Below are 461,373 nucleotides of genomic sequence, written 5' to 3'. Positions count from 1 at the left end.
TGTCGAGCGAGTCGCCGGGCCCGAGCGGCGCGCCCCAATCCGCCGTTTGCTCGGCGGCTGGGTAGACCGCGCTGGTCGTGGAGGTGGTCAGCGTACGTTTGATCTCAGCGCCGTCGAGGACGTCCACCTCATAAGCCTCGCTTTCTTCCACCAATGGCACCTCGACCGCGCCCCAGCTGTCAGCCGAAAGCGCGCGAGACCGCCGCGTCCAGTGGATGGTGAGATCGCCTGGTGCGCGCGGCCTGCGCCACGGCTGCTCGACATGGGCAACCGAGAACGGTCGGAGCCCAGCGCCTTCGGGCGTGAAGTTTGCGGCGATAAAGGTCTCGTCGCTGACGGGGTGCGCGGCCGGGCCGATGCGCCAGTTCCATGGCAGCCCGAGATCGGCTTCGGTGATTGGCAGCGAGGCAAGGCTTGCGTCCAGCATCACAATTCGCGCGCCTACCGGAGCCGGGTTGCCCATCGCGTCCTCGGTGCCGCGCTGGCCCCGCAGCAGGCGGGTCAGCCGATACCGGCCGCGCGCCAGCAGCTCAGCCGCGCCCGCTTGCACAATCTCCCAGACGCCTGGCGCGCTCTCGATGGCCAGCGCATTGGCGCCACCGAACAGGGTCAGGTCGGTGACGCTTTCGAGCGTGCCGGAAAGCAGATCGACCACCAATTCATTGCCGAGATCAAACCGTGATGTGGGACCGGAATAGAAGTCCGAGACCAGAGCGCCCATTCTTGCCCGGCCGCCAAAAGTGGTCAGCAGCTCGAACCCATCCATCGAGGGGCTGCGAAACACCGCCATCTCACCCGGCCAGGGAACCGCATGCGCTGCGGCCATCGGTCTGTGGGCGGCCTGATCCTCGGTGAGTTGCGGCAGGTCCATCAACACGACCTCGGGCGCGCCGAACACGACGGGGCTCAAGAGCGACGACGGACGTGGCGATCCGGGCGGCATATCGTAGGCAGCGCGGTCCTGATGCACCGCCTCTATGCCCCGCGCCTCGGCGTCGGCAATGGAAACGAGCCGCAGTTCCATCTGCCGCCCGTCGTGTTGCAGCGTCACGACATCCGCTGGATCAAGACCCAGCCGCGAGGGAGGCAAGCGAAACGCTGCCGTTTCACGCCCGGTCCAGGCTTCCATCAGTGCGCGGCGACAGCGGCGCTCGGCCTCCTCTGGCGGCACCGCCATGGGAAAACTCTCCGAGGCGATCCGGGTGGTGTCCACGGTGATGCGGCGCGCCTCGACAAGGGCGGCATCATAATCCTCATCCGCGCGCGCCACCTGCCATTTCAGGGCCTGTGGTAATTCTGTCTCCTGGCCGCGCGTCAGTTCCAGCACATCGCCCTCGCGGCCACCGCTCCCCGCGTTCGGGGCGACCAGATCGTCGTGCGTCACGCTGGCCACGGCCGCGCGCCCGCGCATGACAAACCGGATCATGCCCTCGGTCTCAACCGCGTCGAACCCGAAGTGGCGCGACAGCGTGGTGATCGAAGCGCGAGGGCTTTCGAGCGCGCCGATCGCATAGCCCTCGACCGCGCCCCAGAGGCCGCTGACATCGAGCCGGGCTTCCGGCATACCCGCCCGCAGGCAGAGGTGCCGTACAAGTGCCGCCAGTGAGACCGCACCCAGCCGCCCGGTCAGCCAGTGACCGAGCCGCCAGTTCGGCCCATCGGCCCATACATCGGTGAGTTCTGGAAAGAATGGATAAGGCCGCGCGTCCCAGGTCCAGGCTGCACATTCCGGCACATTCACCATCCGGTCGCCATAGACAGACGAGGTTGGATTATTGGCCGAAGTGCCCCAGTACAGGTAGGAGGCCTCAAAATAGGCGCGCTGAATCGCGTCATCCCGCCAGCCCCGCGAGAAATGCGGCGTGACACTCTCCGACGACTTCGGGTCGAAGAACACGTTTGGCTGGTTCGTGCCGCGGTCAATGGCGGGGCATCCAAGCTCGGTGAACCAGATCGGCTTCGACTGTGGCACCCATGCCGTCGGGCTACCGCTCTCCACCCCACCCGGGCGGTTGTAATGTGCGTTCGACCACCAAGCGCGCAGATCCTTGGTGCGAAAAACCCACGGCTTGCTCGCGGACCCATCGGTGATCGGCGTGCGGACCTGTGCCGCGCGATCAGTCTCGGAACCGTAGAACCACTCAAACCCTTCGCCACCTGCGATATTTGCCTGCAGGTAGGACCGGTCATAAATCGCGGGCCAGCCTTCGGCCGCATCTGCATGACCGAACCCGTCGCGCCAATCCGAGAGCGGCATGTAATTGTCGATGCCGATGAAATCGATCTCCGGATCGGCCCAGAGTGGATCGAGGTGGAAATACACATCACCGCTGCCGTCGCCCGGCTGATGCCCGAAATATTCCGACCAGTCGGCGGCGTAGCCAATCTTGGTACTTGTGCCGAGGATCGCCCGCACATCCACCGCCAGGGCGCGCAATGCCTGCACCGCGGGATAGGTCGCCGCGCCGGAACGGATCGTCGTGAGCCCACGCATCTCTGAGCCGATCAGGAAGGCATCGACCCCGCCCGCGACAGCGCATAAATGGGCATAGTGCAGTACCATGCGGCGCAGGCCCCAGTCACTAGGCGGTCCGGTCCACCTAACGGTCTCGCCGGAAACGGCAAAGTCTGACGGGCTGGCGCTGCCAAAAAGCGCCGCGACCTGCGTTGCGGCCGTGGCGGTCTTGTCTGCAGTGCCTGCATAGCCCGCCGCAGGCGAACAGGTGATCCGCCCGCGCCAGGGGAAAGCAGGCTGGCCCGTCCCGGCCGCGTAGTCGGAATATGGGTTCGGCAGGGTATTGCCGTGCGGCACATCCATCATCAGGAACGGATAGAAGGTGACGCGCAGGCTTCGGTCTTTCATCTCGCGAATGGCCTGGACCACGGTGAAATCCGCCGGGGTACCACCGAAATTCGCCCGGTTCTGATCGTCGCGACTGACCAGATGCGCGGCAGAGCGGATCACGCCATTTACCGACCATGCGGCTGGCGTGGTGTTTTTGGCGGCCAGTTCGACCTTGGGCCGGACCTGACAATGCCCGGCACGCAGATCATCGCCGAACCAGGATACCACGAGGCTGACGCTCTCAACCTTCGGCGCGGACGCCTGCAGCCGGTCCAGCGCCACCACCATGTCTGGCACATCGGCCCGGGCATTCAGGTTCTCGGCCTGCGTTGCTCCGCTGCCGCCCTTGCGGATTGCGCCCGTGGCATAGGCGAACTCGCCGGAGGCCGGGATCATGGTGATCGCGCGGGTCAGACCTTCGGTGGTGTCGGGATCGGCCAGAGGACGGAACACCTCGAAGGAAAGCTGCGGCAGACGGTTTCCGAAATTGCCAAGCGCCAGATCTTCGAAGACGACATAGGCGGTGCCGCGATAGGCTGGCGCGTTGCCAGCGCCCATCTTTGCAGCGATGAACGGATCAGGCGATTGCGCCTCAATGCCGGGATACCAGCGCCAGGTCACACCGGACAGATCCATCGGCTTGCCGTCGGCCCAGACGCGGCCGATGCCGGTGATCGGCCCCTCGCAGAGCGCGACCGCGAAGCTGGCAAAATAGAGATACTCGGTCGTCTTGACCTTGCCGCCACCCCCGCCGCCCTTGCCCCCGCCTTGCGTGGTGGTCTTGGTCTCTTCTCGGAAATCCGTGGCCCAGATGATATTGCCGCCGATCCGCATGCGGCCATAGAGGCGCGGAATCACGGCTCCTTCGGTGGCCGAGGTGATGCGCAGATTGTCCAGCCGCGCCCCTTCGATCCGTTGCGTCGGCGCGAGCGACGAGACGATCCAATTGTCAACCACCGACCCGATGGTGGAGCCGATGTAGCCACCGATCGTGACGGCGCTGACGCCAAGAATCCCTCCGCCGATGCTGCCGCCAATGGCGGCCCCAGCGGCCCCAAGAACGAGTGTGGCCATGTCGAAATCTCAGCGCTGGGGAAACAGGAAAGCGAAGGCGATGCGCCGTCGCCAGGATAGGGTGAGTGGTTCCTCGATCACACCGAGCCGCTCATATGCGTGGAGGAAGCTGCCCGGACCCATGAGAATCCCGACATGCTTGGCGATGGCGCGCGGCTTCATGCGAAACAGGACCAGCGCACCGGGGGCAGCCTTAGAAGCTGCGACCTCGAACATCATCCGTCGCGCACCATCGGCCAGAACCTCGCGCGGTCCGGTCTCACCCCAATCCCGGCTATAAGGTGGAATCGGGAACGGCTCTGAGCCTACGGTTTCACGCCAGACCCCGCGCGCCAGCCCGAGGCAGTCGCAGCCAACGCCGCGAAGGCTGGCCTGATCGTGATACGGCGTGCCGAGCCAGGAGCGTGCGACGGCAATAACGCGCGCGGGGTCGGCTGATGCGAGAGGTTGCATCACAGCACCGTCCCTTCATGCCCGCCATCCTTTGTGGCGTATCGTAGCACCGCATCCTGGCCGGGGATGTGTGGGAAGCCGCGAAAGTTGACGGTATTTGCAAACTTCGCGGCGCAGGTCTCGATGCGCTTGTCGCAGCCCGCGCGGATGGTGAACGTATCAGCCTCGGTGATGGCGCGTACGGGCGCTTCCAGCAGCGTCAGCACCGCGATGCCGTCCGGAACGTCATGCGCGATGATTTCAGCCAGTCGCCCGGCATTTGTGCCGGTTGTCCATTCGACCGTGCCGAAGGTGAACCAGCCGGAGGAGAAACCACCGAGCCCTGAGGCGGTGAAGGCGCGGTCGCGCAGGAGATCGATGATGGTGCCATTACCCTTGAAAGCCGGATCCTCGAGATCGACCCCGCAGCGCGCATCCCCAAGTGCCGCATCGCAGGTCGCCTGAAACGTTCGTCCCACCGTCTGGCCGAGGACATGAGCCAGCGAGCGCACTTCGGCCACGAAGGCCAACCGCCCGCGCCGGATCTGACCGATGGCACCCCGGCGCATGAGCACGCGCTGGGCCGTGTCGGCCCAGTTCACGCGCCAAACCTCGACTTTTGCATTGTCCCAGCGGCCATCGACAATGTCGCTTTCTGAAATCCGGTCCGAGGTCAGCACACCTTCTGCGTCCTGCGCATCGACCGAGAGATCGGAGCCGGAGCGCACCTCGGAGGCCGTCAGCCCGCTCTCCGGCTCAAAGCTGGTGCCATCGAAGCTCAGCGTCACGTCATGATCGGTGAAGCCGAATCTCACGCCGTCTGCGCGCGCAATCCGCCAGCACCAGGACAGCGTCGTCGTGCCCTCGTCGAGATGGGCCTGCAGGTCAGGGGTGATGTTTTTCATCGGCGGAGTTCCAGAAGTGGGATTGAGGTGATCGAGCCAAGTCGCTCAATGTCGTGCGTCACATCGAGGGCGTCGCTATCAAAGCGGACCGGCACGTCGAATTCGAAGCCCGCCGTGATCGCGACGCCAGCGCCCGGCGCGGAGCTAAAGGTGACGAGGCCAGTGGTCGTATCGACCGACCAGCCGGAGGGCTGCTCCACCCCCGCGAAGGCCACGCGCACGCTGCCCGCCACCGGTTTGGCGATGGTCCGCGTCCAGGATTGTGCGCCGGAGGTGTAGCGCTTCACCAGCTGGTACGCCGTGATCGCGCCATCGCCTGTGCCAATGGCCTGATCGGTCGGCGATGGTGTGCCCGAAGGCAGGCAGGACTTGTGATCGCCCCAGTCCTTGAACCGAAAGCCATGCAGGCGGCCGTTCCGCGCCTCGAAAAATGCCACGACCGCCGCCAGATCATCAGCGCGGCGGATGCCGTAAGCCACATCGTAGCGGCGGCGCGAATTGGCCCAACTGGCGTTGCGCTCCTCGTCACCGGACGCCAATTCGACGATTTGCGTGCGCCGTTCGGGGCCGCCGCGTGCGCCCCGGCTGATATCGTCGGGAAACCGGACCTCATGAAACGCCATCACATGCCTCTTCTGCCCAGCGAGACCGCGCGGGCGATGTCGGCCGCGACTTGCGTGCGGGATTGCCGGAAGCTCTCGGCATCGCGAGCCATGATGGTAACGTTCACGTTGCCGCCAGTGCCGTAGGACTGCGCCTCGCGGCGTGACAGCACCCGCTCGCCACGTTGCAGGATCGCGGGGACCTCGTCATGCCGCAGACCGGCAATGCCGCCGGAATGCATCCGGGGTGCGGCCGCAAACGCCATCGCAGGCACCATCCGCGATGAACCGCCGGATCCGACGATGCCGCCCGCATGCAGGATGTTTGCGAAAATTCCGCCAGCCCCACCAACGCCGCCGAGTGCGCCGGAGAGCGCGTTGGCGATCGGCCCGAGGATGAACTTGCGCGCCCCGAGCTTCGCCAGATCGGCAATCAGCGAGGTCACCAGATCGCCAAACTTCAGCTTTCCGGTCTTCACGAACTCGCCCACGGCGTTCTCGGCCGACTGGAACGCGCTGACGAGGCTCTGGCCAATGTCCCCGCCAATATCGCGCGCTTTGCTGGCATAGTCCGACAGCGCGGTCGTGACCGCCTGCCAGCCCGAAACGGCGGCTTCGGTTTCCGGTGCGGCCGCAGCAGCGGCAGCCCCAGCCGCCGCACCGGCATCCGTCGCCGCCCGCCCGGCATCTCCAAGCGTCGCCTCGAACCGCTCCGCCGCTGCGGTGGCTTCATCCAGCGCATCACTGCCGGTATCGTCTCCGCTCGACATGGCGTCGCCCAGTGCCTGCAAAGCCGGGCCGACCCCGTCAAACGCCCCGGCGCGGGTTGCAGCGGCGCGCTCGCGGTAACGGTCAGCCCTGTGCCCGGCGTTGTTGGCGGCGTGTTCCAGCATCGAGGCATAGGACATGGCGCCAAACCAGTCGATCCGGCTGTCGACACCGATCTCCTCGGCCACGGCATTGAAGGTCGGGCCGATCTTCCCGAGAAACTCTGCCCATTTGGTCGACAGGAACGCCATCAACCGGGTCCAGATGCGCTCAATATCCGCGCCCATTGCCCGAAAATCATCGGCGAACGATCCTGCAGTGGCGGTGACGCCGTCCCAGACAGCCTTGGCGACATCGCCCATCAGCCCCATGGCGGCGCCAAAGCCACCGGCCCCGGACACCAGTTTGGTGAACTGATAGACCAACTCACCCGCGCCGACGATCAGCGCGCCGATGCCGGTGCGGATCAGTGCTCCGCGCACGACGACCAGTGCCGTGGCGAGCCCGCGCACCGAGAGCGCGGCGGCGGCCATCGCGGCGACCCAGCGTCCTGCGAGAAACCCCGCAAAGGTCGCAGCGTAGGTGGTGAGGCGGCCGATGTTGTCGAACAGGCCCCGAATGGCGATCCCGAGCGGCCCGGTGCGGCTCGCGATTGCCGCCATGGCGTCAGCAACGGCTTCCAGCGCAGGCGCGGCAGCGACGGCCAGCTGGTTCGATAGCCCGCGCCAGATCAACCCGAGGCGGGAAATCGCGTCATTGGTGCGTTCGATCTGGTCGGCGTCCTGCTCTGAGACGACGACACCGAAAGCCAGAACATCCTCTGTCGCCTGGCGCAGCGTGGCCGTGTCGATACGCGACATGGCGATGGAGCCTTCCTCGCCGAAAAGCTGGCCCGCGACCGCCGCGCGCTCAGCGGCGGGCACGAAGCTTTCGATGGCAGCATTGATCGCGCCGACACGCTGGTCGAGCGGCAGGGCGATCAGCTCAGTGGCCGAGAGCCCGAGCCGGTCCAGCGCATCAGCGGCCGGACCGCTCCCCGCAGCCGCCTGGCTGAGGCGGCGTGTCAGGTCCTTTGTCGCCTGCTCGATGCCCGAGATGGAGGCGCCCGCGAGTTCACCCGCCCTCTCGAGGGTCTGGATCGAGGCGACGGTGGTGCCGAGCGATTGCGCCAGCTTGGCCTGCGCATCGACGGTCTGCAGCCCGGATCGCACCATCGCAACGCCAGCAGCAGCGGCGGCGGCCACGGCGGCGGCCGCAGCGACTTTAACCCGGCGTGAGAAAGCCGCCATCCGGGCATTCGCTGCTTCCATCTCCCGGCTGAGACGCCCGAAACCGCGCGAACCGGCCTCGCCGACACCTTCCAGCTCGGCACGCACCTGTCTTCCGCCGACCGCTGCAAGGCGGACGCTAACCCGTTTTTCCGCCATGGGATTGCTCCATCTGTTCGTTAAGTTTTGCCACCATCACCGCCTCGATGACGGGCAGCAGTTCGGCCATGGCCGGAGGCGGGATGCCCAGCGCGTCACCAAGCGCGAGCGCCGCGTTCAGATCCCAGCCGATCACCGCGCCCGGCAGCACGCGCAGCTGACCGCCGAGGCGTCCGACGAGGTCCCAGACCTGCCAACCGTCATGCGTGAGTGGCGGGTTCAGCCGCGCAGGGCAGTCTTCGCAGGTCGCTTCGCACGCTTGACAGTAGCGCGCGCCCCCGCCGAAGGACCACTCGGCGAGGACGCGGAGACGTTTTTTTCCTGTTCCAAGAGCAGACCTTTCGACACGTAGGTCAGCTGGAAAGCCTCGAAGATCGGCCAGATGTCGAGCAGCGCGTCGATGGCCTCGGGGCTGGGGTCGATGGGATTGTCGTCCGCATCGCCGATGCCCTCCCAGGTGAGCACCGCCCGCCGGGCCAGTGCCTTGGCGAAGGCGACGGCGCGTTCTTCGTCGGACGCGTCCTCGGGGACCGCCTCGACGGCCGCATCGCTACGGGTTGCCACCATCAGCGCGGTGGTCAGGGGGCGCAGCTGCACCCGCACGCCGGGCGCAAGGTCATGCCAGCGCGGCTGGTTCGTCAGATCGAGCGTGAGCATCAGTATACCTCAATGTCATTGATCAGGGTTGCGGTGCACATCCGACCGACCACGCTGTCACGCGCGGCCTGCCAGTCGAAGGTGGCCTGGACGCCCTGCGGGCCGGAAATCTCGATCCGTGGGCGCGGCAGGTAAACGGCGTGCACGGTGAAGGTGAAGCTCTCACCCGAGGGCAGCACATAGGCAAACTCCAGCTCGCAGGGATCACCGTTGATCGCCTGTGTTACCAGCGTCTGATCGGCGAACCGGACTTCAATGGAGCCGGTCAGAGCCGCAATGGACGGGTCAGCGCCGTCGATGCGGCCGTCCGAGCGGATGGTTTCGATCCGGTCGAGATTGTTGGCGTAGGTGATATCGGCCGAGACGACATTACCGAGGGCCGAGCCATTGCGGGTGATCGCCCCGTTGAAATGACCGAAGCGCTGCAATTGGAGCGCTGCGGGTGTCCCGGCGCTGGTGGTCGTGCCGACCGTCTCGCCCTGCGCCACCAGCCGCGCCGTTGCGGTCAGTAGGCCAGATCTCTGCATCTGCCAGTTGATCTGGTCGACCACACAGCCGGAATACATCGCAAATCGCGGCACCTCGGGCATGCCGGTCTCGATGGACATGCTGGGCAGCGTCCAGGCACCGGACTGAAACTCATGTGTCCAGGGGCTGGAACCTGTCGTGGTCGGATCATCGAACGCCGCCTTCAGCCAGAACCCGAAGGCTTCCGCGTCGAGCGGCACGACGACGTCGCCATCCGCCGTCACTGCGTCCTTGATCGGCGCCAGTGGATCGCGACCGTAGCCCAGCAGTTCCGAGTTCAGCAGCGGTTGCTCCGCCCCCAGCGAGGTGCTGGCGAAGGGCATCTTGGTGAAACCGCCCACCGGGGGGGTTCCATAGGTCGTCTCGAACGCAAGCGCCATCTGCGCCCGCGCCCCTTGGGCTCGTGCCATTGTGTTCTCCTCGGGTTGTCGGGATCAGGCCAGCGGATCGGCCGTTGAATAGTGCAGGACGACCGGGATGACGGCCGCCTTTAGGCTCGCCGCGCCCTCGACCGGCAGATCGACCGGCCGCGGCGCTTCCGCTTCGACCCAAGCGCAGAGCCCGCCCAGCGTGCGGTCGGCGGCGAGCGCCGCGCCAATGCTGGCGGTCAGCGTGTCGAAGGCGGCGTCACGGTCGGTGCCCTGCACAACCGACTCTATCTCTGCCCGGTGCTGGAAGTGGTAGGCTAGCGGCGACAGCGTCACCTCGGGTTCGCCCGGCTCTCCATCGCGCAGGATCAGCACGCCCGCAGCAGGGATGCGCTCGGGCAAAACCTCGCCACGCAGAGCGGTGGCGGGCAGCGCCGAGAGCCGCGCGTGCAGCGCGGTGAGGATGGTTTCGCGGAGGGTGGGCATATATTTTCGCTATATTGAAAGTTCAGAGAAGTCCGCTTGAAGCCCCTTCAAGTCATTCGATAGCCCGTCGCCCAGATTAGAAGGCTGGGCGACGGAGGGAGTCAGCGCTTCTGCGCCGAAACCAGCAACATCATCGGCCGCTCCAGTTCTTCAGACAGTTCCGGTATCTCCGCGATCTGTTCTGGCATGGGCGCAAACTCTTCCATCCAGTGCAACTCGAACCCCGCGCCGATCAGCGTGTTGATCGTGGTTGCCAAGGTTCGATGGTGCTTCAGCACACCTTTGGCGAACCAGTCAGTGCGGCGTTCGCCCTCAATAGAATAGCCATTGACCGGCCAAGTCTTCCGTCCGTCTTCGTCCAGCGTCCAACGCGGATGGGCCGCTGCCATGAAGATCGGATGCTCGATGGTGAAAACCAGATCTCCACCGGGTGCCAGCGCCGCGTGAATCATGCGGATCAGTCGCTCGAAATCCCGCACATAATGGAAGGTCAGCGCGCTGTAGACCAGATCGAAGGCCGCCTCAGGCAGTTCAAGAGTTTCCAGATCGGCAATCCGGTATTCGATCCCGGCATCCTCCGTGTCGGTTCTCGCACGTTCGATCATATTCTGTGACAGATCGAGGCCGAGAACCGAGGACGCCCCCTGGTCGCGGAACCAGCGTGTGGCCCATCCGAAGCCGCAACCCAAGTCGGCCAGGCGCCGACCGGTCAATTCAGGTAATAAGGCCCGGATAGCTGGCCATTCCGGCGCACCGTCCAGCCCTTCCACCTGTCGGGGAAGCTGGCTGTAGCCAGCGAAGAAGTCGGGATTGTCGTAGATATTCTGTGCCATGTTTGTCTCCAGAGAAAAGGGAGGACGAGGCACGTTTTCCACGCCAAACAGCCTCGTCCGAACGGGCGAGGCCGAGGCTGGCAATCAGCGTGGTCAGTTCGCGTGATCGGCATCCCGGCATCCCGCCAAGGGGATACCGGCAAACCGGGCGACAATGTGGATGTCCTTCTCAACCATGCTGGCTATATCGGCCAGGATGCCGAAAATGTCAAAGTCTATGCTTTTTTAAGGGCCCACTCCGTCCCGCAGAGCCGTCATTGACTGAAGCGCCCGTCCACCCAATTCGCCACGATCAACTCCGGCACGCTGTCCAGCGCCCGTTCTGCATCCCGGTCGAGGTTCAGCCGCTTCGGCAACTTCACCTGCGGTACCAGCAGGAAGATCGGCGCGGTGACCTTGCCGCGCCCGGTTTTGGAACGAGACACTACCGCCTGACCCTTGGTGTTCAGTCGTCCCTCGGCCACCAGCAGGCTCGGGCCCGTCCGGCGATAGACGAAGCGAAGGCGCAGACCGCGACGCCGTTCCCATTCGCCGGGCGTGATCCGGCCGCCGCGCGTGGATTTGCCCGCCGCAGGCAGCGGGATCGCAAGCCAGAATCCGTCCTTCGAGCGGATCAGCGGGCCAGTGTCGTGCGCCCCGATGATCACTGGGACTTTGGACCAGACCAGTGCGGCGGCATCGAGGCTTTCGCCCGCCCGCGGGAAGTTTTGGCTGCGGATCGAGTTGGCGAGCCGTCGTCCGAGCCCTGCGCTAGTGATTTGCCCGCGCCAGTCGGATTTCAGCCCGGTCCCGGCCTCGCGCATGGCAGCAGATACCGCGCGTTCTCCCGCCTTAACCTCGGCGGCCATCATCGCGACGAGATCGGGATCAATATCGAGCTTCAGCTTCATGATGGCCGCAGATCCAACGTCCAGATCAGGCGGTCGCTGTCGCGCACAGGTTCTCCCTGGATCGTAAAGCTGTCAGTGCCGATGACGATCAGATCGCCGGTGCGCGGATCGGCCAGGTCGCAGACGCGAACATCCAGCACCATCGTATCACTCATGAGCCGCGCAGCGCCAAACTCGGTGATACGATCCGGAGCGCGACGGATCACCCGGATGGAACTTTCTTCCGACGTGGTGCCCGAGATCCACAATGCGACCACCGCCATGGACGGGTTGGCGAAGATCCGGTCCATAGCGGCGGCAAAGACATTCATGACGCGCCGGTCAGTTTGAGGTGTGCAGGCGGATCGCGATGCGCGGCCGTTTGTTTACCGGCAGGATCGAGGCCTCCGTCATCAGATCAATCCAGCGGCCTTTCTCGTCGAGATGCTGGCGGGCGTAGAGCGGCAGGCCCATGGTATTGGCCGCTTCCAGCAGGTTGGCCGGGCCGCCATAGGTGGTGAAGGTATCCATCGTGCCAAGCGGGAACGCGATGCCTTCGCTGGCAGGCACCAGCCGTTCGCTGGCGTTGGTTGAAAGCGTCACGGTGCCGGAATACTCCTCGAACACGATGCCCGCGAAGGGAAAGCTGCGGCGCGTATCCTCGCGCAGCGGCTGCGCCCCGGTGGCCGCATAGAACTTGTAGGCCTCCTCGGTCTTCGGGTGCGCGATCAGCTTGTCGAAGAACTCGCGGCTGACGAGGGCATGGACCGAGGACATTGCCTCGCCCAGCAAGTTGTCCTCGACCGCGCGCAACACTTCGCGAACCTTGCCCTGCACATTCGTACCCGCAGTGCCGAGGAGGAAGTCCACCGAGAACTGCGCGAGGCCGAACTCGGTGAAGTAATTGTAAAGCGTCGTGCCCGCGCCGTCCTTGACGATGCCGCGCAGGGCATTCATCTCCATGTATTCGCGGGTCTGGGCGTGCTTGCGGCGCATCAGCATCAGCTTGCGGTTCATCACCTCGACCAGCGGATCGGCTGCATCGAAGGTGCCCAGCGCGGGGCTTCCCTGGACGTCGCCCGGCAGGATCACGTCGTCATGCGGGATCCACGGCAGGGCAAAGCTGCGCATGGCCCGACCTTCGCGGGTGCCGACAGTGGCGGGACCGCCGAGGGGGACCGAGGGCAGCAGGTTCAGCACCCCCTCGTATTGCTCGATGATCACCGAACGCTGGCTGACCCCTTCGAAGCGGAAGAGGCCGATCTGGCCAAGGCGGGTGTAGAGGTTGGGCAGGATATTGATGGCCTGCGTCATCTCGGCCAGCGAATAGCCGCCAGCGTCAAAGGGATTGCGGACAAGGGTCATAGGGTGCTCCGGGGGATGAAGGGGTGTGGTGTCAGACGCCGTCGCGGGCAATGATGCCGACGGCGGCCAGCTGGCCGATCTTGGTGGTGATCTTGGCGCTGTCATCGACGGTGCCGTCGTAAGCGAGGCCTGCCCGCGACACGATCGAGGGGCCGCGCATGACGACGATGCCGGTCGCATCAGCGAGCGTGGCGTCGACGGCGTAGAGCAAGACGGCAGTGGCGGTCTGCGCGCCATCAGCGCCGCCGCTGGTCGCCAGCTTGTACTTGCCGCTGGCGGTGATCTGGCCGAGCACCGAGCCGACCGGATAGGGCATGCCTTGCAGCAGCGTGACCACTTCGCGGGTGTAGCTCGGGTTGACCTCATATTTGAGGACATCGCCCATGCCGGGCGGTTGCGTCAGGACGGGCATTGGTCAGTCTCCATGTTTAGGGGCTTGGCGAGTGGTGCTGCGATCAGCGCGAGGTTGAGGCGGCCTTCTTCGCCGCGGCGATGATCGGGCTGTCCTTGGCGGCAGCCGCCGCAGGGGCGGTGGCGATGATGCCAGCGGCGTCGCTGCGGGTGGCAAGATCGGCCAGCACGCGGGCGCGCAGGGCTTCAGGTTTCAGCCCGCGCGCAACAGCGTCGGCGGCGTCGATGTCCACCCCCAGCAGGGCGGCCTGCGCGCAGACCTGTGCGACCTCAGCAGCCTCGGCGCGGACGGCGTCAGCGCTCATGGTGGATGTGTCAGGCGTGGGCATGAGTGCAGCTGCTTCAATGGGCGGTTCGGGTGCAGTCTCGGCAGCCGTTGCTGCGGGCTGAGGCGAGGGCGGGGTGGCAATCTGATCCGAATTCGGGGTGTCGGTGGAGTTGGTGGTCATCTGTGGACCCTTTCTGCTGGTGGGATTGGTGCCGCGCGGGGCGGCTGCGAAGGTGCGGAAGGCGGTGATTGGATCCGCCAGTTCGTCGGCAAGACCGGCGGCAATGGCATCAGCGCCGCGGAGCACGGCAGCCTCTGTTGCCAGCGCGGCGGCATGGCTGAGACGATCCCCGCGCCCGGCGGCGACGGTCTCGGCGAAGAGGAAGCGCACGACCTCCAGCTCGCGCTGCATCTGGTCGTGCACCGCCTCGGGCAGGGGCTGGTAAGGATTGGCGTCGATCTTGTGGATCCCGGCATGGATCAGCGTCACGGCGATGCCTTTCTGATCCAGCGCGCCGCTCATGTCAGTGTGCAGCGCTACGACGCCGATGCTGCCGACCGCCCCGGTGCGCGGCAGGATGATGCGATCGGCCTGGGATGCCAGAACGTAACCAGCGGACAGCGCGTGTTCCGCCACGAAGGCCTGCACCGGCTTTACTGCCCGCGCCGCCCGGATCCGGTCGGCCAGATCGAAGGCCCCCGCGACCTCACCGCCGAAGCTGTCAATATCGAGGGCAATCCCGAGCACGTCAGGATCGGCCATTGCCGCGTTGATCTGGGCAGCGATGCCCTCGTATGACGTCAGACCGGACGACTGGCCAATCCACGCCCCGCGATGCACCAGCGTGCCGGCGATTTCGATCACGGCAATGCCGTCGATCACTGCGTAGGGCGGGCTGCCATTGCGCTGATGGCGCTGGGCGAGATCAGTGCCGAACAGCGAAACGCGGACGGGCTGCGCGGCGGCCGCCTGATCAGCGGCATCGGTCTCCACGCCGTGGAAGGTGATGTCCTGGCCCGTGATGCGTGGCCCCAGTCCCGACAGGAACGCCAGTGCCTTGGCAGGGTCCACCATCAGCGGCGTGTTGAAGGCCCGCTGGGCGATCTGGGCGTGGTGCATCACGTTTCATCCTTGGGGTTGGACTCGTCTTCAGTGTCTTCCGGCGCACCGTCGCCATCCGCGCCATCCTGCTTGTCGTCACTGCCGCTCACAGTTCCCGGCCCCTGCGCCGGAGATCCCGGTCGCCGGAAATCGAGGCTCAGCGCCAGTTCGCGTTTACGCTCGGCGGCAATCTCGCGGTCGACCTGTTCGGCGTCATAGCCGCGCTCAGAAATCGCCTGTGTGCGGGATTTCAGGCCCGCTTCGATCTGCAGGATCTCGGCCGAGGCGTCCTTCATTGGATCGACCCAGTCCCATTTGGTCGGCAGCCAGGCGCAGGCTTGGTATTGGCGGCGCTGGCCGCCATAACCGGGCAGATCGATGGCTCCCGACAGAACGGCCACATCCATCCAGCGGGTCCAGACCGCGCGGCCCATCTGATAGACCATTACACTGTGCTGGAAGGCCGAGATGCGGCGGCGGAACTCGATGAGCGATATGCGGGTGTTGGAGAAGTTTCCCTTGGCCGTGTCGCCGGTCAGATAGCCATAGGGGATGCCCAGCGCCGCCGCGATTTGCAGCAAGGTGCGGTACTGGAACGGCTCATAGGTGCCGCCCGAGTCCGGCGTCGCCGGGGTCGAGACATCCTCGCCGGGATCAAGGCGCACCACCTGTCCGGGTTCGACCTCCAGATCCTCTTCGGTCGGTTCCAGCGGGGTTTCCGGGGCGGGCGAGGTGATAAACATCGCGAACATCGCCGCGATCTTCTTCCGCTCCAGTTCGGCGTCGTCGTAGAGATCCAGCGTGAACAGCTTCACGATGGCGGCGGAGAATCGCGACACCCCGCGCAGTTGGCCCGCCTCGACCGGGTCCAATACGTGGATCACTTCGGATGCGGGCACCCGTGTCGTCTCACCCGCCAGCCCCGGATCGGTTATGTCACCTGGATGGCGGCGCAGGAAATGATAGGCGGCGCGGCGGCCGATGCCATCGAACTCGATGCCCTGACGGATCAGGCCGACGCCGGGCAATTCGCGGTTCATGTCGAGCGGCAGCATCTCGGCGGGCAGCATCTGCAATTGCAAAGGCACGGTCAGACCGTCCTCGGCCCGGCGCGGCCGGATACGGATGAACACTTCGCCCGCGAGATAGACCTCGCGCGCGGCGCGGCGCTGCAGCCCGTAGAAATCCGTCAGCCCTTCGGCATCGGCGTCGTCGGTCCAGGCCAGCCACAGGGCCTGCAGGTCCTCCTTCTTTGCTGCGTCCGCAATGGAACTGGACGGTTTGATGCCGTCACCGACGACATTGCTGGCGAAGGATTCCACCGCATTCGCCGCATAGCCATTGTTGCGCACCAGCCAGCGCGCGCGGGCGGTGATGGTATCGCCCGAGGCCGCGATCAGCGTGTTCACATGGGCGCGGGAGGCGCGGAAGCCCCGCAGCCGACGATGGGCCTGCGCCGCATCGAAGCCGCCGATGATGCTGCCGATGCGCTGGCGAAAAGCTTCAAACGCCATGGATCACAGGCCCTTCGTGGCGACGGTACCCCAGCGGCGACGACGCGGGGTGCCGGAGGTGGCGGTGGCAATCCGGGTTTCGAGATCGGCAATGGCATTCGCCAGTTCGGCGTCCGAACCATAAGCGATAGTCTTGCCATCATAGCTGACCGAGCGGACGCCCGCGTAGCGTGCCTCCTGCAGTGCGGCCAGCAGCGCGCGCATCCGTTCCAGATCCATCTCAATCCCTCATGAAGTTCGGTGTGTAGACCCGGCGCTTGCGCCGTGGCGTGGTTGGTGTTCCGGCCTTTGGCGCAGCAGGTTCTTGCGGTTCAAGAGTGGCGGCCGATTGCGGTGCCGGGCGGGTTTCCACCCCGGCTTGTTCTTCAAGACGCCGCCATGTGGCCTCGTCCCAGCGATCCGCGCCAAGGATCCACGCGGCCGCCCTTGCATAGACCCGGCAGTCGAGCGCCTCGTTGCGTTCGCGCATCTTTTGCCATTCGGGATGGGCATAGCCGCGCTTGTTGCGCACGGTGACCAGCTGTTCGGCCACCAGCTGCTTCAGCCATTCGGTGTCGATCCAGTCGGGCAGATGCACCGTGCCCGGTGCGTCGAGCGCGCCAAGGGCCCTGTCTTCATCCGAAGGCCGCTCCAGGCGCAGGAAGCGATAGGTCTCGGTCTTGAAGGTGGCGGTGGCGATTGACCACAACCGCGCGCCGCGGCGCAGACGCTTGCCGCCGATGGTGGCGTCGACAAAGGTTGGCCCCGACACCGGCGTCGCGCGATTGAAGCCCTCCAAGCCTTTGACAGGGGAAACCTGCCCGAAGCCCTGCGCCCGCGCCCAGGCGTATACAGCCGCCGCTTCATAGCCGGTGTCGATGGCCAGCTTGGCGATCACCATCACAGCGCCGTTGGCATGGGTCCAGGTGCGCCCCAAGAGCGCCGTCAGCTTGTCCCAGCATTGCGGATCGTCAGGACCGCCCGCAATGACGATGTGATCGATCAGCCAGCTTTCCAGCCCGCGACCCCAGGCCCAGACATCGACCTCGATCCGGTCCTTCTGCACATCGACGCCTGCGGTCAGGAACAGACCGCCCTCGGGAATCTGCGCCCCAAACGCCTCGCGGCGTTCTGCCAGCCGCTGCCATTCCGGCGCATCGCCAGACTCGACCCATGTCTCGCCCAGCAGCGTGTTGCGCGCCGCGCGCAGCATCTCTTCCGAACCCTGCGCCGCCAGCCAGTCCTGTGCGATCTGCGCCCAGCTTTTCCAGCCCAGCGGCGAATAGAGCGCCGAGAGGTGAAAGCCGATGGAATAGGGGTCGGCTGCGACAGCAGTAGGGCGCCATTCGCCCCGCTCCAGCATCTGCGTCTTGTGATGCTCGGAGATGGGACGTTCGCAGCCCTCGCAGGCATAGGCTGCGGTGTCGGGGCGGCCCTTGTTCCAGCGCAGCCGCTCGAACTGCAGCCATTGCATCGCTCCGCAATGCGGGCACGGCACGAAGTAGCGCCGCTGGTCTGACGCCTCGTATTCGCGTTCAATCCGCGACAATCCCCGGATCGTCGGGGTCGACACCATGAACACCTTGCGCCGGTGCGAGAAGGTGGTCGTGCGCGCTTCCGCCAGGGTGACAGGATCGCCTTCCTCGTCGGCCGAGGCCGGATAGGCGTCGACCTCGTCGAGAAAGATGTAACGCGCGGGCATCGATCGCAGGCCGGTGGCGGAGTTGGCCCCGGTCAGCACCAGGATACCGCCGGGAAATTCCTTGGACAGCATCGAGTTGCCCGCGTCGCGCGACCGCGCCGGATTGACACGTTCACGCAAAGCCGGGCTCTCGGCGATCAAAGGATCGAGCCGCCCGCGCGAGGTCCGTTTCGCCATCTCGACCGTCGACAGCACCGCCAGCATCGGTCCCGGCGCGTGATGAATGACGAACCCGATCCAGTTGTTGCCAGCTTCAGTCGCCCCGACCTGAGCGGCTTTCATGAAGCTGATCCGCTGCGCCGGGTGGCGGGGCGATAGCGCATCCATGATCTCGCGCAGATACGGCGTGCGGGCGGTGCGGTACTGGCCGGGCTCGGCCGAGGCGCGAGAGGAGAGCTTGCGGTGTTGATCCGCCCATTGTGACACCGTCAGGTCCGGATCGGGGCGCAAGCCGCGACGCCAGGCGCGCAGGATATCCTCGGAGCCGTCAAAGTCGAGGTCGAGCCCGTCCGCCAGCTGATCTTCGGTCAGATCGGTGTCGGTCGTATCGTCGCCGTTATCCGAGGCTGACCCGGAGATCGGCGAGGGCGTCGAGTTGCGCTCTGACATGGGTTTCCAGCACCCTCTGCAGGATCGCGGCCTCGATGATCACCGGGCGCCCCGGTCGCTCCGGCTCGCCGGATTGTTTTTCCACCTCCGCGGCCACGTCCGCCGCCATCAACGCCGCGACTCTGCTGGGCCAGGTCACCCAGACGTCGCGTTCCTGCCGCGCGAGGCGAAACACCAGCGTTTCCGCCCGGGCACGATCCACGAGCGTGCCCTTCTTCTTCTGGATCGCCAGCTGACGTTCCTGCGCCTGATAAACGGTCAGCGCGGTGCGGGCCTTGAGGTAGGACGAGCTGTCAGCTGGCCCAGAGAAGCCACTGTCTCCGCCCGTGCTGCGCCGCTGCTGGTCGGGGTCGGTCATATTAGCCCGGCGCACGTCCGAGGCTGCGGCGTTGATCGACCCGTCGCTGTATACCACCAACCGCCCGGCTTTACGCGCCTTCTGGATCGCCCCGCGCGACAGGCCGGAATGGGCGGAGTACTCGCGCTCGGACATACCTTCCACGGCCCCGCACGCTCCGATTAAAGCAATGATATTGCTTGGTATTTAGTTGATTACACTCGCCCGTAGAGCGATTCTGATTTCACGAAAACGATGCAACTTATCCCCTCCGGAGGCCAAACCATGACACGCCTGAACCCGATCACCACACCCCGTCACCAGCTGCGCGCCGAGAAGACCCGGCGGAGTGAGACCGGTTCCGCCATCGGTTCGAGGAACCGGTCGAACGAAGCGGCCCTGCACGCGTTTATCGGCAAGAAGGCCGAAATCGACGCGATGCTCGAGCGCCTGAAAGCCCTTAGCGCCGATCATTTCGAGACTCACCCCGACGAGATCAACTGGGGCGACGTCGGCACCCTCGAGCATTACGCACGCCTCCTCAGGCGCATCACCGACAGCGCCTTCAGGGAGGGTGAACACGCCGATTGACGCGAGGGCGCGCGATAACGCGGCCCGTCCATGCGGCGGGCTTTACCCGGTAGAAGGGCTGGCACCGGCGCTGGCCCTCGGAAACCGGAGGACCACATGCCCAAACTCACCGAAACCCAGACCCTCATCCTCAGCGCCGCAGCCCAGCGCGCAGACAATCTCGCGATGCCGCTGCCCAAGGGACTGCATGGCGCCGCCGCGAAAAAGGTCGTCAGCATGATGATCGGACGCGGCTGGCTCGAGGAGGTCGACGCCGACACCCGCAAAGGCGAGCCGCTCTGGCGGGAAACCGCCTCCGGCCTCGGCACCACGCTGGTGGTCACCGACGCGGGCTTGCTGGCCATCGGGATCGAGCCGGTGGTGGTGCGAACGATGGTGGCCGTCCGCAAGCGAGTTGCCGAAATCCCCGCGCCCAAGCTGCCGACTCCGCGCGCGGGGACCAAACAGGCGATGCTGATCGCTATGCTTCAAGCCCCCGAAGGGACCACGATGGAGGAGATCATCGCAGCTACCGGCTGGCAGGCTCACACTGCGCGTGGCGCGATGTCTGGGGCTTTGGGCAAGAAGCTCGGGCTGATTGTAACCTCGGTGAAGGAGAACGACAGAGGCAGGGTGTATCGAATTAACTGCGACGCAGAATGATTTGCGGTCCCGTTAGTCGAGCAGTCGGTAGTGAACCTCAGTCGGCTTGCAGTCGGCGCCGTTGACCGGGATCATATCCTGAGGGCAGGTCGACATCACCACGACACAGTCGATCGCAGCGCGTAGCGTCAAATAGTCTCCCGGCTTGCTGAGTGGCTCGCCCCAAATGATTTTTCCATCCGGCTTTACGGGAATGTTCATCCACAGGTTCAGCGGTGCCGGGCAGTCCGGCGCGCGCAGATCAAGCTGCGCCAATGCGGCATGCAGATTGTCAGTACAATTATCGTGATACTCCCGGCACCCGAGCATGGCGTAGCGGTGCACATCGCAGGCTGCGATTACCGTGTCATGGCGCCCGGGTGAGGTGTCTTCTTCCAGAAGCAGGATCGGCCGCCGCCGATTGGTGGTGAGTGCATCACCTTTCGCCGGAAAGATGCCCTCAATCGCCGCGTGCAGATGCTCCATGGACATGAATTCGGCTAAGTCGTCGGCATTAAAACACCACGTGTCCACGACCTGTTTACCGTGGGTATTGATGATTTGAATGGCTTTTCCCTTGGCAACTCGGACGGCGCGACCGCGTCGTGCAGGGACCACATGGAGGTCTGTCGTCATGTTTTGCATCCTTTGCTATCGGCGCCTCGGTCGCCAAACTGTCACAACCGATGTTGGTAAGGTCAAGAACTATACGGGACCCTTGTTTATCGTCGCGTGAGGTTTTGAGCCCATTTTTTAGCATCCTGTGACATGGGGCGCCTTCATGCGCCCAGCCTTTCCGCCTTCAGGTCGGCAAAGGTCTCGCCGGTTTCAGCCAGCACGGCATTGGCACCGGTGAATTGCTGCCAGCGCTCGATGGCCACATCGACGTAAGCCGGGTTCAGCTCGATGCCAAAGCACACCCGACCCGTGGTTTCCGCCGCGATCAGTGTGGTGCCTGATCCCATGAAGGGTTCGAACACAGCCTGACCGGGGCTGGAATTGTTGAGGATCGGGCGGCGCATGCATTCGACCGGCTTCTGGGTTCCATGGACGGTGGCGGCGTCCTGGTCTTTGCCCGAGATGTGCCAGAGCGTGGTTTGCTTGCGGTCCCCAGCCCAATGTCCCTTGCCGGTCTTCTTCACGGCATACCAGCAGGGTTCATGCTGCCAGTGATAATCGCCGCGGCTGAGAACGAGCCGATCCTTGGCCCAGATGATTTGCGAACGGACTGCGAAACCGGCCGCGACGAGGCTTTCGGCCACGGTCGCAGCGTGCAGCGCGCCGTGCCAGACATAGGCGACGTCGCCGGGGAACAATGCCCAAGCCTCGCGCCAGTCCGCCCGATCATCGTTCAGCACCTTACCGGTGCGTTTGGTCTTGGCCGCGCCCGCCTGGTTGCGCCATGACGGATCATATTCCACGCCATAGGGCGGGTCCGTTACCATCAGCAGCGGCTTCACCTCGCCGAGCAACCGCCCGACCACATCGGCCGATGTGCTGTCACCGCAGATCAGCCGGTGCGATCCCAGCTGCCATAGATCGCCCGGCACCGACACTGGCGTGACCGGCGGTTCGGGAATGTCATCCTCGCCCTCGATGGGCCCGTCGTCGCCCAGCGCGTCCGGATCACGCAGAAGGGCGTCCAGATCCTCGTCAGTGATCCCGAGCAGCGACAGGTCGAAATCCTCGGCCAGCAGCCCCGCGATCTCGTCGCGCAACATCGTCTCGTCCCATTCGCCCAGCTCGGTCAGCTTGTTGTCGGCGATGCGATAGGCGCGCCGCTCGGCTTCATCCAAATGTCCGAGCCGGATCACCGGCACGTCGGTCAGCCCGAGCATCGTCGCCGCCAGCACCCGGCCATGCCCGGCAATCAGCTCACCATCGTCGGCCACCATGCAGGGCACGGTCCAGCCGAACTTCGCCATGCTGGCGGCGATCTTCGCCACCTGGTCGTCGCCGTGCATTTTGGCATTGCGGGTATAGGGGCGCAGCCGATCAATCGGCCACGTCTCGATCTCGCCTGGCGCGAAGACAAGGTCCATGGGGTGGTTCTCATTTTGGCAGGGCGGACAGACCGATGCGCGCGACCGCGATGGGAAGCAGCAGGATCGGGAACTGCAAGGTGCGGAGAAAAACGAAAGCGCCCGAGAGGGGTTTCCTCCGGGCGCTATTCTTCGATGATCAATAGGTAGGTCAAGGGGGGCAGCTTTGTCAAACGAAAAACGGAAGTGGATTCAAGGGCTTCTCCGAGGGTGGCTTCCGCTGGCTGGCTTCCGGTTTTAGTGGCTTCCTGGCTTCCGCCAAGTGGATTCTTGACAAAAATACTAAAATCCACCTTGAGAATCGGACGAACCAACGTAAGGCGCTGTAATGTAGTGATTTTATTTCGAGATGTCGCCGAGGTGGATTCCGCCTGGATTCCCCGGTGAAGAAGCCAGTCGCTAGCGAAATGCCGCGCTGCGCCCCCCCGTATACGTTTGGGGGCCGAGAGGAACCATGCAAAGGGGGGCGGGGTTATTATTTTGGTGGACGCGACGGTTGGTGTTCAGGACGATATCGAGGTCGTCCTCCACACATCCTTGACTAAAGAGATCAAAAGAGAATGCCTCTTTTCAATCGAAGCTGCATTCCAAGCTGTGTATGCTTCCAGTTTGTCGTTAATCCTCGAAATTGATGTGTTCTGGCCGACTTGTGTCAGTCCTGCTATGCTTCTCGTCAGATAGCTGCCACTTTTTCGGTACTCTTCCAGCTTGTCTGCATAGTAGTCATTGCCCGCGACTATATTGATTGGCTTTTCGAGCAGGGTCAGATTTCCCAGACGGCTCTTGAAGTCATCGTAGTCAGCAGAAGGGTTTTCTTGTGCCCAGTTGGCTCGAAGTGCAGCCGTCGGTGTGGTTGGCAGAATGTGCTCAATTTCTAATTTGGCGAAGGGCTCAAGGCTGCCACGTGTATTTACGCCGCTGAATGCCATCTCCACATGTTGGGATAGCCGAGCAAGCAGGTAGCGGGTTCGATATTGCTGCATAGAATGCATAGTAAAACGCTTAAGAGCATCAGCAAGTTCTGGTGACTTTGCAGCCATGCTTTTCTCGAAGCGCTCCGTGACGAAGGTGTCCAATTTTATCTTCTGTAAAAGGGGATCCTTCTCGCCCGCAATCTCGCGTAGCTCGTCTGCCCATAAGGAGAAATTGCGCTCAAGATCCTTCGTTGGGGTCTTTGTAAAGATATAGTAGAATAGGAAACTTTCGAGCTGCGCCACGAAGTGATCGAACAGTGGTTTTGGGAGATTTGCTGCCGCAAGCAGCATGACATAGTGCAAGCTGAATGCGCCGCCCGCAAGCCGCTTGAGGCTGTCCATAGCAATACTCGGTTTATGATCATTTCCCAATCCGTTGCTAAACGCCAGGTAGTGCTCAACATTTCGGGTTACTTTGCGCACGAACTCGAAGGGCTTTTCAGCGTAATTGCAAAGAGCGGCGTTTTTCTTGTTGGTAAACCAGTCATAGATTTCATCTTCCCGCACGACAGCGTCGTTGCGATCGTTCTTGATGGAATAGTTCGCCATCAAAAAGTAGCGTAAGAACCGGAGAGGTTTTTCCTTGTTTTTTTCCAGCGGCTTAGTAATTTTTTTCCACTCGTCTTTGAGTTGAGTAAATTCAGCGTGACGAACTTGCGTAAATAGTAGGTTCTTTAGCAGGTCCATCGGATTAAGGCCGACGCCACGCTCGTTAATCGTTTCAAAAATCTTGAGTGCGCTGCTAACATCGGTCGAAATTTGAATGAACACCACATTGTTGGCCAAGTATCCCCAGTAACTTTTTAGCTGGGCAAGGTCAGGGTAGTTGTCTTTAAGATAGCGGTAAATCGTACCGTAAGCGCCAATGAGGTTATCTAACGAGCCAAAGCTCGCGATTCCTGACGCCTGTATACCCGCGCGCACGACCTGCGGATCAGCATCAAGCTCCACCAGCTTTGCCATCACCTCACCCGCATTCTCGTAGCGTGGTTCCAACTTTAGGCTTGTGCGCGACTCGCCAGCGTTATCGGTGTAACTTGTTGAAATTAGACCGCCGATGGTCGCACGCTGAGGCTCCCCCTTGAATAAATGGTGCAAAGCGCACAGCAACAGAAAGAAAGTTGTTAGGCGCTGCTGGCCATCTATAACCTCAAAATGGTTTTTCTGGCCTGCAGGAGCCACCAAAATAGTACCAATGAAATATTCGCGTGTTCCGCCAGCGTCAATCTGCTCGTTTATGTCTTCCAGAAGCTGGTAGACCTCTTTGTCGGTCCAGACATATTCTCGCTGATAATCGGGGACGATGTAGAAGCATTCACGAAAAGCCTCGTCTATACTGAACCGATGGTTTTCAATCCTAGCCATGCCGCACCTTTTCTTAATTTAGTTTTGTTTAGCTATCAGTGATCTCCGATAGCATCGCTTCCGCCTGCGACAGAACGCCCCGAACTGCGGCGTCCTCCAAATCAGGCGGGTAGCCGTATTTCCGCAGGATGCGCTTCACGAGAACCCGCAGTCGCGCACGGGCACTGTCGCGGTGTGCCCAGTCGATACTGACATTGGCTTTCAAGCCCTTCAGCAATTCATGCGCGATGATCTTCAACTGGTCATTGCCAAGGACATCGACGGCACTCTGATTGTCGGCCAGCGCATCATAGAAAGCGATCTCTTCCGGCGTCAGTCCAGTTTCCTCACCTCGGCTTCTGGCCTCGCGCACCTCTTTCGCCAGCGCGATCAGTTCCTGCAGCACCTCAACGGTGCTGATGGCATTGGTGTGATAGCGCGAAATAGCCTCGTCCAGCCGTTCCGAGAATTTCCGGGTCTCGATAACGTTTGAGCGGCTGCGCGATCTGATCTCGTCATTCAGCAGCTTTTTCAGCGCTTCAAGGGCGAGGTTTTTCTTCTCCATCTGCCCGATTTCGGCCAGGAACTCATCCGATAGGATCGAAATATCTGGCGATGAAAGCCCAGCCGCCGAAAGGATGTCGACGATCTCGGTTGAGGCGACCGCCCCATTGACGATTTGGCGAATGGCCAGATCGCGGTCGGCGGCAGAGCGGCCGGAGGTATCAGCGGCCTTGACCATCGCCGCCCGCACGGTCTGAAAGAAGCCGACCTCGTCGCGAACGTCGCGGGCGGTATCGCTGGCCGAACAGAGGGCAAAGGCCTTGGACAGCGCCAGCACAGCGTCCTGATAACGACGGTGCGCGGACTTCTTGGCTTCCTTGTCAGTTTCGCGCTGGGCGGCTTCGTCCTGCTTTGCAAGGATCCAGTCGAGTGCTCCAGCTAAGGCGACCAGGCGCTGATGTGGCGTGCCTGTTTGCCCAGTTGAATAGTCAAAGCCGTGGAACATGGCGCGCACCACATCCAATCGTTCCAAAAGGGCCGCTACAGCCTCGGCCTCGTCGATGCCTGCTTGTTCCTGGTCTGATTGGGAGTATTGGCCCAGCGCGGATTTCAGATTCTGGGCGATGCCGATGTAATCGACGATCAAGCCTGCGGGCTTGTCGCTGAACACACGGTTCACCCGCGCAATGGCCTGCATCAACCCATGACCGCGCATCGGCTTGTCGATGTACATCGTGTGCATCGACGGCGCGTCAAATCCGGTCAGCCACATGTCCCGGACAATCACTAATTTGAGCGGGTCTTTCGAATCCTTTGCGCGCTTCGCCAGAAGGTCGCGCCGTGCCTTGCCGCCGATATGGGGCTGCCAGTTCTCGGGATCCGAGGCAGACCCCGTCATGACGATCTTGATCACGCCACCTGCGTCGTCGTCGGAATGCCATTCTGGGCGAAGGGCCACGATCTGGTTGTAGAGGTCCACACAGATACGACGGCTCATGCAGACGATCATGGCCTTGCCGTCCATCGCCTGCACGCGCGCCTCAAAATGCGTGACCAGATCCTCAGCAACCATGCGTAGCCGTTTCTCGGAGCCGACAAGCGCCTCGACGGTGGACCATTTTCGCTTCAACCGTTCCTGCTCGCTGACAGCTTCATCCTCGGTAAGCTCTTCGATCTCCACATCAACCTTGGGCTTTTCCGCGTCGGGCAGCTCAATCCTGGCAAGACGGGACTCATAGTAAATCGGCACCGTCGCCCCATCCTCGACGGCACGGCTAATATCGTAGACGTCGATGTAATGGCCAAACACCGCAGGCGTGTTCACATCATCCTGTTCGATTGGCGTTCCGGTGAAGCCTATGAAAGACGCGTTGGGCAGCGCATCGCGCAGGTGTTTGGCGAAACCATAGGCGATGGCGCCGGTTTTCTCGATGCGCGCTTTGAACCCATACTGGCTGCGGTGGGCCTCGTCAGCGATGACAACCACATTGCGGCGGTCGGTCAGCATTGGGTAGGTCTCGCCTTTCTCAGGGGCAAACTTCTGAATGGTGGTGAAGATAACCCCGCCCGAGGCGCGCGCGAGTGCCTTTTGCAGATCCTCCCGGTTGTCGGCCTGCACCGGCGTCTGGCGGATTAGGTCGCGGCACATTGAGAATGTTCCGAAGAGTTGGTCGTCCAAGTCGTTGCGATCAGTGATCACTACGATGGTCGGATTTTCCATCGTTGGTTCGCGCACCAGCTGCCCGGCGTAAAATGCCATCAGCAAGCTTTTGCCGGACCCTTGCGTGTGCCAGATAACCCCTGCCTTACGATCACCTTGCGACCGGCTGGCCTCGACGGTGCTGATGACCGCGCGCTTGACGGCGTGGAATTGATGATAACCCGCGATGATCTTGGCGATGCCGCCGGAGGTGTCGCCAAAAACTGTGAAATCCCGCAACAGCGACAACAGCCGGTGGCGCGCGAAGATCCCCTCGATCAGCACGGACATTTCCGGCGCGCCCTTGGGGGCCACATCAACGCCATCGGTCGTGCGCCAGGGCATGAAGCGTTCCAGATCGGCGGTCAGCGACCCGATGCGGGCCTGAATACCGTCAGTCGTCACCAGCACCGCATTGGCGCGGAACAGTGATCCAATCTGTGCCTTGTAGGTTTGCAATTGGTTGAACGCCGCGCCGAGTGTTGCGTTCTCGGACCCCGGCTTCTTCACCTCGATCACACCGACGGGCAGGCCATTCAGGAATACCACCACGTCAGGGCGGCGGTTGTTGCCACTTTCGATCACTGTGAACTGCGCGATGGCCAGCCAGTCGTTCTGCTGGTCCTCAGGGTCGATAAGGCGCACAGCGTCACCGCGGATTGTGCCATCCTCAGCGCGGTATTCCACCGGCACACCTTCGACCATCGCACGATGCAGACGGCGGTTTTCCTCAATCAGCGAGGGGCGCTCGACCGCGAGCAACTTGCGCAGCGCATCCTCGCGGGCGTCTTTGGGGATTTGGGGGTTCAGTCGGGCTATTGCATCGCGCAGGCGCGTGGGCAGGAACGTATCGGAATAGGCCTCACGTTCCGGCGCGCGGCCATCGGGCCAGAAATGGCATCGTTTATGCATATGTAGCCCAAGGCTGAGAGTTGATCTAGAAGAACAGCTTCGACTTCGGCTTCGGACAGAGTTGGCATTACGTTCTTCTCCTCGGCTCGTCCTTGACGTCAAGGATCAGGAAACGCGGAGCATCGATGCCATCGCGACGATCACGGGTTCGAACACGCTCAACTTCTTCCGGGTTTGTAGGCCTCAATCCGATCATGTTGTCGTCAATGCGCATTTCACCGTTCAGCTGCTCAGCAGTAGGAAAACTAATTGAAGCGGCCCCGTCAGCCGCGTCGTCAGTGGAAAATTCGGACAAGATTACATCTGCTGTCTGAAAACCCAAGCTTCCATCAGCAACGACGATCGAATCTTCGAAAAGATAATACGCGTTGAACCGAGCGGGTGCGAAAAAGAAATGCCATGGAACCGAGATGTCCTCGACATCCTGAATGGTCCCGATCTTGGCTTTTTTCTTTACCTCACTAGCGTCTGCAATCAAACATCCGTACTCGAAAACACGATATGGTTGCTTTGCTGCAGCTGACTTCCATTGGTTTCGCTCGGAGTTCTTGGAATAAAAGCAATAGACGGCCCGCCAGGTGATATCACCGGAATTCTTCGCGGGGCAATTGTCGATGAGAACATCGATTTGCTCTTTCGGTACTTTCGGCGGTTTTCCAACCTTGTGCTTGGTTGATAGTTTGTCGTTCTTCTTGGTCCGCTTCGCCTGGACACGCATGAAGAAGCTATATTTCTTGCCGACGACCACCCATTCCCAGTCAGCCCCGATCATCGCTTCCTTGCCCTTGGAAATCGCGGTCAACTGCGTACCGCGGTCGCCATGCTTACGGAGAATTTCCAGAAGGTTGGTCTCGGTGATCGTTTCTTCACCGTAACTTACCTTGCCATCGTTGGCATGTGCGAAGGCGAGATTGCGAGAGACGGCGTCTCCGAGTTCCAAGAAAGTATGGAGCAGGGTCGGCATAGTTTAAACCGGCTGATCGATTGAAACGAAACCTACATCGGTCCAATCCTGTTCAAGGACAGCAGCGCGGTACTGAGGGGCGTTCTTTGCATTGATGCCACGCCAGTCGTGTTTGCCAGTACCGTAGGCGATCGTGCCGGACTTGTCCGTGACGAACAATGTCAGACCACGCAGTTTGTCGGGGACGTCAGGCGCATGAATGGCGGTCATCACTTCGTCCAGCGGGTTGCCGATGCCGACCATGGCCAGCTTTGCGCCTGTTTGTTCCACCAGTTGCGTGTAGGTCAGGTAGGGACGCTGGGGCACCTTGCCGTGCTTTTTCCGATACTCCTGCACCGTGCGGATATGGGCGATCAGCCCGTTTCCAAGCAGCATGGCGTTCTTGGTGCGTACCGGCAGGTTCATGCGGCGGTTTCCTCTTCGACTTGGTCAAGATCAGTCACCCGCAATTCCCCAGACATCAAGCGCGGCAGTAGGAGGTCGCGGGTTTGGGCGAGGGTTTCGTTTGCTTGTTCGTTTGCCCACTGAAATCCAAATATTAATTCGAGGATCTCACGAAACGCCTTCATAATGCCTTCGCTGGCCAACATAACCGGATAATGTTTGATCGAATCGAATGTTATCTGAGGAAATGTTCCAGACCGTGACTCGGCTGTTGTATTAAATTCTGCCACGGCTTCTGGGGAAGAAACCAAGAAATAGAGGTGTATAGGTGAGACGGTGGAGATTGTTCGCAAGACCATGAATTTTGTTGATACTATGTGGTCCGGCGCATCGAAATTAACAAAAGCAAATCTTTTATTTTTGGGGCGTATTTCACTATACAAAATATCCCCAACTTCAATCTTCTTTTTGGCCTGACCTGGAAGCCCGTTTGCATCGGAGTAATCCGCATGCAAAAATCTTCCCTGTGAGACATCACCTGTATTGATAAAAATCACTTTCTGACGTTTCTTGAGATCCATTGTTTCCGAATGGTTTTTTGCGACCTCACCGATTGTTGATAGGCTCCACCCCTCCGGAAATTCGCCTGCACCAAAGCTGTCAGGAAAAAGAGCGGCGAGAGGGGCGGATTGTGTGGGGTCGTGCAGTAGGTGGCCGAGGATGGCGGCTGGGTCGGTTGCGCCAGCAATTTTGCGGCGGGTGGGGCCGAAATCGACGAACCAGTCGCGAAACAGCGCCCGCGCCATGGCCTCCAGCGTCTCGTTCATCCTCAGGTTCAACTCAATCTTGTTATCCAGCGCTCCGAGCGTGGCGGCAATGGCGCGTTGTTCGAGAAGGGGTGGAAGTAATATCTCTGCCTGATGTAAATCGTTACGATTTATTCCGGGTACAGCAGCTTTGTCCGAATAGGCCTGAAAGTCTAACCCACGCAAAAAATATGAAATAAAATGAGGATCATTCCCTTTGAAGTCTTGTACGTAGAGGGCAGTATTCAGAGGCCAGAAATCACCCTGAACAAAGTAGACTGTGCCAATGGTGCCATATCGTCCAGTTACCACTCCCGGCCCTTTGACCTTGGCTACAGAGTGGGTGTCAGAAAATCCAGATGATGAAATGATTGGAAACGTACCAAGCGACCGCTCCTTTTTGGGCAGGTCATAACCGCGTTTCAAATTGATTGCGTCGCCTAGTTGGCAGCCTTGCCAATCCTCCTTCACAGCCCAACCACCCCCGCCAAACGCTCGCGGATTGTCGCGGTCAGCGCCTCAGATTGCGCAAACTGCTCTTCCAGTGTGTCCTGCAGGGCCAAGAACCGCTCGGCGAAAGGGGTGTCGTCCTCCTCTACCGCCTCGGCTCCGACATAGCGGCCGGGTGTCAGGACGTGGCCGTGGGAGCGGATTTCCTCAAGGCTGGCAGATTTGCAGAAGCCCGGAACATCGGCGTAGCCCACACCCAGCCGCCAGGCGTGGTAGGTCTCGGCGATCTGGCTGACGTCGGCGTCCGAAAACTCTTTCCGGGTGCGGTCCACCATGAAGCCCAGCTTGCGGGCGTCGATAAACAGCACCTCGCCCTGCCGGTCGCGCAGTTTACGGTCGCGGGCGATGCCATTGGATTTGTCCTTGGCAAGAAACCACAGGCAGGCCGGGATCTGGGTGGAATAGAACAACTGCCCCGGCAGGGCGATCATGCAGTCAATCACTTCGGCTTCAATCATCGCCTTGCGCAACTCGCCCTCACCCGACTGGGTCGAGGACATCGAGCCATTGGCCAGGACAACGCCCGCCGTTCCCGAGGGGGCCAGATGGTGCAGGATGTGCTGTAGCCAAGCGTAGTTGGCGTTGCCTGCGGGGGGCGTGCCATATTTCCAGCGCCCATCCTCGCGCAGCCGCTCACCGCCCCAATCCGAGATGTTGAAGGGTGGGTTGGCAAGGATCACATCGGCGCGCAGATCGGGCAGTTCGTTCTTGTGGAAGGTGCCTTCGGAGTTCCACTTGATATCGGCGTCGATGCCGCGCACGGCGAGGTTCATCTTGCACAGCCGCCAGGTGGTATAGTTGCTTTCCTGCCCGTAGATAGCGATGTCGCCCAGACGGCCGCCATGGGCCTCCACGAACTTTTCCGACTGCACAAACATGCCGCCCGAGCCACAGCAGGGATCATAGACGCGGCCTTTGTACGGCTCCAGCATTTCAACCATGGTGCGCACGACGGAGCGGGGGGTGTAGAACTCACCGCCGCGCTTGCCTTCGCTGCCTGCGAATTGGCCGAGGAAGTATTCGTAGACTCTGCCCAAAAGGTCGCGCGCCTTGTCCTTGCCTTCGCCCAGCGCGATACCGGAAATGAGGTCGATCAGTTCGCCCAGCATGACGGCGTTGAGCGCAGGGCGGCCATAATCTTTTGGCAGGACGCCCTTGAGGGAGGGGTTCACCTTCTCGATGGCGATCATTGCTTCGTCGATCAGCTTGCCAATAGTTGTCTGCTTGGCGCTGGCCTGAAGATGCGACCAGCGTGCGTCGGCCGGAACCCAGAAGACGTTTTCGGCAAGGTATGCGTCTGGGTCTTCCGCATCTTCAGGGTAGTCGGCGAGCAGCTGTTGGCGCTTCAACTCGAAACTGTCCGAGATGTGCTTGAGAAATATCAGACCAAGAGCGACGTGCTTGTAGTCCGACGGCTCCATATTGCCGCGCAGTTTATCGGCGGTTTTGAATAGGCTGGCCTCAATGCCAAGATCCGAACCGTTTTCTATTGATGCCATTGAATAATCCACCCCATGCAACGTCTTTTCAGGACCGTATTTCAGGCAGAGGTTTAAATCCAGAGATTAAGAAGCGTTTGAAGGGGTTATGCCTTGCGGGCCTGCCATGGCCGCACTTTCGGCATCGCCGCCGTCACCTCAACCTCCCGCAGCATCCCGCCAGCCACCAGCCCATCCCGCACCCAATCCAGCGCCTGCCACCAATCCTCATAGCCGCGCCGGGCGGAGGCGATCTGCTCTGGGTGTGGCCGCCAGGTAATCGGGCAGGCCAGAACTTCGACCGTGCGCCATTTGCCCCGGGTCAGCACCCGTTCGGTGCCCACAACTTCCGTCACGGCCCGAACACCATGCTGATTCTGCCGCGTCTCAACCGGAACGCAACGCGGCACGACGCCGGGCATCCAGTCGGGGGTGAGCCCGGCGCGGGCAAGTTCGGCCACGCGGATGGCCATGCGGATCCCGCCCAGACTGTCGGGCATACCGGCGACGATGGCGGCGATGACCTCGGCGTCCGCATGAGTGTAGCTGCCCATCTTGTGCTGGCCACCGTCCACCTTGCAGCCCAGCGCAGCGCGCTGCATCAGGACATATTCGAGACCAAAGCCAAAGCCTTCTTCGACCACATCCTCCGGCGGCGGCAGTTCCAGCTGTGCCTTTTCCACCCGGAACGCCCATTCCAGCGCCGCCTGCACGCCCAGCGCGCGTTTCACCTTTGACCCGTCAGCCCGGGCAATCCGTCCCTGCATACTCATGGCAGCACTCCTTCAAAGAGGTCCATCTGCGCTGGGCCGTCCGGCCCCTCGCTCGGTCGCCAGATCCACGGGCCCGAGGCCATGGGCAGCTGCGAGAGAGCGCCACGCATGTGCCGCTGCCAGAGGGTGAACTCCATTGCCGAGCAGGCGCAGAGCGCGTGCCCGATGGGCCAGCCCATCAGCCATCCGACGAAGAGCGGATTGAGCCGCCGCCGTGCCCGGGCTTTCAGGATGCGCCGCGAGACGGCCCGCCCATGCGAGGCAATCATGGAAGCCCAGAGCGGGCGCGAGATCGGGGCGTGCGGCGAGGATTGCTGCCCATGCATCCCGATCACCGGGTCCGGGTGGGTGAAGCCCTGTTCCGCTCGATAGTGCAGGATATCCATCCGGCTTTTGCCATCCGCCCGCGTCACGCTCGCCGGGCTGCTGCCCTTCCAGTTCTGCGCCGCTGGAGTCGGCCACTGGAGCGCCTGCGCACTCAGCTTCGGCTCGCCCCGGCTGTTGATCTTGCCGCGCAGCCGGTCCACTTGATCGTCCGCCACTGGCGTTTGCCATTGTGCCGCCTGCGCTGGCAGGGGCGGCCTCCCACCCGAGCCGTAAATCTGGCCCGGCCCACCCTTCGCGCCATCCGTCGCTTTCGGCGTCGACCAGTTGGTGATGTCCAGCGCCAGCGCTTCCGCCTTGCGGGTGAAATCGCTGCTGCCCGCCGGGTTGTAACGATCCGTACCGGGATGCAGGCTCATCGGTGTGGGCCAGGATGAAGACGCGCATGCGCTGGTGCGGCGCGCCGACTTCTGCCGCACTGAACAGGCCCGCCGCAGGCGTGTAGCCCATGTCCCAAAGCTCTCGCAGCACGATTTCAAGGCCAAGGCTGACATGACCGGCGACGTTCTCGAGGAAGACCCACTCGGGAGCGCACTCCCGGACGACGCGGGCGACCTCTGGCCACAGGTGGCGGGGATCATCGGCCCCGCCGCGCTTGCCAGCGGCGCTGAACGGCTGGCAGGGATATCCGGCAAGGACGATATCGAAGGCTCCGCGGAAGGGGCGGGCTTTGAGACTGCGTAGATCATCCCAGATCGGGGCGGGGGCGAAATACCCCGCGCGCTGGGCGGCAATGAGGACGGCGCGGGGCCAGTCCTCCCATTCGACAAAGCATCGGGTGTGGAAGCCGGGTTCGGCGAGCATGAGGCCCATATCCAAGCCTCCGCCGCCTGCGCAGAGGGACAATCCGTGCCGGGGACGTGACACCAAGCCATTCACCGCCCCCCCCGCTGACGCAGCCTGTCCGCTGTCACCAACCTGCGGGCCAGCATCGCCTCGCACATGGCGTTGCTGATCATGCCATTGGGCAGATATTCGTCGGAGTTGACCTTGGCCGCATAGAACGTTGCCAGTTCATCTGGGCTGGGCGGTGGCTTGCCTTGGGCCTTGCGGCTGCGCTTGGATTTCAGGGCGCTGACATTTGCGGCAGCCTCCTGCGCATCGCGCTGGGCGGCGCGTTCCATGGCACGATCCAGCGCTTTCGGTCCATCGGGCGGATCGGGGTGTTCGTTCCGGGTTTCGGCCGCGACCTCGATGATCCGGTTCTCGGAGAGCCCGAAATCATCGATCCATCGCCGCACATGGGTCCGCGCTGGCCAACCCAGCCACCAAGAGGGCAGCGTGGCATTGGCGGCAAAGCCCAGCGCGCCGAGCAGCTCTGCAAAAAACCGATCAAAATCGGAATCGCGCGCTTGCGCGTCCTCCTCCTCCTTTACTGGTTTACTTAAAGGTTCCCTTACAAGGTTAGTGTCGCAAATTGAGACACGGGATTGGTCATTTTTGAGACACGGGTTTGCGCCAAACTGAGACACGGACCCGTGTTCTGAAACGAGACACGGGTTCGGGTCTGTCTCGGGCGACAAGCCCTTGTCGATATGCGATTTTTCGGCAAGTGACCCGTGTCTCAAATCCGGACACGGGGTTTCAGCCTCTCCTGCCTCGAAGGGATTGGTTGAATCACTCTCGATTTGGCCCGATCCGCGCGGCGTAAACCCTGGCTCAAAGCCCAGAAGATAGCGGGTGGGGCGCTGCTGGCCGGTCCTGGGGTCGATGACCCGGATCCGGCGAATGAGTTTGCGTGCTTCCAGCCCGTCGAGGTGACGGTTCAGCGTCGCCCGGCTGATCTCGCAATCATGGGCCAGCCGCGCCTGTGATGGAAAACAGCCGTAGTCCGGGTTGAACCGGTCACACAGATGCCAGAGCACGATCTTGGTGGTGGGCTTCAGCCCGCGCTGTTTGATGGCCCAGTTGGTGGCTTCGTGGCTCATGGCGAAGGCCTCCGCACTGGAAGTTGCACGCGGCTGGTGAACCCGTGATCGGCCAGCGCGCCCAGCGCGTCATCGAGACTGCGCACCAGCGCCCAGCCGAACCCTTGCGCCAGCACCGCATCGCGAAAGGCTTCTTGCGAGGGGCGCAAGCGGCCCTTTGGGGCTTTCAGTTCCAGACACAGGACCCGCCCATCGCAGAGCACCATCAGGTCAGAAAAACCCGCGTGCACGCCCATGCCCACCAGGATCGCCTGGCGCTTCGCGCCGCGCGGCCCGGGCTCTGCCACCTCATTGGCGCAGTGATGGATGATGGCGGTGCGGGGCAGGGCAACGCGCAACGTCTGCACGACGGCACGCTGCAGATCGGCCTCGGGCGTGTGGCGGCGCGTCATCGTGCCACCTCACCATCTTGATCCCGCTGCGGGGCGCTACGGGTTGGCTGCCGTGCGTCGATGACCACCAGCAGGATGCGGGCGTCCTCGCGTTCAGAGGCAGTTTCGCCATGGGCGTCGAGGACATTGCAGGCGAGCCGGATCAGGTGGTCGCTGTGATGGGCAACATCGGCGATCACAGCGCGGGCTTCCGCGACGCGGTCAGCGGGCCAGGTTGATGTGTGCATCACCGGCGCCCTCCGGTACGGCGGCGGCGCGGGGCGGCCTGCTCCTGCTCCTCCAGCCAGTCCTCTATTGCGGCGCGGCGGTAATAGACCTTGCGCCCGGCGCGCACGCAGGGCGGGCCGGTGCGTTGGGCCTCCCAGCGGCGCAGAGTGTCGACCGACAGGCCGAGTTCCAGCGCCAGGTCGAGTCGGCTGATCCAGCCGACCAGCAGCTTGCGGGGTTTTTCCTTCGATTCTGGCATCGATCCGAGATGCGGCATTGGGGGTCTCCCTGTTCTGGCCCCGTGACTGGTCGTGTCGGGGGGCGTTTGCAGAGATCAGTGAGCGCAGAGGCGAAGGGGTGGCGGCGAGGCGCAGGGTGGCGGAAAGGTCGCCCCCTTTGTGCCACCCCTTGTTTTATTGGGTTATCTTGAGTTTTGCGGGTCAGGTGGGATGAAGCGCCGTCGCGCGACCCGTGGTCGTGGCGGATGCGAAACGCGGGCCGAAGCTGCAAACACCTGCGAACACCGGGATTTACAGGGGGTTTACCGGCATTGGCGGGCAAAGAAGGGGTGGCACCCGGCACGACACCCCTGCCACCCATTGAATTTGTTGGAGATTTACACAATCGGCGTGGTCTGGAGCACTGATTCCGGGTCTTTCGGCATCATTTTGCGCTCGCCAAGGGCCAGTGGTCGCGGTGCCTCCGACCGACGACCGACTCGCCCAGCGCCGGATCGCCAGTAAAACCCAGAAAAACAACGGGTGGCACAAAGGGGCCCGCCTTTCCGCCACCCTGCGCCTCCCCGCCACCCTGCCGTTCATGCTTGCCTTGATAGTACGGCGAAACCACGCCTCATGTTGGATGCAAGAAGGACAGGACACATGCCAGAACGCACCAAGCTGACCGAGAAAGTACTCCGCGAGGCCGTGCCCATCGTTGGGCGCGATTACCAGATTTTCGACACCGACGTGCGCGGGTTCGCGGCCTGCATCTATCGCGGCGGCGGTCGGGCCTTCACGCTCGACTATCGCCACGCCGGGCGGCAGCGCCGGATGACCTTTGGGCGCTGGCCGGAATGGCCGGTGTCAGCGGCACGCGAGCGGGCCAAGGAAATCCGCCGCGAGATTGATGCCGGTGGTGACCCGTTGGCCCAGCGCGGGGCGCTGCGCGAAGCGCCGCGTGTGAATGATCTGATCGAGCGCTACTGCGCCCAGCATCTGCCAAAGCTGGCAGAACGCAATGCCGCCGACCAGCGCGCCTCGCTGGCCAAGCTGGTGGCCCCGGTCTGGGGCCGGAAACTTGTGACGGAAATCACCTCGACCGACGTCGACAAGCTGCTGAACAAGATCGCCGAAGGCCGGGCGCGTCCGCACAAGGAAAAACCCAACAACCGGGCGCGAAAGCTGCAGCCTGCGAAGCCCACGCCGGTGCGCGCCAACCGGATGGGAGAGGTGCTGCGCAAGATGTTCACGCTGGCGGTGGAATGGGGCTGGTGCGCGGACAACCCCGCCCAGCGCTTTCATCGCCGCATTGAGACGCCGCGCGAGCGATTCCTGTCCAAGAAGGAGATCACCAGCCTGGGCGCCGCATTGGATGCGGCAGAAGACCGGCGTGCCGCCGACATCATCCGCATGTGCATGCTGACCGGCGCGCGGCTGGGCGAGGTGCGGCAGGCGCGGTTCGAGCAGTTCAATCTTGAACATCTGAGCTGGTCGAAACCCCCGATGATGACGAAACAGCGCCGAGCGCATCGCGTGCCGATCTCGGACGAGACTGCCGCCATCGTGCGCCAGCGCCAGCTGTCGGTGCCAAGCGGCACACCGTGGCTCTTCCCCGGCGATACGCCCGGCCAGCCGGTGCAGGAGGTGCGGCGGTTCTGGGCGCAGATCCAGAAGAAATGCGCGCTGCAAGACGTGCGCATCCACGACCTGCGGCACACCTTTGCCTCCCTGCTGGTCAGCGGCGGGGCGTCACTGGAAATGATCGGCAAGCTGCTGGGCCACAGCCAGACGCAGACCACGCTGCGCTATGCGCATCTGATGGATTCGCCCCTGCGCGCGGGGGTTGATGCCGTCGCCAGCGCGTTCCGACCGAAGCCGAAGCTGGTTCACGACGCGGACGATCACGGCGACAAAAAGTCGGCCTGACGCGGCCCGGCGCGGATCCGGATCATCATGCATCCTCTCGTCGCAGGGCTCTCCAGATCGGTGTGATCCGCCGCCGAATGCTGCGGCTGTCGGGCATTTTCTTGCCGTCCGTTTGATCCGCGAACCAGTCCTGCATCTCGGCCACCAGCTCGGCTTGTGTCGCGGGCAAACCGTGGTCGTGAATGCGCAGCATCAAGGCAACCGTCATCCCCTCCCAGTCATAGGATTTTGACGCGCCAGGCCCAGCCGCCACGCGCCGAACCATGTCGTTTTCCTCCTCAAAAGCATGGACCTCCTCAGCCATGATCATCATGTCGGCGACAGCAACAGGAATGCCGCCTGCGGGATCAGTGATCAGCAGCCAGTCCTGTCGGGCCAGAGGCCGGATGCGCCACATGACGCTTTCAGAGGGGCCAGTCCCACACCGGCGGAATAGCGGAAGTAGTTCCATAGGCGACAGCACGACCTTGCCTGCAATGATCTCCTCGCCACAGCGGACAGCCGGAATCCCGGTCAAAATGCGAAATTTGCCCGCATCGGACCACCCGGCAATATCTGCGATGTTGCAGCCCCAGCGTGCCGAAGCTTCATGAAGGGTGAAAAACACGCGGGGCGGCAAGGCCATGGCTGAAACCTCCTCAAAATGAACCGAGGATGATCTGAGCTCGAACCGCCTGCAGCCCGCGCTTTGACGGCGCAGGGTAAGTGACCGGGTGGAACGACCTGGCGGGCGCTGATGCGCCTCTGGCGGCCGAATTTGTTGTTCCGATAGACCTGTTTTGCTTTTGGTTGAGGACTGCTCTCCCCACACGTGCAACCTGCACGGGTGCTCGATTCGGAGCAAGAGGGTCACACGGACGAATCTGTGGAAAAGCGAAGACTACCTTGGTGGCAGAGTCAGCAAAGGCGCTGTGGCCGTGCAAGCGGCTGTTATTTCGAGCGGTAACCGGACATTCGGTGCAACAGCCGCACAGCCTTCTGCAATCTGACGAAGCGGACGTTCCCATCTAGAGTATTTCCATGGACATGTTGTAGCTTTCAAAGCGGCTGGTGTCTGTGGAATACATATGCTGAGCACTGACGCATGTCGGCACCCGAAAGTTAAAACGTTTGGCACTGTCGGGGTACCTGAAGTCGTGCGCGTTGTTTAAGCCTCGACTAGGCCTATGGAGTACAAATGAGTTTAGATGGATTTCTCACGTTCATAGGTCTGATGATCGCGACCTATGCCATCTTGAGCCCAATCAGCCGCCTGAGATTAAGGCTAAACATGTATCGGCAGTTGGTACTTGGTACGGTTGCCGTCATTCTTGTCGGATTCTTGGAGTTTTACTTCGAGCTGAAATCCATCGCGCCAGATGGCCTAAGTCCGGTATTTTCGTTTGTTGAGTTCCAGGAACAAACTCCGGGCTTCTCCAATGAGCAAGCAGCGTTTTTAGTGGTAGTTGCTTGGCTGGTACTAGCGCTTTTATTGCACGCCCGTGCGAAACCTCGCGCGATCAGCCTTGGGAACCTCAAAACGCTTTCTGAACGCTTACATGACGAGGGCAGGTATCTTGAACTTGTTGAGTTGGCGGGCCCGTACTTGGAAACGATAAGACGTGCCGTCGAAAAGATTCTGCTTGGACAGCGTCTCCATCACTGGATACTGGACACACATCTAAAGGCCACCAACCCGTTCTTTGCTATCCATAATGACGACAAACTACCCTTACCAAAATGGGTGGCGAGACGAATTAGACCTCTAGCGTCATTGGTTCCCGCGCGACGCAAAGCCTATCATGCTGCTTTAGAAGTCGAAGATCTGGTTCTTCAGTCCGACGGCGTCCGGCAACTTCTGGTACGTCTCAAGCCCGAATTTGCGATGGCATTGATGGATCGCATGGGATGGAAGCATGATGAATTTCGAACACGGTTTTTTCGAGATGCGCTCAATGACAAAGCCAGCCACTTCTACAAGGAACTGAAAGCGACACAAAATTGCGACGGGCCGTTTGGATTTGTAATTGAACCCAAGAGCGTCCTCCTCACGGGTTTTTTTGGTGATGCAAAGGTTGGCGCAAAGTATGGAGTATGGAAGCCCATAGGGGATGAGGCGGTGCGCTTGATCCGCGCCGATCAGGAATACGCAAATCTGCTCAACGGTCCATGCCCGGATGGCGAAGACTTGTGGTCTGACCCAACTTACAACACCATCCACTTCTTTGACATCATGGTGACAGCGGCGGCTCAGCAAGACGTCCCCGACCATATGTGGCTGATGTACATGTCGGTGATCGTTCGGGAGTTAGAGGCAATTCACGAAGTTATAGATGACCGTGTGGACCTTGCAGCTGAGTTTCCAACCTTGGGCAACCGGCTTATCTATGAAGCAACCCGCTGCCTTCGAAAGTGGGTACGCCTTGTCGGCGATTTGCCAGCTGATAGCTCGCATTTGCAACCTAGGAGCCTTCAGGGCGTTGATGGTCCCAGTATCCCGTATTGGGCCGCGAAAGACTGCGTAAATGCCATGCGATACGTCATTGAGAGTGAACGATTGACTGCTGGCTTCATCACCGGCCTTCTTGAAAGCTATATCCGCGACGTCGCAGCCTTGCCTACAAACGGGTCAATCTTCCATTTGCGTAGAATGATGGTTGATGAATTCATCCACGGTGATCCCATTTATGGTGGAGAAAGTCTAAAGACTGTGATCGCAAAATATATTAGTGGTGTAGACCACGTTGTTCTTTACGACGCCCCGGATTTCCAAGAGGCTTTAAAGAAGGAAGACCCAGAAATTTCAGCCTGAGGCAATCAACTGCCAGATCCTGCCTCCCGCCGGGCTACCGCCTCGATTTTCCTAAAGTTTGAAAGTGACGAAAGTGCTCTTCTGACCTTTGGAGTATCGTGCCCGCCTGGTATTAGGTATCGATGATCTACAACTAAAGAGGGAACTTTGGGTGAAAGTGCTGCAAAAAAAATTCCGCCAGCGACAAAGTGGTGGATCGTATGAAGAATGGAGCCTATTTGTATGTTCGCCCTGTAAGGTGCTGCGATGGCATTTCGTATTTGACTAGCACTGATATTGCCACCTTTGTCATGCAGGTGCGCCACCTCGAACGAAAAGTCCAAAAAAGGGTCACAAAGCTCTAGGGCAGCAGTAGAAATTTGGTCGACGTCCGCTTCGGTAATTCTATATCCGCTGTACATAGATGCGGAGGACAGTTGGGCGCGCCACAGAACGCTACAGATGAAGAAGGCGAGAATACTGTGATCGATGGTCTTTAGCGGGTTCACAGACGTCGCACTTTTAACGAAAAGTATAGCGGCTTCATCACACGATTCATTGAAGTACATTTCACACTTCGCACATAGAATGTAGGACCATCCGCTTTCAGAGCTGGGTCGGGTGCCAAAGTCCTGATGGATTTTTGTGGCCTTGCCTTTACCGCCCCGCTTTAAATCTCGAAAAAACGCATCAGGAATCGCATGTGACTTCCTAAGCTGTCTATTTTGCCCGCAGCGCTCACATGTAGAGAGCTTTTGGGAATTCACCCGTCGTTGCGTCCAGTCCACGGTTGCTTCCTATGGCGAAACTCACCTTACAATCTCGCCTTCAAGTTCACCTAACACCGACATTGGTTTGCTGATCAGGGAAATCACAAGACCTCACGTCAAACGTTTGCTTTCGAGAAGCTACGTTGCAGCATGCCATGGCATTGGTCAACGGCAGCTAAAGGCCGGGAGTGCCGATGGCGCTTGCCCGTGGGTTTGCACTGCGATTGAATGGCGGTAATTTCCGAAAGGTCAGAATTGCTTATGCCAATCTACGAGTTTGCCAGCGAAGAAATCCGCCCCCTGCTAAAGACCACGTTCAGCCAGATGCAGCTGCAGGAGCGCCGTGATCTTCAGCGCCTTCTGCGGGCCAACATCTCAGTGGTTGCACCCGATACGCTCGTGATCGCGGAGGAGTTCGGGGACTGGGACGAGTCGCGGCGGCGCATCGACCTTCTCGGCATCGACCGCGATGCGAATCTCGTCGTGGTCGAGCTCAAGCGAACGGAGGACGGCGGCCACATGGAACTGCAGGCTATCCGCTACGCCGCGATGGTCTCGACCATGACCTTCGATCAGGCTGCCGACGTGTTCGGTCGCTATCTCGCACAGATCGGTAACGCCGACACCGATGCACGGGCCGAGCTGCTCGACTTCCTCGGGTGGGACGAACCCGATGAGGATGCGTTCGCGCAGGACGTGCGGATTGTCCTGGCATCGGCCGAATTCGCTCGCGAGTTGACGACATCGGTCCTCTGGCTCGTGGAGCGCGGCATCGACATCCGCTGTGTGCGCCTCCAGCCTTACGACCACGACGGTCGAGTTTTTGCGGATGTCCAGCAGATCATCCCGCTCCCGGAGATGGCGGAATACCAGGTCCGGGTCACCGAGAAGAAGCGCAAGGAGCGCGAGGCGCGCTCGGACACCCGCAACTGGACCAGCTACGATGTCAGTCTCGGTGGAAATAAGCTATCTGCGCTGCGGAAGCGGCACGCCATTTATCAGACGTTCCGCCATCTCGTGGAGCACGGCATCGCCCCGGAGAAGATCGCCGAACAGTGCGGCCCGCGGGCCAATCGGGCGCTCGTGTCAGTCGATGGGGACGTGAACGCGGAAGACTTCTATCGTCTCGCGAAAGAGGCGCGGGCGAAGGAGGGGCGCAGCTTCGACCCGACCCGATACTTCTGCGGTAACGAAGAACTCGTCCACTTCGGCGGCAGGACATACGCTTTCCTCAACCAATGGGGCGAGTCGGACTGGAAGCAAGCCATAGTCAATCTGCGCGAGGTATTCTCCGATAAGGAGATCGAGTTCACGCCATCCGAATAGCGGCCCCAATCGTCTGCTTCTTCCACTGATCGAATTGCGGTCCTTATTTTTTTGCGACAGCTGCGGCGAACGTCCGGTTTGACGGGCCGCGCCGCAGCATAATTTTCAGTGACTGCAGTCTCCTCCGGGCCGCCAACACCATCCAATAATCGTCTTGCAATGTAATCGCTTGTTTCCCACCTTTGAAGTGCTTCAACTCAGGAGACTTATGATGAGCGCACGTTTATCGAAAGCAATCAGGATAGGCGATGCCGCAAAGGCGGTCTTCCGAAAGACAAAGATGTTTCCAGGCCAGCGCTTTGAAGAGCATGAAGACTGGTGCGAGCGCGAACATGTCGGAGTCGAACCGATGCTGTTAGCTCTTTCGATGGAGTTGGCGCTCAAAGCGTGGTTCGTTTTTGACTACGATGATCCCAAGGTTATCAAGTCGCATAACCTCGAAAAGCTGTTTGACAGCTTGTTGCCAGAGAGTCAGCGGAAACTCGAAGTGGAATTCAAGAGATCAGTTGCTCCACGGCATCCTAGTGCATTCTACATCGACTACAGTATTCGCGACATTCTTTCCCAGCACAAAGATGCATTCATCGATTGGCGCTATCTCCATGAGGCAAAGAAATCGATGATGTTTGACCAGAGTGCTTTTGAAGCGACGCTGGAGATGGTTCTCCGGGAGTTCAGAAAAAGATACCGCACTGAAAATGTGAACCCGCTTTGACCGTCTTGAAAGATGCCTGCTTTTTGGGAAGCTGCAGTGCAGCGTCAGAGAAATTGGCGCACCGGGGGGCGTGGGCCGAAAGCGATTATAATCAACGCATCAACGATCAGTTTACATCAACGCCACATCAACCTGCGACTGCGCGTTTCAGACTGATTTTGCGGCTGAATGCATGTGAATGTTTTTGATTGCGGAGCGAATAAACTTGTCGAAACAAACGCATATCGCATAAGTGGCTGTTATCGTTAAGCTATTGGAATCGCGGGTATTTCGGCTCATAACCTGAAGGTCGTAGGTTCAAATCCTACTCCCGCAACCAAATTACTACACGATATCAAATGCTTAAAGCCCGACCTAATCAGTCGGGCTTTTGCTTGTGCGGTTTACATCAACGCCACATCAACACCGGACCAGAAAAACCGCACCAGCGTGCATAAGCGGGCAGCGACAGGCCACCGCGTGCAAAAAAACGCGACTTGTGGTTTGCTGGAACCGATTACCGCCATATAACGCTTACCGATTTGCAACCGGCCCTGCGAAAAAAACCGTGGCAGCATCGCGCCATGATCTCCTTCCGCCTCACTTCCGATAACCATCCCGACACGCGCGGTGCGTCACGCGGCTGGCCGGGTAGCGTTTCGGACTGGCTTGACCAGTGCTGGATGACCCGGTGACCCTGACGCGGTACTCTTCGGCCATGGCGTGCGATGATGCAGTGTGGCGTTATCAGATGCGTGGAATTTCCCGCGGCCGATTGAAGACGCAACCTTGTGAAACAAATCGGGCCTATCTCTAGGCGGTCCCGCCGCATATTACTTTACGGGGGTTATATCCGACCTGTCCGTCCAGATCATCCGCAAGCCCGTGCCTGGTCCCGCGTCACGGCGTAATCCGCCAGCCAGTCGATCATCATCGCGCCCTCAGGTGACGCTTCAATCTCGTCGGCCATCCCTGACTGTTCGGCTCGGCTGTACTCCATCAATGGCGGGCGGACGCTCTGGCGAACATCAGAACCACTGTGCAGGCGCCGAGCGAGAGCATCGCGGTCCCGAGGGCGGCAGCTGGCGGCGTCCACACACGTCCCGTCTGACTGTTGTTGACACTTATTCCGCCGCCCAGTCCCACGGCATGAGGTCGTCGCGGCGGGGCATCTTGTGATCTGCGACGCGGTCGAGCACTCAGTGAAGACAAACCTCTGGGTCGACGCTGTTCATGCGCGCGGTTTCGATAAGCGTGTAGGCGATGGCTGCGACTTTACCGCCGTCCTTTTGCCCCATGAAGAGATAATTCTTGCGACCGAAGGTTGGCAAGCGGCACGCCGCCTTCGGCCTGCCGTAGCATCGAGATGACCTGCGCGGTCGTGTTTCTGCTCGTTTTCAATCAGTATCTCCTCATGCGTCTTGCCAAACAAGTTTTGCTAATGAAGCACCTTACTTCCGGGAAGATTGCACACCTTACCACCGGAAATTCCTTGTGAAACAGTCTGGCTTCGCGACACAGCGAAAATCGTATTGCCTATGCGAAACCAAACTGGTTATATGAGCAGGCTTGGTGTTCCGAAAAGCGCAGAAATGTGTGGAACCTAACAGGGAATTCAGTAAGGGCAGCCGCCCGAAGCTGGAGCCGCCCCCGCGACTGTAAGCGGTGAGCTGTTGCCCCTCATGCCACTTGCCAAACCCGACGACGGGTGCGGTGGGGAAGGCGGGCAAACAGCCACGACCCGCGAGCCAGGAGACCTGCCAAGCACGATTGAAACGCGATGCCGTCGGGTGGACGGTAAGGAGAGCTACAATGACTACACTGACCCAAGTTCAGGGCCAATCCCATGGCAAGTTGCGCGCTGATATATTGCCCGCGCTTTTCGCGGCAGTTCTGGGACTGGCGATTATTACCCTGACAGGCCACGTTCAGGCCTCGGCGTTGCATGACGCCGCCCACGATGTGCGTCACGCCACCGGCTTTCCCTGCCACTAACGGATGTTCTCTAAATTTTTGACCAGCGCGTTGTTCGCTGGTGCTGTAGCTGGCTTGATTGCCGGTCTGCTACAGTTGGCATTCGTGCAGCCTGTTTTGCTGCATGCGGAGCTTTATGAGCGTGGAGAACTGTTGCATTTCGGGGCCGATCCGGTCACCGCGCATCCGGTGTTGCCGGGGTTTGATGCGGTTCGTGACGGGCTGAGCGTGATCTTCACGATGCTGACCTATACGGGCTATGGCTTGCTCCTGCTGGCGATGATGTCAGTGGCCGAGGGGCGCGGCGCGCAGATAGATGGGCGCATGGGGATGATCTGGGGCATTGCGGGCTTCGTCACATTCCACCTTGCCCCGGCCTTTACGCTTGCGCCCGAGGTTCCGGGCGTGGCGGCGGCAGAGGTGGGTGCGAGGCAGGTCTGGTGGTTTGCCACGGTCGTGTCGGCGGGGGTGGCGCTGTGGCTGCTTGCGTTTGCGCGCAATTGGGCGCTTCGGGGTCTGGCCGTGGTCTTGCTGGCAGCACCTCATTTGATCGGCGCGCCAGAGCCGGACAGCTTTAGTGGTACAGTGCCACCAGAAATCGCTGCCCTCTTCGCGGCGCGGGCCTTGGGCGTCGGTTTGGCCGCGTGGGTGTTGCTGGGCGCCTTCGCCGGTTATTTTTGGCGGCGGGAGGAGGCGCACGACACAGCGAGAGTCGGCGCATGAACAGGGCGCTTGGTCTTTTCGCCATCGGACTGGTGTTCGGTGGCGGAATAGGCTTCACGCTTGCTGCGGGCAGTGGGGTCACTTTTGATGGGCACGATCACGGTTATGCTGCTGTGCATGGCGGCATGACTAAGGGCCACAGCGGCAGCGCGCATGATATCGCGCACACCACTGCGCTTGAGGTGCCCGCACTCGATGCGCCCGAAATTGCAATTGAGCTGACCCGCGATCCGATCGAGGGCTACAACCTTCAGGTTCATACCGGAAACTTCACCTTCACGCCCCGGGCCGTCGGCCTGGTGGATGTGCCGGGCGAGGGGCATGCGCATGTTTATGTCAACGGTGAAAAGCTGGGCCGTCTTTATGGCGCATGGATGCATCTTCCACGTCTGCCGCAAGGCGAGGTGATCGTTTTAGTCACGCTGAACAGTAACACCCACGGCCCGCTTGCCGTGGACGGGACGCCAATTGCCGCCATCACGACGCTTTTCGTTGAGGAGTGACCGTTGCGTCAGCGAATACCGGAAGCCCGCCATGCGCCTTTTGATCTCCAGAAAGGAGACCCGCCAATGACCGCTACCTTGCATGTCTGCATGACTTGCCGCGCTGGCGAGGTGCCACAGGACGATGCGCCACGCCCCGGCGCATTGCTGCACGCAGCCTTGACCGAGGCAGGTGCGCCGGAAGGGGTGCAGATCGTGCCGGTTGAATGCCTGTCGGCCTGTTCACAAGGGGCGACTGTTGCACTGTCGTCGCCCGGAAAATGGACCTACGTCTATGGACGGCTGAGCCGTGCCGACAGTGTCGAAATCCTTGCAGGTGCCGCCGCTTATGCCGCCTCCGCCGATGGCCTTGTGCCGTGGCGTGAACGCCCCGTGATTTTCCGCAAGCAAAGCCTTGCCCGTATTCCCCCGATGGAGGCCCCCAAATGACCGACCTTGCCAAAATCCCCGTGACCGTGATCACCGGCTTTCTCGGCTCGGGCAAAACTACGCTGATCCGCCACCTGATGACCCATTCAAAGGGGCGTCGCTTGGCTGTGCTGGTCAACGAATTCGGCACCGTCGGCGTCGACGGCGACATTTTGACATCCTGTGCGGATGAGGATTGCCCTGCGGAAAACATTGTGGAACTGGCCAACGGCTGCATTTGCTGCACCGTAGCCGACGATTTCATTCCCACAATCGAGGCGCTGATGGCGATGCCGGTGCGTCCCGACCATATTCTGATCGAAACCTCGGGGCTGGCTCTGCCAAAACCCTTGCTCAAGGCCTTTGACTGGCCGGCGATCCGCTCGAAGATCACCGTGGATGGCGTGATCGCGCTGGCTGATGCCGAAGCGGTTGCCGCCGGCCGGTTTGCTTCTGATGTCGCAGCAGTGGATGCGCAGCGTCTGGCGGATGACAGCATCGACCATGACACGCCGCTGTCAGAGGTTTTCGAGGATCAGATTTCCTGTGCCGACATCCTCTTGCTGTCCAAGGCCGACCTTGCCGGACCAGACGGCCTTGCAGCAGCGCGCAAGCTGATCGAGGCGCAGAGCCCGCGCAAGATACCCATCCTTGAGATGAGCGAGGGTGTGATTGATCCCAACGTGATTCTTGGCCTGAACGCTGCCGCCGAAGACGATATTGCCGCGCGACCATCGCACCATGACGGTGCGGACGACCACGAGCACGAGGATTTCGAAACTGTCGTCGTCCCGATGCCGGAAGTGGATGATGTCGATGCATTGATTACCGCGATCGAGCGTCTGGCGAACGAGCAGCACATCCTGCGGGTCAAGGGCTATGTCGCCGTGATGGGCAAGCCGATGCGCCTTTTGGTGCAGGCCGTGGGGGCGCGCGTTCGCCACCAGTTTGACCGCCCCTGGGGCGCCGGCCAGCGCGCCGGGCATCTGGTCGTCATCGGCGAGCACGACCACATCGACGCTGCCCGGATCCACCAGACACTAGGGGCCTGAACCATGCACATCGTTTTCCGTGAAAGTCATGGGCTGGAGGATACGGATGCACCGTATGATCCCGGCCAGACGCCAGCGGATCTCGTCGTGCTGTCCTTTTCCGACAGTGATCTTGGCGCCTTTGCTGCGGGTTGGCATCGGGGGGGCGGGCCGAAGGGTGATCTGCCGACCTTGCGCCTGTGCAACCTTGTGGCCCTGCGCCATCCCGCGTCCGTTGATAATTATGTCGAGGCGACGCTGACAGGGGCGAAAGGTATTCTGATCCGACTGATCGGGGGCGAGAATTACTGGCCTTATGGCATCATGCAGGTTCAGGACTTTGCGCGCCGCCATAACATCGCCCTTGCGATCCTGCCCGCCGATGGGCGCGAAGATCCCGGCCTTGATGCCCATTCGACGCTTCCGGTCTCGACGCTGCGGCGGCTGTCACATCTATGCGACACTGGCGGACCCGTCGCCGCACAGGCGGCTTTGGCGCAACTTGCGCTGGCCGCAGGGTTTTACGCGGCTCCGGTTCTGGGTGCGAAATCCGTGCCAGATTGTGGCTATTACGATCCTGTCAAAGGGGTGATCCCCATCGTCAATGCGGGCAAAGACGTGGTCGCCGTGACCTTCTATCGCAGCTACCTGATGGCCTCTGATACCGCGCCGGTCGACGCGATAATCGCCGCCCTGCAAGAACGGGGTTTCAATGCGATCGGTCTGTTTGTGCCGTCGCTGAAGGCCGACAGCGCGCGCGCCTTCCTTGCCGAGGCTTTGGCCCATCTGGCCCCTGTGGCAATCGTAAACGCGACTGCGTTTTCGGGGCGCGGCGAGGATGGGCGCACGCCGCTGGACGCGCCCGGCTGTCCTGTGTTTCAAGTGGCCCTCTCTACCGCACAGCGCAAGGACTGGGCGACGAGCGAGCGCGGGTTATCCCCTGCTGATCTTGTGATGAACGTCGTCATGCCCGAGGTCGATGGCCGCATTTTTGCCGGTGTCGTCAGCTTTAAGGCACCGGGTAAGAAAGATCCCGATCTGCAATTTTCCCGGTTTGCCCACGGCGCCGATGCTGATCGCATTGGCGCCGTCGCGGACCGGGTATTGGCATGGCATCGGCTGGCCAAAACACCGCCGCACAACCGAAAGCTGGCGCTGGTCCTGTCGACATACCCGGGCCGCGAAGATCAGATCGCTCATGCCGTCGGCCTTGATGCGCTGGCCTCGGTCGAGGGAATGTTGCAAACCCTTGCCGACGCCGGATATACCGTGAGCTCCGACACCGGATTTGGCAAAAGCCTTCCCCGTCAGAGCATTGCCTGGCCCTTGGATGACTACCGTAGAGCACTCGCAACCCTGCCGCAAGAATTGCGCGACGATCTGATCGCAGCCTGGGGCAGAGCGGAAGATGATCCGCTTTTCAAGAACGACGCATTTCACTTTCCCGCGCAGGCGTGCGGCAATGCGCTGATTGCGCTGCAACCGGAACGGGGCGCGACGGTCGCCCGCGAAAATGATTATCATGACCTCGCCCGCGTGCCGCGCCATTCCTACGTCGCTTTTTACCTTTGGCTGTGTGCGCAGGAGTATCACGGGTTGGTGCATATCGGGGCGCATGGCACGCTGGAATGGTTGCCGGGCAAATCGGTTGCTCTTTCCGATGATTGCTGGCCCGAAGCGCTGACGGGTGCGATGCCTGTAATCTATCCTTTCATTGTCAACGACCCCGGCGAGGCCGCACAGGCCAAACGTCGGATTGGGGCCGTGACACTGGGCCATATGCCACCTCCCATGAAAGACAGCGTCGTGCCCGAAGGGCTATTACGCCTTGAGGCTCTGCTTGACGAATACTCCTCGGCCGACGGTCTTGACGCTGCCCGCCGCGACCGACTGATCGGCATCATCCGTGCCGAAGCACAGGCCTCCGGCGTCGAAGCCGACCTCGGCCTTGATCTGGCCGCCTCTGCCGCAGAGGCGATGACGCGTATTGACCGCTTTGTCTGCGACATCAAGGAAAGCCAATATGGCGATGGGCTGCATATCTTTGGCGCAGCGAAGGGTGAGACCGAGGGCTTGCTGACCGCCCTTGCTGGCCGTCGGGTGCCCGCTGGTCCGTCCGGCTCGCCCTATCGGGGGCGCGCCGATGTTTTGCCGACCGGGCGGAACCTGTATTCGGTCGACCCGCGCGCCGTGCCGTCCCGCGCGGCGCATGCTCAAGGCGTGAAGCTGGCCGAAGAACTGCTGCGCCGCCACCTTCAGGACAAGGGTGATTGGCCCAAAGGGCTGGTGATCGACCTTTGGGGTTCGGCGACCATGCGCACGGCTGGCGAAGAGGTGGCAATGGCGCTGCATCTTGCCGGGCTTACCCCCAAGTGGGACGAGGGATCGGACCGCGTGTCGGGCTTTGAGATTGTGCCGCTGGCGCTGCTGGACCGACCCCGTATCGATGTTACCTTGCGCATCTCTGGCCTGTTCCGGGATGTCTTTCCTGGCCTTGCGCAGATATTTGAGGCTGGCGCTGTTGCCCTGTCCCAGCGTGATGAAGCGCCTGACATGAACCCTTACCTGATCCTAACGCCGCGCGTCTTTGGGCCCAAGCCTGGCCTTTACGGTATCAACATCGAAAACGCGCTGCACGACTATTCTGATGCGGGCCGCGATGCTGCCGGGCAGGCGTGGCTGGCTGGCTCGGAATGGGCGATTGATGCGCAAGGCACGGCGCAGCGCGACCGCGCTGCCCTTGAGGCGCGTTTGCACAAGGCGGATGGGTTCGCGCATGTGCAAGACCTGCTGGAAAGCGATATCTTGCTGGCGTCTGACTATGCCAGCCACGAGGGCGGGTTTGCGGCTGCTATGGCCCATCTTGGGGCTGCTGAGCCGGCGATGTATCATATCGACCACACCCGCGCCGGTACCCCGCGCGCGCGGACCATACCCGAAGAAATCGCCCGCGTCGTGCGCGCCCGCGCCGCCAATCCCGATTGGGCCAGCGGCATGATGCGCCATGGCTTTCGCGGCGCGGCAGAGATTGCGGCCACGCTCGATAATCTGGCCGCTTTCGCGCATCTGACGCGGAACGTGCCCGCGCATCTGATTGAGCTTTACTATGACGCAACACTGGGCCGCGACGATCTGGTTGACTTTATGGCCACGGAAAACCCCGCCGCGCTAGATGCGTTGCAGAGCCGCTTTGCCGCCCTGCGCGACGCTGGCCTATGGGTCACGCGACGCAATTCGATCAACGCTGCCTTGGACGCCGCGCAATGAACGCCGCACCTCAGGTCAAGGGCTGGTGCCCCGGTGCACTGCGTCCGATGATGTCGGGAGACGGGCTGATCGTGCGGATTAGGCCCCCCATGGGCCGCCTGACACAACGGCAGGCGTCGGGAATCGCAGCACTTGCCACAAGCTGCGGCATTGGCATCATCGACCTGTCTAACCGCGCCAATGTGCAACTGCGCGGCGTGGCAGAGGATCGCTATGAGACGCTCATTGATGGGCTGCGGGCGCTGGAGTTGATCGACCCCGATGTTACCGTCGAAAGTCGGCGCAATATTCTAATTACGCCGTTTCGGACGATGGGTGACACAAACGAGGCCATTGCCGCAGAACTCGCCGCAGCACTGGCTGCCCCAGATGCGCCCGATGTCAGCGCAAAGTTCGGCTATGCGATCGACGCGGGGTTAACTCCCGTCCTTCAAAGTGCGCCCGCCGATATTCGGCTTGAACCGGGCGCGGATGGCCATTTGCTCGTTTGTGCGGGCGATCACCCCTTCGGCAAACCGGTGACCGACGGCGAAGCGGTTTCGCAGATGCTGAACCTTGCCCGCTGGAGCCTTGGTCGCGCCGCGCGCATGTCCCGCCTGCTTGCCAGCGGCCCTGCGCTGCCGCAGGGTTTCACCCTACCGCGACAGGGTGCTACAACCGCGCCGCAACCGGGCCTTTATTCCGCTGGGGCGCTTATTGGCATGGCGTTCGGGCAGATCGACGCGGCCACCCTTGAAACCGTCGCCAATATCGGTGCGTTGCGCGTGACCCCTTGGCGGATGCTGCTGATTGAGGGGGCCGGAAAACTGCCAGCACACCCCAGCCTAATCACCGACCCCTTCGATCCACTGCTTCGGGTCGTAGCCTGCGTTGGCGCACCCGGTTGTGCGCGGGCATTTGCTGCCACGCGCCCCGTTGCCCGCGCGCTTGCGGCGTATGTGCCGTCGGGGCAGACCCTACATATCTCGGGCTGTGCCAAAGGCTGCGCAATGCCTCGCGGCGCAAGCGTTACGCTGACAGCCACACCTGCGGGGTTCGATCTGATCCGCAACGCCACTGCCGACGCGGCCCCCGAGCACACTGGTCTACATGCGAACGACCTTCCCAACTATCTGCAAAAGGCGCTCTGATGAAGCATACCTATATCACCGATGGCGCCGAGATTTATCGTCAATCCTTTGCCACCATCCGCGCCGAGGCGGCACTTACCCGCTTTTCACCTGAAGAGGAAATCGTCGTCGTGCGCATGATCCACGCTGCCGGAATGGTCGGGCTGGAACAGCACCTCCGCTTTTCCCCCGGCATGGCCAACTCTGCGCGAGCCGCATTGGAGGGCGGTGCGCCTATTCTCTGCGACGCCTACATGGTTTCCGAAGGTATCACCCGCAAACGCCTGCCACGCGAGAACGAGGTAATCTGCACCTTGCGCGATCCAAAAGTGCCACAAATGGCCGCCGACATGAGCAACACGCGTTCCGCCGCTGCATTGGAACTGTGGCGTCCCCATCTGCAAGGCGCCGTTGTCGCAATTGGCAATGCGCCTACTGCATTGTTCCATCTGCTCAACATGCTGCAAGACCCAGACTGCCCGCGTCCCGCCGCGATTATTGGTTGTCCGGTTGGTTTTATCGGTGCGGCGGAGGCCAAAGATGCGCTGATGGCTGATTTGCCGGTTCCGGCGATGATCGTCGCGGGGCGGCTCGGCGGCTCGGCGATGACGGTGGCGGCGGTCAACGCCCTTGCCAGCCGGGTGGAGTGACATGGGAAAAGTGATCTGTGCAGGTCTTGGACCCGGTGATCCTGAACTGATGAGTGTCAGGTCCGATCGGGTCATTCGCGCCGCGCGCCACATTGCGTATTTCCGCAAGAAAGGCCGCACCGGGCAGGCCCGCACCATCGTCGGCGGTATGCTGCGCGACGACGTGATCGAATACGCGATGGAATATCCCGTCACCACAGAACTGCACTTCGGATCAGAAGAATACCGCAATCTGATGGTCGATTTCTACGCCGAGTGGGCAGACCGTCTTGCCGAGCTCGCGCTGGAGCATGACGTTGTCGTGTTGTGTGAAGGCGATCCGTTTTTCTATGGCTCGTTCATGCACCTGCACACCCGCCTTCAGGGCCGCGCCGAGGTGGACGTGCTGCCTGCAATCCCCGGCATGGTCGGCTGCTGGAACGCGCTGGATATGCCGTTCAGCTGGGGCGACGACGTGCTTACCGTGTTGATGGGCACCCTGCCAGAGGCAGTGCTGACCGAACACATGCGCCGCGCCGATGCGCTGGTGGTAATGAAAACCGGGCGCAATCTGCCCGCTGTGCGCCGTGCGCTGGACGCGACCGGGCGGCTGGAAGACGCTTGGCTGGTGGAAAAAGGCACCATGCCGGACCAGCGGATTGCCAGACTGTCACAGGTGGATGATGCCGATTGCCCCTATTTCGCCATCGTGTTGGTGCACGGACAGGGCCGCAGGCCAGAGGCATCACCATGACCGGTTGGATTGCCATAGCGGGGCTGGGTCCGGGGCGCGATGACCTTGTTACCCCCGAAGTTACTGCCACGTTGGCGCAGGCTACCGACGTCATCGGCTATATTCCCTATGTCGCCCGTGTCGCGCCGCGTGACGGGCTGGCCCTGCATCCCAGCGATAACCGGGTAGAGCTTGATCGTGCCGTCCACGCCTTGCAACTGGCCGAGCAGGGCGCGCAGGTCGTGGTAGTTTCTTCTGGCGATCCCGGTGTCTTTGCGATGGCCTCGGCGGTTTTTGAGGCGCTGAAGCAACACCCCGAATATGACGGGGTTGATATTCGCGTGCTGCCCGGCATTACCGCCATGCTTGCGGCTGCAGCTGCCGTCGGCGCGCCGTTGGGGCATGATTTCTGCACCATCAACCTGAGCGACAACCTGAAGCCTTGGGCCACGGTAAAGCAACGCCTGCGCCTGGCAGCCCGCGCCGATTTTGCGATGGCGTTTTACAATCCGCGTTCAAAGTCGCGCCCGCATCAGTTTGCGGCTGCCCTTGATATCTTGCGCGAAGAATGTGGTCCCGACCGCCTGATTACCTTCGCGCGTGCGGTCAGCACATCCGAACAGTCCCTGCGCACCGTTACACTGGGCGAAGCGACCCCCGAGATGGCGGATATGCGCACCGTTGTGCTGCTTGGAAACTCAGCTACGCGCCGTGTCGGTCGTTACGTCTATACGCCGCGGAGTGCCGAATGACCGAGCCAGACCATTACCGCCTCGACACTATCAAGCGTAGCGCCGGGCAGGGCCGGGCGTGCGGCCAATATAACAGGCAAGCGCAGGGCACGTGCCGCCTCCAGCTTGGCCTGCGCCGCGGTGCCACCGGCGTTCTTGGCCAAAACATGGGTGATCCGGTGTTCCAGCATCAGCGCGGCGTCGCCCCCGGCGGTGAAGGGGCCGCGCGCCAGTACCACCGTCGCATGTGGCAACGGCAGCGCTGCATCCGGGGCATCGACCAAGCGCAAGACGTAGTGGTGCTGCGGCTTCACGCTGAACAACCCGATTTGCTGTTTGCCAATTGCCAGAAACACGCGCGCTGGGGTGTCGGGCAGGGCGTCGGGCATGTCCTCGACCCGATCCACCATTGTCCAGTTATCCCCAGCCTGTGCCATCCACGGCGCGCGTTCCAGACGGATCAAGGACGTGCCGGTCTGCGCACAGGCCGCAACCGCGTTCCGGCTCATCCCCGCAGCGAATGGGTGGGTTGCGTCAATCACATGGGTGATTGCCTCGGCGTTGAGATAGGTTGCCAGCCCTTGACCACCTCCAAACCCGCCGATCCGCGTGGGCAGGGGTTGCGGCGCGGGCGCACGGGTCCGGCCCGCGTAGGAAAAAATGGTGTCGATACGCGTCTGCGACAGGCGCAGCGCCATGGCGCTTGCCTCGGTGGTTCCACCCAGCAAAAGGACGCGCATGATGGCTAAACCTTGGCTCTCATTTATCGGACTGTCGGACGATAGCGCAGTGGGCCTGCCCGCCGCAAGCCGTGCCGCACTCGACGCTGCCGAGGTCGTCTTTGGTGGCCCGAGACATCTTGTGCTGGCAGATGTGGGGGGCCGGGGCCACCCCTGGCCTGTTCCGTTTTCGGTTGACCCAGTGCTGGCACAGCGCGGCAAATGCACAGCCGTGCTGGCATCCGGTGATCCCTTTTGGTTTGGCGTGGGCGGCAGCCTGTCGGCCCACCTTGACCCCAGCGAATGGCAGAGCTTTGCAGCACCCTCAACCTTTTCGCTTGTCGCCGCCCATCTTGGTTGGCGGCTGGAAGAGATTACCTGTCACGGCCTGCACGCCGCCCCCTTTGCGCGGCTGCGTTCCGTAATGGCCCCGCATGCGCGGCTGATCTGTCTGGTCCGTGACGGCTATGCGCCTGCGCAGCTTGCGGCGTGGCTGGCCGAGCAAGGCGCGGGTGTTGCGACGCTGTGGGTCATGCAGGCGATGGGTGGTGCAGATCAGCGTATCCGCCAGACCACCGCCAGCGGTTTCGATCTTACCGATATTCGGTCGCCTGTCGCCGTTGCCATCGACCTGCCTGGCAATGTGGGCCTGCCGCGTGTCGCTGGTCTGCCGGACGATTGTTTTGCTCATGACGGCCAGATAACCAAACGCCCGATCCGCGCGCTGACCTTGTCAGCGCTTGCGCCGCGCCCGGGTGAGTTGCTGTGGGACGTGGGCGCAGGCTCGGGCTCAATCGCTGTGGAATGGTGCTTGGCAGGTGGCCATGCCATCGCGTTTGAGCAAAAGCCAGGCCGCGCCGCGAACATCCGCCGCAACGCCGAGAACTTTGGTCTGACCCACCGGCTGTCCATCGTGGAGGGGGACTCCACCACCAGCATCGCGGACCAAGCTATACCTGATGCTGTTTTTGTCGGTGGTGGCGGCACGACGGCGCTGTTTGGACATTTGCTCGCCATGCTGCCCGCCGGCACCCGCCTTGTGGCCAATGGGGTGACGCTGGAAACCGAGGCGCTACTCTCCAACCTACACACATCCCGAGGTGGCACCCTCCTGCGCATCGAGCTGGCCCAGGCCGAACCGCTAGGGCGGATGCGCGGCTGGCAATCCACCCGCCCCGTCGTGCAGTGGAGTGTCACGCTATGAGGGTCGCCGGGATCGGATTTCGCAGGGCTGCCAGCACGGCCTCGCTGCGCGACGCGCTGGAGCGCGCCATTGGTGACGGCCTACCTGTCCAAGCGGTGGCAACCGAAAGCGGCAAAGCGCGCGCACCGGTCTTTCGCGAACTGGCAGCCGCGCTTGCAATCCCCGCGTTGGGCGTCAGCGCGTCAGACCTCGCCCAAATCATCACCCCTACACAATCGCAGCGGCTCCAAAACCAATTCGGCACTGGCTCTCTGGCCGAGGCCGCCGCCTTGGTCGCCGCTGGCCCCAACGCACGGCTGATCACAGTGCGTGTGATGTCACACGACAACATGGCCACAGCCGCAATCGCAGATAACGAAGGAACAGATACGTGACAGTCCACTTCATCGGCGCAGGCCCTGGCGCACCTGACCTTATCACCCTGCGTGGACGTGATCTGATCGCATCTTGTCCGGTTTGCCTGTATGCAGGCTCACTGGTTCCAGAGGCGCTGCTGTCCCATTGCCCCGCAGGCGCAAAGGTCGTGAACACCGCGCGCATGTCGCTGGATGAAATCATGGACGTGATCGCACAGGCCGACGCGGCGGGCCAAGACATCGCCCGCCTGCATTCTGGTGACCTGTCGGTCTGGTCGGCGATGGGCGAACAGCTTCGCCGGTTGCGCGCCCTTGGCATTGCCTACTCTGTGACGCCCGGCGTGCCGTCTTTCGCCGCTGCTGCTGCCGAACTGGGGGCCGAACTGACCCTGCCGGGCGTGGCGCAATCCGTGGTGCTGACCCGCACCTCAGGCCGGGCAACAGCGATGCCGGAAGGCGAGGCGCTGGAGAATTTTGCTCGCACCGGTGCGACATTGGCGATTCACCTTTCGGTGCATGTGTTGGACAAAGTCGTGGACGACCTGACCCCGCATTACGGCGCTGACTGCCCCGTTGCGGTTGTCTGGCGCGCCAGTTGGCCCGATCAGCGCATCGTGCGCGCAACGCTTTCCACCCTGCAAACGGCGATCGGAGCCGAGATGGAACGCACTGCGCTGATACTGGTGGGGCACGCGCTGGGGTCCGAGGATTTTGGCGACAGCCGCCTTTATGCCGGTGATTATGATCGACGTTTCCGACCTGTCGGCACGGCGCCGCGCTTTCCGGAGGGGGCGCAATGATCCCCCCCGGCCTGCTGATTTCCGCGCCCGCATCGGGCTGTGGCAAAACCACATTGATGCTGGGGTTGTTGGCCGCATTGCGTGCGCAAGGTATTGCGGTGCAGCCGTTCAAAAGCGGCCCGGATTACATTGACCCCGCCTTTCATACCGCAGCCTCGGGGCGGGCGTCGTTCAATCTTGACAGCTGGTCGATGGATGCCGCGCGTATCGAAGGGTTGGTCGGCAATGCGAAAGGCGCAGACCTGATTCTTGCCGAAGGGTCAATGGGCCTGTTTGATGGTGTCGCGGTGCCCGGTGCGTCGGGCAACGGGGCCAGTGCGGATATCGCGGCGCATATGGGATGGCCGGTGGTACTGGTGTTGGATGCGTCGGGCGCTGCGCAATCTGTCGCGGCAACGGCGCTGGGCTTTGCACAAATGCGCCCCGATGTGAGGCTCGCAGGCGTGGTGCTGAACCGTGTCGCGTCCAAGCGTCACGAAGCACTGATCCGCGTTGGGATGAAACAGGTCGGCATCACCGTATTCGGGTCACTGCCGCGCCAAAAAGACATCGCAATGCCTGAACGGCACCTTGGCCTTGTGCAGGCGAGCGAGCAGGAAAACCTGCCCGAGATTTTGTCAAACGCGGCGGGTTTTGTGGCCGCTCATGTCGATATACCAGCGCTGATCGCTGCCGCCGCAGGAACGTTGCAAGACGCGCCACCGCCCGCGCAGATCATCCCGCCCGGACAGCGGATTGCGCTGGCGCAGGACGATGCGTTTGCCTTTGTCTATCCGCATCTGCTGGCGGGCTGGCGCGCGGCGGGGGCCACGATCCTGCCGTTCTCACCTCTGGCCAATGAGGCGCCTGATGACAGCGCCGATGTCTGCTGGCTGCCCGGTGGCTATCCCGAACTGCACGCTGGACGCATTGCCGCTGCCGAAAATTTCCGTAAAGGGTTACAAAACTTCGTTCGCACCCGTGCTGTTCATGGTGAATGCGGTGGCTATATGGCGATGGGTGTCGGGATTATCGATAAAGACGGTATTCGGCATCAGATGACGGGTCTGCTGGGGTTGGAGACATCGTTCGCCACGCGCAAGATGCATCTTGGCTACCGCAAGGCCGACCTGCATGCCGCCATCCCCGGCCATCCGGCCTTGGCACGGCTGCGTGGGCACGAATTTCATTATGCAACGATCCTGTCCGAGCCTGATGCACCGCTGGCCCAGATCATCGACAGCAACGACGTAGTGGTGCCGGAAACCGGGTCGGTCAAACGCTATGACGGCGGCGGTGTGGCTACAGGCACCTTTTTCCATATGATCGCCGAGGCAGCATGACGGGTTTTGTCTCATTCGTATCCTCCGGGCCGGGCGATCCCGAACTTCTGACCGTCAAGGCCGTCAAGCGGCTGGAGGCAGCAGAAGTAGTGTTGTTTGACGATCTGTCTTCGGGTCCGATACTCGCACATGCGCGCGCAGATGCGGATTTGATCGGGGTCGGCAAGCGGGCCGGGCGCGCTTCGCCCAAGCAGGACCATGTCAGCCGTGTTCTGGTGGATTACGCCAAGGCCGGGATGCAGGTCGTGCGGCTGAAATCTGGCGATTGTGGTATCTTCGGGCGGCTGGAAGAAGAGATCATGGCGCTTCAGGCGGCGGGTGTCCCCTATGAAATCATCCCCGGCGTTACCTCGGCTTCCGCGGCAGCGGCAGCGGCGGGCATTCCGCTGACCCGTCGACTGACGGCGCGGCGGGTTCAATTCATCACCGGGGCTGATGTTACCGGCGATCTGCCGGCGGATGTGAACATGGCAGCCCTTGCAGATCCGTTGGCCACCACCGTGGTGTTTATGGGCAAGCGTACCTTTGTCGGGCTTGCGACACGGCTGATCGAACACGGGCTTGCGCCTGATATGCCCGCCGTGCTGGCCGAGGCGGTATCGACACCGGCCCAGCGAGTCGAGCGGTTCACCATCGCCACGCTGGCCGCGCATCTGGAGGCGACCAGCAGCACCACACCAGCGCTGATCTTTTACGGTGCGCTGGCGGATTTGCGGCAATGAGCGCGCCGGTATCGATGATGGTCTGTGCCCAGTGCGCGCCGGGCGGTTCCTTCATGGACGCCGCGCGCAACTGCATGGGGGATGTCGCGGTCAGACCTGTCGATTGCATGTCGGGGTGTCGCCACGCGCAGACGGTTGCGTTTCGCAGTCCGGGCAAGGTGGCCTACCTTTTTGGTGACATCACGGCGGCAGATCTTCCTTTGCTGCAGCGTTTCGCGCGCCTTTATGCCGCTTCGGCGGATGGCACATTTACCGATGCCCGCGTGCTTGGTGATCTGCGCAGCAAGGCGCTGGCGAGGGTGCCGGGATGAGCCTGCACCTGACGCTGATCGGAATTGGCACTGGCAACCCCGAACACCTGACCTTGCAGGCGATCCGCGCGATCAACCGGCAAGACCTGATCCTGATCCCGCACAAGGGCGAAGGGAAAGCCGACCTCGCCGATCTGCGCCGTACGATCTGCGCCGAGGTTCTGACCAATGCCAGGACGCAGATCGTGGCCTTCGATCTGCCGGTGCGCGATGAGGCAACGCTAGATTACCGCGCGCGGGTTGATGACTGGCACGATGCCATTGCTGTCGCATGGCAAGGCGCGATGGCGCGCCATCCCGGCGCGCAAAAGGTGGCGTTGCTGGTTTGGGGCGATCCGTCGCTTTATGACAGCACGCTGCGGATTGCGGCGCGTTTGAACCCCGCGCCAGTGCTGGAGGTCATTCCCGGCATCACTTCGCTGCACGCTCTCACTGCGGCCCATACAATGGCGGTAAACGAGATCGGCGCGCCGTTCCTCGTCACAACGGGCCGCCGCTTGCGCGACGAAGGCTGGCCGCCGGGGGTAGATACCCTTGTCATCATGCTGGATGCGGGCGGGGCATTTGAGGCGCTGGACCCTGCCGGGATCGATATCTGGTGGGGCGCTTATGTGGGCATGCCAGAACAGATCATCTGTGAGGGAAAGCTGGCGGATGTGGGTGCCAAAATCACCGCGGTGCGGGCCGAGGCGCGGGCGCGGCATGGCTGGATCATGGACATCTATATTCTGCGCCGAACGGTAACGTCAGGCGGCCCGGATCAAAGCTTGATCCTGCGTTCATCCTCTGTCCAAAGCACCCACGACCGCGCCTCACGCAACGCAAAATAACCACATATATCCAGAACCGGAGACATCAATGACATCCCCAGAAGGCACCCCTGCAAACAAGAAAACCGCTGCAGAAACAGCAGAAGACGTAAACGCCCGCCACTCAAAAAAAATGGCAAAAATCAAGACCGCGCGCGACAAGATGATGGCCGGTAAGGAAGGCGATAAGGGGCTCCTGATCGTCCACACCGGGCCCGGTAAAGGTAAATCCTCCAGCGGGTTTGGTATGATCTTGCGGTGCATCGCCCATGAGATGCCTTGTGCGGTCGTGCAATTCATCAAAGGCAGCTGGGATACAGGTGAGCGTCGGATCATCGAGGCGCATTTTTCCGAGCTGTGCGAATTCCACGCGATGGGTGAGGGGTTTACATGGGAAACCCAGGATCGTGAACGCGATGTTGCGATGGCCGCAAAGGGTTGGGAGAAGGCCAAAGAATTGATCCGCGACCCCCGTAATCGTCTGGTTCTGCTCGATGAAATCAATATCGCCTTGCGCTATGACTATCTGGATATCGCCGAAGTTGTAGCCTTCCTCACGTCGGAAAAACCACCTTTGACCCATGTGGTGATGACAGGCCGCAACGCCAAACCGGAGTTGATCGAGGTTGCCGATCTGGTGACCGAGATGACATTGATCAAGCACCCATTTCGCTCTGGCATCAAGGCACAGCCGGGCGTGGAATTCTGAAACAAGACAACCGCCGAAACCTCGGCATTTTCACCGACAAAGGCCTATAAATGAAGGCTCTGATGATCCAAGGTACCGGCTCGAATGTGGGCAAATCGCTTTTGGTCGCGGGGCTTTGCCGGGCCGCGAAGTTGCGCGGGCTGAACGTTGCGCCGTTCAAGCCGCAAAACATGTCAAACAATGCCGCCGTAACTGCCGATGGCGGCGAAATCGGACGCGCGCAGGCGTTGCAGGCGTTGGCCTGTGGGATTGAGTCGCATACCGACATGAACCCGGTCTTGCTAAAGCCGGAAAGCGAGACCGGCAGTCAGGTGATCGTTCAAGGTAGGCGCGTCGCCACCGTAAAGGCGCGCGAGTACGCGGCGCTCAAGCCTAATTTGATCACATCTGTGCTTGAAAGCTTTGAGCGGTTGAAGGCCCGCAATGATCTGGTCATCGTTGAAGGCGCAGGCAGTCCGGCAGAGGTCAATCTGCGTGTTGGCGACATTGCCAATATGGGCTTTGCACAGGCCGCAGACTGCCCTGTCATTTTGACCGGTGACATTGATCGCGGGGGGGTGATCGCGCAGATCATAGGGACGCAGGCGGTGATGGACGGTGCCGATAATGCGATGATCTCGGGCTTCCTCATCAACAAGTTTCGCGGTGATCCAAGTCTGTTTGACGATGGCTATCACTTCATTGCCGCGCAGTCGGGCTGGCGCGGGTTTGGCGTCGTGCCCTATTTCGACGGGGCATCCAGACTGCCGGCTGAAGATGCCCTTGATCTGCCCAATGGCGGCGGGTCTGGTGACTATAAGATTGCCGTCTTGGTCCTGTCGCGCATTGCCAATTTTGACGACATCGACCCATTGGCGCAGGAACCGGGGGTCGGCCTGACCATGGTGCGCGCGGGTGAGGTTATCCCAGCTGACACTGATCTCGTCATCATCCCCGGAACAAAATCAACGATCGGCGACCTCGCATTTTTACGCTCGCAAGGCTGGGACATTGACATTGCCGCGCATCTGCGGCGCGGCGGCAAAGCCCTGGGAATTTGCGGGGGGTATCAAATGCTTGGCGCGCTGCTGCGTGATCCGCAGGGCGTTGAGGGGCCAGCCGGAGAAGTGGTGGGTCTGGGGCACCTTGCGATTGAAACTGAATTGACGCCGGACAAGAAATTGACCCGAACAGAGGCGATACATCAGGCAACGGGCCTTGCGATGCAGGGCTACGAGATTCACATCGGCCGCTCGGACGGGCCAGACCGGCAACGTCCGTTTTCCATGGTAACGGGCCGCCCCGAAGGCGCGGTTTCCAGCGATGGCCGGGTCATGGGCAGCTATCTGCATGGAATGTTCAGCAACGATGCATTCCGCGCCGGATTTTTGCGCAGCATCGGCGGGCAACCCTCGGGGCTGCTATATGGCGCCGGGGTTGAGGCCACATTGGATGCACTTGCCGCGCATCTTGAAAAGCACGTGGATGTCGTTGGGCTTATCGATCTGGCGCGGTAACGAATATGCCGATTAATAGCGGCTTGACCTCAAGGGTAGCGACGTTTCGCACGCGCCTTGGGATATTGTGATCAACCTTCCAACGCGCGGGCCAATCGTTTCCATTCAGCCTCGCCTCCGGGCAAGCCAATGCGCAGCCAGTGGGCGGAATAGGGAAAGATGCGTGACCAGATCTGATGCTGGGCCAGCCGTTCCTGCGCGGCTTTCGCATCCGGCGTTTCGTAAAGCCGAAACAGTTCGGTGCCGCCAACCACAGTCCAGCCAGCGGTTTTGGCCAGCGCGTCAGCCATTGCCGCTTCGGCGCGCAGGCGCAGGGTCGTCGCTTCAGCCCAAGCACGATCCGTCAGCGCCTGTGTCGCTATCCGCAACGCCGCGCCATTGACGGGCCACGGGCCTGCCATCTCGTCAAGGCGCGCGATATCATCGCTGCATCCAATCACAAAGCCAAGCCGCAACCCGGCCAGACCATAGAACTTGCCAAACGACCGCAGGATTATCAGGCCGGGCGCACCCGCCGACGGGGCCAGCGACAGGTCGGGTTGCGGGTCGCCAAAGCTTTCATCGACGACAATGCGCGTCTCTTTGGTCAAATCTTGTAAATCTGCGGCGGCATAGCTTCGGCCATCGGGTTTGTTCGGATTGACAACAACGGCCAGATCCGCTCCGGCAAGCTGATCCAAGCTGGTGACCTGTCGCACCTGCCAACCTGCGGCACGCAGAGCTGCGGCGTGTTCATTATAGGTTGGTCCCAACACGCGGGCTTTGCCCGGGACCGTAAATCGCGGGATCATCTGGATAGCGGCCTGCGCGCCAGCGGTGGCCAGCATCGGGGCATCGGTTCGATAGGCAGCGCGGGCAGCCGCCAAAGCCGCAGATTTCGCGGCGTTGGTTGGCAGCATTGTCCAATCCCCGATCGGGACAACCGGAACCGGATAGGGAACGCGGTTGATGCCGGTCGAAAGGTCAATCCAGTCGGTCCCGCCAAAGCGCGCGACAGCCGCGTCTATATTTCCGCCGTGATCGCGCATCTTGTCTTCCTAAACTAGCGCCAGTGTCAAAAGCGCGGCAATTCCCAACACCATCGCGCCCGCGTAAAGCGCAAGCCCTCGCCGTAGATCAGCAGCGAGCGGATCGGCTGCACGGCCGTTCACCCAAGGCTCATCCGCGATGTAGTCTGCATAGACGCGTGGCCCGGAAAGACGCACCTGCAAGCCCGCTGCCATTGCAGCCTCTGGCCAGCCAGAGTTTGGCGACCTGTGCCGAGGGGCGTCGCGCAGCATGGTGGTTATCGCTTGCTTTGGTCGCCCGGAGGCCACCGCGAACATCATTCCAGTCAACCGCGAGGCGGGCAGGTTGACCAGATCATCAAGCCGGGCTGCGGCCCAGCCAAACGCTTCGAAACGCGGGTTTCGGTGGCCGATCATTGAATCAAGCGTGTTGATCGCCTTGGAGGTTGCAATTCCGGGCAGGCCGAAAAGCACGCCCCAGAACAACGGCGCGACAATGCCGTCCGAGGTATTTTCTGCAAGGCTTTCCAGCGCCGCACGCGCAATGGCCGCCTCGTCCAAGGCGCTGGTTTCGCGACCGACGATCATGGAAACGGCATGGCGCGCATTAGGGAGATCGTTGTGTGCCAGAGGATTGGCGACCGCTGCGACATGCTCATACATCGACCGCATCGCGACCTGTCCGTCGTCAAATAAAATGGGACATCAGAGCGGCTTGAGCATTGGAGGCTCTGGCTCGTTCGTGTGATTGATTATGCGGCTTGTTTCTGGTGTTGCAAGCGGCGCTGTCGGATTGTCTGTTTCTTGATCTTCTCCCTTTCCCTGAGAATGGCTTTATCGCGGCCGAAGTAGACGTCGGCGGGTGTGACGTTGTTCAGACTCTCGTGGTATCGTTGGTTATTGTAATATTCGACGAAGGCCCCGATCTGCTGCTCGAGATCGCCGGGCAGGTAGTAATTCTCCAGCAGAACCCGGTTCTTCATAGTTTGGTGCCAGCGTTCGATCTTGCCTTGTGTCTGTGGGTGGAATGGCGCCCCGCGGACGTGCGTCATTTTGTGATCCTCCAGCCAATCGGCCAGATCGCCAGAGATATAGCATGAGCCGTTGTCGCTGAGCAGCCGCGGCTTGTGGCGCACGACCGCCTGGTCGCAACCCGATTCCGCCAGAGCCAACTCGATAGTGTCGGTCACATCGGCAGCACGCATGGTGCTGCAGAGCTTCCACGCAATGATGTAGCGGCTGTAATCGTCCAGGATCGTGCTGAGGTAATACCAGCCCCACCCGATGATCTTGAAGTAGGTGAAATCGGTCTGCCACATCTGGTTGATTGCCGTGGTTTTGTCTTTAAACTCGTCGGCCGCCTTGATCACCACATGCGCGGGCGCCGTGATCAGGTCAGCTTCCTTCAGAATACGATATGCTGATGATTCAGATATAAAATACCGCTTCTCGTCGGTGTATTTCACCGCCAGCTCCCGTGTCGTCAGGGCCTCAAATTCCAGCGCGAACTCGATCAAATCATCGCGCCGATCCTGTGGAATACGGTTCCAGACAGAACCTGGACGGGGTGCGTGGTCCGCCAGGGCATCAAGGCCGCCGTCGACATAACGATCATACCAACGGTAGAAGGTCGCGCGCGGGATGCCCAGCATGTCGAGGGTCTGCCTGGCCGGTAGATGTGAGCCTTCAACCGTTCGGATGATTTCCAGCTTCTCGGACGCGGGATACCTCATTTCTCTGCCTCCCCAGCCCCTGTCATGCTTTTTTTGAGCAGACGGTTCTCAAGGGTCAGGTCTGCCACGCATTCCTTCAGGGCAAGTGACTCCGAGCGCAGATCTTTGACTTCTGGCGACGTTGCCTGCCGGGCCGTGTCGCCGGACAATCGCCGCTTGCCAGCCTCAAGGAATTCCTTCGACCAGCTGTAATATAGGCTTTCGGCGATGCCTTCACGGCGACAGAGCACCGAAATGCTCTCTTCGCCTCGCAGACCCGCCAAGACGATGCGGATCTTCTCCTCAGCCGAATAGGTCTGACGGGTCTTGCGGCGGATGTTCTTGACCAGCTTGTCAGCTGCGTCCTTAGACGTTCCGGATTTCTTGTTCATCTTCACTCCATGAAGGTTACGATGAACCAGAAATCCTCCGTTGTTCAATTCCTCAAATCTGTCCCACAGGCGCTGACGTCAGACAGACCGGCTGAAAGCGCTCATGCTCGATCACGATCTCACGACGTTGCAGTTAATATGGCGCGAGCGGCCCGACCTTTACCATTCACGAAACCCGTTTCCGGTGGGCGGTGTTTACGAAGACCCGGCGACCGGTGCGGCAGCGGCGGCCTTCGCAGGTTACCTGCGCGACGGCGGGTTTCTGCCGGCGCCAGCGCAGATCGTCATCCGCCAAGGTGAGAAGATGGGCCGGCCCAGCACCTTGAACGTGGAGATTCCTGCAGCGAACGGGATCATTGTCAGCGGGACGGCGGTGCCGATGCCCGGATAATCGCTGCTTGTGTTCGGCCAGATAGCCCCCAATCGTTCAGAAAATGCAGATCGGTGCGTTCGATGGATTTGAGCACGCGAGCGTGACGCGCGTCTCCCATGGCGATTGAACGAGCAGAAGAGCCGAGGTGTTCAGGACGTTCTCATCGCGGTCCTGGATGCTCCTATGGGCTTCCCAATCCAGAAACCGCTTTGTCAGCCAGCCCCGACAGAACGCGCCAGCTTTCCCAAGGTCTGCAGTCCTAGTTCCACCGCGCCAAAGCCTTTGGCCTCTTGAAATTCGGCTGCTGTGCTGAACACCATACCCAGTGTCACCTTTGTTGTTCCATCTTCGTCCTCAAACGTAGCCCAGACGTCGGCATGCTTCGGACCGTTTTCACCCCACAAAAGCTCATAACAGATTCTGTCTTCTGCTTTGATCTCGCCGAAGCGGTGGTGGTTTGGAAAAACCTTGCCATCGGGCCCGACCATATCGAACACCCACTCGCCACCCGCCTGTAAATCAATCCGTTTCGTCACGCAGGAAAACCCATCCGGCCCCCACCATTGGGGCAGGGTTTCAGGGTTCGTCCAGGCCCCCCAAACCGCTGCCCGCGGGGCTTTGATGACGCGTTGAAGCACCATGCTTCGCTCGGCCACGCCCGCCAGATTGTCAAGCCCTGCGCCAAAGCCCTGACGGTAGCCCGCCTCCATATCCTCGGCTAAGGAGGAGAGTTGTACCGTCACCACCACGCGACTGCTCTCGCCCGCGTCGGAGAAATCTGCCGTCACCAGGGCCGCCGATTGCTTCACGCCTTCCGATGAGATGACCTCGTAGTTCACGCTGCACCGTGTGGGCTGCAACTCCAGCCAACCGCTTTCACAGCGGGTGTCGGGTTGGCCCTCCACTTTGCAAAGCGAGACTTCGCGTCCGCCAACCCATGTATTGGCCTCAAGGAACTCCACTGTGACTGAAGGCGCGGGTGCCGCCCATACTGCTCGGGCGGCAGGTGCCGTCCACGCCTGCCATAAAGTTTCCACAGGTGCTGCCACCTGACGTTCCAATGTCAGCGTTGCGAAACGGCCGCTCATTTCATCAGGCCCTGAGCATAGGTTTCCAGCTGCGTCGCTACTGTGCCCCAGCCGCCAAAGAAACCCATATCCTCATGCGCCTTGCGGGTCTCAGGATTGCGGTGGCGAGCGATCGCCGTGTAAGTCGTGCCACCCCCAGGTGCATCCGACAGAAGCAGGATTGCGGTCATGAACGGCTCGGGCGCAGGTTTCCAGCCTTCGGTATAGCCATCGGTGAAGACCAGCTTCTCGCAAGGCACAACCTCCAGATAGACGCCCTGATTGTCCATCACAGTGCCTTCGACATCGAAGGTCGTGTTGAACCGTCCGCCCACCCGCAGGTCAATCTTCACGGACGTCACCTTGTGCGGCGCAGGTATGAAGAATTGTGGAATGTGTTGTGGCTCGGTCCAACATTCCCATATCAGATCTCGCGGCACGGCCAGCGTGCGCGTAAAGCTAAGGTCGGTATTCGGATCCAGTTCCGGTATCATTTCTCGCGCTCCTTCATCAACTGCATCACATAATCGTCCAGCCGGTCGAGCCGGGCCTCCCAGATTGCCCGTTGTTCATCGATCCATGTCCGCACGGGCCCCAGCGCCTCGGGAACAATGGCACAGGTGCGCACCCGCCCGTCCTTTGACGAGGAGATCAAACCTGCCTCCTCCAGCACCGAAAGGTGCCGCATCACCGTCGGCAAACGCAGCCCGGTGGGATTGGCCAATTCCGTCACTGGAGCTGGCCCCTCAGCCAAGCGCGTCAGGATCGAGCGCCGTGTCGGGTCCGCCAGAGCATGGAAGAGCAGCGAGAGATCGGGATCATACTTAGCCATGTTGCTAACTACACCCTGCTCCCTTTCGCGTCGAGAGAAAAGTTTATCAGTTGGCTAAGTTTTCTGGCACGCGCTTGCATTCGGCTGCCGCTGAAGCCAGTGAGCAGAAGTTGTGATCCCCATGGACGGCGGGTGTTGCTGCGAGCAGGTGCGGTTCCGCGTCTCCAACGCCCCGATGCTGACAAGCATCTGCCATTGCGCCGGTTGCCAGCGAATGATCAGCAGTGCCCCTTCGCTGACCGTAACGGTCATGGATTCGGACATCGAAGTCATCGATGGAGAACCCGTAATCGGCGGGGTACATGGCGACATTGAACATTATTACTGTCCGCTTTACATGCTCTTGGTCTTCGCCCGACGCCCACGAAAACGCCGATGAACTTCGTCAATGTTCGCGCGACGATGCTGGACGATGCCACTTGGTTCACCCCGTTTATCGAAAGTTACACGTGCGAGAAGCTCCTTTGGGTGTAAACTCCGGCCAGGCACAGCGACGATAAATTCCCGCCGATGGAAGGACTACAAAAAGTTGATGGCGGAGTTCGCAGAAAGGAATATGTTATGATCACACTCTATTGGAGCCCGCAAAGTCGCGCGGTGCGCATGTTCTGGGCGTTGGAGGAAATTGGTCAGCCTTACGAGTTGGAACTGATCGACATCCGTGCCGAAGATCGTGACGATCCGCCGGATTTTCTGGCGGCCAGTCCGTTGCGCAAGGTGCCCGCATTGATCGACGGCAAAGTAAAAATCGCCGACTCAGCGGCTATCGTACTCTATCTCGCCGACCGCTATGCGCCGGGGGATCTCGCGCCACATCCCGACGATCCGGCGCGCGGCGAATTCCTGACCTGGCTATTCTATACGCCCTCGGTCATCGAACCCGCCATTACCGAGAAGTTCTGCGAAATACCCTCTAATCCTACCGCCTATCCATGGGGCAGTTTCGAAAAGATGCTTGCGGCGCTGGAAGCCCGGTTGACGGACCGGGAATGGATCGCTGCCGATCACTTTACCATGGCCGATTTCATGGTCTCGGGTACGATCGACTTCATGTCCAACTTCGACATTCTCGACCCGTCTGCGGTTCTCAAATCCTACACGGAGCGATGTCTTACGCGCCCCGCCGCCATCCGCGCAAAGATTAAGGAACAGGCGGCAACAAAGGCACTCGCAAATTGACAGGAGAAAGCCATGTGCAGGATCACGGCAGGATTGTTCCAGATGCGCGGCGACAGCGAGCAGGACAGCAGCGCAAGGTCCCGTAGAATTATCCGGCGATCAGGGCGACTGGCTGATTCAGGCGAACGACCCGCAGGGCGCGAAGGTCATGTTCACCGGCAACCGCGGGGGGATGCCATGAAAATTGAGAAAATTTACGCCCAGATTGTCTGCTCCGAACATGTCGCAAGTACCGGCTGGTACCGCAGCCTGTTCGCCCGCGATTCCGATGCGACACCGATGGCTGGCCTTGCAGAATGGCACCACGGCGAGAGCGTCGGGCTGCAACTGTTCGAAGACGCATCCAAGGCCGGGCAGCAGACGCTGACACTGATGGTGGGTGGCCTGTACGGTGAAAAGGCGCGGCTTGAAGACGCGGGCCTTTATCCCAGAGAGATTGAACCTGCGGACACAGCAAGTCTCGTCCGTCTGAGTGATCCCGATGGTAATGTGGTCGTTCTGGCGCAATCGACGCACCTGTTAGCAACACGGAAGCGAAAGGATGAATCATGGACAAGATAACCGCTTTCCTTTGGTTCGACACCCGGGCCGAAGAGGCGGCGGAATTCTATACCGGGCTCTTCCCCGACAGCCGCATCGACAAGGTGACCCGCAGTCCGCTCGATACCCCCGGCGGCGCAGGTGAGGGCGAGGTGATCACCGTCGCCTTCACCCTGGCGGGCCGCAGTTTCATCGCAATGAACGGCGGGCCGGATCATCCATTTACCGACGCAATCTCCCTGTCGATAGATTGTGTCGATCAGGCCGAGGTCGACCGCTATTGGGACGCGTTCCTGGACGGAGGCGAAGGGGTTGCCTGCGGATGGATCAAGGACCGGTTCGGCCTGAGTTGGCAGGTCACGCCGCGCATCCTGCCGCGGCTTCTGGCCGATCCCGATCGCGCCAAGGCGAAACGCGCAATGGAGGCGATGATGCAGATGGCCAAGATCGACGTCGCCGCAATCGAGGCGGCAGCCGCAAAGACCTGAGGCGATTGAAACGAAACCCCAGCGCCGGAACCGCGCAAGACCGCACCCGGCCGCCCTAACGAAGGAGCCGAGAAATGACCGATCATATCCCACATCAGCAGACCGTCACCCGAGACGACTGGATCGCGGCGCGCGAGGCGTTGCTGGCGAAGGAAAAGGAACTGACCAGGGCCCTTGACCGGTTGGCCGCCCTACGGCGCCGGATGCCTTGGCAGCAGGTCGAGAGGGAGTACGCATTTGTCAGACCTGCCGGCAAAGCCAAACTCGAGGACCTGTTTGAGGGTCGTCGCCAGTTGATCGTCTATCATCACATGCTGAAACCCGACGATCCCCATCCGTGTGCCGGGTGCGGCATGGTCGGCGACCAGATGCCGCATCTGGCGCATCTGCACGCCCGCAACACCTCGCTGGTTTTCGTTTCGCGCGCGCCGCTGGACCAGATCAAGGCATTCAAGGCGCGAATGGGCTGGCAGATGCCTTGGGTCGAGACAACGGACGACTTCGGCGCCGACTTCGACGTGCCGAAATATTTCGGGCTCAACGTCTTCATCCGTGACGGTGGTGGTATCTTCCGCACCTATTTCACCAAGGGGCGCGGGGTCGAGACGCTGGGCACCGCTTGGGCGTTACTCGACCTTACCCCAATGGGTCGGCAGGAGGCGTGGGAAGACGCGCCGGAGGGTATCCCGCAGAGCAAGGCGCATCAGTGGCTGCGCCTGCACGACGAATATGACACCTGATCGAGAAGGAGCACCACGATGTCAGAGAAGCACTATGGCGGCGGGTGATGCTACTGCGGCGCAGTCGCCTTTGAGGTGGATATCGACGACGCCGTTGTCTGCAAATTGCTCTTGCCGAGGCTGCCACGATTTCAAGCGCTGCATCCGGGTATGACGATCACGCCATCCCTGTCCTTCGACTATATCGATCTGGAAAAGTCGGGTTTAGACGCGGCGGTTTGATTTGCCGCCGGGGATTCGCTGGTGGCAGCTAAGACCTCGGTGGTGCCAGGCTCCCGCAACCAAATTTACAAAATAATATCAGCGTGTTGCAGGCCATCCTTCGGGGTGGCTTTTGGCGTTCGCGCGCTGCGTGGAAGCACTGTGGAAGCAGCTGGAGCGTGAAACCTTGTGTGGTGATCAAGCAACGCTAACGCCGGCGGCGGCACGGCCGTTCCGCGATCAATACACCGGCAATGTCCCGGCCATCCGGTAAGCGACAGCTTCCAATCCATCGATTATAGTTCCGTCCGCCCGTGAGGCTGCAAGTGACGTGCCCTCCTGAAATCAAAGCCCTCATGCGGCGCGTCGCCGCGTCTCCGGTAATGCTGATCTTCTGGAACCGCCGGTTAACCATGTAATCTCGGGCGGACTGTGTTACCCCGTTATCAAGTGCGCGATCCTGCGCATTCTTCCTAAATCAGATTGGTCTAAAATATGCAATTTCCCGAATGGATAAAACCTGCGCTCATGGGTGTGGGAGCAGGGGCTATTGCTGTTTCTATTATCGGCTTTAATTGGGGTGGCTGGGTCACAGGTGGCGCTGCGGCTGAAATGTCGAGTGACAATTCCGCTGCGGCGGTCGTCGTTGCCTTAACGCCTTACTGTATTCGTAAATCCCTGAATGATCCGGGCGCACCTGCGATTTTGGCAGAACTCGAAGATGCCTCGTCTTATCAACGTCATACCGTTGTTGAGGACGCAGGATGGGCAACCCCGCTTGGCGCTGAAGAACCCAGCAGGGAACTTGCGGATGCCTGTGAGAGTGCCTTGAGTAACGAAACATAATCCTGCCTAAAATGTAAGATGAGGCGGGAGCGGCCTTTGGTTTGTTCCCGCCTTTTTCGATAGTAACGCTGGTTCATCATTCCCATTTCCTGTCGCAAGAAATTTCGAGCGCCTTTTTGATCTGCGCACTCGAAACCTCTGCCGATAGAACGCCTGTATGACTGCAGCCGAACACCAAAACACCGACATCAAGGAGAACCGCCCATGGCCAATCTGGCAAAGACGCTAGTTTTGACAGCCTTAAAGCCCCAAAAGGAAACAGTGCTGGAAAAGACCTCGCGCGCAGTGAAGGCAATCAAAGAGGAAGAACGTGAAGAACGCGAAGTCAAGACCGCGCGTCTTCGTAAAGATCGCCTTGAGAAAGAGGAAGATGCGCTCTTGTAAGCGACTGCATTGCGCTGGGTTTGGCGGAGATCATTTGCCTCACTTCACGCGACCATATCGAGCGCTGCACACGGAGCAAAATATTTGGCTTCAGCCTTAGCGGGCGGGATACTTCCGATTGGTTCAAATAACCGTGGTTAATTGAACCAATCCAACCATTCGACCGCCGCCATTTCTACAGCCACCAGATTTCCACAAGGACCGCAACGTCGGACGACTTCGATCTTTTTGAAGTCACTCGATCGTCTTGGCCAAGGTGTTTTCGGCCCATAGCCGACCTTGGTGCGAAACACATCTCACGCGAACTGGAATATGTAGAAGTCGAAGGTGGGGCGGTTTTAAAACAACTAGGGTATGAGCTGCACAATCCAAACCCTCGTCCAATCCGCCTGCACGAAAAGCTGGGCGAAAAATTGCGTGAGAAAGCGGACTCGCGCCCGCCTGACGCAATGAGCGCTGAAGAAGTCGAACAATGCAAAAAAACTGGGCACCCTATTTGGCGAGTTGAACAGTCTTGTGAAGAGCGCCAAGGGCCCCAAATCAGTCCTATCCGCGACTATGTAGCGGCAGGAGAAACTGAACTGACCTCTGGATGGTTAGAGAAACAGTTTCCTATGCTCAGGCACGCTGACGCCGCGCCTTCTTTTGGCGCCGTCTCTCGGACAGCAAGGCCCCCAGGATCGCGACGGGGTGTTGCCATCCTTTTTGAATCAACGCGCTGAAACCACCGGTCAGATAAGTTAGGCGCATTTCCCGGTCGCCAAGACGTTTTTCGATCGCAGTCAGGATAGGATCGCCTGCGCGCAGCCCGAATACCGCAGCGTCATCAAGCCGCTGTCGCAGGACCATAACCTCGCGTTTTACCTCGCGCGTCCGCTGGGCCGAATGCGCCTCGGGTGTCGTGTAGGCGATGTCGGAGTTGGTTAGCCCAACCCCGACCCGATACAGCACCAATTCCTCATCGATCAGCGCTACGCGGCCCTCCAGCGCGGCCCGGAAGCCCAAGATCAGATCCTCGTAGCATTCTGCATATTTGATGGGGCCATATTTCCGGTATAGGTCCTTGTGCCAGGCACAGGTGGCCCCAAGATACAGCTGCATCGAGACTGCCGCAGATTTCGCATCGTATGTTGAGTAGAAGGTTGCCTTCTGATAATTGCGCGGCATCTCCTGACCGTCAAATGTCTCAACGCGCGCTTGGGAAAACGCAAGCAGAGGCCGCTCTGCTTCGAAAACCTCGATGGTCCGGGCGGCACGGTTCGGATAGCAGATATCATCACCGGCAATCGAGATGATCACCTCTCCTGAAGCCAGCTCAAATGTCCGATTGATATGTCCGATCAACCCCAGATTAACAGGATTGCGGTTCAGAACCACGGTGTGTGGTCCCTGATAGGCCGCCGCCAGCCGGGACATCGCGTCAAACGTTCCGTCCGTTGAGCAATCATCACTCAAGATGATTTCTAAGGGATTACACTCTTGCTCCAGAACAGCCTTGACCGCCTCTTCGATCCAATCCACCTGATTGTATGCGATCAACGCAATCGAATACGTCAGCGGTTTGGTCATTTTCTTCCTCACAATTCCGGTCAAAGGGTCAATTCGTAGTGACCGTAAACAACCGTTCTGGCACCGAACATTTCCTTTTGTCGTGCCAACCCTTCGTTCAGTTCGCGCCCTTGATCGGTAGTGGAAATGCCGAAGTCGAACCAACGCCGATCTGCAAACTGCTCTTCGATCAAAGTCTTTACGATCAGGTCAACACCGCCATGCGCCCGCCCGCGATCAGATGCGGCGATGTACTGGACATGCACGGTTGCCCCACAGTCAAAGATGACCACCGCCGCTATCATATCGTTCGTATCAAAAGCGCCGAACAGGCGGATTTCCTCTGGAAAGTGAGCGGCAAGCAATTGGATCTCTTCAAGGCTATGCACGGGGCGCGCGTCATGGCGATCCGAAAGCACCTGTTCGAGCAAGGTCCAGCAGGCGGCCCAATCCCCGCTTTCGTGTATCTCCAGCCCGGCTTTCAGCGCCTTGCGCAAACCGTCCTTTTTTCCGCTGCCGAAGGGTAATTTGCGAGGCAAGGCGATGGTGGCCGAGGCATCCGCACGCACCAGTTTTGCCTGGTGGCGAAATAGGGCGTAGATGTCTTCATCCGCAGGTTGGTCGTGGTAGATGTAAGGCACCGCCTTGTAACGCAGCACTTTCATACCCGCCCCGCGCATATATTCCTTTAGCGCGTCAAAGACCAAGAGCATCCGCGCGGCGCTCATCTTGGTGCCGGACACTATCCCGCCATAGGTCAGCCCGCCGTGCGAAACCAGTTCATCCCCGGACTTGTTGGCCGGGAGCAGCGCCAGAAGACTGCCTGCCTCAAAGAACATCAGGGAATGGTCTTGAAACCGGTCCGCGTGATAATCCATAAAACCACGCTGAAACAGAAAAGTGCCGTTTTTCGAGGTCTTGACGAAGGCATCCCAGACTTCGGCATCCGAGGCGGTGTAGCGCCTGATCTCTAAAATATGCGACACAGGCTTGCCTCCTGATCCTGAAAATTACTGACGCCGACCATGAGTTCGAGCAGTCAGATCGACAGGCATTCTAATACATGAACGTTGGCCGCACTATGCGGCACCATTTCCCTTGGCGCGGATCTTTTGCGAGATCTTTGCGGCCTTCAGCCGTTCCCAAATCATCGCCAACCGTTCCTGAAAGGAGGCTGACGCGTCCCCAAGTTCGTAGCGGGCGACTATGGGGTGCCGCAACACATAGCGTTCAATCAAGGCAACCTCCATGTCTGACAGCACCGTCCTGTAATTGTCGAGCTTGCCTGCTGTGATCGGCCGAGCCAATTCAGTCTGCGTGTACCAGAACTGGTCGCTCACATGGGTCTGCCTGTCCTCAAGCGGCTGGGGTTCAACCATCGTCTGCTCATAGGTCAAACCGGCAAACTGGCATATTTCCTTGACGACCGTTTCGGGATCCGACACCAGATCTTCGTAATAGACGATCTTTATTCGATCACGGCCTGACATCGCCTCAAGTCCAACGCGCCACGTTTGGTTGATGTCCTTGATACTCGCAGCAACGCTCGCGCAGAATGGCGGCGGGCGCAGGCCGTTGGAGAAGTATTTGTTGGCAACCGTCTTCATCGAGGCCGCAATAGCGCGAGGATCCCGCATCATTAGAATGCAGTAAGCCTCGGGCATGCTGTCGCAGAGTTCAGCCATGACCAATGCATTGGATGGGGTTTTCTCACACAGGATCGGTTTTCCTGCTTCCTCAAGCGCGCGCTCAAAAAGAGCGGTCGTGAACCCCTCGACCGCGTGATCTATATCCTCAGGTGTCACAAGATCGGCGATCCGACCACTCTCGTAACCGACCAAGAGACGCTTACGCAGGGCAATGATGTCTTTGGTAAAATCAAACTCACGCCCGGCAAAGACCTGTGAATGCGTTCCCATGATACGCTGCACAAGGGTCGTCCCCGAGCGATGAACGCCCCCTACAAAAATGATCTTGCGATGGTTGCGCAACCTTGACCCTCCGGATGGACCGAGAAGATGTGAAATCTCCAAGCGAAATGTCACTTACCTAATGACTTCCAATGGCATTATTTGAAACGCTGGGGCATAACAAGAATATCATACCAACCTCATGCCCGGCGCAAAGCGATATGGGGCCACCGACAGCCGACGGAGACACCTTCCCGAATGCCTCTCAAAGATTGCCGTTTCATTGATCTACCCAAAATCGAGGATGCCCGCGGCAACCTGACCTTTATTGAGGGGATGAACCATATCCCCTTTGATATCAAACGGGTCTATTACCTCTACGATGTGCCGGGCGGATCGGATCGTGGGGCGCATGCGCACAAGGGGCTGCACCAGTTTATGATCGCCATGTCCGGCAGCTTTGACGTGGTGCTTGACGATGGAGTCGACAAGGAGCGATTTCATTTGAACCGTTCCTACTTCGGGATCTACATCTGCCCGATGATGTGGAGGTATCTGGACAATTTCTCTTCCGGGGCGGTCTGCATGGTGCTGGCCTCGACCCCTTATGAGGAAAGCGATTACATTCACGACTACGACCAGTTCGTGACCGCAGCAAAGACCCTGAGATGAGTGTTCCATTTCTGGACCTGAAGGCCGCCTATGACGAACTGGCCGAGCGTGCCGAACCGGCGATGCTGCGGGCGCTGCGCTCAGGCTGGTACATCCTCGGCCCCGAGGTCGAAGCCTTTGAGGAGGCCTTTGCCCGCTATTGCGGCGTTAGCCATGCAATAGGGGTCGCCAATGGGCTGGACGCCCTGCGCCTTGCGCTGATGGCCGTTGAGATTGGCCCGGGCGACAAGGTCCTCGTGCCGTCGAACACCTATGTGGCGACTTGGTTGGCAGTCAGCCAGTGCGGCGCTACCCCGGTCCCGGTCGAACCTGATCCTGCCACCTACAACATAACCGCCGAAGGCATCCGCGCCGCCATGCAGCCGGGAGTGAAGGCCGTGATCCCCGTACATCTGTACGGCCAGCCTGCGGACATGACAGCGATCTGCGCTGTAGCGCAGGAATTAGAGCTCAAGGTTATCGAGGACGCTGCTCAGGCGCATGGCGCCACTTGGAACGGCAAGCGCATCGGCGGCCATGGCGACATCATCTGCTGGAGCTTCTATCCCGGCAAAAACCTCGGCGCCGTCGGCGATGCTGGCGGGATCACCACCAATGATCCCGCCTTGGCCGATCGATTGCGGATGCTGCGCAACTACGGTTCGCAAGAGAAATATCGCAACGACTATGCGGGCCTGAACAGCCGCTTGGACCCGGTGCAGGCCACCTTTCTGTCGGTCAAGCTGGACGTGTTGGACGAATGGAATTCCCGCCGCGCCAAGGTGGCCGAAGCTTATCTTGACGGGCTGGCGGGGCCAGATCTCATCTTGCCGCAGATCGCCTCTGGCGCGACTTCGGCTTGGCACCTGTTCGTCATACGCCATCCGCGTCGAGATGCGCTGGCCCAGCGACTGGCCGATGCGGGCATTCAGACGCTCATTCACTATCCGATCCCTCCACATGCGCAAAAGGCCTATGCAGATCAGGCACTGACAGATCAAGAACTTCCCCTGGCGACCCAATTGGCCCGTGAAGTTTTGAGCTTACCGATTGGCCCACACCTGAGCGAGCCGCACAGCTTCCAAGTCATCTCTACTGTGAACGAAATCCTGCATGACATGTAGCCCGGCGAAGAGTCCGCACGGGGCGCGCCCACCGGCACCCAAATCAATAAGAGTTTTTGAACAGACCACTTCCATTGCCCCGATCGCGGCTTACCTCTGATTGGCTGACGCCCCCCGATGAGCAGTGGCGGGCTTTAGTCGACCTTCTCAAGGTCCAATGCAATGGATTGGATAAGGTCCGCGATGCGGGTGACCCGCGCGGGCAGGATGCGGCCGCGTCGAAACACCGTCCAGAGTTCATGATGGCGACTCTTCGCAAGCTGGGCGACGCGAATTTGGTCTTTGCCGGGGTAGGCGTTTATGCCGCTTCTTGGCAACAGCGTGTACCCGATGCCATGGGCGACAGGAGCAGGGATCTGGCTGATCTGATTCACGAACGTGCGGACCCGCAGATGATCCGACCCTCTGAAAGCATCGGGGAAGTTCAGGGAGAACAGCTCGTCCGCATAAGCGAACCCGTCGGGATGTGCGACGAAGCCAAGATCTTCGAGCGTCTGGAAGGTGATAGGCGATGATGGCTCATTGGACGGAAGGACAAGGCAAAGCTCCTCTTTGCCCAAATGCGCTGCATCCAGCCGAGGATGGTCCGGCTTGTGATCCGCAATGCCCAGATCAAACCGGCCCTCCAGAACGCCCGACAGGACGGTATCTTGCGGGGTCGCTTCGAGCCGGATGATCAGGTCGGGCGACGCCTGCATCAGGGTAAGAAGATGCGGATAAAGCAACATTGCAAAGCTTCCTGAGCAGGCAACGACCACCTCCCCAACAGCGGGATCATCGCGCAGGACGGCCTCGAACAAGGTCTTTTCCTCGGCGCGCCTCGCTTGTCCCACCGCCAGTACCGCTTCGCCAGCGGGTGTAGGGCTGAAGCTTTTGCCTTGGCGCGAGATCAGCGGTTGGCCAACCTGATCCTCCAGCTTGCGCAAATGCTGCGACACGCCCGGCTGGGTCATACCCAGCCGTTCGGCGGTCCGGGTAAAGTGGCCGGTTTCGATCAATACGGCGAAGGTCTCTAACCACTTGGCGTTCAGCATGAATCATTACTAATCGTTATCAATATCTATTGAAATGATTATTTCACATAACGGCCGGGGCCACTTATCTCTGTCTAAATTGAACGCAGAGGATCGCATCATGCTACCAACACCCCGTACCTTTTCGCACATTGGCCTGTCTGTGCCAGACCTTGACGCCGCAGTGAAATTCTACACCGAAGTTCTTGGGTTCTACACCATTATGGAGCCGACCGAGGTCACCGAGGACGACAGCGATATTGGCCGGATGTGCACGGACGTCTTTGGCCCCGGCTGGAGCCGCCTGCGTATCGCGCATTTGGCAACAGCCGATCGGATTGGGTTCGAGCTGTTCGAATTCGACGGCAACCATGCCCCTCAGGACAACCTGTCCTTTCGCCAGCACGGCACCTTTCACTTTGCCATTCAGGACCCCAACCTCGAAAGCCTGCTGGCCAAGATTGTTGCGGCAGGTGGCAAGCAGCGCATGCCGGTTCGCGAGTACTTTCCCGACGAAAAACCCTATCGGATGGTCTATGTCGAAGATCCCTTTGGCATTGTATTCGAGCTTTATAGCCATAGCTACGAGTTGACGTACTCAGTCGGTGCTTACGGCTGAGCCCACGCATCCTGCGATGCAGAACGCTGCGCGAGGCAGATCGCCGCACCACGAAAAAAATCGGACCAGACACTAGGTCTGTTCCAAAAAAGGAGTCCCCTTCATGACCCAGACTAAAACACAAAACCGCAAATTTGTGCTGGCCGAGCGTCCCAAGGGCGCGCCCGATGAAAACACCCTGCGCCTAGAGACGGGTGATCTGCCCAAAGCTGGCAAAGGCCAGATGCTGCTACGCAACGAATACCTGTCGCTCGACCCCTACATGCGCGGCCGGATGAGCGATGCGCCCTCCTACGCCGCTCCGGTCCAGATAGGTGACGTGATGGTGGGCGGCACGGTGGCTCAGGTTGTGACGTCGGACGTGGACGGCTTTGAGAAGGATGATTGGGTCGTCGCTTTTGGCGGCTGGCAGGATTATGCACTGTCGGACGGCACTGGCGTTATCAACATGGGCAAACAGCCCCAGAACCCTTCTTGGGCGCTTGGCGTGTTGGGGATGCCGGGCCTCACCGCTTGGGCGGGCCTGACCCAGATCGGACAACCGAAGGCAGGTGAAACCCTCGTTGTTGCCGGTGCCAGCGGCCCGGTTGGTGCGACAGTCGGTCAAATCGGCAAGATCCTTGGCCTTCATGTTGTTGGAATCGCCGGCGGGGCTGAGAAGTGCGCCCATGTTGTTGACACGCTGGGGTTTGACGCCTGCATTGACTACAAGGCTGACGGATTTCCCAAGGCGCTGAAAGCTGCCGTTCCGGAAGGCATCGACATCTATTTCGAGAATGTCGGCGGCGCGGTCTTTGATGCGGTCATGCCCTTGCTCAACGCCTCTGCCCGGGTCCCGGTCTGCGGCCTGATCTCGCAATATAACGCCACATCGCTGCCGGACGGTCCCGACCGCCTGAGCCTGCTGATGGGCACGATCCTGCGCAAGCGGATGACCATGCGCGGCTTTATCGTCTTTGACGATTTCGGTCATCTATACCCTGAGTTCTCCAAGCAGATGGGCGAGTGGGTGACGCAAGGAAAGATCCAATATCGCGAGGAAATGATCGACGGCTTGGAACAGGCGCCCTCGGCGTTTGTTGGGCTGCTGAAGGGCGAAGCTTTTGGCAAACGCGTCATCAAGCTGAGCGCCTGAAATACGCAGAAATAAGAGGTAACAAACCAATGAATATTCTCATGGTACTCACGTCGCATGACAAGTTGGGCGACACTGGCAACAAGACCGGCTTCTGGCTCGAAGAGTTTGCGGCACCCTATTACGTTTTCAAGGATGCAGGGGCAAACGTCACGCTGGCATCGCCCAAGGGCGGCCAACCACCGCTTGATCCGTCCAGCGACACGGACGATGCCCAGACCGACGCCACCACGCGCTTTAAGGGCGACGATGCCGCGCAGAAGGACTTGGCCAATACCGAAGTTCTGTCCACCATTTCTGCCGACGGGTTTGACGCAATCTTCTATCCCGGTGGACATGGTCCACTTTGGGATCTGGCTGAAGACGGCGACAGCAAAAAGCTGATCGAGACCTTCGCATCAAGCGATCGTCCAATCGGCGCTGTCTGCCATGCGCCCGCTGTGTTCAAGCATCCCAAGGGCGCGGACGGCAAGCCGCTGGTATCGGGCAAGACCGTGACCGGTTTTACCAACACCGAAGAAGAGGGCGTCGGCCTGACCGATGTCGTGCCGTTCTTGGTCGAGGACATGCTGAAAGCGAATGGCGGCGACTACAAAAAAGGTGACGATTGGGCCTCATTCGTGGTGACGGACGGCAAACTGGTGACGGGCCAGAACCCAGCATCCTCCGAGGAAGCGGCGCAGAAACTGCTGGCGCTGCTCTGAAAATTTGGATCGGGACGACCCCATCTTGGTTGTCCCGATCATGAAGCGATTGGAGCAGAAGATCGCCATAGGCAGTCGATTGCGCATGCCCGTTCTAGAGCGGGCGCTTGAGCCAACGCGAGATGACGCCGACTATGCCTTCGCGGAACAGTAGAACGCCGATCACAAAGATGACCCCTTGGATGACTGTAACCCATGCGCCGAACGTCGCAAGATAGTTCTGCATCGTCACGATCAGCGCGCCACCCACCAGCGGGCCAAAGATGGTGCCCATCCCGCCCAGCAACGTCATCAGCACCACTTCGCCCGACATCATCCAATGCACGTCGGTCAGCGAGGCCAGTTGGAACACTTGACTTTTTGTGGCCCCGGCCAGCCCGGAAAAGGTGGCCGAAAGGACAAACACCATCAGTTTGTAACGGTTGACGTTATAGCCCAGCGAAATCGCGCGCGGTTCATTTTCCCGGATGGCCTTTAGCACCTGGCCGAAGGGTGAATGAACGATGCGGTAGAGAAATAGGATTCCCCCAAAAGTCACGGCGAGCACGAAGAAATAGAGCGAAATGTTGTTCTCGAGCGAAATAAGCCCGAATAGATTGCCGCGCGGCACTGATTGGATACCGTCCTCGCCGCCGGTGAACGGCACTTGCAGGGCAAAGAAATAGACCATCTGGGCAAATGCCAGCGTCACCATGGCAAAATAGATACCCTGCCTGCGGATCGACAGCCCGCCGATTACCAGCCCCAGAAGGGCCGCCGCCGCCGTGCCGCACAGCACCGAGAGTTCGGGCGTCAGGCCCCAGACCTTGGCGGCATGGGCGGCGACGTAACTGGCCCCGCCGAAATACGCGGCATGCCCGAATGACAGCAGCCCGCCAAACCCGAGCAGCAGGTTGAACGCGGCGGCGAAGAGGGCAAAGCACATCACCTTCATCGCAAAGATCGGATAGACCATGAATGGCAACGCAGCCAAGAAGATCAGGAGCAAAACAAAGATCACCTTGTGCAGCATAGGCATCCCGGCAACCTGCGGGGCGGGCGCTGCGATGATGGTGTCGGTGTTTGTATCTTGCGCAGCCATCACGCGGCCCTCCCGAACAGCCCTTCGGGCTTTATCAATAGTACGATTGCCATGATGACAAAGATCACCACAGCCGACCCTTCGGGGTAAAACACACGCGTCAGTCCCTCAATGATGCCCAGCATGTAGCCAGTGACAATCGCGCCCAAGATCGAGCCCATGCCGCCGATCACCACCACCGCAAAGACGACGATGATCAGGTCGGCGCCCATGTTGGGGTTTACCGAATATATCGGAGCCGCCAGCACACCGGCAAAGCCCGCCAGCGCCACGCCAAACCCGTATGTCAGCATGACCAGCAACGGCACGTTGATCCCGAAGGCGCTGACCAGTGCGGGGTTTTCCGTGGCGGCGCGGAGATAGGCGCCAAGCCGCGTCTTTTCAATCGTGAACCATGTGCCAAAGCAGACCAAGACCGACGCCACGACCACCCAAGCCCGGTAGTTGGGTAGGAACATAAAGCCCAGATTGTGACCGCCCGACAACAGATCCGGTATGCGGTAGGGCAGGCCTGAGACGCCGTAATAATTGCGAAACAGCCCCTGAATGATCAGCGCGAGGCCAAAGGTCAGCAGTAGCCCGTAAAGGTGATCGAGGTGATAGAGGCGCGACAGCATCGTGCGCTCCAGAATAATCCCGAACACGCCGACAATCAGCGGCGCCAGGATCAGCGCCGGCCAATATCCGATGCCCAGATAATGCAGCAGCATCCATGCTACGAACGCGCCCGCCATATAGAGCGCGCCATGCGCGAAATTGATGATGTTGAGCAGGCCGAAAATCACCGCCAGCCCCAGTGACAGCACCGCATAGAACGACCCATTGATGAGCCCCAGCAAAAGCTGGCCCAGAAGAACCTGCGGCGGTATTCCCAAAAGCTCGAACATGGCGGAGTCCCGGTGCGTTGTCGTATGTCGTTATGCGCCGCCCTCCGGATGTCCCGGAGGGTGGCAGGTTTTGTCTTTACTGCTTGGTAAAGTCGCACTCGTCCAGCATCGGCAGGAACGCATCCTCACCGCTGATCGACGAAATCTGGTTGTAGAGATCCCACTCGCCGGTCGACTCGTCAGGTGTCTTTACCTCAAAGAGGTACATGTCGTGGACAGCGCGGCCGTCACCGCGCACGTTGACCTTGCCAAAGAGCGGGTCGTCGATGTCCATCGACTTCATCTGCGCCGCGACGGCCTTGCCATCGGTGTTCCCCACGGCCTCGACTGCGGCAAGATAGGCCATCGTGCCGGAATAGACCCCGGCCTGCACCATCGTCGGCTGCGCGCCGTGCGTGTCCATGAATCGCTTGGACCACGCGCGCGTCGCGTCGTTCTGATCCCAGTAGAACGCTTCGGTCAGCGACAGGCCCTGTGCGGTCTCGGCCCCCAGCGCGTGAACGTCGGTGACAAAGAACAGTAGCGCGGCCAGTTTCTGCCCTGCCTGTGTGATGCCGAATTCCGACGCCTGCTTGATCGCGTTGACAGTGTCGCCGCCGGCATTGGCCAGCCCGATCACATCCGCGCCGCTGCCCTGCGCCTGAAGCAGGAAGGACGAGAAGTCGTTCGCCGGGAACGGCACGTCGACAGTGCCAACGACTTCGCCGCCATTGGCCTCGACCACCTTCACGGTGTTTTCCTCCAATGAGTGGCCGAACGCGTAGTCAGCAGTCAGAAAGAACCATTTCTTGCCGCCTGCGTTGGTCATTGCTGCCCCGGTGCCATTTGCCAGCGCGGCGGTGTCATATGTCCAGTGGATCGTCGTCGGGCGGCACTGCTCGCGGGTGAGTTGCGTGGACCCGGCGCCGGAATCGATAAGAACGCCGTTCTTTTCGGCGGTAATGTCGGCCACTGCCAGCGCAACCGATGAGGTCGGCACGTCGAGGATCGCATTCACGCCCTCTTCGTCATACCACCGATTTGCGATGCTTGACCCGATATCGGGTTTGTTCTGATGGTCAGCCGAGATGATCTCGACGTTGAGACCTTTGTCAGCGGCTTTGAAATCCTCGACTGCCATACGTGCAGCCACGACCGAGCCTTCGCCCGAAAGGTCCGCGTAAACGCCGGAGCGGTCGTTGAGCACGCCCAGCTTGACGTCGATCCCCTGAGCGTATCCCGCCCCCGCGACAAGCGCGCCGAGCGCCGTCGTCAGTGCCAGCTTCTTCATCATGACATTTTCCTCCTTGATGTGACGCATGTTGCGTCAGTTCGTCATTCTTCACACGCCGAGATAAGCCTGCAACTTGTCTGTGTTAGCGTCCAGATCTGTATTCTGGATCATGTCGATCACGCGACCCTGTTCGACCACGTAATGCCGGTCCGCGACCGAGGCGGCAAAGCGGAAATTCTGCTCGACCAGCACGATGGTGAAACCTTCTTTCTTCAATTCCTTGATGGTGCGGCCGATATGCTGGACGATGACGGGCGCGAGGCCCTCGGTCGGCTCATCCAGCAACAGCAGCTTGGCACCGGTGCGCAGGATACGCGCGATCGCCAGCATCTGCTGCTCACCGCCCGATAATTTTGTCCCTTGGCTGCGCCGACGTTCCTTGAGGTTGGGGAAAAGATCGTAAATCCGCTCAACGCTCAGGCCGCCATCGGCAATGCGCGGCGGCAGCATCAGGTTTTCATCGACATTCAGCGATGAGAAAATGCCGCGTTCCTCAGGGCAGATCGCTATGCCGAGCCTTGCAATATGACGCGATTGCATCGCGATGGTTTCCGTGTCGCCAAACCGGATCGACCCTTCGCGCCGTGGCAACATGCCCATGATTGCCAGCAGGGTCGATGTCTTGCCCGCGCCATTGCGGCCCAACAGGGTGACGACCTCACCGGTTTTGACTTCGAAATCAATCCCGTGCAGGGCATGGCTTTCGCCGTACCAGCCGTGCAGCCCCTCGACGCGCAGCAGCGCGGATTTGTTTGCGGCTTCAGTCATAGCCCGCTCCGATATAGGCCTCGATCACTTCGGGCGATTTGGATACCGCATCATAATCACCCTCGGCCAGAACCTCCCCGCGCGCGAGAACAGTGATCCGGTCCGACAGGTTGGCGACCACCGACAGGTTATGCTCGACCATCAGGATCGTGCGGTTTTTTGCGACGCGTTTGATCAGCGCCGAGATACGCTCGATATCCTCCTGCGCCATGCCGGCCATCGGCTCATCCAGCAGCAGCATTTCAGGCTCCAGCGCCAGCGTTGCCGCGATTTCCAGCGCGCGCTTGCGTCCATAGGACAATTCAGCGGCGCGGTGATGCACAAATTCGGACAGGCCGACCTCGTCGATATGTTCGCGGGCCGCGTCGTCGAAACGTGTCAGCGATTTTTCCGAGCGCCAGAAGTCATAGCTCTCGCCGCGTTTGCGCTGAAGCGCGACGCGCACATTCTGAAGCACGCTCAGATCGGGGAACACCGCCGATATCTGGAACGAGCGCACCATGCCAAGCCGCGCGATTTCCGCCGGGGGCAGGCGGGTAATATCGCGGCCCTCGTAGTGGATGGTGCCGCGAGTCGGCTGTAGAAACTTGGTCAGCAGGTTGAAAAAGGTGGTCTTACCCGCCCCGTTGGGACCGATCAGCGCATGGATCGTCCCTTTTTCGACCTTGAGATCGACGTCGTTGACGGCCACGAACCCCTTGAACTCTTTCGTGAGCCCACGCGCCTCGAGTACAATACTCATATGGCCTTCATCCTTTGCACATCCCGGAAGCCTACCGACATTCAAACCTGCTGGTAGTCTGCACAGATCATGAAATTCCACGCTAGTGTCTGGATTCAAAATGTAAATAGAGGTTGGACTGTTTGACCTAAACGCCAGTCGCCCTGCCCGACTTTCAGCAGGGCGGGACAGATGTTCTCTTCCGACGCAGAATTACTCTGCGGGCGCCGGTTGGGGTTCTGCAGGCGTCAATGGATACTCATAGCCATATCCACTCATATCCGTGATTTCACGATCGTTATCCGCCCAGTCCTTGCGCTCGGCCTCGCTGGCACGCGGCGAGAAAAGCCCGGTCCAAGCGTAAATAATACCGATTATCGGTGTCATCCAGCAGGCAAAGGACAGCGGAATATAGAGCAGGTTCTCAAGGTTTTGCCCCGATATACCCAGCCCAAGTGCGGTGATTACAAAGGCGCCCCCGGCATTCCAGGGAATCATCGGTGACATCAACGTCCCGCCTTCTTCGGTCGCGCGAGACAGGTTCAGCGTGGAGTAGCCCATTCCCCGATAAACCGGCGAATACATGCGTCCGGGCAGCGCAATCGACAGGTAGGGATCGCCAGCCACCAGATTTGTGGCAAACGACGTGCCGATTGCCGCTGTCTGCACACCGGCAAAGCTGTGAACCTTGGTCAGGATCGCGGCGATGATGGTTTGCAGGCAGCCGGTACGCTCCAACGCGCCGCCAAAGCCGAGCGCAATAAGGATCAGTGAAATCGTCCACATCATCGACTGGATCCCGCCACTATTCAGCAGACTGTCAATTTCGCTGACACCCGTGTCGATCTTGTAGCCACTATTCGCAAACTGGAAAACTTCATGCAGGGTAGCACCTTGCGCAATAATCGCAGCGAGGCCACCAACGAGCACACCGGCAAACAGCGACGGAATTGGCGGCTTTTGCGCAACGGCTAACGCGATCACCAGCAATGCCGGCACCAGCAGCCATGGAGAAATCGTAAAGTTTGCCTGAAGGGCGGTCGTGATCGCGTCAATGCGTTCAAATGAGGCGCCATCTGTTCCCTGCACCAGACTGAAACCGGCCCAAACATAGATCCCCAATGCAATCAGCATGGCAGGAATGGTCGTCGGCATCATGTTACGGATATGCGCGAACACGTTCTGCGCCGTAACAGCAGGGGCGAGGTTGGTTGTATCCGACAGCGGCGAAATCTTGTCACCAAAGAACGCTCCAGAGACGACAGCGCCTGCAGTCCAGTACATCGGCACATCAAAGCCCGCACCGATTCCCATCAGCGCAAGGCCCACCGTGCCGACCGTGCCCCAAGACGTGCCAAGCGATACGGAAACGACCGAACACATTATCATTGCAGCGGCCAGAAAGATTTGCGGCGTCAAGATGATTAACCCGTAGTAGATGATCGTCGGCACCGTGCCGCTGGCGATCCAGACACCGATGATCATGCCGACGACAATCAGCACCGAGACAGATGGCAACGAGACATTGATAACGTGGAAAACCCCCTCTTCCATACTGCCCCAATCATGTCCCAGATAGATGCCCACCACCCCAGTGATCGCCAGCCCGATCGCCAACGGTATTTGCGGCGTGAAGTCGTTGAAATAGAACAATTGCAGACCCAGCAGCAACAACGTCAGGATGACCGGCACGAGGGCCAGAACCAGCGATGGCTGACGTGGGTCTATGGCTTTTGCTGACATGGGATTCTCCTCCGGTTGGATACTCAAGATGACTGCCGACAGAGACGTTCGTATTTCCGCCGTCCTTATCGTTCTGTCTTTCCTTGCGCCATCTCTCCCAAAATCAGATCTGTGGCTTCTGTTGGTCGCGATCATTTGACGCGAGGGATGCCCGAAAATCGATGGCGATGTGGATCGAACGCACCTTTAGGTTGTGTGATGCTGTCCCGAAAGGCAATCCTTTGGATGATTTTAGACGGAGGTTTGCGCTCTTGAGCTTTTGCCATTTCAGCTGCGCAGGCCCCGCCGCAAGAGGCTAACGCCCGACGCGGCGTCAAAGATCATCGCTTGGGTCTTATGCGGATAGAACTCGAAGATGGGCATTTGGCGGGCATGGAAAACTATCACCGAAGTGGTCCCCAGTCGATCAGGGCGATCTTATCGCCAAGGAGCAGTTTCGCTGGCAACTACATCGAATGGACGCTGTCCGACATTAATACCGTCCTGACCATTCCCAGCGAATAAAATTCACCGGTTGCAGGATGATCGTGCCCTGAGCGCTTGGCCGCTGGCAAAGTTTCAGGATCGCGCGCTGGGCAACGGACGCGAACCATGGAGTCTGGTTTCTCGTCGACCTGTCCACCGCAGAAACGGAACTACGCAAGCCCTACGCCAAAATTAATCTGCACTTTGAGGTGCGCATCGCCTTGTTGCTGGGTCAGTCCAATAGCCCAGATTTGCGACCGTCAGGCCGAATTAGTCGGGTCGACGTCATCCTTGGCGATGCACGTCTTTTTCCGCTGCGAGGCTGCGGCTGCCCCGCAAGCGCGGCGACACATCGCACACGTCACAAAAAAACACGCCCTCCGACGGAGGGCATGTTTCATGATGTCATTCAGCAATTACTCAGCTTTGGAAAGCTGTCCGCGAATCTCTCCATCGGGGTGTTGTTCCGTATGGACGTTCACGTAATACTGGCCAGCTTCCAGCTCGCTCAGCTGCTCGTCAGTAATGTCGCCACTACCTTCCATGATCGACTCGGACATGTCGATGACTGGCCCGGCGTTCTCGGTTTCGCTGGCGGGTCCGTGGATATGCGCACCGGTCGCATCCCCTGTCAGACCATCATACGTTACTGTCCAAGACACCGTTTTGGCTTCGGTATCTACGGTCACGTCTGCTGTGCCCGTCGCAGCACTGTCTGTTGGCGGAACCTCGGCCCCGGCTGTCAGATCAGTGGTGTAATTGACTGTCTCGGCAAAAGCCGGAACCGCAAGCGCCGTGCAGGCAGCGACAGCAATCGCTGTAAACTTGATATTGGGCGTGAGCATATTCAGAACTCCCTTTTTATGCGTTGTGATAACTCAACGATTGAGTCGTCACGAAGTTTCCGAAACAATCCCTAATTGTCCGGCGAAGGCGGAAATCCGCGCAATTCAGAGTGGCTGATTATTCGCAGCTTCAAAAGGATCAAAATGGTTGCCCTACCTAAGTGGAATGGCAACGTATCCTTGCGGTTCGAAAAGGCGGGTTTTCGAGATGATCGGCGGCATCCAGTCCGTCATTCTGGGCATAGAGTAGGCAAATTTGAGTAGGCAAATTTGATCGACGTCCAGTCTGGGCCGTACCGATTTTGCTGTCTGTGCAATATCTTAGTACTGTTCCGGGCGCCGTTCGCGCCCCCTTCCAAGCGCTCAACGCGAGTTGGTTGCCTAACCAAAGGACTTGGTTCTATCGTGGTGGCACGCATTAATCGTTTAACTGGGAGGGTCGACATGAACATCAGACACTTAGTGCTGGCATCGGCATCCGCGACTGTGATCGCAGCGCCGCTTGCTGCACAGACGGAAATCGAATTCTGGCACGCTTTTACAGGTCGGCTGGGGGAATTGGTCGCCGCTCAGGTCGAGGACTTCAATGGCTCGCAATCAGACTATACTGTGACCGCGTCCCACAAGGGCAACTATTCTGAGACGTTGAATGCCGGTATCGCTGCCTTTCGCGCTGGCGAGCAGCCCGACATTCTGATGGTGTTTGAGGTGGGCACTGCCACGATGATGGCCGCCGCGGGGGCCATCAATCCGGTCTATGAAGTCATGGCAAACGCGGGTGCGGATTTTGACCCCGATGCGTTCATTGGATCGGTCAAGGGCTACTACACGACCAGCGATGGGGACATGTTGTCGATGCCCTTTAATTCGTCCACGCCGGTGCTTTGGGTCAACCGCGATGCCCTGTCAGACGCCGGGATCGAACCGGATACGGACCTGTCGACATGGGAGAACGTCGGCACCGTTCTTGACCAGCTGAAAGAGGCCGGCCACAGCTGCCCGTTGACCACCGCATGGCAAAGCTGGATTCATCTGGAAAATCTGTCTGCCTATCACGACGTCCCCTTTGCCACGCAGGCAAACGGCTTTGACGGGCTTGATACCGAACTGGTCATGAACGGTCAGACGCAGGTCGCGCATATTCAGGCAATGGGTGACTGGGCTAAGGATGGCAAGTTCATCTACGCCGGGCGTCGCAATGAGGGCGGCGCAAACTTCCGGGCGGGTGAGTGTGCGCTCTTTACCGAAAGTTCCGCTGGCTATGCCGGTATCAAAGACGAAGCGACGTTCGACTTTGACGTTCGACCACTTCCGTATTGGTCGGCACTGGTTGATGCCCCTCAGAACACCATCATCGGTGGTGCATCCCTTTGGGTGATGGCCGGTCAGGATGACGGGGAATACAAAGGCGTCGCGGCCTTCCTCAACTATCTTTCCTCGCCAGAGGTTCAGGCCAAGTGGCATCAGGACACCGGCTATCTGCCGATTACCACTGCCGCCGCCGAACTGACGCGTGAGCAGGGGTTTTACGAGGAAAACCCCGGAACGGATGTGGCGGTCCTCCAGATGACGACCAACGCACCGACGGAGAACTCCAAAGGGCTGCGTCTTGGCAACTTTGACCAGATCCGCACGATCATCGACGAAGAGCTAGAGGCCGTCTGGGCTGGCGACAAGGACGCGCAGGCCGCGCTGGACCGTGCTGCAAGCCGTGGCAACGAACTGCTTCGCCGGTTCGAGCAAGCGAACCGCTAAGGCAATACCGCGCCTCGCTGTTGTGGGGCGCGGTGCATCATTTCATGGAAAAGCGCGTCACCTTCAAAGGTATCTGGTTGCCGCTTCTGCTGGTCTTGCCGCAGATGGTGGTGACGGCTGTTTTCTTTTTCTATCCCGCTGGTCAGGCGATTTGGCAGTCACTGTTCATCCCCGACCCTTTCGGATTGTCGATGCGGTTTGTCGGTCTGGGCAATTTTGAATACCTGTTCGGCAATCCCTATTACCGCGCTTCGTTCGTCACGACGGCGATATTTTCAATCCTTGTGACCGTCCTGTCGATGGGGATCGCCCTATACCTTGCCGTGTTGGCGGATCGGCTGATCAAAGGGTCGGGTGTATATCGCACGCTGCTGATCTGGCCCTACGCCGTTGCTCCGGCCGTCGCGGGGGTGCTGTGGCTATTCATGTTCAATACGCGGGTGGGCGTCGTGACATGGTATCTGGGCATGCTGGGCTATGACTGGAACCATGTGCTGAACGGCGACGAGGCGATGGGCCTTGTTGTTGTCGCCTCTTCTTGGGGGCGGATCAGCTATAATTTCCTGTTCTTTCTGGCCGGGCTTCAGGCGATTCCGAAATCGGTGATCGAGGCCGCCGCCATTGATGGCGCCCGGTTCTGGACACGGTTCCGCACGATCGTCTTTCCACTGCTGTCGCCGACCACGTTTTTCCTGCTGGTCGTCAATATCGTCTACGCCTTCTTTGAGACCTTCGGGGTCATCCACACGATCACCTCGGGCGGGCCTCAGCAATCCACCACCATTCTGGTTTACAAGGTTTATTCGGACGGATTTGTAGGGCAGGACCTTGGATCGTCCGCATCCCAATCCGTTGTTTTGCTGTTCATCGTCGGTCTGCTGACTATCGTGCAGTTCAAGTTCATTGAACGACGGGTGCATTACTGATGGGCAATCAGACAAACACGCGCACAGGCATGGTGGAAAGGCGCGGGATGGGTCACTGGCTGACCCATCTGGGCCTGATCATCGGGCTTCTGTTCGTGTTCTTTCCGATCTGGCTGGCATTTGTCGCTTCGACCGTGACCCAGCCCGAGATCGTCAAACCGCCCATGCCGCTGCTGCCGGGCGATCAGTTCTTTGAAAACTATCGCAAGGCTTTGCTCGCGGGCATCAATGCACCTGTCGCCTTGATGATGGCGAACTCACTCATCATGGCGATGGGTATCGCCATCGGCAAGATCGTCATCTCGCTGATATCGGCCTTCGCCATCGTTTACTTCCGTTTTCCGGGGCGCAAACTGTTCTTCTGGTTGATCTTTCTGACCCTGATGCTGCCGGTCGAGGTGCGGATTGTTCCAACGTATGAGGTCGTTGCGGGGTTCGGTATGCTGAACAGTTATTCGGGGCTGATCTTTCCCCTGATCGCATCGGCCACTGCCACCTTTCTGTTCCGCCAGTTTTTCATGACTGTGCCCGACGAACTGGCCGAGGCTGCTCGCGTCGATGGCGCGGGGCCCATGCGCTTTTTCTGGGATATCCTGCTGCCGATGAGTCGCACGAACATCGCGGCCCTGTTCGTGATCCTGTTCATCTACGGCTGGAACCAATATCTGTGGCCGCTGCTGATCACCACTGACCCGTCGATGAATACGATCGTCATGGGGATCAAGCAGATGTTCCCGTCGGGCGATGATGTCGCCGACTGGCCGGTGATCATGGCGACGTCCATCCTTGCAATGATACCGCCAGTGATTGTGGTCATCAGCATGCAGCGGCTGTTCATTCGCGGCCTTGTCGATAGTGAGAAATAACAAATGGCGACCGTAAGCCTAAAGGGCATCAAGAAATCCTTCGGCAAGACCGACGTAATCCACGGCATCGATATCGACATCGAGGAGGGCGAGCTGATCGTGATCGTCGGCCCTTCGGGGTGCGGGAAATCCACGCTTTTGCGCATGGTTGCGGGGCTTGAAACGATCACCTCGGGCGAGGTCAGCATCAATGGCGAACGCGTGAATGACCGCGAGCCGATGGATCGTGATATCGCGATGGTGTTCCAGAATTACGCGCTTTACCCGCATATGTCAGTTTTCGACAACATGGCTTATGGGCTAAAGATCGCAGGCCGCCCCAAGGCCGAAATCGCCGAGCGCGTGGGCGCCGCTGCCAAGCTGCTTCAGATCGAACCCTATCTCAAACGCCGTCCGCGCGAATTGTCCGGAGGTCAGCGTCAGCGTGTTGCGATGGGTCGTGCTATTGTGCGCAAACCTGCGGTGTTCCTGTTCGATGAACCCCTGTCCAATCTCGACGCCAAGCTGCGCGTGCAGATGCGGCTGGAAATCAAACAGCTACAAAGGCGTCTGGGCGTAACGTCCCTATATGTCACCCACGATCAGGTCGAGGCGATGACCCTGGCCGACCGTATGATTGTCATGAATGGCGGTGTCGCTGAGCAGATTGGTGCCCCGCTTGAAGTATATGCAAATCCGGCGACCCAGTTCGTAGCAGGCTTTATCGGATCACCGCCGACCAACTTCATGAAGGCGGAGTTGGCGAATATCGCCACCGCCTCTGCCGTCGCACTGGGCGTGCGCCCCGAACACCTGACGATCGCCACCGCCGATCACAAGGTGAGTGGCACAGTCCTTTATACCGAAGCACTCGGGGCAGAAACGCTTGTTCACGTAAAGTTGGCAGACGGCACGCTTGTCACCGTCCGCCAAAACGCGTCCGAAAGGTTTACGTCCGAAGGCGAAGACGTCGCTCTGACGTGGAGCGAAGCCAACGAGATGTTATTTGACGCGTCGGGAAAGCGTATTTGAGTGACTGCAAGCGGGGCATGCTCGCACATGAGATCGCCCTGTCCGAATAAACTTCTACGACGTCCGGACCCACTGCACCGCGTGCTCCCGATAGGGACGGATCTGATCGTCGATCGTGCATCCCGCTGGGTGTCGGTTGAAAAGCGGAATTGATGACGGCGAAGGGGGGGCACGATGATAGTCCAAGGCTGGCAATCAGCCATCGTGGCTGTGATCGGCGCGGGCCGGTTCGCTAGCGTAGGCTTTCAGGAAATTTAGTGAAACTTCTCGTCATGTCAGGGGCTGTCGGGCTGGCCGGCAAGCCTGAAACGTTCGGAAGCATGCGCATGGAACTCGGCGTCGTCCTCCGGCACTCCCCGCGAGAGGATGCTCGCGAAATTTCAATGCCGGCCCAACCCACAGCACGCGCACGGGGGGGCGGTTCAGGTCTCGCTCATGTTCGATCCTGCGGGCCGGTCCGCACGCAGTATTGACGATGCCTATTCGCCCACGTCGGGACGGGGGTCAGCGACGAAGCCGTCCGCGTTCGGCATCTCGACCTTGGCCATGGAAGCGGCATCCAGCACCGTGTCTGGCTCGGTCCCGGTGATGCCCGCCTGCCCAAGTATATAGGCGCTGATAGCATAGACCTGATCGGCCGTAAGCGAGCCGGGTTCAGTCATCGGCATGGCGCGGTGGGTATAGTCAAAGAGCGTGCTGGCATAGGGCCAATAGCTTTCGACGGTCTTGACGGGCTTGTCCGAAGCGAGCGTATCGCGACCGCCGATCAACTGGGGTGCGCCCAGTTCGGAAACACCCATCAAGTCCGAGCCGTGGCAGGCGGCGCAGACCTCTTCATACAGCCCCTCGCCCTCGGCATAGGTGCCGCTACCCTCGGGCAAACCGCGCCCGTCCGGCATCACGTCAATGTCGATAGCCGCGATTTCGGCCTCGCTGGCGGGCTGGCCCACGCCGTAGGCATTGTCCGTTGGGGCGATGTCGCCCACGGTTTCAGCGCTGGATTGTGGCACCTGTGCCGGAGCGCGCTCGCCCGTTTCCTCCAGCGTTTCGGGCAGCGCGGCAACGGTGCGGGCGTCATCCTGCGCCAATGCCGGGCCAGCCAAGGCGCCAGTCAGCGCACCCATGGCACAAATGATCGTCAGGTTACGCGTGAACATTGGTCACCTCCCCGTCCGGCGCGATATGCCAGCTTTGGATTGCGTTCAAATGATAGACCGATTTCAGCCCGCGCACTTCGACCAGTTGTTCCAGCGTCGGCTGTACATATCCGGTCTCGTCCACCGTGCGGCTTTGCAGCACAGCCTCCTCGCCGGTCCAGGTCCATGGCAGGCGGAACCGCGTGTGGCACTTGGGCAGGACCGGGCCGTCCAGCGCGGCCTCCTGCCATGTCGCGCCGCCATCGGTGGACACCTCGACGCGTGTGATCGTGCCCCGGCCCGACCAAGCGATGCCGGTTACCTCGTAAAAGCCCGCGCGCGGCAACTTCATCGCGCCCGAGGGGAAGGTGATCACCGATTTCGCCTCCATCTCCAGCGAGAATTGCCGCGCCGTGCCGTCCGGCATGAGGTCTGTATACTTCGACGTCTCTTCGCGCGTCATGAACGGCTTGTCGCTGACATCAAGGCGGCGCAGCCACTTGATATGAGTGTTGCCTTCATAGCCTGGCAGTAGCAGGCGCAGTGGATAACCCTGCTCAGGGCGCAGCGCCTCGCCGTTCTGCGCATAGGCCACGATTGCATCGTCCATCGCTTTGTCGATAGGGACCGAGCGGGTCATCACGGCCGCATCCGCGCCTTCGGCAAGGATCCAGGCGGCGGTGTCCTGCACGCCCGCCATCTCCAGCAGGGTCGACAGGCGCACGCCCGTCCATTCGGACGTCGAGGTCAGGCCATGCGTGCCCTGCACCGTCTTGAGCGTTGGCTTGGCCCATTCGGTCAGGCCGTTGCCGGAGCACTCGATAAAGTGGATCTTGCTGACCGCAGGGAGCCGTTTCAGATCGTCCACGGTAAAGCGCATCGGCTGGTCGACCATGCCGTGCAGGATCAGCTCATGCGTGCGCGGATCTATCGTGGGGATACCGGCGTGATGTCGCTCGAAATGCAGACCCGAAGGGGTCATAATTCCCTGCCCAGAGGCCAGCGGCGTCATCGACCAGCTGGAATCGAGGCTGGCCGTCGGATAACGCCAGCGCACCTCGTTTTCGAACTGCGAGCGCGAGCCATAGCCACCATCGTCGAGGATGAAGCGGCCCTGTTCCTTGGTCGGATCGGGCTGGACATCGTATTCGATTGCGCCCGGAGGTGCTTCGGCCTGTGCGCGGCTACCGGCGAGCGCGCTGCCACCAAGAGCCACACCGCCCATCAAGAGGCCGCGCCGCGTCAGACCGGTGAACATGCCGTCTTTGCAGTCGCAATCCTCGTCATTCTCGGCGAGCGCTTGGCGCTCAATCTCGATCAGGCTCTCGGCCATATGCCTTTCAGCGGGGCCATAAAGCGTTGCGGGGAATTGTTCAGTCTCGGACATTGTCATCTCCCATACCGTTTCGCGGCGTCAAGAGCCTGCACGCGGATGGGTGAGCGGATTCCCTGAAATCAGCGCGGGCGCGATGTTGCCGTATTTTCCCTCGACTCGATGGCCGCTGGATCGACTAACAAAACCCTAGCACGAGATGCGCGATTCCCGTCAAGGCCATCGGTGTGCCTCGGACGCAAAGTTGCTGTCAAATTGAATTGGCCAGCGTAAGGGTATAATAACGCTGCGAGGTCGCGGCCAATTGGCTTTCGCCGGTGTCGCACAAACAAAGTGCGATCTTGGGCAGTACGCGCACATTCCAACATACTCGGCTGCACCTAGGTTAGCTCAGGGACCGAGTCGGGTGTTCGACAAGTTGCCCACAATTGCAGCAAATTGAGTGGCTTCAAAATCGTTGCGTAGCAACTCCGATATCATCGGGCAGCGTTGCCCAATTCGTCCGCCAGAGGTCGTTTTGGGTATTACTACGCCTGTTTGCTTGCATTGCCGCAGGGCTGGTAACGCCATCGGGGGGCGCTTTACGTTTGTTGATGCACAAGCCAGATCTCTGCCGTCGCGCCCCGCTTATCCCAAAACCCATATTATTCGTTTCGAAGCAGTGTCTAAACCCTTCGATGATGGAACATCAATGACCCCGCGCCGTTGAGCAGTGAGCCCGACGCGGTGACGACAGGATCATTCCATGAAGCACGACGCAACTGAACATACCTCCAAGCGCACCTGCGTCCTGCTAAACGGAGGCTCGGGCAAGACCGACGCTGAACAGATTGCGGTGGTGATCCGCAGTGCCCTATCTGCCATCGCCCGCAACTACGAGGTGTGGGTCCTTGACCGTGACGACGATATCGCCTCATCCGCGCGATCCGCCTTGCAAGAGGGGTTCGAGATCATTGTGGCCGCCGGGGGCGATGGCACCATCGCAGCGGTCGCGAGCGCGCTGCGTGGCCGGGACGCTAGCCTCGGTATCATTCCACTGGGCACGTTCAACTACTTCGCCCGCTCCCTCGACGTCCCCATCGACATCGCCAGCGCAGTCCAGCTCTTGGGCAGTGGCGCACGCAGGCCAATGCGGGTGGGCGACGTCAACGGGCGCATTTTTCTCAACAACGCCAGCCTTGGCGCCTACCCAACTATCCTTCGCACGCGCGAGCAAACCTACCGTAGATGGGGCCGCAGCCGCCTCGCCGCCTACTGGTCGGTTCTCGTGACGCTGGCGACGCTGCGCCGCCCACTCAAGCTAACGATCGAGGCTAACGGCGGGCGCATCAGTCGACGCACGCCGCTGGCGTTCGCAGTGAACAACGCCTTCCAACTGGACCAGATGGGTCTGGAGGGGCGCGAGCATATCGCCGAGGGGCGTCTGGCGCTTTTCATTGCGCCCGATACCGGACGCTGGGGCATGTTACGAAACGCGCTGGCGCTGGCCATGGGGCGCGCGCAGCATGACGTGGATTTTGACATGATCACGGCGGACAGCATCCGCATCGAAACGCGCCGCCGGTCCTGCGACGTCGCTTTCGACGGAGAGCGCGAGCGCATTCGCGCACCGCTGGAACTGAAAGTGGTCGAGGACGCACTCACTGTCATCGTACCGCCCAATCGGCAGGGGGATACTCGATGAGGCGCGTTGTCCATTTGTCGGATTTGCATTTTGGCCGCGACCGACCAGAGTTGCTGGCACCATTGATTACGGCGGTAAACATGCTCGCACCCGATCTGGTGGCGATTTCGGGGGATCTAACCCAGCGTGCCAGGTCTGGGCAGTTTCGCGCCGCGCGCGCGTTCCTGCAGCGCCTTGAGGCGCCGGTGCTCGTGGTGCCCGGCAATCACGACATTCCCCTGCATAATCCGCTGGCGCGCATCCTCTGGCCATGGCGACAATATCGCAGCCACATCTCGCCACAGTTGGAGCCTAGCTTCGAGGATAGCGAGCTGATCGTGTTGGGCATGAACACCGTCAATCGCTTTGCCCATCAAAGCGGTCAGGTGTCGCCCAGCGCGCTGTCACGTGTCGATTGCGCGCTGGGCGACAGAAAAAGCCGCACCTGCCTGATCGTCGCGCATCACCCGCTTGAGCAGCTTGCGACTGACCGCAAGAGGCCGACGCGCGGCGCCGAGTGCGCCAAGGACATGCTGTCACAGATGGGCGTCGACGCAGTCCTGTCGGGCCACCTGCATAGTTGGCGCGCGGATCCCTACGCACACAAGGATGGGCGCAATGCGATGCTGCAAGTCCATGCCGGTACTGGCCTGTCGACCCGCCATCGCGGTGAAGAAAACGATTTCAACCTGCTCGAGATCGGCGCGGGTGCCATCACCGTCACTCGCTACGCCGCAAGCTCCGAGACCGCAGATTTCGTCCCGTCCCAGATCCGCGACTTCGCCCTCGGGGATCGTGGCTGGGGTTGATATAGCGGAGAGTGAGCCCTCCATCCCACCTTTGACAGATCGGGCCAAAATGCCCGGCCTTCTGCCATCGCCGCTACGCACGTTCTCTTTTTCGATGGGACTGATGCATTAGACAGCTACTTCTGAGCGTCAGCTCGTAGCTACGATATCAAGCGAACGGCAAGAAAGATGATGTTTCGTCGATACCGATGCCTTTTGAACGGGCCGCAGCGCGCGACCGCCCCTTTTCTCGTGGGTCAAAGTCAGCATCCCCATTGCGAGCCTGTCAATGTGATGGTCCCGCTAATGCGGCGGTTCATCCAGCGATCCGTGGATCGCGAACTGTTCAAGCTCTGCGGCCTGCGCTTCGATCACGCGGTATGTTTCCCTGACGCCAGCTTCGGTCAGATCACGCGCGACGGTCAGCAGGGTGTTGGAGTCATGTTCGTCGCAAAGATCCGCCATTTGCGACAATTCTTCCAGCGCGACATTGCGCGCCAAGGTCAGCGAGGGCGCTCCGTAAATATCGACGAAATGCTGCGCCAGGATGTCTGCCAAGGTGTCACGCTCGGCGGGCTCGATCTGCGTTACGGCGACAAAGCTGACGCGACCAAAGGTTTCGCACCCCATCCAGCCATTGGCAAATGCCTGTCGGGCCTTGCCGGTCAGATCGGCCTCGGACCAGTTGGAAAACTCGAATCCGCCCGAGATACACCATTCGCCGGTTCTGGCGGGGTTGTGGAAAACCCGGGTGTCGCTTTCGTCGAAGTGAATTGCGCGGGCAAGTTTCATGCAGGCTCCGTCAGAAGGGTGGTAAGGGGGATCAGGCGCACACCGTCTTGGGTTTTCATCAGCAGGCCAAGGGTCTCATCAATTCCGATGAAAGTCCCGTCATATCCGCCAACCGTCAAGTCGCTATCCAGCCCCTGAGCCACGGCAAGCCAATTGCGGTGCAGCCGTGCCGGCCCGTCGTCAATCCAGGCGTTGATTTCGACCAAAGTGTGCCGCACCCAAGCCTCAACCAGTGTGATCGGCTCTACTTCACCGCATCCCTCAGCATAAAGGGCCGTATCATCGGGCGTCAGGCCGGTGTCTTGGGAGGGTGGCCACAGGTCCAGCGACAGGCCGACAACCAGCCAGTCGGGGATGGTCTTGGCGTCAGAGGTTGCGGCGGCCAGTTGCATCGCGCCGCATCGTCCACCGTTAAGATAGATTTCCCCGCTCCAGCCCAGATGCACAGCCACCTCTGGCGGCGCAAGCGCGCCGAGCGCATTTTGGAAACCGACCCCGCAGAGCGGGAGCATGCACGCAGCATCGCGCAGTGGCACCTCTGGCGTAAACACCATTGCAGCGCGCAGCCGGTCAGCGCCCAGATCATAGGTGACCAATCCCGCGTCGCACACCTGCGCGGCCTTGGCACAGGCTAGGGCGAACGGATCTGCGCCATCTGCATCGAGCCCGAAGAACAGCGGAGGGAACACCGGCGGCGTCATGCGTGGCCAAGCGCAATCAGCTGCTGTGCCACAGCACGAAATCCCGCCGCCTGCGGACTGTCAGGTTTGGACACCACGATTGGCGCACCGCCATCTGCCGCTAGCCGAATATCCAGATGCAGCGGTATTTCCGCCAGCAGAGGCACGCCCAGCTTGGCCGCCTCGGCGGCGACGCCGCCATGGCCAAAGGTGTGTTCCTCATGTCCACATTGCGAACAGATATGCGTGGACATATTCTCGATCATTCCAAGGATCGGCGTGCCCAACTGATTGAACATGTCGATCCCCTTGCGGGCATCAAGCAGCGCTACATCCTGCGGTGTCGAGACGATGATCGCGCCGTCCAACTGCGCCTTTTGTGCCAGCGTCATCTGGACGTCGCCGGTGCCGGGCGGCAGATCGACAATCAGCACATCCAACGCACCCCATTGCACCTGTGTCAGCATTTGCTGCAAGGCACCCATCAGCATGGGTCCGCGCCAGACGACGGCCTGATCGTCGTTCGTCATCAGCCCCATCGACATCATCGTCACGCCGAAATTGCGCATCGGCAGGATCGTCTTGCCATCAGGCGAGGACGGCCTGCCAGATACGCCCAGCATGCGCGGCTGCGATGGGCCATAGACATCGGCATCCAGCAGCCCGACACGGCACCCCTCGGCGGCCAGCGCGCAGGCGAGGTTGGCGGCGACCGTGGATTTGCCCACGCCGCCCTTGCCTGATGCCACCGCAATGATCCGGTCAACGCCTGGTATCTTCTGCGGTCCAGCCGGTTCAGCCGGGCGGTTCAGTTTTAGATCGGGGGGCGCTGTCGGAGCGCTGTGGGCGGTCATGACGACAGACAGCTTTTCGACGCCGGGCAGGGCGTGCAGCTTGGCCTCGACCTCGTCCTTGACCTTGCCATAGGCCGCTGCGTGGTTGCCGCTGACCTCCAGTACAAAGCGCACGGCACCGTCCTGCACAGTCAGTGCCTTGATGAGACCGGCATCGACCAGCGACGCGCCGCTGACCGGATCGGTCAGCGTTTTCAGCGCGGCCAGCACATCCTCGCGAGCGAGTGTCATTCCTGTCTCAACCCTTGATCGTGCCGGTCACCACATGTTCCAGATCGACGCCATCCACAGTCAGGACCATCTTGGCCTCGAACTGCTTGCCTTCGGTGCCGCCCGCCTTGCGAAACGCCTCTTCGATCGCCTGTTGCGAGGTCACGCCGACCTGCTTGAGGAACTTGCGCATCGACATGTTGAAATCTTCGCTCATCCTTGTCTCCTTTTCGGGGTTTGTTGGTGTAGTCATTTCTAATGATCCTTACGCTTGGACAAGTAGTCCTCGGTGGTGCGCACGCGTGGGCGCTCCTTTCCCGCGAAAGGATTGTTCTGCGAATGAAACTGCGCCTGAATGCGGCAATTGTCACACATCTGGATCATCCGCGCAGTGGCAGGATTGGCGAACATCGCGTGATTGCCCGCCAGCTTTTCCATGATCCGCTCGACCGTGGATTTGACACCGAACAGGCTGCCGCATTCGACGCAGGCAAACGGTTCTTCCTCGTTTAGCACTACTTGGCTCAGCGCAGCATCGGTCAAGTTAATCTGCGGTTTCAAGGTGATCGCGTCTTCGGGGCAAACATTGGCGCAGAGCCCGCATTGCAGGCACGCATCCTCCTGAAAGCGCAGTTGCGGCATGTCGGGATTGTCCATCAGGGCGCCGGACGGGCAAAGCGAGACGCAGGCGAGGCAGAGCGTGCAGGCATCGGTGTCAACAATCACCGCACCATATGGCGCGTTAGCGGGCAGCGGGATGACCTCTGCCTCGGGCGACAGGGCCTTGGCGGCCAAGCGCGCGATCTGGCGGCGCGAGCCTTGCGGCAGGATCGGGGTTACGGCGGGGCTGTCCACGACATCGGGGTCGAACAGATGATCCGACAGCGCGTCGGGGTCCGCGATATCCAGCAGCGTCACGACATCGCCCGCGCCCATCGCTGCGGCCAGTTCCGCCTGGGCCTGCAAAACTTCGCGGTCGCTTTTGGGGGCGAGCAGGACATCGACACGGGCAAATCCAGTCGCCAGCGCCGCCAGCATTTCGGCATGGCCAAACATCGCAAGCGCGTCGATCTCTAGCGGGATCACATGGGCGGGCAGGCCGTTACCGTACCGCGCTGCAAGGCTGATCATCTCGGCCCCATGCGCATCATGGACCAGTAGCGCGCCCGACGGGCCGCCCGCCTTGCGATAGGCCGAGGCGAGCGTGCCAATGCGGCGGAACACATGGTCGACCGGCGGCGCGTCATAGCTGATCGCGCCCGAAGGACAGACCGCCGAACACGCGCCACAACCGGCGCAGATGAGTGGATCAATGCTGACATGCTCGCCCGCGGGCAGGATCGCACCGGTCGGGCAGACATTCAGGCAGTTGGAGCAGGCGGGCTGTTCAGCACGGGAATGGGCGCAGAGGTTGGTCTCCAGCCGAATATAAAGCGGTTTTTCAAACGTGCCGATCATTTGGCTGGCGGCAAGAATGGCATCGGCCACGGCGGGCAAGCTGCCGGGATCGGCGCGCAGGTATCCGTCGCGCTCTTCCGGAGCGGGAAAGAGGGGCGTGTCACCCGTCAAATCGAGGATCAGATCACATTCGGACTGCGCTCCATCGCGCGGCTCTGTCAGTTGCGCCGCACCGCGCCCGCCCGGCAACACTTGCTGGAATGCGTCGATCGAGATGTGGAATGCTCCGAGCGTCCCAGAGACACTGCGCATCCGCCCGGTGCAGCAATCATAACGCCCGGTTACGGGTAGGTCCGCGTCATCTGGCACCAGCACGGTCACTCCCAGGATATCGGCCAGCTTTTCGGCGGCGGCAAGCGCGACCTCTGGCGCCCCGATAATCAGGCAGATCCCGTCAGACGCGACGTCAATTGTCTTGGGCGACGGCTGTGGCAGCGCGGCGTCAGCTACCAAGGCGGCCATTTTGGGTGTGGTGTCAGCGGTGTCAGCCGTCCAGCCTGCGCGGTCGCGTATGTCAACAAACTTGGGCATGGGCGCGCCGATGTCTTCGGCCAGATCGGCAAAGCGGTCTGCCTCTTGCTGGCAGGCGATCATGACGTCGCCGCCCTCTATCGCCTCGGCGGCGAGGGCGATCTGGGATTGGCATAGGGCGGTGTGCAGCCGCGAACACTCCCTCCCCGTCGCAGCACTTAGCGCGGCCGCATCAATGGTCTGGGTGCCGAGACAATCACAAATCAGCAGAGATTTTTTCATTTCGCCTCCTTGCGCGCTGTAGGGTAGGACGGAAAGCTAGCAGATGAAAGGCGCTCACATAAGTTTCGATGCGTGTCGCCAAGGCTGACGTTGCGGCAGTGGGCAGATCTGTAACTGACATAATGGAGCAAACGCGTGTACATTAAGACTCTGCTTTGATTTCTTCTATAAATCAGTACACTGAACGAAACTCATCCTAGTGTTTCAGCCAGCGGGTGCCAGCTTGACCTTCGTCTTTCCCAACTCTCAATCCATCCCCCTTGGGGTTGTGGTCCGGAAGTCGCCGGGCGCGACGCGCTGGGCGAAATGGGCGTGGCGGGTTGTGGGTATTCTGCCCGGCGCGGGACCGGCGGATTGGACCGTTCTGCGCAGCGAAGACGGCGTGACCGAATTTCACGCTGCGACCCTGCCGCTGAAGCTGTATGTTTCCGATACTGAGGCTTACGCGCACGAACTTCAGACTCGGCAGCCATCCGTATACATTGTGCTCAGCCCGGACGCCTCATCGCGCGATATACCGTGGAAGGTGACGTTTGTGACGGCCTCGCCCTATGAGGGGCAGGATTACTGCGACTCGGCCGAGGTGTTGGTCGAAAAGGTGGCGATGCCGAATGGCATGCAGGCTTGGGTGGGGGATTTCGTGACCCGGCACCACGAGGAAGAGGCGTTCGTGAAACGCAAGCGCCGCGATTGGCGTGCCGAGGACAGCGAGGACGGTATCGGCGACGCGCGCATCGCGCAGGACAGCGATGTTTACCGGTCTCCGCGCCGCAGCGGGGGTGCGCTAAAATGACCCGAAACCCTACATTCTGGGACCGCCGCCGCGCCGCCGTCGAGGCCGAGGCAGATGTAGACGCCGCCGCCCAGCAGGCCGCGGTTGAACTGCGCGAACAGGAGGCCCTTGCAGAGAAAAGCGACGAAGAAATCCTAGCCGAGCTGGATTTGCCTGATCCCGAAACCTTGACCAAAGGCGACGATTTCGCCGCGTTCATGGCCAAGGCGGTTCCAGAGCACATCCGCAAACGCGCGCTGCGCAAGCTGTGGCGTAGCAATCCGGTTCTGGCTTGTGTGGATGGGTTGAACGATTACGACGATGACTATTTGGCCGGCAGCTACGGAAATAAACCGATTCAGACGAGTTATCAGGTCGGCAAGGGGTTGCTGGCGCATGTGCTGGAGGTCGCGCGCTTAGAAGAAAAGACTACCGATGACCTGGCGCCACTCGACAAAGAAGAGAAAGCGGCACAAGATGATAGTGACGCAGACCCGGTCGTAGCGGGCGAAAGGCCTGTACCGGACGTAGCACTGGACAAGGAATCAGTGCCGCAAGACACGGACGACGGCAGACCGCGCCGGATGGTTTTTCACTTTGACGGGAACACCGCATGACATTGGCACAAGCCCATCCGCAGATTGACGAAGAGGATCGCCTACGGGCTGATCTCTACAACTATCTCGGCGTCATGCTGGCGCGTGCGCCTGATGAAATGTTGTTGGCGCAGACGGCGGGGCTGAGCGGCGATGCGTCACCGCTGGGGCAGGCAATCGAAGGGCTGGCCCGCGTTGCGAAAGTGACCAAGCCCAAATCCGCCCTTACGGAATACAATGCCTTGTTCATCGGCCTTGGACGCGGCGAGTTGTTGCCCTACGCCAGCTACTACATGACCGGGTTCCTGAACGAGAAGCCGCTGGCCAATTTGCGCGCGGACATGGCGGCGCTCGGAATGACACGGGCAGAAAACACGTTTGAGCCGGAGGATAATATTGCCTCGCTGATGGAAATGATGGGCGGCATGATCGTCGGACGCTTTGGAAATGCGGCAACGTTGGCGCGCCAGAAAGAATTCTACAGCAAGCATATTCGCCCTTGGGCGACGCATTTCTTTGCGGATCTGCAAGGGGCCAAGGCGTCGGTGCTCTATGCCTCGGTCGGGGCGGTAGGAGCCGAGTTTTTGGATGTCGAACAAGAGGCATTTCGCATGATGGCAGGCTGATGCCCGCCGATTGATCGGCGGCAGGGGCCGCCACGAAGGTAGCAGGGAAAGGACGCATAAAATGGCTGATACGAAAAAAGGTACGACCCGCCGGAATTTCCTAAAGATCGCGGGCACCGCAGTGCCGGGTGTCGTGGCCGTCGCCACTGGCAGCGCGGCACAAGCCGCCCCGGCCGAAGTCGATCTGTCATCGCAAGTGATGCAGGACACGGAACATACCCGCGCTTATTTGGAAAGCGCCCGTTTTTAGGGCAGCGCCGCCGCCTGATGACTTGAAAGGCAGGGGCAATAGATAGGTACCAAGACTGCGGGCATCGCAGATGTAGGGAGAAAGACCATGCTCAGGAAAAAGACAAATGGCAGTGCACGTCGGTCAGCAAGGACGCCCGCTGCAAGCGCCGCCGCGACTGGCGTTGATCGCCGTACATTCCTGCGCGGCTCGGGCCTTGCCATCGGTGGGTTGGCCGCTGTTGCCGCGACCGGCAGCACCGTTTCGCCCGCCACGGCGCAAACAGCAGCCACACGGGCGGTCGAGATCAAGAAATCCGTCTGTACCCACTGCTCGGTCGGTTGCACGGTGATCGCCGAGGTCGATAATGGCGTTTGGACAGGGCAGGAGCCCGGCTTTGACAGCCCGTTCAACCTTGGGGCGCATTGCGCCAAGGGCGCGTCGGTACGCGAGCATGCCCATGGCGAGCGACGCCTGAAATACCCGATGAAGAAAGAAAACGGCGAATGGGTCCGCATCAGCTGGGAACAGGCGATCAATGAGATCGGCGACGGCATGATGAAGATCCGCGACGAAAGCGGGCCAGATTCTGTCTATTGGCTGGGCTCTGCCAAGCATAGCAACGAACAGGCCTATCTGTTCCGTAAATTCGCCGCTTACTGGGGCACCAACAACGTCGACCACCAAGCGCGCATCTGTCACTCGACCACTGTGGCGGGCGTGGCGAATACATGGGGCTACGGCGCCATGACCAACAGCTATAACGACATCCACAATTCCAAGGCGATGTTCCTGATCGGCGCCAACCCTGCCGAGGCGCACCCGGTTTCCCTGCTGCACATCCTCAAGGCAAAAGAGGAGAACAACGCACCGCTGATCGTCTGCGATCCTCGTTTCACGCGCACGGCGGCGCATGCGGACGAATATGTGCGCTTCCGGCCCGGCAGCGACGTGGCGCTGGTCTGGGGTATTCTGTGGCACATTTTCGAGAATGGCTGGGAGGACAAGGAGTTCATCCGCACCCGTGTCTGGGGCATGGACCAGATCCGCGACGAGGTGAAAAACTGGACCCCCGAAGAGGTCGAGCGCGTGACCGGCACCCCCGGCGAGCAACTGGAGCGCGTTGCGCGCACGCTGGCCAATAACCGCCCCGGCACCGTGATCTGGTGCATGGGCGGCACGCAGCACAGCAACGGCAACAACAACACCCGCGCTTATTGCATCCTGCAACTCGCCCTTGGCAACATGGGTCGCGCAGGCGGCGGCACCAACATTTTCCGTGGCCATGACAACGTGCAGGGCGCGACCGACTTTGGGGTCGTGGCGGATTCACTGCCGGGTTATTTCGGACTATCGGAAGGCTCGTGGGCGCATTGGGCGCGTGTCTGGGAAGAAGACCTTGATTGGCTCAAGGGGCAGTTTTCCGAAGCAAGCTTCGAGGACACCCCGATGATGAACCTGACGGGTATTCCGGTCAGCCGTTGGATCGACGGGGTGCTGGAGGACAAGGCCAACCTTGACCAGCCCGACAATACCCGCGCGATGGTTCTTTGGGGCCACGCGCCGAATTCGCAAACTCGGATGAAGGAAATGAAGACCGCGATGGAGCGGTTGGATATGCTGGTCGTGGTCGATCCCTATCCGACCGTGTCCGCCGTAATGCAGGACCGCACCGATGGCGTCTATCTGCTGCCCGCGTGTACGCAGTTTGAGACGCGAGGCTCGGTAACCGCATCTAACCGGTCGCTGCAATGGCGCGAGCGGGTCTTTGAGCCATTGTTTGAATCGTTGCCCGACCAAACCATCATGGCAAAGTTCGCCGAGAAATTTGGCTTCCACGACAAGTTGTTCCGCAACATCGCCATCGACGAGGGCGGCGAGCCGAATGTCGAGGACATCACTCGCGAATTTAACCGTGGCATGTGGACCATCGGCTATACGGGCCAAAGCCCTGAACGGCTGAAAATGCATATGGCCAACCAGCACACCTTTGACCGCACGACTTTGCGCGCCAATGGTGGGCCCGCAGACGGTGATTTCTATGGCCTGCCGTGGCCTTGTTGGGGCACGCCCGAGATGAACCATCCCGGCACTGCACTGCTGTATGATATGTCGATTCCCGTGGCCGAGGGCGGCTTGACCTTCCGTGCACGCTTTGGCGTGGAACGTGACGGTGAAAATCTTCTGGCGGAAGGTGTCTATTCCAAAGGGTCCGAGATCAAGGACGGCTACCCTGAGTTCACGGTGCAAATGCTGCGTGATCTGGGATGGGAAGGCGATCTGACCGACGATGAAATGTCCAGTATCAACCGCGTTGCAGGTTATCCCGAAGGTGCCCCGCTAACGACAGCGCCTGCCGACGATGGCGGCTCGGGCGAGGACGCAGAAGTTGGCGAGACATCTCAGCAGGGCGAAATCCCGTCGGATTACGAAGAGAAATCAGGCGGTGTGAACTGGAAAACGGACCTGTCGGGCGGTATCCAGCGGGTTGCCATCGCGCATGGCTGCGCGCCCTTTGGCAACGCCAAGGCCCGCGCCGTCGTCTGGACCTTCCCTGATCCGGTTCCGCTCCACCGCGAGCCGCTTTATTCCAATCGCCGTGACCTTGTGGCCGATTATCCGACCTACGAGGACAAGAAGTTCTGGCGCGTGCCGACAATGTACAACTCGATCCAAAAGAACGATTTCTCGAAGGATTACCCGATCATCCTGACCTCTGGCCGTCTGGTCGAATACGAGGGCGGAGGCGAGGAAACCCGGTCCAACCCATGGCTGGCGGAATTGCAGCAGGACATGTTTGTCGAAATCAACACGCGCGACGCCAACAATCTGGGCGTCCGTGACGGCGAACAGGTCTGGGTCGAGGGGGCCGAAGGTGCCAAGGTCAAGGTGATGGCCATGGTGACCGAGCGTGTTGGCGAGGGCGTCGCCTTTATGCCGTTCCACTTTGGCGGGCACTTCGAGGGCAAGGATCTGAGGGATAAATACCCCGAGGGGGCCGATCCCTATGTTTTGGGTGAGTCCGCCAACCTTGCCCAGACCTATGGCTATGACAGCGTAACCCAGATGCAGGAGACCAAAGCGACTCTCTGCAAAATCTGGACAGCATAAGAGGAGACCAATCATGGCTAGAGCAAAGTTTCTCTGCGACGCTGAACGCTGCATCGAATGCAATGCCTGCGTCACCGCCTGTAAAAACGAACATGAGGTGCCGTGGGGGATCAACCGCCGCAAGGTAGTCACGCTTAACGACGGCAAACCGGGCGAACGCTCGATTTCCGTGGCCTGCATGCACTGCTCGGACGCGCCCTGCATGGCGGTCTGCCCGGTGGATTGTTTCTATCAGACCGCCGATGGCATCGTCCTGCACTCCAAGGATCTGTGCATCGGCTGTGGCTATTGCTTTTACGCGTGCCCGTTCGGTGCGCCGCAATATCCGCAGGCGGGCAATTTCGGATCGCGCGGCAAGATGGACAAATGCACCTTCTGCGCAGGCGGTCCCGAGGAAAACCACTCGGCTGCCGAATTTGCCAAATACGGGCGCAACCGGATTGCCGAGGGCAAGCTGCCGCTCTGCGCCGAGATGTGTTCGACCAAGGCGCTGCTGGCGGGTAACGGCGATGACGTCTCCAACATCTACCGCGAGCGTATCGTCGCGCGCGGCTTTGGCGCGGGTGCCTGGGGTTGGGGCACCGCCTACGGCCAGAAGGGTCAACCGGCACAGCAACGAGGAAGCGGCGAATAAACCCGTCTGCCTTTCCTGCATGGAACGGGCGGCCTTTGCGGGGCCGCCCATCTTTTGCGACACAATTTGAGGATCGCTCAGATGCTTCGCCTGTTTACAGTTATCGTCCTGATGTTCGGCCTGCTGGCGCCCGCTATGGCGCAGGAGGACACCGGCAACCCGCGCGCCGAGACTGGCGGGGCGCAAACGCTGGACGATATCATGCGCAGGCAGGCCGAGCAGAAGGTGGACGACGAATTCCGACGCTCTGAAACCGGCGATCCCGAGGCAGCCGCCCCGATCACAGCGCCGCTTGGCACTCGCGGCGGGCAATCCATCTCCGATCTGTGGCGCGCGCTGCGCTACGATACGGCGGACGTTTCCACCCAATCACGCGGGCCTGCAGCGACGACGCTAATTCAGGACGGCGGGATGTGGTGGCTGAAATTCCGCGAAGGACCACTGTTGATCTATGGCGCGGCCCTCTTGGGCGGCACGTTACTGCTGCTGGCGCTGTTTTACCTGATCCGCGGACGCATCCGCATCAAGGGCGAGAAAACTGGCCGCACGATTACACGCTTTAGCGGGGTAGAACGGTTTGGCCATTGGCTGTTGGCCAGTTCGTTTCTCATCCTCGGCGTGACTGGCCTGATTTCCCTGTTCGGGCGCAAGGTGTTGATACCGGCCTTCGGCCATGAAGCCTTCTCGATGCTCGCGATTGGCTCGAAATGGATACACAATAACGTCTCTTGGGCGTTCATCGTGGCGCTTGTCATCATTTTTGTCTTTTGGGTCGCTCACAACCTTCCCAACCGCACCGATCTGGTGTGGCTCGCAAAGGGCGGTGGCATTATCGGCAGCGGCCATCCCCCCGCCGAGAAGTTTAACGCGGGTCAGAAGATGATTTTCTGGTCGGTGATTATTTTGGGCGCGTCGATCTCCGCCTCGGGGCTTTCGCTGCTGTTTCCGTTTGAATTCAACATGTTTGGTGCGACTTTTGCAAAGCTGAATGACTGGGGCGTCACCGGCTTGATCGGATCAGAGCCTCTTCCCTATCCGCTGTCACCACAGGAAGAGATGCAATATGCACAGCTGTGGCACGCCATCGTCAGCCTGATCCTGACCGCCATTATCCTTGCCCATATCTATATCGGTTCCATCGGTATGGAGGGCGCTTTCGACGCTATGGGCAGCGGGGAGGTCGAAGAGCAATGGGCGCGCGAACATCATAGCCTCTGGGTTGAAGAAGTGCAGGAAGCCGAAGTGCACCAGAGTAAGGAAGCGTAAGATGAAGGCGTTTTTGTTAGCATTGGCTGCACTGGTGGCGATAACCGTCGGAGCGAACTGGATATTGGTGATGAGCAATTTCTCAGCCGAGGCAGCTTGGGCCTCGACGAGTAATGTCAGGATCAACGATTAAGACGGCTCAAAGCCTTTTGGTATCTGCCGCACCTGCCGACATTTCAAGCCGACAGATAACGCTTTTGCATGTTACGCTGGACCCTGCGGAGACGGAACAGATTTGCCACGAGCAGGAGCCTGCCTGATGATCAAGCACGATCCCTACGTGATTGAGGGCCTTTTCGTTGGCCCGGCCCGGGAGCGCTGGGCGGGCAAGCTCGCATCTTAAAAATTGAAATGGTTGCTTACATTGTGCATTCGGCCCGTCAACCTACCGCTCTGCGGTAAAGGTGCCACGTCGCATGTCCGAGTATCGGAAACGCAAATATCAATCCCAGAAAGATCGGGATCATCCCAACCATCAAGAATGTGGCGACGATCAATCCCCACGCGGCCACCGTCACCGGGTTCTTTCTCGTCAGTTCCAATGAGGTCTCTACCGCGACACGCACGCCGACATGCCGATGCAACAGCAGCGGTATCGAAACAATCGTCGTGGCAAGTGTTGCGGCGGCGAACACAAATCCCACGGCGCAGCCAATAATCAGCATCGCCCAACCAGCGCCTGTCGTGAAGACATCCCGCAGGAGCGACGCCACCGAGAGTGGAGGCTCGGGACCCAGCGTCAGTGTGTAAATAAGATAAGCTGTCAGCATCCAGACCACAAACATCAAGACCAGACCCAAGCCAATTATCAGGACCGCACCAATGGCCGGTGATCCCATGACACCAAGCGCCGACCGAAAGCCTGCCGGCTCGCCTTTCTCACGGCGACGGCTCATCTCGTAGAGACCGACGGCTGCGATGGGCCCGAGCAGGGCAAAACCTGAAATGAGCGGGAACAAGAGGGGCAATAGGTCGCGCTGGAAGACAATTGCCGAGAGGCACAGCCCGATGATCGGATAGAGGATAACGATGAACAGCACATCTGTGCGAAGCGCCGTGAAATCTTCCGCACCTTTTCGGAGCGCGATCCTGATATCCTTGATGCCAATCTGCTTCACGGTGGGGTGCCCGAGCGCCTCACCACCAATTTCATGAGCCGCGTCGGTGGCATAATTTGAAGCATCGCCAAATGCTCGCATCAACCAAGACCCGGGATTTCCGATTGTTTTAATTGGCTTTACCATTGGAAAACCTCCGCGCACGAACAGGTTAGGCGTCGACCGACCAAACCGGAGGCCGGTCAAACACCGAATGGTTGTATTCTATCACGCGGCAGCACATCCGCACACCAAAATTGCGGTGAGGTCCTTAGGGTCCATATTTTTTTGACCATTCCCAAGTCGTCACCGCCGCCATTTAACTGCAGACCGACACTCAATCAGCGTCGAGATTGGCGGCCACTTATCCAGCGCTCTGGACGGTCGGATCACGAATTGGATCTCCACGCGCAGCGATCAAAATCAGAGTAACGGATTAATATTTCGGTCTCGCCAGTGACAATGAGCCGCGAACAGCCCTCTAGTGCGTCAACATCTTCGAAAACACTTACGACGGCACGTCTGCCCGGTTCGAGGGCAGTGGGAAGGCAAAGTTTTTCGCCCGCCCCCAACCAGCGACTGATCCGATCCCCTTCAGCCTCTGCCGCAAAAAGGTGACGCTCCTGCGACGCGTTCTTGACACAGGTTTCACCCGCCAACGCGGGCGCGGCAGCGATAATGGACAGGGCGGTCGATACTGCAACAGAGCGCAAGAGCATACGTCCCCTCGATTTTCGTTTCCATCCACTTTCCTCCTGTCCGCCACTTGGACCAAGTAAAAAACCATCACAATCGCATGCCGGGATGGTGACGGAAAATGAACGTGACGTGCGCCTGAAAACGATAAGCTTCCAACATGGATCTGGCCACATGGGAGGAATTATCATGATACGCTACTTTGCCGCGGGGTTCACCGCCCTCGTCCTCGGGGTCGGCGCCACGTCAGCGCAAGACGCGCCATTTGGGACGGAAGCTGACGCCGAGTATGCCCGGCTGTTGTGGGACGTGATGGAAGCGGCGAACTTGGCAGGAGAGAACGCAATCCGAACTTTCCCCTATGACGGGGTGGAGCCGCACGGGATGATGCTTGAGACGTTTTATTCCAAGGCTGAAGTAAACGGTCACAGCAGTGATTTGATCGTCAAGAGGAACTATGGGCCGGAAGGCGTCACGATCGAAGATGTGCAAGCAGATCCCGGCAAGCATCTGGCTGCTATCACGGTGATGTTTCGTCGCGAAGCGGGCTATGATGCGGACAACTTGGATTGGTTCTGGGCCAAGTACCTGCCGGATGGCTCGCTTGACAAGAATCCGGCGGGAATGCAGCTTGCGGGACGTGTCGCCAAGGGGGCTGATGCCGGTTGCATATCATGTCACGTTGCCGCCCCGGGTGACGACTATATGTTTACCACGGATTAAGTGCTCAAGCTGCGCCTTGTTGCCTTTGCCGAATATCTTCATGCCGGTGCTTTCCACGGCAAGATGAGCAGGCTCGGTTCTCCCGGTCCGGAGGCTCGCTGGAAGGTTCAGCCTTGGTTCACGACACGACAGGGTCGAGAAATTTGGCACCGGAACTTCCAACCCCATAAGCCTTGCGATGCTCCGCATCAGCTCTCGCGTTTGCCGAAGCGGCAGCTTGTACACCACGCCAACGTCAAGCACATCGCGATTGCCATGTGTAGATATGTGCGGACTCGCGGCGCACGACCGGCCCCATTTGTGGGTCAAAGTCAGCATCACCTTTACGAGCCCGTCAATGCACCAGTCCCGGGCAGTATGCCTTCCGGCTGCCCAACAACGTAACAGTCCCTTCTATCTGGCTCTCCCCAACTTCGAGAAAGGTGGCAGGAATTCCCGAGAATTGTTTGACGCACGCAGTCAAGTCGCTATCATTTCGACGAGCGTTTCAACGCGTAACCGAATATTACACCCGCATGGACCGGGCCAGATACACAGGGATCATGACACTTGCCGGGAGGACAGTTTTGCTCAGCCACACAAGCTATCACGCCAGACCCCAGTGTGAATCCCCGCCAGATCGCAATTTGTACTACGGGGCAAATACGACCAATAGACCTAGATGATAGCTTTGAATCCTGAGCAGATCTTGCGTTGGAAACTGACTGAGTCAGAACAGCAACGTTTCAAGTATAATTTGATATAACTACACCATTATTGCAGAAATAAGCTCAAATTCTCTGACACCATTACCCCTATAAATAAAGGTGCCACTGGTGACTGCCCATGTGTAAACAGCAACGTCCCTTCAACCAAATCAAGGTTGCCTATGATCACCCTGCGCGACCAGCCCGCCATCTTTATTCTGGCATCTGAACGGTCCGGCACGAACCTACTTCGGTCAATCTTGTCGTCACACTCAAAAATATCCTCGCCGCCGCCATCGGGCATGGTCGTGGGATTGCACCCCGTGTTTGAGGCTTTCAAACGCGCCGGTGCTCCACTGCCGCTGGAGAAAATAATCTCTTACGCCAATGAGCTGACGCAGACACACATGAACAAGTGGGTGCATTGCCCCGAGCCGGACGAAGTTCTCGCGGCCCTTCCGGTGGCTCCGACCTTCTGGGATCTGTTTGCGGCCTATAATCTCTATTTCAGCGAAAAGTCTGGAGGCGAGATCTGGCTGAGCAAGGAGCCAGGATTGATCGGACATGCCGTCGAGATCGCCGCGACTTTTCCAAACGCTCATGTCGTACATCTGGTGCGGGACGGCCGCGATGTTGCAGTATCCATGGTGCGTAAGAGGCATTACGCCAATACTATGCGGCAGGGGATCGCACGCTGGACGCGAGAGCAAGAGAAAATGTTGGACGCCCTGAAAGACAGTCGCGTATCGGACATAACCCACACGATCCGCTACGAGGATTTGACCGCGTCGCCAGAAGCGGTCCTGAGGCCCCTCATGACACGCGTAGGTCTGGAATTTGAGGCATCCCAGCTGGAATATTACAGCAGCTCGGAAACAATCAAACACTCTCAGAGCTCGATCTTCTGGAAAGAGTTGGCGCAGCCTATCAAAGCGGACAACTCCCAGAAGTACCTGAAAGAAATGGATGCACGCGAATTGGAGTATGTAGAGGCCGAAGGTGGGGCGGTCTTAAAACAACTGGGGTATGAGCTGCACAATCCAAACCCTCGTCCAATCCGCCTGCACGAAAAGCTTGGCGAAAAATTGCGTGAGAAAGCGGACTCGCGTCCGCCTGACGCAATGAGCGCTGAAGAAGTCGAACAACGCAAAAAGTTGGGCACCCTATTTGGCGAGTTGAACAGTCTTGTGAAGAGCGCCAAGGGCCCCTAATCAGCCCTATCCGCGACTATGTAGCGGCAGAAGAAACTGAACTGGCCTCTGGATGGTTAGAGAAACAGTTTCCTATGCTCAGGCACGCTGACGCAGATCGTCGAGAGGGGCGGTGGGCGAGGTCACGGGAACCAGGATTGAGTAAAAGGTCCGTCGATGAAATACAGAAGTGAAATCGACGGATTGCGAGCAGTCGCTGTACTGCCCGTCATATTTTTTCACGCGGGCGCGAGCGTTTTCAGCGGTGGCTATGTCGGAGTCGACATATTCTTTGTCATTAGTGGCTATCTCATCACGACAATCATATTGGCAGAGCGTGCAGCCGGTGTTTTCAGTATCCGAAGGTTCTATGAGCGTCGTGCGCGCAGAATTTTGCCCGCTCTTTATTTAGTTATCTTCGCTTGTCTACCATTTGCATGGGCATGGATGGTTCCTCAAATTTTGGCAGATTTCGCCCGCAGCGTTGCAGCGACAGCCCTTTTCATCTCAAACGCACATTTCTGGGAAACAGCGGGTTATTTTGCAAGTGACACGGATCTCAAACCGCTCCTGCACACTTGGAGCCTCGCGGTCGAAGAGCAGTTTTATCTTGTTTTCCCGCTGCTAATTATCCTCGCAGGAACACGCAAGTTGGGCCGTTTTGCTTGGCTTTTGGGAGTTCTGGCGCTGGCGTCATTGCTGCTGAGTGAATGGGGGTGGCGGAACGAGCCGGACGCAAACTTCTATTTTACGCTGTCGCGTTTCTGGGAACTTTTGGCAGGGTCACTCTGCGCGATTTTGCTGTTTGATCGTGATCCATATTCAAACAATGCGCTGGCGGCGTTAGGGCTTGGGCTTGTCTTGTTTGCTGTGTTCGCATTCGATGAAACGGTGCCTTTTCCCAGCGTCTATGCACTTGTGCCAGTCATGGGCAGTGTGTTGATTATCCTTTTTGCAGGGCCTCTGACGGTGGTCGCCCATATCCTGTCACTCAAGCTATTCGTAGGGATTGGCTTGATAAGTTATAGTGCCTATCTTTGGCACCAGCCGCTTTTTGCCTTTGCCAGAATTCGAAGCCCGCAAGAACCCGCCATGGCTTGGATGATGCTTTTGTCTGTGATGACGCTGGGCCTTGCGTACCTTAGCTGGCGCTTCGTAGAGCAACCGTTCAGGCGTCGCGACCGGCAACTTCTTCCAACGCAGAAGTCAGTTTTTGTAGTCGGCGGCGCGGGCATGGCCGTGCTGGTTTGCGTTGGCGTGTTGGTATTGCAATCCGGGGGCGCGCCGTTCCGAATGGCCCCAAACGGCATCAGGTACAGCGACTTTCTGTCTGACGAAAAGCTGGCATTCAACGTAGGGCTGGACCGTGCCTGCGTGAAAAGCTTGGAATCCGCCATAGCCTCTCCGGCCTGTCGGACGTCAGATAACCCATCAGTACTGCTTTGGGGCGACAGCTATGCAATGCATCTTGCTAAATGGCTGGAATATAGCGACAGCGCCGCAGACGTTGGCGTCCAACAGATCACAAAGGGCGCCTGTTGGCCGATCCTGGGTGTCGCTGGTCGTGAACTGTCGCTGGCACAGGCGCGGGAATGCGTAGAATTTAATGATGCAGTTCTTGACTGGGTTTCAAAGCAGGCCAATATTTCAACGATAATTTTGTCCTCACCGTTTCACACGGCGGGTACAGTGACCGACAGAACGGGAAAAACAATCGACAACAGCGATGACACATATGGATTGGCGCACATCCTATCGACTATAGAGTCACTACGCGCCCTGAAAAAGCGGGTCGTCATTGTTTCCCCTCCGCCCAATTCAGGTTCTGATATTGGCGATTGCCTATTGTACGCAATCTTGTGGGATGAAGATCTTTCAAGATGCGATTTCACAACGCAAGATTATACCGACGCACGAATAAAATCATATCGGCTTTTGGATGAAGTCGGGAAGGATTTTCCTGTAGTTTTCTTGGATAAACTAATGTGCCGGGAAGGAAGCTGCGCGGCCTCAGATGGCGATGTCTTTTTGTACCGTGATCACGGACATCTATCGGTAGAAAGTGCGCAGTCTCTGGGGCGTAGAATAGATCTCTTGGGACTATCTCTCGCGAAAGCGAACTAGCTGACAATTTGGTGTTGGTTTCTAGATTTCAGTTTGGATCGACCGGCCCGGAGTGGACGTCCACCATAGTGTCTTGCGCCGCAATGCGCCTTCTCCAAAGCGGAACATGTCAGTAGCAGTGCTACGCTGAAATCGAGCAAAGGCTAGAGGCGCAGAAACTAGGAAACAGTTTCAACGTCGAAGCCCCCTTCTATCCTGGAGAATGGGCTCAGATCGCTGATGGACGGGTCAGCGTCGTTTTGGACAAGAAGTCGACAGAAGAAACTGCCCAAGAGTGAACCGCAACCAAAGGTGCTATGAACGCGGTGGAAATAAAGCTCGATGTCATTTTTTGGCGGACCGAATTAAAAAATGATCAAACTTTGCCTTGTCCATCTGGGATGAAGCGGCCATTTGCCGCTGCTAGCGGAATCTCAGTATTTTGCACGGCGGCTCTTCAAAGCAGAGTTTCCTCTTTTGCGCCGCATGTCTGAGTGTAACTCTTCGTGCCCACTTCGCAATCTTAGGACTTCTAAGTTCCCAAGGGTCTAATTAAAGAGCTCTTGATGTGGATCTATAGGCGAGCACATGAAACTGACCTCACTCCTTAAATAAATCACCTGGCCCCCCCCCAACGTCCACCCGTGATGAAGATTGAGCGGCCGGGACCAGTCATCCTATCTGGGTTCAACGCCAACAGATTCACCGCAGAAGGATGAGTGGAACGCATCCTACGCAGCGTTAGATCCCGATCCGCACCTAGCAAAGTCCGCTGGCCACTCCCGTCGAGAGTTCGATTGAAATGACGGTCCCGATCACGCATCCTTAGGGTCGAAAACCCCGGCAAGGATGGCCTCATGACTACCGAGAGCTTTGAGGAAACGCTGTTCGAAGCGTTGACTGGCAATACCGAGGGCGATGGCGGCCTTTCCGAAGTGCAGGCGCGTCATGAGCCGGGCAATTTCCTACGCCACGCCGGATCGCTTTCGATGACCAAGATCGCCGATGGGTTGATCGATCCGAAACTGGTCCTGTCATGGCTGCTGAGCCATCTGGGCGCGTCTTCGGTTTTCGTCGGTCTGCTGGTCCCGATCCGCGAGGCGGGTGCGCTGCTACCACAATTATTTACCGCCCCGCATGTGCAAGCAATGGCGCGGCGTAAATGGGCATGGGTCGTGGGCAGCGTCGGGCAGGGCGCCGCAGCGGCCGGAATCGTACTGGCTGGTTTGACGCTGGGCGGCGCTGTGGCGGGGGCGGTGATCTGCGCTCTGCTCATGGTGCTGGCCGTTTCGCGTTCGCTTTGTTCCGTTAGCTATCAGGACGTTTTGGGCAAGACGGTGGGTCAGTCGCGGCGCGGAGCGGCGACCGGACTGGCCAGTTCGCTTGGCGCGGGCGCCGTCGTGATTTTCGCGCTGGTGCTGATGATGGGGCTGGTGGATCGCGCGACGCTGGTGCTGGCAGCCATTGCGCTGGCGGCGATCCTTTGGTTGGCGGCTGGCGCGTTATTTTCGACCTTGTGGGAGGAGCCTGCGCCGGGACAAGCGGGAACGGCATCCTTGGGTCAGTTAAAACTGCTGCGGACGGACCCACAATTGCGGCGTTTCATCTGGGCGCGTGGGCTTCTGACGGCGACCGCATTGGCACCGCCCTACCTTGTTCTTTTGGGCACGCAGGCTGGCCATGGAGCATTTGACCGGCTGGGCGCTATGGTCCTGGCCTCTTCCGTCGCGTCTTTTCTTAGTTCGTGGATCTGGGGGCGAATGGCGGACAGATCCAGCCGCATGGTGCTGATGCTCTCAGGGCTGGTGGGGGCGGTGGCGCTGCTGGCAGCGGTCTTGCTGGATCTGGCCGGTTTATCGGGCACGATCTGGGCCTTGCCGCTGGTCTTGTCCGTTTTGATGATTGCATATCACGGCGTGCGGCAGGGTCGCTCGATCTATCTGGTGGATATGGCACCAGAGGGCAGTCGCCCCGCTTATACCGCCGTGTCCAATACGGTGATCGGCGTTGTGCTGCTGGGATCTGGCCTCTTCGGTGCGCTGGCCTCGCTGGCCGGCATCAAGGTGACGCTGGTGATCTTCGCCGCGATGTCACTGGCTGCGATGGGCGTGGCGAGAGGGCTGGACGAGATCGAGGGATGAACTGATGCGGTGGATGCCTCAACCCGTTTGTATCTAGTGTGGCATCCATGTCAGAGCAGGCATATTGGCAATTGGTCTTGCCAAGGGAAGTTTTCAAGTGTCGTGGGCCTCTATGCGGCAGAGCCCGCGCTAGGTATCGAAGTGGATTTGCAGGCTATAGCCAACACCAAAGCTCTGCTGAGCAAGAGCAGCCACGATCCCGAGAACAGCCCCTTTGTGCATTTGCAGGAAGTGACCGATTGCAGCGACACGCTGTTTTTCCCGGAATTCAACGCAGTATATGGCACGATAGAAAACGGTCCCAGCAGACAGCGGTGCCTCGAAACTTAACAATTGATTTACCGCTAACATCACAGCCGGACGCACCCGGCGTGCGGTGGCACCCGCATCCGCTGTCAGCGCCATCGGAGCCATATCTGACTGTTTCAAAAATCGCGGCCGCTCCGCGCACACCCTCGCCCTTGTGAAGCAGGATGTAGACGTGGCGGGTTTGTTCCTAGCTGGCTAAGAGGCTGGACGCTACTAGTGGGTTGTGGGCAACGAAACTACCTTTTAATTGCGCGCCATCCTGCGATCAGGGCACAGGCACCGACCAGTCCGACAATCAACTGTGGAAGCCAGCTTTTCTCAGCATAGATACCTAGCGCACCGAGGATTAGGTTTAGTACAACCGCACCGACGATGCCGAGGCCGATGTTGGCGATCAATCCGGTGTCCACCTTCATGATCATGCTGGCAATCCAACCCGCAAGACCGCCAATGATGATCGCACCGATCAAACCAATTCCCATGTCACTTCTCCCTTGTCCGACATTCCGCAAGTGGCGTGTCTCAATCGGCAGCTTGGCGTTGCTTTGGGCCGCAATCAAGCCTTTTACGCACGCTTCAGGGCGATTTAGTTTTCGGCGACACGTTTGACCCCGGTGATTTTATCAGCATACGTTTTGATAAAACAGCCGAGCAATTAACCGATTGAAACGTCTGTCCCACACTAAACCGGCATTTGTTGCGACGCGCGCTCTAGGTGCCTATCCACGACGCGACAATCCACTCACGCAGCGCATCGTCATCGAGAGAGTCCACGAACTTTGCATCGGCGGGTTCCTCAAGGTGATAAAAAAACACTACGCGGCTGTTATCGTCGTGTTCAGCCCTGATATATTCGCCGTCCTCTGAGCCAGCTCCACCTATGGCTGGGCTAAAACCAAGCTCTCGTAGAACTGAAACCAGCCGCTCCAGTTGTGCTTCGTATGCTGGCGAGAATCTCTCCCAGATTTCGACGGGCTCGGGGCCAGATAACCCCCATGCGAATGGCTCGTTATCTCGCTTACGAGGGAAACTGATTTCCATGGAGATAACACCCGGCTCATTGTCATGTTTCGCAGCAGCATGGCCCGGCGTGCGAACGGCCTCAAGCTGATTTCATCTTGAGCAACGACACCGCTGCCGCCACCGGAAAACCAATGGGGCGGCAGCGGCGCATATTGCACACTTATGCGCGCAGTCGTTCCTTCTTTTTGTCATAGAACGGCAGGTCTTCGACAGCGACTTTCTGAGCACCGGCGTCATTGCCAACCGTTAGGGTCGCCCCTTCGGTCACGTCCGGGTCAAGATAGGCAATCGCGATCGACTTTTTCATGCGATGCGAATAGGCGGGGCTGATGATCTTGCCGACCTTCTTGCCATCGCGATAAAGCCCCTCTTCGCCTTCGAAAACCGGCTTGTCCGACGGGCACGAAACGCCGCGCGCAATGAAGCGCTCTTTGCCTTCCTTTGCCAGAACGGCATCACGGCCCACGAAGTCACCCTTGCTTTTGTCGATGGTGAACCCAAGGCCAACCTCCCAAGGCGTCGTATCCTCGTTGACGTCAAAGGGGTGGAACAGCAGGCCCGCCTCTACACGAACCGGAGTCAGGCTGGCGAACGAACAGGGCTGGATACCGTGCTGCTTGCCAGCTTCGAGAATGCTGCGCCAAATATGCGGCGCATCTTCTGCCGATGCGTAGATTTCATACCCGCGCTCACCGGAATATCCGACGCGCGCAATCATCACGTCGCGGCCGAACAGCTTGGATTTAGTGTGCTGGAAGAACTTGAGCCCAGCCACATCGCCACTGGCATTCGGCGCGAGGATATCGATTGCCTTCGGGCCCTGTAGCGACATGAGTTGAAGCGAGTTGTCCCATTCCAGCTCGACATCTTTGCCCTTGGCAATCTTCTCGATAACCTCGCCACTGTTACCGGTGCCGATGACATACAGAAACGCATCGTCGGCGGTGCAGAAGACGACGCTGTCATCGACCACCCCGCCGTCGTCGGTCAGCACACATGTATAGGTGGCCCTGTTCGGCTTGAGCTTGCTGATATCGCGGGTACAGGCCTGATCCAGAACCGCGCGCGCATCGGGGCCCCTGAGCCAAAGCATGCGGAACGCGGTGAGGTCATACATCCCGGCTGCATCACGCACCGCGTCGTGTTCTTGTTCAACCGTGATCCCGGAATAGTTTGCGGCCAGTTTGAGGCCGTTCCAATCCATGAATTCTGCGCCCAAAGCGCTATGTTCACCTTCTAGTGCGAAAACACGATTTGTCATTTTTTAAGTCCTCTCCTGACTATTCACGGGCGAGGGCCGCAATGATTTGCGCCCCCCCGTCGGTTAAGGGTAGCCTTTGCTGAAAACACGGCTGATGGGGGTGCCAAGACCCTGAGAACGAGGCAAGTCAACATGCTGGAAATCTATGCCAACCATGCTTTGCTAGCGGTTTGCAAAAGATGCAGATGCAGAGGCCGTTCCGGTCTTGGCGGATTTCTTATTTGTCGTCCGTAGGGGCAACTGGGTCCGTTTCCGGATCCTCTGTAGGCAACTGTCCGATGGAATGGTCCACTCCACGCGGATCTTCTTCTGCAGCCTCACTCTTGCCCATGACGCGTTTGTTGCGCTCGGCCTCCTGTGGGGTGACCCTTACTACGGAATCATAACTGGCGTGGTTGCGATGTGACATAACGTCCTCCAAAATAACTGCGTTATCCCTGCGAAATGACACCCCCAGAATTTTTTCTGGAGCCTTTTGCAAGGAAAGCCGAACTGTCGGAATTAAAGGTTAGAAAAATCCAGGGAATTTCTTCACCTAGATTTGACTATTTGTCATTTACTTTCAATAATATGGCATATTCCTGAACCATTGTCAAATATGGGCGGCTTGTCATCCCGCCTATCGACGAGCGGGGTTGCCCGGCTTTAACTGGCGCATTCTGTATCGCCAGAAACCTAAGACATAAGTCATTTGGCGAACCCTGGTCGATGCCCTAGAATATTGCGCGATGGTGCAGCTTTTAATCGTTTATTATTCCAAGACGGGTGGCAGTCGGCAGATGGCCGAAGCGGCTAATTCAGCGGCATCCGAAGAAGTGACGACAGTTTTAAAGACTGCGCAAAAGGCCGAGCCCAAGGATCTCTTGCGTGCAGACGGTTACATCTTCTGCGCGCCAGAGAACCTTGCCGCGATTGCGGGCATGATGAAGGATTTCTATGACCGCAGCTATTATCCAGCCCTCGGACGTATCGAGGGGCGCCCTTACGCGCAGATGGTATGTGCCGGTTCGGATGGGGAAAACGCAGCTCGTCAGACCGCTCGCATTGCCCAGGGTTGGCGGCTCAAGGAAGTTCAGCCACCATTGATCATTTGCACCCATGCGCAGACGCCCGAGGAAATCCTCGCCGACAAGACGATCCCCGAAGAACAACTCGCCCTTTGTCGCGATCTTGGCGCGGCGATGGGTGCCGGTCTGAGTATGGGAGTGTTCTGACGAGGGGTAGGTGCATTGCGGTCGCTCAACGATGTCAAAGCACCTCTGGATATCAAACTCTGCCGTGCCCCTAGTGTTCTAGACACCTGCGTTGTTCGTGCCTCATGCAGCCGTCCTGCATGACAAAAACGCAGTCCATTTCGGTATTTCCAAACCAGCCCAGAGATCGACTTTGTCCGGGATCTGTTCAGCGTGGCAACTAGAGAAACAATAGGGCGCGCTGCACCCGACCAAGCCGAAATTAGCAACAATCCCGTCAAACCTATTGCGGATTGAGCCACACCCACTGGATTCATGCCACGGAGCAGCTGAAAGTCCTTGATCGGTGGGCAATACAGCGCCAACAGTCAAAACGAGGCGTTCCACCTGGGGGATTGTCGGGTGACTTCGGTCAGAAATTAGAAGTCACTTCGGCTTTTAACCTTGTAGGAAACGCATTATGGATTTCATCAAGCTAGAAGCCACTGCGGTGGTCCGCAAAAACTCGATCGCGTTCGTCGAGCAGGTATTTGCGCTTTATGAGGCGCGTCGCCCAGTGGTGATGGTCACAGACGAAGCGCAGGCCGAGAACTTGTCAGGCATAATGATTGACCGCTGCATCGTTCCTGCAGAGCAGTCGGGCTGGTTTGTCGCTGAACATTCTCTGATTCACGACGACGCACCCGCGCAGGTCAGCTACACGTCAGGGACCGAAGGCCAGCCGAAAGGCATCCTTCTGACGCACGCAAATTTGGCTGATGCCGCCGAGCGGATCATCAAGCAGATGCAGATGACCGCAGAGATACGTGAGTATGTGGGCGTGCCGGCTACCTTCAGCTTCGGCTTGGCTCGCTACCGGGCAATCAGCGCCGTGGGTGGTCAGGCCTACCTGCCTCCACGCGGTTTTGATCCTCTTGAGCTCGCCCGTATGCTCGACGCCGGCCAGGTCAATGCGCTTTCAGTGGTGCCAACCTTGCTTCGCATTCTGTTGGCAGAACCCACCATCATCGGTGAAGCGGGCAAGTACCTGCGCTGGATGGAAATCGGGTCGCAGCAAATGACAGCGGACGAAAAGCGCCGCGTCAGAGAGCTTTTCCCCAATGCTCTGATCGTGCAGCATTACGGCCTCACCGAAGCCTCGCGCAGCACCTTCCTGCAGATTTCCGGCGCATCGAAGGACGTGCTGGAATCCGTAGGCCAACCCGTTGGGCGTACAGATGTGCAACTCAGCGCTGACGGTCGTATTCGGATCCGCGGCCCGCATGTCGCAAAATCGCGCATTGACGGCGACGGTTTGCATGACCTGCAGGACGCCGAGGGCTGGCTGCAAACCAACGACCTTGGACACATGCGGGACGGCCATCTGTTTTTCGATGGCCGGGCCGACGATCTGATCAATTGCGGTGGCATGAAGATCGTTCCCGACCAGCTCGAAGAGCATATTCGCTCGCGGCTAGAATCTGGTGCGCAGATTGCGGTTGCGAAAGTCCCTGATGCTCAGCGTGGCGACGGCGTGTTAGTCGCGGTACAAACCGGCCCATCCGAAACCGGGCCAGTGCGAGATGCGGCAGTAGCTGCGCTGCGCGAAATGGGGGTCGAGGCCGGCAGTTCGCTGCATATCATGGCTGTGGATGCCATACCCAAAACGGGCACCGGCAAGGTGCAAAGAGGTGTGCTCGCAGAGCAGTTTGTTTCGCAGTGGCTCACGGAGCCTGCCGAGCCGACCTTGCCTACAAGCAAGATCAACGACGTACTCTCTCTGTTTCGGCATGAATTTTCCGGTCAAGCGATTCGACCGGACGATACGTTCGAGACTCTTGGCGGGGACTCCCTGCTATACATTCAGTTCTCTCTGAGTTTCGAAAAGCGCTTTGGACAGCTGCCGAATAAATGGGAACAGCTCAGTGTAGCTGAGCTGCAGCGCCACGTTGGCGTGAACGTCAAGACCATCTGGCGTCGACTGGAGTCTGTTACCTTGACGCGTGCGTTTTTCATGGTCTGCATCGTCGCCTTGCACACCGGTGCGTTTGTCTACAGTCCCAATTGGGGAGCAGCCTATTTTCTGGTCATGCTCGCGGGTTACTCTGTTGCCCGCTTTCAATTGCCCGAGATCATCCGCACCGGCAGCGTCAGAACGCTGCTCGGGACCATCAAGTATGTGGCAATTCCAACGCTGATATTGGTCGCCTTGTTGCAGGTATACACTCAAAATTTCGAAGTAACGCCACTGCTCTTGGTCTCCAATTTTCTCGACCCTCATACACTAAGGGGATTTCACTTTTACTTCATTGAGTTCTACGTCCAGCTGCTGCTGCTTGCTGCATTGTTGTTTTCTTTTTCGACAGTGCGCGAGTCGTTCCGTGTGCGCCCGATGTTCAGTGCTCTTGTTTTGCTCATGGCAGTGGTTCTGGTTGACCGGACCATCGAATCTTTCTGGAACGGTGATTACAACTACCACCGGACCCCGTGGCATTATGCATGGGCTTTCGTGCTTGGCATGGTTCTGGCGGGTGCGAACGATCTGCGCACCCGGCTTTTGGCTCTGGCCGTCTCGATCGTGGCAGTTTGGTCCGTGTGGGGGCTGAGTTCTGCTGCGTACTACGTGGGTGGTGGATGTGTGATCGTGTTGTTCGTGCGCGCCTTTGTCGTGCCAGCGCCAGCGAAGGTGTTGGTGGCCGAAATCGCCGGTGCTTCGATGTTTATTTATCTCAGCCATTACGAGATGATTATCATTGTGACCAAGGTATTCGGCGAGAACAAGCCATGGGTGTCACTGATTTCGGCAGTCATCGTCGGTGTCGCATTGACCCATATGTATGCATTTTGTGAACGGCGGTTTATTCAGTCGAGAAAATTGGCCCGATGATCGAATTGCGCACAGCCGTTAGCGTGTCGGCATTCAGCCACATCTAGGTTGATAATGGAGGTGCCGCCATTCAAACGTCGGGTCTTCTACCTCGCGCCGCCCAAGGACCTTGAGCCGTCAGCAGTGACCCGCGCATGAACCGGTTTAAGTTCTCCGGCAAAGGGGTGCTGCACATTAACCGCAGGTTCAAAAACAATAGAATTGATAGCGACCATGCCGCGCCCATGAAGCGGCTTGCTCCTACGGACTATAAATAGTCGTAACCGGCCAAAGCCCTGCTGCGTGACGTTGATGCGACTCGAACCATTAAACACGATCATTTCCAAGGCGCTCAATCAGAGGTAGAAGGCGAAACCCGTTTTGTGGGGGCCTGTGGGCACGATGCCAAAACGGCAATCTGTACAAAGTGGGAATGGTCAGCGCCTGAAATAGTGCATCAGATCCTACCCAGCTTACCTCCAAAATGTTTCGCGCGCGAAACGCTTCCGAACAGAATGGGTGGTTTGACACTGCTGCCAATTCATGACCACTGGCTGGACCGAAATACAACCGGAGGTATAGGTGTCACAGCAAAGCAAAAGGCAGGCGGAACGGCTCGTGGCCGTGGTGGTGACGCATAATCGCCTGGCCCAGCTAAAGATCACGTTGATGCGGCTACTGGAATGTCCTGCGCAGGATCTGACCGCCGTGGTGGTGGTCGACAACGCCGCCAGCGACGGCACGTCCGAATGGCTGAGCGCGCAGAACGATCCGCGCCTGGTGACGCAACGCCTTGAGGTCAATCGCGGCGGAGCAGGTGGATTTGCCGCCGGCATGGCCATGGCGCGGGACCGGTTCAACCCTGATTGGCTGGTGGTCATGGACGACGATGCGCGCCCCGAACCGGGCGCACTGGCAGCCTTTCACGACCGCGACAAGGCCGGGATCGACGCGGTGGCGGCCGCCGTCTATTTCCCCGACGGGCGCATCTGCGAGATGAACCGCCCGTCGCGCAACCCGTTCTGGCATGGCCGCGAATTTCTGCGCACCGCGCTGCGCGGGCGGGGCGGGTTTCACCTGTCCCCTGCGATCTATCAGGGCACAGAGCTGCGCGAGATCGACGTCACATCCTTCGTCGGGTTCTTTGTATCGAGCAAGGGGCTCGATCTGGCTGGGCTGCCCGATCCGGGCCTTTTCCTTTATGGCGATGACGGGCTTTACACCCTTGGGCTTCGGCACGCAGGCGGGCGCATGGTATTCGACCCCATGGTGCGGTTCGAGCATGATTGCTCGACCTTTTCTGCCGCTCAGAGGGGGCAATTCGCCCCGATCTGGAAGGCCTATTACTACCACCGCAACCTGCTGCTGCTCTATCGGCTGGCGGCGGGGTGGATGTTCTGGCCGGCTTTGTGCCTGATCCTGCCGAGATGGCTGTGGAAGATGCGCGCACATGGCGGGCAGAGATTGCTTTATCTAAGACTTCTCAGGCGGGCCGTGCGCGACGGGCTGGGGCGGCGCAGGGATGTGGCGCATGCCAAGGTGCTGGGCTGGGCCGGTCTTTAACTATCGTACGACTGCACCATGAGCGGGTTTTTTCCGCTATTCCTGAGATATGAAAACCGCAAAAGGCTTAGCGGGTCAGGATGTCGCGGTGATGGCGGCGCAGCAGGACGGTGCCAAGAAAAAGCACGACCAAGCTGACGCAGATCACGTAAAGCTCGGAGATGTAGCTGGGCGAATAGGTGGAATAGAACCCCTCGCGCATGAGCCCGGTGATGTGCATGAGTGGGTTGTACCACAGCACCTTCTGCACCACCGGGGGCATGTCCTCGTAGATGAAAATGACCCCCGAAGCCAAAAACAGTGGCCGTGTTGCGATCGACCAGATCATGTCCCATGCGTCGAACAGCCCGATAAGAACACAGTTCAACACTCCTACCGCCAGACTCAGCAGAAGCGTTAGAAAGATCACCTTGAGGATCGGCACGATGTCCAGCAACACATGCGTGTCGATGATCACCATGATCAGCAACAGGACGACATAGCCCACAAGGATCCCGGTCAGGGCATTCAGGGTGAACCGCGCCAGAACGGCATCGCCCCATGTCACAACCGGATACTGCATCAGCGGTCTGGAAAACGACAACGCCCGCGCCACCGCGTTCGAGATGTTCTGATAAAGTGTAAACGGCACGAATCCGGTTGCGTAGAACAGGACGAAGCTGTTGCCCAGCGATGGTGTGCGCAGCAGCAATGAAAAAGCCAGCGCCAAGATGAATACACCGCCAAGAGGTTCGAGAATGGCCCACAGATACCCCCCGGGCGAGCGGCCATAACGGGTGGACATTTCGCGCAGCATAAGTGCAAACACGGTGCGCGCCGTGCGAAACGACGTCGTTAGGCCTGCGCCCGGTTTTTGGGGCGGAACCTGCCCGGTAGATTCGGGATGCGAGGGGTCGGAGGCGGACATTCTGGACAAGTCCCTTGTAGCCGTTCGATTGTCAGGTATGCAGAGCACCGACGGCCTATCAGCTTTATTACGGTTTGAAAATTGACAGATAACAACACAAAGGGCGATGCCCCGCGAAAACCCGATCAATCGCCGGGTGCTGCCGTGGGCTCAGGAAAAGCACCTGCGCCCAAGGCCGGGCCGGGGCATAGAGCGGGGCCGGGCGGTAGACCCAAGCCGCCCCCCGTGGTCAATATTCGCCCCATGGCCGAGCCTGCCGGCATGAAACGGCGTCACCGGGGGGTTCTGATCGGCTTTGCGGTTTTTGTTCTCGTGCCGTTGGTCGTGGTGGCGATTTATCTGGGTCTGGTGGCCAAGGATCAATACGCCTCGACAGCCGGCTTTACCGTGCGTCAGGAGGAAGGCGCCAGTGCTACCGATCTTCTGGGCGGGCTGGCAAAATTTACGGGCAGCAGCGCTTCGGGCGATAGTGATATCCTTTACGAATTCATTCGCAGCCAGGCCTTGGTCAGGCGGATCGACGAGGCGCGCGATCTGCGTGGATATTATTCACAGAATTGGAGCGCGGATCCGGTCTTTTCGCTCTGGCCCGATGCGTCGATTGAGGATCTGCGCTGGTTCTGGAAGCGTATCGTGCGGGTGTCCTACGAGCAGTCCAGCGGGTTGATCGAAGTCGAAGTCCTGGCCTTTGATCCGCTGATGGCCCAGATGATCGCCGGCGATATCGTGCGTGAAAGTCAGGACATGGTGAACGCGCTGAACGAGGTCGCGCGTGTCGATGCCATCAATTATGCGATGGCCGATCTGGCGCAGGCCGAGCAGCGGCTAAAGAACACCCGCTCAGAACTGACCGGCTTCCGCACCCGAACCCAGATCGTCGATCTGCAATCCGACATTCAAGGCCGAATGGGGGTGATGAACAACCTTCAGCAGCAACTGGCCACCGAGCTCGTCGACTTTGACGAGCTAAGCGGAACCACCCGCAGCGACGACCCTCGTGTCAGTCAGGCCATGCGTCGCATTGAGGTAATTCGCGGCCGCATCGCCCAGGAGCGCCGCGATTTCGCCACGACCGAAGTGCCGCAAACCGGCGAGGATTATCCCACCCTGATCTCGGAATTCGAAGGTCTTGTCGTCGAGCGTGAGTTTGCCGAACAGGCCTATCGCGCGGCCCTGACAGCCCGCGATTCAGCGCAGGCCGAGGCGATCCGCCAAAGCCGCTATCTGGCCGCCTATATAGAGCCTACATTGGCCGAAGACGCCGAATATCCGCGAGCTTTCGTGATCTTCGGACTGGCTGTCCGTCGTCAAATAAAATGGGACATCAGAGCGGCTTGAGCATTGGAGGCTCTGGCTCGTTCGTGTGATTGATTATGCGGCTTGTTTCTGGTGTTGCAAGCGGCGCTGTCGGATTGTCTGTTTCTTGATCTTCTCCCTTTCCCTGAGAATGGCTTTATCGCGGCCGAAGTAGACGTCGGCGGGTGTGACGTTGTTCAGACTCTCGTGGTATCGTTGGTTATTGTAATATTCGACGAAGGCCCCGATCTGCTGCTCGAGATCGCCGGGCAGGTAGTAATTCTCCAGCAGAACCCGGTTCTTCATAGTTTGGTGCCAGCGTTCGATCTTGCCTTGTGTCTGTGGGTGGAATGGCGCCCCGCGGACGTGCGTCATTTTGTGATCCTCCAGCCAATCGGCCAGATCGCCAGAGATATAGCATGAGCCGTTGTCGCTGAGCAGCCGCGGCTTGTGGCGCACGACCGCCTGGTCGCAACCCGATTCCGCCAGAGCCAACTCGATAGTGTCGGTCACATCGGCAGCACGCATGGTGCTGCAGAGCTTCCACGCAATGATGTAGCGGCTGTAATCGTCCAGGATCGTGCTGAGGTAATACCAGCCCCACCCGATGATCTTGAAGTAGGTGAAATCGGTCTGCCACATCTGGTTGATTGCCGTGGTTTTGTCTTTAAACTCGTCGGCCGCCTTGATCACCACATGCGCGGGCGCCGTGATCAGGTCAGCTTCCTTCAGAATACGATATGCTGATGATTCAGATATAAAATACCGCTTCTCGTCGGTGTATTTCACCGCCAGCTCCCGTGTCGTCAGGGCCTCAAATTCCAGCGCGAACTCGATCAAATCATCGCGCCGATCCTGTGGAATACGGTTCCAGACAGAACCTGGACGGGGTGCGTGGTCCGCCAGGGCATCAAGGCCGCCGTCGACATAACGATCATACCAACGGTAGAAGGTCGCGCGCGGGATGCCCAGCATGTCGAGGGTCTGCCTGGCCGGTAGATGTGAGCCTTCAACCGTTCGGATGATTTCCAGCTTCTCGGACGCGGGATACCTCATTTCTCTGCCTCCCCAGCCCCTGTCATGCTTTTTTTGAGCAGACGGTTCTCAAGGGTCAGGTCTGCCACGCATTCCTTCAGGGCAAGTGACTCCGAGCGCAGATCTTTGACTTCTGGCGACGTTGCCTGCCGGGCCGTGTCGCCGGACAATCGCCGCTTGCCAGCCTCAAGGAATTCCTTCGACCAGCTGTAATATAGGCTTTCGGCGATGCCTTCACGGCGACAGAGCACCGAAATGCTCTCTTCGCCTCGCAGACCCGCCAAGACGATGCGGATCTTCTCCTCAGCCGAATAGGTCTGACGGGTCTTGCGGCGGATGTTCTTGACCAGCTTGTCAGCTGCGTCCTTAGACGTTCCGGATTTCTTGTTCATCTTCACTCCATGAAGGTTACGATGAACCAGAAATCCTCCGTTGTTCAATTCCTCAAATCTGTCCCACAGGCGCTGACGTCAGACACGCATCACATAGGGTCGTGACGATATCTGTCGCGCGCTCCAGATGGCTGACCTCACCTCCTCCTTGGAACCAGCCAAGCGTGAGTTCGGGATCGAGAAACAGTGTCGGATCGAAGAAGCTGACACAGGAACAGTCAAGGTTTTTAAAGTAATTTTGGCGCTGAAATTTCGGTTTCGGCGCACTCAACGCGTGCGCTCCGGGAAAGAAAACCACCAGATTTTTCGAATCGCGAAAGTGAGCGCATAGCGGAACCTGCTGCTTTGCCACTTTGACTAGATACTGCGCTGATCCCTCGCGATACGAAACAAGTTCATCGATTTCAGTCAACTCAAGGTTTTGTATCATGACCCATTCCTACGTAAGAGACTGGCAGTGTAGTATCGAGTTCTAAAGGCATTGTTGACAGCGCCCTTCAGGCCTTGCACTTTTATAGCTTATCACGCAGAACTTCGGCGTTGCCGCATGCTCCCTTAAGGCGAGCGATGCCACAGATGACACTGGATAGCACCCCATGACAGACAGCATCAGCCCCGGCGCCGACGGTCAGGCCAATCATACCCTCGCCGTTATGCGCGACGAGACCCGCGAAGGGGCGCTGGCGGTGGATGTCGATTTCCTGCCGGGCCTTGCATTTCATGCTGATCCGGCGCTGGAAATTTCGGGCAGTTTCGCGTCACCCAAGGGCCGAATTCTGGATTTCGACGCACATATGGGGCCGGGCCTCGGCGAATGGGTGGGGCTGCATGTGGCGCTGCCTGCGGGCGATCTGCGCCAGGCGGGGATTCTCGGCTTTGCTGCGCGCGTCTCGGCGCCCGAAATCATGGTGGTGCGCGCCTGTTTGCGCAGCGGAACGATCAATGGCTTCGTCGATTGCTTCTTTGACAAGCATCTGATGGTGCGTCCCGAAGAGGCCAGCCATCTTGATGCTCTGCCCGTCCAGTACCGCGACCAGATCCCGATGCAGGCGCCTTGGCGCGAACTGGTGCTGTTTCTGCCCACGCATGATTTTCGCATGTCCCTGATTGATCTGCGCACCTTTATCGTATGAACCTCGCGCTGGTCATCCCGGTGCGCAACGATCAGCTGGGGCTGGATCGGCTGGTGGCGCAGGCCCGTTTCATGGGGGTGTTCGCCCAGATCGTGGTCGTCGATGACGCCTCGGAGGTTCCCGTTAGCGTGGCAGGCGATATCATCGGCCCGCGCCGGTGTCCTGTCACGGTTTTGCGCCGGGATGCGCGGGGCGGGGCCGGGACGGCACGCAACCTCGCGCTGGGGATGGTGCAAACCGATCATATGATCTTTTTCGACAGCGACGATCTTTTTACGCCTGAATTCGCGCCGCTCTGGGAGTCGCTTCAGGGGCGGGATTTCGATTTCTGCCTGATGCGTTATCAGGACAGCGAGCGGGCGCATTTCGGTGGCTGGGGGCAGAATCCGCACGACGAAGCGTGCTGGAAGAGGGCCGAGGCAGGCAATGATGTTCTGAGCGAGCCAAGCGAAACGGCCCTTTGGACCCTGGCCCAAGCGGGGAATTTTCCTTGGAACAAGATCTATCGCACCGCATTTCTGCGCGACAACGGTCTGCGCTGCACGGAAACGCAGGTGCATAACGATATCGAACTGCACTGGGGCAGCTTTCTGGCCGCGCGCCGTGTCATTCTCTCTGCGCGCATCGGGGCGCTGCATGTGGTGCGTCCGGGGGCGGATCGCCTGACCAACATATCGGATGCCACGCGCCTTCAGCTGTTTCAGGCACTAAACCGCGTGCTTGAGACGCTGGCACAGCACGGTAATCCGCTCCCCGCCACTTTGTCGTTCCTGCGTTTTGCCGCTGATCTGCTGATCTGGGCTGAGCGCATGATTGACGCGGACCTGCGCGACGCATTTCGCACCCGTACACAGATTTTCCTGCAATCAGCAGTGACGGCGCAGATTCACGAGACCTTGATCCATGAAGATCCGGTGCTGGCACTGCAACTTTGCCTGCAAAGGTCGGCGGAGCCTGTGCCATGCTGACCCTCGCGTTTCTGGCTGATGGCGATACGCCCGCACTGAAGGCGGCGCTTGAATCGCTCGCTGGGCTGGCCACACCGGATCGCCCGCTGCTGCTGCTGGTTGATCCCGACTCCCAAGGTGGCAACCGTGACATGCTGCGGATGTTCGTAAATCGCCACGGCGGAAACCTCTTGCCGCTGGGTGAGGCGCTGACGCGCGCCGAGGCGAGCGCGCTCGCACGCAAAGAAACCGGCGCTGATTATGTGCTGGTGCTGACATGCGATGATCGGGTGAACAACGCGAGCCTCGCGGCGCTGGAGCAGTCGCTTGAACTGTACCGCCCCGATCTGGCGGTCATGGCGTCCGGCGGATGGATCACCCACCCGGATCGCCCCCTGCCTGGCCCGGACGCGCGCCGCGCCGCCGCGCTGCCTGCCAAGCCTGACGTGGGGGATCTGCTCACGCTTTATCCCGATTCCCGGCACCTGTTGATCCGAGGGGGCGAGTGCGCCGTGTCTGATCCCCTTGCGGATCCGCGCGCAGCTTGGGACATCTGGGAAAAGACGATAAAAAAGGCGGAACAGATCCTGTTCCACCCCTATCCCGTTCTGCTCACCGCTACGTCCCGTTGCGGCGCAGCGGCCAGTCTGGACGCCATCGCGCCGATGCTGGCCGCTGCTCACAAGGCGGAACGCGCCGACCGGCTGGCTCGCGCCCTGCACTGGGTGGGCGATGCTCTGGCACTCGCCCCGCCAGAAACGGCGGCCGACACGCTCACCGCCGCCGCGCGCCTCCTGCGCGCTCTGCCCCGATCCTTGCGCGCGCAGGTCTGCGCGGCACCGGCGCCGGCAGGGCCGTTCCTGAACGCCGTTCGCAACGGCCAGGATGGTGCGGCGCATCTGGCATTACTGGCCAGCGCCCGCACCGATCTGCATATGCGCGCGCTGGCCGGTGAATACGCCGCCCTGCGCACCGATCTGAACGCCGCCTTGCCCGGTCCCGCGTATCTGAGGGCATTGCACACGCGTCTGTGGACGCGATGAACCGGGACGACGCGATTTAGAACCAGCGACCAATCGCCGTCAGTGTCAAATCGAAGTTGACTGCCGTGTGACTTTGACCTGCCGGCGCTAAGCAGCGCCGCATCGAAATAGCTGCCCGCTGTAACGCGGCGGATATTCGCAATGGCAAACGACTGCCCGATCGAGAAGTTGTCGAACGGTGGCACTGCTTGCGTGCTCACGACAGGTTCTACCGCAAAAGGTGCGGGCCAGTTTCCGTCAACATTATCGGTTCGATAGGGGTTGGCGGCCGTGCCGTTACCGTTTTTCGTGATATTGCCCATCGCGATCTTGAGGGTGCAGAATTGGGTGCCATCGGCAAAGCGTACATAGTCTCCGCCGCCGCCTGTGCCCCGTTCGATCACCGCCCCCGTCGGAATGCCGCCCGTCTGGGTGACCGTGCCCAGCAATGTTATCCCTTTGTAATCCGCGTTCCAGTCCGACCACTGCGTGCCGGCGTCGTTGCGAATACGCTCATAACGACGCAGATCGCCCGGCATGCCAGTGGCAGCGTGGCCATATTCAGCCGTCTGTTTCACCGCCTGCCCGGTATCAAGCCGCCGGGTCCGGATCATGACAAGACTGCCATTAGGGCTCTGCGGCCAAGTTCCGGGGTTGTCATCGCTGACCAGCCCGGCAAAGCCGGCGGCGGCCGCATCGATATCCACATTGGCAGCGGCGCTATAGTAGCCGCCGAACCCGTTCAGCCCGGCCGTCAGCGCACCTTCGGTCGTCACGAGGCGCCCGGGCGCGGTGTCGGACACATCCGCCTGCACGGCTGCGCCGCTCAGCAGCCCGGTGGTGGCGTCGACCTTCAGCGCTTCGGTCCAGTTGGCGCCATCGGCCGAGACCTTGATCGCAAAATCATCCGTTCCAACCAGCCCCATTTCCGCGCGCCCCGAAAATCCGGTTTGATAGAGCAGCGACGCCGTATCGCTTGCTTCAGCCTTGTTAATCTTTAGCTGGTGGCCCGCGCCAGCATGGCTCAGCAAGGTGGCCTCTGCTGCAACCGACAGCGCATTGGTGGCATCAGAGCTGGCATTGATCCCGATACCGGTGATGTTTTGCAGATTCGAGGTCGGTGCGTGCCAGACACCGCCTTGAAAGACGAGATCGCGCGCCGCCGCCCCGTCCCAGGCGCGCCAGCCCTCCTGCGGCGTGACAAAGATCCAACCCCCGGACCATTGCGCCAGCTTGCCTGCTTGCCCGGCCCAAGCATCCGTGGGCGCGGCGCCTATGGCATACACTTCGCCCGCCTCGGGGCTTTCGGGCGGCGTGTTGACGTCCACCCCGGCCAGAACCATTTGGGTGATCCCGTCCAGAATGCGTAGCGCCTCATTGTGGGTGACGTGCTTCTGGGCTTGAGACGGGGCGATTAACGGCAGGCTCAGGCGGGCGGTCGTATCGGACATGACAGGGAAATCCTCGCGAAGGTTCAAGATTGCGCAAAGCATCGGTCCAGACAGTTAACGTCTGCTACCAGAGCGTACTCATCACGGTTAACGCCCAATTTACCTTTCTCGCGCCTCCACCCACCCCGGAAAGGCACGGTCCGATTGTTCAGCCGCGCCCACCCGTCGTCGCACCGAGAAGCAGTTGGGCACCAACGACCTACAAGACCAAGAACTGGTCGAACTATAACCTTTTCCTGAAGCGTCGCGACCAAAGTGCTGTCGTAGGAACCCCACAGAAAGTGCTTGGCACAGTGGGCGCAAAGATTGTGCTATATGCTCGTCTATCAACATATGAACAGATCGGCGGTAGCCGATTTGCGGCGCCCTATCTGAGAAATGGAAAGTTAGGATCATGACCCAGTCGCCTTTTGTACCTTTGTCTGATGCTGAATGGCCCACGCAGATTTCCGATTTGCGCGACGATTTTGCAGGGGCGCTGAACGTGTATCGCACGATGGCACACCACCCAGATCTGCTGCGGGCTTGGGCCCCGCTGCGCCAGCATATAGTGAAAGACAATCAACTCGGCCCCATTCGCACAGAAGTGGTAATCCTGCGCACTGCGGTCCGTCTTGGATCGGAATATGAATGGGCACATCACGTGAGCCGGTCTCGCGCATTGGACATGGACGATGCGCGGATAGCGGCGATCCGCGAAATGCCCGATGGTGAAGATGGCTTGATCGTGCGAGCGGTAGATGCCCTGATCGACAACAGACATTTGACGCTGGAACAGGAAGCAGAACTGGCAGCCATTATTGGAGGCAAGGCAGTGATTGACCTGATTGCTACCGTCGGATTCTACTCAATCCTGGGTTATCTGCTTCTGACCTATCAGACGCCGCTCGATGCTCGCATCGACGCAGAGATGATGCGCAATCCTCTAAGTCTGTGATTCCTCGGTTTGATGCGGTGATCCTTTTCTCAGGAGTGTAAGGAAGCACTAAAGACCTTTGGGCATTTGACCCAGCGGGTTGCGACGCGTTGCAAATCCTCCAGCCTGCCGAACACGACGTCGATCCTGGTGCGCGCCGTCAATATCAGCGCTCATCGTTCCGACCCGTTCAGTACGTTCGGGCATTCGCTCATCGCACTCATCTGCAACCCCATCATCGGCTGACCGTACTACACCCGGCAACCCAGCTCTTTTGCGTGGCGCAACAGGGGCGTTTCTACCGGGACCCTGATGACATCGACCACGATCATGATTGGCTGCAAGCGGTTGACCTCGAGGGGTAGCGGATCATTCCCGTTCAACCCCAAGGGCGTTGCATTGATGACGATGTCATGGCCCTCAGGATCGGGCGCTTCGGCGTGCAGCGCACAACCGCGACAGGTCTGTGCCACCAGCCGGGCGATATCCTCGTTGCGGCTTTCGGCAGTATCGCTGATGGTGATGGCGTAGTGCCCGCTTCGGCACGGCAATAGGCCAGCGATGCTTTGGCCGCGCCGGCGCCGACACCGTCGAAATTGCCTGCGTGCCACTGGTCGCCAAGGCGATGCTGGACAGCGCCGCCGCGACCGATCCGGGCGACTGGAACGTGGGACATGTTGAAACGTTGACCAATTGCGCCGTGACATCGGCGCGCTGAACAGGAGGTTACCATGGAACATCTGGGTAAATTCTACATCGACGGCAAATGGGTCGCCCCGGAATCGGCTCGTAAATTTCCCGTCCTGAATCCCGCGACCCAAGAGCAGATCGGCGAAATCGCACTCGGCAGTGAGGCCGACCTTAACAAGGCCGTCGCCGCCGCGAAAAAGGCATTCCAGACCTATGGCCGCACCACGCAAGCCGAGCGGCTGAAGCTGCTTGAGCGGATGATGGAGGCCAGTCGCGAACGGTTCGAGGATCTGGCGCAGGCGATTAGTCGCGAAATGGGCGCGCCGATCACGATGTCTCGCGAGGCGCAAGCGGACGCGGCCATTGGCCACCTGCAAGGTTTTATCGACGCGATGAAGAAACAGGAATTGCGCGAGACGCTGGACAACGGCGATATTGTGGTGCGCGAACCTATCGGTGTTTGCGGGCTGATCACGCCGTGGAACTGGCCGATCAACCAGATCGCGCTCAAGGTCATTCCGGCGCTGGCGACGGGTTGCACCTGTATACTGAAACCGTCCGAGCATACGCCGCTGTCGGCCATGATCTACGCTGAGATCATTGATGCCGCGGGCTTCCCTGCTGGCGCGTTCAACCTCGTCCATGGCGATGGCGAGACGGTCGGACGTGCCATGTCGCAGCACCCCGATATCGACATGATTTCATTTACCGGATCGACCCGCGCGGGCCGCAGCATCACCCGTGACGCTGCCGAGACGATCAAGCGCGTCACGCTAGAGCTAGGGGGCAAGTCGCCCAACCTCGTCTTTGCCGACGCGGATATGGAGCCGCGCGTGACGGCGTCGGTGCAGGAATGCATGTATAACACTGGCCAATCCTGCGACGCGCCCACGCGCCTGATCGTCGAGCGGTCCTGCTATGATGAAGTCTGCGAGATCGCGCGCCAGGTCGGCGAGGCCATAGAGGTGGGCGATCCGACCAAAGAGGGCGATCACATCGGCCCGCTGTTCGATCAGATCCAGTATGACCGTGTGCAGGCCATGATCGAGGCAGGCATCAACGAGGGCGCGACCCTTTTGGTCGGAGGCACAGGCAAGCCTGATGGGCGCAATACCGGCTGGTTCTGCCGCCCAACGATCTTTTCCGACGTGCGAAATGACATGCGTATCGCGCAGGAGGAGATCTTTGGCCCCGTGCTGGTAATCATCCCTTTCGAGGGAGAAGAGCAGGGCATCGAGATTGCCAATGACACGCCCTACGGCCTTGCCGCCTACCTGCAAACCGGCGATCCCGACCGGGCCGAGCGTGTGGCCGCGCAGCTACGCGCTGGGGCCGTGCATATCAATGGCGGCGGCTTCAACTACGGCTCGCCCTTTGGCGGGTACAAGCAGTCGGGCAATGGCCGCGAGGGCGGATTGTTCGGGCTGGAAGACTATCAGGAGATCAAGACGCTGCACTTTGGCTAACACCGGGTGACAGGGGAACAGCTTCACGGGGCGCGGCTGGTTCCGCCGCGCCATTTCTTTGCCAATGACAGGAGATTCCATGACCCTTTTGACTGATTGATCCCTCTTGCGCCGTCGCTGAACGGTCGCATTGATGCCCATTTGAATGCCCGCACAGGCCGCGACACCAAAAAAGGCTACACCCTAAGAAATCATATCAGAGAAGTTGCACAAAGCTGGGAGGCGTCAGCGGACGCCAAGCAGTGGGCGGTCAAAATCCGCAAAAGTATGTTGTCTCACAACCGCAAGGCCGTGCGCCCGGAGGGCGTCATAGCCTCGGTAGATTGTCATCGCTTTGAGGGCAGCGCGTCGGTCGGCAGCGCGCTGGTCGAGCAGATCGTTGAGATGCGCGTAGACGGGCAAACGTGGTCATCGACCTTGAGGCGGGCAATGCCGAACGATGGCTGCTGGACCGCGGTTGGATGAAACGCCATGATGCGCGTGCTAGTGAAGCGCCGCCAAACCGTCGACGATCCGTTGTCGATCGGCTACATGCCGAATACGGCGTGGAACGACACCAACTGGACGAGTGAGCGTTTCGTAAAGCTGGATCGCGAGGGCCGCGCCGCACGTGGCGCGACCCCTCGTTTCGCTTACTTATCGAAGTGAATGACGCTGCGGATGCTTTTGCCTTCGTGCATCAGATCGAACGCCTCGTTGATGCCCTCAAGACCCATGGTGTGAGTGATGAAATCGTTCAGCTTGAATTCGCCCTTGAGGTAGCGCTCGACATAGTCGGGCAGTTCCGACCGGCCCTTGACGCCGCCAAAGGCAGACCCGCGCCAGACCCGGCCGGTGACCAGCTGGAACGGACGGGTGCAGATTTCCTGACCCGCGCCGGCGACACCGATGACCACGGATTCACCCCAGCCCTTGTGGCAGCATTCCAGCGCCGAGCGCATGACATTGACGTTGCCGATACACTCAAACGAGTAATCAACACCGCCGTCGGTCAGTTCCACGATCACATCCTGAATCGGCTTGTCGTGGTCCTTGGGGTTGATGAAATCGGTCGCGCCCAGTTTGCGGGCCAGATCGAACTTGCTCTCGTTGATGTCGATCACGATGATCCGGCTGGCCTTGGCCATCGTCGCGCCGATCACGGCCGAGAGGCCGATGCCGCCCATGCCAAAGATCGCGACGGTCGCGCCTTCCTCGACCTTGGCGGTGTTCATCACCGCGCCCATGCCGGTGGTGACGCCGCAGCCCAGCAGGCAGACTTCTTCCAGCGGGGCGTCGGGATTGACCTTGGCCAGCGAAATCTCCGGCAGCACGGTATATTCGGAAAAAGTCGAGCAGCCCATGTAGTGCAGGATCGGCTTGCCGTCCTTGGAAAACCGGCTGGTGCCGTCGGGCATCAGGCCCTTGCCTTGCGTTTCGCGGATCTTCTGGCAAAGGTTGGTCTTGCCGGATTTGCAGAACTTACATTCCCCGCATTCGGGCGTGTAGAGCGGGATCACGTGATCGCCGACGGCAACGCTGGTCACGCCTTCGCCGATGGATTCGACGATACCGCCGCCCTCATGGCCCAGAACAACCGGGAACAGCCCCTCGGGATCGTCACCCGACAGCGTGAACGCATCGGTGTGGCACACGCCCGAGGCGACGATGCGAATGCGCACTTCGCCAGCCTGCGGCGGCGCCACGTCAATCTCTTCGATCGAGAGCGGCTGGTTAACCGCCCAGGCGACAGCCGCTCTGGATTTGATCACGTCAGTCATGAGGACTCGCTTTGCTTCTGGTTGGTGAATTGCCCGCGCGAGCGGAAGGTGAATGCTGGAGAGTTCTACACTATTCCCACAGGGGGATAATTGTCCAACTTAACAAGCTTCCAATATATTGGTGCAACATCTCAGGCAAGTCCGGTGACCGGCAAAGCGTCGGTGTTCAGGTGGGCAAGTGTTTGCGAATTCGTCGCCGAGGCAGAGCTTTTTACTGTGGCTGCCACTCCACCGGGGACTGCGACGAATGCTTTCAGGCGCTCAATGAACTGGTCCAATGCTGCGAAATTGACTGAGGCGGCACTGGTTTCTGGCCAGGGTATCCGGCACGCGGCGCGCATTTTGCTTGTCATCGGGGGGTGCGCTCCGCTTTAGTCCGGTATGGTCGCGGCCCAAAGGTGGCGCCGCGCAGATGACATGGACCTAGGGAGAGAGACATGAAATTTACAGCAATCCTTGCATCCACCACGATAATCGCCGCAGGCGCGGTCTTTGCGCAGGATGTCGATAAAACGGACTGGCCCACCAGCTTTACCGTCGGAACGGCCAGCCAGGGCGGCACATATTTCGCCTATGGTTCGGGCTGGGCGAACCTCGTGGCCGAAGAGCTGGGCCTGACGGGCGGCGGCGAAGTCACTGGCGGACCGATGCAGAACATGGCGCTGGTGCACACTGGCGAGGCCGCGTTTGGCATGACCACGATGGGACCGGCAGCCGAATCACTGGCAGGCACCAACCCGATCGCACCGGGTCTGGAAATGACGCAGGCCTGCGCCATGTTCCCGATGTATCAGACGCCGTTTTCTGTAACCGCGCTGGCATCCTCGGGTATCAAGAGCGTCGCGGACATTCCCGCTGGTGCCAAGATCGGGTTTGGCCCCGCCGGATCGACGTCCGACACGTATTTCCCGCGCATGATGGATACGCTGGGCGTCGATTATGAGCGGCGCAATGGCGGCTGGACCGATCTGGGTGGCCAGTTGCAGGATGGCCTGCTGGATGTCATCGCCTTCGCCGCAGGCGTGCCGGTGCCCGCTGTCAGCCAGTTGGAGGTGCAGACCGACGTCAACATCATCGAGTTCACCGAAGAAGAGCAGGCCAAGCTGCTGGCAGAATTCCCCGTCTCGGACTTCTCGATCAAGGCCAGCACCTACAGCACGCTTGAGGCTGACGCGCGCTCGGTTTCGATGTGGAACTTTGCCATCGCGAATTGCGACTTGCCCGACTCCTTCGTGAATGCCGCCGTCGATGTTGTCATGTCCGACAACGCACGCATGGTTGGCATTCACAAGGCCGCTGGTTCGACCTTGCCTGAAAACTGGGACAAGAACAAAGTGTTGAAATGGCATCCCGGTGCCGCAGCCTGGTTCAAGGAAAATGCAGGCGCGGACATTCCCGATGACATGATCTACGGCAACTGAGCCAATCCAATCGTTTTACATGCCGCCCCTGATCGGGCGGCATGTTACCGCTGCGCAAGCGGCCACACTTCGGGAAGGGTGAAGTTTCTATGACAGATCAGGACAGTCAGATCATAGCCGAGGGCGTCGACGAGGAACCTGTCGAGAGCAATCGCCGTATTTTTGCGGGGCGTGGCTATCTGATCGTGGCTGCCCTTTCGGCGATATATGCGTTCTTTCACATGGCCGCGTTAAATGGCCTGTCGATCTCCGAATGGACCGGACTCGAGGTGCCGTTCCTGCCGACCTTCCCGATGGAAACCTGGAATTTCCGCATCGTGCATATCGCGGGCGCGCTGATCCTCGGCTTTACGCTATATTCCGCGCGCGGGTTCATCGACGAGGGCAAGAGCGCGGCGCGCCATCCGCTCGATATTATCGCGGCGCTGGCCATTTTGCCCGCGCTTTATGCCACTTGGACTGCCTTCCGCATCGCCAACCAGATCGCTGGCGGTGTGATGTGGAACGGGATGACCCCAGAATTCAAGAACCTCGAGATTTATCAGTTTGGCCTGCCGCTAATTGCGGCTACCGCCATCGGCATCGTGGTCGGCTGGCTGCGGGGCCGCGAGCGCGGGCAAATCGCCATCGCCGATCTGCTGCTGTCGCTTTGCGCCATCGCGGTCGCCGTTTACCTCATCACGATTTACGGCACGCTCATGCGCAACTCGACCGGCACGCCCTTTGCGCCCATCGGCATCAGCCTCGCTGCCGTGGCCGGGACCGCACTGATCATGGAGATGACACGCCGCGTCGCGGGTCTGGCGCTGATCGTGATATCGGGGATATTCCTGATTTATGTCTTTACCGGCGACATGCTGCCCGGCTTTCTCAATGCGCCGAATATTCAATGGACGCGGTTCTTTAGCCAAGTCTACACCGATGCGGGTATCCTCGGGCCAACGACGGCGGTTTCGTCGACCTATATCATCCTCTTTATAATCTTCGCGGCCTTCCTTCAGGCGTCGAAGGTCGGCGACTACTTCGTCAACTTCGCCTTTGCCGCCGCAGGGCGCGCGCGCGGCGGCCCGGCGAAGGTGGCGATTTTCGCCTCTGGCCTCATGGGCATGATCAACGGCACGTCAGCGGGCAACGTGGTCGCGACAGGCTCGCTGACTATCCCATTGATGAAGAAGGTCGGCTATCACAAGAAGACCGCCGGCGCGGTCGAGGCAGCAGCGTCCACCGGCGGGCAGATCATGCCCCCGATCATGGGTGCAGGCGCGTTCATCATGGCCGAGATTACGGGCATCCCCTATACCGACATCGCCATCGCGGCGATCATACCGGCGGTTCTCTACTTCGTGTCGATCTACTTCATGGTCGATTTTGAGGCGGCCAAACTGGGCATGCGCGGAATGCGCGAAGACGAGCTGCCCAAGTTCCGCGACATGATCCGCCGGGTGTTCCTGTTCCTGCCGATCATCATCCTGATCGTGGCGCTCTTTATGGGCTATTCGGTGATCCGGGCGGGCACGCTGGCGACGGCCGCCGCCGCCGTCGTGTCGTGGTTTACGCCCTATCGCATGGGCATGCGCAGCATCTTGAAGGCGTTCGAGCTGGCCGGCATCATGTCGATCCAGATCATCGCGGTCTGCGCCTGTGCAGGCATCATCGTGGGCGTCATCAGCTTGACAGGCGTTGGCGCGCGGTTCTCTTCGGTCCTTCTGGGCCTTGCTGATGCCAGCCAGTTCCTGGCGCTCTTCTTTGCGATGTGCATCTCGATCCTCTTGGGCATGGGGATGCCGACGACGGCGGCCTACGCGGTGGCCGCATCGGTCGTCGCGCCGGGCCTTGTTCAGTTGGGCATTCCTCAACTGACGGCGCATTTCTTTGTCTTTTACTTTGCGGTCGTGTCGGCCATCACGCCGCCTGTGGCGCTGGCCAGCTACGCAGCGGCGGGCATATCGGGCGCCAACCCGATGGAGACGTCGGTGGCGTCGTTCAAGATCGGCATTTCGGCGTTCATCGTGCCGTTCATGTTCTTCTACAACGGCGCGATCTTGATGGACGGAACATGGTTCGAGGTTATCCGCGCAGGAACCACCGCCGTCTTTGGCGTCTTTCTGCTATCTTCGGGCGTGCAGGGCTGGTTTGCGGGCGGGCGCGTGGCGTGGTTCATTCGCGCCGGGCTGATACTGGCGGCGCTGTGCATGATCGCGGGCGGGATTATTACCGACGCGGTCGGGATCGCGCTGGCCGCGGTATTGTTCGTGGTGCAGCGTCGATTCCGGCCTGCACCGGATGCGCAGATCGCGGTGCATGGCAGCGATTGACAGGGGGTGCATCCCTGTGGCGACCGATATAGAAGGGGCGCGCGTGCCTCTTCTTGGCCAAACCCGCCACCTGCCGGAGCGTTCATGACCATAAAAGATACCCGCGCCCTGCGTGATGCATTTGGCCGGTTTGCCACCGGCGTAACGGTGCTGACCACGCGTGAGGCGGATGGCACGCCGCGTGGGTTCACCGCCAATTCCTTTAGCTCGGTATCGCTCGATCCGCCGCTGGTTCTGGTTTGCATCGGGGATAACGCACATAGCGGCCCGGCCTTTCGCGCGGCGCCGCATTTTGCGGTGAACATCCTCAGTGCCGATCAGAAGGGAACCGCCAACCTTTTCGCTTCGCGCAGCGAGGACAAGTTCGGTCAGACAGATTGGTATGCGGGCGCGCATGACGTGCCACTCTTGCCCGGCGCGCTGGCGACTCTGGTCTGTGCCCAGCACCAACTGGTCATGGCCGGAGATCACGTCATACTGATCGGCGAGGTGCTACAGACCGACATGCGCGATGGGCCCGCGCTGGGCTACCATCGCGGCAATTACTTTTCGGTCCCGCATTAGGAAAAACGGGCGCTTTGCAGGATCAGTAGGAATATTCGCCGTAGATCCGGCTGAGATCGCCGTTCCATTCGCCATTATAGCGCGCCAGTAGCTCGTCGGCCGGGGTCTGGCCCGACTCGATGCTCTCGCGCAGGGCATTCAGGAAATGCGTTTCATCGGGGATCAGGCCTTCGGCGCCGGGACGGGCGCGGGCGCGCAGACCAGCCCCCGAGATGTCCACCGCCTGCCGCGCGATTTCGTGCATGTCGATACCATCAACCTTGGCCTGAAGCGCATCGACGCTGGCAGCGACGCGCAGCGCCTCGCGTTGCTCAGGCGTCCAATGCTTGACCAGATCCCAAGCGGCATCAAGGCTGCTTTGATCATACAAGATACCGGTCCAGAAGGCGGGCAACGCACACAGGCGTCGCCACGGGCCGCCATCTGCACCGCGCATCTCCATGAATTTCTTAATACGTGCCTCGGGGAAGGTCGTTGTGAGGTGATCGGCCCAGTCCGACAGAGTCGCAACCTCGCCCGGCAGTGCGGGCAACTCACCGCGCATGAAGTCGCGAAAGGACATACCCAGCGCATCGATATATTTGCCGTCGCGGTAAACAAAGTACATCGGCACATCGAGGGCGTAGTCGACATATCGATCGAACCCCATGCCGTCCTCAAAGACGAAGGGCAGCATCCCTGTGCGATCGGCGTCCAGATCGCGCCAGACGCGGCTGCGCCACGATTTATGGCCGTTCGTTTTGCCCTCGAAAAATGGCGAGTTGGCGAAGAGGGCGGTTGCGACCGGTTGAAGCGCCAGCGCCACGCGGAATTTTTGAACCATGTCGGCCTCGGACGCAAAGTCCAGATTGACCTGTACCGTGCAGGTACGGCGCATCATGACCCGGCCCATCGTGCCGACCTTTTGCATGTAGGCATCCATCAGCTTGTAGCGGCCCTTGGGCATCAGGGGCATGTCCTCATGCTTCCATTCGGGCGCCGCGCCCAGCCCGATAATGCCTACGCCGACACGGTCGGCCACATCCTTGACCTCGCGCAGATGCACGTTGACCTCGTCGCAGGTGCCGTGGATCGTCTCCAGCGGAGCGCCTGACAACTCCAACTGGCCGCCCGGTTCGAGCGAGACATTCGCGCCGTCTTTTTCCAGCCCGATCAGATTGCCATCCTCAGTGACGGGCGACCAGCCATGGGCATCGCGCAGCCCCTCAAGAACGGCCAGAACGCTGCGCTCTCCGCGATAGGGGATGGGCTGATGCGTGTCCTTGCAATAGCCGAACTTCTCGTGCTCGGTGCCGATGCGCCAGTCTTCCTTGGGCTTGTTGCCGTCCTCAAGGTAGTCGGCCAATTGGCTGTAGTGTTCGATCGGCCCGCCGCCGGACTGGGGAATGGACATGGCTTGGCCTCCGCTAAAGCGTTTCGAGTGCGCAGTTGAGACCCAACGGGAACTCGAAACGCGCGCAACAATCATTTGTCGTAGGCGTTTTGACATAGATCTTGGCAGGGCAATATGTCGAAACGCTGTGTGTTAGCGTTAAGTAGGTGGCGCGGGGGCAGGGGGGTGTCAACCCGCGAACAGCGAATGCGCGCCGGTCACATTAGCCGCAGATGCGGCGCGACGGTGCCGGGGCGCTGCCACAAAATGGTCGTGCCGGGCGTCGTCAGGCGCATTTCGGCCAGCATCCGTTCGGTGCGCATACCGGGCAGCGCGGCGAAAACATCAAAGAGCGCGTCAGCCCCCGCGGCAGTCAGCGGAATCATCACGTCGGGCTGATCCGGCTGGCTGAGAACCCAATGCGCGGGCTTGCCTGTGCGATCCAGCGTGAGCGCGGTCATTTCCGAGCGCGCGATCACGCCGCCACCCAAGGGGCCGAAATAGCCGATGGCGCCTTCGTCGATCTGCACCACACCGGGGCCGCCCGATCCGGCGGCAAAGCGCATCCGCTGCGCGGCGGCGATCAGCGACACGGCGCCGGCCAGCGCGATCACTGCGCCCAGCCAGAAGATCAGGCCAAAGCTGCGCAGCGCCACATATAGCCCCAATGCCAGCACCGCCGCGCTTACCAGAACGCCCTGCGAGCGTTGCAGCGCCGCGACCGCCTCGGGGCGCAGAAAGCGGCTCATGCCCAGTCGCCCAAGGCGCTTTGCCACAGCGTCAGCGCTGCGACGGCGGCAGTATCGGCGCGCAGGATGCGCGGACCAAGGCGGGTGGCATAGGCGTGGGGCAGCGCGGCGAGGCGCTTGCGCTCCGGCTCCGAGAAACCACCTTCGGGGCCGATCAGAATGGCCCATGGGCCGGAATGTCCGGCGCTGAACAGATCAGCGCCCGACGCCGACGCCAGTGACTCGTCGCAAAACATGATGCGGCGCGCCGGATCCCAGCCGTCCAGCAGCGTGCCCAGCTTGTGCAGAGAGTCCACCGGAGGGACGTATGTGCCACCACATTGCTCGGCCGCCTCAATAGCGTGGGCCTGCAAGCGGTCCTGCCGGATACGCTCGGAATTGGTAAAGTCGGTCTGCACCGGGCAAATGCGTGCGGCGCCCATCTCAGCCGCCTTTTCGACGATGAAATCAGTGCGCGCCTTTTTGATAGGCGCAAAGAGCAGCCAGAGATCGGGCGGCATTTGCAGAGGCTTTGTCTGCGACAGGCAGGTCAGCGTGCCACCCTTCTTGCCTGCCTCGGTCACCTCGGACAGCCATTCGCCATCTGTGCCATTGAACAATGCGACCCGCGCTGCGATGCCCTGCCGCATCACGCCAAAAAGGTAATGCGCCTGATCGCGGTTAAGAGGAACCGTTTGCCCCGGCCCCAATGGCTGCTCTACATACAATCTGATCTTGGCCGTATTCATGAGGTGCACCATATGACCCCAGCCAACCCTAGACCAGAGGGCACCGTGGCCGATGCCGCTGCCGGAAACTGGGTGGATCGGCGCGCGCCAGCGGCGGCGCGGCCCTATCTGCGCCTGTCTCGCGCGGATCGGCCCATTGGGACATGGCTGCTGCTGCTGCCCTGCTGGTGGGGTTTGCTGCTGGCGATGTTGCATGACGGGCAGGCGCGCTGGTTCGATCTGTGGATTTTCATAGGTTGTGCGCTGGGCGCGTTCCTGATGCGCGGTGCTGGCTGCACGTGGAACGACATCACCGACCGGCATATCGACGGCAGCGTGGCACGCACAGCCTCGCGGCCTATCCCGTCGGGGCAGGTCAGTGTGCGCGGCGCACTGGCATGGCTGGTAGCGCAGACGCTGGTGGCACTTTTGATCCTGCTGACGTTTCCACCCATGGCGATCGCCCTCGGCATCCTCGCGCTGGTGCCGGTGGCGATTTATCCCTTTGCCAAGCGGTTCACGTGGTGGCCGCAGGTGTTTCTGGGCATCGCGTTCAACTGGGGCGCGCTGCTGGCGTGGACGGCGCATACTGGGCGGCTGGAATGGCCTGCGGTGATCCTTTATCTGGCAGGGATCGCATGGACGCTATTCTATGACACGATCTATGCGCATCAGGATGCCGAAGACGACGCGCTGATCGGAGTGAAATCCACCGCGCGTCTATTTGGCGACCGCTCGCCCATCTGGCTGCGCCGGTTTCTGGTGGCTGCTGTCGTGCTGATGACCGCAGCTGTGATACTGGCGGCGAAGGGGGGCAATGGGATCGCCGTTCTGGTCGCGTTGCTGGGTCCATGGGCGCTGGGCCTGCACATGCTGTGGCAGATGACGCGGCTCGATACCGAAGACACCAAGGGCCTGCTGACGCTATTTCGCTCGAACCGGGACGCGGGCCTGCTGCCCCTGCCGTTTTTTGCCATCGCCCTCTTGGTGTGATTGAATAACCGCGGCTAGGGGCCTAAAACGCCCCTAGGTTTTCATAACGATTGGGCCACTCATGCGCCTTTCTTCTGTTTTCGCGATTGCCGGAACGTTTTTCTTGGCAGCGATTCTGTGCCTCGTCGCTGCCGGCTTTTCGGTCCGCGTGATTGAGGACAACGCCCGCCGCAGCGTGCGCAGCGAGTTGGACAAGGAAGGGATGACCTGGACCGACGTCGACGCCGACGGTTTGCAGGTTTTTCTGGCCGGGGTTGCGCCCAGCGAGGCCAAGCGTTTTGCCGCGCTGACAGTGGCGGGGCGCATCGTGGATGCGGCGCGGGTGATCGACCAGATGCTGATCGAGGATTCCGCCGAGATCGCGCCGCCCCGCTTTTCGGTTGAGATCCTGCGCAACGATCACGGGATATCGCTGATCGGGCTGATCCCAGCGTCGATGGATCGTGAGGATTTCCTTGAGGATATGGCCGATGCTGCAGACGGCGCAGAGGTATCGGATTTGCTGGAGGCCGCCGATTATCCGGTGGCCAGTGGCTGGGACGCCGCCGTGCGATACGCCATACGGGCGCTGGGGCAGCTCCCGCGCGCCAAGATTTCGGTCGATTCGGGGCGCGTCGCGATCATCACAATGGCCGACAGTCCCGAAGAGAAACTGGCGCTGGAGCAGAGCCTTCAACGGCGAGTGCCTGCCGGTCTGCGTGTGTCGGTGGACGTATCGGCGCCGCGGCCTGTCATCACGCCCTTTACCCTGCGCTTCCTGATCGAAGATGGCGTGGCACGCTTTGATGCCTGTTCGGCTGATACGCCCGAGGCGCAGCGAGAAATTGTCGAGGCCGCCCGCGCTGCGGGGCTGGAGGGTGAGGCGGACTGCACCATCGGTCTGGGCGTTCCGACGCCTGCGTGGGGCCGCGCCGCCGTTCGGGCGATCACCGCGCTGGGCGATCTGGGTGGCGGCAGCGTGACCTTCGCCGACGCCGATATTGCGCTGATCGCCCCCCAAGGCACGCCAGAATCAAAGTTCGACGATATTGTCGGCGGGCTGAACAGCGATTTGCCCGATGTCTTTGCCCTTCATGCCGTGTTGCCGCCACCGGACGTCGAGGGCGCTCCGGTGACCCCCGAATTCATCGCCACGCTGTCGCCCGAGGGGCAGGTGCAACTGCGGGGCAAGCTGGGCAGTCAACGGTTGCGCGAGACGGTCGACAGCTTTGCCAAGGCGCGGTTCCGCTCGGACGCGGTCTATGTCAAGGCGCGCGTCGTCGAGGGGTTGCCCGCCGAATGGCCGGTGCGCGTGCTGACCGGCCTTGAGGCGTTGGGATATCTGGCGCAGGGCGCCGTTGTGGTGACGCCCACCAATCTGACTGTAACCGGTCAGACCGGTCGCAAGGACGCTAGCGCGCAGATCGCAGGCCTTCTGGCGGAGAAGCTGGGCGGCGCAGCACAATTCGATATCGACGTGACCTACAAGGAGGCGCTGGATCCGGTTGCGGGCCTGCCCACCCCCGAGGAATGCATTGCGCAGATCGCCGCCATCCAATCGCAGCGCAAGATCAATTTCGAACCCGGCTCGTCTAACATCGACGGCAATGGCGCAGCGATTATGAACGATATCGCAGACATCCTCCGCAAGTGCGGCGATATTCAGATCCAGATCGGCGGCCACACGGACAGTCAGGGCCGTGAGGAGATGAACGAAGAGCTGAGTCAGGGCCGTGCAAATGCCGTCCTAGAGGCGCTGCGCTCGCGCCGGGTGTTGACGTCGAGCTATACCGCAAAGGGTTTTGGCGAGAGCACGCCCATTGCCGGAAACGACACCGAAGAGGGCCGCGAGGCGAACCGTCGTATCGAATTCAAGCTGATAGAGGCCCAGCCCACGCCGGACTCGGACAACTCGGGGCTTGAAAGCGCCGCAGAAGAGGGGCAGGAAGAGGCAGGCGAAGCGACGGAAGAAAGCACGGGCGATGAACAGGACTGAGTTTATCATCGCGACAGCGATCATTTTATTCGTTGCCTTTGCACTGGGTTGGTTTGCGAACTGGCTGGTGCATCGCTTTATCCGCGTATCACATTCCGACGTCGGTGAGTTGGATCGCATGGCTCAAGAGCTTCACGAGGCTGAGGAAACGCGCGATCAGGCAATCACCTATCTGCAGCAGCGCGAGGCCGAGCTGACCAATCAGCTAAGCCAGACCGAAGCCGAACTGGCCGCAACAATGGACGGCCTGCGCGAGGCACGCCAAGAGGCCGAGCACATGCGCGCCCATATCGAACGGTTCAGTCAGGACTAAGCGCGCGGATCGGGCCATGCGCTGCGCGATCAACCATCTTTGAGTACTTCTGGAAACGATGAAAGCCCGCCGGTGCGTTGTGTCGGCGGATTTTTGGTTTTTTCCAAGGCTGGACTTTCAAATTTGTCCGAACTGTTGGACAAGTGTTCCCGACGGCATCGCCGATCGTGGTTGGAGGGCTGCAACATGCAGATATTCACGACCCTGAAACTTGCTACGCTGGCTGTGATCTTGGCGGGCGCGGGCTGGGCCGAAAACGTCGCGCTGATCTATGGAGACGCGGGGCAATCTCCGTTTTTCCTCAGCGGTGAGCGCCTGTCTGCCTCCACCTTTGAGGCGCCATTGAAGGAGGCCGGTTTTACTGTCGTGCAGCCCACCCGTCGCGACGCGGCCGCCATGCGCCGTGCCGCGCAGGAGGTGCAGACGATGCTGGACGACGGTCAGGTCGAGCGACTGCTGATTGTGGTCTACGGTCCCTTCGCTGGGAATACGCGCGATAATTGGTCGCTGTCCAATGACGCGGTGGGCGCCAGCAGCATTACAATCGGCGCGACTGGAATGTCGATCAACGCACTGTCGGACATGGCCCAGAGGTCCGGCCGCGGTGTCGTCATGCTGGCTCCGGGGCGTATGCCGAAATCGCTCGGGTCGGGGCTGGTGCCGGGCCTGGGCGACATCACGTCGGTCGGGGAGGTGACCTATATCGTCGGTGACGCGGCCGCATTGAGCGATGTTCTGAGGGGCGGTCTGCTGGAACCCGAGACCAGCTTTGCCGCGCTGGCCGCAGGTCTGCCGTCCGGCGTGCGAATGTCGGGGTATGTCCCGGCGGATTTGGGTTTCCTAGGGCAGGCAGCCGCAGCGGGAAACGGACAGATGATGCAGGCCGGATATTGGCAGGCCATCCGCGATGTCGACACGATCGAGGCCTACCGCATGTATCTGCGCGCTTATCCTGATGCTGCCAATCGCGCACTTGCCCAAGAGCGCATCGTCATTCTCAGGGGCGAGCCGCAGCGTCTGGCGCGCGCCGCTGAGGACCAGCTGAACCTGAGCGACGAGGCCCGCAAGGGTATCCAGAGGGACCTCAAGGCGCTGGGCCATTATGGCTCGGGCATCGATGGACGTCTGGGCAAGGGTAGCCGGGCGGCCATCGGCGCGTGGCAGCGCACGGGTGGGTTTGAAGAGACGGGGTATCTGACGGGCAATCAGTTGTTTGCGTTGCGCACCGATGCCAAGGCGCACGCGGCTGAGGTGGCCGCTCAGGAGGCTGAGACGCGCGAACTGCAGGAGCGCGAGGAGCGCGCCTACTGGTCCGAAACCGGCAAGGATGGAAGCGAGGTTGGTCTGCGTGCTTATCTGGGGCGCTACCCCGATGGTGTGTTTGCAGAGGCCGCGGGCGCGGGTCTGGCGAAAATCGAAGATGATCGCCGCACCGAACAGGACGATGCCGAACGCCGCGCTTGGCGAGAGGCCCGCGCGGGCGACACGCCGGATCACTACATTTCGTTCCTCGAGGCGTATCCCAAGGGCCGCTATGCCGCCCGCGCCCGCAATCAGCTTGACGCGTTTCAAGCTGTACCCGGCGGGTCGGACGATATGGCCCGCGCGCAGGCCGAAGAGGGCGAGATCGCCGATTCAGGCATCAGCCGCCTGATGATCGAGCGCCGCCTGGACGAGGCCGGAGCGCAGCCGGGCGCTGTCGATGGGCGCTTTGACGCGCAAACGCGCGAGGCTATTCGCTGGTATCAGGATTCGCGCGCCATTCCCGTCACTGGGTATCTGTCACGTGTGACGATGCTGCGGCTGATGGCCGGTCGATAAGACCGGGTCGTGTCGGAAACCCCTACAAATTGAAGTGTTAACGGCGCCGTAATACCTGACTGCTATCTCTTGCCTTGGGTGAGTTAAGAGGTGGTGAGATGAGCGCGCACAGCAATGCGGCGCCAGTCATCATCAAGAGAAAGAAGATCGTCGCTGGCGGCGGGCATCATGGCGGTGCCTGGAAGGTCGCGTATGCGGACTTTGTCACGGCGATGATGGCGTTCTTTCTGTTGATGTGGCTTTTGAGCGCGACGACTGAAAAACAACGCAGGGGACTGGCGGATTATTTCAGCCCAACCGTGCCGATCAGCCGAATTTCCGGCGGCGCCGACGGCCATTTCGGCGGTGAGAGCCTCATGGCGGAGGATATCCTGCCCCAGGATGGTCTGGGTGCGACGAACCGACGTGCAACGGAATCGCGCCTCGCACGTGGCGAAACCGGCGTCGGCTCTGATGCCGCGCTGGAGGAGTTGCAGCGCAAGCTGGACGCCACCCTGAACGGGCGGAGCGGCGAAAGCATGGTGTCGCCCAAGCTTAAGCGGCACATCATTACGCGCGTCACCGATGAGGGGCTGGTGATCGAAATTTTTGACATCGCAGACGCACCCCTCTTTGAGGAGGGTGGTGCACAGCCAACGCAGGTATTGCTTCAGTTGACTGCGCTGCTGTCGGAAATGGGCGGCCTAGTGCGCAATCGTGTAGCTGTCGAGGCTCATATACGCGCTGCGCCTATTGTTCTGAAGAATAATCCGGTGTGGGACATCTCAACTCAGCGCGCCCAGCACATGCGCGAGATGCTAATGCTGGAGGGCCTGCCGTCGGCACGTTTTGCCCGCGTGACCGGCCATGCGGATCGGGACCCGGCTGTGCGAAATCCGATGGCAGTCCGCAACAACCGGCTAGAGGTGGTATTTCTGCGCAGCGATATCTGAAATCGCTGTGCGGACCCCCGCAGACCAGCAGGGGATCGAAACGATTTTATCTGTTAGCCGGATGTTAAAGGAGCGCGCGTATATCTGGTCGTCGATGATAGTCGATGCAGCAGAAAGGCGTATCCATGACAATTTCTTCTTCGCTCAATGCGGGTGTGGCGGGGCTCAATGCCAACGCAAACCGCCTGGCCGCGATTTCGGACAATATCGCAAATTCGGCCACATACGGATATAAGCGGGTCGAAACGGATTTTCAGTCCATGGTCCTCAGCGGAAATGGCGGCAGCTATTCCGCCGGAGGCGTACGGTCGGTCAACCAACGACTGATCGATCAGGGCGGTTCGCTGACCACGACGTCGAATGCTACGGATCTGGCCGTTCGAGGTCGAGGAATGTTGCCGGTCGCGCGGTCCAGCCAGATAGGCGCTGGCAACGGTAACCAGCAGATGCTTCTGACGACTACAGGCTCGTTTCGTGCTGATGCAGACGGAGTTCTGAAGACGGCAGGGGGTCTGGTTCTGTTGGGCTGGCCAGCCAATCCCGACGGCACGGTGCCCGAATTTCCGCGTGATACCGTAGACGGGCTGGAGCCAGTCCAGATCAACATGAATCAGTTGACCGGCGAGCCGACGACATCGATCAATCTGGGTTTGAACCTGCCTGCAACCGATACTAATGCCAGCGCGGACGGCACCGGCCAAAACCTGTCGGTAGTGTATTTTGACAATCTTGGAAAACCGGAAAATGTAGAAATCGGTTTCACGCCAACTATTCCCGGCGCTGGGGACTCGAACGAGTGGACTATGACCCTGACCGATACTGCTCAAGGTGGTGCCGTAATAGGAGAGTACACGCTGAGCTTCGACGATTCACGCGCTTCGGGCGGCACTCTTCTGAATGTGGCGACCGGGGCCACCGGCGGCGCATACGACGCCGCGACCGGCTCGCTCATCGTCAATGTAGCAGGTGGGCCTATGGAGGTGAATATCGGCATGCTGGGCGCGCCGGACGGGCTAACTCAACTGGGGGACAAGTTCGCGCCATTGGCGATCTCAAAGGATGGCTCGCCGGTTGGCAACATGACATCTGCCGAGGTTGACGAAAACGGGTTTGTCCATGCGTCTTTTGATACAGGGGTGACGCGTATCATCTATCAGGTGCCACTGGTCGATCTTCCCAATCCGAACGGTATGGTGTCTCTCGACCAGCAAACCTTCATGCCGTCGCCTGATAGTGGTCCGTTCTTCCTGTGGGACGCCGGCGCTGGACCAACGGGCGATATCGTGTCCTTCGCCCGTGAGGAAAGCGCCACCGACGTGGCGCGCGAGTTAACGGATATGATCCAGACCCAGCGTGCCTATTCCTCGAATGCCAAAGTCATCCAGACGGTCGACGAGATGCTGCAAGAAACGACGAATATCAAGCGTTAATACGACGATGATAGGCGGGCGCGCCCGGCGCGCCCGTGCCGAAATCTAAGCGAAGGATATCACAATGAGCATTACTTCTGCACTGTCCAACGCGCTAAGCGGCCTCTCGGCGAATGCGCGCGCTGCTGGCGTCGTGTCGGCAAACCTCGCCAACATCCAGACCGACGGGTATGGCCGCCGCGACATCGCGCTGTCTCATGATCGCTACGGCGCCGGGGGCGGCGTTCGTGTGACCGGCATCACGCGTCACGTCGACGCCGGCGTGCTATCCGATCGCAGGCTGGCCGACAGCGCGCTCGCACATAGCGAAACGCGCGCGCAGTTCCTGAAGGAAGTTCAAGGAGCGGTCGGCACGCCGGACCAACCCGGATCCCTGTCTGCCCGTATCGCGGCGCTGGAGGCGGCGTTGATCACGGCCGCCAGTCGCCCGGAGGCGGACAACCGTCTGCAACAGGTCTCACAGCGCGCCGTCGAGGTTGTCGCGGGGTTCAATAACGTGTCCGATGATATCCAGTCACAGCGTATGCGCGCCGAAGAGCAGATCGAAAGCGCCGTGCGCGGCCTCAATGCCGATCTTGGGCAGGTTCGCGATCTGAATGTTCAGATCCAGAATGCACAACGGCGCGGTCATGATCCATCCAGCCTTTTGGATCATCGGCAAGTCGTCGTCGATCGGGTCGCCGACATGATCCCAGTGCGTGAGGTGCCGCGTGACGACGGCGCCGTTGCACTGATGACTCCGGGCGGTGCACCGCTGGTTGACGGCCCGAGCGCAACGCTCGAGTTCACGCGCTCGAATGACATAGCGCCACATATGACGCTGGATGTAGGTCTGCTTTCAGGGATCAAGATCGACGGCCGGGACATCGCGCCGGCCGGAATGCGCAGCCCGATCTCGGGGGGGCGCCTTTCGGCCCTGTTCGAGGTGCGCGATTCGCTTTCGGTTGATGCGCAGCGGCAGGTCGATGCCTTGGCGCGTGACATGATCGATCGCTTCCAGGATCCCGCCCTAGATGCGACTAGGGGCCCGACCGATCCCGGTATCTTCACCGATGCCGGTGGCGTCTTTAATGCCGCAGATGAAACTGGCGTTGCGGGCCGTATGCAGCTGAATGCGCTGGTCGATCCCGCTGCGGGCGGCGAGGCGCGCAGATTGCGCGATGGGCTGGGCACAGCTGGTCCGGGCGCCGCAGGCGACGCCGGGTTTCTTCATGCGCTGGGCGATGCATTATCGGGCAGTCGGGCGATGGCTTCGGGTGATCTGGGCGGCGGGTCCGGTTCTACGGCGCAGCATCTGGGCGCGATGGTGTCGCAGCTTGCACAAACTGCGCTGGCCGAGGATCGCGCCACCAGTTTCGCAGCCGTCCGCCAAACCGGCCTCGAAGAGCGGCTACTGGCCGACGGCGTTAATTCCGACGAGGAAACAGCCCGTCTCCTGTTGATTGAGCAGGCCTACAGCGCCAATGCCCGGATGATCCAGACGCTCGATGAAATGATGCAAACACTTCTGAGGATTTGACCCATGAACTTTCATGCACTAGGCGATTTGGCCCAATCTTTGACATCGCGCCGCCAAAGCGCGAGCGTTCAATCCGATCTAAGCCGCTTGACGCAGGAGCTGTCTTCTGGCCAGGTATCCGATGTCGCACGACATCTGAACGGAAGTTTCGGCCAACTTTCTGATATCGAAAACCAGATTGCCCTCAATGACGCGCGCAAGTCCGCCGGCGCCGAAGCATCGTTTCAAGCTGCGACGATGCAGACCGCGCTCGAGCAAGTTCAATCTCGTCTTACGGATGTGTCCGAATTAGCGTTGTTTGTGAGCGACGTGAATGGTGGGCCTGCACTGGACGCTGCATCGTCCGTCGCGCGCGACTCGCTGGACGCAATGGTCTCGGCGCTGAACAGCGAGGTTGCTGGGCGGCCCATTTTTGCGGGAACCTCTCTGAATAACGCGCCGTTGGTCGGTGGCAGTGCTTTGATGGATGCTGCGCGCGCGGTTGTATCGGGTGCGACCGACGCGGCATCGGTGACTAGCGCTATGGACGCATTTTTCGATGATCCAAGTGGCGGGTTCGAGACACTTATTTACAACGGCGGTACGGATGATTTGTCGCCTGTTCGCCTTGGCGCGGGCGAATCCGTCCGACTTTCGATACGCGCCGACGATCCAGTGCTGCGCGCCACCATGAAAGACGTCGTTATGGCCGCGCTTGCGGGTGACGATGCGCTAACGCTGAATGGAGCGGAACGGAGCTCGCTTTTGCGGCAGGCGGGGGGGGCAATGCGTGCGCAGATAGATGAAGTGACGAATCTGCGCGCAGATCTGGGTTATGCCGACGATCGCATTGGACAATCCCAATCGCAGAATGCGGCCGAACGTACCTCATTGCAAATGGCGCGTGGCGAGCTGCTGTCGGTCGACAGGTTCGAAACGGCGAGCGCGCTGAAAGATGTGCAGTTTCAGCTTGAGATGATCTACACCCTTACCGCGCGCACGTCGCGCCTCAATCTGGTGAATTTCCTTTGATACAGATAATCCGCTTTCTCGTCGTTGCATGCATTTCTGTCTGCATCGTTGCGCCACCGGTCTCGGCCAGCCAGATCCGTATCAAGGACTTGGTCGAATTCGACGGTGTGCGCGGCAACGACTTGGTTGGTTACGGCCTTGTCGTCGGATTGAACGGCACTGGCGACGGTCTACGCAACGCTCCATTTACCGAAGAGATCATGTCGAATATACTTGAGCGGTTGGGAGTCAATGTGGCCGGCGAGCAGTTTCGCCCAAAGAACGTGGCGGCGGTTCTGGTGACCGGCAGCTTGCCGCCCTTCGCGCGCGCCGGCGGACAGATCGACGTGACTGTATCGGCCATCGGCGACGCCGACAGCCTCTTGGGCGGCACTCTTGTGATGACGCCGCTTAATGCGGCAGACGGACAAATCTACGCCGTCGCGCAGGGAACGATCATTGCGGGCGGCGCAGCGGCCAGGGGTGACGCCGCCACAGTCGTCCAAGGTGTTCCAACCTCCGGCACCATCCCGGCCGGCGCACGTGTGGAGCGCGAGATTGCATTTGAGCTCAGCTCTCTCGACCAGCTGCGGCTGGCTCTGCGCGAGCCGGACTTCACCACTGCCGGGCGTATTGAGAGCGTGATCAACGGCAACTTTGGTCGCGCGGTCGCGATTATGCTCGATAGCGGAACTGTGCGTCTCGACATTGGTCGTACAGGCATGCGATCGCCAGCGCATGCGCTGGCCCGTATCGAGAACCTGCTGGTCGAACCTGAAAGAAAAGCGCGCGTCGTCGTCGATCAACGCTCGGGCACGATCGTCATGGGACAGGACGTGCGCATTAGCCGTATCGCCGTATCGCAGGGCAATTTGACATTGCGCGTCGAGGAGGCGCCGATCGCCGTGCAGCCAAATCCCTTCGCGGAAGGCGAAACAGTTGTCGTTCCGCGCACCAACGCTCAGATCGAAGAAGAACCGGGAATCGGTCTGGCAGAGGTTCCGCCGGGCACGACATTGTCTGAGGTGGTGGCGGGATTGAATGCGCTGGGCGTAGCCCCGCGGGACATGATCGACATTCTGAAGAGCATTAAGGCGGCAGGTGCGCTTCACGCGGAATTCGTCGTACGTTGAAGCTGAACTTCGTGGCCAGTGGAAGCAGCGATCGGATCGCGGCCAGTGGAAGCAGCGATCGGATCGCGGCCAGCGAGGCCATGGTCCGATACGTCGCTGCAACTGGTCGCGGATCTATATGCTGCGTCCAATGATACAGACAGTCATCTGAGCAATTTTATGACGGGGCACCTCGCTACGTTTTTGAGCTCTCGACATTGGCGGCGCGGAGCGGTGCGGAATTGTCGTCCAGTGTTCATCATTGCGGCGGAAGGTCGTCCATCGGTGTTATATCTGTTAAGCACACACACAGAAGTTCGCCGTCCGTCCCGGTGGTTTCCGGTTCAACGAAGGGCAACTGCCCCGAAATTTGAAGAATGTGGCGTGGAGTTTTCTCAGCAAGGTGAGTGAGGGAATTCTGATGAAGATAATGAGAGCCGGCGACCCCCATGACATTTCGTCCCTGTGTTAGGCTGCAGGCAGCAAGCGGCCTGCTGGTCTCGAAGTTGCGCCGCGACCATGGCATTAGCACGGCGTCGTTTTGTTAGTCGGGCAAAGTATGGTGGCATCCGCGCTAGGTAGCACCTGTCGGGTGATAGATGGATTCATTGTCAGCCAGATGAAGTCGGCTGAGGGCGAGGGCAGACGTCTTAACAAGGTGCTCGCTGAACTCAGCCAACAGAACCAGCTGCTAAAGGATGTCCGCAAAGCGTAGGGCTTCGAGCTACGTTTTCTGAATCTACGAAACGTGAAAGGGGTGCCCATGAAACGACAAACGGGCCTATGGGATTTACTCTGCTCTCGTTGAACCCCGCTTCCAGTCCCCCGAAAAGACTAAAGCGAGATTTGCCAGATATCCTAGCTGTGCATGAGGGGCCAAGCATGACCTATGGCTCGATGAGCTTAGCAGCGAAGTTCTTTTCGCAGTGGCGATCTGTGCCGCTTTATATTGGCGACAGGTCTCGGGATCGAGGCCCGATGTTGACTTGATCTGTCGTATTGGATGTGGCGGTGCTTCTGTCTTAACCCGCGATCAGGGTCAAATCAGGTCAGAATGATTGGGCCGCATCGACTGCACGCTGCCATGTCTGGTATTTGGCATGGCGCGTTTCGTTCGACATCAAGGGGATGAACTTGCGGTCCAAGGCCCACATCTGGGCAAAGCGTTTCTGATCGGGGTAAAGACCCGCGCGTTCACCGGCCAGCCAGGCTACGCCCATCGCTGTGGTTTCCATCGTGGCGGGCCGGTCGACGGGTGCGTCGATGATGTCAGACAGGAATTGCATAGTCCAATTGGATACGCTCATCCCGCCATCCACCCGTAGCGTAGCGCAGCCCGCGCCGCCGTCAGTTTCGCTGTTCCAATCCAACCGCATTGCCTCAAGCAGATCGCGCGTCTGATAGCCAACGGATTCGAGCGCGGCACGCGCCAGTTCGTTTGGGCCGGAATTTCGCGACAAACCGAATATCGCGCCGCGACATTCCGCGTTCCAATAAGGCGCTCCAAGACCAGTGAAGGCTGGAACCAGGATCACGTTTTGTTCAGGATCGGCGGCCTCGGCCATCGGTTGGGCCTCATGCGCCGAGCGGATTATCTTTAGCCCGTCGCGCAGCCATTGCACGACGGCGCCCGCAACAAAGATCGACCCTTCGAGGGCATATGTCGGCTTTCCGTTCAGCTGATAGGCGATTGTCGTGAGCAAACGGTTGTGCGAGCGAACTGGCGTGTCGCCGGTATTGAGCAGTGCGAAACAGCCTGTACCGTAGGTCGATTTCAGCATACCGGCCGAAAAACAGGCTTGCCCGATGGTCGCAGCCTGCTGATCGCCCGCGACACCGCAAATCGGAATGGGCCGGCCAAAGAGGTCATCGCGCGTGGTGCCGAAATCGGACGAGCAGTCACGCACCTCAGGTAGCAAGTCCATGGGAATGTCTAGCAGATCGCAGATCGTGCGGCTCCATCGCCCCTTGTGAATGTCGTAGAGCAACGTACGCGCAGCATTGGTTGCGTCGGTGAGGTGAGATTTTCCGCCGGTCATCTTCCAGACTAGAAAGCTGTCAACGGTGCCGAACATCAGATCGCCTGCGCGGGCCGCGGCCCGCGCGCCGTCGACGTTGTCGAGTAACCACTTCAGCTTGGTTCCGGAAAAATAGGGGTCCAGTAACAGGCCAGTGCGCTCGGTGAACATCGGCTCAAGGCCGTCATCTCGCAGTGAGGCGCAGATCGCGGCGGTGCGCCTATCCTGCCAGACAATGGCATTGTGAATGGGATGACCGGTCCTACGGTTCCAGACCAATGTCGTTTCGCGTTGATTGGTGATACCAATCGCGGCAATGTCGGTGGGCGTGATCCCCGCGCGGTCGATGACGTTTCTGCAGGTGTCGACGACGGTCGACCACAGATCGGATACGTTATGCTCGACCCAGCCCGATTGTGGGTAATGTTGGGGAAATTCCTGGTGGGCGACTGCGCAAGCGTGCAGCTTTTCGTCAAAGAGTATGGCGCGGCTGGATGTGGTGCCTTGGTCGATCGCGAGAATGTAGGTCATGCTGTCTCGAATATGCGATTGCGTGGGGTTTGGGACGTGCAAGTGGCGCGCCCGGTGTCGATTGTTGTCTCAAGGATCTCATTAGCTCATCGTAGCCGATACTCTTCGGTTTTTCATCCTTGCTGTCGAGTTCGCTCCTGGGCAGAGCCGACTCTTGCAACCGTAGGGGGCAACTAACTCGCCGTGCGGGTGATCGCCGGTGTCGCTCCTGATGCAGGCGCGTTCCCTTAGTCAACCGTCAATATATTTCCACCCCCCCGCTCATCTCGGTCTGCTTGCAAAGATATTGCGACTGACACGGCGTCGCACGTGTCTGGCCAACACAGCTGCGCAAACTTGGAGCAGCCAGGTAAACTAGTGCCCAAAAACAATCAACGCACGTGGTCGGGGGATGGTGGAGTTCCCCGTGGCCGCTAAGATTGTAAGTGCGTCGCGTGGAATCGCTCAGGCCAAATTTTGCAGGGCCAGCTTTGCATTCCTGATAGGCGCGCCGGGTCGGCGACGTCGGCAGGGCAGCACCAGCGAAACGCCCTCCAGCTTGGGGGTAATTACATCACACTGGTGACTTTGCGAGCGTGGTCGACGCAACTCTTTTGGCTAGACGCGCACTCATGTAGTGATCCAAGGCTTCGACCTGTTCCACTGTAATGCGCAGCCCTAGCTTCGAACGCCGCCACAGCACGTCCTCGGCGCTTGCCGCATATTCGCGGTCCATTAGCCAATCAACCTCGGCGGCGGTTAGCGTCGCACCAAAATCCTGGCCCAAATCGGATGCGTTGTCTGCCTTTCCAAGTATATTCTGTGCGTCGGTGCCGTAGGCGCGGAAAAGGCGGCGAGCCCACACAGCGCTCAAAAACGGATAGCGTCTTTGCAGATCGTCAATCCTGGACGCGACGTCGCCAACAGCGAAATCGCCACCGGGCAAGGGCACGCCAGCAGTCCAATCGCCGGACATACCCTCGATTTCATTGCCGATCAGATCCATTACGCCTTCGGCCAGACGTCGATAGGTGGTGATCTTGCCGCCGAAGATGTTGATGACAGCCGCGCCCGCAGATTTATCCACCTTCAGCGTATAGTCCCGAGTCGCCGCCGTCGCCGAGGACGAGCCGTCGTCATAGAGTGGACGCACGCCTGAATAGGTCCAGACGATGTCTTTCGCCGAAATCGGCTTTTTAAGGTAGGCGTTCACGAAATCGACCATATAGACTTGCTCTTCGGGTGTGCAGACTGGTGGTGTATCGGGGTCCGAATGTTCTTGATCGGTCGTGCCGATCAGGGTGAAGTCGGTCTCGTATGGGATGGCGAACATGATACGCCCGTCGGTGCCTTGAAAGAAATAACATTTGTCGTGCTCAAACAGTCTCTTGGTTACGATGTGACTGCCGCGTACCAGTCGCACACTGTCGTTGCTGTGCGAATGAATTGTGTTGCGGATCACCTCGCCCACCCATGGGCCACCGGCGTTCACGATCATGCCGGTGCGATGAGTTCGAGTTTGGCCAGACGCGACATCCTTGAGCGTGACATGCCAAATGCCGTCTTTCTCAACTGCCGACATGACTTGCGTCCGGGTCAAAATGCGCGCGCCGCGCGCTTCGGCGTCGCGAGCGTTCAGCACGACGAGGCGCGAATCCTCGACCCAGCAGTCGGAATACTCATATGCCTTGGCAAAGCGGTCCTGAAGTGGGCGACCCTCAGCGGCTGAGGTCAGATCGACGGTCGTGGTACCGGGTAAAATCCTGCGACCACCCAGATTGTCATAGAGAAAAAGACCCAACCGGATCAGCCATGCTGGTCGCCGCCCCCGCATCCAGGGCATGAAGAAATTCAGCAGCTTCGAGGTTGGCGTATCGCTCTCGAAGCGCATGTCCTTGTGATATGGCAGCACAAAGCGCATGGGCCACGAGATATGCGGCATGGCGCGCAGCAGCGTTTCTCGCTCGATCAGGCTTTCGCGGACGAGGCGAAATTCGAAGTATTCCAGATACCGCAGCCCACCGTGAAAGAGTTTGGTCGAGGACGAGGACGTGGCCGACGCCAGATCGGACTTCTCGGCCAGCGTCACCTTCAGACCCCGGCCCGCTGCATCGCGCGCAACGCCGCAGCCATTGATGCCACCGCCGATGACCAGCAGGTCGCAGATATCGTCCGCATGTGACATGCAATCCCTCGCAATTTCTTGGTAGCTGCCGGCAACTTAACAAGCGATGACGAAAAGAACAGGTTTTACTTTCGGTTTTGCGCGACTTTATGGTGTGGGCGAAAGTATCATAAAGATTTGAAATAAAGGTGTAAAACCCGCAAGATGTGGGTCAGCCAGGCTTGCAGCCACAACGGACGCAAAAAAAATTGCCTAGCGAAGACTGGAATCTGATACCAACGCACATTACCGCGCATAGTTGCTCTCAGACCGGAATTCATGATGTCCCAGACCATCCGCTACCCTGAAATCCTCGATATGACGCGGCGCGATGGCAAGGTCACAGTCGAACATCTGGCCAGCCATTTTGGCGTTACATTGCAGACTATTCGCCGCGACCTGTCTGATTTGGCCAAAGCGGGCAGGCTGGAGCGCGTGCATGGCGGTGCGGTCCTGCCATCCGGCACGATCAACATTGGCTACGAGGAACGTCGCCGCATCAACGCTGAGGGCAAAAGTGCCATCGCCCGCGCATGCGCCGCCCAAATTCCCGACGCCAGCGCCATTTTCCTAAACATTGGCACCAGCACCGAGGCCGTCGCGGCCGAGTTGATGCATCACCGAAACCTGTTGGTTGTCACCAACAACATGAACGTGGCCAATATCCTCGCCCAGAATCGCGACTGCGAAGTCATCGTGACGGGAGGATTGCTGCGCCAGTCCGACGGCGGGCTGATTGGTGACATCACCAAAACGTCGATTCGCCAGTTTAAATTCGACATTGGCGTGATTGGCTGCTCGGCGATTGATCTGGATGGCGACATACTCGATTTTGACGTCGGGGAGGTCGGGGTCAGCCAGGCGATCCTCAAGCGCTCGCGGCGGCGCATGCTGGTTGCTGATCATAGCAAGTTCAAACGTACAGCGCCCGCTCGCATCGCGTCACTGGCCCAGATCGACATGTTCTTTTCCGATAGGGCGCTCGATCATGAACTAAAGGCGCGCTGTGACGCGTGGCAGACGGCCGTCATCACCGGCGGCACCGTATCGAACGGGTCTTAGTATCCCCATGGCGTCAAGCCGGTGAAGGGGGATGGCCTAGAAGTATCCCCTGACCAGACTGCTGGCGATCAACGACCATCCATCGGCGATGACGAAGAATGCCAACTTGAAGGGGAGCGACACGATTGCCGGAGGCACCATCATCATACCCATCGACATCAATATAGCAGCGACCACGAGGTCGATGATGAGAAATGGCAAAAAAACCAGAAAACCAATCTGAAACGCGCGCGCAATCTCGGACAGCAAAAAGCTGGGGATCAACACCGACAGCGGTGCATCGGGGCCCGGCGCGATACCGCTGGCATCGGGGCGCAGCGCGGCCATGGCGGAGAAGGTATCACCGTCTAGACGACCTGCCATGAAGCTGCGAAATGGCTCGAGCGTGCGGGTAATTGCGGTCTCGATCGGGATCGTTTCCTTGAGCAGCGGGTCCAATCCCTGCTCCCACGCAGTCATGAAGACGGGTTCCATGACAAAATACGTCAAGAAGAGCGCGAGGCTGACGATCAGCATGTTGGGCGGCGATTGCTGAAGGCCGATACCTTGCCTCAGGATGCCGAGAACCGTGACCATGAAGGGAAAGCAGGTGATCATGATCGCAAGGCCGGGTGCGAGACTTAGAACCGTGATCAGTGCCAGCAGTTGCAAGGTGCGTGCCGACAGAGAACCACCATCGCCTAGCGACAGCGATAGATCCTGCGCGGCTGCTGGTCCGCCCAGTACCAACAGCGCGATTGCGATCAGGGCAGCGGGGCGTATCATGCTAAGCCGTCTTGAAGATCGGCGACTTCGGTCAGACGCACGGCCAGTTGGCCTTTCTGCTCACCATCCATCTCTTCCAGTTCGCCGCGAGCGATCAGTCGGTCCCCGACATAAAGCTCCACCGGATCATCGACGCGCTTGTCGAGCGGCAGAACGGCGTCCTTGCCCATTTTTAACAGGTCGCGGATCAACGGGCGCGCCTTTCCGACCGAAATCGTAATCTCGATTGGTACAGAGGAAAACGGGTTCGTCGGCTCTGCGTGGCGCGTCGGCGTTTCGACTGTCGTGTCCATTATGCTGTATCCTTCTTTTGTTCTTCGAAAAATCCGGTGACGGCCGTGTCGATCTGTTTCAAAACGGCATCAAGGTCGATTTCCTGTTCGGTTCCGCCGGCGCGCACATGTACCTGACCATCACCCAATGACACCTCGGTGCTGATCGTCACGTCCTTGATCTCGTGATCGTCAACCAACGTCTTGAGCGTGTCAGCGTTTGACGGCGCCGTGATCAGCTGAATCGGGCCGCTTGTGACATCCTTTGCCATCGTGGCCAGCATTTCGATGACGCGCTCGCCTAGCGTTTTGCGGGCAAGTTGGGGCAGAACGCTGTTGACCATACCGGTCATCAACGGGCGCAGTGCAGCCAACAGATCGGCCTGCGCTTCTGCATGGGTGAATGAGATGTCCTGTAGGTTTCCTGCGAAATCGGTCGAGATGCGGTCGACGTCGTCGTTGGCCGCCTTGACGGCATCCTGCCAACCAGCCTTGTACCCGGATTCGAATGCTTCAAGCCGCTCCTCTTCGAGTGACACATCGCTCATCGAGATACTCTGCGCCCCCGGTTCGGTGGTGAAGTCCTCAAGTAGGTGTGAAATGCCCATCATGCGTTCTCCTCTTCCCCTTCAAGCCAGGAGCGCAGGATTTCCACGGTTTCCTCTTGGCGGTCGGTGATCATGCCGCGAAGCCGTGCGACCGGGTCTTCGCCCGCCTCATGACTGGCGGCGATGGCGCTACGCCCCGACACGACGGGCAGGCTTGCTTCGTCCATGTCCGACGTGTCGATTTCACCGGTTAGGGCGTCCCCTGTACCGCTCGATGATGCGGCTTGGATAGCAGACGCTCCGTCGCCACGAGGCGCGGCAAGAGCCATCGGGCCTTGGCCTTGCGATTGCGACAAGACCGGACGGATGACAAAGAGACCGAGGATCAGCGCGACCAGACCTAACACCGCAGCCTGTATTAGCGACATGACGTCGAGACCCAAGGATGCGAACAATGATGGCTGGGCGGATGTACCAAGTGCTGCAAGCGGTTCGAATTGCAGTGATTTCAGGGTGATAACGTCGCCGCGCGCCTCGTCAAAGCCAACGGCGGACGCGACCAGCTCGCGCAGCGCCGACATCTCGGCCTCCGGACGTGGCAGGAACGTCTGAGCGCCGCTGTCATCAAGCCCCAGCGTGCCGTTGACAAGAACCGCGACGCTGAGCCGCTTGATTGCGCCGGGGGCCTGAGTGATCTCACGCTCGGTTTGCGAAACTTCGTAGTTTACGCGCTCGCGGGTTTCATTTGTCTGACTACTTGAGCTGTCGCTCCCGGCGCCGTCGCCATCGGGCAGATTCGATGCCACAGTCACGTCACCGCCGCCCTCGTCTGAGGCCGAGTTCGTGCGCTCTTCTGTGTCGGTGCTAATGGCAACACGGCTGTCGGGGTCGATCGTTTTTTCACGAATCATTTCAGTGGTCTTGACCGTATCGACGCTGACCTCGACGACTGCGTTGCCAGGCCCTACCCGCGCCTCGAGCAGGCGCTCGACGCGCTGGCGCATCGTGTCAGAGCGATCCTCGCCGACATTCGATGGCGCCTCTTCGGCGCCGCCAATGAGTCCGCCTGAACTGTCTATGACCGACACGTCGTCGGCCGTCAGCCCCGCAACGGCGCTGGCCACGAGAAACTTCAGCGCTTTCGCATGTTTCGCGGGCAACTCGCCGCCAGAGGACGTGATCATGACTGATGCCGTCGGGCGCACGTCGCGTTGAAATGGATTTGAACCGGTATTTGCTATGTGCACGCGCGCAGCAATGATCGACGGATTGGCAATGATCGTGCGTGCTAATTCGCCTTCTTTGGCGCGCCAATAGGCTGCGTCGAACATCTGCGACGTAGTGCCGAAGCCCGAGAGACTATCGAGCAACTCGTAGCCTTGGCTGGAGTTGGTTGGCAAACCCTCGCTTGCCAGGGTCATACGCAACGTGTCGCGTTGGGCCGAATCGACGAAGATTGCTCCGCCTCGGACCTCATAATTGACACCGCGCTGTTCGAGCGCGCGCACGACCTCACCGGCCGGGCCGCTTTCGAGACCCGCGTAGAGAAGGTTCAGGCTGGGCGTCGTTGCCATGCGTGATAGGCCGACGATCGCTGCGAAGATTGCGACGCCTGCGAGGACAATGATGATTCGTTTGCGCGGATCCAGAGCGGTCCAAAGGGTCGCGATATTCTGCAATTTCTTTGCCTCCTCATGTCCAGCGTTCTGCCGGACGGTGAGGTCATCATTGGTCCATCAGCCTTAACAATCGGTTAGTGCCTGCCGACTATGTTGGTCCGGACGCAAATGAGGTTCGGAACATGGCTGATAAAAAGACAGGCGAGGGCGAAAAACCCGCCAAACGTTCGAAAATGCCTTTGATACTTGGCTTGGTGTTGGCGCTTGCCGGGGCGGGTGGCGGATTTTACGCGGTCTGGTCGGGGCTGATCCTAGGCCGCGAATCGCAGTCCGGGGTCGCGACCCGCAAGGTCGATGATCATGCGGCGATCGGTGCGATGCCCGACATCGCATATGTACCGGTAGAGCCGTTGGTGATCTCGCTGGGCGATGGTGCCTCAGGCAAGCATCTGAGGTTTCGCGCCCAGCTGGAAGTCGCGCCGGATCATCTCGCGGAAGTCGAGAAATTGATGCCGCGTGTGGTCGATGTGCTGAATTCATATCTGCGCGCGCTGGCAATCGGCGACCTGACCGACAAGGCTGCGTTGACGCGCCTACGTGCACAGATGCTGCGCCGTTTGCAGGTTGTGACGGGCGAAGGGCGGATCAACGATTTGCTCATCATGGAATTTGTATTGAACTGAGGACGAAAAATGGAACTGATCGCCGATATTTTTTTGGTTGCTGGCGCGCTGGGCGCAGGCTTTTACTGCTACATCCTTTCGCGGCGTCTCAGCCGTTTTACCGATCTCGAGACCGGAGTTGGCGGGGCAGTGGCCGTGCTGTCGGTGCAGGTTGATGATTTGACCAGAGCGCTGGAGGCCGCGCAGGCAACTGCTGGTGCCTCGGGTGACTCGCTGGAGAACCTGACCGACCGTGCCGAAAGCGTTGCCAAACGCCTGGAGTTGATGGTCGCCTCGATGCATGATCTGCCGCCGGCCGCGCAACCGGCACCTGAAGTGAAATCGCCACTGGGCCCGATCTTTCGCCGTCATGACTCGGCCGGAGCGTCCCAATGAGTCGAACAGGAAAGAGCAGACGCAAAAGGACGGTACGCGGAGGGCTGATGATGATCTCTGGATTGCTTGTCGCTTCTGCGGCTCTACGGCTTGGTGGAGATGCCGGTCAGGCTTGGGCGCGCGTCGCAGATGCGCCATTCGAAAGCACGCCGGGCAATACGTCGTCGGCCTGCGCCACGGATGATGATTTGCATGACATGCTGAAGAGTTTTCAGTCGCGAGAGGCGCGCATCAAGAAGGAGGAAAGCGAGATTGAAGATCGTCGACAGGCGCTAAAGCTGGCCGATCGGCAGATCGAAAGCAAGCTCGCCCGCCTGCAGGAGGCTGAAGAAGAGCTGCGCCAGACTTTGACGATGGCCGATACCGCCGCCGAAAGTGATGTCGAACGTTTGACGAAGGTCTACGAGAGCATGAAGCCCAAACAGGCTGCGGCTCTTTTTGAGGAGATGAATCCCGATTTTGCGGCAGGCTTTCTTGGACGGATGCGACCCGAGGCAGCAGCGGGAATCATGGCGGGGCTCAGTCCACAGGCTGCGCACATGTTCTCGGTCGTACTTGCCGGTCGCAACGCTGGCGCCCCGAAAGAATGATCTGCCGGATGCTCAGCCAATCTTAACCTGAAACGGGCAGTCTGCTGCCAAATTCGTTGTCGGAGAAAACAATGCTCGGTCTTATCGGTATCGTGGTCATCTTTGTGATGGTGTTCGGAGGCTATTTGGCAGCGGGCGGCAAGCTTGGCATTATCATGAAGTCGCTTCCCTTCGAAATGATGATGATTGGTGGCGCTGCAACTGGAGCGTTCTTGCTTGGCAACGACATGGCCGCCGTCAAACATACGATCAAAGACATCGGCAAGGTGTTCAAGGGGGCGAAATGGAAGCAGGGCGACTATCGCGATCTTCTTTGCCTTCTCTTCGAACTGGTGCGTTTGGGAAGGCAGAACCCGGTTGCCATTGAAGAGCATATAGAAGCGCCGGAGGACTCCTCTATTTTCAGTAAATACCCAAGGATTTTGGCCGACAAGGAGGCTGTTGCTCTCATAAGCGACACGTTGCGCTCGGCCTCAATGAACTACGACGATCCGCATCAGGTAGAGGAAGTGCTGGAAAAAAGGATGGATGCAACGCTGCAACATGCGCTTCATTCCAGCCACGCCCTGCAAACTGTCGCGGACGGCTTGCCAGCCTTGGGCATCGTCGCTGCCGTGCTTGGTGTGATCAAGACCATGGCGTCAATCGACCAGCCTCCTGAAATACTGGGTAAAATGATCGGCGGCGCATTGGTGGGCACGTTTTTGGGCGTTTTTCTAGCGTACGGTCTGGTTGGTCCCTTCGCTGCAAAGGTCAAAGCTGTCATTGAAGAGGATGCGCATTTTTACCAGCTGATACGCGAGGTACTGGTCGCCAATCTTCACAATCATGCGACGAATATTTGCATTGAAGTCGGCCGGCAAAATACACCTTCCCACTGCAGACCGACCTTCGGTGATTTGGAAGAGTCTCTCAAGATGGTCAAGCAGGACGCGGCATGAAGGTATTGAAACTAATCGCTTTTGCTTTTGCCGCCGTTTTGGCGCTTGGCGCACCGCAGCTGAAAGCGCAGCAGGCGCTGGTGCGGTCTGGAGAACATAATGGTTACACGAGGGTGGTCGTCGATCTTCCGCGACGGATGCCCTGGAAAAGCACTGGTTCGGGGAAAAGTAGAGAAATTATTTTCGGTAGTGGCAAACTCTTGATCGATGTCAGTCAAGCCTTTGATCGAATTTCGGGGGACCGTCTGGCTTCGATTGATGCTCTGGAAAATGGGTCCGGAGTGCGACTGGGCATGAACTGCAATTGCGATCTGGACATATTTTGGCACGGTTCGTCCATGTTGGTTATCGATGTTCGGGATAGCCACAATGAGAGTCCGGATGCTGAAACGATGCTGGATGCTGCGACGGATAAGGCCGATTCGCGGGCGCGGCGGACCACTGTTCTGGAATCGCTGGGCGGTCTAGTTTCCTATGGATCGCAAGACTCTGCGGTGGCCCTGATTAGCGCATATCTCGACTCTAACCCATCATTAGGCGGGACCACAGTGATGCAAGATCAGAAGATTGATCAAGCGCGGCGGTCGATCGCAGAGAGCATCTCGCGGGCGGCGACCTTGGGGCTGATTGAGGCCGATGTTAGGATCCACACGAGGCGTAAGGACTACGAGGCTGCCAAAAAAACGGGCTCACTAACAGCATCGCGCGCGAGTGGGGCGGCTAAGCAAATGCAGGTCAATTTGGATACTAGGACCGGTGCAAATCCAGAATTCCTGAAAGAAAAATCTCCACATTTGCAGAATATTTTAGGTCGACCATGCGTCGCAGACGAACTAATGGACGTCGGCGCTTGGGGGACGACCGCGACCTTTGCCGAGCAGGTTGGTCCCGCAAGAAGAGCGCTGACAGAAGAATTCGACCGATACAGAGCTGATGCTGCTTTGGACATGGCGCGTCTGTACGCCTTTTTCGGGTTCGGAGTCGAAGCGATACAGATTCTAGAAACTACCAATGCTGAAAGCGATGCTGGCGACGTCGTTCTGACCATGGCGCAATTGATCGATTTTGAGAGGACAGACAGCCCGATTTTTGCGCAGCAGATGGACTGCGATTCCGATGCGGCGCTATGGTCAACACTGGCGGTTGGTCAGATTGGCCCGGATCGACTGCCCAATATCGATGCGATTCTACGTGCGCTCGTCCGTTATCCCGATCATCTCAGAGAATTGCTTGGTGCCCGCTTGGCCAGGATACTATCCGGTGGAAACCATGGTGCCGCCGCGGCGCGTATATTGCGTTTACTTGACCGGCATGTTGGCCCACAAACACCACCTCATGCGCTCGCTCGGGCCGAAACGGAGATGTCTTTGGGTCGCGCTCAGTCCGCCGACATGCAGCTGAAAGCAGTCGTCGAGTCGAACAGCGATTCGTCTGCCACAGCGTTAATTGACAGGATCAACACGCGTCTGTGGGTTGGTGATCCGGTGTCGGCCGAGATGGTCGATCTGGTTGGCGGATATGCACAAGAGCAACGCGATACGGCCATAGGTCCCGACCTCGCGCGCGCATACATCGGAGCTCTGGCTGCCGCTGGCCTCTACGACTCTGCATTCGACGAGATGAAGGCAAGGGTTGACGAGGAAGACCGCGAGTCGTTTGAAAGGACCGCCGACATTGTCGCGTCTTACACCGTCAAGAACGCTGGTGATCTTGTCTTTCTCAAGCATTTTATGCTGCCGAATGCCTCGACCTCATCTGGCATATCCAATCCGATCGCCAACAAAATATCTGAAAGGCTAGCTTCTTTAGGCTTCTACAAAGAAGCATTGACTTATATCTCTGGCGCCGTCGATGGAGAGGCTCTGCAGGAGCGACGCATCTTACGAGCCAAGATCAACTTGGCGCAGTCGTTGCCTCGCGCCGCAATGGTAAACGTTCTTGGGCTATCGGGACCGGATGCCGATGGTTTGCGCGCAGATGCATACTCCCAATTGGGCGAGCATCGATCTGCGCATGCTCTCTACATCTCACTTGGCAAAACTGATGACGCGCTTCGTGAAGCGCTGCTTGCTGAAGAATGGGGTGATGCGAAGGACTTCGCAGGCCCAGTTCTGAACGAAGTGATTGGGGACATGAGTTTTGAGAGAAATGCTGACTCGACAGCAACCTTGGCACGCAACCGAATACTGTTGGAGCAAAGTGCTGGGGCGCGCGAAAACATCTCCCGGATGCTCGAGGCGACCGACCGCACCATTGATCCAGGCTGAGATCCCGCCGCTTTCGTGGACGGCGAGTTGATCTCTTATGACTCATTCCTCGTGCCGCTAGCCTGCGCCCTTAAAACTTCTCCAGACTTGTATAGAGTCTGCCCAAGCAAAGGACGGGCAAATGAAGGCACGATCTGTCTGACGTCAGCGCCTGTGGGACAGATTTGAGGAATTGAACAACGGAGGATTTCTGGTTCATCGTAACCTTCATGGAGTGAAGATGAACAAGAAATCCGGAACGTCTAAGGACGCAGCTGACAAGCTGGTCAAGAACATCCGCCGCAAGACCCGTCAGACCTATTCGGCTGAGGAGAAGATCCGCATCGTCTTGGCGGGTCTGCGAGGCGAAGAGAGCATTTCGGTGCTCTGTCGCCGTGAAGGCATCGCCGAAAGCCTATATTACAGCTGGTCGAAGGAATTCCTTGAGGCTGGCAAGCGGCGATTGTCCGGCGACACGGCCCGGCAGGCAACGTCGCCAGAAGTCAAAGATCTGCGCTCGGAGTCACTTGCCCTGAAGGAATGCGTGGCAGACCTGACCCTTGAGAACCGTCTGCTCAAAAAAAGCATGACAGGGGCTGGGGAGGCAGAGAAATGAGGTATCCCGCGTCCGAGAAGCTGGAAATCATCCGAACGGTTGAAGGCTCACATCTACCGGCCAGGCAGACCCTCGACATGCTGGGCATCCCGCGCGCGACCTTCTACCGTTGGTATGATCGTTATGTCGACGGCGGCCTTGATGCCCTGGCGGACCACGCACCCCGTCCAGGTTCTGTCTGGAACCGTATTCCACAGGATCGGCGCGATGATTTGATCGAGTTCGCGCTGGAATTTGAGGCCCTGACGACACGGGAGCTGGCGGTGAAATACACCGACGAGAAGCGGTATTTTATATCTGAATCATCAGCATATCGTATTCTGAAGGAAGCTGACCTGATCACGGCGCCCGCGCATGTGGTGATCAAGGCGGCCGACGAGTTTAAAGACAAAACCACGGCAATCAACCAGATGTGGCAGACCGATTTCACCTACTTCAAGATCATCGGGTGGGGCTGGTATTACCTCAGCACGATCCTGGACGATTACAGCCGCTACATCATTGCGTGGAAGCTCTGCAGCACCATGCGTGCTGCCGATGTGACCGACACTATCGAGTTGGCTCTGGCGGAATCGGGTTGCGACCAGGCGGTCGTGCGCCACAAGCCGCGGCTGCTCAGCGACAACGGCTCATGCTATATCTCTGGCGATCTGGCCGATTGGCTGGAGGATCACAAAATGACGCACGTCCGCGGGGCGCCATTCCACCCACAGACACAAGGCAAGATCGAACGCTGGCACCAAACTATGAAGAACCGGGTTCTGCTGGAGAATTACTACCTGCCCGGCGATCTCGAGCAGCAGATCGGGGCCTTCGTCGAATATTACAATAACCAACGATACCACGAGAGTCTGAACAACGTCACACCCGCCGACGTCTACTTCGGCCGCGATAAAGCCATTCTCAGGGAAAGGGAGAAGATCAAGAAACAGACAATCCGACAGCGCCGCTTGCAACACCAGAAACAAGCCGCATAATCAATCACACGAACGAGCCAGAGCCTCCAATGCTCAAGCCGCTCTGATGTCCCATTTTATTTGACGACGGACAGCACGATCTACGGACGAACAGATCATTGCAATGATCTAGGAACAGGAGGCTGGAGAGAAGACCGCCGACATAGGACGATGGCACGGGATTCATTGACCGAGAGGTAGTTTTGCAACGTCCTGCAAATACAAGTCGAATTATGGGGGATGGAGCCGTCGGACGCAAAGTGACTGAGGGCTTTGGAAGGCAAGAATAGCAAGCTGAAGAAGCTGCTTGCTGAGCAGTTGCTGGATAACGCGATGCCGAGAGACGTCGAAAAAAGTGGTGGCGCCCGTGGGGAAGCGGAAGGTTGTGGTTAACCTGATGGAAGCCTGTCAGGTCAGTCAGCGACTGGCGTGTGATATGTTGCAGGTCGATAGGTCTTTGATGCGATATCAATCGCGTCTGGTCGACAACGCTGGCTTGCGGGATGCAATCAAACGGGTTTCCCGAGACCGGCGGTGATTTGGTTATCGGTTATCCGCGCGATGTTTGCACGAGAGGGATTTGACGTGAACCATGGTAAGCTGAAGAGGATCTACACCGAGAATAAGCTCCAAGTGCGCCGCAGAGGCGGCAGAAAGCGCGCATTAGGCACTAGGAAGCCGATGGTGCTACCTGAACCGCCCAAACCAGCGGAGTGGCCGCTGGATTTCGTGTCTGACACACTGACACGCTCTCATCGATAGTGCGTATCGATTGCCGGGTAATGGACGTTCGTCGTTTTCGTATCCTAGCGGTCGTAGACGATCAAACCCCTGAGAGCTTGGTTCTGGTCGCGGACACATCGTTGTCGGAGCAGCGCGTTGCCCATGAGTTTGATCAGGTGATCAATGAGCGAGGTATGTCGAAGACAATTGTGTAGAATAACGGCACAGAGGTCCCCGGCGTGGCCACCCTCAAATGGGTCCAGGAGACGGGTCTCGACTGGCACTTCATCGCACCCGTCAAGCCTCATCAGAACGGTTTCACCGAAAGCTTCAATGGCAAGCTGCGGCTCTCTCGGCAGATCGCTATGCAATCGCCCGCCCGGTAATAGACGAATGCTCGTCTGGCAATTCGCGCCATCGCACCACGGCGCCCACACCCCAAAAAACCGCCTCCACGAACAGCCGGCGAAGACGTCGGCTCCGTCCCGGATCAGTAGATTTTCCCAACGCGATAACGTTCGATGATGCTTCAAAGGGCATCGCTCAGGGCTCTTCGGGTCAAACATGCCGCCTGATCGAAACCTTGAATCAGACGTTAGCTGATTTAGAGATCCTGAACCTCAACAACCCCTAGTCCAGCATCACTGCCAGCTATCCAACTGCGCAATATTTCGGGGCCCAAGGTTTACTATTATACCCTTGTTTTGATTGATTATGGATGCTTTCGCCTGCATTCTGCCTTATACGGCATGTCGCGGACAATTCGACTTCAGGCTTGAGCCGGAAAACTATTGTCAGCTCCGTCACCCAGCGCAGGTGGACCGTGATATAGCGTCTGCCAACGTATACAATATTGAGGTATTCAATGCATATCCTTTTGACAGGCGGTGCTGGTTATATCGGTACACATGTGATGCTTTGCTGCTTGGAAGCTGGGCATAGCGTCACGGTGGTCGATGACTTTTCGAATAGCTCGCCCAAGGCGATTGCCCGGGTAGAAGCACTAGCTGGATGTCGTGTAGTGTTTCATCAAGGCGATATTCGTGATGCGGCGCTGCTTGATCGCGTCTTCCAAGAGTCAAAGATCGATACCGTATTGCACTTTGCGGGTCTTAAGGCCGTCAACGAGAGTGTTGAAAACCCTCTTTCCTATTACGATGTGAATGTGGGTGGCACTATCGCGCTTGCTCAGGCGATGGGACGAGCGGGGGTGTTTCGGCTTGTCTTTAGTTCAACCGCATCTGTCTACGGTGAGCAGGAAAAGATGCCTTTGACCGAGAGCAGTCCTATTGACGATCCCACCAGCCCCTATGGCCGCTCAAAACGGATGGTGGAACAAATACTCGAGGATCACTGTGCATCAGACCCACGCTGGGCAATAGCCGTACTGCGTTATTTTAATCCTGCTGGAGCGCACATTAGTGGACAGATCGGAGAGGATCCGCGCGGTACACCTGCGAATCTAATACCATATGCGACGCAAGTAGCGATTGGACAGCGTGCGGCGCTGTCTGTGTTTGGGAATGACTACCCCACGCCTGATGGCACGGGGGTGCGCGACTATATCCATGTTATGGATTTAGCGGCCGGACATTTGATGGCTGTGGATTACTTGCGGATGCATATGGGATACCGTGTCTGGAATCTTGGAACGGGCAGAGGGCATTCGGTCCTTCAGATTGTCCAAGAGCTAGAAAACATCATTGGCAAGCCGTTGCCAACAAACTTTGCGGAACGACGTTCGGGCGACATAGCACAATGCTGGGCAGATCCAGCACGTGCCGAGCGCGAACTGGGATGGCGGGCGCAGCATGACCTCAACGAGATGCTTGCCGATCACTGGCGCTGGCAGAAACTAAATCCGAAAGGCTATGATAGTTGAAGAGTGAAATTATCTTTAATTCCACCTTTTGACAGCAATACGCATATCGACCGGAAATGACGGAACAATAGCGTTCAAAGCGATCATGCGGCACCAAAGCAACTGCCCTGAACCCTTCAGACGTTCTGGCCCCTGATAACTGCATAGCCGCGCTCATGGCAATCGACGCTATCATGACCATCAGGACGGCCATAACTCAGCCACGTAGTCCAGCGGCTGCTTCAAGATGGTTTTTGACTGGAATCCATTGGCCGCAGCAACCCAATAAAACATGGCAATCTAGCCATCTCAGCTGAAAATAACGTAACAATCGCTTTCAGTCACTCTTGCGGCACTCCGGTTTTTGGGTAGGTCGTGACAACCTTCCACACGATTTCCTGCATCAAACGTGCGGCCTCTTCGCCCGGATCTGTCGCGGCAGATCCGTCAGCGCGTTTCAGGGTATGAGGTAGGCCGACAGGGGATTTCTGGTACAGCACCGAATACTGGGTGAGCGCAATCAGATACGCGCCGAGGTCGTTGAAGTGGATGTCGTCGGAAAAGAGGTCTTCGCGGGTTTTGACCGGCCCGACCCCACCCTGGCTCTCCACCGCGCGCACGAAGCGGGCCATGACCTGACCGGCGGGAATCACATAAATCGGGCGGGTTGCATCTCCATAGGATAGGGCGCGACGAAGTATCTCGGTTTCCCAATACCGATCCAGATCGCGATCAATGCGGTTCAGCCAGCCCTCTTCATCGATCAACTCATGCCAAGTTTCGTAGAGGTAGACGTTAAGATCCGGATTCGCATCCCATCCGGCCTTGGCCCATTCATGCAAGTATTTTGCACTGTCAAAATACTTGATCGCGCTGCGTATTTCGACCATTTCGGTCATGATCAGCGCATCATATTCGCCGGATAAAACGGCCTCTTTGGCATCGCGATAGCGCGGATGGTCGTTTTCCGTCTCGAACCCGTTGATGGGCTCATCCGGTTCCCAGTGCGCCTTAAGCGGCGTGCCCCAACCCAACTGGCTGTCATAGACGTGCCCACTGCCGGCAAGCTGTGCCAGCATGGCTGGCATGTCGCGCCCGACCAAGCTGTGTCCGATGTAAAAGGCAGCTTGCGAACCGGTCGGTATTGGCGCCGGATCGGTGTAGAGGGCATCAAACTTGGCCTTGTCCAACGGCTTGGCAGATCCGCACCGGGCCACGCCCCCGCAGGCGGCGAGGAGCAACAAAAGAGCGACCGGGGCAAGCCGTTTCAGGCGGGTATGAAGTCGGGGGAATATGGTCATGGCATGGGGTGGGTAAATTATTTCACTTACATGAGCAGTATTCTGCTAGTTGGTTTCTATTCAAGAGGTGTAAACAATTCACATGGAACATGCGTCGTGCCATGGTGAGGCAAAGGCACTACCTTACACAAGTCATTATATCTGAAAGCCCTAGTATATCTCATGCTTCCAACACTTGACGCTCTTGCCGGAAAATATGCGCTTGCGCGTCCTGTCAATCGGCCAGCGACCCTCTTTCTTGGGCGACCTTTTACAAAAGGCGCGAGGAAGAAACTGGTCATCTACTATGAGCCCAATAGCATCAGTTTCACCCAAGTTTATCCTTTCCTCTACTATCAGGACACGCTGAAAGCCCGCTTTGGGCTGGAGGTCAGATGCTATCCGGTCACCAAACTGCTTGCGGGCGGGGCCGTGCGGCACGATGACGCCGATATTGTGCTGCTTCAGGCGTGGTTCACGGTGTCCGAGGATACTCTGCAAGACGTGTTTGGCCGACTCGTACAGGCCAACCCGCAAGCCTCAATTTCATTTATGGATACCTTTGCTCATAGTGACATCCGGATGGCGCGCCATCTGGAACCTAACGTCGATTTCTACCTCAAGAAATCTGTATTCAGGGACGAACAGGATTTCCTGCGTCCGTTTCGAGGCGGTACAAATCTTACAGAATACTATGGCGATCTGTACGGGATTGATGCGGATCCGATCGATTGGAACGTACCGGAAAGCATGGTTGAGAAACTGCGCCTGAGCCCGAATTTTTTCACGGATCCTCGTTTTTTGCACGATTTCGCCACGAAGGATGCGCCCTCACACACGGACCGTCCAATCGATATCCAGACCCGGTTTGGCATTCGCGGTACGGATTGGTACCAAGCGATGCGCCAGCAAGCGTTGGACCGTGTCCGCGCGATCCCCGGTCTGAAGCTTTCTGCGCCAGATACCATCTCCTGGGCGAAATACATGCAGGAAATGCGCCACTCAAAGCTATGTCTAAGCCCTTTTGGCTACGGCGAGCTATGCTGGCGCGATGTCGAGGCTGTTGCGACCGGATCGGTTTTGATCAAGCCGGATATGAGCCATCTGGATACAAGGCCCGATATCTACGAGGCCGGGGTTACGTATCTTCCGATTAAATGGGATTTCAGCGATCTGGAGGATGTCGTTCAAATGGCCCTGTCGGATGCCGGGCTGCGACGGGATATCACGCAAAATGCTTATCAAAGAGTTGCAGAATACGTGAGAGACAAGCGTTTCGTCGACGATATGGCGTTTCTCTTCGACAAGCTCTGAAGGCCCAATGCGTTTCAAGTCGTTGCCGAGGCAGGGATGATCAGACATGCGGCGCATCGAGCGGGCGCGTGCGGACCGCTAGAGTATTCTGTAGCAAGTTAGTATAAAGCCGCCTGCGAATGCAAACTGCCCGCTCAACCTGCCAAAAACGGATTTTTTTGATGGCAGAGCCAGAAAACTGTGTCTTGCCAAGTCGGGCTGAATTTCGACCATCTCAAAGCCGATCATCTCGCCGGTTAGTGGGTACTGGGCTTTGTAGACACTTTCCTTGCAGCTAAAGATCAGTTTGGCCAATCGGTCGCGATCAGCCAGCGGATGGCGGTCAAGCCAGCGGCGCTCGTTTGGGGTGCAGATGATCTGTTCCAGGTCAGCGGGCAGGGCGGTGTCCGGTTCGATGTCAATGCCGATGCTGCGGGCCGTGCCCGATAGGGCAATTGCGGCAATGCAGACCCTGTCGCAATGGGCAATACTTCCAATCATGCCCGTGGGCCAGAGCGGGGCGCGATCGGGGGCCTGAAGGACCGGCTGCGGCGGCAAGCCAAGCTCTGCCATGGCCTGCCGGGCGGCGACGCGGCCGGCGGTGAATTCAAGCCGCCGTTTGCGCACTGCCTTGGCAATAGCCGGTGTCTCTTGGGGCCACAGACCGCCACCGGCCTCAGTGGGATCGGTTACGCCAATCCCGAAATCTGGCCCCAAAAGGTTTTGCAGCGCATCAGCTACGACCGCCTGACGGGTCATGCAGTGTTGGATGGGCGCCTTGCCCGCATCGCACGGCGGCGCGACATGGCATCGCTGCGGCTGGCGGCCTTGTCTTCTGCTGCCGGGCTATTCTGCGGCGTTTCAGGTTCTGCGGCACCGGTTTTTTCGTCGACGGTTGCGGCCAGCGCCGAGAGGGTCGGAAAGCGGAAGATGTCCGTAATGCTCAGCTTCGGAACCGCAAGGTGCTTGCGGATCTCGCGATGCGCCTGGACCGCCAGAAGGGAATGCCCGCCGAGATCAAAGAAATTATCGCGCCCGCCAATATTGGGGATACCAAGAATCTGAGACCATATGGCCGCAATCTTTTGCACCGTATCGCCGCCATTAGCGACTTTGGCTGTGGCTGTGGCTGTGGCTGTGGCTGTGGCTGTGGCTGTGTCAGCGGGCTGCGCGGCGGCGACACGCGGCGCAGGGGCTGGCAGTGCCTTGCGATCAATCTTCTTGTTCGGTGTCAGCGGCAAGCTGTCCAGCGTGACGAAATGCGTCGGCACCATATAATCCGGCAGGTTCGCCGCAAGGCGTTCGCGCAAATTGCTGTCGCTGACAGGGGCGTCGGTTATTAGATAGGCGACGAGCTGGGTCAGCCCCGGGGTATCTTCGCGGGCCATGACCACCGATTGACGCACGCCGGGGAAGGCGTCGATGACGCTCTCGATTTCGCCCAGCTCAATCCGGTAGCCGCGCAGTTTGACCTGATGATCGGCGCGGCCCAGAAAATCGAGCCGCCCATCGGTGCGCCAGCGCGCCAGATCACCGGTATGGTACATAGGGGCGTCAGTGCCGCTAAAGGGGTCGTCCACAAAACGCTCTTCCGTCAGGTCGGGCCGTTGCCAGTAGCCGCGTGCCACCCCTGCACCTGCGATATAAAGATCTCCGGGTTGGCCGACGGGAACAGGGCGCAGATCTTCGTCCAGCACATAGACCTGCGTATTGGCTATGGGCCGACCGATATTGACGATCCCCTCGACGGGGATGGCGGTTTCGGTCGTCGACCAGATGGTCGTTTCTGTGGGGCCGTACATGTTTTCAATATGCGCGTCGGTCAGAGTAGCAAGCTCTGAAACCAGAGAACCGGACAGCGCCTCGCCGCCGATCATCACGTGCTTTATCCTTTTGAGGGCATATCTTGCCTCGTCGTTCATCAACAACATCTGCGCCATGCTCGGCGTGCATTGCAGATGGGTCACGTCGTGCCGGACGATCTGGGCAGCGATTGAAAAATCGTCATCGGGCAATGTTTCTGCGGTGTTGGACTGACGCAGCACCTCGGTCAGGGGCTTCAGACCCTCCAGAACGTCATCCACGGGGATCCCGTATTCAATTAGGCAGGCGATTTCACTGACGCCGATCCGCTTTAGCTGCTCGACTCGGTCGAGACAGTCCTCAATCGTGCCAAACAGCCCAGAGTCCTCAAAATACCGCTCGAACGCGAAATCAAGGATGCCTTCCATTTCGTCCGGCTCAAGCTCTCCTAGGTCAAGTTCGAACGGATTGGTTACACCCTCGGGTTTTTTGAAGGCAGGAAAGGCCCAAGCGTATTGCTTGATCAAGCCAGCGGCCGAGCGCAGGTAGTCCTTCATTGGCCCACTGGCGACATCGCGCGCCTTTTCGCGCGTTTCGGCCACGAAGGTGTGCAGCATCAGGGTGATCTTGAAATCATCTGGATTATGGCCTGCCTTTCGCAACTCAGCGTGATAGAGACCGATCTTTTCGGCTACTTCGTCAGCGCTCTGGCCCAGAAGATGGGTCAGGATATGGGCGCCGTGACGGCCGGCATCCTTCCAAGTTTCGGGGTTACCAGCGGTCGTGACCCAAATTTCAGGCGCGTCCGAGACGGGTCTGGGCTGGGTCAGCACTGCATGCATCTCGCCGTTTTGGCGGGGAAACTCGACCGGCTCGCCCTTCCACAACTTGCGCAGGTCGCGGATGGCGTCGAACATCGCTTCCTTGTTTTGTGGAGGCGTGTTTTCAGGCTTCAGTAGGAAATCGTCCGGCTGCCAACCAGATGCAATGGCAAGACCTGCACGCCCATTGGTGAGGTTGTCGACCACCGACCATTCCTCGGCAATGCGGGCGATGTGGTGCAGCGGGGCAACGCAACTGCCTGCGCGCACAGCGATATTGCGCGTGACCGCTGCGACGGCGGCCCCGGTGACGGACGGGTTGGGGTAGGGCCCACCGAAAGCGTGGAAATGCCGTTCCGGCGTCCAAACGGCGCAGAACCCGTTTTGATCGGCGAACTTGGCGCCTTCCAGCATCAGCCGGTACTTCTCACGCCCCGGCTTGTCGTCATTCCCCCAATAATAGAGGCTAAACTCCATGCCTTTTCCTGAGACGGCCCGCCGTTGTGTAGATGCTCCTGCCACAAGGGCGCGATTTTCGTCGCTGCTGAGGATCAGCTTGAAGCCACGGGTCAGGGTCCAGAACAGTTCCAGAACCGAGATGTCGAAGGACAGACTGGTTACGGCCAGCCAGATGCCCGGCGGGTCATGCCGGATGCGGGCGTCCATACCGGTGAAGAAGTTTGATACATTCCGGTGCTCGATCATCACACCCTTGGGCCGCCCGGTTGAGCCCGAGGTATAGATCACGTAAGCGATATCCTTTGACGTAACATCGCTTTGAGGATTGTCCTGCCGGGTCTCTTGCAGCACCTGTTTGGTGTCGAGAAGAAGAACCTGAGCGTCGTGAGGCGGCAAGTCCGCCGCCAGATCGGATTGCGTGATGACGACTGGTGCGGCGCTATCCTCAATATAGAGCGCGGTGCGGTCGGCGGGATAGGCCGGATCCATCGGGACATAGCCAGCGCCGGCCTTTAGTATGGCCAGCGCACCTATTAGCAGATCAGGTGAGCGGCGGGTATGGATCCCGACCAGCGTTCCCGGCCCGACCCCCATGTCACGCAGAATATGCGCGGCCTGATTGGCGCGCGTATTCAGTTGGGAATATGTGAGAGTTTCACCCTCGAAAACGATGGCGTCCGCGTCCGGTGTCCGGGCAACCTGAGCTTCGAAAAGCTGGTGAATACATGCGGTTTCGTCATAATCGGCAACCGTGTCGTTCCATGTGCGCAGGACCAGAGTCTGCTCGGTCTCCGGCAGGATGGGCAGGTCTGTCGCCTCAAGATCATCCGATGCCGGATCACTCATCAGGGTGCATAGATGCTCCAGGCGGGCAGCGATCAGGTCAAGCGCGTCTTCGGTGACATGGCCGCTATTGGCGACGAGCGTGGCGTCTCCATCGGCCATCAAAAGTGTCAGCGACGTCCCCTCAATCAGACCCTGCGTTATGTCTTGGGATAGGCCAACCGCAGGAATGCAAGGCTGGCGAAGGTCGGGAATGCGGGCCGCCAGATCACATGGGAACCCGCCAAGTTCGCGAGCGGTTTTGATGTCGCGGGCAAGGGCGTCGCGGACCGCCGCAACAGTTTGGCGGATTTCGGTCCGAACCGGAACCCAATCACTGATGTAGCCCGATTGCGGGGTATCCGGCCCGCCCGGTAACTGCCAGGCAATGTCGATCTGGTCGGTTTCACCAAGACGGGCGACAAATAACGCCAGCGCTGCTTGCAGAATTTCGGGGCTGGCGGTTTTGCGAAGCTGCAGCGCCTTTTGAATGGCCCGCCCGGAGTCTGCGCCCGGATCGATCAGCGATAATTCGGGATGTATCATCGTCTCCAGTCGCGCGCGCCGATGCGCTTCGCCCGGCAATGCACTGGCCAGGGCGGCGGAGATCAGTTCTGCCTCCTGCGCCGTGACCGATGGGAGCAGGTCACCGGGCCGCGCAATGGCATCGGCGCGAACGATTGCGCCAAAACAATCTCGGAATTCACTCAGAATAATGGGCCGGGTTCCTGTCGCCACAGTCAGGGTTCCGGAATCGGCGGCGATCACCGTGCCGGGGACGGCGTCCGGGCCCTTATCCGCAATAGTGGCGGTTCGGGGCAGCCATATCTGGTCTGCGGCGGCGATTTTCGGGCAACATAGCGGATTCCAGTAATCCCCATGATCGAGCGCGCGGACCAAGGCGGCCAGGGCTTCGGCGGGTTGCGTGAAATCCAACCGGCCTGCGGCCTTGGGTCGGTCGTCCCGCGCAAAGTAGCTGCGCTGCGACAGATCCTGCGGTGTGAGTTCCGGAGCGCCTGAGGCAAGCGCACTGATGACCGCACCAAAGCTTTCGATTGCTGCGCTGTAGCATTTTGTATTCAGGGTCAGGCCGGTATCCCTGTCGCTGATGTCGAATTGGGTCTGGGATATGATATCGCCCTTGTCGATCTCCCCTGAAATCATGTGCCAGGTGATGCCATGCCGTTGTTTCTGATTGATCAGGGCCCAGATCGGCGCGTTCAGACCCGCATAACTAGGCAGGGGGCCGTCGTGAAAATTCACCGCGCCCTTAGCGGCCATGTCCAGAACAGCCTGCGGGATGAGGTCGAGATTGGCGATGCTGAAAAGCCAGTCAAACTCGCTATCGACAAGCCGTTCGGCAAGACCGGCGCCCGGCGCATGGACGGGCAGATCATGGGATTTGGCCCAGTCCCGGACATCGCGATTACGGGTGACGACCGCAGCAATGGCATGCCCGCCTTCCAGCAGCATTTCACCGCATTGAACAGCGAGGGATTCATTGCCAATGATTACAGAGCGGAACATGGACATGACTAATCTCCGATAGCGGGTTTGGCGCAGTCGGCTTTTCTGCGCCTGAACACAAAGACGGCCCGGCTCAAGGCGCGCAAATCATGCCGTGCCATGGTGACCAGGAAATTGGGCTTAACATCTAGGGGCTTGCGGGTCACAAGGCAACGCAGCCAGTGCAGCCCGCCACCGGCGAGATGTGCAAGCGTGGCAACCGCAGCATAGAGAGAACCGTGGTTTTTGACAAAGTAATGCAAGCGCGAGTCGAACCAGTAATTCGGCACCTTTTCCCAGCCTTTCATGCCAGTTGTGACCGAACCGATATGCGCGACTTCGCTTTTGGGAACAAAGGCAGTGCGATATCCGGCACGGCGCGCGCGCAGACACAGATCGGTTTCCTCGAAATAGAGAAAGAAGGTTTCGTCGAAAAGGCCGATCTCATCCAGCACAGGTTGGCGCATCATCAGGCTGGCGCCAGCCAACCAGTCAACCAAGCTATCTTGGGACGGGGTCTGCACAGGGACAGCATGGGCGGCGAGCAATTTGGACACGGGACCGAACTTGATCGCCCCCTCGAACTCGCTGAAAACCGACGGAAACCGGAACGTGGTCAGGTGTGTTTCGCCGTCCTCGCCGTGGATATAACTGCCTGCAAAGCCGATTTCGGGATTGGCGTCGAGATAGGTCAGCAGGTGCCCGATCGCGTCGGGTGCCGGAAAGGCATCCGAATTCAGGACATAGACGTAGTCGGGTCTTGAGCCGTCAGCCAGCCCGGCACGGATGCCGACATTGTTGCCAGCACCAAAGCCGCCGTTGCGGCCCGACTGTAAGACCCTCACACGATCCCACCCACTTTTCGCGATATGGGCCGAGATAGCCTCGAATGATCCATCTTGGGAATCGTTGTCGACAATAACGATTTCACCGGAAATTCCGTCCATTGCGGCCAAGGCCGCTTCGGTCGAGCGCAGGGTCATCGGCGCTGTCTTGTAATTCAGAATGATGGTCAGAACGTTTGGGTTGGGCATGGGATTATTCAGCCGCCTTTTTAAGTTGGTTCTTTGCCGTCCCGAAAGTGTCCCGCCGTGCCTGCTCGGCAGTCTCAATACAGCGCTTCATTCGGGCGGCCAGAACGCGGACATTGGGTTCGAGAACCATGGAATCGTGATCACCGGGCACCTCGATCACCTCGACTTGCGGCGCCCATTTCGCCCAGTCGTTGTCATGTATGACATAGTGTCGGTCCGCATTGACGAGGCGGTCAGGCGCGACCTGCCATTTCCCGACCATGGGGGGGCGGAACAGGGTCAGTGGGCCGCCCCAGGGCGAAACCTCATAAGAGCTCACGCTGTCCAGAAACGCGGCTTCGATGGCAGTGTCGTGAAACTGCTGTCCGGCTTCCACTTCGGCTTCGTCGTCGGGCTGACTGCGTTTCTTTAGTTCCCATGCGATCCTGTTGCGCAGCCATTGGGCGGGATAGGCAAGGCCCTTGCCGCGCAGATCCAACCACTGGATCATGGCTCGGTCGCGGGTGGTCAGTGGCGGACGCACCGGAAGCGGGGTGTCGAGCATGACTAGCGCGGCGATATCTTCGCCATCTGCGACCAATTGCTGGGCAATCTCGTATGCGGTAATACCTCCGCCGGAAAAACCACCGACCATATAAGGTCCGTTTGGCTGGACCATGCGCATCTCGGCAATATAGTCGCGCGCCGCCTCGACGATCGAGTGATGCGGTTCTTCATTGCCGTAAAGCCCCCTGGCCTGCAGACCGTAAAACGGACGGTCGGTGCCCAGAAGATGAGCCAGATGACGCAGGTTCAGCACATTTCCGAACATTCCGGCCACCAGGAAAAATGGAGTTTTCGAGCCGCCTTCCCCCGAATGCATGGGGACAAGATGCGTGAAGCGGCGCTCGGGCGCGGCGGCGGGCGTTGACGCATCCGCTTCGTCGTCGCTTCCGGGTGCGATGCCTTGGGCGGCGATCAGATCGGCGCATTTGCGGATGGTAGGGGCCTCGAATAGCACCGAGATCGGGAAATCAACCTGATATGCTTTGCGGATCTGGGCAAAGAGCCGCACGGCAATCAGGGAATGTCCGCCTAAGTCGAAAAAGCTGTCTTCGACCCCGATCTGGTCCACGCCAAGCAAGTCTTGCCAGAAGCCGGCCAGCCGATTTTCGATTTCATTTGCAGGGGCGACATAGTCCGAGTCCAGCTGGGGACGCTCGAATTTCTGCTCGACCCCACCTGCGCCTGCATCCTCTGGTCCCGCCTGACGGATCAGATCGCCCAGCTCGAGGGACGACACGATGACCTGCGGCTGTTGCACAGCCAGCGCCCTGAGAAAGAGATCGGCCCCCTGCTCGGCCCGGATACCTTGCGACAGGTTATGCTGCAGCCGTTCTTCGGCCGCAGACAACGGTCTGGGGCCCTCATCGGCGCGCGGTGTTTTTGCATGCTGTGCAGCGCCCGCCGCGAAGGCGACACCCTGTTCCATGCGACGGATTGAGAAACCGGTGATGTCGACACAGATGCTACCGTCTGGGGCCGCGATAGTGATATCGAAACTGGCCGTTTCGCTATCGCCCCGGTTGGCGCCGGCGTTGCGGACCCAACTGACGACTTCGGCGGGCAAGGCCCGAAAGACGCGGACCGACCGATACGAAACCGGCACCCACAGATGGGTAGGCTCATATCCGGCGATGAGGTCCATCGCCCAACCGGTAGCAAGATCCATCAGACCGGGATGCAGGCGGTAACCGTCTTGAATGTCATCCTGCACCTTTGCGGGCAGGCGCAGATGCGCGACCCCCTCGCCGTCGCCCAAGGCGCTTGACTGCAGGACATGCCACCGTGCCCCGAATTTCAGATGCGCCTCTTGCCGGGATCTAAGCCAGGCACCGTCGGGCGCCTTGGCTATGGATTTGGTGCATCTGGCGCGGATCGCATCCAGATCGAGAGGCGCGGGGGCGGTTTGAGGCAAGAATGACAAAGTGGCTTGAGCGTTTTGCTCAAAGCTGGTTCCGTCACCGCTTTCGACGGTGAATTCGTATCCGGTATCGTTGCGCGGCAGAGTTACACGAATGGCGCGGTCCTGATCATCCGGAACGGCAAGCGGGCGCAGGAAGTAAAGGTCGCGGATTTCGAAACCGCTCGTTTCACCTTGGGCGTGCAAGGCTTGGGCTGCCAGTTCTAGATAGCCGGTTCCCGGCATGATCGCATCGCCAGCTATGGTGCGGTGATCGTCGAGGAACCAGCGTTCTGCTGCCTGATATTGGGTAGTGAACAGTTGGTTCCCGATGCCATCGAATGAGGCTTCGTCCAGCATGGGCACCCCGGCGGGTTTGACTGGCGGCGGGGTGACGCTGCCTGTTCGGGCTTCCATCGCGTCGGCGGCCATGCCGACATCGGCCCACAGCCCCCAGTTAATGGCGCGCACCAGTGTCTGGTCGCCAGCGCGGGATTTGGCGTAGGCGTTGAGATACTCGTTCGCCGCCACGTAATCGACTTGGCCAGCCGGGGCCGTCGCGGTGGACGTCGATGCAAACAGGACCAGCCAGTCAAGTGTTCCGTCCGGAAAGACGGTGTCCAGAACCTGCGTGCCGTGGATTTTCGATGCAAAGACATCCTCGATCCCGGTTATGGTCTTGCTTAGAATGGGGGCGTCGTCGATCAGGCCCGCAGCGTGGATAACGCCATTGATCGTGCCCAGACTTTGTTCGACATGGTCACGCGCGGCCCGCATATCTTCGACATTGCTGACGTCGGCCGTGATGCAGGTGACTTGTCCGCCGGCGTCCTCTAGGCGCTGGACGGCCCGGATGCGTTTTGCAACGGGGTCCTGCGGGGCGAGCTGATCTAGCATCTGCGCCCAGGCGTCGCGCTCCGGCAGCGCGCTTCTGGCCAGCAGCACGATGCGGGCCGATGCCTTGCGGATCAGCATTTCGGCAATGGTCAGGCCGATCCCGCCAAATCCGCCGGTGATCAGGTAGATGCCGTTTTCCTGCAGCGGCGCCGTATCTGTTTCAGGCTCGGGCAGGGGGAGCGACCGATAGGTCAGCTCAAACCGTTTTTCTCCGCGCAGTGCGGCGGTCAGCGAGGCGGGTGGCGATAGAAGATCCTCAAGAACACGGTCGGATAGTTTCCGCATCGCCGCCGGGTCCAGTGCCTTGCGCCGCGTTCCGCCTGTTTCCGGCAGGATCAGGTCCAGCACGGAGCAGCTTCGCCCCGGAAATTCGCGGGGCATTACCCGGGCTGGACCCATCACCGTTGCTTTTTCGGGATAGGGCAGGGGCTCATCGCGAACCTGAACCGCGCCGTTCGTCAGCACTGTCACATGCAGGGGCTGGGACAGGCCCTCGTCTGCCATGGCCTGAGTCAGGAAAAGTAGGCTGTAAAATCCCTGTTCCTGGGTGCGGTGGAAAAAACTGCTGCCCGGACGGAAGCTTTCGGTCTTCGTCAGCAGCCAACCATGCACGATCCGGGTCGGAATCATCTCGCGAGCGGCCAGATCGCGGATCAGCGCATCATAGCTTTCGCGTCCTCGCTCGGGGGCGATCACATAGCTCTTGTCACCGGTTCTGGCGAAGGTGTCACCGGGGGTGACTGTAATGACGGGATGTCCTGCGGCGCGCAGCCGCTCAGAGACGATTCCAGTCAACCCGGCATCATCGTCGAAGATCAGCCAGGTTTCCTGCCCGGCTGCGGCCAGATCGTTCGTCACGTCGACATCGCAAGCGGCATAGCGCGGGGTCCAAGCGGGCCTATATCCCCATTCTGCGGGATCCTCGCTGCGCATCAGCCAATGCGATCCGGTATCAGCCGCCGCCTTGCCGGGTTCGATGAAATAGGGCGCGCGCTGAAAGGCATAGGTGGGCAGCGGGACGCGGTTGCGCCGTGCCTCACCCCAAATCTGGCCCCAGTCGAACGTGCCGCCAACGGCCCAGAGCCGGCCCAGCATGGCCAGAAAATAGGCGTCATCGGGGATATCGTCCTGGGGATGGCGCAGGCTGCTGATGACCTGATTTGCAGTGACTTTGTCATTTTGTGACGTCAACGAGGCCAACGCCTTGCCGGGTCCAACCTCGATGAAGACGCGGTCCGGGGTTTCGGCCAGTGTCGTCATGCAGTCGGCAAAGCGAACCGTATTGCGCAGATGTCCGACCCAATAGTCGGGATCAGTCGTTTCCTCGGCGGTGATGTAGGTGCCCGTCCGGTTTGAGACGAACGGGATCTGCGGAGCGTGCAATTCGATCGAGCGCAGATAATTGCCGAACTCTTCGAGAATGGGGGCGAGCATCCGGGAATGTGCTGCGATGTCGATCGGAATGCGCTGGCAGTCGACTTCGCGGGCGGTCAGCTCTGCCTGCAGTGTATCAAGTGCGGCTTGCGCGCCCGTCGCCACGCTCAGACCCGGCGCGTTGATCGCGGCAAGGTCGAGGTCTTCGCCGAGCAGAGGCAGAAGCTCGGACGCAGGGAGGGCCACGCTGAGCATGCCGCCCGCCGGAACCGTATCAAAAAGCTTGCCGCGCAAATGCACCAGACCGATGCAATCTTCGAAGGAAAAGACACCAGCCAGGCAGGCGGCCGTATTTTCGCCCATGGAATGGCCGACGAACGCCGTCGGCTTTACGCCCCAGAACATCCAGAGTTGTGCCAAAGCGTATTCGACTATCATGATTAGCGGCAATTGCACCGATGGGGCCTGTAGCCGTGCATCAGCCGCACCCTCCTGGCCTGTTTCCGGCAGCCAGATGGCGCGGATGTCGTAGTCAAGCTTGGGCTGAAGGATTTCGAGACCGCGATCCATCCATTCGGCAAAGACCGGCTCTGTTTCATAGAGATCGCGGGCCATCCCGGCATATTGCGCCCCACCACCGGGAAACATAAAGACGATCTCTGGGTCTTCGGTCACAACGGAATGGCTGAAAACCCGCCGCGGATCGTTCTCCTCCAGCATCTTTGCTGCCTGCTCGTGAGTTTCGGCCACAACGACCCGGCGTTTTTCGAAACCCCGGCGTCCTTGCTTGAGCGTCCAGGCCACATCGGCCAGCGGCTGTTCGGGGTGGGCGCGCAAGTGATCCGCCAGCGCCTGGCTACCCGCATCAAGTGCCGCTTTGGAGCGTGCCGATGATACGAGAATCTGGAACGGCCAGTCAGACGGGTCCGATGCCGTGGGTTCGGGGGCTTCCTCCAGCACGGCATGGGCGTTCGTGCCGCCAACTCCGAGGGAATTGACCCCGGCCCGCCGCGGCCCTTTGTGGGATATCCAATCAACAAGGCGGTCGTTCACGCGAAACGGGCTGTTTTCGAAATCGATGGTCGGGTTGGCCCTCTCGTATCCCAAGCTCGGCGGGATCTGACGGTTATGCAGCGATAGCGCCGTCTTGATAAGGCTGGCGGCACCGGCCGCAGTATCGAGATGGCCGATATTGGTTTTGACCGACCCGACCCGGCAGTACCCGGTCTCTTGCGTGGTTTCCGAAAACGCTTGGGTCAGGGCCGCGATCTCAATCGGATCGCCCAGATACGTGCCAGTGCCGTGGCATTCAACATAATCGATCGTGTCGGCCGTAACCTCGGCCATTGTGTGAGCTTCGGCGATGGCGGCGGCCTGACCGTCAACCGACGGGGCCAGATAGCCGGCTTTGGCCGCGCCGTCATTATTGATCGCGGTGCCGCGGATGACGCCCCATATGTGATCGCCGTCGGCAATGGCATCGGCCAGCCTGCGCAACACGACGACACCAGCCCCCGATCCAAATACGGTGCCCTGAGCGCGGTGGTCGAAGGCGTGGCAATGGCCATCCGGCGACAGCACTTCGCCTTCCTTATAGAGATATCCCCTGTTTTGGGGCAGTTCTATCGTCACACCGCCTGCCAGAGCCATGTCGCATTCACCGGTCAGAAGTGACTGGCAGGCGTAATGCGCGGCCACCAGCGAGGTCGAGCAGGCTGTCTGAATGCTGATACTGGGCCCCGTCAGGTCCATAATATGACTGAGCCGGGTGGACAGAAAATCCTTGTCGTTGCCGGTATGGCGCAGCAGGAACATCCCCACACTGTCGACAAGATCGGGGTTGGAGCAGACGTTGAAATAGAAATAACTGCCCATGCCGCAGCCAGCGTAGACGCCGATGGGGCCTGAAAAGCCTTCGGGCGTGTGTCCGGCGTTCTCAAATGCCTCCCAGGCCACTTCCAGAAGCTGGCGGTGCTGGGGGTCCATGATCGCCGCTTCTTTGGGAGACAGGCCAAAGAATTCGGCATCAAAGGTCTCGAACCCGTCCAAGGGCGCGGCAGTGGGCACGTAGTCGTCACGCCTGAGAAGATGCGCCGCCTCTCCGGCTGCCAGTAGCTCTTCCTCGCTCAGCTGACGGATGGATTCCACTCCGTCCCGCAGATTGGTCCAATAGCTGTCGATCGACGCCGCCCCCGGCAGGTGGGCGGCCATCCCGACAATGGCGATGTCGTTCTCTCTTTTGAGATTGCTCTGGTTCATATTGTCCATGGATGCATTGGGAAATCTTACGTCAGCAGGTCTGAATCATCAAATAATTCAGGTGTTTTTAAGGCAATTATTTGATCTTAGAATGCGCTCAGGGTCCTTGATGCTACTTTATACAAAAAATCCGTCACAGAAGAAACGCCAGACTTCCGTCGAAAGTTTCAACTCATCGACCCGACCGTTACGTCATGTCTAGCGTGATCGAAGGTGGGGCTTGGTTCAAGGTGGCCTGTAACAAGACCGGTAAACCTAGTGTTAATGGATTATACGGATGGTATGTAGTATGGAGCGATTCAGGACGTGCGGCTGCGTCGTCCAGAAAACCTGACTGAACCTTGGTAGGCGTGTCACATCATGTCATCGCTGTCCTACCCCACATGTGAAAGACGCGACTTTTTATGACGCCAGCACCCTCTCTTGGACGCGCGGAACTGATCGAGGCCCGCAAGAAGGGTGGAGGCCTTATTTTCTGGGCATTCGTTTTCAGCATCTTTGTCAATTTGCTGATGCTGACCGGACCTCTCTACATGCTGCAGGTTTATGACCGCGTGCTGGCGTCACGTTCGGTCGAGACGCTGGTCGCGCTGTCAATCCTGGTCGCTGGTCTGTTCGCACTGATGGCGGCGCTGGATTTTGCCCGCGGTCGGATCATGGCGCGTGTCGGCGCCCGGTTTCAGACTGCCCTGGATGGCAGGGTTTTCGAGGCGACGCTCAGACGCTCAGTCAAACCTCAGGATCAGGCGCTATCTACGGCTGTTTTGAGGGACCTCGATGCGGTGCAGACCTTTTTCGCCTCTCCTGTTTTGCTTGCCTTGATGGATATTCCCTGGACGCCGATCTTTATCGCGGCAATCTTTCTGTTCCATCCGATGCTGGGCTGGCTGGCTGTCGCTGGCGGTGGGTTTCTGGTTGTGCTGGCCATGTTGAATCAGGTTCTGACCATGCAGAAAGTGCGCAAGGCGCAGATTACCCAGCAGGGCGCGCACAGCTTTGCAGATCAGGCGCGGGCCGGCGGTGAAATCGTGCTGTCACAGGGCATGCGCGCGGTCATGCGTGAACGCTGGATCGCCCGACGCAACGAGGGGCTCAAGCAATCAATCGGTGCCAGTGACTGGACCGGCAGTTTTGCGTCGTTCACGAAATCGTTTCGCATGTTTTTGCAGTCGGCCATGCTTGGGCTGGGGGCCTTCTACGTTCTACAAAACGAGATGACGCCCGGATCAATGATCGCGGGTACGATTCTGCTGGGCCGTGCCTTGGCGCCGATCGAACAGTCGATGGGGCAATGGCCGGTTCTGCAGCGTGCCCGGTCGGGGTGGCGCAACTTGTCGACCTACCTTGCCACGATAGCGCCTCCGGCCCGGCGGACCGAACTGCCGGTACCTGCGGCCCGGCTGTCCTTGGCTGGTGTGACGGTGATCCCGCCAGGGGGCAAGCTGCCGACATTGCGGACCATAAATTTCCGGGTCGAACCTGGACAGGCCGTCGGTGTGATAGGGCTGAGCGGCTCGGGAAAATCGACGCTGGCCCGGACAATTCTAGGATACTGGCAGCCCCTATCGGGCGAGGTGCGCTTGGGCGGTGCCACGCTAGATCAGTATAACCCGGAAAACTTGGGCAAGCATATCGGATATCTGCCGCAAACTGTAATCCTGTTCAGCGGCACGGTGAGTGAAAACATCGCGCGGATGGCGCAGTCTCCCGATGCGGAGGCTGTGATTAAGGCCGCCAAACGGGCGAATGCACATGAAATGATAACCCAGCTGCCGGACGGGTATGACACATATATCAACGCAAACGAGAGCATGCTGTCCGGCGGGCAGCGTCAGCGCATCGCGCTCGCTCGGGCGTTCTATGGAAACCCGGTGCTTCTGGTTTTGGACGAGCCTAACTCGGCCCTAGATTCTGATGGAACAGAGGCGTTGAATCTTGCGGTGCGCGAATTTAAGAAAGCCGGGAATTCGGTTCTGGTCATGACTCATCGTCCGGTGGCAATCACGGAATGTGACACACTTATGGTCCTCGAGAAGGGGATGGTCGTCTCCATGGGGCCGCGGGACGATGTGATGAACAAGATGCTAGCAAACGTCGACAAGGTGCGACGCGTGGTTTCAACTGAAAAGGCCGGCTAATGGCACCGAAGAAAACAGCACAGACCTGGCGTGGTACTTTGCCGCTCGCGACCGGGATCATTGCGCTTTTCGTTCTGGTCGGGGGCCTTGGGGTCTGGCTCGTGCGTACAGAAATCTCGGGGGCCGTGGTTGCCTCGGGGATGGTGCAGGTTGAATCCAATCGGCAGGTCGTCGAGCATCTTGATGGCGGTATGGTCGGTGAAATCCTGGTCAAGGATGGCGACATCGTCGAGGCGGGCGATGTTCTGATCCGCCTCGACGGACAACGCGTGAAATCGGAACTGACGATCGTTCAGGGACAGCTTCAGGAAATCATGGCCCGTCAGGCGCGTCTCAGGGCCGAGCGTGACGATGCCGACACGGTGGAGCCCGACGAAGAATTGCTGGCACTTGCCGCCGATAGTCCCGAGATTCGCCAGATCATCAAAGGAGAAGTGGCGCTGTTCGACGCCCGCCGCGCCGCGTTAGCTCAGGAAGTTGATCTATTGGGCGAGCAGAACCGCCAGATCACGAACCGGATCGAGGGGATCGAAGCCCAGCTACAAGCCCTGAGAACTCAGCGGGATTTGTTGGAGCAACAATTGACCGACCAGCAGTCCCTGCTGAAGCAGCAGTTGACCCAAAGATCCCAAGTCGTCGATCTGCAGCGGGAAGAGGCCGATTTTCTGGGGCAGATCGGACGACTGGAAGCCGAAATCGCGGAACTGCGCGGCCAAGCCGCAGGCAATGCGATTGAAGTGCTGCAGCTTAGGACGCGGCGCCAGGAAGAGGCCGCCACCGAACTCAGGGATATGCAGTATCGTCAGGCTGAACTCTTGGAAAAACGCTCCTCACTGTTGGAGACGATTTCCCGTCTGAATGTGCGCGCGCCGGTTGGTGGCGTGATCTACAATACGCAGGTTTTCGCTGTGCAGTCTGTGGCGCAGCCGGGCGAGCCGTTGATGTATGTCATCCCTCAGGATCAACCGCTGGTCGTGTCCAGCCAGATCAATGGCATCAATATCGACGAGGTTTACGTCGGGCAGGAGGCGATCCTGCAATTTTCTTCGTTCAATCAGCGCGATACGCCCGAGGTAAGGGGGCAGATATCTAGAATATCAGCAGATGTCATCAAGGACGAGACCACAGGTCTGAACTATTATTCCGCCGAAATCCTGCCGTATCAGGTCGCGATCGCCGCGCTCGGAGACCAAACCCTGGTGCCCGGCATGCCGGTAGAGGTGTTCATCAAAACCAGTGATCGGACCGCGTTTGAGTATCTGACGCAGCCCTTGATGAATTTCTTCAATCGTTCATTCCGGGAGTGAGCATTGCTTTGACCACTAGTCGCATGTGCAAATAATTGGGATTTTGGGACAAATATGACACATACCGGCAACAATCTTCGTGTAAATTCACGATTTGCGCGCTGCTGACGATAAATGATACTCATTCTTTGCTAGAAAGAAATCGAGCATAGAGGTTGCAGAGCGCGGTCAACAGCGCCGGAAGCAGCCCGTCGAGCAGAGCAGGCAAACAAATGAACCTATCGGAACCTGGATACGGGCGTATTCCGTTGAGGCTGGTACTGCCGGTCATCCTGATATTATCTGGATGCGATAAGGTCGCTCCATATAAATCACCAAGCATGCAACTTACCGATAAATATTCGGTCGTGGTGCCTGTGCAAGGTGGCGGCTATGAAAAATGGTGGGCATCCTTCAGGGACCCCACGCTTGATCGCCTGATTGATCAGGCTTTGTCCGACAACCTGTCTCTTGCCGAGGCTGAGTGGCGCATCGAGGAAGCCCAGTCCAACCTACGGCGGGCAGGGAACAGCGTGAGTGGAAACGCAGAAATCGAAGCCGCAGGCACAAGTGCCGGTTCGGAGTCGGGTTCGGTCGAACTTACTGCGCTGTTTGACATCTTTGGTCGTCGCGCTGCACGCGTTTCTGCTGCGAAAGCTCGTCTCGATGCCGAGAGGCTCGGTCAGATCGATACGCGCCGCCTTCTTCTGCTGGAACTGGCAAGCGCTTACGTCGATCTGCGGTTCTTTCAGGAAACCCTCGCCGAGCGGAAGGGTGACCTCGGATCTCGGCGGACCACACTGCGCGAAATTACCAAACAGAAGGAACTGCAAGCCGCAACCGAGCTGGATGTTGTTCGCGCCAAGGCGCTGGTAGCAGAGATCGAAGTCGACATGCCCCAGCTCGGGGCCAGTATTATCGAGCAGCGCAACCGTATCACGACGCTGCTTGGCAAGCCGGTCGGCGACCTTGGCGTCAATCTGGGGTATTCTGGCACTCAGCCGCATCCGCAGGGGTTGGGAGAGATCGGCGTTCCGGCGGATCTATTGCGTCAAAGGCCGGACATCCAGCAAGCTGAACGGCTATATGCTGCCGCAGTTTCGGACATGGCCGAGGCCAATGCAAACCGCTATCCAAGCCTTAGTCTCAGCGGCCTCATACGCGCGCCCTTCGATGGTTCGGGCGGAAGCGAGTCGCTGACGGCCGGGCTGATCATTCCGGTATTCTCGCAAGGAGCACTGGCTGCGGAGGAGAAGGCCGCTGCAGCCCGGGCCAATCAGGCATATTTGCAGTGGCGCTCTGCGGTTCTATCAGCCGTGGAAGAGGTGGAAACGGCGCTGGCATCGCTGCGCGGATCCCTCGATGCGGTGAGTGCGGCACAGCGTGTCGTGTCACTCAACGACAAATCACTCAGCCTGACCCGCAAGCTGCTGGAAAATCGCGGCGATATAACTGTTCTCGACCTGCTGGATCGCGAGCGAACCTTGACCAACTCGCGTACGACTCGGGCCGGTATCCAGAGAAGTGTCGCATTGGATTTCATCACCCTGCGCGTGGCGCTGGGTGAGGGGATTGTCGTCAAGATCGCCCAGTAGAACCGTCAGTCGCAGCGAGACTGCCTTATTTCGCAAAGGGATCGCGATAAAACCCAAGTCGCTGCGCTGCCAGCCGCCACAGCACGGGTGGCTCGTGAACAACATAGCGGTGCCATCTTTGACGTGGCTCCTTGAGCAATCTGTACAGCCACTCAAAACCCCCTTCGGTGATCCAGGCGGGGGGGCGTTTAAAAGTGCCCGCCTCGTAATCGATGGTGCCGCCCAAGGGCAGGTAGAGCTTGATATTGGGCATGCGGTCGCGATAGCGAATGATGAACTTTTCCTGACGTCCGCCACCGAGACCGACCAGAAGCACGGTCGCGCCTGATGCATTTATCCTGTCGATCATCTGATCGGTTTCAGCTTGGTTTTGGTCGAAATCGAAAGAGGGCGCATCGGTCCCGACGATGATCTCGCGTCCCACCTTTTTGTTGATGTTCTTTGCTGCGATTTCGGCAATTCCAGGCTGGCCGCCGCACAAGAAAACCGTGATGTCAGGATTGTCCTTGTGGTGCATGTAGAACCGCGGGAAATAATCCGACCCCGAGACTCGTTCCTGCACTGGCGTGCCAAGGAATTTAGTGGCGAAATACAAGACCTGGCTGTCGCAGGTGATCAGATCAAACTGATCGAAGATATCGTAGAACTCCTTGTCACGCTGCAGTTTCATGATCATGTCGACATGCAAGGTGAGCATCATGCCTTCGGTGAAATTCTCGACCACCTCGTCCATCGTCACGTCATGTACATAGACGTTAAGCAGTTTCACCTTTGGGTAGGTGTGACTGCTATGAAGACTGTCTTGTGGATCTGTGCCTGCATCTGCCATCACGCGGATTCTTTCATATAACGGTCCACTAGTATCCTGGTGCTGCGGATGTTGGCCGCGCTAGACGCGCCGAACACGATGGATTCCACGCCCGGCAGTTCGGACACCCATTGAATGGCCTCGTCAGGCGGCAGCGCCCCGGACGCATAGACCGACATGGCCACGGCGCGAACACGGCCGGATTTCAGCGCATCCAGATACGCATCAAAGCCTCCAGACATGCGAAACCCTATCTTGTTGATATTAGAACAGATGATCGGCCGTTCGATACCCTCGGATTCCAGCGCCTTGAGAAGCATCGGCATGTTCATCGTGATATAGGCTGGCTCGGCGTTGTACTTTTCGACGACATGATCGTGAAAGGTGCGAAAAACGCGGGTAAACCCCATACCAAGGAAAAGATCCGTGAACACGTTCTGCATGAAGATTACGGGCGTTTTAAGCCCGGCAAACATCTTCATCTCCATATCGATGAGGATCTTGATGATCCCGTCAATTTCCTTGGTGGCCAACGCCTTTCCACCGGTCAAGGCGGTGCTGAACAGGCCATCGTCGGGCATGAAGTGTCGCAAGCTGCCAAGCATGCCATATTCGGTCACGGCATTGGCATATTTATGGGCATAGGGCATGCAGGGGTAAAAAGTGAAGTCAGGGTAGCGTTCCGGGGCCGCGCGAATACGGTCGGCCACTTGGGCGATGCGGTCATGGGTCGTGCACATGAAGGTGGGAATCCCCTCGTCATATGCAACGTCGAGCACATCCATGATGGCGTCCGTCTTCTGGAACCGCATCGACTGTGCGCGGGCCTTTTCTTCGGACATATGGTTGATGCCAAAGAACTGGTTGTCGCCGAATAGCAATTTGTCCATGAGCTGTCTCCTGCTTCAGGTCCGCATGAGCCAGCTGCGCTTGCTGCGCGTGGCCGGTTTTTTGGAAACGTTAGGTTCTCCGACGGCATTTCCAGTTTCAGCGTTCTCAATCACCATGGCCATGGTCTGGTCCGTTTCGGCAGCCGAGCGAAAGCTGTTTTTGGCGACTGGGACTTTGGTGCCATCCTTGGCGGCGCGAACGGCCCCGACGAAATCATCGGCCTGTGCTGAATATTCCTCGCCGCGCAGATAGAACCAAGTGTCTTCAGTCAGCTCGGTCGTGTATTTCACGGTCCAGCCCTTGTCGTACTCCGGCAATGCGGTGACAGGTTCGCGCAAGTATAGCTGGCATTCTTGACGATCTGCATAGAGCCGGCCATTGGTACCTATCATACTGATTTTGGTTGCCATCTTGCGGTGGCTCTCGTCGCACCAGTTTACCGAGAGTAGTGCGGACGGACCATCTTTCCAACTCAATACAGACATTACCTGATCATCGATGTCTTCGGAAAACACCGAAACCATGGACGAGCCCGAGACGTGCGCAGGGGTTCCAAAAAACCAGTTTAGCAAGTTTATTGGATGCGCCGCGTAGTCGTAAAGACAGCCCCCACCTTCGGATTTTTTCGACCGCCAGGTCTTGCGCGCAGGGCGCAGGATGACGGGGCCATAAGCTTCGGCCTGGACATGCGTCACCGTGCCCAAGGCACCGCTGTCAAGAATGCGTTTCATTTCGCTGAAGGCGCCGACATGACGGTAGTGATAGCCGACCTGATTAACGAGGCCGCGCGCCTCGGCCAGATCGGCGAGCGCAACACTGTCCTGCCAATCAAGGCAGAAAGGCTTTTCACAGAAGACGTGAATACCCTTCTCAAGCGCGGCGCGCACCATGGGTGCATGCAGTTTTGAGGGTGTGGCGATCACGACGGCATCAAGAGGCTCATTTTCCAGCATGCTGGCGAAATCCTTGTGGATCGGGGTCGCGATATTCTTGCCCAACACGTCAAGCAGGAAGCCAGCCTGATCGCAGATCACTGCGTCGACATCAGGATGTGCATTGAATATCGCAAAATGGGACAGACCCATCTTGCCCAAACCGACAAACGCGGTTCTGATATTTTTTACCATCAGAAAATACTGCCCCGTAAATGTCCAAAAAGATAGATTTGGACTGCTGGATTACCCCTATCTCATTGCAACGTCCACGGGGCGGTATCAAGGCGCTAGATTGGCTTTTTCAAGAAACTAGATTGGCTTTTTCAAGAAAAATGCCTGTGCCAGCGCAACTTGGGGTGGTTTTTCAGGACGACAAATCCTTGAGTATGGCGTTACGCAGCTTGTGATCAGCCGTGTCATTCGGTCCGCTCGCCCCCAAGGCCTCGAGAATTTCCTTTGATGACAGTGGTTGGGCATCGACCAGTTGACCGAATTTGACCGGCATTTTCTCGACGGTAAGCCCTAGTATCCAGCATGTCAGCGCCAGACTGACGTGCCCGGTGAAGTCCTTGGGACATCGGGCCAGATCTGCGGCGGCGAATGTGGGAAAGCGCGTCCATGTCCCGGCGTAGATATTCATCGTCTGTGGACTAGCCACGGCAAACTGGTCGCCGATCATGAGGTTGCCATAATGCAGGCCTGCTTTCTTTTCAGAGAACAGGACCGGCCGCGTCATCGTAGCCTCAAGTAGATCATGCCAGTTGAAGGCGGTAAACTTTACCTCCAGATCGGGCCGGATACGCATGTGCAGGTCGAAATCGCCAGCTGCCTGCGCCATCTGGTCTGCAGCGTGGATCTTGTAATGCATCTTTTGCTGATTTGAGAATCCGGCGAACCTAGCTGAGGTTTCGTCGTCCAGAACGACATGTTCGGTGCCATAGAGCGCCTTGAGGTCTTCTGGATCTGCGCGGGCGCTGGTTGCAAGTCTAGCAAAAAGGGCCGGATAGCGTGCGCGGACCGCTTCATAACCCTCGGCCACAGCCAGCTCTTTGTAGGCGTGGACAAAGTGCTGGCCGGAGAAGGGCAGGACATATCGAAAGGGCTGTGCGTCCGCCATTCCGATATTTTGCCAACTGTGAACGAAAAAGGTCACATCCACATCCTGCAAAATAGAGGCGCGCCAACTGGCCAAAGCCGTTTCGTAGCCGCGAAGCTGTCCCGAGACGCACACCGCGACCCGCAGTCGTCGCCTTGCAGCAGGCAGGATCGGAAATGATCTGCGTGCCAGCGATTTTCCTGCCTGCAATACCTGATAACTTTTGGTGTGTAGCCGCTTTGTGCCAGCGCGCGTGGGCCGGGCGTCTGGCAGAGCTGCGCGGGTATCTGACGCATCACCGGCGAGATCCGCGATGTTGTTCAACGCCAGTTGATCCAGCCGCTCAGGCGTTATCACGCCGGTCCGTCGATAGTGCCGAACAACCAGCATACGGGCTGCCGCGATGTCCATGTCGCCCCCCGGCAGGTGAGAGCCAAGAAAATCGTCAAGGTCTTGATTGTCGCGATCAGTGAAAATGCTGCGGCCCGAAAGCCATTCCAGGAACAGCACATGATACGGGCGCAATGTCTTGCTGTCAGCAATCCGAGAGGTTGACGCCTGATAGTGAGTCAGCAGATCGTCGCGGTTTTTGCCGAAATGCATCTCGTTGAACACGGAGCTGTAGGGCAGGGCCAGATCGTCGGGGTCAAACTGCTCGAACCATTCCAGATGCCTCTTCGTGATCTCTTTCTGCGAAACCCACGGCGTAACAAAGGCCCGGACCGTCAATAGAAAGACGATGACGTTCTTTGCCTCATTGGTGTCCTTGGGTAACTCTTTGACGAGGTTGATCAAAACCGGGCCAACCTCTTTCATGACACGGGCGACGACATCCTGTGCGCCAGACGTTAGATGGCTGGCAATTTTATGGACAAAGATGGCAGGGCGCTGCGAACATTGGGGCTGGCGAATAAGCTGACCGATGCAAGCTTCTTTCTGGGTAGCGTCCCAAGCCGTCATGGCCGATGTGCCGCTGGCGTCAATCAGCTCGCGCGTCGCGTCCAGATAGGCCGCAGGATCCTCCGGGCTGGCCGCGAGAGTTCTGGCAACCTGTTGCAGTGACATCAGAAACTCTCGCCTTTCAGGGCAAGGTATTCTTCCGGCGTGCCACAGAAACGCACCTCATCCGGAGAGATCAGACTGTAGCGGATGTCGAGACCGTTCTGGATCGCAATATTATAGAGCGGCGCAATATAACGCTCGCCGCCCTGAAGATCGGCGGGATTTCTGGTGGCGATATCGGCGTAGAGATCCTGAAACAGGCCGACTGTGCGGAAATGATAGAGCCCGGTGGAACACAGATTGGAAATCCGGACCTTCTCGGCCACCTCGGCGGCGCGGTACGCCTTTGGATCCGTATCGTCGGGGCGCACGAAGGACCAGTGTGTGCCTTCGCCCGGAAATACCTCCACATAGCCGTCCACTTTTGAGACGTCGAAGGCTTCAGGGTGGTGAAATCCCTTCCGGATTGTGTCGATATTAAAGATCGTCAGTGGCTCTGCCTTGCCGACGTTCGCCGCGATCAATCCTGTGGCGACAGTTTCGGCCTGACCGGCAGTTTCGCCTTCCAGCGCGACGATCCGGTATCTGTCCTCGGGCAAGCCCAGCTTGCGGCATTCGCTTCGGATGAACTCGGGGGTGTCGTATATCTGGCGGCAGATGATTAGAAATTCTTCTTGTGAAAACAGGCCGGAAAAGCTGTCTAGCGCATGTGCAAAGACCGTTCTGCCATGCAGGTCCAGCATATATTTGGGAACGGTATATCCCGCCTTGAAGAAACGCTGACTCAAACCTGCCATGGGCAAAACGATCATGTGTGTGTCCTATCCTTCAGACGGGAAAACAGCCTGAGGCCGGTTGCAATAAACTGTTTCTGAAGATCGGGCCGCTCGGAATGCAAGGGCAGCATCGAGAAGAAGAGCAGCGCCGTCATGGCAGTGATCTCGGTCATGTCCAGATCGCAGGTTTCGGTAATGAAACGCTCAAAGATGCTTTCCAGCTCGGGCTGATGCGCGGGCTGTTCGACCGTCAGACGCCAGGAGGTTGGGGTGTCCTCAACCAGCCGGGAGCGACCGAGCACGATCTTGTCGTATTGGCCAATGATCGAATGGGCCAGTTTTGCCAGATCGTAGCGCAGATCCCCAAAAAGGCTGGTTTCGCCCCCCGATAGCTGCCCCCGTGGGTCGATGGACAATATCCGTTGGGCGGTGAAGTCGTAGAACATGTTGCCGAAAAATAGGTCCCCATGCCAGAAGCGGATATGCTCGGGCTTGGTCTTGGGGACGTGCTGGATCAGCGTCTCTACGACCTCGTGAAGTGGGGGGTAGGCTGTTCCGTCCAAGGTGATGGACGTATCCTCGACCCATTCGTGGTCGGCGCTATACTGGCTGAACCTCTTGCGGGTCTTTTCGACAATCATCTTTTCAAAAAAGTGATTGGCGAACTCGGGGGCCGCCTCGGGAGAGCCTTCGGGCGGGCGCACCACATGGCATTTGTCGATAAGCTCAAAACTGGCCGAGAGAATTTCCAGCCAGCTCGTCAACGGCAGCGACCCGAATGCGGCCACATCACTCAGAAGCGGATGATAGAGATATTCGATGTGATATCCTGCGCGATGATCACGGTCGACGCGTCCGCCATAGCGTGGCACATGCATGCGCAGGGAAGTCGGAAGGTTTTCATACCAATTGGCTTCGGCGCGAATTTTCAGCGTATCGGATGATTGCTTGAGCAGTTGATCATCCTCGTAGATCAGATCGTTGAATACGCGTTTGACCAGAATACTCTTCTTGGACCTGAAAAGCAGCGGAAGATGCCCAAGATCGAACCAGTTGTCGGGTTCGATGCACGTCAGGGGCTGGCGCGAATGGTAGACGTTAAGTGCATCCACGATCGAGCGTTCCCGACACGCCTCTGAGAGCAGCGCAGGGTCTGAGAACGTGAAATAACCACAGACGACGCGGCGGGATTCCAGCTGTTTTGGCGGATCGTCCGAAAAGACAAGCCGATCGTTTTCATGCGTTTGTGCATAAGCCCATGGATAGTTCGCCGTCGAATCCTGCACGGCGACGACATCGCTACGCATAAAGTCCCGGTCGGACATGTTGACCAGCGTGTCCCCATAGAGAATGCGCAGAAGCTCGCCTTTGGCCAGATCGATCTGGCCGAGGGCATGATCGATCGCTTGATTCAGACTGAGACTGGGAGGCTGCGGAATTATGGAAAAGCCGGCATCCGATAGGACCTGGCGATCGAACGGTGATATTTCGAAATCTTCCGGGACGGTGATGGCGCGGCTTTCGCCAAAGGCGATTTTGCCTTGAAGGGTGAACAGGCGCTGATCGCCAATCGGCAGAAAGCTGGGCAGCAGCTTGCCGAAATGCAGGGCGATGTCTTCGCCGACGGTTCTGGCGGACAGGATCAGAAGCATTGTATTGAAAGGACCGTTTGCATCAGGCCCCCCTCGTCCATTCATGGCGCTGCCGCATGACCAGCGCGCGGGCGAAAACCGCCGCAAAGGCAGTTCTAAAAGACGTGTAGCGATCATGCGGATAGGTCGAAGGATCGGGCAAGTCGTACCCGAAGCGTTCGAAATCATCCGCGTAGAATGCTGCAAGCAGTTCGACATCCTGGCGATGCAGCGCGATTTCCTTGCGTTCGCGTTTCAAAAGATGCCTGACATTCTGATCGGGCGCCGTCGATCCCGTCACTTCGTCCAGACGTTCGATAACCCCGTCAAACCCGTCTTCCAAACGGAAGATTTCGGTGTTCTCGGGGATAAGGTCGACTTGGGGCCGAATGTGGTTCTCGTATATCCGCGGTTCAATTCGCACGGCGGTAATCATGATCCGCAGCCATGTCGAAAAACTGAGCCGGCTCATACGCGACACACCGGTTTGATACCGGTATTCGCTCTGCATACGGGCAATAGGATCGCGCACGACCGTAAAGCCAAAGTCGATATTTGGGGGCAACATTTCTCTCAGATCGATGGCCGCGACATGGGTTAGGGGTGTTATTAGCCCCGTGCCCCTGACACCTTCGCGCTTATTACGGTCAATCAGGCTTAGGGGGCCACCGAACCGCCGGACCAGATATTCCTCCACGCTCGATCCGCCCGTTTTGGGGATATGAGCAAAGAAAACACTCCGTCCGTTCGCTGAAATTAGGGGCATTGCCATCTGATCCTTAGAAATTGCCTTTAGGAGCCGAGCTTGAGAAGTGCCCTGATTTCATCATAGCTCATCTGGACAAACTCATCCGGCCGGATGGCTTTGTCGTCGACATAGAACCCTTCTGCGCCGCACCATGGTTTCCCAACCCAGATTTCATCGTAAGGGATATCATGCTGCTCAAGCCATTTCATCAGAACAGGTAGTGTTTTAGCGTTTATTTTGCCGGTGTTGTTTTCATGTGTACGCATGTTGCGCGCCGTATGCAGGGCAATCTCGAAACCGTCCTTCTTGTATTGTCGCAACTGCTCGGCCACTGCCGTGTTGAGCCCGACTGTTTCGTAGTCGGTCGAATCGGCGTTGGTGAGCGTCCCGTCAATGTCGATGACCAGTTTTTTCATTCTGGGGTGACCCTTTTATTCAATGGCACATTCCGGAAGACCCGGTTGCTTTGATGCGTTACTACCCGATACCGTTCGGCGCAACATGGGCGTTCAAGGCGGCAGAAACCCTCATCTGCGATCGACGGCGCCCGCAGAGCCATCAAGTTTCACTTGTCTTGTTCGACGTTGAGGCCATGCTCTAAACCTTTACTGTGCGAAGTGATAAGATCGGATGATCTGTGTGGATAGGAGAAATTCAGGTGACCAACGGCCAAGTTGACCATGCCACCCGGCGAACGTCCATATTAGGAAAACTCCATCAGAATCAAAGGTTATTCGGCCACCGCCCTATGAATCGTCCTATAAAGAGAGCACAGCTTGCATGACGGTCTTAATATCGATTGTTATCCCGACCTATCGCCGTATCGACCTTATCAAGAATCTGCTAAGCGCGTTGCGCACTCAGATTGCCAGCGCGCCCGACGCGGCCGCATTCGAGGTGCTGGTCGTCGACAATTGTCAGGATCAATCTGCGCAGCACGTCGTGGCCGAGGCGTCCGATATCGCCAGATACATTCACGAACCCAGAAAAGGGGTCGCGAATGCGCGCAATGCCGGCACGGCAGACGCTCGAGGGCAATACATTCTTTTCATTGATGATGATGAACTGCCGGCCGACGGCTGGCTTGAGGCGTTTAGACAGCAGGCCCTGAATGGTCATGATGCGAGCTTTGGACCGATCGATCCACTGTTCGAGACACCGCCGCAGCCTGAAACCAAGGCTATTCTAGAGCGGATGTTCAGCCGCCATATTCCGGCGCAGACAGGCGCAGACATCTCGCAATGGCGTGCCCATCTCGGATCAGGCAATTCCATGTTCAAGAAATCCTCGTGCTTTCGCGGCGAGAGCCCCTTTGATACCCGGTTCAATGACGGAGGTGAGGATGTCTGGTTGCTTCGGCAGCTAGTGGACGATCACGGTATCCGGCTGACGTGGTGTGCAGGGGCGCTGGTGTATGAAATCGTTCCCGAGGACCGCATGACCAACACTTACATCGCTGCCCGGAAGTTCAAGGACGGGCAACTTCGGTGCCGGATAGAAGCCGGCGCTGGCGGGGTGCGTGGTTTGGGCCGGGTGAGTTTATGGATGATGGCGGGGCTGATCCAGTTCTCCTTATACGGGATTGCCATGCTCTGCTTTCAATTAATGTCCCGGGAACGCGCCGCAGAGATGCGAATGAAAATGGCTGGGGGGGCCGGGAAACTGTTATGGTGGCGATTGCTGGGTTGAAAAACATAATCTCTGACCGATAATCCTAAAGGATGGCCGTTGTCTTTCTTTTGACAGATTTATTTGGCCTTAGTAAGGTGAACTAATAGTTGGAGGTCTTATGCGTCACGAAAATTTATCTGTTGCGCCAACATCAGACCTCCGTGTCCCTGATCGCATGTTGGGAACGCGAGCAGGTCTGTTTCATCTTTTGAAAGCGGTAGACAATTCGCGCCCTTTACGTGAGGAAACATGCGAGTTGGCGCACAAAGAGCTGGCAAAAGAATCCAGTGAGCAACCCAGTGGATGGATCGATATCATTAACGAAGATCTGTTCGTTTTTAAATCTTAAGGCCCATCGCGCCGGGATCTGGCCTGATCCGTTTTTACTGGCATACTCATCGCATGCGCTGCCTTCTTGCCTGTCTCTTGCTCACGATCGGGGTCTCGGCCGGGGCTGACGAAGTCAGATTGCGCGCCGCGGATCTTTTTAGCCTTGGAGCGATGGGTTGGATCGCCCCGACCATTCAACTCCCTGCTCCTAATTCCAGTCAGCCCCTTTTAGGCCCGGGCGCCATCGGTCCCGCAGCGGGGATGTTGCGGCGTCTGGAACTACAGGGGCGCATTTCAGGGTTGGACGGCGTCCTCTACGAGAACAGGGATCGAGGGCATTCGCAGCTACCCTCCGGTCTTTTCCCTACGCTTGCCACGCTTACCTATGACCCGGAACTGCAAAAGGCCGATTTGGATCATGGGTTGGGGGGCGCCATTTTGTTTCCGATGATCACTGTGGGAAATGCCTCACTGGCGATCACAAAGGGAGAAGTGCCGCGCAGTTTGCCTCGGTTGGCTATGACGACCAAGGCGGGGCCTGCGCGCGCCTTTCGGACCTATAGCAACAATCACCTCTATGTTTATCCCGAGCACCGCGATCATGATGAGAAGGATATTTTTCCCGCCAACTGGCCGTATATGACAATCACCCAAGGATCGTCCGGTTCCGATCAGCCCTTTTTGCGTGCCCTTCTGATGGCGCTTGCCGCGTTCCCGCCCAAGACGCGCACAATTCTGGAAGAGCGCAAGCTTGTCGCGCCGGTATTGCAGATGATCCTCAGATACAGCCAAAAGGGTATATATGGGCGCGATTCCTATTTGTCTGGCAAGGCGCATCCGACCGTTTTTGATGCCGAAGACCTTTTGCCGGAACGGATGGTTTCGCGCGCGGCGGCGCTGCTGCCCGCCGACATCCCACCCATGGTGCAGATTCGCGTCCTGAAAGAGGATTTTGCCCAAGCCGCCGGATTGGCAGGGCTGCCGGAAGAGCTTTTTACGACGCCCAGTGCCGTAGCCCGCGTCTGGCGTAGCTTAGAGCATACACGTGAGATAGTCTTATCGACTGATCCAACCCGCAATCCGACCGACCGCGATCTGACGTTTCACTGGGTTCTGCTGCGCGGCGACCCGTCAAAAATTGCCATATCGCCGCTGGATCCGGCTGGGCGAACGGCGCGCATCCGGATAGACTGGCACGACACGCGCCCTATTGCCCCCCGAGATCCGCGTACGAGCGCGCGGGTGGATATTGGCGTGATCGCATGGAACGGGGCACAGTTCAGCGCGCCAGCCATTCTGTCGGTCAGTTTCCCGGTCCATCAGATCAGACGGTATTCCAAGCAAGCAGGCGAAGAGGCGCGGCTTCTTTTCGTCGACTATGATGCGATTAATCGAGGCGCGGACTACGATCCAACACTTCATTGGTCAGCTCCATGGTCCGATATCATGCACTATGATGCTGGCGGAACACTTGCCGGTTGGCGCCGGGAGATGACCTCTGGCGAAATCCTAGAGATGGATACTCAAGGCCGAACACAGGACGGTCGGAGCATGGTTCACAGTATGGGCGGCAGCCCCGACAGGCCAATGTTGGAGATGGTCCCCGATCCAGCTGATTGAGCGTCGGCGAGTGTATTTGAACCGCAATGTGTCCCGGGGAACTCGGTAAAACGCGCTGGGCGGATCAGGAGCCTTCCCGCTCGGCCTTGTCTAGGTAGCGGCATTTGTTCAGGACAACGCCCAAGAAGTTTGACCTGCTTGCGATGGTCGCCTCGCACTTTTCAATTTCTTCGTATGTTGTCTTTTCTGCCGCGGCGATGAGCAGAACGCAGTCGATCTGATCGAGGAAGGCCATTACATCGTCGTTGCCAAGCATCGGGGGCATATCGAATATCATGATGTCGGGTTTGTAGAGCTTTTCGATCCCATCAATGATGCGTGCGCTATCCGAACCCGACAGAAGTTCGGCCGGTCGTTCGATCGGGCTGTGATTGGTCGCGATGGCGAGGTTGTCATCGTAAACCACTGCATGTTCGCTGAACGCCGCGCTTGCAGACAGAACCTTGGAAAACTGATGTTGGTTTTGCAGGCCAAGGATCTTTGCCATGGATGGATGGCGCAGGTCGAGTTCGATCAGCATCGCCTTCAGCTTTGCCTGTCGCGCCATGCTGAAGGCAAGGTTCACACTTGCCGTCGTTTTGCCACAGGCTGCACTGGGCGAGGTGATCGCGACCCGGCGCCATCCGTTAGCTTGCATCTGCTGTCGCAACCTAGTGCGTATCACGTCAAAGGATGCTGCCTGTTGATCGGATTCAGGTGTCACTATTCTCATATCGTGGAAATGCTTGAGGTTGGGCGTGAACTTCGTCAGATCCGCCCACGTCGTCGGGATCAGCGCCCGGCCGGTGCCATGCGCTCGCTCGGCCTTTTCACCGGGCGTTTTGGCTTGCTCGCCTTGGGCCTGGCGAGCATCCCGTGCCTTTTCAATCGCCTTTTGAATGCGTTCCATTTAGATTATCCGTACGCCTGACCCTGAAGATCTGGGATGTGAGAATTGAAGCTGACCTTGTCGGCCACTTTTTGTATCAGCATATCGATAGGCATGTAATTGACATGCAGGATATAGAGCCCGCCAGCAAGCACGATCAAGGGAACCACAACGGCCATGACGATGCCGGTTCGGCGCCGGAACACTTGTTTGTCTGTCTGAATGTAAGGAATAGTGCCGAATGCCGTAACCCCAAGCCGCGAGGTTAGTTCCGCAGGCCGACGAATAGTCGAGTTCAGGATTTCCAATAGCAAGAAAAGAGCGATCGAAAGGCCGAAGCCCCCAGCGATACCGGCAGCCGCTATCAGTTTCCGGTTCGGTTCGGCAGGAAAAGCAGGCACGATGGCCTGTTCGGTGACCGTGATGCGCTGCCCACGCGACTGCGCTTCAATCTGATCGCCGGTCCGGGCCTCTGCCAAACTGGCGCGCGCTTGCGTGTATTGCAACTGTAGATTTTCATAATCCCGCTCGAGCGTTCCAAGCGTAATTGCATTCATCGGCGTTGCCTCAATCGATTTGGTCAGCGCGTCGATCTGTTTCTGGATCAGCTCTTTTTCCTTTTCAATGAACGTGATCTGGCCGTCTATGTCCGACATCTGCAGATCGAATATGGTAACGTTCGGTGCGATTGCGGTTCCTAGCCCCAGCTTGATGTTGGCTGCTTCCAGCGCCGCGATCTGCGCCTTGAGGGATTTGACCCGTGGATTTTCGTCCGAATAAATCACCCCGGCCGAGGCCAGTTCATCCTTCAATTGCTGAAGTTGGCGCTGCTCGGGCGTTAGATTTTCGCCCATGATATCCAAGCGGCCTGTCCGTTCGTAGATCTCAACGAGTCGATCCCGTCTATCGCGTAATCCGGACAACTCCCGCTCAAGCTGCAGAACCCGTTCCTGTAATGAGGCCTGACGATTGCGGCGGTAATCGAGACTGTCGGGAAGCGTGTCCTTGTTGCTCTCCTTAAAGGTGAGGATCCGCGAGTTCTGTTGGCCCATCTCCTCATCCAGCCGTGCGACCTCCTGGACGAAAAACTCCAGGGTCTGGCCCGTGGCGGACGTGCGCATTTCGATGTTCTGTCGGAGAATTTGTGTAACCAGCTCATTGCCGACCCGAGCTGAAATCTCGCCTGTCGGTGCATCAAAAGAGACCGTCACAAACAACGCACGATTGGTGAAGGTGTTGTTCGGAAACTGCATGCTGATGCGCTGGCGCATGTCGGCCACGATCGCATCGGCGGTCATTCTTTCGGCCGCCGCATGGACTTCGAAGCGCCTGGATATGTCCAGAAGGTTCTGACGCGTCAGGATGCGCCGCTTGATGAGGTCTAGAATTTCCGCAACGGTTGCCTGAACGGTAGATGCGGCCAGATCGCCCGGAATCTGCGCGGGTTCCACAACCAGCGTAGCTTCGGCCCTGTAGACAGGCGGCAAGGTGAAGGCGAGAGTCAGTCCCGCAGCGGTGCAGACCACAATGATGACAAGGAAATAGTGAAGGCGCCGAAAAAACAACGCGATGTAGAACTTTACGTCTTTTAGCATCAGAGCGTACCTTCGCTCTTTCCGGTCTCATTAGGGCCGAAGAAGACGCCGTCATCCAGAACCTGTTGAATCGTACTCTCCATGACCCGTTTGCGCCCTTTCGTAAATGCATAGACCAAGGCGAGATCACAGAGCTGATTGACCAGCCTGGGCACACCGCCAGTGGCTTCGTATATCAAATCCATCGCGGCAGGAGAGAACGGATTTGTGTTCGCTTCTGCGACCTGCATGCGGTGTAGAATATACTGACGGACCGTCTTGGAATCCATAGCTGTGAGATGGAAGGTCGCGGCGACGCGCTGCGCGAACTGACTCATGTCGGGCTGGCGGATAATGTCACGCAACTCGGGCTGCCCCACTAGAACCAACTGCAGGAGTTCGTCCTTGTTAGAGTTGATGTTGGTGAACATCCGCAGCTCTTCGAGCGATTCCTTGCTAAGGTTCTGCGCCTCGTCAAAGATAAGAATGACGCGGTTTCCCTCGGCATATTCAGCGATCACGTAGGATTGGAACGCCGCGAAGAGATCGACATATGTTGCTTCGTGCGGGACTGGTTGATCCAAGGACATCATCACCCAGCGCAACAACTCCCCTCGGGAGCCGTGTGCGTTCGAAACAAGGCCGATCCGGACATTTTCGTCGACCATCTTCAGAAGATGGTGAAGTAATGTCGTCTTGCCGGTCCCAACCTCTCCCGTGATCAGCGTGATCGGCGCGCGTGTGATGATTCCGTATTCCAGCATCGAGTAGGCGCGTTGGTGCTCGGCCGACCAAAATAAAAAGTCCGGGTCCGGAACAAGTGAGAAAGGTCTTTCTGAAAGGCCGAAATGACTGGTGTAGATGTTGGGAGACATGCCTGTTGCTGACGTGAAATGCCGCCCCTTCCCCTTCTTTCCCAAGTCGTTATCTGACACTCCCCGATCCCCTGCCGCGGTGCTGCCACCTACTTGGTTGGTTTCATGCAACGAAGCAGTCGTCAATGGTGGACTCTGGATTTCATCCACGCCCAAACCGCCGGATGCGGATGCTGCGCCGCGCCCACGAACACTACGAAAGCACCATGTTTCTTTCTGCAGGCCCGGGTCGCATTTCGCGACTATAGTCTTGGCAAAAACGGATGGTAACATCCATTCGGCCAAGGTGGCCCGCGGCTGTTCAGTCATGGCTGGAATCCTTTGTAGTGCAGAATTCTGCCATCCTCGCAGAAAAAAGCCATGTCCGACAATAGCCTAGCGGGCCTGAACGGTCTTGCAACAATTTTACCACTCCTCGTCAGGTCGATGAGATCAGGCCAGCATGGCGGGCCAGCGATACTCACTTCAAATTGATTACTTGGCTCACATGCAAATCTGGGCGCGTCTGCGATCTAATACACACCCCACAGTTAGCATGGTGATTCGGTGGAAATTATGGATAAAGCAGGGCAAATTGCATCTTATAGGTGAACTCGGAAACAATCACTCACACGAGAAAGTGAAACATCCAATTTGAAACGATTGGCTCTTACAGAGCGGGTGAACAAAGAGGATAATCACTTCAAATTGTTTCGAAAAAGAGAGTGACGTCAACTTCAGGATGTGCAGGCGGGCGCTCTCTAAGAAGTTTTCACACGTCTGGATTCATTGCTAGGTGAATGTGTCGAGATCGTGGTAAAAGATGGATTATTGAAAAGATGGTGGTCACGCGCCGCCCGACTGAAATCATTTTTCCTCTCCGAGAGAGATATGTTCTTTCCGGTTAGTGGTTTTTGAGCAAGCGACTGTAAATATTTAACTACTAGTTTACTAAAGGTGTACCTATGCCGCTTTTGTACAAGATGTTACATAATTCCATTACGGTTCCTATTGCCGGGAACGAATCAGTACAACCCTTTGGCAATTCAAATCTTTACCGCAATATGGCAAAGCGTCCGCTGGACATCCTTTGCGTGCTTGTTCTGTTGCCCCTCGCGCTTCCTCTTTTGCTGCTCCTGGCTTTGCTTGTCGCGAGTGACGGGAAAAACCCCCTCTATCGCCAGCAGCGCGTTGGCAAAGACGGGCGCATGTTCAGCATGTGGAAGCTGCGCACGATGGTCCCCAATGCGCACACCCTGCTGGAGGGTCACCTTCGCAGGAACCCCGCTGCGCGTCTGGAATGGGAACAGAACCAAAAGCTTAGAAGAGATCCCAGGATCACGCCGCTTGGGCATATTCTGCGCAAATCATCATTGGATGAGTTGCCGCAGCTCTGGAACGTTCTGAAGGGCGAGATGAGCCTTATCGGGCCGCGCCCGATGCTGCCTGAGCAGCAGTCCATCTATCCGGGCAAGGCCTATTACAAGCTGCGTCCCGGCATCACTGGGCTCTGGCAGGTATCAGAGCGCAACAAATGTACTTTCTCTGGTCGCGCCGATTTCGATACTGCTTATGACGAGCAGCTATCCTTTAGGACGGATATGGCTGTGCTGATTGCAACATTTGGCGTCGTGCTGCGGGGGACGGGCTGTTAAGTTGGCTGGCACCTTATATAGCGCGCTTTGCAATCTGTTGATTGATTGCCGGAAAACGATGCTGCGCTGGTATTCGTGAGAGAATGATGTAAGTAATCGCGACGTCATTTTTATGAGGTCTGCGATGCGGTTACCCCGCTCTGTTCTACTCGTCCTTGCCCTGTTGTGTTCTGGTCTGCTGGTGGGGTGCGAAAGCTCGGATGAGCGTGCGCAAAGGCATTTCCTGTCGGCGATGCAACTGCTTGACGAGGGAGATGTCGACCGTGCCCTGGTCGAGCTTCGCAATGTCCTCAAGCTCAAGAATGAACACAAGGAAGGCCGGCTGGCCTATGCGGACATTTTGTATGACCGCGGCGAATTGGCAGAATCCTTTGGTCAGTATCTGCGCCTTGTCGAACAGTATCCGGACATGCTCGCCCCGCGAATAGCATTGAGCCGGATGGCATTGGGCATTGATGACCTCGAACAGGCGTCGCTCCACGGGCGCGTCGCGGGCGAGATCGCTCCGCAGGATCCAGATGTCTTATTCATCAATGCCGCCATCGACTATTTTTCCGTGACGGGGCCGGAAAAAACAGTCGCCAACGCCGACCGGCTGGATCAATCGGTTGCCGTCGCGCGTGACTTTCTGAAGGATCACCCTGCCGACCCAATCGCATGGCGCATGGTCATCGATCGCGAAATCAAAGCTGAAAACTTTGTTGATGCCCTGGGTTTGATCGATACCGCACTCGAAAGGCTGCCCCAGACCCAAGCCCTTTATTTAGCGAAGCTGGGTGTTCTGGAGAAACTTGGCCGACAGCAGGAGATCGGCGCGCTTCTTTTGGCGATGACTGAGTACTTCCCACAGGATGAGCAGGCTCGAACTTGGCTGCTTAACTGGTATCGCGTGCAGCAAGATGTTGATGGAGCCGAAGCTTTCCTGCGGCGTCTTGCTGATGCGCCGGGTGCGACAGAGGACCAGAAACTTGCGGTTGTTCAGTTTCTGCGTACAGCCCGATCTGCGGATGCGGCCCGAACAGAACTGGACCGGTTGATCCCCTTGAATCCAAAAAGCACGTCCTTCAGATCAATGCGAGCGGTGATGGATTTTGAGGTGGGCGAAACCGATCAGGCAATTGCAGCGATGACCGAAGCACTGTCTCTTACCGACAATCTCGAAGACATGTCCAACCTCAAGATTCTGCTGGCGCGCATGCTGGAAACCACGGGCGATCGTGCCGCTGCCCGGGCACAGGTCGATGAGGTCCTGTCAGAGGATAAGAGCCACGTGGAAGCGCTGAAAATGCGGGCTGATTGGCTGATTCAGCAGGACAGCACGGATGACGCGATTATTGCGCTCAGGACCGCGCTTGATCAAGCGGCCCGTGATCCGGGCATCCTGACCCTGATGGGGCAGGCGTATGAGCGCGCCGGTGACCCGGATCTTGCTGGTGAGCGGTACGCGCTGGCAGTCGAAGCGTCTAGGCAGGCGCCGGCGGAATCATTGCGCTACGGCGCGTTTCTTGCATCTGCGGGGCGGGTAGACACAGCCGAGGCGGTTCTTGCCGAGGCTCTCGCCCGGACGCCGTCGAACCCCGACCTTCTGATCGCGATGGCGCAATTGCAGTTGACGGAAGAGAAATGGGAGGGTGTAGATCGCATTCTGACGCGCCTGCGTGCCATCCAGACGCCAGAGGCCAAACTGCTTGCGAACGAGATCGAAGCGGAAAAGCTGTTGCGCCAACAACGCAGTGATGAGGCGATCGCGTTTCTCGGCAATCTGTCCAGCACCGGTGAGGGAGGCAGCGCGACCATGGCCGCACTTGTGCAGACGCTGCTTATTGAGGGCCAAACAGAGACGGCTCGTGCCATGCTCGACGAACGTCTGAAATCTGCACCCGACGATCGCGTATTACTTGTTCTGAGTGGCGCCACACATGAAGCCGCCGGAAATTTGGAGCAAGCCCAAGAGACCTACCAAGACCTGTTTGAAACACACCCCGAGGACGTCGACGCGGCCCGCACTCTATATCAGTTTCTGCTGCGCCATGATCAGGAATCGGAGGCCGCCACCATTCTGGAGAGGGCGCTCGCAGCGTCGCCGGAGTCTGTTTCCTTGCGTCTTTTCAAGGCGGCCAGATTGGAACAAGCGCAGGATCTGGATGGAGCGATCGCAATCTACGAGGCCCTTTACGAAACAGAAAGCTTCGATCCCGTCGTCGCAAACAACCTCGCCAGCCTGATCACTACCCACCGCAACGATCAGGCAAGCCTTGATCGTGCTTATCTGATTGCGCGCAGATTGCGCGACATGGACCTCCCGGCCTTTCAGGACACCTATGGCTGGATCATGTTCCGCCGTGGCGACCCGACCGGAGCCTTGCGGCATCTCCAGGCCGCTGCGCAGGGGTTGCCGACGGATCCGATGGTGCAATTTCACCTAGGTGCCGCTCACTTTGCACTGGGCAACCGCGATGCAGCGCGCGAAACTCTGGTACGTGCCCTTGATCTGGCCGGTGACAGCCCTCTTCCGCAGTTCGAAGAAGCCCGTGAATACCTTGCCGACCTTGGTTCTGAATAGGGCAGGGACGCATGTTGCTTGAGAACCACTGTCAGGAAAAGTCGGGACATGACTCAGCAAATAGTAAAATACCATTTCCAATAGTCGGAAAAATCCGTAGGGTCGCATGCGAGACGCGCCCTGAAGAGTATGAATGAAAGAGATTTAAGTATGAACCGGATTTACGCGCTGTTTGTCTCTGTGTTGATGCTTGGCCTAGCAACGGTCTCGGCCAACGCGCAAGACAGATATCGTCTTCAATCGGGCGATACGCTGCGTATTGAAGTGCTGGAAGATAGCTCTCTCAATCAAGAAGCCTTGGTGCGGCCTGACGGTAACATCTCGGTTCCCTTTGCTGGCAGCATTCCTGCTGGCGGGCGTACGGTTGCCCAGATCGAGGCTGATATCACAGGTCGTTTGGCCCCTAATTTTGCGTCCGAGCCCAATGTGTTCGTGACCCTTAGTTCGCTAAACGTCCCGCGTGAACCGCTGCCACCGCGGATGATTGATGTCTACGTCGTCGGAGAAGCGGAAGCGCCCGGCAAATACGAAGTCGTTCCCGGCACTACATTGCTGCAACTCTTTGCCGAGATGGGCGGGTTTTCCCGTTTCGCGGCAACCAAGCGCGTATATCTGCGCCGCACGGACAAAACTGGTCGTGAACTGGCATATAAATTCAATTACGACGCTATCGTACGCGGTGCGGGCGCGGGGGCAACGACCAGACTCGCTGATGGTGATGTCATAGTTATCCCGCAACGGAAGTTGTTCGAATAACCCGGAATAGGGGACCCCGTGAGCAGGAAGCGATATTATCGTATAGTGACCGGTGGAGCTTTGTGCCTTTTCACCGCATCCGGACAGTTTGCATTAGCCCAGGACGAAGGCGGGCTTTTGCTGACCTACGGGATAGAGCAACGCTTGGAGGCGGGCAGAAACCTGGAACTTTCCACCCCTGAAGAAGGTGCAGGGACAATTTCCTCCACTATTCTTTCCTTTGGATTATCCAGCGAAACCCACATCCAGCGCATTGATTTTAACGCTACGACAGCTTTGCGGCTGTCGGATCTGGCCGGACGAGGGTCAGAGGCGGATGTCGGCGATACGCGACTGCAATTTGCCTATGAACGAGAGGCCGCAAACGCGGTCTTGGGTGTCGACGCCGAATACAGCAGTCTCGACATCGGTTTTCTGGACGCATTGTCCGATTTCCGAGACGACGACGGTGTCATTGACCTCCCCAGCGATTTTGACGATCTCACTGGCCGCGGCACCCGCCGGGCCTATGAGCTTGGTACGAGTCTGGAGCTGGGCCGCCAAGACATGGTCGGGTTCATTCTATCTGCGGAAGTTTCGGGCATCGACTATTCAGACACGACCGACCCCGACCTTTCGCCGAACCAAACCTGGGAACTGGGCGGAGAAGTCATCCTGCGGTTTTCTCCGACAACGACTGGCCGGGTTGAACTTAGCACTGAGGATTATAGCGAAGATGGTGGCGATGAGACCGAGCGAACCACCAATGAGCTGGCTTTCGGTCTGGCTCATGATATCAGCCCCCGAACTCGGATAGATACCTATCTGGGATATAGCGAGATTGACGAATTCGACCTGATAGATGGCGATACCTCTACGTCTGGCATAATCGGTGGTATCGGACTGGAATACGACATGCCCAACGGGGTATGGACTGCCGATCTGGACGTTTCGCGCGATACGTCCGGTCGTTTGCAGACATTCTCGATCGGTCGCAGCCTCGATATTCCCGACGGCGTGCTGGCAGGTACTATCGGCATTTCCAGGGATCCTCAGGATGACACCCACCTCATCGGCTCGCTCAACTGGATTCAGGAATTGGGCGCCAATGATATTTCGGCGCGGATCAGCCGCTCCATCACAACTAGCAGCGATGATGAATCCCGCGTCACGACGATTGCGGATGTGAACTATATCTGGGGCCTTACCCCACTTTCCAGCATAAGTTTTGGAGCCGCATACGCCGTAACGGGCGAGACCCCGACCGCAGGCAGGATCGAGCGGACAGATATCAGTGCGATCTACAACCGCAGTTTGACGCGGGATTGGTCACTGAACGCCGGCGCCATTTACCGGATACGGGATGAGCAGGGCGTCGGACGTTCGGAGTCACCACTTTTCCTGGTTTCTGTCGGACGCGATTTCGCCTGGCGTCCGTAAAGCTTCGGCACGATTAATGTAAAGGCATTGGCAGGCATCTGTCGCCTTGTTTAGGGCGTTCCTGATTGCATTTTTAGATAAATTATTGACGCAATTCAGCCGGATGTGGCGTGGCGACCGTACCGAAAATTGAACTTGGACAAGCGTCGAATCTTGGCGCAGAGCTGCTGGCGAAAGCAACGAAGACCAATGTTGAAGGAACATCAGGACAAGACCGTTCGGCGATCAACCGCGAGACAATACGCAGCGAAACAAATGAGCGTTGCACACGATACACGAAAATTTGTGTCTCAGGTTTTTCGCGAAACGTTTTAGTGGCACGACGACGAAGTTCTGCAGGCTGACGGCTACCGCCACATGACTGCACAGATGCGGGCCAATCAGCGTCACATCAAGCGCCGCAATTGTGCCCAGTACAGCGAATTTCTGGCTACCGTCGTTGATCGACCGGAAGACGGTTGGCCTTCGGAGCAGATCGAATAGCGCCTCATAGTCAAAGAAGCGGTTGGGGGGATTTGATGATCGTCGCCCGTGCGCGCAGCAATGCCAATGACGCCACGCTGATTGAACGCAAGACCCGCTTCACGGCAATCCTGCGCATCAACGATCGCAAGCAACGGCCGTTCATGAATTGACATATTTAGATCATGTCACGCCTGTCCGCTGAAGCCTGTTGGAGCGTCAGCTTTGATGGGGTTTTGAGTTTACTCCTTCACGCGAGCTGAACACTGGCGTGGGGTCCAAATCCTAGTTCTATGAACAGCAGGCACCGTGGCAGAAAGGCTGTGTCGAAAACTTGAGCGATTGTGTGCGCCGGTAGCCTTGTTTCCGTCAGCACCTTTGGTCACATTTCTGAATGGCCTTGAGTAGCAAAAGCACCAATTTGTCGACTGGATCGTCTGGTTCGGCTTGAATTAGTATATGTCAGAACTGTCTGATATTCCAGACGCTTACACAGAAGCGGGCGAAAATCTATGATCAATCAAAGCGTGCGAAGCACAGACGGGCCATGCCAGGCATTATCCGGCGCATGTAAATGCCACCATCAGGCTTTTCGCCACTCCGCAGCGACATTACACGTGCTACATGGTCAGCCACGGGTTTTCCAAGCGCGGCGAGGTCGCCGATATCTGCGCAGCACCTCGACGTGGACGGCCAAGCGACCAAGCGTGAGCTCACTCAGCGCGCAATGGCCGAGCGCGATCTCGACCTTTCGGATACGATGCCCCGAAACTCAGTGGTGTTTAAGGTCGTCTGGGCGCTGGGTCTCGCTGAGCGGCGCAAGCTGGTTTGGGTGGTCAAGACGCGAGACCGCATGTGCGTCTGTACGCTCGGTGATGCACTCATAGCCCGCGCGTCACTGCCAGCATCCCCTTCAATTCCGCTTTTCTGAGCACGGCGGTTGCCGCCTAGCAAGCGGAGAACGCGAAGAAGTCCGCCATCTTTCGCGCCCTTCGCCAGGTGATCCAAGTCTTACGACCGCGCATACCCGCAAGTGCAACACCGCCATTCATGGCCTGGCAGTCAATGAGTGGCAAGGAACATAGTTACGACAAAGCTGCTGTCGAGTCCGCCTTTAAGACGATCAAGGCAGAGCTGATCTGGCGACGGTCATGGGAGGCGCGCAGGCAGGCCGAGGTGGCAATATTTGAGTACATCAACGGTTTCTATAACTCGCGCCGCCGATACTTGGCACTGGTCTAGAAAAGCCCTGTCGATTTCGAACAGAAGGTGGCTTTAACAAGCGACTGGGGCAGCACGAAACCATGACATATCCATCGTGGTTTGCAGGCAAGCCAATACCGGACAATAGATGTGTTACTCAAATGCTCTCGAAGAGCACATCGGCGCAAGAAACCCTGACCGGCAAACCGCCGAGATCCACATCCACATCGCACTCAATTGGGCGCTTCTCAGCCTTCGGCATTACCGAGATCGTTGGCGTAGGCTGATGCTAATGGGAAAAGAGGCACTTACGCCTCAGGCCGGAGGCCGCAGCGACGTCGGCCAATATCGTCAAGCCCACAGGGCCAGCCTGCGAGAGGTTGATGCAAATGAATCCAGTCGCGTGCTGCGGCAGAGGCCGGGTTCAGCTAAACGGGGTGTTCCGAACGTTAGCGCGCGGCGTGATCGCGGTCGATCATTTGCCCGACTACCTGATCGCCAAGGAACTGGGAGAGATCATCCGATTTATCCGCCGAGGGCAGGCGATGGACTGGCGCGCTCTACCGCCTGAAACGGTGAAGGCGGCCGCAAACTAGCGCCGGGTTGGGATGTCTATACGTCTGGGGGCGACTGACTTACCTACTGGAGCGCTTAGGGATGGGTGTCGTCAATCGCCTCGGCGAGCGCTTATCGGGTGGCGAAAGCGGGATAGAGACAACAAAGCAGTGCGAGGCGTTCGCTACCGCGTGAAGCTGGGTTGTTCAGGTCGACGCTTCTGCGCGACATTGACGACCGTGATCAAAAGTGTGAGCGCGAGGACCACCGCCAGGCCGACCACTGTGTAAGCCAACAAAGCGACAAGGAATGACTGGCCAAATACGAGCACAACAATGCTAGCGACGAACCCTGTTATCATGCCCAGACCAAGTATTCCGATTAACATAATATCTCCTTCGTACGTTTGCATGCTGCTATCATACTAAAATTGCAATCACAAGTTGTGACAATGCAAGCTTATATTCTCTGTAGGTGAACCTAACTTCACGCTGTAGCCCATTGTTGGCAATCACCGATTAAGAATTCGCTAACAACAGGCAGAAATCTTCTCTATTTGGGCGGTTTTGACCGGATATCCGCCGATATGAATGTGAATAGATGGCGATTGGGGCGATTTTGAGAACAATTTGGACGAGAACGTCTCAATTGAACTCAAAAGCATCTCAAGTTGCCCCAAGAATGCTTGAAAGACCAATTTTTGTTAGAGAATCCAGCATAATCTTGATGATTCGCCGAAAGGAGTATGTTAAGAAATCCTAGGAATCGTTTTTTTTCTGGTTTTGGGAAGTGTGTAAGGGGAAGATGGGTATGATTAGAAAGCTTTTGATGATCGCCTCAGCTGTAATGTTTACGGCTGTTGGCGCGCAGGCGGCGACGGTTGATGTGACCGGTCGGCGTGGCGGCGACGCTACCGTCCGTGGCGGTACAGCCACGTTTAATGTCGATGGGATTTCCGGGACGATTCGGGCCTATTCCACGTATGATACTGCAGCCGGTCCGCGTATCACGACATCCAGACACGGGCTTGGCGTCCGCAATGGCCCGAATGACCGAGCCTATAACGGAAGCGGTAACGCGATAGACGGCTACCGATACAGCGACTGGTTGACGGTGACGTTCGACGCGGCTGTGCGTCTCGTTTCTGCTACACTGGGGTCGTTCAATTCCGGCTGGTTCGAATGGAACGACAATGCGTCGTATAGCGTCGATGGTGGCAACTATGTCCATACATCGAATGCGAACCATTCCTTTGGGGATGTGATTGCCTCGTCGTTCTCGGTGCGGGCATTCGGCTACAATGACGACTTCACTCTGAGCAGCTTTACTGTAGAGGCCGCGCCGGTTCCGCTTCCGGCAACGGCTCTGCTTCTGCTGGGTGGCCTTGCCGGATTTGGCGTGTTGCGCCGCCGCAAGCAAATGGCCTGATTTCAGGCACTAACATCTGAAAACGGCAGCCTTAACCGGCTGCCGTTTTCAATTCAGGCATGGCGCTGGGACACAATGGGCATGTACCCTGTCTGGCATGTTGATTGGATCAAGTGATGCCAGCACCGGGAAATTTGCTGAGTTCTTCTGAAACCACATTGTCTGAAAAGGCGGGTTTCATCCGTCATGCCGGCCTCTTCTGGCTGGCGGTGATGGTTCTGGCCGGGCTGGCGTTTTTCTATGAGGGCATCGCCGAGCTGCTACGCGCGTGGCAATTGCCGGAATACAGTCACGGCCCGCTGATTCCGATCCTGTCGGCCCTGTTGTTCCTGCGTCAGTTGAAGACGGTTCCGATCCAATATGGCGCCGTTGCCGATCGTTGGCCGGGCCTGGTGCTTTTGGCGATTGCCTTGCTGATCGGGGCAGGGGGCCGGTTGATCGGCATCGCAGATATCGTTGCCTATGGCATGATTCTCTGGGTCGGAGCGATCCTTCTTATCAGTTTCGGATGGCGGACAGGGCGGCATTTCTGGCCGCCGGTTCTGCATCTGGTCTATATGCTGCCACTGCCCGGCGCCGTTTATTATGGCCTGTCCACCTACCTGCAGACCATATCGTCCGAACTTGGTGTCTATTTCCTGGATCTGCTGCGCGTTCCTGTCTTTCTCGAAGGGAACATCATCGATCTGGGGGTTTACAAGCTTCACGTGGCCGAGGCCTGCTCGGGGCTGCGTTATCTGTTTCCGATCCTCAGCTTTTCATACATCTTCGCGGTACTTTATCAGGGACCACTGTGGCACAAGGCGCTGTTGCTGCTTTCCGCGGCGCCCATCACCGTGCTGATGAATTCCATACGCATAGCCTTGGCTGGCGTCGTAGTGAATTCCTACGGGCTGGAATACGTGGACAATTTCACGCATTTCTTCGAAGGCTGGGTCATATTCATCATTTGTGTGCTGTTCCTGTTTGGCCTTGCGTGGCTGCTTGTCTTTCTGCGCCGCGACAAGGTCAGTCTGGTCGAGGCATTGGACCTGGAAACCGATGGGCTGTGGACTCAAGCCAAACGTCTGCGGCTGGTGCAACCGTCGACGGCCTTGGTTGCGGGCGCTATTCTGGTGACGACGCTGGCCGGTGTCTGGCAAATGGCCCCCGAGCGGGAAATTGAGGTGGTCAATCGTGATCCATTCGCGCTTTTCCCGTCGCAGCTCGGGGACTGGCGCGCGGGTAGTCCAAACACCCTGGATCCAGATATCGAAATCATCCTGGCGGCCGACGACTATCATTCGGTCACTCTGAACCAGCCGGGGACGGAACACCCGGTTGATTTGTTCATGGTCTGGTACAAGGATCAAAACACCGGCGGCGTGCATTCGCCCGAGGTGTGCCTGCCGGGTGCTGGCTGGGAAATCGCGCAGTTGGAGCAGATTGATGCGCCGACTGGGGCAGGGGAATTCAAGCTGAACCGTGCCATCGTACAAAAAGGGGTCAAGCGCATGCTGGTCTACTATTGGTACGAGCAACAGGACGGACGCGCAGCGTCGGTGTTTGACGCCAAGTTCAAGCTGATGCTGGGCAAGATCACCAGTGGCCGTAACGACAGCGCGCTCGTTCGTCTGATCACGCCGATCGGCCGTGACGAAAACGAGGGCGCTGCCGAAGAGCGGTTGATTGATGCCATGCTGGATGTGGTGCAGCCGCTACCGCGTTTCGTGCAGGGCATTTGAATTTAACAGCTTACAAAGCCGCATCTTGCAGACGTAGATGATCGGAATTTGACGCCGCATCAGCCCAAATTTTGTCTTTCACCAATATTATGTTATCTTTGCGGTCTTTTAGATTCGACACTTTATTGGTCTTAACTCATCACCGGGGGGTGCGATGAGAAATTTTCTTGCAGCAGTGGACAGAATGGCTTTGGGATGTGTGTCTAACAACGAAGGCATTCTGGCATTCAATTTGAAAAGATCGCCAGTAGTTCGCTCTGGACGCCTATCGCTTTTGGTTGAAGAGGACCCGGTTTCACCCGGCAAAGGATACAACCAGATATTAAAGCGGGCCCAGTCACCCATCATGATACTGGCCCATCAGGACGTATATCTGCCAACCGGATGGGAAGACCTGCTTGCCAGACGGATTGCCGAGGTCGAGGCGATTGACCCAGACTGGGGTGTTCTGGCCGCGTATGGGATAGGGTTGGACGATGTAGGGTGGGGGCCCGTCTGGTCATCCTCACTTAGCAGCATTGTCGGCCGGGTTTCGGAAAACCCAGTCCGTATTCAAAGCGCTGACGAATTATTATTGGTGGTCCGCCGTGAGAGAGGGCTGACCTTTGATGAGGGCCTGCCCGGTTTCCACTTCTACGGGGTCGATATCGTACAGACCGCTCTAAAAGCTGGCCTTGGGGCCTGGAACGTTTCGTTGCCTCTTGTTCACAATGACCGATTTCACCCAGCGCCCGATACGGAGTATGATCGTTGTTATCATTATATTCGCCGTAAATGGCACGCGGCGCTGCCATTGAGGTCACCGACGATCAAGATATCATGGCACGGGCTGCACCTCCTTAGGGCAAAGTGGCGAAACCGGCGCGGGCTCAGTTTTAGAAAAGATATGGCGACGCACACCGGCACCGACCCACGGATATATGCGGCGCATTGTGGTTGGGAGAAGCCTGCGTTTTCCACCCCCCTGACTGTGACGGCCAGGAATTCGGACACTGCGGTTCCCCGAACCGGTACTTGATTGAATGCTTTGTATTTCTTTTGTATTGATCGCCCGGTAGGGTCGGGACCGATCGATCTGTGACTTATCTGACAAGGCTATTCGCGCCGGTGCCTCCATTCATCTTGAGAGTATTACACGGAGAGGGGCTTGCCGCCCGCGCGATGCGCAGTTCCACTTGGGCTGTAGGCGGATATGGCGGATCGCAAGTGATCCGCCTGGCCTCGAACCTCATCCTGACGCGTCTGCTGTTTCCCGAAGCCTTCGGACTGATGGCCATCATTCTGGTGTTCATGATGGGTTTGGCGATGTTTTCGGATATCGGGGTCAGCCCCGCAATCCAGCAAAGCAAGCGGGGCGACGATCCCGACTTTCTTGATACGGCTTGGACGATTCAGGTGTGCCGGGGGGGGATGCTCTGGCTGGCGACCTGCGCACTGGCCGGACCGATTTCATGGTTCTATGCCGAACCCATGCTGATGCAGATGATTCCCGTGGCGGGGTTGTCCCTGCTCGTGACGGGATTGAATCCGACACGGGTGCATACTGCGGGGCGGCATCTGCAGATCGGGCGGCTGACAGTTCTGGAAATGGTGTCGCAGGTTATCGGGGTGATCGTGATGGTCGCCTTGGCCTGGCAATTCCGCTCTGTGTGGGCACTGCTGGCGGGAATGCTGGTGACAAGTGTGGCCAAGCTCATTTTGACGCTGTTCTTGCTCGAGGGGCATCGCAACCGCTTTCGCTGGGAAGCGTCGGCCGGCAAGGATCTGATGCATTTCGGCAAGTGGATATTCTTCAGTACGATCTGTGGTTTTCTGGTCAATCAGGGTGATCGGGCCATCCTTGGAAAATATTTGACGACCGATCTGCTTGGGATCTACAGCATCGGCTATTTTCTGGCCAGTTTCCCGCTGCAATTGGGTAACACCGTCGTTTACCGCGTGCTTATTCCACTATACCGTGAAAAACCGCCTGCAGCCAGCCGAAGCAATTTCCTGCGCTTGCGCAAGATGCGTTTTCTGGTGACAGGCGGCCTCATGTTCCTAACGCTTCTTCTGGCTTGGGCCGCGCCGGGGCTAGTCAATTTCCTCTATGACCCCCGCTATGTAGCGGCAGGCGGAATTGCCGTGCTGATATCATTCATCGTCATGCTGCAGATCATCGTGCTGACCTATGACAGGGCTGCGCTGGCGGCAGGAGACTCAAAGAGTTTTTTCTGTTTGGTAGCATTCCGCGCTGTAGTTCAGACTGCATTTTTCCTGATCGGTGCCGAACTGGCGGGATTGCCCGGCGCGCTTGTCGGCCAGTTGCTATCGGTGCTGATGGCCTATCCGGTGTTCGTCTGGCTGGCGCGACGTCACAAGGCTTGGGATCCGCTGCATGATGCCGTCTTTGCGTTGATCGGCCTCTGTTTCGGTCTGCTAATTCTCTGGTACAACTGGAACGCGGTAATCTCGCTGCTTGGCCTTGGGATGAAATAGTGCCTATTGGGCCTGCCCAGATCAATTGACTCTAAAGCCGGTTCTGTCATATCCGGTCGCGATCTCCCAGGCGATCTTCTTGAAATACTGTGCTTGCGACGATGTGAGCGCGTCATGCGATCTGGCCAGTTTATCGGGTAGTTCGCGGGGATCGCGCTGATAGATGACGGCATAGACGAGGCATGAAATAGCATACTGGCCAGCCGCGTTGGGGTGAATATCATCCTGAAAGACGTCGCTGATATGCCCAAGCCCCGGCGCGCGGGACGCTTGGATATCGTCATAAATCCGCATCATCATCCTATGGCCCGGAATCATATAGATCGGCGGCATGCCGGCAGGCCGGATCGCGTTGGCATGGTCCTGCATCTGTTCCCACCGGCGCCCGTCAATATCCAGCCGGTTGCGAAAGGGAATATCTGCCTCGTCGCCCTTGGCATTTTGCCATGACACCCATGTCGAATACAGCATCACTTCGGCACCTTGGCCGTTGTTACCCTTTTTCCAGGCGTGATCGACCCATTTGTCGATCCAGTCCAACGTACCTCTCTTGAACGACGCTGGTTCGACCCTCAGTGGCACGCTTTCGGTCGTTACCAGCAATGCGTAATTTCGGATGTCATTCTTGGCATCCGGTTGGCCAGACGAGTTTTTCCACCGCCATGACATTGGCGAGCCGGGAATGGTGGATTTTGCGATGGTATCGTGCGGATTCACCCTGCTGCGGATCTTGGTGGCCAGAACCAACCGCCCCGGTGCGGGCCAGGCCATATAGGAATCTGTCAGGCTGTGCCCACTATGGATTTGCCTGACGTCGAGCGGGCTGGCCGTTCGTGCGGGAAGTTGCTCTGCCTCGGCTGCAAGCAGCGGAGACGCAAAAGCAAGAAAAGCGATCAAAAGAGGGGTTTTCTTTAGGTGTCGCAACGGGCAATCCTCTTTTCAAATTGGTGTGCCGTCAATTCTTCGCGGCGTGCGCCAGTATCGGCAGAGTATTCGGGGATGTCTACATATTGCTCCTGCCATGCGGGGTGCCGGCAGGGTTTTTGAGCTTTACGATCTTTGGGGGGCCTATAAGACCGCCCTCTATACTGCCCGTTGGACTCGCACTAAGCGTAACGACATTCGGAAACGCGAGACATCGCACTTGGATTCAGGTTAAACATTCAGATGCCTAACAGTTTCGCCTATTTTGCTCTGTTCTCATGGCCGCTGGTCGTCGCTGTCTTTTTCCGGTTCATGCCAAGATCATATGCAATAGCAAGCTCGATCATAGGCGGGTATCTTCTGCTGCCGGACCGGACGGGTTTTGACCTTCCAGCCTTGCCGTCGCTGGACAAAACACTGCTCCCGTCGCTGGCTGCCGGATTGCTCTGCATTTTCTGGCGTGATGACAAAACGAGGCGCCGGGGCCCGCCAGAACCGGTTTCTGCCAACGCCGGCAAGGCGGAGATGTCGGGCCGAGGTCCAGATGCCCCGCCAATGAACGGGTTGCAGGTCAGTCATGGTTCGTCGAGGGCGAACGTATTCGTCCTCAGGTTGCTTGTCATTGTCTTGATCGGCTCGCCATTCTTCACGGCCATCGTGAATAGTGAACCTATTTGGATGGGTCCACGATACCTGCCGGCAATTCGTATCTACGATGCGTTCTCCATGATCCTGACGGCATTTGTTTCCATTCTGCCCTTTCTGTTGGGCTGGCGCTATCTTGGCCGGCAGGAGGATCATCAAGCGCTGCTTTTTGTGTTGGCGACCACAGGTGTGGCCTATACGTTCCCGGCGCTGTTCGAAATCAGGATAAGCCCGCAGCTCAATGCCTGGATATACGGGTTCTTTCCTCATTCCTTTATCCAGCATATTCGGGCCGGCGGGTTTCGTCCGCTTGTCTTCCTGCCGCATGGATTGTGGTTGGGAATTTACTTGGCGATGGCAATCGTGGCCTGTGCCGCCCTTTACAGGCTCAAACGCAGGGCGTCGCAACCGGCAACCCGGTGGTTGCTTTTGGGCGCTTGGGTCTTTGGCGCGCTCGTTCTGGCGAAATCCTTGGGCGCACTGATTATTGCAGGCCTGCTTGTCGTGGTGACGCTTTTCTTGGGTAGAAGGTTGGCGATGCTGATTGCGCTTGTCGTGGCTCTCACGGTTTTGACCTACCCGATGTTACGTGGCGCTGGATGGGTGCCGGTGCAAACAGCTTTGGACATTTCCGCGTCTATTGATGAAGAGCGCGCAGCGTCTCTGAATTACAGGTTTGAGAACGAGGATGTCCTGCTTCAGAGAGCCAACGAAAAACCGTTTTTCGGATGGGGCGGCTGGGGCCGCAACGAGTATCACGACCCAATCACGGGCCGCATTGAAAGCGTCACCGACGGTGTCTGGATCATTTTCATAGGCGTATTCGGTTGGGTGGGGTATATCGCACGTCTTGGTTTGCTGACCTTTCCAATTTTGGTTCTGGCGCGGTCCCGCTATCGCCAACATCTCGGAGTGGCGACGGTCGGACTTAGTCTGGTCCTCGCGGCAAACCTGATCGACTTGATCCCCAATGCCACGCTGACACCGGTAACTTGGCTGGTCGGTGGTGCCCTTGCTGGCTACATCTCAAACGGCTTCAGATCCCGTGCGGCTGCCGCCTCGGATCCAGAAAATGATGGCGATCATCATGCCGCCGCCGCCGCGCCGCCGCAAACCCCGCGTCATGTACGGCAGCCTCGGTCATAGTCGTTGAAGGGCGATGGGAAATATCATCCCGGGCCTAAGCGGTCGGTAGGTCAGTCTGACTCGAGATCATAGACGTCGAGGCGGTAACGACCTTCCGTAAACGTTTGTACCGGATTTAGATCCTTGGTTATGGTCTGCAACGCCTTCGTCACACTATCTTCATCCGAGACCGGTATTTCGAATTCTGTTTCCCAGAACACAAACAGCTGATCGCCATCAATATTCAAAGCACTGGCCTCGGATCGCATCACGAAATTGGAGCGGAAAGCGGGGTCAATAACGTTGTGCTGCGAGTCGCCGTTGAGAAAGGCGTATGAGGCACCTTCGAACAGATGGGGATAATACCAGCGCAGAGGGGGTTCGCGAATCTGCGAGCCGAGGACGAAGATATCCGTTTGCGGATCAAAATCTGCCAGAGGCTCAGCGAACGCAGCGAACGGCGATCTCTCAGGCTCGGATGGATAGAACCCGGCAAGCCAGATCATCTGGGCTGCGACGACAAAGGCAAGCCCGCCCCACCGCAACACTGGCCCGAATGCTGCCAAACCGTATGCAAGAGGCAGGACAGACACGATGCTGGCCCAGGCGATAACGCGTGTCATGTAGATCGGCTTTGCAAAGCTTATCAGGTAAACCAGTATCGGCAGCCCAAAGATGAGCAAAGCCAGCAGAAGCGCTATTTGAGGCACCCGCCTGCCTGCCGACCAAAGCCCCCAGAGAAGCAGAAGACCGATGATCGGTTTGGTCCATTTGGGATAGGGATAGGCCGCCGCTGTTTGTCCATAAACATAGCTTGCGGTGGGTTCAGGGACCCAGAAGGTTCCACCCAAAGTTCCGCCAAAATGGCCTAAAAACGGCAGTAGGGCAGGGATGATCAGTATGATATAAAGGAGGCTTGCTGCCAGAGCTTGCAGCAAAAAGCGAAGCGGCAGAAGTCCGAAAATTACCGCTACCAGAATCCACAAGGCAAACAGCAGGGCGACGAACGCTGCGACGGCTTGGACATAGAATGCGAATGCCATGCTAGCCGCAAACCCGCTCCAGAGTGCAAGCATGCGCCCACGCGACTGCGGTTCGTCCTGCCGTGCTTCGGTAGCCAGAATTATCGCCAAAAGAAGCGCGACACTCAGGGCCAGATTCAAGAGGCAGTACATGCGTATTTCACGGCCCTGATCGACGAACATGGGGGCGCTGGTCAGCAAGAGCACTGTAAGAATGGCAAGGGGTCCGCGCCTGATCCGGCGTGCTATCAGATAAAATATCGGAATGAGCAGAAGGGTGACGACAACCGGCAAGGTTCGTACGTTTGTCACGCCAGTGCCAAACAGGCTGTTCCAGGCCTTTTGCAGTCCGTAGTAGACCGGACGGTGCGTATCGAGCCCCCAGTAATCCACCATGAGTTCCCGCCAGTTGGACTGGGTAAACATCAGTGTGACATGTTCATCCCACCAGTAGTCCTGCCATCCAAGTCGGAAACTAAGAATAGCGGCGGCAAGCGCCATCGCGGTGACGATTATGGCGCCGTCAGCGACGGATATGGGTCTTGCGGAAGACAATGTAGCGATTACCCAGATAGTTGAATATCATTCCGGCCGCGATGCCGCACAGGGCCGCAAGATGCAAACCATAGCTTAGCTCAGAGAAAGCGGAGGCGCGCAGGGCTAGAGACACGATGAAACTAACCGAAGCGCCGACGGCCGAAGCCGCGACAAACCCGATGAATTGCCGGCCTGCTGACCGGTCCCGCGCGTAGGAAAACGTGAAACGGCGGTTGAGCAAAAAGTTCGATACAACACTCACCCCAATGCCCCCAGCAAGACAGGCGGCTTCCGGCAATCCCAGAAATTGCAGCAGACTGAGTACCGCAAGATTGACGACGACGCCCGAGGTGCCGACCACTAGGAACTGTGCCAGATACATGGCATTGGCAAAACGATGCAGATAGAGCCGCCGCAGATGCTGAATGTATTTCAGTTGCTCTTTTAAGGTCAGCTTGCTTTCGCCGTGGATGCGGTCAGAAAAATGTATCGGGACCTCGCCTACATTTTCGAAGCCGCATTTGACGATTAGCTCCAAGGCGATTTTGTAACCTACAGGGTTGAGATCCTTGGCTTTCTTGAAATCTGCATTGCGCAGTGCAAAAAAACCAGACATGGGGTCGCGCATCTGGGTGAGTGGGCGGGCCAAGAGCGTCGCAATGGAGCTGTTGAGCCAGCGCAGAAACCCCCAATCATCATCAGTCGAGGCCCCAGGGACATAGCGCGAGCCGATTACGAATTGCTGTCCTGAATTTAGCGCCAGAATCATTTGGGGAATCTTTTCAGGCGGGTGGCTAAGATCACAGTCCATACAGACAAGGATCGGAAATTTTGCGGCACGAAAGCCATCAATGACGGCCGGACTCAATCCACGGTTTTCGGTTCGCACGATCATGCGCGCCCAGTCAAACCCCGAAGCCTCTACAGCCTCAAGACTGCCGTCGCAGCTGTTGTCGTCTGCAAAGATTAGCTCAAGTTCAAGATCATGATCCCTGCGTACCCGATCAACTCGCTCGAGAAGAAGCGGAATATTTTCCGCCTCTTTGTAGGTGGGGACGATGATACTTATGCCCGATGTAAAATGCGTTCGGGCCAACTCCGAAGAAGGAGGTGCGATGGGGTCCTGAGGCGTGTGCAATATATTTGTATCCGAATATGCAATGCCTAATCTCTAGCTTGAGTGTTTACCAAAGTCTATCAAAGTAAACCTGAGTCTTTTTGTAAGCGCATCGGAGAGCCTTGTACCGAATACCGATACCCAGCCTGCTTGTTGACACATGAAATGTGCCTCACCAAATGCGGATCACCTCATCTCCCTCCCGCACAAAGCCCAACGCCCTCCCGCAAATTGGGGAGGGCGTTGAAAATTTCGTCTGATGTGCACGCCGAAGCGTTTCGTCAACGACCTGCGCTCAGTTCATTGCAAGAGGCGTCAGAGGTCGTCCCAGACTTCTACCGTGACCGTTCCCTGAGTAAAGTCGCCGTCTTCGTCTGCGGCCCAATATTGGAACGTGTCCGTACCAGTGAAATTGGGATCGGGGCGATAAAGCAGTTGTCCGTCATCCTGAAGAAACACCGAACCATGCGGTACCCCGGAAAGCCCGTCCACTCTGAGATCATCTCCCAAGGAGTGACTGTCATTTGCCAGAACGTCGATCAAAATGTCCTCGCCAGCAGATGTGCGAGCAAAATCGTCAGAAGTATCTGCCGACTGATTGTCGAACTCAATATATCCGTTGAATTGACCACCAATCGATCCAGACTGGAGCCGATCATCTGAAATGTCGAGCGTGATCACATGGCTCATCTTGTGCAATTCGCCCGTGGCCCGGTCGGAAACAAAGTCTTCAACCAGAAGAACATTGGTACCATCGGCGGTCTTGTAATAACCTTCCTGCTCGATCAGGGGCGCAATGTGATAGTTCCATTTGAGAACCTGCGTATCGCCCTCGAATTGGCGATCCCGGCTGCCGATTGAATCGGTTTTAATACCGTTGAGGTAAAGATCCTCTCCTTCCGAGATACGTGCGTCCCCGGCCAACGCAAAGTCAAGGCGACCCTCGGTCAGTTGATCAGAAGACAATATGGTGTGCCGCGCAGGATTGAAGCCGTCATATTCCTGCCCCACGTCGCGCATCGAAATGTCGATCAGATGATCGCCATAGTCCTGGCCGTTCGTGCCGAAGTGGAACGTGTCCTGAGATAGATCAAAGCCGGTTCGGAAACCTTCGATCGTTGCACCATTTACGGCAACGTCAAATGTATTGCCTGACAGTGAGAATGCCTTTTGGGCGTCGGCAACCGCGTTCGGATTGTTGGTTCCAAGCAGGTCGAGGTCTAGGAACGTGTAGTGTGAGGTATACTCAATGGATACCCCATTGGATGTTTCCCAGTTCGTAAAGCCATCAAAGATACTACGTACGTCATGGTTTTGGTGCGGGTTGGATTTGATGACGACAAGGCCAAATCTGGTCCCGAAGGCCTCGTTGTCGTGGAAACCTTGGATGACGGTATTCGCAGTGTTGACTGTGTCGGCGCCATAGGCGAGTTCGGATTGTTCAAGGTTGTCGACCGACGGATTGGTTGGTGCGCTGCGATGCATCCAAACATAGCCGTTTGTCGTGTTGGCGGCAACGTTGTCCGATGCCTCAACAAGACGTCCAGCAAAGAAGAACCCGTCTCCAGTGCGGCCATTGTCATGACGGGCAACATCTTCGACATCCTTTCGGCCAACCCAGGCGCCTTGCGAACTGATCGCCATGTTGTTCGACCAAATCCCGGTCTCGTCACCATCTTCGGCTGCGAAGGCCGCGCCAAAGACGTCGAAGGCGACGTTGTCGACAAAATTCGCATTGCTGGAGTGGTGCACAAAGCCCCAGCCAGGTGAGCCGTTGACCGCATTACCGATGGCCAAGGCCGGATCGTCCAGATTCTCGGTTCCGGTCTTGTGGAAGTGGAACGCGTAGCGGCCCTTCACATTGGTGTCGGAGTCAACGCTATTGAAGGTTTCAACATCGGCCGCTGCAAAGGACTTGTCAGTCCGGCCCAGATCGTCAAACGCAGCATAGCGCACGTCGACGTCATCTGAGTGCATGAACATCACGTGGCCACGGTGATGAACGGCTGTATCTTCGCCATCCTCACTGGAGAAGGTGATATTACGGCTCGTATTCGCGACATAGGCGGACAGGTCATCGCGCGGTGTGTCGTGGTCATGTTCCAGCGGACGGTCGATGGTGACTGTCGTGCCGTTGATCTGGGTGATCACAACCTCTTCGTCTTCAGTTTCTTGATAAACCGGCCGCCCCTGACCGCTATCCCATGTCCAGCCTTGCTTGTGTGTACCGGTCAGAACCAGCGTATCGCCGACCTGCCAGCCTTCAGCCGCCTCGGCTAGGTTGATCTGGGTGTCGCCAGCCATCGGCGCGTCCGAGACCTTGAGAAAACCGGTTTTTTCGGCACCGTGAATTTCCGCCGCGCCGTGAGAGACTACGCCACGCGAAAGCAGCATCGGATCCCAGTCTGTATTTATGTCGCCGTTATTGGCAATAACGATCTCGGCATTGACGCCAGCCTGAATGGGGTTTTCTTCGGTGCCAATCTCCAACCGTCCGGAGGGTGAGACCACCATCGTGTCGATCTCCATCCGCGTATCGACATCGGTGGCAAAGGACAGTTCACCATCCACGCGCACCGTAAAGAGAGATTCGTCGCTTTGACCATCATAGATGACCGAGATGCCTTCGGGGATGAGAACAGTTGCACCCTCTTCTGGAATCTGCCCTTGATACCAAGTTGCTGAATCAAACCAGTCGCCGTTGTTGATGGCAATGTTGGAGGCCTCGGAACGCGGCACCAGGTCGAGGACGCTCATATGCTCCATTGCCTTGCCGGAATCGTCCGAATGCGAATGCCCGTCTTCGAGAGCTCTTATTGCGGCAACATATGCCTCAACCTCAGAGGAGTTTGTCGGCGTGGGAACGTAGTTATCACTGTAACCACCATGTCCGCCATGGTCTCCGCCGCCGGTGGTGTCATCATCGCCGGAGCCTTGATCGCCCTGATCCCCGTCGCCAGTGGTGTCATCATCACCAGAGCCTTGATCGCCCTGATCGCCGCCGCCGGTGGTGTCATCATCGCCGGAGCCTTGATCGCCCTGATCCCCGTCGCCAGTGGTATCATCATCACCAGAGCCTTGATCGCCCTGATCGCCGCCGCCGGTGGTGTCATCATCGTCGGAGCCTTGATCGTCGTGATCCCCGTGGCCGGTTGTGTCGTCATCACCGGAGCCTTGATCGCCCTGATCGCCGCCGCCAGTGGTATCATCATCGGAGCCTTGATTTCCCTGACCATCATCGCCAGCGTCATGGCCGCCGTGACTCAGGCTGTCGCCGCTGATCGTCACGCGCTCGCCATTGCTATCCGGACCGGCCCAGTCCAAGGCCAATGTCGCGGCGCCGCGCGCTTCGAAATACCGCACTTCAATCTCGTGCGCTCCGGCCGAGAGATCGACCTTCACGCGCTGCGTGGTAGTGCCGTGCAGCCCGTCATTGTCGACCACCGCTTCGCCATCGATGTACAGCGCCGAACCATCATCCGAGGTTAGATAGAGGGTGTAAGTTCCGGCCTCTTTTACGTTGAGATTACCAGTCGTCAGCATCGCGAAATTGTCGCTCGCGCCGCCTTCCCAGAAAGAGCCTCGCTCGCGGATCGTGTCCAGCTGTTCAACCATACCCGTTGCTGTCGGGGTGGCACCAAAGTCGATCTGCGAAAGCCGGGAGACACCAGACGGAAGCGCAAAGTATGCGCTGGCCAAGCCCTGCATCGTCCCACTTGTTCCACCGTCGCCAGTGGTGTCATCATCGTCGGAGCCTTGATCGCCCTGATCCTGATCGCCAGCGGTGTCATCATCACCGGAGCCTTGATCGCCCTGATCCTGATCGCCAGCGGTGTCGTCATCGCCGGAGCCTTGATCGCCCTGATCTCCGCCGCCAGTGGTATCATCATCGGAGCCTTGATTGCCCTGACCATCATCGCCGCCGTCATGTTCGCCGTGGCTCAGGCTGTCGCCGCTGATTGTCACGCGCTCGCCATTGCTATCCGGACCGGCCCATTCCAAGGCCAATGTCGCGGCGCCGCGTGCTTCGAAATAACGCACTTCAATCTCGTGCGCTCCGGCCGAGAGATCAAGCTTCACGCGCTGCGTGGTAGTGCCGTGCAGCCCGTCATTGTCGATCACCGGTTCGCCGTCGATGTAAAGCGCCGAACCATCATCCGAGGTTAGATAGAGCGTGTAGGTTCCGGCCTCTTTTACGTTGAGGTTACCAGTCGTAAGCATCGCGAAATTGTCGCTATTGCCGCCTTCCCAGAACGAGCCTCGCTCGCGGATAGTGTCCAACTGTTCAACCATACCTGTTGCCGTCGGGGTGGCACCAAAGTCGATTTGCGAAAGGCGGGAAACTCGACCAGCGATGTTGAAGTAAGAGGCGAAGAGACTCATAGGGTTCCTATCTCGATTCTAAATCAGCTATTTTTCAGCTATTTCGGATATGTTGCTCTCATCCTGAGGGCGAGAGGTGAGCGAAACCGTGATTAAATCACGGCGTTTTTAAGATGCGCGGACCGTCGAAAAAGGCCCCCCGCTGAATTTGTTCGTAGCATTTGCGCGATCACGATAGATGTGGCCAATTGGGTGTTTGCGAGGTGGTGCATGCTGCCTATTGCCCTTCTAAAGCGTGGTTTTGGTCGGAAAGTGTCATTTTTGCAAAGCTACGGCGGCAATTGTTTCAATTCTCTTAACATTGCAAATTGGACTCGATAGATATTCAGGATTCGGCGAATTGTGGCGCATCTTGGTAAGGGCTCGGCAGGATCACGCTTGGAAATCCGGACATCGACACGGGGCGCACTTCGATCGGTGAGGAACAATGCGCCAGACACCCAAAAGGTAGGCGGCCGTCGATTCGCGCCCCAGACACGGCATCCCACACGCGATATTCGGCACGTGATGATCAGGATTTAGGGGCCTGTATCTTTGGGCCTGAACTTGCATTTGATGCGATACTAAAGGACGACAGGTCTATCGAAGACTCTCAGGAGAGCAGGTCATCATGAGCAAGAACACTACCGTTGGCGTGGTCATTATCGGTCGCAATGAAGGAGAGCGCCTCCTCAAGTGCCTCGCATCGATCCCCGAGAGCATTCAGCAGATCATATACGTAGATTCCGGCTCCACCGATAATAGCCGGCAAGCTGCCGGGGCCGCAGGGGCGCGGGTTGTCGAACTCGACATGACCCGCCCCTTCACCGCGGCACGGGCCAGAAATGCTGGCTTTGCCGAACTCGTCTCTCAGGGGTCGGTGGACTTTGTTCAGTTCATCGATGGCGATTGTGTTCTTCAACCGAACTGGGTGGAGGTATCACTCGAATTTCTGATCCGGCACCCGGACGCGGCCGTCGCCTGTGGCCGCCGTCGCGAGCTTTTTCCGGAAAACTCCGTCTACAATCGACTGTGCGATCAGGAATGGGACACACCGGTAGGGCGCACGTCATCATGCGGCGGAGATGCCCTGATGCGCGTCTCGGCCTTTCAGGAGGTTGACGGTTTTCGGGATGGGATGATCGCGGGAGAAGAGCCGGAACTATGTGCCCGGCTGCGCGCCGCAGATTGGGAGATCTGGCGCTTGGACGCGGAAATGACACTTCACGACGCCGCTATCATCAGCATCAGGCAGTGGTGGAAGCGGGCATGGCGCAGCGGACATGCCTTTGCCGAGGGCGCAGTTTTGCACGGCGCGGCACCCGAGCGTCATAGCGTGGCTGCGGTTCGCCGTATTCTGATCTGGGGTCTGGCGTTGCCGATATTCATTCTGGTTCTGTCCATCATGATTTCTGGTTGGGCTCTTTTGCTGTTTCTGATTTACCCCATGCAGGTCGTTCGCCTAGCCCGGCGTGGCGGACTAGGCATGAGGATCAGTTGGGAACGAGCCTTTTTTCTGGTCTTGGGAAATTTTCCCGAAGCGCTTGGCGTTTTGGAATATCACTGGCGGCGTCTTGTGAAAAAGCCCGCCGGCATTATCGAGTACAAGTGATGTTCCGCTGCCACTGGCCTCTTTTTTGTCTGCCACCTCATTCACGGATGACTTACTCCTGACAAATTCATTATGCATCTTATGATGCAGACTGCCCCAGAGGCCCCAAATTCCTGTCATGAGCCATCAAGAGTAGATATTTTGCGCATAGCCTATCTGACAAACCAATACCCGATGGTGAGCCACACGTTCATCCGCCGTGAGATACTGGAACTTGAACGCCAGGGCGTAGAAGTGGACCGCTTTGCTCTGCGTGGCTGGGATGCCGAGATCGTAGATCCGCAGGACCAGATCGAGCGCGGCCAGACCCGTTATACCCTCAAGGACGGCCTTCTACCTCTGTGCGGTAGTATGCTGCGTTGTTTGGGGCGCAGCCCCGGACAATTCTGGCAGGCGCTGAAGGCGGCGATGTCCATGTCACGCAATTCCATCCGGCCATGGCCCTATCATCTGATCTATCTTGCTCAGGCTTGCCGTATCCGCGAATGGCTCCACGATCGCCCGGCCGATCACCTACATGCGCATTTCGGCACAAACCCCGCCGAAATTGCACTGCTGGTCCATTTGCTTGGGGGCCCCGGCTACAGCTTTACGATCCATGGCATGGACGAAGCCGACAATGCCCAGCAACTTGCCTTCGACCGCAAAGTCAAAGAGGCCCGGTTTGTCGCCACGATCAGTGCCTTTACGCGCAGTCAGTTGATGCGGCACGTGTCACCCGAACTTTGGCCCAAGATAAAGGTGGTTCATTGCGGGCTGTCGGCCGAGGCATTCACCGATGCGCCCCAGCCGAAACCTGCAACGCCGATCTTTCTCTGTATTGGGCGCCTGAGCCCCGAGAAGGGGCACCTGATCCTTCTTGAGGCGTTCGCTGCCGTACTCAAGGATTGCCCTGAGCCCCGGCTGGTTCTGGCCGGGGATGGAGCGTTGCGCGATCAAATCGAGGCGCGATTGGAAGCCCTCGGACTAAAGGCATCGGTCCGCATCACAGGCTGGATTTCGTCAGATCAGATTTTCCAAGAGATAGCTGCGTGCCACACCTTGGTTCAGCCAAGCTTTATCGAGGGGCTACCTGTGGTCATCATGGAAGCGATGGCGCAAGGCCGACCGGTAATTTCAACCTATGTGGCAGGAATTCCCGAGCTGGTCCGCCCGGGCGAAACAGGCTGGCTGGTGCCGGCGGGCAACCAGGATGATTTGGCGCAAGCGATGCGTGAAAGCCTTGCGACATCGTCAGCCGACAGGGCGCGCATGGGCAAGCAGGCCCTGAAACGGGTCCGCGCCCGCCATAGTATCGAAACCGAGGTAAAGAAATTGCGCATGTATTTCGGCGGAGAAGACCAGACATGAAGGGTCTGCTGAAGCAGGCAGCGCTGTCTGTGCTCAGTTCCAGTCCGACATACGGCTTTCTTCAGCGCAGGTTTTTGCGCGATCATCCGGTCACCATCCTGTGCTATCACACTCTTGGTCCCGAAGATGAGACGATGGATGCCTGGACGGTGCTTTGTGTGGCTGACTTCCGCGAACAGCTCGCTTTTCTGCGCGAACATTACGACATCGTCAGCTTGGACGAGGCGTTGTCACATCCAGCACCGAACTCTCGGCCCAAAGCTGTGCTGACCTTCGATGACGGGGATGTGGGGCTATTCAATCACCTTCTGCCGATTATTGAGACGGAAGCGATCCCAGTCACCGTCTATATCGCGACTGCCCAGATCGTCGAGGGTCGCGCCTACTGGTTCGACAGGGTTATGAATGCACTTCAGGGGCAGCAAAGCGTCGACATTGACCTGCGTCATGCGGGGCTTTCGAAATGGAGTGTCGGACCACAGACCGGGGCGGCCCGCTGGTTGGTCATCTCCGACATTCTGGAAAACCTCAAGCGCCTGCCGCCTGACCAACGCGAGACTTTGGCACAGGATGTGGTGGCCCAGTCGGGACCATCGCAGCGCGCTTTCACTGCGTTACAGCCAATGACGATCAAGCAGCTGCAAGCCTTGGCCGCAAATCCGCTGGTCACGATCGGGGCGCACAGCCACTGTCATAATCTTCTCGATCAGATACCCATCAATGAGGCACGCGGCAGCATCGATCAATCCCGGGAACTCTTGCAAGACTGGACCGGCCAGCCGGTTCGCCATTTTGCATATCCTAATGGCAACATGAATGCGGCGCTTCAGGACAGTCTTGAATCACTCGGCTTTGCGACAGGAGCTGCTTTGACAGCGGAGCAGGACGGTGAAAGCCTAAATGCGTTCGCGTTGCTGCGCATCTCGATCGGACGCTACGATGACATCAAACGATTTCGGCTGAGATTGGTCGGGTTTTAACAACTGACGACCGTGAGGCTACAACACTTCGAATACCATTTAGAAACGGTCTTAGGTCGCGATGGGGCAGAGCATGACGTCGTTGCGTGGCGCGCTCGCCATGCCAAACCTCATCGCCATGCGGTTCATCACGGCGATCATGCGCCTTGATCACCGAAGGCCGAAAATAGACATCCGAGTTCCGCTGGCCAGCACGAATAGTCAACTTGGGCAGATTAATTCGTAGCGACCGACACTGGGTAGCAGGCCGCGCATTCCCAGACTTTTCATATAGGGAGGGATATCCAATCCCCCTGCCAGCCAAGCGCGCGAATGTTCAGATAAGCCCTTCAGCGGCAAAGAGCGCCTTGATGTCCGCATCCGGGCGTGCGCCGTAATGTGAAATCACCTCGGCAGCCGCGATGCAGCCCATCTGGCCTGCCACATCCAGCGGCGCGCCAGTGGCCAGCCCATAGAGAAACCCGGCGGCGAATTGATCGCCTGCGCCCGTCGTATCAACAGGTGCGACGCGCCTTACCGGAACCTCCACCACCTCGGCGCCCCGCCGGATGGTGACGTCCGCGCCCGAGCGAGTGCATACCACAAGGCCACTCTCGCCCGCTGCCTGATCCAATGCCGCATCCAGATCTGCGGTCTCGTAGAGGGCCGACCACTCGTATTCGTTACCGATCACGTAATCGAGCCCACAGATAAGTGCGCGGAAATCATCGCGGTGGCGGTCCACACAAAACGGATCACTCAGCGAGATGCCGGCCAGACCGCCTGCCTTGCGGCACGCCTCGGTTGCCGTGCCAAAGGCAAACTTGCCCTGCGGCTTGTCAAAGAGATATCCCTCCAGCAGCAGCAACTCCGCGCCCGCCACGACGTCATTCGGCACGTCCTGCGGCCCCAGTTCGGTCGAGATGCCGAGATAGGTGTTCATCGACCGCTCGCCGTCAGGCGACACGAAAATCATCGAGCGTGACGTCGGCAGGTCGCCCCGAGGGACCGGTGGATTGACGAAATCGGTGCCGACACGCGTAAGGTCGTCTGCATAGGCACGACCCAATGCATCGTCCCGCACCCGTCCCACAAAACCCGTCGTCAGTCCCAACGCGCCCAATCCGGCGATGGTATTGGCGACCGATCCGCCCGCCGTCTGCACGCGATTTTCCATTGCGTCATACAATGCCTCGCCGCGCGCCTCGTCGATCAACTGCATCACGCCCTTTTCAATGCCCATCTTGCTGAGGAACGCGTCATCGCTGCGGCAGATCACGTCGACCACGGCATTTCCGATGCCGACCGCTTGGTATTTGCTCATGTCGTCTTGTCCTCATAGGGGCACAGGTCGCGGATCAGACATGTGGGACACATGGGTTTGCGCGCCTTGCAGTGATAGCGGCCATGCAGGATCAGCCAGTGATGGGCATGATGTTGAAAATCCGCTGGAATGTGATCCTCAAGCGCGCGCTCGACCGCAACGACGTCCTTGCCGGGGCAGATGCCAGTACGGTTTCCGACCCGGAAAATATGAGTGTCGACCGCTTGCGCTGGCATATTCCACCACATGTTCAGCACGACATTGGCGGTCTTGCGCCCCACCCCCGGCAGCGATTGCAGCGCGGCGCGCGAGTTGGGCACTTTGCCGTCGTAATCGTCGACCAGGATCTGGCTCAACTTGATCACGTTCTTTGCCTTCTGGCGGAAAAGGCCGATCGACTTGATGTGTTCGGTGACACCTTCAAGGCCCAGGTCCAGCATCTTTTGCGGCGTATCGGCGATCTGAAACAGCGCGCGCGTGGCGCGGTTCACGCCTGCATCGGTGGCCTGCGCGCTCAGCGCGACGGCGACAACGAGGGTAAAAACGTTCACATGCTCCAGCTCACCTTCAGGCTCGGGCTGGGCGTCTTGAAAGCGCTCGAAAATGGCGCGGATCGTGTGATAGTCGAGTTGCTTGCTCATGATGCGCTTCTAATGGCCGGATTTGCGCCATTGCGCAACATTCGGGTCGCAGTGGTGACACGTTGCGCCTAAATTGACAGGCAAGCCAAAGGAACATCCGATGACCATGCCAGCCAATCAAAGCTACCATTTCAACGTCATGCGCCGCGCGATCGAACTGATCGATGAGGGCGGATCAGGTATGACGCTGGATCGGCTCGCGGGCGAAATGGGGATGAGCGCCGCGCATTTCCAACGGCTTTTCTCGGGATGGGTCGGCGTATCGCCAAAGCGATATCAGCAATATCTGACGCTGGGCCACGCCAAATCGCTGCTTTCGGCACGTCATACCATGCTGGAGGCAGCGGACGGCGCCGGCCTGTCGGGGACCGGGCGGCTGCACGATCTCTTCCTCAGGTGGGAGGCGATGAGCCCTGGCGATTTTGCCCGCAAGGGCGCTGGGCTGACCGTATACTGGGGTTGGTTTGACAGCCCCTTTGGCCCGGCGCTGGTGATGGGGACGGATAAGGGTATCTGCGGCATCGGCTTTGCCGCCGAGGCGGGAGAAGAGGCGACGATGACGGATCTGCGCAGCCGCTGGCCGCAGGCCGACTTCGTCCAAGACGAGGACCGGCTGCGCCCTTGGGCGCTGGAGGCCTTCTGCGCCGAGCGCACCAATCCCACCCCGCTTTATCTGATCGGCGCGCCCTTTCAGATCAAGGTGTGGGAGGCGCTGTTGGCCATCCCCTCGGGCCATGTCACCACCTATTCCGAGATCGCACAAGCGATCGGCCACCCCAAGGCCGTGCGTGCCGTTGGCACCGCTGTGGGGCGCAATCCGATCAGCCTGTTGATCCCCTGCCATCGCGCGCTGCGCAAATCAGGCGGCCTTGGCGGTTATCACTGGGGCCTACCGGTCAAGCGCGGCATCCTCGCATGGGAGAGCGCGCGCGCCGAGGCCGGGTAATGCAGCGCGAGATGCGCGGATTGCTGCCGATTTGCGCGGGATTGTGTATTGGGCATGGCCTCTCGCCACCCTATAGTCCGCCCAAGTCCGACTGACCGGACAAGGTATATACGAGGCTAATTTAACATGATTCTAGCGAAAAAATCTCTTCTCGTCACCGCTGGTGCTGCGCTGCTGCTGACCACGGCCTGCGACGGCACCCAAGGCTACGGCACCGGCATGGGCGCGAACAAGACACAGCAGGGCGCACTGATCGGTGGCCTTGCCGGCGCCGTTACCGGCGCGGTCGCCAGCGATAAGAAGGGCAAGGGCGCGCTCATCGGCGGCGCCATAGGCGCCCTCGGCGGTGCTGCCATCGGCAACGCACTGGACAAGCAAGAGGCCGAACTGCGCCGCGATCTGCAAAATGACCGCGTGCAGATCAACAACACCGGCGACCGTTTGATCGTGACCCTGCCGCAGGACATCCTCTTTGCGGTAGACAGTGCGCGGGTCAACACTGCGCTGCGCGGCGATCTGCTGACGGTTGCGGACAGCCTGCAGAATTATCCCGGCAGCACAGTGCAGGTGGTCGGTCATACCGATAACACCGGTGCGGCGGCCTATAATCAGGACCTGTCCGAGCGGCGCGCAAATTCGGTCGCGGATGTGCTGATGCAGGGCGGTGTCGGCGCCAACCGCGTCCGCACGTTCGGACGAGGCGAGGATCAGCCCATCGCGTCCAACCTGACCGCACAGGGCAAGGCGCAGAACCGACGGGTCGAGATCGTGATCCTGCCGAACCAGCGCTAATATTCTCGTGCAAGGCGGCCTGCCGGCGGCCTTGCACCCCTTTCAGGGGATAGCGCCCTGAGCATTCTCGTCCGACATTTTCAATCACATGATGCCGCCGCGCTCGCGGGACTGATGCACGCGTCGGTCCATTCTATCGGTGCGCGTGATTACAGTCCGCAGCAATTGGCGGCATGGAGCCCGTGTGCCGTAGTGCCGGGTGCGTTTATGGCGCGCGTTTCGGACGGGCGCACAATCTGGGTCGCTGAGGGCAGGCGGGGCCAGCCGGTTGGATTCGTCGAGCTGGAGAACAATGGTCATATCGACTGCTTTTACTGCTTGCCTACAAGCCAAGGCACCGGGTCCGCGCTCTATAGCGCGCTTGAAGCCGACGCTGTGACACGCGCTATCCCCAGCCTTTTTGTCGAAGCCAGCGAGGCCGCGCGACAATTTTTCGTGCGCGCCGGGTTTGGTTGTGAAAAACGGCGGGATTTTACCCTGCGCGGTGTCGCACTGCATAACTACCGTATGACAAAGAAACTGCGATGAGAGCAGCATGAATCAGGCATCTTCGCTGTTCCCATACCGCACCAATTCTTGACCATTCCACCACTTCGCTATACCCGATTTGCCAACGCGCATCATCCCAAGAGGACGCCCCACATGAGCACCCATTCGCTTCTCATTCTGCCCGGTGACGGGATCGGCCCCGAAGTCATGGACGAGGTGATGAAGGTCATCGACTGGTATGGCGACAAGCGCGACATGCCCTTTGACGTCATCACCGACCTTGTCGGCGGATGCGCCTATGACAAACACGGCACCCCCCTGCATGACGACACGATGGCCAAGGCGCAACAGGTTGATGCGGTCATGCTGGGCGCTGTGGGCGGGCCGAAATACGATGACCTCGATTTCTCGGTCAAGCCAGAGCGTGGGCTGCTGCGCTTGCGCAAGGAAATGGACCTTTTTGCCAACCTGCGTCCGGCGCAGTGCTTTGACGCGCTGGCCGATTTCAGCAGCTTGAAGAAAGAGATTGTCGCCGGCCTCGACATCATGATCGTGCGCGAGCTGACCAGCGGCATCTATTTCGGCGAGCCGCGCGGCATTTTCGAGGAAAATGGCGAGCGTGTCGGCATCAACACCCAGCGCTACACCACGTCCGAGATTGACCGCGTCGCGCGCGCCGCATTCGAGCTGGCCCGCCGCCGTGGCAACAAGGTCTGCTCGATGGAAAAAGCCAACGTGATGGAGAGCGGGATTCTATGGCGCGAGGTCGTCACTAAGGTGCACGCCGAAAGCTACGCCGACGTCCAGCTCAGCCATATGTATGCCGACGCGGGCGCGATGCAGCTCTGCCGCAACCCCAAGCAGTTCGACGTGATCGTCACCGACAACCTCTTTGGCGACATCCTGTCCGATGCCGCCGCGATGCTGACCGGATCACTCGGGATGCTGCCCTCGGCCAGCCTTGGCGCGCCGATGGCAAACGGCCGGCCCAAGGCGCTTTATGAGCCGGTCCATGGCTCGGCCCCCGACATCGCGGGTCAGGGCAAGGCAAACCCGATTGCCTGCATCCTCAGCTTTGCCATGGCGCTGCGCTATTCATTCGACAAAGGCGATGAGGCGACACGGCTGGAGCGGGCGGTCGAGGCCGTGTTGGCGAATGGCGCACGCACACCCGATCTGATGGGTCCGGACGGCGGCACGCCGCTGAATACGGGTCAGATGGGTGATGCGATCGTCGCGGCCCTTAACGCCAGCCTTTAAGCCTGTCGCGGCGCCCGGCCTGTCCCAAACCTGGCCCGGCGCCGCCTATTTGAGGGATTGCCAAGGGCGATCCCCTCGTCTATCGCTCGCGCCACGGTCGGGCTGTAGCGCAGCCTGGTAGCGCACCTGCTTCGGGAGCAGGGGGTCGGAGGTTCGAATCCTCTCAGCCCGACCAGTTTATCTCCGAAAAAATTCTATACTTATTTTGAGACAGCACCGTTAGGCGCACCCTGTGCCAATATGTGCCGATTTTCGGTGATGCAGAACTGAAACAGAGAGGTCGGGGGGGCAAAGAAAGCGCGCACCTCAGTCGCCACCTTTGGCTCTCCGCATTCCCAAACATCGCGGCCGACCAGTTTAAAAGGGAAATGCTCAGGATAGCGATGCACAGCGGGGCGATGCGCGGCTGGTCCTTGGGCGACCCACCGGTTTGCCGGACTGGGCCACGCCTCTGGTTCTGGCAGATGTTGGATCAGGGCGGCCCAGGATTTTTCTCGGGGGAAATATCCAAATCCTCCTGCCAGCCAAGGGCGCTTGCGCTGATCCCTCATTCACCCAGTTTGGCGTGGACCTCGTGGAGGTCAATTTCACCGATCGGCATCTTGTTTGACGGATCGGCGAAGTCGTATTTGAATAGTTCGAAATCTTGCTTGTAGATCTCGTAGACCAGATGCATCGACAGATCGTCGAAGTAATCCTCGACCGGATGCGCGCGTTTGGGGCCATGCCCCTCGCTTTCGTTAAAGCGTGGCATGGTGCCTAAATCGACCCTGTGAGGGGCATCTATCGCGTCTAGTACATCCTGCATCCCATCGTTGAACGCCTCGGTCCAAAAGATGCGATCATACGTGCCACCATTGACGATGTAGGTGCTGACATGGCCTGACATTGCGGACCAGTGGATGTCGGGCTCCATCGGGCGGCGCCAACGGATTGTATCGCGCGCGAACAGCAAAAACCGGCGAAAGCTGGCGATCTGGTCGAACTCTTGCTTGCCGTCCTCGCCGCCGACCTCGATCCCGTATTTCTGCACCAGTAGCGGTACCAGCTTGCCACGATAGCGTTTGCCGTTGCGTTGGATGCCGCAAATCTTGTCAAAGAACGAGCTGAGGATGCGTGTGTAAGGATTGCGCACGCAGGTGAACGCGTAAGAGCTGTGCGTCTTGACGTTGGCCGTGATCAGTGGCTGGCTTTCGTCCAGCGCCCATTTATGAAGCCCATCCTTGGCGTCGTGGATATCACCGTCAAAGAAGGTACCATGATCCGAGTAATACATGATCTGACCGATGGTCGAGCAGGCGCACTTGGGCACTACGCGGTAGACCACGCTTTCGCTTTGGGTCATCCATGTGCCGGGAAACCCCATGATCACTGCCCTCGCAAAACCTCTGATGTCCCGTTCGGGACTTATTGTTCTCTGTCGTTATAAAACAGAATTATTACTGTTTCATCAACGCATGATCGGGATTATCACTATAAACAATCGGCAGAACAAGAGGTAGTCTGTTTCCCACATGGCGAAAATTGCCTACATACTTTTGTGCCACAAGGATCCCGAGGCCATCATCGCGCAGGCCGAGATGCTGACGGCTGTAGGTGATTGCATCGCGATCCATTTTGATGGTCGCGCGAAACCAGCGCATTTCCGGCGGATCAAGACGGCGCTGGCAGATAATCCGAACGTCTGCTTCGCGCGAAAGCGGATCAAGTGCGGCTGGGGCGAATGGAGCCTTGTGAAGGCGACGCTGCTTGCGATCGAGGCGGCTGTGAGCGCCTTTCCGCGCGCCACGCATTTCTACATGCTGTCGGGCGATTGCGCCGCGATCAAGTCGGCGCGCTATGCGCACGAATTCCTTGACCGCGAAGATGTGGATTACATAGAGAGCTTCGATTTTTTCGAAAGCGACTGGATCAAGACCGGCATGAAAGAAGAGCGGCTGATCTATCGCCACTTTTTCAACGAGCGCAAGCATAAGTGGCTGTTCGACACGTCGTTCAACCTTCAGCGCAGGCTGGGCCTCAGCCGAGATATCCCGCATGATATACAGGTCCAGATTGGCAGCCAGTGGTGGTGTCTGCGCCGCCGTACGGTGGAGTGGATTTTAGAGTTTACCCGCCAGCGGCGCGACGTCATGCGCTTTTTCCGCACGACGTGGATCCCTGACGAGACGTTCTTTCAGACCCTCGTACGGCATATTGTGCCGGAATCCGAGATCCGCACGCGCGCCCTGACGTTTCTGATGTTCACCGACTACGGGATGCCGCAGACCTTTTATAATGATCATTACGATCTTTTGCTGGGTCAGGATTTTCTGTTCGCGCGCAAGATCAGCCCTGAGGCGAGCGTGCTGAAGCAGCGTCTTGCCGCGCTCTATGCCGACGATCAGGTCGAGTTCAAGATTTCGAACGAGGGGCGCAGCCTCTTCAAGTTCCTGACCGCGCAGGGCCGGATTGGCCGTCGCTTTGCCTCGCGCTTCTGGGAGACGGAGAGCACGCTGGGCCGTCACCGCGAACTGATGATCATTGTGTGTAAGAAGTGGCACGTCGCCAAGCGTTTGCTGGAGCGGACCCGCGAGGTCACGAACGTGCCCGCGACCGAGTATCTGTTCAACGAGGAAAGCACCGCACTGCCGGATCTGGGCGGCATTCAGGCGAGCCTGGGCAAGCGGACGCGCCACCGGCGCGCGCTGATGCGGATGCTGTTCGACTATCACGATACCGACCGCATGATCGTGTGCATGGACCCCGGCGATCTCGACCTGCTTGCGGATTTCTGCGGCGACCGCTCAACCACGCGATTGCTGGAAATCCAGTGCGTCTTTTCCGACGACTACCTCATCGGCCACGCCGTGCGCGTTGGCCTCGCCGGTGAGCAGACGTCGGACGAGACGCTCGAGCGGCTGTTGCCCACGATCAGGGGTCAAACGACGTTTGAAAGCGACAAGATGCGCGATGCCGAGTTCGAGCATCACTATATCATGCGTCAGAACGCCACCGACGAGGATAACGCCATCCCGATCTCGAAATTCCTGAGCATCGGTTACGAGCAGGCGCTGGGTATCGCGCGGACCGATCATCTTTTTGCAGACTGAGGATTCACTATGGCTTTTGACTATGACGACCAGAACATCTTTGCCAAGATCCTTCGCGGCGAGATCCCGAACGACACGGTGCTCGAGACAGCCCATAGCCTTGCATTCAAGGATATATCGCCGCAGGCGCCAGTGCATGTGCTGGTGATCCCCAAGGGCGCCTATGTCAGCTACGACCATTTCGCCGCCGAGGCGAGCGACGCTGAAATCGCCGATTTCACCCGCGCCGTCGGCGAGGTCTGCCGCATGGCCGGCTTGGATGGCGCGGGTGCGGAGGGCGGGTTTCGCGTAATTTCGAACGCCGGTCCGCATGGGGCGCAGGAGGTGCCGCATCTGCATATGCATGTGCTGGGCGGGCGACCGCTGGGGCGGCTGCTGGACAGGGGCTGAAGCCAGCCATGGCCGTTTTGCGCATCGTTGCGAATGTCGCGTCTGAGGACGTTGCACAGATGCGCGCCTTTTACGGTGATCTTTTCGGGCTGCGTGTGGTGATGGATCACGGTTGGATCGCAACTTTGGCGGGCGAATGCACAGCATTGGTGCAGATCAGTATCGCCAGGGAGGGTGGCTCGGGAACGCCGGTGCCGGACTTGTCGATTGAGGTGGATGACGTTGACGCCGTCCATGCCAGTGCGACCCGGCGGGAAAGCTGGTGAACGTGCTATCGCATCTGGATCGTAAGCCCGAACAGGCCACACCATGAATGAGCGGTTCGCCAAAACACCGGCGCCGCCTTACTACGCGGTCATCTTTACCAGCCTCCTGAGCCAGAAGGACGCCGGATATGCGGCGATGGGCGACGCCATGTTCGATCTGGCGCTAAAGCAGCCCGGTTGCCTCGGAGCCGAAAGTGCGCGCGATTCCGAAAGGCTGGGCATCACCGTGTCCTATTGGCGCGATGAGGACAGCATTCGTGCATGGAAGGCGCAGGCGCAGCATCTGGTCGCGCAGAAATACGGGATCGACAAATGGTATACCCATTACGAGTTGCGCATCGCCAAGGTTGAACGCGCCTATTCGGGGCCCGAGGGGCGCAGCTTAGACTAGCTTGGTTTGCGGTAATGCCACGCATCCCGTCTTTGCGGGGATGTTACATGAACCCTCAGCGGCTGCGTGTCAGTTCCAGAAATACATCCTGAAGGTCGGCCTGTTCGGTGCGCACATCGCGGATGCGGATACCGGCATCGTGAACGGCAGCCAGCACCTCTTCGGCGCTGGTTTTCCCGGCGCTGTAGCTAAGCGCCAGCACGCCGCCGCCCCGACGTGTAACGTCGATACCGGGTGCCTCGGGCAATCGCGCAACGTCGCCGTCGGGGATGATGATCATGCTGCGCGTGTCGAGCTGTGCGAGCAGGTTCGACGTGCTGTCGCGCGCCACCACTTCGCCGTGGTTGATAATGGCGATCTGGTCGCACATTTCCTCAGCCTCTTCTAGGTAGTGGGTGGTTAGAATGATCGTCATGCCCTCATCGTTCAGCTTTCGCACATTTGCCCACAGCATCTGGCGCAGCTCGATATCGACGCCTGCCGTCGGCTCGTCCAGCACCAGCACGCGGGGGCGATGCACCAGCGCCTTGGCCAGCAATAAACGGCGCCGCATTCCGCCGGAAAGGGTGCGCGCATAGGCGTTCGCCTTGTCCTCCAGCCCGACAAGGGCGAGGATTTCGTCGCTCCGTCGCTGCGATTTCGGCACGCCGTACAGACCCGCCTGCACCTCCAGCGCGGCGCGCGGGGTGAAGAACGGATCGAGGTTCAGTTCCTGCGGCATGACGCCGATGGCCGCGCGGCTCTGGCGCGGATTCACGTCTTGGTCAAAGCCCCAGATATTGACCTTGCCCGCCGTTTTGACAACGAGGCCCGCGAGGATGTTGATCAGCGTCGACTTACCCGCACCGTTTGGGCCAAGCAGGCCAAAGACGGAGCCGGCCGGGATGTCCAGATCAATCCCCTTCAGAGCCTCTTTTTCAGGGCTGCCCCGAGAGCCGCCATAGGTCTTGCGCAGGCCCCGGATTTCGATTGCGCTGCGTGCCATGGTGCCCTTGCCCCTGCCGTGTTGATCCATCATAAACGTGAGGTAGTGGAAGTGCCGGCAAAAGGAAACGCCCAGATGGTGACCAAAGCGCCCGAAATCCGGATCGTAGATGACTATCGCGTATGCTGCGACGGCAGTGGACCGGGCCTGGGCCATCCGCGCGTCTGGCTTCAGATTCCGCGGGATCGTGGCTGGGTCGAATGCGGCTATTGCGATTGCCGAATGATCCACCGCGATTTCGAAGGCAAGGTCTAGCGGTCTGCCGCTGCGCTGGTTGCGTGGGCGGCATTTGGATATTTATACCAAGAATAAGCACCAAAGCGTGTCAGGAGTCGGGCCCATGTCATTTGGAAAAGGATGTCATCTGCATCTGATCGACGGCTCGGCCTTTATTTTTCGCGCCTATCATGCGCTGCCACCTTTGACGCGCAAATCCGACGGTCTGCCCATTGGCGCCGTGGCGGGCTTTTGCAACATGCTGCAACGGTACATTGACGGCAATAACGGGTCCGATTCGGCAACGCATGTGGCTGTGATCTTTGACAAGGGCAGTCATACGTTCCGCAATGATCTGTTCCCCGACTACAAGGCCAACCGCGAGGCGATGCCCGAGGAATTACGCCCGCAGATCCCGCTGACGCGCCGCGCGACAGAGGCGTTCAATATCGCCTGCAAAGAGGTCGAGGGATACGAGGCCGACGATATCATCGCGACGCTATCGGTGCAGGCGCGTGATGCTGGCGGGCGCGTGACGATCATCAGCTCGGACAAGGACATGATGCAGTTGGTCGGCGGCGGGGTCGAGATGCTGGATGCGATGAAGAACCGCCGGATCGACGTCGAGGGCGTCGAGGAAAAGTTTGGCGTTGGCCCCGATCGCGTCGTCGACGTGCAGGCGCTGGCAGGCGATTCGGTAGATAACGTGCCGGGTGCGCCGGGCATCGGGATCAAGACGGCGGCGTTGCTTATCAACGAATTTGGTGACCTGGACACGCTGCTGGAACGCGCGAGCGAGATCAAGCAACCCAAGCGGCGCCAGACGCTGATCGACCACGCCGACCAAATTCGCCTGTCGCGCCAATTGGTACAGTTGGATTGCGACATGCCATTGGATTTCGGGCTGGACGATCTGGAGGTGCGCGACCCGGATGCCGACGTCTTGCTGGGTTTTCTGGCCGAGATGGAGTTTCGCACCCTGACCAAGCGCATCGCCACCGCGATGGATGCCGAGGCGCCCGAGATTGACGATACTCCGCCCGACGCCCCTGACGCGGGCGCGCCGGAAATGCCGGAAATTGACCAATCAAAGTACGAGAAAATTGCCGATATGGCAGCGCTTCAAGTGTGGATCGACCGCATCCGCGCGCGCGGTTATGTGGCGGTGGATACCGAAACGACATCGCTCAATGAAATGCAGGCCGAACTGGTTGGCATATCGCTGTGTGTCGAACCGGGGCAGGCCTGCTACATCCCGCTGACGCACAAGGGCGAGGGCGAGGGTGATCTGTTCGGCGGGGCCGCTTTGGTCGAGGGGCAGATGCCTGCGGACGCCGCACTAAAGGCGCTGAAGCCGGTTCTTGAGGATGCGAGCATTCTCAAAATCGGCCAGAACATGAAGTATGATTCCAAGATTCTGGCCCGCCGCGGCATCGACATCGCGCCTATCGACGACACGATGCTGATCTCGTACGCGCTGCACGCCGGGTTGCACGGCCACGGCATGGACGCGCTGAGCGAGCGGTATCTGGGTCACACACCGATCCCGATCAAGACGCTTTTGGGCGGCGGTAAATCCGCCATCACCTTTGACCGCGTGCCGGTGGACGATGCGGTGAAATACGCCGCTGAGGATGCTGATATCACTCTGCGCCTCTGGACCGTGCTGAAACCACAGCTGCACGTCGCGCAGGTGACGCGCGTTTACGAAACGCTGGAGCGGCCGCTGGTGCCGGTGCTGGCGCATATGGAGCGGAATGGGATCAAGGTCGACCGCGACACGCTCAGCCGCATGTCGGGTGCCTTCGCGCAAAAGATGGCAGCGCTGGAGGAGGAGATTCATCAGTTGGCCGGGCGAAAATTCAACGTCGGCTCCCCCAAGCAGTTGGGCGAAATCCTGTTTGACGAGATGTCGCTTGAGGGCGGCAAGCGTGGCAAGACGGGCGCCTACGCCACCGGCGCCGACGTCTTGGAGGATCTGGCGACCGAGCATGAATTGCCCGCGCGCATTCTGGACTGGCGTCAACTCTCCAAGCTGAAATCGACCTATACGGACGCGTTGCAGGACCATATCGACCCGGATACGGGCCGGGTGCATACGTCCTATATGCAGGCGGGCGCCAACACCGGGCGGCTCGCGTCCTCTGATCCGAACCTGCAAAATATTCCCGTGCGCAGCGAGGAGGGCCGCCGCATCCGCGAAGCCTTTGTCGCGCCCGAAGGCAAGGTGCTGGTCAGCCTCGACTACAGCCAGATCGAGCTGCGTATACTGGCGCATGTGGCCGATATCGACGCGCTGAAGCAGGCGTTCCGCGACGGGCAGGACATTCACGCCATGACCGCCAGCGAGATGTTTGGCGTGGCGATGGAGGACATGACGCCGGAAATTCGCCGCCAGGCCAAGGCGATCAACTTTGGCGTGATTTACGGCATCTCGGGGTTTGGTCTTGCGCGCAACCTGCGTATCCCGCGCAGCGAGGCGCAGGGGTTTATCGATCGCTATTTCGAGCGATTTCCGGGCATCCGCACATACATGGACGACACGGTGGCCTTTGCCAAAGAGCATGGGCATGTCCAGACCCTCTTTGGTCGCAAGATCCACACGCCCGAGATCGGCGCGAAAGGCCCACGTGCGGGATTTGCCAAGCGCGCGGCGATCAACGCGCCGATCCAAGGCACCGCCGCCGATGTGATCCGCCGCGCGATGATCCGGATGCCGGACGCGATCGACGGCTTGCCATGCAAGATGTTGCTACAAGTGCATGACGAACTGCTGTTTGAGGTTGATGAGGGCGCAGTGGACGATGTCATCAAAGCCGCCCGCGACGTGATGGAGGGCGCGGCCGAGCCGGTGGTCAAGCTGTCCGTGCCGCTGATTGTCGACGCGGGGCAGGGGGCCAACTGGGCCAAGGCGCATTGACGCGCTTTCTGATCCTGCAACTGCGCCCAGAGCGGGACGCATCAGACGCAGAATTCACGGCGTTCCTGATCAAAAGCGGGCTGGATGCCACGCGCGCCCATCGTATTCGACTGGACGCAGAAGAATTGCCCGCCACACTCGATCCTGCCGATTATGCAGGGATCATCGTCGGTGGCGGCCCCGGTTGCGTTAGCGACGCGCCCAGCGAAAAGAGCGATGAGCACGCGCGCATTGAGTCGGCTGTTCTGTCGTTGATGCCGCAGATCGCACAGAACGATATCCCCTTTCTCGGCTGTTGCTACGGCATCGGTATCTTGGGCAAACATCTGAACGGCGCCGTCGGCAAGTCCCGCTATGGCGAGCCGGTCGGCACCGCTGATTGCACCCTAACGGATGCGGGCCGTGCTGATCCGCTGCTGGCGGGCCTACCGGACCGCTTTGACGCTTTCGTCGGCCACAAGGAGGCGCTGGAGGCGCTGCCAAAGGGCTGCGCGCATCTGGTCGCCGCGCCCAGTTGCCCATTCCAGATGGTGCGCTACAAGGCGAATGTCTATGCTACGCAATTCCACCCCGAGGCGGATGCAGACGTTTTTGAAGAGCGGATCGAGATCTACAAACATCACGGCTATTTCCCGCCAGAGACGGCAGACGATCTGATCGCCATGTGTCGCGCCGCGAATGTGCAGGCACCGGAACACATTCTGCGCAATTTCGTACAGCGCTACGGCTGAGTGGTTTGCGGGAACGTTTGCCGCTATAGCAAATGCCCGGATTTGCGCGCCTTGGTTGCCAGATAGCCCTCGTTCTGCACGGTGTGCCCGGCAATCAGTGGCACGCGCTGGGTGACGTCCAGACCGCAGCGCTTCATCATGTCGATCTTGGCCGGGTTGTTCGTCATCAGACGCACGGCGTCAAATCCCATCTTACGCAGGATGCCGGCCCCGATACGAAAATCACGCTCGTCGTCCTCGAATCCCAGTCGATGATTCGCCTCGACCGTGTCAAAGCCTTGATCCTGAAGCGAATAAGCGCGCATCTTGTTGGCAAGGCCGATACCGCGCCCTTCTTGATTGAGATAAAGCAACACGCCCGCGCCCTCAGTCCCCATTTGCGCCAACGCCGCGCGCAACTGCGGACCGCAATCGCATTTCAGGCTGCCCAGCACATCGCCGGTAAAACAGGCGGAATGGAGCCGCGTCAATACAGGCGCATCGCGAGGCGGTTTACCGATCTCGATCGCGTAATGCTCTTCGCTTCCGTCTTCGGGGCGAAATACGTGGACGCGGCCCGCGTCGCTGGCGGCCAAAGGAACGCGGGCGCTGACGACGTTATGCGGGGGGCTCGAGAGGCGCATCGCGGCCTCAGCCGCCTCGGCTGGCAATACGGTCAGGTTGGCAGCGGCGGCGCGGACGGCTGCGTCCGGCAGCACCAGCACCAGTGCGGCGGGCAGCAGGCGCGCGGCCTTGGTCAACGTCAGGGCCAGACGGTGCAGGCCCGCATCACTGCCGCGCTCAGTCTGAAACGGCCCTTTCATCGGGTGGGCCAGATCGTCTTCAGGGCTGGCGATGGCGCGTATCCACTCAAGGTCTGCATCAGGTGGCAGAGCGATCCGCGCCAGATCGCCATCATAAGCGCGCGCCTTGAGCGTTTCGGCGCGATGGGCTGTAATTGCCAAGGTCAGCCGCGCCTCGCCGTCCAGCGCACGCAGCGCGGCGAGGCGCGGCGCATCCAGCGTCTCGGCCGCGGCGATTAGCGCGCCGCCTTCCACGCCGCTCAGCGCGACAGGCAGACCCATCGCTAGATCGGCGCGGGCACGGGCCAGCAGGTGGGTGATGTCGGGTCGCAGGCTCATCGTTGCAGGCTTTCATAGCTTGTCCACGATCTAATCGCTTTCGCGCGGAAATGAAACAATAGCCGGGTATGCTACACTAGGGCGTGATCGCGTTGACGTATTCCTTGCCGTAGCGGCATCGTCTGCGCATGTAGAGGTCGAGGCAACCGGAGGATACCACCATGGCACAGCTCAAGAAAATCCTGCTCGTCGATGACGACGAAGACCTGCGCGAGGCGCTGGGAGAGCAATTGGTGATGACCGAGGATTTCGACGTGTTCGAGGCCGGTACCGGCGCCGAGGCGATGACCCATGCACGCGATTCCAACTACGATCTGATCATTCTGGATGTCGGCCTGCCGGACACCGACGGGCGCGAACTGTGCCGCCTGATGCGCAAGCAGGGCGTCAAGTGCCCGATCGTGATGCTGACCGGTCATGACGGCGACGCCGACACGATCCTGGGCCTGGACGCAGGCGCGAACGATTATGTGACCAAGCCGTTCAAGTTTCCCGTCCTTCTGGCCCGTATCCGCGCGCAGTTGCGCCAGCACGAGCAGTCGGAGGACGCGGTATTCCAGCTGGGGCCTTATACGTTCAAGCCCGCGCTCAAGATGCTGTTGGAAGAGGACGGACGCAAAGTGCGCCTGACCGAGAAGGAGACGAACATCCTCAAGTTCCTCTACCGCTCGACCGATGGTGTTGTGGCGCGCGACGTGTTGCTGCACGAGGTCTGGGGATATAATGCAGGTGTGACGACGCACACGCTGGAGACGCACATCTATCGCCTGCGCCAGAAGATCGAGCCCGATCCTTCGAACGCGCGGCTGCTGGTTACCGAAAGTGGGGGCTACCGATTGATATCGTGACCGGCGCGATTGCGGCCACCGCCTTAGCCTCGGGAAACGCGCTGGCCGGCCTTGCGGCGCTCTGATAGGCACTAGGGCCACGCCCCCAGCCGACGGAGATGCCCGCAATGTCCTTTACCCTCGCCACATGGAACATTAACTCGGTCCGGCTGCGCGAGCCGCTGGTGTGCAAGCTGCTGAGCGAGGAGGCGCCCGATATCCTGTGCCTGCAAGAGTGCAAAAGCCCGGTGGACAAAATCCCGACCGAAGAGTTTGCCGCGCTGGGCTATACCCACATGATCGCGCGCGGTCAAAAGGGATATAACGGCGTCGCTATCCTGTCCAAGCTGCCGATCGAGGATGTGGGACAGCATGACTTTGCCGCGCTGGGCCATGCGCGCCATGTCGCCGGGCGGTTGGAGAATGGCACGGTGATCCACAATTTCTACGTGCCCGCCGGCGGCGACGTGCCTGATCGTGATGTGAACGACAAGTTTGGGCAAAAGCTGGATTACCTCACCGAGATGCGCGATTGGTGCCGCGAGAGCCGTCCCGAACGTGCGATCCTGGTGGGCGATCTGAACATCGCCCCTCGCGAGGATGACGTCTGGAGCCACAAGCAGTTGCTCAAGGTGGTCAGCCACACGCCCGTCGAGGTAGCCCACCTCGAGGACGCGATGGAGGCTGGGGGCTGGCAGGATGTGACCCGCGCAGATATTCCCGAGGGGCAGCTCTATAGCTGGTGGTCCTACCGCGCCAGGGATTGGGACGCTGCCGACAAGGGACGGCGGCTGGACCATGTCTGGGCGACGGGTGATATTTCGGGCGCGGCACATTCCAGTCGCATCCTGCGCGCCGCACGCGGGTGGGAAAAGCCCAGCGATCACGCGCCTGTCTTTGCGACCTTCGATCTATGATCACAGTGCGGACGGGGGTTGTACCCCCGAACCCCCAGAGTATTTGCGGAACAATGAAAGACCCGGCAGGCCCTTGGTCGGGTGTGCCTCTTGCAACACAGGGGGCGCTGGGCCATCTATTTATCATAGCGCAATTCAGCGAGCGAGGCGAGACGAGATGATTGAACTTGGTGGCCAGGCCCCCGCAACCAACCTGATCAAGGACGTGACTGAGGCCGATTTCATGGCCGAAGTCGTCGAGATGTCGCAAACTGTGCCCGTGATCGTCGATTTCTGGGCGCCGTGGTGCGGCCCATGCAAGACATTGGGCCCCGCGCTGGAGGCCGCCGTGACAAAGGCGGGTGGCGCCGTGCGCATGGCCAAGGTCAATGTCGATGAGAATCAGGGCATCGCGGGCCAGCTGCGTGTGCAATCGGTCCCGACGGTCTATGCGTTTTGGCAGGGCCAGCCGGTCGATGGATTCCAAGGCAATGTTCCCGCATCCGAGCTGGAGGATTTTGTGAACCGCGTCGTCGCCACTGCGGGTGGTGCTGCCGAGGAGGATGGAGGCCTGGCCGATGCCGTGATTGCCGCCGACGAGATGCTGGACGAGGGCGACGCGGCGGGCGCGGCCCAGACCTTTGCGGCCATTCTGACCGAGGACCCGGTAAACGCCGCCGCATTCGGCGGCATGGCGCGCGCGCACATTGCCTTGGACGAGTTTGAGCAGGCTGAGGCCGTGCTGAACGGCGCACCCGCCGAGATCAGCAGCGCGCCCGAGATCGAGGCCGCGCATGCGCAGCTTGCCCTCGCACGGCAGGGTCAGGACGCCGGCCCTGTTGGTGAACTGGAAGCGACACTTGAGGCCGATCCCGCCAACCATCAGGCGCGCTACGATCTGGCGCTTGCGTTGGCTGCAAACGGACGCAGCGGTGAAGCTGTCGATCATCTGCTTGAGATATTTCGCTGCGACGCAGAGTGGAATGAGGGTGCGGCCAAGAGTCAGCTCTTTACCATCTTTGATGCGCTCAAGCCAAACGATCCGGTTGTGCTGAACGGGCGGCGCAAGCTGAGTTCGATGATCTTCGTATGAGGTCGTGCGCGCCTGCGCCCCATGGCAGTTGTCCGGACGCGCGGGTGGGCTAGATGGTGGCTCATGACGCATAACACAGATCTTCCGGACGTCGTTCCCATCTTTCCGCTGCCGGGGGCACTACTTTTGCCACGCGCCCGGCTGCCGCTGCATTTGTTCGAGCCGCGCTATCTGGCGATGCTGGACGATGCGCTGAAGACGCCGCAGCGCCTGATTGGGATGATCCAGCCCAACAAGGTGCCGGGTCGCAGCGGGTCCGGCCTGCACACTATCGGCTGTGTTGGCCGCGTGACGCAATTTTCCGAGACCGAGGGCGGGCGCTATATGATCACGCTGGCGGGCGTGTCGCGCTTTCGCCTGATCGAAGAGGTTGAGGGGTTCACCCCCTACCGGCGTGCGCGCGTTTCATGGGCTGGGTTCGAGCGGGATCAAGGCCCCGAAGAGGGCGATACCGCCTTTGACCGTGGTGCATTTTTACAGACGTTGTCGCAATATTTCGATTCCCAAGATCTACAGACCGACTGGGACAGCCTGAAGGAGGCGGATGACGAGTTGCTGATCAACTCACTATCCATGCTTCTGGGGTTCGAGCCGGAAGACAAGCAGGCGCTGCTGGAGGCGCCGTGTCTCAGCACGCGACGCGAAACGCTGATGACGTTGATTGAGTTCGCAATGCGCGGTGGCGACGGTGAGGGAATGCTGCAATGAGCGATGATGATACCGGCCCCCAATTTGATCGGCGGATGCTGGAGGCGCTGATTTGCCCGCAGAGCCATCAGCGGCTGGACTACGACGCGACTAAAGGCGAACTGATCAGCCGCGCCGCTGGGCTGGCCTTTCCCATCCGGGCGGGAATTCCTATCCTTCTGGTCAGTGAGGCGCGCACGCTGGACTGATACCGGGCTAGTGATCCTTCGGCGCGGCGGCGCGGCGCAGGCGGTCATTGATGGCGCGGCCCAGTCCATGATCGGGGATTGGGGCCACGGCGATGGCAGACGCACCGCCCGCGTCGAGCGCATGGAGGTGGTCGAAAAGTGCTGCCGCCGCCTCAATCAAATCACCTGATACCGACAGATCCAGCGCCGCGCCGGGGGTTCCGCCGAAACCCAGCAGAGTCTCGCCCTCGCGTGCGTGCTTGGCATTCAGGCGCATGGTGGCATTGGGCGCGTAATGCGATGCCATCTGGCCGGGCGCGGTGATCGCGCTATCCTCGCTGCGCAAGGCGAGGCGTGCGCCGAGGGCGTCCTCGATCGCCTCTATCGGCAGGCCTCCGGGGCGCAGCAGCGTCGGCTCGCCGGTCAGGGCGATAATCGTCGATTCCACCCCCACCTCACATGGTCCGCCATCGAGTATGGCGGCTATGCGACCTGACAGCCCCTGCGCGACGTGCTGAGGTCGGGTGGGGCTGATCCCCCCCGACAGGTTGGCCGAGGGCGCGGCTAGCGGCGCGCCGCTTGCCTTTAGCAGCGCGCGCGCAATCGGGTGGGCAGGGGCGCGCAGCGCGACACTGTTCTGTCCGGCGGTGACCAGTGGCGACAGGCCTGCATCCGCGCGCAGCGGCAAAACCAACGTCAGCGGACCGGGCCAGAACGCTTGCGCGAGGCGATCCGCCATGTCGCACCAGTCGCCATAGGTCTGCGCCGCTTGGGCGTCCGCGACATGCACGATCAGGGGGTTAAAGCTGGGCCGCCCCTTGGCCTCGAAAATGCGGGCAACGGCGGCACCGTTGCGCGCATCACCGGCAAGGCCGTAGACCGTCTCGGTCGGGATCGCGACCAGCTGGCCGTCTGCGATGAGCTGCGCGGCGGCTGCGATGCCACGCTCGTCCGGGGCGAGGGTGCGGGTCTGCATCGGCGTTGGATCCTTGGGGCGGAGGGGCTAAAGCGTCTCGAGTTTAAGTTGAATCACCAACTGAATTCGAAACGCGCAACATTTGATCATCGTACTCGATTCGACATTTGGTCGTAGTTCAACAATATGACGAAACGCTTTAGGTAGGGTGTGCGGCTTAATACCGTGCGCCAGAGCTATTGCCAAGGAGGCCCGATGCCGCGTTCCAATCCCGACAACGCCACAAACGGCATCCGCTATCCTTGGCCAGAGCCGCCCGCCGAGGGCACGGCGACCGAAATCGCCCCCGGCGTTCTGTGGATGCGCCTGCCCCTGCCGATGGTTTTGGATCACGTCAATGTCTATGCGCTGGATGATGGGGATGGCTGGACAATCGTCGATACTGGATTTCAGTCCCGGCGCAGCACCGCGATCTGGGAGGGGTTGCTGGCGGGACCGCTACAAGGGCGGCCCGTGCGGCGTGTGATCGTGACGCATCACCATCCCGATCACGTCGGCATGGCCGGGTGGCTGATGGACCGATTTGACGCCGAATTGCTGACCACGCGCACCGCATGGCTCATGGCGCGGATGCTGATCCTCGATGTCGAAGAGCGCCCCACGCCCCAAGCGCTGGCCTATTGGCGCAGCGCGGGGATGGACCCCGAGATTTATCAGACGCGCAAGGACGCGCGGCCCTATAACTTTGCCGATACCTGCGCGCCTCTGCCGGTGGGTTACACGCGGTTGCAGGAGGGCGATACTGTCGTGGCGGCGGGCCGTACCTGGAATGTGCGGATAGGCAATGGCCACGCGCCCGAGCATCTGACGCTGTGGAGTCGGGACTGCAATCTCGTGATCGCCGGCGATCAGATCCTGCCGTCGATCAGCCCCAATCTGGGCGTCTACCCGACCGAACCTGACGCCGATCCCGTTGCCGACTGGCTGGAGGCGTGCGGGCGATTTGCGGGTCATGCGCGTGCGGATCATCTGGTGCTGGGCGGTCACAAGCTGCCCTTTACCGGCCTGCCGCTTCGGATGCGTCAGCTGATCGAGAATCATCACGGCGCACTCAGGCGGCTAGAGGCGCATCTGAAAGAGCCGCGCACTGCGGTGGAATGCTTTGCACCGCTATTTAAACGCAGGATCGACGCGGGGACATATGGACTCGCCATGGTCGAGGCGGTTGCACATTTGAACCACTTGCATAAGCTGGGCCGCGTGGAGCGCTGGCTTCGCGAGGATGGCGCATGGCTGTGGCTAGCTGAAGGAGAGGGCAATTGAACGATGAGATCATGACGACCGCCGAGGCTGCCGAGGCCGACGTCCTGCCACGCTGCCACGAAGTACATACCGGCAAAGATCGCACCAGCCCTGCCGAGGGTGCCCCGGCCAGCGTCAAGGCCAAGCCTTTCGAGAAAAAGAGCGCGGCGGAATGGGCCTATGAGCGGCTGATCCTCTATATCAAGAACTTTGAAAAGACATTGGATAACGAACATGAGATCGCCATGGGGTTTGTCGGTGGCGATGCCGGCGTGCTGAAAATCGAGGGCATGGGGTATTTTGATCCCGATATCGTCACCTTTTACGGTAGCGACGCCTCAGGCAGCAAAACACAACTGGTGCAGCATGTAAGCCAGCTAAGCGTCATTCTACGCGCTCTGCCCAAGCCGGTCGATCAGGCCGAACCCGAGCGCATCGGATTTCATCTGGCGGCGCAGCTGGAAAAGAAATGAGGCGCGCTGCCCGCGCCGCTTTGAGCGTGACAGGGCGCGGCAAATACAGTAACCAGCCGGGAAATTCGGCATGAAGAGGACGGAATTCGAATGACTGATCACAAACATGGTGAGATGGATATCGAAGAGCACGAAAAGACGTTTGAAGGCTTCGTGAAATTTTCGACCCGGGCGGCGATCGTTGCCATCTGCGTCCTGATCTTCTTTGCGTTGGTCAACGGCTGAACACGGGCTGCGCTGCAGCGCGGGAGGCGACTTGATACGTTTTGTGATTTTGGCTTTTTGCGCCGTTTTTGCGCTTGCTGGTTGCGCTGCTCCGCCGGGCGTCTGGGCCAGCGATGAAGATGTGGCGCGCGTGGCTTATCGCGATGACGGCCCGCCGCGTCTGACGATGTTCACCATGCTCAATAACAACACCGGATCGGGCGCGCACACATCGCTAATGATCAATGGCTCGCAACGGATCATCTGGGATCCGGCAGGATCGTTCAAACACGAAAGCATCCCTGAGCGCAACGACGTGATCTTTGGCGTGACACCAGCGATTGCTGATGTTTACACGCGGTTCCACGCGCGCAAGACGTTCCATGTAAAGATTCAGGAACTGGAGGTCACGCCAGCGCAGGCTCAGAAGGCGATGCAACTGGCGATGTCCCACGGCACCGCGCCGCAGGCGCAATGCGCACGCAGCACGTCAAGCATTCTGGCCGAGATTTTTCCGGGCCAGGTCAAGCAGACATGGTACCCCAAGGCGCTGGCCGACGAATTCGGCAAGCTGCCGGGCGTCAGCGAAAAGGTGCTGTACGAATATGACAGCGACGACAACTCCAAGGTGCTGGCCGCATGGGATCCGTCTAGGGTGGGATCTAGCTGAGTGTGATTTGATGGAATTGCGCTGCGCGCAAGGCATGTCTCGGCTCGTTGGACCTCGGGGCTAGTCGACTTGGCAAGCGTGGCGCGTTGAGGTTGCTGCCGCAGGAGAACTCCGGCGGGGATATGTCCATCATAAGTACGGGGTTCAGGTGCCAAAGGGCACCCGCCGCGCCTTGCTGTTAGCGCGGCGGATACTCTAGGCCTGTCAGCCAAATACCTTGGTCAGAGCCTTGTCGGTGGCTGTGATCAACTCATCTATATCGTCCTTGGTGGCGATCAGCGCGGGCGAATAGCAGAGCGTATTGTTGAAGCCGGGGATCGAGCGGTTCGTCGCGCCGATGATAGCCCCTTGGGCCATGCAATCGCCGGTGACGGCACCGACGGTTTTCTCGTCCATCGGCTCTTTGGTGCTGCGATCCTTGACCAATTCGGCGCCGAGGAACAGGCCCTTGCCGCGCACGTCGCCGATGACTTCGTGCTTGTCCTTGAGCGCATGGAGCTGGTCAAGCATATAGTCGCCCATCTTGACCGTGTTTTCCAGCAGGCCTTCTTCTTCGATGATGTTCATGTTCTCCAACGCTGCCGCCGGGCCGGCTGTGCAGCCGCCGAAAGTGGAAATATCGCGGAAGTAGTTCATCGGATCAGACGCGTCGTCCTTGAACATGTCAAAAACCTTTTCGGACGTCACGCAGCAGGCGATGGCGGCGTAACCGGAGGCGACCCCCTTGGCCATGGTCACAAAGTCAGGCTCGATACCGTATTGCTGATAACCGAACCATGTGCCGCAGCGCCCGACGCCGCAGACGACCTCGTCGATATGTAGCAGCACGTCATATTTGCGGCAGATTTCCTGCACGCGGGGCCAGTAGCCCTCGGGCGGGACGATGACGCCGCCGCCTGCCGTTACCGGCTCAAGGCAGATGGCGCCGACAGTGTCAGGACCTTCGCGCAGAATGACCTCTTCGATGGCGTTCGCGGCAGCAAGGCCATATTCCTCGCCGGTCAGATCCCATTGTGCGCGGTACTCAAGGCAGTGCGGCACTTCGACAAAACCGGGGGTGAAGGGGCCGTATTGCGCGTTGCGCTCGGGCTGACCGCCGGCCGAGAGGCACGCGATGGTGGTGCCGTGGTAATCGCGCTCGCGATAGAGGATCTTGTGCTTTTTGCCGCCATAGCGCTTGTGCGCGATCTGGCGAACCATCTTGAACGCCTTTTCGTTCGCCTCAGAGCCGGAGTTGGTAAAATAGACACGGGTGAGGCCGGGCATTTTCGAGATCAGGCGTTCGGAAAACATCGCGCCGGGGATCGACCCGGCGGAGCCCGAGAAGTAGTTCAGCTTGATCAGCTGGTCGCGCACGGCATTCGCGATCCGCTCGCGGCCATAGCCGACATTGACGGTCCAGACGCCGCCCGAGACACCGTCGATATGCTCTTTGCCGTTTTGGTCCCAAACGCGCATTCCCTTGCCTTCGACGATGATGCGCGGATCGCTCGTCTCGTAGGGTTTATGCTGGCTCAGGTGGTGCCAGACATGGGCGCGATCGGCTGCGACGACCTTTTCGATATCGTTGTCCAGAAATTTGCCGTCCATGATGATCCTCCATCGTGTTCATGCCGGCGCATGAATTGGGCCGGGCGAAGGGCACAGTGATGCTACCATACCACCTTGGGTGGCGCTTTGGCGATAGGTCCAGCGCGGTGAGATGCATAAGGCCAGATTGCGCGTTAAGCGCTCAGGATTTTGCCCAACCGAGGCCGTCTTCGGTCCGTGCCGCAGGATTGTATTCGCCCGCGACGGCGCCGGTGTATCCGCCCGCATCAAGCTGCGCGAAGAAGGCGGGATAGTTGATCGCGCCTCTGCCCGGCTCATGCCGACCCTCAGCAGCGGCCACTTGGACATGCGCGGCGCGGTGGCCGTGACTGGCCCATGTTGCCATGACGTCGCCGGTGATGCGGTGGGCGTGGTAGGCGTCGAATTGCAGGGCCAGATTGGGCGCGGCGACCGCATCGAGGATTTCGGCGGCCTGTTCAAAATCATTGAGGAAATAGCCGGGCATGTCATGCGGATTGATCGGTTCGATCGTGAGGCTTTGCTGCGGCGCGTGGGCGGTGGCCCAGCAGAGGTTTTTAATGAAGGTCTCGCGCGCCTCGGGCCCCTCGGCGGCGCCCGCCATGATGTGAATATGCTGGACGTTCAATGCCTGAGCGTATCGCAGCGCGCGTTTGAAATCATGCTGAAACCGCGCCTCGCCGCCCACAATGGCGGCAAAACCGCGTGCGCCGCCGGTCCAATTGGGCGGCGGCGTGTTGATCAGGATCAGCCGCTGGCCAGTTTGATCAAGGATACGGCGCAACTCGGCGCCGTTGGTATCATAGGGAAAGAGCAGCTCGACCAGATCAAAGCCTGCGGCCATGGCCGCCGAAAACCGCTCCAACAGAGGATACTCGCGAAAGAGCATCGACAGATTCGCAGCAAAGCGTGGCATTCAGGTTGGCGGCAATTCGTCGGACGGGATGAGGCCAAAGAATGCGCCCCCCGACCAAAGGCCGAACCAGCCGTCGTGATGCGCACCGATATCGACGAGGCGGTAGAACGATTTGCGGTCGATCAGCGCCTCAAGGTTCGCGCGGATCAGAATGTAGGGCGACGGCTCGCCCGTCTCATGGTCGCGTTCGACGCGAATCGGGGCGTCTGGGCCCGCGATCACGCTGTCGCCGACATTGGTGTGAAAGGTGAGGGTCTGATCCTCGCCAGTGCCCGACGCCTCGAAATCGACCGCGACAAAGGGGGCGTCGTCCACCGTGATGCCAACCTTTTCAACTGGCGTGACAAGGAAATACTTGTCCCCGTCCTTGCGCAGGATCGTCGAAAACAGCCGCACCAATGCGGGCCGCCCGATAGGCGTGCCGAGGTAGAACCACGTGCCGTCCCGAGCGATGCGCATGTCCAGATCGCCAGAAAACTCGGGATTCCACAGGTGGACTGGCGGCAGGCCGCGCCCCTTGGCTGCGGCCTTGGCCGAGGCGGCGATACCCTCTGCGGACGGGGTGGGTGACGGGGTCGTGATCTTGTTTTCGCTCATTGCTTTTGCCATTTACGCTCTGCGCTATACACTTGATGAAATGATATAGCTCGAAGCGGAGAATTTCCATGACAGATAGCGCTGATCTGGTTGCCGAAATAGACGCGCTGCAATCGCGCCTTGCTGAGGCGCGCGCGCAAGTCGCGCGCCGTTTTATCGGCCAAGAAAGGGTGGTGGACCTTGCGCTGGCCGCATTGCTCTGCGGTGGCCACGGCCTGCTGGTCGGTCTACCGGGACTGGGCAAGACGCGGCTGGTCGAGACGTTGGGGACCGTGATGGGCCTGAACGCGGGTCGCGTGCAATTCACGCCCGACCTCATGCCCGCAGACATCCTGGGCAGTGAGGTGCTGGAGACAGGCGCGGGCGGCGCGCGCGCGTTCAAATTCATTCCCGGTCCGATCTTTTGCCAGCTTTTGATGGCGGATGAGATCAACCGCGCCAGCCCGCGCACCCAATCGGCCCTCTTGCAGGCGATGCAGGAGCGGCAGGTTACCGTCGCTGGCGAAAACCGCGCCCTTGATGCACCCTTTCACGTGCTGGCGACCCAGAACCCGATTGAGCAGGAAGGCACATATCCGCTGCCCGAGGCGCAGCTGGACCGGTTCCTTGTCCAGATCGACGTGCCCTATCCGGATCGCGTGGCTGAGCGGGATATTTTGCTGGCTACGACGGGCGCGACCGAGGATGTGGCTCATACGGTCTTTTCCGCCGATGAGTTGATCGCGGCGCAGACACTGCTGCGGCGAATGCCTGTGGGCGAAGGGATCATGAATATGATTCTGGACCTCGTGCGTGCGTTCCGCCCGGACGAGGCGGGCGCGTCTGCCCGCGTGCAGGACAGCGTAGCATGGGGACCCGGCCCGCGCGCGGCGCAGGCGCTGATGCTGACGGTGCGCGCCCGCGCCCTGCTGCAAGGACGGCTGGCACCCAATGCCGAGGACGTGGTCGACATGGCGCAGCCGGTGTTGATCCACCGCATGGCGCTGAATTTTGCGGCACGTGCGCGGGGCGATAGCCTCGCGGCGTTGATCGCCGACACGGTGGCCGGAATGGGCCACGCCAAGGCGGCTGCGTGAGCCAAGCCGCCCCTTCCGACGATCTACGCGCCCGCTCCGAAGCCGAAGCGGCCCGCCTGCCGGCTCTGTTGGCGCGGGCGGATCGGCTGGCTGGCGCTGTGCTGCTAGGACAGCACGGGCGCAGGCGCGCGGGGTTGGGCGACGATTTCTGGCAGTATCGTCCGGCGCAGGAGGGCGATGCGCGTCGCATGATTGACTGGCGCCGCTCGGCCCGCAGCGATGCGCAGTTCGTGCGCGAGAGGGAATGGCAGATCGCCCAGACCGTGATGCTGTGGGTCGATGGCGCTGCCTCAATGCGGTTTTCCAGCGACAAGAACCTGCCTGAAAAGGCGGATCGTGCACAGCTGCTGGCGCTGGCTGCCGCCATTGTTTTGGATCGGGGCGGCGAGCGTGTTGGCCTGACCGGCCATGCCATGCCGCCGCGCCGGGGCGAGGCGCAGATTGCCCGGCTGGCCGGGGTTCTGACCTCTGCTGAGGATGCAGCGGATTACGGCGTCCCCGATGCACGCGGGCTGCCTGTGCGTGCGCGAGCGCTGTTCATTTCGGATTTTCTGGGTGATTTCGATGCCGTCCGCGCCGCGCTGACCGGTGCGGCGGATCGCGGTGTGCGCGGTCTCCTGTTGCAAGTTCTGGACCCTGCCGAAGAGGCGTTTCCATATCGTGGCCGTGCCATATTCGAGTCGATCGGCGGCACGCTGGCGCATGAGACCCTAAAGGCCGACGATTTGCGCGGCCGGTATCTGGAACGTTTGGCCGCGCGTAAGGACGCGCTGCGTACGCTCTGCCGCGCGACGGGGTGGGAATATGCGTGCCATCACACCGATGCCAGCCCGCAGGTGGCGCTGCTTTGGCTTTACCGTTCGCTGGGCGAGGGGGCGCGATGACCTTTGGCGCCATCGGATTTACCGCGCCATGGCTGCTTATCGCGCTGGCGCTGTTGCCGGTACTGTGGATTTTGCTGCGCGCGGTGCCGCCCGCGCCGGTCAGGCGGCGGTTTCCGGGGGTCGCGTTACTGCTGGGCTTGCGCGATGAGGACAGCACGGCGGATCGCACCCCCTGGTGGCTGCTACTTCTGCGGATGCTGGCGCTGGCTATAGTCATCATTGCCATGGCCGGACCGGTTCTGAACCCGCGCGGCGCGGAGGAGGGAGCCGGAAATCGCAACCTTCTGATCGCGCTCGACGCCAGTTGGGCCAGCGCGCGCGACGATAAGGCCGAGCACGCGCTGCTCGACGGGGTTCTGGCCGAGGCGGGCCGCGATGGCCGTCCCGTCGCGCTGATGCGGCTCAGCGATCCCGAACCACCCGTTTTCCAGTCAGCCGAAGCTTGGCGTAGTCGTCTGGCAGGTATTGCGCCCGCTGCGTGGACGCCGTCGCCTGAGATGATGGCCGACGCCGAGGAAATGCTGAGCGAGGGCGATTTTGACACGCTCTGGCTGTCAGATGGCCTTGCACGCGACGGGCGCGAGTCGCTGCTGAGCGCGCTTGAGGCGCATGGCGATGTGACGATCCGGCAAGGCGGCGCACCCCTTCTGGCGTTGACCCCGCCGCGTGCGGTCGACGGCAATCTGGAACTGACGGCGCAGCGCCTCGCCCCCGGCGCGGCGCGGCAGGTCAATGTGTTGGCACATGGGCGCGACCCGTCTGGCACGCCGCGCGTTCTGGCCACGCTACCGCTGAGTTTCGAGGATGGGGCCATCAAGGCTACTGGCGCGCTGACCCTGCCCGCCGAGTTGCGCGCGCGCGTGACGCGGTTCGAGATCGCGGGTCAGGGCCACGCGGGCGCAATCACCTTGACCGACGATAGCCTCAAGCGGCGCGAAGTCGCGCTGATCGCGGGCCGCGAGGATCGCGAGGGGCTGGAGCTGCTGTCGCCGCTGCACTACCTTGACCGCGCGCTGCGCCCGAACGCCGATCTGCTGACCGGCGCGTTGATGGACGTGCTGCCTGCCAATCCCGGCGTGATCGTGCTGGCCGATGTCGCAACCCTGTCCGCCAGTGAGGGGGCGGGGCTACTGGAGTGGGCCGAGGCGGGCGGCACGTTATTGCGCTTTGCCGGGCCGCGCCTTGCCGCCAGCGATGTGTCACGCGGCCAAGAGGATGCGCTGATGCCCGTGCGCCTGCGCGCCGGGGGCCGCAGCGTCGGCGGCGCGATGAGCTGGGGCGAGCCGAAATCGTTGGCGCCCTTTGACGAGGATAGCCCATTTGCCGGTCTGTCGATTCCGGGCGATGTGACGGTCAGCGCGCAGGTCATGGCCCAGCCCGACCCGGCGCTGGCGGACCGCGTGATCGCGCAGCTCAGCGACGGCACGCCACTGGTCACCCGCAAGCGGGTCGGGCAGGGGCAGGTCGTGCTATTTCATGTCACGGCAAATGCGGAATGGAGCAGTCTGCCCCTCTCGGGTCTTTTCGTGCAGATGCTCGAGCGGTTGGCAATCTCGTCGAGCGTTGCCGCGCCCGCGCCTGCCGAACTGGCCGGAACCACGTGGCAACCGGCCCAGGTGCTGGACGGTTTCGGCGCACTGCGCAATGCCGACACGCTGCCCGGAGTGCCGGGCGAGCGGCTGATTGATGCACCCCTAGGCCCCGATTTGCAGCCCGGAATTTATGACGGTGAGGATCGCCGGATTGCGCGCAACGTGATGATCTCTGGCGATGTTCTGGAACCCGTCACATGGCCCGCTCGCGCCCGCATCGAAGGGCTGGCACGACTGGCCGAGACGCCGCTTTTCGGCTGGTTGCTGGCGGCGGCGTTGCTGCTTCTGAGCGTCGATATCCTCGCCTCGCTCGCCCTCACGGGCCGGCTGTTGCCAGCGCGCGCGGTGGCCATTCTTGCTGCCCTCATGCTGCTGCCCGATCCTTCGGTTGCGCAGGACCGCCCACCCGAGGCCCTGGCCAGTGAGGTGACGCTGGCGCATGTGATTACCGGCGACGCAGCACTTGACGACATGGCCGCCGCCGGGCTTGAGGGGCTGGGCCAGACGCTGTTCTTTCGCACCACGGTCGAACCCGCCCAGCCCGAGGCAGTCGATCTGGAAACCGACGAACTGGCATTTTTTCCGCTGCTTTACTGGCCGATTACGGACGCACAACCGATCCCATCGGATGCAGCCTATGCCAAGTTGAACGCCTATCTGCGCAGCGGCGGCATGATCCTGTTCGACACGCGCGACGCTGATATCGCGGGTTTTGGCGCGTCCTCGCCTAATGGTGCGATGCTGCAACGCCTTGCCGCACCGCTGGACATCCCCCCACTGGAGCCTGTGCCAAGCGATCATGTGCTGACGCGGGGGTTCTACCTTCTTCAGGATTTTCCCGGTCGCTACTCTGGCCGCCCCGTCTGGGTCGAGGCCGCGCCCGAGGATGCCGAGGCCGCGCCGGGGATGCCCTTTCGCAATCTGAATGATGGCGTGACGCCTGTGGTGATCGGCGGCAATGACTGGGCTGCCGCCTGGGCGGTGGACGCGCGCGGCAATGCGCAATTTCCCGTCGGGCGCGGCTATGCGGGCGAGCGGCAGCGCGAGATGGCGTATCGTTTTGGTGTCAATCTGGTGATGCATGTGCTGACGGGAAATTACAAATCCGATCAGGTCCATGTGCCAGCGCTGCTCGACAGGTTGGGCCAATGACCGGTAGCATCGTCTTTGATCCGGCCCTGCCGATCTGGTTGATCGCCAGCCTTGGCGGCATGGCGCTGGCCGCGCTGTCGTTAGCTGCGTGGCGGGGCCTGTCCGGCTGGGCGTTGCGGGGCCTTGGCGCGCTGGTGATTGTGGCGGCGCTGATGGGGCCGACGCTCAGCCGCGAGGATCGCGAGGATCTGAGCGATATCGCAATCATCATCGAAGATACCAGCGCCAGCCAGCGTTTGGGCGACCGGGCCGGGATGACGGCGCGCGCCGCAAATACGCTGGAGGCGCGGCTGGCCGCGCGCGGCACCGAGGTGCGGCGCGTTCAGGTCGGTGACGGACCCGACAATAGCGGCACGCTGCTTATGAGTGCCCTCGGCGAGGCACTGGCGACCGAACCGCAGGGCCGCATCGCAGGCCTCTTCCTGCTGAGCGACGGGCGTCTGCACGATATGAACCGCGCCCCCGGCCTGCCCGCGCCGCTGCACCTGCTGCACACTGGGCGTGCGCAGGATTGGGACCGCCGTCTGATTGTCGAGGGCGCGCCTGCCTTCGCCATCCTCGACGAAGAGATCACGCTGACCCTGCGCATCGAAGATAGCGGCGCGGCGCCGGAGGGTGTGACCGAGGTGCCTCTCGATATCTCGATCGATGGCGAGGCGCCGCAGCGCTTTAACGTGCCTGTGAACCGCTCCATCGAGCTGCCTTTGGCGCTATCGCATGGTGGGCGCAACGTGCTGGAATTCATCACGCTCGAGGGCGACGGTGAGCTGACCGCGCGCAACAATACCGCGCTGGTGCAGATCAACGGCGTGCGCGACCGCCTGCGCGTTCTGCTGGTCTCGGGCGAGCCTCATGCAGGTGGGCGCACGTGGCGGAACCTGTTGAAATCCGACAGTTCCGTTGACCTCGTCCATTTCACTATCCTGCGCCCACCCGAGAAACAGGATGGCGTCCCGGTGGACGAGCTAAGCCTGATCGCCTTTCCTACGCGTGAGCTGTTTCTGGAAAAGATCGATGATTTCGATCTGATCATCTTTGACCGGTACAAGCGGCGCGGCATTCTGCCCGCGCTCTATCTGGAAAACGTCGCCGATTACGTGAAAAAGGGCGGCGCGGTATTGTTTGCTGCGGGGCCGGATTTTGCAGGGGCGAACAGCCTTTATCGTTCACCCCTTGAGGCGATCGTCCCGGCGCGCCCCACCGCGCGGGTGATGAGCGGCCCGTATCGACCTGCGATCACTGATTTGGGCGCGCGCCACCCCGTCACGGCGGGCTTGGGGCAGATGCATGAAGGGCCATGGGGCCGCTGGCTGCGCCAGATCGACGTCGAAGAGCCGATGGGCGAGGTGCTGATGTCGGGCGCCGAGGATCGCCCACTGCTGGTATTGGATCGCGTCGGCGAGGGGCGCGTGTCGCTGCTGGCCTCTGATCACGCGTGGCTGTGGAATCGTGGCTATGAGGGCGGCGGGCCTCAGCTAGAGCTGCTGCGCCGTCTCGCCCACTGGATGATGAAGGAACCCGAGCTCGAGGAAGAGGCGCTGTGGGCCGAGGCGACCGGGCAGAAGATGCGCATCATCCGCCGCACGCTGGGCGAGGAGGTGGAGGATGTGACCGTCACTGCGCCCGATGGCTCTGACGCGACGTTGTCGCTGAAGGAGGTGTCGCCGGGCCGTTTCGAGGCGCTGTATGACGGCCCGCAGATCGGCCTTTATCGCCTGACCAGCGGCGACCAGAACGCGGTGATCGGCCTTGGACCCGCCGCGCCGCTGGAATTCGAACGCACGATCGCCAGCGGCGATGCGCTGGCACCGCTGATTGATGCCGCGAATGGCGGTATCCGCGCCATTGAGGACGGTGTGCCTGCTATCCGCGAAGTGCGCGTCGGCCGCCCCGCCGCCGGGCGCGGCTGGTTGGGGATCACCCCGCGCGGGGCATATGCCACGCTGTCGGTGACCCAGACGCCGCTTTTGCCCGCGTGGCTGGTGCTGGCGCTGATCGCCGCGCTTGTGACCGGCGCATGGTTGCGTGAGGGGCGCCGCTAAGGGCACCGGGTTTTCCCGCGGGCCGCCTACTTCTGAAGTTTCGCCGACGAAGCAATGGTTGACGACAATGGATGTTTTCAGAGGGAAGATCACATGCAGAATGTTGACGTGGACAAGTGGTTCTCAGACCTGTCGGATGAACAAGGCATCATAGCGAAAGATCTGAGGGCTCTTGTCCTGTCCCGCGATCCGAAACTGCGAGAGGATCTTAAGTGGGGTCAGCCATGTTACTCAAAGATATCGATGATTTTTTACATACAAAAAGCAAAGAAACATATGACTCTGGGATTCGCAAATGGTGCGAAGCTCGATGATCCAAACGGGTTGCTGGTGGGCGAAGGTCGTCTCATGCGCCACGTAAAAATTCCCGTAGCGGGCACAATTGATCGCGTCGCATTGAGCCAGTTTGTAGATAACGCTCTGGCACTCGACACATGAAGGCGGGTGTTGCGTCCGCAATCCGATTCACCGTGCCTTGTGCGGCTGTTGGCAGTCGTCAGAGCCTAATTTTGACCGCTGTGCCGGGTGCCGAGCGGTCACCTTTTGAGCAATGCGCCCGGATGAATATCTGCTGCGTACCGTCGGGCAGCACGACCTGCCGCAGGCTGCGGGTAAACGGCTGCTCGTCGACATGCGGATGGTGCAGAACGCGCGTGGCCAACACCGTGCCGTCCTCGGACATGATATCCCAACCGTTGGCATAGTGGTCCCAGCCGGTATCGGGATGCAGGATTGTCACTGAAAATTTCCAACCCATGTCGTCGCGGGCCACCCGCACATCCGTAATGACCGGCGGCTGAGCAACGGCGGTAGCAGGAATGAGGGCGGCGAGAGCGAGGCAGAGAATCAATTTCATGCGGCCTTATACACTTGCTGTCGGGCGCGCGCACGTCTGCGCGGTGCGGCGGCGGGCCAGCCTTGCCTTGGGCCGACCTGCGCAATACCTTGGGTGTAAGGAGACTGGCCCATGGACATGCCCATACCTGACGCGGCCATCGTCGCCGGCAAGGCGCGGATTGTCGCGCGACTGACCGCCGCCCTGTCGCCCGGCACCGTCATTTCCGACCCTGCCGAGACGCGCGCCTATGAATGCGACGCGCTCGCCGCCTATCGCTGTGCGCCGCTGGCCGTCGTGCTGCCACGTTCGACCGCCGAGGTCGCGGCTGCACTGAAGATCTGTCACGAGATGGGCGTTCCGGTGGTGCCGCGCGGCGCTGGAACATCGCTGGCGGGGGGGTCTTTGCCCACCGCCGATTGCGTGGTTTTGGGCGTTGCGCGGATGAACGCGGTGCTTGAGACCGACTATGATGCCCGCCTCATCCGCGTCGAGGCGGGACGCACGAACCTGAGCGTGACCGATGCCGTCGAAGAGCGCGGATTTTTCTACGCGCCCGATCCCAGCAGTCAGCTGGCCTGCGCCATCGCGGGCAATATCGCGATGAATTCGGGCGGGGCGCATTGCCTGAAATACGGCGTGACGACCAATAATCTGATGGGCGTGACCATGGTGATGATGGACGGCACCGTGACCGAGATTGGTGGCCCATATCTGGAGTCAGGTGGTCTGGACCTTCTGGCGTTGATCTGCGGCTCGGAAGGCCAGTTGGGCGTCGTGACCGAGGCGACGTTGCGCATTCTGCCCAAGCCCGAAGGCGCGCGCCCCGTGCTGATCGGCTATGATAGCAACGAGGTGGCGGGTGCCTGCGTGTCGGACATCATCAAGGCGGGCGTGCTGCCCGTCGCGATCGAGTTCATGGACCGCCCCTGCATCCGCGCGACCGAGGCATTCGCCCATGCCGGGTATCCCGATTGCGAGGCGTTACTGATCGTCGAGGTTGAGGGTAGCCCGGCTGAGATCGACGAACAGCTTGCAATCATCCTCGACATCGCGCGGCGCCACAACCCCGTCGAACTGCGCGAAAGCGCCTCGGCCGAGGAAAGCGCGCGCATCTGGCTAGGGCGCAAGTCGGCCTTTGGCGCAATGGGGCAGTTGGGCGACTACATGTGCCTCGATGGCACGATCCCGGTCAGCCAACTGCCTTTTGTTCTGCGCCGAATAGGTGAGTTGAGCGACGAGTATGGGCTGAAGGTCGGCAATGTTTTTCACGCGGGCGATGGGAATATGCATCCGCTGATCCTCTATGATGCCAACACGCCGGGCCAGCAAGAGACCTGCGAGGCGCTGGGCGCCGAGATCCTCAAGCTATGCGTCGAAGTTGGCGGCTGCCTGACCGGTGAGCATGGGGTGGGCATCGAAAAACGCGATTTGATGGCTTATCAGTATGCGCCCGAGGATCTGGATATTCAGATGGCCGTCAAGGATGTGTTCGATCCCGGCTGGCTACTGAACCCGGCCAAGGTGTTTCCGCTGGGCAGTAGTGCCGCCCGGCGAATGGCGGCGGAGTAGGTTCGCGCGCTGCGCGTGTATCTCTGGACATTTGAGGCAAGAAAAACGTGTTGCGTCCCGAAACAGAAGCCGACCTTGCGCGCGTCATTGCAGACGCAGCCGGCCCCTTGCGGATCGTCGGGGGCGGCACGCGCGCCATTGGCGTGGCGGGCGGAGACGTGCTGTCGACGGCGGGGCTGCGCGGTATCACTCTTTACGAACCGGGCGCACTGACACTGGTGGTACGTGCTGGCACGCCATTGGCCGAGGTTGACGCGGCGCTGGCGCGCGAGGGGCAGCGGCTGGCGTTTGAGCCCATGGATCATCGCGGCCTGCTGGGCACGTCGGGCGAGCCGACCATTGGCGGTGTCGTGGCGGTCAATGCGTCGGGGCCGCGTCGGGTCGCCGTGGGGGCCTGCCGGGATTTCCTGCTGGGCGTGCGGTTCGTCGATGGCATGGGCCACGTTCTGAAAAATGGCGGGCGCGTGATGAAGAATGTCACCGGCTACGATCTAACGCGTCTTATGGCGGGCAGTCACGGCACGCTGGGCGTGCTGAGCGAGGTCGCGCTAAAGGTGCTGCCGGTGCCGCGCGCTTCGGTGACCTTGGCGCTGGACGGATTGGACGACATGCGCGCCGTCGGGGCGTTATCGCGCGCGCTGGGGTCGCCATATGAGGTGTCGGGCGCGGCGCATGTGGCAACCGGCGCGCCGCGCACTTTGATCCGGCTGGAGGGGTTCGCCGCCTCGGTCGCGTATCGCGCTGACAAGCTGCTCGGAGTGTTAAGCGAGTTTGGCGACTGGCAGATGCTGGATGATAGCGAGGCCGCGTGGTGCCCGGTGCGCGATGTCACAGCGTTGGAAGGCAGCGGCGATGTCTGGCGCGTCTCTTGCCGACCGTCGGAGGGCCCGAAACTGGCCGCGCGTGCGCCGGGGGCCGCTGCCATCTACGACTGGGGCGGTGGCTTGATCTGGTTGCGGGTGCCCGAGGGAACTGATTTGCGCGCCGCATTGGGCGATTTCGACGGTCACGCGACGTTGATCCGCGCAGACCCCGCCACCAAGACGCGACTGGGCGTTTTTCATCCCGCATCGGCACCAGTCGCTGCGCTGGAGGCGGGCTTGCGCCAGCGGTTCGATCCAAAAGGCATACTCAACGCTGGAATGATGGACCGCGCTCGCGAAGGAGCCCTCTGATGCAGACGAACTTCACGCCCGAGCAACTAACCGATCCCGATTTCGAACGCTCGAATCAGATCCTGCGCGCCTGCGTGCATTGCGGGTTTTGCACCGCGACATGCCCGACCTACCAGATACTGGGCGATGAATTAGACAGCCCACGGGGCCGCATCTACCTGATCAAGGACATGTTGGAGAATGAGCGCGTGCCGGACGCCAAGACGGTCAAGCATATCGATCGCTGCCTGTCCTGCCTTGCCTGCATGACGACCTGCCCGTCGGGCGTGCATTACATGCATCTGGTCGATCACGCCCGCGCCTATATCGAAGAGAACTACAAGCGCCCCATGGGCGAGCGCGCGTTGCGCTGGATGCTGGCGCGGATCCTGCCCTATCCAATTCGCTTTCGGCTGGCCCTTTTGGGTGCCAAGGCGGCGCGACCGCTTGCGCGACTCATGCCGGATGCGCGGCTGCGCGCGATGCTTGAGATGGCGCCCAAGCGCATCCCGCCGATCAGCCGCAACGACGATCCCCAGACACATGCCGCCCATGGCGCGCGGCGCAAGCGGGTGGCGCTGATGACCGGCTGTGCGCAAAAGGCGCTGAACACGGATATTAACGATGCCACCATCCGCCTGCTGACGCGGCTGGGTTGCGACGTCGTGGTGGCGCGCGGCGCGGGCTGTTGCGGCGCGCTGGTGCATCACATGGGCAAAACGGACGAGAGCCACGCAGCGGCGGCGAAAAATATCCGGGCCTGGTGCAGTGAGATGGACGGGCAGGGCCTGGATGCGATCGTGATCAACACGTCCGGCTGCGGCACGACGATCAAGGATTACGGCCACATGTTTCGCAACGACGCGCTGGCGGATGACGCTGCGCGCGTGTCGGGAATTGCCATGGATATTTCGGAACTACTGATGCAACTGGACCTGCCAAAATGCGCGCCCAAGGGATTGACCGTGGCCTATCACGCGGCCTGTTCATTGCAACACGGCCAGCAAATCAAGACCTATCCCAAGGATCTGCTGAGGCACGCCGGCTTTGATGTGGTGGAGCCTGCGGACAGCCACCTCTGCTGCGGCTCGGCGGGGACGTATAATCTGATGCAGCCCGAAATCTCGAAACAGTTAAAGGCGCACAAGGTCCGGGCGCTGGAGGCCCGCGCGCCCGATATCATCGCGGCGGGCAATATCGGCTGCATGATGCAGATTGGCAGCGGCACGGATATTCCCATCGTTCACACCGTTGAACTGTTGGACTGGGCGACAGGCGGCCCCTCGCCACCTGCTCTGGATAGGCGGGCAGATGCCTAAATTTCGCCCCAAACCGTTGCTATTCGGGCGTGAAGACATCAAATCTCCCGGAGATATTATGCTGCGCATCCTGCTCGTTGCCCTGACGCTGGGCCTGACTTTGGGCGGGGTGCCAATGCTGGCCCAAGCAGACGAGAGCGCGCTGAAACGGCTCGATACCGGCGATGACGGACGCGGATGGGAGGGGGTCGGGCGACTCGAACTGGCCGGGCGTGGGTTTTGCACCGGGGCGCTGATCGCGCCCGATCTGGTGCTGACGGCTGCGCATTGCCTTTTTGACAGTGTGACCGGCGCGCGGTTGAACCACGAAAAGATCGAGTTTCTGGCAGGTTGGCGCAACGGGCGCGCCTTGGCCTATCGCTGGGTGCGGCGCGCGGTGGTCCATCCCAGCTATGTCCATAACGGCGAGGTCGTCGCCGAGCGGGTGCGCAATGACGTGGCCCTGCTAGAGTTGCGCCATCCCATTCGCAACGCGCGCGTTGAGCCATTTGGCACCGACAAACGCCCAAAGACAGGCCAACAGGTCGGTGTGGTCAGCTATGCGCGCGGGCGCTCGGAGGCGCCGTCCTTGCAGGAGGTCTGCGACGTGATGGCCCGTCAGGAGGGCGTGCTGGTCATGTCTTGCGATGTCGATTACGGCAGCTCGGGCGCGCCGATCTTCACCTTTGACGGGGGCGCGCCGCGCGTCGTATCGGTGGTGTCGGCCATGGCCGAAGTGGACGGGCAAAAGGTATCATTAGGCACGCAATTGCTGCTACCGCTGGAAGTGCTCAAGGCTGAGTTGGCGGCAGGCAAGGGCGGGAACGCTGGCACCGGACCCAATATGGCCGAGGTCGGTCAAGTGCGCGACACCGGCGCCAAGTTTGCCAAGCCATGAGAATGCGCGCCGTCATATGCGCCGCGCTGCTCTGTGCTGTGGCTGCCCCGGTGATTGCCAGCGGGCTGATCCGACTGACGGACCGCGAGGATCTGTTTGGCTGGGAGGCCGTCGGGCGGTTGGAACTGAGCGATCATGGCTATTGCACCGGCACGCTGATTGCGCCCGATCTGGTGCTGACAGCGGCACATTGCGTCTATGACAAGACGGGCGCACCGATTGCGCCGCAGGACATGACATTTCGCGCCGGGCTGCGTGACGGGGTATTCATCTCGCAAAGTGGGGTGGCGCAGGTTGCGGCGCATCCCGGATACGCGCCCGGCCCTGATCTGAACAGCGATATGGTACGCCACGACGCGGCGCTGCTTAAATTGTCGGACGCCATTCCCGCCGCCATTGCCAGCCCTTTTGTGCTGACCGCGGGCGGGCGCACAGGACAGCGCGTAAGCGTCGTGTCATACGGGCAGGGGCGTGATGCGGCACTGTCGTGGCAGCGCGATTGCGGCGTGACGGCGGCAGGGCGCGGGCTGATGCGGTTCGACTGCGACGTGACGTTCGGCTCGTCCGGCTCGCCGGTCTTTTCGCGTGTTCATGGCCAGCGGGCGCGGATCGTTTCGCTGATCTCAAGCGGTGGGCGCGATGTGGCCTATGGCATGGAGTTGCCGCGCCTCGTCGACGAGATGAAGCGCGCGCTGCGTGCCGGACCCGCGGTGGCCACTGCCAGCCCACGGCGGGTGCAGGTGGGGCAGGGCGGCGGAGCGATGGGCGCGAAATTCGCAAAGCCGTGAGGCGCTCGCCGAGGTCTTGAATTCGCCCGTATCGTTACCCAAATATCTGATGCCGGATGCCACTGAGGGTCCGGCGAATGACCCGCCTGTCCCATGTGGGAAGGCATTCCATAATGGTATCGCTCAATGGAGGATGACCCATGCGAAACTTTGATCTGGCCCCGCTGTATCGGGCCACTGTTGGCTTTGACCAAATCGCGGATATGATGGACCGTGTCCTGTCCAGCGACGTCGCACAGCCGACCTATCCCCCCTATAATATTGAGAAAAATGACGATGATGCGTGGCGCATTTCGATCGCCGTGGCAGGCTTTGCCGAGGATGATCTGTCGGTCGAACTGCGCGAGGGCGCGCTGATCGTTTCGGCGAAAAAGGCCGATGACGGCGAAGAGCGCACCTATCTGCATCGCGGCATCGCCACCCGCGCGTTCGAGCGGCGTTTCCAACTGGCCGATCATGTGCGCGCGATGGGTGCAACCCATGCGGACGGTATGCTGCATATCGATCTGGTGCGCGAAGTGCCCGAGGCGCTGAAGCCTCGCCGTATTGCGATCGCAGGCGGCAAAAGCAGCGACAAGGATGTCGTCGACGCGAAATCCGTCAACTAAGACGAAAGCGCCCCGCCGGATATCCGGCGGGGCGTATTTTTAGCATCGGCAGTCTGACGTTCAGACCGACATGCAGATGTATTTCATCTCGAGGTAATCCTCGATGCCGTGATGGCTGCCTTCGCGGCCAAGGCCGGACTGCTTGACGCCGCCAAATGGTGCCACCTCGGTCGAGATGATGCCGGTGTTCACACCCACGATGCCATATTCCAGCGCCTCGGCCACCTTGTAGACGCGGCTGAGATCCTTGGCGTAGAAATAGCTGGCAAGGCCAAAGATCGTGTCGTTGGCCATCGCGATCACGTCGTCCTCATCATCGAACTTGAACAGCGGCGCGAGGGGGCCGAACGTCTCGTCCGTGGCGAACTGCATGTCTTGCGTTGCGCCGGTGATGATGGTCGGGGGCAGGAAATGCCCCTCGCGCTGAGCAGGCTCGCCGCCGCCCAAGATGACTTTGCCACCCTTGGATTTGGCGTCGGCGACGTGCTCTTGCACCTTCGTAATTGCGTCGGCGTTGATGAGCGGGCCGAGGGTGACGCCCTCTTCCAGACCATCGCCCATCTTCAGCTTTTCAACAGCCACCTTCAGCTTTTCCGCGAAGGTGTCATAGACGCCTGCTTGAACATAGATGCGGTTCGCGCAGACGCAGGTCTGGCCGTTGTTGCGGAACTTGCACATGATGGCGCCCTCGACGGCGGCGTCCAGATCGGCGTCGTCGAACACGATGAAGGGTGCGTTGCCGCCTAGTTCCATCGAGCATTTCATGACCTGATCGGCGGCTTGTTTCAGCAGGATGCGGCCTACTTCGGTCGACCCTGTAAACGTCAGCTTGCGCACGGCGGGGTTCTCGCAGAATTCCTTGCCTACCTCGGACGAGCGCGACGATGTGACGATGTTGAACACGCCCGCCGGGATGCCCGCACGCTCGGCCAGAACGCCCATGGCGGTGGCCGACAGCGGCGTTTCAGCCGCGGGGCGACCGACAAACGCACAGCCAGCGGCCAGCGCAGGTGCGGCCTTGCGGGTGATCATCGCGTTGGGGAAGTTCCAAGGCGTGATGGATGCGGCAACGCCAATGGGCTGCTTGATGACCATGATACGTTTGTCACGCTGGTGGCCGGGGATCGTCTCGCCGTAGACGCGCTTGGCCTCTTCGGCAAAGAATTCGATAAACGACGCGCCATAGGCGACCTCGCCCTTGGCTTCGGCCAGCGGCTTGCCCTGCTCGGCGGTCAGGATGATGCCCAGATCGTCCTGATGCTCCATCATCAGATCGAACCATTTGCGCATCACATTGGCGCGCTCCTTGCCGGTCCACTTGGCCCATTCCTTTTGCGCCTTTTCAGCGGCGGCGATAGCCTCGCTCACCTGCTCGCGGCTGAGATCGGCCATCTTGGCGATGACATCGCCGCGTGCCGGGTTTTTCACGTCGAACGTCTTGTCGCCGCTAACCCATTTGCCGTTCACATAGGCCTTGTCGGCCAGTAGCTCGGGATCCTTGAGCAGGGATTTAAGATCGGTCTTACTCATGTCATGCATCCTTTCGGGTTGAGTTTACGCGAGCCAAAGCACCTTGGATCGCGCTTGTCCAGCGTTGTCGGTGCGACGTTAGGGGATGCCCAGATAACGGTCCAGAACGCGCGACCACGCGTCGCTGCGCAGATATCTCAGCAAAGAGCGGTTCATCGGCTCACGCAAAGCTGAGTCGGTGGGTAGGGCGACGCCGTAATCCTGACGTCCGATGGCATCCTCAAGAACTTGCACCTCGTTGTCGAAGTTTTGAAGCGCGACATATTGCATCAACGGCTTATCATAAACGACCGCCCTCACCTCGCCGTCCAGCAACCCTTGCAGGCCGTCATTGATGTCGTCATAGCGTGCCACGCGAATGCCGCGTGCGGCCATTTCCTCGTCGCCGGTGGTGCCTTGCACTACGCCAATGCGGTATTTCTTCAGGTCTGACACGCCTTGGATCGCATTCCCGAGGCTGCCGACCGTCAGTGATGCCGCGATGGCGGCGGTAAAGCTGGCGACGATCAGCATGGCGGTAAACATCCAGATGACGCCCACGATGCGCCCGCCCAGAGTGCGCGGCGACTTGTCGCCGTAGCCGACCGTGGTCATCGTGACCGCCGCCCACCAGAACCCGTCGCCCAGCCCTTGGGCCGGGGATCGCGGGAATTCCTCGTTGCTGCGCCGCTCAAACGCCCAGACAGCGGCGCCGGCGGCCAGTAGAACTGTCGAAAGCGTGGCGATCGCGACCGCGAATTGCCAGGTAAAGAGGTTTTTTATCACCTGAAACCAGCCGCTTCCGGCGTCGGGGTCTATCGCGATGCCAAGGCCGGTCGTGTAGTAGGGAAACGTGAAATCCAGCTTGGCCTCACGTGCGGGCGTGATGGTGATGGCCGCGACGGCGGCGTCCACTTCGCCTGCTTCGACGGCGGCCAGCATCCCCTCCAACGTGTCCTCACGCCATTCAATGCTGCGGCCCAGATCGTCGGCCACGGCCAGCATCGCGTCGATTGCGATACCGCTCCATTCGCCGTCCGTCCCGACTAAGGCGAAGGGCGGCGCGCTTTTGGTCGCGACGATCAGCGGGCCGGTTTCCTCAGCACCTTGCGCGGCTTCGGCGGCACTGTCGGCGCCGATGTCCTGCGCGGCGGCAGGAAGCGCGGTCAGAAGCAGGGCAAAGATCAGGGCCAGCGCCCTCACGGGGGCGCGTGTGTCGCATATCGGCAAGGTCGGTGATCTCCTGTTTTGGGTTCTGGGCCGCTTTATCGGTATTTGAGCCAAAAGGTTCAAGGGGCCAGCCCCGGCGCGCAAGCGCTGCTTCGTCCGGCACGCTCAATCGCTGAAACGTTGCGACCAACAGGGCAGGATATCGCCCGGCTCTGCGCGCGCCAGATACACGGCCCGAGCGATAGCGCGGGCGAGGCAGGTCGCGGCAGCATGGCCAAGGATCAGGGTGTCGGCCACCGGATCTGCAAGCGCCCTTGCGCCGGTGCTAGCGGCAAAGACCAGATCGCCGTCCATCGGCGTATGCGACGGCAACAGGGCGCGGGCCATGCCGTCATGCGCCGCTGTGGCCAGCCGGGTGCACTGCGCTTGGTTCAGTGCGGCATCTGTGGCGACAATGGCGATGGTGGTATTGCCGCCATCACCCAACTTGGTTGGCGGCAGATGCACTTCGCCAAAGCTGCGCGCAGGGCCAAGGCCGCCGAATTCATCCCCGATCTCGAACGGGGCGGCCCAGAAATGCGGGCCATTTGCGACGGTTGCCGACCCCAATGCGTTGACCGCGACCAGTGCGCCGACTGTATGACCGGACGGCAGCACGAACGACGCCGAGCCGAGGCCACCCTTCAGCGTCGCCATCAGCGCACCCGTGCCGGCACCGGCGCTGCCAAGGTCGAATTTAGCCGCGCAGGCGGCCAATGCCTCGGCCCCGAGGCGCTTGTAAGGGTTCTCAACCCAATCTTTGGTCCCGCCATTCAGCAGATCAAAGAGGATCGCGCCCGGCACGATTGGCACGCGCACATTCCCCACGGCAAAACCGCGCCCTGCGGCGCGCAGCGCGTCCGCCACACCCGACGCCGCATCAAGGCCAAAGGCCGAACCGCCCGACAATACCAGCGCATCCACCTGCTGCACGGTCCGGTCCGGCGCCAGCAGATCCGTCTCGCGCGTGCCGGGCGCGCCGCCCATGACGTGCACGCCTGCGGTGAATGGTTCATCCGCCGTCAGCACCGTCGCGCCGGATCTCAGCGCGCCGTCGTTTGCGTTGCCGACACGCAGCCCCGGCACGTCGGTAATCAGGTTCATCGGGCCTGTTTGAGCGGTCATATGCCGGGATTCCTGCATCTATTTGCAAAATATCTTGCCAGAATACACGTGATAGGCAACAAAGACAGCAGGCCGAGGCGGTGGCGCCGCTTCCCCGATTCGGGACAAGGCCGTTTGTAGTCCAACCGTCCTGAACGCCGGGACCTTTCTATTTAGGAGGGTCGAAATGACTGAACGTCCAGAAATGTATCGCTTCCACAATGGCGAAAAGGCCAAACCTCAGTTTGATGGGGCCGAGTATGACGCACGCCTCAAGGGCCTGCGTGCGCGCATGTCCGATCTGGGTGTCGACGTGGCCGTGTTCACCTCGATGCACAATATCGCGTACTACTCCGGCTTTCTCTATTGCTCCTTCGGTCGTCCCTACGGTCTGGTCGTCACTGCCGATCAGGACGTGACCATTTCCGCCGGTATCGACGCAGGCCAGCCCTGGCGCCGCAGCCATGGCGACAACATCACCTATACAGACTGGCAGCGCGACAACTACTGGCGCGCGATCCTGTCCGTATCGGGCGAAGGCAAAGTCATCGGCTATGAGGCCGATCACCTGACGCTGCTGCAGAAATCCAAGATGGACAGCTTCCTCAAGCCGTCCAAATCGGTCGATATCGCGCCTACTACAATGGTTCAGCGTATGCACAAGAGCCAGGCCGAGCTGGATCTGATCCGCCGCTGCTGCAAGGTCGCGGATGTGGGTGGCTACGCGATCAAGGACGCGATCAAGGTCGGCACGCGCGAGATTGACGTCGCCATTGCAGGCCGCGACGCGATGGAGCTGGAGATTGCCAAGGAATTCCCGGATGCGGAATACCGCGATAGCTGGGTCTGGTTCCAGTCGGGCATCAACACCGACGGCGCACACAACCCTGTCACCGCGCGCAAGCTGGAAACCGGCGATATCCTGTCGCTGAACACCTTCCCGATGATCTCGGCCTACTACGTCGCGCTGGAGCGCACGATGTTCGTGGGCGAGGTGGATCCGGCTAGCCTCAAGATCTGGGAGGCGAACATCGCTGCGCATGAATACGGCATGAGCCTGCTCAAGCCGGGCGCGACCTGCTCGGAGATCACGCACAAGATCAACGACTTCCTCGAAGAGCGTCAGTTGCTGCAATACCGCACCTTCGGCTATGGCCACAGCTTTGGCATCCTGTCGCACTACTATGGCCGCGAGGCGGGTCTGGAACTGCGCGAAGATATCGACACAGTGCTCGAGCCCGGCATGGTCATCTCGATGGAGCCGATGCTGACCATCGCGGACGATCAGCCCGGCGCAGGCGGCTACCGCGAGCATGACGTGCTGATCATCACCGAAGACGGCAACGAAGACATCACCGGCTATCCCTACGGCCCGGATTTCAACGTCGTCGGCTAAGGCTGACTGTTTTGGATTTCAGAGGGCGGCCTTTAGTGGGCCGCCCTTTTTGCGATAACGAAGTAGCCTGTGGCCAAGTGGCGGAGTGGGCGAAACACCTCTTGGCGTTCGCCACACTGCGGCATTCAGTGAAAGCGTGCCGGAGCATTGTTGACTATCAGACCCCAGCGACAAGCCCCTTTGGGCGGCTAGGCGGGGCGAGGTAGGCGCTGGCCAACTGCGGTTTCAGCGCTACTCTGCAGCCACCAATTTCTTTCGGTTGTGCCTGTCTAATTCAATCAGAATTGGGTTCTGAAACCGATACTGCAGCAACTTGATCTCATTTTTTGAAATCACCACGCCTTTGCGCCAATGCTGGTCCTTCATCACCCCTGCGTATTCCGTGGCATAGTCGCGGAATTGGTCGTTGGTTACAGCAAATGATATCGGCAGGTGCTTCAGACTCTCCAGAATGAATTGATCCGCTTGAACGCCGCTAGGCACCACATAGATTTCATCTGGTCTGAGGCCAAAAATATCATAGAGCAGCGCGAATGTATGATGTTTAACCCGTGGGAGGGCTCCGTGCTCCATTAGCCTGAAAAAAATACTGGCATCAAAGAAACAAACGATACGATACCCTTCGGTCCGCAATTGGTGCGCGATCTCCGCAAGCGGCTGAGCGTCTAATCCGTTGTCGTGACCAAAGTGGTAAATATTGCTGCCGTCAATAATGACAGTTTTCGCATCTAGCCGCAGGTCGCGCATGAACCTTTCACGATCATTGGCCAGCAAGTAGTGTGGCTCGACGTAATGCTGCCTAGTGGAACGAAACCCGGAATAGACAATCAGCCAGAATATAACCAGCACTGCTGAAACCGGCAGTATGATGTCCATGTCCACAACGGGGCGCATCAAATACCACCACAAGGGCAGCGCGGAAGCTGCCGTCAGCAGCGAGACGATCAACGCTGAGCGGAATGTGTTTCGCAACCACGCGCCGAAGTCAAAGCCCGGCGTCTTAAGGTCGTGAGGCGCAAGCTTTTCGCCCAACGTGGTCGGTTCGTGCGTCATAGTATTGCTCGTATAGATGCCGTTAGCAGAAACGTAGCTTAGGATTCCTAAGAAGACCATAAGGGCGCAAAACGATCCTGAAAACGATGCCAGCAAACCCAAAGGCGCCCAGCAAGGGCTGCACCCTTACACATCCTGTTTCCATGTCGCGTCGATCCAGCCTAAAAAGGATCAGGCGCAGCGAAAGGACGACCATGCTCGCACTGGCAAAGCTCATCCTCATTGGTGGGGCGATTCTGACGGTGATCTACATCGCGCTGTCGCTTTGGTCGCGGCGGGTGCGGCGCAGCAAGCTGGAGGCTGAATGGCTGGTGGCGGGCAGGCCCGGCGACGAAGAAGACTTTGTCGACGCGGGGCTGAAAGAATATGACGGATCGGTGCGCCGAAAACTGATTCTGGGCGTTTACGTCGTGCCGATGGTCGTGATCGGCACGATCGTGTATCTGACGAATTTCAAGTGAGGGGGCCGGAATGGTCTATGTAAAATGGGTTTTCTGGGGCGTGTTCTGGGCGATCATCATCGCATTCCTGCACTACACGCTACCGCAGCACGACATTGCGCGCATCACCGACACCTATGAAAAGCGCGTCGATTTCGGCGAAAACTCGATTTTCTGGGCCAATTCGAACTCGGGCAACGCGCAGGCACCAAAGAACCGCGACGTGTTTTTTATCCAGGCGTTCCGCACGGACGGTAAGCCGATGATCTATCGCAACGAGGATACCGGCTGGGGCTGGCCGCCCTATTTCAAATTCGACACGTCGAACCTGCAGGCTGAGGCGTCTGATCTTCTCTCCAAGCGGAGCGCGGGCACCGCGCAATGGGTGTCGATCACGCATTACGGCTGGCGCAACGAGTTCATGTCGATTTTTCCCAACGCCATCTCGGTCAAGGCGGTCGACGGACCGGATGTGCGCATCATCCCGTGGTTTAACATCATCCTTCTTACGCTGCTTGCCGCGCTCTTTTGGGGCATTTGGGCGAGGTGGCGCAAGTTCCGCACCCGCCGCGAAAAGCGCAAGGTTGACGACTATACCGACGGCTGGGGTTAAGCGCTGATTTTGGCGAAAAACAACTCTCTCTATCGGGCCAGATTGCGCCAGCCATAGGTCCAGTCTAGGCTCGCGCTATGGCGATCCCGGTCGAAACCTTTTTCCTCAGCGCTGATGCGGCCGGCACTTTGCAGGCGCGCATCCAGCAGATGATTGCCGAGGGCATCCTGTCGGGTCGCTTTGCCAAGGGGGAAAAGCTGCCATCGTCCCGCGGCCTCGCCGCGCATCTTGGCGTAAGCCGCATCACCGTCACGCTGGCCTATACCGAATTGCAGGCAAACGATTATCTGACCGCGCGCGACAGATCGGGCTACTACGTGTCCGATACCGCGCCCGAGCCACCACGCTTTGCCTCGCGTCATCCCACGCAGGACCGCATCGATTGGTCCCGTGCGCTGGGGCGTCGCTATACCGGTGGCGCGACACCGGAAAAACCGCAGGATTGGGCCAGCTATCCCTATCCGTTTCTATACGGGCAGAGCGATCCAAAGTTGTTCGATCACGCCAATTGGCGCCATTGCGCGCTGCGTGCCTTGGGTCAAAAGGATTTCCACGCGCAGGCGACGGATTACTATGATCAGGACGATCCGCAGCTGATCGAATTCATCACACGTCATACGCTGCCCCGGCGCGGGATACTGGCCGAGCCGGATGAGATCCTCGTTACCATGGGCGCGCAGAACGCCCTCTGGTTGACCGCGCAGGTGCTACTGACCCAGCGTCGCACGGCGGTGATCGAGGATCCATGTTACTATGGCCTGCGCGATATCCTGACGCAGGCGCGCTGTCATACTGCTGCCGTTCCTGTCGACGGGCGCGGCCTGCTACCCGGCGCGCTGCCGGATCATGCGGACGTGATTTTCACCACCCCCAGCCACCAATGCCCGACCAATGCGACGATGCCGATGGCGCGGCGCCGCGCGCTGCTGGCCAAGGCGCGCAGCATGGATGCGCTGATTGTCGAGGATGACTATGAGTTCGAGATGTCGTTCCTGAATGCGCCCTCGCCCTCGCTGAAATCGCTCGATCGGGATGGGCGGGTGATCTATGTCGGCAGCTTTTCCAAGTCGATCTTTCCCGGCCTGCGCCTTGGTTATCTGGTCGGCCCGCGCCCGTTTATCCGCGAGGCGCGCGCGCTGCGGGCCAGTGTGCTGCGCCATCCACCCGGCCTGATACAGCGCACGGCGGCCTATTTCCTGAGCCTCGGACATTACGACAGCCTGATCCGCCGCACCTCGCGCGCCTATGGCGAGCGGCGCGGCGTGATGGAGGATGCATTGGCCGAGCATGGCCTGACCGTGGCCGGGCGCGGGCTGCATGGCGGTTCGTCGATATGGATGCGCGCGGCTGAGGGCGTCGATATGGGGGCAATCGCCGCAGATCTACGCGGTGTGGGCGTGCTGATAGAACCTGGCGCGTCCTTCTTTCAGGGGCCGACACCGCCGCGCAACTTCTACCGCCTCGCCTATTCGTCGATCCCGCCGGGCAAGATCGGCGCCGGCATCGCCCTGATCGCCGAAGCACTGCGCCGTGCGTAGTTTTTTTGGCCCCATCGCGTAGATGCATCTGGCCCTATTGCGTCCGCCCCGCTGACTTTACTTTCACCCAAACGCCGCGCCACCTAACCCCGAGGATAGACCCCATGAAAATGACCACCGAAGAAGCCTTTGTCAAAACCCTGCAAATGCACGGTATCGAACATGCGTTCGGGATTATCGGGTCCGCCTTCATGCCGATTTCAGATATTTTCCCCAAGGCTGGCATCACGTTCTGGGATTGCGCGCATGAGGGGTCGGGCGGGATGATGGCCGATGGCTATACCCGCGCGACCGGCAAGATGAGTATGATGATCGCGCAGAATGGTCCCGGCATCACGAACTTCGTCACCGCCGTAAAAACCGCCTACTGGAATCACACGCCGCTGTTGTTGGTGACGCCACAGGCGGCGAACAAGACGTTGGGGCAGGGCGGGTTTCAGGAGGTCGAACAGATGGCCGCCTTTGCCGACATGGTCGCTTACCAAGAAGAAGTGCGCGATCCTACCCGCGTGGCTGAGGTGCTGAACCGCGTAATCCTGAACGCCAAGCGCGCCAGCGCGCCTGCGCAAATCAACATGCCGCGCGATTTTTGGACTCAGGTGATCGACATCGAGCTGCCACAGATCGTGGCGTTCGAGCGCCCGTCAGGCGGCGAAGAGGCACTGGATGAGGCGGCGGACTTGCTGTCGAAAGCCAAGTTTCCGGTGATCCTGAATGGCGCGGGCGTTATCCTCGGCGATGCCATCGACGCGTCAAAGCAGCTGGCCGAACGCCTCGATGCACCTGTCTGTGTGGGCTATCAGCATAACGACGCGTTTCCCGGCGCGCACCCGCTTTTCGCCGGGCCGCTGGGCTATAACGGGTCCAAGGCCGCGATGCAGCTGATCGCCAAGGCCGATGTGGTGCTGGCGCTGGGCACACGGCTGAACCCGTTTTCGACGCTGCCGGGCTATGGCATCGACTATTGGCCAAAAGGCGCCAAGATCATTCAGGTCGATATCAATCCCGACCGCATCGGCCTGACCAAAAAGGTCAGTGTCGGTATTATCGGCGATGCCAAGAAGGTGGCAAATTCGATCCTGTCGAAACTGTCCGACACCGCTGGCGACGAGGGCCGGGATGAGCGCAAGAACCTTATCGCCACCACCAAATCCGCTTGGGCGCAGGAACTATCCTCGATGGATCACGAGGAGGATGACGAAGGCACGACCTGGAATCAGCGCTGCCGCGATGCCAAACCCGACTGGATGAGCCCCCGCATGGCGTGGCGCGCGATCCAGTCCGCGCTGCCCAAGGAGGCGATCATCAGCTCCGACATCGGCAATAACTGCGCCATCGGCAACGCCTATCCGACATTTGAGGAGGGCCGCAAATATCTGGCCCCCGGCCTGTTCGGCCCTTGTGGCTATGGCCTGCCCTCGGTCGTGGGGGCCAAGATCGGCTGTCCCGATGTGCCTGTTGTTGGCTTTTCCGGCGACGGCGCGTTCGGCATCGCGGTGACCGAACTGACGGCGATAGGGCGCGAAGAATGGCCCGCTGTCACCCAGATCGTTTTCCGCAACTACCAGTGGGGCGCGGAAAAGCGGAACTCGACCCTTTGGTATGACGACAATTTTGTCGGGACCGAACTGGACACGCAGGTATCTTACGCCGGTATCGCCAATGCCTGCGGGCTGAAAGGTGTCGTCGCGCATACGATGGAGGAACTGACCGAGGCCCTCAATCGGGCAATCAAGGACCAGATGGAGAACGGGGTAACTACTCTGATCGAGGCGATGATCAATCAGGAACTGGGCGAGCCTTTCCGCCGCGACGCGATGAAAAAACCCGTCGCCGTGGCCGGGATCGACGCTGCGGACATGCGTCCTCAGACGGTATGAGTCCGCGCGCTATCCTCGTCCTCAATGCCGGATCGTCTACGATCAAGGTAGCGGTGTTCGAGGATGGGCGCGAAGTGGCGCGCGCCGGGGCGGACGCGGTGCCGGATCACGGCGCGGCGCTGGGCACGGTGATGGCGGCGCTGGCCGGGCAGGGTTACGGGCTGAACCGCTTTGCCGCAGCCGCGCACCGCGTTGTGCATGGCGGTCCGGACCTCAGCGAAACTGCCCGCATCACGTCCGATCTGCGCGCTCAGATCGTCGCCTGCATCCCGCTGGCGCCGCTGCATAATCCGCACCACCTGGAGGTGATCGACCGCATTGCGCTGGCGGCGCCCGACCTGCCGCAATTTGCCAGTTTTGATACCGCCTTTCATGCCAGCATACCCGAGGTCGCGGTGCGCTATGCGCTGCCCGATGTGGTGGAAACCCAAGGCCTGCGGCGCTACGGATTTCACGGCATCAGCTATGCAGCGCTGGTCGAGGCACTACCGCAACAGACCGGCCAGCCGCTGCCGCGCCGCTTGCTTGCCTTTCACCTCGGCAATGGCGCGTCGATCTGCGCGATAAAGGATGGCCGCTCGGTCGCCACAACCATGGGCTATTCGCCCAATGCCGGCCTGACGATGGGCACGCGCAGCGGTGACATGGATCCTGCCGCCGTGTTGGAACTGGCCCGGCGCATGGGCGTCGACGCCGCCGAGTCCCTGCTGACGCATGCCTCCGGCCTGCTGGGGCTGTCGGGCGAAAGTTTTGACATGCGCGCTTTGGAGGCGTCGGATACGCCCGGTGCGCACTGGGCAATCCGGCATTTCTGCTACTGGGCCGCACGGCACGCAGGCTCGATGATCGCAGCGATGGGGGGAGTCGACGCCATCGCCTTTACCGGTGGTATCGGCGAGAACGCACGTGACATCCGGAACGATATTCTGCTTAAATTGGCTTGGGCAGGAGACGTTCCCGTTCACATCGTGCCCGCGCAAGAAGAAGCCTTCATCGCGCGGGAGGCATCCAATCTGATGGAAGGCCCAGACTTTGCCGCATAGACAGCCCGATCTGGACCTTTCGCCCCGCGTTTCGGACGAGGTGCGCAAGACGACCTGCTACATGTGCGCCTGCCGCTGCGGCATCGACGTGCATATGAAGGATGGAAAGGTCGCCTACATCGAGGGCAACCGCGATCACCCGGTGAACAAGGGCGTCCTGTGTGCCAAGGGCAGCGCGGGCATCATGCAGCACAATGCGCCCTCGCGCCTGCGCGCGCCGCTCAAGCGCGTTGGTCCGCGAGGATCGGGCGAATTCGAAGAGATCAGCTGGGACGAGGCGCTGTCGCTGGCGACCGAGTGGCTGGCCCCTCTGCGCGAAACGGCGCCGGAGAAGCTGGCCTTCTTTACAGGCCGCGACCAGTCTCAGAGCTTTACCAGCTACTGGGCGCAGAATTTCGGCACGCCGAACTACGCGGCGCATGGCGGCTTTTGCTCGGTCAACATGGCGGCTGCTGGCATCTATACGATGGGCGGCGCGTTCTGGGAATTTGGCACCCCCGACTGGGATCACACCAAGCTGTTCATGTTGTTCGGCGTCGCCGAGGACCATGACAGCAACCCGATCAAGATGGGGATCGGCAAGCTGAAGGCGCGCGGCGCACGGGTGATCGGAGTCAATCCCATCCGCACCGGCTATAACGCGATCGCCGACGATTGGGTCGGCATTACGCCCGGCACCGACGGCCTTTTTATCTTGGCGCTGGTTCATGAGTTGATGAAGGCGGGCCGGATCGACGTCGATTACCTCGCGCGCTACACCAACGCGCCGGTGCTGGTGAATAGCGATCCGAAATCGCCCGAACATGGGCTGTTCCTGCGCGATGGTGACGATAAACCGCTGGTTATTGACCGCAATACGGGCAAGCTGGCGGCGTTCGACAAACCCGGCATCCGCCCCGATCTGCACGCCACCCATCGCGCGGCTGGCATCACGCACCGCCCGGTCATGCACCTAATGGCCGAGCGCTACCTCGACAAGAAGTACGCGCCCGAGGCTGTGGCCGAACGTTGCGGGCTGACTGTGCAAAAGATCAGAAACATCGCCGCCGAACTGGCCCGCGTCGCCTTTGACGAGGCGTTCACGCTGGACCGCGAATGGACCGATTTTCGCGGCGAGACGCACCAGACCATGACGGGCCGCCCCGTCAGTTTTCACGCGATGCGCGGTATTTCCGCCCATTCCAACGGGTTTCAGACCTGCCGCGCGCTGCATGTGCTGCAAATCATCCTCGGCACAGTCGAAGTGCCCGGCGGGATGCGCTTCAAGCCGCCATACCCCAAACCGGTCAGTGCCCATCCAAGGCCGCATAGCAACAGCGCCCCCGGTAAGCCGTTGGATGGCCCGCACTTGGGCTACGTCACAGGACCGGATGATCTTTGTCTCAAAGCCGATGGATCACCTGCGCGCATCGACAAGGCGTTTACCTGGGAAAACCCGCTCAGCGCGCATGGGTTGATGCATATGGTGATCTCGAACGCCCATGCTGGCGATCCCTACAAGATCGACACGCTGTTCATGTATATGGCGAACATGTCGTGGAATTCGTCGATGAACACCGGCGGCGTGATGGAAATGCTGACTGACACTGATGAGAACGGCGACTACGTCATCCCCCGCATCATCTATTCCGACGCCTACAGCAGCGAAATGGTTGCCTATGCTGACCTCATTCTGCCAGATACGACCTATCTGGAACGCTACGATTGCATCTCCCTTCTTGACCGCCCCATCAGCGAGCCTAATGCGGCCGCAGATGCCATCCGCTGGCCGGTCGTGCAGCCGGACCGCGACGTGCGCGGCTTTCAATCCGCGCTCTGCGAGTTGGGCGCGCGGCTGAATCTACCGGGTTTTGTGACCGAAGATGGCGGCCAGAAATACGCCGACTACGCCGACTACATCACCAATCACCAGCGCAAGCCGGGCATCGGCCCGCTTGCCGGCTGGCGGATGGGCAAGCATGGTCTGACCCATGGGCGCGGCGCCCCAAACGAGGCGCAGCTGGACAGCTATATCAAGAATGGTGGCTTTTGCGTCCAGCACATCCCCGAGGATGCGCAATACTACAAACCATGGAACATGGCCTATCAGGATTGGGCCGTTGGCATCGGCATCTTTGACAGCCCGCAGCCCTATATCTTTGATCTCTATGCCGAGCCTTTGCGCCGCTTCCAACTGGCCGCTGAAGGGCATGGCGAACGTCAGCCGCCCGATCACCTGCGCGAGCGGATCAAGGCCACGCTGGACCCGCTGCCGATCTGGTATCCCGCGCTGGAGGACGGCCATGTCGACGGTGAGGAATATCCGATCCACGCCCTGACCCAGCGGCCCATGGCGATGTATCATAGCTGGGGCGGCCAGAATGCATGGCTGCGCCAGATCCACGGGTATAACCCGCTCTATCTGCCCACACAGCTGTTCCAGCAGCACGGATTTTCTGATGGCGACTGGGCGCGCGTCACCTCGGCCCATGGCGAGATCACCGTGCCGGTCGCGCATATGGCGGCGCTTAACCCGCATACTGTCTGGACATGGAACGCCATCGGCAAACGCAAGGGCGCGTGGGCGCTGAAAGATGGCGCGCCAGAGACGACCAAAGGCTTTCTGCTGAACCACCTCATTCACGAGCTGTTGCCCCCGCGTGGGGATGGACTGCGTTGGGCCAATTCCGACCCGGTCACGGGTCAGGCCGCATGGTTCGATTTGCGCGTAAAGATCGAAAAGGTGCGCGCCCCGGATGAGGCCCATCCGGTGCTGCCGCGCATCGCTTCGCCAGTGGGGCAGGGGCCGGATGAGTTGACATGGAAAGTGGGCAAATGACCAACCTCCCCGGCACAACGCAGCGCAAACTGGGCCTTGTGATCGACCTCGACACCTGCGTTGGCTGTCATGCCTGCGTCATCTCTTGCAAGGGGTGGAACACCGAAAACTATGGTGCCCCCCTCAGCGATCAACGCCCCTATGGCGAGGACCCCACCGGCACGTTCCTCAACCGCGTGCACAGTTACGAGGTGCAGCCCGATCACGGTGCCGCCCAGCTGGTCCACTTTCCCAAATCGTGCCTGCATTGCGAGGATGCGCCGTGCGTGACCGTCTGCCCCACCGGCGCCAGCTACAAACGCGAAGAGGACGGCATCGTTTTGGTCAATGAGAGCGATTGCATCGGCTGCGGCCTCTGTGCGTGGGCCTGCCCTTACGGCGCGCGCGAGATGGACGCAGCAGAGGGCGTGATGAAGAAATGCACCCTCTGCGTTGATCGCATCTATAACGAAAACCTGCCCGAGGCGGACCGCGTTCCCGTCTGTGTGCGCACCTGTCCTGCCGGCGCGCGCCATTTCGGCGACTTCGCCGACCCCGACAGCCATGTCAGCCAACTCACGGCCGAGCGTGGCGGCTTTGATCTGATGCCCGAGCAAGGCACCAAGCCGGTCAATAAATACCTGCCACCGCGCCCTCGCGACCAGTTGGACCAGCCGCAACAGACCGACATACTCGCCCCGTTCCTCGACACGGTCGCCGAAGAGCCGCGTGGCTTTGTCGCTTGGCTCGACCGCGCGCTATCCAAGGTCTGACATGCATCCCGCCCCGTCCGTCATCGTCTTTACCACGCTCTCCGGTCTCGGCTTTGGCCTGCTGTTCTGGCTTGGTCTCGGCCTACCCGGCGTCACCGGATGGAGCGCTTTTGCCTTCTTTGCCATCGCCTACATCCTCGCGGTGGGCGGCCTCATGGCATCCACCTGCCACCTCGGCCACCCAGAACGCGCGCTCAAGGCGTTCAGCCAATGGCGCACCAGCTGGCTCAGCCGCGAAGGCTGCGCGGCGGTCGCGGCGCTCATCCTCATGGCGCTCTACGGCGCGGGCCTTGTGTTCTTTGATCAGCGCTGGGTGCCCCTCGGCTGGCTGGGCGCGGCCCTCTGCCTTGGCGTGACGCTGACCACCTCGATGATCTATGCCCAGATGAAGACCGTCCCGCGCTGGCGCACTTGGCTCACTCCGGCGCTTTTCTTTGCCATATCGCTGGCAGGGGGCGCATTGTTGGCCGGGCAGATCACCTTGGCGCTGATCCTGCTGCCCATCGCCGCGATCATCCAGATTGCATGGTGGCTGCGCGGTGACAGCGCGCTGGCCCGCTCGGGCACTAACCTCAGCACAGCGACGGGCCTTGGCCATATCGGCACGCCTCGCGCGTTCGAGCCGCCCCACACCGGCACCAACTACCTCCTGCGCGAATTCGTCTACGTCGTTGGCCGCCGCCACGCGCAAAAACTGCGCACAATCGCCTTTGCCGTCGGCTATGTCCTGCCCATATTGTTGCTTGGCCTGCCGGGGGGGCATGTCACAGCCGCGCTTGCCGTGCTAAGCCATGTCTTGGGGGTCACGGCATCCCGCTGGCTTTTCTTTGCCGAGGCCGAACACGTCGTCGGACTCTATTACGGCAAACGAACAGCCTGAGCGCGCCCAGACTTTCGTCGTTCCAGAAATACTCTCATCCGTCCGGAGCCAAGACATGCAAACTTTCGATCTACGCACCACCCCGACCAAACCATGGGTCAACGGCGCTGGCACACGGCAGGAACTGGCATCAGGCCAGCAAGACGGCCAGACCACTTGGTGGCTGAGCGCCGCCAATATCGAGCGGGATTGCGCCTTTTCCACCTATCCCGGCCTCGCGCGGTTGCATGTTGTGATCTCTGGTTCCGGCACGCGCCTTACCGGCGACGGTATCGATCTGGAAGCGCGGCCCATGACACCCATAGCCTTTGACGGCGACACGCTGCTGAACTGCCAGCTATTGGGCGGACCCTGCACCGCGTTCAACGTGATCTACGATCCCGCCATGATACACCCCGATCTGTCGGCGCTGGAGGCGGGCGCGCATGAGGTGGATGCACGTGAAATAGCGGTGTTCTGCGTCTCTGGCTCGGCGTCGGTGGATGGCATGGGGCTGGAGGTCGGTCAGGGCGCCCTGCTGCGCGGTGCGGCGACGATCACCGTCGATCCCAGCGCCGAAGTGCTCTGCGCGCGTCTGGACCCGGCCTAAACCCGATAGCCCTGAGACGCCCGCCGACAATCCCCCCCCCGCGTTAAGTGCCGCCCGCACGCAATGCATTGCGCCAGATCGGCTTAGTGCATTAGCTTGATCTCAAACGCGACGGCTCATGCGTCGGGGGTGACCGTTCTTGTGTGTCCGGTGTAGTGTCCGCTATGCGGGACGAAGCCGCCGTCCACGGCGGCCGCGTCAAAGTCCGCTTCAGGGAAGCCGTTCAACAAACGGTGATTTTTGGCTAAGGGTGCTGAACAGCTAGATGTGCTAGTAGGGCTGGAAAAAAGGCACTGCCGTGCCAACGGCGCGCCTCGTGCTGTCAGACGTCAACGCTTATGCGGATTTTGGACGGGTCCACTCCGAAATGTACAGCCAAGCCTTGGCGAGCCTGTTCCGGTGTCATCGTGATAGCAGCGGCTTGTATGGTTGGCGTCAAATCAAACTTACAATCGGCGAAGTGCACGTCGAGCGGTTTAACCGTGCGCATTTTGTTATCTCTGCTGCGTCCCGGCTTTTCTGCGAGCCATTTTTCGTGCTCCTTCTCGATGTGCTCTAGCAGTCGAGGCACAGGCACCAGCCAAACGGACAAGTTATCAACATCTTTCCCGGTTGCCATGAGGCAATAGTCTGCACCGTCCAAACTTGGCACGTTTGCGTCAGCGTCGCCAGAATCGGCGGCAAACTGGACTGACCCGTGCACGGTATTGACCACCAACAGGCAGTGTTTGCCGTCCAACTCCACTTCGTACCTGCCAGCGTGCCGCCGCAGCAGTTTAGCGTCCGGGAGCATCGTCAAAATTGCTTCTTTACGTTCAGTAGCGTTCATAACTTTCATCCATACAGGTTCATAAGGACTCATAATAGATAACAGTTTTATTTTGTCCAGTATAGTTTGGTATATTCTGGTAAAGCAATCTGCGGCTGCGCATGCGCAGAGGCGGGATGGTGGGGCCATGGTGAGCGGCTACCCTTGTTCGAAAGCACTGCTTTACCTGCCAGAAACGCTCGTTTTTGGAGCAGCTGGAAGACGGCCTGTTTCCGGCTGCCACAAACCCCATTCAAAACCTAGGCAGTTGTTGAAGGTTTTTGCCTCCATCGTAAGAGCAGCCATTCGCGGCGTTGCAAAATATTGATAAGATGGGCTCACAACCGATATTCGCTATCATAAAAAAAGGCCCCGCACTTCCATGCGGGGCCTTCTCCATTTCTTTCACAAGCCTAAGCCCGCGTATCAGTCGTCGTCGGACTTCAACGCCGCGCCTAGGATATCGCCCAGCGATGCGCCCGAGTCGGACGAGCCATACTGCTGCACGGCCTCTTTCTCTTCGGCGATCTCGCGGGCCTTGATCGACAGGCCCAGACGGTGCGATTTGGCGTCCACGTTGGTTACGCGCACATCGACCTTGTTACCGACCGAGAAACGCTCGGGGCGTTGTTCGGCGCGGTCACGCGACAGGTCGGAGCGGCGGATGAAGGACTTCATGCCCTCATATTCCACTTCGACGCCGCCGTCCTCGATCGAGGTCACCTCAACGGTGATGATCGAGCCGCGCTTTACGCCGCCGACCGCCTCGGCGAACTTGTCGCCGCCCAGGTTCTTGATCGAGAGCGAAATGCGCTCCTTGTCGGTGTCGACCTCAGAGACAACCGCCTGAACGGTATCGCCCTTGCGGTAGTTCTGGATCGCATCCTCGCCACGCTCGTCCCAGCTGATGTCGCTGAGGTGAACCATGCCGTCGATTTCGCCTTCGAGGCCGATGAACAGACCGAATTCGGTGATGTTCTTGACCTCGCCCTCGACTTCGGTGCCCTCGGGGTGTGTTTCTGCAAACACTTCCCACGGGTTGCGCATGGTCTGCTTGAGACCAAGTGAAACGCGGCGCTTGGCCTGGTCGATTTCCAGAACCATGACCTCAACCTCTTGCGAGGTGGACACGATCTTGCCGGGATGCACGTTCTTTTTGGTCCAGGACATCTCGCTGACGTGAACCAGACCTTCGACGCCCGGCTCCAGCTCGACGAATGCACCGTAGTCGGTGATGTTGGTGACGCGACCCGTATGGCTGGATTCCAGCGGGTATTTCGCGGCAACCATATCCCACGGATCTTCCTGAAGCTGCTTCATGCCAAGGCTGATACGGTGGGTTTCTTTGTTGATCTTGATGACTTGCACCTTGACCGTCTCGCCGATGGCGAGGATCTCGGACGGGTGGTTCACGCGGCGCCATGCCATGTCGGTGACGTGCAGCAGGCCGTCAACACCGCCCAGATCGACGAATGCGCCGTATTCAGTGATGTTCTTGACGACGCCGTCGACATTGTCGCCCTCGGTCAGCTTGCCGATGACTTCGGCGCGCTGCTCGGCGCGGGACTCTTCGAGGATCGCACGACGCGATACCACGATGTTGCCACGGCGGCGGTCCATTTTCAGAACCTGGAACGGCTGCTTAAGGCCCATCAGCGGGCCAGCGTCACGCACGGGGCGCACATCAACCTGGCTGCCGGGCAGGAACGCAACAGCGCCGCCCAGATCGACGGTAAAGCCACCTTTGACGCGGCCAAAGATAGCGCCTTCGACGCGCTCTTCTGCGGCGTATGCCTTTTCCAGACGGTCCCATGCTTCTTCGCGGCGGGCCATTTCACGGCTGATGACAGCCTCGCCACGCGAGTTTTCGGCCGAGCGCAGGAACACTTCAACTTCGTCGCCGACGTTGATGTTCGGCTGCTCGCCGGGATCTGCGAATTCTTTGAGGTCGACGCGGCCTTCCATCTTGTAGCCAACGTCGATGATGGCCTGGCCCGCTTCGACAGCGATGACCTTGCCTTTGACGACTGAGCCCTCTTCGGGCGTGTCCATTTCGAAGCTTTCGTTCAGGAGGGCTTCGAATTCCTCCATAGATGTATCTTGAGCCATGTGGTCTCGGATTCCTTTATGGTTTTTTGCGGGCCGTGCGGTTGTCTCCGCCGGTCTTGGGGTTTCATTGGTCAGACGATGTGCAAAACGCCGAAAGAGGCCCGTATCCGGGGCCCTGCTCGATTCTTCCGAGTATGCGGTAATTACCGCCTTGGTGACAGGCGCGCGTATATGCCGGGCGGACCGGAATGGCAAGGGCGACTCAGGCCTGCTGCACGCGCATCACCTCGGCGATGGCGGCGGCGACGGCCTGCTCGATGGTGAGCGTCGAGGTGTCCAATAGCACGGCGTCGTTAGCGGGTATCAGTGGGGCGGCTGAGCGAGCGCTGTCGCGCGCGTCGCGTTGGCGCAGGTCGTCCAGCACCTCGCCGTAGGTGATATCGTGACCGGTGCTGACCAACTCGGTCAGGCGACGCGCGGCGCGCACGTCGTCGGTGGCCGTGACATATAGCTTCACGTCCGCATCGGGGCAGATCACCGTGCCGATATCGCGCCCGTCCAGTACCGCACCGCCTGAGCGGGCGGCGAATGCGCGCTGGAAGTCGATCAGCGCCTCGCGCACCTCGGGGATCGCAGCGACGCGGCTGGCGGCCTGACCGACCTCCGGCGTGCGCAGATCGCGTGCCTCAAGGTCGTGCGGCTGAAGGCTGCGCGCGGCCTCGACGGCGTCGGTGCCATCCAGCGTGCGCCGGCCGGTCGCGCGATAGAGCAGGCCGGTATCCAGATGGGCAAAGCCGAAATGCGCCGCAAGGCGACGCCCGACCGTGCCTTTGCCCGCCGCTGCGGGGCCATCGATAGCGATAGTGAATGCCATTGTCGCGCGTCCTTCGTCGATACCCTGTCCTTGGGTAGAGCATGGCCGCTTGCGCCTCAAGCGACGAGGGCGGAAAAATGCGCCACCGGCGGTGCGTGGCCGTAGCGGCCGGGCGGCTTGGCCATAGGCGCGCCTTGGATATTTGGATCAAGAGAAAGCAGAAGGGCACGCGTTGACCATAGCGTTGTGCCAAGAAGCGGCGGGAGCCACTCTTGCATGAGGGACGTCATGGGCCGATAGTTGGTCGCGGACCGGTCGGTCGTGGGATTTACCAAGAAGAGAGCGCAATGAGCACGGCGGCTTGGAGCAGAATCGCGCCGGAAGGTGGGCGTCCCTTCGTCAAGATGCACGGGCTGCGCAATCACTTTGTGATCGTGGACGGCCGGGATGCCCCTTATGCGCCAAGCGAGGCTGCGATTGCGCGCATCTGCGATGTGCAGGTCGGCGTGGGCGGGGATCAACTGCTGATCATCCAGCACTCGGACCGGGCTGATGCTTTTCTGCGGATACTGAATATCGACGGGCGCGAGGTGTCGGCCTGTGGCAACGCGACCCGCTGCGCTGCGTGGCTGCTGCTGGAAGAGACCGGGCGCGATGGCGTGACGCTGGAGACGGGGGCGGGCGTCTTGCGCTGCGCCCGTGCAGGGCCGTGTGAAGTCAGTGTGCAGATGGGGCGCATCGTGCATGATTGGCAGGCCATTCCGCTGGCGCGCGCGGTCGATACGCTGGATCTGCCGCTGGTGCATGGGCCGCTGGCGCGCGGGGTGGCATCCTACATCGGCAACCCGCATGTCACGTTTTTTGTGTCCGACCTTGCCGCGCTGGATGTTGCCGCGTTGGCCCATCCGGTGCTGAGCGATCCGCTGTTTCCCGAGCAGGTGAATGTGGGTCTGGCCGAGGTGACCGGGGTGGCGTCGCTGCGATTGCAGGCGTATGAGCGACCTGGAATACTGACCGGGGCCTGCGGCACCGGTGCTTGCGTCGCGGTGCGTGCCGCACGTCTGCGCGGACTGGTCGGGCCGGGGCGGATCCGCGTGGAAATGGGCGCGGGCGCGGTGATCGTCGACGTCTCGGATACCGGCGACGCTGTCATGACCGGGCCGGTCGCGTTTTGCTACAGCGGCCGTTTGCCGCGCGAACTGGAAGGGACGGTATGAGCGAACCGATGATCGTCATCGAAGGGGTCAGCAAGACCTATCGCATGAAAGGCCGCCCTGATGTGCGCGCGCTCGACAATGTCAGCAATTGTATAGCGCGAGGCGAGGTTGTGGTGATTATCGGGCCTTCGGGGTCGGGTAAGTCCACGCTGCTGCGTGCGCTGAACGGGCTTCAGCCGGTGGATGAGGGCCGCATCGTGATAGACGGGATCGAGGTTACGAACCGCAAGACCGACATCAACAAGCTGCGCGCCGAGGTCGGCATGGTGTTCCAGCATTTCAACCTCTTTCAGCACAAGAGCGCGCTGGAGAATATCGTATTGCCCCAGATTATCGTCGCCAAGCGCAGCCGCGCCGAGGCCGAGAGCATCGCGCGCGATTTGCTGAAAAAGGTCGGGCTGCCGGACGTCGAGGCCAGCTATCCGGTCATGCTGTCGGGCGGCCAACAGCAGCGCATCGCCATCGCGCGGTCGCTGGCGATGAAGCCCAAGGTAATGCTGTTTGACGAGGCCACATCGGCGCTGGACCCCGAAACCGTCGGCGGCGTGCTGGAGCAGATGCGCGCCCTGGCCGCCGAGGGGATGACCATGGCAGTCGTCACGCATGAGATGGGGTTCGCCCGCGAGGCGGCGGATCGGGTCATCTTCATGGATGGCGGTGCGATCGTCGAGGAAAACACTCCGGTCGCATTTTTCGACAACCCCCGCACTAACCGGGCGCAGGATTTCCTGAGCCAGATCCTGTAGCCCCTACAAGTTCAACCAAGGAGGAGAAAACGCAATGAAACTGAAATCCCTTATCGCAGGCCTGATCGGTGGTGCCGTCATGGCCGCCGCAGCGACCGTATCGCTGGCCGAAACCACGATGGAAAAAATCGTGCGCACGGGCGAGATGACCATCGCCGTGCAGACCCAAGGGCCCCCCGTCAGCTTTATCGACAAGAATGGCGAGCGCACGGGCCTTGCCATCGAACTGGCGCAGATGATGGCCGACGACATGGGCGTCAAGCTGGTCGTGCAGGATTATGACTGGAAGGGCTTGATCCCCGCGCTGACCTCGGGCAAGGCCGATTTCATCGCCGCTGACATGACGCCGACCGCGCAGCGTTCGATGCAGATCATGTTCACCGAGCCGGTATTTTTTGCCGAAACGGTCGCCTTCACCAAGGAAGGGTCGGACTACACCAAGTGGCAGGATCTGAACAGTGCGGACGTCTCGCTGGCGGCCACGCAGGCGTCGTCCTATGCGGCAGCGGCGCGCAAGTTCCTGCCTGATGCCGAGCTCAAGGAATTCTCGGGCGGTACCGCGCAGGCGGTTCAGGCCGTGATGTCTGGCCGCGCGACTGCGGGCGTGACCGACAAGGCGACGCTGTCAGGTTTTCAGTCGTCGATTGAAGGCATCGTGCTGCTCGACGGCGAGCTGAACAAGGAGCCGCTTGGTTTTGCTGTGCGTCCCGATTCCGTGCATCTGCTGAACAGCCTCGACAACTACATGCGCCTGATCCGTATCGATGGGCGTCTGGACGAAAAGATCGCTTACTGGTGGAACTCCACCGATTGGGAAGCCGATCACAAGTGATCAAACAGGACAGGGGCCAACGCGGCCCCTGTCCATTTTTCGCTGAGATTACAGACAGGATCGCGCCCCGCTGATGATGTGGCTTCAGGATTATTTCAACCTCAGGCTGGTGCTGGAATATGCCGATGTCTTTGCGGCGGGCATTTGGCAGACGCTGTGGATTTCTGCCATCTGCCTCGTGCTGTCGCTGATTCTGGGCACGGTGCTGGCGCTGGGGCGCATGTCGACAAATCCAGCCATCTGGCGGCCTGTTGCGGGATATATCCAGTTCATCCGCTCGACGCCTTTGCTGGTGCAGATCTACCTTGTCTATTACGGCCTGCCGGTGATCATGCCGGCGGGAATGCTGTTTGATGAGGTGCAATCAGGCATCATCGCGCTGACGCTGCACACGTCGCCCTATATGGGCGAAATCATCCGCGCCGGGATCGGCTCGGTGGCAAGGGGCCAGATAGAGGGCGCGCTGTCGGTCGGCATGACGCCGCGCCAGACGATGCGCTACGTCACGCTACCGCAGGCTATTGCAAACGTAATGCCGCCGCTGCTGGGTCAGACGGCGGTACTAATCAAGGACACGTCGCTGCTCAGCATCATCGCGGTGTTTGAGCTGCTGGGCGCGGGCCTGTTGATGTTCTCGGAAACGGTCGTGGCAACCGAAAGCTATGTCACCGTCGCCGTCTGCTATCTGGGCATATACGCCATGATGCTGGTGCTGTCGGGCATGGTTCAGAACCGTCTGGGCGGCAGCGCCTGGAAAGCGAATTGAGGGGGGCGCGGCATGGAATGGATCGCTGACAAGTGGGGCATTATCGTCGCCCTTTACCCGTTCCTCTTCAAGGGGTTGTGGCTGACCTTCCAGATATCAATCATCGCGATCGTCATCGGCTCGGCCATCGGCTTTGTTCTGGGCGTGGCCAAGACGATGGGTCTGCGCGTGCTGAACGGGGTGATCAACCTCTACCTGCACCTGTTGCGCGGATCGCCCTACCTCGTGCAGCTTTATATCGTTTATTTCGTGCTGCCCGCGACGGGCATCGCGTGGTTGTCGTTCGACAGCTATACGGCGGCGGTCGTGTCGCTATCGCTCTATACGTCCAGCTACGTGACGGAAATCGTGGCCGCCGCAATCAACGCCGTTCCCAGCGGTCAGGCCGAGGCGGCGCGGTCGGTGGGTATGACAAGGATGCAGACCTATCGCCATATCGTCGTACCGCAAGCGCTGAAGCTGACGATCCCGCCGATGGCTAGTATCTACGTCATCGTGATCAAGAGCACAGCGGTTCTGTCGGTCATCGGCATCGCCGAACTAACGCGGCAGGGCGAGGTGGCGATCATGCGGATGCCGGGTGATATCCTGTTCATCTACAGCCTGATAGCGGCGTTTTACTTTATCTACTGCTATCCGATGCTGCGCCTGTCGAAATGGGCCGAAGGGCGGTTCGGGACCACGGGCGGCGGCGATACCTGAGGCTGACTATCCGGCGGCGCGGGTCAGGGCCTGTTCCAGATCGGCGATCAGATCGCTCGCATCCTCAATCCCGATGGACAGGCGCAGAAGGTTCGGATGCACGACAAAGCCGGGGCCGGACACGGTTTTGCGATGCTCAATCAGGCTTTCGACGCCGCCGAGGGACGTGGCGGGGTAGAACAGCGCGCAGTGGCGCGCGGTGTCTATGGCTGTTCGCTCGCTGCCGTTGGTGATGATCGACAGCATACCGCCACAAAGGCCGCCAGTTTGCCGCGCGGCGATAGCGTGACCCGGATGCGACGGCAGGCCCGGATAAAGGACCGTTTGCAGCAGTGGATGCCCTTGGAAATGATGCGCGATGGCCAGCGCGCTGGCGCTCTGACGCTCGACCCGCAGCATGAGCGTGCGCATGCCGCGCACCAGCAGCCACGCGTCAAAGCTGTGCAGCACCGTGCCTTGTAGGGTGCGGATGGACGCGACTTCATTCCATATCGCGTCCGGCTCGCGCACCGATAAGGCGCCAGCCGTAACGTCAGAATGACCGTTCAGATATTTCGTGGCCGAGTGGAACGATATGTCGGCACCCAGATCCAGCGCCCGCGTGCAGGGCGGCGGCGTCGCGGTGCAATCGGTGGCAAGGCGCGCGCCCGCGTCATGGGCAATCTGGGCGGCGGCGGCGATGTCGGTGACGGTCCAGTCGGGATTGCTGGGCGTCTCGACCCAGACCAGCGCGGTTTCGCCGGGGTGCATTGCTGCTCGCATGGCGTCCAGATCGCCGACGGGGTGAAAGCTGACGCTGAGCCGCCCGGAACTCTGATGTTTGCGCAGCTGATGCAAAACGCCATGATACATGACGTCCGGGGCCACCACATGCGCGCCCATTGGTAGCGCGTCCAGAAACGCGTTTGCCGCCGACATGCCGGACGCGAAGAGCAGGGTAGAGGTCGCACCTTCGATATCGGCGATGACGGCTTCGGCCAGTTCGGTCGTCTCGTTGCTGTCGCGGCGGTAGATATAGGGCTGGCGCGGGGCGTAGTCTGGCCCACGCGCATAGGTCGCCGAGGGTTGGATTGCCGGGGTGACGGCACCTGTACGCGCCTCAACGTGATGGAGCGCCTGCGCGAGGCGCGTCGCCGGGGCGAGGGGGCGGTTGCGACGATCGGTCGTCATGGGCGGACCTTTTGCGGGTTTGGCTGGTGGCGGAGCCTTCGGCGAGAGTATTTTCGGAACAGTGAAAGCCGGGCGCGGATATGGGCCGCGCCCGGTGTGGTTGTTAGCCCAGCGCATCCGAGCAACGCTGACAGGTGCCGGGATGCTTGTGCGTGCCGACATCCGGCAGGATCTTCCAGCAGCGCAGGCATTTGTCGCCGGGCGCCTTGTGGAAGGTGACGGATACGCCGTCCGCTTCGGGTAGTTGGAAGGCGTCCTTGGGGCCGCTACCGTCGCTGAGGGTGACGGCGGAGGTGATGCAGACATCCTCGAACGGGACGGATTTCAGGGCGGTCAGCATGCCCTCGTCGTTGACATAGACGTCTGGCGCGGCCTCCAGTGAGGAGCCGATGACCTTGTTTGTGCGCTCAACCTCAAGCGCCGCTGTTACAACGCGGCGGGCCTGGCGGATGCCTGACCATTTGGTGGCAAGCTCGGGGTTCAGCCAGCTCTGCGGCGTTTCCGGCATGTCCTGAAGGTGCAGGGATGAGCCGGGGCCGGGGAAGCGCTCCAGCCAGACTTCCTCCATGGTAAAGACCATGACCGGGGCGAGCCACGTTGTGAGGCGGTGGAACAGCAGGTCCAGAACGGTGCGCGCGGCCCGGCGGCGGGTGCTGTCGCCGTCGCAATAAAGCACATCCTTGCGCACGTCGAAATAGAAGGCCGAGAGGTCAAGCGTGCAGAAGTTCAGGAGCGCTTGTGTGACGCCTTGGAAGTCGTAGGCGGCGTATCCGTCGCGCACGCGGGTATCCAACTCGGCCATGCGGTGGAGAACCCATTGTTCCAGCTCGGGCATGTCAGATGGTTCGATGCGGTCAGCCTCGTCGAAATGCGTCAGCGCGCCCAAGAGGAAGCGCATGGTATTGCGCATCCGGCGATAGCTGTCGGCAACGCCCTTGAGGATTTCCGGCCCGATCCGCAGATCGCCGGTGTAGTCCGATTGAGCGACCCACAGGCGCAGGATATCGGCGCCGTATTGTTTGGTCACGTCCTCGGGGGACACGGTATTGCCGACCGATTTGGACATCTTGTTGCCCTTGGCGTCCAGCGTGAAGCCGTGGGTCAGCACGCCGCGATAGGGCGCGCGCCCCATCGTGCCGCAAGCCTGCAACATTGACGAGTGGAACCAGCCGCGATGCTGGTCGGTGCCCTCTAGGTAGAGATCGGCCAACCCGTCCTCGGACCCATCCTCGCGGTCGCGCAGAACGAAGGCGTGGGTGGAGCCGGAGTCGAACCAGACGTCGAGGATGTCGTCGACCTTGTCCCACTCATCGGGATTCACGATGCCCGACAGGAAGCGCTCTTTGGCGCCCTCCTTGTACCATGCATCGGCGCCCTCGGCCTCGAACGCCTCCAGAACGCGGGCGTTCACCTCTTCGTTTTTCAGCAGGAAATCGTCGTCGGTCGGTAGCGCGCCCTTTTTGGTAAAGCAGGTCAGCGGCACGCCCCACGCGCGCTGGCGCGACAGCACCCAATCGGGGCGCGCCTCGATCATGGAATACAGGCGATTGCGGCCCTTTTGCGGGGTCCACTTGACCAACTCGTCGATGGAGGTCAGCGCGCGCTCGCGGATCGTGGTGCCGTAGGTGTCCTGCCCGTCGCCCACAGGGCGGTCGATGGCGGCGAACCATTGGGGCGTGTTGCGGAAGATGATCGGCGCCTTGGAGCGCCAGCTATGGGGATAGCTGTGGGTCGTGCGGCCGCGCGCGATGATGCCGCCCGCCTCGACCAGCTTGTCGATGACGGCGGGGTTTGCCTTGCTTTCCTTGCCCTTGCGGTCGAACACCTGAAGGCCCGCAAAGAAGGGGACGTGATCCAGAAATTCGGATTCCTCGCCGACGTTATGGGTCATCTCCTTGATCCAGCCGCGTTTTACGAACGCCTCATAATCGTCGGCGCCGTGGCTGGGCGCGGTGTGAACAAACCCGGTGCCGGCGTCGTCGGTGACGTGGTCGCCGTCGATCATCGGCACAGGGTAGTCCCAGAAGCCATCTGCGCCCTCCATACCCGCGAAGGGGTGACAGAGTTTCAAGCTGTGCAGTTGCCCAGCGCTCACATCGCGCAGCCTTGTATGTCCGGTCACGCGCGCCTTGGCCAGCGTTTCCTCAGCCAGCGTGTCGGCAAAAAGGTAGAGATCGCCGGGGTTGGTCCAGCTTTCCTCTTCGGTGGCGTCCACGCGGTAGAGGCCGTAGACGATCGAGGGGTTGAACGCGACTGCCTTGTTGGACGGTATTGTCCATGGCGTGGTCGTCCAGATCACGACGCGGGCACCCATGATGTCGTCTAGACGTTCATCTCCCTCGGCCGAAGCCTCATTTACCGAGAACGCCACCCAGATCGTGTGGCTCTTGTGATCGTGATACTCGACCTCCGCCTCGGCCAGTGCGGTCTTTTCCACCGGCGACCACATCACCGGCTTGGACCCTTGATAAAGCGTGCCGGTCATCAGGAACTTCTGAAATTCCTCCGCGATGATCCGCTCGGCGCGGAAATCCATCGTGAGGTAGGGGTTTTCCCATTTTCCGGTGACGCCGAGTCGCTTAAATTCATTCCGTTGGATGTCGATCCAGCCGTCGGCGAACTTGCGGCATTCCTGACGGAAATCGACGATGTCGACCTCGTCCTTGTTTTTGCCCTTGGCGCGGTATTGCTCTTCGATCTTCCACTCGATGGGCAGGCCGTGGCAATCCCAGCCGGGGATGTAGCGCGCGTCGCGGCCCATCATCTGCTGGGAGCGAACGACCATATCCTTGAGGATCTTGTTCAGCGCGTGGCCGATATGCAAATGGCCGTTGGCGTAGGGCGGGCCGTCATGCAGGGTGAAGGGCGTGCGCGCGCCGGGGTTTGCGGCGGCCTTTTCGCGCAGGCGGTCGTAGATACCGATTTCGTCCCAGCGAGCCAGCCATTCCGGCTCGCGCTTGGGCAGGCCTGCGCGCATCGGAAAGTCGGTCTGGGGCAGGTTCAGCGTGTCTTTGTACTCGGGCGTGTTCTGGGGCGTGTCGGCGCACATTTCGGGCGTCCTTTATCTCGGATCGGCGTGAGGATATGATGGGGCGGCGCGATGGGTTCGAACGCCTTGTCCCGGCGGCTCAGGTGTCAGAGCGCCGGGCATGTAATTCGGATGATGATCGCTATGTTGCACATCATGGCCGCGTTATAGGGCGGCGCTGCGCCCGCGTCCAGAGGGCGCGCGGCTGCGGTAATTTGGCCTATGGCGGCACGGCTGCCAAGGGTCGAGAGTGAATGTGAAGGAGACGCATCATGGTCAAACCGTTGGAGCAATTTGACATCACGCGTGACCAGATCCAGAGGGTCGTGACACGGTTTTATGCGCAGGTGCGGCGCGATCCGGTGCTGGGGCCTGTATTTGGCGCACATATCGCGCCGGACGGATGGCCCGCGCACGAAGAGAAAATCGCCCGATTCTGGGCGAACGCCATTCTGCGCGAGCGGTGTTATGACGGTAATCCGATGCAGGTCCACGAGGCGGCGAGCGATGTGCATGCCGAGCATTTTCCTGTTTGGCTGGGCCTTTTCGATACCATCCTGACCGAGGAATTGCCCGACATCACCGCGCGCCGCTGGTCCGCGTTGGCGCACCGGATCGGGCGCGGCTTTCAGGTGGGACTAAAGATGCGCGCGCCGCCGGGGGCGGTGCCAAACCTGCGTTAAAGCGTTTCGCCTTTAACCTGAAGCATCGGATAAAGGCGAAACGCGCGCAACGCTGATATGTCGCGCGCGTTTCGCGAAAATCCCCGATTCAGGTTTTTCGCGAAACGCTTTAGCTGGGGAAAAGCCCGCTGAGCGCCGTGGTGATAATGCGGCGCACCTTGGGGCGTTTGCCCGGCGAAAAGGGCAGGGGGCGGCAGACCTCCATCGCGGCAACGCCGACGCGGGCCGTCAGCGCGCCGTTGATTACGCCCTCGCCGAAGCGGCGCGAGATTTTCGACAAAAGGCTACCGCCCGCGACGCTGGAGATCACGTCATCGCCTACCGCCACGGCGCCCGTGGCGACGAGGTGGGTCAACACAGCGCGCGTGAGGCGCAGACTGCCCAACGTGCCAGAGCGCCCGCCATAGATTTCGGCGATACGGCGGATCATGCGAATGTTGGCGCTGAGCGCGACAATTAAATCCGCCAGCGCAATAGGGACCAGCGCAGTAACGGCAGCGACCTGCCGCGCGGCGCCTTCGACCTGTCGCAAGGCCGCGGCATCAAGCGGGACCAGCAGCTCGGCCTCGGCCAGTGCCAAAAGGGTGCTGGCGTCGAACTGATCGCCGCGCTGCTCGGCCAGTCGCTCGCGGCCCCAGCGCGTATCCTCGCGGCCTGTATAGAGCTTGACCAAATCGTTGGTCAACTCGCGTGCGGCGGGCAGATCGTCATCGGCCAGCGCAGTATCGGCCTTGCGATGAAGTGCGTCGATCCTGCCCAGCCGGGCAAAGGCGGCCAATTCGCGCAGGGCGATAGCGACGAGGACCAGAATAAAGGCGGCCAGCAGCGCGGTCACGGCGTAACCCAGCGCCGGCACTCGCGTGATCAGGCTTGTTGCAAAATCCCACGCGGCGAGCGAGATGGCGAAGGTCAGGATTGCGCCCAGCAGCCCCCAGAAAAGCCGTGCCAGACGCGACGGGCGGCGCGCGGCCAGCGCTGCGAAGGTCTGCATCGCGCGCCCATCGGGCGGGGTCGGCAGGTCAGGCTCGGGGACTGGCGGTGCCTCGGACGGGGCGGCGCGGGGGGCGTCCTCGTCCAGATCGAAAAGGATGGGGCCTTTGGGGCGGCTCATATCGCAGCGCTCCTGTCTTGGTGCCAGATCATTTGGATTTCCGGCAGTCGTTCGTCGTTGTAAGCACCGCAGCCGCGCGCATGTTCGGCAAAGCCCTGGGTCATGTAGAAAATGCGCGCATCCTCATTTGCCTCGGCCACCCAAAGTTCCAGCCGCGGCGCGGCGCGCTTGGCATCATTCAGCAGGGCGCGACCCATACCCATCCCTTGCGCGCGTGGATGCACATAGAGCGCGTGGACCCGAGCACCGTCGCGCGCGATAAAGGCAGCGGGGCCTCGCGCGTCGCGCAACACCCTCACCCAGCCGCGCCGTGTAATGCGGGCCATCACGCGCAGATCGGTGCGGTAGGGGCGCACGCGCGGCAGCCATGGGGTGCGATGGATGAAATCCCATAGGATCGCGGTCATCTGCGGGACGTGCCACAACCGCGCGCGGGCGGGGCGGGCCCCATTCACAGCCGGTCCCCGATCAGGAACTGCGCGGCGCGGTCGAGGCGGATATGGGGCGGCCCCATGCCGGGTTTCAGCGCCAGCGGGGCGGGGGCGAATTTCATGATCTGATAGTCGCGGTCCAGCCACGCCTCATGCCCCTGCCGCGCCGCTGCGATCAGCGAGGCGGGGCTGTCCGGCAGCGCGCCGGGATAAAACGCGGCCTGTTTGCCGGGACTACCATCCGGTCCCAGCAACGTGCCGCGTACGCAATCCAGCGTTTCGCCCTCATGTTCGCGCGTTTCCTCGACGGTGGCGCGCAGCGAGGCGAGGGCGATGGCTGCCGTCTCGGACCCCTTGAAGTCGGCGCGCGCGCGCGCCTCGGCCGTAAGGGCCTCCATGAAGGCGGTCAGGCGTGTGTGTTGTTTGTGGTGCAGATGGTCGGCCTTGGTCGCGGCAAAAAGGATCTTTTCGACCCGGCGGCCCAGAAAAAGCCGGCTGAGGAACGCGTTGCGACCGGGGCGGAAGGCGGCGAGGATCTCGGTCATCGTGTCCTGTAAATCGGCCACGGCGGGCGGGCCTGCATGGATCGCTTCGAGCGCGTCGACCAGCACGATCTGGCGGTCGATCCGCGAGAAGTGATCGCGAAAGAACGGCGCGACGACCTGAGACTTATAGGCGTCAAAACGCCTCTCCATCTCGCGCCATAGGCTGCGGCGGCCGGGGCGGTCCGGTTTTGTGATCGGCGCAAAGGTCAGCGCGGGCGAACCCGCCATTTCGCCCGGCAGCAGGAACCGACCCGGCGCGATGCCGCTCAGGCCCTTTTGCCGCGCGGCACCTAGATAGACGGTAAATGTGTCGGCCAGCGCTTTCAGTTGTGGTTCTTCCCACGTGCCTGCGGCGTCAGCGGTCTGCACCTGAGCCAGATACGTCGCGGCGATATCGCGGCGCTCCATCTGGGCCAAGGTCGCATCGCTCCACTCGGAGTAGGATTTTTCCATCAGCGCGAGGTCCAGCAACCATTCGCCGGGATAATCGACGATATCGACATGGATCGTGCGTGGCCCGGTCAGCCCGGCCAAAAGGCCAGCGGGGCGCACGCGTAAGGACAGCCGCAGTTCGGATATGGCGCGGGTGCTTTCGGGCCAGTGGGGTGCCGGCGCAGTCAGCGCGGCGAGGTGCGATTCAAAGTCGAAACGCGGTACGGTATCGTCGGGTTGCGGTTGCAGGAAGGCGGCGGCAATGCGCCCCTCGCTGGCAGCGACGAGGCCGGGCATGCGTCCCCGTTCCAGCAGGTTGGCGACGAGCGAGGTAATGAACACCGTCTTGCCCGCCCGCGCTAGGCCGGTGACGCCGATGCGGATCACAGGCTCGAAAAACGTCTCCGAGACAGTGCCGGAAATGCGCTCGGCTCCACGGGTGAGGCCGTCGGCCAGTGTCGAGATGCCCAATGTGCGGCCCTTTCGCTGCTGCCTCGGACCCATAGATAACGGCGGTGCGGCAGGGTTTCCAGAGGCGTCGCGCGATGGGGCGATGCCTTTGGCAAGAGTATTTTGAGAACGGTGAACGCGAGTGGGCGCTTTAATCGGCATGGGAATTGGAGTAAGCGCCGGGCCATGTCGAGATTTGCATTGAAAGTCGAGTATCACGGGGGGCCGTTCGCGGGCTGGCAGCGTCAGCGCGACCAGCCGTCTGTGCAGGGCGCCATCGAGGCCGCGCTGGCGCGACTGGAGCCGGGGCCGCACAAAATTGCTGCTGCCGGTCGTACGGATGCCGGGGTGCACGCGTTGGAGCAGGTGGCGCATTGCGATCTGGCCAAGGATTGGACGCCGTTTCGCCTGATGGCAGCGCTGAATTATCATCTGAAGCCTCAGCCGGTGGCGATCGTGGATTGCGCCGAGGTCAGCGACGACTGGCACGCGCGGTTTTCCGCGATGGAACGGCGGTATCTGTTTCGCCTGTTGATGCGCCGCGCGCCTGCGACGCATGATGCCGGGCTGGTCTGGCAAGTGTCGCATGGGTTGAACCTGGCGGCGATGCGCGAAGCGGCGGTCCATTTTCAGGGGCGACATGATTTCACCACCTTCCGCTCTTCGATTTGCCAGGCGGCGAGTCCGGTCAAGACGCTGGATACAGTGGAGATCCAGCAATATGTTGGACCCGGAGGACCGGAGTTGCGGTTTCATTTGCGGGCGCGTTCGTTTCTTCACAACCAGGTGCGCAGCATCGTTGGCACGCTGGAGCGCGTCGGGCACGGTACGTGGACGCCGGACGATGTGCGCGCTGCGCTGGAAGCGAGGGATCGCGCCGCTTGCGGGCCAGTCTGCCCTCCGCAGGGCCTTTACCTTGCGGGGGTGGAATACCCCGAGGATCCGTTTGGCACGCATTAGGCTTTGCGCTGATGGAAACGGGACGTTAGGAAAGAGCCGCGCGGCTCCGTAGCTCAACTGGATAGAGCAAGGACCTTCTAAGTCCGAGGTTGAGGGTTCAAGTCCTTCCGGGGCCGCCAAAAGGCTTCCAGTTGTCCAAGTCAGATAGGACCGATGCTGAACAATAACTTCCCCAACAACCTGAAGCTTTTGTGTAGCTATGCAAAATCGATTACTCAGGTCTGCGAGCGGTTGGCCATCAATCGACAGCAATTCCATCGTTATCTGAATGGCACAAGCCGCCCGTCTCTGACCAACATGCAATCCATATGCGACTATTTCGGCGTGGAAGAGCATGAGATCCTGATGGACCAGAATGCCTTTCGCCAACTTGTCGCACTTCGCAAACCGCAAGGGCCCGAGGTCGACCCTTTTGGCGAATACATTTCCAAGCTGCACCGGATTAACCCGTCCGCATCCCGCGATATGGCCGAGTATATCGGGTATTACAGATGCTATTATCGACCCGTCGAATTTCCCGGCAAAATCCAATGCTCGTTGATGCGGCTCTTTTCCGAGCGCGGGTTCACCTATCTAAAGAATATCGAAAATTATGCATTGGCCAAACGCCGGGCGCGGCGGATGCTGAAATACACCGGCGTCGCCTTTCACACCGGCGAGCGGATTTTCGTGCATGAACGCGAGCAGAAGGCGGGGCAGATGATGTGGACGACCATTCTGTACCCCGCGCGGATGGATCAGGTCGCTATTCTGACCGGCCTCAGCCTTGGGATCAGCAGCGCCACCAGCCGTGATATTGCCTGCTACCGAGTGGTTTGGGAAGCCTTGGGGGAGGACATCGACCTTCGCGCGACGCTGTCGGCATGTGGTCTGTTCGATAAGGATGATCCGGCGATTCCAGAGGATATTCGCAATGCCACCGCCAATGATATGTCCGCCGGTGAAGATGGCTTTGTAGGACATCCTTGGCAGGTTTTTTAGGCATCCATGATCTGACTGTCGCTACTTGTATACTTTTTAGATGCATGTAGCGACTTCTGCGTGCGCCCAACTCTCTGCATCATCGCTGAGTACAATAGCTCGTGGTCCGATCGGGGCAGGGGGCAAATGTGCGGCGGCCAAGTGACAGGCCTTTCGCTGTTTGCTGCCTACCGCTTCGCGAACACAGCACAAAAACGACAGGGAGAGTCACAATGAAAATGCATAAATCCACAAGCCTCGCAGTTTTGGCCATGTCACTAACTGGCATCTCCGCGCCCGCCTTCGCGGTCGACCGGACTGACCCGATCGTGGTGCCCTTGGTCAGCGACACGTCATCGGACGTGATCGCCAAGATCCTTGGCAGCACTCTGGCCGAAGCAGGCTACCGCGTCGATTATGTCCAGGCCGACTACACTGCCAGCTTTTCGGGCATTCAGACCGGCGATCTGCACTACACGATCTGCTGGCAGTCGACCTGGGAGCTTTGCGAAGGGTCCACCGAGGGCGGCAAGGCTGAGAATGTTGGCTCCACCGGCATCAGCTCGGCCGAAGGCTGGTGGTATCCGCTCAGCCTCAAGGAGCAGTGCCCCGGCCTGCCCGATTGGAAAGCGCTGAAGGAACCGGCCTGCATTGAGGCGCTTGCGACCGCGGAAACAACTCCCAAAGCGCGGTTCGTCGAAGGCCCGGCAGATTGGGTCATGCCCGTCTCGGAAATGGCCGCAGCGTTCGACATCAATGTCGAGCCGATCCCCTCGGGAAGCGCCGCCGCACTGGTTGCGACGATTTCCGCAGCAGCGCGGCGCGGCGAGCCTGTGATCGGCTGGGGCTACACGCCACACTGGTATTTCATGAGCGACGAGGGCGAATTCGTCGAATTCCCCGCGTTCGAGGAGGAATGCTATACCGATCCTGCGTGGGGAACGAACCCCGATGCTACGCACGACTGCGGCGTCAAGGTCGGTTCGCTTTGGGTCTACGCAAACTCTGAATTACTGGCCGAAGAGGCAGAAGCCAAAGCCATCATGGGTAACTTCGAGCTGAGCGACAGCCAACTGGCCGACGTGTTCCGCAGCATCGACGTGGACGGCGTCGCATTGGACGAGGCCGTCGGAAGCTGGATGACGGACAACAAGGCAATCTGGTCCGCTTGGATCAATTGACCTCAGACGTCGATCCAGAAACCAACCCTATCGCTGACCCGGTCCCTCGCAGGCAACCGGGTCAGCGCATTGCAAGCTGGCAGACAGCACAGCGCCTATCCGCAAAACGAGGTCTCACGCCGTGACGCAAGAAACCGAAACTCCCTCGGGCGACGTGCTGATAAGTTGCAGGTCAGTCTGGAAACTCTACGGTGCCAAAGCCGATGACGTCGCCGCAAAGCATGGCCAGAACATCAGTGACGAAATCATTGCCGAAAATGGCCTGATACCGGCCGCGCGTGACGTCAGCTTTGACGTCCGCAAGGGCGAGATATTCGTGATCATGGGGCTGTCCGGGTCGGGCAAATCGACCATCCTGCGCTGCATGACTGGTCTGATCGAGCCGACCATGGGCCAGTTGCTGGTGTCCGGCACGGATCTCGGGACGGCCACGCGGCAACAACTGATCGATCTACGTCGCAAGGTGATGGGCATGGTCTTTCAGGATTTCGCCCTGCTGCCGCACCTGACTGTCTTGGACAACGTTGCCTTCCCGCTGAAGGTGCAGGGTAAATCACGCGCAGACCGCCACGCAAAGGCGCGCGAGATGGTGGAACTGGTCGGGCTGGAAGGGCGCGAGGCTTACCTCCCGCACGAGTTATCCGGCGGCCAGCAACAGCGCGTCGGCATTGCCCGCAGCCTGACGACCGAGCCTGAAATCTGGTTTCTGGACGAGCCGTTTTCGGCGCTTGACCCGCTTATCCGGGCCGAGATGCAGGACGAGTTTCTGCGCCTTCAGAATCTGCTGCAAAAATCCATTGTCTTCGTCACTCATGACTTCGACGAGGCGATCCGGCTGGCTGACCGCATTGCGATCATGGCGGACGGCAGGGTCGTGCAGATCGGCACGCCCGAAGAGTTGATCACCAATCCGGCCGATGAATACGTTGCCAAATTTACCGAAAAGGTTCCCCGCAGCAAGGTCGTGACAGTAAGGTCCGTCATGGGGCCAGTGCGCCCCGACCTGAGCGGTGCCCCGATCAATGCCGGCGCCCTTGTCGGTGATGTGGCGGAGCAGGCCATGTCCGGCCCGGATGCCCTGCCGGTCGCGGGTAAGGATGGGACGATTATCGGCGCGTTGGACCGTGCGGCTGTCACAGCGGTGCTGTTGAACCGGGATGCGAGCGCATGAACGTGCGCTCTCTTAAGCACTCTGGGGGCGGCAGCTATACCGGCCTAAAATCCGGTCTAATCCTCGCCGCGATCCTCTTGAACGTTGCCCTGATTATGACGGGCGAAAGTTTAGCGTGGCTGCGGGAATACCCCGAGGCGTGGGTCTGGGGCATCGCAGGGGCGACCACGACTGCGGTTAAGTATTTCGTAAATGATCTGGCTATCGGCGGCGTGAGCGTGGCCGAGATGACGCGCGGTTTTGCGAACCTGATCAAGGTGCCGATGCTGGTGCTGCAAGGGATCCTATCGGAGGGGTTCGAGTTTTACGGCGACAACGGCGACGCCACGATCTATCGGGGATTGCCGTGGCCTGCCGTGATCGTCGGCCTCACCGCGTTTTCATGGTGGGCGGCAGGCCGCAACGTGGCGCTCTTCTCGCTATTCTCGCTGGTCTATTTCCTCGTCTTCGGTCTTTGGCAATCCTCGATGCTGACGCTGTCGTCGGTGGTCGTGGCCGTGTTCGTCAGCTTTGTGCTGGGTATTCTGCTAGGTATCCTCGGCTATCGAAACGCCCGCGCAAACGCGATCCTCATGCCGATCTACGACGTGATGCAGACCATCCCGACGTTTTCCTACTTAGTGCCTGTTTTGCTACTGTTCGGCTTCAACCCGGTGGCAGCGATGATTGCCACGGTCATCTACGCGATGCCGCCGATGGCGCGCGTGACGACATTGGCGCTGCAACGCGTGCCGCCCAACATTGCCGATTTCGGTGACATGGCAGGCTGCACGAAACGCCAAAAGATGTGGCAGGTGATGCTGCCTGCAGCCCGCCAGAATCTGCTCATCGGCCTGAACCAGGTGATCATGCTAACCTTTGCGATGGTGATCATTGCATCGGTCATCGGCGCCGGCGGTCTAGGCGGCGAGGTTTACCAAGGGCTCAAGGCACTGCGGATCGGCGATGCGGTCGAGGCCGGCATCGCCATTACCCTGATGGCGATCATGCTGGACCGCATTTCCAAGGCCATCGCCCTCAGCAGGCCCGATCACGTCGAGGCCGCGCCCAGCGCAATGTGGCAAAGGCACCCGCTGATATTTGGATGGATCGCGATTGCCCTGCTGCTTATCCTACTGGGGCAGATATTTCCGTCCCTTTATGCCTATCCCAAGGCGGCCACCATTTCGACCGGATCGTTCTGGAACGACGCAATCACATGGATCGGCGATACCTATTACAGCCAGATCAAGGCGCTGCGCGATACCACGATCACCTACATCATGCGCCCGATGAAATCATTTCTTCTAGACGTTCCATGGACCGGGTTTATCGCGGTTATCGCCGCCATCTCCTATGCGATCGGTGGGCGGCGGTTGGCGATCATGAGTGCGAGCCTTTTGGGTTTCATCGCCGTGACCGGCTATTGGGACGGCGCGATGGTGTCGCTATACTTGGTGCTGCTCTCGGTGATCGTGGCGCTGATCATTGCACTGCCGGTCGGCATATGGGCCGGGCTGAACCCGCGCGTCGATCACGTGGTCACAGCCATCATCGACACGCTTCAGACGCTCCCCAGCTTTGTTTACCTGATCCCGGTTGTGATGCTGTTCAGCGTCGGCGAATTTGCCGGGCTGGTCGCTATCGTCGCGTATTCCTTGCCGCCGGGCGTGCGTTACACCAAGCAAGGCATTCAAAATGTCGCACGGTCCAGTATTGAGGCCGGCGATATGGCCGGTTGCACGCGATGGCAGAAACTGATGAACGTACAGTTGCCCCTCGCCATTCCGGATATCATGCTGGGGGTCAATCAAACGATCATGTTTGCCTTCGGGATGCTGGTCATCACCGCGCTGGTCGGCACGCGCGGTCAGGAGCATGATACGCTGGTGGCGATTTCCAAGGTGCAGCCGGGTGAGGGCATCGTTGCCGGGCTTGGCATTGCCTTCTTGTCGATCATCACTGACCGCCTGATCAGTCAGGGCAGCCGCAATTTCCAGCGCCGATCCGGGCTGTCGCAGCGATGATATTGCATCAGCCGGATCAGACGAAGGGTAGCGATCTGTGCTATCTGAGCGCGATCAAAGCGTTGGAGATGTTTCGCAAGCGGACACTATCACCGGTCGAGCTTCTGACCGCGCAGATCGCGCGGGCGGAGCGTGTTGAGCCCCAGATTAACGCCTTTACCGAGACGTTTTTTGACACCGCCATGGCCGAGGCCAGACTGGCCGAACAGCGCTACATGTCTCGGGCTACCGATCTGCGGCCGCTTGAGGGCCTGACCGTCACGATCAAGGATGTGCTGGATCAGAAGGGTGTCTGCAACTCGCGCGGCAGCCTGATTTTCAAGGACCATCGCGCCGATAACGATCATCCTGTCGTTGAGAGGGTCAGGCAGGCTGGCGGGGTCATTCACGCCCGCACGACGACGTCTGAATTCGCCTTCGGCTGGGTGACCGCCACACGCCTGTGGGGCGTGACGCGCAACCCGTGGAACCCTGATCGCACGCCCGGCGGCTCGTCTGGTGGCGCGGCGGCCAGCCTTGCGGCAGGGACCAGCACGCTGGCCATTGGGGCCGATAGTGCGGGATCGATCCGCGTTCCCGCCGCGCTCTGCGGTATCGTTGGATACAAGCCACCGCATGGCAGGGTGCCTGACCCGGTCGAGGGATTTGACCCCTATAGCGTTATCGGCCCCATGGCCCGCAGCGTGCCCGACTGCGCGCTGCTACAGAATACCATCAGCGGAGTGCATCCTGCCGACATCGCCTCGTTGCGCGAGAACGTCATACTTCCGATCGAAGGATTTGCGGCCGACGGCTTGCGACTTGCGGTCGCTTTTGACCTTGGCAAGGCCCTGCCAGATCCCGAAATCGTTGCGGCGATCCGAGGCATCGTTGCCAAGCTGCAAGCACACGGCGCCGTGATCGAAGAACCCAGCATCGACTGGCGCAGCGAAATTGGCGACGTCGCCCGTCTTCATTCGGCCTGTCTGTTCGCGCCTTGGTTTAGCGACATTATGGAGCAACATGGGGACCAACTCTGCGATTATACCAGATGGACCGCCGAGTTCATGAAGTCCTGCTCCCTCCGCGATTTGATGGGCAGCTATGACGTTGCCAAACGCCTCTACCGCACGATGCAGCCTGTTTTGGATCACTACGATGCCTTGATTTGCCCGGTGGTCCTGACGAACAACGTCAGCGCGGACCAAAAACCGTGGACAGAGATGCAGGTGAACGGCGTTCGCCTGAATTCCGACTACGATTGGGTGGCAACCGCGCATTTCAACATGCTGGGCGAATTGCCGGCGCTTTCGGTTCCCATCGGGCTGGACGCGGATGGCATGCCAGTCGGGCTGCAAGTAATCGCGCGATCCTTTGACGACACGAGGGCGTTCAAGGTCGCCGCTGCGATTGAGAGTATCGTTGGAAGCCGCTGGTGATCGCGTTAAAGCGCGTCGGCCTCTGCCTCGGCGTTCAGAACGCGTTGTGCGGTTCGTGATGCATCGTCGACATGAGAATGAACCGCCGCGCGTGCAGCGCCCGCGTCATGGCTGAGTATCGCGTCATGGATGGCCGTCATGTGATCGATGCCGGGGCGTTCCCGCTCCCTTGCCGACAGGGTCAGGGCGCGCAGCCTGCTGATACGGCCATTCAGGCGCTGCACGATTTCCCATGCAACGGTGTGGCCCGCCTGAACGAAGATCAGCTCATAAAACCGAGTGCTGGCCTCTAGCAGTTCTGTCCATGTCGTGTCATCCATCGTTGCCGCGAGGGTGCGCAGGGCGGCACGTAAGCGACCCGCAAAGTCGGCATCGTGGGCCTCGGCACAGGCTGCGGCGGCGGAACCCTCCAGCTGCCTTCGGATGTCGTAGATCTGTTTGGCCTGATCCCAGTCGAATGTCGCGACGATGGGGCCGCGATTGGGAATGATCTCGACCAGACCTTCGGCCTCAAGAAAGCGGATCGTCTCGCGAATCACGGTGCGGCTGACACCCAGCTGGTCGCAAAGGGGCCGTTCGATCAATCTTTCGCCGGGGGCGAAATGGCCCTCGATGATAGCGCTGCGCATCCGCTCTTGCACGATATCGCGCAAGGTTTGCGGGGCCTTGTCGATCTTTTGCAGGGCAAATTTTTCAGCAGTCATGCGCAATTCCTTAGCAGCAGCCCCATTAGGCGACAAGGATCATTGACAGATCGTATGATGGTATACCATAAATATGCGCGACATACTTGCCAAAGGAATACGCCAGTGCCTGCCGAAATCAGAAAAACCCTGCTGCACGTCGAAACGACCCTTATCGAGGGCGGCAAGGCCGCACCGACGCCTCTCAAATTGATTGCCGCGATGGCCGTGATCCGGAACCCATGGGCCGGTCTGGGATTTGTCGAAGACCTGTCGCCGGAAATTCGCGATTGCGCACCGGGGCTGGGTGCCTTGCTGACCGAAATGGTGCTGGATGCCGCAGGCGGCGGTGACAAGGTCGAAGGGTATGGAAAATCGGCCATCGTGGGCCTGAATGGCGAGGTGGAACATGCGTCCGCCCTGATCCACACGCTTCATTTCGGCAATCATTATCGCAATGCTGTCGGGGCCAAATCCTACCTGTCGTTCTGCAACACGCGCGGCCCGGCCAATGCGCCGCTGATGATCCCGCTAATGGACAAGAACGATGGTGGCAGGCGGTCGCATTACCTGACGATCCAAACCTCGGTCGCCGATGCGCCTGCCGCGGACGAGATCCTGATTGCGCTGGGCGCGTCGATCGGGGGCCGTCCGCATCACCGGATTGGCGATCGCTACCAAGACCTCAAGGAACTGGGCCATGACGCTGACAATCCTGCGGCTGTCTGATCCGGGTCTGAACGTCGCTTATCGCGACAGCGGCAGAGGTGAGCCGTTGATACTGATCCACGGGGTCGGGATGCAGTCGGCCGCTTGGGGGCCGCAGATTGCGGCCCTGTCCGGCAGCTATCGCGTCATAGCTTTGGACATGCCGGGCCACGGCGGCAGCGATCCCTTGCCCCAGGGCAGCCAGCTGCCTGATTTCGTGGCGTGGTGCCGTACGGTGGTTCAGGCGCTGGATCTGGGACCGGTCAATCTGGCGGGGCATTCCATGGGCGCGCTTATTGCTGCCGGATTTGCGGCGAGTTTTCCCGAATTGACGCGCCGGGTGGCGCTGCTCAACGGCGTCTATTGCCGGGACGCCGCATCACGCCGCGCCGTTCAGACCCGAGCGGGCCAGATTCAGAACGGCCAAATTGATCTGGAAACCCCATTGGCGCGATGGTTCGGGGATACGCCTGCTGAGGTCGCGGCCAAGGCGCAAGTGGCTGAATGGCTGGGCGCAGTAGATGCGGCAGGATACGCCACTGCCTACACGGCCTTTGCAAACGGCGACGCGACCTACGCTGATCAACTGCCGCTGATCTCCTGCCCGTTTCTGGCGATGACCGGGGACGGCGATCCGAATTCCACCCCGGCCATGTCCGCCGCGATGGCCAGCCTTGCGCAGCAGGGCAAGGCTGTCACGATCACGGGCCACCGGCACATGATCAATCTGACCGCGGCGCCCGAGGTCAACGCGCATCTTCTCACTTGGCTAAAGCAGCCAGCGACACAAAAGGAACTGCAATGACACCGCTTGATTCGCGCATGCTCCGAAATGCTTTTGGCACCTTTGTCACCGGGGTGACGGTCGTGACGGCATATGATGGCGAGGGCGCGCCGCTCGGCTTTACGGCGAACTCTTTCACGTCCGTATCGCTGGATCCGCCGCTGGTTTTGGTCTGTCTGGCGAATTCTTCGCGGAACTATGATGCGCTGATCAACGCAAGCGGCTTTGCCATCAACATCCTTGCGGAAACGCAGATCGAGATTTCCAACACCTTCGCCCGCCCGGTCGAGGACCGTTTTGCAACGATCGACTGGCACGACGGTCCCAACGGATCGCCGATTCTGGACGGCGCCTGCGGGTGGTTCGATTGCAGTATGCACAAGACGGTTGAGGCCGGGGATCATGTGATCCTCATCGGACGGGTAGAGGCGTTCGACAGCACTGCAACGCCCGGTCTGGGCTATGCGCGCGGGGCTTATGTCACGCCGTCGACGGCCACGCATGCCTTGGCCCACAGCGCCAACCTGATTGTATCGGCGCTGATCGAGAAGGACGGCCATATCCTGCTGGTCGACGACGGCGATGGCGGTCTGACCCTCCCGGAACGTGTCGTTCAGGATGAAGGCGCATCGACCGCCGTGAAAAAGCTGATCGCGACGACCGGCCTGCATGCGCAGCCGGGCTTTGTCTATTCGGTTTTCGAGGATGTGGCTCGCAAGCGCCAGCATATCTCGTTCCTTTGCCAAACTTCAGGAGGCGCGCCAAGCACCGGGGCCTTTGTCCCCCTGACAGGATCGGTGCTGGCCAAGGTGTCCGACCCGGCCATTCACACGATGCTGGAACGGTTCGCCGCCGAATCCGAGCATGGGCATTATGGCATCTACTACGGCGATCAAAACAGCGGCGAAGTCCGCCCAGTGGCCTGAGGGAGTTCATCACATGCGGTTTTCGCTATTCGTCCATATGGAACGCACATCCCCGGATCAGGATCAAAAACAACTCTACGACGATTTTATCGCGCTTGCCAAAATCGCTGATGATGGCGGAATGCATGCCGTTTGGACCGGCGAGCATCACGGTATGAATTTCACCATTGCGCCGAACCCTTTCCTGAACCTCATCGACCTCGCGCGGCAGACGAAAAATGTGCGTCTGGGCACCGGTACGATTGTAGCACCATTTTGGCACCCGATCCGCCTGGCGGGTGAGGCCGCGATGACAGACATGATTGTCGATGGACGTCTGGACCTCGGCATCGCGCGCGGTGCCTATAGCTATGAATATGAGCGGATGATGCCGGGTATGGATGCCTGGGAGGCCGGCCAACGCATGCGCGAGGTGGTGCCCGCGCTGCAAGGCCTGTGGAAAGGTGATTACGCCCAGCAGGGCACATATCATTCCTTTCCGGCCACGACCTCGTCCCCGAAACCTGTGCAAGAGGACGGCCCACCGATCTGGGTCGCCGCGCGGGATCCCAACAGCTTTGAATTCGCGGTCTCGAATGGCTGTCATGTGCAGGTGACGCCACTCTGGCAGGGGGACGCCGAGATCACCAAGCTGATGAATGCGTTCAATGCCGCCTGCGCAAAGTTCCCCGATGCGCCCCGCCCCAAGATCATGCTGCTCAATCATACCTACATTGCGGAGGACGTGGCGGATGCCCAAATGGCGGCAGAGGAAATCAACCGTTTCTACTGCTATTTTGGGGCGTGGTTCAAAAACGAACGCCCCGTCTCGCAAGGGCTGATTGAGCGGCTGAGTGACGAGGAGATCGCGAACCATCCGTTCTATTCCGCCGAGGCCATGCTGCGCGACAACGTCATCGCCACGGCGGGTGATGCGATTGCCAGGATCAAGACTTACGCCGAAATGGGATATGATGAATATTCATTCTGGATCGACAGCGGCATGAGCTTTGAGCGCAAGAAGGCTTCGCTGGAGCGGTTCATCAAAGACGTCATGCCAGCGTTCGCCTGAAGGATAGAGTATGCAGCAGTTTCAGCAGTATATCGGCGGCGTGTTTTCGGACGGCTCCGCCCAATTTGAGAGCCGCGATCCCGCAACAGGCCGGATCTGGGCCATGATGCCCGAGGCGCGCAGCGATGACGTCAACGCGGCTGTCGACGCCGCGCACGCCGCGTTTTACGCGCCCGTCTGGGCGGGAATAACGGCCTCTGCGCGTGGAAAACTGCTGCTGCGGCTGGCTGACCTGATTGCCGAAAACGCGCAGTCTCTGGCCAAGCTGGAGACGCGCGATACCGGTAAGATCATTCGCGAAACCACGGCGCAGATTGCCTACGTGGCCGAGTATTATCGCTATTACGCCGGTTTGGCAGACAAGATCGAAGGGGCGCATTTGCCGATCGACAAGCCGGACATGGAGGTCTGGCTGCGCCGCGAGCCTATCGGCGTTGTCGCAGCAGTCGTTCCCTGGAACTCGCAATTGTTCCTATCCGCGGTCAAGATCGGACCGGCGCTGGCGGCGGGGTGTACAATGGTGCTGAAGGCCTCGGAAGAGGGGCCGGCGCCGATGCTGGAATTTGCGCGGATATTTGATCAGGCCGGGTTCCCGCCCGGCGTGCTGAACGTGATCACCGGCTTTGGCCGGGAATGTGGCGCCGTTCTGACCAGCCACCCAAAGGTGAGCCATGTCGCGTTCACCGGCGGGCCTGAAACCGCGCGTCACATCGTGCGCAATTCGGCGGAAAACCTTGCTTCGACATCGCTGGAACTAGGCGGAAAATCCCCGTTCATCGTGTTTGACGACGCGGATATCGAAAGCGCGGTAAACGCGCAGGTGTCGGGCATTTTCGCGGCCACTGGGCAAAGCTGTGTGGCTGGCTCGCGGCTGGTTATCGCAAATAAGATCAAAGATGCCTTCCTCGCGCGGCTCAAGGAAAAAGCCGAGGCCGTGGTTATCGGCGCGCCCGATGATGTGGCAACCGAGGTCGGGCCGCTCTGCACTGCCGGGCAGGTCGACACCGCTATCGATCTGATCAAAAGGTCCGAGGCGGCAGGCGCAACTCTCATCACCGGCGGGCGGCCCTTGGCGCGGGAGGGCAATTATTTTCCGCCCACGATCATTGATTGTTCGGACGCGCCTGACGCAACTTGCCTGACAAATGAGTTCTTTGGTCCGGTTCTTTCCGTTCTAGGTTTCGACACCGAGGAAGAGGCCCTGCAAATCGCCAATGACACGGCGTTCGGTCTGGCCTCAGGTGTTTTTACCAATGACCTGACCCGTGCCCACCGCATGATCCGTGGCCTTCGTGCGGGCATCGTCTGGGTAAATACGTATCGCGCCGTCAGCCCGATTGCCCCGTTTGGCGGCCATGGCCTCAGCGGCCACGGACGCGAAGGCGGGATACAGGCGGCGCTGGATTACACCAAGACCAAAGCCGTCTGGCTGCGCACAAGCGACGCGCCGATCCCCGATCCGTTTGTGATGCGCTGAAAGGCGAGCAACTCGGCGGCTACAGCCTGTCGGGGCGTTTGAGAAACACTGGGATGTTTAGCCAAGCGTGAGTGCTGGCTCACCGTGTAGTCAGCAGGCTTTTAGCATCCGGCTGGCGATGTCTGACCCCAGAGCCGGAAATATCACTCGTCATTCGCAATCTCTTTGGCAACGTTGACGAAATTCATCAGAGCGGGCGTTTTATAGGCCCGGTTCCATGCGAGGAGCGTGGAAATCCGCATGTCGCAATCCGAAATCGGTTTGGTCATGATGTTTCGCGGCTGAAGCCGCGTGATGCCTTCGGCGTAGACTGACAGGCCCAACCCGTGGCCGACCAGCCCAAGGATGCCAAGGGCGTTGGATGCCTCATAGCGAATGTCGATACTGTGCCCGCCACGGTGGAACAGGTCGTCGATCATCAGCCGGAACGTTTCCCATTGTTCCATATTGCCCAGAACCAGAGGGTAGCTGGCAATCTCGCCCAGCGTAACCGCGCTGCGGGTCGAGAGGCGGTGATCAAACGGCAGGATCGCAACGTAGCGCTCCTCTCGCATCTGCACCGTTTCGATTTGCGGGTGCCGAAACGGGCCCAGCATGAAACCGAGGTCAATATTATTGCGCGACAGTTCGATCTTCTGGCCTTGGGTGCGGATATATCTCAGATCGAGCTCTACGTCCGGATAACGCCGGGTGTACTCGCGTACGATCCTGGGCATCAGGTCAATCGCTGAAAACGACATGTAGCCGATGCGCAGGATGCCTTTCTTGCCTTCTGCCGCAATTCGCCCGGCCTGCACTGCGGCCTCGATTTGCGACGAGATGAGACGGGTACGTTCGTAGAAAACCTCACCCGCTGCGGTCAGCGACACCTCGCGAGTGGTGCGCCGGACAAGCTGATAGCCCAGCAAGTCTTCGAGCTGTCGAATGCGGCGACTCAGCGCGCTTTGATCGATGGCCAGCCTTGCTGCTGCACGGCGAAAACTCAGTTCGACCGCCACCATCTTGAATGCATCAATGTCGCGGGATTGCGGAGAGGTACTCAATCTAAGGCGCCTTACGCTAGGTAAAGTCAGGTGTTTAAACGACTAAATCCCATTAATGCAAAAATCGCAATGATAATGGCTGATACGGCGATTGTTTGCCCGTCTGGCGAGTGGAAAGCTGAACAGCGTGAGAGAGATTCACAGAAATTAGTATCGCCCATATCGTCATGCGGCGCATCGCCGGACGACGCGAACAGACAAGAGGATCATAAGAACATGACTGAAGTTGACAACGCCGAACTCGACCGGATGCTTAGCCAGGCATTTGATGCTGCATCCAAGCTTTATAAGGAACGCGGCTTTCAGCGTCGTGTCGGTTTTGGCAAGAAACCGGCGCTGGTCAGTGTCGATCTCGCCAACGCCTGGACGCGTCCGGGCAATCCGTTCACCTGCGATCAGGACAAGATGGATAACGAGATCATCCCCGGTATGCAGCGCCTGCTGGAGGCATGCCGCGCCAATGGCCATCCGGTCATCCATGTTACCACCGCTTATGAGATCACCGACCGAAACGCGCCCTTTACCGATATGGGCCTGTGGCACGACAAGATTCCGATTGACGTGGTGGATCTGGCCGACAAGGATCTTTGGGCCATCGACAGCCGCATCGCGCCGGTCAAAGGGGAATACACCCTGCTGAAAAAGCGCGCGAGCTCGTTCCACGGCACCGAACTGGCCGGCATCCTGCGCGCCAATGGCGTAGATACGATCCTGGTCACCGGCGTGACGGCTTGCGCGTGCGTGCGCCAGACCATCTGCGACGGCATCGCCGACGGCTTCCGCACCATTGCGGTCAAGGAAGCGATTGGCGACCGGGTGCCGGGCGCGGTGGCTTGGAACCTCTTTGATATCGACGCCAAATTCGGCGATGTCGAGACGGTCGACACATGTGTCGACTACCTCAACAACGTGAAGGGCAGCAAGGCCGCAGCAGAATAGCGACACCAAGGGCACCCCTCAACGGGTGCCCTTTAACGTTTCGCTGCGGGTCAGAACCGGCCGACCGGATCTCGCAGTCATCAGATGCAAGTACAGGGAAAAACAAGATGGCAAGAATTGGCGTAGACGTTGGTGGAACCAACACCGATCTCGTGCTGGAATGTGCGAAAGGCACCTTTTTTCACAAGGTTCCCAGCACGATCAAGGACCAGTCTATCGCGGTGGTGGAAGGCATTCACCAGATTTGCGACATCGCGGGGATTGCCAAAGAGGATATCGACGTGATCAACCACGGCACCACCGTGGCAACCAACATCACCATTGAACATAACGGCGCTGAGGTTGGCATGCTGACCTCGCGCGGTTTCCGTGACATTCTGCATATCGGCCGCCACAAACGGCCGCATAACTTTTCGCTGCATTTCGACGTCCCATGGCAGAGCCATCCGCTGGTCAAGCGCCGCAACCGCATTCCCATCACCGAGCGTATCCGCCCCCCCACCGGAGAGGTCGAGACGGCGCTGGCCGAGGATGAGATCCGCGAGGCCTGCGCGTTGTTTCGCAAGCGTGGCATTAAATCGGTTTGCGTGGGGTTCATGTTCTCGTTCCTCAATGACGCGCATGAAAAGCGCGCCGGCGAGATTGTGCTGGAGGAAATGCCGGACGCCTATCTTTCGCTGTCCTCTCAGGTGGCGAACGTGATCCGCGAATACGAACGCTTTTCGACCGTCGCGATGAACGCTTTTGTCGGGCCGCAATCGGCATTGTATCTGCGCAACTTGGAGCAAAAGGTGCGCGATGGCGGCATCCCCGCAAAGCTGCGCGTGATCCAGTCGAACGGCGGCATCTCGACCATCGACGGCTGCGCCAAGAAGCCGGTGGGCATCTTGATGAGTGGCCCTGCCGGCGGTGTTCTGGGCGCGCTATCCGAGGCTCGACTGGCCGGAACCACCAATATCCTGACCGTCGACATCGGCGGTACGTCTGCCGATATCTCGACTATCGCGGGCGGAGAGTTGCGGATCAAGAACCCGCGCGACACGCTGGTTTCGGGTCATGCAGTGATGGCGCCGATGATCGATCTGGAAACCATTGGGGCAGGGGGCGGCTCGATCGCCTTTCTCGACGAGGCGGGCGGATTTAACGTCGGACCGCGATCGGCCGGGTCCGAACCGGGGCCAGCTTGCTACGGTCGTGGCGGCACCGAACCCACCGTGACCGATGCGCAGGTGGTGCTGGGCCGGATGGATGCCGACAAGTTTCTGGGCGGCGACCTGATGCTGGATTCCGCACTGTCGCACAAGGCGATCAAAGAGCATATCGCAGACCCACTGGGGATCAGCGTGACCGATGCAGCGTTGGGCATCATCAAGATCGTTAACAATAACATGGCGCTGACAATCCGTTCGAACTCGGTTGCGCGTGGCTATGACCCGAGGGAATTCTCGCTGATGCCCTTTGGCGGCGCGGGTCCGTTCCACGGTGTCGCGTTGGCGGAACTGGTCTCGGCACGTGACATTCTGGTGCCGATTGCGCCCGGTATTACGGCGGCGATGGGGCTACTCGGCAGTGATCTGCAATACGAACATACGCGGTCTGTCATCACCAACCTCTTTACCGCGGACCAGACGGCGCTGGACAAGGTGAATGCCGTGGTGGACGAACTGACTGCCGCTGGCCGCTCGGATCTGGAAAGCGACGACATCGCCAAGGACCTGCAGGTTTACGAGGTTATTGCCGAAATGCGCTATCACGGGCAGGGCTTTGAGCTGCGCGTGCCGATGCCCGAAGGCGGGCTGAAACTGGACAACAAGGCCGAAGTGATCACGGCCTTCCATGCGGCGCACAAGCAGGATTACGGCTATTCCTTTGATGATGCGCTGGTCGAACTCTACAACGTCCGCGTCATCGCGAGGGCCAGTGTCCGGCATCTGGAGCTGGCCAAGCTGGCAAAGGGCACTTCGGCCGATGTGGAAAACGCGTTCATGTATGAACGCCTGACCGTGTTCGACGACGGGCAGAGCCATGTCACCCCGCGGCTCGATCGTGGCAAGCTGGGCGCTGGCGCCCGCGTCGAAGGCCCGGCCATCATCATTCAGCACAACTCCACAACCCTTGTACCACCCGGCTACGGCGCCGTGGTCCAGGACTATGGCAGCCTTCGGTTGACCAAGATTTAAGGGAGGAAATTCACATGCCAAAAGACGCTTTGACCATTGATCCGATCACTCTTCAGGTGATCCGAGGGTCCATCGAAACCATCGCCGAGGAAATGGCCCACGTGCTGTTCCGCATGTCCTTTTCCTCGATTATTCGGGAATCCGAGGACCTGGGCGCGGGCCTGTTCGACACCGAGTTCAACACGCTCTGCGAGTCGGAATCCACGCCGATGCATATCGGCTCGATCCCCGGATATCTGCACGGCATTCAGGACACGCTGGATGATGGCGAGTGGTTTGAAGGCGATGTCGTCGTTCACAACCACCCCTATCATGGGTCTTCGCACACTCCTGATCTGGCGATCGTCATCCCGATCTTTCACAAGGGCGAGCTGGTCGGTTATTCGGCCAACACCGCGCACCATATCGATATCGGCGCGGCCACGCCCGGCCTGATCATCGACGTGCCGGACGTTTATGCCGAGGGGATGCTGTTTGCCGGAACCAAGCTCTACCGCAAGGGTGAGCGTAATGAGACGATGTGGCGCTTCATTCGCAACAACAGCCGCGCCGCGCGCCAGCTGGTGGATGATATCGAGGCCCAGATCTCCTCGGCCCGGTTGGGGGTCAAGCGGTTCAACGAGTTGCTGGATCAATACGGCAAGGAATTGGTGTTCGGTGCCTGCAACCAACTGATGGATTATTCCGAAAAGATGCTGCGCCAGCGCATTGCGGATATTCCCAACGGTGAATACCGCGCCGAGGGTTGGCTGGACGATGACGGACGCAACCGTGGCCAACATCTGCCCGTCAAAGTATGTGTTCGCGTCAGCGGCGACTCTATCACGGTCGATCTGACCGGGTCCGCCCCGCAGACGCCCACGGCCTATAACGTGCCGTTTGAGGGGTCGACCAAGGTCGCGGCCTTTGCTGCCTTTCGCAAGCTGCTGCTCGATACGGCGACTTCGGACACGCGGGTGCCGTCGAACCAGGGGTCGTTCCGGCCCATCGAGGTGATCGCGCCCAAAGGGTCGATCTTTAACCCGATTTCACCCGCTGCGGCCGAGGCACGATTTACCCAGTGCAACTATATGATCGACCTCATCATGAAGGCGATGGCGCCGGTTCTGCCAGAAGAAATCATCGCCGGGTCGTCAGCGTCAATTTCGTTCGCGTCCTATGCCGGGGTGCGCGAAAGCGGCGATTACTGGGTGTTTCTTGAGGTCAACGAGGGCGCTTATGGCGGACGGCCGAAATCTGACGGGCCAGATGCCATCGACAACCTGATGGCCAACACCCGCAATAACCCGCTGGAAGATCTGGCGATGCATGTTCCGATGATCTGCGAGCGGTATGAGCTGCGCGACGACGTGATGCCGGGCGCAGGCAAATACCGGGGCGGCATCGGCGTGGTCAAGGCGCAGCGGATGCTGACCGACGGCATCATTACGCATGAAAGCGAGCGCCACACCAACGTGCCGTGGGGCATTTTTGGTGGCACCGAAGGGGCGGCAGGCAAGTGCGATATTTATAACGTGTCGAACAATGAACCCGCAGAGGTCATGCATTCCAAGTTTCACGGCAAGGAGGTCCGCAAGGATGATGTGATGGCCTATTACAGCCCGTGTGGCGGCGGCTATGGCAGTCCCTTGGAACGCTCGCCGCAAAAGGTGCTGGATGATGTGCTGGACGGTTTCTGCTCAGCCGAACACGCCGTCGACGTCTATGGCGTGATTTTGGATCTAGACGCCGAGACTGTCGATCTGGCTGCCACCAAGACGCGCCGCAAAGAGCTGGCAGCAGCCGCTTGAACCGAACCGCATCGGCCGGTCCGCTTAGCGGGCCGGCCCAATTCAACTGACAGCAGGGAAAATAAAAAATGACAGCAACAGAACAAGTTCGTCATGCGGAGCACGAACGCACCGGCCTGATCGAGGAATCGATCCTGCCGACATTATTGGGTCAACGCCCGATCGGCCTGATGGGCTATGCGTGGATCTGGGTTGGTATCGCCGTCATCATCGCGACCTATTCACTGGGTGCGGCAGGCGTCGGCGGCGGTGTGTCGCTGACCACAGTTATCCTGATCATCTTTCTGGCCAACCTGTGTATCGGGGCATTGATGGTGCTGACCGCAGACATCGGCACCGAACATGGCCTGCCCTTTGCCGTCTATCTGCGCGCGCCCTTCGGTATACACGGCACACACCTTCCGGCGGTTTCGCGCGGGTTGATCGCGGCAATGTGGTTCGGCATTCAGACCTATCTGGGGGCGCTGGCCCTCAACGGGATTGGCGAATATTTTCTGGGCTTTAACAACTGGTTCGTCTGGTATGTGATCTTTGCCATCCTGCAGGTCGCCAATACCGCAATGGGCATCAAATCGGTCGAAAGGCTCGCCTCGCTGGCGGCACCCGCGATCATCGCCATCTCGATCTGGATGTATTTCACACTGGAAGGCGTGGCCGAGACAAATGGCATCAACCTCTGGAACTACGAGGGTGCTGGCGAAATGTCGTTGATGGTGCTTTTCATCGCCAACCTCAGCTTTTGGTCGACGATGGCCATCGACGTTCCCAACCTGACGCGCTTCGTCAAGACGCAGGCCGGTGCGCGCGGATTTGTTGCTCGCAACCGCAACGTCTTCCTTGCACAGCTGATCGCCTTGCCGGTCACTCAGGCGCTTATTGCCGGGATCGGTGGCGTGTCGTTCATTGCCACTGGCAACTGGAACCCGATCGAAGTGATTCAGGGCGAAGGCCAGGGATTCTCGCTGGTGATCCTGCTGGCACTGGTAGTTCTGGCACAGTGGTCGACGAACAACTCGGCCAACCTGATCCCCTCGGCGCTGACCTTCATCAACCTCGCGCCGCGGTTCATCAACTACAAGCTCGCGGTGGCATTGGCCGGCATCGTCGGCACGCTGTGCTTTCCTTGGGCGATACTGGACAACCTGTTCGTCTTCCTTGGGTATTACGGCGCGTTCCTGTCGGCGATCGGTGGCATCATGATCGCGGATTACTATGTGCTGCGTAAACGACGCCTCAACGTCCCCGACCTTTATAGCCACACTGGTCAGTTCCGCTACACGGGTGGCGTCAATATCGCGGGGCTTCTGGCGTGGTTGATCGCGGGCGCGGTGGCGGCGTGGTACTCGCAATACGCCTTTGTCATCGGGTTCCCGCTGGGCTTTGTGATCTACCTCATCCTGATGAAGCTGCTGGTGCTGCCCAGCAACCCGCAGGCCGAGATCACCTCGGGTTACTCGGACGAATACCTTGCAACCAGCGAAGGCCTCAGCTGGGCTTATCTCGGGCAGGGCCAGTTCCGCCGCATGAGCCCAGAAGAGACGGATGGTGCATCGATCGGTCGCGAGGATCTCTGAACTACCACGACCTCCCTAAACTTGCCCGCATCCTTTCTAAGGGTGCGGGTCTTTTTGGTTGCCTAAGATCCTATCACGGGTAATCCGGATTTTGATAAGACGTGAGCGGCTTGGCCGCCTGATTTATGGCCCGACGGAACGCCAACGCAAGACAACCTTCGACGCGTAATTCATTTTTGAGCGCCTCGCCTTGACATCAGTCAAGGCCAAGCTTCTGACGCTGCCGTATTCCTGAAAAATGGAACGCGACTGCATCCTCGTCTGGTTGTGCCGAAATCGGCTGTTTGCCTTGTTGCATACGAGGCTGCTGGCGAAGGCCGAAACACTCACAGCCTATCCATTCAGCTTTCAAGCGCCAATATTCAAAACTGTTGCAGATGGTCTTGCTATGGCACCTCAAGGAATTTCTTTTGTTCTGGTGTTGAGGGCAGGCCTGTTCGGCCTGTCCAAAATTATAGCCATAGCCGGGGCGACGTTGCTGCCAATCGAACTGGCGACGCGGACATGACTACGAAGGTTACGCGCCGCCGATTCCTTACGATTTCGGCCGCAAGCATGTCGTGCGCGGCGATGCCTGCTCAGGCCTTGGAAAACGTTACGTGGATCGGTCGTGCGATGGGTGCAGAGGCCAGCCTGACATTGGCAGGCGTGCCGTCGAACGCCCAGGCACGGTTGACATTTCGCGCAGTGGAACGTGATCTGGCCCGCCTCGAACGGATCTTCAGCCTTTATGATTCCGGGTCGCAAATTGTGCAGTTAAATAGCGCTGGAATACTAAAGGCGCCTGCGCCGGAATTGCTTGAGGTTCTGAACCTGTGCGGTGTTCTGAACGCTGCGAGCATGGGCGCATTTGATCCGACCCTGCAACCTCTTTGGCTGGCATATGCAAAAGCTGCGACGCAGGGCCGCGTGCTGTCGCAGGATGAACGCGACGCCGCATGCGCTGGCGTGGGCTGGGGCAATTTGCAGTTTGATGCAGACCAAGTGCGCTTTGACGACCCAAACGGTGGTCTGACGCTGAATGGCATCGCACAAGGATACGTGACGGACCAGATCGCAAAGCTGCTGCGCCGGCGCGGATTTCGGGATATTCTGGTCGATATGGGCGAAATTGCAGTACTGGGAAAGCTGCCCAGCCAAGTGGGTATCGTCACGCCAGGCGGCGACCTTGTTGACCGGATCACGTTGCAGAATGGCGCCATTGCTACATCTGCCCCGATGGGCACCATGCTTGACCCTGAAATTGGCTTGGGTCATATACTTGATGCTAGAGACGACAAGCCCCGCCCGAAACGTAAACTGGTATCAGTGTCTGCCCGCACTGCCGCTGTGGCGGATGGGCTTTCGACCGCGTTTTGCCTGATGGCCCGAAATGATATCCAATCCTGTCTGGCACAATTTCCCGGCGCCAAACTAGAAGTATCAATCTAACCAAGGAGACCTGAAAATGTTCAAGACAATCCTACAATCCATAGCCATTCTTGGCGTAATTTCTGCACCTGCTTTCGCCGACGGCGATGCCGAGAAGGGTAAGAAGGTGTTCAACAAATGTAAGGCTTGCCACGCGGTTGGCGACGATGCCAAAAACAAGGTTGGTCCGATCCTGAATGGTATCGTAGACGCGCCCGCCGGCCAAGTTGAGGATTTTAAATATTCGAAAGCGCTGACTGAAATGGCAGCGGATGGCCTCGTTTGGGACGACGAAACGCTGACAGCGTACCTGAAGAAGCCAAAGGATGTTATCAAAGGCGGCAGTATGTCCTTTGCCGGACTGCGCAAGGACGACGATATTGCAGATGTGATCGCCTACCTTTCAGAAAACGAATAGTTTCTATTAGATTTTTGATGCCTCAGGCCCGCCCCAAGGAAAACTTGGGGCGGGCCTGTTGGTTTTCATCAAACGGCTGACCCAGCAGTTCTAACTGTCCAGATAGAATGACTCTCTCAGCGCGCGTTTGAAGCCGAAGCTGCACGGCTGATCCCGCGTGCAATCAGCTCTTTTATACCGGGCAAAAGCCCGACAGGGTCCATGCGTGGCCCTGAAAACCCAGAAGTTTGCAGCGCATCCCGAATGTCCTCTTGGACATGCCCGCCATCTGCAGCAAAGAACGGCAGACAGATGGATTTCGGCGGGCAAAGAATAGTGACATCATCCAAATGTGGGGGCTGTTCTACATAGCCAATATGGATCGTCTCAAAACGGATCACTTCGGTCAGCCGTTTTACGAACTGCACAGTGTCGCGTGCGGAATTGGCACTGCGACCTGACCCATGCGCGGCGACCAGCAACGTGGTCTCGGCGGCATGCCACCCCTGCCGGTCCAGTTCCGCCTCCAACGCTAGCGCAACCACTTCGGGCAGATCCGGGTCCACGCCTAGCGGCGGCAGAATGGTCGCGTGCGGCACCTGTTGCAGCCTTTTACGCAAGGCGGATTGAACGAACCAACCGTCGGTCATGAACATAGGATAAATGACCGGCTCGGCCCCGGCGTCATTCAGAACCGATTCCAATGCCTGCGGTTTCGCCAGCGTCGCAGTCTTGATGCGCCAACCCGGCAGATCGGGCGCACGTTTTGCCAAAGCAGCCTCTGCCGGGTCGGGATCGGATGGCTGGCCATGGCTGACCACAATCGCGCAGCGCTCAGTGGCTGGTGCCTTCTGAGAAGTTGATTTTGTTGAATACATTGTACTTTCCAGATGGTTTTCGCATCGGCAGGCGCCGGACTTCCTGTAAACTTGTGGCATCGTAGACAATCACCGCGCCGTCGTCTTCCCAGATCGAGACGAGTGCATGTGAACCGTCGCGCGTGAACTCGACATGCGCCACCGTCGCCCCCGGTTCGGGGCGCATTGTTTTGACAATCTCGAGGCTGGTCTTGTCGATCACATGCATCACGTCCTTGTTCGGGCCAAAGAAGACGTCTGCCCAGATGTAGGGCGAATTTTCGTGGCTGCGAAGGAAAAAACCCGGCCCTTCGGTGTCGATGACCTTGAGAACGCTCCAGTCGGTCGTGTCGATGACCGAGAGCTTGCCCTCTTTCAGATGCGGCGTGGCCATGACCCTGCGCCCGTTCAGATCCCAGCTGATGCCCGAGCCAAGATGGGGCATGCCCGGCAGGGGCAATTCGGCAATCTCGCGCCCGACATTGAGATTGACGACAACGCCGCGTGCGCCATCGCGCGATGCGCCTATCAGATGGCGGTAATCATCAGTAAAGAAGAAATCATCCAGCGGTTCCGCAATCTCGATCCGGCGCCGGGCGAACAGCCCCTCGGACGAGGCGATTGCTTCGACCATGTCCTTTTCCTGGCTGTGTATAAAGCCCTCATAAACCGGTTCGGCGTTGGGATCGGTAGCGACTTCCCATATTTCGGGGGCGTCTTTGAGAGCGAGTATGAAACTGTCGCGCTGTGGGGCCTGATAGACGGCAGACACGCGACTTTCGATCCCGTCTTTCGAGATCACCGGCATGATTTTTTCCACGCTCAGATCGCTTGTGGACAGCAATGTCAGCGTCATCGGCAGGTAATTGGCCACCGCCAGATGTTTGCCATCTTTGCTGATCGCGATATTACGGCTGTTCAGCCCGGCGCGCACGCGGCCGACCTCTTGCAGCGACCAGATATCGTATTTCTGTACGTAGCCATCGCGCGACGCAATGAACACATAGCGCCCATCAGGCGTGAATTTCGGGCCGCCATGCACCGCGAATGGCGTCTCGAAGCGGTCCAGAACCTTGAATGTGTCGCCATCCAGCACACTGACATGGTGATCGCCGGTTTCTACCACGAGCGTGATATTCAGCGGATCGGCATCAAATACAGGAGCATCGGCGGCGACGTAATCGGGGTTTAGCTCGCGGGTTTCGGCAATCTGATCGACACCCCACTCTGGCAGGGTTTCGAGCGGGATTGTTAGATATTCCGCAAGCGCGGCAATCGCAGTGGCGTCCAGATCGTCCTTGAAAGCCGCCATCTGCGTCGAGGCGCGGCCCTCCGCGATCACCGTCTCCAGATCCGGGCCGCGCATCCGGCCCAGCGTTTCGGGTATCAACGCGGGGCCAGTGCCGCCCAGCCGGTCAGCGCCATGACAGTCGGCGCAGTATGTCGTGTAATCCTGCGCGGAATCCGCCTGTGCCGTCAGAGCGCTGAAGGCCAGAAGGCTAGGTAAAACGATGCGCCGGATCATGGCGTTTCCCCCGGAATGGTGTAACCGTCAGACGCTCACTTTCGTCGACGCCAATCTCGGCGTTGCTGAGATAACAGGCCGGATCTTCGGCCCAAGGATCGCCGGTCAGTTGCAGCGCGCGAATGCGGGTGTTGCCGCCGCAGATGGATTGATGTGCGCAGGCGCCGCAGCGGCCTTTCAACGGGCGCGGGCGCGTGCGCAATTGCGCCAGCATCGGATCATCCCCGGTCCAAAGCGTCGAGAACGGCGTGTCCTTGACGCTGCCGACCGTATAATCGGACCAATAGGTATCGGGATGGACCTTGCCCTGCGGGTCGATATTAGCCACGCCCAAGCCCGACGAATTGCCGCCCCATGCCTCAAGATGATCGCGCAGGTTCTCAAGCTTTTCGTCGTCGAAACGCTCACGCGCCCAGTTCATCATGTAGACCGCATCGGCATCGTTATTGCCGGTCACGATGTCCAGCGGATAGCCCTTGCCGGTGGCCCCGGCCCAGGCGTGATCAATCAGCAGATCCAGCGCGGCCCGTGTGTGGCTGTGCATGGCGTCCTCGCCACGGTTCTTGTCGCCGCGCCCCGCGTAGACCAGATGCGACAGATAGAATTTATCGACGCCCTCATCCTCGCATAGCTGGAGCAGGTCGGGCAGGTGGTCGGCATTGTCCTTGGTCAGGGTGAACCGCAGGCCCACCCTGATCCCGCGTTTTTTGCATTCACGCACACCGCGCACGGCGTCGTCAAAGGCCCCCTCGACGCCACGGAACCAGTCATTGGTCTTGCCGATGCCGTCGATCGAGATGCCGACATAGTCAAACCCGATCTCTTCGATCTTGTCGGCATTTTCACCGTGAATTTTGGTGCCATTCGTCGACAGCGCCAGCATCTTGGTGAACGGGCGCGCGGCGCGGGCGATGTCGAAAAAATCGAACCTGTCCAAAGGCTCTCCACCCGACAGGATCAAGGCGAAGACGCCGAATTCCTCCATGTCCTTGACGTTGGCCATGGCCTGTTCGTGGGTCAGTTCACCCGGAAAATGCACGTCGGCCGACACGGTATAGCAATGGCGGCATTTCAGGTTGCACCGCCGCGTCAGATTCCAGATCACCACCGGCTTGATCCCGCCGCTGCTGCGGCGTTTGCGCGCCGGAGTCGGATGGACTAATTGATGCATATATTCAGACATTCTAAACATGCGCTATCCTTTCTGTTGCCGTAGCCGCAGCCCGGATTTTTTGAGAATGCGTGTCGAGTAAAGTATATCGTTGCCGTCGCAGGCATCGCCCAGGATTGCGGCAACTTCGGCCCGCAGCGCCTCGACTTCCTCGCGTGATGTGCCGTGGATCATCGCAAACAGGTTGTAGGGCCAATGCGGCAGGGCGCGGGGCCGCTCGTAGCAATGGCTGACGAAATCCAGATCGCCGATCTTCTGACCAAGCTCGGCAACGCGGGCATCATCGACATCCCAGACCGACATCCCATTGGCCGTCATGCCCAAGGCGTAATGGTTGGGGGCCACGGCAATGCGGCGGATGATTCCGCTGCTCTGGAGGGCGCGCATACGGGTGCAAACCTCATCCTCGCCTATGCCCAGTTCGGCGGCAATCTGGGCATAGGGGCGGGGCACCAGCGGTAGGCCTGACTGGGTGGCGGTGACAATCCGGCGGTCTGTCGGGTCCAGCGTCATGCCGCCACCCGGAACCGAACAAAGAATTCCTGCAATTTGGGAAAGAGCAGCACGGGATACCCGGTTTCCTGCTCAATGCGTGCAGCTACCTCTGCGATTTCACTTTCGGCTTCGGTGGCCAGCACGAACCACATGTTCAGGTGGTGGGTGCGTTCATAATTATGCGCGACCTCGGGGCAGGCGTTGACACTGGCGACAACGCTGTCGAATTGGTTCTGAGGCACCGCCATCGCGCAAAGGCAAAAGGCACCGCCCATCGCGGCAGCGTCAAAGAATGGGCCAAAGCGTGTGATAATCCGCGCGTCCTTCATCGCCTTGAGGCGAGCGATCAGGTTGCTCTCGGTCAGGCCCAGTTGCCCGGCCACCTCTTCATAGGGGTTGGGGACGATTGGAAAGCCGTCTTGCAGTGTGTTCAGTATTAAACGGTCGGTATCGTCGAGCGTCATGCCGTTTCCTTTTTCTTGGCGTCAATCATCGCACCGGTCTGTTTGAAACAGCGGATCGAAAATAACGGCTGATAGGGGATTGATCGAAACTCTGGCAGGGCGCGCACACGATCCAGCACGTCGAACGCCTCGGCCCGGCTGCGTGCGTGGATCATGGAATAGAGCCGGTAAGGCCATACGCCTTCCACGGTCGTGCGCTCATAACACAAGGTAATGCCCGGCTGGATCGCGAGGAGGGGACCCGCCTCAGTGATCGCATCATGGGGCATATCCCAGACCACCATCGCGTTGGCCCGCCATCCCAGCGCCCTGTGGCGCACTATCACGCCAAGGCGCGAAATGATGCGCGCGTCGACCAGAACCCTTACGCGCTCCAGCAGGTCATCTTCGGTCCGGCCGAGAGATTCGGCAATGCGGGCGTAGGGGCGGTGCTCCAGCGGCAGACCCTTGGTCAGTTCCTGAAGCAGCGGGCGGTCGCTGTCGCGAAAGGCCGAAATATCAACCTGCCGTGCGCTGCTGAGCGGGGCAGGAGCCCCCCGCATGGAAAACCCGAGATCGACATTGAAGGGCCGCACAAGACGCAGATCCAGCACGCGCAGGCCTGACTGGGTTTCGATACGGGCAAGCGTGTCGTTGACATGTGCGCGGTCAGGGCCGGTGGCCACGAACCACAGATTCCAGTCGTTTTCACGCAGATAGGAATGGTTGACGCCGGGCTGGGCACCGATGATTGAGGCAACCTCTTCGATCCGGTCCTCGGGTGCGGCAATGGCGGCAAGTGTACTGGCCGAAACGGTGTTGGGCGCGCAGGTCGCGCCGACTCGTGTCACGCGCCCGTCGTTTTGATGGGTCTGCAATAGCTCCAACACGCTTTGCGCGCTGATCTGCAACGCATCGGCGAGGCGGTCAAATGGGCGCGCTTCAATCGGGAAATCACGCTGCCAATTGTCCAGCAGGGCCGCGTTTACGGAATCATGCACACCCTTCATGTCCCTATAACCCCGTCTTGTGCGCGCGGTTTGTAAAAAAGATGCCAGAAGGGCTGAGCGCGTCGATTTCTCGCAGTTTTTGAAAGGTTTGCGTGTCGTAGACCATCACCTTGTTTGCATCGCGAACCGACAACCAGACCTCATGCCCGCGCGGGGTGAATTCCATATGCAACACGCCCGGGCCGGGGGTGAATTGGTGGATGACCTCTTTGCTCAGTGAATCGATCACCTGAATCGTATCGTTCAGCGGATGGGCAAAATTGACCCAGACCTGCCGCCCGTCAGGCCGCGCCATCGCAAAGATCGGCTGGCCGTGGGTTTCGGTTCGCCCGGTCTGCGTCAGGCTTCGGGCATCGACCCACAGCACTTCGTGCTGGCCAACGGCGGGCAAGACAAAATCAGTTCCGGCCAACGCCCAGCCTTCCAGATGGGGCATCTTGTAAACCGGCAGCCCCTCGCGCCCGGCTGAATAACCGTCAAGGATCGGCATCGGTTTCGGGTCATCCTGCCACAGATCAAGCGCTGTCAGGTGGTCTTCACCGAAAAGCCCCGCGATATAGGTGCGCCCATCCGAGGTGACCAGCGCGTCATAGGGGTTGCTGCCCATCCCGGTGACCTTGGTAATTTCCGGAGTCGCCTCCGACATATCGGCGATCCAGGTTTCACCGGCATCCCACAGGCTAAAGACGAACCGGGTGCCCGGCACATCGACAAGGCCGACGGTTTTCGAGTCGGTCGGAATGTCGGCTACGAGGTCCAGGGTTTCGGCGTCAAACACCCGCACCCCGCCGGGTTCGTAATTGGATACTGCCACATAGCGGCCATCGTCGGATATGGCGCCACCGATCGAATTTCCGGCCTGCATGACGCGGTTCACGATGGATTGCTCCAGAATGTCGACCTTGGTAAGTCCACCATCGCGACCGAATACATAAGCAAACCGCTGATCTGGCGAATAGACCAGCGAGGCATGGGACAAATCGCCGAGGCCGGTAATACGCCCAATACTGGCGCGATCAGACTGATCAATCACCAGTAGCGATCCGTCGGCCCGTTCAACGACAAGCCCAAGATCGCCGGTGGGCTGCGCCAGCGTTGCGGTGCCTAAGAGGGACAGCGACAGGATCAGTGCCGTCAGGTGCTTGCGCATCACTCACCTCCCGTCAAAAGATAGTCGACCACCCAGTCGATTTCGGATTGTGTCAACAGAGGCCGCCATGGGGGCATCGCGGTTCCGGGGATACCGTCCTTGATCACGAGACCAAGAGTTTCCGGGTCATAGCCGTGCAACGCTTTGGCGCGGATGTCGGGGCCAAGCCCACCCTTGAGCGTCATGCCGTGGCACGAACCGCAATCGTGACGCACCAAATGCTCGAGCGCCTCAGCATCCGGCTGCGGCTCGGCTGCGAAGGACGCGCTGGCGCAGCAAGTGAATATCAAGGCCTTATTCACCGGCCATCGCCTCAGAAAGGCAGGGGATATGTTGCAGTGCCGTGTTTTGGTAAAGTGATGCTACCCTGCCGATCACAAACAGAACCGGCGTTCGCAGGGCATGAGCCTGCGTATCCACGCCAATCTGGCCAAGCTGCGACAGCACACGGGTTTCGCGCGGCGTTGTGGCATTGGACACGGCCAGAACCGGCAGGCTGGCGGGCAGGCCCGCGCGGATCAGTTGCAGCGCAATTTCAGAGATGTTGGACGCACCCATATAAACCACCAACGTCGTGTCGATATCAGCCAGGCTTTTCCAGTTCAGGTCGAGGGTCTTGTCAGCGGCCAGATGCCCGGTGATAAAACGCACGCCGGTGGCAAGGCCACGATGGGTAAGCGGCACGCCGGTCGCTGCCGCCATGCCCTGAGCCGCCGTAATGCCGGGCGCGTATTCGACATTGATGCCAAGCGCCTCTAGATAGGCCGCCTCTTCCGAGCCACGTCCGAATATCATCGGATCACCGCCCTTGAGGCGAACAACGGTTTCACCCGCCAAGGCGCGTGCGGCCAGAATTTCGTTGATCTGATCCTGAGGGACCGTGTGACTCTTGGGGGCTTTGCCGACCGGAACCATTGCGGCACCCTTGGGTGCCATGGACAGGATTTCAGGCGAAACCAGACGATCATAAACGACAGCGTTGGCTTCGCCCAGCATCCGAACTGCGCGCAACGTCATCAGATCGGGATCGCCGGGGCCAGCGCCGACGAGATAAACTTTGCCCATGGGTATCATTGGACGATTTCCTAGATTTGGCAGTTGCGCGATTGGATGCGGGGGCCACTAAAGCGGCCCCCGAAAGATTCGCGTCAGTAGACGTCGGCGCGTGTGTTGTAGACGTTGAACTTGCCCGTGGGCGTGATCAGGCGCGGGTCTTTGATCACATGCTTGAGTTCAAGCGTCTTGTCGTCGACAACGACGATGGCCGATTCCAGATCCTTGGCGTTCCAGACAGAGAACCAGATCTCGTTACCGTCCTTGTTGAATTCGCCCTGCACGACGCGGGGCTGGCCTTCGGCAATCCCGGCCCACTCCACGATGGGAAGCACTGTGTAGTCAGGCTCTTCCTCGGTCAGATCCGCGATGTTGAACACGGCGACCGACCCTGAGGTTTCGGCGTCCGGGTTCAGCGTCGCGTCAACATAGAGATGCTCGGATGTAGGGTGGGTCTTGACGAACAACGATCCACCGCCAAGCGCGTAGAGCTGATGCACCATCTTCCACGCATGTTCCGGATGGCCCTCGGGGTCAGTACCGATCAGCGCGACGGTATCATCCCCCAGATGCGAGGTGGCCCATACCGGCCCGTATGTCGGATGGATGATGTTGGCCCCACGGCCGGGATGCGGTGTTTCGCCATCGGTTTCGATTACCGCGACCAGCTTGCTTTCCTTGGTGTCGATCACCACCACTTTGCCGCGGGCGTTGGCTGCGGTCAGAAAGTACCGCTGGGAGCTGTCCAGACCGCCATCATGCAAGAACCGTTCGGCGTTGATCTCGGTGATCTTCAGCGCTTCGAGGTCTGAATAATCCACCATCATGATCTTGCCGGTTTCTTTGACGTTCACCAAAAACTCGGGCTTGTAGTGCGAACCAAGAATAGCGGCCACGCGAGGCTCGGGGTGATAGGTCTGTTCGTCATAGGTCATTCCACGGGTGGATTTAATCCGCAGAGGTTCCAGTGTATCACCATCCATGATCACGAATTGCGGGGGCCAATAGGCACCGGCAATGGCGTATTTGTCCTCATAACCTTCGAACTTCGATGTCTCTACCGAACGGGCCTCGGCACCGACCTTGATTTCGGCGACGGTGTCCGGGCTTTCCATCCAGAGGTCGATCATGTTGACCTTGGCATCGCGGCCAATCACGAACAGATAGCGCCCCGAGGCGGACATCCGGCTGATATGCACGGCGTACCCGGTCTTGAGGATCTTTTTTATCTCATAGGTCGCCCCGTCGATCATGGCGATTTCGCCCGAGTCGCGTAGCGTGACCGAGAACAGGTTGTCGATGTCCCAATCGTTCATCTTCTCGGTGGGACGATCCTCGGGGGCGACGTGCACTTTCCAGCTGGCACGCATGTCTTCCATGCCGAACTCTGGCGGGGCTGGCGGCTCGAGCAGCATGTAGCGGGCCATCATATCGACGTCTTCTTCCGTCAGATCCCCCGATGTGCCCCAGTTGGGCATACCCGCGGGCGAGCCATATGTGATGAAGTCGCGCAGATAATCGAACCCTTTTTCGCGCGTGATGTCGGGGGTCAACGCCTTGCCGGTCGCGCCCTTGCGCAGCACGCCATGGCAGCCCGCGCAGCGTTCGAAATAGATCTTGGTTGATCGCTGGAATTCCTCATCCGTCATGACGGGATCGTCGGGCTTGCGGCCCGGAATTTCGACCTGAATTTCACCGAGCGTTGTCATCGACGGCACATACATGTCCGCTGCTGTATCAGCGTGGTCCTTTGGCTTTTCCTGCGCGGATGCGCCCGTTACTGAAAGGCCCAGTGCCATCGCTGCACTGAGGTAAAGCGATGCTTGGCATCTGATCGTTCTGGGTTTCATCAGGGATTCTCCATTGACGGGTGAGGCTGGTGCAATCGTGACGTCGGCCCAGAGCGGCGTCCTTGACTTTCGTTAAGGCAGGCACGTCATCGGAGGTGCAGAAAGGGACATGGTGCGATCTGTCTTTCTCGTGGTCTTTGGTCTGCTGTTCCTTGTGGGCGGAGTTTTCGCGCCAAGCGTGGCTTCTGCTCAGGGTGCCCGCCCGGCCACTTGGGATGAAGCGGCTATAATTCCGCCGACCCGCGAGGCGGCCGCATCCTTGTTCGGCCTAGAGGACCTGCCGAACGTCACGCGCATTGATGCCGCTGTGCCGGGATGGTCAGTATCCCAAGGCGCAAAAGACATTGGGCATATCGCGTCGACTTGGGAAGTGATCCATTCAGTTGGCTACTCGGGACGTCCGCTGGATGTTCTGGTGGCGGTGTCCCCAGAGGGCACCATTTCGGGCGCGCAGTTGGTGCGCCACAGCGAGCCGATCCTGACGCTGGGATTGTCCGACGAGGACATTGAGCGGTTTGTTGCGGGTTTTTCCGGCGTTGATCTTTTGGACCCCGAAGGCACTGGGACCGGTCCCGATATGCCTGACATCATTTCCCGCGCAACGGTAACGACTGGCGTTATCCGCGATTCAATCCTGCGAACTGCGCGGTTGCTGGCAATCGGTCGGGGGCTTGTGCCGGGGGGCGGTATCGACAGGCTGAGTTTCGAGCCGCACAGTTGGACTGAACTTGACGCAATGGGCGCAGTTCGCGCCAGCACAGTGACGCTAAGCGACGCGCGCGCAGCGATGCCAGACGCAAAGCCCGAGATTTTAGAAGGTACGGCACCCTTTGTCGCACTTTGGGTGGCGCTGGGCGATCCGCCGACAATCGGACGCAATATTCTGGGCGAACAACAGTTCAATAGAATTGCTGCTACTCTGGGACCGGATGAGCATATTCTGTTTGTTGGCTCACACGGGCTATACTCCCACCGCGGCACTAAATGGCGGCGTAGCGGTGTTTTCGACCGCTTGACGTTGATGCAGGGCGGTGTGGAATACCCGCTGACCGACGAGGGCTATTCCCGGATCGACAAGCTGGCCCTCGACGATGCCCCCCCTTTCAAGGAGCGCAGCCTGTTCCGCATAAGCGATACCGGATTTGATCCGGCGCAGCCTTTCACGCTGATGCTGACGGCAGACCGCCCGGCGGCCTCGGGCAACGATCTGTCGTTCTCGATACCATTGGATTATCAATTGCCTGCAAAGTTTGTGCAGGCTCCACCACCAGAGGCGGCCCCGTTGTGGCATCGCACTTGGGCGGAAAAGAAGTTCGCGGTGATCAGTGTCGCCGCGATGCAGATATCCCTGACCCTGATCCTTCTTTTCCAGCAACCATTGGTGCGCCGCAAACGCCTGTGGCTCGGCATCCGAGTGGGCTTTCTAAGCCTCACACTGGTCTGGCTGGGTTGGGTATTGAACGGGCAATTATCCGTGGTGCAGGTGGTCGCCTTTGCGCAATCGCTGCTGACCGGTTTCAGGTGGGAGACGTTCTTGATTGAACCGGTGATCTTCACCCTGTGGGCGGGGGTGGCGCTGGGGCTGTTGTTCTGGGGCCGGGGCGTTTTTTGTGGCTGGCTATGCCCGTTTGGTGCCCTGCAAGAGCTGTCCAATCTGGTGGCCCGCCGGTTGGGCGTGCCGCAGATCACAGTGCCTCCTGCGTTGCATGAACGGCTTTGGATAATCAAATACACCCTCTTTATGGCGATACTTGCGCTGTCGTTCTATTCGATGCGCGACGCGCTGATCCTAGCGGAGGCCGAACCGTTCAAGACCGCGATTTCCATGCGAATGATCCGGGCGTGGCCGTTTGTCGCCTTTGTTATGGTGTTGTTGATAGCGGGGCTGTTCATCGAACGGTTCTATTGTCGTTTCCTGTGCCCCCTCGGCGCGGCGCTGGCGATTCCTGCCAAGTTGAAAATATTCGACTGGCTGCACCGGCGTCCGCAATGTGGTCGGGAATGCAGGCTCTGCGAAACCAAATGCCCGGTGGGTGCAATAGATACGCTGGGGCGGATCAATGCCAATGAATGCGTGCTCTGTCTGCGCTGTCAGGTGGTGATGTATGACCCGCATACCTGCCCGGTACTTAAACGCAGGGCACGCACCAATGCGGGGTGATTTGGCCAAAGGCTGCCGGATCAGGCGGGATATGCCTGCCCTGCGCTACCTGATGCGCTTCAATCTTTGAAAAACCCATCAAACGGCGGTGGTAAGTCAAATGTGTCCAGCGCAAGGGCGCGGGCCTCAGCCGACATCTTGCGCGCCGTCTTTTGCACGATACGTTGCAGCTTTTCGGGGCTTTGCGTGCTGGAAAAAGGTTGGAAATACCATCTCAGAAATACGAAACAGATTATATCTTCCAGCGCCTGAACGTCCGCGTCGCGCTTGATCCCCTGCTTCAGAAGCATGCGATGCGCCGCATCAATCTCGTGCTGGTCATAGCCTGCACTGGCCATGATTTCGCCGATGCGGCGGGCATGATGATGGGCCAGATCACGACGCCACGTCAGATAGCCTTCGCGCCCCTCGGGAAAGTCCGCCCGGCTAAGAACCCAGCGTTCGATATGTTGCCCTCGCGCGGCAATTTGCAGCGCCTCGCGAGCATCCGGGAACAGCCTGATCTGCTCGGCTGTCATCCGCTGGCCGTAAAGCAGGCTGGCGGGGTGTCCGTCCACCTCATTGGGGTCGCTGGCGTTGGCAGCGTCAATGGCCGCAAATGCAACGGCTAGCGCAGTCACAGCGCTTTGTTCCAGGCGGTGGCGGGATCAACGCTGGCATAATTTCGCAACGCATCAACATCGCTGATAGAGGCGTGATTTCTAGTGATTTTAACACCTACTTTTCCCAGTCTGGAAAATGCCCGCGACAGGCTTTCTGGTTTCATGCCCAAGCGTCCGGCGATCAGAATTTTGTCATAGGGCAGGGTGACCATGCAACTACCGCTGTCGCCATTGCTCAGATCTAGAAGGAATGCCGCGACCCGCTGCGCGCCGGTCTGGGCGGTGATCTGCTCCAGGTGAGACACCATTTTATGCAGGTGCTGAAAGGTTGATGCCAGCACGGCAATACACAACTCGGGTTCTTCCTTCATCATCGCGACAAGCGAGCGGGCCGGGATCAGCAGCAGCTTGCAATCAGTTACGGCCTCTGCCGAGACTGGGTAGTCTTCTTGTTTGAACGCCACCGCTTCGCCAAAACTATGGCTGCGGGTAAACACGTTCACGATCGCCTCGTTGCCATTAAGGGCGACACGATAGAGTTTGACCCAGCCATCAACGACAATATGAATCACATGGGCCGTTTCGCCCTGTAAAAACACGGTTTCGCCGCGGCCATATTGTTGGGTTTTAGCGTCGCCCAAAAGGGTGTCGACGACATGATCCGGTAGGGTTCGCATCAATACAGAGTCTTTGGCGATCTGTCTGTCCAGAGGCAGAACCATACCTGAATCTCCTGCAATGCGCTGCTCGGCAATGGGACTAAAGAAAACATGACTGACCCCGGAAAGAAAGGCGCAATTGGGTGCCATGCCCTGATACCGCAGGGCGATGGCTGCTTTCGGCTTACTATGCGGGCCGGCCAAGCCCTTAAATATGAATGAACTTCTGGCCCGTGTCCGTTCACGCTTGTAGCGACCCGTTGCGGAAACCCGCGCCTTCTTGGCGACCGAACATGGCGGCTAGCGGGGCAAAAAATGCGACAGGCCCAATGCAGAAATCGCTGAGCATTGGCTGGTGCCATTTGGGCCTGTCTTAAATTGACGGTCTTAGATCAGTTAAGCCCGTTTTCGGTCAGGATTTCTTCGAAAGTCTCTTTGGCCTTTCTGGGCATCTTCGCTTCCATGAAATCATCAGGCACAGGCGCGTCGGCGACCTGAATGACCATGACCATACCCATCCCAAGATGCGGTTTGCATTCCACGCCGATAACGCCCTCGGCGGTCAGTTCGACGTCGACCTCTTGATTGATCTTGCCGACGAATTTCTCTTGGCCGTCCGGCAGCATGCCCTTCATGCTTTCGGCGTTGTGGCCCTTGTCTGTCGGGATGAACTTGACGGTATCGCCGACTGCGGCAGAGACGAAGTGCGGTTCGAACACCATCATTCCGGCTTCGCCCTTGTTCAGCATGTGGACCTCATGCACTTCGGCAGAGGCAAGAGCGGGGGCAAGTGCCAGAAGCGATGCGGCGATGATTGTCTTGATAGTCATTTCTTTTCCTTCTTGGTTGGAATCCGCTGCAAAGGTGTCGCAGCGGGGACGTTGTTCAAGCGCCTACTGTGGCACTTAGGGCGCGTCGGAGGAGTTTTCCATGAGGAACTCCATCACAAGTGTCGCCTCATTTTCATCTAGTCCGGCGCGGGGGAACATCGAGGGGGTGATGCCCTTCCACTGGTTCTGGGTAAAGTGCGACGCCTCGCGTGGGCCGTGGCAAACTGTGCACCGCTCGTAGAAGATCTTTTCGCCCGGCGTGGCATCGGCCAGCAGCAATTCGGTGATTGATGCAACGCGGTCGAGACCGAGCAATTCCTCGTCGATTTCGCTCAGTTCGTAATCCTCGATGATCTCGGGCTTTTCATAGGCCATATTCGGCCCCTCGGGGTCTTCGCATTTGCGCATGCTGCACAGCACGGTGTTCGCCGTGGTCGCCTGACTTAGGCCCGAGGACCGCTGTGTAGAGGTCAGGAAATTCACCAGCCCCGAATTGCAGCGTCCCTTACTGTCCAGCGACGGCCAGCCGCCCTCATAGACTGACACGACGCCCGGCATGATGTCGTCGGACAGGATGGCGCCGACGATGATGGTACCACGGTCGTTATAAAGCTCGACCAGATCGCCGTTTTCGATGCCACGATCGGCGGCATCCTGAGTGTTAACACGCACCGGCTCGCGGCCCTCGATCTTGTAAAGTTCGCGCAGCGTTTCGGACTGGTCCATCTGGCTGTGCAGGCGATACCACGGGTGCGGGCTGACGACGTGCAGCTGGCCTTCCTTGGCGTTGCCGAGATACTCGTGCTTTTCCATCCAGACCGGCATTCCGGGGCAATCGTCGATGTCAAAGCCGGCGATTTCCTCGCAGAACATCTCGATCTTGCCTGATGACGTGTGCAGGGGGGTTTCGACGGGATCGGTGTAGAAATCGCCATGCCGCGTCCAGTTGCGGGCCTCTTCCGGCACCTCCTGAAGGGCATAGCCCTTTTCCCAGAACTCTTCGAACGACGTGTGCTGGGCCGCGCCTGAACGGTTGTAGGCCGCCTCGATATGGTCGATCAGATCAAGGCTGTCGGTGAATTGTGCCCACAACCCCAACTTGTCGGCCAGGCCCTCACAAATGTGATAGTCCGACATGCTTTCGCCGACGGGTTCGATCACCTGTTTCATCGCATAGACTTTGTCGTTGGAATAGGTGCCGCCGACGCTGATGTCGTCGCGTTCCAGAGTCGAGCAGGCAGGCAGCACAATATCGGCCCAGCGGGTCGCGGCGGTCCACCAGACGTCGACGCTGACGATGGTTTCGACCTTTTCCAGCGCACGGATCAGGCGGTTCGTGTCCTGCTGGTGCGACATAAAGTTGTTGCCGGCGTTGTAGATCATTTTGACGTCAGGATACGTGCCGGTCATGCCGTTATAGATGAATTCCGCGCCCGGGTTTTCCAGCATCTCGGTAATGCGGCTGGCGGGGCAGATGCCCTTGACCCAGTTGCGTCCTTGGCTAAGGCCGGTTGGTGTGGATTTTCCCGATGCGGGCATGCCGCCGGAACCATAGTGCCACGAAAACCCGACGCCTTGGCCCGGCTTGCCGATCTGGCCGCACAATGCGGAAAAGTTGACGATGGCCCAATGCGTCATCTCGCCGTGCTGGGCGCGTTGCAGCGACCATGCGCCGGCGATCTCGGTTTTCTTGGTGGCCATAAGTTCGGCCAATTCACGGATCTTGTCGGCGTCGATCCCGGTGATGGCCGCGGCCCATTCCGGTGTTTTGGGAGTCTCGTCGGTTTCGCCCTTGATGTAGGCGATCCACTTGTCCGAGCCGACAGTGTATTTATCGAGGTACTCGCGATCTTCCAGCCCCTTGTCCAGAACATGAAACGCCATGGCGCTAAAGAGGGCGACGTCGGTGTTGGGCACGATGCTGACCCAATCGGCGTTCAGGTATTCGTCCGACGGCGTGCGCTGCGGATTGATCGAGACGAACTGGCAGCCATTATCACGGATCTGCGCCCATGGGCCGGACATCTGGTGATCGGCAACGGTATATTCGATTCTGTTGTTCTTGATCGGATCGCATCCGACTAGCACGAAAACCTCCGTGTTGTCGCGGATCACCTCCCAAGCGGTCTGCGCGGAGTAAACTTCCATATCGCCAATGACGCGGGGCAGGCAGATCTGCGACGCACCCGCCGACCAGTCGCCTTGGGTATTGGTGCAGCCGCCGATCAGGTTCAACAGGCGGCCCTGCATCACGTTGGGTCGGAAGTTGCCCGCATTGGCCCAGCCGCCGTAGGACGAGCTAAAGATCGCCTCGTTGCCGTGATTGCTGGCCGTGTCCAGCAGCGCTTTGGCGGTCAGGCTAAAGGCGGTTTCCCAGTCGACCCGCACATAAGGTTCCTTGCCGCGCAATTCGGGTTTGGTATCGCCGGATTCCCAATTCTCGAGGTAGGATTTGCGCACCATCGGATAGTCGATGCGCGACTTGTCGTAGGTGCGGTCCTTGATGCCGTACATTAGCATCTCGGTCGGCTGCGCATCCAGCTCTGGCACAGTGTTGATATTGATCAGCGTGCCATCCTTGACCACGGCCTCGAACGGCCCGAAATGGCTGGCGTGAAACACGCGGCTTGCGAAGGAGTTGGTATCCAGACCTGCAAGTGCAGTCGAGTTTAGCAGGGGCGAGACCCCGAGCGCGGCAACGCCCCCCTGAAGAAAGCGGCGTCGTGTTGGCTGAGGAAAAGTCATCAGATACACTCCAAAATTGCATCGCGGAACGTATAGCTCCACGTTCTTGGCACGTTGATCTAGATCAAGTGCGCGGCGCGAATGTTGCTGATAAACTGATGGTCAACGTCATCAATGCGATACCAATATGAAAAGGCTGGATAATTTAGGGTCTCCAGTATTAACCGCAGCATTGCCCAATGTGAGTTTTTCGGGCCATATTTGACAGCAAGCAACCGACCAATAAAATAGATGATGGAGGGCCCCTGCGCGCGAAACCTGCGCCGATATTGCGCAGGCCCTTGGCTGGCTTGACGTAGCAGGACACGCTCTGGAAACACCAGTTGCGTGACAGCGCCCGGCGGTCAGCAATCATCACATGCACGCTCACGCCTCTGCGCGCGCCGGTTGTTGACGGTCAGTCCAGCTCCTGCACGCCTCCGCCTGATACGGTCAGGATCTGTCCGCTGATCCATGCGGCGGCAGGCGCGCAGAGAAACAGCGCGGCGTTGGCCATGTCCTCAGGTTCGCCCAGACGATTGATCGGCGTATGCTCCAGCATCTTGGCCTCAATATCGTCGTTCAGAACCGATTTTAGCGCATCGGTGCGGGTCGCGCCCGGCGCGATGCCGTTCACCCGGATGCCCTTGGGACCAAGGTCAAAGGCGATGTTGCGCACCAGATGGCTGGTCGCCGCCTTGGACGCACCATAGGCTGCCATGCGCTTGTTCTTGTTCTCGGCCGCCATCGACGTGATGGCGAGGATCGAACCGCCCCCGGCCTTTTCAATCTCAGGCGCGGCCAACTGCGCCAGACGAAACAGCGAGAACACGTTCAGATCGAAGGCGCGTCTGAAATCCTCCATCGGCATGTCAAAGGGCTTTGGCCCGCCGCCGCCCGCGTTGCTGACAAGGATCGTCAGCTTGCCAAAGCGGTCGACAGTCTGCGCCACCAACTGTTCCAGATCGTCCTCTTTGGTCACGTCGCAGGCAACGGCAGCGGCGGTGCCGCCCGCCTTTTCGATGCCATCGGCAACGGCCTGCGCGGTGCCCAGATCCAGATCGCTGACCATGACGCTGGCACCAGAGGCGGCGAACGTTTCGGCAATGGCGCGACCGATGCCTGCACCGCCACCGGTTACAACTGCTACGTCGCCGTTGAGTGTAAACTGTGCGGGATCATACATGTGATAGTTCCTGTGAATGGTTTGAGAGGATGTCGAATAGGGTGCAGAGCCGACCTGTTGCGTCTGCAAATGGGTCACACCGCGATTTTCCGTCACAACGCCGCCTTTAGGCGATCATGTTTACGTCTCGACCTGTTAGGCCTGCAGTCTCATGATGCATTCGCCCGCAGCATCGCCAGCGGCACGATATCGAGCGCGCGTTGATGTGTCGCGGCGAGGTGGACGCGTGGTGCGCAGCCTTCTTCGTAGGCCTGAACAAAGCGCGCGGCGCACAGGCACCATTGATCGCCCGGCCTCAGCCCGGCAAAGCCGAATTCGGGCCTGGGCGTGCTGAGATCGTTGCCGAGATATTTGGAGAAGGCCAGAAATTCGGCTGTCATCACGGCGCAGACCGTGTGACTGCCGCGATCCTCGGCGCAGGTGTTGCAATGGCCATCGCGGAAAAATCCGGTGACCGGATCCCGAACTGAACAAGGCGTGAGCGTGTCGCCAAGGACGTTGATGGATGCGTCTTTTTCCATGATTTGGGCCTTTCTCTCGCCTCGCTCAACCTAGCCTAGCGCAAGGCGGACAACTGGCAAAGCGCGGCTTTCAGCGAAACCTGTCGGCCAGCTTTTGCAGCGCGCTGCGCGTGTCTTTGGGCTCCGGGCTTGGCTCAGGGTTCGGTTGGGGCGTGGGCTGAGGTTTGGGCTGAGGTTTGGGCTGGGGTGCAGCTTTGGCACCGCCCTCGGGCTTCGCGCCCTTGCCCGCGGTGCCACCGGATGAACGCGGCGGCGCGGTGCGCAGCGCAACGGCGTTCTGAAACCTGCCGCCATCGCCTGCGGCCAGATGCGGTGCGCCGTCCGAGCAGCCGCGCAGCACGTCGTCCAGCCAGTCCTGATCTGCCTTGGCGAAATCGTGCAGGACATAACCCGGCACCGCCTCCTTGCGGCCGGGATGGCCGACTCCCATGCGCACACGGGTATAATGCGGGCCGATATGTTGGTGGATTGAGCGCAGGCCGTTATGGCCCGCATGGCCGCCGCCATCCTTGACGCGCACCTTGCCGGGGGCGAGGTCGATCTCGTCGTGGAAAACGGTGATATCCGGCGCCTCCAGCTTGAAAAAGCGCATGGCCTCGCTGACCGATTGACCGCTCAGGTTCATGAATGTCGCGGGTTTGAGCAGCAAAACCTTGGCGTCACCCAGCCGCCCTTCGCTGGCCACGCCCTGAAAGCGGGACTTCCACGGCCCAAAGCCGTGATCGGCCGCGATGCGGTCCAACGCCATGAAGCCGATATTGTGCCGGTTGCCGGCATATTTCGCGCCGGGATTCCCCAGCCCTGCAAAGATCAGCATGACGCCCCTCGTGGTTTGGCTGAGTTCGGTCTAGCGGGTTTCAGCGCGGATTTGAATTGGGAACCGGCCGCACTTGGGCGGTGCCGCGCCAAAAACGAAAAACGCGGCCCCATGATAGGGCCGCGTTCCATATTCTTGCGATACGCGGGGGCAAAGATTACTCTTCGGCGCCCTCGGGTGCATTGTCGACCTGCTCGGTCGCGGGGACCTCATCTGCGTCGACGTCATCGTCCTCGTCTTCGCCATCAGACTTCAGGGCCGAGGGGGCCGACACGTTGCAGATCATGAAATCGCGATCCTTGATCACCAGCTCGGCGCCCTTGGGCAGCTCGATATCGGAGATCGTGATGGTATCGCCGATGTCCACCAGCTTGGTCATGTCGACGATCAATGCCTCGGGGATGTCGCCCGCAGTTACCAACAGCTCGACTTCGCCGCGGATCGTCGTCATGACGCCGCCCTTGGCAATGGCCGGGCATTCTTCCTCGTTCTGGAAATCGATCGGGATGAACAGGTTGATCTTGGTCGTGCGCTTCAGGCGCATCAGGTCCAGATGAGTCGGCAGATCCTTGACCACGTCACGCTGAACGTCGCGGCAGATGACGCGCACGTCGTCGTGGCCTTCGACCTTCAGGTTGAACAGTGTCGAGCGGAATCGCCCCTGCTTGAGCCGCTTGAGCAGCACGTTGAACGGGATGTTGATCGGCAACGGCTCGTTGTCACCACCAAAAACGATACCAGGAACCATGCCTTCGCGGCGTGCAGCACGAGCGGCGCCCTTGCCTGTCCCCGTGCGTTCCTGGGCGTGAAGATCAGGAATTTCTCCAGCCATGTGTAATTCTCCATACATTAAGGGCGGGGCTCCTCCAAGGCTGTAGCCCCGCGTGAAGCCGTGGCCATAGAGGATTTGGGCTTGATTGGGAAGGGGGGAATGTCGCGTGCGGGCGCCTCTTTAGTGACTCCTCGGCGCAAGGCGCGTCGTCAGTCACTCGGGCGGCGGCACGCGTCCCCATGAAACATCCTTCAACACGTCCTCATCCAGCGTCTCGCCATGCAGCACGCTGACGTCGCCAGTAGCCTCCAGCACAACTGCGCGCACGCAGCCGGGGCTGATGGCGTTCGCCTCGCGCAGCTTGGCGCGCACGTCGTTGCGGGTGACGCGTGACAGGGTCAGATTCTCCTCGAAAAGGCGACCCTCGTAGTAAAGCATCAGCGGGGCATTGTCGGTCAGCCACGCAGCCAGCGACCACCGCTTGCGCAACGCGGAGATCGCATAACGCGCGACAAAGAGCGTGATCAACGCGACCAGACCGGGCCAAGGCGTCTCGGCGCTGGTCATCATCGTGGCCAGCACCGACCCCGCCGCGACCGTCAGCGCAAAATCAAAGCTCGACATTTTGGAGAACGAGCGCAGCCCGTTAAGCCGCGCCAGAAGGATGACAGCGAATACGGCCAGCAGAGTTTGTCCTGCGATGCTAAGAAGTTGCATGATCTAGCCCCTTGATGTGCGGCTGGTGCCGCGTCGCACGAAGACGATGCAAAGAACGGCCACGATTGCGCAAGCGATCAGCCCCAGAATCCGTTCCATCAGACCGTCGATCCCGGTGGGCGACATCAAAAACACCGGGGACAGCACCGCCCATAGCGCGCCTAGTCCAATCAGCCACCAGCTGGCGTGCGGATGTTCGGACGCGCGCAGCCCAGCTTGCATCACCACGCATGTCAGCAGGAAAAGCGCACCCAGTCCGTAAACCAGATAGATATGGATCACGACGCCTTCGTTGTCCTTGTCGCCATATTCGTTGCGCGCGCCGATGATGATGACGAGGGCGGCCAGAACGGCGAGGGACAGGATGCCGACCGTCCAGCCGCTCTTGCCCAGATGGGCATGCGACGCGGCCAGCGCGGTGGCCATCAGACCGGCGGCAAAGCCATAAAGCGCGACATCCATTATGATTTCCCAGCGGCCCGCAGCAAGATCGCTGATCGTGTCGGAAATCCAGTTATAATCCGGCACAAAAAGGGGCGCGATAATCGTGCCAGCGATCAGTGCGGCGCATCCGGCAAGGCCGATCAGGCCGAAAACGATCAGCAGCCAAGGACGTTCGCCATGCACTTGGGCCTCTTTGGCTGGGGGCATGGCGCGACTCTCCTATTGGCGGGGGTGATGGATGCTTAACTCATTTGGCAACGCGGGGCGGCGTCAATCGTTCCACGACTCGGCCCGCGCAGGGCGGCACGAGGTAGGGGGCCATTAGATCCAGCCGTCCGAAAACCCCTTGGGGATCATCAGGATGTCGCGGTCCACGCCCCGGATATCGCGATGCCCGCAGAACGCCATCGACATGTCCAGTTCCTTGTGGATCACTTCAAGCGCGCGGGTTACGCCCGCCTCGCCCATGGCGCCCAGACCATAGATATAGGCGCGCCCGATATAAGTGCCGGTGGCACCCATCGCCAGCGCCTTGAGCACGTCCTGACCTGACCGGATACCGCTGTCCAGATGCACCTCAATCTTGTCGCCGACCGCATCCATGATGGCGGGCAGCGCGCGGATAGACGATAGCGCGCCGTCCAATTGCCGACCGCCATGGTTCGACACGATAATCGCGTCGGCGCCCACGTTCAGCGCCTCGGCTGCGTCGCGCGGATCGATGATGCCCTTGATGATAAGCGGGCCGTCCCACATGCGGCGAAACTGCCGGATGCGGTCCCAGTCGAGTGAGGCATCGAACGCCTCGTTCGTCCATGAGGTCAGATCGCTGGGGCTGCTGACACCATGGGCATGGCCGACGATATTGCCAAAAAACCGTCGTTTCGTGCCCAGCATTTCAAGACCCCAACGCGCCTTGGTCGCCATGTTGGCGATACTGCGCGCGGTCAGCTTGGGCGGGGCCGAGAGGCCATTCTTGATATCCTTGTGCCGCTGACCCAGCATTTGCAAATCAACCGTGATGACCGCAGCCGAGCATTTCGCCGCCTTCGCGCGATCAAAGAGGCGCTGCATGAAATCGTCGTCCTTGAGGGTATAAACCTGTAGCCAGAATGGCTTCTCGGTGTGCTCTGCTACATCCTCGATCGAGCAGATGGACATGGTCGAGAGGGTAAAGGGCACACCGAATTTTTCAGCCGCGCGGGCGGCCTTGATCTCGCCATCCGCGCTTTGCATGCCTGTCAGGCCGACGGGGGCGAGGGCGACGGGCATGGATACGTCCTGCCCGATCATCTGACTAGCGGTCGAGCGTCCGGCCATGTCGATTGCGACCCGCTGACGCAGCAGGATTTCGTTGAAATCGGTGGAGTTGGCGCGAAAGGTCTGTTCCGTCCAACTGCCCGATTCGGTGTAGTCGTAGAACATCCGCGGCACGCGGCGGCGATAGATGCGGTGCAGATCCTGAATATCGGTGATGACGTGCATGGGAACCTCCGGTGTGCAGACACCGTGGGTTCTAGCGGGTCAGGTGCGCGCCCTGCAATGGGCGCGGATCATCCGCGAAAAATCGGGCCGCGTCATTCGACGGGCTGGATCAGCCCTGCGATCAGTGCCTTGGCGCTGTCGCTGCTCCAATGCGCGTCACCCTGAAGTCGCGCGACCTCGCGCCCCTCTGGGTCAATGAGCACGGTGATCGGCAGGCCCAGCACGCCCATGTCGCGCGCGACCTGCTGCTTGGGATCGCGGTGCATCGGCAGGTTGGTCACGCCGATTTCGTCAAAGAACCCTTCGATGGCGGGGACCGGGTTGCGGCCCGTGGCCAGCGTCAGCACTTCGAAATCATCGCCACCGAATTCGGTCTGCAGCTCGGATAACATCGGCATTTCCTTGCGGCAGGGCGCGCACCACGTCGCCCAGAAATTCAGCAGCACGTACTTGCCGTTGTAGTCGGCCAGCGTGGCTGTGCCGCCGTCTTCTGTAGTGAAGGCCGTGGTTGACACCGCCTTGGGCGCATCGTGGAAATTCAGTTTCTTCATGTCGCCATCAAGGTTGGCGGCCATTGCCGAATAGTCGCGCGCCGGGGCCTGTGCGCCAGATTCGGTGCCCCCCCCAAGGGCGACGAAAAGGCCCACCACGATTGCACCGAGGCCGAGGGCGGGATAAAGCAGGGCGGAACGTGAAAGGCGCATTTTTCCTCCGAAGGGGCAGGCATGTCAAACAACACCTCGAACCAGATGTGGGGCGGCCGTTTCGCCGCCGGGCCCGATGCGATCATGGAGGCGATAAACGCCTCGATCGGGTTCGACAAGCGGATGGCGGCACAAGACATCGCCGGATCGAAGGCCCATGCCGCCATGCTGGCAGCCACGGGCATCGTTACAGATAGTGACGCAGCCGCGATGGCGAAAGGGCTGGATAGCGTTTTGGACGAAATCGAGAGCGGCGAGTTTGTGTTTTCCGCTGCCCTTGAGGACATTCACATGAACGTCGAGGCCCGCCTGAAAGAGGTCATTGGCGAGCCTGCTGGCCGCCTGCACACGGGCCGGTCGCGCAACGATCAGGTCGCGACCGACTTCAAACTGTGGGTGCGCGATCAGCTGGACGCGACCGAGGGCGCGCTGCTGGCGCTGATGCGTGCGCTGGTAGCGCAGGCAGAGGCGGGCGCTGATTGGGTGATGCCCGGTTTCACCCATTTGCAAGTCGCGCAGCCGGTAACGTGGGGCCATCATATGATGGCCTATGTCGAGATGTTCGCGCGCGACCTGTCCCGCATCCGCGACGCCCGCGCTCGGATGAATGAATGCCCTTTGGGCGCGGCGGCGCTGGCCGGGACGTCCTTTCCAATCAACCGCGACATGACGGCCGAGGCGCTGGGCTTTGACCGTCCGTCCGCCAATTCGCTGGATGCGGTCAGCGACCGTGATTTTGCGCTGGAGTTCCTTGGCGCGGCCAGCATCTGTGCCATGCACCTCAGCCGCATGGCCGAAGAGCTTGTGATCTGGTCCTCGGCGCAATTTCGCTTTGTCGCGCTCAGCGACCGATTTTCGACCGGATCGTCCATCATGCCGCAAAAGAAGAATCCCGACGCAGCCGAGCTGATCCGCGCCAAGATCGGGCGCATCTTTGGCGCCAATGTCGCGCTGATGATGGTGATGAAGGGGCTGCCGCTGGCCTATTCCAAGGACATGCAAGAGGACAAGGAGCAGGTATTCGACGCCGCCGACAACCTCATGCTGGCCCTCGCCGCGATGGAAGGCATGGTGCGCGACATGAGCGCCAACAAGGACGTGCTTGAGGCCGCAGCCGCCACCGGATTTTCCACTGCGACGGACCTTGCCGACTGGCTGGTGCGGGTGCTGGGAATGCCGTTTCGCGAGGCGCATCACGTCACCGGATCGCTGGTCGCGCTGGCCGAACGCAAGGGCTGTGATCTGCCCGATCTGACGCTGGCCGACATGCAGGGCGTGCATGGGGCGATCACACAGGATGTTTTTGATGTGCTGGGCGTGCATAATTCCGTCGCCAGCCGGGTAAGTTATGGCGGCACCGCGCCGGACAATGTGCGCGCGCAAGTCAAGCGTTGGCAGGAGATACTGGTATGAGACACGTAATCGCAATCATCGCGCTGGCCGCGCTGGCCGCGCTGGCCGCTTGCGGCGTCGACGGCGTGCCCATTCGCCCCGGCAGCCAAGACGAACTCGCCCCGGCCAAGAACGCGACGCCTGAAACCAGCGGGCAGGACTGGATCGGCGGAACGGCCAGCGTGCATACGGCAACGACGCTATGAAATACGTCTATCTTGCGCTGGCCGTCTGGGGCGTCATTCACCCGATGAGTTATTTTCTGCGCTGGTTCGCTGAATTCGGCTTTGATCTGGGCGGTATGGTAAACGCATGGCACGCCAACCCTGCTACCAGCGGGCTGGTCTGGGATCTGACAATTGCCGCCATCGCATTGACAGTTCTGGTGCTGGCCGAGACGTGGCGTAGCCGCGACTGGATGCGCCTTGTCGCTATTCCCGCAACGTTTTTAGTCGGTGTGAGTTGCGGTCTGCCGCTCTATCTCTACTTGCGTTTGCGCAAGAGGTAAGTGCGGATGGATACTTAACCCACTAAAAAACCATGAGTTCGGATAAGGGCGTCGACGTTGGATCATTTTCTCTATCAAGGCGGCGCATTATACGCCGAGGACGTGCCGCTGACCGAGATTGCGGCTGCGGTCGGCACACCTTTCTATGTTTATTCTACCGCTACGCTGGAGCGGCATTTCCACCTCTTTGACGAGGCGCTAGAGGGGCTGGATCACCTCGTTTGCTACGCGATGAAGGCGGCCAGCAATCAGGCGATCCTGATGACGCTGGCGCGGCTGGGCGCGGGGATGGACGTGGTGTCGGGTGGCGAATACATGCGCGCCAAGGCCGCAGGCGTGCCGGGCGACAAGATCGTGTTCTCCGGTGTGGGCAAGACGCGTGATGAGATGCGCCTCGCGCTGGTCGGCGGAATCCGCCAGTTCAACGTCGAGAGTGAGCCCGAGATGGAGGCGCTGAGCGCCGTCGCGGTGGAACTGGGCCTGATTGCGCCGATCACGGTGCGGGTGAACCCGGATGTGGATGCCAAGACGCATGCCAAGATCGCGACCGGCAAGAGCGAGAACAAGTTCGGCATCCCGATCGCGCGTGCGCGCGAAGTCTATCGTCTCGCTGCTAGCTTGCCGGGGCTGGAGGTCATCGGCATCGACGTGCATATCGGCAGCCAATTGACCGATCTGGAGCCGTTCCGGCAGGCATACCTCAAGGTTGCCGAACTGACCGAAATACTACGCGCGGATGGTCACAATATCAGGCGGCTGGATCTGGGCGGGGGCCTCGGTATTCCCTACACGCGCGGTAACGAGGCACCGCCGCTGCCCAGCCAATATGGCGCGATGATCAAGGACACGCTGGGCCATCTGGACTGCGAGATCGAGATCGAGCCGGGACGCTTGATCGCCGGAAACGCTGGCCTAATGGTGAGCGAGATTATTTATGTCAAATCCGGTGAGGGTCGTGACTTTCTGATCCTCGACGGGGCGATGAACGACCTGATCCGGCCCGCCATGTATGATGCTTGGCACGATATCGTCCCGGTGATCGAGCCTGAGGCGGGCGCCGAGCAACGCCCCTATGACATCGTCGGCCCGGTCTGCGAAAGCGGCGATACCTTTGCCAGGCAGCGCATGATGCCCGCGCTGTCCGCTGGTGATCTGGTCGCCTTTCGCAGCGCCGGGGCATACGGCGCAGTGATGGCGAGCGAGTATAATACGCGGCCTCTCATCCCCGAAGTTTTGGTCCATGGGCATGAATTTGCCGTGATCCGGGCGCGGCCGAGCTTTGACGAGATGATAAATCGCGATACCATCCCCGAATGGCTGTAGTGCGCTGCGGCCCTATCCGGAGAGGTTTATGGACCAGCGTCCCAAACTGACAGGCCCATTGCAGGCGCGTCTGCGTATTCCGCTGACGTTGACCTGGGCCGGTCTGCTGGCCGAGCGGCTGGTGCGCGCGTTCTGGCCGCTCTGGACGCTGCTGATCGCCGTTTTTGCCGCGCTGATGCTGGGCGTGCAGGACCATGTCTCATTCGAATTGGTGGCAGGAGCCGCCATTGCCGCTGCTCTGGGTGCGCTGGCATTGTTGGTCGTAGGGCTGGCTCGTTTTCGTTGGCCGCGCCGGGGAGAGGCGCTGGCGAGGCTGGACGCGGCGCTGCCAGGGCGGCCCTTGCAGGCGCTGGGCGATGCGCAGGCGATCGGACGGGGCGATCCCGCGTCCGAGGCGCTGTGGCAGGCGCACCGCACCCGCATGGAGCAGGCGGCCAAGTGTGCGCGCGCCCCAAGGCCTGATCTGCGGGTGGCGCGTTTCGATCCCTTCGGTCTGCGCTATATCGCGCTGCTGGGGCTGGTGGTTGCCATGCTGTTCGGCTCGGTCTGGCGCATCGCCTCGCCAGTGCCAATGGCGCCGGGCGGTGGCGCGCTGGCCGCCGGACCGACATGGGAGGGCTGGATCGAGCCGCCTGTGTATACCGGGCTGCCCAGCCTTTATCTGGCGGACCAAGGGACAGATCTGCAAGTGCCCATCGGCAGTCGCGTGGTCCTGCGATTTTACGGCGAGGTCGGCGCGCTGGCGCTAGCTGAAACGGTATCGGGCCGCACAACGGACGTCGGTGCGGCCAGCGATCCGGCGCAAGGTTTCGACGTGGTGCAGGACGGCACGTTGGCGATCACCGGCCCCGGTGGGCGCAGTTGGGACATCCGTGCCTTGCCCGATGCGCCGCCCGTCGCCACGCTGCTGAGCGAGGGTGCCAAGACCACATTTGACGGGCAGATGAGCCAGCCTTTCACCGCGCGCGACGATTACGGCGTGACCGGCGGCACAGCTACGTTTGTGCTGAACCTCACCGAGGTCGACCGGCGCTATGGGCTGGCGAGCGAGCCGGAGGCGCGCGATCCCATCATGCTGGACTTACCGTTGCCGATCACCGGCAGCCGTACCGAATTCACCGAGGCGCTGGTTGAGAACCTGTCACAACACCCGTGGGCGCATTTGCCTGTCACGCTCACCATTGAGGCGCGCGATGCGGCGTCGCAGGTTGGCGTCAGTGCGCCTATGCAGATGGATCTGCCAGCGCGCCGCTTTTTCGATCCGCTGGCGGCTGCCGTTATCGAGCAGCGGCGCGATCTGTTGTGGAACCGAACCAACGCGCGCCGCGTGGCACAGGTGATCCGCGCGATTTCCTATCAGCCCGAGGACAAGCTGTTCCGCGATCCGGCTGATTTCCTCAAGCTGCGCACGATTCTGCGGCGGCTGGAGGCGTCGCTGAAGGCGGACGGGCCTGGCCCCGAGACCCGCGATGAGCTGGCTGAGGCACTGTGGGATTTGGCCGTGACGCTGGAGGATGGCGATATCGCCGACGCGTTAGAGCGGATGCGCGAGGCTCAGGAGCGGCTGAGCGAGGCAATGCGCAATGGCGCGACCGAAGATGAGGTCGCGCGTCTGATGCAGGAGTTGCGCGATGCGACGGATGACTACCTGCGCCAGAAATCCCAGCAGGCACAGCGCGAAAACGACACCGATCAGCCGGACCGTGGCGAGCAGAACATGACGATGCTCAGTCAGCAGGATCTGCAGGACATGATGGACCGCATTGAGGATCTGATGAGTCAGGGCCGCATGGCCGAGGCCGAAGAGGCGCTGCGCCAGTTTCAGGAAATGATGGAGAACCTGCGCGTCACCGAGGGCCAGCCCGGCGAGGGTGAGGGCGGCGCCGGCCAAGAGGCGATGGAGGGGCTGGCAGATACGCTTCGCGAGCAGCAGGGCCTGTCGGATCAGGCCTTCCGTGACCTGCAAGAGCAGTTCAACCCCGGCGCGCAGTCGGGCCAGAGCCAAGGCAACGAGGGCCGCAATGGCGGGATGGGCCGCGGGCAAAGCCACGAGGGTCAGGGCGGCAGCGGTGATAGCAGCGGGGGCGACGGCGAGGGTCAGCCAAGCGGGCAGGGCGGCAATTTGGCCGACCGGCAGGAGGCGCTGAGGCAGGAGCTTGAGCGTCAGCGCGGCAGCCTGCCCGGCAGAGGTGAGGCGGGCGAAGAGGCGCGCGGCGCGCTGGACCGCGCGGGCGAGGCGATGGACGGCGCCGAAGAGGCGCTGCGAGGCGGCGATTTGGCCGAGGCGATCGATCGGCAGGCCGAGGCGATGGATGCATTGCGCGATGGAATGCGAAATCTGGGAGAGGCGCTGGCCGAGGAAAACGGCAACCGTCAGGGTGGGCAGGGGCAAGCCAGCGGGGCCACCGGCGGGCAGCAATCCGATCCGTTGGGACGCACGCCGGGTCAGGGCGACCGCGCCGGAACCGATAGTGATCTGCTGCAGGGCGAGGATGTCTATCGCCGCGCGCGGGAGTTACTGGATGAGCTGCGCCGCCGCTCGGGCGAAGGCGCGCGCCCCGAGGTCGAGCGCGACTATCTGGAACGCCTGCTGGAGCGGTTTTAGCGGCTTACGCCGTGGCCTTGGGTGCAGGTGGCGCGCGCAGCGCCGCGATCGCTTCGATCAGGGCGGCGGCGATGATCAAAAGGCCCCCGGACAGGCGGTAGAGGCCGAATGGCTCATCAAGGAATATCGCGCCGGACACAACGCCCGCGACGATTTCGAGCGTAAAGAGAAAGCTGAGCAATCCGGGTGGCAGGCGCTGCGCGCTCCACAGCGTCACGCCCAGTACCGGCACGAGGTAAACCGCCCCCAACGCCAGCGACGCCAACAGCGCTGGGGCGTTGGAGGGGGTCGGCATCGCCTCGCCAGTGATCCACGCGAAGGCTAGCGACAGCAGCATTGCCCAAATCACTGTCGCTAGCGTCAGCGCCGACGTGGTGGATTTCCTGCCGGTAAAGACCAGTGCGGCGCCGATCGCCCAAGACACGCCCGACAACAAGGCCAGCGCATCGCCCAGATTGATGGCCGCCAGTGATATGTCACCCCCCATGACCAGATACGCGCCGCCCAGCGACAGGCTGAGCGTCAAGGTTGAGGTGGCCCGCCAGCGCCGTCCGAGAAAGGCCCACTCGATGATTTTGCTCCACGCAGGGGCGAGGTAGAACAGCAGGATGACACGCACCACGTCGGAGAGCGTGAAGGCGACCGAGTAGGACGCGAAGGCGACCCCGACCAGCGCCGCGCCCAGAATGGTGCGCGCGCTCAGGCGCAAATGCACGCGGGCGACGATCATGTAGGCACCGATGGCCAGCGCCGCGCCCAGATTGCAGATAATGCCGGCCTGCGCGCCGCTCAGGCCCATGCTTTCGATCCAGCGGATCGGCATCCACCACAGGCCCCACATGATCGCCGAAACGAACGTCAGCGCGACGGGGGCCAGCGGACTGCCAACCAGTGGGCTGCCGCTAGAGGGGGTCATTGCGGCGTCATTGCGGTCAGTTACCGGTTCCGTCGTTCGCGGGCGCGCCAGTAGTCCCGCCTGCGCCGGTCACATTGTCCAGCCACAGCATCGCTGCGGCAAACTGGCTATCCAGCCATTGACGCAGCCCGTCGACCCAGCCGACGTAATCGGACAGCACGTCGCGCAGGGCGGGCAGCATGTCGGATAGAAGCGGCGCAAAAATATAAAGCAAAAGCGCGACGATCGCGATCAATACTGCCAGCAGGAACCCGCGCCGGAACCCACCGCGCGGGCGCGCGGCGGCATCGGAATGGAGATCATAGGCGGCTTCGTCTGACTGCGGCCCCCGATCGGGAGAGAGCGAGGAGTTGATCTCTTCGATATCGGGAAAGAGGCTGCGCCGCGTTGTCGGGTCGATGCTGTCATCAGCGATGTCTTCTTCGTCGGTTTGGCTATCATCACCGCGCATACGGGCCATTTGCAGACGTGCCTCTCGGATGCGATGCATCTCGTCGGTCTCATCCGCAAGGCCCAAATCGGGCTGTGTTTCGAGGCCGCCCTGAGCTGCGGCGCGCGCGCGCTTTTCGCGCTCGGCCTCTTCGCGCAGGACGCTGGCGATCGACGGGTCTATTTCGCGGCGTTCGAGCCGTTCGTTGCGCGGGAGGGCTTCGTCGCTTTGCTCATTATGTTCTTGTTCGCGTGCCGGGTCGTCATCGATGCTATCTGCGTCTGCGTCTGCGTCTGCGTCTGCGTCTGCGTCTGCGTCTGCCTCGTGCGGCTGCGCTGCGCTATGCAATGAGGGCGGTTCAACATCTTCGTCGGCCGGCGCGGCGTCGTCGGCGCGGGGCGTACTATCGCTCCAGTCATCCGCATCCTGATCTGTGGCCGGGCCGTGATCCGCATCCTCATCCAGGGTCGGGCCGTGATCGGCGTCGTCGTCCACGGGATGATCGGGATGGGCCTGAAACCACGTGTCGCCGCAATTTGAGCATTGCACATCGCGACCCGCGTCGGGGATCACTTCGTCCGGGACTTCGTATTGAGCCTCGCAATTCGGGCAAGTCAGCCTCATATTCGCACCTGTCGCCTGTCCCCGTTTGCCGAGCTGTTCATCGCCCAAGTCACCCTAGGGTTTAAAGGATGGATCGAAAAGAGCAAAGGAATTGCGCCACCCCGATTGCAACACAGGGCGCACTGGGGCATTTAAGGCTCGTAACGGGCATAAGGGGCAGCCGGTGATCGAGCTGGAAAATGTGGCCTATTCCTATGGCGGCGGCGAATTGCTGAGCGATATCACGCTGCGTTTGCAGCCGGGATCGTTTCACTTTCTGACCGGACCATCGGGCGCGGGCAAGACGACGCTGCTAAAGCTGCTGTATGGTGCGCTGATGCCGACGGCAGGGCAGGTGCGCCTGTTTGACGCCGATGTGCGTGAGCTGACGCGCGACGACATCGCACTGGCGCGGCGCAGGATCGGCGTGGTGCATCAGGATTGCCAGTTTCTAAACCATCTCAGCGTGGCCGAGAATATCGCCCTGCCGCTGATGGTGTCGGATCGCGACATGCTGGCCGAAGACGCAAACCTGCACGAACTGATCGGCTGGGTCGGCCTGACGCAGCGTGCGAACGCCCTGCCGCCCGAGCTGTCTGGAGGCGAGCGTCAGCGCGCGGCACTGGCGCGCGCTATTATCATGTCGCCCGATGTCATTCTGGCAGATGAGCCCACCGGCAACGTTGATTGGGAGATGTCTCAGCGCCTGATGCGCCTGTTGATGGAGCTGAATCGCATGGGCAAGACGATCATGATCGCGACGCATGATCTGGCCTTGATCCGTGCGGCCAAGACGCATGTGCAGGCGCGCGTCCTGCGTATTTCGAACCGACGGTTGCAACTGGCGGGGGCGGATCTGTGAAGCTGAATATGGACAAGCTACGCGGCCTTTTTGCCGGGGACGGTGGCGCGGACCGGGTCGTGCCGCCGACGGGCTATACTGCGTGGCTGACGCTGTTTGCAGCGGGCGCGATGGCGTTCCTGGCCGTTTTTGCGCTGGCCCTGTCGCTGGCGACAGCGCGGTTGGCCGATCGTTGGGGTGACGCATTGGCGCGCAGCTCGACCTTGCGGATATCGGCGCCCGAGGGGCAGATGATCGCCCAGACCGACGCCGCGCTGAAGGTTCTGGGCACGACGCCCGGCATCGCCACTGCCCGCGCTCTGGGTGTCGAAGAACAGCGCGCGCTGCTCGCGCCTTGGTTTGGCCCCGATTTACCGATCGAGAGCTTGCCGATCCCTCAACTGGTTGAAATCATAGAGGAAGGCGCGGGTTATGACGCCGCAAGTCTGCGCCTGCGCCTCGCCGCCGAAGTGCCCGGCGCGGTGTTGGACGATCACACCCGTTGGCGTGCGCCGCTGGTGCGCGCGGCGTCGCGGCTGCGACTGCTGGGGGGGGTATCGCTGATCCTGATCGCGGCGACCGTTGCCGCGATGATTACGCTGGCCGCCAACGCCGCATTGTCGGCCAACGCGCAGGTCATTGGTGTCCTGCGCCTGGTTGGTGCGCGGGATGGTTATATCGTGCAGGCCTTTGTGCGGCGCTTCACCTTGCGCGCGCTGGGCGGCGCGGCGGTGGGCATGGTGCTGGGCTGTATCGCGGTCATGTTTCTGCCCCGCACTGAGGTGGGCGGTGGATTTCTGACGGGGCTGGGATTTCAGGGCTGGCACTGGCTGTGGCCGCTGACGATCCCGCTCTTGTCGGGTGGCGTCGCGTATCTGGCAACACGCGCGGCGGCGCAGCGTACGCTGAGGGACATGCCGTGAGCGGCGCCGTTCAATGGCTGCGCTCGCTGGCGTTCATCGTGGCGATGTATCTGGCAATGGCGGTAATCGGGATCGTATTGTTCCCTTGGGCGCTGGTCAGCGCGCGGGGCGCACGCGTCGGGTGCAAGGCGTTCTGCGCATGGGTGCGCTGGAGCGCGGCATGGATGGTGGGCCTGCGCACCGAGATTCGCGGCACACCGCCAACAGGCGAAGTCTTGATCGCTGCCAAGCATCAGTCGTTCCTTGATATCATCATGATCTTTGGTGCGGTCCCGGCAGGTAAATTCATCATGAAGCGCGAGCTGATGTGGGCCCCGATCCTAGGCCAATACGCCCTGCGCATCGGATGTATCCCGGTCAATCGCGGCAAGCGCAGCGCTGCGATCAAGAAGATGGTTGCCGACGTCGCACGCGGTGCGTCGCGCCCGGGTCAGCTGATCATCTACCCCCAAGGCACGCGCGTCGCGCCGGGCGTGTCCGCGCCTTACAAGATCGGCTCGGGCGCGATCTATGAGGCGCTGGAGCAGGATTGCGTGCCGGCTGCGACGAATGTCGGTGTGTTCTGGCCGCGCCACGGCATCCTGCGCAAGCCGGGGCTGGCCGTGGTCGAATTCCTCCCGCCAATCAAGGCGGGTACGGGCCGTGTTGAGTTCATGGCCCGACTGGAGAGCGAGATCGAGAGCGCGTCAAACGCGCTGATGAAAGAGGCGGGGTTTCAGGCTGATGGACTACGTTGAGGACATCGCGGCGCTTGAGGCGCTTTATGGCCCTCCGGGCGAGGCCAGCCTGCGCAAGGTGACGGACCGGCTGACGCCACTATACTCAAAATGGATCGCCGCGTCGCGGTTTTGCGTCCTCAGCACGGTAGGCCCCGACGGCACTGATGGCAGCCCGCGTGGCGATACCGGGTCAGTGGTGATGCAGTTGGGCGAACGCACGCTGGCGATGCCGGATTGGCGTGGCAACAACCGGATGGACAGCATTCGCAACATCGTCCGGGACGGGCGGCTTTCGCTGATGTTCATGGTGTCGGGGTCGAATACAGTCGTGCGGGTGAATGGGCGTGGACGTGTCACGACAGACCCTGTGCTGCTGGGGCGCTTTGGCAAGGACGGAAAACTGCCCCGTTCGGTCGTCGTAATAGAGATTGCGGAGGTTTACACCCAATGCTCGCGCGCCCCCATGCGCGCGCAGATCTGGGGCCGCGACGATAGCGCAGGCCTGCCTACAGCAGGCGAAATTCTGGCCGAAGCATCCAATGGGGCGGTCGGTGGCGCAGACTATGACGCAGAGTGGTCTGCACGTGCCGAGAAAACCATGTGGTAGCGGCCCATACATCTGGGACATACGGGCCGCCGCGTACTCTTTAGGCGTGAATTGCGCCGTCGCCGCAGGCCAGCGCGGCCTCGCGCACAGCCTCGGAATAGGTCGGATGGGCGTGACAGGTCATCGCCAGATCCTGCGCTGCGGCGCCAAATTCCATCGCGACGCAAACCTCGTGGATCAGATCGCCTGCCGACGGGCCGATGATATGGCAGCCCAGAATGCGGTCTGTTTCCTTGTCGGCGAGGATTTTCACAAAGCCATCGGCGGCAAAATTCGCCTTGGCGCGGGCATTGCCCATAAAGCTGAACTTGCCGGTCTTATAGTCGCGCCCGGCGTCTTTTAGCTCGGCCTCAGTCGCGCCCACGCTCGCCACTTCGGGGTGGGTATAGATCACGCTGGGGATGACGCCGTAATTGACATGGCCATGCTTGCCCGCCAGCACTTCGGCGCAGGCCATGCCCTCATCCTCGGCCTTGTGGGCCAGCATCGGGCCGTCGATGGCGTCGCCGATGGCGTAGACGCCTTTGACGTTGGTCTGCCAGTGATCGTCGGTCTTGATCTGGCCGCCCTTGGACATCTCGACGCCGAGCTTGTCCAACCCCAGACCATCGGTAAACGGGCGGCGGCCAGTGGCGAGCAGCACTGTATCGGCCTCGAGCTGCTCCTCCTTGTCATTCTTGCGCAGGGTGTATTTCACGATGGCATTGCCGCCCTTGACCTCACAGGACTGCACGGCGGCGCCCATGATGAACTTTAGCCCCTGCTTTTTCAGGGTGCGCTGAAAGGTCTTTTGCACCTCAGCGTCCATACCCGGCGTGATCGCGTCGAGATATTCGACCACAGTCACCTCGGCCCCAAGGCGCGCATAGACGCTGCCCATCTCCAGCCCGATGACGCCTGCGCCGATCACAACCATCTTCTTGGGTATCTTGCCCAACTCCAGTGCGCCGGTGGAGGACACGATTGTTTTCTCGTCGACCTCGACGCCCTTGAGGCTGGAGGGTTCCGAGCCGGACGCGATGATGATGTTTTTCGCCTCATGGGTGTCGTCACCGACCGTGACCTTGCCTGCCTCGGGGATGGACGCCCACCCCTTGATCCAGTCGATTTTGTTCTTTTTGAACAGGAACTCGATCCCCTTGGTATTTCCGTCGATCGTTTCCTGCTTGTAGGCCAGCATCTGTTTCCAATCGACCGAGGGGCTTTTGCCTTTGAGGCCCATGGACGCAAAATTATGCTCGGCCTCATGCAGCATGTGCGACGCGTGCAACAGCGCCTTGGAAGGAATGCAGCCGATATTCAGGCATGTGCCACCCAGCGTATCACGCCCCTCGACGCAGGCGGTTTTCAGGCCCAGCTGCGCGCAGCGGATGGCGGCGACATAGCCGCCGGGGCCGGAGCCGATAATGATGACATCATACGTGGCCATTGCGGATTTCCTTTGGATCAGGTGCGGTTGGCGCCAAACAGACAGGGAAATGGCTGGAGGGTCAACCGGAGGGGGTGTTTGCGTGTGTCCGGATATGAGTATTTTTGGAACAGTGAAAGATCACAAGAGCGCCGCGAGCAGCATGAGCGTGGTCGCGCCGAAACCGATGGCCCAGATGAGCGATCGCCAAGGAACCAGGCCGAAATAGTAGGCCGGAACATAGGCGATGCGGGCGATGAGGTAGATATAGCCGCAGGTCGCCGTCAACGCCGTAGACTGGTCTGAGATCGTAATGACACTGCAGGCGATGGCAAAGAGGATTAGCCCCTCGAAATGGTTGTTCAAGGCCCGCGCGAGGCGGGCGGTACCCCGGCTGACTTGTTGCTCCATCGGGCCACCCATCTGGTCGAGGTCGCGCGGCGACATGGTTTTGGCAGGGCCAAGTTCGAGGTTGGCGGGGATCGCCATGAGGGCGAATTGGACCACTTGGAAGAGGGCGGCGAGGGTTAGCGCGGTGAGTTCGGGGGTCATTTGATGGTTGCCCGATATTGACTTTCTTCGGATAGGCCGAAGTGATTTGCCCCAAGCCACATGCAGAAATAAACTACGGCGAAGGGCGGAAAGAAAATCGATACAATTACGCCAAGCCCTGCAAAAAGGAATGGCTGCCGAACGAAAGTGGGCAAGATTCCTATCAATCGCAGCAGATCAATATGGAAGTTCCAAAGCGCTGCGAAGATTGCCATCCCGGATTGGAAAACCACCTCAATGCCGCCGCGCGCCGCCGCCTTCGGTTCAATCTCGTTCGTTTTCGGTTCATCGGAGATTGATTGCGGCACGTTCTCACTGACAATACTGGACGCGTCTGTCTTAGATGCCAGTAGCCAGCCGATGAAAGCACCCAAGGGTGTAAGAAACACCGCTGCGTTGTAAGCGGTGCCTCCCACTGCGACCCCCATTGACGACCCGGTAAACAGGCCCAAAAAGGCTCCGGCAAAGATAAATCCCGTTGATCGCTTCATGGCTGTGTCCCCGCATCCAAAGAGAAGTTCGACGTCTATCAATCACAAATCCATCAACAACCGCCGCGGATCCTCCAGCGCTTCCTTCACGCGCACCAGGAACGTCACCGCCCCCTTGCCGTCCACGATCCGGTGGTCGTAGCTCAGCGCCAGATACATCATCGGGCGGATTTTGACCTCACCCTTGATCGCCATGGGGCGGTCCTGGATCTTGTGCATTCCCAGAATGCCCGATTGCGGCGGATTCAGGATGGGTGAGGACAGCAGCGAGCCGTAGACGCCGCCGTTCGAGATGGTGAACGTGCCGCCCTGCATTTCGTCCATCGTCAGCTTGCCGTCGCGCGCCTTGGCGCCCTTTTCGGCGATGGCCTTTTCGATCCCGGCAAAGCTCATCGCGTCGGCGTCACGGATCACCGGCACGACGAGGCCGGTGGGCGTGCCGGCGGCGATGCCCATATGCACGAAGTTTTTATAGACGACGTCAGTGCCGTCGATCTCGGCGTTGACCTCGGGCACCTCTTTCAGCGCGTGAACGCAAGCCTTGGTAAAGAAGGACATAAAGCCCAGCTTGACGCCGTGTTTCTTTTGAAATTCTTCCTTGTATTCGCTGCGCAGGTCCATCACGGCGCCCATGTCGACCTCGTTATAAGTGGTCAGCATGGCGGCGGTATTCTGGCTTTCCTTGAGGCGACGGGCGATGGTTTGACGCAGGCGTGTCATCTTGACCCGTTCCTCGCGCGCGTCGTCATCTGCGGGGGACGGCGCGCGTTTGGCGGGGGCGGGGGCCTCGGCCTTGGGCGCGTCACCCTTGGCCGCTTTGGCGACATCGTCTTTCATGATGCGGCCGTCACGCCCGGTGCCGGTGACCTGATCGGCGCTGAGGCCTGCCTCGGCCATGGCTTTCTTGGCCGAAGGCGCGTTTTCGACGTCCTTCATGTCGTCGCCGCCGGCCTCGGGCTGCTGATGCTGGGCTCCATCGGCAGGGGAGTCATCGGTGGCCTGCGCTACGCCCGCGTCGCTGCCCGACGACAGGACGGCCAGTTTGCCGCCCGCCTGCACCGTCTCGCCCTCTTTCGCGAGGATTTCCGACAGCGTGCCAGCCCCGGGCGAGGGAACCTCGACCGAGACTTTGTCGGTTTCTAACTCGCACAGCATCTCGTCGGCTTCGACCTTGTCGCCCGCCTTCTTGAACCACGTCGAGACGGTCGCCTCACTGACGCTCTCGCCCAGGGTGGGGACCATGACATCAATGCTGCCGCCACCCTTGCCAGAGGATTTTTCGAACTGTTTTGCGTCGGACTTTTCTTTGGGCTTCTCACTGGATTTCTCACTGGATTTTTCGGACGGCTTGGTGTCGGCCTTCGGCGCGGATTTCTCGCCCGCGCCCTCCTCGATGGTTGCCAGCAGCGCGTCGACGCCGACCGTCTCACCCTCGGCGGCGACGATGTCGCCCATGGTCCCGGCGGTGGGGCTGGGGACCTCGACGGTGACCTTGTCGGTCTCAAGCTCGCATAGCATTTCGTCGGCTTCGACTTTGTCGCCGGGCTTCTTGAACCACGTAGCGACAGTGGCCTCAGAGACGGATTCGCCCAAGGTGGGAACGCGGACTTCGGTGCTCATGGCTTGTTTCCTTTGATCGTCAGCGCGTCGTCAACGAGCGCCTCCTGTTGTGCTTTGTGTTGGCTGGCAAGGCCCGTGGCGGGCGATGCGGCAGCGGCGCGTCCGGCATAGTCGGGGCGCTTGTATTCAGCGTCGATGCGGCCCAACACCCATTCGATGTTCGGTTCGATAAATGACCATCCGCCCTGGTTCTTGGGCTCTTCCTGGCACCAGACCATTTCGGCCTGCTTGAAACGCTCCAGTTCCTTCACTGCAGATTGGGCGGGGAAGGGATAGAACTGCTCAAACCGCATCAGATAGACATCGTTGATGCCGCGCTTGTCGCGCTCCTCCAGCAGATCAAAATAAACCTTGCCCGAGCACATGACGACACGCTTGATCTGATCGTCAGAGACCAGTTCCGTATCCGAATTGCCATATTGCGCATCGTCCCACAGCACCCGGTGAAAGCTGGAGCCGATGGTGAATTCCTCAGTCTTGCTGACAGCGAGCTTGTGGCGCAGCAGGGATTTCGGCGTCATCAGGATCAGCGGCTTGCGGTAGGTGCGGTGCAACTGGCGGCGCAGGATGTGGAAATAGTTTGCCGGGGTCGTGCAGTTGGCGACGATCCAGTTGTCCTGCCCGCACATGGTCAGGAATCGCTCCAGCCGCGCCGACGAATGCTCGGGCCCTTGGCCCTCATAGCCATGCGGCAGCAGGCAAACGAGGCCGGACATGCGCAGCCACTTGCTCTCGCCCGACGAGATGAACTGATCAAACATGATCTGTGCGCCGTTGGCAAAATCGCCGAACTGCGCCTCCCAAAGGGTCAGCGCGTTGGGCTCGGCCAGCGTATAACCATACTCAAAGCCCAGCACCGCATATTCGGACAGCATCGAGTCGATGACCTCGTATCGTGCCTGCCCCTCGCGGATGTTGTTGAGGGGGTAGTACCGTTCTTCGTCGTCTTGGTTAATCAGAGCCGAGTGACGCTGGCTAAATGTGCCGCGCGCGCTGTCCTGACCCGACAAGCGCACCGGGAATCCCTCGGTCAGCAGTGAGCCAAAGGCCAGCGCCTCGCCCGTGGCCCAATCGAACCCTTGACCGGTTTCGAACATCTTGGCCTTGGCATCCAGAATGCGCTGCACCGTCTTGTGAATCGGAAAATCATCCGGCGCGCGGCAGAGGGACGTCCCGATTTCCGCAAACGTTTCTTCCTTGATGGCGGTCTGGCCTCGCTGATAATCCTCTTCCTTCCGGTCGAGATGGGACCATTTGCCGTCCAGCCAGTCGGCCTTGTTCGGCTTGTAATTTGTCCCGGCCTCGAATTCGTCGGCGAGGTAGGACTGGAAGGCATCCTTCATGTCCTCGACTTCGCCCTCGGGGATTAGCCCGTCCTTGACCAGCCGCTCGGTATAGAGGGTCAACGTTGTCTTTTGCTGTTTGATCTTTTTATACATCACCGGGTTGGTAAACATCGGCTCATCGCCTTCGTTATGACCAAAGCGGCGGTAGCAAATGATATCGAGAACGACGTCCTTGTTGAATTTTTGGCGGTACTCCGTCGCCACGCGGGCGGCGTGAACCACGGCCTCGGGATCGTCGCCGTTGACATGGAAAATAGGGGCCTCGACCATCAGCGCGATGTCGGTTGGGTAGGGGCTGGAGCGGCTGAAATGTGGCGCGGTGGTGAACCCGATCTGGTTGTTCACCACGATATGCATGGTGCCGCCGGTGCGGTGGCCCTTCAGTCCCGACAAGCCAAAGCACTCGGCCACGACGCCCTGACCGGCAAATGCCGCATCGCCGTGCAGCAGAACCGGCAAAACCTTGGTGCGGCCGGTATCGTTCAACTGATCCTGCTTGGCGCGGACCTTGCCCAGAACGACGGGGTTCACCGCCTCCAGATGGCTGGGATTCGCGGTCAGCGACAGATGCACCTCGTTACCGTCGAATTCGCGGTCCGAACTGGCGCCGAGATGGTATTTCACATCGCCCGAGCCATCGACATCCTCAGGCTTGTAGCTGCCCCCCTGAAACTCGTTGAAAATCGCGCGGTAAGGCTTGCCCATCACGTTCGCCAGCACCGACAGACGACCCCGGTGAGGCATACCGATGATGATCTCTTTTACGCCAAGGCTACCGCCGCGCTTGATGATCTGCTCCATCGCGGGGATCAGCGACTCGCCACCATCAAGGCCGAACCGCTTTGTGCCCATGTATTTGACGTGCAGGTATTTCTCCAGCCCCTCGGCCTCGACCATCTTTTTCAAGATCGCCATGCGGCCTTCTTGGGTAAAGCTGATCTCGTTGCCGTAGCCTTCGATCCGCTCCTTTAGCCAGCCAGCCTGTTCGGGGTCCGAGATGTGCATGTACTGCAGCGCGAAAGTGCCACAATACGTACGCCGCACGATGCTCAGAATCTCGCGAATAGTCGCTATTTGCAGGCCCAGCACGTTGTCGATAAAGATCGGGCGATTCATGTCCTCGCTGGTAAACCCGTAGCTTTCCGGGTCCAGTTCGGGGCGGAAGGGCTGCTCGCGCAAGCCCAGCGGATCTAGATCGGCAATGAGGTGGCCGCGAATGCGATAGGCGCGGATCAACATGAGCGCGCGGACCGAGTCGAGCACGGCGCGTTGCACCGCCTCTTCGGTCACCTCGACCCCCTTTTCGCGCGCCTTTTCAGTCAGCTTTTTGCCGACGGCCTTGGCCTCAGGTTCGGCTGGATATTCGCCGGTCAGCGCGGCGGTCAGATCGTCCTGCGGCATGGGCGGCCAATCGGCGCGCGCCCAAGAAGGGCCAGCGGCCTCGGCAGTGACGTCCGCATCGTCGTCGCCCATCTCCTTAAAGAATTTCTGCCACGCCTCGTCGACCGCGTTCGGGTCATTGGCATAGCGCGCATAAAGCTGCTCGAGATACTCCGCATTATGCCCCTGCATAAAGCTGGAGGCGTGAAACTGGTCGTTGGGGGATTGGTCGGTCATGTGTTGGCCTCTGTTCATTAAGCCTTGAAGATGGTGAGCGCGTGGACGCCAATTTTCATTTCGATACCGGAGGCGGCGAGGGTATGAACGCTGGCAAATTCATCGAATCGGACAACCTCCACATTGGCGACCGGCCCTTCGATGTTTGGGTTCACACTTAACTCAAGGATGGCGGCGCGATTTGGAATTGCGATTTGGGACCACCAGATGTGGTCGGTCAATTGGCCCGATCCGGCCACGCTGGCTGCCAAGTCGTCTGCTGCCGCTAGAGTATCGGACGATGACGAGAAAAGCTTGCATTCGACCATTGCCAGACCGTTTTCCACCCCTGACCGGCGCCGCAGGATATACGGCTCACTCGTCAGGATTTCGCCGCTCTCGACTGATGCGGCAAGAGCCGGCGCCGCCCATTCCGCGCGGCTTTGCATGAACGCGCTTAGGTCGGGAGGAACCAAGCCGTCCGTTATGGCCATGCCCTGATCAATCACGCCGGGCTCCGACAGGATGACATAGGCGCTCACCAGTTCGGGCGTTACATTTCCGCCAGTGATCCAGCCTGCATCTTCAATCCCTGTATTGGTCTGGCCCAAGGCTTTGCCATCTGGCAGGCAAAATGCGCGAAAGTCACCCCAAGGATCTGCCGCGAGTTGCCCCGCAAGACAGCTCGCAGACGCGGCCGATACCGTTAGCAATCTGAGGGCGCCAAAGGTCATTTGTTAACCAATAGCCTCAAGCACTGCCTCGCCCAAGCCCGCCGGGCTTTCGGCGACGATGATACCGGCGCTGCGCATCGCTTCGATCTTGTCGTCTGCGCCGCCTTTGCCACCGGCGACGATGGCGCCTGCGTGGCCCATGCGGCGGCCCGGAGGGGCGGTGCGGCCGGCGATGAATCCTGCGGTCGGCTTCCAGCGGCCCGCCTTCTTTTCGTCGGCGAGGAACTGCGCGGCCTCTTCTTCGGCGCTGCCGCCGATTTCGCCGATCATGATGATCGACTGCGTTTCGTCATCGGCCAGGAACCATTCCAGCACATCGATATGCTCGGTTCCTTTGATAGGATCGCCGCCGATGCCGACGCAGGTGGATTGGCCAAGGCCGACATCCGAGGTCTGCTTGACCGCCTCATAGGTCAACGTGCCCGAGCGGCTGACGACGCCGCACGATCCGCGATGGTGGATGTGGCCGGGCATGATGCCGATCTTGCACGCATCGGGCGTGATGACACCGGGGCAATTCGGGCCGATCAACTTGGATTTTGAGCCGTCGAGCGCGCGTTTGACGCGCATCATGTCGAGCACTGGAATACCCTCGGTGATGCACACGATCAGTTCCATCTCGGCGTCGATCGCCTCAAGGATTGAATCGGCGGCAAAGGGAGGCGGCACATAGATCACCGTCGCATTCGCCTGCGTTTCATGCTTGGCCTCATGCACCGAGTTGAAAACTGGCAGGTCCAGATGCACCTGCCCGCCCTTGCCGGGGGTCACGCCGCCGACCATTTTCGTGCCATAGGCGATGGCCTGTTCGGAGTGGAACGTCCCCTGCGAGCCGGTGAGGCCTTGGCAGATGACACGAGTATTTTCGTCTACGAGAATGGCCATTGATTAGGCTCCTAGTTCAAAAAATTTTTGCGATTGCGATGGCAAAACAGACGAGGCCGATCGATCCGACGGCATAGCCGATCCACTGCCCCACCACGCCAAACAATCCATACACCCGAAAGTGGCCGTCCGGCATCCAAGTGCGCTGCTCTGCTACTGTGGTCGATCGCCCGTGGACAAAAGCGTGGAGAGCATTATGCCGCGATAGCCACCGCACTTTTTTGGGCTGCGAGGCCACTAGTCGGTTTCCTTTGCCTACCATCCAGAAAAGCACTCCCACTATAACTAAGATGAGTGCGTGGACTGGGCTCTCAAAGGGAGAGAAGGGAAAGGGAAATGGGTCGATCTGCATAGCTACTCCTCGGGCTGCGTTCAACGCGTTACCCCTTAACCGCCTTCACGATCTTCTGCGCACCGTCTTTCAGGTCATCCGCAGCAATCACGTCCAGTCCGGAGTTATTGATGATATCCTTGCCCTTCTCGACGTTCGTGCCCTCAAGCCGCACGACCAGTGGCACCTTCAAGCCCACCTCTTTGACAGCTGCAACAACGCCATCAGCGATGACGTCGCAGCGCATGATCCCGCCGAAGATATTTACCAAAATACCCTTCACCTGCGGATCGGAGGTGATGATCTTGAACGCTTCGGTCACCTTTTCCTTGGTCGCGCCCCCGCCCACGTCGAGGAAGTTGGCAGGCTCGGCACCGTAGAGCTTGATGATGTCCATCGTCGCCATGGCAAGGCCCGCGCCGTTGACCATGCAGCCGATTTCGCCGTCCAGCGCGATGTAATTAAGGTCGTATTTGGACGCTTCCAGTTCCTTGGCGTCCTCTTCGGTGGTGTCGCGCAACTCGGCGATGTCGCGGTGGCGATACATGGCGTTGGAGTCAAAACTCATCTTGGCGTCGAGGCATTTCAGATCGCCCTTGTCGGTCACGATCAGCGGGTTGATTTCCAGCATCTCCATGTCCTTGTCGAGGAACATGTTGTAGAGCGTGCCCATCAGCGCGACGCATTGCTTGACCTGCGCGCCTTCCAGCCCGAGGTTAAAGGCGATGCGGCGACCGTGATAGGGCTGATAACCGGTCGCGGGATCGACGGAAAAGCTGAGGATTTTATCGGGCGTCGACTCAGCCACTTCTTCAATATCCATGCCGCCCTCGGTCGATGCGACAAAGCTGACGCGCGACGTTTGGCGATCAACCAGAAGGGCCAGATACATCTCGGTCTGGATGCCTGCGCCGTCCTCGATATAGATGCGGTTCACCTGCTTGCCCGCCGGGCCAGTCTGCTTGGTCACCAGCGTGCGGCCCAACATGCGTTTGGCCTCGTTCGCAGCCTCTTCGACCGATTTGGCCAGCCGCACGCCGCCGTCTTCGCCTGCGCCGGGTTCCTTGAATTTGCCCTTGCCGCGCCCGCCTGCGTGGATCTGCGCCTTGACCACCCAGAGGGGGCCGTCCATTTCGCTAGCTGCTGACTTGGCCTCTTCGGCGCGCAGCACGACGCGTCCGTCGGACACGGGCGCGCCGTAAGAGCGCAAGAGGGCCTTGGCCTGATACTCGTGGATGTTCATGAAACTGTCCCGTTTTCTGTGTTCGGTCCAGATATACATAGTAGGCTTATCAGGGAATAAACGGATTTTTGCCTTGTTCGGGCAATAAGAGGCAAATTATCCGCTTTTGTGATCACGCCGCGAAAGCGTGTGATCACAAAACGCCACGCCATTTGCCTTGGCAGAGAATCAAGACGCCAATACATCGATCATATTACCTATGGCAGCCGGGGGATGACCGATGCCACCAGCAGGCGGCCCCGTCTGGAGCAGATCAACGACGATGTGTTTTGCATTTGCACCCGATTGCAGATGCGGTGCGGTTTCTGAATTTTTATGCCGAGCGGCGGCGCCATATGCGCGAGCGCACGAAAGGCTTGCGATGAGCGGTCGCCCGGCGACATTCCGCGCTATTTGGGCAACTGTTTGCCATGCCGTTTAGCTGAGACGAAAAAAGGCCCCGGCGTTGCGCCGGGGCCTCTCGCTAGCCTTGAAAAGCGGCGCCTTACGTCAGCGAGTTGTCGATGCCCTTGCACGCCTCGACCAGGCCTTTGACAGCCTTGACCGACTTGTCGAACATCGCCTGCTCGTCCTTGTTCATCTTGATCTCAATGACCTTCTCGATGCCGCCGGCACCGATCACTGTCGGCACGCCGACATAAAAGCCGTTGAGGCCATAGGCACCATCGACATGCGCGGCGCAGGGCAGCACGCGCTTTTGGTCCTTGAGATACGCCTCGGCCATTTCGATCGCGGATGTCGCAGGCGCGTAAAAGGCGCTGCCGGTTTTCAACAGACCGACGATCTCAGCGCCGCCGTCGCGAGTACGCTGAACGACCGCGTCCAATTTTTCCTGAGTGGTCCAGCCCATGTCGATCAGGTCCGGCAGGGGGATGCCTGCAACGGTGGAATAACGCACCAGCGGCACCATCGTGTCGCCATGACCGCCCAGAACGAAGGCGCTGACGTCGCGCATCGACACGCCGAATTCAAGGCTGAGGAAATGGCGGAAGCGGGCCGAGTCCAGAACGCCCGCCATACCGCAGACTTTTTCATGCGGCAGGCCGGAAAATTCGCGCAGCGCCCAAACCATGGCATCCAGCGGATTGGTGATGCAGATCACGAACGCGTTCGGCGCATGCTTGGCGATGCCTTCACCGACGGATTTCATCACCTTGAGGTTGATGCCGAGCAGGTCGTCGCGGCTCATCCCCGGCTTGCGCGGGACGCCGGCAGTAACGATGCACACGTCTGCGCCGGCGATATCGGCATAGGATTGCGTGCCCTTCAGCGTGGCGTCGAAACCCTCGGCCGGTCCGGATTCGGCGATGTCCAACGCCTTACCTTCGGGCGTGCCTTCGGCAATGTCGAACAGGACGATATCGCCCAGTTCCTTGATGGCAGCGAGATGGGCAAGCGTGCCGCCGATCTGTCCGGCGCCGATCAGTGCTATCTTGGGTCTGGCCATGGGTTGTTACCTCCGATTGGCAAGGAAATTTGGCGCTGAGGTAGTCTTATTCGTGCCCTTGCGCAAGGGCGCTACGCATCGCCACCGCGGCCGCTGCAAGGTTATTGCGGCGTTCTGGCGCTGCACGCGACACCTAAATACGCGGCCTCGCGGGATTATTTGCTCGTCTCGTCGCATGCGCCCTTTCCGGCCTTAAGGCCTTTCGAGATAAACTTGAATCATGAGTTTGTCTCGAAGCGCCCACGATCTCATTTATGCTTCGCGCGTTGCGGATTTAAGCGGCGTCTGAACTTAGACGCGAAACGCCTTTGGCGGTGCCACACCCAGCGCTTCGAACGCCTGACCGCTGGCGACGAGGCAGGTCAGGCCGGTGGGTGTCGTGACAGTGATCGTCCAGCTGCCTGACGCGTCCGAGGCGAAGACCTTGACCACCGATCCCTTGGCGCCGAGGCCGATAGATTGCCGAGTCTCGCCATAGCTGCTGGCCAGCAGTTCGACAACTTGGGTGCGCTGGGCGCAATTTCGGGCGGTTTCGGCTGTGGTGGCAGAGCCGATCAGTATCAGCGTAGCGGCAGACATGATCGTGGTTTTCACGATGCATCCTTTCCGTTCTGGAAATTCCCCGCCACAAATTCGCGGTCTGGACGGAACTGTTCACACTGCCGATCACTCTACCAAAAGAGGGTTAACAATCCGTTCGCGCTGGATGATGCCGGTTTCGGCCCTCATTCTGCGCTGCGGCGAGAATTCCCTTGAACAATTGCGCCTAAAAATGGCATCCCTGCGCAACAATGTTTCCACCGCGCAGGAAAAACCATGGACGCCGCCACCCGCCCCTACCGATCCGTTCTCTATATTCCGGCCTCGAAAGAACGCGCGCTTGAGAAGGCGCGCGAACTGCCCTGTGATGCGATCATCTTTGATCTTGAGGACGCCGTCGCGCCCGATGCTAAGGTCGCTGCGCGTGCCGCTCTGGTCGCGGCGCTGAAAACTGGTGGATACGGCCGCCGCGCGCGGATCGTGCGGATCAACGCCTTGATGACGGAATGGGGTCTGGACGACGTGCGCGCGCTCAAGAATGCGGGCGCAGACGCGATCCTGCTGCCCAAGGTCAACACCCGCTCGGATGTCGATTATCTGGCCGACCTTTTGGGTGACGACATGCCAATCTGGGTTATGATGGAGACCCCCGTCAGCGTGTTTAATGCGCGCGACATCGCGGCGCATGGGCGCGTGGCGGGGCTGGTTACGGGTACGAACGACCTGACCAAGGATTTGGGCAGTCGCAGTTGCACCGACCGCCTGCCGCTGATGATGGCGCTCCAGACGATCGTGATGGCCGCGCGCGCAGCGCGCATCGTCGCTATTGACGGCGTCTACAACCGCTTTCGCGACGGCGAAGGGCTAATGGCGGAAAGTAAGCAGGGGCGCGATCTGGGCTTTGACGGCAAGACGCTGATCCACCCTGCGCAGATCGAGGGGGCGAACCGCGCCTTTGCGCCGACGGCCTCCGAAATTGACCTTGCCCGCCGCCAGATCGCGGCACATGAGACCAGTCAGGCCTCGGGCGAAGGGGTGGCCGTCGTCGACGGCACGATCGTGGAAAACCTGCACGTCGTCGCGGCGCGTCGGATACTGGCCAAAGCGCAGGTGCTGGCCGAGATGGAGAACGTGTAATGGGCATAGTCATTCTGATAGTGGGCCTCGCGCTGTGGTTTGCCGGGCATTTCTTTAAACGCGCGGCACCAGAAGCGCGGGCGAATATGGGCGCCAAGGCGCGCGGGCCGATCACGCTGGCGCTGCTGGCGGGTATCATCCTGATGGTCATCGGCTATCGCATGTCGGACGGCGCGGTGTTCTGGGGCCGCCATCCGGCGACGGTCGGCATCAACAACCTGCTGATGCTGCTGTCGATCTACCTGTTCGCGGCTGCGGGCATGAAGACCGCACTGGCGCGCAAGATGCGTCACCCGATGCTGGCAGGGGTCAAGACTTGGGCCGTCGCGCATCTGCTGGTGAATGGCGACGTGGCATCCATTATTCTCTTTGGCGGCCTTTTGGCATGGGCGGTGAGCGAGGTGATCGTGATCAACCGGGCCGAGCCGAACTGGACCCCGCCACCCCCCGCGCCTATCCGCAAGGAGGTGATCGCGGTCATCGCCACGCTGGTGCTCTATGCCATCATAGTGGCTGTGCATTACGCGCTGGGCTATCCCACTTTCGGATGAGGACATTATGAAACTTTACCGCTTTTTAAGCGCCGACGACACGTCCGCGTTCTGCCACAAAGTCACTGACGCGCTGAACAAGGGATGGGAGCTATATGGCCATCCGACCCAGGCCTATGACGCCGCGAATGGCGTGATGCGCTGTGGTCAGGCCGTGATCAAAGACGCGCCCGGTGTCTATACACCCGAGACGAAATTGGGCGCGCAATGAGCAAGACGAATTCCGGCTATTTCTTTGAGGATTACACCATTGGGCAGGTGATCGAACATGCCGTGCCGCGCACCGTGTCGGGCGGTGAGCGCGCGTTATATCATGCGCTCTATCCGGCGCGTCACGCTCTTTATTCGTCGGATGAATTCGCGCGCTCCTGCGGGCTGCCCAATGCGCCGCTGGACGATCTGGCGGCGTTTCACGTCGTCTTTGGCAAGACGGTGCCCGACATCTCGCTGAACGCGCTGGCCAATCTGGGATACGCCGAGGGACGCTGGCTGCTGCCCGTCTATGCCGGCGATACGCTGCGCTCGACCTCCGAAGTGATCGGGCTCAAGCAGAATTCGAACGGCAAATCGGGCGTCGTCTGGGTGCGCACCAAAGGCACCAATCAACGCGGTGACGTGGTGTTGGAATATGTGCGCTGGGTGATGGTGCGCAAGCGAGATCTGGACGCCCCTGCGCCCGAAACCGTCATCCCCGATCTGGCGAATGCGCTGAGCGTCGATCAATTGGTTGTCCCCGAGGGGCTGAATTTCACCAACTACGATTTTACCCTCGCGGGCGAGCCGCATCGCTGGGCCGATTATGCGGTGGGCGAGGTGATCGACCATGTCGACGGCGTCACCATCGAGGAGGCCGAGCATATGCTGGCCACCCGCCTCTGGCAGAACACCGCCAAGGTCCATTTCGACGCAGGCGCGCGCGATGGCGGGCGACTGATCTATGGCGGGCATGTCATCTCGATGGCGCGCGCGCTTAGCTTTAACGGGCTGGCGAATGCGCAGATTATCGTCGGGCTGAACGGCGGGGCCCACGCCAATCCGTGTCATGCGGGCGACACCATCCGCGCGTGGAGCGAGGTTCTGGACCGGGCCGAGACATCCGCCCCCGGCGTAGGCGCGTTGCGTTTGCGGCTGGTCGCGACCAAAGGCCGGAACGCGGGCGCGCTGAAGGGCGAAGATGGCCGGTATCTGCCGGATGTTCTGCTGGATTTGGACTATTGGGCCTTGATGCCGATGTGACATCTGGCGCGGTGGCGCTATGCTTTGAGCCGCAGCGCGCGTGGCGGGCTGCGGCTATGAGTATTTTCAGAACAATGAAAGGTCTGGTAATGGTGACGGTATCACTTTGCTGGGACGCGGGCGCGGACCGGGATCTGGACCTGCCGGTCTATGCCAGCGCGGGGGCCGCCGGGGCCGATCTGAGGGCGAATTTTCCCGAAGGGATGCGCGATGGGATCATGTTGGCGCCGGGTGCGCGAACGCTGGTCCCGACCGGGCTGCGGCTGGCCATACCTGAGGGGTATGAGGTGCAGGTGCGCCCGCGCTCGGGGTTGGCATTGAAGCATGGGATCACGCTGGCGAACGCGCCCGGCACGATCGACAGCGACTATCGCGGACCTTTGGGGGTGATTCTGATCAATCTGGGTGATACAGCGTTTCATGTCGCGCATGGCGCGCGGATCGCGCAGATGGTGGTGGCACCTGTGACGCTTGCCACGTTTGAGGTGGTGGATGCGCTGGATGACAGCGCGCGCGGCACGGGTGGCTTTGGCTCGACAGGGCAGGGCTGATGGTGTTGGTTCTGATCCTTGCGGCGGTGCTTTGGGGGCTGGGCGCCCTTTTGGGCGCGCCCCGTCGGATGCGCTGGACCATGATCGGTGTTTTGTGGGTCGGTGTGGTGCTGCTGCATCTCGTTTTGCCACCTGATAATCCTCTGCGGGCCGCGACCGGGGGAAGTGCTGCGCCTTGGCTTTTGCTGGGCGGGCTTGCCGCGCTGGTGCTGGCCTACCGTGCCGCGCTGCGCCGAGTTCGCGCGCGTGCCGAGGCGAATGACGCGCCCAAAGAGCGCGCGGGCACTTTTTGCGACGTCGAGCTGGAACGCTACGCACGACATATCGTGTTGCGCGAGGTTGGCGGGCCGGGTCAGAAGGCGCTGAAAAACGCCAGCGTTCTGGTGATCGGTGCGGGCGGGCTGGGCGCGCCGGTGCTGACCTATCTGGGCGCGGCGGGTGTCGGGACGATCGGCGTCATCGACAACGACACGGTCGACCTGTCGAACCTGCAGCGGCAGGTGATCCACCGCGATCGGGATATCGGGATGCCAAAGGTGCATTCCGCCGCCGCCGCCGTCCGCGCACTGAATCCTCATGTTCAGATGCGCCCTTATCATCGGCGTCTGACCGACGACATCGCCGCCGAACTGTTCGCAGACTACGATATCATCCTCGATGGCACCGACAATTTCGAGACGCGGCACCTGGTCAACGCCACCGCCGTTGCCTGCGCCAAGCCGCTGATTTCGGGCGCGTTGACCCAATGGGAGGGGCAGCTGAGCGTGTTTGACCCTGCCCACGGCGCGCCCTGCTATGCCTGCGTTTTTCCAGACATACCGGCCGAAGGGCTGGCCCCCTCCTGCGCCGAGGCAGGGGTGATCGGACCGTTGCCCGGCACCATCGGCGCGATGATGGCCAGTGAGGCGATCAAGCTGATCACCGGCGCGGGCGAACCCTTGCGCGGCACACTTTTCATCTACGACGCGCTCTATGCCGATGCGCGTCGCATCAAAATAGAGCGCCGCCCCGATTGCAGGGTTTGCGGCGCCAAGGAGAATATATGACCAATCCGCTTCTGGACGTGTGGGATACCCGATTTTCCATCGCACCGTTCGACCGCGTTGACGACACTGATTTCGCCCCCGCGCTCGACACGGCGCTGACGCTGGCACGGGCAGAAGTTGCGGCGATTGCCGAGGCTACCGAACCGGCGACATTTGCCAATACGATCGAGGCGCTTGAGGCGTCGGGCAAGGCGCTGGACAAGGTGCTGAGCGTCTTTTTCACCGTCGCAGGCGCGGACAGCAATCCGGAGCGGCAGGCGCTTCAGCGCGATTTCTCGCCCAAGCTGGCGGCCTATTCGTCGTGGATCTATGCGCAGAAGCCACTTTTTGCGCGCATTGAGGCGTTATGGGAGCAGCGCGAGGGCTTGGATCTGAGCGATGAGCAGGCGCGCGTTCTGATGCTGACCCATCGCAGCTTTCGCCGCCATGGCGCGGCGCTGAGTGGTCCGGATGAGGCGCGGATGCAGGCGATCATGGCGCGGCTGGCCGAACTGGGGACAAAGTTCACGCAAAACCTGCTGGCCGATGAGGCAGGATGGCATATGGAACTGGCCGAAAGCGATCTGGATGGGCTGCCCGATTTTCTGCTGCGCAATGCGCGCCAAGCGGGCGACGAAAAGGGGCTGAATGGCCCCGTGATTACCCTGTCGCGGTCGCTGATCGTGCCATTCCTGCAATTCTCGGTGCGCCGGGATCTGCGCGAGCAGGCGTTCAACGCCTGGACGTCGCGCGGCGCGAATGGGGGCGAGACGGATAACCGCCAGATCGCCACCGAGACGCTGGCGCTGCGCCAAGAGCGCGCGCAACTCTTAGGCTACGACAGCTTCGCGGACTTCAAGCTTGAGACCGAGATGGCCAAGACGCCGGACGCTGTGCGCGATCTTTTGATGCAGGTCTGGACCCCGGCCAAGGCACAAGCCGAGCGCGACGCCGAGGTGCTGACCGGCATGATGCACAGCGACGGCATCAATGGCGATCTGGCCCCGTGGGATTGGCGCTATTACGCGGAAAAACGCAGGCAGGTCGAACATGATCTGGATGAGGCCGAGCTAAAGCCATATTTCCAGCTTGATCGCATGATTGAGGCCGTTTTCGCCTGCGCGCATCGCCTGTTCGGGTTGGAGTTTAAGCCGGTGGACGTGCCTCTTTACCATCCCGACTGCCGCGCGTGGGAGGTCACGCGCAAGGGCGAACATGTTGCGGTCTTTATTGGCGACTATTTCGCGCGCGCCTCCAAGCGCTCGGGCGCGTGGTGCAGTGCGATGCGGGGGCAGGCGAAATTTCCCGAAAAGCAGGGGCCAGTCGTCATCAATGTGTGCAATTTTGCCAAGGGCGATCCTGCGCTGCTGAGCTATGATGATGCGCGCACGCTGTTTCACGAGTTCGGCCATGCGCTGCACCAGATGCTTTCGGATGTGACCTACGAGTCGGTCAGCGGCACGTCCGTCGCGCGCGACTTTGTGGAATTGCCCAGCCAACTCTATGAACACTGGCTGGAAGTGCCAGAGGTGCTGGGCGAATTCGCCACCCATTCCGAGACGGGCGAGCCGATGCCAAAGGCGCTGCTACAAAAGGTGCTGGACGCCGCGACCTTCGACATGGGGTTCCAGACGGTCGAATATGTGGCCTCGGCGCTGGTCGATCTTAGCTTTCACGAGGGCGCGGCGCCGGATGATGCGATGGCGCGGCAGGCCGAGGTGCTTGCCGGGATCGGAATGCCGGACGCGATCACCATGCGCCATGCGACCCCGCAATTCGCGCATGTGTTCGCCGGCGATGGATATAGCTCGGGCTATTACAGCTATATGTGGTCCGAGGTGATGGATGCCGACGCCTTTGCCTCGTTCGAGGAGGCGGGTGGCGCGTTTGATCCCGAACGCGCCAAGGCGTTGGAGGACACGATCCTGTCGCGCGGCGGATCGGCGGACGCAGAGGAACTCTATCTGGCATTCCGTGGCCGTTTGCCGGGCGTTGATGCGCTGCTGAAGGGGCGCGGTCTGACGGTGTGATCTTGCACGGACGCGCGCCCGGTGGCATGGTTGGCGCGCCTCTTGGGAGAGTTTCATGCGCAAATTCATGGTCGTTCTGGATGACAGCCGCGAGTGCTTGAACGCGATGCGTTTCGCCGCGATGCGCGCCGCCCGTACCAAGGGCGGAGTCACCGTCCTGTCGATTATCCCGCCCGAAGAGTTCAACCACTGGATCGGCGTCGGCGACATCATGCGAGAGGAGCAACGCGAGAGGATCGAGGCGCATTTCCAGGTCTTTGCCAAATGGATGCGTGACAAGCAGGGCGTCGATCCCGAACTGGTCATTCGCGAGGGCGAGCCTGTGGCCGAGATCATCGCGCAAATTGCGGATGACCCCGATGTTGGCGTGCTGGTGCTGGGTGCATCGGATGATCGCAAGGGACCCGGCCCGCTGGTCAGCCAACTAACGCGCACGGCTGGCAGCCTGCCCATTCCCATCACCATCGTGCCGGGCGACCTGAGCAAGGAACGGCTCGAGATGATCACCTGAAGAATATAGAAATTCAGTGAATTTTTCCGTGCCTTCGGCAGGTGTATTGCCAACCTGAATTATGGCGATGCAGTAAAAAAAGACCTGCTTTGCTGCACAAATAGCTAGTCGCAGGGATTCGCGCTGGAATTCCAGCCGGGATCAGTGAACTTATCCCGCGGTGTTACAGCACGAAGAACTGGGCTGCATGCAACAAAACGCGGAAATAGCGCGGATCACCAATCATTCAGTTTGATGCGTTATAAATGCCGTAAATGGCAGGTCCGACCACCGCCCGGCAGTCGTTTGATATGCAAAGGACGCGAGGGGCAAGCGAAGCTGCCAGCGTTCACGCTTTTGGCCAGATCGTCTGCGTTCGGGCGAAACCACCATCTGCCATGTCTCTGATTCTTCCGTGAGATTTAGGATTTCTGCATCTCTTGCTCGAATGTGAACTCGATGAACTCTGCGGGACGTACGACGGCAACCAGAACGCTGATCCGCAATATGCCATCCAGAATGTCGACGGGGGTCATGGTGTCGCCCAAACCCACATGGACGCTAAAGGCATCCGCAGACACCGAGCCGGCAAGCCCGCCCTGTTTCCAGATGTTCGTGAGGAAATTCTCGATCATTGAACGCAGGGTGACCCACGTAGTCGCTGTATTGGGCTCAAATACATAGGCCTTGGAGGCCAGCCTGATGGATTCCTCCAGCATGATCATTGTGCGTCGCACATTGATATAGCGCCAATCCAGGCTGTTGCCGTTCAGCGTGCGCGCGCCCCAAACCAGTGTCCCCTGGCCCACAAAGGGCCGGATCGCGTTGATCGATTTGCCCGTGATCGAGACGTTGAGATTCTCTTGCTCCTCATGGTTGATAACGACCGTCGGCGAAACCACTGAGCTGAGCGACACATTGGCCGGTGCCTTCCACACGCCGCGACTATTGTCGATTGCAGTATAGATCCCCGCCATAGCCGCCGAGGGTGGCATCGTGTTCATATAGGCAGTGATAGCGTTCATGATCTCGACATATAGCGGGACTGCGGCGCGCATGGCCTTGTCGATACTCTTGGTTGACGGATCCTCTGACGGGTTGGGGCCTTCGACCTCGTCGATCGGCACCTTGACCTCCTGCGGTTCTGGGGCGCCTTTGGCGGTGGTCACCGTCACCTTGCGCATGGCGGTTTCGATGCCATTGGCATCGACAGCGATGACGCCGAACTCGCCCTGTATGTCCGTGCCGCCCGCAGGATCATGCACGAAGCTGATCTTGCCCTCTTTCAGCTCGTCTTGCGTGAATTCGGACACGATATCCTCGGTGCCGGTTCTGACCAGCTTGCCGGTCATCTTGTCGGCGTTGCCGACGATGCGAAATCTCAAGGGGTTCTCGGTAGTGCTCTCACCCTCGGCCGAGATATCGTCTTGCGTCACCACGACAGTCTGGCCCGACGTCATTGACAATGTGAAATCGCCCCGCAGAACCGACGCGCCGACACGCTCGATCTCTGGCACGATACTGGCGTCCTGTTGCACCGAGCGATTCAGAAGGGACACCATGCTCTTTCGACTGTCGAACTCGATATTCTGAAAGTCGAAGTCCCGCGCGGCGTAAATCGAGCTGTTCAGCCACGGATAATAGGCGGCGCCATAGTCCAGATCGCGCGTGCCAATCGCGTCACGGAACCGCGCCACGGGCTGCCCTCGCGGTCCATCCTGCGCCTGATAGCCGCCGGGAATGTCGAGGATGGCAAACCGATTCTTCATATCGCTGCCGCAATGTTTTAACGTCAGCTGCTGCACCTTTGTCGCTTCATCATGCGACAGGCGGATGACATCGGGGATCACGATTATCGTCGGCTCCGGTTCTTTCTCTAGCCGGGTCAGCGCGTCGATCATCGGGTTGGCGGCGATTTCATCCTTAAAAGAGCCTATGGACGTCACATAGCATGCGCCGCCACCATTCTGGAAAAACAGCCGCATTGCGCCATAAAGCGCATAGGCTGGATTGATCTGCACCAACTCGAATTTTTCCTCGCCGCGCGGTCCATTGGTCGAGAAAACCGTCTGCGGTAGTTCCGGCGCTATTTCCGCACCTGCGATGCTTAGCGGCGAGGGGCCGGTGCGTTCCGCGAATGGCACGATCTTGAACATCGGCTTCGACGAGAAGCCGAAGTGGCTGTGAAACTCTGCCATTGAGGTTAGTCGTGTGGGCGCGCCCGCCAGCGACGAGTTGCCGTTCATCGCCTCTTCGGTATAGCCGATAAAGGCCGGGATCGCCGTGGCCACCTGAACGATCGAATTGGGAAATGCGCTTTTCTCGACGACGTAAACACCGGGGGTTTTGATGGTCATGTATACGGTCCTCCCTACAAAATTGCGGTATGCAACACGCCCAGACCAAGAAGCCCGGTATAGGCCACGGGGACACGACCTTGGGTATCAATTCATGCCCCGGTTTGCGGACCGGTGGATCAACGCCAGATCAATCAAGACAAAACAAGGATATGCGAAACATTTTCGGATATCCCCCCCGTTTAGAGACACGTTCGCGGCCCACAAGTTAGCCAGATCTGAAATGTTCTGTTTGATCTGGACGGTATCACATTCTGTTAAAATTCACATTCTTTCCTTCGAATTTACACGCGATCCCACATTCCTAAACAGCAGGCGGACGGGTGCGGAATATGCCCCGACAGCCCCCCCCTGCAAATACCGATCACCCCAACTGCGATCAGGTTCCGCACCGTGGATTCGACATTATGACGGTAGCGATCATGGCCGACGTCCCGCCTGCGATATCCGCAAGCGCGAAGGGTGGGCCTATGGACGCGTAAGGGTCGTTCAAACGCCCAGCGCCAAATGACTTTGGCGCAGCCGTGAATCTACATAGAGCAATCTTGCGACCCCACAGGGCTCGCCAGCCGGATGCAAGCGCACATTTGCCGTCGTGCCCAATCAAACTGGTGATCAATCAAGGCGAATTTTAAGTAAAATACCCGCCGTGACGCGGCTCATCAAAAATGATCCTTTACCATTGCATCGTAAATTCTGCGTTGGGCTGCCTGCTGGATCGGGCGGCACTCATTGCAGCAGGATCGACCGATGGCAACGTACAATTTCACAGGCTTCACGCTCACCGACTTCACCGGACTTGCCGGGTCACGCGGGCGCGTTGATCCGACCTACGATTCCGCGACGGCCTACACTTTTGAGATTACGGACGACGACGCGACATGGTCTGGCGACTCTTCGGTCAATGCAACTTCCGACGATTCCACTCAACAGACGACAACCGTGCGTGACGGCGCCGGAAATATTGTCGCCAGCGGTAAAAGCTATCTCGAAGCTGTTCGCACGATCACTGACGAATACGGCCAGACGATCAATCTCTACGAGATCCAGATCAATGGGACGTCCGTTGGCTTTGTTGCCGATGGTCCGTTGCAACCCGGCAACACCTATACCTATGCAACGTCGAACGTCACGCCGTCGAATGAGCCGTCATATAAATCGATCCACAGCCAAACCTACGACCCGGACGCCAACAACCACATCAGGGGCACGGGTGATGACGACATTCTGTGGGGCGGCGCTGGCGACGATACTGTCGACGGCAGCGGCGGCAACGACGAAATCTATGGCGGCGATGGCAACGACACGCTCTATGGCGGCGATGGCGCTGACCGGTCGGCTGACAGGGTCGCGCTTAGATGGGACGATATCCCGGACCCCGACAATGGCGGTCAGATCGACGACAGCGACAGGATCACATCCGGCACTCAGTCGGTCAACGGCGTCGATGTCTCCTACGGCATCTCGAACGGCGTCGGGAGGTTTGAAAACGCCACCCAGCACGCCGACGGAATAGATCACGGCGACGATGTGCTTAACGACAACAGCGCGTTGAGCCTGCGCAACACCGGTCAAGTCAAAGTCGCATTCTCGGAAGCGGTCGAGAATGTGCATTTCAGGGTCAACAATTTCGACGCTGCTAACGAACACCTCGTCATCCGGGCCTATGGCATTGATGGCAATCAGATCCAGTTTGACGCAACATTGGGGTCGAACGTCGGCGGCGTCGATTCAGACGCGACCCCTGGTCCCGATACGTTCGAAGGGCTGGGCGGGGAGTATGATGACCATCACGAGCAAGGCTCTCTTCTGATCCAGATACCCGGTCCCGTCGCCCGGATCGAAATGGACTACACTAGTATCGACGGATGGAGAGTTAGCCTTACCGACTTCTACTTCGACGATCCTGCAAGCGTGACCGAGGCCACAGTCGGCGGCGACGACACAATGGATGGCGGATTGGGTGACGATTACGTCGCGGGCGGCGATGGCAGCGATGTGATCCGCGTTTCGGATGGGGGCGGCAACGATACCGTCGTCGGTGGCGAAGGCGGCAGTGACCATGACACGCTGGACCTCAGCCAACTTTCGGGGCCTGTCACGGTCACGTATTCAGGGGATGAGGCCGGCACGGTCAACCACCGCAGCGACACCACGACATTCTCCCAGATCGAACATATCATCACAACCGACCAAGCCGATTTCGTTGATGGCCGGGCTGATAGAACTGGCGCCGTTATCGATCTTGGCGCCGGCGATGACACGGCCTACGGCACCTTTGGCGACGACAGCATCTCGGGTGGGGACGGCGACGATTTCATCGACAGTTGGGCCGGGACCGATACAATCGACGGCGGCGCTGGCAATGACACTCTTCTGGGTGGCAGCGATGCGGATCTCGTTATGGGCGGTGCCGGGAACGACTCGCTGCAGGGCTGGACGGGCAATGACACGCTGCTTGGTGGCGCGGGTAACGACACGCTCCAGTCATGGACCGGTGACGAGCTACTCGATGGTGGCGACGATGCTGATACCTTTCTCGTTACCCAAGGTTCTGGCAACGACACGATCATCGGCGGCGAGGGCGGCATTGATTACGACACGATCGACCTCAGCCAGCTAACGGGGCCCGTCACGATCACCTATACCGGCGATGAGGCCGGGACGATCTCTGATGGCACCGATACGATCACATTCTCCCAGATCGAGAGGCTGATCCTGACCGACGGCAACGACAGTGTCGACGGCACAGCCGATACTGCGGGGCTGGATATTGAGGCTGGGGATGGAAACGATACCATCTATACCGGTTCAGGCGGCGATCATATCGACGCAGGCGCGGGCGCAGATTACATTTCAAGCGATGGCGGCGACAACACGATCATCGGCGGTGCCGGCGACGATCAAATCTATGGCGGTGGTGGTGACGATTCCATTGATGGAGGAGATGACTGGGACGTCATTTATACCGGCGATGGTAACGACACAGCGACAGGCGGTGCTGGCAACGACTATGTCGACGGCCAGGCAGGGCACGATGTTCTCGACGGCGGGGCCGGAGATGACGAAGTCTATGGTGGCCATGGCAACGACACCGTGTCGGGTGGCGACGGCAATGACCTGATCAAGGGCGGCGAGGGCAATGACATCCTCGATGGGGGCGGTGGTGACGACACCCTCGAAGGTGGACAGGGCAACGATGTCTTTCTTGTCAGTGGTGGCAATGACACAATTACCGATTTCAACATTGGCAATTCCGGCACGCTGACCGACGGGGATGCCACCAACAACGATGCAATTGACCTGAGCGGACATTATGACTCCCTGTCTGAATTATGGGCCGATCAGAACGATGACGGCGTCCTCAATCAGTCGAACAAAACCAACACCAAGGGTCGGGCAACCGATTATTCCGACAACGACCGGTTTGGCGCAGGGTCCCTGACCTTTTCGGGCGCGTCAGGTGACAATTCCAGCTTTACTCAGGAAAACACCGGTGTGGTTTGCTTTACCTCTGGTACGGCCATTCGAACCCCTCGCGGCGATGTCCTGATTGATGAATTGCGGGTCGGCGATTTGGTTACAACCCTCGACAATGGGCCGCAACGCATCCGCTGGATCGGACAGCGAAAACTGGGCCGGGCCACTTTGCAGGCCCACCCCCACTTGCGTCCAATTTTGATACGCCGGGGCGTGTTGGGGGCAGAGCGCGATTTTCTGGTATCGCCTCAACATGGCTTGCTGGTCGGTCGCGGCGGGGATCGCCTGGTACGTGCAAAACACCTGGTCAAGAATATGCCCGGAGTGCGTATCGCGCATGGCAAACGTGCCGTCACCTACATCCACCTGCTGTTCGACGCGCATCAGATCGTTCTGTCTGAAAGCACACCATCAGAGAGTTTCTATCCCGGACCGATGGCCCTGCAGATGATGAATGCAGCGCCACGGAATGAATTGATCGAGTTGTTCCCGGCGCTTTCTGGGGCAATCAATGACAAGCAGAAGGTTGTCGGAATTTATGGACACACCTCGCGGGAATTCGCACCGAAAAAACAGGTGGGCAGCCTGACGAGGCAATATTCATAATGCCGTTGGCCCTCTCGGGTGACGCGCGTACCAGTTTGCCGAATCTCTAGGATCGGCGGATTGGGAAAGAGATGTCAAATGGTCGCTTGTTGGAGTTTCCGTTGGCGACCTGACACAAGCGGCGAAAGTGGGCGCAGCCTCATCACGGGCGGCGCTGGGTCCCGCCATCGCGTTTGACAGCCGGATCACTTTGGGCAAACCGGCCGAGGGCGGTTGGCGCGTCGACGTCCGCCGGCACGGTCGGAACGATTACAGCCTGCGCTCAAGCCGTCTGAACAGCATGGACAACCCAAAACATAGCAGGAAATAGAGCGCCGCCGTCGTGATCCATGCCTCGAATATCAGCCGGGTCGAGGCGACCAACTCGACCGTTTTGTAGGTCAGGTCCTGCACCGAAATCAGCGAGATGATCGAGCTGTCCTTGATCAGGCTGATGAACTGGTTCGCCATGGGCGGTGTCACCCTGCGCATCGCCTGCGGTAGAACGATGAAACGCATTTCCTGAACAGATCCCATGCCGATGGCGCGCGCGGCTTCGCGCTGGCCGGGTGGCACCGACTGGATACCGGCGCGCACGATCTCGCCGACAAATGCGCTCTCGAACAGGGCGAGGACGATAACGCCGGATATCAGCGAGGGAAAGCGGCGCATGTCGCCAAAGAAGAATTCCCAGATGACGGCATTGTCGCCGCGCGCGATGCCACGCGCCCATGCGTTCAGGTCGAGCGCGTCGATCAATTGCTGGGATAGGAAAAAGAAAAAGATAAAGATGATGACGACGGGCGGGATATTGCGCAGCAGCTCCATATAGGTGCGCGCCAACAGGCGCACCGTGAGGTTCTGTGCGCAGCGTGCAATGCCCAGCAACACCCCCAGCCCCAGCGCCAGAACGCTGGCGTAGATACTGATGCGGATGGTCGTGAAGAGCCCCTGAAGCAGCAGGTTGGCGAACCATTCGCCGCGATCCTCGCGCCAGCGCAGGATGTAGTCGGGGATCAGATGCCAGCGCCATTCATAGCTAAGCGTGCCCTCGATCGTGGCTACGACATAGCCGATCCCCGCCGCCAGAACGGCGAGGATCAGCAGGTCGGGCCAGCGCAGGTTTCGCAGGATCGAGGACATGGGCGGAGGCCTTATTCGGCAACTTCGGCTTGCCAATCCTGGCCCTTGAACCAGTAATCATTCCGCTCTTTCAGCCAACCAGATGCCATCCGCGTGGCGATCCAGTTGTTGAAGAAGTTGAGCGCGTCGGGATCGCCCTTGCGAAGCGCAAAGCCTTCTCCGGTGGCGAGGAATGTCTGATCGAACGGCACGTGCAGCTTGTCGGGATAGCGGCGCGCCTCGATTGAGGGGGCTGGTTCGGCGAACATGGTGGCGTGCGCGTTGCCGTTTAGCACCTCTTGGACGGCGGCGGCCTCTTCGTCAAAGAGCAGCAGCTGAGCTTCGGGGAAAAGCTGCGCGATCACGGTGGCGGGCGTTGCGCCGCGCCGTGCCGAAAAGATGACATCGCCGCTGTTATAATCTTCCAGCGCAAAGCCGTCGGTCATCGCCTTGTTCGCCAGAATGGTCTGGCCGGAAAACGCGTAGGGGTCAGAGAAGTTGACGGTCAAGTTCCGCTCGGGCGTGATCGACATGCCCGAGATGATGACGTCGAAATTGCCCGATACCAGCTGCGGGATGATGCCGTCCCATGCGGTCGGGATGAATTCGACATCGACGCCCATATCCTCGGCCAGCGCGCGGCCCACGTCCAATTCGAACCCGATCAACTCGCCGTTTTTGTCGCGCATTGACCAAGGGGTGAACACCGACAGACCGATACGCAGAACGCCGTCCTGCTTGATCGACTCGATCACGGATTCGCCGGACAACGATTGCGTTGCCGATTGCGCAAATGCGGGCTTAATTGCGATAATGCTGGTCGTCGCGGCAAACGCGAGGCCCAGCAGCATGGCCTTTCTACGGGTGGTCGACATATTGGAAGTCTCCTGAAATGTGTATCAGTTAGGGTTAAATCGCCGCTCCAGCATTGAGACGCCGAAGGATAGGACGAGAGTGAGTGCGAGGTATACGGCGGCCACGGTAAACCAGATCTCGAAACTCATGTAGGTGTCGGAAATGATGTTGCGGCCAACGGTAGTCAGCTCGGCGACCGCGATCACGCTGACGATCGCCGAGGATTTTATCAGGTGCACCGCCTCGCCCGTCAGCGGCGGTAGCATGAAGCGGACCGATTGCGGGATGACGATATAGCGAAATACCTGCGCGCGCGACATGCCGATGGCATCCGCCGCCTCCCATTGGCCGCGCGCGACCGAGTTGATGCCGGCGCGGAAAATCTCAGAAATGAGGGCCGAATGAAAGATGGCCAGCGTCAGGATTGCCGCGCTCCATCGGGTTAGGCCAAAGATCGGACCGAGGACGTAGTAAAAGAGGTAGAGCAGCACCAAGAGCGGGATGTTGCGGACCAGTTCCAGATAAACGACGGCGACGCCCTTGCCGACGATCAGCCCCGACAGGCGCAGCATGGCGACCACGCCGCCCAGCAATGTGGCCAGCCCGAACGCCGCCGCGGATAAGCGCACAGATGCCCACAGCCCGATCAGCAGTTCGCCCGGCTGAAAACCGTCCTCGGTCAGCGTATAGAGGTATTTTGGCACCCGGTACCATTGCCAGTTATAGCCCATCTGCTGTGCGCCCGCATAGGACGCCCAGACGAATACAGCCATGATCGCGCCATAGAGAGCGACGGCGATGAGCGGCGCGTTCAGGATGCGGCGCAGCCGTCTCAATGGCCGAGGATCTGGTTGAGAAACAGTTTCGCGCGGTCCGTTTCGGGATTGCTGAAAAACTTGTCCGGTGGAGAAATTTCGACAATGCGACCGGCCTCCATAAAGACCATGCGGTCCGCCACCTTGCGCGCAAACCCCATCTCATGGGTGACGACGACCATGGTCATGCCGCTCTGCGCCAGATCGACCATGACATCCAGCACCTCGCCGATCATTTCGGGGTCCAGCGCCGATGTCGGCTCATCGAACAGCATCACGCGCGGCTCCATGCACAGCGCGCGGGCGATGGCGACGCGCTGCTGCTGCCCGCCCGACAGCTGATCGGGCCGTTTTTCGGCTTGCTCGGGGATGCGAACACGCTCCAGATACTTGCGCGCCAGCGCCTCGGCCTCGCGGCGGGGCATCCCGCGCACCTTGCGCGGACCGATGGTCAGGTTTTCCAGAACCGTCAGATGCGGGAACAGATTGAACTGCTGAAACACCATGCCGACATCCTGCCGCAACTGGCGGATATGGGGCGCATCTGCAGTCAGTTCTCGCCCTTCGACGATCAGGCTGCCGCTATCATGCGCCTCTAGCCCGTTGAAGCAGCGGATCAGCGTCGATTTGCCCGATCCCGAGGGACCGCAAACGACGACACGCTCGCCTAGATGGACGGTCAGGCTGACATCGCTAAGCGCCTGAAAGCCATTGAAGTGTTTGTCGATATGTTGCGCCACGATGACGGGCTGTTGCGTCATGGAATTCACGTCCCTGCCTCGGTCTGAAACAGATAGGTCTTTCTGGCCCAAGGCAACCGTCAAAGCGCAAACACGCGATCACCAGCCCGCAGCGCCTTTGTAAGGCGCTCATTGCCCAACACTGGGTCAGCGAATGGGGGTTTGCACCATGATCTTGACCGACGGTATGGGGCCTGCCGTTGATGGCAGACCCCGTGTTTTTCTCGTGGCGTGCTTTGTGGGCGATCGCTAAGCACAAATCGTATGCTACGCCGCCTTCTCAACAGCCTCGGACAGCATCTGGCAAAGCGCCGGATAATCTGTCTTGCCGGATGCCAACAGGGGGATGCGCTCCAACACCAGAACGTCTGATGGAACGGTAATCTCGGCAATGCCGCGCGCCTGTGCAGCCGACGAGAGAGCCTTGCGATCAGCACCCTGCTGCGTCGTTGCAAGGATGACCTTCTCACCCTTTCGCGCGTCGGGAACCGATATCGCTGCGACATGGGCATCGGGCCATATCTCGGTGGCCAATGCCTCGGCGGCGGCCAGCGATACCATCTCTCCGCCGACCTTGGCGAACCGCTTGGCACGGCCAACGATGCGGATAAATCCGTCCTCGTCGTGCGCTATGATATCGCCGGTGTCGTACCAGCCATCCTCTGGCGCATGAAGCACGCCGTTCTTGCCAGATAGCAGGTAGCCCGCCATGATATTCGGTCCACGGATCCAGAGGCGATGCCCCTCGATACCGGGCGCTTCCTCAAGGCGCATGTCGATGTTTGACAACGCGCGCCCGACAGTGCCGTTGCGGTTTTCCATCGGTGTGTTCAGGGCGATGACCGGCCCAGCCTCGGTCGCGCCAAAGCCCTCCAGGATGCGCACGCCGAATTTCTCGCTCCACAGCGCACGCGTGGACGCTTTGACGGGCTCCGCCCCGGCAATCGCGGCGCGCACCGAACTGAAATCGTAGGCGCTCGCACGGCGACCCCAGCCGTTCAGGAACGTGTCGGTGCCAAAGATCAGTGTCGCGCTATGGCCATAGGCCACTTCAGGCACGATCTTGTAGTGCAGGGGCGAGGGGTAAATCATCACTGGCGCGCCTGCCATCAGCGGTAGCAGAACGCCCGCCGTCAGGCCGAAACTGTGAAACAGGGGCAGGGCGGACAGCACCCGATCGGCCGAGCCGACATCGGTTCGCGCGCGCAGCTGGGCTATGTTGGCCACAAGGTTGCCGTGCGTGAGGACCACGCCCTTGGGCGCGCCTTCGGTGCCGGACGTGAACAGGATCACCGCTGGATCATCGGGCGACAGGCTGGCATCGGTGGGACGCCGCGCGGCCCACATGGCGGCTAGTGTGCGGCCCGGTGTGATCTCGGCCTTGAGCGTATCGGTCCAGAGGATATTAAGGCCCTGACTTTCAAGTTCGCTCACCACGTCCTCGATTTCCGCCTTCTTCACGAATTCCTTGCTGGTGATGATCTTGCGGATACCGGCTGTGTCGATGGCCGACAGCATCGGGCCTGCCCCAAGCGTGGGATTGAGAATCGCGCCAACCCGGCCCGCGCGCCAAAGCCCCATGAGGATCACCGGAGCCGCCGCGACGCCGGGCAGGAGGATGCCGACATGTTCGCCCGGTTCTGTCCGATTTTGGAGCAAGGACGAGAAGGCCGCAGCGCCGATCGCGATCTTGCGCCGCGTGAGGGTTGTGCCCATAGGATCGCTGATGGCAATGCCCCGACCGTCAAGCCGTTTGCGCGCCAAATGAAACGCGTGCGGGATAGACCGGGGCGCGTTTAGCGCGTCGAAACGGCTGTCTTCAAGCAGGTTCTGCAAGGCCCGCGTCGCCATCTGGCGGCGCGCACGGCCCTTGATACCATCGGGAACATCCAGCTTGCGGGGCGCGCCGACGCGGACACGCACCTTGGGAAACAGGCGGCGGGCCATCCCGGCAATGGGGCGGGTCACCCGCGAACTTTCCAGCCCTTCGATATGAATGGGCACGACCGGGGCCTGCGCCGCGTCGATCAACCACGCAGTTCCGGGATAGACCTTCATCAATGCGCCATGCGTGCTGATGCGACCCTCGGGGAACACCAGCGCCGCGCCGCCATTCTGAATCTGCTGGGCCAGACCCTTGGCCGCCATTGGGTTTTGCGGATCGAGGGGCGCGATTTTCAGAATGCTGGCGAGGCGGGACAGAACGGAGCCTTTGGCCCAGTCCGAATTCACAGCAATGGCTGCCTCCCGGTCGATCAGCGAAAACAGCAGCGGGCCGTCGGCAAAGCTGACGTGGTTTGACACGAACACGACGGGGCCTTCGGTGGCCAGATGCTGGCGCCCTTCGATTTTGATCCGAAACCACGGCAACATCACAGTGCGACCAAGGCCGCGCAAGGCGTCGCGCGGAAAGAAGACCGCGCTGGCGATGACTGCACCGACGCCCGTGATGGCGATCGCCAGAAAGATGTGCTGCAACTGAAAGCCGGACTTGACCCCGAGGGAAATCAGAACGGACGTCGCGACGATCCCGATCGAGCTGAGCATATTGAACCCGGCCATCACTTGCGCACGCTCGTCGTTGCCTGCGCGAGACTGGATCACGGCCTTGAGCGGGATGGCGAACATGCCGCCACCGAAAGCGATCAGGAACAGGCTGGCGACGACGAATATCCCCTGAGCGGTTCCGAACAAACCGGCCAACCCGCTGCCGGGCTCCAGCGCGTCGAAACCGGCATAAAGGCCAAAGGCGGCTGCGGCGATCAGGATGCCCGACGGCAGGGCCAGTTGCGCACTGATCCTGCCGCGCAGCTTGACGCTGGCCATGACCGCACCGGCGCCGATACCTGCGGCAAAGAGCGCCATGACCGCCGTCAGCATGGTTTCGTCCCCACCAAGACGCATCCGCAGATAGGCCGGCAGCGTCGATAGATAGACCGAGCCGACGGCCCAGAACCACGTGTCCAGCAGTGCGGCCTTTGCCGCAGTGCCGTCCGAAAAGAGCGCGTTGAGAACCCGCCAGTTCCCGGCCAATGGGTTGAACGGGATAGCCAGATCCGGCGCCGCACGCCCGCCCTTGGGCAGCGTATAAGAGGCAGCCACGCCAATGAGCGCGATCCCAACAGCCACGCCGCCGGCCCAAACCAGCGTCTGGGGCCCGGACAAAAGGCCGCCCACGACTGTTCCGGCCAGAATTGCGAGGAACGTACCTGTATCCAACCAGCTATTGGCCGCGACCAGTTGATCGGTGCGCAAACGTTCGGGCAGCCAGCCGAGCTTGAGGGGGCCAAAGAACGCCGATTGCGATCCCATAAGAAACACGATGCCCAGCATCACGGGGATACTGCCCGAAATCATCGCGCCGGTCGCAAGGCAGGCGAGGGCCAGTTCGCTCCACTTTACGGCGCGGATCATCGCCGCTTTTTCGAACTTGTCGGCCATGATGCCGGCCCAGCCCGAGAACAGCACGAAAGGCAGCATCAGCAGCGCGCCAGCCAGCAGGCCGACCGTTGCCGCCTGATCGGCAGGAACGCTGAGGGCCGCGAACACGATCACGGCGGCCTTGAGCAGGTTGTCGTTAAGCGCCCCCAAAACAGCCGTAAGGACGATAGAGACATAGCTCAGCGTATTTTTGTTCTTGAGAAACATTGGAATAACCTTTTCTGAAATTTGATTCAGTTGAGGCCCAGAAGGCGGGTCAGGCCTTCGAGGATCGCTGGATGATGAGAGATGGCGGGCGAGGGCAGGCGCCCGTAAAGCATGAATGTCATCGGTTGAAGCGCAGCACCCATGACAAGGGCGGTTGCCATATCGACATCGGGCAGGTCGACCTCTCCGGCGGATGCCGCGATGGATAGCGCGTCATGGATGATCAAGACCGGGGTGATGTCCTCGGACGAGATAGCCTTGGCCAGCGTTTCGTGCTGACTGATCAGCAGGAACCGCATCAGAACGGCATCCTCGTCGAACCCTTCGAGCATGACGCGCAGATATGCCGACAGCTTCGCCTTGAGAGGGCCTGTGCCCTGCGCAGCCTCTAGCATCCGGGAGCCAAACCTGAGGTAAGCCTCGCGGAAAACGCGAATTGCCAGCTCTTCCTTTGAGGTCATATGCCGGTAAAGAGCACTCTCGCCAATGCCGCAGGCTTGCGAGATGTCGCGCACGGATACCTCTGCGTATCCGCGATCTGCAAACAGGCGCAAAGCCGTTTTTTCAATCAAAGCGCGGCGGGTCTGGGATGCCTTTGTCATATCTATCCTTCAGTTTGCGTGTGAACGATCACTCACATATTCAGGCTTCAAATTGGTAAGTCAAGAAAAATCTTAGTATGGTTTTCGTGGATTCGAACGGCGCTATATTTCGAATGTCGCGCCTAAAAGGGGCCCTTGCCCATCAACGCTTCCGACAATATCCATCGCACATGGCTGGGCATGATCGCCGGTGCAGTTGCCCGGCCAGATTCCCGAACCTTCTGCGAAGAAGAAGGAAAATATCTGGTGAAGGTGGTTTCGCAACCTACGCGATCACGGTACCGTGATCCGAGGCGATGCGTCACATTGGCGGGTGTTGGCCGTATTCGTGAAGGTTTACGGACTGCATGCAAATCGAAAGAGGCGACGCCGGGTCATGAGTGAGCGGGAAAATCAGATGACCGGCGATAGACGCGACAGGCATGAGGGCCGACAAGCGCCTGAGGCTGCGGTATCGGACGGGTGCCTGATGCTGTCCGGCAGCCTGTTGATCGAAAACGTCGCAACGCTGACGCGCAGCGCCGAGGGCGCGGGCGCCATCGACATTGCGCAAGTCAGCCATATGGACACGGCGGGCGCATGGTATGTCGTCGACATGCAGCGACGTCTGGCAAATGGCGGCACAGACGTCGCTATCAGTGGCGCGACTGACGCGCAGCATCAACTGTTGGAGGCCGTACGCCGCAATATGCCGCCCGAGGACGGCGCGCGTGTCAAGCGCCGCACAATTGCGGACCGGCTGGAGGCGCTGGGCCGCCAGACGATGGCCAGTTCCCGGATTGCGGTGGAACTAATCAGCTTTCTAGGACAGGTCATCGCGTCGCTCAGCAATACGCTGATCCATCCGCGCCGCCTGCGCCTGACGTCCCTTGTGCATCACATGCAGGAGGTGGGCTGGAACGCAATCCCCATCGTTGCGCTGATGTCATTCCTGATCGGCGTGGTGCTGGCCTTTCAGGGCTCGGTTCAGCTGCGCCAGTTCGGGGCCGAAGTCTTTGTCGTGGACCTTATCGCCATCGCGGTCCTGCGAGAGTTGGGCATCCTGCTAACCTCGATTGTCGTCGCGGGCCGTTCGGGATCGGCCTACACCGCCGCCATCGGATCAATGAAGATGCGCGAAGAGGTGGACGCCATGCGCACTCTTGGTCTTGATCCGATCGACATTTTGGTTGTCCCGCGTGTTCTGGCATTGATGCTGATGTTGCCGGTGCTTGGTTTGATCTCGGACATAGCGGGGCTGGTGGGTGGCGCTATGATGTCGTGGATCGAGCTTGGGGTTTCGCCAGCCGTGTTCCAGTCGCGGCTGATCAGCAACACGGACGTCTGGCATTTTCTGGTCGGCATGATCAAGGCGCCCTTTTTCGCACTGATCATCGGGATTATCGGCTGCTATGAGGGGTTAAAGGTGGGTGGTAATGCGGAATCTCTGGGGCGGCTGACGTCGACCTCGGTGGTGCTGTCGATCTTTATGGTGATTGTGGCGGATGCGCTGTTTTCGGTCGTGTTTGCATTGGTGGGAATATGATGGGCGACAGGGATCAGAGCGCGGATGCGCCGATCATAAAGGTGCGCGGGCTGGGCAAGTCTTTTGGCACGCATGTGGTGCATGAGGGCCTTGATCTGGACGTGCGCCGGGGCGAGATCATCGGCATCGTGGGCGGATCGGGCACCGGCAAATCGGTGCTGCTGCAACAGATCGTCGGTCTGCTGACGCCCGATGCCGGCACCATCGAGGTGTTTGGCGAAAGCGTTCAGGGCACCCCGCCCGAAGAGTACCGCCAGTTGCGCCGCCGTTGGGGTGTAATGTTTCAGGACGGCGCGCTGTTTTCGTCGCTGACCGTGCGCCAGAACGTCGAGGCGCCGATGCGCGAGCAGCTGGACCTTCCTGATGACCTGCGCGAGACGCTGGCCGGGATCAAGGTGCGCATGGTTGGCCTTGAGGAGGTCGCGCAGACCAAATTCCCGTCCGAGCTGTCGGGCGGTATGCGCAAGCGGGCCGGGTTCGCGCGCGCCATCGCGCTGGACCCCGAGATCGTATTTCTGGACGAACCGACGGCGGGGCTGGACCCGATCGGGGCAGCGGCCTTTGACACGCTGATCCGCCAGTTGCAAGCCGCATTGGGGCTGACGGTGTTTCTGGTCACGCATGATCTGGATTCGCTGCACGCGATTTGCGATCGGATTGCGGTTCTGGCTGAGAAAAAGGTGCTGGCTGTCGGGACGATGGCCGAAATGCTGAAGGTGGATCACCCTTGGGTCCATGAATATTTCCACGGCCCCCGTGCGCGCGCTGCGCTGGGAACGGCCGGGACTGAAGAGGTGCTGTGATGGAAACCCGCGCGAACTTTATCCTGATCGGGGCCTTTACCCTGCTGGGGATCATTGGCAGCCTTGGCTTTGCGGTGTGGCTGTCCAGCGTTCAGCTGGACCGTCAATACGCCTATTACGGCATCCTGTTCGAGGATGTGTCGGGCCTCGCGTCCTCGGGGGATGTGGTTTTTAATGGCATCGACGTAGGCCGTGTGATCGAATTGCATATCCACGAGCCGGACCCCTCCAAGGTCTATGTCGGCATCGAGGTGGACGCGACGACGCCTGTGAATGAGAACACAGTGGCGCAGCTCAGCTCATCCGGCGTGACGGGCGTGGCTTACATCTCACTCAGCAGCCGGGGCGGCGATGCGCTGCCGCTGACATCGCCGGATGACACGCCGCCCATCATCCCCTCGCGCCGCTCGACCGTGCAGCAATTGGTCGAGGACGCGCCTGATCTGATCGCCGAGGCGACCAAGCTGCTGCAACGGTTTCAAAAGATCGCAGGGCCGGAAAACCAGGCCTATGTCGAGAATATCCTGAGCAATCTCAGCGATGCGTCAGGCGGACTCGATCAGGCGCTGACGGATTTTTCCAGCATCACGAAAACCGTGTCCGAGGCGACGACGCAGATCTCGGGCTTTAGCGAGCGGCTGGAAACCCTGGGCGCGGCGGCGGAAACGACGCTGGGCAATGCCGACGACACGTTGAGCTCGGCCACGGACGCATTTGACACGGCAAAGGAGGCGATCAGCAATTCCAGCACCGCCATCGACAGCGCTGGCGCGGCCTTTGCCGAGGCGGAAACCCTGATGCGCGAGCAGGTGCCGGGCATCGTCGCGCAAATCTCGGACACGGCCGATGCTCTGAATGCGGCGGTTAGGGACATCTCGCAGGGCGCGACCGGCACGCTGGACGGGTTTGACGAAACCGCGCGCCTGCTGAACGCGCGTCTGACCGAACTGGAACAGACATTGGCAAGCGCGGGCAGCACGTTCGACGCCCTGACCGAGGCTTCGACCAACGTAAGCACGCTGGTCGCGGGGGACGGCACGCAGATGGTGGTCGATGCGCGCGAGGTGCTGGCAGGCGCCAAAACCACCATCGCCAAGATCGAGATGGTCATCGACGATGACGTGCCCGCTGTGGTCAGCGACATCCGCGGGGCCGTTTCGACCGCCTCGGCTGCGGTGGGCCGGGCGGCCGATGATATGACGGGATTCAGTGATCAGCTGACGCCCTTGGCCGAGGATACCAGAACGGCAATGACCGCCGCGACCGAGCTGTTTCAGCGCGCCTCGACCACGCTGGACGGCATTGATGGATCACTGGTTGCGGCGAACAGCGCGCTTGGCTCGGCCGAGCGGGCGTTTGACGGCGCCGAGGCTGCGATATCGACCGATCTGGGGCCGCTGCTGGCCGACATCCGCGCGGCGACCGACCGGATCGGCGGCGCGGCGCAGCAGGTGTCGGACGATCTGCCTCAGGTCACGACAGATCTGCGCGCGCTGATCGCCCGCGCCGACAAGGTCGTCGCGCAGGTGCAGACCACCGTCAGCGACGCCGCACCCGGCATCCGCAATTTTACCGGAAATGGCCTGAACGAACTGGGCCGCCTCAGCGCCGAGGCGCGCACCCTCGTGCAATCGCTGGAGCGGCTGGTGCGCCGCATCGGCCAAGACCCTAAGCGCTTCCTTTTGGACGACCGTGTGCCTGAATATCGGAGATGACACCATGCAAAACCTGAACCTCACCCGCCGCTTTGCTATGCTGGGCGCGGCTGCCAGCCTTGGAGGGTGTAGCGCGCTCTCGTCGATCAACGCGGCAGCCACGCCGCTGGACACCTACGATCTGACGCCGGCGGCTGGATCGACCTCGGGGCGCCGCTCGGGGCGCACGCTGCTGGTGGCGCGCCCCGATGCGCCCGCCAGCATCGCCACCGACCGCATCATGGTCAAGCCGGGCGCGGCGGCAATCACCTATCTGCCCGACGCCCGCTGGGCGGACGAGCTGCCCGCCGTGGTGCAATCGCTGCTGATCCGCTCGATCGCAGGAACAGGGCGGATGGGCTATGTCGGCCCCAGCGAAGGCGGTCCGGTGCCCGATCTGGCTCTGTTGACGCGCGTCGACGCCTTTCAGATTGACGTGGCAGGCGAGGCGGTATCGGCCAGGATCGACATCAGCCTGACACTGCTGCGCGACGCCGATCAGCGCGTGCTCAAAACGCGGGTGTTCCGCAATCAGGTTGCCGCAGCCAGCGACGAGCCAGGCGCAATCGTCGCAGCCTTCCAGGCCCTGCTCGACACCCTGTTGCCCGAAATGGCCAATTGGGTCGCGGCGTCCTGAGAACAGACGCCGCAATCAAAACAAGCGGTGAAGGTGGGGGGCAAGTGCGCGAGTGCCACGCATCGCTCGGCCCAAAAGGGTGATCCGCTGAACGCGGCCATGATCCAGATGGATTGGCGATCCACGCCAGCCAATTCTGCTTTGAGGAAAATCCCAATGAAATCAGCTGATCGAGATCCCTCTACAAACTGGCCGTCGTTGAACGAACCAGACGACGTCATCGCCGCCTTCATGGATTCTGCCCATGTCGTCGATGTGGCGGGCTGGTTAGAGCAATGCCCGAAACCCGAGGCCGCGCGCCACCTAGCCGCATTGCAACTGGCGCGGCGTGCGAAAGTTTTTGAAAACATGGCCTTGGCTGCTCAGTCGGGCCTCGCGCAGATCGTGTCTCCGGCGGATCTGGCGGCAATCGTCACGAAAATGGATGCCGACGACCGCGCGGATCTGTTCAACCATCTGTCGCCCAAGCAGCAACAAAGTCTGATGCGCGGGCTTGCGGTGGAAGAGCGGGACGACATCAACCGTCTTGCCTCTTACGGCGAAGGCACCGCCGGGGCGATTATGACATCGGATTTCGCCACCCTTGGCGCGCAGATGACGGCCCAAGAGGCCATCGCAGCACTCCGCGAGGCGGCCCCCGAGACCGAGACGATTTATCGCTCCTACGTGCTGGATGAGAATGATCGTCTGATCGGATCGGTGCGTTTGCATGAACTGATCCTGGCTGACGAGGATATGCGGATAGGCGAATTCATGGATCGCGCGCCTAAATCGATCACGCTGGATACCGACCAAGAGGATGCCGCGCGGATGATCGAGCGTTACGATCTGCTGGCGCTGCCCGTGGTAGACGCGGATGGCAGACTGATGGGCATTGTCACCCATGACGACGCGGCTGATGCCATGCAGGCGGAAACGACCGAGGATTTCCAGAGGATCTCGACCGTGCTGCCATTTACGCAAAACATGCGCGAGGCCGGGATAGCGGTGCTCTATTCCAAACGCATTGTCTGGCTGGCGCTCTTGGTTTTTGGCAATCTCTTTTCCGGTGCTGGCATAGCCTATTTCGAAGAAACCATTCTGGCCTATGTCTCGCTTGTCTTTTTCCTGCCCTTACTGATCGACAGCAGCGGCAATGCCGGATCGCAATCCGCCACGTTAATGGTGCGGGCGCTGGCGACGGGCGATGTGGTGCTCAAGGACTGGCGCGATCTGATCCTGCGCGAATGTGCCGTCGCCGCTGCATTGGGGGCGACGATGGCATTCCTGGTCTTGCCTTTGGGGGCGATGCGCGCGGGGCCAGATGTTGCGCTGGTCGTTGGGCTGACGATGTTTCTGGTGGTGATCGTGGGCAGCCTTGTGGGCATGTCCCTGCCTTTCCTGCTCAGCCGTCTGCGGCTTGATCCTGCAACGGCCAGTGGGCCGCTGGTGACGACGATCGCGGATGGGGTCGGGGTCTTGGTCTACTTTTCGATTGCAACGCTGGTCCTCAGCCTCTGAGCGACCCTGCATTTCGAATCGTGTCGCGCGCCTTGCGATCAGCGCTTTTGCGGGATCTCGATGGTTCAGACCCCGCAGTGAGCCGCGCCAAAACGCTCTTACTTTGTCAGGCCCGTGGCGTGTTATCAAAGGCTGACATCATGGCCCATGCCATGCTGTATGCAGGCATCATCGCCAATGCGGGACCGGCGCGCATCTGATCTGGCATTCTGTAACCGGTCCGGGCGATCGCTGCTTGGCTCGCTGGAATAGCGTCATGTGCCCGCCCCCCGTCGTCGTCCCCTTGCGCCAGACAAGTCTTGCTGGCGTCTTTGAGCGTGGTGCCGTCAGTGTCTGGCGGGAAAAGATCGGGAAGCAGGTCTTGGAAGTCGGCGTCGCAAATCATCATCTGTCTGACTCCTTCTGATCAGGGGATATCCCCATTTCGCTTTTAGGTCTGTCCGCACCCAGCAAAGCATTGGCGCGGACAGGTATGTAAGGGTGGCCCTCACGCAGCCTTTTGAAACATCTCGCCGTAAGGTTCGTCGCGGGATTGGTCGGTGGGCGCAGGCAGTGCCAAGGGCCTCATGCGCAGCTCTCGCTCATCGAAATTGTCCACCATGCGCACGATGTCTGTGCGGTGAATGCCGATGTCCCACAGCAGCCGGTCATCCATTGCTTCGAATGTTGCGATCATCTTGCGCCGCCGCCATCTCAGCGTCGCTGCGCGCAGCCATTCCCGGATCGACCTACCGTGTTTCGACGTGACGTCGAGCGCCTGGGCGGTGGGGACCAATACGTGATTTTGATATGCGGGGTTTTGGTGCATGTCATCCTCCAATTTCAAACTTACCAAAGCCATGACGGGGGGCGTTGAAACTGCCCGCAAACCGACTGCGTATGCGGGCATACGTCTTCGTCAGCAGCGATGCCTCCGTCTATTTTCTTGTGATCATTGAGAGATCAGGAAACCCCCGAGGCATAAGCAGACGTATGTCCGCTCCGCCCGGGGTTACTGGCGGTTCAGTAGGTTTCCCGCAAAAAGCAGGAACCTCCTATGGAAGCTGAACTTGGTCATACCTATGATATGGGCCTGCTGGCGCGCCCTTTCAATACAGTGGTGGCGGCCTTGCACCCACTCGGCGCAAAAGCGCCTGCAGATGTCCGCGCGACGATTGATGCCGCCGCCTGGGTGCCTGAATTAATGAAGATGACGGCGCTTGCGACGCCGGTATCTTCGCTTCCCGTCGTGCTGAAAATCAGCGACCGGAACACAGTAGATCTCGGCTGTATCGGGTTGTCTCTGGGGTGGTTCAATCTTTGGGGACGGGCACTCGTCGGCCTACACAAATAGATGCCCATATCAAAGGGTATGACAAATAGATATTGACAAATCTCCCTTTTGCTCAAGAATGCGAGCACAAAAAAGGGAGGGAAAAAATGTTTTCATTAATCACTCAAGGCTTATCTCGTAGGGGCTTGCTCGGCATATTGGGCGGGGTCGCTATCGCATTTTCGGCAGGAAGCGCCTCGGCGCAAAACAAGGTTATCAAGATCGGAGCGCCGCTGGCCTTGACCGGTGGGCTGGCCGAAGAAGGTCACAAGCAGGAGGCTGCCTACAATCTCTGGCTGGAAAAGATCAACGAGGCCGGTGGCATTGATGTCGGCGGTGAGAAGTATGATATCGAGCTTGTCACCTATGACTATCAGACCGACGGAAACCGGGCCCAGCAACTGGCCGAGACGCTGATTACCCGCGATAAAGTGGACTTCATGACCGCGCCGTTCGGGTCGGGCCACACCAAGATCGTGGCAGGCGTCGCCGAACGTTACGGCGTGCCCATCGTAGCAGTGGCATCGTCCGAGCCGGTCCATGATCAGGGTTACACCAATCTGTTCGGCACGTTGTCGCCTAGCTTGGGATTGGTCAGCGCGATGCTTACCTACTTCAAAGAGGTCAAGCCTGACGTTAAAACGATTGCGATCGTCGGACGCGATGACGTCTTTCCCAAGATCATGGCCGAAGTGATGGAGCGCGAGGCGAATGCCGCCGGACTCGAAGTCGTCTATACCAGCCTCTATCCGGTCGGATCACTCGACCACTCGTCCGCTATCACTGGCATCAAGTCGTCCGAGCCCGATTGGGTCTATGTGACAGGCTACACGCAGGATCTGGTGTTGTTCCGACAGCAAATGGCCGATCTGGGCGTCAAGGCGCCAATCGTGACGATGATCACCGGCCCCGCCTATCAGGAGTTCATCGACAACCTCGGCAGCCTCGCCGATGGCGTGACCAGCGCGACATGGTGGCACGCATCCGCGCCTTTCGAGGGCGACGATGTGTTCGGCACGCCCGAAGCGTTCAACGCCGCCTATAAGGAAAAGACCGGCGAAGATGCGGATTACGTCTCGGCGTCCTCGGCGGCTGCGCTGATTGCGCTGACCAAGGCGCTGGAGATCGCCGGAACCACCGATCGGGACGCTGTGCGCGAAGCCTTGGCGACGATGGACATCAAGACGTTCTTCGGTCCGATCAACTTCCGTGAGGACGGTATGAATGCGGCGCGCGATCTGCCGGTCATTCAGGTTCAGGAGGGTGAAATCAAGGTCGTCTATCCCGCCGATATCCGCACATCCGACATGGTCCTCATGGACGACTAAGTGAACTACGCCCGCCGGACCTGCATCGCGTATGCGTCCGGCGGGACTTACCCAACCGAAAACCACTCATGTGAGCCGCATCCTTGGGTGCGAGTGACGGGAATAAAAAATGGTCTGCGCAAAGTTTTCACGGCATCCTGCGGAAACGGCCGAAGCCTATCTGACGCAAGGGGTCTGGCAGCAAGATACGCTTTGCGATCTGCTGGACGCTTGGGCGGAAAAAACGCCCGACCGGGTTTTCGTGCGCGAGGTCAGCGGACGGCATTTCACCTTTGGCGAGCTTTCGACAGTATCGCGCAAATTCGCGAACGCCCTGCTGGATCTGGGCCTAAAGAAAGGCGATGTCGTCGCCATCCAGTTGCCCAGCAGCATCGAGTTCGTCATCGCCTATTTCGGTGTCCTGCGGATGGGCGGCATTCTGGCGACCATGCACATGCCTTACGAGGAAAACGAGCTACGCTCGCTGCTGGAATTCTCGGGGGCCAAGGCCGCGATTTGTGCGCCTGCGGATGACAGGCGTGACAGGCCTGCCGTTATGGACAAGCTTCGAAATGAACTGCCCGACCTTAAACATGTTATCGTTGCGCGGGGCGACGTGGACGGCGATCAGTTTCATCGGATGGCGGACATGATCGCCAAGGCGTCGCTGGACGACATCGCCGATCCGCCAAGCGCCAGTGACGGGGCGCTCTTATGCTTCACCTCGGGCACGTCCAGCGCCCCCAAGGCCGTCATTCACGCGTGCGAGACTTTGCTGGCCGATGCCCGCGCCTACATAACGACGATCGACGGGCGCCAGGACGACCATTCGATGATCGCGCCGCCCTTTACCCATATTTTCGGTCTCGAATGTGTGAACAATGCTCTCACGGTCGGCAGCAGCATCGTGCCGATGGATCAGTTCACGCCGCAGGCCTTTGCGGACATGCTGGAACGGCAAAAGCCCACCATCGTCTATGGCGCCCCGGCCCATCTGGCCGCGACATTGCGCGACAATCAGCTGGAGGGGCGCGATCTGTCGTCGATCCGGCACGTGATCCTTGGCGGTGCACTCTGCGCCCCCTCGGTCGCGCGCGAGTTCGAGGATCATCTGCCCAATGGCAAGATCGGCATTCTCTTTGGTATGACCGAGTCGCTGCTGGTCACGCAGACCGACTACGATTCCAGCCCGCAGGAACGGCACGGCACCGTCGGTAAACCGGTGACGGGAATCGATGTACGCATCGTGGATGCGGATGGCGCCCCGCTCGGGCCGGGTGTCGAGGGTGCGCTGCAACTGCATGGCTTTACCATCATGGCCGGATACCTCGGAAATGATGCGGCCAACGAAAAGGCCTTTACCAATGATGGCTGGTTCGATTGCGGTGATACGGCGATGTGGGACGATCATGGGAATGTCGTGATCACTGGCCGTTCCATCGACGTCATCAATCGCGGCGGGGTCAAGATCAACCCCTCCGACATAGAGGCGGCGATTTCCGAACATCCTGACATCATTCAGGTCGCGTTGGTCCCGATGCCGGACTACGTTCTGGGCGAGAAAATCTGCGCCGCCCTGACCATGCGGCCCGGCACCTCAATCAGCGTCGAGGATCTGAGCGCTTTTCTTGCCGACCGCAAGATTGCCAAGATGCGCCGCCCCGAGCATGTCGTCATTGTAGACGAAATGCCGATGACTCCTACGAAAAAGATCATCAAGAGCCTGCTGTGCAAGCAGCTGTTTCCCACTGAATGACGCTTGACCCCTGCGCAGACACGACAGGCAAAGCGCAGGATTATGTTGGCTGTTCAATACACTTACGCATAAGGTTGCCGTAAGGGGATCCGCGTCATTGGCTTTGACAAACATTTGGGCTTGTTATACGCTTTAGATATATACAAGGTTATCAATACAAATAGGCGAAGCCATCCTGCCGACTGCCGATACCTCCCTTCTGCCGGTCGCAGGACAGCACGCTGCACGGCATGGGTTTCAGGGTGGAGCAAAGCATATGAAAGATCTAGTTTTGGCTGTTGTTGGCGGCACCGGCGCGCTTGGCGGCGGCTTGGCCCTGCGGCTTGCGCGGGCCGGGTTCAAGGTCTCGATCGGATCGCGCGATGCGGGCCGCGCGGCGGACGCCGCCAAAGAGGTTGCTGATGCAACCGGGTCGGACCGGATCAGTGGGACCGACAATTTCTCGGCGGCCAAGGACGCGGATATCGTGTTCGTCACTGTGCCATTTGCCAGCCAGAGCGCGACACTCGGCGATATCGCATCGGTTGTGAAGGGCAAGATCGTGGTGGATACCACCGTGCCTCTGGTTCCGCCCAAGGTCGCGCGCGTGCAATTGCCAGCGGAAGGATCTGCTGCGGCAATCGCGGCCAAGGCGCTGGGTGACGATGTGCGTCTGGTCACGGGATTTCACAACGTGTCGTCCCACAAGCTGAGCGGCGAAGGCGAGACGGGCTGCGATGTGCTGATCTTTGGCGATGATGTCGAGGCGCGCGAGCAGATCGTCGAGATCACAAACCAACTTGGCGTGCGCGCCCTGCATGGCGGTCCGTTGGACAATTCGGTCGCGGCCGAGGCGATGACATCCCTGCTGATCGCCATCAACAAGCGTTACAAGGTCAAGGATGGTGCAGGCATCATGATCACCGGCATTCCGGCCGGTTGAAATTCGAGGTCCCGCCATGAGTGTCCGCGCCCTCAGCTTCCTCATACCCGGCTCGATCCCTAAAATTGCTCAACGGGACGATCTGGTTTGTGTCATTCTCGACGCTCTGGAACGGGACGGCCAGGCGTTACAACCCGGCGATATCGTCGTCGTTGCGCAAAAGATCGTCTCAAAGTCCGAAGGCAAAACTGTTGATCTGGGGGCCATCACGCCCTCAGATGATGCCAAGGCGCTGGCGGAAAAGACCGGCAAGGATCCCAGATTGCTCGAAGTGATCCTGACGGAATCAAGCGACGTTCTGCGCGCAAAGCGCGACGTCTGCATCGTAGAGCACAAGCTGGGGCATATCATGGCGAATGGCGGAATAGATCATTCCAACATCTCCGCGCCAGAAGATGGCGATGACATGGTGCTATTGTTGCCCGACGATCCTGACAGGTCGGCGCGGGCGCTGCGCGCAGGATTTGAGGCCGCAGGCGGCGCGCCCATCGGTGTGGTGATCACGGATAGCTTCGGGCGGCCCTGGCGGCTGGGCACGGTGGGGGTGGCCATCGGCGTTGCTGGACCTGCCGCGCTGATCGACCGGCGCGGCGAGCGTGATCTGTTCGGTCGCACGCTGGAATCCACGGAAATCGGTTTCGCTGACGGCATTGCAGCCGCCGCCGTTCTCGCCATGGGGGAAGGGGCCGAAGGATCGCCCGTCGTCGTCATCCGGGGCCTGCCTTGGGAGGATACGCAGCAGGCGGCGCACGATGTCCTGCGCCCGCGCGACAAGGACATGTTCCGATGAACGGCGCGCGCTTCACCGGCAAGATCGCGGCGCTGTGCGGCGGTGTGGGCGGGGCCAAACTGGCGCTGGGCCTCTCGCATCTGCTGGAGCCCGACCAGTTGTCGATCATCGTGAATACCGGGGACGATTTCGAGCATTTCGGCCTCGCGATTTCGCCGGATATCGACACGGTAATCTACACGCTTTCAGGCGAGGTGAACCCCGAAACCGGCTGGGGCCGCAAGGATGAGACTTGGCGTTTCATGGAGGCGCTGACCCGCCTCGGCGGTGAAACGTGGTTCAACCTTGGCGACACCGATCTGGCGACGCACGCGTTTCGCACTGGGCGGCTGGCGGGCGGGGCCGGGCTGACCGACGTTACGCGCGAGATTGCCCGCGCCATGGGCATCAAGGTAGCGATCCTTCCGGCGACGGACGATCCGATCAGAACCGTGGTCGAAACCGATGAGGGCGCTCTGCCGTTCCAGCGCTATTTTGTGGGCCGTCAATGCCAGCCCGCTGTGCGTTCGCTACGCTATGAAAACGCCCGCAACACGCGCCCCACGCCGCAGGTCGTCGCGGCGCTGGAAGCACCCGATCTGGCGGCGATTGTGATCTGCCCGTCCAACCCGTTCCTGTCGGTCGAGCCGATCCTCGCCATTCCGGGCATCCGCGAGCGCATAGAGGCGCGGGATGTCCCGGTGATAGCCATCAGCCCGATCATCGCGGGGCAATCCATCAAGGGGCCGCTCGGCAAGATGATGGGCGAGTTCGGAATGGCCTCGGACGTGGCCAGCATCGCCGATCACTATCGCGGTCTGGTGGACATCCTAGTCGTTGACGAGGCCGACCGCGAGGCCGTCTTTGACGGGACGAAAAAGCGGGTGACCAAGACACTGATGAAGACATTGGACGACCGCATCGCGCTGGCCGATTTCGTGCTGCGCACCGCAATCGACGCGAAAGGGGATACGAAATGAGCGCATTGGGACATATCAAACCCTTAGATGTCTGGGCCCTCGTTCCGGTCAAGGCACCAATCTGGGCCAAGACGCGGCTGGCAGAACTGCTCAGTGATAGCGAGCGGGCGGACCTGCAATGGGCCATGCTTCAGGACGTTCTGGATCAATTGCTAGCCTCCAAGGAGTTGGCAGGCGTGGCAATCGTGTGTCCGGACCCGCGTATTCAGGCCTTGGCCCAAACACGCGGTGTCCGCGTGATCGGGGATGAACCGCCGCGCGGCGGGCTGAACGCGGCCGTGGCGCTGGGCACCGAGCGGCTGAGGCAGGCGGGCGCCGATCTGGTGGTGATCCTGCCGGGCGATGTGCCGATGCTGGATGCGGCCGATATCGACCGGGCGATCCTGTGCGCGATTCAAAGCGACGCGACAGTGGTGGTCCCTGATACGAACCTTGAGGGGACCAACGCACTTGTGTTCCGCACGGAGCGTGTCCCGCAGTTTCAATTCGGCAAAAACAGTTTCAGCCTTCACTCGCAAGACGTCTCAAACGGCCCGGTCAGTACGCTGCGGCTGCCGTCTATTGCGCGCGATATCGACTGGCCGGACGACCTGGCCGCCCTGCGGCGGCTGCGTGGGGACGGGGCTGCGCCTCAAACGAATTCAGTCTTGGAAACCTGCGCATATCTGACGACCGCAAAGGAATTGGAGAAAAGCCAATGACAGATCAATTTCCAATCCAAAAATGGGCGACCCGCATCGCCTCGGGTGGTAGATTGTCCAGTGCCGAGGCAGCGTCGCTAGAGCATGTGGATGACCTTGCTTCGCTTTGCCATGCGGCATCGCTTGTGCGGGACGAAGGGTTTGGCGATACCATGTCAGTATCGCGCAAGGTATTCATTCCGCTGACGAAACTCTGCCGTGACGTTTGCCACTATTGCACGTTCGCCCACCCGCCAAAGCGCGGTGAAAAGGCGTTTATGACCCCTGACGAGGTCTTAGAGATCGCCCGCGCCGGCGCGCGTGCTGGATGCGACGAGGCGCTCTTTACGCTCGGCGACAAGCCCGAGCTGCGCTACCGCGTGGCACGCGAAGAACTGGCTGAACTGGGCTATGCGACGACCGTAGAATACCTGACCGCCGTGGCGCGCATGGTGCTGGAGGAAACCGGCCTGCTGCCCCATATCAACGCCGGGATCATGAGCGAGGATGAAATCCTAGCCCTGCGCGAGGTATCGCTATCGCAGGGCATCATGCTGGAAACGGTTTCGGACCGCCTCAGCGAGCGGGGAATGCCGCATTTTGGATCGCCCGACAAAGTGCCGGCAGTGCGTCTGGCCATGGTCGAGGCCGCCGGACGGGCCGCTGTTCCCTTCACCACCGGCATTCTGATCGGCCTTGGCGAAACGCGCGCCGAGCGTATTGAGGCGCTGCTGGCGCTGCGCGATCTGCACGAGCGGTATGGCCATATACAAGAGATCATAATCCAGAACTTCCGCGCCAAGCCGGGTACGAAAATGGCTGATGCGCCCGAGCCCACGCTAGAGGATCATCAATGGACCATCGCGGTGGCCCGGCTAATTTTCGGCGCCGAGGTATCTGTCCAAGCGCCGCCAAACCTGCGCTCGGGGGAACTGGGGCCACTTGTGAAGGCCGGGCTGAACGACTGGGGCGGCGTGTCGCCTGTCACGCCCGATCACGTCAATCCCGAAGCGCCGTGGCCCGAACTGGATCAGCTGGGGCGCGAGACGGCCGAGGCGGGCAAGGTGCTGGTGCCGCGCTTGGCAATTTATCCGGCGTGGCTGCGAGATGCTGAAAAGTGGCTCGCCCCCAAGGTGCTGACTGCGGCGCTGAAAAAGGCCGACGGTCAGGGTTATGCGCAGGAGCATCTCTGGCGCGTCGGCAGGCAGAACCAAACCGCGCCTGTCGAGGTGCCGCTTAGCGCCGGACCAGCGCTGTCGACGCCGTTGGCGCGCGCGATTGATCGCGGCGTCGCGGGGCGCACATTGTCCGAAGAGGATATGGTCGCCCTGTTTTCCGCGCGTGGCTCACACGCGTCTGCGGTGCGATCCGCCGCCGATGCCGTGCGCAAGGAAAAGAACGGCAATCAGGTGCAATATGTGGTCAACCGCAACATCAACTACACCAATCTTTGCACCTACAAATGCACCTTCTGCGCCTTTTCCAAGGGCAACACGGCCGAGCATTTGCGCGGCAAACCCTACGATCTGGAACCGTCCGAGATTGCGCGCCGCACGACTGAAGCATGGCAGCGCGGCGGCACTGAGGTCTGTATGCAGGGCGGCATCCATCCCGACTACACCGGCGACACCTATCTGGAAATCTGCCGGATCGTGAAGGGTGCGGTGCCGGACATGCACATTCACGCCTTTTCGCCGCTGGAAGTGTCGCAAGGTGCGCAAACGCTGGGCCTGCCCGTCGCCGAGTACCTACAGATGCTCAAGGATGCGGGCCTAGGCACCTTGCCTGGCACGGCAGCCGAAATTTTGGACGAGGAGGTGCGCCGCAAGCTGTGCCCCGACAAGTTGTCGACCGATGAATGGCTATCGGTGATCGAGGCCGCGCATGGCGTCGGGCTGCGCACCACCGCAACGATCATGTATGGCCACATCGACGGCTATCACAATTGGGCGCGCCACCTGAACCGAATCCGCGCCTTGCAGGAAAAAACAGGCGGGTTCACGGAATTTGTGCCGCTGCCCTTCGTGCATATGGAAGCGCCTGTTTACCTGCGCGGCGCGGCCCGTCAGGGGCCGAGTTACCGCGAGGCCGTGCTGATGCACTCGGTCGCGCGACTGGCGCTGAATGGGGCCATCGATAATATTCAGGTTTCATGGGTTAAAATGGGTGCAGATGGTGTAACAGCGGCGCTGAATGCTGGGGCCAACGATCTAGGTGGCACGCTGATGAACGAATCCATCAGCCGGGCGGCGGGTAGCGAGTTTGGTCAGGAAATGTCACCGGACAAGATGGACGCATTGATTCGTGCCTCGGGTCGCATCCCCAGCCAACGGACCACCCTATATAAACCGGCGGCGCCTGAGCTGGTTGATCGGTCCTATGCGGCCGCTGAAATCATGCCGGTCGTTCAGTCGCGCGCGGGCAAACATGCGCGCTTTGGCGGTGCCGCGCAAAAAAGAAAGATCCCGGCGGAGTAGCGTCCGCGCCTTAGGGCGCGTCGTCGTCGCTCATATCGTCACGCAGACGCTCCTCAAAGCGGAATTTGCACCGATCAACCCGATAGCTGACCAGCCCGGTCTCGATGGGGCGGCGCTTCTTGGCGAACCAAGTGTAGTTGCTGGTGAACACCAGCGCCCTGTTGGCCAGTCCGAGGGCGGCGGCGACATCCTGTGACGACGACAGGATCTCGCTGTCCCAGCGCACGCGTCGGATTTTTTCACCGATCGCATTTTGAATTATTTCCGAGCAGGCCTTGGTCTCGGCCTGAGCGGGGTCAATTTTGTTGCCGATTTCGTCGGGATAATAGCGTTGATCATGGCAAATGACCTGTTCCTCGACCAAGCGCACCAGCGACAATCGCGTAACGAGGCTACCTGCGGGCAATTCCAGCTGTTGCAGGAATTTCGGCGGTGCGGTGACGCTCTTTTCAAAGGACAGAACCTGCGTTTTAAAGTCGATGCCGTGGCTCTTCATGTCCGCTTCAAAGCTGAGGAAGGGCGAAAAGGTCCGGACCAGTTTTTTGGGGCTTACGATGGTGCCACGACCCCGCATACGCGAGATCTGACCACTGTTTTCCAGCAACTCCAGCGCAGCCCTGACAGTGATGCGGCTAACCTCAAAGCGCTTGGACATCTGCTCTTCCGTCGGCAGCAGGGAATTGGGCGACAGTTCGACCAATTCGCGTTCGAGGGTTTCCGCTATGTCGACGTATCGAGGTTTTATGTTTCGCATCTATACACTCTTCAATTTCCGCGCAGGGTCTTGAATGGAGTACCTGCGAATGGGCCTGTATCAAAGGCTATTGGCCGCCGATGCGACGTTTCCCAACTCATGTTGCACAACCGTCCCGCTTATAGCGAAATAGAAGTGCAACCACCGAATAGGCAAAACAAAAGACAATCTGATCTTATTGTCCTAACAGTCAAGTCGATACATCAATACTAATTTGTATTGACAACCTATTTACTACCTCATTAGCTTGGTTACTGAAGGCGTCTGGTGAAACCGTTGGGCGCTCGTTTTCATAATCGTGTGGAGCAGAGGTCTATCACCTCACACACCATGCGGTTGCCACAGCAATCAGGTCGGCTTCATTTCCTTGGGCCGGGCCGCAAACGTCAGCAAGCGGAGATCATCAGCCATGGAATCAGTGCGTATTGGTGTCGATATCGGTGGCACGTTCACTGATGTGACTGTTCTGGATGAAAAGGACGGTGGCGTTACGATCGCCAAAGTTCCCAGTCGCCGGAGCGATCCGGGTGGTGCATTGCTGGACGGGGTGAAAACCGGCCTCGAGGCAGCTGGCGTCGATGCCTCAAGGGTCAACCTTCTGGTGCACGGCACGACAATCGTCACCAATGCCGTTCTGGAAAACAAGCTGCCCAAGACCGCGCTAGTGACAACCGAGGGCTTCAAGGACGTGCTGGAGATTGGACGTCATTTTCGCCCTGACATGTACGATCTGCAACAGGACCGCGCAGCACCGATCATCCCGCGCAACCGCCGGTATGGCCTGGAGGAACGGATCGCGGCAAATGGTGAGGTACTGACAAAACCTGACCGTGACGCATTCCGCAAGCTGCTGGACGGCATCAAGGGCGACGATGTTGAGGCGGTCGCGATCTGCTTTCTCAACTCATACGTCAATCCCGAAAACGAGGCGCAGGTGCTGGAATGGCTGAAGCAAGAGATGCCTGATGTCGCCGTCTCGGCCTCGCATGACGTCTGCCGCGAAATGCGCGAATTCGAGCGGATCAGTACCGTTTCGGTGAACGCCGCAGCGATGCCGCTGGTCGCCAAATATCTCAGCGAAATCACCCCGAACATCCGTGAGATTCTGCCCAATGCCAAGATCCTGCTGATGCAGTCGAATGGCGGGTCGCTGACCGTCGAGGCGGCCAAATCATATCCCGCCCGTATCCTGACCTCCGGCCCCGCAGGCGGCGCGCTGGCGGTGCAGAGGATGAGCAAGGCGACGAAAATCCCGAACCTTCTGGGCGTCGATATGGGCGGCACCAGTACTGACATCTCGCTGATCCAGAACGGCGAAGTGCAGATGACGACCGAGGCCGAAGTCGCTCATCGCCCGATCAAGCTGCCGATGATCGACATCAATACAATCGGCGCGGGCGCGGGCAGCATTGCGTGGCTGGATGAGGCGAACGGCCTGCATGTCGGCCCCCACAGCGCCGGGTCCGATCCGGGGCCGGTGGCCTATGGCAAGGGCGGCACAGAGCCGACCGTGACCGACGCCAACATCGTTCTGGGGCGCCTCTTGCCGCAATACTTTGCCAATGGCCGCATCAAGCTGGACATTGAGGCGTCGCGCCAGGCGATCAAGAAAAAGATTGGCGACCCGCTGAAGATGTCGATCGAAGAGGCTGCCCAAGGCATCATCCGCATCGCCAACGCCAATATGGAGCGGGCTGTGCGCGTCTCGTCCGCCGAAAAGGGCTTTGATCCGCGCATGATCACCATGATCGCGTTCGGTGGTGCGGGGCCTATGCACGCGGCGGCGCTAGGCAAGGCAGCGGGCATGCCCACGGTTCTGATCCCCGGTCAGCCCGGCGTTTTCTCTGCCGTCGGCCTCGTCATGGCCGATATCCGCCACGATTTCGTACAGACCCGCATTCTGCGCGGGGATGAGATTACGCCAAAGGTGCTCAGGGAAGTTTACTCAGACCTCGAAGGGTTGGGTCGCGCCGCGCTAGATACCGACGCGGTTCCGGATGGCAAACAGGCCATCACCCGCACCGCCGATCTACGCTATGTCGGACAGGCCTACGAGATCAACGTGACCCTGCCCGAAGGCGAGATCGACGGGTCGCTGATCCAGACCATTTTCGACAGATTCCACGCGCAGCACAAACAGCTCTATGCGCATTGCCATCCCAAGAAAAAGATCGAATTCGTCAGCGGACGCCTGACCGCCACGGGGTCAATGTCGGCGCCGCCAATGGGCAAGTTCAAAGCGGCCGAAGGGCAATCGACGGCCACCCCCAAGACCGAGGGCACGCACCCGATCTATTTCGAGGAAACCGGCGATTACGTCGACACACCCATCTATTTCCGCGAAACGCTGACGCCGGGCGTCACAATCGACGGTCCCGCAGTCGTCGTCCAGCTCGATACCACCATCATCATTCATCCCGGTCAGAAGGCGACGGTCGACGACCTAGCCAATTTGCTGATCGACACGGGGGAGCAAGAATATGCGCGTTGATCCAATTACATTCGAAGTCGTGAACAACGCCCTTGTCGGCGTCGCAGAACAGATGGCCGCGACGATCCTGCGGACCTCTTATTCCACCGTTGTGCGCGAGATGCTGGATTACTCGACCGCCGTTTTCGACCCGGACGGTCATATCATTGCGCAATCCTGCCGCATCCCCATCCACCTCAATTCGATGTCGCGGTCGCTGCGCACCACTCTCGACGGCATTATCCCGATCGAGGAATGGAACGAGGGCGATATCATCATCACCAACGATCCCTACCTCGGCGGTCAGCATTTGCCCGACGTTCAGACCTTCATGCCGGTCTATTCGGACGGCAAGATCGTCGCGATCTGCGGCACGCTGGATCATCACCTCGATGTGGGCGGCATGCGCCCCGGCTCTTATGCTGGCGACGCGGTCGAGATCTTTCAGGAGGGGTTCCGCATCCCGCCGATCAAGTTGTTCGAAAAGGGCGAGGCGAACGAGCGTTTTCTGGCCGTCTTTGACGCGAACGTCCGCCAGCCCGACCAAACCGGCGGCGACCTGCGCGCGCAGGCGGCAGCGCTGAATATCGGACGCGACGGCGTTCTGGAACTGGTCGAGCGCTACGGCGTCGCGACGTTCGAGAACTGCTTGCTGGATGCCATCGACAATTCCGAAACCCGGATGCGCGCCAAAATCCGCGAGCTGCCCGAGGGTGACTATTTCGGCGAGTATCAGGTCGATGACGACGGCGTCACGGACGAGCGGATCACCGTCAAGGTCAAGCTGACGATCAAGGACGGCGGCATCCATCTGGATTTCACCGGCACCGACAAACAGCGCCGCGCCCCAACGAATGCCACGATCTCATCTTGTGAATCCGCATCCTATTTTGCGATCCTGTCGATACTCGATCCGACGATCCCGTCGAACTTTGGCCTCTACAAGCCGATCACGATTACCGCACCCGAGGGCACGGTCGTCAATGCGCAATCCCCGGCTCCGGTGGTGGGGCGCAACACGATTACGCACACTATCGTCAGCGCAATCATGAAGGCGTTGGCCGATGTGGTCCCGGATCGCGTGACCGCTGGTTACTACGCCAACTCGAACGTGCATATTCTGGCCGGTGACGGCACCGGCGAACATGCGCCCTGGATCCTGTTTGATATCGAAGTGGGTGGCGGTGGTGCACGCCGCACCAAGGACGGCGTCGATTGCTGGTCACAGGGCATCCATAACCTCGCCAACACGCCGATCGAGATGATTGAAGTCATGTATCCGCTGCAGTTCACCCACTATGAATTCCTGCCCGACACGGGAGGGGCAGGGCGCACCCGCGGCGGTCTGGGCGTGCGCCGCGACATCAAGTTTCTCGACAAAAGCGGCACGCTGGAAACTCAGTTCGACAAGTTCAAGGTCGAGCCTTTTGGGCTGGAAGGCGGGCATCCCGGCGCAGTCGGCAAGCTGTTCCTAAATCCCGACAGCAACGATCCCAAATCGTTGAGGTCCAAGACCAACAACCAGCGGCTCGAGCGGGGCGACATCTTTTCGATGTTCACCCAAGGCGGCGGTGGCTACGGCCCCCCCTCCGAGCGCAACAAGGACGCCGTCAAGCGCGACATTATCGAAGGCAAGCTGACCGCAGAGCGCGCCAAGGCCGACTATAACGTGGAGATTAGTTCCTGATGAAAATCACAGCACTCAATCCACAGATCATCCAACTGCCAGGAAGTTCGGACTACACTTGGCGCTCGCTTGAGGTGCCGATCGGGCGCTACGTCATCCTGCGCATCGAGACGGATGACGGCATCACCGGACTGGGCGAGGCGCCCGCGATCCTTAGCTGGGGTGGTGAAAATCAGCGCTACGCTGGCGAAGATCCTGAAATCGTCTGCCATCTGGTCAAATTCCTCTCGCCCAAGCTGATCGGTCGCGATCCGACCGACATCAAAGGTGCGCTGGCGATGATGGACGAAGGCGTGCGGGGTTTTCCCTACACCAAGGCTATGATCGAAAGCGCACTGCTGGACATCACCGGTAAAGCCGCCGGGATACCCGTCTATCAGCTGCTGGGTGGCGCTGCACGCACGTCCATTCCCGTCTGCCACAGCGTTGGCGTCGCTGCGCCGGAAAAAGCGGCTGACATGGCCCTGAGGGTCGTTGAGGACGGCATCAAGCACCTTCAGATCAAGGTGCCGGGCGATCCGGCAACCGACCTCGCCATCGTCAAGGCGATCCGCAAGGCAGTGGGCGACGACATCGACATGCACCCCGATATCAACCGCGGCTACAAGGACGCCAAAACCGCGATCAACAGCGCCCGCGCCATGACTGCCGAGGCCGGCATCTGGGCCATCGAACAGCCCGTCGAGGGTATTGATATGATGGCGCGAATCACCGCCGCAGTAGATATTCCGGTGATCGTTGACGAGGGCTGCTGGACACCATTCGATGCGATGGAGATCGCGCGGCGCAACTCTGCCGATATCCTGTCGATCTACTTTACCAAGGCGGGCGGGCTGATACGCTCGATGGAGATCGGCGCAATCGGGCGTGCGGCGGGGATGCCGATGAACGTCAATGGCTCGCTTGAGGGCGGCGTCGGTAATGCGGCGAACCTGCATCTGTCGGCGGCGCTGGAGGGGCAGGTGCTGCCCGGCGTCATCACGGTCAACACGCTGAAGGGCCGCGAGCAGACCAAGGTCGGCGGCGTTTTCTACACTGACGACGTAATTGCCGAACCGTTTGCCTATGCGGACGGCTGCTTGACCGTTCCGAACAAACCCGGCCTCGGGGTTGAGCTGGATGAGGACAAGATGAAAAAATACCGGGTGTCCTGAGCGGATACCGGGCACCAAGAACCGGGGGCGACGAACGCAAGCGCGCCCCGCCAACATCAAGGGAGTAAGCTATGTCTGCACAAATCGGAGTGAGCTGCGGAGGAGATTTCTGGAGCGACGAGGACATCATCGCCGTCGAGGAACTGGGGTTCGACTCGTTCTGGACGGGCGAGCATATCGTCTATCATCGTCCCATTCTGGAAGCGATCACCGTGATGACGCGCGCCGCTGCCCTGACCAAGAAGATCAAGGTCGGACCAGCGACGCAGCTAATCTCGCTGCGCAACCCCACGATCAACGCCAAGCAGTTGGTCAGCCTCGATGTCATGTCGGGGGGGCGCGTCCTGCTGACCGTCGGCGTCGGCGGCGACTATCCGCGCGAATTCCACGCCTGCGGCGTCGATATCAAGAAGCGCGGCCAGATCTGTCAGGAATCCATCGAGATCATGAAGAAATACTGGACCGGCGAGCGGTTCGACTATGACGGCAAGATCTTTCAGTTGAAAGACGTCGACATGCTGCCCAAGCCGGTGACGCCGGGTGGCCCGCCGATCTGGGTGTCGGGCCGTCAGGACGCCCCGATGAAGCGCGCGGCGACCATCGCCGACGGCTGGAACCCCTATATGTACACCGCCGAGCGCAGCGAATGGTCATTCAACCGGGTCAAGGATTTCGCCCACGAGGCGGGCCGCGAGCTGCCCAAGGATTACGCATTCTGTAATTTCATCTACGTCTCTATGTTCGACGACGAAAAGGAAGCCCGCGACTGGGGCATCAAGGAGCTGTCCTACCGCTACGAGCAGGACTTCACTGATCTGGTGGACAAGTATTGCGCCTATGGATCGCCGCAAAAGGTCAAAGAGTATCTGGCCAACTACATCGACGCCGGGTGCAATAACCTGATCATCGCGCCGATCATGCCGCCCGACGACCGCAAGAGCCATCTTGAGCGTCTGGCCAAGGAAGTTCTGCCGGATCTGCGCGCCATGACTCCCAAGGCGATCCTCTAAATTATCCGGGCCGTGCGGGCGATGCCCCGCGCGGCCCTTTCGCGACACCCGATGACATAGTGAATGGACCCAAGCCCGATATGACCCAGCACGCCCAGCCCAGACTGCTCGATCCGTTCCTGGCACCGAAATCCATCGCTATTATCGGCCTGTCGCGGTCCGCCATCGGCTCGCCCGTCAGCGTGCACACGACACTGGGCGACATGGGATATGAAGGGCGCATTTTCATCGTCAATCCGGGTATGGACTCCGCGCCGAACGCGACCGTCTGCAAGTCGATCCCCCAGTTGCCCGAAACGGTTGATCTGGCCATCATCTCGGTCGAGCGTAGCTCTGTGCCCGAAACGCTTGAGGCTTGTGTTGCCAAGGGGATCAAATCCGCCATTGTCATCACGCAAGGCTTTGCCGATGCCGACGAACTGGGTGCGAAATTGCAGACGCAGATCGATGAGATCATCGCGCGCGCAGGCATTCGCATTCTGGGGCCGAACACCATCGGGCTGGTCAATTCGCCCGCGAAATTCACGTCTTCCTTTATCGAGGTAACGCCTGATGATTTGCCTGTCGGGCAGGTGTCGCAATCGGGGTTTCTGATGATGGGCCATCATCTAGTCACGAACGAGCCTGCCGGCTATTGCACCTCTGTTGATCTTGGGAATGGCTGCGATATCAATCTGATAGACGTGCTCGAACATTTTGAATCCGAGCCAAGGATCCAAGTCATCGAGGTTCACGCCGAAGCGCTGAACGACGGACCTGCCTTTATCGAGGCGGCGTCGCGCATTTCCCATAAGAAGCCTATTGTCGCGCTCAAGGCGGGGCGCACCGAGGCAGGGCAGGCCGCTGTCGCATCGCATACAGGCGCCGTCGCAGGGCAGACGCGCGTTTCGGACGCGGCCTTGAGACAGGCAGGTGTCTTTCAGGCCGACAGCGCCGAAGAGTTGCGCAGTTTCAGCAAGTCGCTGGCATTTTTTGGTGCCATGAAAGGCAAACGCGTCGCCATCATGAGCTTTTCGGGCGGCGGGGCCGTTCTGGCAATCGATGCGCTGGACCGGGCCGGGCTGGAATTGGCCAAGCTGTCCGGCAAGACCATTGAAACGGTCAAGCGCCTCTTTCCCGACTGGATGGAGGTCGAGAACCCGCTGGATATCTGGATTCCTGTCGCCAAGGATCTGAACGACGCCTTTCCGCTGGTCATGAACGCGCTGATGCAGGACGAGGGGGTCGATGCTGTGATGTGCATCTATTGCTCCTACAATTTGCCAAAATATGATCGCTACGACGCCTCCGGTTACATCCGCGATCTGTCGGCGGCGGACCGCAGCAAGCCCGTGGTTTGCTGGAGTTATGGACAGGACATCGAAGGCTTCACTCGCACGATCGAAGAAAAACGTTCGGCCATTGTCTATCCGCGGCTGGACGACGCAGCGCGCGCGCTGGCGGTGCTGGCGCGGCATGGCGAACGATTGGACTCGTCTGCGACGAAGCTGGAGGCACCGAAGGCCGACAAGGCCGCTTCCAAGGTTGCGGCGGACATACTGGCCAAGTCAGGCGTGGAGGGTCAGGAATACCTCTTTACCGAAGCGTTTGAGATACTCGAAGCATACGGCCTGCCGCTGGCCAAATGGGCCGCCATCCGCGACGAATCCGAACTGGAGGGCAAGGCTGGCGCGCTAAATGCGCCGTTCTGCCTCAAGATCGACTCGCCCGACGTGGTTCACAAATCCGACAGCGGTGGTGTCGCGCTGGGCATCGCCAAGGCCGATTTGGCGCAGGCCTACCGCGATATGAAGGGCACCGTCGCAAGCAACGTGCCGGGCGCGCGGCTGAGCGGCGTGGTGGTGCAGGAAATGGCTGCCAAGGGTGCCGAAGTGATGATCGGCATGGTGCGCGATCCGTCCTTTGGCCCCTGCATCGTCTTTGGCACCGGGGGCGTTCATGCCGAGATCCTCGACGATTTCGCCTTTCGCATCGCGCCGCTAACGGCTGAGGACGCGCGCGACATGATTGACGAGACGGTGATTTCCAAGATCCTCGCCGGGGCGCGCGGCCAGAAGGGCGCAGATATAGACGCGCTGGTCGATGTGATCGTGAAAATCTCGCAGATTGCCGTCGCGCATCCCGACATTCAGGAAATCGACCTGAACCCGGTCTTTGCCGGGCCTGAAGGCGCGCATCTGGTCGACGCGCGGTTTATCCTGAGCCAAGGTGAAGGGGCCTGAGACAGCCCGGCATCCCCGCGCAACCGCAAGTGACGAGAGAACAACATGACCGCAGTGGATAAAAAGATCGAACCGTCCGCGAATGTCGGAAAATCGGTTCTAAGGCTTGAAAATCAGGCCCTGCTGCGCGGCCGCGGTCGGTTCATGGATGATATCGCGGTGCCTCAGGGGACGCTGCACGCCGCTGTCCTGCGCTCGCCCCATGCCCATGCGGAAATCGTGTCGATAGACTACACCGCCTGCCTGGCACGACCCGATGTCTTTGCCGTCGTGACCGGCGCCGAGATGATGGAATACACCGACGCCATGAAGACGGCAGTCGACACGCCAATGGAATATTATGGTGTCGCCACCGACCGCGTACGTTTTGTGGGAGAGCCGGTGGCCGTCGTTTGCGCGGTGGATCGCTATGCCGCGGAGGACGCGCTGGACGATATCAAGGTGCGTTACAAAACGCTGCCAGCCGTCATTGATCCGGTCAAAGCACTGGACGAGGGCGCGACGATCATCCACCCGCAGATGACGTCGAACGCCTATTCGACCCATCATTTCAAGCACGGCGATCCCGACCGGGCCTTTGCCGAGGCCGAGGACATCATCGAATTCACCATGGAATATCCGCGCAATTCGATCCCTCCGATCGAGTGTTTTGCCTGCGTGGCCGAATACCTGCCCGAAACCGGCGGCTACGATGTGCTGTCGAACTTTCCCGGTCCCTTCGGGATGCAGCCAGTGATGGCGTGGGCCTTGCGGGTCAAGGGCAACAGGCTGCGGATGCGCACGCCTACCAATGCGGGCGGCAATTTCGGTACCAAGCTGTGCATGTTTCCGCAGATCGTGGTGATGTGCGTCGCTTCGCGTCTAGCGGGGCGTCCTGTGAAATGGCTGGAGGACCGGCTGGAAAATCTGGCGGCTGCCAACTCGGCCCAGAACCGCGTGATGACGCTGCGCGCCGCCCATACAGCCGAGGGCGAAGTGACCGCGATGGCGTGCGAGCATTGGGACGACAATGGCGCATACCTGCGCGCGCCGATGCCGGGGCCGATATTTCGGATGCACGGCACTACGTCCAACGGTTACAAGATGAAGCATCTGGACGTGAAGATGAATATCGTCGCCACCAACAAATGCCCCAGCGGTGCGGTGCGCGGCTTTGGTGGCCCGCAGCTATATTTCGCGTCCGAGCGGCTGATGCACAAGCTGGCGCGCAAGCTGGGCAAGGACCCGCTGGAGATCACGAGGCTGAACCTTATACCATCCGATAGCTTTCCTTACCTCGCACCCGCCGGTTCGCTATACGATTCCGGCAATTTTCAGCGCTGTATTGATGAGGGCGTCGAGCAGGGCAATCTGGCTGGCCTGCTGAAACGTCGCGAAGAAGTGCGTGCGCGGGGCGGCTATTACGGCATCGGCTACGCCACTGCGGTTGAGCCGAGCCAGTCGAACATGGGTTACATTTCGATCCTCAAACCCCAGCAAGAACTCAAGCATTCCAACCCCAAGGACGGGGCAATCGCTAACGTTACGGTCGCCGTGGATTCGTCGGGCGCGGTCAATGTCGTTTCGGAATCGGTGCCGCAGGGACAGGGCCATGCCACGGTTCTGGCGCAGATCGTGTCAGACCAACTGGGCCTTACGCCTGATGAGATCACGGTTAACCTCGAACTCGACACTGAAAAGGACGCGTGGTCCATCGCTTCGGGTAACTACTCCAGCCGCTTTGCGCCCGCCATCGGCAGCGCGGCGCAGGAGGCGGCGGTGCGTGTGCGCAACAAGCTGGCGACCATCGCCAGCACCCGCCTGAACGTGCCGGTCGATCAGATCGAATTCGGCGGCGGCCTGATTTATGCGCGCGACAACGCCGACAACTCGATGAAGTTTCACCGCACCGCCACGCAGGCGCACTGGTCCCCTGGCAGCCTGCCTGAGGGGATGGAGCCGGGGGTGCGCGAGCGTGTGGCATGGTCTGCGTCCGAACTGACCCCTACCAACGAGTTGGGGGAGGTCAACTCGGAGTTGGCCTATGGTTTTGCCTTTGATTTCTGTGGGGTCGAGATTGACCCAGATAGTTTCGACATCCGTATTGATCGCTATGTTTCCGCACACGATTGCGGCACGATCCTGAATCCGGCCATCGTCGACGGGCAGGTTGGCGGATCGTTTGCCGCGGGCCTTGGCGCCGCGCTATACGAAGAGTTCGTCTATGACGACGATGGCGCGTTTTATTCCGGCACTTTCGCCGACTACCTCGTCGCCACCGCGCCCGAGATGCCGCAACTGGACATCGTGCATTGCACGCCGACGCCATCGCCCTACACCGCGCTGGGCGCGAAGGGCATTGGCGAGGGCAACACCTATTCTACCCCGGTCTGCATCGCCAACGCCATCGCCGATGCGCTGGACCTGGACGATATCGTGCTGCCCATGTCGCCGTCGAAGGTGGCGGAACTGCTGATGGGGGACGAGCCTGCACCGCCCGAAGGCGCAGCAACGCAGCCCGCTAAACGCACAGGCGCCGGGCGCGCCCTGACCGGCGAGGGCAAGACCAGCGTTCCCGCCTCGCCGCAGGAGGTCTGGGATATCTTGCTGGACCCCAAGGCGCTGGCGCGCGTCATTCCCGGCTGTCATGAGTTGGAGGAGGTCGGCCAGAACAGTTACCGCGCCGACGTGGACATGGGCGTTGGCCCTGTGCGCGGACGGTTTGAGGCGAACGTCACGCTCAGCGATCTGGACGAGCCGAAAAGTGCCACGTTGACTGGCGATGTTGCCGGGCCGCTGGGCAGCGGCGGCGGCAATGGGCGTGTCACGCTAACGCCCGAAGAGGGCGGCACGCTGGTCACCTACGCCTATGAGGTCACCGTATCCGGCAAGGTCGCGTCGGTCGGTGGGCGGATGCTGGACGGCGCGGCGCGCATGGTGATCGGGCAGTTTTTCAACGGGCTGGTGCGCCAGACGGGTGGAACGGTGTCCGAGGGATTGTGGACGAAGGTTAAGCGCAAATTGGGGCTGGGCCAATGAAGCCACCATCATTCGATCTGGTCATCGCCGAGACGGCCCGCGACGTAACCGCCTGCCTCAAAGAGCATGGCACGGACGCCAAGATTATTGCCGGCGGTCAGTCCCTGATGGCGATGCTGAACATGCGGTTGGTCAAACCCAAGGTGCTGATTGATATCTCGCGCGTGGCTGATCTGGACTATATCCGGCGCGATGGCGATTTCGTGGAAATCGGCGCGACCGTCATTCAGGCGCAACTGGAGGACTGGCCCGAGTTGCACAGCGCGCTGCCCATAGTCGCCAAGGCGATGCCCCATATCGGTCACTTCCAGACCCGCAATCGTGGCACCGTCTGCGGGTCGATCTGTCACGCCGATCCCAGTTCGGAACTGCCGCTGTTGCTGGCAACCTTGGGTGGCGAGGTGGTGCTGACCGGCCAGCGTGGCAAGCGGGTGCTGAAGGCGGATGAGTTCCAGACAGGTATGCTGAGCACGGCCTGCGGCGAGGGCGAGTTCGTCACAGCGGTGCGGTTTCCGGCGGCCAAGGCGGGGCAAGGCTTTGCCTTTGACGAGGTCGCGCGCCGGCATGGCGATTTTGCCGTCGTCTCGCTGGCGGCGGTCGCGACGGGCCAGGACGTCCGGCTGGGCGTCGGCGGTGTTGCCGACCGACCCACGGTGCTGGAACTGAACTCCGAACAAGGCAGCGATCTGGATGACAAACTGAACGCGTTCGCATGGGCGCTCGGCGCCAGCGACGACATCCATGCCAGCGCGCGTTACCGGCGCGAACTGGTCAGGCGGCTTGGAAAGAAACTTGTGAATGAGGCCCGCGATGCAGCGTCTTGATAGCCAGGAAAAACACCGTGTCACGGTCACCCTGAACGGCAGGGAGGTCGAAGGCAGCGCGCGCCCCAACATGCTGCTCAGCGATTTTTTGCGCGCCGAACTGGGCGCGACCGGCACCCATGTTGGCTGCGAACATGGCGTTTGTGGTGCCTGCACCGTGCGCGTCGATGGCAGGGCCGTCCGGGCGTGCCTCTACCTTGCCGTGCAGGCGGGCGGGCGGCGGATAGACACGATTGAGGGTCTGTCTGAAACGGACGGCAGCTTTGGCATATTGCAGCAGGCATTTCACGAGAGTTTCGCGTTGCAATGCGGGTTTTGCACGCCCGGTTTCCTGACTACGCTGGATCACTATCTGGAGGTCAATCCCGATCCCACCGAGGCCGAGCTAAGGGACGCCCTGAGCGGCAACATGTGCCGCTGCACTGGCTACAGCGAGATCATTACCGCCGCGATGCTGGCCGCCAAGCGGCTGCGCGACCGCAGCCAGTCGAACCCACAAAAGAAATAAAAGAGTTGCCAGATCGTATTTTGTCATAACAAATAGGTTGTGATAACATTTTGCCGAATTGGTCGGCCATGAGGGCGCATCGACAACGCGGGAGCGGATTTAAGCGATCAGCGTCGAGCGCGACCAACTCTTTGGATTGCCTGTGTGGGGCCGCTTGGCGCCTACAGGATTTAGACGGAAAACAGGGGACTAAGCAGATGGATTTTGCCCAGATCATCGTCAACGGCCTCGCTCTGGGTGCGTTATACGCCTGTCTCGGCGTTGGCTTTTCCCTCGTCTGGGGGGTGCTCAACGTCATCAACATGCTGCACGGATCGTTCATCGTTCTGGGCGGCTATCTGGCCTATTTCATGTGGTCCTACCTCGGCATTCATCCGCTGTTCGCGCTGCCACTGGTGGGCGCGCTGATGTTCGCTCTGGGCTATGGACTGCAATACACGCTGATCAACAAGATCGTGCACGCGCCCGTGCTGACGACGCTGACGCTGACCTTCGGCCTCGACATGATCCTCTATAATCTGATGACGGTCTACTTTTCGGCCACACCGCGCCGGATACGGCTGGACATGGGTAGTTTTGAGTTCATGGGCGTCTTTATGCCCGCGGACCGACTGGTGGGCGTCGCACTGGCATTCCTGCTGACGGGCCTGCTGTTCTACGTCATGCGTTCGTCCAAGATCGGCCGCGCTATTGTCGCGGTGCGTATGGATACGGTCGCCGCGCAACTGATGGGTATCCGCATCAACAATATCTACGCGATCACCTTCGGCATCGGCGCGATGATGGCGGGACTGGCGGGCGTGATCTTTGTGATGGTTTTCCCGACGACGACCAGCGTTGCGGGCGTCTATCTGGGCAAGGCGTTCATCGTTTGTGTTGTCGGGGGCCTCGGATCGGTACCCGGCGCGCTGGTCGGCGGGCTGGTGCTGGGCATTGTCGAGAGTTTGTCCGCGCATTATTTCGGGCCGCAGAACGCCCCGATCGTGGGCTTCCTGTTGCTCCTGTTCCTGCTGCTCGTCAAACCCACCGGCCTTGTCGGCGTGAAGGGGTATGAATGATGGCCAAGCTGGGAACGCTTCTTTTTATCATCTGGATCATCGTGCTGGGCACGACGCCGTTCTACGCGGAGAACCATATCGTCAGGGTCGCGATCACCATTGCCATGTTTTCGACCATGGCAATGTCGTGGAACATCATCGGCGGCTTTGCCGGATACCCGTCGCTGGCCACCGCCGCCTTCGTCGGTGTCGGCAGCTACGTGGGGGCCGTTTCACAAATTAACGGCGTGCCTATGGTAGCCGCATGGCTGCTGGCCACGTTGTTCGTCTGCATCCTGTCCGCCGCTGTGGGCGCGCTGCTGCTGCGCCTCAAGGGACACTACTTTGCCATCGGCTCTATCGTGCTGGTCGAGCTGTTTCGCCTGATAGTTTCATCGTGGTCGTCGCTGACCGGCGGTGGCAACGGGTTGAACGTGCCGATCCTGCGCTGGGAGCCTGATGAGGTCGCCAAGCTGTTCCTGATGGTCATGCTGGGCCTTATGGTGCTGGCTTACATCATGAACGTGTTGGTCAAAAACCATCGTCTCGGATTTGGGTTACAGTGCATCCGCCAGAATGAGGATGCCGCCGACATGGTCGGTGTCGATACCACGAAATACAAGGTGATCGGATTTGTCCTGTCGACCATGCTGTGTGGCACGGTCGGTGCGGTCTATGCGTCGTGGGTCGGCTATATCGATCCGTCGGAATCCTTCCAGATCGTCGTGACGCTGAAGGTGCCGGTGATGGCACTCCTAGGCGGCGCAGGCACGGTATTGGGCCCGGTCATCGGTGCTGCGACATTCATCGTTCTGGAAGAGCTGGTCTGGGTCAATTTCCTTAGCTGGAACCGCGCCATCCTGGGTGTGCTGATCGTGATCCTGATCTTCTTTTTGCCCCATGGCATCCTGAACATCGGACTGTTTTCCAAGCTCAGAAGGAAAGCTGCCGCTAAATCGAGGAAGGGCGACTCATGACCAGACCGGTTGTCGAACTACACTCTGTCGCGCGCTCCTTTGGGGGAATCCAGGCGGTGCGCGACGTGTCATTCAAGCTGGAAGAGGGCGAGATCGTCGGCCTTATCGGCCCCAACGGCGCGGGCAAGACGACGCTGGTGAACTGCATCACCGGCGTTCATCCCCCGACCTCTGGCAAGGTGATCTTTGACGGCAAGGACGTGACGCGGCAGAAACCGTTTCAGGCGGCGCGCAGCGGGCTGTGTCGCACCTTTCAGGTGGTGCAGCCGTTCCCGGAAATGACCGTGATGCAGAATGTCGCGGCTGGCGCGCTCTTTGGCCAAAAGATCGACCGCCTGTCGCAGGCCTATGACGCGGCGTATGAGTATCTCGATTTCGTCGGGATCGCTGACTCTGCCGATATGCCCGCCTCGGCGCTGACCCTTGCCAACCGCAAGCGGCTGGAACTGGCCAAGAGCCTCGCGATGAAGCCGCGCGTTCTGATGCTGGACGAGGTGAACGCCGGTCTCAACTCGGCCGAGATCAACGGCGCGCTGGAACTGATCAAGAAAATATCAGAGCGCGGCGTGTCGATCATCATCATCGAACATCTGATGAAGGTCATCATGACCCTGTCGCAGCGCATCATCGTGCTGCATCACGGCGAACTGATTGCCGAAGGCGACCCGCAGCAGGTCGTCGATGATCCAAGGGTGGTCGAAGCCTATCTGGGCGAGAAATTCGCCAAGCGCCTGACGGAGGAAAATCATGGGTGAGCCGCTCCTGAAGATTTCGGGCCTCATGTCGGGCTATGGCGATGTCCAGGTTCTCTGGGGTATTGATGTGGCCGTGAACGAGGGCGAACTGGCCTGTCTGGTCGGGTCCAACGGCGCGGGCAAGACGACGCTGATGCGCACGATTTCGGGCATATGCACCGCCACGGGCGGCAGCACCCATTTCAACGGCGTCGATATCACGTCGGCCTCGCCCAATGCGATCCTGAGCGCCGGCATCGCACATGTGCCCGAGGGCCGGCGGCTGTTTCGTGGCCTCACGGTCAAGGACAATCTGCTGCTGGGGGCTTACCTTCGCAAGGACAAGGACGCGATCGAGCAGGATCTGGAACGTGTCTATGATCTGTTCCCGATCTTGCGCGAACGTCGGCGTCAGGACGCGACGACGATGTCGGGTGGACAGCAGCAGATGTGCGCCATTGCACGCGGGATTATGTCGCGGCCCAAACTGCTGATGATCGACGAATTGTCGCTGGGCCTCGCGCCGAAACTGGTCGAGGAACTGGCCGAAACGCTGGTCGAGATCAACAAGCAAGGCACGACAATTATTCTGGTCGAGCAGGATGTCATGACGGCGTTCGAGCTGGCTGATTATGCCTTTGTGGTTGAAACCGGCAAGGTCATGAAGGCAGGCCCGACAAGCGAACTGATCGACGATCCGATCATCCGCGAGGCGTATCTGGGCATGTAGTTTAGCAGCCGCCGGAACCCGCCCGGCGGTCGCATTGTGTTTAGGCTTGGGTCGACTGACGCGCCTTAGCGATCCAGCCGGAAGCCCAGCTTTACGCCGACCTGAAAATGGTCGATTTCGCCCTTGTCATTGATTTTCCCGCGCATCTGCGTGACTTCGAACCATTCCAGATTGCGGATGGTCTCGCTTGTGGTCGCGATGGCGCCGCGTATCGCATCCTCCATGGATTTGTCGGATGTGCCGAATACCTCGGTGACGGGGTGGGTTGTTTGTGTCATGTTTTATCCTCCTTGGTTTACGATGAAGAAAGTAGTGCGTTCGTTTACTGCGGCGAATTCCTGCCATCAGAACAGAACCTCGGGCAGCCAGGTGGCCAAAGCCGGAAAGAACCACAGCAGCGCAAGGCCGCAGATCTGAAGCAGGACGAACGGAATGATTCCGCGATAAATCTGTCCGGTCGTCACCTCGGGCGGGGCGACGCTGCGTAGATAGAATAGCGAGAATCCGAAAGGCGGCGTGAGGAAGCTGGTTTGCAGGTTCACCGCGATCATGATGCCAAACCAGATCGGCGAGATGTCGAACATCAGCATGATCGGGGCGACGATGGGCAGGACCAGAAACATGATCTCGATAAAGTCCAGCACGAAGCCCAGCAAGAAGATCACCACCATCACAAACAGCATCGCCGACACCATGCCGCCGGGCATGTTGTGCAGGAAATCCTCGACCAGCACGTCACCTTGGAACATGCGGAACACCAGCGAGAACAGCGACGCACCGATCAGGATTAGAAAGATCATCGACGATATCAACATGGTCGAATGCATCGAAGAGCGCAGCATGGATATGCTCAACTTGCCCTGAAGCGCGGCGAGCAGGACCGCCCCGATTGCGCCGATCGCCGCAGCCTCGGTTGCTGTGGCGAGGCCCAGCAGGATGGACCCTAGCACCGCGCCGATCAGCAAGAGGGGCGATACCAGCGCCTTGATCGCCTGTCTGCCGGCATTGGCCGAGGGCGCTTTGGTGGCGAGGGCGGGGCATTTGTGGCCTTGGAATACGGCGGTAAAGATGACCCAACTGGCATAGAGGCCCATCAACACCAGACCGGGCAGGAACGCCCCGGCGAACAGTTCGACTACCGAAACAGGGTCAGGAGCAAAATTGCCCTTGGCCATCTGTGCCTGCGCATTGGCGCCTTGCAGGATATCGGCCAGCAGGATCAGGACGGTCGAGGGCGGAATGATCTGCCCTAGCGTCCCCGACGAGCAGATGATGCCGCTGGCCAGTCTGGGATCATAGCCCGCCCGCAGCATCGCAGGCAGACTGAGTAGGCCCATCGTGACGACAGTCGCGCCCACCACACCCGTCGAGGCCGCCAGCAACGCGCCCACGAAAATGACCGACAGGCCCAGACCACCGCGCAGCGTGCCGAACAACTCGCCAAGGGCCATCAGCAGATTCTCGGCGATGCGCGACCGCTCCAGCACCACGCCCATGAACACAAAGAGGGGGATGGCGACAAAAACGAGGTTCGTCATGATACCGAAGATGCGCGACGGAACGCTGTTGAGCAGTCCGAGGTCGATGATGTCGAACATCCAGCCAAAGCTGGCAAAGGCGATTGCGACACCCGCCAGGGTGAACGCCACCGGATAGCCCATCATCAGAAAGCCGATGACGACCGGGAACATGATAATCCCGATGATTTCAGGATTGCTCATGCGTCGCGGCTCCGGGCCAGGTCCGGCGCTGCCAGCCGGATATAGCTGCGTATCGCCAAGGACAGTCCCTGCGCGGCCAGCGGCAGGCAGAATAGCAACAACACCGATTTGATCAGGAAAACGCCCGGCATTCCGCCGACGTCCAGTGTGCCCTCCAGCCGTCGCCATGAATCGCGCACATAGGGAAACGACAGGACAAAAATGGCGATGAGGGACGGCATAAGCAAGAAAACCGAGCCGAGCAGATCAACGATGGCACGGTATCGCTGGCTTCTGGCGCCATAGACGAAATCGACGCGCACGTGTTTGCCATGCAAGAGGGTAGGCGCGGCGCCTAGCATAAAGAGCGCCGCATTGGCCCAGACATAGGCATCCTGCATCCACACCCAGCCCAGCCCCAATGTATAGCGCAGGATTGCTACCGCCGCACAGACAACGACGGTGAAACCGACCAGCCAGGACAGGATATGCCCCAGATGGTCGATCACGCTGTCGATCCGGTCTGCAATAGCTTGCAGTCGATGCATCTGGGGCTCCCGGTGCTGCGTCTAGTTTTTCACCAGCCCGGCGTATTTGTAGTCGAGCGCCCGCGCCTCTAGCACCGCGCGTGTGCTGATATCAGTGTAGTTAAGCGTATTTTCGCGGAAACTCAGGATGCTATCCAGTATCTCGCGGCTGAGAGGATCGCTCGACGCGAGATCATTCAGCAGGACGCCCGCCGTATTCCCCAGCTCGATCAGCGTGTCATCGCTGAAGCGCTTGAGGTTGACGCCGTTATCCTCGACCAGTGCGCGTAGGGCCTCGGGGTTTTTCGCCGTCAATTCGTTCAGAACATAGCTGTTGGCCAGCTCAGCGCCCGCGGCCACGATTTCCTGCAAATCGGCGGGAAGGGCGTTCCATTCGTCCATGTTGACGAACAAATCGTTGATACCCGATGGCTCCTGCCAGCCGGGATAGTAGTAATATTCGGCAACCTTGTGAAAGCCGAACGCCATGTCCAGATACGGGCCGATCCATTCGCAGGCATCTATCGCGCCCGATTGCATTGAGGGTAGCAATTCACCGCCCGGCAGGTTGACGATTGTGGTGCCCATCGCGCTCAGAACCTCGCCGCCAAGGCCGGGCATGCGCATCTTGATGCCGGATAGGTCGGCGGCCGAGGCGATCTCCTTGTTGAACCAGCCACCCATCTGCGGGCCGCTGTTGCCAGCGACGAAGAATTTGACGTTCAGCTCGTCATAGGCCTTTTGCGCCAGTTCCAGACCGCCCGAGATGAACCATGCGTTCTGCTCCTGCACCGTCATGCCGAACGGCAGGCCGGGGATAAACTGAAGCGCAGGAACCTTGCCCTTCCAGAAATAGGATGTGCCGAACCCCATCTGAGCGGTGCCGCCGCGCACGGCGTCCATCGTTTCGAACGCGGGCACGACCTCGCCTGCGCCAAAGACCTGAATGTTCAGGCGGCCATCCGAGGCCTTGGTAACGAATTCCGCGAATTTTTCGGGGGCCGTGCCGTAGATCGGATAGCCCTTGGGGTAGGCGTGCAGCAGCCGCCACTCGCGCACGTCCTGCGCGATGGCAGGGGCGGCGGTCACAGCGGCCAGTCCCGTTGCGGACAAGCCTGCATTGGTAATGAATTGACGACGTTTCATATTCTCGCTCCCTTCGAGTGAAATCCCGATGACTTCCGAAGCCTGATCGCTGCCTTTTTAACCAGTACCCTACAGATTTTTCGTCACATGGAAACGAGAATTATAACAAATAAGTATTGATGTTTGGTGCGTGGCCCGCAACGGTGTGGATGATCCGTTTGCCTCCGGTCATTGATTTAGATCAGCCCAGCCACCTAAATCCTTGAGGTTCAAGGCATTTGCGGAAGGATTTTGCCGGGGTTCAGTATGCCCAGCGGGTCGAGCGCGGCCTTGATCGCGCGCATGGCATCGATGGCCTCTGCGCCATGCTCTGCGATCATGTACTTGCGCTTCATCTGGCCGATCCCATGCTCACCGCTCGCCGTGCCGTCCATGTCGATTGCCCGCTGAACAAGGCGGTCGACGAACCCTGTCAGGGCCGCAGATTCGCGCGGGTCCTGGTGATCGACCATCAGTTGAACGTGAAAGTTCCCGTCGCCCACATGGCCCACGATGGTCGCCACGAAATCGTTTTCCGCAAGGTCGCGCTGCGTCGCCTCGACGCATTCGGCAAGGCGCGATATCGGCACGCAAACGTCGGTGACGACGGCATCGGCACCGGGGCGCAGGCCCTTGCTGGCCCAATGCGCGTCGTGTCGTGCCTGCCACAATCGGCTGCGCTCTTCGGGCTTCGTGACCCAATTAAACGTGCCGCCGCCGCAATCTGCGGCAATGGCTCCGAAACGCTCGCTTTGCTCACGCACCCCATCAGGGCTGCCGTGGAATTCCAACAGCAACAACGGCGTTTCGGGTAGGTCGAGACCTGAATGCAGGTTGCACGCCTTGACCTGCATATCGTCCAGCAGTTCGACCCGCGCGATTGGGATCCCCCACTGAATTGCGGTGATCGCGGCATCGCAGGCCTGTTTCACAGATGGGAAAGAACAGATCCCGCTTGATATCGCCTCGGGGATACCGTTCAGGCGCAGCGTGATTTCGGTGATGATGCCCAGCGTGCCTTCGGAACCGATCAAGAGCCGGGTTAGATCGTAGCCGGCAGAGGATTTGCGCGCCCGACTGGAGGTGCGGATGATCTCGCCATTGGCCAGAACCGCCGTTAGCGACAGCACCACCTCGCGCATCGTGCCGTAACGCACCGCGGCCGTGCCGGACGCCCGGGTGGCGGTCATTCCACCGATGGACGCGTCCGCGCCGGGATCAATGGGAAAGAACAGACCCATATCGCGCAGGTGGTGGTTCAGCGCGAGGCGCGTGACGCCAGCCTCGACCGTGCAATCCAGATCTTGGGGGCGCACATCGACGATCCGGTTCATCCGCGACAGATCAATGCAGACGCCCCCCAATGGCGCGTTCAGATGCCCCTCAAGCGATGTGCCTGTGCCGTAGGCGATGACGGGCACGCGTCGGTCGGCGGCAAGTCGGATGATTGCCGAGACCTCTTGGGTCGATTCCGCAAAAACCACCAGATCGGGCGGTGCGTTCTGGCCCCATGTTAGCGTATTGCCGTGCTGGGTTCGGATTGCCTTGGACGCGGAAACGCGCTCGCCAAAACTGCGTTTCAGTTCGTCTGTCAACGCACGGATCGTCTCGGGCGAGGGGCGCTGTGGTGTGGAGGGATCATGTGTCATGCGACCTCAGCCTGGCGGTATCGCCGCATCGACCCCTCGCGTATCGGGATGGCGGCGATCCAATTCACTAAGCATCGCGTCGCCGTCGGGGTCGGACAAGGCCAGCTTGCGTAATTCGGCGAGCGCATCCGCATCGGACCGGCCTGCGGCCACGGCGGGGGCCACGATCCGGGTCATCAGCGCCTCGAAGTTCGCCGTTCCGCGCCGATGGGTCGACCCATAGCCCTTGCGAATGCGGGCGCATTCGACCACCTCGGCGCCGAATTCCGCGTCGATCTGCGTCGCGGCGACCACCAAATCGACCCACGCGTCGATTGCAGCCGTCTCGAGCGCGTAACGATATGTATAGGGCCGCCAGAAACGCATCGCCGCCAGCAGGCGCATCATCGCAAAGCCCCAGGCCGAGCTGGTGCGAATGCCCATGCCGATGTTATAGGCATCCAGCTTGCCGCGCCGCCGCGCTGCCGCGACTAGGCGGCGGCCTAGGAAGGGCGGCATCATCGAGGCAAATTCCTCAACCCCCGGTTTGAGATATTCGGTGACGCGGACCGTGTCGCCGTCGCCCATCTGATTGGCCTCGTTTAGCGCCTGCCAGCGCTCTGGCGCGGTCTTGAGGGCGGCGACGCGCACGATGTCCTCGTAGCTCATCATCAGGGCCAGATAGCGCGCCGCCTCGCGCGTGACGGGATAACCCCGGTCGGTTTTGCCTGCGGCCTTTTCGGCCTCCAGCACGCGCCTGACTGATTGCAGATACCGATCCGCGTAGCTGGCATTTTGGAATGAGGTGAGGCGCGGAACGGCGTGTTTGAGGACCGCTTCGATCTCGGCCGGGAAGCCATGGTTGACCTGCTCGTCGGTTCCGGTGGCTCGCGCATCGCTCGGTGCATCCGGCGCGCCCTGACCCGTTACGTAATCGAACGCGGCAGCAAATCCGCGCAGATTTGCCTCGACGGCGATTCCCGAGGCGCGCATCGCGTCCTCATAGGTTTCACGCGATGCCGGCAAGACGCCTGCGCCCGCAATGGCCCCCAGAACGACGCTGCTGGCGACCGCGTTCGCGTCCTTGGCCAGCCGGGCGAAATCGACGGGAATCGAGCGGGCAGAAAATTCATCGATGGCTTTCAGGATGCGATCCGGTTCGATCCGTTCGTCCGCCATCGCGCTTTTTTCTTCGATGGTAAAGGAGCGGTGGGACGATGCGATGATCGTCGTGCGATCGGGCGAGACGAACCCCTGTTCGATCGCGCGGCCAGCCTCGAGCAATTCAGTCGCGACCACCACATCGACGAAACCTGCTGTTGGCGTCAGCGCCAGAACCGGCTGCGCGGGGCCGCCCCAGATTTGCGGTACGATTTCGATGTAGTAGGTCGTGGCACCTGTGCGCTGCGCGACGCCGGGAACCGACGTGCTTTGAACGGGCCAACCCTCGGCACGCGCGACGGCGACCAGCCACGCGGTCAACACGCCACCACCTTCGCCGCCCAGTGCGGCGATGCACATGCGGATGGGTTGCGTGATAGCGTGGGGTTGAGGCGAACGTTGATCGGGCACGGGCGGCATCTTGAAGTCCTTCATCCCGCACGCCCCTGCATCCGCGCGATCATCCAGCGGTTGGCGCGGGCTGCAAAGCGTTCAAACCGGCTGGCATTGCGCACCTGTTCCGTCTTGTAAAAGGACGGGCAGAGGATCGCCTCATGCGCAACCTCGCCGCAATGGCCGCAGCCGACGCAGGTGTTCAGCACGGTTGCCACCGGGTCGCGTTTGAGCGGATCGGACGAATCCTTGATGGTCAGCGACGGACAGCCCGACAGGCGGATGCACGAGTGATCGCCCGTGCAGACATTTTCATCGACGTCGAAACGCGCCTGCACGACGCGCTTGCCGGTCTTGATGCGCTCGCGCTCGATCGGCTTCATCCGCCGCGCCTTTGCCAACTGACACTCACCATCGGCAATGATGACCTTCAGTCCTTTGGTCTTGGTGGTCAGTGCGTCCTTCAGCGTGCCGACCATGGCGTGAAGATCGTAAGAGCGCAGCGTTTTGATCCATTTGACATCGAATGCCTTCAGCGTCTTGGCAATGTCGAGGCCGGGCGCGCCATCGCCCATCTGTTCGCGGGTGGTCGATGGCAGCGTCTGGTGGCCGGTCGCGGCGCTATAGCCGTTCTTGAGGATGACGAGCACGCCGTCGTTTTGGTTCGCAACATGGTTGACGACGCCGTTGGACAGCCCGCTATGCCAGAACCCGCCATCGCCCATCAGGGTGACGACGGGGCGCTCCATGATTGGCGTGACCGCCGAGGTCGCCGCCAGTCCCAGACCATAACCCAGAACCGTGCTGCCCATGTTGAACGGTTTGAGCGTCGACATGGTGTGACAGCCGATATCGGATGAGACGTGGAATTTGCCCACGTCCCGCTCAGCCAGCTTGAGCGCGGTCATTACAGGGCGCTCTGGGCAGCCGGTGCAGAAGGTCGGCAGGCGTATCGGCACCTTGGCGCCCAGCATTTCGGCGGCGCGCCCCTTCAGGTCGCGCACATGGGCGGAGGGCTGTGTGACGGGGGCGAGGTCAAGGGTCGTGGGGCTGCTGCCTTCGAGAAACTTGGCGATGCCGTCCAACAGCACGTCCCCCCGATACTCGCCCGCCATGGGAAAAACCTGCTTGCCCACGATGGTGGTTTGCAGATCGCCCCGGCGCAGGATGCCGCCGATGGCATCCTCCAGATAGGCGGGCTGGCCTTCCTCGACGATCAGCACTGCTGACTTGCCAGCGCAGAATTCCAGCACCTCATCGTCGGCCAGCGGATAGGCGACGTTCAGGCAATAGATCGGCACACGCGACTGCCCATCGAGGCTGGCCAACCCCTGAAGTTGCAGCGCACGCACCACGCCATTGTAATGCCCGCCCAGCGTGATGATGCCGATCTTGTCCAGATCGCCCTCGAAAACCTCGTTTAGTTTGTTCTCGCGGATGAATTTCTTGGCTGCGGGCAGGCGGCGTTGCATCTTGTCCTCTTCGTGTCGATAGACCGACGGGGGCAGGCAGACATTGCCGAAATCGAAGATGGGATCAGTCTTGGCCTCGGCGCTGACGCCTGTGGCCGGGCGATTATCCTTGGCGACGAAGGCGCCGGTCACATGGCAGGCACGGATGCGCAGTTGCAGCATGACGGGCGTGCTGCTGGCCTCGGATAGCTCAAAGCCTTGTTCGATGGAGTTGACGATGCTTTCCAGGTCGGGGCGTGGGTCCAGCAGCCACGCCTGAGATTTCAGCGCGAACGCATAAGTCCGTTCCTGAATGATCGCCGAGCCGTCGCCATAATCCTCGCCGAGGATCATCAGCGCCCCGCCCCTGACCCCCGCAGAGCAGAGGTTGGAGATGGCATCGGACGCGACGTTCGTGCCGACCGTCGATTTGAACAGCACCGCGCCGCGCACGGGATAGTTGATGGATGCACCCAGCATGGCCGCTGCAATCGCCTCGTTGCCGCTGAATTCGACCTGAATTCCCAGATCATCCAGGATCTCGCCTGCGTCTTTCAGAACGTCGATCCCATGCGACACCGGCGCGCCCTGATATCCGCCGATATAGCTGACGCCCGATTGCAATAATCCCTTTACGACGGCCAGAATGCCCTCGGATTCGAAGATTTCGCCGTCACGCTTGCGCAGTTCGGTGACTTCCTTGGCAAAGGAGCGTTCTGCCATGAGGGGCCTCCATCAGAGTTCAATCCAGTCAAGGAAGAGGTCGGGAATTCTGGTCATCCTCTTGGGCCGCCATTCGGTTGCCTGACCGTGTGGTCGGACGATACCGAGACATTCCAGAGAAGCCAAAAGTCGCCTCCGACAATGCCATATAGGTTATTTATCTATACTAATTTGTCAATACATTATGAAAACTCTGCCATGGCTATCGTTGCAGTATAGCTTGGTCGACTGTGGGTAAGTTGAGATGGCCCCCCGTATAATACTGATACGGAAGTTGTGTATGTCCAAAACCAAATCGGCAGCAGCAATGTTCGTGATAACCTGCCGCGCCGCGCGAAAAGGAGCGCCAAACTTCGTTCCGGATGAATAATGTACGTTGATAAGGCGCTTGGTAGGCGTAATATTCGAGGTGTTAACCGAAATATCGAATAATCTTCTAAAATTACTTTGAAATACTCTGAAATCTAGCGGAATATTCATGCCTACTTGGTGTTCCTGTGGGCTTTGAACGGCCGTGCGTCGGCAGGAGGGTGAGCTATGAAAATCGTTGTTCTCGGAGGCGGCGTCATTGGCGTCACATCTGCATGGTATCTGGCCAAGGATGGCCACGAAGTAACGGTCATCGACCGCAACGATGCGGTCGGCGCGGACACAACCTTTGCCAATGCGGGGCAGATTTCGCCGGGCTATTCGGCCCCTTGGGCGGCACCCGGCATTCCAATGAAGGCGCTGAAATGGATGTTCCAACGCCACGCGCCACTGATCGTTCAGCCGCGCCTCGACTGGGCAAAAGTCAGCTGGATGGTGCGGATGCTGCGCAACTGCACCGAGGCGCGCTATGAGGTCAACAAAGGGCGCATGGTGCGGCTGGCCGAATATAGCCGCGACTGCCTGACCGAGATCCGCAATGACACGGGCATCGACTTTGACAACCGCCAGCAAGGCACGTTGCAACTGTTTCGCACGCAAAAGCAGGTGGATGGCGCGGCCAAGGACATCAAGGTGCTGGAGCAGGGCGGCGTGCGTTATGAGGTTCTGGATGCAGAGGGCTGCATCGCGGCTGAGCCGGGGTTGGCAAAGGCGCGCGATCTGATCGCGGGCGGTCTGCGCCTGCCGGGCGACGAGACCGGCGATTGCCACATGTTCACGACCAAGCTGGCCAAGATGGCCAAGGATCTGGGCGTGACGTTCCGCACCGGGGTCGAGATCCGCGCGCTGGAACTGGGCGCGAACGGTATCGAAGCAGCCCAGACCTCCGAGGGTCGCGTGACAGGCGATGTGTTTGTTGTGGCGATGGGCAACCACTCTCCGACGCTGGTGCGCCCCTTGGGGCTGAAGCTACCGATTTATCCGGTCAAGGGCTACTCGATCACCGCGCCCATCATCGCGCCCGAGCGTGCGCCCCAATCGACCGTCATGGACGAGACTTACAAGATCGCCATTACGCGCCTTGGCGACCGCATCCGCGTGGGTGGCATGGCCGAACTGGCCGGCCTCGACCGCAGCCTGAACAAGAAGCGGCAAGAGACATTGACGCTGTCGGTCGAGTCCCTTTTCAACGGTGCCGCCGATCAAAGCCGCGCCGAGCTGTGGTCGGGTCTGCGTCCCATGACGCCCGACGGGACGCCGATCATCGGGCAGGCAGGCGTGGATAATCTGTTCCTCAACACCGGCCACGGCACGCTGGGCTGGACGATGGCCGCAGGATCGGCCCGCGTGCTAAGCGACCTCGTCGCGGGGCGCAGTTCGGATATCGAAACGGCGGATCTGAGTTATGATCGCTATGTTCCGGGCGCTGTTCCGCGCGCAGCATAGGGCAGCAGGCTGCGCTCCTGTGAAAGGGTCAGCGCAACCGACGTTCTGCTGGTGGCAATCGGCTGTGAATTTGGCATAAGGTCGCTATCAGCGATTTCGCAGGCCCGTGTTGGCCTGCGCCAAAGGAGCCCTGCCAATGCCCGAAACCGCCGTGACCGAACTGACATGCCGGATGTGCCGGTGAGTGGGTATCCGTCCCAACTGGTCTTTCTGGTCAACGCGGCGCTTCTGGTGGTGCTGACCGGCTTTCTGCTGATCATTGGCAAACCTGTGTTGCTGCCCATTTTGGCCGCCGTAATCGCCGTTTATGTTCTCACAAGCGCATCCGAGGCGCTGGGCCGGGTGCCGCTGCTCAGGCGGCTGTCCCCTGCGTTGCGGCGGCTGCTGGTCTTGCTCGCCTTTACGCTGGTGGTTCTGATTCTGCTGGGCGTCGTCGTTGACACGATCAGCCGTATCCTGCGCGAGGCGCCCACATATCAGGCCAATATCGAACGCATCGTCGCGCAGGGTGCCGACATGTTCGGCGTGGACGAGCGTCCCGATTGGAAAACCATTCGCGATGCCACGTTCGGCCGTTTATCCGTGCAAAGCCTGATCAACACGGCGCTGCTCAACATAACCGGTATCGGCGCGTCGGTGTTTCTGGTCATCGTTTATTCCGCGTTTCTGCTGTCCGAGCGGGCGGGGTTTGCCGGCAAGCTATCAGCGGCGATGCATGATCCCGAAGGCGCTGCGCGCACCGAGGCGATGATCAGCGACATCAACGATCGGATTGGTGACTATCTGGCGATCAAGACGATGATCAACGTCATTCTGGGCGCGGTGTCATTCGTTATTCTCTGGGCGCTCGACGTGGATTTCCCGCTGTTTTGGGCGCTGGTGATTGGCCTGCTGAACTACATTCCCTATTTCGGATCGCTGGTCGCGGTCGCTTTTCCTGTCGGCCTGTCGATCGTGCAGTTCGGCGATCTGTGGTGGACATTGCTGCTGGGCATCTTGCTGACCGTGGCGCAGATGTTCATTGGCAACGTGGTAGAGCCGCGTCTGATCGGGAGGCGGGTCAATCTCAGCCCCTTTGTCGTGCTGGTGTCGCTGGCGGTCTGGAGCTCGCTTTGGGGTCTTGCCGGTGCGCTGCTGGCGGTACCTCTGACTTCGATGCTGACGATCGTTTTTTCGGCCTTTGGCCCGACGAGGCCGATTGCAATCCTCATGGCCGACCGGGTCGACCTGGGTACTAGGCATCTATAGCGCGCGGCCGCCAGCGCCGCTTAGCGTGATCTCGGCGCCGCCCGCCTCAAGCGCTGCCAGAAGATCGGCGCCCGGCGACACGTCCGTGACCAGATGGATGCCGCTGGTCCATTCCGTGATGTATCGCAGCGCCCGCCGGTCGAACTTGGATTGATCGGCCAGAATGTAGGCCGTTTGCGCATTTTCGATCATCGCGCGGTAAACTTCGGACGGGCCCAGCATCGCCTCGCTCACACCGCCCGCGTCGATGGCCGAGGCGCCCATGAAGGCGATGGGCGCGTGATAGCGGCGGATCGCGGCCAGCGTTTCGGGGCCTGTGACCATGCCCTCCTTGCCGTCAAAGAGGCCGGGCAGGCACATGGTCTGGATGTTGGCATTTTCCGACAATTCGGCGGCGACCCTGAATGCGGGCGTCAGCACCGTCAGCCGCCGCTCGGTGCTGCGCAGCGCGCGGGCGAAATGCAGCGTCGTCGCGCCGCCCCCGATAAAGATGGTCTCGGCGTTTCCGATCAACGTCATCGCAGTGCGCGCAATAGCTTGGCGTGCGTCGATATGCTGGCCCAGACGTTCGGCCAGATGCGGCTCGGACACATGGCCGCGCACCGCCCCGCCATAGGTGCGGCTGATGCGCCCGGCCTCGTCCAAATGACTGAGGTCGCGCCGGATGGTTTCGGACGACACCGCCAGCGCGTCCGCCAGTTCGCTAACGCGCATCGACGGGTTGCGATCGAGTGCGGCTAGGATTTGATCCTGCCTGCGGTCCTTTTTGGAAAGTGCCATCCTCACCCCTTTCGATCCTTTTATAACCCGGAGTTTGACCATGTCACCCATCCAAAATGACCGACTTGCCACAAAATTAGTTGCCAGACCCAACTCTATCGTTAAAGTGACAGGCGACTGAGGGGGAATCACGCGTGTTCAACTACGGATTTTTCAGCTTCGATTCCAAAGACGACCTTCTGGAAAAGGCCGCCGAATACTGGAATCCGGGCAAGGTGCAATTCTGGAGCGATGCCGGAACGCCGATGGTGATTGACCGTCGAGAGGAGTATTTTCTCTATGACATGTCGGGCAAACGCCTGATTGATCTGCACCTGAACGGTGGCACCTATAATTTCGGCCATCGCAACCCTGAATTGGTCGCGACGCTGAAATCCGGCCTCGATTATTTTGACATGGGCAACCACTGGTTCCCGTCCGTCGCGCGCGCCGCCTTTGCGCAAAAGCTGATCGAGACGGCGCCGCATATGCAATACGCCATCTTTGGCGCTGGCGGGGCCGAGGCGGTCGAAATCGCTCTGAAAACCGCGCGCTACGTCACCCAGCGGAAAAAGATCGTGTCGATCATCAAGGGCTATCACGGCCATTCCGGCCTGTCGGTGGCGACGGGCGACGAGCGGTTCAGCAAGATTTTCCTCGCCGACCGGCCGGACGAGTTCATTCAAGTGCCGTTCAACGACCCCGACGCATTGGAGGACGTGCTGAAAAAGGGCGACGTCGCCGCTTTTATCATCGAAACGATCCCGGCGACCTACGGCTTTCCCATGCCGGACGACGATTATTTGCGCGAATGCCACCGCATCTGTCGCAAGTACGGCACGCTGCTGATTTCGGACGAGGTGCAGACGGGCCTTTTGCGCACCGGAATCATGTGGGGCTGGCAGGGCTACGGCATCCAGCCGGATATCATGGTGACGGGCAAGGGGCTGGGCGGTGGCATCTATCCCATCTCGGCCTGCCTTGTGACCAAGGAGTGCGGCGGTTGGCTGCACGAGGATGGCGCGGCGCATATTTCCACCTCTGGCGGCGCCGAACTGGGATGTATTGTCGGGCATCAGGTGATCGACATGCTGCAGCGGCCTGAAATCATCTCGAACGTGCATTTTGTGTCTGAGTTCTTTGCGACCGCCATGCAGGAAATGATGGATCGTCACAGCGATATTTTTGTCGGAGTGCGCCAGCGCGGCGTTGTTCTGGGGCTAGAGTTTGATCACCCTGAGGGCGCTGTTGCGGTCTCCCGCGCGCTATATGAAAATGGCGTTTGGGCGATCTTTTCGTCGCTGGACAAGCGGGTTCTGCAATTCAAGCCCGGCGTGCTGCTGAATGTCGATGTCTGTCAGGAAATCATGGACCGTTTTGACGCTGCCATGCCCCGCGCCCGCCAACTGCTGAAAACGATGAGGACAGCCGCATGAGCGCCGATACCAACGCCTCGCGTCTGGTTGTTCCCGACCCGCATATTGCGACCGCGCACATGAAAGTCAGCCGCGCCCATTGGGCCGTGCGCCAGTTCGGCAAGGCCAACCGCGAAACGGTGCTGAAGGTCGCCGAGGCCGTCGCGCGCGCCGGTCATGCCCAGGCTGGACACTATGCCGACTGGGCCGTGCGCGAGACTGGTTTCGGCGTGGTTGAGCACAAGAAGATCAAGAACGAGCTTAGCACCCTGCCGCTGCTGGACTACTACCGCGACCTCGATCTGGTCAGCCCCCGCGTGCTGCCCGACGACAAGATGGTCGAACTGCCAAAACCTGCCGGCGTCGTGTTCGCCCTGACCCCCGCAACGAACCCCATCGCGACGCTTTTTTACAAGGCGATGCTGGCGATCCTCAGCCGGAACGCCATCGTGTTCAGCCCGCACCCGGCGGCGCGCGAATGCAGCGTCGCCGCCGCGAAAGCGCTGGCCGATGCCGCCGAGGCCGCGGGCGCACCCGCAGGCCTGATCCAGTGTGTCGAGCATCCGTCAGTGCCGCTGGTGCAGGAGATCATGGCATCCGACCGCGTCGCCGTAATAATGGCGACGGGCGGTGGTGCGATGGTGCGCGCGGCCTATTCCTCAGGCAATCCCGCGCTGGGCGTCGGGCCGGGCAATGCGGTCGCCTATGTCGATCCGTCGGCCAAGGTGGACGCCGCCGCCAAACGGCTGGTGGACAGCAAAAGCTTTGACAACTCCGTCCTTTGCACCAACGAAAGCGTTGTCCTGACGCTTGAGTCCAATCGCGGCAATATGGAGCGCGCTTTGCGCAGCGCCGGCGCGCATCTGTGCAATGAGGCGGATACGGACAAGCTGCGCGAGTATCTCTTTACTGATACGGGCTTCAACGTCGCGGCCGTCGGCAAATCCGCTACTTGGATCGCCGATCAGGCGGGCATCCGCGTCAGTCCTTCGGTGCGGATTCTGGTCCCGGTCATCACCGCGCCGGGGCAGGATGATACGCTGTTCCGAGAAAAGCTGTGCCCGGTTCTGACCCTCGCCTCGGCCGTCGATTTCCAGCAGGCGATGACGATTGCCGCGCAGATCCTCAAACGCGGTGGCGGCCATTCCGCTGCCTTCCACGGCGAAGCGCCGGACCGTTTGCTGCGGTTCTCAAACGCGCTGCCGGTTTACCGCGTTGTCGTCAACGCGCCCTGTTCCCAAGGTGCCGCAGGATTTGGCACGCACCTGCCGCCGTCCTTCATGATCGGCACAGGCTTTGCCGGACGGTCGTCCGTGGGCGAAAACGTGGGGCCGCAGCATTTGGTTCACTGGACCCGCATCGCCTATAACAGTGACGCATCGGTGCCCTTCGACCAGTTCGATCTGTCGGTTCTGGACAGCAAAATGCCAGCTGCGACCCAGCAATCACACGCGACGCACAGCCCGCCCTCGGCCCTGCCAGAAACGGACCGCGACATGCTGCGCCAGTTGATCCTTGAAGAGCTCAAAGGGCTGACCGGAGGCGACAAATGACCGACCTGCGCGCCTCGATTTTCATCGACCAGTTGCAGCCGCAAACGCTGGCTTACCTCTCCACCTGGATGCGCGGCTCACTTCCGCGCGCCCGCATGGCCGCCCAGATCATTGAGATCTCGCCGGGCCTTGATGTCGAGGCGCTGACCGATGCCGTCCTGAAATCCGCCGATGTGCGCGCCGGGTTATTGGTGGTCGAGCGTCAGTTCGGCACGCTCCAGTTCCACTCCCGCTCGACCGCCGAGGTGCAGGCGGGTGCTGCGGCAGTGATGGAGCAGTTGGGCCAGACTGCGGATGACGTGGCCAAACCCAAGATACTCGCCTCGAAAATCGTGACCAACATTGAAAACCAGCATGCGTTTTTGATGAACCGCAACAAGATGGGCTCGATGGTGCTGGGCGGCGAGTCTGTCTATCTGCTGGAATGCCAGTCCGCGGCCTATGCCGTTCTGGCCTGTAATGAGGCCGAAAAAGAGGCCGATATCAAGGTGATCGATATGCGCCCCATCGGTGCGAACGGTCGCCTTTACCTTGCCGGGACCGAAGCGGACGTGCGCAACGCGCGCAATGCGGTGGAATCGGCGCTGCGCGCAGCGGGGGCGGCATAGTGTCCAGCCTGCGCGATGAAATACGCAGCATTCTGCGCGAAGAGATTGCGGCGCTGCGCAATGAGTTGCCCCATGCGCGCACGCCCGAGCGGGTGCAGATGAACGGCAGTGCCGATCTGGATCGTTTCGCGCGCGATCTGGTGATGCGTGCGTCTAATGACCCGGGTTTTGCCAGTGCAGTCACGAGCGGCGCGCAGCGGTTCGAACTGTCAGGCATTATCCCAGCGCCCGCGAACACCTACGCGCCGCGCATCGTCACCAGTCCGCCCAGCCCGGCGCGCAGCAAGGCGGCGGAGCTGTCCAAGAAGCTGGTGACAGAACGTGACATCGAGGCGCTGGAGCGCGGTGCCAAAGTGCTGCGCGTGCCGAAACATTGCCGCCTCACGCCGCTCGCCAATGACGAGGCGCGCCGCCGGGGCATCAGGATCGAAAGGTTTGCATCATGATACGCGCAACCGTCAGCGGAAAAGTCTGGGCCTCGCGGCGCATAGAGTCGGTGCCGACCGGCGCCTACCTTGAGGTCGAGACCGAAAAGGGCGACCGCCTGATCGCGTTCGACCCGCTGGGCTGCGCGCCGGGCGAGGCGGTGCTGATCACCCAAGGGTCGGTCGCGGCAGCATTTTTTACTGGCCAGACGGCGCCGATCGACGCGCTGATCATCGGCTCTATCGACGAAGAAACACCCAACAAATCCGGCAAGACCCGGAAAAGCTAAAGGAGAGAATTCATGGCTAATCTCGCAATCGGAATGATCGAAACCAAGGGCTACGTGCCCGCGCTGTCCGCAGCCGACGCGATGGTCAAGGCGGCCAATGTGGAAATTGTGGCTCGCAATGAGGTGGGCGGCGGTCTGGTGTCGGTCGTCGTGCGCGGCGATGTGGGCGCGGTCAAGGCCGCGACCGAGGCGGGCGCCGAGGCGGCCAGCCAAGTGGGCGAAGTCACCGCCGTTCACGTCATCCCGCGCCCCCACGCCGATCTGGCCAAGCATTTCGACGCGGCGAAATAAGCCGACCAATACCGGAGCATTTTGATGACCGAACTACGCGTCTATCTGCCGATCGAGGATCTGCAACCGCAGTTTGCGGCCTATCTTTCGTCGCCGACGCGGGCGCGGGGGTATCCGCCCTTTACCGGGCAGAATTCGCTGATCATCGAGGTGTCTCCGGCGTTAGCGATCCACCGAATCACCGATCTGGCGCTAAAGGAATCGCCGGATATGGAGCCGGGTATTCTGTTCACCGAGCGTCAGTTCGGCCTGCTGGAATTGCACGCCGACGACATGGCGGATGTCGAGGTGGCGGGGCGTGCGATCCTGAAAGGGATCGGTGCCAAGCCCGAGGACCAGCTGGCGCCGACGATCCTTTACCATGACATCATCGAGGATTTGTCGGACCAGCACGCGATCATCCTGAACCGCTCGCGCGATGGATCAATCCTGGTGCCGGGGGTGGCGTTGTTGATCTATGAAATGGCGCCTGCGCTGTTCGCGTGCGTTGCTGCGAACGAGGCCGAAAAGGCCGCACCGAATGCCATCATCAACGACGTTCAGATGATGGGCGCGACGGGGCGGATATTTATGTCCGGCTCGGTCAAGGACATGGAGACCGCGCGCGCCACGATCACCGCGTGTCTAAAGGGGATTAAGGGACGAAAGAAGTAGGACGACCCAACGCCGGAACCCGACCACAAGCGCCACAAGAGCGTGCGGACAACGGCATCACCGACAACCAACAATCTCGGGAGGATTGACCATGACACTTTCAAGACGACAATTCGCTGCCGGCGCCGGTGCGCTGCTGGGGGCCGGTAGCCTGATGGGCCCGCGCGCCGCACATGCCGCGCGCAATGACGAGCTGAACATTCTGTGCTGGGAGGGGTACAACTCCGATCCGGTGCTTGGCCCTTATCGGGCGGCCCATCCCGACGCCACCGTGCGCGCCGAAAGCGGCACGTCGGACCCCGACATGATCAACAAGCTGCGTGCCGGAGAGGTCCGCGTGTGGGATCTGATCAACGTCAACCAGCCATGGGCGCGCGAGCAGCTCTATCCCGAAGGCCTTATCAAGCCGATGGATAAAGACCGCTTCATGCCCTATTTCGACAAGATGCTGCCGGAATTTTCCGAGCCCTATCCGCTGGCCTTTGCCGAAAACGGCGACCTGCTGGGAATGCCGCAGCGCTATGGCCCGTTCTCGTTCGTGGTGAACACCGACGTAATCAGCCGCGAGACGGCCGAGGACGAGGGTTGGAACCTGTTCTTTGACGAAAAGATGAAGGGGCGCTATGGCGTTCTGACCTATGACAACTGGAACATCATCCACATGGCGATGGCCGCTGGTCTGAACCCGTTCGAGGCGATCGAGGGCGACGATCAGGGCAAATTCAAATCGACTGCCGAGCAGATTTTCGGCAATGCCCGCCTGCTGACCGATGATCTTGTGGCGATGAACACTGCGCTGATCAACGGCGAAATCGACGCCTACTTTACGGGTGGCGTCTATACTGCCTCGCCCGCGCGCTTTGACGGGCTGACGAATGTGCGCGCGATTACGCCCAATTCCGGCCCTGTCGATGGCAAGGGCGGCTGCGTCTGGGTCGAGCTGACATCGGTGGTCAACAACCCCGATCCCACCGAACTTGCGCAGGATTTCCTCGAATTCGTGCAGACGCCCGAGATCGCCCACGCCGTTGCCTTTACCGAAGGCACCTACAATCCCGTGGCCCAGATGGGCAACGAGGAGGTGATGGCGCTGTTTACCGAGGATGAGCTGGATGCGATCCAGATGGACAGTCTGGCCGAGGATATGGCGAAATCCGCGGATTATCAGGTGGTCACATCCTATGATGCGCTGATCGACATCTATACTCAAGCGCGCCGCAGCTAAACGCGGGCAGGGCGGCGCCACCCCCGCCGCCCTGTATATCCCCTAGATCCCGGAGTGTTCGATGCCTGCCAACACCATTTTGCGCCTGGAGAATGTCCGCAAGGTATTCGGACGGTTCACGGCCCTGCATGGCATCGACCTCGAGATCAAGGAGGGCGAGTTTTTTACCATCGTTGGCCCTTCGGGCAGTGGCAAATCCACGATCATCCGCCTGCTGGTGGGCATGGACGAACTGAGCGAGGGCGAAATCTGGCTGCGCGACAAGCGAATTGACCAGACCCCGGCCAACCTGCGCCCGACCTGTATGGTGTTTCAATCGTTGGCGCTGTTTCCGCATATGTCGGTGGGCCAGAACATCGAATTCCCGCTGAAACTACGCAAGGTTGACCCGGCCAAGCGCAAGGAACGCGCCATTGAACTGCTGAAGCTGTTGCACCTGCCGGCCAGCTATTACGACAAGCGTGTGACCGAGTGTTCCGGAGGTGAAAAGCAGCGTGTCGCACTGGCCCGCGCGCTGGCCTTCGACCCTGAAATCCTGTTCTTTGACGAGCCGTTATCAGCGCTGGATTACCGCCTGCGCAAGAGCCTTGAGAAAGAGCTGAAGGATCTGCACGCACGCACCGGCAAGACGTTTGTCTACATCACCCACTCGCTGGAAGAGGCGATGGTGATGTCGGACCGCATCGCCATCATGAAAGAGGGTCGGTTCGAACAGATTTCTGACGCCGACGCGATCTATTCCCAGCCCGTCTCGCGCTTTGTCGCCGAATTCATGGGCGAGGTGAACCTCTTTGAGGTCGCTGCCTCGGGCGGCAGGATCGACGGCGAGGGGCTGAATGTTGCTGAGAATACAGCGACCAAGGACATGGCCGACCGCATCGCCGCTGCAAAGGGTGCGACCCTGATGATCCGGCCCGAATATGTGCAATTCCTGACCAAAGGCGACAGCGCCGATTTCACCGTTGAGGGTAAGGTGCATGGCATCTACGCACTGGGATCGCGCATTCACTACGAGGTCAAGACCAGCGCAGGCCAGATCCTGACCGTCGAAAAGCTGCGCGAGGATCGCTATGATGGCAACGAGGGCGATGATGTGCGCCTTGGGTTCGATGCCGCAAGCGCACACGTGATCGAGGGGCAGTCGGCATGAAGCGGCTGGACAGCAAGCTGGGTGCGCTGGCGTCGCTGCCGATGCTGGCTGTGCTGACTATCGCTTTTATCGCGCCACTGGGGCTGGTCGCGCTGTTTTCGATCATGCCTGAAAAGGTTTTCAGCATTTTCAATGTCCCCAATTTTGCCGCTTACAAGACGTTCGCAACCCAAGGCTATTACAGATCCTTACTGTGGACGCTGGGGATGGCGTTCGTCGCCACGACGATCTTGTTCGTGATCTGCTGGCCGCTGGCCTACGGCATGGCCAAAGTGTTCAAACGCTTTACGCTGGTCATCACGATTGCCGTGGTGATGAGCCTGTTCGTGTCCGAAAATATCCGCCTTTTCGGATGGGTTCTGACGCTGATGAAGGGCGGGCTGTTCGAGGGGTATCTGCGCCACTGGACGGGCCTTAGCTTTGAAAGCCCGCTCTATAACGTGGGCATCATCGTCTTTGGCATCGTCTATGTCTATCTGCCCTTCATGCTGTTCCCGCTGGCCCAAGGCATTTCGATGGTGCCCGAGGACGCGCGTCAGGCGGCGCGCGATCTGGGCGCGACGCGTTGGCAGGTGCTGACTCAGATCGACCTGCCGCTGGCCGCCCCGGGGATCATGGTGGGCTACCTTTTGACCTTCGTGCTGGCCGCAGGAGCGATGGCCGAGGCCAAGATACTGGGTGGGCGCGCGGTGATCGTGATTGCCGACGATATCCAGACGGCATTCACCTATGGGCAGAACTGGTCGCTGGGCGCTGCGCTGTCGATGGTGCTGATCCTGCTGATCGGCACGCTGGCGATATTCGGCATTGCCAAGATTGACCTAGACAAGATCATGGGGAGGGGCTGACATGGGGCCGTCCCGCACCACACGCATCGCCCTTTATGTCTACGGCATCGCGATCATCGCGTTCCTTTACCTGCCGCTGGTTTCGGTCACTTTCGCCTCAATATCCAAGGCGCGCTATCTGAGCTTTCCGATCCGGCGCTATTCGACTGGCTGGTTCACCGACGCGCTGGCCAGCCGCGAGGTGCACATGTTGGCGATAACGTCGCTAAAAATCGCAGTGATAGTCACGATCCTGTCGGTGATCATCGCCTTCTTTGGCGCGCTGGCGTTTGCGCGTTATCAATGGCGCTACCGCTCGCTATTCCAGAAATTGGTGCTGCTGCCGATCTTTTTCCCGCAGACGGTGCTGGGACTAGCGCTGCTGATGTGGTTCAACTCATTGGGCATCATCCCCTCGTGGAAGACCGCGATTGTCGCGCATCTGGTCTGGATCGCCCCAATCGCGACGCTGATCGTCGCCATCCGCGCCTACAGTTTCGACCCCGCCCTTGAGGAGGCCGCGCGCGATATGGGTGCAACTACCACCGTCGTTCTGCGTGAGATCACACTGCCGCTGCTGATGCCGGGTCTGGTCGCGGCGGGGCTATTCGCGTTCCTGCTCAGCTGGGGGAATTTCCCGTTGTCGCTATTCACTACGGGCGCGGATTCGACGCTGCCTGAATGGCTCTATGCGAAAATGGTGTCGGGGTATTCGCCGCTGGTGCCGACTTTGGGTATCTTGTCGGTCATAGCGTCCTTCCTGCTGGTGCTGGTCGCGATCACGGGATTCTGGCTTTACCGGGCGCTGCGCCCTCAAAATTAAACCAACTGGGAGGTTCGAAAAATGCTGACATCCATCAAAGGTAAAAGCGTCATCGTTACCGGCGGATCCAAAGGCATCGGGCGCGGCATCGCGCAGGTGTTTGCGGCGCAGGGTGCCAAGGTTACGCTGATCGCCCGCGACGAGGCCGCGTTGAAAAAAGCGGCCAGCGAAATGGGCGATCACGTCCGTTACGAGATCGCCGATGTGGGCGACTGGGACGCGATGAAAAAGGCCGTCGACAGCACGGCCAAGGCGCAAGGTGGCCTCGATATCATGTGCGCCAATGCGGGCTATTTCCCGCAGACCAAGATCGTCGATATGGAAATCGAGGAATGGGACAGCGTCATGGCCTGCAACCTGCGCTCGTCCTTTTTGGCGGTCAAGGCGTCGATCCCCTACTTCGAGAAGGCGGGCAAGGGCCGCGTCATCCTGACCTCGTCCATCACAGGCGCTGTCACCGGCTTTCCCGGCTGGTCGCATTACGGTGCGTCCAAGGCCGGTCAGCTCGGCTTTCTGAAAACCGCCGCGATGGAGCTGTCGCGCTACAACACCACGATCAACGCCGTGATGCCCGGCAACATTTATACCGAAGGGCTGCAAGGGCTGGGGCAGGATTATCTTGACACCATGGCCGCCTCTATCCCGTTGAAACGCCTTGGCGCAGTCGAGGATATCGGCAACGCCGCGCTGTTCTTTGCCTCGGACGAGGCGGGGTACATCACCGGCCAGCAGATCATCGTGGATGGCGGGCAGGTTCTGCCCGAGTCGATGGAAGCCATCGAAGAGATGTAGCGCATTCAGGTGCCGCGCGTGTCGCGGCGCCGATCACGACAAGGGGACTGACCATGGCGCAAACAGACATGCCGCTGGCCGAACTTCTGACGCATCTGGACCGGTTGGCGCAGCAATCGTTGACCCTGTGGGATATGCCAGCCAATGCGCGCGCCACGTTGATCAACGTGTCGGAAAACGCCACCTATCTGGTCGAGGCGGACGGCGGTTACAAGGCGATCCTGCGTATCCACCGCGAGCAGTATCACACCCGCCGCGCTATCGAGTGCGAGCTGGCATGGATCGCCGCGCTCAAGGACGCGCGCGCCGTCGTCACACCGGACAGCTACACCGGCAAGGATGGCGAGGTGATCCAAAAGGGCCGCATCGACCCTCTGGAAAACCCTCGCTACATGGTTCTTTTTGAGTTCGTCGAAGGCACGCAGCCCGACGAGGCGGGCGATCTGCAAAGCGCGTTCGAGGAACTAGGCGAGATCGCCGCGCGCACGCATGAACATTCCAAGGCGTGGCAGCGCCCCGAGGGTTTCGAGCGGCTCGTCTGGAATGTCGAGACGGTGTTCGGTAAGCGCACCAATTGGGGCGATTGGCGCGATGCGCCGCATGTAACGCCCGAGGTGGCCGACGTGCTGGAGCGCGTTGAATCCCGCGTGCGGGCACGGTTGGAAGCCTTCGGCGCGGGCAATGATCGCTATGGCCTGATCCATGCTGACATGCGGCTGGCCAATCTACTGGCCGGCAAGACCCGCACCCGCCTGATCGACTTCGACGATTGCGGCTTTGGTTGGTTCCTCTACGATTTCGCGACTGGCATCAGCTTTATGGAGGATGATCCACGCGTGCCCGCGCTCAAGGAGGCCTGGGTGCGTGGCTATGAAAAGGTGCATCCCCTCAGCGACGCTGAAAAGGACGAGATCGACACCTTTGTGATGCTGCGCCGCATGGCGCTTCTGGCGTGGATCGGCAGCCATATCGAGGCCCCCGAACCGCAGGAAATGGCACCAGATTTCGCCCGCGTCACCGCCCGGCTGGGGGCGGACTGGCTACGCAGGACGGCAGGGCGTGACGGCTAGACGCTGCGGCGACGGCCCCGGCGTCAGAGACTGATCAGCCGATAGTGCAGGGCCAAGGCGACAGCATGGGAGCGGTTGCGCGCGCCCAGCTTTTTCGTTGCCGATTTCAGGTGCAACGTGGCTGTCGGGACGGACCGCCTTATCCGCGTAGCGATTTCCTTGGCCGAATACCCCTGGGCCGAGAGATTCAGACACTCACTCTCGCGGTTGGTCAGGATGGCAGTCGCACCGTGCAGTTCATCTGAGGCAAAGTGCTGCAAGGCGGCCTCATGCGTCATCTGACCAATCAACCCGACCCGCTGGAGCAGGTTGCGCGTATCGTTCAGGAACGAGGACGACGCGTTTCTTTGGATGACGGTAAAGGTCGCAAAACCGCCCGTGATGCGGTGCAGCGGCACGGTGATCCCGCAGGTGAGTCCTGCATCATGCAGATATGCCGAGACCGCCTCATGCTCGCCTTTCATGTGTCGGGCGAGCGCGGTGTTTTGCCCCTTTTGCCGGTAGGACCAAGCGAAAGGTGCGCTGCGCGTCAGCGCGATCTGCTGCACCGGATCGTGCTGATGATACCGCTGCGCGCACCAGACATCGCGCATGTCGGACGGCACGTCGCGATGGCTGAGGTGGCTGGGGGTCAGCAATTCGCCCTCGGGTGTGGTCGCGACCGGGCTGAAATCGTAGATCAGCGCATCAAACCCGGTCCCGCGCACGACATCATGCGCGGCATCCACGATCTCGGGCACCGCGGACGCCTTGCCGATACCGCGCTTTAGATGGTCGATGGCTCCGTGCATGTTGCTGGCCCGCCGCTCTCTTGGGGATGCAGTCATTTTACTCCGCACCTGCTTCAAAGACTATCAAATTTGATAGGTAGACGTCCACTCAACCGCGGCGCTAGCATCGAACGGGCAATCGGGGGGAATATGCGATGTGGTCTGAGATTAAGCCGGATGACGTGCAGGACGTCACTGTAGACGGATACACCGTCAAAACCTACAGCTTTGGCAGCGGCGACAATGTCGTGCTCTGCGCCAATGGCGGGCCGGGCCTGCCGTGCGATTACCTGCGCGATTCGCATTCCTGCCTTGCCGAAAAGGGCTATCGCGTCGTGGCGTGGGACCAGTTGGGCACCGGATCATCCGATAGGCCCACCGACCCCGCACTCTGGACGATCCAGCGCTATGTCGAAGAGACCGAGACAGTGCGCAAGGCGCTGGACCTGGGCCGCGTGCATTTTCTGGGTCAATCCTGGGGTGGCTGGCTGGGGATCGAATACGCGCTGACCTATCCCGATAGCCTGAAAACGCTGATCCTGGAAAATACCGCCGCCAACATTCCGCATCTTGTCAGCGAACTGAACCGCCTGCGCGACGCGCTGGGGTCCGAAACGGTCGCCATGATGCAACGACATGAGGCGATGGGGACGCTGGACCACCCAGAATATCAGGCGGCGGTCACGATCTTAAACTACCGCCATGTTTGCCGGCTGGACGAATGGCCCGCGCCGGTCAACCGCTCGCTCGATGATTGGAACATGGGACCGTATGAGACCATGCAGGGGCCGAACGAGTTCCTCTATACTGGCAATATGGCGAACTGGAATCGCATCCCGGACATGCACAGGATCAAAGTGCCGTGCCTTATCACGTCAGGCCAGCATGACGAACTTCCGCCATCCTGTGCGCGCCTGATGCGCGAGGCGCTGCCTGACGCCGAACTGCATGTTTTCCCCAATAGCAGCCACATGCCATTTTTCGAAGAGCCGGATTCCTACTACCCCGCCTTGCTGAAATTCCTCGAGCGGACGTCGAACGCATGACCGAGGGCATGGTCGAAACCGGATTGCTGGCAAACGGGTTCCGCGTCTGGGACGACCGCACTGCCGATGAGGTGACTGAGGTTGCAACCCCTCATGGCCGCGTGACCGCC

General features: G+C 59.9%; 412 protein-coding genes, 2 tRNA genes, 4 pseudogenes and 1 riboswitch (2 of these 419 only partly in view). Of the genes and pseudogenes, 234 read left to right on the top strand and 184 right to left on the bottom strand.

The features are described 5' to 3' along the window. From U3654_RS16265 to U3654_RS16175, 19 genes are all read right to left on the bottom strand, one after another. Positions 1-3,919 carry the 5' portion of a baseplate multidomain protein megatron gene (locus tag U3654_RS16265; protein ID WP_324752582.1) on the bottom strand. 68 nt of this gene lie to the left of the window's left edge, so the window shows 3,919 of its 3,987 coding nt (coding positions 1-3,919); the start codon lies at positions 3,917-3,919; its stop codon lies off the left edge, out of view. A gap of 9 nt (positions 3,920-3,928) precedes the next feature. Continuing rightward, positions 3,929-4,372: an NlpC/P60 family protein gene (locus U3654_RS16260; protein ID WP_324752581.1), complete on the bottom strand. Its 444-nt coding sequence runs from the start codon at positions 4,370-4,372 to the stop codon at positions 3,929-3,931. Continuing rightward, positions 4,372-5,256: a DUF2163 domain-containing protein gene (locus U3654_RS16255; protein ID WP_324752580.1), complete on the bottom strand. Its 885-nt coding sequence runs from the start codon at positions 5,254-5,256 to the stop codon at positions 4,372-4,374. Before U3654_RS16255 ends, U3654_RS16260 begins: the two co-directional genes overlap by 1 nt. Next, positions 5,253-5,879, bottom strand: coding sequence for a DUF2460 domain-containing protein (locus tag U3654_RS16250; protein ID WP_324752579.1), 627 nt, complete (start codon positions 5,877-5,879; stop codon positions 5,253-5,255). The genes U3654_RS16255 and U3654_RS16250 overlap by 4 nt, the downstream gene beginning before the upstream one ends. Beyond that, positions 5,879-8,053 (bottom strand): phage tail tape measure C-terminal domain-containing protein, encoded by a 2,175-nt coding sequence (locus U3654_RS16245; protein ID WP_324752578.1) that lies wholly within the window; start codon positions 8,051-8,053, stop codon positions 5,879-5,881. Before U3654_RS16245 ends, U3654_RS16250 begins: the two co-directional genes overlap by 1 nt. Beyond that, on the bottom strand, positions 8,034-8,204 hold the full coding sequence (locus U3654_RS16240) for a DUF7697 family protein (RefSeq protein ID WP_324752577.1): 171 nt from the start codon (positions 8,202-8,204) through the stop codon (positions 8,034-8,036). The genes U3654_RS16245 and U3654_RS16240 overlap by 20 nt, the downstream gene beginning before the upstream one ends. A 68-nt stretch (positions 8,205-8,272) precedes the next feature. Further along, positions 8,273-8,710, bottom strand: coding sequence for a hypothetical protein (locus U3654_RS16235; RefSeq protein ID WP_324752576.1), 438 nt, complete (start codon positions 8,708-8,710; stop codon positions 8,273-8,275). After that, positions 8,710-9,648, bottom strand: a complete 939-nt coding sequence (locus U3654_RS16230) for a phage tail tube protein (RefSeq protein ID WP_324752575.1) — start codon at positions 9,646-9,648, stop codon at positions 8,710-8,712. The genes U3654_RS16235 and U3654_RS16230 overlap by 1 nt, the downstream gene beginning before the upstream one ends. Positions 9,649-9,672: 24 nt before the next feature. Then, entirely contained in the window at positions 9,673-10,092 is a 420-nt protein-coding gene (locus tag U3654_RS16225) for an acyl-CoA transferase (RefSeq protein WP_324752574.1), read from the bottom strand. A 101-nt stretch (positions 10,093-10,193) separates the two neighbouring features. After that, the gene (locus tag U3654_RS16220) at positions 10,194-10,925 is read right to left on the bottom strand and encodes a class I SAM-dependent methyltransferase (protein ID WP_324752573.1); all 732 of its coding nucleotides are present in this window, start codon (positions 10,923-10,925) and stop codon (positions 10,194-10,196) included. 254 nt (positions 10,926-11,179) lie between these two features. After that, positions 11,180-11,815, bottom strand: a complete 636-nt coding sequence (locus U3654_RS16215; protein WP_324752572.1) for a DUF6441 family protein — start codon at positions 11,813-11,815, stop codon at positions 11,180-11,182. Then, the gene (locus U3654_RS16210) at positions 11,812-12,126 is read right to left on the bottom strand and encodes a head-tail joining protein (protein ID WP_324752571.1); all 315 of its coding nucleotides are present in this window, start codon (positions 12,124-12,126) and stop codon (positions 11,812-11,814) included. Before U3654_RS16210 ends, U3654_RS16215 begins: the two co-directional genes overlap by 4 nt. Positions 12,127-12,136: 10 nt before the next feature. Then, entirely contained in the window at positions 12,137-13,159 is a 1,023-nt protein-coding gene (locus U3654_RS16205) for a major capsid protein (RefSeq protein WP_324752570.1), read from the bottom strand. Between the two features lie 31 nt (positions 13,160-13,190). Further along, the gene (locus U3654_RS16200) at positions 13,191-13,571 is read right to left on the bottom strand and encodes a head decoration protein (protein WP_324752569.1); all 381 of its coding nucleotides are present in this window, start codon (positions 13,569-13,571) and stop codon (positions 13,191-13,193) included. Positions 13,572-13,614: 43 nt separating this feature from the next. After that, complete coding sequence (locus U3654_RS16195) at positions 13,615-14,958, bottom strand: S49 family peptidase (RefSeq protein WP_324752568.1); 1,344 nt, start codon at positions 14,956-14,958, stop codon at positions 13,615-13,617. Continuing rightward, positions 14,958-16,454: a phage portal protein gene (locus U3654_RS16190; RefSeq protein ID WP_324752567.1), complete on the bottom strand. Its 1,497-nt coding sequence runs from the start codon at positions 16,452-16,454 to the stop codon at positions 14,958-14,960. The genes U3654_RS16195 and U3654_RS16190 overlap by 1 nt, the downstream gene beginning before the upstream one ends. A gap of 3 nt (positions 16,455-16,457) precedes the next feature. After that, positions 16,458-16,673 carry a phage head-tail joining protein gene (locus U3654_RS16185; protein WP_324752566.1) on the bottom strand — a complete coding sequence of 72 codons (216 nt, stop codon included), beginning with the start codon at positions 16,671-16,673 and terminating at the stop codon, positions 16,458-16,460. A gap of 1 nt (position 16,674) precedes the next feature. After that, positions 16,675-18,744, bottom strand: coding sequence for a phage terminase large subunit family protein (locus U3654_RS16180; RefSeq protein ID WP_324752565.1), 2,070 nt, complete (start codon positions 18,742-18,744; stop codon positions 16,675-16,677). After that, the gene (locus U3654_RS16175) at positions 18,692-19,246 is read right to left on the bottom strand and encodes a hypothetical protein (protein ID WP_324752564.1); all 555 of its coding nucleotides are present in this window, start codon (positions 19,244-19,246) and stop codon (positions 18,692-18,694) included. The genes U3654_RS16180 and U3654_RS16175 overlap by 53 nt, the downstream gene beginning before the upstream one ends. 201 nt (positions 19,247-19,447) lie before the next feature. On the opposite strand from U3654_RS16175, the gene U3654_RS16170 reads away from it, so the two are divergent. Beyond that, on the top strand, positions 19,448-19,672 hold the full coding sequence (locus U3654_RS16170; RefSeq protein WP_324755309.1) for a hypothetical protein: 225 nt from the start codon (positions 19,448-19,450) through the stop codon (positions 19,670-19,672). A 96-nt stretch (positions 19,673-19,768) separates the two neighbouring features. After that, positions 19,769-20,314 carry a DUF3489 domain-containing protein gene (locus U3654_RS16165; protein ID WP_324752563.1) on the top strand — a complete coding sequence of 182 codons (546 nt, stop codon included), beginning with the start codon at positions 19,769-19,771 and terminating at the stop codon, positions 20,312-20,314. A 12-nt stretch (positions 20,315-20,326) separates the two neighbouring features. On the opposite strand, the gene U3654_RS16160 is transcribed toward U3654_RS16165, so the two are convergent. The 15 genes and pseudogenes from U3654_RS16160 to U3654_RS16090 all read right to left on the bottom strand — a co-directional run bounded on the left by U3654_RS16160 (position 20,327) and on the right by U3654_RS16090 (position 35,853). Next, complete coding sequence (locus U3654_RS16160) at positions 20,327-20,929, bottom strand: urea carboxylase-associated family protein (protein ID WP_324752562.1); 603 nt, start codon at positions 20,927-20,929, stop codon at positions 20,327-20,329. 143 nt (positions 20,930-21,072) lie between these two features. Continuing rightward, complete coding sequence (locus U3654_RS16155; protein WP_324752561.1) at positions 21,073-22,335, bottom strand: site-specific DNA-methyltransferase; 1,263 nt, start codon at positions 22,333-22,335, stop codon at positions 21,073-21,075. 503 nt (positions 22,336-22,838) lie between these two features. Beyond that, positions 22,839-24,674 carry a DUF262 domain-containing protein gene (locus tag U3654_RS16150; protein WP_324752560.1) on the bottom strand — a complete coding sequence of 612 codons (1,836 nt, stop codon included), beginning with the start codon at positions 24,672-24,674 and terminating at the stop codon, positions 22,839-22,841. Positions 24,675-24,702: 28 nt separating this feature from the next. Further along, a complete protein-coding gene (locus tag U3654_RS16145) occupies positions 24,703-27,768 on the bottom strand; it encodes a type I restriction endonuclease subunit R (RefSeq protein WP_324752559.1) in 3,066 nt (1,021 codons plus the stop codon). A 67-nt stretch (positions 27,769-27,835) separates the two neighbouring features. After that, a complete protein-coding gene (locus U3654_RS16140; RefSeq protein ID WP_324752558.1) occupies positions 27,836-28,732 on the bottom strand; it encodes a DUF6615 family protein in 897 nt (298 codons plus the stop codon). A 3-nt stretch (positions 28,733-28,735) separates the two neighbouring features. Continuing rightward, a complete protein-coding gene (locus tag U3654_RS16135; RefSeq protein WP_324752557.1) occupies positions 28,736-29,137 on the bottom strand; it encodes a hypothetical protein in 402 nt (133 codons plus the stop codon). After that, positions 29,134-30,393 carry a restriction endonuclease subunit S gene (locus U3654_RS16130; RefSeq protein ID WP_324752556.1) on the bottom strand — a complete coding sequence of 420 codons (1,260 nt, stop codon included), beginning with the start codon at positions 30,391-30,393 and terminating at the stop codon, positions 29,134-29,136. Before U3654_RS16130 ends, U3654_RS16135 begins: the two co-directional genes overlap by 4 nt. Beyond that, the gene (locus U3654_RS16125) at positions 30,390-31,931 is read right to left on the bottom strand and encodes a class I SAM-dependent DNA methyltransferase (RefSeq protein WP_324752555.1); all 1,542 of its coding nucleotides are present in this window, start codon (positions 31,929-31,931) and stop codon (positions 30,390-30,392) included. The genes U3654_RS16130 and U3654_RS16125 overlap by 4 nt, the downstream gene beginning before the upstream one ends. Positions 31,932-32,017: 86 nt before the next feature. Continuing rightward, positions 32,018-32,683: a hypothetical protein gene (locus tag U3654_RS16120; protein WP_324752554.1), complete on the bottom strand. Its 666-nt coding sequence runs from the start codon at positions 32,681-32,683 to the stop codon at positions 32,018-32,020. Continuing rightward, positions 32,680-33,426 carry a DNA methyltransferase gene (locus U3654_RS16115; RefSeq protein WP_324752553.1) on the bottom strand — a complete coding sequence of 249 codons (747 nt, stop codon included), beginning with the start codon at positions 33,424-33,426 and terminating at the stop codon, positions 32,680-32,682. Before U3654_RS16115 ends, U3654_RS16120 begins: the two co-directional genes overlap by 4 nt. A gap of 13 nt (positions 33,427-33,439) precedes the next feature. Continuing rightward, a pseudogene (locus U3654_RS20520) lies at positions 33,440-33,871 on the bottom strand (DNA cytosine methyltransferase); the annotation flags it as partial. A 71-nt stretch (positions 33,872-33,942) separates the two neighbouring features. Beyond that, entirely contained in the window at positions 33,943-34,995 is a 1,053-nt protein-coding gene (locus U3654_RS16105; protein ID WP_324752551.1) for a helix-turn-helix domain-containing protein, read from the bottom strand. Continuing rightward, positions 34,992-35,387, bottom strand: a complete 396-nt coding sequence (locus tag U3654_RS16100) for a VRR-NUC domain-containing protein (protein ID WP_324752550.1) — start codon at positions 35,385-35,387, stop codon at positions 34,992-34,994. Before U3654_RS16100 ends, U3654_RS16105 begins: the two co-directional genes overlap by 4 nt. Then, positions 35,384-35,614 carry a hypothetical protein gene (locus U3654_RS16095; RefSeq protein WP_324752549.1) on the bottom strand — a complete coding sequence of 77 codons (231 nt, stop codon included), beginning with the start codon at positions 35,612-35,614 and terminating at the stop codon, positions 35,384-35,386. The genes U3654_RS16100 and U3654_RS16095 overlap by 4 nt, the downstream gene beginning before the upstream one ends. Next, positions 35,614-35,853 carry a helix-turn-helix domain-containing protein gene (locus U3654_RS16090; RefSeq protein WP_324752548.1) on the bottom strand — a complete coding sequence of 80 codons (240 nt, stop codon included), beginning with the start codon at positions 35,851-35,853 and terminating at the stop codon, positions 35,614-35,616. The genes U3654_RS16095 and U3654_RS16090 overlap by 1 nt, the downstream gene beginning before the upstream one ends. A gap of 622 nt (positions 35,854-36,475) precedes the next feature. Between U3654_RS16090 and U3654_RS16085 the strand changes: the two genes are divergently transcribed. Continuing rightward, positions 36,476-37,741, top strand: a complete 1,266-nt coding sequence (locus tag U3654_RS16085; protein WP_324752547.1) for a site-specific integrase — start codon at positions 36,476-36,478, stop codon at positions 37,739-37,741. A 25-nt stretch (positions 37,742-37,766) separates the two neighbouring features. On the opposite strand, the gene U3654_RS16080 is transcribed toward U3654_RS16085, so the two are convergent. After that, positions 37,767-38,366 carry a hypothetical protein gene (locus tag U3654_RS16080; RefSeq protein ID WP_324752546.1) on the bottom strand — a complete coding sequence of 200 codons (600 nt, stop codon included), beginning with the start codon at positions 38,364-38,366 and terminating at the stop codon, positions 37,767-37,769. A 552-nt stretch (positions 38,367-38,918) separates the two neighbouring features. Between U3654_RS16080 and U3654_RS16075 the strand changes: the two genes are divergently transcribed. Further along, entirely contained in the window at positions 38,919-40,532 is a 1,614-nt protein-coding gene (locus U3654_RS16075) for a hypothetical protein (protein WP_324752545.1), read from the top strand. Between the two features lie 5 nt (positions 40,533-40,537). Here U3654_RS16075 and U3654_RS16070 read toward each other — a convergent pair whose 3' ends face one another. Next, positions 40,538-41,299 (bottom strand): hypothetical protein, encoded by a 762-nt coding sequence (locus tag U3654_RS16070; RefSeq protein WP_324752544.1) that lies wholly within the window; start codon positions 41,297-41,299, stop codon positions 40,538-40,540. A 243-nt stretch (positions 41,300-41,542) separates the two neighbouring features. On the opposite strand from U3654_RS16070, the gene U3654_RS16065 reads away from it, so the two are divergent. Both U3654_RS16065 and U3654_RS16060 read left to right on the top strand, forming a co-directional pair. After that, positions 41,543-42,607 (top strand): hypothetical protein, encoded by a 1,065-nt coding sequence (locus tag U3654_RS16065; RefSeq protein WP_324752543.1) that lies wholly within the window; start codon positions 41,543-41,545, stop codon positions 42,605-42,607. A gap of 208 nt (positions 42,608-42,815) precedes the next feature. Further along, positions 42,816-43,322 (top strand): hypothetical protein, encoded by a 507-nt coding sequence (locus U3654_RS16060; RefSeq protein ID WP_324752542.1) that lies wholly within the window; start codon positions 42,816-42,818, stop codon positions 43,320-43,322. A 1,103-nt stretch (positions 43,323-44,425) separates the two neighbouring features. Here the strand turns inward: U3654_RS16060 and U3654_RS16055 are convergent. Then, positions 44,426-44,626 (bottom strand): annotated as a pseudogene (locus U3654_RS16055) (transposase domain-containing protein); the annotation flags it as partial. Between the two features lie 228 nt (positions 44,627-44,854). After that, positions 44,855-45,081, top strand: a riboswitch (cobalamin riboswitch). A 32-nt stretch (positions 45,082-45,113) separates the two neighbouring features. Between U3654_RS16055 and U3654_RS16050 the strand changes: the two are divergent. The 10 genes from U3654_RS16050 to cobJ all read left to right on the top strand — a co-directional run bounded on the left by U3654_RS16050 (position 45,114) and on the right by cobJ (position 54,430). Then, positions 45,114-45,296 carry a CbtB domain-containing protein gene (locus U3654_RS16050; RefSeq protein ID WP_255014038.1) on the top strand — a complete coding sequence of 61 codons (183 nt, stop codon included), beginning with the start codon at positions 45,114-45,116 and terminating at the stop codon, positions 45,294-45,296. Positions 45,297-45,299: 3 nt separating this feature from the next. Next, on the top strand, positions 45,300-45,998 hold the full coding sequence (locus tag U3654_RS16045; RefSeq protein WP_255014036.1) for a CbtA family protein: 699 nt from the start codon (positions 45,300-45,302) through the stop codon (positions 45,996-45,998). Further along, the gene (locus tag U3654_RS16040; RefSeq protein ID WP_255014034.1) at positions 45,995-46,501 is read left to right on the top strand and encodes a hypothetical protein; all 507 of its coding nucleotides are present in this window, start codon (positions 45,995-45,997) and stop codon (positions 46,499-46,501) included. The genes U3654_RS16045 and U3654_RS16040 overlap by 4 nt, the downstream gene beginning before the upstream one ends. A 66-nt stretch (positions 46,502-46,567) precedes the next feature. Further along, positions 46,568-46,930 carry a DUF1636 family protein gene (locus U3654_RS16035; protein WP_255014033.1) on the top strand — a complete coding sequence of 121 codons (363 nt, stop codon included), beginning with the start codon at positions 46,568-46,570 and terminating at the stop codon, positions 46,928-46,930. Beyond that, complete coding sequence (gene cobW, locus U3654_RS16030) at positions 46,927-47,961, top strand: cobalamin biosynthesis protein CobW (RefSeq protein ID WP_324752541.1); 1,035 nt, start codon at positions 46,927-46,929, stop codon at positions 47,959-47,961. The genes U3654_RS16035 and cobW overlap by 4 nt, the downstream gene beginning before the upstream one ends. Before the next feature lie 3 nt (positions 47,962-47,964). Then, positions 47,965-51,207: a cobaltochelatase subunit CobN gene (gene cobN, locus U3654_RS16025; protein ID WP_324752540.1), complete on the top strand. Its 3,243-nt coding sequence runs from the start codon at positions 47,965-47,967 to the stop codon at positions 51,205-51,207. Continuing rightward, positions 51,204-52,337 carry a precorrin-3B synthase gene (locus U3654_RS16020; RefSeq protein ID WP_324752539.1) on the top strand — a complete coding sequence of 378 codons (1,134 nt, stop codon included), beginning with the start codon at positions 51,204-51,206 and terminating at the stop codon, positions 52,335-52,337. Before cobN ends, U3654_RS16020 begins: the two co-directional genes overlap by 4 nt. Further along, positions 52,337-52,966 carry a precorrin-8X methylmutase gene (locus U3654_RS16015; RefSeq protein ID WP_324752538.1) on the top strand — a complete coding sequence of 210 codons (630 nt, stop codon included), beginning with the start codon at positions 52,337-52,339 and terminating at the stop codon, positions 52,964-52,966. The genes U3654_RS16020 and U3654_RS16015 overlap by 1 nt, the downstream gene beginning before the upstream one ends. Position 52,967: 1 nt before the next feature. Continuing rightward, positions 52,968-53,699, top strand: a complete 732-nt coding sequence (gene cobI, locus U3654_RS16010) for a precorrin-2 C(20)-methyltransferase (RefSeq protein WP_324752537.1) — start codon at positions 52,968-52,970, stop codon at positions 53,697-53,699. Further along, positions 53,696-54,430 carry a precorrin-3B C(17)-methyltransferase gene (gene cobJ / locus U3654_RS16005; protein ID WP_324752536.1) on the top strand — a complete coding sequence of 245 codons (735 nt, stop codon included), beginning with the start codon at positions 53,696-53,698 and terminating at the stop codon, positions 54,428-54,430. Before cobI ends, cobJ begins: the two co-directional genes overlap by 4 nt. On the opposite strand, the gene U3654_RS16000 is transcribed toward cobJ, so the two are convergent. Next, positions 54,406-55,149, bottom strand: a complete 744-nt coding sequence (locus U3654_RS16000; protein WP_324752535.1) for a cobalt-precorrin-6A reductase — start codon at positions 55,147-55,149, stop codon at positions 54,406-54,408. The two genes, cobJ and U3654_RS16000, sit on opposite strands and share 25 nt — an antisense overlap. Before the next feature lies 1 nt (position 55,150). Here U3654_RS16000 and cbiE point away from each other — a divergent pair, with 1 nt between their 5' ends. From cbiE to U3654_RS15955, 9 genes are read left to right on the top strand one after another with little or no spacing between them, the layout of a single operon-like run. Beyond that, positions 55,151-56,332 carry a precorrin-6y C5,15-methyltransferase (decarboxylating) subunit CbiE gene (cbiE, locus tag U3654_RS15995; protein ID WP_324755308.1) on the top strand — a complete coding sequence of 394 codons (1,182 nt, stop codon included), beginning with the start codon at positions 55,151-55,153 and terminating at the stop codon, positions 56,330-56,332. Further along, on the top strand, positions 56,329-56,706 hold the full coding sequence (locus U3654_RS15990; protein ID WP_324752534.1) for a cobalamin biosynthesis protein: 378 nt from the start codon (positions 56,329-56,331) through the stop codon (positions 56,704-56,706). Before cbiE ends, U3654_RS15990 begins: the two co-directional genes overlap by 4 nt. After that, on the top strand, positions 56,703-57,488 hold the full coding sequence (gene cobM / locus U3654_RS15985; protein WP_324752533.1) for a precorrin-4 C(11)-methyltransferase: 786 nt from the start codon (positions 56,703-56,705) through the stop codon (positions 57,486-57,488). Before U3654_RS15990 ends, cobM begins: the two co-directional genes overlap by 4 nt. After that, entirely contained in the window at positions 57,485-58,810 is a 1,326-nt protein-coding gene (locus U3654_RS15980) for a cobyrinate a,c-diamide synthase (protein ID WP_324752532.1), read from the top strand. Before cobM ends, U3654_RS15980 begins: the two co-directional genes overlap by 4 nt. Next, positions 58,807-59,532, top strand: a complete 726-nt coding sequence (cobA, locus tag U3654_RS15975) for a uroporphyrinogen-III C-methyltransferase (RefSeq protein ID WP_324752531.1) — start codon at positions 58,807-58,809, stop codon at positions 59,530-59,532. Before U3654_RS15980 ends, cobA (U3654_RS15975) begins: the two co-directional genes overlap by 4 nt. Continuing rightward, complete coding sequence (locus tag U3654_RS15970) at positions 59,529-59,843, top strand: DUF1636 family protein (protein ID WP_324752530.1); 315 nt, start codon at positions 59,529-59,531, stop codon at positions 59,841-59,843. Before cobA (U3654_RS15975) ends, U3654_RS15970 begins: the two co-directional genes overlap by 4 nt. Beyond that, the gene (gene cobF / locus U3654_RS15965) at positions 59,840-60,673 is read left to right on the top strand and encodes a precorrin-6A synthase (deacetylating) (protein ID WP_324752529.1); all 834 of its coding nucleotides are present in this window, start codon (positions 59,840-59,842) and stop codon (positions 60,671-60,673) included. The genes U3654_RS15970 and cobF overlap by 4 nt, the downstream gene beginning before the upstream one ends. A gap of 28 nt (positions 60,674-60,701) precedes the next feature. Beyond that, complete coding sequence (gene cobO, locus U3654_RS15960; protein ID WP_416384528.1) at positions 60,702-61,361, top strand: cob(I)yrinic acid a,c-diamide adenosyltransferase; 660 nt, start codon at positions 60,702-60,704, stop codon at positions 61,359-61,361. Between the two features lie 50 nt (positions 61,362-61,411). Continuing rightward, positions 61,412-62,857 carry a cobyric acid synthase gene (locus tag U3654_RS15955; protein ID WP_324752528.1) on the top strand — a complete coding sequence of 482 codons (1,446 nt, stop codon included), beginning with the start codon at positions 61,412-61,414 and terminating at the stop codon, positions 62,855-62,857. A 71-nt stretch (positions 62,858-62,928) separates the two neighbouring features. Here U3654_RS15955 and cobD read toward each other — a convergent pair whose 3' ends face one another. The 3 genes and pseudogenes from cobD to U3654_RS15940 form a co-directional block, all read right to left on the bottom strand. Next, positions 62,929-63,885, bottom strand: a complete 957-nt coding sequence (cobD, locus tag U3654_RS15950) for a threonine-phosphate decarboxylase CobD (protein WP_324752527.1) — start codon at positions 63,883-63,885, stop codon at positions 62,929-62,931. Positions 63,886-63,894: 9 nt separating this feature from the next. Next, positions 63,895-64,542: pseudogene (gene cbiB / locus U3654_RS15945) on the bottom strand (adenosylcobinamide-phosphate synthase CbiB); the annotation flags it as partial. 74 nt (positions 64,543-64,616) lie between these two features. Then, positions 64,617-65,968, bottom strand: a protein-coding gene (locus tag U3654_RS15940; RefSeq protein WP_324751533.1) for an IS3 family transposase whose coding sequence is annotated in 2 segments (ribosomal slippage) — positions 64,617-65,632 and positions 65,632-65,968 — 1,353 coding nt in all. Because the reading frame shifts where the segments join, the coding sequence is not laid out codon by codon here. A 103-nt stretch (positions 65,969-66,071) separates the two neighbouring features. On the opposite strand from U3654_RS15940, the gene U3654_RS15935 reads away from it, so the two are divergent. After that, entirely contained in the window at positions 66,072-66,359 is a 288-nt protein-coding gene (locus tag U3654_RS15935) for a PhzF family phenazine biosynthesis protein (protein ID WP_324752526.1), read from the top strand. Positions 66,360-66,553: 194 nt separating this feature from the next. Here U3654_RS15935 and U3654_RS15930 read toward each other — a convergent pair whose 3' ends face one another. From U3654_RS15930 to U3654_RS15915, 4 genes are read right to left on the bottom strand one after another with little or no spacing between them, the layout of a single operon-like run. After that, on the bottom strand, positions 66,554-67,429 hold the full coding sequence (locus U3654_RS15930) for an SRPBCC family protein (RefSeq protein ID WP_324752525.1): 876 nt from the start codon (positions 67,427-67,429) through the stop codon (positions 66,554-66,556). Beyond that, entirely contained in the window at positions 67,426-67,902 is a 477-nt protein-coding gene (locus tag U3654_RS15925; RefSeq protein ID WP_324752524.1) for an SRPBCC family protein, read from the bottom strand. The genes U3654_RS15930 and U3654_RS15925 overlap by 4 nt, the downstream gene beginning before the upstream one ends. After that, complete coding sequence (locus U3654_RS15920) at positions 67,899-68,240, bottom strand: metalloregulator ArsR/SmtB family transcription factor (protein WP_324752523.1); 342 nt, start codon at positions 68,238-68,240, stop codon at positions 67,899-67,901. Before U3654_RS15920 ends, U3654_RS15925 begins: the two co-directional genes overlap by 4 nt. Before the next feature lie 46 nt (positions 68,241-68,286). Next, positions 68,287-68,559 carry a hypothetical protein gene (locus U3654_RS15915; protein WP_324752522.1) on the bottom strand — a complete coding sequence of 91 codons (273 nt, stop codon included), beginning with the start codon at positions 68,557-68,559 and terminating at the stop codon, positions 68,287-68,289. Between the two features lie 242 nt (positions 68,560-68,801). Between U3654_RS15915 and U3654_RS15910 the strand changes: the two genes are divergently transcribed. The 6 genes from U3654_RS15910 to U3654_RS15885 all read left to right on the top strand — a co-directional run bounded on the left by U3654_RS15910 (position 68,802) and on the right by U3654_RS15885 (position 72,618). Further along, positions 68,802-69,419, top strand: coding sequence for a glutathione S-transferase family protein (locus U3654_RS15910; RefSeq protein WP_324752521.1), 618 nt, complete (start codon positions 68,802-68,804; stop codon positions 69,417-69,419). 177 nt (positions 69,420-69,596) lie between these two features. Beyond that, positions 69,597-69,980: a hypothetical protein gene (locus tag U3654_RS15905; protein WP_324752520.1), complete on the top strand. Its 384-nt coding sequence runs from the start codon at positions 69,597-69,599 to the stop codon at positions 69,978-69,980. Beyond that, complete coding sequence (locus U3654_RS15900; RefSeq protein WP_324752519.1) at positions 69,968-70,447, top strand: VOC family protein; 480 nt, start codon at positions 69,968-69,970, stop codon at positions 70,445-70,447. Before U3654_RS15905 ends, U3654_RS15900 begins: the two co-directional genes overlap by 13 nt. Positions 70,448-70,521: 74 nt before the next feature. Further along, positions 70,522-71,187, top strand: coding sequence for a DUF899 domain-containing protein (locus U3654_RS15895; RefSeq protein WP_324752518.1), 666 nt, complete (start codon positions 70,522-70,524; stop codon positions 71,185-71,187). A gap of 696 nt (positions 71,188-71,883) precedes the next feature. Then, on the top strand, positions 71,884-72,234 hold the full coding sequence (locus U3654_RS15890; RefSeq protein ID WP_324752517.1) for a hypothetical protein: 351 nt from the start codon (positions 71,884-71,886) through the stop codon (positions 72,232-72,234). 204 nt (positions 72,235-72,438) lie between these two features. Then, the gene (locus U3654_RS15885) at positions 72,439-72,618 is read left to right on the top strand and encodes a hypothetical protein (protein WP_324752516.1); all 180 of its coding nucleotides are present in this window, start codon (positions 72,439-72,441) and stop codon (positions 72,616-72,618) included. A gap of 618 nt (positions 72,619-73,236) precedes the next feature. Here U3654_RS15885 and U3654_RS15875 read toward each other — a convergent pair. The 3 genes from U3654_RS15875 to U3654_RS15865 all read right to left on the bottom strand — a co-directional run bounded on the left by U3654_RS15875 (position 73,237) and on the right by U3654_RS15865 (position 76,157). Continuing rightward, positions 73,237-74,187, bottom strand: coding sequence for a glycosyltransferase family 2 protein (locus U3654_RS15875; protein ID WP_324752515.1), 951 nt, complete (start codon positions 74,185-74,187; stop codon positions 73,237-73,239). A 20-nt stretch (positions 74,188-74,207) separates the two neighbouring features. Further along, positions 74,208-75,152, bottom strand: a complete 945-nt coding sequence (locus U3654_RS15870; protein ID WP_324752514.1) for a GNAT family N-acetyltransferase — start codon at positions 75,150-75,152, stop codon at positions 74,208-74,210. A 93-nt stretch (positions 75,153-75,245) separates the two neighbouring features. Continuing rightward, positions 75,246-76,157 carry a sulfotransferase gene (locus U3654_RS15865; RefSeq protein WP_324752513.1) on the bottom strand — a complete coding sequence of 304 codons (912 nt, stop codon included), beginning with the start codon at positions 76,155-76,157 and terminating at the stop codon, positions 75,246-75,248. 177 nt (positions 76,158-76,334) lie between these two features. Here U3654_RS15865 and U3654_RS15860 point away from each other — a divergent pair, with 177 nt between their 5' ends. Both U3654_RS15860 and U3654_RS15855 read left to right on the top strand, forming a co-directional pair. Further along, positions 76,335-76,748 carry an FdtA/QdtA family cupin domain-containing protein gene (locus tag U3654_RS15860; RefSeq protein WP_324752512.1) on the top strand — a complete coding sequence of 138 codons (414 nt, stop codon included), beginning with the start codon at positions 76,335-76,337 and terminating at the stop codon, positions 76,746-76,748. Continuing rightward, entirely contained in the window at positions 76,745-77,851 is a 1,107-nt protein-coding gene (locus tag U3654_RS15855) for a DegT/DnrJ/EryC1/StrS family aminotransferase (RefSeq protein ID WP_324752511.1), read from the top strand. The genes U3654_RS15860 and U3654_RS15855 overlap by 4 nt, the downstream gene beginning before the upstream one ends. Before the next feature lie 134 nt (positions 77,852-77,985). On the opposite strand, the gene U3654_RS15850 is transcribed toward U3654_RS15855, so the two are convergent. Beyond that, positions 77,986-78,885, bottom strand: a complete 900-nt coding sequence (locus U3654_RS15850) for a LysR family transcriptional regulator (protein ID WP_324752510.1) — start codon at positions 78,883-78,885, stop codon at positions 77,986-77,988. 100 nt (positions 78,886-78,985) lie between these two features. On the opposite strand from U3654_RS15850, the gene U3654_RS15845 reads away from it, so the two are divergent. From U3654_RS15845 to U3654_RS15835, 3 genes are all read left to right on the top strand, one after another. Then, positions 78,986-79,483 carry a lactoylglutathione lyase family protein gene (locus U3654_RS15845; RefSeq protein WP_324752509.1) on the top strand — a complete coding sequence of 166 codons (498 nt, stop codon included), beginning with the start codon at positions 78,986-78,988 and terminating at the stop codon, positions 79,481-79,483. Between the two features lie 103 nt (positions 79,484-79,586). Then, complete coding sequence (locus tag U3654_RS15840; protein ID WP_324752508.1) at positions 79,587-80,618, top strand: NADP-dependent oxidoreductase; 1,032 nt, start codon at positions 79,587-79,589, stop codon at positions 80,616-80,618. A gap of 29 nt (positions 80,619-80,647) precedes the next feature. After that, positions 80,648-81,322, top strand: a complete 675-nt coding sequence (locus tag U3654_RS15835) for a type 1 glutamine amidotransferase domain-containing protein (RefSeq protein WP_324752507.1) — start codon at positions 80,648-80,650, stop codon at positions 81,320-81,322. 94 nt (positions 81,323-81,416) lie between these two features. On the opposite strand, the gene U3654_RS15830 is transcribed toward U3654_RS15835, so the two are convergent. The 7 genes from U3654_RS15830 to U3654_RS15800 all read right to left on the bottom strand — a co-directional run bounded on the left by U3654_RS15830 (position 81,417) and on the right by U3654_RS15800 (position 89,105). Further along, positions 81,417-82,403, bottom strand: coding sequence for a branched-chain amino acid ABC transporter permease (locus U3654_RS15830; protein ID WP_416384527.1), 987 nt, complete (start codon positions 82,401-82,403; stop codon positions 81,417-81,419). Beyond that, positions 82,403-83,290 carry a branched-chain amino acid ABC transporter permease gene (locus U3654_RS15825; protein ID WP_324752506.1) on the bottom strand — a complete coding sequence of 296 codons (888 nt, stop codon included), beginning with the start codon at positions 83,288-83,290 and terminating at the stop codon, positions 82,403-82,405. Before U3654_RS15825 ends, U3654_RS15830 begins: the two co-directional genes overlap by 1 nt. A gap of 76 nt (positions 83,291-83,366) precedes the next feature. Continuing rightward, positions 83,367-84,563 (bottom strand): ABC transporter substrate-binding protein, encoded by a 1,197-nt coding sequence (locus U3654_RS15820; protein WP_324752505.1) that lies wholly within the window; start codon positions 84,561-84,563, stop codon positions 83,367-83,369. A gap of 48 nt (positions 84,564-84,611) precedes the next feature. Continuing rightward, the gene (locus U3654_RS15815; protein WP_324752504.1) at positions 84,612-85,331 is read right to left on the bottom strand and encodes an ABC transporter ATP-binding protein; all 720 of its coding nucleotides are present in this window, start codon (positions 85,329-85,331) and stop codon (positions 84,612-84,614) included. After that, on the bottom strand, positions 85,324-86,073 hold the full coding sequence (locus U3654_RS15810) for an ABC transporter ATP-binding protein (protein ID WP_324752503.1): 750 nt from the start codon (positions 86,071-86,073) through the stop codon (positions 85,324-85,326). Before U3654_RS15810 ends, U3654_RS15815 begins: the two co-directional genes overlap by 8 nt. 192 nt (positions 86,074-86,265) lie before the next feature. Beyond that, the gene (gene nhaC / locus U3654_RS15805) at positions 86,266-87,795 is read right to left on the bottom strand and encodes a Na+/H+ antiporter NhaC (protein ID WP_324755305.1); all 1,530 of its coding nucleotides are present in this window, start codon (positions 87,793-87,795) and stop codon (positions 86,266-86,268) included. An 881-nt stretch (positions 87,796-88,676) separates the two neighbouring features. Continuing rightward, entirely contained in the window at positions 88,677-89,105 is a 429-nt protein-coding gene (locus U3654_RS15800) for a CHRD domain-containing protein (protein WP_324752502.1), read from the bottom strand. 444 nt (positions 89,106-89,549) lie between these two features. Between U3654_RS15800 and ugpB the strand changes: the two genes are divergently transcribed. From ugpB to ugpC, 4 genes are read left to right on the top strand one after another with little or no spacing between them, the layout of a single operon-like run. Continuing rightward, positions 89,550-90,860 carry a sn-glycerol-3-phosphate ABC transporter substrate-binding protein UgpB gene (ugpB, locus tag U3654_RS15795; RefSeq protein ID WP_324752501.1) on the top strand — a complete coding sequence of 437 codons (1,311 nt, stop codon included), beginning with the start codon at positions 89,550-89,552 and terminating at the stop codon, positions 90,858-90,860. 44 nt (positions 90,861-90,904) lie between these two features. Then, on the top strand, positions 90,905-91,786 hold the full coding sequence (ugpA, locus tag U3654_RS15790) for a sn-glycerol-3-phosphate ABC transporter permease UgpA (RefSeq protein WP_324752500.1): 882 nt from the start codon (positions 90,905-90,907) through the stop codon (positions 91,784-91,786). Positions 91,787-91,815: 29 nt separating this feature from the next. After that, positions 91,816-92,652 (top strand): sn-glycerol-3-phosphate ABC transporter permease UgpE, encoded by an 837-nt coding sequence (gene ugpE, locus U3654_RS15785; RefSeq protein WP_324755304.1) that lies wholly within the window; start codon positions 91,816-91,818, stop codon positions 92,650-92,652. A gap of 3 nt (positions 92,653-92,655) precedes the next feature. After that, entirely contained in the window at positions 92,656-93,663 is a 1,008-nt protein-coding gene (gene ugpC / locus U3654_RS15780) for a sn-glycerol-3-phosphate ABC transporter ATP-binding protein UgpC (protein WP_324752499.1), read from the top strand. A gap of 479 nt (positions 93,664-94,142) precedes the next feature. Here ugpC and U3654_RS15775 read toward each other — a convergent pair whose 3' ends face one another. Both U3654_RS15775 and soxC read right to left on the bottom strand, forming a co-directional pair. Continuing rightward, positions 94,143-94,820, bottom strand: a complete 678-nt coding sequence (locus U3654_RS15775; RefSeq protein WP_324752498.1) for a c-type cytochrome — start codon at positions 94,818-94,820, stop codon at positions 94,143-94,145. Next, entirely contained in the window at positions 94,807-96,186 is a 1,380-nt protein-coding gene (soxC, locus tag U3654_RS15770) for a sulfite dehydrogenase (RefSeq protein ID WP_324752497.1), read from the bottom strand. The genes U3654_RS15775 and soxC overlap by 14 nt, the downstream gene beginning before the upstream one ends. A gap of 691 nt (positions 96,187-96,877) precedes the next feature. Here soxC and U3654_RS15765 point away from each other — a divergent pair. After that, on the top strand, positions 96,878-97,816 hold the full coding sequence (locus U3654_RS15765; protein WP_324752496.1) for a diacylglycerol/lipid kinase family protein: 939 nt from the start codon (positions 96,878-96,880) through the stop codon (positions 97,814-97,816). Beyond that, the gene (locus U3654_RS15760; protein ID WP_324752495.1) at positions 97,813-98,604 is read left to right on the top strand and encodes a metallophosphoesterase; all 792 of its coding nucleotides are present in this window, start codon (positions 97,813-97,815) and stop codon (positions 98,602-98,604) included. Before U3654_RS15765 ends, U3654_RS15760 begins: the two co-directional genes overlap by 4 nt. 282 nt (positions 98,605-98,886) lie before the next feature. Here the strand turns inward: U3654_RS15760 and U3654_RS15755 are convergent, their stop codons facing one another. The 5 genes from U3654_RS15755 to U3654_RS15735 are packed head-to-tail and all read right to left on the bottom strand — an operon-like array spanning position 98,887 to position 103,330. Continuing rightward, positions 98,887-99,375 (bottom strand): DUF6505 family protein, encoded by a 489-nt coding sequence (locus U3654_RS15755; RefSeq protein WP_324752494.1) that lies wholly within the window; start codon positions 99,373-99,375, stop codon positions 98,887-98,889. Then, positions 99,372-100,064, bottom strand: a complete 693-nt coding sequence (locus U3654_RS15750; RefSeq protein ID WP_324752493.1) for a biotin/lipoate--protein ligase family protein — start codon at positions 100,062-100,064, stop codon at positions 99,372-99,374. The genes U3654_RS15755 and U3654_RS15750 overlap by 4 nt, the downstream gene beginning before the upstream one ends. Positions 100,065-100,072: 8 nt before the next feature. Next, positions 100,073-101,140, bottom strand: a complete 1,068-nt coding sequence (locus U3654_RS15745; protein WP_324752492.1) for an Mrp/NBP35 family ATP-binding protein — start codon at positions 101,138-101,140, stop codon at positions 100,073-100,075. A gap of 7 nt (positions 101,141-101,147) precedes the next feature. Further along, the gene (locus tag U3654_RS15740; RefSeq protein WP_324755303.1) at positions 101,148-101,336 is read right to left on the bottom strand and encodes a DUF6494 family protein; all 189 of its coding nucleotides are present in this window, start codon (positions 101,334-101,336) and stop codon (positions 101,148-101,150) included. 38 nt (positions 101,337-101,374) lie between these two features. Next, positions 101,375-103,330 (bottom strand): 4Fe-4S binding protein, encoded by a 1,956-nt coding sequence (locus U3654_RS15735; protein WP_324752491.1) that lies wholly within the window; start codon positions 103,328-103,330, stop codon positions 101,375-101,377. Between the two features lie 199 nt (positions 103,331-103,529). Between U3654_RS15735 and U3654_RS15730 the strand changes: the two genes are divergently transcribed. The 8 genes from U3654_RS15730 (at position 103,530) to U3654_RS15695 (ending at position 110,697) form a co-directional block, all read left to right on the top strand. Then, entirely contained in the window at positions 103,530-104,123 is a 594-nt protein-coding gene (locus U3654_RS15730; RefSeq protein WP_324752490.1) for a DUF3305 domain-containing protein, read from the top strand. After that, positions 104,120-104,719 carry a DUF3306 domain-containing protein gene (locus U3654_RS15725; RefSeq protein WP_324752489.1) on the top strand — a complete coding sequence of 200 codons (600 nt, stop codon included), beginning with the start codon at positions 104,120-104,122 and terminating at the stop codon, positions 104,717-104,719. Before U3654_RS15730 ends, U3654_RS15725 begins: the two co-directional genes overlap by 4 nt. Beyond that, positions 104,716-105,324: a molecular chaperone TorD family protein gene (locus tag U3654_RS15720; RefSeq protein WP_324752488.1), complete on the top strand. Its 609-nt coding sequence runs from the start codon at positions 104,716-104,718 to the stop codon at positions 105,322-105,324. Before U3654_RS15725 ends, U3654_RS15720 begins: the two co-directional genes overlap by 4 nt. A gap of 61 nt (positions 105,325-105,385) precedes the next feature. After that, complete coding sequence (locus U3654_RS15715) at positions 105,386-105,574, top strand: twin-arginine translocation pathway signal protein (protein ID WP_324752487.1); 189 nt, start codon at positions 105,386-105,388, stop codon at positions 105,572-105,574. A gap of 87 nt (positions 105,575-105,661) precedes the next feature. After that, positions 105,662-108,664 (top strand): formate dehydrogenase subunit alpha, encoded by a 3,003-nt coding sequence (locus tag U3654_RS15710; RefSeq protein ID WP_324752486.1) that lies wholly within the window; start codon positions 105,662-105,664, stop codon positions 108,662-108,664. 13 nt (positions 108,665-108,677) lie between these two features. Continuing rightward, complete coding sequence (gene fdh3B, locus U3654_RS15705) at positions 108,678-109,298, top strand: formate dehydrogenase FDH3 subunit beta (protein WP_324752485.1); 621 nt, start codon at positions 108,678-108,680, stop codon at positions 109,296-109,298. 81 nt (positions 109,299-109,379) lie between these two features. After that, positions 109,380-110,564 (top strand): formate dehydrogenase subunit gamma, encoded by a 1,185-nt coding sequence (locus U3654_RS15700; RefSeq protein ID WP_324752484.1) that lies wholly within the window; start codon positions 109,380-109,382, stop codon positions 110,562-110,564. A 1-nt stretch (position 110,565) separates the two neighbouring features. Further along, positions 110,566-110,697 (top strand): hypothetical protein, encoded by a 132-nt coding sequence (locus U3654_RS15695; RefSeq protein ID WP_324752483.1) that lies wholly within the window; start codon positions 110,566-110,568, stop codon positions 110,695-110,697. 247 nt (positions 110,698-110,944) lie between these two features. Here the strand turns inward: U3654_RS15695 and U3654_RS15690 are convergent, their stop codons facing one another. After that, positions 110,945-111,808 (bottom strand): DUF2189 domain-containing protein, encoded by an 864-nt coding sequence (locus tag U3654_RS15690; RefSeq protein WP_324752482.1) that lies wholly within the window; start codon positions 111,806-111,808, stop codon positions 110,945-110,947. A gap of 531 nt (positions 111,809-112,339) precedes the next feature. On the opposite strand from U3654_RS15690, the gene U3654_RS15685 reads away from it, so the two are divergent. Then, the gene (locus U3654_RS15685) at positions 112,340-113,080 is read left to right on the top strand and encodes a cytochrome P460 family protein (protein ID WP_324752481.1); all 741 of its coding nucleotides are present in this window, start codon (positions 112,340-112,342) and stop codon (positions 113,078-113,080) included. Here U3654_RS15685 and U3654_RS20515 read toward each other — a convergent pair. Then, positions 113,030-113,398, bottom strand: a complete 369-nt coding sequence (locus U3654_RS20515) for a transposase (protein ID WP_416384599.1) — start codon at positions 113,396-113,398, stop codon at positions 113,030-113,032. The genes U3654_RS15685 and U3654_RS20515 overlap by 51 nt on opposite strands. A gap of 550 nt (positions 113,399-113,948) precedes the next feature. Here U3654_RS20515 and U3654_RS15680 point away from each other — a divergent pair. The 3 genes from U3654_RS15680 to U3654_RS15670 all read left to right on the top strand — a co-directional run bounded on the left by U3654_RS15680 (position 113,949) and on the right by U3654_RS15670 (position 119,200). Continuing rightward, positions 113,949-114,977 (top strand): sulfotransferase, encoded by a 1,029-nt coding sequence (locus U3654_RS15680; protein ID WP_324752480.1) that lies wholly within the window; start codon positions 113,949-113,951, stop codon positions 114,975-114,977. Positions 114,978-115,133: 156 nt separating this feature from the next. Beyond that, positions 115,134-117,080: an acyltransferase family protein gene (locus U3654_RS15675; RefSeq protein WP_324752479.1), complete on the top strand. Its 1,947-nt coding sequence runs from the start codon at positions 115,134-115,136 to the stop codon at positions 117,078-117,080. 836 nt (positions 117,081-117,916) lie between these two features. Beyond that, positions 117,917-119,200 (top strand): MFS transporter, encoded by a 1,284-nt coding sequence (locus tag U3654_RS15670; RefSeq protein WP_324752478.1) that lies wholly within the window; start codon positions 117,917-117,919, stop codon positions 119,198-119,200. Positions 119,201-119,329: 129 nt separating this feature from the next. Here U3654_RS15670 and U3654_RS15665 read toward each other — a convergent pair whose 3' ends face one another. The 5 genes from U3654_RS15665 to U3654_RS15645 all read right to left on the bottom strand — a co-directional run bounded on the left by U3654_RS15665 (position 119,330) and on the right by U3654_RS15645 (position 122,202). Continuing rightward, entirely contained in the window at positions 119,330-119,629 is a 300-nt protein-coding gene (locus tag U3654_RS15665; protein ID WP_324752477.1) for a hypothetical protein, read from the bottom strand. A 116-nt stretch (positions 119,630-119,745) separates the two neighbouring features. Further along, on the bottom strand, positions 119,746-119,991 hold the full coding sequence (locus U3654_RS15660) for a GlsB/YeaQ/YmgE family stress response membrane protein (RefSeq protein ID WP_324752476.1): 246 nt from the start codon (positions 119,989-119,991) through the stop codon (positions 119,746-119,748). A gap of 229 nt (positions 119,992-120,220) precedes the next feature. Continuing rightward, complete coding sequence (locus tag U3654_RS15655) at positions 120,221-120,550, bottom strand: hypothetical protein (RefSeq protein ID WP_324752475.1); 330 nt, start codon at positions 120,548-120,550, stop codon at positions 120,221-120,223. Between the two features lie 142 nt (positions 120,551-120,692). Next, positions 120,693-121,793 carry an aminomethyltransferase family protein gene (locus tag U3654_RS15650; protein WP_324752474.1) on the bottom strand — a complete coding sequence of 367 codons (1,101 nt, stop codon included), beginning with the start codon at positions 121,791-121,793 and terminating at the stop codon, positions 120,693-120,695. 217 nt (positions 121,794-122,010) lie between these two features. Further along, complete coding sequence (locus U3654_RS15645; RefSeq protein ID WP_324752473.1) at positions 122,011-122,202, bottom strand: hypothetical protein; 192 nt, start codon at positions 122,200-122,202, stop codon at positions 122,011-122,013. Between the two features lie 319 nt (positions 122,203-122,521). Between U3654_RS15645 and U3654_RS15640 the strand changes: the two genes are divergently transcribed. From U3654_RS15640 to U3654_RS15630, 3 genes are all read left to right on the top strand, one after another. Continuing rightward, positions 122,522-123,007, top strand: coding sequence for a flavodoxin family protein (locus U3654_RS15640; RefSeq protein WP_324752472.1), 486 nt, complete (start codon positions 122,522-122,524; stop codon positions 123,005-123,007). Between the two features lie 439 nt (positions 123,008-123,446). After that, on the top strand, positions 123,447-125,852 hold the full coding sequence (locus U3654_RS15635; protein ID WP_324752471.1) for an AMP-binding protein: 2,406 nt from the start codon (positions 123,447-123,449) through the stop codon (positions 125,850-125,852). A gap of 561 nt (positions 125,853-126,413) precedes the next feature. Then, positions 126,414-127,394: a glycosyltransferase gene (locus tag U3654_RS15630; protein ID WP_324752470.1), complete on the top strand. Its 981-nt coding sequence runs from the start codon at positions 126,414-126,416 to the stop codon at positions 127,392-127,394. 67 nt (positions 127,395-127,461) lie between these two features. Here the strand turns inward: U3654_RS15630 and U3654_RS15625 are convergent, their stop codons facing one another. Then, entirely contained in the window at positions 127,462-128,301 is an 840-nt protein-coding gene (locus U3654_RS15625) for an ABC transporter permease (protein WP_324752469.1), read from the bottom strand. Between the two features lie 81 nt (positions 128,302-128,382). On the opposite strand from U3654_RS15625, the gene U3654_RS15620 reads away from it, so the two are divergent. Beyond that, on the top strand, positions 128,383-129,639 hold the full coding sequence (locus tag U3654_RS15620; RefSeq protein ID WP_324752468.1) for a sugar transporter: 1,257 nt from the start codon (positions 128,383-128,385) through the stop codon (positions 129,637-129,639). A gap of 33 nt (positions 129,640-129,672) precedes the next feature. On the opposite strand, the gene U3654_RS15615 is transcribed toward U3654_RS15620, so the two are convergent. Next, positions 129,673-131,024, bottom strand: a protein-coding gene (locus U3654_RS15615) for an IS3 family transposase (protein ID WP_324751533.1) whose coding sequence is annotated in 2 segments (ribosomal slippage) — positions 129,673-130,688 and positions 130,688-131,024 — 1,353 coding nt in all. Because the reading frame shifts where the segments join, the coding sequence is not laid out codon by codon here. A gap of 52 nt (positions 131,025-131,076) precedes the next feature. Further along, positions 131,077-131,454 (bottom strand): hypothetical protein, encoded by a 378-nt coding sequence (locus U3654_RS15610; protein ID WP_324752467.1) that lies wholly within the window; start codon positions 131,452-131,454, stop codon positions 131,077-131,079. A 166-nt stretch (positions 131,455-131,620) separates the two neighbouring features. Here U3654_RS15610 and U3654_RS15605 point away from each other — a divergent pair, with 166 nt between their 5' ends. Both U3654_RS15605 and U3654_RS15600 read left to right on the top strand, forming a co-directional pair. Continuing rightward, positions 131,621-132,157: a hypothetical protein gene (locus U3654_RS15605; protein ID WP_324752466.1), complete on the top strand. Its 537-nt coding sequence runs from the start codon at positions 131,621-131,623 to the stop codon at positions 132,155-132,157. Then, positions 132,154-133,125 carry a glycosyltransferase gene (locus tag U3654_RS15600; protein ID WP_324752465.1) on the top strand — a complete coding sequence of 324 codons (972 nt, stop codon included), beginning with the start codon at positions 132,154-132,156 and terminating at the stop codon, positions 133,123-133,125. Before U3654_RS15605 ends, U3654_RS15600 begins: the two co-directional genes overlap by 4 nt. Here U3654_RS15600 and U3654_RS15595 read toward each other — a convergent pair. Next, positions 133,044-133,700 (bottom strand): hypothetical protein, encoded by a 657-nt coding sequence (locus U3654_RS15595; protein WP_324752464.1) that lies wholly within the window; start codon positions 133,698-133,700, stop codon positions 133,044-133,046. The genes U3654_RS15600 and U3654_RS15595 overlap by 82 nt on opposite strands. Positions 133,701-133,783: 83 nt before the next feature. After that, positions 133,784-135,577: a DUF2793 domain-containing protein gene (locus U3654_RS15590; RefSeq protein ID WP_324752463.1), complete on the bottom strand. Its 1,794-nt coding sequence runs from the start codon at positions 135,575-135,577 to the stop codon at positions 133,784-133,786. Between the two features lie 394 nt (positions 135,578-135,971). Between U3654_RS15590 and U3654_RS15585 the strand changes: the two genes are divergently transcribed. Continuing rightward, positions 135,972-136,514 (top strand): carboxymuconolactone decarboxylase family protein, encoded by a 543-nt coding sequence (locus tag U3654_RS15585; RefSeq protein ID WP_324752462.1) that lies wholly within the window; start codon positions 135,972-135,974, stop codon positions 136,512-136,514. 230 nt (positions 136,515-136,744) lie between these two features. On the opposite strand, the gene U3654_RS15575 is transcribed toward U3654_RS15585, so the two are convergent. Beyond that, positions 136,745-137,044, bottom strand: coding sequence for a hypothetical protein (locus U3654_RS15575; protein WP_324752461.1), 300 nt, complete (start codon positions 137,042-137,044; stop codon positions 136,745-136,747). Positions 137,045-137,224: 180 nt separating this feature from the next. Between U3654_RS15575 and U3654_RS15570 the strand changes: the two genes are divergently transcribed. The 3 genes from U3654_RS15570 to U3654_RS15560 all read left to right on the top strand — a co-directional run bounded on the left by U3654_RS15570 (position 137,225) and on the right by U3654_RS15560 (position 139,297). After that, the gene (locus U3654_RS15570; protein ID WP_324752460.1) at positions 137,225-138,649 is read left to right on the top strand and encodes an aldehyde dehydrogenase family protein; all 1,425 of its coding nucleotides are present in this window, start codon (positions 137,225-137,227) and stop codon (positions 138,647-138,649) included. Between the two features lie 96 nt (positions 138,650-138,745). Next, entirely contained in the window at positions 138,746-139,114 is a 369-nt protein-coding gene (locus tag U3654_RS15565) for a hypothetical protein (RefSeq protein ID WP_324752459.1), read from the top strand. 6 nt (positions 139,115-139,120) lie between these two features. Further along, positions 139,121-139,297 (top strand): hypothetical protein, encoded by a 177-nt coding sequence (locus U3654_RS15560; RefSeq protein WP_324752458.1) that lies wholly within the window; start codon positions 139,121-139,123, stop codon positions 139,295-139,297. On the opposite strand, the gene U3654_RS15555 is transcribed toward U3654_RS15560, so the two are convergent. Next, on the bottom strand, positions 139,282-140,400 hold the full coding sequence (locus U3654_RS15555; protein ID WP_416384588.1) for an S-(hydroxymethyl)glutathione dehydrogenase/class III alcohol dehydrogenase: 1,119 nt from the start codon (positions 140,398-140,400) through the stop codon (positions 139,282-139,284). The genes U3654_RS15560 and U3654_RS15555 overlap by 16 nt on opposite strands. Before the next feature lie 446 nt (positions 140,401-140,846). Here U3654_RS15555 and U3654_RS15550 point away from each other — a divergent pair, with 446 nt between their 5' ends. The 3 genes from U3654_RS15550 to U3654_RS15540 all read left to right on the top strand — a co-directional run bounded on the left by U3654_RS15550 (position 140,847) and on the right by U3654_RS15540 (position 144,709). Continuing rightward, on the top strand, positions 140,847-141,830 hold the full coding sequence (locus U3654_RS15550) for a TAXI family TRAP transporter solute-binding subunit (RefSeq protein WP_324752457.1): 984 nt from the start codon (positions 140,847-140,849) through the stop codon (positions 141,828-141,830). Positions 141,831-141,919: 89 nt separating this feature from the next. Continuing rightward, on the top strand, positions 141,920-144,145 hold the full coding sequence (locus U3654_RS15545) for a TRAP transporter fused permease subunit (RefSeq protein ID WP_324752456.1): 2,226 nt from the start codon (positions 141,920-141,922) through the stop codon (positions 144,143-144,145). 84 nt (positions 144,146-144,229) lie between these two features. Beyond that, positions 144,230-144,709, top strand: coding sequence for a flavin reductase family protein (locus U3654_RS15540; protein WP_324752455.1), 480 nt, complete (start codon positions 144,230-144,232; stop codon positions 144,707-144,709). Positions 144,710-144,731: 22 nt separating this feature from the next. On the opposite strand, the gene U3654_RS15535 is transcribed toward U3654_RS15540, so the two are convergent. The 3 genes from U3654_RS15535 to U3654_RS15525 all read right to left on the bottom strand — a co-directional run bounded on the left by U3654_RS15535 (position 144,732) and on the right by U3654_RS15525 (position 147,558). Next, complete coding sequence (locus U3654_RS15535; RefSeq protein ID WP_324752454.1) at positions 144,732-146,102, bottom strand: glutamate--cysteine ligase; 1,371 nt, start codon at positions 146,100-146,102, stop codon at positions 144,732-144,734. 197 nt (positions 146,103-146,299) lie between these two features. Then, positions 146,300-146,830 carry a hypothetical protein gene (locus U3654_RS15530; RefSeq protein WP_324752453.1) on the bottom strand — a complete coding sequence of 177 codons (531 nt, stop codon included), beginning with the start codon at positions 146,828-146,830 and terminating at the stop codon, positions 146,300-146,302. Continuing rightward, the gene (locus U3654_RS15525; RefSeq protein WP_324752452.1) at positions 146,827-147,558 is read right to left on the bottom strand and encodes a 16S rRNA (uracil(1498)-N(3))-methyltransferase; all 732 of its coding nucleotides are present in this window, start codon (positions 147,556-147,558) and stop codon (positions 146,827-146,829) included. Before U3654_RS15525 ends, U3654_RS15530 begins: the two co-directional genes overlap by 4 nt. A 12-nt stretch (positions 147,559-147,570) precedes the next feature. Here U3654_RS15525 and ubiA point away from each other — a divergent pair, with 12 nt between their 5' ends. From ubiA to U3654_RS15480, 9 genes are all read left to right on the top strand, one after another. Then, positions 147,571-148,530: a 4-hydroxybenzoate octaprenyltransferase gene (ubiA, locus tag U3654_RS15520; protein ID WP_324752451.1), complete on the top strand. Its 960-nt coding sequence runs from the start codon at positions 147,571-147,573 to the stop codon at positions 148,528-148,530. A gap of 61 nt (positions 148,531-148,591) precedes the next feature. Next, positions 148,592-150,505, top strand: a complete 1,914-nt coding sequence (locus tag U3654_RS15515) for an OmpA family protein (RefSeq protein WP_416384526.1) — start codon at positions 148,592-148,594, stop codon at positions 150,503-150,505. Beyond that, on the top strand, positions 150,492-150,818 hold the full coding sequence (locus U3654_RS15510) for a hypothetical protein (protein WP_324752449.1): 327 nt from the start codon (positions 150,492-150,494) through the stop codon (positions 150,816-150,818). The genes U3654_RS15515 and U3654_RS15510 overlap by 14 nt, the downstream gene beginning before the upstream one ends. A 186-nt stretch (positions 150,819-151,004) precedes the next feature. Then, the gene (locus tag U3654_RS15505) at positions 151,005-152,639 is read left to right on the top strand and encodes a peptidoglycan-binding domain-containing protein (protein ID WP_324752448.1); all 1,635 of its coding nucleotides are present in this window, start codon (positions 151,005-151,007) and stop codon (positions 152,637-152,639) included. A 98-nt stretch (positions 152,640-152,737) separates the two neighbouring features. After that, on the top strand, positions 152,738-153,571 hold the full coding sequence (locus tag U3654_RS15500) for a flagellar motor protein MotB (RefSeq protein ID WP_324752447.1): 834 nt from the start codon (positions 152,738-152,740) through the stop codon (positions 153,569-153,571). A 125-nt stretch (positions 153,572-153,696) separates the two neighbouring features. Beyond that, positions 153,697-155,001 (top strand): flagellar hook-basal body complex protein, encoded by a 1,305-nt coding sequence (locus tag U3654_RS15495; protein WP_324752446.1) that lies wholly within the window; start codon positions 153,697-153,699, stop codon positions 154,999-155,001. A 64-nt stretch (positions 155,002-155,065) separates the two neighbouring features. Next, positions 155,066-156,520: a flagellar hook-associated protein FlgK gene (gene flgK / locus U3654_RS15490; RefSeq protein ID WP_324752445.1), complete on the top strand. Its 1,455-nt coding sequence runs from the start codon at positions 155,066-155,068 to the stop codon at positions 156,518-156,520. Between the two features lie 3 nt (positions 156,521-156,523). Then, positions 156,524-157,531 carry a flagellin gene (locus U3654_RS15485; RefSeq protein WP_324752444.1) on the top strand — a complete coding sequence of 336 codons (1,008 nt, stop codon included), beginning with the start codon at positions 156,524-156,526 and terminating at the stop codon, positions 157,529-157,531. Continuing rightward, positions 157,528-158,643: a flagellar basal body P-ring protein FlgI gene (locus tag U3654_RS15480; RefSeq protein WP_416384525.1), complete on the top strand. Its 1,116-nt coding sequence runs from the start codon at positions 157,528-157,530 to the stop codon at positions 158,641-158,643. The genes U3654_RS15485 and U3654_RS15480 overlap by 4 nt, the downstream gene beginning before the upstream one ends. A 1,028-nt stretch (positions 158,644-159,671) precedes the next feature. Here the strand turns inward: U3654_RS15480 and glpK are convergent. Together glpK and glpD are read right to left on the bottom strand one after the other, a co-directional pair. Further along, positions 159,672-161,171, bottom strand: a complete 1,500-nt coding sequence (glpK, locus tag U3654_RS15475) for a glycerol kinase GlpK (protein ID WP_324752443.1) — start codon at positions 161,169-161,171, stop codon at positions 159,672-159,674. Between the two features lie 553 nt (positions 161,172-161,724). After that, entirely contained in the window at positions 161,725-163,335 is a 1,611-nt protein-coding gene (gene glpD / locus U3654_RS15470; RefSeq protein WP_324752442.1) for a glycerol-3-phosphate dehydrogenase, read from the bottom strand. Positions 163,336-163,596: 261 nt separating this feature from the next. Here glpD and U3654_RS15465 point away from each other — a divergent pair, with 261 nt between their 5' ends. Next, positions 163,597-164,376: a DeoR/GlpR family DNA-binding transcription regulator gene (locus U3654_RS15465; RefSeq protein ID WP_324755301.1), complete on the top strand. Its 780-nt coding sequence runs from the start codon at positions 163,597-163,599 to the stop codon at positions 164,374-164,376. Between the two features lie 36 nt (positions 164,377-164,412). Here U3654_RS15465 and fliP read toward each other — a convergent pair whose 3' ends face one another. From fliP to fliF, 4 genes are read right to left on the bottom strand one after another with little or no spacing between them, the layout of a single operon-like run. Next, positions 164,413-165,141: a flagellar type III secretion system pore protein FliP gene (gene fliP / locus U3654_RS15460; RefSeq protein WP_324752441.1), complete on the bottom strand. Its 729-nt coding sequence runs from the start codon at positions 165,139-165,141 to the stop codon at positions 164,413-164,415. Continuing rightward, a complete protein-coding gene (locus U3654_RS15455; protein ID WP_324752440.1) occupies positions 165,138-165,434 on the bottom strand; it encodes a FliM/FliN family flagellar motor switch protein in 297 nt (98 codons plus the stop codon). The genes fliP and U3654_RS15455 overlap by 4 nt, the downstream gene beginning before the upstream one ends. Beyond that, the gene (locus U3654_RS15450) at positions 165,434-166,024 is read right to left on the bottom strand and encodes a flagellar biosynthesis protein (RefSeq protein ID WP_324752439.1); all 591 of its coding nucleotides are present in this window, start codon (positions 166,022-166,024) and stop codon (positions 165,434-165,436) included. Before U3654_RS15450 ends, U3654_RS15455 begins: the two co-directional genes overlap by 1 nt. Next, complete coding sequence (fliF, locus tag U3654_RS15445; protein ID WP_324752438.1) at positions 166,021-167,640, bottom strand: flagellar basal-body MS-ring/collar protein FliF; 1,620 nt, start codon at positions 167,638-167,640, stop codon at positions 166,021-166,023. The genes U3654_RS15450 and fliF overlap by 4 nt, the downstream gene beginning before the upstream one ends. A gap of 122 nt (positions 167,641-167,762) precedes the next feature. Here fliF and U3654_RS15440 point away from each other — a divergent pair, with 122 nt between their 5' ends. From U3654_RS15440 to galE, 8 genes are all read left to right on the top strand, one after another. Then, a complete protein-coding gene (locus tag U3654_RS15440; RefSeq protein ID WP_324752437.1) occupies positions 167,763-168,263 on the top strand; it encodes a flagellar basal body-associated FliL family protein in 501 nt (166 codons plus the stop codon). 9 nt (positions 168,264-168,272) lie between these two features. Further along, entirely contained in the window at positions 168,273-168,638 is a 366-nt protein-coding gene (locus U3654_RS15435) for a hypothetical protein (protein WP_324752436.1), read from the top strand. Beyond that, on the top strand, positions 168,635-169,228 hold the full coding sequence (locus tag U3654_RS15430; protein WP_416384524.1) for a MotE family protein: 594 nt from the start codon (positions 168,635-168,637) through the stop codon (positions 169,226-169,228). The genes U3654_RS15435 and U3654_RS15430 overlap by 4 nt, the downstream gene beginning before the upstream one ends. Before the next feature lie 71 nt (positions 169,229-169,299). Beyond that, positions 169,300-170,169: a flagellar motor stator protein MotA gene (gene motA, locus U3654_RS15425; RefSeq protein ID WP_324752435.1), complete on the top strand. Its 870-nt coding sequence runs from the start codon at positions 169,300-169,302 to the stop codon at positions 170,167-170,169. Further along, complete coding sequence (locus tag U3654_RS15420) at positions 170,166-172,436, top strand: hypothetical protein (protein ID WP_324752434.1); 2,271 nt, start codon at positions 170,166-170,168, stop codon at positions 172,434-172,436. The genes motA and U3654_RS15420 overlap by 4 nt, the downstream gene beginning before the upstream one ends. A gap of 220 nt (positions 172,437-172,656) precedes the next feature. Next, positions 172,657-174,008, top strand: a protein-coding gene (locus U3654_RS15415; protein ID WP_324751533.1) for an IS3 family transposase whose coding sequence is annotated in 2 segments (ribosomal slippage) — positions 172,657-172,993 and positions 172,993-174,008 — 1,353 coding nt in all. Because the reading frame shifts where the segments join, the coding sequence is not laid out codon by codon here. A 941-nt stretch (positions 174,009-174,949) separates the two neighbouring features. Next, a complete protein-coding gene (locus U3654_RS15410; RefSeq protein ID WP_324752433.1) occupies positions 174,950-175,096 on the top strand; it encodes an integrase core domain-containing protein in 147 nt (48 codons plus the stop codon). Between the two features lie 479 nt (positions 175,097-175,575). Further along, a complete protein-coding gene (gene galE / locus U3654_RS15405; protein ID WP_324752432.1) occupies positions 175,576-176,592 on the top strand; it encodes a UDP-glucose 4-epimerase GalE in 1,017 nt (338 codons plus the stop codon). A gap of 320 nt (positions 176,593-176,912) precedes the next feature. Here the strand turns inward: galE and U3654_RS15400 are convergent, their stop codons facing one another. Then, positions 176,913-177,872, bottom strand: coding sequence for a hypothetical protein (locus tag U3654_RS15400; RefSeq protein WP_324752431.1), 960 nt, complete (start codon positions 177,870-177,872; stop codon positions 176,913-176,915). 162 nt (positions 177,873-178,034) lie between these two features. Here U3654_RS15400 and U3654_RS15395 point away from each other — a divergent pair, with 162 nt between their 5' ends. After that, positions 178,035-179,165, top strand: a complete 1,131-nt coding sequence (locus tag U3654_RS15395) for a glycosyltransferase family 1 protein (RefSeq protein WP_324752430.1) — start codon at positions 178,035-178,037, stop codon at positions 179,163-179,165. A 78-nt stretch (positions 179,166-179,243) separates the two neighbouring features. Here U3654_RS15395 and U3654_RS15390 read toward each other — a convergent pair whose 3' ends face one another. Genes U3654_RS15390 through U3654_RS15375 form a run of 4 tightly spaced genes read right to left on the bottom strand, consistent with a single transcriptional unit; the run spans position 179,244 to position 192,070 of the window. Beyond that, a complete protein-coding gene (locus U3654_RS15390; RefSeq protein WP_324752429.1) occupies positions 179,244-179,903 on the bottom strand; it encodes a 4'-phosphopantetheinyl transferase family protein in 660 nt (219 codons plus the stop codon). Continuing rightward, positions 179,900-184,582, bottom strand: a complete 4,683-nt coding sequence (locus U3654_RS15385) for a MupA/Atu3671 family FMN-dependent luciferase-like monooxygenase (RefSeq protein WP_324752428.1) — start codon at positions 184,580-184,582, stop codon at positions 179,900-179,902. Before U3654_RS15385 ends, U3654_RS15390 begins: the two co-directional genes overlap by 4 nt. Before the next feature lie 2 nt (positions 184,583-184,584). Beyond that, the gene (locus U3654_RS15380) at positions 184,585-185,589 is read right to left on the bottom strand and encodes a glycosyltransferase family 2 protein (RefSeq protein WP_324752427.1); all 1,005 of its coding nucleotides are present in this window, start codon (positions 185,587-185,589) and stop codon (positions 184,585-184,587) included. Positions 185,590-185,593: 4 nt separating this feature from the next. Beyond that, complete coding sequence (locus tag U3654_RS15375; protein ID WP_324752426.1) at positions 185,594-192,070, bottom strand: type I polyketide synthase; 6,477 nt, start codon at positions 192,068-192,070, stop codon at positions 185,594-185,596. A 395-nt stretch (positions 192,071-192,465) separates the two neighbouring features. Between U3654_RS15375 and U3654_RS15370 the strand changes: the two genes are divergently transcribed. The 3 genes from U3654_RS15370 to U3654_RS15360 all read left to right on the top strand — a co-directional run bounded on the left by U3654_RS15370 (position 192,466) and on the right by U3654_RS15360 (position 197,080). Then, positions 192,466-194,199: a type I secretion system permease/ATPase gene (locus U3654_RS15370; RefSeq protein ID WP_324752425.1), complete on the top strand. Its 1,734-nt coding sequence runs from the start codon at positions 192,466-192,468 to the stop codon at positions 194,197-194,199. Then, entirely contained in the window at positions 194,199-195,506 is a 1,308-nt protein-coding gene (locus U3654_RS15365; protein WP_324752424.1) for an HlyD family type I secretion periplasmic adaptor subunit, read from the top strand. The genes U3654_RS15370 and U3654_RS15365 overlap by 1 nt, the downstream gene beginning before the upstream one ends. Positions 195,507-195,661: 155 nt before the next feature. Next, positions 195,662-197,080, top strand: a complete 1,419-nt coding sequence (locus U3654_RS15360; protein WP_324752423.1) for an efflux transporter outer membrane subunit — start codon at positions 195,662-195,664, stop codon at positions 197,078-197,080. A 25-nt stretch (positions 197,081-197,105) separates the two neighbouring features. Here U3654_RS15360 and U3654_RS15355 read toward each other — a convergent pair whose 3' ends face one another. From U3654_RS15355 to U3654_RS15320, 8 genes are all read right to left on the bottom strand, one after another. Then, positions 197,106-197,909: a WecB/TagA/CpsF family glycosyltransferase gene (locus tag U3654_RS15355; protein ID WP_324752422.1), complete on the bottom strand. Its 804-nt coding sequence runs from the start codon at positions 197,907-197,909 to the stop codon at positions 197,106-197,108. Continuing rightward, positions 197,909-198,778: a hypothetical protein gene (locus U3654_RS15350; RefSeq protein ID WP_324752421.1), complete on the bottom strand. Its 870-nt coding sequence runs from the start codon at positions 198,776-198,778 to the stop codon at positions 197,909-197,911. Before U3654_RS15350 ends, U3654_RS15355 begins: the two co-directional genes overlap by 1 nt. A 15-nt stretch (positions 198,779-198,793) precedes the next feature. Next, complete coding sequence (locus U3654_RS15345) at positions 198,794-199,906, bottom strand: Gfo/Idh/MocA family protein (protein WP_416384523.1); 1,113 nt, start codon at positions 199,904-199,906, stop codon at positions 198,794-198,796. A 172-nt stretch (positions 199,907-200,078) separates the two neighbouring features. Beyond that, positions 200,079-201,875 carry a hypothetical protein gene (locus U3654_RS15340; RefSeq protein ID WP_324752420.1) on the bottom strand — a complete coding sequence of 599 codons (1,797 nt, stop codon included), beginning with the start codon at positions 201,873-201,875 and terminating at the stop codon, positions 200,079-200,081. Beyond that, complete coding sequence (locus U3654_RS15335) at positions 201,875-202,624, bottom strand: glycosyltransferase family 2 protein (RefSeq protein WP_324752419.1); 750 nt, start codon at positions 202,622-202,624, stop codon at positions 201,875-201,877. Before U3654_RS15335 ends, U3654_RS15340 begins: the two co-directional genes overlap by 1 nt. Then, the gene (locus U3654_RS15330; RefSeq protein ID WP_324752418.1) at positions 202,621-204,240 is read right to left on the bottom strand and encodes a hypothetical protein; all 1,620 of its coding nucleotides are present in this window, start codon (positions 204,238-204,240) and stop codon (positions 202,621-202,623) included. The genes U3654_RS15335 and U3654_RS15330 overlap by 4 nt, the downstream gene beginning before the upstream one ends. A 22-nt stretch (positions 204,241-204,262) precedes the next feature. Then, positions 204,263-204,991 carry a sulfotransferase family 2 domain-containing protein gene (locus U3654_RS15325; protein ID WP_324752417.1) on the bottom strand — a complete coding sequence of 243 codons (729 nt, stop codon included), beginning with the start codon at positions 204,989-204,991 and terminating at the stop codon, positions 204,263-204,265. 20 nt (positions 204,992-205,011) lie between these two features. Beyond that, positions 205,012-205,383, bottom strand: coding sequence for an HAD hydrolase family protein (locus U3654_RS15320; protein ID WP_324752416.1), 372 nt, complete (start codon positions 205,381-205,383; stop codon positions 205,012-205,014). Positions 205,384-205,747: 364 nt separating this feature from the next. Between U3654_RS15320 and U3654_RS15315 the strand changes: the two genes are divergently transcribed. Further along, the gene (locus U3654_RS15315) at positions 205,748-206,656 is read left to right on the top strand and encodes a glycosyltransferase family 2 protein (RefSeq protein ID WP_324752415.1); all 909 of its coding nucleotides are present in this window, start codon (positions 205,748-205,750) and stop codon (positions 206,654-206,656) included. A gap of 573 nt (positions 206,657-207,229) precedes the next feature. Then, positions 207,230-208,588 (top strand): hypothetical protein, encoded by a 1,359-nt coding sequence (locus tag U3654_RS15310; protein WP_324752414.1) that lies wholly within the window; start codon positions 207,230-207,232, stop codon positions 208,586-208,588. A 64-nt stretch (positions 208,589-208,652) separates the two neighbouring features. On the opposite strand, the gene U3654_RS15305 is transcribed toward U3654_RS15310, so the two are convergent. The 3 genes from U3654_RS15305 to U3654_RS15295 are packed head-to-tail and all read right to left on the bottom strand — an operon-like array spanning position 208,653 to position 212,214. Beyond that, positions 208,653-209,477 carry a CpsD/CapB family tyrosine-protein kinase gene (locus U3654_RS15305; protein ID WP_324752413.1) on the bottom strand — a complete coding sequence of 275 codons (825 nt, stop codon included), beginning with the start codon at positions 209,475-209,477 and terminating at the stop codon, positions 208,653-208,655. Positions 209,478-209,482: 5 nt separating this feature from the next. Next, positions 209,483-211,051 (bottom strand): lipopolysaccharide biosynthesis protein, encoded by a 1,569-nt coding sequence (locus tag U3654_RS15300; protein WP_324752412.1) that lies wholly within the window; start codon positions 211,049-211,051, stop codon positions 209,483-209,485. Then, entirely contained in the window at positions 211,051-212,214 is a 1,164-nt protein-coding gene (locus U3654_RS15295) for an ExeA family protein (protein WP_324752411.1), read from the bottom strand. Before U3654_RS15295 ends, U3654_RS15300 begins: the two co-directional genes overlap by 1 nt. Positions 212,215-212,849: 635 nt before the next feature. On the opposite strand from U3654_RS15295, the gene U3654_RS15290 reads away from it, so the two are divergent. The 10 genes and pseudogenes from U3654_RS15290 (at position 212,850) to U3654_RS15245 (ending at position 226,127) form a co-directional block, all read left to right on the top strand. Continuing rightward, positions 212,850-213,539 carry a sugar transferase gene (locus U3654_RS15290; protein ID WP_324752410.1) on the top strand — a complete coding sequence of 230 codons (690 nt, stop codon included), beginning with the start codon at positions 212,850-212,852 and terminating at the stop codon, positions 213,537-213,539. Positions 213,540-213,663: 124 nt separating this feature from the next. Further along, positions 213,664-216,102, top strand: coding sequence for a tetratricopeptide repeat protein (locus tag U3654_RS15285; protein WP_324752409.1), 2,439 nt, complete (start codon positions 213,664-213,666; stop codon positions 216,100-216,102). Between the two features lie 150 nt (positions 216,103-216,252). Continuing rightward, complete coding sequence (locus U3654_RS15280) at positions 216,253-216,858, top strand: polysaccharide biosynthesis/export family protein (protein WP_324752408.1); 606 nt, start codon at positions 216,253-216,255, stop codon at positions 216,856-216,858. A gap of 18 nt (positions 216,859-216,876) precedes the next feature. Next, complete coding sequence (locus tag U3654_RS15275; protein ID WP_324752407.1) at positions 216,877-218,277, top strand: hypothetical protein; 1,401 nt, start codon at positions 216,877-216,879, stop codon at positions 218,275-218,277. 1,524 nt (positions 218,278-219,801) lie between these two features. Continuing rightward, positions 219,802-219,981 (top strand): annotated as a pseudogene (locus tag U3654_RS15270) (IS3 family transposase); the annotation flags it as partial. Between the two features lie 350 nt (positions 219,982-220,331). Then, on the top strand, positions 220,332-220,538 hold the full coding sequence (locus tag U3654_RS15265; protein ID WP_324752406.1) for a hypothetical protein: 207 nt from the start codon (positions 220,332-220,334) through the stop codon (positions 220,536-220,538). Positions 220,539-221,307: 769 nt separating this feature from the next. Continuing rightward, positions 221,308-221,925: a VPLPA-CTERM sorting domain-containing protein gene (locus U3654_RS15260; protein ID WP_324752405.1), complete on the top strand. Its 618-nt coding sequence runs from the start codon at positions 221,308-221,310 to the stop codon at positions 221,923-221,925. Between the two features lie 116 nt (positions 221,926-222,041). Continuing rightward, positions 222,042-223,649 (top strand): VPLPA-CTERM-specific exosortase XrtD, encoded by a 1,608-nt coding sequence (gene xrtD, locus U3654_RS15255; RefSeq protein WP_324752404.1) that lies wholly within the window; start codon positions 222,042-222,044, stop codon positions 223,647-223,649. Positions 223,650-223,803: 154 nt separating this feature from the next. Further along, positions 223,804-224,667, top strand: coding sequence for a hypothetical protein (locus tag U3654_RS15250; protein WP_324752403.1), 864 nt, complete (start codon positions 223,804-223,806; stop codon positions 224,665-224,667). Between the two features lie 143 nt (positions 224,668-224,810). Then, the gene (locus U3654_RS15245; protein WP_416384598.1) at positions 224,811-226,127 is read left to right on the top strand and encodes an oligosaccharide flippase family protein; all 1,317 of its coding nucleotides are present in this window, start codon (positions 224,811-224,813) and stop codon (positions 226,125-226,127) included. 21 nt (positions 226,128-226,148) lie between these two features. Here the strand turns inward: U3654_RS15245 and U3654_RS15240 are convergent, their stop codons facing one another. Then, the gene (locus tag U3654_RS15240) at positions 226,149-226,898 is read right to left on the bottom strand and encodes a hypothetical protein (RefSeq protein ID WP_324752401.1); all 750 of its coding nucleotides are present in this window, start codon (positions 226,896-226,898) and stop codon (positions 226,149-226,151) included. Positions 226,899-227,294: 396 nt separating this feature from the next. Here U3654_RS15240 and U3654_RS15235 point away from each other — a divergent pair, with 396 nt between their 5' ends. Then, the gene (locus tag U3654_RS15235) at positions 227,295-228,842 is read left to right on the top strand and encodes a hypothetical protein (RefSeq protein WP_324752400.1); all 1,548 of its coding nucleotides are present in this window, start codon (positions 227,295-227,297) and stop codon (positions 228,840-228,842) included. A 50-nt stretch (positions 228,843-228,892) separates the two neighbouring features. Here the strand turns inward: U3654_RS15235 and U3654_RS15230 are convergent, their stop codons facing one another. The 3 genes from U3654_RS15230 to U3654_RS15220 form a co-directional block, all read right to left on the bottom strand. Next, positions 228,893-230,344 carry a glycosyltransferase family 39 protein gene (locus U3654_RS15230; RefSeq protein WP_324752399.1) on the bottom strand — a complete coding sequence of 484 codons (1,452 nt, stop codon included), beginning with the start codon at positions 230,342-230,344 and terminating at the stop codon, positions 228,893-228,895. Positions 230,345-230,366: 22 nt separating this feature from the next. Then, complete coding sequence (locus tag U3654_RS15225; protein WP_324752398.1) at positions 230,367-231,518, bottom strand: glycosyltransferase family 2 protein; 1,152 nt, start codon at positions 231,516-231,518, stop codon at positions 230,367-230,369. 294 nt (positions 231,519-231,812) lie between these two features. Continuing rightward, entirely contained in the window at positions 231,813-235,880 is a 4,068-nt protein-coding gene (locus tag U3654_RS15220) for a PA14 domain-containing protein (RefSeq protein WP_324752397.1), read from the bottom strand. Positions 235,881-236,490: 610 nt separating this feature from the next. On the opposite strand from U3654_RS15220, the gene U3654_RS15215 reads away from it, so the two are divergent. The 3 genes from U3654_RS15215 (at position 236,491) to U3654_RS15205 (ending at position 239,801) form a co-directional block, all read left to right on the top strand. After that, positions 236,491-237,471, top strand: coding sequence for a glycosyltransferase (locus U3654_RS15215; protein WP_324752396.1), 981 nt, complete (start codon positions 236,491-236,493; stop codon positions 237,469-237,471). 141 nt (positions 237,472-237,612) lie between these two features. Continuing rightward, positions 237,613-238,821 (top strand): glycosyltransferase family 4 protein, encoded by a 1,209-nt coding sequence (locus tag U3654_RS15210; RefSeq protein WP_324752395.1) that lies wholly within the window; start codon positions 237,613-237,615, stop codon positions 238,819-238,821. Next, positions 238,818-239,801, top strand: a complete 984-nt coding sequence (locus tag U3654_RS15205) for a polysaccharide deacetylase family protein (protein WP_324752394.1) — start codon at positions 238,818-238,820, stop codon at positions 239,799-239,801. Before U3654_RS15210 ends, U3654_RS15205 begins: the two co-directional genes overlap by 4 nt. A 316-nt stretch (positions 239,802-240,117) precedes the next feature. Here U3654_RS15205 and U3654_RS15200 read toward each other — a convergent pair whose 3' ends face one another. Then, the gene (locus tag U3654_RS15200) at positions 240,118-241,104 is read right to left on the bottom strand and encodes an adenosine kinase (protein WP_324752393.1); all 987 of its coding nucleotides are present in this window, start codon (positions 241,102-241,104) and stop codon (positions 240,118-240,120) included. Continuing rightward, the gene (gene nth / locus U3654_RS15195; RefSeq protein ID WP_324752392.1) at positions 241,101-241,745 is read right to left on the bottom strand and encodes an endonuclease III; all 645 of its coding nucleotides are present in this window, start codon (positions 241,743-241,745) and stop codon (positions 241,101-241,103) included. The genes U3654_RS15200 and nth overlap by 4 nt, the downstream gene beginning before the upstream one ends. A 106-nt stretch (positions 241,746-241,851) precedes the next feature. Between nth and U3654_RS15190 the strand changes: the two genes are divergently transcribed. The 5 genes from U3654_RS15190 to U3654_RS15170 all read left to right on the top strand — a co-directional run bounded on the left by U3654_RS15190 (position 241,852) and on the right by U3654_RS15170 (position 245,407). Next, complete coding sequence (locus U3654_RS15190; protein ID WP_416384597.1) at positions 241,852-242,691, top strand: methylated-DNA--[protein]-cysteine S-methyltransferase; 840 nt, start codon at positions 241,852-241,854, stop codon at positions 242,689-242,691. A 126-nt stretch (positions 242,692-242,817) separates the two neighbouring features. After that, entirely contained in the window at positions 242,818-243,483 is a 666-nt protein-coding gene (locus U3654_RS15185; RefSeq protein WP_324752390.1) for an OmpA family protein, read from the top strand. 114 nt (positions 243,484-243,597) lie between these two features. After that, on the top strand, positions 243,598-244,011 hold the full coding sequence (locus U3654_RS15180) for a GNAT family N-acetyltransferase (protein ID WP_324752389.1): 414 nt from the start codon (positions 243,598-243,600) through the stop codon (positions 244,009-244,011). A 114-nt stretch (positions 244,012-244,125) separates the two neighbouring features. Beyond that, complete coding sequence (leuB, locus tag U3654_RS15175; protein WP_324752388.1) at positions 244,126-245,232, top strand: 3-isopropylmalate dehydrogenase; 1,107 nt, start codon at positions 244,126-244,128, stop codon at positions 245,230-245,232. Positions 245,233-245,330: 98 nt separating this feature from the next. Further along, positions 245,331-245,407 (top strand) — tRNA-Pro (locus U3654_RS15170). Positions 245,408-245,779: 372 nt separating this feature from the next. On the opposite strand, the gene U3654_RS15165 is transcribed toward U3654_RS15170, so the two are convergent. Continuing rightward, on the bottom strand, positions 245,780-246,598 hold the full coding sequence (locus tag U3654_RS15165) for a sulfotransferase family protein (RefSeq protein ID WP_324752387.1): 819 nt from the start codon (positions 246,596-246,598) through the stop codon (positions 245,780-245,782). 148 nt (positions 246,599-246,746) lie between these two features. Between U3654_RS15165 and U3654_RS15160 the strand changes: the two genes are divergently transcribed. From U3654_RS15160 to U3654_RS15145, 4 genes are read left to right on the top strand one after another with little or no spacing between them, the layout of a single operon-like run. After that, positions 246,747-248,324 carry a DUF5928 domain-containing protein gene (locus U3654_RS15160; RefSeq protein WP_324752386.1) on the top strand — a complete coding sequence of 526 codons (1,578 nt, stop codon included), beginning with the start codon at positions 246,747-246,749 and terminating at the stop codon, positions 248,322-248,324. A 9-nt stretch (positions 248,325-248,333) separates the two neighbouring features. Then, positions 248,334-248,714, top strand: a complete 381-nt coding sequence (locus tag U3654_RS15155) for an HIT domain-containing protein (RefSeq protein ID WP_324752385.1) — start codon at positions 248,334-248,336, stop codon at positions 248,712-248,714. Positions 248,715-248,722: 8 nt separating this feature from the next. Further along, positions 248,723-248,980 carry a hypothetical protein gene (locus U3654_RS15150; protein ID WP_324752384.1) on the top strand — a complete coding sequence of 86 codons (258 nt, stop codon included), beginning with the start codon at positions 248,723-248,725 and terminating at the stop codon, positions 248,978-248,980. Between the two features lie 43 nt (positions 248,981-249,023). Then, positions 249,024-249,371 (top strand): antibiotic biosynthesis monooxygenase, encoded by a 348-nt coding sequence (locus U3654_RS15145; RefSeq protein ID WP_324752383.1) that lies wholly within the window; start codon positions 249,024-249,026, stop codon positions 249,369-249,371. A 55-nt stretch (positions 249,372-249,426) separates the two neighbouring features. Here U3654_RS15145 and U3654_RS15140 read toward each other — a convergent pair whose 3' ends face one another. Continuing rightward, on the bottom strand, positions 249,427-250,356 hold the full coding sequence (locus U3654_RS15140; RefSeq protein WP_324752382.1) for an ABC transporter ATP-binding protein: 930 nt from the start codon (positions 250,354-250,356) through the stop codon (positions 249,427-249,429). 75 nt (positions 250,357-250,431) lie between these two features. Here U3654_RS15140 and U3654_RS15135 point away from each other — a divergent pair, with 75 nt between their 5' ends. The 3 genes from U3654_RS15135 to U3654_RS15125 all read left to right on the top strand — a co-directional run bounded on the left by U3654_RS15135 (position 250,432) and on the right by U3654_RS15125 (position 254,223). Continuing rightward, a complete protein-coding gene (locus tag U3654_RS15135) occupies positions 250,432-250,611 on the top strand; it encodes a zinc-finger domain-containing protein (RefSeq protein WP_324752381.1) in 180 nt (59 codons plus the stop codon). Between the two features lie 85 nt (positions 250,612-250,696). Then, a complete protein-coding gene (gene polA, locus U3654_RS15130) occupies positions 250,697-253,492 on the top strand; it encodes a DNA polymerase I (protein WP_324752380.1) in 2,796 nt (931 codons plus the stop codon). Continuing rightward, positions 253,489-254,223 carry a glutamine amidotransferase gene (locus tag U3654_RS15125; RefSeq protein ID WP_324752379.1) on the top strand — a complete coding sequence of 245 codons (735 nt, stop codon included), beginning with the start codon at positions 253,489-253,491 and terminating at the stop codon, positions 254,221-254,223. Before polA ends, U3654_RS15125 begins: the two co-directional genes overlap by 4 nt. A 23-nt stretch (positions 254,224-254,246) precedes the next feature. Here the strand turns inward: U3654_RS15125 and ribA are convergent, their stop codons facing one another. Next, a complete protein-coding gene (gene ribA / locus U3654_RS15120; RefSeq protein WP_324752378.1) occupies positions 254,247-255,344 on the bottom strand; it encodes a GTP cyclohydrolase II in 1,098 nt (365 codons plus the stop codon). A 161-nt stretch (positions 255,345-255,505) separates the two neighbouring features. Between ribA and U3654_RS15115 the strand changes: the two genes are divergently transcribed. The 5 genes from U3654_RS15115 to U3654_RS15095 all read left to right on the top strand — a co-directional run bounded on the left by U3654_RS15115 (position 255,506) and on the right by U3654_RS15095 (position 259,056). Then, positions 255,506-256,192, top strand: a complete 687-nt coding sequence (locus U3654_RS15115) for a response regulator transcription factor (RefSeq protein ID WP_324752377.1) — start codon at positions 255,506-255,508, stop codon at positions 256,190-256,192. Positions 256,193-256,299: 107 nt separating this feature from the next. Continuing rightward, on the top strand, positions 256,300-257,088 hold the full coding sequence (locus U3654_RS15110) for an exodeoxyribonuclease III (protein ID WP_324752376.1): 789 nt from the start codon (positions 256,300-256,302) through the stop codon (positions 257,086-257,088). A 157-nt stretch (positions 257,089-257,245) separates the two neighbouring features. After that, positions 257,246-258,160 carry a co-chaperone YbbN gene (locus tag U3654_RS15105; protein WP_324752375.1) on the top strand — a complete coding sequence of 305 codons (915 nt, stop codon included), beginning with the start codon at positions 257,246-257,248 and terminating at the stop codon, positions 258,158-258,160. Positions 258,161-258,223: 63 nt separating this feature from the next. After that, the gene (locus U3654_RS15100) at positions 258,224-258,868 is read left to right on the top strand and encodes an LON peptidase substrate-binding domain-containing protein (RefSeq protein ID WP_324752374.1); all 645 of its coding nucleotides are present in this window, start codon (positions 258,224-258,226) and stop codon (positions 258,866-258,868) included. After that, the gene (locus U3654_RS15095) at positions 258,865-259,056 is read left to right on the top strand and encodes a Trm112 family protein (protein WP_324752373.1); all 192 of its coding nucleotides are present in this window, start codon (positions 258,865-258,867) and stop codon (positions 259,054-259,056) included. The genes U3654_RS15100 and U3654_RS15095 overlap by 4 nt, the downstream gene beginning before the upstream one ends. 7 nt (positions 259,057-259,063) lie before the next feature. On the opposite strand, the gene U3654_RS15090 is transcribed toward U3654_RS15095, so the two are convergent. Beyond that, a complete protein-coding gene (locus tag U3654_RS15090) occupies positions 259,064-260,011 on the bottom strand; it encodes an L-threonylcarbamoyladenylate synthase (protein ID WP_324752372.1) in 948 nt (315 codons plus the stop codon). A gap of 195 nt (positions 260,012-260,206) precedes the next feature. Between U3654_RS15090 and U3654_RS15085 the strand changes: the two genes are divergently transcribed. The 4 genes from U3654_RS15085 (at position 260,207) to U3654_RS15070 (ending at position 262,600) form a co-directional block, all read left to right on the top strand. After that, complete coding sequence (locus U3654_RS15085) at positions 260,207-261,274, top strand: MBL fold metallo-hydrolase (protein WP_324752371.1); 1,068 nt, start codon at positions 260,207-260,209, stop codon at positions 261,272-261,274. Further along, positions 261,271-261,726 carry a DUF6173 family protein gene (locus U3654_RS15080; RefSeq protein WP_324752370.1) on the top strand — a complete coding sequence of 152 codons (456 nt, stop codon included), beginning with the start codon at positions 261,271-261,273 and terminating at the stop codon, positions 261,724-261,726. Before U3654_RS15085 ends, U3654_RS15080 begins: the two co-directional genes overlap by 4 nt. A 90-nt stretch (positions 261,727-261,816) precedes the next feature. After that, entirely contained in the window at positions 261,817-261,951 is a 135-nt protein-coding gene (locus U3654_RS15075; protein WP_324752369.1) for an aa3-type cytochrome c oxidase subunit IV, read from the top strand. A 31-nt stretch (positions 261,952-261,982) separates the two neighbouring features. Then, positions 261,983-262,600, top strand: coding sequence for a hypothetical protein (locus tag U3654_RS15070; protein WP_324752368.1), 618 nt, complete (start codon positions 261,983-261,985; stop codon positions 262,598-262,600). 204 nt (positions 262,601-262,804) lie between these two features. Here U3654_RS15070 and U3654_RS15065 read toward each other — a convergent pair whose 3' ends face one another. The 3 genes from U3654_RS15065 to U3654_RS15055 form a co-directional block, all read right to left on the bottom strand. Further along, positions 262,805-264,190, bottom strand: a complete 1,386-nt coding sequence (locus tag U3654_RS15065) for an aspartate aminotransferase family protein (protein WP_324752367.1) — start codon at positions 264,188-264,190, stop codon at positions 262,805-262,807. A 142-nt stretch (positions 264,191-264,332) separates the two neighbouring features. After that, positions 264,333-265,085, bottom strand: coding sequence for a hydroxypyruvate isomerase family protein (locus U3654_RS15060; protein ID WP_324752366.1), 753 nt, complete (start codon positions 265,083-265,085; stop codon positions 264,333-264,335). Next, complete coding sequence (locus tag U3654_RS15055; RefSeq protein ID WP_324752365.1) at positions 265,086-265,682, bottom strand: DUF1285 domain-containing protein; 597 nt, start codon at positions 265,680-265,682, stop codon at positions 265,086-265,088. Positions 265,683-265,750: 68 nt separating this feature from the next. Between U3654_RS15055 and U3654_RS15050 the strand changes: the two genes are divergently transcribed. The 5 genes from U3654_RS15050 (at position 265,751) to U3654_RS15030 (ending at position 272,866) form a co-directional block, all read left to right on the top strand. Further along, a complete protein-coding gene (locus U3654_RS15050; protein WP_324752364.1) occupies positions 265,751-266,758 on the top strand; it encodes a MoxR family ATPase in 1,008 nt (335 codons plus the stop codon). Further along, positions 266,755-267,642 carry a DUF58 domain-containing protein gene (locus U3654_RS15045; protein WP_324752363.1) on the top strand — a complete coding sequence of 296 codons (888 nt, stop codon included), beginning with the start codon at positions 266,755-266,757 and terminating at the stop codon, positions 267,640-267,642. The genes U3654_RS15050 and U3654_RS15045 overlap by 4 nt, the downstream gene beginning before the upstream one ends. Next, entirely contained in the window at positions 267,639-270,386 is a 2,748-nt protein-coding gene (locus tag U3654_RS15040) for a DUF4159 domain-containing protein (RefSeq protein WP_324752362.1), read from the top strand. The genes U3654_RS15045 and U3654_RS15040 overlap by 4 nt, the downstream gene beginning before the upstream one ends. Next, positions 270,383-272,428, top strand: a complete 2,046-nt coding sequence (locus U3654_RS15035) for a hypothetical protein (protein WP_324752361.1) — start codon at positions 270,383-270,385, stop codon at positions 272,426-272,428. The genes U3654_RS15040 and U3654_RS15035 overlap by 4 nt, the downstream gene beginning before the upstream one ends. Positions 272,429-272,521: 93 nt before the next feature. Then, entirely contained in the window at positions 272,522-272,866 is a 345-nt protein-coding gene (locus tag U3654_RS15030; protein ID WP_324752360.1) for a DUF1801 domain-containing protein, read from the top strand. 58 nt (positions 272,867-272,924) lie between these two features. Here the strand turns inward: U3654_RS15030 and U3654_RS15025 are convergent, their stop codons facing one another. Further along, positions 272,925-273,284: a hypothetical protein gene (locus U3654_RS15025; RefSeq protein WP_324752359.1), complete on the bottom strand. Its 360-nt coding sequence runs from the start codon at positions 273,282-273,284 to the stop codon at positions 272,925-272,927. Between the two features lie 111 nt (positions 273,285-273,395). Between U3654_RS15025 and U3654_RS15020 the strand changes: the two genes are divergently transcribed. From U3654_RS15020 to U3654_RS14995, 6 genes are all read left to right on the top strand, one after another. After that, a complete protein-coding gene (locus U3654_RS15020; RefSeq protein WP_324752358.1) occupies positions 273,396-274,835 on the top strand; it encodes an FAD-linked oxidase C-terminal domain-containing protein in 1,440 nt (479 codons plus the stop codon). Positions 274,836-274,885: 50 nt separating this feature from the next. Beyond that, positions 274,886-276,010 (top strand): FAD-binding protein, encoded by a 1,125-nt coding sequence (locus U3654_RS15015; RefSeq protein ID WP_324752357.1) that lies wholly within the window; start codon positions 274,886-274,888, stop codon positions 276,008-276,010. Continuing rightward, complete coding sequence (gene glcF / locus U3654_RS15010; protein ID WP_324752356.1) at positions 276,010-277,308, top strand: glycolate oxidase subunit GlcF; 1,299 nt, start codon at positions 276,010-276,012, stop codon at positions 277,306-277,308. The genes U3654_RS15015 and glcF overlap by 1 nt, the downstream gene beginning before the upstream one ends. Positions 277,309-277,366: 58 nt before the next feature. After that, the gene (locus U3654_RS15005; RefSeq protein ID WP_416384522.1) at positions 277,367-278,185 is read left to right on the top strand and encodes a trypsin-like serine peptidase; all 819 of its coding nucleotides are present in this window, start codon (positions 277,367-277,369) and stop codon (positions 278,183-278,185) included. 2 nt (positions 278,186-278,187) lie between these two features. Further along, the gene (locus U3654_RS15000; RefSeq protein ID WP_324752355.1) at positions 278,188-278,973 is read left to right on the top strand and encodes a trypsin-like serine peptidase; all 786 of its coding nucleotides are present in this window, start codon (positions 278,188-278,190) and stop codon (positions 278,971-278,973) included. A gap of 140 nt (positions 278,974-279,113) precedes the next feature. After that, complete coding sequence (locus U3654_RS14995; protein ID WP_324752354.1) at positions 279,114-279,581, top strand: Hsp20 family protein; 468 nt, start codon at positions 279,114-279,116, stop codon at positions 279,579-279,581. Positions 279,582-279,641: 60 nt separating this feature from the next. On the opposite strand, the gene U3654_RS14990 is transcribed toward U3654_RS14995, so the two are convergent. The 3 genes from U3654_RS14990 to U3654_RS14980 form a co-directional block, all read right to left on the bottom strand. After that, a complete protein-coding gene (locus U3654_RS14990) occupies positions 279,642-281,111 on the bottom strand; it encodes an NAD-dependent succinate-semialdehyde dehydrogenase (protein WP_416384521.1) in 1,470 nt (489 codons plus the stop codon). Between the two features lie 78 nt (positions 281,112-281,189). Then, a complete protein-coding gene (locus U3654_RS14985) occupies positions 281,190-282,320 on the bottom strand; it encodes a transporter substrate-binding domain-containing protein (RefSeq protein WP_324752352.1) in 1,131 nt (376 codons plus the stop codon). Between the two features lie 105 nt (positions 282,321-282,425). Next, positions 282,426-283,424, bottom strand: coding sequence for a P1 family peptidase (locus tag U3654_RS14980; RefSeq protein WP_324752351.1), 999 nt, complete (start codon positions 283,422-283,424; stop codon positions 282,426-282,428). A 166-nt stretch (positions 283,425-283,590) separates the two neighbouring features. On the opposite strand from U3654_RS14980, the gene U3654_RS14975 reads away from it, so the two are divergent. Then, a complete protein-coding gene (locus U3654_RS14975) occupies positions 283,591-284,799 on the top strand; it encodes an aminopeptidase P family protein (protein ID WP_324752350.1) in 1,209 nt (402 codons plus the stop codon). Between the two features lie 231 nt (positions 284,800-285,030). Here the strand turns inward: U3654_RS14975 and U3654_RS14970 are convergent, their stop codons facing one another. Further along, a complete protein-coding gene (locus U3654_RS14970) occupies positions 285,031-285,852 on the bottom strand; it encodes an NYN domain-containing protein (RefSeq protein ID WP_324752349.1) in 822 nt (273 codons plus the stop codon). Between the two features lie 194 nt (positions 285,853-286,046). On the opposite strand from U3654_RS14970, the gene U3654_RS14965 reads away from it, so the two are divergent. The 9 genes from U3654_RS14965 to U3654_RS14925 all read left to right on the top strand — a co-directional run bounded on the left by U3654_RS14965 (position 286,047) and on the right by U3654_RS14925 (position 296,405). Continuing rightward, a complete protein-coding gene (locus tag U3654_RS14965; RefSeq protein ID WP_324752348.1) occupies positions 286,047-286,313 on the top strand; it encodes a hypothetical protein in 267 nt (88 codons plus the stop codon). Between the two features lie 10 nt (positions 286,314-286,323). Next, the gene (locus U3654_RS14960; protein ID WP_324752347.1) at positions 286,324-286,905 is read left to right on the top strand and encodes a DUF1523 family protein; all 582 of its coding nucleotides are present in this window, start codon (positions 286,324-286,326) and stop codon (positions 286,903-286,905) included. 77 nt (positions 286,906-286,982) lie between these two features. Then, a complete protein-coding gene (locus U3654_RS14955) occupies positions 286,983-288,443 on the top strand; it encodes a PLP-dependent aminotransferase family protein (protein ID WP_324752346.1) in 1,461 nt (486 codons plus the stop codon). Between the two features lie 104 nt (positions 288,444-288,547). Then, positions 288,548-290,323 (top strand): sulfoacetaldehyde acetyltransferase, encoded by a 1,776-nt coding sequence (xsc, locus tag U3654_RS14950; protein ID WP_324752345.1) that lies wholly within the window; start codon positions 288,548-288,550, stop codon positions 290,321-290,323. Then, on the top strand, positions 290,320-291,366 hold the full coding sequence (locus U3654_RS14945; protein WP_324752344.1) for an acetate kinase: 1,047 nt from the start codon (positions 290,320-290,322) through the stop codon (positions 291,364-291,366). Before xsc ends, U3654_RS14945 begins: the two co-directional genes overlap by 4 nt. After that, on the top strand, positions 291,356-294,184 hold the full coding sequence (locus tag U3654_RS14940) for a molybdopterin oxidoreductase family protein (RefSeq protein ID WP_324752343.1): 2,829 nt from the start codon (positions 291,356-291,358) through the stop codon (positions 294,182-294,184). Before U3654_RS14945 ends, U3654_RS14940 begins: the two co-directional genes overlap by 11 nt. Further along, positions 294,181-294,936 carry a 4Fe-4S dicluster domain-containing protein gene (locus U3654_RS14935; protein ID WP_324752342.1) on the top strand — a complete coding sequence of 252 codons (756 nt, stop codon included), beginning with the start codon at positions 294,181-294,183 and terminating at the stop codon, positions 294,934-294,936. The genes U3654_RS14940 and U3654_RS14935 overlap by 4 nt, the downstream gene beginning before the upstream one ends. 1 nt (position 294,937) lies before the next feature. Continuing rightward, positions 294,938-295,816 carry a dimethyl sulfoxide reductase anchor subunit family protein gene (locus tag U3654_RS14930; RefSeq protein WP_324755297.1) on the top strand — a complete coding sequence of 293 codons (879 nt, stop codon included), beginning with the start codon at positions 294,938-294,940 and terminating at the stop codon, positions 295,814-295,816. A gap of 55 nt (positions 295,817-295,871) precedes the next feature. Next, positions 295,872-296,405 carry a HutD family protein gene (locus U3654_RS14925; RefSeq protein WP_324752341.1) on the top strand — a complete coding sequence of 178 codons (534 nt, stop codon included), beginning with the start codon at positions 295,872-295,874 and terminating at the stop codon, positions 296,403-296,405. 322 nt (positions 296,406-296,727) lie between these two features. On the opposite strand, the gene U3654_RS14920 is transcribed toward U3654_RS14925, so the two are convergent. The 3 genes from U3654_RS14920 to U3654_RS14910 form a co-directional block, all read right to left on the bottom strand. Beyond that, a complete protein-coding gene (locus U3654_RS14920; protein WP_324752340.1) occupies positions 296,728-297,234 on the bottom strand; it encodes a hypothetical protein in 507 nt (168 codons plus the stop codon). A 405-nt stretch (positions 297,235-297,639) separates the two neighbouring features. Beyond that, positions 297,640-299,334: a 30S ribosomal protein S1 gene (gene rpsA / locus U3654_RS14915; RefSeq protein ID WP_416384596.1), complete on the bottom strand. Its 1,695-nt coding sequence runs from the start codon at positions 299,332-299,334 to the stop codon at positions 297,640-297,642. 190 nt (positions 299,335-299,524) lie between these two features. Continuing rightward, positions 299,525-300,136, bottom strand: coding sequence for a d(CMP) kinase (locus tag U3654_RS14910; protein ID WP_324752339.1), 612 nt, complete (start codon positions 300,134-300,136; stop codon positions 299,525-299,527). A 287-nt stretch (positions 300,137-300,423) separates the two neighbouring features. Between U3654_RS14910 and dapF the strand changes: the two genes are divergently transcribed. From dapF to U3654_RS14885, 5 genes are all read left to right on the top strand, one after another. Further along, entirely contained in the window at positions 300,424-301,293 is an 870-nt protein-coding gene (gene dapF / locus U3654_RS14905) for a diaminopimelate epimerase (RefSeq protein ID WP_324752338.1), read from the top strand. 8 nt (positions 301,294-301,301) lie between these two features. Continuing rightward, a complete protein-coding gene (locus tag U3654_RS14900) occupies positions 301,302-302,039 on the top strand; it encodes an amino acid ABC transporter ATP-binding protein (protein WP_416384595.1) in 738 nt (245 codons plus the stop codon). 34 nt (positions 302,040-302,073) lie between these two features. Continuing rightward, a complete protein-coding gene (locus tag U3654_RS14895; protein WP_324752336.1) occupies positions 302,074-302,871 on the top strand; it encodes a transporter substrate-binding domain-containing protein in 798 nt (265 codons plus the stop codon). 73 nt (positions 302,872-302,944) lie between these two features. Beyond that, positions 302,945-303,637, top strand: a complete 693-nt coding sequence (locus tag U3654_RS14890) for an amino acid ABC transporter permease (RefSeq protein ID WP_324752335.1) — start codon at positions 302,945-302,947, stop codon at positions 303,635-303,637. A gap of 12 nt (positions 303,638-303,649) precedes the next feature. Then, on the top strand, positions 303,650-304,339 hold the full coding sequence (locus U3654_RS14885; RefSeq protein ID WP_324752334.1) for an amino acid ABC transporter permease: 690 nt from the start codon (positions 303,650-303,652) through the stop codon (positions 304,337-304,339). 6 nt (positions 304,340-304,345) lie between these two features. Here U3654_RS14885 and U3654_RS14880 read toward each other — a convergent pair whose 3' ends face one another. Both U3654_RS14880 and ileS read right to left on the bottom strand, forming a co-directional pair. Then, a complete protein-coding gene (locus tag U3654_RS14880) occupies positions 304,346-305,509 on the bottom strand; it encodes a trans-sulfuration enzyme family protein (protein ID WP_324752333.1) in 1,164 nt (387 codons plus the stop codon). Between the two features lie 103 nt (positions 305,510-305,612). Further along, positions 305,613-308,558 (bottom strand): isoleucine--tRNA ligase, encoded by a 2,946-nt coding sequence (ileS, locus tag U3654_RS14875; protein WP_324752332.1) that lies wholly within the window; start codon positions 308,556-308,558, stop codon positions 305,613-305,615. Positions 308,559-308,809: 251 nt separating this feature from the next. Between ileS and U3654_RS14870 the strand changes: the two genes are divergently transcribed. Then, positions 308,810-309,220 carry a group III truncated hemoglobin gene (locus U3654_RS14870; RefSeq protein WP_324752331.1) on the top strand — a complete coding sequence of 137 codons (411 nt, stop codon included), beginning with the start codon at positions 308,810-308,812 and terminating at the stop codon, positions 309,218-309,220. A gap of 109 nt (positions 309,221-309,329) precedes the next feature. Here U3654_RS14870 and U3654_RS14865 read toward each other — a convergent pair whose 3' ends face one another. Genes U3654_RS14865 through U3654_RS14855 form a run of 3 tightly spaced genes read right to left on the bottom strand, consistent with a single transcriptional unit; the run spans position 309,330 to position 312,210 of the window. Then, positions 309,330-310,331, bottom strand: a complete 1,002-nt coding sequence (locus tag U3654_RS14865) for a TIGR01620 family protein (protein WP_324752330.1) — start codon at positions 310,329-310,331, stop codon at positions 309,330-309,332. Beyond that, the gene (locus U3654_RS14860; protein ID WP_324752329.1) at positions 310,328-310,786 is read right to left on the bottom strand and encodes a GNAT family N-acetyltransferase; all 459 of its coding nucleotides are present in this window, start codon (positions 310,784-310,786) and stop codon (positions 310,328-310,330) included. The genes U3654_RS14865 and U3654_RS14860 overlap by 4 nt, the downstream gene beginning before the upstream one ends. Continuing rightward, positions 310,783-312,210: a YcjX family protein gene (locus tag U3654_RS14855; protein WP_324752328.1), complete on the bottom strand. Its 1,428-nt coding sequence runs from the start codon at positions 312,208-312,210 to the stop codon at positions 310,783-310,785. Before U3654_RS14855 ends, U3654_RS14860 begins: the two co-directional genes overlap by 4 nt. A 165-nt stretch (positions 312,211-312,375) precedes the next feature. On the opposite strand from U3654_RS14855, the gene truA reads away from it, so the two are divergent. The 7 genes from truA (at position 312,376) to U3654_RS14820 (ending at position 319,885) form a co-directional block, all read left to right on the top strand. Next, complete coding sequence (truA, locus tag U3654_RS14850; protein WP_324752327.1) at positions 312,376-313,149, top strand: tRNA pseudouridine(38-40) synthase TruA; 774 nt, start codon at positions 312,376-312,378, stop codon at positions 313,147-313,149. Between the two features lie 42 nt (positions 313,150-313,191). Continuing rightward, positions 313,192-313,268 (top strand) — tRNA-Arg (locus U3654_RS14845). Between the two features lie 34 nt (positions 313,269-313,302). Continuing rightward, positions 313,303-314,130 carry a helix-turn-helix transcriptional regulator gene (locus tag U3654_RS14840; protein ID WP_324752326.1) on the top strand — a complete coding sequence of 276 codons (828 nt, stop codon included), beginning with the start codon at positions 313,303-313,305 and terminating at the stop codon, positions 314,128-314,130. Between the two features lie 212 nt (positions 314,131-314,342). Beyond that, complete coding sequence (locus U3654_RS14835; RefSeq protein WP_324752325.1) at positions 314,343-315,290, top strand: glycine betaine ABC transporter substrate-binding protein; 948 nt, start codon at positions 314,343-314,345, stop codon at positions 315,288-315,290. Positions 315,291-315,411: 121 nt separating this feature from the next. Then, positions 315,412-316,461 carry a betaine/proline/choline family ABC transporter ATP-binding protein gene (locus tag U3654_RS14830; RefSeq protein ID WP_324752324.1) on the top strand — a complete coding sequence of 350 codons (1,050 nt, stop codon included), beginning with the start codon at positions 315,412-315,414 and terminating at the stop codon, positions 316,459-316,461. After that, on the top strand, positions 316,458-318,467 hold the full coding sequence (locus U3654_RS14825) for an ABC transporter permease (protein ID WP_324752323.1): 2,010 nt from the start codon (positions 316,458-316,460) through the stop codon (positions 318,465-318,467). Before U3654_RS14830 ends, U3654_RS14825 begins: the two co-directional genes overlap by 4 nt. Further along, positions 318,464-319,885 carry an amidase gene (locus U3654_RS14820; RefSeq protein ID WP_324752322.1) on the top strand — a complete coding sequence of 474 codons (1,422 nt, stop codon included), beginning with the start codon at positions 318,464-318,466 and terminating at the stop codon, positions 319,883-319,885. The genes U3654_RS14825 and U3654_RS14820 overlap by 4 nt, the downstream gene beginning before the upstream one ends. 5 nt (positions 319,886-319,890) lie before the next feature. On the opposite strand, the gene U3654_RS14815 is transcribed toward U3654_RS14820, so the two are convergent. Further along, positions 319,891-320,589, bottom strand: coding sequence for a GntR family transcriptional regulator (locus U3654_RS14815; RefSeq protein ID WP_324752321.1), 699 nt, complete (start codon positions 320,587-320,589; stop codon positions 319,891-319,893). Positions 320,590-320,694: 105 nt separating this feature from the next. Here U3654_RS14815 and U3654_RS14810 point away from each other — a divergent pair, with 105 nt between their 5' ends. Genes U3654_RS14810 through U3654_RS14790 form a run of 5 tightly spaced genes read left to right on the top strand, consistent with a single transcriptional unit; the run spans position 320,695 to position 325,514 of the window. Further along, the gene (locus U3654_RS14810; RefSeq protein ID WP_324752320.1) at positions 320,695-321,297 is read left to right on the top strand and encodes an amino acid synthesis family protein; all 603 of its coding nucleotides are present in this window, start codon (positions 320,695-320,697) and stop codon (positions 321,295-321,297) included. Then, positions 321,269-322,081, top strand: a complete 813-nt coding sequence (locus tag U3654_RS14805; RefSeq protein WP_324752319.1) for an alpha/beta hydrolase — start codon at positions 321,269-321,271, stop codon at positions 322,079-322,081. Before U3654_RS14810 ends, U3654_RS14805 begins: the two co-directional genes overlap by 29 nt. After that, on the top strand, positions 322,078-322,986 hold the full coding sequence (locus U3654_RS14800) for a flavin reductase (RefSeq protein WP_324752318.1): 909 nt from the start codon (positions 322,078-322,080) through the stop codon (positions 322,984-322,986). The genes U3654_RS14805 and U3654_RS14800 overlap by 4 nt, the downstream gene beginning before the upstream one ends. A gap of 13 nt (positions 322,987-322,999) precedes the next feature. Continuing rightward, complete coding sequence (locus U3654_RS14795; RefSeq protein WP_324752317.1) at positions 323,000-324,037, top strand: LLM class flavin-dependent oxidoreductase; 1,038 nt, start codon at positions 323,000-323,002, stop codon at positions 324,035-324,037. A 10-nt stretch (positions 324,038-324,047) separates the two neighbouring features. Next, positions 324,048-325,514 (top strand): aldehyde dehydrogenase, encoded by a 1,467-nt coding sequence (locus U3654_RS14790; protein ID WP_324752316.1) that lies wholly within the window; start codon positions 324,048-324,050, stop codon positions 325,512-325,514. A gap of 143 nt (positions 325,515-325,657) precedes the next feature. Here the strand turns inward: U3654_RS14790 and U3654_RS14785 are convergent, their stop codons facing one another. Beyond that, positions 325,658-326,557 carry a LysR substrate-binding domain-containing protein gene (locus U3654_RS14785; protein ID WP_324752315.1) on the bottom strand — a complete coding sequence of 300 codons (900 nt, stop codon included), beginning with the start codon at positions 326,555-326,557 and terminating at the stop codon, positions 325,658-325,660. A 216-nt stretch (positions 326,558-326,773) separates the two neighbouring features. Here U3654_RS14785 and U3654_RS14780 point away from each other — a divergent pair, with 216 nt between their 5' ends. From U3654_RS14780 to U3654_RS14750, 7 genes are all read left to right on the top strand, one after another. Beyond that, complete coding sequence (locus U3654_RS14780; protein ID WP_324752314.1) at positions 326,774-327,496, top strand: isochorismatase family protein; 723 nt, start codon at positions 326,774-326,776, stop codon at positions 327,494-327,496. A 107-nt stretch (positions 327,497-327,603) separates the two neighbouring features. After that, complete coding sequence (locus U3654_RS14775) at positions 327,604-329,676, top strand: hydantoinase/oxoprolinase family protein (protein ID WP_324752313.1); 2,073 nt, start codon at positions 327,604-327,606, stop codon at positions 329,674-329,676. Positions 329,677-329,690: 14 nt separating this feature from the next. Further along, positions 329,691-331,466: a hydantoinase B/oxoprolinase family protein gene (locus U3654_RS14770; RefSeq protein WP_324752312.1), complete on the top strand. Its 1,776-nt coding sequence runs from the start codon at positions 329,691-329,693 to the stop codon at positions 331,464-331,466. A gap of 68 nt (positions 331,467-331,534) precedes the next feature. Then, positions 331,535-333,040, top strand: coding sequence for an NCS1 family transporter (locus U3654_RS14765; protein WP_324752311.1), 1,506 nt, complete (start codon positions 331,535-331,537; stop codon positions 333,038-333,040). Between the two features lie 238 nt (positions 333,041-333,278). Next, complete coding sequence (locus tag U3654_RS14760; RefSeq protein WP_324752310.1) at positions 333,279-333,548, top strand: hypothetical protein; 270 nt, start codon at positions 333,279-333,281, stop codon at positions 333,546-333,548. Continuing rightward, positions 333,545-334,471 (top strand): FAD:protein FMN transferase, encoded by a 927-nt coding sequence (locus U3654_RS14755; protein WP_324752309.1) that lies wholly within the window; start codon positions 333,545-333,547, stop codon positions 334,469-334,471. The genes U3654_RS14760 and U3654_RS14755 overlap by 4 nt, the downstream gene beginning before the upstream one ends. 16 nt (positions 334,472-334,487) lie before the next feature. Then, positions 334,488-334,868 (top strand): cytochrome c family protein, encoded by a 381-nt coding sequence (locus tag U3654_RS14750; RefSeq protein WP_324752308.1) that lies wholly within the window; start codon positions 334,488-334,490, stop codon positions 334,866-334,868. Between the two features lie 116 nt (positions 334,869-334,984). On the opposite strand, the gene U3654_RS14745 is transcribed toward U3654_RS14750, so the two are convergent. From U3654_RS14745 to U3654_RS14700, 10 genes are all read right to left on the bottom strand, one after another. Further along, positions 334,985-335,620, bottom strand: a complete 636-nt coding sequence (locus U3654_RS14745; protein ID WP_324752307.1) for a CbiX/SirB N-terminal domain-containing protein — start codon at positions 335,618-335,620, stop codon at positions 334,985-334,987. 61 nt (positions 335,621-335,681) lie between these two features. After that, positions 335,682-337,229, bottom strand: coding sequence for a cytochrome D1 domain-containing protein (locus U3654_RS14740; RefSeq protein ID WP_324752306.1), 1,548 nt, complete (start codon positions 337,227-337,229; stop codon positions 335,682-335,684). Continuing rightward, positions 337,204-338,421, bottom strand: a complete 1,218-nt coding sequence (gene nirJ, locus U3654_RS14735) for a heme d1 biosynthesis radical SAM protein NirJ (protein WP_324752305.1) — start codon at positions 338,419-338,421, stop codon at positions 337,204-337,206. The genes U3654_RS14740 and nirJ overlap by 26 nt, the downstream gene beginning before the upstream one ends. 3 nt (positions 338,422-338,424) lie before the next feature. Further along, the gene (locus tag U3654_RS14730; RefSeq protein ID WP_324752304.1) at positions 338,425-338,913 is read right to left on the bottom strand and encodes an Lrp/AsnC family transcriptional regulator; all 489 of its coding nucleotides are present in this window, start codon (positions 338,911-338,913) and stop codon (positions 338,425-338,427) included. After that, positions 338,910-339,359, bottom strand: coding sequence for an Lrp/AsnC family transcriptional regulator (locus U3654_RS14725; RefSeq protein WP_324752303.1), 450 nt, complete (start codon positions 339,357-339,359; stop codon positions 338,910-338,912). The genes U3654_RS14730 and U3654_RS14725 overlap by 4 nt, the downstream gene beginning before the upstream one ends. Then, on the bottom strand, positions 339,356-340,348 hold the full coding sequence (locus U3654_RS14720) for an Lrp/AsnC family transcriptional regulator (protein WP_324752302.1): 993 nt from the start codon (positions 340,346-340,348) through the stop codon (positions 339,356-339,358). The genes U3654_RS14725 and U3654_RS14720 overlap by 4 nt, the downstream gene beginning before the upstream one ends. Before the next feature lie 4 nt (positions 340,349-340,352). Continuing rightward, positions 340,353-341,498: a cytochrome D1 domain-containing protein gene (locus tag U3654_RS14715; RefSeq protein WP_324752301.1), complete on the bottom strand. Its 1,146-nt coding sequence runs from the start codon at positions 341,496-341,498 to the stop codon at positions 340,353-340,355. Next, positions 341,498-341,800, bottom strand: a complete 303-nt coding sequence (locus U3654_RS14710) for a cytochrome c (protein WP_324752300.1) — start codon at positions 341,798-341,800, stop codon at positions 341,498-341,500. The genes U3654_RS14715 and U3654_RS14710 overlap by 1 nt, the downstream gene beginning before the upstream one ends. After that, positions 341,793-342,563 carry a uroporphyrinogen-III C-methyltransferase gene (gene cobA / locus U3654_RS14705; RefSeq protein WP_324752299.1) on the bottom strand — a complete coding sequence of 257 codons (771 nt, stop codon included), beginning with the start codon at positions 342,561-342,563 and terminating at the stop codon, positions 341,793-341,795. Before cobA (U3654_RS14705) ends, U3654_RS14710 begins: the two co-directional genes overlap by 8 nt. A gap of 83 nt (positions 342,564-342,646) precedes the next feature. After that, complete coding sequence (locus tag U3654_RS14700; protein WP_324752298.1) at positions 342,647-344,401, bottom strand: cytochrome D1 domain-containing protein; 1,755 nt, start codon at positions 344,399-344,401, stop codon at positions 342,647-342,649. A 109-nt stretch (positions 344,402-344,510) separates the two neighbouring features. Between U3654_RS14700 and U3654_RS14695 the strand changes: the two genes are divergently transcribed. Beyond that, positions 344,511-346,562, top strand: coding sequence for a 4Fe-4S binding protein (locus U3654_RS14695; RefSeq protein WP_324752297.1), 2,052 nt, complete (start codon positions 344,511-344,513; stop codon positions 346,560-346,562). A 59-nt stretch (positions 346,563-346,621) separates the two neighbouring features. Here U3654_RS14695 and U3654_RS14690 read toward each other — a convergent pair whose 3' ends face one another. From U3654_RS14690 to U3654_RS14635, 12 genes are all read right to left on the bottom strand, one after another. Next, positions 346,622-347,182 carry a DUF4202 domain-containing protein gene (locus U3654_RS14690; RefSeq protein ID WP_324752296.1) on the bottom strand — a complete coding sequence of 187 codons (561 nt, stop codon included), beginning with the start codon at positions 347,180-347,182 and terminating at the stop codon, positions 346,622-346,624. Then, positions 347,179-347,886 (bottom strand): Crp/Fnr family transcriptional regulator, encoded by a 708-nt coding sequence (locus tag U3654_RS14685; RefSeq protein ID WP_324752295.1) that lies wholly within the window; start codon positions 347,884-347,886, stop codon positions 347,179-347,181. Before U3654_RS14685 ends, U3654_RS14690 begins: the two co-directional genes overlap by 4 nt. A gap of 329 nt (positions 347,887-348,215) precedes the next feature. Beyond that, positions 348,216-348,653 (bottom strand): pseudoazurin, encoded by a 438-nt coding sequence (locus U3654_RS14680; protein WP_324752294.1) that lies wholly within the window; start codon positions 348,651-348,653, stop codon positions 348,216-348,218. Between the two features lie 75 nt (positions 348,654-348,728). Next, on the bottom strand, positions 348,729-351,398 hold the full coding sequence (locus tag U3654_RS14675; RefSeq protein ID WP_324752293.1) for a molybdopterin-dependent oxidoreductase: 2,670 nt from the start codon (positions 351,396-351,398) through the stop codon (positions 348,729-348,731). 397 nt (positions 351,399-351,795) lie between these two features. Beyond that, positions 351,796-352,563, bottom strand: coding sequence for a 7-alpha-hydroxysteroid dehydrogenase (gene hdhA / locus U3654_RS14670; RefSeq protein WP_324752292.1), 768 nt, complete (start codon positions 352,561-352,563; stop codon positions 351,796-351,798). A gap of 149 nt (positions 352,564-352,712) precedes the next feature. Next, entirely contained in the window at positions 352,713-353,084 is a 372-nt protein-coding gene (locus U3654_RS14665; protein WP_324752291.1) for a DUF2237 domain-containing protein, read from the bottom strand. 70 nt (positions 353,085-353,154) lie between these two features. Further along, positions 353,155-353,901 carry an aminoacyl-tRNA hydrolase gene (pth, locus tag U3654_RS14660; RefSeq protein ID WP_324752290.1) on the bottom strand — a complete coding sequence of 249 codons (747 nt, stop codon included), beginning with the start codon at positions 353,899-353,901 and terminating at the stop codon, positions 353,155-353,157. 157 nt (positions 353,902-354,058) lie between these two features. Next, a complete protein-coding gene (locus tag U3654_RS14655; RefSeq protein ID WP_324752289.1) occupies positions 354,059-354,733 on the bottom strand; it encodes a 50S ribosomal protein L25/general stress protein Ctc in 675 nt (224 codons plus the stop codon). A 153-nt stretch (positions 354,734-354,886) separates the two neighbouring features. Continuing rightward, on the bottom strand, positions 354,887-355,390 hold the full coding sequence (locus U3654_RS14650) for a DUF421 domain-containing protein (RefSeq protein WP_324752288.1): 504 nt from the start codon (positions 355,388-355,390) through the stop codon (positions 354,887-354,889). A 3-nt stretch (positions 355,391-355,393) separates the two neighbouring features. After that, positions 355,394-356,041 carry a DUF998 domain-containing protein gene (locus tag U3654_RS14645; RefSeq protein WP_324752287.1) on the bottom strand — a complete coding sequence of 216 codons (648 nt, stop codon included), beginning with the start codon at positions 356,039-356,041 and terminating at the stop codon, positions 355,394-355,396. 114 nt (positions 356,042-356,155) lie between these two features. Continuing rightward, the gene (locus tag U3654_RS14640; protein WP_324752286.1) at positions 356,156-357,319 is read right to left on the bottom strand and encodes an alpha-hydroxy acid oxidase; all 1,164 of its coding nucleotides are present in this window, start codon (positions 357,317-357,319) and stop codon (positions 356,156-356,158) included. 92 nt (positions 357,320-357,411) lie between these two features. Beyond that, complete coding sequence (locus tag U3654_RS14635; protein ID WP_324752285.1) at positions 357,412-358,023, bottom strand: TlpA disulfide reductase family protein; 612 nt, start codon at positions 358,021-358,023, stop codon at positions 357,412-357,414. A gap of 21 nt (positions 358,024-358,044) precedes the next feature. Between U3654_RS14635 and argH the strand changes: the two genes are divergently transcribed. From argH to U3654_RS14610, 5 genes are read left to right on the top strand one after another with little or no spacing between them, the layout of a single operon-like run. Beyond that, positions 358,045-359,436, top strand: a complete 1,392-nt coding sequence (argH, locus tag U3654_RS14630; protein ID WP_324752284.1) for an argininosuccinate lyase — start codon at positions 358,045-358,047, stop codon at positions 359,434-359,436. Then, a complete protein-coding gene (locus U3654_RS14625) occupies positions 359,433-359,621 on the top strand; it encodes an argininosuccinate lyase (protein WP_324752283.1) in 189 nt (62 codons plus the stop codon). The genes argH and U3654_RS14625 overlap by 4 nt, the downstream gene beginning before the upstream one ends. Then, positions 359,618-359,923, top strand: coding sequence for a DUF2834 domain-containing protein (locus tag U3654_RS14620; protein WP_324752282.1), 306 nt, complete (start codon positions 359,618-359,620; stop codon positions 359,921-359,923). Before U3654_RS14625 ends, U3654_RS14620 begins: the two co-directional genes overlap by 4 nt. Positions 359,924-359,980: 57 nt before the next feature. After that, entirely contained in the window at positions 359,981-361,246 is a 1,266-nt protein-coding gene (gene lysA / locus U3654_RS14615) for a diaminopimelate decarboxylase (protein WP_324752281.1), read from the top strand. Positions 361,247-361,274: 28 nt separating this feature from the next. Further along, positions 361,275-363,851, top strand: a complete 2,577-nt coding sequence (locus tag U3654_RS14610; RefSeq protein WP_324752280.1) for a TIGR02302 family protein — start codon at positions 361,275-361,277, stop codon at positions 363,849-363,851. Positions 363,852-363,855: 4 nt separating this feature from the next. On the opposite strand, the gene U3654_RS14605 is transcribed toward U3654_RS14610, so the two are convergent. Together U3654_RS14605 and U3654_RS14600 are read right to left on the bottom strand one after the other, a co-directional pair. Next, on the bottom strand, positions 363,856-364,767 hold the full coding sequence (locus tag U3654_RS14605) for a DMT family transporter (protein WP_324752279.1): 912 nt from the start codon (positions 364,765-364,767) through the stop codon (positions 363,856-363,858). A 16-nt stretch (positions 364,768-364,783) separates the two neighbouring features. Continuing rightward, the gene (locus U3654_RS14600; protein WP_324752278.1) at positions 364,784-365,821 is read right to left on the bottom strand and encodes a zinc-ribbon domain-containing protein; all 1,038 of its coding nucleotides are present in this window, start codon (positions 365,819-365,821) and stop codon (positions 364,784-364,786) included. 163 nt (positions 365,822-365,984) lie between these two features. Between U3654_RS14600 and U3654_RS14595 the strand changes: the two genes are divergently transcribed. Genes U3654_RS14595 through U3654_RS14580 form a run of 4 tightly spaced genes read left to right on the top strand, consistent with a single transcriptional unit; the run spans position 365,985 to position 368,890 of the window. Beyond that, positions 365,985-366,662, top strand: coding sequence for a cell division ATP-binding protein FtsE (locus tag U3654_RS14595; protein ID WP_324752277.1), 678 nt, complete (start codon positions 365,985-365,987; stop codon positions 366,660-366,662). Between the two features lie 8 nt (positions 366,663-366,670). Then, a complete protein-coding gene (locus tag U3654_RS14590; RefSeq protein ID WP_324752276.1) occupies positions 366,671-367,564 on the top strand; it encodes a cell division protein FtsX in 894 nt (297 codons plus the stop codon). After that, positions 367,561-368,301: a lysophospholipid acyltransferase family protein gene (locus tag U3654_RS14585; RefSeq protein ID WP_324752275.1), complete on the top strand. Its 741-nt coding sequence runs from the start codon at positions 367,561-367,563 to the stop codon at positions 368,299-368,301. The genes U3654_RS14590 and U3654_RS14585 overlap by 4 nt, the downstream gene beginning before the upstream one ends. After that, on the top strand, positions 368,288-368,890 hold the full coding sequence (locus tag U3654_RS14580) for a pyridoxamine 5'-phosphate oxidase family protein (RefSeq protein WP_324752274.1): 603 nt from the start codon (positions 368,288-368,290) through the stop codon (positions 368,888-368,890). Before U3654_RS14585 ends, U3654_RS14580 begins: the two co-directional genes overlap by 14 nt. Positions 368,891-368,930: 40 nt before the next feature. Here U3654_RS14580 and lpdA read toward each other — a convergent pair whose 3' ends face one another. The 11 genes from lpdA to U3654_RS14525 all read right to left on the bottom strand — a co-directional run bounded on the left by lpdA (position 368,931) and on the right by U3654_RS14525 (position 381,137). Beyond that, positions 368,931-370,319 carry a dihydrolipoyl dehydrogenase gene (lpdA, locus tag U3654_RS14575; RefSeq protein ID WP_324752273.1) on the bottom strand — a complete coding sequence of 463 codons (1,389 nt, stop codon included), beginning with the start codon at positions 370,317-370,319 and terminating at the stop codon, positions 368,931-368,933. A gap of 120 nt (positions 370,320-370,439) precedes the next feature. After that, positions 370,440-370,850: an MAPEG family protein gene (locus U3654_RS14570; RefSeq protein ID WP_324752272.1), complete on the bottom strand. Its 411-nt coding sequence runs from the start codon at positions 370,848-370,850 to the stop codon at positions 370,440-370,442. Further along, a complete protein-coding gene (locus U3654_RS14565; protein WP_324752271.1) occupies positions 370,847-371,341 on the bottom strand; it encodes a hypothetical protein in 495 nt (164 codons plus the stop codon). Before U3654_RS14565 ends, U3654_RS14570 begins: the two co-directional genes overlap by 4 nt. Before the next feature lie 42 nt (positions 371,342-371,383). After that, entirely contained in the window at positions 371,384-372,961 is a 1,578-nt protein-coding gene (gene odhB / locus U3654_RS14560) for a 2-oxoglutarate dehydrogenase complex dihydrolipoyllysine-residue succinyltransferase (RefSeq protein WP_324752270.1), read from the bottom strand. Then, positions 372,958-375,924 carry a 2-oxoglutarate dehydrogenase E1 component gene (locus U3654_RS14555; protein ID WP_324752269.1) on the bottom strand — a complete coding sequence of 989 codons (2,967 nt, stop codon included), beginning with the start codon at positions 375,922-375,924 and terminating at the stop codon, positions 372,958-372,960. Before U3654_RS14555 ends, odhB begins: the two co-directional genes overlap by 4 nt. Before the next feature lie 17 nt (positions 375,925-375,941). After that, positions 375,942-376,637 carry a hypothetical protein gene (locus U3654_RS14550; protein ID WP_324752268.1) on the bottom strand — a complete coding sequence of 232 codons (696 nt, stop codon included), beginning with the start codon at positions 376,635-376,637 and terminating at the stop codon, positions 375,942-375,944. 3 nt (positions 376,638-376,640) lie between these two features. Further along, positions 376,641-377,522 carry a succinate--CoA ligase subunit alpha gene (gene sucD, locus U3654_RS14545; RefSeq protein ID WP_324752267.1) on the bottom strand — a complete coding sequence of 294 codons (882 nt, stop codon included), beginning with the start codon at positions 377,520-377,522 and terminating at the stop codon, positions 376,641-376,643. Positions 377,523-377,538: 16 nt separating this feature from the next. After that, positions 377,539-377,874 (bottom strand): hypothetical protein, encoded by a 336-nt coding sequence (locus tag U3654_RS14540; RefSeq protein WP_324752266.1) that lies wholly within the window; start codon positions 377,872-377,874, stop codon positions 377,539-377,541. Between the two features lie 28 nt (positions 377,875-377,902). After that, positions 377,903-379,096, bottom strand: a complete 1,194-nt coding sequence (gene sucC, locus U3654_RS14535) for an ADP-forming succinate--CoA ligase subunit beta (RefSeq protein WP_324752265.1) — start codon at positions 379,094-379,096, stop codon at positions 377,903-377,905. Between the two features lie 484 nt (positions 379,097-379,580). Continuing rightward, entirely contained in the window at positions 379,581-380,543 is a 963-nt protein-coding gene (gene mdh / locus U3654_RS14530; protein WP_324752264.1) for a malate dehydrogenase, read from the bottom strand. A gap of 291 nt (positions 380,544-380,834) precedes the next feature. Continuing rightward, positions 380,835-381,137, bottom strand: a complete 303-nt coding sequence (locus tag U3654_RS14525) for a hypothetical protein (protein WP_416384520.1) — start codon at positions 381,135-381,137, stop codon at positions 380,835-380,837. Between the two features lie 222 nt (positions 381,138-381,359). Here U3654_RS14525 and U3654_RS14520 point away from each other — a divergent pair, with 222 nt between their 5' ends. Genes U3654_RS14520 through U3654_RS14485 form a run of 8 tightly spaced genes read left to right on the top strand, consistent with a single transcriptional unit; the run spans position 381,360 to position 388,124 of the window. Further along, on the top strand, positions 381,360-382,220 hold the full coding sequence (locus U3654_RS14520) for a CoA ester lyase (RefSeq protein ID WP_324752263.1): 861 nt from the start codon (positions 381,360-381,362) through the stop codon (positions 382,218-382,220). A 5-nt stretch (positions 382,221-382,225) separates the two neighbouring features. Next, positions 382,226-382,771, top strand: a complete 546-nt coding sequence (locus U3654_RS14515; protein WP_324755294.1) for an NnrU family protein — start codon at positions 382,226-382,228, stop codon at positions 382,769-382,771. A 7-nt stretch (positions 382,772-382,778) separates the two neighbouring features. Next, the gene (locus U3654_RS14510) at positions 382,779-382,982 is read left to right on the top strand and encodes a DUF1737 domain-containing protein (RefSeq protein ID WP_324752262.1); all 204 of its coding nucleotides are present in this window, start codon (positions 382,779-382,781) and stop codon (positions 382,980-382,982) included. Further along, the gene (locus U3654_RS14505) at positions 382,979-384,007 is read left to right on the top strand and encodes a MaoC family dehydratase (protein WP_324752261.1); all 1,029 of its coding nucleotides are present in this window, start codon (positions 382,979-382,981) and stop codon (positions 384,005-384,007) included. Before U3654_RS14510 ends, U3654_RS14505 begins: the two co-directional genes overlap by 4 nt. Before the next feature lie 56 nt (positions 384,008-384,063). After that, positions 384,064-384,558, top strand: a complete 495-nt coding sequence (gene dut, locus U3654_RS14500) for a dUTP diphosphatase (RefSeq protein ID WP_416384519.1) — start codon at positions 384,064-384,066, stop codon at positions 384,556-384,558. After that, the gene (locus tag U3654_RS14495; RefSeq protein ID WP_324752260.1) at positions 384,558-385,604 is read left to right on the top strand and encodes a molybdopterin-synthase adenylyltransferase MoeB; all 1,047 of its coding nucleotides are present in this window, start codon (positions 384,558-384,560) and stop codon (positions 385,602-385,604) included. Before dut ends, U3654_RS14495 begins: the two co-directional genes overlap by 1 nt. Continuing rightward, positions 385,601-387,613, top strand: a complete 2,013-nt coding sequence (locus tag U3654_RS14490; RefSeq protein WP_324752259.1) for a M3 family metallopeptidase — start codon at positions 385,601-385,603, stop codon at positions 387,611-387,613. Before U3654_RS14495 ends, U3654_RS14490 begins: the two co-directional genes overlap by 4 nt. A 55-nt stretch (positions 387,614-387,668) precedes the next feature. Beyond that, on the top strand, positions 387,669-388,124 hold the full coding sequence (locus tag U3654_RS14485) for a universal stress protein (protein WP_324752258.1): 456 nt from the start codon (positions 387,669-387,671) through the stop codon (positions 388,122-388,124). A gap of 401 nt (positions 388,125-388,525) precedes the next feature. Here the strand turns inward: U3654_RS14485 and U3654_RS14480 are convergent, their stop codons facing one another. Then, positions 388,526-390,460: a phage tail sheath C-terminal domain-containing protein gene (locus tag U3654_RS14480; RefSeq protein WP_324752257.1), complete on the bottom strand. Its 1,935-nt coding sequence runs from the start codon at positions 390,458-390,460 to the stop codon at positions 388,526-388,528. A gap of 750 nt (positions 390,461-391,210) precedes the next feature. Between U3654_RS14480 and U3654_RS14475 the strand changes: the two genes are divergently transcribed. Then, on the top strand, positions 391,211-394,546 hold the full coding sequence (locus U3654_RS14475; RefSeq protein WP_324752256.1) for a Hint domain-containing protein: 3,336 nt from the start codon (positions 391,211-391,213) through the stop codon (positions 394,544-394,546). A 249-nt stretch (positions 394,547-394,795) separates the two neighbouring features. Here the strand turns inward: U3654_RS14475 and U3654_RS14470 are convergent, their stop codons facing one another. From U3654_RS14470 to U3654_RS14445, 6 genes are all read right to left on the bottom strand, one after another. Next, the gene (locus tag U3654_RS14470; protein ID WP_324752255.1) at positions 394,796-395,668 is read right to left on the bottom strand and encodes an amino acid ABC transporter permease; all 873 of its coding nucleotides are present in this window, start codon (positions 395,666-395,668) and stop codon (positions 394,796-394,798) included. 11 nt (positions 395,669-395,679) lie between these two features. Beyond that, positions 395,680-396,522 (bottom strand): transporter substrate-binding domain-containing protein, encoded by an 843-nt coding sequence (locus U3654_RS14465; RefSeq protein ID WP_324752254.1) that lies wholly within the window; start codon positions 396,520-396,522, stop codon positions 395,680-395,682. 24 nt (positions 396,523-396,546) lie between these two features. Further along, a complete protein-coding gene (locus tag U3654_RS14460; protein WP_324752253.1) occupies positions 396,547-397,338 on the bottom strand; it encodes an amino acid ABC transporter permease in 792 nt (263 codons plus the stop codon). After that, a complete protein-coding gene (locus U3654_RS14455) occupies positions 397,335-398,078 on the bottom strand; it encodes an amino acid ABC transporter ATP-binding protein (protein ID WP_324752252.1) in 744 nt (247 codons plus the stop codon). Before U3654_RS14455 ends, U3654_RS14460 begins: the two co-directional genes overlap by 4 nt. Positions 398,079-398,324: 246 nt before the next feature. Then, on the bottom strand, positions 398,325-401,705 hold the full coding sequence (locus tag U3654_RS14450; RefSeq protein WP_324752251.1) for an AMP-binding protein: 3,381 nt from the start codon (positions 401,703-401,705) through the stop codon (positions 398,325-398,327). 26 nt (positions 401,706-401,731) lie between these two features. Next, positions 401,732-402,307 (bottom strand): helix-turn-helix domain-containing protein, encoded by a 576-nt coding sequence (locus U3654_RS14445; protein ID WP_324752250.1) that lies wholly within the window; start codon positions 402,305-402,307, stop codon positions 401,732-401,734. A 469-nt stretch (positions 402,308-402,776) separates the two neighbouring features. Here U3654_RS14445 and U3654_RS14440 point away from each other — a divergent pair, with 469 nt between their 5' ends. From U3654_RS14440 to mgtE, 5 genes are all read left to right on the top strand, one after another. Beyond that, positions 402,777-403,832 carry an MlaE family lipid ABC transporter permease subunit gene (locus U3654_RS14440; protein ID WP_416384594.1) on the top strand — a complete coding sequence of 352 codons (1,056 nt, stop codon included), beginning with the start codon at positions 402,777-402,779 and terminating at the stop codon, positions 403,830-403,832. Continuing rightward, positions 403,829-404,635 carry an ABC transporter ATP-binding protein gene (locus U3654_RS14435; RefSeq protein WP_324752248.1) on the top strand — a complete coding sequence of 269 codons (807 nt, stop codon included), beginning with the start codon at positions 403,829-403,831 and terminating at the stop codon, positions 404,633-404,635. Before U3654_RS14440 ends, U3654_RS14435 begins: the two co-directional genes overlap by 4 nt. Next, positions 404,635-406,350 (top strand): MCE family protein, encoded by a 1,716-nt coding sequence (locus tag U3654_RS14430; protein WP_324752247.1) that lies wholly within the window; start codon positions 404,635-404,637, stop codon positions 406,348-406,350. The genes U3654_RS14435 and U3654_RS14430 overlap by 1 nt, the downstream gene beginning before the upstream one ends. Positions 406,351-406,354: 4 nt before the next feature. Continuing rightward, on the top strand, positions 406,355-406,966 hold the full coding sequence (locus tag U3654_RS14425) for an ABC-type transport auxiliary lipoprotein family protein (protein WP_324752246.1): 612 nt from the start codon (positions 406,355-406,357) through the stop codon (positions 406,964-406,966). 156 nt (positions 406,967-407,122) lie between these two features. Next, on the top strand, positions 407,123-408,466 hold the full coding sequence (mgtE, locus tag U3654_RS14420; RefSeq protein WP_324752245.1) for a magnesium transporter: 1,344 nt from the start codon (positions 407,123-407,125) through the stop codon (positions 408,464-408,466). A 106-nt stretch (positions 408,467-408,572) separates the two neighbouring features. Here the strand turns inward: mgtE and U3654_RS14415 are convergent, their stop codons facing one another. Together U3654_RS14415 and U3654_RS14410 are read right to left on the bottom strand one after the other, a co-directional pair. Further along, complete coding sequence (locus tag U3654_RS14415) at positions 408,573-408,854, bottom strand: hypothetical protein (protein WP_324752244.1); 282 nt, start codon at positions 408,852-408,854, stop codon at positions 408,573-408,575. Between the two features lie 99 nt (positions 408,855-408,953). Further along, positions 408,954-409,274 (bottom strand): DUF1127 domain-containing protein, encoded by a 321-nt coding sequence (locus U3654_RS14410; protein WP_324752243.1) that lies wholly within the window; start codon positions 409,272-409,274, stop codon positions 408,954-408,956. A 228-nt stretch (positions 409,275-409,502) separates the two neighbouring features. On the opposite strand from U3654_RS14410, the gene U3654_RS14405 reads away from it, so the two are divergent. The 8 genes from U3654_RS14405 (at position 409,503) to cofH (ending at position 418,669) form a co-directional block, all read left to right on the top strand. Beyond that, positions 409,503-409,799: a hypothetical protein gene (locus U3654_RS14405; protein ID WP_324752242.1), complete on the top strand. Its 297-nt coding sequence runs from the start codon at positions 409,503-409,505 to the stop codon at positions 409,797-409,799. Positions 409,800-409,924: 125 nt separating this feature from the next. Further along, entirely contained in the window at positions 409,925-411,106 is a 1,182-nt protein-coding gene (locus U3654_RS14400; protein ID WP_324752241.1) for an amino acid ABC transporter substrate-binding protein, read from the top strand. A gap of 109 nt (positions 411,107-411,215) precedes the next feature. Then, positions 411,216-412,841, top strand: a complete 1,626-nt coding sequence (locus U3654_RS14395) for a class I adenylate-forming enzyme family protein (RefSeq protein WP_324752240.1) — start codon at positions 411,216-411,218, stop codon at positions 412,839-412,841. A gap of 256 nt (positions 412,842-413,097) precedes the next feature. Then, a complete protein-coding gene (gene npdG, locus U3654_RS14390; protein WP_324752239.1) occupies positions 413,098-413,763 on the top strand; it encodes an NADPH-dependent F420 reductase in 666 nt (221 codons plus the stop codon). A gap of 16 nt (positions 413,764-413,779) precedes the next feature. Then, on the top strand, positions 413,780-414,553 hold the full coding sequence (cofE, locus tag U3654_RS14385; protein WP_324752238.1) for a coenzyme F420-0:L-glutamate ligase: 774 nt from the start codon (positions 413,780-413,782) through the stop codon (positions 414,551-414,553). Beyond that, positions 414,550-415,512, top strand: a complete 963-nt coding sequence (cofD, locus tag U3654_RS14380) for a 2-phospho-L-lactate transferase (RefSeq protein WP_324752237.1) — start codon at positions 414,550-414,552, stop codon at positions 415,510-415,512. The genes cofE and cofD overlap by 4 nt, the downstream gene beginning before the upstream one ends. Further along, complete coding sequence (cofC, locus tag U3654_RS14375; protein WP_324752236.1) at positions 415,509-416,213, top strand: 2-phospho-L-lactate guanylyltransferase; 705 nt, start codon at positions 415,509-415,511, stop codon at positions 416,211-416,213. The genes cofD and cofC overlap by 4 nt, the downstream gene beginning before the upstream one ends. Beyond that, entirely contained in the window at positions 416,210-418,669 is a 2,460-nt protein-coding gene (gene cofH, locus U3654_RS14370) for a 5-amino-6-(D-ribitylamino)uracil--L-tyrosine 4-hydroxyphenyl transferase CofH (RefSeq protein ID WP_324752235.1), read from the top strand. The genes cofC and cofH overlap by 4 nt, the downstream gene beginning before the upstream one ends. A 10-nt stretch (positions 418,670-418,679) precedes the next feature. Here the strand turns inward: cofH and U3654_RS14365 are convergent, their stop codons facing one another. Continuing rightward, complete coding sequence (locus U3654_RS14365; RefSeq protein WP_324752234.1) at positions 418,680-419,423, bottom strand: GntR family transcriptional regulator; 744 nt, start codon at positions 419,421-419,423, stop codon at positions 418,680-418,682. A gap of 409 nt (positions 419,424-419,832) precedes the next feature. On the opposite strand from U3654_RS14365, the gene U3654_RS14360 reads away from it, so the two are divergent. The 12 genes from U3654_RS14360 to U3654_RS14305 all read left to right on the top strand — a co-directional run bounded on the left by U3654_RS14360 (position 419,833) and on the right by U3654_RS14305 (position 435,794). After that, the gene (locus tag U3654_RS14360; protein WP_324752233.1) at positions 419,833-421,914 is read left to right on the top strand and encodes a hydantoinase/oxoprolinase family protein; all 2,082 of its coding nucleotides are present in this window, start codon (positions 419,833-419,835) and stop codon (positions 421,912-421,914) included. Continuing rightward, on the top strand, positions 421,904-423,580 hold the full coding sequence (locus U3654_RS14355) for a hydantoinase B/oxoprolinase family protein (protein ID WP_324752232.1): 1,677 nt from the start codon (positions 421,904-421,906) through the stop codon (positions 423,578-423,580). Before U3654_RS14360 ends, U3654_RS14355 begins: the two co-directional genes overlap by 11 nt. Beyond that, on the top strand, positions 423,580-424,734 hold the full coding sequence (locus tag U3654_RS14350) for a mandelate racemase/muconate lactonizing enzyme family protein (protein WP_324752231.1): 1,155 nt from the start codon (positions 423,580-423,582) through the stop codon (positions 424,732-424,734). Before U3654_RS14355 ends, U3654_RS14350 begins: the two co-directional genes overlap by 1 nt. A gap of 71 nt (positions 424,735-424,805) precedes the next feature. Then, complete coding sequence (locus U3654_RS14345; RefSeq protein ID WP_324752230.1) at positions 424,806-425,744, top strand: LLM class flavin-dependent oxidoreductase; 939 nt, start codon at positions 424,806-424,808, stop codon at positions 425,742-425,744. Between the two features lie 80 nt (positions 425,745-425,824). Then, positions 425,825-427,966: an acetate--CoA ligase family protein gene (locus U3654_RS14340; RefSeq protein WP_324752229.1), complete on the top strand. Its 2,142-nt coding sequence runs from the start codon at positions 425,825-425,827 to the stop codon at positions 427,964-427,966. 45 nt (positions 427,967-428,011) lie between these two features. Continuing rightward, the gene (locus U3654_RS14335) at positions 428,012-430,984 is read left to right on the top strand and encodes a xanthine dehydrogenase family protein molybdopterin-binding subunit (protein ID WP_324752228.1); all 2,973 of its coding nucleotides are present in this window, start codon (positions 428,012-428,014) and stop codon (positions 430,982-430,984) included. Continuing rightward, complete coding sequence (locus tag U3654_RS14330; protein ID WP_324752227.1) at positions 430,981-431,808, top strand: FAD binding domain-containing protein; 828 nt, start codon at positions 430,981-430,983, stop codon at positions 431,806-431,808. The genes U3654_RS14335 and U3654_RS14330 overlap by 4 nt, the downstream gene beginning before the upstream one ends. Further along, positions 431,795-432,316, top strand: coding sequence for a (2Fe-2S)-binding protein (locus U3654_RS14325; RefSeq protein ID WP_324752226.1), 522 nt, complete (start codon positions 431,795-431,797; stop codon positions 432,314-432,316). The genes U3654_RS14330 and U3654_RS14325 overlap by 14 nt, the downstream gene beginning before the upstream one ends. Positions 432,317-432,513: 197 nt before the next feature. Further along, positions 432,514-433,374, top strand: a complete 861-nt coding sequence (locus U3654_RS14320) for a branched-chain amino acid ABC transporter permease (protein ID WP_324752225.1) — start codon at positions 432,514-432,516, stop codon at positions 433,372-433,374. Continuing rightward, positions 433,371-434,330, top strand: coding sequence for a branched-chain amino acid ABC transporter permease (locus tag U3654_RS14315; RefSeq protein ID WP_324752224.1), 960 nt, complete (start codon positions 433,371-433,373; stop codon positions 434,328-434,330). Before U3654_RS14320 ends, U3654_RS14315 begins: the two co-directional genes overlap by 4 nt. Then, positions 434,327-435,085: an ABC transporter ATP-binding protein gene (locus U3654_RS14310; protein WP_324752223.1), complete on the top strand. Its 759-nt coding sequence runs from the start codon at positions 434,327-434,329 to the stop codon at positions 435,083-435,085. The genes U3654_RS14315 and U3654_RS14310 overlap by 4 nt, the downstream gene beginning before the upstream one ends. Further along, positions 435,078-435,794, top strand: a complete 717-nt coding sequence (locus U3654_RS14305; RefSeq protein ID WP_324752222.1) for an ABC transporter ATP-binding protein — start codon at positions 435,078-435,080, stop codon at positions 435,792-435,794. The genes U3654_RS14310 and U3654_RS14305 overlap by 8 nt, the downstream gene beginning before the upstream one ends. Positions 435,795-435,859: 65 nt before the next feature. Here the strand turns inward: U3654_RS14305 and U3654_RS14300 are convergent, their stop codons facing one another. From U3654_RS14300 to U3654_RS14270, 7 genes are all read right to left on the bottom strand, one after another. Then, a complete protein-coding gene (locus tag U3654_RS14300; protein ID WP_324752221.1) occupies positions 435,860-436,072 on the bottom strand; it encodes a dodecin in 213 nt (70 codons plus the stop codon). A 66-nt stretch (positions 436,073-436,138) separates the two neighbouring features. Then, a complete protein-coding gene (locus U3654_RS14295) occupies positions 436,139-437,515 on the bottom strand; it encodes a TRAP transporter large permease subunit (RefSeq protein ID WP_324752220.1) in 1,377 nt (458 codons plus the stop codon). Next, on the bottom strand, positions 437,512-438,042 hold the full coding sequence (locus U3654_RS14290) for a TRAP transporter small permease subunit (RefSeq protein ID WP_324752219.1): 531 nt from the start codon (positions 438,040-438,042) through the stop codon (positions 437,512-437,514). Before U3654_RS14290 ends, U3654_RS14295 begins: the two co-directional genes overlap by 4 nt. 21 nt (positions 438,043-438,063) lie before the next feature. After that, positions 438,064-439,167: a TRAP transporter substrate-binding protein gene (locus U3654_RS14285; RefSeq protein ID WP_324752218.1), complete on the bottom strand. Its 1,104-nt coding sequence runs from the start codon at positions 439,165-439,167 to the stop codon at positions 438,064-438,066. 209 nt (positions 439,168-439,376) lie between these two features. Further along, entirely contained in the window at positions 439,377-440,795 is a 1,419-nt protein-coding gene (locus U3654_RS14280; protein WP_324752217.1) for an FAD-binding oxidoreductase, read from the bottom strand. A 6-nt stretch (positions 440,796-440,801) separates the two neighbouring features. Next, positions 440,802-442,370 (bottom strand): indolepyruvate oxidoreductase subunit beta family protein, encoded by a 1,569-nt coding sequence (locus U3654_RS14275; RefSeq protein ID WP_324752216.1) that lies wholly within the window; start codon positions 442,368-442,370, stop codon positions 440,802-440,804. Beyond that, on the bottom strand, positions 442,367-444,502 hold the full coding sequence (locus tag U3654_RS14270; protein WP_324752215.1) for an indolepyruvate ferredoxin oxidoreductase subunit alpha: 2,136 nt from the start codon (positions 444,500-444,502) through the stop codon (positions 442,367-442,369). The genes U3654_RS14275 and U3654_RS14270 overlap by 4 nt, the downstream gene beginning before the upstream one ends. Before the next feature lie 537 nt (positions 444,503-445,039). Here U3654_RS14270 and U3654_RS14265 point away from each other — a divergent pair. Both U3654_RS14265 and U3654_RS14260 read left to right on the top strand, forming a co-directional pair. Beyond that, positions 445,040-446,317 carry a D-amino acid dehydrogenase gene (locus U3654_RS14265; RefSeq protein ID WP_324752214.1) on the top strand — a complete coding sequence of 426 codons (1,278 nt, stop codon included), beginning with the start codon at positions 445,040-445,042 and terminating at the stop codon, positions 446,315-446,317. Positions 446,318-446,482: 165 nt separating this feature from the next. Beyond that, on the top strand, positions 446,483-447,565 hold the full coding sequence (locus U3654_RS14260) for an AI-2E family transporter (RefSeq protein ID WP_324752213.1): 1,083 nt from the start codon (positions 446,483-446,485) through the stop codon (positions 447,563-447,565). On the opposite strand, the gene U3654_RS14255 is transcribed toward U3654_RS14260, so the two are convergent. After that, entirely contained in the window at positions 447,560-448,345 is a 786-nt protein-coding gene (locus U3654_RS14255; protein ID WP_324752212.1) for a DeoR/GlpR family DNA-binding transcription regulator, read from the bottom strand. The two genes, U3654_RS14260 and U3654_RS14255, sit on opposite strands and share 6 nt — an antisense overlap. 134 nt (positions 448,346-448,479) lie before the next feature. Here U3654_RS14255 and U3654_RS14250 point away from each other — a divergent pair, with 134 nt between their 5' ends. From U3654_RS14250 to U3654_RS14190, 13 genes are all read left to right on the top strand, one after another. Further along, the gene (locus tag U3654_RS14250) at positions 448,480-449,760 is read left to right on the top strand and encodes an aspartate aminotransferase family protein (protein ID WP_324752211.1); all 1,281 of its coding nucleotides are present in this window, start codon (positions 448,480-448,482) and stop codon (positions 449,758-449,760) included. After that, positions 449,757-451,292, top strand: coding sequence for an aldehyde dehydrogenase family protein (locus U3654_RS14245; protein WP_324752210.1), 1,536 nt, complete (start codon positions 449,757-449,759; stop codon positions 451,290-451,292). Before U3654_RS14250 ends, U3654_RS14245 begins: the two co-directional genes overlap by 4 nt. Continuing rightward, positions 451,289-451,900 (top strand): BMC domain-containing protein, encoded by a 612-nt coding sequence (locus U3654_RS14240; protein ID WP_324752209.1) that lies wholly within the window; start codon positions 451,289-451,291, stop codon positions 451,898-451,900. Before U3654_RS14245 ends, U3654_RS14240 begins: the two co-directional genes overlap by 4 nt. Next, complete coding sequence (locus U3654_RS14235; RefSeq protein WP_324752208.1) at positions 451,900-452,346, top strand: hypothetical protein; 447 nt, start codon at positions 451,900-451,902, stop codon at positions 452,344-452,346. The genes U3654_RS14240 and U3654_RS14235 overlap by 1 nt, the downstream gene beginning before the upstream one ends. Further along, positions 452,343-452,615, top strand: a complete 273-nt coding sequence (locus U3654_RS14230; RefSeq protein WP_324752207.1) for a EutN/CcmL family microcompartment protein — start codon at positions 452,343-452,345, stop codon at positions 452,613-452,615. The genes U3654_RS14235 and U3654_RS14230 overlap by 4 nt, the downstream gene beginning before the upstream one ends. Before the next feature lie 12 nt (positions 452,616-452,627). After that, positions 452,628-452,906, top strand: coding sequence for a BMC domain-containing protein (locus tag U3654_RS14225; protein ID WP_324752206.1), 279 nt, complete (start codon positions 452,628-452,630; stop codon positions 452,904-452,906). A gap of 24 nt (positions 452,907-452,930) precedes the next feature. Then, a complete protein-coding gene (locus U3654_RS14220) occupies positions 452,931-453,560 on the top strand; it encodes a hypothetical protein (RefSeq protein ID WP_324752205.1) in 630 nt (209 codons plus the stop codon). 91 nt (positions 453,561-453,651) lie between these two features. Beyond that, positions 453,652-454,785, top strand: coding sequence for a PotD/PotF family extracellular solute-binding protein (locus U3654_RS14215; RefSeq protein ID WP_324752204.1), 1,134 nt, complete (start codon positions 453,652-453,654; stop codon positions 454,783-454,785). Between the two features lie 61 nt (positions 454,786-454,846). Then, on the top strand, positions 454,847-455,935 hold the full coding sequence (locus U3654_RS14210; RefSeq protein ID WP_324752203.1) for an ABC transporter ATP-binding protein: 1,089 nt from the start codon (positions 454,847-454,849) through the stop codon (positions 455,933-455,935). After that, a complete protein-coding gene (locus U3654_RS14205; protein WP_324752202.1) occupies positions 455,932-456,783 on the top strand; it encodes an ABC transporter permease in 852 nt (283 codons plus the stop codon). The genes U3654_RS14210 and U3654_RS14205 overlap by 4 nt, the downstream gene beginning before the upstream one ends. 1 nt (position 456,784) lies before the next feature. Next, positions 456,785-457,585: an ABC transporter permease gene (locus U3654_RS14200; RefSeq protein ID WP_324752201.1), complete on the top strand. Its 801-nt coding sequence runs from the start codon at positions 456,785-456,787 to the stop codon at positions 457,583-457,585. Between the two features lie 21 nt (positions 457,586-457,606). After that, positions 457,607-458,377, top strand: coding sequence for a 3-oxoacyl-ACP reductase FabG (gene fabG, locus U3654_RS14195; protein WP_324752200.1), 771 nt, complete (start codon positions 457,607-457,609; stop codon positions 458,375-458,377). A gap of 53 nt (positions 458,378-458,430) precedes the next feature. Then, positions 458,431-459,447 (top strand): phosphotransferase enzyme family protein, encoded by a 1,017-nt coding sequence (locus tag U3654_RS14190; protein ID WP_324752199.1) that lies wholly within the window; start codon positions 458,431-458,433, stop codon positions 459,445-459,447. Positions 459,448-459,470: 23 nt separating this feature from the next. Here the strand turns inward: U3654_RS14190 and U3654_RS14185 are convergent, their stop codons facing one another. Further along, the gene (locus U3654_RS14185; RefSeq protein WP_324752198.1) at positions 459,471-460,274 is read right to left on the bottom strand and encodes a LuxR family transcriptional regulator; all 804 of its coding nucleotides are present in this window, start codon (positions 460,272-460,274) and stop codon (positions 459,471-459,473) included. A gap of 98 nt (positions 460,275-460,372) precedes the next feature. Here U3654_RS14185 and U3654_RS14180 point away from each other — a divergent pair, with 98 nt between their 5' ends. Then, positions 460,373-461,263: a proline iminopeptidase-family hydrolase gene (locus U3654_RS14180; protein WP_324752197.1), complete on the top strand. Its 891-nt coding sequence runs from the start codon at positions 460,373-460,375 to the stop codon at positions 461,261-461,263. Next, on the top strand, positions 461,260-461,373 hold the start of the coding sequence (locus U3654_RS14175; RefSeq protein ID WP_324752196.1) for a proline iminopeptidase-family hydrolase. The gene runs 831 nt beyond the window's last position; 114 of the gene's 945 nt are visible here — the first part of the coding sequence; its start codon is at positions 461,260-461,262; the stop codon falls past the right edge of the window. The genes U3654_RS14180 and U3654_RS14175 overlap by 4 nt, the downstream gene beginning before the upstream one ends.

It is taken from the genome of Roseovarius sp. Pro17 (assembly GCF_035599575.1).
Lineage (GTDB): Bacteria > Pseudomonadota > Alphaproteobacteria > Rhodobacterales > Rhodobacteraceae > Roseovarius.
The sequence above is the reverse complement of the archived record's forward strand: the minus strand, read 5'-3'. Positions and strand labels throughout refer to the sequence as shown.

Coding starts and splice junctions, on each gene's coding strand:
- U3654_RS16260 (WP_324752581.1), bottom strand. CDS start 4,372: ATGCAACCTCTCGCATCAGCCGACCCCGCGCGCGTTATTGCCGTCGCA.
- U3654_RS16255 (WP_324752580.1), bottom strand. CDS start 5,256: ATGAAAAACATCACCCCTGACCTGCAGGCCCATCTCGACGAGGGCACG.
- U3654_RS16250 (WP_324752579.1), bottom strand. CDS start 5,879: ATGGCGTTTCATGAGGTCCGGTTTCCCGACGATATCAGCCGGGGCGCA.
- U3654_RS16245 (WP_324752578.1), bottom strand. CDS start 8,053: ATGGCGGAAAAACGGGTTAGCGTCCGCCTTGCAGCGGTCGGCGGAAGA.
- U3654_RS16235 (WP_324752576.1), bottom strand. CDS start 8,710: ATGCTCACGCTCGATCTGACGAACCAGCCGCGCTGGCATGACCTTGCG.
- U3654_RS16230 (WP_324752575.1), bottom strand. CDS start 9,648: ATGGCACGAGCCCAAGGGGCGCGGGCGCAGATGGCGCTTGCGTTCGAG.
- U3654_RS16225 (WP_324752574.1), bottom strand. CDS start 10,092: ATGCCCACCCTCCGCGAAACCATCCTCACCGCGCTGCACGCGCGGCTC.
- U3654_RS16220 (WP_324752573.1), bottom strand. CDS start 10,925: ATGGCACAGAATATCTACGACAATCCCGACTTCTTCGCTGGCTACAGC.
- U3654_RS16215 (WP_324752572.1), bottom strand. CDS start 11,815: ATGAAGCTGAAGCTCGATATTGATCCCGATCTCGTCGCGATGATGGCC.
- U3654_RS16210 (WP_324752571.1), bottom strand. CDS start 12,126: ATGAATGTCTTTGCCGCCGCTATGGACCGGATCTTCGCCAACCCGTCC.
- U3654_RS16205 (WP_324752570.1), bottom strand. CDS start 13,159: ATGACCCTTGTCCGCAATCCCTTTGACGCTGGCGGCTATTCGCTGGCC.
- U3654_RS16200 (WP_324752569.1), bottom strand. CDS start 13,571: ATGCCCGTCCTGACGCAACCGCCCGGCATGGGCGATGTCCTCAAATAT.
- U3654_RS16195 (WP_324752568.1), bottom strand. CDS start 14,958: ATGCACCACGCCCAGATCGCCCAGCGGGCCTTCAACACGCCGCTGATG.
- U3654_RS16190 (WP_324752567.1), bottom strand. CDS start 16,454: ATGGCGTTTGAAGCTTTTCGCCAGCGCATCGGCAGCATCATCGGCGGC.
- U3654_RS16185 (WP_324752566.1), bottom strand. CDS start 16,673: ATGGATCTGGAACGGATGCGCGCGCTGCTGGCCGCACTGCAGGAGGCA.
- U3654_RS16180 (WP_324752565.1), bottom strand. CDS start 18,744: ATGTCAGAGCGCAACTCGACGCCCTCGCCGATCTCCGGGTCAGCCTCG.
- U3654_RS16165 (WP_324752563.1), top strand. CDS start 19,769: ATGCCCAAACTCACCGAAACCCAGACCCTCATCCTCAGCGCCGCAGCC.
- U3654_RS16160 (WP_324752562.1), bottom strand. CDS start 20,929: ATGACGACAGACCTCCATGTGGTCCCTGCACGACGCGGTCGCGCCGTC.
- U3654_RS16155 (WP_324752561.1), bottom strand. CDS start 22,335: ATGGACCTTGTCTTCGCGCCAGGCGAGATCGAGACGTGGCCGATTGAT.
- U3654_RS16150 (WP_324752560.1), bottom strand. CDS start 24,674: ATGGCTAGGATTGAAAACCATCGGTTCAGTATAGACGAGGCTTTTCGT.
- U3654_RS16145 (WP_324752559.1), bottom strand. CDS start 27,768: ATGCATAAACGATGCCATTTCTGGCCCGATGGCCGCGCGCCGGAACGT.
- U3654_RS16140 (WP_324752558.1), bottom strand. CDS start 28,732: ATGCCGACCCTGCTCCATACTTTCTTGGAACTCGGAGACGCCGTCTCT.
- U3654_RS16135 (WP_324752557.1), bottom strand. CDS start 29,137: ATGAACCTGCCGGTACGCACCAAGAACGCCATGCTGCTTGGAAACGGG.
- U3654_RS16125 (WP_324752555.1), bottom strand. CDS start 31,931: ATGGCATCAATAGAAAACGGTTCGGATCTTGGCATTGAGGCCAGCCTA.
- U3654_RS16120 (WP_324752554.1), bottom strand. CDS start 32,683: ATGAGTATGCAGGGACGGATTGCCCGGGCTGACGGGTCAAAGGTGAAA.
- U3654_RS16115 (WP_324752553.1), bottom strand. CDS start 33,426: ATGAGCCTGCATCCCGGTACGGATCGTTACAACCCGGCGGGCAGCAGC.
- U3654_RS16105 (WP_324752551.1), bottom strand. CDS start 34,995: ATGAGCCACGAAGCCACCAACTGGGCCATCAAACAGCGCGGGCTGAAG.
- U3654_RS16100 (WP_324752550.1), bottom strand. CDS start 35,387: ATGACGCGCCGCCACACGCCCGAGGCCGATCTGCAGCGTGCCGTCGTG.
- U3654_RS16095 (WP_324752549.1), bottom strand. CDS start 35,614: ATGCACACATCAACCTGGCCCGCTGACCGCGTCGCGGAAGCCCGCGCT.
- U3654_RS16090 (WP_324752548.1), bottom strand. CDS start 35,853: ATGCCAGAATCGAAGGAAAAACCCCGCAAGCTGCTGGTCGGCTGGATC.
- U3654_RS16085 (WP_324752547.1), top strand. CDS start 36,476: ATGCCAGAACGCACCAAGCTGACCGAGAAAGTACTCCGCGAGGCCGTG.
- U3654_RS16080 (WP_324752546.1), bottom strand. CDS start 38,366: ATGGCCTTGCCGCCCCGCGTGTTTTTCACCCTTCATGAAGCTTCGGCA.
- U3654_RS16075 (WP_324752545.1), top strand. CDS start 38,919: ATGAGTTTAGATGGATTTCTCACGTTCATAGGTCTGATGATCGCGACC.
- U3654_RS16065 (WP_324752543.1), top strand. CDS start 41,543: ATGCCAATCTACGAGTTTGCCAGCGAAGAAATCCGCCCCCTGCTAAAG.
- U3654_RS16060 (WP_324752542.1), top strand. CDS start 42,816: ATGATGAGCGCACGTTTATCGAAAGCAATCAGGATAGGCGATGCCGCA.
- U3654_RS16050 (WP_255014038.1), top strand. CDS start 45,114: ATGACTACACTGACCCAAGTTCAGGGCCAATCCCATGGCAAGTTGCGC.
- U3654_RS16045 (WP_255014036.1), top strand. CDS start 45,300: ATGTTCTCTAAATTTTTGACCAGCGCGTTGTTCGCTGGTGCTGTAGCT.
- U3654_RS16040 (WP_255014034.1), top strand. CDS start 45,995: ATGAACAGGGCGCTTGGTCTTTTCGCCATCGGACTGGTGTTCGGTGGC.
- U3654_RS16035 (WP_255014033.1), top strand. CDS start 46,568: ATGACCGCTACCTTGCATGTCTGCATGACTTGCCGCGCTGGCGAGGTG.
- cobW (WP_324752541.1), top strand. CDS start 46,927: ATGACCGACCTTGCCAAAATCCCCGTGACCGTGATCACCGGCTTTCTC.
- cobN (WP_324752540.1), top strand. CDS start 47,965: ATGCACATCGTTTTCCGTGAAAGTCATGGGCTGGAGGATACGGATGCA.
- U3654_RS16020 (WP_324752539.1), top strand. CDS start 51,204: ATGAACGCCGCACCTCAGGTCAAGGGCTGGTGCCCCGGTGCACTGCGT.
- U3654_RS16015 (WP_324752538.1), top strand. CDS start 52,337: ATGAAGCATACCTATATCACCGATGGCGCCGAGATTTATCGTCAATCC.
- cobI (WP_324752537.1), top strand. CDS start 52,968: ATGGGAAAAGTGATCTGTGCAGGTCTTGGACCCGGTGATCCTGAACTG.
- cobJ (WP_324752536.1), top strand. CDS start 53,696: ATGACCGGTTGGATTGCCATAGCGGGGCTGGGTCCGGGGCGCGATGAC.
- U3654_RS16000 (WP_324752535.1), bottom strand. CDS start 55,149: ATGCGCGTCCTTTTGCTGGGTGGAACCACCGAGGCAAGCGCCATGGCG.
- cbiE (WP_324755308.1), top strand. CDS start 55,151: ATGGCTAAACCTTGGCTCTCATTTATCGGACTGTCGGACGATAGCGCA.
- U3654_RS15990 (WP_324752534.1), top strand. CDS start 56,329: ATGAGGGTCGCCGGGATCGGATTTCGCAGGGCTGCCAGCACGGCCTCG.
- U3654_RS15980 (WP_324752532.1), top strand. CDS start 57,485: ATGATCCCCCCCGGCCTGCTGATTTCCGCGCCCGCATCGGGCTGTGGC.
- cobA (WP_324752531.1), top strand. CDS start 58,807: ATGACGGGTTTTGTCTCATTCGTATCCTCCGGGCCGGGCGATCCCGAA.
- U3654_RS15970 (WP_324752530.1), top strand. CDS start 59,529: ATGAGCGCGCCGGTATCGATGATGGTCTGTGCCCAGTGCGCGCCGGGC.
- cobF (WP_324752529.1), top strand. CDS start 59,840: ATGAGCCTGCACCTGACGCTGATCGGAATTGGCACTGGCAACCCCGAA.
- cobO (WP_416384528.1), top strand. CDS start 60,702: ATGACATCCCCAGAAGGCACCCCTGCAAACAAGAAAACCGCTGCAGAA.
- U3654_RS15955 (WP_324752528.1), top strand. CDS start 61,412: ATGAAGGCTCTGATGATCCAAGGTACCGGCTCGAATGTGGGCAAATCG.
- cobD (WP_324752527.1), bottom strand. CDS start 63,885: ATGCGCGATCACGGCGGAAATATAGACGCGGCTGTCGCGCGCTTTGGC.
- U3654_RS15935 (WP_324752526.1), top strand. CDS start 66,072: ATGCTCGATCACGATCTCACGACGTTGCAGTTAATATGGCGCGAGCGG.
- U3654_RS15930 (WP_324752525.1), bottom strand. CDS start 67,429: ATGAGCGGCCGTTTCGCAACGCTGACATTGGAACGTCAGGTGGCAGCA.
- U3654_RS15925 (WP_324752524.1), bottom strand. CDS start 67,902: ATGATACCGGAACTGGATCCGAATACCGACCTTAGCTTTACGCGCACG.
- U3654_RS15920 (WP_324752523.1), bottom strand. CDS start 68,240: ATGGCTAAGTATGATCCCGATCTCTCGCTGCTCTTCCATGCTCTGGCG.
- U3654_RS15915 (WP_324752522.1), bottom strand. CDS start 68,559: ATGTTCAATGTCGCCATGTACCCCGCCGATTACGGGTTCTCCATCGAT.
- U3654_RS15910 (WP_324752521.1), top strand. CDS start 68,802: ATGATCACACTCTATTGGAGCCCGCAAAGTCGCGCGGTGCGCATGTTC.
- U3654_RS15905 (WP_324752520.1), top strand. CDS start 69,597: ATGAAAATTGAGAAAATTTACGCCCAGATTGTCTGCTCCGAACATGTC.
- U3654_RS15900 (WP_324752519.1), top strand. CDS start 69,968: ATGGACAAGATAACCGCTTTCCTTTGGTTCGACACCCGGGCCGAAGAG.
- U3654_RS15895 (WP_324752518.1), top strand. CDS start 70,522: ATGACCGATCATATCCCACATCAGCAGACCGTCACCCGAGACGACTGG.
- U3654_RS15890 (WP_324752517.1), top strand. CDS start 71,884: ATGCAATTTCCCGAATGGATAAAACCTGCGCTCATGGGTGTGGGAGCA.
- U3654_RS15885 (WP_324752516.1), top strand. CDS start 72,439: ATGGCCAATCTGGCAAAGACGCTAGTTTTGACAGCCTTAAAGCCCCAA.
- U3654_RS15875 (WP_324752515.1), bottom strand. CDS start 74,187: ATGACCAAACCGCTGACGTATTCGATTGCGTTGATCGCATACAATCAG.
- U3654_RS15860 (WP_324752512.1), top strand. CDS start 76,335: ATGCCTCTCAAAGATTGCCGTTTCATTGATCTACCCAAAATCGAGGAT.
- U3654_RS15855 (WP_324752511.1), top strand. CDS start 76,745: ATGAGTGTTCCATTTCTGGACCTGAAGGCCGCCTATGACGAACTGGCC.
- U3654_RS15850 (WP_324752510.1), bottom strand. CDS start 78,885: ATGCTGAACGCCAAGTGGTTAGAGACCTTCGCCGTATTGATCGAAACC.
- U3654_RS15845 (WP_324752509.1), top strand. CDS start 78,986: ATGCTACCAACACCCCGTACCTTTTCGCACATTGGCCTGTCTGTGCCA.
- U3654_RS15840 (WP_324752508.1), top strand. CDS start 79,587: ATGACCCAGACTAAAACACAAAACCGCAAATTTGTGCTGGCCGAGCGT.
- U3654_RS15835 (WP_324752507.1), top strand. CDS start 80,648: ATGAATATTCTCATGGTACTCACGTCGCATGACAAGTTGGGCGACACT.
- U3654_RS15830 (WP_416384527.1), bottom strand. CDS start 82,403: ATGGCTGCGCAAGATACAAACACCGACACCATCATCGCAGCGCCCGCC.
- U3654_RS15825 (WP_324752506.1), bottom strand. CDS start 83,290: ATGTTCGAGCTTTTGGGAATACCGCCGCAGGTTCTTCTGGGCCAGCTT.
- U3654_RS15820 (WP_324752505.1), bottom strand. CDS start 84,563: ATGATGAAGAAGCTGGCACTGACGACGGCGCTCGGCGCGCTTGTCGCG.
- U3654_RS15815 (WP_324752504.1), bottom strand. CDS start 85,331: ATGACTGAAGCCGCAAACAAATCCGCGCTGCTGCGCGTCGAGGGGCTG.
- U3654_RS15810 (WP_324752503.1), bottom strand. CDS start 86,073: ATGAGTATTGTACTCGAGGCGCGTGGGCTCACGAAAGAGTTCAAGGGG.
- nhaC (WP_324755305.1), bottom strand. CDS start 87,795: ATGTCAGCAAAAGCCATAGACCCACGTCAGCCATCGCTGGTTCTGGCC.
- U3654_RS15800 (WP_324752502.1), bottom strand. CDS start 89,105: ATGCTCACGCCCAATATCAAGTTTACAGCGATTGCTGTCGCTGCCTGC.
- ugpB (WP_324752501.1), top strand. CDS start 89,550: ATGAACATCAGACACTTAGTGCTGGCATCGGCATCCGCGACTGTGATC.
- ugpA (WP_324752500.1), top strand. CDS start 90,905: ATGGAAAAGCGCGTCACCTTCAAAGGTATCTGGTTGCCGCTTCTGCTG.
- ugpE (WP_324755304.1), top strand. CDS start 91,816: ATGGTGGAAAGGCGCGGGATGGGTCACTGGCTGACCCATCTGGGCCTG.
- ugpC (WP_324752499.1), top strand. CDS start 92,656: ATGGCGACCGTAAGCCTAAAGGGCATCAAGAAATCCTTCGGCAAGACC.
- U3654_RS15775 (WP_324752498.1), bottom strand. CDS start 94,820: ATGTTCACGCGTAACCTGACGATCATTTGTGCCATGGGTGCGCTGACT.
- soxC (WP_324752497.1), bottom strand. CDS start 96,186: ATGTCCGAGACTGAACAATTCCCCGCAACGCTTTATGGCCCCGCTGAA.
- U3654_RS15765 (WP_324752496.1), top strand. CDS start 96,878: ATGAAGCACGACGCAACTGAACATACCTCCAAGCGCACCTGCGTCCTG.
- U3654_RS15760 (WP_324752495.1), top strand. CDS start 97,813: ATGAGGCGCGTTGTCCATTTGTCGGATTTGCATTTTGGCCGCGACCGA.
- U3654_RS15755 (WP_324752494.1), bottom strand. CDS start 99,375: ATGAAACTTGCCCGCGCAATTCACTTCGACGAAAGCGACACCCGGGTT.
- U3654_RS15745 (WP_324752492.1), bottom strand. CDS start 101,140: ATGACACTCGCTCGCGAGGATGTGCTGGCCGCGCTGAAAACGCTGACC.
- U3654_RS15740 (WP_324755303.1), bottom strand. CDS start 101,336: ATGAGCGAAGATTTCAACATGTCGATGCGCAAGTTCCTCAAGCAGGTC.
- U3654_RS15735 (WP_324752491.1), bottom strand. CDS start 103,330: ATGAAAAAATCTCTGCTGATTTGTGATTGTCTCGGCACCCAGACCATT.
- U3654_RS15725 (WP_324752489.1), top strand. CDS start 104,120: ATGACCCGAAACCCTACATTCTGGGACCGCCGCCGCGCCGCCGTCGAG.
- U3654_RS15720 (WP_324752488.1), top strand. CDS start 104,716: ATGACATTGGCACAAGCCCATCCGCAGATTGACGAAGAGGATCGCCTA.
- U3654_RS15715 (WP_324752487.1), top strand. CDS start 105,386: ATGGCTGATACGAAAAAAGGTACGACCCGCCGGAATTTCCTAAAGATC.
- U3654_RS15710 (WP_324752486.1), top strand. CDS start 105,662: ATGCTCAGGAAAAAGACAAATGGCAGTGCACGTCGGTCAGCAAGGACG.
- fdh3B (WP_324752485.1), top strand. CDS start 108,678: ATGGCTAGAGCAAAGTTTCTCTGCGACGCTGAACGCTGCATCGAATGC.
- U3654_RS15700 (WP_324752484.1), top strand. CDS start 109,380: ATGCTTCGCCTGTTTACAGTTATCGTCCTGATGTTCGGCCTGCTGGCG.
- U3654_RS15695 (WP_324752483.1), top strand. CDS start 110,566: ATGAAGGCGTTTTTGTTAGCATTGGCTGCACTGGTGGCGATAACCGTC.
- U3654_RS15690 (WP_324752482.1), bottom strand. CDS start 111,808: ATGGTAAAGCCAATTAAAACAATCGGAAATCCCGGGTCTTGGTTGATG.
- U3654_RS15685 (WP_324752481.1), top strand. CDS start 112,340: ATGGACAGGGCGGTCGATACTGCAACAGAGCGCAAGAGCATACGTCCC.
- U3654_RS20515 (WP_416384599.1), bottom strand. CDS start 113,398: ATGCTGACTTTGACCCACAAATGGGGCCGGTCGTGCGCCGCGAGTCCG.
- U3654_RS15680 (WP_324752480.1), top strand. CDS start 113,949: ATGATCACCCTGCGCGACCAGCCCGCCATCTTTATTCTGGCATCTGAA.
- U3654_RS15675 (WP_324752479.1), top strand. CDS start 115,134: ATGAAATACAGAAGTGAAATCGACGGATTGCGAGCAGTCGCTGTACTG.
- U3654_RS15670 (WP_324752478.1), top strand. CDS start 117,917: ATGACTACCGAGAGCTTTGAGGAAACGCTGTTCGAAGCGTTGACTGGC.
- U3654_RS15660 (WP_324752476.1), bottom strand. CDS start 119,991: ATGGGAATTGGTTTGATCGGTGCGATCATCATTGGCGGTCTTGCGGGT.
- U3654_RS15655 (WP_324752475.1), bottom strand. CDS start 120,550: ATGGAAATCAGTTTCCCTCGTAAGCGAGATAACGAGCCATTCGCATGG.
- U3654_RS15650 (WP_324752474.1), bottom strand. CDS start 121,793: ATGACAAATCGTGTTTTCGCACTAGAAGGTGAACATAGCGCTTTGGGC.
- U3654_RS15645 (WP_324752473.1), bottom strand. CDS start 122,202: ATGTCACATCGCAACCACGCCAGTTATGATTCCGTAGTAAGGGTCACC.
- U3654_RS15640 (WP_324752472.1), top strand. CDS start 122,522: ATGGTGCAGCTTTTAATCGTTTATTATTCCAAGACGGGTGGCAGTCGG.
- U3654_RS15635 (WP_324752471.1), top strand. CDS start 123,447: ATGGATTTCATCAAGCTAGAAGCCACTGCGGTGGTCCGCAAAAACTCG.
- U3654_RS15625 (WP_324752469.1), bottom strand. CDS start 128,301: ATGTCCGCCTCCGACCCCTCGCATCCCGAATCTACCGGGCAGGTTCCG.
- U3654_RS15610 (WP_324752467.1), bottom strand. CDS start 131,454: ATGATACAAAACCTTGAGTTGACTGAAATCGATGAACTTGTTTCGTAT.
- U3654_RS15605 (WP_324752466.1), top strand. CDS start 131,621: ATGACAGACAGCATCAGCCCCGGCGCCGACGGTCAGGCCAATCATACC.
- U3654_RS15600 (WP_324752465.1), top strand. CDS start 132,154: ATGAACCTCGCGCTGGTCATCCCGGTGCGCAACGATCAGCTGGGGCTG.
- U3654_RS15590 (WP_324752463.1), bottom strand. CDS start 135,577: ATGTCCGATACGACCGCCCGCCTGAGCCTGCCGTTAATCGCCCCGTCT.
- U3654_RS15585 (WP_324752462.1), top strand. CDS start 135,972: ATGACCCAGTCGCCTTTTGTACCTTTGTCTGATGCTGAATGGCCCACG.
- U3654_RS15570 (WP_324752460.1), top strand. CDS start 137,225: ATGGAACATCTGGGTAAATTCTACATCGACGGCAAATGGGTCGCCCCG.
- U3654_RS15560 (WP_324752458.1), top strand. CDS start 139,121: ATGATGCGCGTGCTAGTGAAGCGCCGCCAAACCGTCGACGATCCGTTG.
- U3654_RS15550 (WP_324752457.1), top strand. CDS start 140,847: ATGAAATTTACAGCAATCCTTGCATCCACCACGATAATCGCCGCAGGC.
- U3654_RS15545 (WP_324752456.1), top strand. CDS start 141,920: ATGACAGATCAGGACAGTCAGATCATAGCCGAGGGCGTCGACGAGGAA.
- U3654_RS15540 (WP_324752455.1), top strand. CDS start 144,230: ATGACCATAAAAGATACCCGCGCCCTGCGTGATGCATTTGGCCGGTTT.
- U3654_RS15535 (WP_324752454.1), bottom strand. CDS start 146,102: ATGTCCATTCCCCAGTCCGGCGGCGGGCCGATCGAACACTACAGCCAA.
- U3654_RS15530 (WP_324752453.1), bottom strand. CDS start 146,830: ATGAGCCGCTTTCTGCGCCCCGAGGCGGTCGCGGCGCTGCAACGCTCG.
- U3654_RS15525 (WP_324752452.1), bottom strand. CDS start 147,558: ATGAATACGGCCAAGATCAGATTGTATGTAGAGCAGCCATTGGGGCCG.
- ubiA (WP_324752451.1), top strand. CDS start 147,571: ATGACCCCAGCCAACCCTAGACCAGAGGGCACCGTGGCCGATGCCGCT.
- U3654_RS15515 (WP_416384526.1), top strand. CDS start 148,592: ATGCGCCTTTCTTCTGTTTTCGCGATTGCCGGAACGTTTTTCTTGGCA.
- U3654_RS15510 (WP_324752449.1), top strand. CDS start 150,492: ATGAACAGGACTGAGTTTATCATCGCGACAGCGATCATTTTATTCGTT.
- U3654_RS15505 (WP_324752448.1), top strand. CDS start 151,005: ATGCAGATATTCACGACCCTGAAACTTGCTACGCTGGCTGTGATCTTG.
- U3654_RS15500 (WP_324752447.1), top strand. CDS start 152,738: ATGAGCGCGCACAGCAATGCGGCGCCAGTCATCATCAAGAGAAAGAAG.
- U3654_RS15495 (WP_324752446.1), top strand. CDS start 153,697: ATGACAATTTCTTCTTCGCTCAATGCGGGTGTGGCGGGGCTCAATGCC.
- flgK (WP_324752445.1), top strand. CDS start 155,066: ATGAGCATTACTTCTGCACTGTCCAACGCGCTAAGCGGCCTCTCGGCG.
- U3654_RS15485 (WP_324752444.1), top strand. CDS start 156,524: ATGAACTTTCATGCACTAGGCGATTTGGCCCAATCTTTGACATCGCGC.
- glpK (WP_324752443.1), bottom strand. CDS start 161,171: ATGACCTACATTCTCGCGATCGACCAAGGCACCACATCCAGCCGCGCC.
- glpD (WP_324752442.1), bottom strand. CDS start 163,335: ATGTCACATGCGGACGATATCTGCGACCTGCTGGTCATCGGCGGTGGC.
- U3654_RS15465 (WP_324755301.1), top strand. CDS start 163,597: ATGTCCCAGACCATCCGCTACCCTGAAATCCTCGATATGACGCGGCGC.
- fliP (WP_324752441.1), bottom strand. CDS start 165,141: ATGATACGCCCCGCTGCCCTGATCGCAATCGCGCTGTTGGTACTGGGC.
- U3654_RS15455 (WP_324752440.1), bottom strand. CDS start 165,434: ATGGACACGACAGTCGAAACGCCGACGCGCCACGCAGAGCCGACGAAC.
- U3654_RS15450 (WP_324752439.1), bottom strand. CDS start 166,024: ATGATGGGCATTTCACACCTACTTGAGGACTTCACCACCGAACCGGGG.
- U3654_RS15440 (WP_324752437.1), top strand. CDS start 167,763: ATGGCTGATAAAAAGACAGGCGAGGGCGAAAAACCCGCCAAACGTTCG.
- U3654_RS15435 (WP_324752436.1), top strand. CDS start 168,273: ATGGAACTGATCGCCGATATTTTTTTGGTTGCTGGCGCGCTGGGCGCA.
- U3654_RS15430 (WP_416384524.1), top strand. CDS start 168,635: ATGAGTCGAACAGGAAAGAGCAGACGCAAAAGGACGGTACGCGGAGGG.
- motA (WP_324752435.1), top strand. CDS start 169,300: ATGCTCGGTCTTATCGGTATCGTGGTCATCTTTGTGATGGTGTTCGGA.
- U3654_RS15420 (WP_324752434.1), top strand. CDS start 170,166: ATGAAGGTATTGAAACTAATCGCTTTTGCTTTTGCCGCCGTTTTGGCG.
- galE (WP_324752432.1), top strand. CDS start 175,576: ATGCATATCCTTTTGACAGGCGGTGCTGGTTATATCGGTACACATGTG.
- U3654_RS15400 (WP_324752431.1), bottom strand. CDS start 177,872: ATGACCATATTCCCCCGACTTCATACCCGCCTGAAACGGCTTGCCCCG.
- U3654_RS15395 (WP_324752430.1), top strand. CDS start 178,035: ATGCTTCCAACACTTGACGCTCTTGCCGGAAAATATGCGCTTGCGCGT.
- U3654_RS15390 (WP_324752429.1), bottom strand. CDS start 179,903: ATGACCCGTCAGGCGGTCGTAGCTGATGCGCTGCAAAACCTTTTGGGG.
- U3654_RS15385 (WP_324752428.1), bottom strand. CDS start 184,582: ATGTCCATGTTCCGCTCTGTAATCATTGGCAATGAATCCCTCGCTGTT.
- U3654_RS15380 (WP_324752427.1), bottom strand. CDS start 185,589: ATGCCCAACCCAAACGTTCTGACCATCATTCTGAATTACAAGACAGCG.
- U3654_RS15375 (WP_324752426.1), bottom strand. CDS start 192,070: ATGGACAATATGAACCAGAGCAATCTCAAAAGAGAGAACGACATCGCC.
- U3654_RS15370 (WP_324752425.1), top strand. CDS start 192,466: ATGACGCCAGCACCCTCTCTTGGACGCGCGGAACTGATCGAGGCCCGC.
- U3654_RS15365 (WP_324752424.1), top strand. CDS start 194,199: ATGGCACCGAAGAAAACAGCACAGACCTGGCGTGGTACTTTGCCGCTC.
- U3654_RS15355 (WP_324752422.1), bottom strand. CDS start 197,909: ATGGCAGATGCAGGCACAGATCCACAAGACAGTCTTCATAGCAGTCAC.
- U3654_RS15350 (WP_324752421.1), bottom strand. CDS start 198,778: ATGGACAAATTGCTATTCGGCGACAACCAGTTCTTTGGCATCAACCAT.
- U3654_RS15345 (WP_416384523.1), bottom strand. CDS start 199,906: ATGGTAAAAAATATCAGAACCGCGTTTGTCGGTTTGGGCAAGATGGGT.
- U3654_RS15340 (WP_324752420.1), bottom strand. CDS start 201,875: ATGTCACTGCAACAGGTTGCCAGAACTCTCGCGGCCAGCCCGGAGGAT.
- U3654_RS15335 (WP_324752419.1), bottom strand. CDS start 202,624: ATGATCGTTTTGCCCATGGCAGGTTTGAGTCAGCGTTTCTTCAAGGCG.
- U3654_RS15330 (WP_324752418.1), bottom strand. CDS start 204,240: ATGCTTCTGATCCTGTCCGCCAGAACCGTCGGCGAAGACATCGCCCTG.
- U3654_RS15325 (WP_324752417.1), bottom strand. CDS start 204,991: ATGGCAATGCCCCTAATTTCAGCGAACGGACGGAGTGTTTTCTTTGCT.
- U3654_RS15320 (WP_324752416.1), bottom strand. CDS start 205,383: ATGAAAAAACTGGTCATCGACATTGACGGGACGCTCACCAACGCCGAT.
- U3654_RS15315 (WP_324752415.1), top strand. CDS start 205,748: ATGACGGTCTTAATATCGATTGTTATCCCGACCTATCGCCGTATCGAC.
- U3654_RS15310 (WP_324752414.1), top strand. CDS start 207,230: ATGTTGCGGCGTCTGGAACTACAGGGGCGCATTTCAGGGTTGGACGGC.
- U3654_RS15305 (WP_324752413.1), bottom strand. CDS start 209,477: ATGGAACGCATTCAAAAGGCGATTGAAAAGGCACGGGATGCTCGCCAG.
- U3654_RS15300 (WP_324752412.1), bottom strand. CDS start 211,051: ATGCTAAAAGACGTAAAGTTCTACATCGCGTTGTTTTTTCGGCGCCTT.
- U3654_RS15295 (WP_324752411.1), bottom strand. CDS start 212,214: ATGACTGAACAGCCGCGGGCCACCTTGGCCGAATGGATGTTACCATCC.
- U3654_RS15290 (WP_324752410.1), top strand. CDS start 212,850: ATGCCGCTTTTGTACAAGATGTTACATAATTCCATTACGGTTCCTATT.
- U3654_RS15285 (WP_324752409.1), top strand. CDS start 213,664: ATGCGGTTACCCCGCTCTGTTCTACTCGTCCTTGCCCTGTTGTGTTCT.
- U3654_RS15280 (WP_324752408.1), top strand. CDS start 216,253: ATGAACCGGATTTACGCGCTGTTTGTCTCTGTGTTGATGCTTGGCCTA.
- U3654_RS15265 (WP_324752406.1), top strand. CDS start 220,332: ATGAATCCAGTCGCGTGCTGCGGCAGAGGCCGGGTTCAGCTAAACGGG.
- U3654_RS15260 (WP_324752405.1), top strand. CDS start 221,308: ATGATTAGAAAGCTTTTGATGATCGCCTCAGCTGTAATGTTTACGGCT.
- xrtD (WP_324752404.1), top strand. CDS start 222,042: ATGCCAGCACCGGGAAATTTGCTGAGTTCTTCTGAAACCACATTGTCT.
- U3654_RS15250 (WP_324752403.1), top strand. CDS start 223,804: ATGAGAAATTTTCTTGCAGCAGTGGACAGAATGGCTTTGGGATGTGTG.
- U3654_RS15245 (WP_416384598.1), top strand. CDS start 224,811: ATGCGCAGTTCCACTTGGGCTGTAGGCGGATATGGCGGATCGCAAGTG.
- U3654_RS15240 (WP_324752401.1), bottom strand. CDS start 226,898: ATGGCCTGGCCCGCACCGGGGCGGTTGGTTCTGGCCACCAAGATCCGC.
- U3654_RS15235 (WP_324752400.1), top strand. CDS start 227,295: ATGCCTAACAGTTTCGCCTATTTTGCTCTGTTCTCATGGCCGCTGGTC.
- U3654_RS15230 (WP_324752399.1), bottom strand. CDS start 230,344: ATGGCGCTTGCCGCCGCTATTCTTAGTTTCCGACTTGGATGGCAGGAC.
- U3654_RS15220 (WP_324752397.1), bottom strand. CDS start 235,880: ATGAGTCTCTTCGCCTCTTACTTCAACATCGCTGGTCGAGTTTCCCGC.
- U3654_RS15215 (WP_324752396.1), top strand. CDS start 236,491: ATGAGCAAGAACACTACCGTTGGCGTGGTCATTATCGGTCGCAATGAA.
- U3654_RS15205 (WP_324752394.1), top strand. CDS start 238,818: ATGAAGGGTCTGCTGAAGCAGGCAGCGCTGTCTGTGCTCAGTTCCAGT.
- U3654_RS15200 (WP_324752393.1), bottom strand. CDS start 241,104: ATGAGCAAATACCAAGCGGTCGGCATCGGAAATGCCGTGGTCGACGTG.
- nth (WP_324752392.1), bottom strand. CDS start 241,745: ATGAGCAAGCAACTCGACTATCACACGATCCGCGCCATTTTCGAGCGC.
- U3654_RS15190 (WP_416384597.1), top strand. CDS start 241,852: ATGCCAGCCAATCAAAGCTACCATTTCAACGTCATGCGCCGCGCGATC.
- U3654_RS15185 (WP_324752390.1), top strand. CDS start 242,818: ATGATTCTAGCGAAAAAATCTCTTCTCGTCACCGCTGGTGCTGCGCTG.
- U3654_RS15180 (WP_324752389.1), top strand. CDS start 243,598: ATGCACGCGTCGGTCCATTCTATCGGTGCGCGTGATTACAGTCCGCAG.
- leuB (WP_324752388.1), top strand. CDS start 244,126: ATGAGCACCCATTCGCTTCTCATTCTGCCCGGTGACGGGATCGGCCCC.
- U3654_RS15165 (WP_324752387.1), bottom strand. CDS start 246,598: ATGGGGTTTCCCGGCACATGGATGACCCAAAGCGAAAGCGTGGTCTAC.
- U3654_RS15160 (WP_324752386.1), top strand. CDS start 246,747: ATGGCGAAAATTGCCTACATACTTTTGTGCCACAAGGATCCCGAGGCC.
- U3654_RS15155 (WP_324752385.1), top strand. CDS start 248,334: ATGGCTTTTGACTATGACGACCAGAACATCTTTGCCAAGATCCTTCGC.
- U3654_RS15150 (WP_324752384.1), top strand. CDS start 248,723: ATGGCCGTTTTGCGCATCGTTGCGAATGTCGCGTCTGAGGACGTTGCA.
- U3654_RS15145 (WP_324752383.1), top strand. CDS start 249,024: ATGAATGAGCGGTTCGCCAAAACACCGGCGCCGCCTTACTACGCGGTC.
- U3654_RS15140 (WP_324752382.1), bottom strand. CDS start 250,356: ATGGCACGCAGCGCAATCGAAATCCGGGGCCTGCGCAAGACCTATGGC.
- U3654_RS15135 (WP_324752381.1), top strand. CDS start 250,432: ATGGTGACCAAAGCGCCCGAAATCCGGATCGTAGATGACTATCGCGTA.
- polA (WP_324752380.1), top strand. CDS start 250,697: ATGTCATTTGGAAAAGGATGTCATCTGCATCTGATCGACGGCTCGGCC.
- ribA (WP_324752378.1), bottom strand. CDS start 255,344: ATGAGCCTGCGACCCGACATCACCCACCTGCTGGCCCGTGCCCGCGCC.
- U3654_RS15115 (WP_324752377.1), top strand. CDS start 255,506: ATGGCACAGCTCAAGAAAATCCTGCTCGTCGATGACGACGAAGACCTG.
- U3654_RS15110 (WP_324752376.1), top strand. CDS start 256,300: ATGTCCTTTACCCTCGCCACATGGAACATTAACTCGGTCCGGCTGCGC.
- U3654_RS15105 (WP_324752375.1), top strand. CDS start 257,246: ATGATTGAACTTGGTGGCCAGGCCCCCGCAACCAACCTGATCAAGGAC.
- U3654_RS15100 (WP_324752374.1), top strand. CDS start 258,224: ATGACGCATAACACAGATCTTCCGGACGTCGTTCCCATCTTTCCGCTG.
- U3654_RS15095 (WP_324752373.1), top strand. CDS start 258,865: ATGAGCGATGATGATACCGGCCCCCAATTTGATCGGCGGATGCTGGAG.
- U3654_RS15090 (WP_324752372.1), bottom strand. CDS start 260,011: ATGCAGACCCGCACCCTCGCCCCGGACGAGCGTGGCATCGCAGCCGCC.
- U3654_RS15085 (WP_324752371.1), top strand. CDS start 260,207: ATGCCGCGTTCCAATCCCGACAACGCCACAAACGGCATCCGCTATCCT.
- U3654_RS15075 (WP_324752369.1), top strand. CDS start 261,817: ATGACTGATCACAAACATGGTGAGATGGATATCGAAGAGCACGAAAAG.
- U3654_RS15065 (WP_324752367.1), bottom strand. CDS start 264,190: ATGGACGGCAAATTTCTGGACAACGATATCGAAAAGGTCGTCGCAGCC.
- U3654_RS15060 (WP_324752366.1), bottom strand. CDS start 265,085: ATGCCACGCTTTGCTGCGAATCTGTCGATGCTCTTTCGCGAGTATCCT.
- U3654_RS15055 (WP_324752365.1), bottom strand. CDS start 265,682: ATGAGCGAAAACAAGATCACGACCCCGTCACCCACCCCGTCCGCAGAG.
- U3654_RS15050 (WP_324752364.1), top strand. CDS start 265,751: ATGACAGATAGCGCTGATCTGGTTGCCGAAATAGACGCGCTGCAATCG.
- U3654_RS15040 (WP_324752362.1), top strand. CDS start 267,639: ATGACCTTTGGCGCCATCGGATTTACCGCGCCATGGCTGCTTATCGCG.
- U3654_RS15035 (WP_324752361.1), top strand. CDS start 270,383: ATGACCGGTAGCATCGTCTTTGATCCGGCCCTGCCGATCTGGTTGATC.
- U3654_RS15030 (WP_324752360.1), top strand. CDS start 272,522: ATGCAGAATGTTGACGTGGACAAGTGGTTCTCAGACCTGTCGGATGAA.
- U3654_RS15025 (WP_324752359.1), bottom strand. CDS start 273,284: ATGAAATTGATTCTCTGCCTCGCTCTCGCCGCCCTCATTCCTGCTACC.
- U3654_RS15020 (WP_324752358.1), top strand. CDS start 273,396: ATGGACATGCCCATACCTGACGCGGCCATCGTCGCCGGCAAGGCGCGG.
- glcF (WP_324752356.1), top strand. CDS start 276,010: ATGCAGACGAACTTCACGCCCGAGCAACTAACCGATCCCGATTTCGAA.
- U3654_RS15005 (WP_416384522.1), top strand. CDS start 277,367: ATGCTGCGCATCCTGCTCGTTGCCCTGACGCTGGGCCTGACTTTGGGC.
- U3654_RS15000 (WP_324752355.1), top strand. CDS start 278,188: ATGCGCGCCGTCATATGCGCCGCGCTGCTCTGTGCTGTGGCTGCCCCG.
- U3654_RS14995 (WP_324752354.1), top strand. CDS start 279,114: ATGCGAAACTTTGATCTGGCCCCGCTGTATCGGGCCACTGTTGGCTTT.
- U3654_RS14990 (WP_416384521.1), bottom strand. CDS start 281,111: ATGAGTAAGACCGATCTTAAATCCCTGCTCAAGGATCCCGAGCTACTG.
- U3654_RS14980 (WP_324752351.1), bottom strand. CDS start 283,424: ATGACCGCTCAAACAGGCCCGATGAACCTGATTACCGACGTGCCGGGG.
- U3654_RS14975 (WP_324752350.1), top strand. CDS start 283,591: ATGACTGAACGTCCAGAAATGTATCGCTTCCACAATGGCGAAAAGGCC.
- U3654_RS14970 (WP_324752349.1), bottom strand. CDS start 285,852: ATGACGCACGAACCGACCACGTTGGGCGAAAAGCTTGCGCCTCACGAC.
- U3654_RS14965 (WP_324752348.1), top strand. CDS start 286,047: ATGCTCGCACTGGCAAAGCTCATCCTCATTGGTGGGGCGATTCTGACG.
- U3654_RS14960 (WP_324752347.1), top strand. CDS start 286,324: ATGGTCTATGTAAAATGGGTTTTCTGGGGCGTGTTCTGGGCGATCATC.
- U3654_RS14955 (WP_324752346.1), top strand. CDS start 286,983: ATGGCGATCCCGGTCGAAACCTTTTTCCTCAGCGCTGATGCGGCCGGC.
- xsc (WP_324752345.1), top strand. CDS start 288,548: ATGAAAATGACCACCGAAGAAGCCTTTGTCAAAACCCTGCAAATGCAC.
- U3654_RS14945 (WP_324752344.1), top strand. CDS start 290,320: ATGAGTCCGCGCGCTATCCTCGTCCTCAATGCCGGATCGTCTACGATC.
- U3654_RS14935 (WP_324752342.1), top strand. CDS start 294,181: ATGACCAACCTCCCCGGCACAACGCAGCGCAAACTGGGCCTTGTGATC.
- U3654_RS14930 (WP_324755297.1), top strand. CDS start 294,938: ATGCATCCCGCCCCGTCCGTCATCGTCTTTACCACGCTCTCCGGTCTC.
- U3654_RS14925 (WP_324752341.1), top strand. CDS start 295,872: ATGCAAACTTTCGATCTACGCACCACCCCGACCAAACCATGGGTCAAC.
- U3654_RS14920 (WP_324752340.1), bottom strand. CDS start 297,234: ATGAACGCTACTGAACGTAAAGAAGCAATTTTGACGATGCTCCCGGAC.
- U3654_RS14910 (WP_324752339.1), bottom strand. CDS start 300,136: ATGGCATTCACTATCGCTATCGATGGCCCCGCAGCGGCGGGCAAAGGC.
- dapF (WP_324752338.1), top strand. CDS start 300,424: ATGAGCACGGCGGCTTGGAGCAGAATCGCGCCGGAAGGTGGGCGTCCC.
- U3654_RS14900 (WP_416384595.1), top strand. CDS start 301,302: ATGATCGTCATCGAAGGGGTCAGCAAGACCTATCGCATGAAAGGCCGC.
- U3654_RS14895 (WP_324752336.1), top strand. CDS start 302,074: ATGAAACTGAAATCCCTTATCGCAGGCCTGATCGGTGGTGCCGTCATG.
- U3654_RS14890 (WP_324752335.1), top strand. CDS start 302,945: ATGATGTGGCTTCAGGATTATTTCAACCTCAGGCTGGTGCTGGAATAT.
- U3654_RS14885 (WP_324752334.1), top strand. CDS start 303,650: ATGGAATGGATCGCTGACAAGTGGGGCATTATCGTCGCCCTTTACCCG.
- U3654_RS14880 (WP_324752333.1), bottom strand. CDS start 305,509: ATGACGACCGATCGTCGCAACCGCCCCCTCGCCCCGGCGACGCGCCTC.
- ileS (WP_324752332.1), bottom strand. CDS start 308,558: ATGTGCGCCGACACGCCCCAGAACACGCCCGAGTACAAAGACACGCTG.
- U3654_RS14870 (WP_324752331.1), top strand. CDS start 308,810: ATGGTCAAACCGTTGGAGCAATTTGACATCACGCGTGACCAGATCCAG.
- U3654_RS14865 (WP_324752330.1), bottom strand. CDS start 310,331: ATGAGCCGCCCCAAAGGCCCCATCCTTTTCGATCTGGACGAGGACGCC.
- truA (WP_324752327.1), top strand. CDS start 312,376: ATGTCGAGATTTGCATTGAAAGTCGAGTATCACGGGGGGCCGTTCGCG.
- U3654_RS14840 (WP_324752326.1), top strand. CDS start 313,303: ATGCTGAACAATAACTTCCCCAACAACCTGAAGCTTTTGTGTAGCTAT.
- U3654_RS14835 (WP_324752325.1), top strand. CDS start 314,343: ATGAAAATGCATAAATCCACAAGCCTCGCAGTTTTGGCCATGTCACTA.
- U3654_RS14825 (WP_324752323.1), top strand. CDS start 316,458: ATGAACGTGCGCTCTCTTAAGCACTCTGGGGGCGGCAGCTATACCGGC.
- U3654_RS14820 (WP_324752322.1), top strand. CDS start 318,464: ATGATATTGCATCAGCCGGATCAGACGAAGGGTAGCGATCTGTGCTAT.
- U3654_RS14815 (WP_324752321.1), bottom strand. CDS start 320,589: ATGACTGCTGAAAAATTTGCCCTGCAAAAGATCGACAAGGCCCCGCAA.
- U3654_RS14805 (WP_324752319.1), top strand. CDS start 321,269: ATGACGCTGACAATCCTGCGGCTGTCTGATCCGGGTCTGAACGTCGCT.
- U3654_RS14800 (WP_324752318.1), top strand. CDS start 322,078: ATGACACCGCTTGATTCGCGCATGCTCCGAAATGCTTTTGGCACCTTT.
- U3654_RS14795 (WP_324752317.1), top strand. CDS start 323,000: ATGCGGTTTTCGCTATTCGTCCATATGGAACGCACATCCCCGGATCAG.
- U3654_RS14790 (WP_324752316.1), top strand. CDS start 324,048: ATGCAGCAGTTTCAGCAGTATATCGGCGGCGTGTTTTCGGACGGCTCC.
- U3654_RS14780 (WP_324752314.1), top strand. CDS start 326,774: ATGACTGAAGTTGACAACGCCGAACTCGACCGGATGCTTAGCCAGGCA.
- U3654_RS14775 (WP_324752313.1), top strand. CDS start 327,604: ATGGCAAGAATTGGCGTAGACGTTGGTGGAACCAACACCGATCTCGTG.
- U3654_RS14770 (WP_324752312.1), top strand. CDS start 329,691: ATGCCAAAAGACGCTTTGACCATTGATCCGATCACTCTTCAGGTGATC.
- U3654_RS14765 (WP_324752311.1), top strand. CDS start 331,535: ATGACAGCAACAGAACAAGTTCGTCATGCGGAGCACGAACGCACCGGC.
- U3654_RS14760 (WP_324752310.1), top strand. CDS start 333,279: ATGGAACGCGACTGCATCCTCGTCTGGTTGTGCCGAAATCGGCTGTTT.
- U3654_RS14755 (WP_324752309.1), top strand. CDS start 333,545: ATGACTACGAAGGTTACGCGCCGCCGATTCCTTACGATTTCGGCCGCA.
- U3654_RS14750 (WP_324752308.1), top strand. CDS start 334,488: ATGTTCAAGACAATCCTACAATCCATAGCCATTCTTGGCGTAATTTCT.
- U3654_RS14740 (WP_324752306.1), bottom strand. CDS start 337,229: ATGATCCGGCGCATCGTTTTACCTAGCCTTCTGGCCTTCAGCGCTCTG.
- nirJ (WP_324752305.1), bottom strand. CDS start 338,421: ATGTTTAGAATGTCTGAATATATGCATCAATTAGTCCATCCGACTCCG.
- U3654_RS14730 (WP_324752304.1), bottom strand. CDS start 338,913: ATGACGCTGGACCCGACAGACCGCCGGATTGTCACCGCCACCCAGTCA.
- U3654_RS14725 (WP_324752303.1), bottom strand. CDS start 339,359: ATGACGCTCGACGATACCGACCGTTTAATACTGAACACACTGCAAGAC.
- U3654_RS14720 (WP_324752302.1), bottom strand. CDS start 340,348: ATGAAGGGTGTGCATGATTCCGTAAACGCGGCCCTGCTGGACAATTGG.
- U3654_RS14715 (WP_324752301.1), bottom strand. CDS start 341,498: ATGCGCAAGCACCTGACGGCACTGATCCTGTCGCTGTCCCTCTTAGGC.
- cobA (WP_324752299.1), bottom strand. CDS start 342,563: ATGGGCAAAGTTTATCTCGTCGGCGCTGGCCCCGGCGATCCCGATCTG.
- U3654_RS14700 (WP_324752298.1), bottom strand. CDS start 344,401: ATGAAACCCAGAACGATCAGATGCCAAGCATCGCTTTACCTCAGTGCA.
- U3654_RS14695 (WP_324752297.1), top strand. CDS start 344,511: ATGGTGCGATCTGTCTTTCTCGTGGTCTTTGGTCTGCTGTTCCTTGTG.
- U3654_RS14685 (WP_324752295.1), bottom strand. CDS start 347,886: ATGGTTCTGCCTCTGGACAGACAGATCGCCAAAGACTCTGTATTGATG.
- U3654_RS14680 (WP_324752294.1), bottom strand. CDS start 348,653: ATGACTATCAAGACAATCATCGCCGCATCGCTTCTGGCACTTGCCCCC.
- U3654_RS14675 (WP_324752293.1), bottom strand. CDS start 351,398: ATGACTTTTCCTCAGCCAACACGACGCCGCTTTCTTCAGGGGGGCGTT.
- hdhA (WP_324752292.1), bottom strand. CDS start 352,563: ATGTATGATCCCGCACAGTTTACACTCAACGGCGACGTAGCAGTTGTA.
- U3654_RS14665 (WP_324752291.1), bottom strand. CDS start 353,084: ATGGAAAAAGACGCATCCATCAACGTCCTTGGCGACACGCTCACGCCT.
- pth (WP_324752290.1), bottom strand. CDS start 353,901: ATGCTGATCTTTGCAGGGCTGGGGAATCCCGGCGCGAAATATGCCGGC.
- U3654_RS14655 (WP_324752289.1), bottom strand. CDS start 354,733: ATGGCTGGAGAAATTCCTGATCTTCACGCCCAGGAACGCACGGGGACA.
- U3654_RS14650 (WP_324752288.1), bottom strand. CDS start 355,390: ATGCAACTTCTTAGCATCGCAGGACAAACTCTGCTGGCCGTATTCGCT.
- U3654_RS14645 (WP_324752287.1), bottom strand. CDS start 356,041: ATGCCCCCAGCCAAAGAGGCCCAAGTGCATGGCGAACGTCCTTGGCTG.
- U3654_RS14640 (WP_324752286.1), bottom strand. CDS start 357,319: ATGCACGTCATCACCGATATTCAGGATCTGCACCGCATCTATCGCCGC.
- U3654_RS14635 (WP_324752285.1), bottom strand. CDS start 358,023: ATGCGCCTTTCACGTTCCGCCCTGCTTTATCCCGCCCTCGGCCTCGGT.
- argH (WP_324752284.1), top strand. CDS start 358,045: ATGTCAAACAACACCTCGAACCAGATGTGGGGCGGCCGTTTCGCCGCC.
- U3654_RS14625 (WP_324752283.1), top strand. CDS start 359,433: ATGAGACACGTAATCGCAATCATCGCGCTGGCCGCGCTGGCCGCGCTG.
- U3654_RS14620 (WP_324752282.1), top strand. CDS start 359,618: ATGAAATACGTCTATCTTGCGCTGGCCGTCTGGGGCGTCATTCACCCG.
- U3654_RS14610 (WP_324752280.1), top strand. CDS start 361,275: ATGGACCAGCGTCCCAAACTGACAGGCCCATTGCAGGCGCGTCTGCGT.
- U3654_RS14605 (WP_324752279.1), bottom strand. CDS start 364,767: ATGACCCCCTCTAGCGGCAGCCCACTGGTTGGCAGTCCGCTGGCCCCC.
- U3654_RS14600 (WP_324752278.1), bottom strand. CDS start 365,821: ATGAGGCTGACTTGCCCGAATTGCGAGGCTCAATACGAAGTCCCGGAC.
- U3654_RS14590 (WP_324752276.1), top strand. CDS start 366,671: ATGGACAAGCTACGCGGCCTTTTTGCCGGGGACGGTGGCGCGGACCGG.
- U3654_RS14580 (WP_324752274.1), top strand. CDS start 368,288: ATGGACTACGTTGAGGACATCGCGGCGCTTGAGGCGCTTTATGGCCCT.
- lpdA (WP_324752273.1), bottom strand. CDS start 370,319: ATGGCCACGTATGATGTCATCATTATCGGCTCCGGCCCCGGCGGCTAT.
- U3654_RS14570 (WP_324752272.1), bottom strand. CDS start 370,850: ATGACCCCCGAACTCACCGCGCTAACCCTCGCCGCCCTCTTCCAAGTG.
- U3654_RS14565 (WP_324752271.1), bottom strand. CDS start 371,341: ATGAAGCGATCAACGGGATTTATCTTTGCCGGAGCCTTTTTGGGCCTG.
- odhB (WP_324752270.1), bottom strand. CDS start 372,961: ATGAGCACCGAAGTCCGCGTTCCCACCTTGGGCGAATCCGTCTCTGAG.
- U3654_RS14555 (WP_324752269.1), bottom strand. CDS start 375,924: ATGACCGACCAATCCCCCAACGACCAGTTTCACGCCTCCAGCTTTATG.
- U3654_RS14550 (WP_324752268.1), bottom strand. CDS start 376,637: ATGACCTTTGGCGCCCTCAGATTGCTAACGGTATCGGCCGCGTCTGCG.
- sucD (WP_324752267.1), bottom strand. CDS start 377,522: ATGGCCATTCTCGTAGACGAAAATACTCGTGTCATCTGCCAAGGCCTC.
- U3654_RS14540 (WP_324752266.1), bottom strand. CDS start 377,874: ATGCAGATCGACCCATTTCCCTTTCCCTTCTCTCCCTTTGAGAGCCCA.
- sucC (WP_324752265.1), bottom strand. CDS start 379,096: ATGAACATCCACGAGTATCAGGCCAAGGCCCTCTTGCGCTCTTACGGC.
- mdh (WP_324752264.1), bottom strand. CDS start 380,543: ATGGCCAGACCCAAGATAGCACTGATCGGCGCCGGACAGATCGGCGGC.
- U3654_RS14520 (WP_324752263.1), top strand. CDS start 381,360: ATGGACGCCGCCACCCGCCCCTACCGATCCGTTCTCTATATTCCGGCC.
- U3654_RS14510 (WP_324752262.1), top strand. CDS start 382,779: ATGAAACTTTACCGCTTTTTAAGCGCCGACGACACGTCCGCGTTCTGC.
- U3654_RS14505 (WP_324752261.1), top strand. CDS start 382,979: ATGAGCAAGACGAATTCCGGCTATTTCTTTGAGGATTACACCATTGGG.
- dut (WP_416384519.1), top strand. CDS start 384,064: ATGAGTATTTTCAGAACAATGAAAGGTCTGGTAATGGTGACGGTATCA.
- U3654_RS14495 (WP_324752260.1), top strand. CDS start 384,558: ATGGTGTTGGTTCTGATCCTTGCGGCGGTGCTTTGGGGGCTGGGCGCC.
- U3654_RS14490 (WP_324752259.1), top strand. CDS start 385,601: ATGACCAATCCGCTTCTGGACGTGTGGGATACCCGATTTTCCATCGCA.
- U3654_RS14485 (WP_324752258.1), top strand. CDS start 387,669: ATGCGCAAATTCATGGTCGTTCTGGATGACAGCCGCGAGTGCTTGAAC.
- U3654_RS14480 (WP_324752257.1), bottom strand. CDS start 390,460: ATGACCATCAAAACCCCCGGTGTTTACGTCGTCGAGAAAAGCGCATTT.
- U3654_RS14475 (WP_324752256.1), top strand. CDS start 391,211: ATGGCAACGTACAATTTCACAGGCTTCACGCTCACCGACTTCACCGGA.
- U3654_RS14470 (WP_324752255.1), bottom strand. CDS start 395,668: ATGTCCTCGATCCTGCGAAACCTGCGCTGGCCCGACCTGCTGATCCTC.
- U3654_RS14465 (WP_324752254.1), bottom strand. CDS start 396,522: ATGTCGACCACCCGTAGAAAGGCCATGCTGCTGGGCCTCGCGTTTGCC.
- U3654_RS14455 (WP_324752252.1), bottom strand. CDS start 398,078: ATGACGCAACAGCCCGTCATCGTGGCGCAACATATCGACAAACACTTC.
- U3654_RS14450 (WP_324752251.1), bottom strand. CDS start 401,705: ATGTTTCTCAAGAACAAAAATACGCTGAGCTATGTCTCTATCGTCCTT.
- U3654_RS14445 (WP_324752250.1), bottom strand. CDS start 402,307: ATGACAAAGGCATCCCAGACCCGCCGCGCTTTGATTGAAAAAACGGCT.
- U3654_RS14440 (WP_416384594.1), top strand. CDS start 402,777: ATGCTGTCCGGCAGCCTGTTGATCGAAAACGTCGCAACGCTGACGCGC.
- U3654_RS14435 (WP_324752248.1), top strand. CDS start 403,829: ATGATGGGCGACAGGGATCAGAGCGCGGATGCGCCGATCATAAAGGTG.
- U3654_RS14430 (WP_324752247.1), top strand. CDS start 404,635: ATGGAAACCCGCGCGAACTTTATCCTGATCGGGGCCTTTACCCTGCTG.
- U3654_RS14425 (WP_324752246.1), top strand. CDS start 406,355: ATGCAAAACCTGAACCTCACCCGCCGCTTTGCTATGCTGGGCGCGGCT.
- mgtE (WP_324752245.1), top strand. CDS start 407,123: ATGAAATCAGCTGATCGAGATCCCTCTACAAACTGGCCGTCGTTGAAC.
- U3654_RS14415 (WP_324752244.1), bottom strand. CDS start 408,854: ATGATGATTTGCGACGCCGACTTCCAAGACCTGCTTCCCGATCTTTTC.
- U3654_RS14410 (WP_324752243.1), bottom strand. CDS start 409,274: ATGCACCAAAACCCCGCATATCAAAATCACGTATTGGTCCCCACCGCC.
- U3654_RS14405 (WP_324752242.1), top strand. CDS start 409,503: ATGGAAGCTGAACTTGGTCATACCTATGATATGGGCCTGCTGGCGCGC.
- U3654_RS14395 (WP_324752240.1), top strand. CDS start 411,216: ATGGTCTGCGCAAAGTTTTCACGGCATCCTGCGGAAACGGCCGAAGCC.
- npdG (WP_324752239.1), top strand. CDS start 413,098: ATGAAAGATCTAGTTTTGGCTGTTGTTGGCGGCACCGGCGCGCTTGGC.
- cofE (WP_324752238.1), top strand. CDS start 413,780: ATGAGTGTCCGCGCCCTCAGCTTCCTCATACCCGGCTCGATCCCTAAA.
- cofD (WP_324752237.1), top strand. CDS start 414,550: ATGAACGGCGCGCGCTTCACCGGCAAGATCGCGGCGCTGTGCGGCGGT.
- cofC (WP_324752236.1), top strand. CDS start 415,509: ATGAGCGCATTGGGACATATCAAACCCTTAGATGTCTGGGCCCTCGTT.
- cofH (WP_324752235.1), top strand. CDS start 416,210: ATGACAGATCAATTTCCAATCCAAAAATGGGCGACCCGCATCGCCTCG.
- U3654_RS14365 (WP_324752234.1), bottom strand. CDS start 419,423: ATGCGAAACATAAAACCTCGATACGTCGACATAGCGGAAACCCTCGAA.
- U3654_RS14360 (WP_324752233.1), top strand. CDS start 419,833: ATGGAATCAGTGCGTATTGGTGTCGATATCGGTGGCACGTTCACTGAT.
- U3654_RS14355 (WP_324752232.1), top strand. CDS start 421,904: ATGCGCGTTGATCCAATTACATTCGAAGTCGTGAACAACGCCCTTGTC.
- U3654_RS14350 (WP_324752231.1), top strand. CDS start 423,580: ATGAAAATCACAGCACTCAATCCACAGATCATCCAACTGCCAGGAAGT.
- U3654_RS14345 (WP_324752230.1), top strand. CDS start 424,806: ATGTCTGCACAAATCGGAGTGAGCTGCGGAGGAGATTTCTGGAGCGAC.
- U3654_RS14340 (WP_324752229.1), top strand. CDS start 425,825: ATGACCCAGCACGCCCAGCCCAGACTGCTCGATCCGTTCCTGGCACCG.
- U3654_RS14335 (WP_324752228.1), top strand. CDS start 428,012: ATGACCGCAGTGGATAAAAAGATCGAACCGTCCGCGAATGTCGGAAAA.
- U3654_RS14330 (WP_324752227.1), top strand. CDS start 430,981: ATGAAGCCACCATCATTCGATCTGGTCATCGCCGAGACGGCCCGCGAC.
- U3654_RS14325 (WP_324752226.1), top strand. CDS start 431,795: ATGCAGCGTCTTGATAGCCAGGAAAAACACCGTGTCACGGTCACCCTG.
- U3654_RS14320 (WP_324752225.1), top strand. CDS start 432,514: ATGGATTTTGCCCAGATCATCGTCAACGGCCTCGCTCTGGGTGCGTTA.
- U3654_RS14315 (WP_324752224.1), top strand. CDS start 433,371: ATGATGGCCAAGCTGGGAACGCTTCTTTTTATCATCTGGATCATCGTG.
- U3654_RS14310 (WP_324752223.1), top strand. CDS start 434,327: ATGACCAGACCGGTTGTCGAACTACACTCTGTCGCGCGCTCCTTTGGG.
- U3654_RS14305 (WP_324752222.1), top strand. CDS start 435,078: ATGGGTGAGCCGCTCCTGAAGATTTCGGGCCTCATGTCGGGCTATGGC.
- U3654_RS14300 (WP_324752221.1), bottom strand. CDS start 436,072: ATGACACAAACAACCCACCCCGTCACCGAGGTATTCGGCACATCCGAC.
- U3654_RS14295 (WP_324752220.1), bottom strand. CDS start 437,515: ATGAGCAATCCTGAAATCATCGGGATTATCATGTTCCCGGTCGTCATC.
- U3654_RS14290 (WP_324752219.1), bottom strand. CDS start 438,042: ATGCATCGACTGCAAGCTATTGCAGACCGGATCGACAGCGTGATCGAC.
- U3654_RS14285 (WP_324752218.1), bottom strand. CDS start 439,167: ATGAAACGTCGTCAATTCATTACCAATGCAGGCTTGTCCGCAACGGGA.
- U3654_RS14280 (WP_324752217.1), bottom strand. CDS start 440,795: ATGACACATGATCCCTCCACACCACAGCGCCCCTCGCCCGAGACGATC.
- U3654_RS14275 (WP_324752216.1), bottom strand. CDS start 442,370: ATGAAGGACTTCAAGATGCCGCCCGTGCCCGATCAACGTTCGCCTCAA.
- U3654_RS14270 (WP_324752215.1), bottom strand. CDS start 444,502: ATGGCAGAACGCTCCTTTGCCAAGGAAGTCACCGAACTGCGCAAGCGT.
- U3654_RS14265 (WP_324752214.1), top strand. CDS start 445,040: ATGAAAATCGTTGTTCTCGGAGGCGGCGTCATTGGCGTCACATCTGCA.
- U3654_RS14260 (WP_324752213.1), top strand. CDS start 446,483: ATGCCGGATGTGCCGGTGAGTGGGTATCCGTCCCAACTGGTCTTTCTG.
- U3654_RS14255 (WP_324752212.1), bottom strand. CDS start 448,345: ATGGCACTTTCCAAAAAGGACCGCAGGCAGGATCAAATCCTAGCCGCA.
- U3654_RS14245 (WP_324752210.1), top strand. CDS start 449,757: ATGAGCGCCGATACCAACGCCTCGCGTCTGGTTGTTCCCGACCCGCAT.
- U3654_RS14240 (WP_324752209.1), top strand. CDS start 451,289: ATGACCGACCTGCGCGCCTCGATTTTCATCGACCAGTTGCAGCCGCAA.
- U3654_RS14230 (WP_324752207.1), top strand. CDS start 452,343: ATGATACGCGCAACCGTCAGCGGAAAAGTCTGGGCCTCGCGGCGCATA.
- U3654_RS14225 (WP_324752206.1), top strand. CDS start 452,628: ATGGCTAATCTCGCAATCGGAATGATCGAAACCAAGGGCTACGTGCCC.
- U3654_RS14220 (WP_324752205.1), top strand. CDS start 452,931: ATGACCGAACTACGCGTCTATCTGCCGATCGAGGATCTGCAACCGCAG.
- U3654_RS14215 (WP_324752204.1), top strand. CDS start 453,652: ATGACACTTTCAAGACGACAATTCGCTGCCGGCGCCGGTGCGCTGCTG.
- U3654_RS14210 (WP_324752203.1), top strand. CDS start 454,847: ATGCCTGCCAACACCATTTTGCGCCTGGAGAATGTCCGCAAGGTATTC.
- U3654_RS14205 (WP_324752202.1), top strand. CDS start 455,932: ATGAAGCGGCTGGACAGCAAGCTGGGTGCGCTGGCGTCGCTGCCGATG.
- U3654_RS14200 (WP_324752201.1), top strand. CDS start 456,785: ATGGGGCCGTCCCGCACCACACGCATCGCCCTTTATGTCTACGGCATC.
- fabG (WP_324752200.1), top strand. CDS start 457,607: ATGCTGACATCCATCAAAGGTAAAAGCGTCATCGTTACCGGCGGATCC.
- U3654_RS14190 (WP_324752199.1), top strand. CDS start 458,431: ATGGCGCAAACAGACATGCCGCTGGCCGAACTTCTGACGCATCTGGAC.
- U3654_RS14185 (WP_324752198.1), bottom strand. CDS start 460,274: ATGACTGCATCCCCAAGAGAGCGGCGGGCCAGCAACATGCACGGAGCC.
- U3654_RS14180 (WP_324752197.1), top strand. CDS start 460,373: ATGTGGTCTGAGATTAAGCCGGATGACGTGCAGGACGTCACTGTAGAC.